The sequence below is a fragment of the Streptomyces sp. 71268 genome (assembly GCF_029392895.1).
Taxonomy (GTDB): domain Bacteria; phylum Actinomycetota; class Actinomycetes; order Streptomycetales; family Streptomycetaceae; genus Streptomyces.
Genome location: NZ_CP114200.1, coordinates 8,052,550 through 8,379,354, shown reverse-complemented (window position 1 = coordinate 8,379,354; position 326,805 = coordinate 8,052,550). Strand labels below are relative to the sequence as shown.

Here is a 326,805-nt window from a genome sequence, read left to right as displayed (position 1 = left end):
GTCTTCCTGAAGCCCAGCGAGGACCCGACCGACATGGTCGCCTCCGCCCTCCCTTCGCACCCCTCGTAGCCGTCCTCCAAGGCCTGCGCTCCCACTCCGAACGCCTCGTCGAACAGCTCGCCAGCCGGGCGTGACCAGCGGGCAGCGCAAGGTACACATTCGGCGCGACGAGGACGGGCGGATCGTCGGGGCCGGCGGTGAGGCGGGCGAAGACCAGGGACAGGACGACGCCGGCGCCGCCGAATCCGCGCTGCTGCACTTCTCCTCTCCCCGGGACGCCGCCACGATCGCCGCGTTCCTGCGCACCAGGGTCTACCGGCCCGAATCGCTGGTGTGGCTGGAGGGCTACCAGGCCCTGCTCCGCTGGCGCAAGGAGAACGGAATCACCGGCCTGTACGCCGTCCCGTACGACACCGAGACCGAGGCCGGCGTCACCAAGGCGTTCCCCTGGGACGCTGGGTCCACCAGCAGCGGCGCACCTACCGCGCCGGCGAACTCGACGACCACCGCAAGGGAACTCCTCGACGATGCCGGAATGGTGTGGGAACCCGGCGAGGAAGCCTGGGAGACCAAACTCGCTGCCCTGCGCTCCTACCGGCGGGCGCACGGCCACCTCGCCCCCAGACGCACGCCGTATGGGGGGCAACGCCGACGGTGAACTGGTGCCGGTCGGGGAGCAGGTGGCCAACCTCCGCCGCCCCCATGGCCCTCGGCAGCAACCCGCCGCCTGTGGGGGCGGCCCCCGTGACCGCGATTGACCCCGACCGGAACCGGCCCCGGCCACCTGGACTGGCAACGCCACCACCGCGTCCTTCACCGACCTCGCCGCCGACGAACCCGACAGCACCCTCCCCGACATCCAGCCCGGAGTGCTCTTCGAAGGCGACGACCTTGGACGATGGCTCCACCGACAGTCCCGCGACTGGTTCCAGCTCTCCGAGGAGCAGCAGCGGAGACTGGCGGCGCTGGGCGTCACACCCGCCGAACAGCCCGCAGCGGCCTCGGCGGCCAAGGGGGCCGGGAAGGCGTCAGCCTTCCAGCGCGGAGTGCAGGCCCTCGCCCAGTACATCGCCCGCGAAGGCAGAACCGTCGTTGGACGGACACACGTCGAAGAACTGCCGGACGGTTCGATGGTCAGGCTGGGTGTGTTTCTGAGGTAACCAGAAGGCCAGGCGCGACCGTCTGGATGCGGAGCAGCGAGCAGCTTTCGCTGAGCTGGGCTACGCCTGGGCCGTAGAGCAGTCCGGGCGCGGCTGACAGCAGGCGTGTGCCGTTGGCTTGTTATGCCCATTACCGGATGAGCTGATAAGGCGTTTGGCTCTTTGTGCGGAGCGCGGAATGGGATGCGGCAGGGGCCGGGCCGGCCGATGTCGGGGCTGTGGACGTACGGTTCCTGGCTGCGGGCGGGGCGACGGAGAGTTCGCCGTGGTCGGCGGCGGCCGCCGAAGTGGCCTTCGAGCGGTGTCCGCCTCTGAGGCCGTTTCCAGTCCGCAAGGGCAAGCGCACGGCGCCGGGATGGTGGTGGTCGGCGACCACCGGGGGCTCGTGCACTACGGGTCTGGGGCGATGCGGCTGCATCTGATGCTCCTCGACCGCGATCCACGCGTCCAAGGCCTGTCCAGCCGGCCGCTGGAACTGCGGTGGCGTGCGCCGGAGGGCATGCGGACGCATGTCCCGCAGGTGATGCTCCGGCTCACCGACGGCCAGGGGGTCTTGGCGGACTGCACCGCCGCAGGGGAGCTTTCTGGGCGGCAGCGGTCCCTCGCGGCGGTGGTCGGTGAGGTGTGTGCGGCGGTGGGCTGGCGGTACTGGGTGCTGGGTCCGGTCGATCCGGTCTACCGGCGCAACGTGACCTGGCTGGCCGGATACCGGCATCCGCGGTACCGCGCAGGACAGCAGCTGGCGGCGGCGTTGCGGGAGTCGTTCGCAAGCCGTACGCCGCTGTGGGAGGGCGTGCGCCGGACCGGGGATCCGATGGTGGTCCTTCCCGCGCTGTTCCATGCTCTGTGGGCGGGGCAGCTGTCCGCGGATCTGGGCGCTCCGATGCATGAGCGGATGCCGGTGTGGGCGCGAGCGGCGTGATGGGGGCACGGGGCCGGGGCCGGCGGGCCGGTGGTCGAGGTGGGGTCCCGGGTGCGGTTCGAGGGGCGAGCCTGGACGGTAGCGGCCCTCGCCGGCGGGCAGGCGCGGCTGATCGCCGAGAACGGCGAGATGGCGGCGCTGCTGCTGTCGCTGTTGTTCGCCGACGAGGGGTTCGAGGTTGTGGCTGCGCCGGCCGTCTGCCGGGTGCCGCCGCTGGGCTTGCTGGAGTCGTTGCCCGAGGCGGTGCGGGAGCGGGCCCTGGCGTGGGAACTGCATGTGCGGGAGGTGGAAACGGGGCACCCGGGCGGATCCTGTGCGGTTGGTCCTCCACGGGCTGAGTACGACCCGGATGTGCGGACGCTGACGCAGCGGGAGGAGGCGAAGGCGGCGGAGCTGTCGGCGGCGGGGGTGCCGACCAGCGCGGTGACGGTGCGGCGGATGCGGGCCCGCTACCGCGACGGCGGGGTGTGGGGACTGGTGGATCAGCGGACCGTGCGGCCCCGGTCGGCGCTGGGGCGTGCGGACGAGCGGGTCGTGGCCGCCCTGCGGGAGGTGCTGGAGGCGGGGCGGGAACGCTCCAGCGGGACGCTGGGGCGGCTTCGTGTGTATACCGAGCGGCTGCTGGCCGAGCGGCACGGCCCCGGGGCGGTGCCGCTGCCGTCGACGGCGACGTTCAACCGGCTGATGCACGCCCTGGCCGACGGGCGCGGGCTGCTGGGCAGTGCGCGCCAGCGCCGCTGGCGCTCGGCGCGGCCGGCTCCCCCGTTCGTGCCGACGACGGTGATGGCGCCCGGTGAGCTCGTGATGATGGACAGCACCCTGCTGGATGTCTTCGTGGTGCTCGACGACGGGGTGGTGGAGCGGCCCGAGCTGACCATCGCGCTGGATGTGGCGACCCGCAGCATCTGCGCGGCCGTGCTGCGGCCGAAGGGGACCCGCAGTGTGGACGCGGCGCAGTTGCTGGCGCAGATGATGGTGCCCGCGCCGATGCGGCCCGCGTGGCCCGAGGTACTGGCGATGCAACGCTCGGTGATCCCCTACGAGCGGCTGCTGAGCGTGGACGCCCGTCTGGAAGGGGCCGCGGCGCGGCCGGTCATCACCCCGCGGACCGTCGTGGTCGACCAGGGCAAGGTGTTCGTCTCGTCCTCGTTCGTCGCCGCCTGCGGGTCGCTGGGCATTTCCCTGCAGCCGGCGCCGCCGGGCAACGGGCCGGCCAAAGGGCATGTGGAGCGCACGTTCTCCTCGATCAACACGCTGTTCGCCCAGCACGTGGCCGGCTATACCGGTTCCCACACCGGCGAGCGCGGCCGGAACGCGCAAGGCGAGGCGGTATGGACGCTCGCCCAGCTGGACGACCTGCTGCAGGAGTGGATCATCTGCGGGTGGCAGGAGCGCGAGCACGACGGCCTGCGGCACCCGATGATGCCCCGCCGCGCTCTGTCGCCGAACGAGATGTGGGCGGCGCTGGTCGCCGTCTGCGGGTACGTGCCGGTGCCGCTGGGGCGCGAGGACTACATCGAGCTGATGCCCGTCAAACGACAGAAGATCAACGACTACGGCATCCGCATCGACTACCGCACCTACGACCACCGGGTCCTCAACCCCTACCGCGGCGAACGCTCGCCGGCGGCGGACGGCCTGTGGGAGATCCACTACAACCCGCACGCTCCCCACGAGGTATGGGTGCGCCTGCCCCAACCCGGCCGACCGCGGGGGTACGGGTGGGAGGCGGTGCCGTGGATCCACCGCACCCTGGTCAGCGCCCCGTTCACCGACTTCACCTGGCAGCACGTCAGGAGCACCGTCGACCAGCGCGGCAGCCGCGTGAGCCACGAACACGACCTGGCCCTCGCCCTGCGCGAGCTCCTGGAACGCGCCGCCGGCGGACACGGCAGCCGCCGGGACAAGGTCGTCGCCGCCCGGGCCCGCGCCCACGCCGCCGCGAACGAGGACGGTGCGGTGTGGGGGATCCTGTACGGCCAGCCACCGCCGGCCGCAGGCGGCAGGTCCGACCAGGACGACGGCTTCGACCACGGTGAGGAGGCCTTCGCCGAAGACGCGGAAGCGGAGACGGAGGAAGCCGACGCCGCCGGTGAGCGCCAGCCTCTTGGCCCGGCCGAGGCTGGGGCTGGGACTGGGACTGGGACTGGGGACAACGACGGCCAGGCACGTCCGGCGCGTGATTCCTGCGTCACGGTCTACGACCCCTTTGAGGAGTCGCTGCGGTGGTGAGCGCCTTCTCCAATGACGCCGCCGGGTTCGCTCCCCTGGCCGCTCCGACCCTCTGGCAGGGCTGGGACGCCTTCGTCCACCGGGCTCCGGCGCCCGCACGCGACGCCGCGGATTCCGCCTGGTCGCAGACGGAGCGGGAGGACTACCACTCCGAACTCGCCGTCATGCGCACCCCGGCCATGGACAGCGTCTTCACCGCCGTGCGGCGGCTGCTGCTGGTCAACCGCCGTCAGCAGGCCGGTGCCCGGCGCGGTCTGATCATCTCCGGTCCGGCCACGACGGGTAAGACCACCACGATGATGGCGCTGGGGCGGTCCTTCCAACTGGCCGACGCCCGCCAGCACCCCGGCCAGGACAGCAGAAGACCGGTGCTGTTCATCAGCGTGCCCCCGGCCGCCACCCCGAAGATGCTCGTCAGCGAGTTCGCCCGGTTCCTCGGCATGCCCGTCACCGACCGCCTCAACCAGACCCAGATCACCGGCGCCGTGTGCGACCTGCTGTGCGAACTGGGCACCCAGCTGGTCCTCATCGACGACGTCCACCTCCTGGACACCCAGCGGCGCGCCGGCGCAGAAACCTCCGACCAGCTCAAGTACCTCGGCGAACGCATCCCAGCCACCTTCGTCTACTCCGCCATCAACATCGAGACCTCCTCGCTGCTCAGCGGAGTACGCGGCGCGCAGATCGCCGGCCGCTTCAAGATCTTCCGCCACCGCCCGCTGGCGTATGCCACCGAGCAGGACCGGGCGGTCTGGGACGACCTCGTGCGGGCCATGGAAGACCTGCTGCGGCTGCGCGCGCACCGGACCGGAACCCTGGTCAAGCAAGCCGCCTACCTCCACGCCCGCACCGCAGGGCGGATCGGCAGCCTCTCCCACCTCGTCCGCGAAGCCGCCCTGATCGCCCTCACCGAGGGCACCGAACGGATCACCAAGCAGCTGCTCGCGGAGGTCGAACTCGACGCAGCCGCCGAAACCCAGGCCCGGCCAGCCCGGCCCGCACGACAAAAGCGGTAGGGCATCCGCGAATGGCGCACCGGCCCAGCACGCCCGCCCCCGTCCGTCTGCCCCGGGGCAGGTCGACGGGACGTGAACGGGCAGCATCCGGCGGGATCGTGCCCATCATGAGTGGCGGCGCGGCAGGACGCATCGCTCCGCTGAGCGGGGAGCTGACGCTGTCGTTCCTGACCAGGATCGCCGCCCGCTACCACCTCGGCATCCGTGACGTGCTGGCCGCCGTCACCGATGTCGGCGGCCTGCGCAACCTCACCGGGATGCTGTACCCGGACAGCGAGATCCACCTCAACGCCCAGGCCCGCGCCCGCGTTTCCGTCCTCTGCCACGTCCCACAGCACGTGCTCGAGCAGGCACTGCCCGCATGGACGAGGGAAGATCCGAGCGGAAAATACGGCACCGGCCCGGCCGGGCGGCTGCTGCGCGGCGAGGAGGCCGTCGCCGCCTGGGGGCCAGCCTGCCCCGTCTGCACCGCCGCCCGCACCGGACGCGACGTGCCCGCCCGCCGGTACCTGGCACCCGAGCAGCGGGTCTGCGCACGCCACCGGTACTGGCTCCTCTACCTGCCCGCGACCAGCGGGCTGCCTGTACCCCTGGGCCGCTGCCCGGAGGTGATCGAGGCCCAGCGGCGACACGTCCGGCTGCTGCACCGCTCCCCCACCGCAGGGCAGGCTTTCGAGGTCGCCCGTGCCGTCACCAACTCCTGGTGGGAACAGTCCTGGCCGGACGAGGAACAGCAGTGGCCGGCCCGCCTTGAGACGACGCGTCCCGCCGACGCCGACCCCGGCTGGTGGAAGGTGGCCGCCCGCGACCTGGTCACCTACCCCGAGGCTGTTGCCCTCGCGCAGCTGCTGGCCTGCCGTCCCCTGCAGCAGCACACCGTTGCCGAATCGGACGGCCATCTCCCCTACCAGCTGGGCGAACTGCCCCAGTTGTTGACTGCCATCGCCGACCGGCTCGGCCGGCCATGGCTCGCCCATCACCTCACCAAAGTCATCCACGGACCACTGTTCACCTGGGCCCACTCCCTGGTACGCACCCGCGCCGCCCCGGCACCCGCGGCGCAGCGAACGCTGTGGAAGGTGCACTCATCGCACCGGCCCCGCCCCCTCAGCGATCTCCTTCCACAGAGAACGGCCGCTGACCAGCAGCCCGCGCCACACGTGATCAAGCGGCTGCGCGGCCACAGCCTCCAAGCCGAGCAAGCGTTCCAAACAGGCCTGGCCCAGGCCCACGCCTACCACCAGCGGCACGGCCACCTGGCCGTGCCGAAGGAAGACATCCCCAACAGCTACCCACTGGGCCAGTGGATCGCCAACCTGCGTACGAGCCACACCAGGATGCCCACACACCAAGCCGCCGCCCTGAACGGCATCTACCCCTGGTGGAACGCGCCTTGGAGCACGCTGTGGCAGCGCACCTGGCACCAGACCCGCGATCACGCCGAAGCCCACGGCCCGCTCGAACCCGCCAGCGGCTTTCCCACCACCAGCTACAGCCTCGGCGAATGGCTGTACCTGCAGTGCACCCGCTACCCCACTCTCCACCCCGAACAGCAACGCCTCCTGGCCGAGATCGGCATCACCGCCGTTGCGGCGGCCGCCGCCCGCCCCAGACGACGCAGCTACGCAGAACGCTTCCAGGCAGGACTGGCGCATGCCCGCGCATTCGCAGACGTCCACGGCAACCTCGCCGTCGTCTCCCACACGGCCGTGCACGACGGCTACCCACTGGGTCAGTGGCTGGCCAACCAGCGCAATCACCGGCGCTCCCACCGCCGGCCCATGCCCGCCGACCGGGCTCGGGCCCTCGAGGACATCGATCCCTGGTGGAACCCGCCTTGGCACCTGACGTGGCAGCGTCACTACTACCACTCCCGCGACGCCGCAGCCGGCCGCCTCCTCCAAGCCGAGAACGGCTTCAATGGCCTCGCTGGCTCTGGTGCCGCCGACTGGTTGTGGCGACAGTGCGCCACATACGACGAACTCCACCCCGAGCAGCGGCAACTCCTCGCCGACATCGGCATCACCACCGACGTAGCCCGCACAGCCCGGGAACACGCACGTACGGCCCCGAAAGCACCGGCTGCCGCCACGGCTCCGGAGACAAAAGACAAGACCAGCCAGGCCAGAAGAGCTGCAGTTCCTGCAGCTCCCACGGGTCCGCGTCGCGCACGGCGTGCCGCCGAACCGAAGCGTCCCCGCGAGCCCCGCAGCCGCCTGGGACACCGCCCCGACCTGAGGCCAGGCTTCGAGACAGCACTGGCTCACGCCCGGGCTTGGCACGCTGAGTACGGCCATCTCGCAGCTCCCCGCGACACCCGGCACGACGGCTACGCCCTGGGCATGTGGCTGTTCAGCCAACGCAACCGCGCGAAACAGCGCGCCCGAGCCGGACTGCCGCCCTCACCCCACCTGGCCGAGCTCGCCGCGATCGACCCCTGGTGGAACCCGCCCTGGGACCTGCACTGGCAGCGCAACTACTACCGCGCCCTCAACCACATCAAAGCTGGCGAACCCTTCGACCCTGCCGCCCGCATCCCTGCACCGAGCACCGTCCTGGGCAGCTGGATCACCCGGGCGTGCCTCCAGTACGACCAGCTCCACCCTGACCAGCAGCACCTGCTCAACACGATCGGCATCACCGCTCATACCGCCAGACAGTGGCCGCCCAGCCCCCGCCCCCGGCCCCACGCCGAAGCCCTCACGCACGCCCGTACCTGGGCCGGCGAACACGGCCACCTCTGCCCGCCGATCAAGACCGTCCACGACGGCTTCCCCCTCGGCGAATGGCTCAATCGCCAGCGCGAACTCGCCAAGAAACGCGGCAGTCCCTCCCCCACCCAGCAGACACTGACCACGATCGACCCCTGGTGGAACCCTCCCTGGCCCATCCTGTGGCAACGCGCCTACCACCACGCCCACACCCACCCCCGCCACCCGACAGCCCGCCACTGGCTCCACAACCAGCAACGCGGCTGGCTACTCCTCCACCCCGACCAGCAACACCTCCTGGTCAGCATCGGCATCGCCCTCCTGATTCGCTAACGCGCATACCCGAGCCGATGCGTGCCCCGAGAATGAGCAGATGGCCGACGCGCGCTTCTTCAACGACGAGCCCTTCCTCGACCACGAGGAAGGGCCTGATCTCCTCGGGCACGGACAGTACGCCGAGCATGTGATCAGCCTGCTGGACCGGGTACGAGCCCAAACTGAAACCGGAGTCCTCGCGCTGATCGGCCCCTGGGGCTCAGGAAAGTCCAGCGTCCTTGGCAAGGTGACACGCCGTCTACGGGATACGGCCGACGATGAGGGCTGGCTGATCGCGGAACTCAATCCATGGCTTTACTCCGATCTGGAGTCGTTGACGCTGGCGCTGTTCAGCGAGATCCGCGAAGCCCTTCCGAATGACGGGCGGTGGTCAGATGCGCGGGAGAAGATCGGCGGATTCGGCAAGGCCATCAGTCCTCTGGGGAAGGTCACTGCTCTCTTCGGCCTGGACTCCGAGGGGCTGATCCAGGAGGTCAGCAACCGCATCAGCGGCGACACGAGCGCATCCGCCGCCAAACACAAAGCCGAGGAAGCCCTGCGGAAAGCGGGCCACCCGGTCCTCGTCGTCATGGACGACCTGGACCGCCTCACCCCCGAGGAACTCCTCGTCGTCTTCAAGCTGGTACGCCTGGTAGGCCATCTGCCCAATGTGTACTACCTGATCAGCTTCGACGAACGGACCCTTCTGGACGTCCTGCAACGCAGTGAGCTGGTCGGCAACAGCGAGCCTCGTGCACGCGACTTCCTGGAAAAGATCATCCAGGTCCGGATGGATCTTCCCGCGTTCCGTGAGCGCGACGCCGACGCCCTGGTCGACCGCTCCCTCTCCACAGTTCTCGCCTCGCACAACCTGACCCTGACGCCCGGCGAGCAGGAAAGGGTCTCCGAGGCCTACTTCCAGTACCTGCAGGCCCGGCTGCGTACCCCGCGGGCCATCAAGCGGTTCTTCGGCCAGGTAGACGCCACCCTCGGCCAACTCACCGGCAACGTCGACATCGTCGACTTCCTGCTCGTCACCTTCCTGCGTACCAGCGAACCCCGCGCCTACCAGTTGCTGTGGCAGCACCGAGCCGAGCTCACGGGCACCAGCGTCGACCTGCCCTCGCGCCGCGACGAGCGGCCCGAACAGCGCATCGACCGCTGGCGCACCACGCTGCGGGACGCGGGCGTCGCCGAACAGCACCTGGACGGCGTAATCGGCCTGATGGGCATGCTGTTCGCCCCGCTTCGGCAGGCTCTCGGCTACGGCGCCAACTTCCAGGCCATCGCGCTACGGCGCGGCATCGGCAGCATTGACTACTTCGACCGGTACATGGTCTTCGGCATCCCCGACGACGACCTTCCCGAGCACACCTTCGACACCGCCCTGCAGCAACTGGCCGACGACACCCCGGGTGCTGAAGCAGACGAACTGCTTCTGCGCCTGCGCGACGACACCCAGCGCATCACCCGCCGCATCGGTTACAAACGCGCCGCTGGCACTCCCCTACCGGCGGCAGCACTCCTCAAAGCCGCAGCCCCGCACTACGGTCACCTCACCGCTGCCCCTCAAGGGGCCCTCGGCCTGTTCACTGCGGACCGCGCCATGGACGTCCTCGCGAAAGACCTCCTGACCGATGTTGCCGATCACGGCCGGCCCGCGATCCTCAAGACCATGGCCGAGACCCCTGACGGAGCCGTCCTGGCTGCTCGCACCCTCCAACGCGTCACCGCCCGCAACGACTCCGACCCCCGGACCACACACAGGCAGCGGTCACCCCCGACTGGATAGGTGAGGCCCGCTCACTGATCAGCCACGAGATCGCACGGCACCTCGCCCCAGCCGCAAGCCGTCCTGTCGACGAACTCACCGAGCCGGAGACCACCCTCATCTGGGCATGGTGCCACACCGCATCCGAAGCCACCCGGGTCTGGATCAACCAGCAGTTCGACGAGACATGGCCCCCGCTCGACCTCCTCGCTCTGCTCCTCCCGCCCGACCGGGCGCCCTTCCCTGTCATCGACGACGCCACCCTGCAAAGCCTCGACGCACTCATCGGCCTCGAAGCGCTGTACAGCCGCCTCGGCCCGCTCCTCGACACACCCGCAGCAGACCCCCACAGCTCCCAGGACGAACACCGAGCGCGCATCCTGCAAGCACTGCGCGAACACCGCGGCAACGCCCCGAGCAGCGGCTGACGATCACCCGCTCCACACCTCCCGACAAGAGGGACTAGCAAGCCGTGACAGACAATCCGCTCGCCCTCACACTCGAGCAATGGCAGCGCCTCGCTGCCGCCCGCCAGGTCTACACCGACACCGTCAGCCCGTACTACGACGAGACCCTGCAAGAAGTGACACGACGTGCATGCACCAGCGGAAGCATCGGCAAAGCGGACATCGGAGCACTGCTGATGTGGAAACGGCTCAGAGCCGACACCCCCTGGGTGGCCGAACTCATGGCGCTCGCAGACACCGACGTACGCCGCGCAACCGCCGCAGCCACGACCACCGCCCAGGACACCACCCTCAGCCGCTGCACGGGAGCACTAGCCGGCCGCGCCGCCCTCGCCCACCTACCAGGCTTCCGCACTGGTGACGCCCTCGCCTCCGCCGTCCTCACCGCGGCCGCACCAGACCGCATGGCCATCTACGACCGGCGAGCCCACAACGGACTGCGCACCCTCGGCATCGCCCTCAGCCACGCACCCGGCCGCTACAGCCGCTACATAGCAACGATCGACCAACTCCTCGCAGCCGCCCCAGCCCCAATCCGCACCTGGACCCCACGCGACATCGACACCGCCCTGTACTGGATGACCGCATAGCAGCACTCAACGAATCTGATCAACACGCCCGGAAGATGCCCACACCTGACCAACGCCCGCTCCACCTGACAAAACAGCAGCTCAACACAGAGAACTGAAACCCCGGTCCCCCATCACCAAGCCGTTAAAGCTCGGCCTCGGAGCCCTATCGGCCCCAACACCGAACTGATCACCCCAGGCCAGCCCACCACCCACTGATCAGAAAAACCGCCCCTGGACATCGCCGCGTTGGCCGCCCTGGGGCTGGAGTGGGCAGCGTGAGCGTCGAGCAGCCCGACGTCGAACCCGTCCCGGGGCCGGCGTCGGGGTCGGCGGCGGGGCGGGGGTGGGAGGCGAGGGACGTCCTGGCGGTAGCGGGACGACACCCGTGGGCCGTGGCCGCTGCGGGCGAGCGGCACTGGCCGGACGGGGAGTTCCTGGACGTCGCCTTGAGCGCGGTGCGCCCTGGGGAACACGAGGGGTACGCCGAGCGCCTGGAGGCGTTCGTGGAGCGCCACCGCGAGCGCCTGGAGGAGTTGCTGCGGGCGTACGGGCCGGGCAGTGCGCCCGCCGCGCGGGGCCGGTACGCGCTGATCGGGCAGCCCGAAACCCTGATCGTCCTGGAGAGGATGAGAGGCCGCGCCGTTCCTGCTGCGCGCCCGGTGGGAAGCGGAGCTGGAAACCGTGTTCCTGGATGACCTTGAGGCCGCATGGGGGCCGCGCATCCACCTCAGCCAGTGAACAGCCAGGAAACGAGCAGTGGGGCCGGACAGGGTGAACCTGTTCGGCCCCACTGGCTTCTCGCCTGCATGCGCCCCTACAGGTCGAACTCGATGTGTTCGAGGTCGGCGAGTTCTACCTCCAGGCCGTGGGCGCGGCGGCCGGCGTCGCGGAAGTAGACGTCTCCGAGGGCTTCGGCGGCGGCCTGGCGGAGTTCGGCTTCGCTGGCGCCGGCCTGGCGGGCGGTGAGGAGGCGGGCGGCGTGCTCGGGGGGCAGGGGGAGGGTGAGGTGGCGCAGTCTGGCGTCGTCGGTGGTGCCGGGTGCGGCGGTGAAGCCGAACCGGGCGCGGACGTCGACCATTAGGCCGCTGCTGGTGGCCGCGCGCTTGATGGCTTGTTGGCGGATCTGGGGTTGCCAGCGTTTGCGGACCTGGTCGGCCAGGGCTTGCGCGAGGGCTGGCCGGGGGCGCTTGATCTGGTCTTTGACGTAGCGCTCGACCGTGCGCTGGGAGATGCCGAGCAACAGCGCTACCTGCGCGGTGCTGCCCTTGTGCTGCTTGACCAGGTAGCGCATTTGGGCGCTGGCGCTCTTGGGGATGGGGCGTGTGAACGCGCCGCGGAGGGCCGCGTCGAGCCCTTCTCCGATGCTGTCGACCACGGGGTGTCCCCTACTCTCCGGTGTCCTTGGCGGTGACTTCGCCGGTCTTGATGTAGCGGGCCAGGTTGGCGACCTTCTTGCCGGTGGGGTCCGCCAGGCGCTCGTAGATCTCCGCGCCCCACCACATGGGCTGGCTGCCTTCGTGCTTGACCATGCCGGGCGAGACCCCCAGCCGGAAGCTGCCGGGGATGGTCTTGCCGGCGTCGTCGTAGGGCAGCACGTCCAAGGGGCTGGGGCCGTCGGCGGCGTAGACCGCGCAGTCGGAGAGGATCGCGACGGGGTAACGGCCGGTGGCGGCGGCGAGCGCGAGCATCTTGCGGTGCATGTTGATGCGGGCCCGGGAGATGACGGTGGCGCGGATGTCCGGACGCCAGGTCGGGCGGGCCAGGGCCGGCCACGGCTGGCCGGGGCGCCACCCGCCACCGCGGGCCTTCTCCCGCAGCTTTCCCACCCCGCCCTTGGTGGTCATCTTGATGGCGTCCAAGACGATGCCCATCTCGGGGTCGCGCTGCTTGTGGCCGCGCATCGCGTCCAGGAACTGCTGGGGCGTCAGCTTCTCGGCGACGCCGAGGTCGCCCATGGTGGTCACGTACGCGTCGCGCAGCCGCTGGTACCAGGGGTCCAGGAACCGGCCGCTGACGGGGCGCAGCCACGCCTCCAGCGGGGCGACGTCGTACCCGAGTTCCGTGGCGTAGGCGACGGTGGGGGTGGCGTACCAGGCGGGGCCGGTGGGGCGCTCGCCGGTGGGCGTGAACGGGCTGGGCAGCAGGTCGCCGTCCAGGTCGTGCCACTGCTTGGCGACCTTGACCCGACAGAGGTTGACGTGGGAGAGGTCGACCAGCCACGAGCCAGGCACCGACGGATCGAAGGTGGGGTTGGTGACGTGCTTGGGTGGCGTCGCGAGCCCTACGACCGCGCCGTTGGCGGCGGCGCCGAACGCCAGGTTCACATCGATGCCGACCAGGTGGTGCTTCATGCACTCGGCGTCGGTGAGGTCGCGCGCCCAGTCGTACGCCTCCTCCACCAGCATCTCCTGGGGGCCGCGTACGTGGAAGCGGGGCAGGTCGGCCAACAGGGGGTGGCCGTCGGGTGCTTCGCACGGCGCCGGGTCCACCGGTTCCGTGCCCAGCGATCCGGGCCGGTGCTCGGAGTGCCGCTTACCGGCCTGGTCCGGTTTGCTGGCCCGGGTCGGGGGGTTCAGGGCGGTCATCAGTTCCAGACCGGTCACGGCGGTGGAGCCGACCGGCGTCATGACCCGCTGCGCGTAGATGCCCAGCACGCGGGCCAACTCGGCCGGAGCCAGCCGCGCGGCCCCGTTCCACGAGCGAGCATCCAGCGCCCCCCAGGAGGGCAGGCACACCTGCACGCACTGCCGCTCGCGCCCTTGGGCCGGGCGGTAGATCCTCGCCCACGGGCCAAGGCCGCGCCTGGTCAACTTCCAGCCCGCTCGGGTGAGCTGCTTGATGGCCTTGTGGTCCTTCGGGAGCCGCCCGGTTAGGCGCTCGTCGTCTGTGAGCGCCACGGGCAGGTCGAAGCGTTCGCACGCAGCCTCGGTGAGCACGAGCAGCGGGTCGCCGTCCTTGCCCGAGGGGTGCAGCTTGCCCGAGCCAAGGTGCGCTTCGGTCAGCGTCCACTCCACCAGCGCGGGCAGCGACTTGACGGGCACGTCTAGGACCAGACCGCCGATGCCGTAGCCGCTCACCTGCTCGGCGTCCGCGTCCAGGACCAGCAACGGGCCGTTGCCGTACGCGCCGGATGGCGCCGGGGCCGGGACTGGGGTGTTCGCCGGAGCGGCCTTCTTCGCGGCCGGGCGCCGCGAGGTCGACGTCGACCTGGTGGCGGGCGCCGGCGACGCGGGCACGGACGGCGGGGACGCGGGCGGCGTCTCGACTTCCGCGACCGGTACCGAACCCGCCGGGGCGGGAAGCGCTTCGCCAGCTCATTCAGGAGCTGGCGGTAGGCGGTGCGGCGCGGCGGGCGCGGCTCACTCGTCCCGCGTTCCCAGTCTGAGACGGTCACGGCGCGCTTGAGGCCCAGCGCGCGGGCCACCTGCTCTTGACTCAGCCCAGCAGCACGACGCAGGCGAGCACGCTCCGCAGGAGGAGGCAGGTCGGAGCCGGTAGCGAGGGCGAGAAGGTCTTCCACGCCCTTGAACATGTCACCACCCATGCCCATATCGTAGCCGAAACGTAAGCCTGTCGAGGCCTCTTCGGGAGTATTTCGATAGTAAAACGTAAGTGCGAGCGATCGGCGGCACAGGCTACGAGGTGGGGATCGTGGCCTGGTGCCCGCCGACAACCTGCGTCAGGCGGGCGATGGGGAGCTTGGCGGTGGCGTGCGTGGGTCCCGCGAGGAGGTCAGGGACAGGAATGCCGTAATGCGCGGCCAAGGCGTCCACGTCCGCGAGCGAGAAGGCGACGCGGCCGGAGAGCTTCTTGCTGACGGCGGCCTGACCCAGGCCCATGCCGGCGGCCAGGTCATGCTGGGTCTCGCCTGCCAGGCGCATCAGGGCGGCGACGGTGGCGCGCAACGTGTCGGATGTGGAAAGGCTCATGTACGCAGCGTACTGCGACTATTCCACATCGACATGAAATATTCGCAATGCGCATAGGGCCTGCTGTCAGCGTACGAGCTAGTGCTGTGACCGCGTAGGTTCGCCGGGTTGGTGGTCGCGACGGTTGGATGTGCGATGACGTCCATTCGACCGCTGGAGGCGCGGTGGCTGAGTCTGTCCGTGCACGCAGACTGACTGACCAGGAAGGGCAGAAGCTGCAGCAGATCGTGCGCCGGGCAGCACGAGTTCGGTGCGCTATCGGCGCGCGATGATGCTGCTGGCCTCGGCGGGCGGGAACCGTGTGCCGGTGATCGCCCAGCTGGTGCAGGCCGACGAGGACACCGTGCGCGATGTGATCCACCGGTTCAACGAGATCGGTCTGGCCTGCCTGGACCCTCAGCGGGCGGGAGGCCGTCCCCGCCTGCTCACCCCTGACGACGAGGACTTCGTCATCCGGACGGCCACCACTCGCCCCATCAGACTCGGGCAGTTCTTCACCCGATGGTCGATCCGGAAACTCGCCGCCTACCTGCGGAAAGTGCACGGAGGTGTCATCCGCATCGGCCGGGAAGCCTTACGGTGCCTGCTCCCCGCCGCGGGATCACCTTCCAGCACACCAAGACCTGGAAGGAGTCGCCCGACCCCGAGCGTGACGCCAAGCTCGACCGGATCGAGCACGTGCTGGAACATTCCCCGGACCGGGTCTTCGCCTTCGCCGAATTCGGGCCCCTGGGCATTCGGCCCACCGCAGGCTCCTGCTGGGCGAAACAGGGCAAGCCCGACCGGCTGCCGGCGACCTACCGCCGCACCCACGGTGTCACCTACTTCCACGGCTGCTACTCCGTCGGCGACGACCGTCTGTGGGGGGCAACCGCGACCGCAAAGGCACCGCCAACACCCTGGCGGCGCTGAAGTCGATCCGCGCCGCCCGACCCGACGGCGCCCCGATCTACATCATCTCGGACAACCTCTCCGCCCACACCGGTACGGACATTCGCCGCTGGGCTAAGAAGAACAAGGTCGAGCTGAGCTTCACCCCGACCTACGCCTCCTGGGCCAACCCGATCGAGGCCCACTTCGGCCCGTTGCGGCAGTTCACCCTGGCCAACTCCCACCATCGCAGCCATCCCGCGCAGACCCGGGCCCTGCATCACCGCTACCTGCGATGGCACAACGCCAACGCCCGCCACCCCGCCGTACTCGCCGCACAACGCCGAGAACGCGCCCGCATCCGCAGCGAGAAAGGCATCCGCTGGGGCAGACGTGCCAGAAGTCCAGCGGCGTGAAGGATCGACAACCGGTATAGCCCAGTCCCACAACACGGACCGCGAGGAGCTCTGCATGGACCACCAGGACGTCGACGCCGCCGTGGCGGAGATGCTGCGGGTGCTCGGCCCCCATACCGCCGAGGACTGGACGGTGCCGGCGGGGCCCCTCGAATGGACCTGCTGGCAAACAGCAGCCCACATCGGCCACGACCTACTGGCCTACGCAGCGCAGCTGGCAGCACAACCTGCCGACGCCTACCTTCCCATCGACCTGTACGTTCGCCCCACTGCCTCGCCGACCGAAGTACTCCAGGCCGTCACCGCCTGCGGCGGACTGCTCAGCAGCGCCCTGGCCACAGCCAACCCAACCCTGAGGGCCTGGCACTGGGGCCCGTGCGACCCCGAAGGGTTCGCGGCGATGGGCGTTGCCGAAACCCTGCTGCACACCTACGACATCACGCAGGGACTGTCCGTGGACTGGCTGCCACCAGCACCGCTGAGCGCAGCAGTACTCAACCGGCTCTTCCCCACCGCCCCGCCCGGAGGCCCCACACAAGTACTCCTCTGGTGCACCGGCCGCGGAGAACTCGACGGCCTCCCTCGCCAAACCTCATGGAGGTGGAAAGCAGCACGACCGGACTGACCGAGCTGACCCCGGCGAACGTTCCCGGTCACAGCACTAGACAGCAAGGACGGCAGCAGGAGCGGGGATAGGGGCGAGCGGCGAGCACGGCCAGGGAAGACCCGGCATCCCGGCTGGAACGGCCCCGACGGCCCCGACGGCCCCGACGGCCCCAGCGGAGGGCGCACGACGCGGCGCGAGCGTACAACCGAACGGCGAGCAGCGGCCGGGGAGAGGCCACTCCCCCGCCACCCTGGCCGGAGCGGAGGCGGCACGCAGCAGCGGGCACGGCCAGGGGGATACAGCGCGGCGGCCGGGGGCAGAGTCACACGAACGGGTGTCCTCGAGTGTCGCACCCACCAGGCGCGCCCCCGGGCCCGGTACAACGGTGCACGGTGGGTTCGCTGTCACTGTGGGGCTGGCTAAGCCCTCCAGAACGAACACTCACAGGCGCCCGGCGCCCGCAGGGCGACCCAGCAGCGGGACGGAGCCGGCTCTGGCTGGACCAAGACCTTCACCACCCCTCGCCTTGCGCGGCCGTCGTCGACCGTCTCACCTTCGGCGGCAACACCATCGAGACTGGCACCGACTCCTACCGCCTCGCCACCGCCCGAGCACGCGCCGAGCACCAGCCGGTCAGCTGAACTGAGACGGACCACCACTCAATGAGCACCGCCGCAGACCCCGAAGACACGAGCGACCCACTGATTCATCCGGGCCTCGAAGTCCGAGGCTGAGACGATGCCCGAGGCCGGGAGGGAACCCGCGTCGTCGAGGCCGGCGATGAAGTCCACATCGGCCCAGCCACCCCGGAACAGCACAACCGACAGCTCGGCCTCTCCCGGGCCAGAGATGACCACGCCGACCGAGTCGGGATCATGCATCCGAGCCCTGTCGGTCTCCAAAGGCTGGGGCCACGACGCCTCGGCATCCCTCCAGTTCACCTCGCCCACTTCGAGGCCGGCCGACCTCCAGCCCACCGTCCGGCCAGCCACAACCGCAGCCACCTCGTCGAGATCAACAACCCTGTCCATCAGGGGATCATCCCTCATGGACGAAACCGGCGGTCCCGGAATCCGGCACCAAGACCGCGAGACAAGGACGCCAGCCGTTCCTACTTCTCACCGACACCTTCAGGGCTGCCGGCCCGCGGTCGTTCTCAGAACCTACCGACAACCCTTCCTGCTTCTGACCTACGCAGCCGATGCGTGCCCAGCTGATGGTCCTGGACCGCGACCCTGACGTGACGGGTCGGCCGGGGCGGCTGCTGTGGCGTAATCGCCGCGGCCAGGTGCGTTCCTGGGCGCCGCAGCTCTTCGCCCGCCGTTCCGACGGCGCCGCGCCGCTCGCCGACTGTCCCGGCCATTCCGGCGGCGAACGCGCGGTGAAGGCTTCTGAGGCGGTGACGCAGGCATGCGCAGACATCGGCTGGATCTACCGGCGCATCCCACCGCTCGACGACGTCCTGGCCGCCAACCTGAAATGGCTGGCCGGGTACTGCCATCCTCGCAACGCCGGCCGCCCGAAGCTGATAGTGGTGGTCGTCGGGGCGTTCACGCGGCCGCGACCACTGATAGAGGGCACCGCAGCGGCCGGCGACCCGATCGAAGTCCTTCCCTGCGTCTTCCACGCCCTGTGGCACGGCCGGTTGACGGCTGATCTGGACACGCCACTGTACGAACGCATCCTCGTCGGCCCGCAGGGCTGGAGCGACCCGGGCACGAAGAGAGGTGCCGGGCGAGCGCGCGGCGGGGTGCCCGGCTGGCCGTGGAGGGTTGGTACTCGGGTCCGGTTCTGTGGCGTGACGTGGCAGGTAGTCGCCCTTTCGAGACAGGAGATCCACCTCGTCAGTCCGAACGGTGGCGGCCAGGCCGTACTCGCCGAGCACCTGTTCACCGACCCCGACTTCACCGTCATCGGAACCGACGTGCCCTAAGCAGCTTCACAGTAGGGCCTGTTCGAGCCCGCCCCCGCCGCGGCACGCGAGAAGGCGTTTGCCTGGCGGCGGCACACGCGGGAAGTCGAGTGCGAGCTTGCCAGCGGGCCCGGGAGCGAAGGAGTGGCCCGGTCGCCGTACGACCCGCAGCGGCACACGCTGGCCGAGCGGGAGCAAGCCAAGGCGGAGGAGCTACCGCGCTCGACCTCGCCCGAGGACCGCACACCACGGTGCAACGCATGCGCCTGGCCTACCGAAAACAAGACCTCTCGGGGCCCCTCGGCCACCACACCGCCCGCTCCTCCAGCCCCACCGGGCGAGCTGACGAACAGACCGTCACCGCCCACCACCAACCCTCACCGCACCAACGAAAGAATCGCATCGGCTCGGGTCTGCACGCACCATGGCCCTCACTCAGGCTCCTCAGTCACGATATGGACCGTAGGGGCGGGTGTTGTGTCGTTATCCCTGAGGGCTGGAGCAGTGGCGGAGGTTCGGGGCCAGGGTCCTCGGTAACCACGACACCGGCCGCCGCGTGGTCGAAACCATCTGGCCAGCGAGTGTGCTCGCTAGCCAGCGCACCGGTCAGACGTGCCTGAAGGAGATCGGCCGTGCTCAAGTCGGCGCCCCGCAGGTCCGCCAGGCGCAGGTCGGCGCGACGGAAGACAGCGCCGCCCGCGTCAGCCTTACGTAGATTCGCCTCGCGCAGGTCGGCCTCGGTGAAGTCCGCGGCACGCAAGTCGGTCTCGACCAGCCGTGCACCCCTCAGGTCAGCCAGAACGCAGCGCGCCCGGCGCAGGATCGCCGTCTTGAGGTCGGCGTGCCGCAGATTGACCGAGACGAGAGAGGCCTGCGTGAGGTTGGCGTGGTACAGGCCCGCCGCCTCCATACAGGAACGGTCAAGGTTGACCTCATGCAGCCACAGCCCATCACAGTCGGCCCGACGCAGATCCGTCACACTGAGGTTAATCCACGACTGCTGTCGAGGTTGCAGCAACAGCACGCCGAGCCCGGTCAGCGCCACCTGGGCATCGGCAGCGCGCACCTCCAGCGGCACGACATCATTGATGGGCGCCTCCCTCGCTGGAGCTTCCGGCGCGGTGGGCGGCCACGGCAGGTGCGTACGCAGGTATGCGGCCTGAATAGAGATAACAGCCTCACGATCGCGAGCGGAGTGCTCCGCGATTCGCCACAGCGCATGGAGCCCACCAATACGTGTCTCCAACTTGTCACTGCCCAACTGATCGACGGCCGTACTGAACCGGTCAGTGACATAACCTTCCTGAGTAGCACGTAAACCAGCCTGACTAACCCGCAATTGCCGCCAAGTAGCATACGCACCGAACAACACAACCACACCACCCACAGCTTGCAGAAGTGTCGTACGAACGTCGTTCACTGCCTTGAGCCGGTCCTGCGCAGCGACGCTAGCCCCGGCCAGGTCGTGATCGACCACCACACCCGGTAGGACGATGAGCACCACGCCCAGGAGAGCCAGCCCCGCAGTTCCGGCGAACAAGGCGGTGACCGTACGATGCCTGGCCAGCCGGTCGCGCCACGGCCCGCGAGCACGCTCCGGCTCCCCCATCTCCATAAGCATGGGACCCTAAGCGCCGCTCACACGATGATCAAGATGTACGGCTTGGAGTGGCGACGCTCCATCGCGCTCGGACGTGGAGCTGTGGCGTGCACCCCACTCGCCTCGTCTTCTGAGTCAGGAATCGTGTTCAGGTAGCTGGCAAGGCGTTCGACGATTTCGTCTGCGGTCCTGGTCCAGACGTAGGGCTTGCGGTCGGTGTTCCATGCGGCGATCCAGGTGCGGATGTCCATCCCCAGTGGCGTAGTTGTCCAGTACCAGGTGCACGTCCAGGCCCGCCGGTAGCTCCTGGCCGAGTTAGATCAAGAACTTCTTGAACTCCGCAGCCGGGTGCCGGCGGTGCGGGGAGCCGATCGCCTTCCCCGTGGCGACCTCCAAGGCAGCGAACAGGGTGGCGGTGCCAGGGCGCACGTAGCCGTCAGTGATCCGCTGCATCGGCAGCAGCGGCTGAGAGCGGCCCAGAGCCTGGATCTGCGACTTTACGTCGACGCAGAACACCAGAGCGCGTTCGGGCTGGGCCACCTCAACCCAAAAGGCGGCACACCACCCGCCCCAGTCAGGGTCGGGTGGTGGTGCCGCTGAGTGCCTCGACTTCTACGTGATGGTCCCCGACGACGGCCACCCCAACCACCAGATGAACAGGCCGCTCAGCAGGACGAGCAGGAAGAGGGCGGCGTTGGTGCGGCGGTAGGCGACCAAGAGGGCCACGAACTCGCGGATCATGGCGCTCGGCCAAAAGTACGCGGCTGTCGGGGCACCGATCACGTGACCCCGTACGCCGGTGCGGCGGGCGGTGATCGCGGCGCGGAAGACGTGGTAGTTGTTCGTGACGATCACGCACCGGTAGTCCGGTTTCGCCCGCTCCATCAGGGCTTTGCTGAACGTCAGGTTCTCGTCCGTGGTCGTTGAGCGGTCCTCGCGTTCGATCAGGTCGGCGGGGAAACCCTGGGTGACCAGGTAGTCGGCCATCGCGTGGGACTCGGGCAGCTTCTCGTCGGGACCTTGCCCTCCCGAGGTCAGCAGGACCGGGCGCCGGCCCTTCCGGGACAGCCTGGCATGTTCCCTACGGGCCCGGTCCAGGCGACTGGCCAGCAACGGGGGCACGGTGGTGCCGCCGATCAGGCCCGAGCCGAGAACCACTACGTAGTCCGCCCGACGCCGAATGCGCAAACGCCCGTACAGACCCCCGTAGACGAGGAAACACAGGAACAGAAAGGCAACATATCCGGCGAGCGCCACCGCCGTCGCCGCCACCACCACAAGCGTGCGCGTGTGCAGCACCAGCGCGGCAATCAGCAGCGCGAGCAGGGCGACCAAGGCGATACCCGCCCCCAGAGACAACAGGTTCGCCAGACCCCGACCCTCCTTGCGAACCATGGTGATCCCGTTAGCGATGAGAAACCACGCCAGCGTGATAACCCCCACCCCCGCCAAGGTCAGCAACGCGACGGCCAGATCACGGCCCAACTGGGCCCGCTCCGAGGCCACGTGCAGCAAGAGCGCGATCGCCGCGAAGACGGCGGACAGGCCCAGCAGAACCGCGTTACTCATTCGACGGCGATCCCTCACCACACCAGCACAGAACAAGAAGAAACAGACGAACGACGGTACAAAGGCCACCATGCGTCGATCCTACGAGGCATAACGCGATCCCCGCCGAGCAGCGGCCGCGTGGGCACTCCCGCACCGGCCACTTCGCCGAGACCGCCGGCGAGACGTGCGACCGGGAGCGGCCTCGGTGACCGACGCCGGGGGCACCCACGCCACGCCCAGCGCGGGACGGGCCACGGCCCTGCCAAGAGTGCGACAAGGAGCTGTACCAGGCGGCAGCCAGCCTCACTCCCCGTAGCGACGGCATCTCGGCGACCAGCTCGTGCGCGCCCTCAGCGCGCCGGATGCCCCCCGGTGACACAGCCCAAACCCAGACAACGCAGGCCGGCCGGCCCCGCACCCAGCCGACCAACGCCCCAGGAGAACAGGCTCCACACCCGGGCTGCCGTTGCCCCACTGCATCCGAACAACGAACACCTGCCAGGAGACGGGCCCCACACCGACAACTCGCCTCACCAATCGAAGTTCCCTGACTCCCACAGCACTCAGTCTAGGAGCGCCACTCCCCCCGGCGTCATCGACCTCTACAACGCTCGCACCCCGCTCCGCCGCGCAGCCCACCCCGCCGAAATCGCCCAAGCCGCCGCCTGGCTCCTCAGCGACCGCGCCTCCTACGTCACCGGAATCACACTCCCCATCGACGGCAGCATGCACATATAAGCCCGGCACACACTCGCCACCCGAAGACAACCAACAAACCAAAGCAGGACCGACCCGACCACGGGCGGCGGGCGTTCCCCGTCACCACAGCAGCCAAGCAGTCCACCCGTGCCTCCCGCCCGCACGGGAGGCACAGGGCCCCATCGGCGTCACGGCTTGAGATCGACGACCCCCTTGCCACCCAGGACGTCCAGCGGCACGGAGACCTGGTCATGCGAGATCAGCCACGCGTCGTCGATCTTCCGGAAGCAGAAGGTGGCCCGAACCCACATCCCACCCGTCGTCGTCCCGTCGGCCAGGGTGCCACCGAGGCGGCCGAAACCGTGTGTGAACGCCACCTCCTCGCCCACCGTGTGCACCAGGTCGCGCACCTCGTAGGTCACCTCCTGGAAGAACGTGAACACCTTCGCCCAGTTCCTGAGTTTCGCGTCGATGCCCACGTGCTGGAGTGGCGGGTCGATGTCGAAGGACACGATGTCCGACGCGTAGAGCCGCCGCAGGCCCTCCAGGTCCTTGGCCTGGATCGCGTCGGTGATCCTGTCGAAGTGGCGGGCGATCGCGGCTTCGTCCGCCTCACGCTGTGTGGGGGTGGCCGCCCGCCCTTCCGCGCTCTGGGCCACGACGTGGTCGAGCAGTGTGTCCAAGGTGTCGACGTGGTGGGCGCCCGGTTCGAGGGTCGCCTGGTCCTTGAAATCGGTCTTCAGGGACAGCGACACCAGCGGCGTCACCGCACTCATCCGAAGAAGCTCGCACAGCGTCCGCAACTGCCGGGCCGCGAGGGTGCCGCCGCCAACGCCGTAGGAGACGAACCCGACGGCCTTGCCGGTCCACTCCGCGTACAGGTAGTCGATCGCGTTCTTGAGCACACCGGGAAGGGAGGCGTTGTACTCGGGGGTGACCATGACGAATCCGTCGAAGCGGGCGATGGTCTCCGCCCAAGCCCGGGTGTGCTCGTGCTGGTACCGCCCAGCCAGCGCGGGCAGCGGCTCGTCGAGATGCGGCAGCGGGTGATCGAGCAGGTCGATCACCTCGAACACGGCATCCTCGCGACGAACCGCCCGCTCCTGAACCCACCGGGCGACCTGAGCGCCCTTACGACCGGGGCGGGTGCTGCCGATGAGTATTGCGATCCTGGTCATCTCTGTCTCGCTCCTGCGGTGTCCCACCCGGGCTCTCCGGGCCGTTGGCGCCTGCCATCGATACGACGACACGGCCCCACCGAACGTCAGGAACACAGCGGGCCTGACAAACAGGCGGGCACTCTCGTCGTACCAGCGAGGGACGATCCACGTTCAGGGAGCCGCGGGAGCATGACCGATCACGTGACGACACACCACGAGAAGCCCGACGCGGGCTTGGACCCGATCATCAGCGAGCGACAGCGACTGACCGGCCTCGCCTACCGGCTGCTCGGTTCCCTGACCGAGGCCGAGGACGCCGTCCAGGAGACCTACGCCCGCTGGTACGCCATGTCCCGCCGGCAACAGGACACCATCGCCTCCCCCGGCGCCTGGCTGACGACGGTCGCCACCCGCGTATGCCTGGACCTCCTCAGATCGGCCCGCGTACGGCGCGAGCGCTACGTGGGCCAATGGCTCCCCGAGCCGCTACCCGAGCAGGCCACCTGGAACAACGGGCACCCAGGCACCACCACGACCAACCCCACGGACCCAGCCGACCACGTCACCCTCGACGAGTCGGTGAGCATGGCGTTCCTCGTCGTCCTCGAATCCATGACCCCGGCCCAGCGCGTCGCGCTCATCCTGCACGACGTTTTCGGCTATCCCTTCGCCGACATCGCCCAGATCACCGGCCGAACCCCGGCCGCCTGCCGCGAACTGGCCTCCACCGCACGGCGCCGCGTCCGCGGCACCCTGCCCTCGCAGGGCCCGGCGGCCCACCAGGCGCGGATCGTCAGGGACTTCAAGCGGGCGTGGGACGCGCGGGACATCAACGCCCTCGTCAGCCTCCTCGCCCCCGGCGCCACCTTCACCGTAGACGGTGGCGGCGTGGTCGCCGCCGCTCGCCACCCCATCCAGGGCAGCGAGGAAATCGCGCGCTACCTCACCGACCTGGCCACCCTGGCACCCGCCAGCCTGACCATCTCGGAGCGCACGGTCAACCACCAGGCCGGTCTGCTCATCGAGCACGCGGGCGTCACCGTGGCGGTGTACGCGTTCAACATCGCGGACGGCCACATCACCCACATCTGGGCGATGCGCAACCCGTACAAACTCCGCCCCTGGACGGCAGGCTAGACGGTTGCGCCGTACCCCTGCGGCAAGGACGACGGTCCCGCACCCACGCGGCTACCGAACCCCCACCGTGGTGTCGGGTGGGATACGGGGCGCGTCACCCCCTGTCCCACCCACCTACGTGCGGCCTGCTTACGTGCCTCGGTGCGGGACTCCGTCGTCGCGGGCCGCGGGCTCGGGATCGGCGTCGAGTGCGTCGAGCACCGCGTCGCCGTTCGCCCTTGCCCACTCCGTCAGCACGTGGATCGGCTCGATCAGCGTCGCACCGAGTGGGGTCAGCTCGTACTCGACGCGGGGCGGCACCTCCGCGTAGGCGTGGCGGCGGATCAGGCCGTGCGACTGGAGCCGTCGCAGAGTCTGGGTGAGTACCTTGCGGGAGATGCCGCCGATCAACTCAGCCAACTCGCCGTGGCGCACCGGGCCCTTGCTGAGGCCGTAGAGCACGACCGCCGTCCACTTGTCGGCGATCAGCTCGACCGTCAGCCGCGCCGGGCAGTCGGCGAGGAAGGCGTCACCGCAGCCGAAACCGCTCATGGGGCCAAAGGTACCTGTTGGTTCCCATCGGATACATAGCCTGGTTTCTCCTCCCCCACATCCAAGCCACACAGGCACAGGCACAGGAGAGTCATGCGCGCCATCACACAGCACACGCTCGGCGGTCCCGAGGTACTCACCATCGTGGACGCGCCCGAGCCGCGACCGATACCGGGGGAGGTCCTCGTCCGCGTCCGGGCGATCGGACTCAACCCACTGGAAGCCCGGCTGCGGGCGGGCGAGTTCCCGTTGATCGGCCCGCCGCCCTTCATCCTGGGCTGGGACATCAGTGGCGTCGTCACGGAGGCACCGCAGACCTGGCGGTTCAGGCCCGGGGACGAGGTGTTCGGTATGCCACTGTTCCCCCGGGCGGCAGGCGCCTACGCCGAGGTCGTGTCAGCGCCGGCGCTACACCTGGCGCGCAAGCCGGCGGCGATCTCGCACGTCGAAGCGGCGGCACTGCCGATCGTCGGGCTGACCGCGTGGCAGGGCCTCGTCGACCTGGGCGGGGTGAGCGAGGGCGATCGTGTCCTCATCCACGGCGGTGGTGGCGGGGTAGGCCATGTCGCGATCCAGATCGCGAAGGCGCTCGGCGCCCACGTGATCGCGACAGCCAGCCAGAGCAAGCGGGGGTTCGTCGAGGGGCTCGGCGCCGACGAGGTGATCGACTACACGGCGGTCGACTTCACGAAGGAGGTCCGCGACGTCGATATCGTGCTCGACACGGTCGGCGGCGACGCCGTCGAACGGTCGCTCGCAGTGCTCCGCCCCGGCGGTCACCTGGTGACGGCGGTCGCCGAGGATGACGCGGAGCTGGTCGCCGCGTACGAGGCGGCCGGCATGCGCTTCAGTGGCATCGCGGTCGACCCCGACCCGGTCGCCCTGCGCGGTCTGGCCGCACTTGTCGAGCAGGGCAGGCTCCGGGTCCATGTGCAGGAGACGTTCCCCTTCGACCGCGTCGCTGACGCGCACCGGGTGCTCGACGGCGGTCACCTACGAGGCAAGCTCGTTCTCACTCTCTGACGGGAGACCGCGTGCGTAGTCGGTAGGCAACCTGATCCGGTGTCGCGAGGCCCGGGTCACGGCAACAGCGGTCGGGGGCCAGCGCCCGCCATCCGGTTCACTCTGGCCGGTCGGTGGCGACCGCGTCCTGACCGAACGAGGCGACGAGTGCCCGCGTGATCAGGTCGGGCAGGCTTGTTTGTCCGTCGTCATCGACCCAGCGTGTCAGCGCCGTGTGCATCACGGCCAAACAGGCGCTGGTTGTCGCGCGCGCCGCGAACGCCGCCTCGGGGTCGGTCGGGTTCCCGAGGGCTTCGATGATCGCCTGCTGCAGGGCGTACTGGCTGTCCAGGTGCCGGGCCCGCAGCGCGGGTGTGGAGACCATGAGCCGGAGACAGTCCAGCAGGAACCGCCTGTTCACCGCCCCTTCTCCCCCGTCGTCGCCGGTCAGCGCCGCGGCCGCCGCCACGAGAGCCCCGCCGACGCGGCGTACCAGGGGCTGCGCGGGGGACGAGGCCGCGACCCGCTCGGCGATGAGCAGGGTGGGTTGGTCCACCAGGACGAGGTCCTCCTTGGTGGGGAAGTGCCGGTAGACGGTCATGGCCGAGACACCGGCGGCGGTAGCGATGTCGGCCACCGGCACGGCGTCGTAGCCGTGGTCGGTGAACAGGCGCACCGCGTGCGTCTGGATCGCGCGTCGGGTCTCGGTTCGCTGTCGTTCCCGGAGGGTCGGTTTCCGCTCACTCATGTGATAGACACTACCCCGATGTTAGTGACTAACAGAATCTGCGGGCGAGAGGTGGACGACATGGGTGGGCTTGCAGGCAAGACAGCCGTGGTGACGGGGGCGTCGCGTGGTATCGGGCAGGCGGTCGCCGTGCGGCTCGCCGCCGAGGGCGCCATGGTCGTCGTGCACTTCGGCACGGATGAGAGCGGGGCCGCGGCGACCGTTCAGGAGATAGAACGCGCTGGCGGGGCCGCCCTCGCCGTCCGGGCCGAACTGGGTCTGGACGGCGACGCCGACACCCTCATCGCGGGGGTACGGGCCGGCCTGGCGGGCCAGCCGCTCGACATCCTCGTCAACAACGCGGCGGCCCCGCCGGCCGGTCCGCTCGGTGTCACCACGCCGGCCGAGTTCGACCGCCTGTTCGCCGTGAACGTGCGGGCGCCGTACTTCATCATCGAGCGCGCGCTCCCGTTTCTACGCGATGGCGGACGGATTATCACCATCTCGTCGGTGGCCACCCGCATGGCCAACCCGACCCAGACGTCCTTCGCCATGACCAAGGCCGCGGTCGAGGCGATGAGCAGGACCCTCGCCAACCAGCTCGGCACACGGGGGATCACCGTGAACGCGGTCGCCCCCGGAGCCACCAGGACGGCGACCAACGGGGCGGCGTTCGACGCGCCGGGCCTCACCGAACAGATAGCCGGCTTGACGGCCCTCAACCGGCTGGGAGGGCCCGACGACGTCGCCGATGTCGTCGCCTTCCTCGCCTCCGACGCCGCCCGCTGGGTCACGGGCCAGGTCATCGACGCGAGCGGCGGACTGTTCCTCGGCCCGCGCGTCTGAGCGTGGAGGTCAACGGCCGTGGGCGGGAGCGCTGTTCACGTACCACGTGGGGGCGGGCACGTTCCTCGTACCAGCCGCCGCGGTCAGCGCGTAGACCGTGCTACGCCGTGGGTTACTCACGGCAGTGAACAACCCACCTGATGTGGGTCGGTCGCGCCCCGCTCGCACGCGCTTCGGGGCACCGCACTCGCGAGGTGACTGCCACGCTGGAACACCGGCCCTGCCGGCAGCGCGCCACGAGTGCGGCGCGCGGGGCCGGAGGGTGGTCGTGTCCGGCCCCGCGTGTCCAGCGGTCAGGTCAGCACTGGCCGTTGGCCCTGCCGTTGGTGACCTTCTTCAGCTTTCCCGGCCAACGCCAGTCCGTCTTCTTGGACTTGTTCTCCGTACCGGCGGGGCTGCGGCCGCGTCCGTGCCTGCGCGGGGGCCGGGGCTCAGAGGCTGGCGAGCAGGTCGTCGAGCGGAGCGGGTACGCGGGCGAGGTCGAGGGCCTCGACGAGGACGCGGCCGTAATGGATCTTGCGGCCCTTCTTCGTGCCGAGGAAGCGTCGGAGCTGCTGCTGTGGCGTGCGACCCCGCTGTGCGGGCTGGCGCAGGAAGGTCTGGAGGGCGCGCTGGTCGCCCTGCGCCTGGACGAGGTCGGTCACCCGTGTCACGCCCAACGCGCGGATGAGTTCGTCCTCCAGGTCGGCCGCGCAGACGAAGAACCCCTGCTCCGTCGCGCCGGCCCGCTCCCAGCCACGGGCGTAGAAGCGGCGCTCCCCCACGTCGCACAGGCCGGTCAGACGTAGGTCGAGGCCGGGGGGCCCGAGGAGGCTGGTGAAGCGTGCGACGCTCATCGCGCCACCCATTGACAGCACGCAGACACCCTCGGCCTCCAGGTTGCGGTCGTGCCTGGCCGCGAGCGCGCTCACGGCCGCGACGTCGCTCGGTCCCTCGACGAGGACGACCGTCCGGACGGACAGGGCCTCGGTCAGGTCGCGCGCGGTGTCGCCGGAGCCACCGGCCGCCCATGCGCTGACTGTCTCCCGGAACGACTCCATGTCTGCCATGTTCCTCAGTGTCTGTTCTTTTCGGCCTGCGCGGTAGGCGATTTTCGCGAGGTGACGTGGGGTGGGGTGTGGGGTGGGTCGGGCGGGCCGGTGCGTTCCCGGGAGTTGGGGGTCGGGGCGGGCGGCGTGGGGTGGTGGACCTGCTTGTCGCCTACGTGCCGGGGGGCGTGGGAAACACCCGAACTGGTGACGCCTGGCGATCGGCCCGGCGGGCGCGACACAGTTGTCTCGTGTCTGGTTGGCCGCTGCCGTACCCCGGTGGTGAGCGGTAACGCGCAGGTGGCAGGGGGTAGCGCTGGACTGGTTGGGCATCGCTTGAGTGTTCAAGTCGGCAGCGTTGCCTGGGGAGTACGGGATACGGGTGGAGGCGCGCGGTGGGGTTTCATGAGTAGCATCCAGGGCCAACATCCCCCAACCAACAGGAGAGCGTGTGTCAGCCCAGAGTCGGAAGAGTGCTCCCCCTGTCCCCCTGGACCCGTCCGCGTCGGTGGAGTCCGTACTGCGCCACATGGACGAGGAGCGCGCGGAGCTGGTCAGTCAGCTTGCCGGTCTTCAGCATCGGCTGGAGCAGTTGGAGACGTCGAAGGCCCTGCTGCTCACCTACATCGGGTCGTCGGACGGCGCCAGCCTGGCGCCCGCGCCCGCGCCCGCCACCCGGCCGGTCGGGGCGACGGAGTCGGCTGTGCCCGACGAGCCGGCGACGGCCGCGACGGTGGCCGTGCCGGGCGCGCGGCGGTCATCGGCGTCTTCGTCCCGACGCGCTGGTGGGCGCGCGGCGCGACAGGGCACGACCGGGCGGGGCAAGGGGCGGAAGAAGTCCGCCGCCGCGAAGGTCGCCGCTCCGGCGCGGGGTCAGCGCGGGCAGACCATCGTCGAGTACCTGGCCGAGCACGGTGAGCCGCGCTCGGCCACCGAGGTGACCAACGCCCTGCAGGAGCGCCACACTGACCAGGAGTGGAGCCGGGCGGGTGTGCGCGAGAGCCTGGAGCACCTGGTCTCCAAGAACCAGGCGCAGCGCACCACGCAGGGGCGGTCGGTCTTCTACTCCGCCGCTCCGGGCGCCACCGCGTCCGATGACGCCGCCGCCAAGGACGCCGAGGCCGCGTCCGAGTCGCAGCCGGAGGCCGCGGCAGCCTCCTGACGCCCGCCTGGCGGGCCGTGGCACAGCCGGTACGTCCGGGGTGTGCCACGGCGTGGGTGGCAGCGAGGTGCGCTGGCGTCCGAGAACCCGTCGGCTTCGGGTGGTGGGCGGCAGCGGAATCGGTTCCGCGCGGACTCGCGGCCGGCGGTAGGGCCCGGGGCCGATGGTCGGCCCCGGGCCCCACCGCCGTGTGGCGTCTGCGCTGGCCCGGCCCACCGGGCACGCGTCCTGGGTGTCGTCGCGCGTGTGCGCCGCCCCGGGGTGGGTCGGGTCGCGGGCCGGCCGCTCAGGGAATACGGGCGACCGCGCCGTAACCGATGCCGGCGCGGGCGGGCAGGGTGTCGCTGTCGGGGCGCCAGTCGGGCATCAGGACCAGGCCGGGGTCGACCATCTCCAGGCCGTCGAAGAACTGGGCGATCTGTTCGCGGCTGCGCAGGGTGAAGGGGATGACGCCCGGTTGGTCGTTGTACTGCTCCTCGGAGGCGACGACCGCGTCCGATGTGGGTGCGGAGTGGCTGATGATGAGGTGGCTGCCGGGCGCGACGTTCTTCACGAACTCGCGGACCAGCGTGTAGACCTCGCCGTGGTCGGGGATCAGGCCCAGGCTGTCGGAGAAGATCAGTGCGACGGGTTGGCTGAAATCGAGGGTCTCGGCCGCCATCCGTAACACGTCGGCCGTATCGCGCATGTCGGCGATGAAGCAGTCGGTGCGCCCCTCCGGGGTGCTGTCGAGGTACGCCTGCTGGTACATGCTGACCATCAGGTCGTTGTCGACGTAGACGACACGGGCGTCGGGACGGTGGCGTTGGGCTATCTGGTGGACGTTCGGTTCGGCGGGCAGGCCGGCTCCCAGGTCGAGGAACTGCCTGACGCCGGCCTCGCGGGCCGCCCACCGTACGGTGCGCCACAGGAACTCGCGTCCGGACAGGGCCAGTTCGCTCACCTCGGGGAGTTGCGCGATGACCGCTTCGGCGGCCTGTCGGTCCGCCGGGTACCAGTACTTGCCCCCCAGCATGTAGTTCCAGAACCGGGCGGGGTGGGGGACGGTGGGGTCCACGCCGGTGGGCGGGTGCGGTCGGCCTGCGGGGGGTGGCGTGGTTGGTCATCGGTAGGGCTCCTTCAGGGGGTCGTTGGGGCGATGAGGTCGGCGAGCGTCGCGCCGCGGCGAAAGCCGGCCGCGGCGGAGGCGGCGTCCAGCCGCTGGCGCCAGGTGGCGACCTGCTCGGGGGCCTCGATGATGGTGGTGGCGCCGGGGAGGTCGAGCAGGATCTGGTCACCGATCTCGTCCACGTCCAGGCGGAGTAGGCGCACCGGGGGCGCGCCGGTCAGCGGGTGCCAGCCGGCGCTCAGCGGTAGCACCTGGAAGGTGACGCGCGGGCGTGCCATCAGCCGTTCCAGGGCTTGGTGTTGGGCGCGCATCACCTCGGGCGAGCCGATGACGGTGTGCAGGGCGGTGACCGAGACCACGGCCCAGAGTCGGGCCTGGCGCTGCCACAGGCGCTGTTGGCGCTCGGCGACGAGTTCCACGGCGAGGTCGAGTTGCTCGGGCGTGTGGCGCGGGTGGCGGGCTCGGTAGAGCGCCGCGGTGTACTCGGGGGTCTGGAGCAGGTCGGGTACGAGGGCGGGGTGCCAGACGCGGACCAGGGACGCGGCGCTCTCCAGCGCGATCCACTCCTGGTAGTCCCTCGGCATCACGGGACGGTAGCGCTGGTGCCACCAGCCGGGCCTGGCCGCCGCGGCGGCCTGGTCCACCAGGCGCTCCCGCTCGGCCGGGGGCAGGCCGTACAGGGTGAGAAGTTGTTCGACCAGCCCGAGGTCGATGGAGGTCCTGGCCTCCTCCAGGCGCCAGACCGTGGTGTGGGCGACGCCGGCGGCCTCGGCGGCCTGCGCCACGCTGCGGCCGACCTCCTCTCGTACTCTGCGCAGCCGTTTGGCCACCACGCGGTGCTCCAGCGTGGGGCTGGATCGTGGCCGCTGCGGCACGTTGTCCTCCCCGTCTCGGTTGCTCACGACCCCTGCGCGCGGGGCGGTGGGCCGTGCCCGATTCTGATAGGCACATATTGCCAAGTGTGCAAACTGCGCGCATGGTTGAGCGTATGAGCTATCGCTTTCCAGAGGAACCCTCGACACGGCGCGGCAGACAGCCGGCCTGTGCGTGTCGCCGCTGGATACCCGCCGAGCCGGAGGGGCCGGCCATCGCCCGCAGACAGGTACGCACGGCCCTGGAGCGGTGGGGGTTGGACGAGCACACCATCGAGCACGCGGCCCTGCTGGTCAGCGAGTTGGTCACGAACGCGGTGGAGCACGGCCGGTATCGGGGTCGGCTGCGCATGGTGTGGTGTCACGTCCGGCTCACCCCGGACGGCTTGCGGCTGGGGGTGTGGGGGCCTGCCGGGGACACCGTTCCGCGGGCCCGCCGGCCGGTTGAGGACAGCGATGTGGACGTGGCGGACCTCGCGGAGTCCGGCCGTGGGTTGTTGATCGTGGACGCGCTCTCCCGGCGGTGGGGCACCCGGCGCGGGCGGGTCAGCCGCGAGGTATGGGCGCTTATCCCCGCGCGGCAGTGGGCGCGCTCGTGACGGGCGACCGCCGGGCCGAGGTGGAGCGCGCGACCCGGGACCTCCACGACGCCCTGGCCCGCCTCGAAGCGCTCGGCCAGGCGCCCTACCCGGTGGGCGGCCTTCCGGGCCGCGCTTCGGGGCCCGTCCTCGCCGGCTGGGGCGAGCGGGGCATCCTGCTGCCCCGCGAGACGCTCATCTGGTCGCCGCCCAGCGGGCGTTCCGACGAGCCGGGGATGTGGATGCGCTGGCCCCACGAGTGGACCGCGCCCCGACACCGGCTGTGAACCGACCCTCGGCGTGCCGTGACGTGCCGTGCCGTGCCGTGACGTGCCGCGTGCCGTAGGCGAGGTGGCGTACCGAAACGGTCCGGGTGGGGGCCGCGGTCGGGTGGGGGTCAGAAGACCGGCAGGGCGAGCAGTGAGCCCCCGTTGAGGACGAACAGTCTGTTGGCGTCTCCGGCCAGGGTGCGGCCCTGTCTGCCGGTGAGCGGGTAGGTCTGGGCCACCCTGGGGCTGGTCCGGGGCAGGCCGCTCACGCCGGTTTCACGGCTCTCCGCCACCCACACGCTGCCCGCCTGGACCACCGGGGGCTGCCAGGGTGGGGCGGCGCCGGTGACGAAGGCGGGCGGGTGCGCCTCCTCGCCGTTCGGCCGGAGGGAGCGCAGCGCCTCGCTGTCCAGCGAGAAGACCACCCCGCTCGCGACGGTGGGTGGCCCGAAGCCGTAGGCGGCGCCCCGTACGGGGTGCAGCGGGTCGTGGCTCCACAGGGCTTCGCCATCGGTGGCGCGGACCGCCGTGAGGGTGTGGCCGCCGAGGAAGACCGTGCCGCCGTCGATGGCCGGGGGCAGCGCCGCCGCGGCCTGACCGGTGCGGACCCATGCCTTGGCGCCGTCGCGGGCACGCATGGCGGCCACGTCGCCGGTGGCCGCGCAGGTCACCAGCAGGCCCGCCCCGAGGGCCGCCGCCGGCCGGCCGCCCGTCAGCGCGAGGGGCGGGCGCCGGGTCCACCGCACCCGCGCGTCGACCGTGGACACGCACCGTACGGCCCCCTCGGAGGTGAGCACGTACACGTGGTCTGCGTCGGCGGCCAGCAGGGTGCTCGCCTGGACATCGGTGGTCCATCTGGCGGCGCCGGTCGAGGCGACGTAGGTGCGCAGCACTCCGTCCCCGTCCGCGGTGGCCACCAGCCGGTCGGCGATCGACAGGTAGCCGGCGTCGGCGCGGACGTCGCCGGCCCGCCACCGGGGCTTGCCGTCCGTGACCCGGTGGGCGGCTATCCCGCCACCGGCGGCGGCGAACACCACCACGTCCCGTACGGGCAGGGGGCGGGGCGAGCCGCTGTCGGCGACGCTCGCGAGTGAGCCCCACAGGGCGCGCGGCGTGCCGTTGTCGGAGCCGAGCGTGGCGGGCCGCACCGTCGCGGCCGGGGGGATGTCGAACGGGTCGGGCGGGCCCTCGTCGGCGTCACCGGTCAGCCACCAGGCGGCGCCGGCCGCGCCGGCCGCGAGCAGGGCGCCGCCGCCGGCCAGGGTGGACAGCAGGCGCCGGCGGGTGGGGCGGGGGGTGGCTCCGGTGGGGGTGGGTGTCGGTGCGTGACCGGGTGGCGGTCCGGCGGCGTTCTCGTCCTGGACCAGGCGTCGGGCCGCGGCCTCCCGATGGCGGATCTCGTCGGCCAACGGCCCTACGAGCCAGAGGCGTTCGCTGCCCGCCGGCGGCGAGGCGGCGTCGGCGACCTGGAGCGGGTGGGGCCGGGCGGCCGGGTCCTTGGCCAGGCACGGTTCGAGCAGTTCGCGCAGCGGGCCCGGTACGCGTTCCAGGCGGGGTTGGCCGTGCACGACCTCGTAGAGCACCGCCGCCACCTCGGCGCCCCGGTAGGCCGGCTGGCCCGCCGCGGCGAAGGCGAGGACCGTGCCGAGCGAGAACAGGTCGGCGGCCGGCCCGACCCGTCGGCCCAGCACCTGTTCGGGCGCGCCGTACCCGGGGGTGACGGGCACCTGGCCGGTCCGGGTGAGCGTGAGGCCGTGCTCGGGGCGGGCGATGCCGAAGTCGATGACGCACGGCCCGCGCGAGGTCAGCACGACGTTGGACGGCTTGAGGTCGCGGTGGACCAGGCCCGAGGTGTGGATGTCGTGCAGGGTGCGGGCCAGGGAGCGCGCGACCTCGCGCAGGAGGGCGTCGCCGAACGGCCCGTACCGGCGCACCGCGTCGTCCAGGGTGGGGCCGGCCAGGAACTCGGAGGCGATCCACGGCCGGCCCGCCTCCAGTTCGGCGCCGAGCACCCGGGCGACGCCCTCGCTGGCGACCGTGCGGGCGGTCCGGGCCTCTCGGACGAAGCGCTGGGCGAGGTTCTCGTCCCGCGTGAGTTCGGGCAGGAGTACCTTGACGGCCGCGGGTCGCCCCTGTGCGTCCCGCCCCAGGTACACCTTGCCCATGCCGCCCTCGCCGAGGACACCCACGACGCGGTAGGGGCCGAGGCGGAGCGGGTCTCCGGGGCCGAGGGGTTTCACGCGGTGCGCTCCTTCGACGGTGGGGGGCGTGGCGTATCGGCGCGGGGCGGGGGCGTGCGGTGACCGGTGGGTTGGTGGCCGGTGGTGGGCGGGCGGGGGCTCAGGCCAGGGGCAGGGCGAAGGTCTCGCGCGGTTCGCGGACGTACAGGCGCTCGCGCGCGTAGTCGGGGGTCAACACGGTCGCGTCGGTCTCGTACGTCCACACGGCGCGCCGGGTGGTGAGGTCCACCGCGCGCAGCCCTTGGTCGTCGAGGCTGTAGAGGTACTTCCGGCCGATCACCGGCGGCACGTCACGGTTCAGGCGCCGTCCCTTGAGATCCTTCTCCAGCCAGTTGAGGCTGCCGGTGAGGGCGTCGACGGCGACGACGCCGCGGTCGCCCTGGGCGCAGTACAGGACGCCGTCGCGGAGGGCGGGGGCCCCGTACACGCGCTCCTCGCCCGCGCTGTCACCGACGTCGCGGCTGCCGTTCTCGCCGAAGAGCCACCCGAGGGTGCCGTCGGCCAGGTCGCGTGCCATCACCGCCTCGTCGCACAGGTAGACATGCCGCTCGTCGCGGACGACGCGGCTGGGCGGCACGCTGCTGTAGTCCTCCGTCTCCGACCACCGCTGCCTGCCGTCGCCCGTGGCGTGCACCGCCACCTCGACGGATTCGGTGTAGGAGTCCTTGCGCCACAGGAACAGGTTCCCGCCGGTGACCGAGCCGCCGACGAAGGGTGGTCCGTACTGGTCGGCCGGCTCGTCCACGGGGCGGCGCCAGTGCTCGCGCCCGGTACGCAGTGCGACGGCGAGCAGGTACCAGCGGTTGCCCGACGTGGTGCGGGCGACCAGGTAGGCGCGGCCACCGGCGACGCACAGGAGTTGGTTGCGGGCCTCGTCGCCGGCGAAGTCGGTCGTGTCCACCCGCAGCTCGCCGAGCCGTCCGCTGGTGGGGTCGATCTCGCCGAGCGCGAGGGAGCGGCCCTCGTCGTGTTCGCGCAGCGCGTGGACCCTGGTGCCGTCGCTGGCCCAGCGCCAGCCGTCGCCCATGTTGGCCTGCCAGGTACCCTCGCCGCTCTCGGCGTTGACGCCGGTCAGCACGATGCCCGCGGGCACCGCGAGCCCCTGCTTGGTCGGCAGGACGTCCCCGTACTCCTCCGGGCAGCGGATGGGGAAGGTCCACAGCCGGGTGGGGGGCTTGGCCGGCGCGGCCGTGGGTCTGGCGGGCTTCCTGACGTCGTTCCGCGTCGTGTCCCGGTTGGCCAGCCAGGCCCACACCCCGCCGCCGGTCAGGCCGGCGCCGGCGAGCGCTCCGCCGCCGGTCAGCGCGATCAGCCGGCGGCGCGTGAGGCCGGGGGCTGCCGTGGCCGCGGCGGGCCCGGCGGGCGCGGGTGCGGCGGGTGGTGGGGGTGGCTGCCGGTCCGGCGGAGTGCGCCACACCTCGGCGCCGCGCCGGGCGATCTCCCGGAGCACGGCGTCCGGCAGCGCGTCCACCCACTGCGGTGGGGCCTGGTCGGTGCCGAGTTCGGTGGCCAGCTCGTCGAGGGTGGGCCTGCTGGCCGGGTCCTTGGCCAGACACCGGGCGAGCACCGGGGCCAGGTCGGGGTCGACGCCGCCGAGGTCGGGTTCGGCGTAGCGGACGCGGAAGAGGAGTTCGGCGGGTCCGCCGGCGCCGAACGGGCCGTGCCCGGTGGCCGCGAAGACGAGGACACCGGCGAGCGCGAAGACGTCGCCGGCCGCTCCGTGTTCGAGGCCGGCGGCCTGCTCCGGCGACATGAACGCGGGTGTGCCGACGGCGTCGCCGGCCTGTGTGGCCTGGTCTGCGCCGATCGCCTGGGCGATGCCGAAATCGATGATCTTCGGCCCGGAGGCGGTGAGCAGGATGTTGGACGGTTTGAGGTCGCGGTGCACCGCCTCCGAGCGGTGCAACCGCGCCAGCCCCTCGGCCAGGGCGGCGCCCACCACGCGCACCGCCGGCGCCGGCAGCGCCCCGCCAGCCTGTACGGCGACGTCCAACGGCGGTCCGATCACGTACTCCGTGGCCAGCCAGGGTCGCGGCGCGGAAGGGTCGGCGTCGTGTACCGCCGCGCCGTACCGCCCGCCGATCACGCGCGCCACGTCCGTCTCCAGCCGGAAGCGGGCGCGCAGTGCCGGTTGGGCGGCCAGGCGGTCGTGCAGCGTCTTGACGGCGACGGTGCGCCCGCCCGCCGTGCGGGCCAGGTAGACCGTGCCCATGCCGCCGCCACCCAGCCGGGCCAGCAGCCGGTAGGGGCCGAGGGTGTACGGGTCGTCGGGTAACAGGGCCGACAGCATGCTTCTACCGCACCTCCGCGGGGTGGGCGGGGAGTTCGGCGGCGAGCACGTGCGCGGACTGTGCGGCCAGGGCCGCGACGACGCGACCCGGCAGCGGAACCGGCTCCGTCGCGGCGGCCAGGGTTCCGTACGCGGCTCCGGGCGCCAACTCGGCCAGAATGTGAGCTGGTTCGGGCCGGCCGTCCGGGACGCGCGACAGGCAGGCCGAGACGAGCGCGCGTAACCCGGCGGGGATCTCGCTCCGTTCGGGTACGGCGTGGCCGGTGGCCGCGTAGGCCAGGACCGCGCCGAGCGCGTACACGTCGCCGCGCGGGTCGACCGGGCCGCCGGCCAGGTGCTCCGGTGCCAGGGACTCCTGATCGACGCCGGGCCGGCCGGCGCGCCGCGTGCCGTCGGGCGCGGCGGCGCGTACCGTCCCGAAGCCGGCCAGCAGCGGGCCGTAGGCGGTGAGCCAGACCGCGGCGGGGCACACGCCGGCGTGGGTGACGCCCAGTACGTGCGCGGAGGCCAGCGTCTCGGCCAGCGCGGCGCCGATGGCACGCACCGCGCCCTCGGGCAGCGGGCCGCCGTGCGCGGTCAGGGCCTCGGTGAGCGGGAGGACGGGTTGGTACGGGGAGGCGTGCCAGGGAAACGCGGCGGTGCCGCCGAGTTCGGCCACCGGCCAGAATCCGGGCTGGCTCAGTTGGTTGGCCCACCGCGCCTCGGCCGCCCAGCGGGCCGGGTCGGCACCCCGCGCGGGCAGGCTGACGAGAACGGTACGCGCGCCGTCGGCGGTGCGCGCCAGGTAGCGGCGTTCCGGCGGCACGCGCGGGGGGCGCGCCGCGTCCAGTCTGGCGAGTGCGACGTACTGCCCCACGCGTGGTGGGTCCGCTGGCTGTAACCCGTGCATGGCCCGCCCCCTCAGCTCGCGTTGGCAGGCGAGCCTACCGGCGCGCGGCCCGGGGCCCCGGGCGGGGGCTGTCGGGGTTGTCCGGGGCCGCCGACCGGCCGCGGTGGGGCGCGCCGGGGGCGGTGTGGGGCGTGGGCGGCCGGTCGGGGCGCGGTGGGGTGGCGCTTCGGCCGGACGCGGTGCGCTGCGTCAGGCTGGATCGGTGGCCGGCCCTCGCATGCCGACGGGGCCGCGCGCCGCGTGTGACGGGGCCTCAGTGGCGGGGCGGCGAGCGAAAGATCGGCTCGGTGGTTCACTCGTCCCGCGGGTCTCACGGGCCACTGCGCCACCGCGCGCGGGTAGTTGGGCCAAGGGCGTGCGTGGGGCTCGTTGACCCCGCAATACGGCCGGTGCGGGCCCCTGGGGGACCTCGACGGCGCGTCGGTGACGGTGGGGTGGCGCCGGGGGTGTGGGGGTGGTGGGCGGAATAAGGGCATGAATTGGTCTAGTCCTACCTTGGTTCAGACCATTGACATGCCCATATCGCCAGGGATATTCCATAATCCCCAACCGCTGCGCACCGGGATTCCTAGCGGCCCCTTCTCACTCAGCTTGGACAAACATGAGACGTAAGCGCTCCCTCCGCGCGGCCCTCGCCGCGACCGTCACCGCTGTGGTCGCAGCGGGGATGACCGTGATCGGCGGCGGCACCGCCGAGGCTGCGACCCCACTGCCGCCCCGCGTCTTCGCTCCCTACTTCGAGGCATGGACCGGGGAGAGCCCGGCCGCCATGGCCAAGGAAGCCGGCGTGAAGTACCTGACGATGGCCTTCATCCAGACCGAGGCCAAGGGCTCCTGCACGCCGTACTGGAACGGCAGCACGAGCACGCCGATCTCCCAAGCGACCTTCGGCGAGGACATCAAGACGATCCAGGCGAGGGGCGGCGACGTCATCCCCTCGTTCGGCGGTTACACGGCCGGCACCACCGGCACCGAGATCGCCGAGAGCTGCACCGACGTCGACAAGATCGCCGCCGCGTACCAGAAGGTGATCACCACCTACGACATCTCGCGGCTCGACATGGACATCGAGGTCAACGCGCTGGACAACACCGCCAGCGTCGACCGGCGCAACAAGGCCATCAAGAAGGTCCAGGACTGGGCCGCGCAGAACGGCCGCACGCTCGAGGTCTCGTACACGCTGCCGACCACCACGCGCGGGCTGGCCGAAAGCGGCCTCGCGCTACTGCGGAACGCGGTGAGCAACGGCACGAAGGTCGACGTCGCGAACATCATGACGTTCGACTACTACGACAACCAACCCCACGACATGGCCAAGGACACCGAGACCGCGGCCCAGGGGTTGCGCGACCAGCTCGCCCGCCTCTACCCGAACAAGACCGACGCGCAGTTGTGGGGCATGATCGGCGTCACCGAGATGCCGGGCGTCGACGACTTCGGCCCGGCCGAGACGTTCACCCTGGCCAACGCCAGGCAGGTCTACAACTGGGCGGTCGGCAAGGGCATCAACACGCTGTCGATGTGGGCGCTCCAGCGGGACAACGGCGGCTGCCCCGGCGGCGGGGCCCGCAACGACTGCTCGGGCATCGAGCAGAACACCTGGGACTTCAGCCGCATCTTCGCGCCGTTCACCAGCGACACCAAGCCCCCGACCAGTGACTTCTCGGTGACGACGACGCCGGCGTCCGGCTCGGTGACCGCGGGCGGCACCGCGACCACCACCGTGCGGACGGCCGTGACGGCCGGTGACGCGCAGAAGATCGACCTGACCGTCAGCGGCGCGCCGAAGGGCGTCGCCGCCTCGCTCAGCCCGCGCTCCGTGACGGCGGGCGGCTCCTCCACCCTCACCTTCACCGCGGCCCCCGAGGTGAAGTCGGGCACGTACACGATCAACGTCAACGGCGCGGGCGCCGACGTGAACCACTCGGCCTCGTACACCCTGACCGTCGTCGGCGACAACGGCAGTGAGTGCTCGGCGAGCCCCTGGTCGGCCGAGACGGTCTACACCGGCGGCCAGCAGGTCTCGCACCAGGGCCACACCTGGAAGGCCAAGTGGTGGACGGTGGGCGAGGAGCCCGGCACCACCGGCGAGTGGGGCGTCTGGCAGGACCTCGGCGCCTGCTGACCGGACACCCCTGACGCACCTCACACCGCCCACGGACGGCCGGCAGGCACTCGCCTGCCGGCCGTCTCCGTACCCACGCGACCGCGGGCGCGTGCGCGGCGCACACCGCCCCACGCGGCCGCCACCCGCACCGCGGCGCCGGCTCCACGCCCCGCGCCGGCCCCGCCGCGACGACGGGGAGAAGTTCGCGTCGACCTACCCTCTTGACCGTGTCCCGACAAGCAGTACGGTCTAGACCAAGTAGGAGGCGTGGGCCGCCACCCCGGCCGGTGATGAGCCGCGCACCCCCACCCGGTCGCCCCTGACCTGCCGCGCCCGTGCCTCCCGCGACCATCGCCCGCCCACGGCGGGCCCCCCACCGAAGGAGCCGACATGCACGGTAAGAAGAAGCTGGCCGTCACCCTCGGCGCGGCCATCGCGCCACTGCTGGCGGTCTGCCTGCCCTCCGGCACGGCCAGCGCCCACGGCTACATCTCCTCTCCCCCCAGCCGGCAGGCCCAGTGCGCGGCCGGCACCGTCGCCTGCGGGCCCATCAAGTACGAGCCGCAGAGCGTGGAAGGCCCCAAGGGGCTGCGGAGCTGCAGCGGTGGCAACGGCCGCTTCTCGGAGCTGGACGACAACAGCAGGGGCTGGAAGGTCACCCCCGTCAGCCGCACCACCAGCTTCAACTGGCGCCTGACCGCCCGCCACGCCACCAGCACCTGGCAGTACTACGTGGGCAGCACCAAGGTGGCCGAGTTCAACGACGGCGGAGCGCAGCCCGGCTCGACGGTGACCCACCAGGTCAACTTCGGCAACATCTCCGGCAAGCAGAAGGTGCTGGCGATATGGAACATCGCCGACACCGCCAACGCCTTCTACGCCTGCGTGGACGTCAACATCAGCTAGCGCCAGCGCGCCTCACCCAGCCCCGACACGGCCTGCCCACGGCCCGACCGTGGCCAGGCCGTGTCGGGGCGGTGGCGGCCAGCCTGGCCACAGCCTGATCGTGGCCGTGGCGGCCAGCCTGGACACGTGGTGAGGCCCAACACCCAAGCGCCCCGCGGCTTGTCCGGCCGCGGGGCGCTTTCAGGTGGCACCAAGCCTGACGCCCCGGCTTCCCGCCGCAGGCGACCAGGCGCGCGGCGCGGTCAGGTCGGCAGGACGCAGCCGAGGGAGACGGTGGCGAACGGGGGGCCGGAGCGGGTGAGGGCGCCGGTCTCCTTGTCGACGGTGAACGTGCCGATCGTCTTGCCGTACTGGTTGCCCGAGAACAGCAGGTTGCCCGCCGGGGAGAGGCTGATGTGACGGGGCCAGGAGCCCCCGCACGGCACGGTGTCGAGCAGCCGCAGGCCGGCGCCGCCGCCGGTGACGGCGAACCGCGCGATGCTCTCGTGGCCACGGTTGGAGAGGTAGACGAAGCGGCCGTCGGCCGAGATCGTCACCTCGGAGGGGTAGTTGCGGGTGCCCGGGTCGGTGCCGTCCGGGAGGGTGGGTTGGCTGTCGCCGTTGGTGAGGACGCCGGTGGTCGGGTCGTAGGAGCAGACGGTGATGGTGCTGTTCAGCTCGTTGGCCACGTACGCGTACGGGGCCGTGGGGTGGAAGACCATGTGGCGGGGGCCGGCGCCGGGCACCGACTTGGCCTCGGACACCGGGCGCAGCGTGCCGTTCGGCTGGAGTTGGTAGGTGTACACCTTGTCCGTGCCGAGGTCGACGGCGAAGACGTGGGCGCCCTTGGGGTCGGTGAGGATCTGGTGCGCGTGCGGCCCCTCCTGGCGCTCGGGGTCGGGGCCGGAGCCGACGTGCTGGACGAGAGAGGTACGAGCGCCCACGCTGCCGTCGCCGCTCAGGGTGTGCACGGCCACGCTGCCGGCGCCGTAGTTGGCGCTGAGCAGGTAGCGCCCGTTGGGGTGGACCGCGAGGTGGGTGACGCCGGCGCCGCCGGTGGACTGTGCCCGACCCAGCGCCCGCAACCGGCCGCCCGCGCCGATGGCGAACGCGCGCACGGCCCCCTCGCGCCCCGCGCTGTCCAGCGCGTAGAGCACCCTGCCGGAAGGGGCCAGGGCGAGGAAGGACGGGTCGGTCACCGCGGTGAACGCGCTCTTCCGGGTCAGCGCGCCGGTCGCGGTGTCGTACGCGCAGGTGATGATCCCGCTGCCGTACGTGCCGAGGAACGCGTACCGCGACTGGGCGGGGCGTCCGCCGGCGGCGGGTGCCGGCAGAGCTCGCGCGGCGGACGCCCCGCCGAGCGCGGCGGCGCCCAACACGCCGGCGCCGAGCGACCCGACGAACGAACGGCGTCCGATGCCGGGGCCGGTGCGGTGGGGGTGCTCCGAGCGGTGTGGGGACATGATGGGCACCTTTCGTACCTGGGGCTGGGATACGTGCCTGGGACTCGGGTGGCGTCACGTGACGCCAGGTGTCATGCCTTGGTCAAGAAGCGTGCTGTCTCTCGCTGCTTAGGTACAGACCAATTAGCGCCAAGGCAACGTCCGCGAGCGCGTGTCGGCGCCGCGTACGTGGCGGCGGGCGCCGGCGGGACGGACACGCGGAAGCCCGCGCGCCGGGCGGCCGGGCTGGCACCCGGCGTCTGACACCCGGCCTCTGGCGCGCGGCGTCGGGCGCCTGACGGGCGACCGGTGCGGCCGGGGCGCGTGCCCGCGCGGCCGCGCGCCAGGGTGTGCGTCGGGGCGTGCGCCGGGGCGGCTCGCCCGTGTGGTGGGTCGGCCGGCGATGGCTCAGGCGTCGGTGGCGTGCCGTCGGTTGTGCGGCCGTCGGCGGCTCAGCCGCCCAGGCCGGCGAGCAGCGCGGCCTCCTCGCGCGGGGTGAAGCCGCGGTTCATCGGCGGGGTGCCGCGCTCGCGGTCCCAGGCGAGCACGTCCGCGACCGTCACCGCGAGCGGCGTCGCGGTCAGCCCCGCCGCCCGGGCGCGCGCCGCGCTGCGCTGCTGGGATGACCACACCGGACGCACCAGCGGGAACATCGGCGGCGCGGACTCCGCCGGCACCCGCACGATCTCCACAGCGGTTCCCGCCACCCGCGCGCAGGTGGCGATCAGGCCGCCGAGCGTGACGGGTTCGGCCGGCCCCACCGCCGTGAACGCCCCCGGCCGGTCGTCCAGGACCAGTCGCACCACCAGGCGCGCGAGGTCCCGGGCGTCCACGACCTGGACCGGCTGCCGCGGATCGGCCGGCAGCGCCACCCGCCCGCCGCGTGCGGCCCGGCGCACCCAGTAGGTGAAGGTGTCCGACGGGTCGTACGGACCGGCCACCCTGCCGGGGCGCACGATGGTCGCCCGCTCGCCGTAACGTGCCCACACGTCGTCCTCGCAGGCCACCTTGAGCCGGCCGTAGGTCTCGCCGTCGATCTCCTCGGTGTCGCGGAACGGCGCGCGGCGCGGCGTGTCCTCGTCCGAGCCGGGGCCTACGCCCGCCTGCTGGTAGACGGCGTGGCTGGAGATGAACAGGTACCGGTGGACCCGCTCCCGCAGGGCGTCCATCGCCTGGCCCACGTGGCGGGGCACGTAGCCGCTGACGTCGACCACGGCATCCCAACGGCCCCGGGCCAGGGCCCGGTAGTCGCCGGTGTCCCGGTCGCCGATGAGCCGGGTGAGTCGCGGGAAGAGGTCGGTTCCGGTTCTCCCCCGGCCGAAGAGCGTCACCTCCACACCGTGGCGCAGGGCCTCCTCGACCACGGCTCGGCCCACGAACGACGTGCCACCCAAGACGAGAACGCGCATGACGGCCGACCCTAACGCCTGCGCCCGCCGATCCCCTGGGCGAACGCGCTCCGGATGACCGGCGTTTGGCTCGATCCCGTCTCGACAACGGCCCGGTGGCACGGGATGACCGGCCGGCCCGTGGGCGGCTGATCGTACGGCCGGGCGCGCGAGGGCGGAGCCACGGAGGGCCGGGCGCGCCGCGCGGCGGGCGGCCTCGGACCGAACTGGCCGAATGTTATGGCTTGTTGGGAGTTCTCTGAAACGAACGCGTGTGCAAGGCTCCGCACCGGCGGCGCACGGTCACGCGCGGGAAGGAGGTCGAACGGCGCTCGCCTGACACCGATTCCTCCCCCACAAAGGAGTGTGTGATGGTCTCCACCAGACGCTGGGGCCGCCTGGCCGGCCTCGCCGTCGCGGCAACCGGTCTCGTGGCCGTCAGCTTCGGCCCCGCCTCTCCGCAGGCGTCCGCGGCCCGCTCGGACGCCGCCCCGGCAGCGGCCACGGCCGCCCGCTCGACCGCCACCACCTCGGCCACCCCCGCCTCGGCCCCCGCGCCCTCCGCGGCCGGCACCGAGCGGGCGAGCGAGCGCTCGCTGCGCTACGGCGACGCCGGCCGGTCCTGGAGCACGGAGATACGCTCGCCCGGCGCGTCCTACGTCAAGGTGCACTTCGCCTCGCTCAAGCTCGCCGGCGACGACCGGGTGACCGTGGCCTCCCCCGACCGGCGCGAGGTGCACACCTACTACGCCGACCGCGACCGTGGCTCGGACTACACCGTGCACGGTGACTCCGGCTTCGCGGCCCTCTCGATCGACGGTGACACCGCCATCGTGACCCTGCACGCGACCGGCGCGCGGAACGCCGAGCCACTGGCGCGCCGCGGCTACGGCGTACGGATCGACAAGCACTTCCGTGGCTTCGACGCCGCCGAGCGGGCCGAGCGCGCGCCGTCCACCCGGAGCGTGTGCGGCACGGACGCGCGGCGGGACGTGGCCTGCTACCAGACCAGCCACCCCACCGAGTACGCCCGTGGCAACGCCGTCGCGCGCCAGTTGCTCAGGGGCACGGGCCACTGCACGGCATGGCGGGTGGGCAACACCAACCGCATGCTCACCAACCAGCACTGCATGGAGAGCGCGGCGGACCTGCGCGCCAGCGAGTTCCAGTTCGACTACCAGTGCGCGACCTGCGGCGGCAACAACCCGCGCCCCGGTACGAAGGTGAGCGGCCAGCAACTGATCAAACTGAGCGCCCTGTCCGAGCTGGACTACGCGCTGTTCAGCGTCAACAGCTTCGAGAGCATCCAGAAGTACGGCACGCTCTACCTCGACCCGCGCACCCCCAAGGCCGGCGAGCGCATCTACATCCCGGGTCACGGCGACACCACGCCCAAGCGGCTGTCCCTCTACGAGGAGACGCAGGGCGGCGCCACCTGCAAGATCGACGTCGTGTCGTCCGGCGTCAACACCGGCTACCGGTGCGACACCTCCGGCGGCAACTCCGGCTCGCCGGTGCTGGCCGCCTCATCGCACAAGGTCATCGCCCTGCACCACCTGGGCGGCTGCCCCAACTGGGGCACCCGGATCTCGCTGGTGTACGACCAGATCAAGGGTGACATCGACAACACCCAACGCACGCCCGCCGCGACCGCGTAACCCCCTCCCCCACCCCATCTCACCGCACACCGCCACCCCCTGTGGCTGACCCCGCCCCGCGCTCGGGCGCCCTCGGAGGTCGGCGGCTGTGCCCGGCGCGGCGGGACCAGCCTCCCGCCGCGCTGGGCGCACTCCCGCGCGATGCCATGCCTCGCCCCGTCGCGTGCGTGCGACGCCACGAGAAAGCGCGGCACTCCAACAGGTGATGGCGGGTTGAGCGGTGGGTGAGGTCCGCAGGTTGTTGCCGAGAATCAGCCGCCCGCTCCCGCTGCCGGCGATCAGCGCCCTACGATACGGATGCGTACACGGGACCACGGGGGGCTTGGTGTCCAGCATGTCGCGGAACAGTTCGAGGTTTGACGCCTCATCAGGAACGCTCGACGGCGGAGGGCTGCGGCTCGTGCGGCGGCTGGCCGGCAGGCTGCCGGGCGGCGTGGAGTTGTACGGGCTGCTGCCCGGGGGCGGCATCGTCTTCGCCGACCGGGACGGCGCCCGGGAGCTGGGGCCGGAGCGGGAGTTCCTCCGCTTCATCGACGACGGCCAGTTCGCGCACTACCTCGTCGGCGACGCCGCCACCTCGCCCGAACGGCCCTCCAACGCGACCGTCAAGCTGGGTGTCGTCGGCCCGCGCAGCGCCTTCACGCCGCACGCGCACGGCGGCGAGCACTTCGTCCTCAGCCTGGGCCACGCCGCCTGCGGCCTCTACGACGCGGACCGCGCACAGGTCACCCAGGTCCCGCTGGTGCCCGGCGTCATGATCCGTATCCCGGAGATGATGCCCCACTCGTTCGCCAACCGGGGAAGCGCGCCGCTGACCATCCTGGCCGCCAACACCGGCTACGGCATCGACCACGAGGACTACGCGATCACCGCGCGGGAGGCGGAGCGGCGCTCGGCCGCGGCCTTGGCCGAGGCCGGCGTCGCCGACGGGCCGCTGAGCACGGTGCCGCGCGCCGGCACCGACTTCGCGGCGCTCGCCGCGGCGCTGCGCGACATCGAGGGCGCGCAGCGGCTGCGGGGCACGGGCACCACCACCGTCCGGGAGCGGCTGGCCACACGCATGCGCCGGATCGCCAGCGCCCTGGAGGCCCCGCGATGATCTGCCCGCACTGTGACGCGTCGCTGCTGCGCAAGGAGCGGCCCGGCAACGTGTGCGGCAAGTGCCGGCGGCGCTACGCGCTCGACCCGAAGACCAACCCCCTGGAGTTGCACGACCTACGGGTGCGTCGGATGGTGGCCAAGCTCACCGACGACGGGCGGTTGCCGTGCACGCCGGGGCACCTGTGGTACGCCCTGTCGCGCAGGTCGCTGCGGTCGCGCGGCATCGGCGGTGCCTACGTCGCCGTGGCGCTGCTCGGCGCGATCCTGCTCACAGCCGGGTTCTTCGCCGGCCCGGCACCGCTCGCCTACTTCGGCTTCGTGCTGGCGCTGTGCGCCCTGGTGCTGTGCGCCGTGGCGGCGGCCGACCGTAACCAGAGTCGGCCGAAGATGCTTCCTGGCGCGTTCCGCAGGGACGTACTGGAGCCTTGGGTGGAGGTGTACGGCGAGTTGCCACCGGGCCTGGTGGAGGACCGGCGCTATCCAACGCCCGGCGGCGTGTCCGGCGCGGGTCAGGCCGCCACCCTGCTGTGTCCCGACCTGTCCGTCGCCACCCTCATCGCCGCAGCGGGGCTGCCGGAGCGTCACGGCCTCCACCTCGCGCGCGACCTGCCCGAGGTGTCCGCGCGGGGCCCGGTCATCGTGTTGCACGACGTCAGCGCGCCGGGCCTGCTGCTGCCCTGGCGCGTGCGCGAGGCGCTGCCGGGGCGCCGGGTCATCGACGCCGGGGTGCCGTTGCGCGCGGTGCGCGGCGTGCCCAACGCGGTGCCCTACCGGGACCACCAGCCCGGTGGGGCCGCGCTGTCCCGTCTCGCCGAGGTGGGCGACTACACCCCCGACGAGCTGGCCTGGCTGCGCAAGGGCTGGACGTTTCCGCTCGTCGCCGTCCCACCCGGCCGACTCCTGGACCTCGTGGGCCGCGTCGCCGAGCGGGTCGGGCGAACCGCCGACGCTGACGCCGAACAGCGCCGCGCCGCCGCCGTCGGCTTCCTGACCTGGCCCGACCAGGGGGCGCCATGACGTGCCCGCACTGTCAGGCGAGGCTGTTGCGCAAGGAGCGGGCGGGCAGCACGTGCTCCCGCTGCCAGCGCGCGTTCGCCCTGGACCCCAAGGTGTACGGGCGGGGCATGAACGACCTGCACGTGCGCCGCCGGGCCCGGCAGGCCACCCAGGACGGGCGGCTCAAGGTGACCCTCACCCAGTTCTGGTACCTGACCCACACCGACAACCGCTACGCGGAGGCACGGCCGCCCAGCGGCAAGCCGCGCCGGTACGTCTGGGTGCTGGTGACGCCGGTGGTCGTCGTGATCATCGCGGGTACCATCGCGCTCCCCGTGCACTCCGGCCTCAAGTGGTGGCTGGCGGCGATCTCGTGCCTGTTCGTCTGCGGCATGGCGTCAAAGGCCCAGGACTCGTACACACCGGCCCGCCCCGCGTGGGCGAGCATCGAGCCCTCGTACGCCTCGTTCCGCGCCATGATGTGCGGCCGGTGGACGCAGGTGTACGGCGCGCTGCCGGCCGGCATCGTGGACGACGAGCTGTACGTCGCCCCGGCGCGGCCGGCGATCGTGCCGCGGGTCGCGTTGCTCTGCTCCGACCGGGCGGTCGTCGCCTTCCTCTCGGTCAACGGCCTGCCGCGGCGGCTGGAGGTGGCGGTGGCGCCCACCGTCGACGAGTTGCCCGCAGGTGTTCCGGTGGTGGTGCTCCACGACGCGAGCGCGCGGGGCGCGTTGCTCGTCCTTGAGGCGCGGGCGGCACTGCCCGGCCGGGTGGTCGTCGACGCCGGTCTCTCGGTGCGCACGGCCCGCGACAGGCGGCTCGTGCGGCGGCTGGGCGAGCCGTCGGGGGTCAGCTCGGAGTATCTGCGCGCGGCTGTCGGGCTGCCGCTGGCGTTGGCCGACTGGCTGGCCGACGGCTGGTGGTACCCGGTCGCCGCGGTGCCCCCCGCGCGGTTGGTGACCGTGGTCGAGCGTGCGGTGGAACAGGCCGTGGAGCAGGGCCGGATCGCGGACGACCCACGGCACCGGCGCGCGGCCACGACCGGCTTCATGACCTGGCCCGCCGCTGACGGCGCCGCTGACCCGAAGGGCGGGACGACCCCATGACCACGCCAGGCGTGCCGGCCGGGCACGAGGAACGGGCCACGGGCGGCGGGCTCGCGACGCGGGTCGTCGACCGGGCGATCACCGTGGCGGCTGCGCGCGCCGCCGCGCCCGGCGGCATTCGCTTCACCGAGCGGCAGCTCTACTACGCGACGTGCCGCGTCCTGTGGCCCGCGCCCACCCTGTTGGGCCGCCTCCCGCACTCCCCCGCGCCCTCGCTGCGGCTGACCCACTTCACGCGGGCGTTGCGGGCCCGTGGGGCTGCGGTGCCGGGCATGCTGAGCGAGGCCGAGGCCCGGTCGGCGGCCGGCCCCGGTGCGGGCCCGGCCCGGGAGCCCGACCTCTACGACTACGGGCTGCCACGGCTGCTGGTGTGCCAGGACCGCTCGCTGGCCCGCATGTTGGTCGCCAACCACGCGCACCTGGAGGCCGGCTGCCCGATCGTGGCCGCCGAGGAGAGCCTGCTGCTGGACACCCGCCTGGTGACCGCCCTGGAGCGGGCGGAGGGTGCCACCGTGTACGTCCTGCACGACGCGAGCCCGGCCGGCGTCGCGCTGCCCGCCCGGTTGCGGGCCGCGCTCGGTCCGGTGCCGGGGGTGCGGGTGTCCTCGCTCGGGCTCGTACCGCGACACGCCGCCGCGCTGCACCTGGCGTCCGGGCGGGCCCGGGGCCCGGTGGAACTGCCCGAACCGCTGCCCAGGGGGCTGCGCCCGTGGGAGGTGGCCTGGCTGGCGCGCGGCCGGTTCGCGCAGCTCGCCGCCGTTCCGCCGGATCGGCTGCTGCGCGCGGTGCTGCGCCGCACGCGCGGGCCGCGCCCGCCGCGCCCGTCGGTCTGGAACGAGCTGCGTGACCTGCGTGCCGCCGGCTTCCTCAGCTGGCCCACGCCGTGAGGCCGCTCGGGACGCCCGGCTTCCCGCGCTGCCCGTACACCGCCCGCCCACCGTCCACCGCACACCCGAGGACCCCAGACCATGATTCGGCCACGTGACATCGGCTACACGGACGAGCTGCTCGCCGACGGCAGCGTCCATCGCTCGTACGAGGACGGCCGCCAGGAGTGGCGGCGCCGGGGGGACGACGGCGTGGTGCACTGGCACGACGACCGGGGCGCGTCGGGCACCGAGCCAGCGCATCGTCAAGCGCGCCTACGCCGACGGGCGGGTGGTCTACGGGCGGGACATCGGCTACGGCCGGACGGTGTGGGACCGGGGCGCGACCGTGCTCGTCAACCGCACCTCGCTCGGCGGCCGAACCGGTGCCGCGCTGGCCGCGCTCGGCGTGGCCGGCCTGGCCGTAACCGCCGCGCAACTCCCCCCAGTCCACCTGACGCCGGCCGAGGAGGAGGCGCTGCGACAGCAACAGGCGGCCCAGGGCTCGGGCGGCGGTGGCGCCGAGGTCGGCCTGGGTGGCGAGGAGGAAGCGGGCTGGGAGGGGGACTGGGAGGCGGACGACGGCGGCTGGAGCGACGACGACTTCGGCTGACCCGCCCCCGGTTCCCACCCCCCGTGCGAACCCTCGGGTGGCACGCGCGACGCGATCGACGTACGCCGCGCCCACCCGTCCACTCAACCCACCCACCGGCTCGCCGTCGGGCGAGCACACAGACGAGGGAGAGGAGCCTGTCATGGCTCGCCTGTGCGCCGTCGTGGCGCCCGACGCCGAAGGGGCCCGCGGCCACCTCGCCGCGATGGGCGCCACCCCGGGCGGGCCGGTCGGCGCCGCCCCGGCGGACGCGTCGGCGCCCGGGTTCGGGTTGGTCGGGTCCGAGCCCGGCCACGCCGACGGCCCCTTCGCCGCCCACGGGCTGACCGGCGTCGGCGAGGTCACCGTGCACAACCGCGCGGAGCTGTGTGCCGCGCTGGCGGCGGCCGGTGACGTGCCGCCGCCCGGCTGTTCCGACGGCGAGTTGCTGTTGCGCTGCTGGGCCAGGCTCGGGGAGGCGGGCGTCGCGCTGGCCGAGGGCATGTTCGCGCTCGCCGTCCAGGACGGCGCCGACCTGCTGCTGATCCGCGACCACGTCGGGGCACGCACCCTGTTCTACGCCCGGGCCGAGGGTTGCTGGGCCGCGTCGACGTCGCTGCGGGCGCTGCGCCGCTGGCCGGCGCTCGGCACCGGGGTGAACCTCGCGGCCGTCCGCTCGTTCCTGACCTTCGCCTATCTGCCCGGTGACGAGACGCTGCTGCGCGGCGTGCGCGAGGTGCTGCCGGGACGCGTGGTGCGGCTGTCGGCGTCGGGGACCGTCACCGAGCGGGTGTACTGGGAGCCGCGCGAGCGGGTGGCCGACCCGGCGCCGGCGGACCCCTCACCGTACGTGTCGGCTCTGCGGGCCGCGTTGGAAGAGGCGACGGCGCGCCGGCTGCCGGCGGGCGAGGTCGTCGGCGTGCTGCTCTCCGGCGGGATCGACAGTTCGCTGGTGACGGCGCTGGCCGCGAAGGCGCACGACCAGCCGGTGCACACGTACTCGATCAGCTTCGGCGACGAACTCCCGCACGAGCTGGGCTATTCGGGGCTGGTCGCCGCGCACTGCCACACCCGGCACCGGGTGCTCACGGTCTCCGGTGACGCGGTGGCCGCACGGCTCGCGGACGCGGCGGCGCTGCTCGACAGCCCGGTGGGCGACCCGTTGACGGTGCCCAACCTGATGCTCGCCGAGGCGGTGGCGGGTGACGGGCTGCGCGTGGTGCTCAACGGGGAGGGTGGCGATCCGGTCTTCGGCGGCCCGAAGAACCTGCCGATGCTCGTCCACGAGATGCACCGCGACCCGCTGGGCGGCGGTGAGGACCGCGCCACCGCGTACCTGCGCTCGTACCGCAAGTGCTGGAGCGACCTGCCGGAGTTGCTGACGGGCGAGGCGCTGCGGGCACTGGCCGAGGCGCCCGCCCCGCAGCGGTTCGTCGAGCCGTACCTGACCGGGCCGGGGCGGATGGAGTACCTGCTCAACCAGTTGCTGCACTGCAACCTGCGGACCAAGGGCGCGCACCACATCCTGACCAAGGTGGAGCGGCTGACCGCCTCCCAGGGGTTGCAAGGGCGGGCGCCGCTGTTCGACCGGCGGGTCGTCGACCACGCCTTCGCCACGCCACCCCGGTTGAAGCTGCGCGGGACCGTGGAGAAGTGGGTGTTGAAGGAGGCCGTGCGGGACCTGCTGCCGGCCACCGTCGTGGACCGCCCCAAGAGCGGCATGCGGGTGCCGGTGCAGCAGTGGCTGGGCGGGGCGCTGCGCGAACTCGGCGGCGACCTGCTGCTCGGCTCGGCCGCGCGGCGGCGGGGCCTGTTCCGGCCGGAGACGGTACGCGCCTGGATGCGCGGCGACGGCACCCTGCTCCCCCGGCAGGGCGGCAAGTTGTGGCTGGTACTCACCCTCGAACTGTGGTTGCACTCCTACGAGTTGTGAGGCGCGGCCGCCCGGGACCGGTGGGCCCTTGGGGCGTGGCACGGCCCGGGGTGCCGGGCCGGGTGGGTTGGACGTATCGACACCTGGAGGACGTGAGTCATGAGCAACCCGACATCCGGCGCGGCGACCCTGTCGCTGGTCGACCCCCGTACCGGGCGCGTGCGGGGCGTGGCGAGCCCGGGGCGCGAGGAGGAGGTGGGGTCGGCGGTGGCCACGGCACGCGCGGCCTGGCCCACCTGGCGCGCGCTGACGCCGATGGAGCGTTCGCGCCGGCTGGAGCGGCTCGCCGCGCTGGTCGAGGAGCACGCCGACGCGTACGTGGCGCGGGAGCGGGCGGGTACGGGCAAGCCGGTGGCCGAGGCGGCCGGCGAGGTGGAGCAGGTCGCCGACCTGCTGCGGTTCTACGCGACGGCGGCCCGCGCCCAACTCACCCCGGCCGCCGGACGCCTGGTGGCCGGGCACGAGAGCTGGGTGCGCTGGGAGCCGCTGGGCGTGGTGGGGGTGATCGTGCCGTGGAACTACCCGCTGATGATGGCGGCCTGGCGGTGCGCGCCCGCGCTGGCCGCGGGGAACGTGGTGGTGGCCAAGCCGGCGGAGACCACGCCCGACGCGCTGGCGCTGCTGGCCGACCACGCCGACCAGGCGCTGGGCCCCGGCGTGCTCCAGACCCTGCCCGGCGATCGGACCACGGGCCGGCTGCTGGTCGAGGCCGCCGTGGACATGGTGGCGTTCACCGGCAGCGAGGCGGCCGGCGCCGACGTGGCGGCCCGGGCCGGGGCCCGCCGGGTCAGCCTCGAACTCGGCGGCAACGCCCCGGCGGTGGTGTTGCCCGACGCGCCCGATGACACCTGGGATGAGCTGGCCCGGGCGGTCACGTACAACGCGGGCCAGAGCTGTGCGGCGCCCGCCCGGGTGATCACGTTGGGTGACAACTACGAGACGGCCGTCGAGCGACTGACGCGGGCCATGGCGCAGCGGGTGGCCGGGCGGGACTTCGGGCCGCTCAACAACGCCGATCAGGCCGCGCGCTACGACGACCTGGTGGCCACCTCACGGGCGGGGCGCAGCGTGGTCGCCGAGGTGGCGCCCGGTGCCGGCGAGGCGGGCGGCTTCTGGCGCGGGGCGCGGGTGCTGGCCGACCTGCCGGGCGACGATCCGGCCGTCGTGCGGGAGGTGTTCGGGCCGCTGCTGACCGTGCAGTGGGCGCCCGACGTGGAGGCGGCCCTGCGCATGGCGTGCGGGGTGCCGCAGGCGTTGGCGGCCAGCGTGTGGACGCGGGACATCGGGCTCGGGCTCGACGTGGCGGGCCGGCTGAACGCGGGCGAGGCGTGGGTGAACTGCCACCTGGTGCAGACGGCCGAGCTGCCGCACGGGGGCAGGGGCGCGTCGGGGCAGGGCACGGACCTGAGCGTGTTGGCGCTGCACGAGTACCAGCGGCCCAAGACGATCACGGCCAGGCTGGCGCTCGGTCAGGCCCACGTCTAGCCGTCGCTGGCGCTTACGGGCGGCGGGTCAGTGGCCCGGGAGGTCGAGCCAGTGGGCGTCGCCCGGGGCGACGGTCACCGTGCGGTCGGCGAGTCGCACGGCGATGGGGGTGGCGTCCGACGCGGGCACGCTGACGCACAGCCTGCCCGAGCGGACGCGCAGGTCCACGCCCCAGTGGTCGTGGAAGCGGACGCAGAAGCCGTACTCGGACAGCTCCGGCAGCGGCACCGGGTCGAGGCGCAGCGCGTCCTGGCGGGCCTCCAGGCCGGTGAGGCCGCGCTGCACCAGGTCCAGGGTGCCGGCCATGGCGCCGAGGTGGATGCCCTCGCCGGTGGTGCCGCCCTGGAGGTCGGCGACGTCTCCGGCGAGGGCCTCCTGGAAGTACCGCCAGGCGTCGCCGCGCCGGGCGCGGGCCAACACCCAGGCGTGGACCAGTCCGCTGAGAGTGGACCCGTGGCTGGTGCGCCGCAGGTAGTAGTCGACGGTGGCCTGCCATCCGGCGTCGTCCAGGTGGTGGCCCAGGCGGCCGAAGAGGTCGGCGAGTTCGGCGGGGGCGAAGAGGTAGCCGAGCATGAGCACGTCGGCCTGCTTGGACGCCTGGTAGTGGTTGACGCTGTCGCCCTCGGACTCCAGGACGCGGTCCAGTCGCCTGATGTCGCCGTACCGGCCGCGGTAGCCGTCCCAGTCGAGTTCGGCCAGCGCTCCGTACCCGTCGAACTGGCTGATCACACCCTGGTGGAAGGGGACGTGGAGGCGGCGGGAGACCTCCTCCCAGCGCTCCAGTTCGGCGGAGTCCAGCGCGGTGTGCTCGAACAGCTCGCGCCGGCGCGGCTCGGGCAGGGAGCGCATCGTGTCGAGGGCGCGGGCCAGCACCCAGGCCGCGGTGACGTTGGTGTACGTGTTGTCGTCCAGGCCGGGTTCGGCGGCCCCCGGGTAGGCATCGTGGTACTCGTCGGGCCCGACCACGCCACGGATGTGGTAGCGCTCGCTCCGTGCGTCGTAGCTGGCCGCGTCGGCCCAGAACCGGGCGATGTGCAGCAGCATCTCGGCGCCCTTGGTGTGCAGGAACTCCGTGTCGCCACTGGCCTGGCAGTACTGCCACACGTTGTACGCGATGGCCGAGCCGACGTGGTACTGGCGGCGCGAGTGGTCGGGCAGCCAGCGGCCCGAGCGGGGGTTGAGGTGGAGCGTCTGGGTCTCCTCGCGGCCGTCGCTGCCGCTCTGCCACGGGTACCTGGCCCCGGCGCGTCCCGCGTCGGCCGCGGCCCGGCAGGCCGCGGGCAGCCGTCGGTGACGGTAGGTCAGCAGCGCCCGGGAGACCTCGGGGAAGTGCAGGTTGAGGTAGGGCAGGACGAACAGCTCGTCCCAGAAGACGTGCCCACGGTAGGCCTCGCCGTGCAACCCGCGGGCGGGCACGCCGACGTCGAGTTCGGCGGTGTGCGGGGAGAGCGTCTGCAGCACGTGGAACAGGTGCAGTCGCAGCACGCGCCCGGCGTCGCCCGGCGCGTGGACGTCGGCGCGCCGCCACAGGTGTTCCCAGGCGGCGCGGTGGGAGTCCAGGAGGCCGGCGTAGCGCGGGGCCCGGTGCGCGCCGTCCACCGCGGCCCGCAGCGGGTCGCTGATGGCCGGGTCACGGGAGGTGTAGAGCGCCACCGTCTTGTCGAGCGTCACGGCCCGCTTCGGGGTGAGGGTGACGGTCAGCGTGCGGGTGACGCGCGGGCCCTCGTGCTCGACGCGGTCCCGGGTGATGCCGTCCGCGCTGACGCGGGTGCGGGCGGCCATCGCGATCCGCAGGTCCGACTCGGTGGTGCGGCAGCGCAACCACACGGTGTCGGGGGTGGCTGCGCCGGTGTGCAGGTGTGTCAGGTGGCGTCCGGCGAGCTGGCGGTAGCGGGCCACGCCGGAGTTGGTGACGCCGCCGTCGAGCCCGCAGGCGATGTCCAGCGCGCCGGCCCAGCCGTGCGCGCGGAAGACGGTACGGATGGCCGCCAGGTGCGGGTCGCCCATGTGCACGAGGCGGTGCTGTTCGACGTCGAGGTGGTCGCCGTGTCCGTCGGCGAAGCGCAGTCGGCGGGTGAGCGTGCCCTGGCGCAGGTCGAGTCGCTGGTGGAAGGCGGTGAGCGCGGGGCTGTCGGGGGTGAGCCAGGGGCCGGGGGGCGCGTCGTCGCGGCGGACGCGGTAGCGCACGGGCAGCCAGTTCGGCAGGTTGACCATGTCCTCGTTCTCGACCTGTCGCCCGGCCACCTGGGAGACGAGTCGGTTGTAGCAGCCCGCCGCGTAGGTGCCGGGGTAGTGGGTGTCGTCGGCCGGCGTCTCGGGGGCGGCGCCCCGGGTGGCGAAGTAGCCGTTGCCCAGGGTGCACAGCGATTCGCGCAGCGACTCCGCCGCGGGTTGGTAGCCCGTGTACTCCCAGGCCCACTCGGTGGCGGGACCTCCGCTGGTCATCGCTCCGCCGTCGGCGGACTCGGGGCGCGGCCCTGGCCGGTGGGTGGTTCGGGCGCGTCGGGCGCGGCGGGGGCGGTGAGCAGTTCGGCCAGGTCGGCGACGACGAGGTCGGCGCCGTACGCGTGCAGGTCGGTGGCGCCGGCGCGGTCCGCCGTCCGGTCCACCCCGACGACCAGGCCGAAGCCCCCGTCTCTGGCCGCCGCGACGCCGGCCAGCGCGTCCTCCACGACGGCGGCGGCGGGCGGGGTCACGCCGAGGCGCCGGGCCGCCTCCTCGAACAGGGCCGGGTCGGGCTTGCCCGGCAGGCGCAACCGCGCCGCCTCGCGCCCGTCCACGAGGTGGTCCAACAGGTCGCGCACGCCGGCCCGGTCCAGGAGTTCGCCGGCGTGCCGTGACGCGGACACGGCGGCGCGGGGCACGCCGTCCCGGCGCAGGGCGCGCAGCAGGCGTACGGTCCCGGGGTAGGCGGCGATGCCGTGGGTGTCGAGATAGGCGGTGAAGGCGCGGTCCTTGTGGGCCGCCACCGCCCACACGGTGGCCGTGCCGGGGCCGTCGTCCTCGCTGCCGGCTGGCAGTCGCAGTCCGCGCGAGGCGAGGAAGGCCGCGGCGCCGTCGTACCGGGAGGTGCCGTCGACGTAGCGCCGGTAGTCCGCGTCCGGGTCGAAGGGGCGGCGCAGCGCGGGGTCGGGCGGGGGGTGCTCGCGCAGGCAGGCGTCGAACGCCTGCCGCCAGGCGGCGGCATGCGCCCGGGCGGAGTCGGTGATCACCCCGTCGGTGTCCAGGACGACGGCCCGTACGCCGGGCGGCAGGTGGACCAGCCGCTCGTGGTAGTCGCGCGGCCGGTGGGAGGCGTCGGGGTGCGGCGTCGGCACGGCGCTCCTCCTCCCCGACGGGCCCCGGCCGGGGTCCGCCGTTCGCTGCCGCCCGCCACATCCCGCCGCGCGGACCGCTCGGACCGCGCGGGCTGGCCTGCCGGGCCGGGGGCCTGGGACGTAGCGTCGGTTGCTCCCCATTGTCGTGCCGGTGGCGGCCCCTCACCACTTCGCGCCGGGCCCCCGTCGCGCGGTGTCACGGGCCGCGCCGGCGCCCGTCCCGTGCGGGGCGGCCGGGCGGGGGCGGGGGCGGGCGGTTGGGTAGGGTCGGTCGGGTGCTGGAGCGACTGGAGATCGAGAGCTTCGTCGTACTCGCCGAGGAGTTGCACTTCGGGCGGACGGCCGAGCGGCTCCACGTGTCGCGGGCCCGGGTGAGCCAGACGATCCAGGGCCTGGAGCGCCGCGTCGGCGCCCCCCTGTTCGAGCGCACCAGTCGCAGCGTGCGCCTGACGCCGCTGGGCCGGCGCCTGCACGCGGAGGTCGAGCCGGGCTACCGGCGCATCCGGGCCGCGCTGGAGCGGGCCAGGGCCGAGGCCAGGGGCGTGGAGGGCGACCTCGCGGTGGGGTATCTGGGCACGGCGGCCGGGGAGTTCGTGATGGACGTGGTCCGGGCGCTGGCCGGTCGGCGCTCCGGGATCGAGGTGCACATCCACGAGACGCAGATCAAGGACATGTTCGGGCCGCTGCGGGCGGGCCAGGTGGACGTGTTGGTCACCCAGTTCCCGGTGGCCGAACCGGACCTGGCGCGCGGCCCGGTCGTGATGCGGGTGCCACGGATGCTCGCCGTCGCGGCCAACCATCCGCTGGCGGCCCGGGAGGCGGTGTCGGTGGAGGACCTGGCGCGGGACCGGGTCTTCGCCTGTACCGGTGAGGTGCCGGCCTACTGGCAGGAACACCTGGCGCCGTCGCTCACCCCCGGCGGTCAGCCGGTGCGGCGCGGCAGGTCGGCCGCCACGCTGCAGGAGACGCTGGCGATGGTGGGAGCGGGCCAGGGCATCTCGCCGGTGGGTGCGGACGTCGCGCGCTCCTACGCGCCTCGGGGCGTGGCCTACGTGCCCTTCCACGACGCGAGCCCGCTGGAGTACGGGCTGGTGTGGCGCGCGGCGGGGGCCACCGCCCGGGTGCGGGCCTTCGTGGCGACGGCCGAGCGGGTGGCCGGCGAGCAGGTCGCGGGCGAACGCGTGACCGGCGAGCAGGTGGTGGGCGACCAAGCGGCGGACGACGCGGCGGGGCGGGCGACGGCGGGCGGGTAGCCGGGCATCGGTAAGCCCGGCTTACCGGTCGTCGCGCGGTCGGGGGCTGTTCCGGGCCCGCCAGGCCACGAGCCTGGAGGGCGTGACACACGATCTCTCCCGCACGCCACCACGTACCACCCCACAACCAGCGCCCGACGCGGCCGCACCAGCCTCACCATCCCACTCCGGCGCCCCGGCGCCCGAGCGCCTACCCACCGCGCCGGCCGCCGAGACCCCACCCGGCGCGGGGCCCACCGACTCGGGGCCCACCGACGCGGCGGGGCCCGGCCGGCCCGCGCGGCGCGCCGCGGGGACGGCCGCGCTGTTCGCCCTCGCGCTGGGGGCGTTCGCGGTCGGCACGACGGAGGTCGTCATCGCCGGGCTGCTGCCCGAGGTGGCCGCCGGCTTCGACGTCTCGCTGTCCACCGCGGGCCTGCTGGTGTCGGGGTACGCGGCGGGCATGGTGGTGGGCGCCCCGCTGCTGACCGTCCTGGGGGCCAGGGTTCCGCGTACCCGCATGCTGCTGTGGCTGGTGGGCCTGTTCATCTTGGGCAGCCTCCTCAGCGCCGTGGCGCCCGGCTTCGCGGTCTTGTTGCTGGGCCGGGTGCTGTCCGCGCTGGCCGGTGGCGCCTACGTCGGCATCGCCTCGGTCGTCGCCGCCGACGTGGTCGCCCCAGAGCGGCGGGCCAGTGCCATCGCCACGGTGTTCATGGGTCTGAGCCTGGCCAACGTGGTCGGCGTGCCGGGGGGCACCGCGCTGGGGCAGGCGCTGGGGTGGCGGGCCACGTTCTGGGCGGTGACGGCGCTGGGCGTGGTGCTGCTCGGGACGCTCGCCCGCTTCGTACCGCGGACCCCAGCACCGGCGGACGCGGACCCGCGGCGAAGGCTCGCGGTCTTCCGACGGGGCCGGGTGTGGCTGGCGCTCGCGGCCACGGCCTTCGGCTGGGCGCCGTTCCTGACCGTCCTCACCTACATCTCGCCGCTGCTCACGGACGTCACCGGGTTCGCCGACCGTACGGTGCCGCTGCTGCTCGCGCTGATCGGCGTGGGCATGGTCGTGGGCACCCCGCTGGCCGGGCGGCTGGCGGACCGCGCGCTGCTGCCGACGCTGTACGGGGCGCTGGCCGGGGTGACGGTCGTCAGCGCCCTGCTGCTCGCCGCCGTGCACAGCAAGCCCGCCGCCGTCGTCGGCTTCCTGCTCTTCGGGATGGTGGGCGCCGCCGTCATCCCCCCGCTCCAGACGCGGGTGCTGGCGAGCGCCGACGGCGCGGGCGACCTGGCCTCCGCCGCCAACATCTCCGCCTTCAACATCGGCAACGCCGGGGGCCCGTTGCTGGCCGGCGCGGCGCTGTCGGCCGGGTGGGGCCTGACCGCCCCGCTGTGGATCGCCGCCGTGCTCGGCGCCGTCGGCCTGGCCTTCGCCACGGGCCGGCGCGCCGGGCGGCGGGCTGCGCGGACGGGCTGAACGAGCGGGCTGAGCCGGCGCACCGAGCCGTGCGGCCGGGTCCGGCCCGGCGGGGTGGGAGCCCCCGCCGGGCCGTACGCCCTCCCCCGATTTCCGGGCCCCGGGCCCTGAGCCTCGGCGTCAGGCGGCACCTGGCACCCGGCCGGCCCGGGCCCGGGTTCACTTCGCGCAGAACTCGGCCTCGACGACCTCGTCGTAGGCGCCGGCCCAGTCACCGTTGACGTTCACCGACAGCGCGTGCTCGCCGTCCGCCGTCACCAGGCTGGTCGACAGGGAGCCCTGGATGGCGCCGTTGTGGCCCCACACATCGCCGCACGAGGTCCGCTGCTTCATGAGCCCGAGGCCGTAGGAGAACTTCGTCCCGGCGACCGGCACCGCGGTCGTCATCTCCCGCAACTCGTCGGGGGCCAGCAGCTTGCCGGACAGCAGTGCCCGGTAGAACCGGTTGAGGTCCCGCGTGGAGGAGATGACCTCGCCCGCGGCGCCGGCCAGGGTGGGATTGAGGCGGGTGACGTCGTACGTCGTGCTCCCCGGTTCCCCGGGAGCGCCGAGGGAGCCGGTGAGCTTGGAGTACGCGTGGGCGCTGGGCTGGGGCATGCCCGCGTCGGTGCCCGGCAGCGAGGTGGCGCGCAGGCCCAACGGGCGCAGGACGCGGCGCTCGACCTCCCGCGCGTACGGGCGCCCGGTGACCTCCTCGATGACCATGGCGGCCAGGACGTAGTTGGTGTCGGAGTAGTGCCAGCCCGCGCCGGGTTCGAAGTAGGGCCGGTGGGTCATGGCGATGCCGACGATGCCGCGCGGGGTCCAGGTGTCGTAGCGGTGACGGAGGAAGTCGGTGCCGAACAACCGGCGTTTCACGTCCGCGTCGTCGGTGTAGCTGTAGACGCCGCTGGTGTGGTTCAGGAGTTGACGCACGGTGATCCGCTCGCCGTCGTGTCCGTTGCCCCGCACGAGGCCGGGCAGCCAGTGGTGCACGGTGTCGTCCAGGCTCAGCCGGTCCTCGGCCACCAACTGGAGCAGCACCGTGGCCGTGAAGGTCTTGGTGATCGAGCCGACCCGGAACCGCTCGTCGGCCTGGCGCGGCAGGCCGTCGCGCAGGTTGGCGGTGCCCGACTGGCCGGTCCAGGTGGCGCGGCCGTCGCTGACCCCGGCGACCACCCCGGGAACCCCGCGCCCCACCACGGCGTCGATGGCCTCCTGGGTGGCCCGGTGCTCGCCCCCGGTCGCGGCGGGCTCGGCCGCCGCCGTGCCGGGCAGCGCGCAGGCCACGCCGAGCACGGCCCCGACGACCGTGGCGACCACCGCCGCCCCACGGCGGTGGGCGCCCGCCCGGGCCCGGGCGGGCCACGGGACCCGCGCGGTGCTGGCCGTTGGGGCGGTGGGCCCGGCGGCCCGCGCGTACCGGTGGGGCCGGGGGGCGTGGCGCTCGCGCATGGGAGGTCTCCTACGGGTTCGGCGGATGATCAACTGGCGGGTCCAGCCTCGCCGAACGGGACGCGCGGCGGGAGCCGCCAGTCCCCCGGCCTCGGGGACCGGGTAGCCCTACCGCGCGGCCGGGGGTTTCCCACCACCGGGCGGCCCTCCCGGCCCGCGACGCCCGCCCACGGTCTCCCCGCGAGCGTCGCGGGCCCGTACCCCATCAACCCGAAGGGCCCCAACCCACCGGCCCGCCCCCGCCACAGCGGGGCGCGGGGCCCGGGTGGGCGCCCCGCGCCGCCCGGGAGTCACCGGCGCGGCACGGGGTTGGCCCGCGCCCGTCAGACGCGGTAGGCGTAGTAGAGGGCGTTCGGGTACGAGGCGATGATGCTCGCCACCGACTTCCGGTAGGTGTTGACCGAGTGGTACGTCAGGTACGGGACGCCGCTCGAACTCCGGTAGGTGGTCATCATCGTGTGGTCCTTGGACCCGTCCCGGTCGAAGTCCATCTGCATGACGTCACCGACGCCCATGTGGTAGACGTTCGCCAGGTTGGTGGCCCGCTTGTGGTGCAGCGTGAACCAGGACCACTCGTTGGCCCCGACCCACGACAGGCTCTGGTAGGAGGAGTCGTACCACCAGTTGCGGTAGTCGTCGTAGGTGCCCGAGTCGTGCTTCCAACCGCCCGCCTTGAGCGCCTGGCTGACGAAGTTGGTGCAGTCGCCGCCGGCGTCGTTGAACTTGCGGTAGGCCGGGTTGTAGTTCTTCCAGTACTTCTCGGCGTACGTGGCCATCGCCTTGTAGTTCAGGCCGGTGGACCCGGGCGGCTTGGCCTGCGGCGTCGAGGGCTTCTTCGTGGCGGCGGGCTTGGCGCTGGGCAGCGCGTCGGCGGTGGCCACGGCCGGCGTGCGCGGCTCGTTGATCGCCACCGGCCCGTCGTCCGTGGAGCGCAGGCCGGTCAGCTCCCACGTGCCGGCCGGGGTACGCGCGAGGGTCATCTCGTGGTGGGCCTCGAAGCCGGTCGTCGCGGGCTCGTCGCCGCGCACCTTCGCGTAGCGCAGCGTGGTGGTCTCGGTGACCTGAACGGTGGCCCGGTCGCCCTGGACGCGGGTCTCGTTCACGGTGGTCTTCGTGTCGCCGGCGCTGTACGCCTCGCCCAGGGCGGCCAGGCGTGCCTTGCGCTTGCCGAGCGAGGAGACGGCGCCGCTCTCCGCGCGGGCCAGCTTCGCCGAGACGCGCACGTCGCGGTCGCCGAGTGCCGCCGCCCGTCGGGCGGGCTTGCCGTCCACGATGGCGGCCGTGCGCTCGGTGAGCACGGCGTCGGCGATGCGGCTGAAGGACTCGATCGTCGCGGCGTTCGCCGTGCGCGGCTGTGCCTTCGTCCCGTCCGCCGCGTTCGCGGCCGTCGCCGGCAGCAGTACGGCCGAGACGGCCACCGTCAGGGCCGCCCCGACAGCGGATCTGAAGGTCGTAGGTATCACGTTGTTTCCCCTTGTCACCCCGGCCCGGTCGGCCCGGGGACGGAATCTTCGCACGAACTCCCGTTTTCTGGAGGGTATGTGGGGAGATTGTGGATCAACCGCCAAATGAACGGTGCGGTCGTGCTAATGGGCCGCTGACGGAGCCCTCGCCCCGCGCGCCGTGACGCGTCGCCCCGGGGGCGCGTCAGTTCCCTCGCGCGCCGCCGGCCCGGCGCCCGTCCTCACCCGGATGGCCGGCGCGGAACGGCAGCGCCGGGGGCGCGCCCTGATCGTCCGACGGTGCGCCGCGAAGGCGAGTAAAAGGGTGGGGAGCCGACAAAGCGCTCACCATGGGGTGAACGGCCCCGACACCACGAGGAGGGATGACATGTCGTCCAAGCGACGCCGCAAGAAGAAGGCACGCCGCAAGAACGGCGCCAACCACGGTAAACGACCGCAGAGCTGACCCGGCCGCCCCGGGCCGCGTCCGGGGCTGCCCTGGCTCGGGTCCGCCGCGCCCCCGTGCGCGGCGGACCCGACACACCGCCCCCGCGCGCCTCGCGGAGCCGTCGACCTGACCGGGCCCGGCGGCCGAGGGCGAGGGGAGGGGTCGCGCGGGGTTCACCGGCGGCGGTCGCAGGACGGGCCCGCCGCTGGTCGTAGGCCCAAGGAGGGATGCCGTACGCCGTCCGCGCCTGCCAGCATTCGGTGCATGAACGCCTCCTGGCCAGCCCATCTCGACGTGGGCGCCGTGCGGTTCGCGCGGCCCACCGCCCGCTACGACGACGTCCTCACCTTCTACCGCGACACCCTCGGGCTGCCCGTACTGGCCCAGTGGCGCGATCACCACGGGTACGACGGCGTCGTCCTCGGGCTCCCGGACACGCCGGTCCATCTGGAGATCACCCAACACGGCTCCCCGCCGCGCATCCCCGAGCCGCACCCGGAGAACCAGCTCGTGCTGTACCTGCGCGGGCCCGAGGCGGTCGCGACGGCCGTGGCCCACCTGGCCACCCACGGCCACCACCCCGTGTCCGCCGCGAACCGCTACTGGCCCGACCGGGGCGCCGTCGCGTTCGAGGACCCCGACGGCTGGGTGGTCATCCTCGCTCCCTGGGTGTTCGGCGCCCAGAGCCCGCCACCGGTGCGGACGGGGCGGGCGTAGCAGACCTCGGCCCCGCACCGCATCCCGCCAACCCGCCAAGTGCCCCGGGGGTTTGCCCCCGGCGCCACCGGCCAGGTGGCCCGATGGTCTGGCACCGGGCACGCTCCTAGCGTCTTTCGGGTCGTCACCACGTGATCGACAACGGTCCACTTCGCCCCGAAGGAGCACGATGCGCATCGCGTCGACAGTCGCCGCCGGACTCGGCCTGACCGGCTTACTCGCGGGGGCCGTACCCGCGTTGGCACACCAGCCGACCCGGTCCGCGCCCACGGTCACCTCCGCCCAGCACGCGCCCGCCGCCACCGGCGCCGCCTACCGGCACCAACGCCTCGACTGGGGGCCCTGCTCGGCCCAGCAGGAGGAGCTGCGCGCGGCCGGAGCCGAGTGCGCACGGGTGCGCGTGCCGCTCGACTACGCCGATCCGGGCGGCCGGACGATCCAGGTGGCCATCTCCCGGATCGGGGCCAAGGACCGGCACGAGCGGCGCGGCATCCTGTTGGCCAACCCCGGCGGACCGGGCGGCACCGGCTTGGCCTACCCGCTGTCCCTGCGACCCACCCTGGGGGAGGAGGCGGACCGCTACGACCTCATCGGCTTCGACCCGCGCTTCCTCGGCGAGAGCACCCCCATCTCCTGCGCGCCGGCCTCGCCGCCCGTCCCGCCCGGCGACACGACCAGCCCGCGCCAGGACTTCGAGGCCACCGTGCGCTCGGCCCGGGACACCGCCCGCCGCTGCGGGGAACACGGCGACAACGCGACGCTGCTGCCGCACGCCTCCACCCGTAACGTCGCCCGCGACATGGACGTCATCCGGGCCGCGCTCGGCGAGCGCAGGCTGTCGTACTTCGGCGTCTCCTACGGCGCCGACCTGGGCGCCGTGTTCACCCAGATGTTCCCGCGCCGCTCCGACCGCGTCGTCATCGACTCCTCGACCGACCCGGCGGCCACCCAGTACGAGCTGTTCCAGCGGGCGGGCGAGCCGCTGGAGGAGGCGCTCGACGAGTGGGCGGGCTGGGCCGCGCGGCGGGACGCCACCTACCGGCTCGGCACCACGGGCGCGGCGGTCCGCGCCAGCGTGCGGCGGCTGCTCGACCACGCCGAGCGGCGCCCCGTACGCGTCGACGGCCAGCGGCTGGACGCCCCGCTCATCCGGTTGCTGCTGCGCCAACTCATCCAGCACCAGGAGCACGACGCGGCGCTGGCCGGCGTCGTACGGGACCTGGTCGCGGCCGACGCCGGCGAGCTGACCGAGCCGGGCCCCGAGCTGGCGGGCCTCCTCGAACTGCTCCGCTCCCCCGACCTCGCCGACAGCATGGTGGGCGGAGCGCTGTTCATGTGCGGCGACGGCGGCTGGCCGGCGGGTGGCTGGCCCACGGAGCCCGCCACCTACTGGCGGAACACGCAACTCAGCCGCGCCACCCAGCCGGTCTTCGGGCCGCTCGTCAACGGCATGATCGCCCCATGCGCGTTCTGGCGTACCGCGCCCGCCGAGCCGGGCACCGCGATCGGCAACGACGTGCCCGTCCTCATGCTCCAGGCCCGGCGCGACAACAACGTGCCCTACGAGGGCGCGTTGGCGTTGCACCGCAGGCTGACCGGCTCGCGTCTGATCACCGCCGAGATCCGTTCGCACGGCGTGTACGGGCGCGGCGGCGAGGGCCTGCGCCCCGTGCCGTGCGCCGACCGGGCCGTCAACGACTACCTGCGGGGCGGCACGCTGCCGGCCACCGACCAGACCTGCCTCCCGGCCGGGAGCGGGCGGTGAGCGCGGCGCGGCCGGCGTTCAGCCGGCGCGCCGGGGTGTCCGCCGCCGCTGCCGCGCTGCTGGTCGGCGCCGCCCCGGTGGCGGCGACCGCCGCGGACGAGCGACGCCGCCGGGGCGGCCGGGGCCGGGCGGAGCGGGCCCGGCACGACGCGGCCCTCCAGCGCGACGTGGCGGCCGTCCGGGCCACGGGCGCCACCGGCGTGCTGGCCGAGGTGCAGACGGCGGGTGGGCGCGCGGCGGCCCGGGCCGGCACCGCCGACCTGGCGACGGGTCGCCCGATGCCGTGGGACGCGTACTACCGGATCGGCAGCGACACCAAGCCGTTCACGGCCACGGTCACCCTGCAACTCGTCGGGGAGGGCAGGTTGGCGCTCACCGACCCGGTCGAGCGCTGGCTGCCGGGTCTGGTGCGGGGCAACGGCAACGACGGGCGTCGCGTCACCCTGGCCAACCTGCTGCGGCACACCAGCGGCCTGGCCGACTACCTGGCGGCCTCGGGCGGCGGCGAGCCCCCGACGCCCGCCGGCTACCGCGCGGAGCGGTTCTCCCACCAGACACCCCGTCAGCAGGTGGCGGCGGCCCTCAGTCAGCCGCCCGGGTGGCTGCCCGACGCCGACGACCCGGCCGGCGAGCGACGCTGGTCCTACTCCAACACCAACTACGTCCTCGCGGGCCTGGTCATCGAGCGGGTGACGGGGCACTCCTGGGCTCAGGAGGTGCACGAGCGCGTCATCGAGCCGCTGGGCCTGCGCCACACCCTGACCCCGGGCACCTCGCCGTACGTGCCCCAGCCAACGGCCACCGCGTACACGGCCTTCCCCGGCGAGCGCGAGCTGACGGACACGACGCTGGCCTTCGGCGGCTACGCCGACGGCTCGCTGATCAGCACACCCCGCGAGCTGGCCACGTTCTGGCGCGCGCTGTTCGGCGGGCGACTGCTGCGACCGGCACAACTGGCCGCGATGCGGAAGACGGTGCCGGCGCCGGACTGGATCGCCGCGCGCGGGGTCCGCTACGGGCTCGGTGTGGCCTGGCGGCCGGCGCGCGGCAGCTCGGACGGGATCTGGTTCCACGGCGGCACGCACCTGGGCACGGTCTCCGAGAGCGGTGTGCGACCCGACGGCTCGCGCGCCGCGACCGCCGCGGTCTACACGCTGCGGATGACGGGCGACGCGGCCGACGCGCAGGCCAGGGCGGCGCTGCGGTTGGTGGACAACGCGCTCGGGGCCGACTGACCCGGCGCCGTGCCCCGCTCCACGCCGCCCCGGACGACCCGCGTCGCCCGGGGCGGTGGGCGATGCTCCACCCCCCGACACTGTTGATAATGGTTTTCATAACGGGTGTAGGCTGTGCGCCATGCATCGCGACACCACCCCCCACCGCGTGGGCCCCTACGAGCTGCGCGCGGCCCGGCCCGAGGACGCGGAAGGCGCCCGACGGGTCATGCTGGACACCTTCTACCGCGAGTTCGGCTACGGCTACGTGCCCGCCTGGCACGCGGACGTCGTCGACATCGAGGGCACCTACCTGGCCGACCCGCGCCACCTGCTCCTGGTGGCCACCCTCGACGGGGCGGTGGTGGGAACCACCGGCGTGCTCTCCCGCGGCCCGGCCCACCCACCCCACCCGCGCTGGCTCGCCGAGCGCTACCCCACCGGCTCCACCGCCCAACTCGTGCGCGTGTACGTGGCCGCGGAGCACCGCAGGCACGGGCTGGCGCGGGCCATGGTCCGCCGGGCGTGCGCCTTCGCCGCCGCGACCGCGGGGTACGACTGCGTCTACCTGCACACCAACGTCAACGTGCCCGGCGCGCAGGGCTTTTGGGACAGCGTCGCCAAAGAAGTCTTCGACGCCAGGACCACCGGCGAGCACGGCCCGGGGTGCGGCACGGTGCACTACGAGATCCCGCTGCACGCGTAGGCGCCCGGCACACCCACCGGGCCCGCCGCTTGCCTTGGAGCGCACTCACACGCATAGCGTGCGGTCCATGACGACAACACCTCAACGCGGCATCGGATCGGGCTTCCACTCCCGCAGCACCACCGACGACGTCCTGCGCGGCATCGACCTCACCGGCACCCTCGCCATCGTCACCGGCGGCTACTCGGGCCTCGGCCGCGAGACGACGCGCGCCCTGACCGGCGCCGGCGCGCGGGTGATCGTGCCCGCCCGGCGGCGCGCCGTCGCCGAGCGGGCCCTCGCCGGCGTCGACGGTGTCGAGGTCGACGAACTGGACCTGGCCGACCTGGCGAGCGTGCGCGCGTTCGCCGAGCGCGTGCTGGCGTCGGGGCGACCCGTGGACGTCCTCGTCAACAACGCCGCGGTCATGGCCTGCCCGGAGACGCGGGTCGGCCCGGGCTGGGAGGCCCAGTTCGCCACCAACCACCTGGGCCACTTCGCGCTCGTGAACCACCTGTGGCCGGCGCTGGCCGCCGGCGGCGGGCGCGTGGTGTCGGTGTCGTCCGCGGGCCACCACCTGTCGGACATCCGCTGGGACGACCCGCACTTCACCCGCGGCTACGACAGGTGGCTGGCGTACGGGCAGGCGAAGACGGCCAACGTCCTGCTGGCCGTGCACCTCGACGCGCGCGGTCGCGACGCGGGCGTACGGGCCTTCGCGCTGCACCCCGGCGCCATCCTCACCCCGCTCCAGCGCCACATGACGCGGCAGGAGATGCTCGACCGGGGCTGGATCGACGAGGCGGGCACCCCGGCCGAGAGCTTCAAGACGCCCGAGCAGGGTGCGGCGACCCAGGTGTGGGCGGCCACCTCCCCGCTCCTGGCGGGCCTGGGCGGCGTCTACTGCGAGGACTGCGACATCGCCGAGGTGTGCGGTGACGACGCGGCGCCGATGAGCGGCGGGGTGCGCGGCTACGCCGTGGACCCGGGGCAGGCGGCGCGGCTGTGGGTGCTGTCGGCCGAGCTGACGGGCGTGGACGCGTTCGCGACCAGCGCCTCCTGACCCGTCATCGGGCTTCCGGAGCCCCGGCGCGCCCGGGCGCGCGCCACGCGGCGGCGCGGCACGCACCCTCCGTGACGGTCGTAGCGATCATGGCGCATCATACAAATATGTCGCCTTTGCGCCGAAATGAAGAGAAGATCGCATCCAGTGGGCTGCCACTGGACGTCTTTGACACGGCGCCGGTCGGGGTGGCGGTCTACCGCGGCGACCGGCTGGTCCTGGCGTACACGAACCAGGCGTACCACGAGATCTTCGGCGAGCGGCCGCTGGGCATGCCGCTGCGCGAGCTCTTCGCCGACCTGCGGGAGCAGGCGGACCTGGATCTGCTGGAGGACGCGTTCCACACCGGCCGGACCGCGCGGGCGTCCGCCATCCCCTTCACCGTGGGCGGCGCGAGCCACGCCGCCCCGGCGGATGCCGCGCGGGCCACCCAGCGGTACCTGTCGTTCAGCGCCTCCCGGATCGAGCTGGCCGACCGCGAGCCCGGCCTGCTGCTGGTCGTGGTGGAGGAGACCGAACAGGTGACGGCGGCGGAGCAGACCCGGGTGCTGGCCGAGGAGCGGCGCCGGGCCCTGCTGCGCTACGAGTCACTGACCACGGCGCTCACCCAGCAGGTGTGGGTGAGCGACAGCCAGGGGCAGGTCATCGAGCACAGCCCGGCCTGGGAGCGCACCACAGGACAGCCCCCGGAGGCCTTCCGGGGCAGCGGCTGGCTGGACAGCGCCCACCCCGACGACCGCGACGAACTGGCCCGCTCGTGGCGCCGCGCCGTCGCCGAGGTGCCGGAGGTGTTCCAGTACGCGTTCCGGCTACGCCAGGCGGACGGCGGCTACCGCCACTGCGAGCTGCACGCGGTGCCGGTGCGCGAGGGCGGGCGGGTGCGGGAGTGGGTGAGCGCCTGCACCGACATCGAGGAGCGCTGGCTCGCCGAGCGGCGCAGCTCGCTCATCCGGCGCGCCTCGCGCGCCGTGACGGAGTCGCCCACCGCCCGTGAGGCGTTCACGGTGCTCGGTTCGGTCCTGGTCCCCGCGCTCGCCGACGAGTGCGGCATCTACCTGCTCAGCGAGTTCTCCGGCCCCGAGCGCGGGCCCGACGCCGGCCCGCTGGCGGTGGAGCGGGGCGCGGCCGTCGCGCGCCCGGGCCTGCCGCCGGGGCCGCCGCTGCGCAGCGAGGAGGTCATCGGCGCGCGGCACGCGATGGCGCGGGTGGTGTGCGAACGGCAGCCGCTGCACGCCACGTTCCCGCCCGGCGCCGTGCCGCCCGACTTCGCCGCGCCGGGCACCGTGGCCTGGTTGAACCGCATCGGCGCGCACAGCGGAGCGCTGCTGCCGGTGCTGGTCGACGGCGAGGTGGTGGCCGTGGTCGCGGCGTACGTCTGCGGCGACCGGGATCCGCTGTCGCCGGCCGACCGCGACCTGATGCGGGAGTTGATCGAGCGGGCGCACGCACCCCTCAGTCGGGCCCTGCAACTCCAGCGCACCCAACAGGTCGCCCGGGCCCTGCAACACAGCCTGCTCACCCCGCCGCCGAAGGTGCCCGACCTGGCCATCACCGCCCGCTACCTGGCCAGCCCCACGGCGGCCGAGGTGGGTGGTGACTGGTACGACTCGTTCGTGCTGCGGGACGGTGCCACCGTGCTCATCATCGGCGACGTGGCGGGCCACGACCTGGACGCCGCCGTCACCATGAGCCGCACCCGCAACATGCTGCGCGCGCTGGCCGTCGACCGGGAGGAGCCGCCGGGCGACATCCTGCGCCGACTGGACGTCAACACCTTGGTCCTGAGCCCCCAGGAGTCCACCACCACCTGCGTCCTGGCACGCGTGGAGGGCCCGACGGGTGGGCCGTGGCAGTTGAACTACTCCGTCGCCGGCCACCCTCCACCTCTGTTGGTCACCCGGGAGGGCGTGGCGCGCTTCCTGGACGACGCGCAGGACGTGCTGCTCGGCGGCCTGTTCCCGGACGAGCCGCGCAAGAGCAGCGTGCACCCCCTGCCCCGCGGCTGCACCCTGTTGCTGTACACCGACGGCCTGGTCGAGCGACCGGACGAGGACCTCGACCAGGGGTTGGAGCGACTGCGCCGGCACGCGGCCACCCTCGCCCACGAGCCCCTCGACGTCTTCTGTGACGTGCTGCTGGCCCACCCCGCGCAGACCGGTCGCGACGACATCGCCATGCTCGCGCTGCGGCTCCCAGACCCGCGCTAGCCAGCGGTGCGCCGCGGCGAGCGCCCTGACCAGCACCGAGGTGCGGCGCCTGATCGGGTGCTTGCTAGGCTCCGCCACGTACTCGACGGTCAACGGCGGCGGCCCCGTGCGCGCCGCCCGCGACGAACGGCCCGCGACGAGCAGGGGGTTGATGAATATGGCTCGGCCAGCAGCCTCATCAGCATGCCCGGATCCGGGTCGCCGCGACAGGTGAGCGACCCGGTCAACACCACTGACCAGGAGCCTCACATGTCTTCCAACCCCGCTCGTTCCTCTCGTGCCGCTCGTCCTTCCGGTTCCTCCGCCGAGCCGCCGGCGACCGGATCGGACCTGCACACCGACCGCCTCGTGCTGCGGCAGTGGCCCGCCGACGACCTCACCGCGGTCGTCGACGGGGCGCGCCGCGCACACTGGGCCGATGACTTCCCCGGCGAGGGGGACCGTGTCATCGCCGGTTACGTCACCACCCACCCCGACAGCCGGGGCCGCTACGGCCAACGCCAGATCATCGAGCGTGAGACCGGCCTGGTGGTTGGCGCCATCGGCTTGTTCTGGCCGCCCACGGAGGGAAGCCTTGAATTCGGGTACGGCGTCGTCGCCTCCCGCCGCAACCGGGGTTACGCCGCCGAGGCGGCCCGGGCCCTGGTGGCGTTCGCCCTCACGGCGCCGGGTGTGCACACGGTGCACGCCACCGTGGAGCTGACCAACCCCGCCTCGGTGCGGGTCCTGGAGAAGGCGGGGCTGCGCCGTCTGCGCCAGGACGCGACGACCGTCAGCTTCGGCGTCACGACCGCTGACGCCACCCTGCGCTGACCACGCGGCCCGGTGCCGGCCCGGCTGGGCGGCCGGCACCGGGCCCCCACCCGCGCGGCCCGGTGGCGCGGGGGGCGGGCGGCTCAGAGCGGTCGGTAGTAGACCGCGACGGGGAGCGCGGTGCACCCCAGTTCCTCGTAGAGGGCCCGGGCGGGCGCGTGGAAGGGGTCACCCCCGGTGCCGATCTCGACCACCTGGGCGCCAAGGGCCCGCATCCGCGCGAAGGCGTGCTCGCACAGGGTGGCGCCGACGCGGCGCCGGCGATGGTGGGCCGCGACGGCCAGGATCGTGACGACGGCCTTCCTGCGGGCCGGGTCGACGTTCCAGGCCACGTATCCCGCGATGTCACCGTCGATCTCCGCGACGGCGACATGGGCGTGACGGTCGGGGGCGTGGAGCCCGGCCACCTGCTCGCGGTAGCCCTCGCGCCAGTCGCCGTACTCGACGGCGGAGACGGCCTCGCCCATCAACGGGCGGAAGACCTCTTCGTGGAACGGGCGGAACGTCTCGATGGTCAGTGCGGTCAGTGGTGCCAGGTCGGGTTGGTTGAACGCGCGAACGAGCATGGGAGTGCGCCTTTCGGGCTGAGATCCGGTTACCGGTCACAACGGCGTCGGCCGGCCCACCCTCGACGTGGAACGGTGGGCGAAGCCGGGATCTCAGCGGCGGGTACGCCAGGCGGCGAAGCACTCCATGCCCACCAGCCTAACGCCCGAGGGGCAGGGTGAACACGGCACAGGCCGCAGTGGGTTGGCCGACCCGGGCCGCCCCGGCCGGTGGTGCGGGCGCGTCCTACTGTGGGCCCGCCGCCCCGCTTCCGACCGGCAAGGAGCATCAGGCCCATGAACGTCAGCGTCGAGGTTCCCCCGCACATCCACGACACGGCCACCCACCTCGGAGCCGGCGTCCCCTACGCCCTGCGGGTCCTGGCCGGTCAGTTGGCCGAGACGCCGGACATGGGTCACCCTTCCAGCCTGCCCGGCATCCTCACCGTGACGGTCGAGGGCGACCTGTTCGAGGACTGCCCGGCCCTGTCCGTCGGCTACCTGCGCGAGCCGGACCGCATCCAGATCCGCTACGTCAACCCGATCCCACCCTCAGCGCCCACCGCACCCGCCCAGGACGCTGACGAACCCGAGGAGCGCGCGCGGCCGACCAGCCCCGCCGACGACGCGCTCGTGGTGCGCCAGATCGCCGACGTCTGGCACCGCGTCACCCACTGGCTCCAGCACAACGCCCCGCGCTCCCTGGCCGCGCTGCGCGCCGGCGCCTCTCCCGCCGCCATAGCCACCCTCGAAGCCGACCTGGAGCTCCAACTCCCCGTCGAGCTGCGCACCCTGTGGGCGCTGACGGCGGGTGACGACGGGGTCGACGGCGCCGGGTGGCTGCCCGGCAACCAGGCCCTGATGCCCCTGGAGGAGGTGGCTGACTTCCACCGGTCCCAGATGGACGCCCAGGCGTGGCAGGACACCCTCAACGCCCAACGCCCCGCCGAGGACCGGTTCGTCGGTTGGCGGTCCGCCTGGGTTCCCGTGGTCTCCCACGGCGCGACGGACCGCACCTCGGGCCTGTACCTGGACACCACCACGGGCTACCTGGGCCGCTGGTCCCGCTACCGCGAGGGCCCCGACGAGGAGCTCGACACCCTGGTCACCTACCTGGAAGACGCCGCCGACATGCTCGAAGCCCCGGCCCTGGCCGTGCGGGACACACCCGGCCTCATCGACGGAGCGCTGGTGTGGGGAAGCCGGCTCGGCCTGCAACAGGAAGACCGATGGCGCCCCCTGACCGGCTGACCGGCTGACCGGCTGACCGGCTGACCGGCTGACCGGCTGACCGCGCGAGGCTTCCCGGTGCGATCGCGCGCCACGCGCCCACCTCCCTCACCCCCACCTCACTCCCGCGCCCGCACGGGCACACGCGGGCGCACGGCGGTACGGAGCGTACGGATGCGCGGTTCGTGCGGACGGCGCGCAGGCGCGAATCGGGCGTGTGGCCCGCGCGTGCGCCGTGCGAACGCTCCCGTACGCCGGCGGCGTCCTCATCGCGCCTCCCGGCGCCCCGTACCGCGCGTCGGGGCGCGCGCCGAAGCGGCTGAGACGGGTCGTTCACGCGCCGCCGGGGGGAGCCCCCCGGCGGTCCGACCGGGGGCCTGGACCGCTCCCCGCCACCCGTAGGTCAGGGGGCCGGGCCGGCGCGCGGCCGGGCGCCGGGGCTCGGCGCGCGGGGTGGGAGATCGTCCTCGCTCAGGGGTTCCGGTTGCGGGTCGGAACCGCTCGGCTCGGGTCGGGTGGCGGCCCGTTCCTCGCGGTCAGACGGGGTATGGCGGCCCCGGGCAGCGTTCCGGTTCGGTGCCGGGGAGTGCGTGCTCGGGCGCCCGAGCGCGCGTCGGCGTGGGGGCCGTGGCGCGCTCGTGATCCGGTGTGCGCATTCGTCCGGGTGTCCGAAGCGCCACCCGCGCAGGAGGACTGTTGTGCGGCAAACGGGTCGTTCTTCGGCTCTCCCCGAGGCGCTGTTGGCCGGCCCCGCGCCACGGGGCACACCGTCTGCCGTGCACGCCACCAGGTGTGCGCCGTGCTCCGTCAAGCGCGTTGGCACGGTTGCCGTTCGGGGCACGGCTTGGGTCAGAATGTGCGCGTGGTGGGGCACATTCCCGAAGAGACGACCAGCTTCGTAGGACGCAAGGTCGAACTGGCCCGGCTGGCGGCGGCGCTCGGCAGCGAGCGGTTGGTGACGCTGACCGGCGCCGGCGGCGTGGGCAAGACGAGACTGGCGCTGCGCGCTGCCGCGCACGCGGCGCCGCACTACCCCGATGGGGTGTGGTGGGCCGACCTGTCGCCGCTGGACGGCGACAGGCTCCTGCTCGCCACGGTCTCCGACGCGGTGGACCTGTTGGACCACACGCCCGGCATACCGGTCGAGGATCTGTGCGAATGGCTGGGCGACAAGCGGCTCCTGCTGGTGCTCGACTCGTGTGAGCACCTGGTCGAGCCGTGCCGGCACCTGGTGGGCGACCTGTTGATGACCGCCCCCGGGCTGACCCTGCTCGTCACCAGCAGGCAGCCGCTGGAGCTGCCGCGCGAACGGGTCATCGCCGTCCCCCCGTTGGCTCCGGACGGCCCGGACGCGTTGGCGTTGTTCACGCAACGGGCCAAGGTCGCGGCGCCCGGGTGCTCCTTCGAGGCGGCCGAGGAGCGGGCGGCGGCCCGCGCCCTGTGCCAACGTCTGGAGGGCATCCCGCTGTCGCTGGAGCTGGCCGCCGCGCAGGTGACCCGGCGTTCGGTCGCCGACCTTCACGACCGGCTTGTCTCCCGGTTGGACGTGCTGGAACACAGCGAGCGCGTGTGGCCGCAGCGGCACCAGACGCTGCGGACCGCCATCGGCTGGAGCCACGGGCTCTGCACGCCGACGGAGCGGCTGCTGTGGGCGCGGCTCTCCGTCTTCCGTGACCGGTTCGACGCGGCGTGGGTGCACGCGGTGTGCTCGGACGGTCAACTGCCGGCCGACGCGGTGCGGGGCGCGCTCGGCGGGCTGCTCGTCAAGTCGGTGCTGAGCCGGGACGGTGACGGCTACCGGATACTGGACACGCTGCGCGAGTACGGCGCCGAGTGGCTGCGGGCGGCCGGCGAGGACACCGTGCTGGCCGACCGGCACGCCGAGCACTTCCTCGGGCTCGCGCGCCAGGCCGAGGCCGGGTGGCTGAGCATCGACCAGGTGAGCTGGTACGGCCGGATCTCGCACGCCCACACCGAGTTGTGCGCCGCCCTGGACCACCTGCTGGTCACCCGTCCGATCCAGGCGCTCGAACTGGCGGGCCTGGTGGGCTACTTCTGGAGCTGCTGCGGCCGTCTGCGTCAGGCGCGCGACTATCTGGAGCGCGCCCTGGCGCTGTGTCAGGCGCCGAGCCAGGAGCGCACCCGGGGGCTGTGGGCGCTGGGCGTGACGCTCACGCTCCAGGGCGAGTACACCGCAGCCCGCGAGATCAGCGACCGGTGCGCGATCGCCGCCCGGGACAGCCGCGACGACGAGGCGCGGCTGGCGGCCGCCTACCTCGCCGGGCTCAGCTCGCTGCTGCGCGGCGAACCGCTCACCGCGCGGGTACTGACCGGCCACGCGCTGGCCAGCATCCCGGGCCAACCCTTCGACTCGGCCTCCCGGCTGCGCTGTCACCTGGCGCACGTCTTCGCGCTCACCGCGGTCGGCAGGTTGCCCGAGGCCAGGTCGGAGGCGCTGCGGTTGCGCGCGGGCTGTGCGGAGATCGGCGAGTACTGGACGCGGGCGTACGTGGAACACCAGCTCGCCCTGATAGCCCTGTTGTCCAACCAGCCCCGGGAGGCGGCGGAGCACGCGCGGGCGATGCTGTCGGGCAAGGAGCAGATGGGCGACAGCTTCGGCATCGCGCTGGGGCTCGACCTGCTGGCGGCCGCGATCGCGGCGCAGGGCGACGGTGAGCAGGCCGCGTTGGTGTACGGGGTGGGCCAGGCGTACTGGCGCACGGTGGGCGATGCCGAGCAGGGAACCCTGGAGGTGCGGGCGGTACGCGAGGAGTTCGAGCGCGCGGCGCGGGCCGCCGCCGGGGACGTGGCGTACGAGGCCGCCTTCGAGCGGGGTGCCAGCGCGGACACGCAGGCCGCATTGGCCCTCACGCTCGCGCCGGAGCGCTGACGCGGAGTTGAGGGGTGGCGCTGGTTCGACGCGGCGCCACCGCGAGGTGCGGCGACACCCCCGCGCGGGACGGCGGGGGCGGGCCGCGCGGGGGTGTCGCCGGTGGTGACGCGTACTCAGAGGGTCAGCAGCGTCTTGATCATGCCGTCTTCCTTGGCCTGGAACGTGCGGTAGGCGTCCGGGGCCTGCTCCAGCGGCAGCCGGTGGGTGGCGAAGTCGTCCACGCCGAGCACGTCGGCCTCGTCGAGGAGCGGCAGGATGTCCGGGACCCAGCGCTTGACGTTGGCCTGGCCCATGCGGAGCTGGATCTGCTTGTCGAAGAGGGTCATCATCGGTACCGGGTCCATGGCCCCGCCGTAGACGCCACTGAGGGAGATCGTGCCGCCGCGGCGTACGACGTCGACGGCCAGGTTGAAGGCCGCCATGCTGTCCATGCCCGCGCGGCCCATGACCCGTTGGCCGATCTTGCTGGGCAGCCTTCCCACGAGTTGCTGGGCGGCCTTGATCGGGGCGGTTCCGTGCGCCTCCATGCCCACGGCCTCGATGACCGCGTCCGTGCCCCGCCCGTCCGTCAGCCGGCGCACCTCGTCCCCCAGGTCCTTGCCGTACGTGGTCAGGTCGAGGGTGTGCACGCCGTGCGCACGGGCCCTGGCCAGGCGTTCGGGGACCAGGTCCACGCCGATCACCTGGCTCGCGCCCCGGTGCAGCGCGATCCGGGTGGCCATGTCGCCGATCGGGCCGAGGCCCAGCACGGTGACGCTGCCGCCCGGGGTGACGTCGGCGTACTCCACCGCCTGCCACGCGGTGGGCAGGACGTCGGAGAGGTAGACGAACCGGTCGTCCGGCGGGCCGTGCGGCACCTTGACGGGCAGCGTGTTCCCGAACGGCACGCGCAGCAACTCGGCCTGGCCGCCCGGCACCTGCCCGTACAGCTTGGTGTAGCCGAACAGCGACGCGCCCATGCCGCGCTCGCGCACCTGGGTGGTCTCGCACTGCGAGTGCAGGCCCTGGCCACACATCCAGCAGGTGCCGCACGAGACGTTGAACGGGATGACCACCCGGTCGCCCGGCGCTACCGCGGTGACCTCGGAGCCCACTTCCTCGACGATGCCCATGGGCTCGTGGCCGAGGATGTCGCCGGGCTCCAGGTAGGGGCCGAGGACCTCGTAGAGGTGGAGGTCGGACCCGCAGATGCCGCTTGAGGTGACGCGGACGATGATGTCGGTCGGCTCGGTGATGCGCGGGTCGGGGACGGTGTCCACCCGCACGTCGCGCTTGCCGTGCCAGGTCAGGGCCCTCATGATCACTCCAAAGCGGTGGGCGTGACGTACTCCGGCGGCACTGCTGCCTAGGCCACGGCGGGTCCCCAGGGTGACCGGCCGGCAAACCTCGGCCCTCGCCGGCGCGGGCTTACGACCTGCCCGGTCGCCCGCCGGGCGACCGGTGACGGTGGGCGGTGGGTGTACGGCGTACAGGCGGCTGGGAGCGTGCGCGAGGAGTCGGGTCGGGATCATGGGGTACCCGGGGCCCATGCGTCCCACAGAGCAGCCTCAAGCAGAGCAGCGGCAGACCGAGCCGGAGGAGACCGGCGCGGCGACCCGGCCGGAACAGGTAGAGCCCAAGCAGGCGGACGAGGCCCAGCTGACGCCGGACCTGCCGCCCAGGGTCGAGGTACCAGAGGCGGATACCGACGCTTCGGGACGGCCGCCGCGGTCCGAGGACGACCGGGTCGGCCAGCGCCCGGAGGACGAGCCCGAGGTGCCCGAGCACCCGGGATGACCCCGGGCGGTCAGCGGCGTACGACCGGACACAGGGGACGCGCCCGGCGCGCCCCGGGAGGAGGAATGAACAGTGCCCAAGCGTGAGCCAACCGAGTCGGCGGCAGAGGAAGTGGCGCGAGAGGCCGAGGACGCGGAGACGGACGTCACGGACGAGCGTGCCGCCCGGCGCGACAGCACGGCCGGGGACACCCTGACACCCAGCCCGCACGCCCAGCGGCAGGCCAGCGACCCGGCAGGACCGGAACACCACTCCGAGGACGACGACGCCGGCGACGCGGCGGACTCCACCGGCTGACAGCCGGCGGACAGCCGACAAACGACTGCCCGAGCAGCACGTTTATCCTCCCGCCGCGCGGGCAACCCGGGGCGTCACGCCCGTGGACCTCGGAAGGAACCGCGCCATGGCCAAGCCCAACCCGCCCGACGAGCGCCCCCTGGACGTGGTGGTCGTCGGGGCCACCGGCAACATCGGCACCGGTCTGATCCGAGCGCTGAGCGATGACCCGCGGATCGGTTCGATCCTGGGCGTGGCGCGCCGGGTCCCCGACTGGTCGCCGCCGAAGACGCGTTGGCTCGGCCACGACGTCGGCGAGGGGCGGCCCGAGGAACTCGCCGAGCACTTTCGGGGCGCCGCCGCGGTGGTGCACCTGGCCTGGCTGTTCCAGCCGACCCACGACCCGGTGACCACCTGGCGGACCAATGTGCTCGGCAGCCTGCGCGTCTTCGAGGCCGCGGCCATCGCGCGCGTTCCCGCGCTGGTCTACTCCTCGTCGGTCGGCGCCTACTCGCCCGGCCCCAAGGACCGGGCCGTGTCCGAGGAGTGGCCCACCCACGGCTGGCCCGAGGCGGCCTACCCACGGGAGAAGGCGTACGTGGAGCGGGCCCTGGACTCCTTCGAGCGGGACCACCCCGACATGCGCGTGGTGCGGATGCGGCCGGGGTTCGTCTTCCAGCGCTCGGCCGCGCCCGAGCAACGCAGGCTCTTCGCGGGCCCCTTCGTACCCGGAAAGCTGGTGCGCCCCGGCATCGTGCCCGTGGTGCCGAACCTGCCCGGGCTGCGCTTCCAGGTGCTGCACACCGATGACGCGGCGGCGGCGTTCGCGCAGGCGGTGCTGCGGCCGGTGCGCGGCGCGTTCAACATCGCGGCGGACCCGGTGGTCGACGCCCGCCTGTTGGGGAAGGTGCTGGGCGCCCGCGTGGTGCGGGTGCCGGCCGCCGTCGCGACGGCGGCCGTGTCCGCGCTGTGGCGGCTGCACCTCGTGCCGGCCACGCCGGGCCTGCTCCGTACGGTGCTGCGACTGCCCGTCATGGACACCGGCCGGGCCGCGGCCGAACTCGACTGGGTTCCCCGGTACAGCTCCACGCAGGCGCTCGGGGAGTTGCTGCGTGGGCTGCGGGACCCCGTCGGAGCCCCGACCCCGCCGCTCGCCGGCCGCGTCGCGGGTGGCAGGTTCGGCGAGTTGGCGACGGGCGTGGGCGAGCGGCCGTAGGGCCGGTCGACGGCTGGGAGCGCGGGACCCTGTCGGTGCGGGCTCGGCGAGGGCCGTAGGGCCAGGCCGGGCGCCGCGCCGGGCCTGCGGGGCGCGCCACCCGGAAAGCGCCCTGGCACCCCCGGCGGACTCATCATCTGAACGATCGCTGTTTGTTCCGCATCCACTCGGGCACCCGGACGTCGTTCCCAATCCCGACGCGCTCGACAGAGCGAGATGGTGGTGACCGACTGTGGCTACGGCTCGCGACATCATGACCCCCGACGCGACGTGCGTGGGCGCTGACGAGAGCGTCCTGGCAGGTGCCCAGAAGCTGACCACGCTGGGCGTGGGGGCGCTGCCCATCTGTGGCACGGACAACAAGCTCAAGGGCGTGCTCACGGACCGCGACATCGTGGTCAAGGTACTCGGTGCGGGCAAGGACCCGCAGAGCACGAAGGCCGGCGAGCTGGCCCAGGGTGAGGCGGTGACCATCGGCGCCGACGACAGCGTCGAAGAGGTGCTCGCCACGATGAAGGCGCACAAGGTGCGCCGGCTGCCGGTCATCGACGGGCACGACCTGGTGGGCATCGTCTCGCTGGCCGACGCGGCGAGGGCACTGCCCGACGCCAAGGCCGGCGAACTGATCGACGCGCTCTCCAGCGACCGCTGAGACCATCGAGGCGAGGGCGGGCGTCCGCGAGTGGTGGGCTCGGGCGCCGGCCCCCGCCGTCCTCGCTCGGGCGCGGGGTGGTACCCCGCGCCCGAGCCCTTCCCCCACTCCCCCGTCCTCCGACACCCACCTTCCGGGCCGCGTGCGGCCGCACATCCGACGCCCCGCCGCCGGGCCCGTTCACTCTCGTGGCCGAGCCCGTCCCCGCCACCAGGCCGGGACGGGCTCTCGCCGTGCGGGGTGGCCCGCTCACCGGCACCATGGTCAGAAGTCGCCGCCCGGGGCCGCCCCGACCCGCGGGCGGCGCGCACGGCGACAAGGAGATCCACGATGCTGATGGCACACCCCTCGGTGCTGCGCGAGCTCATCGACCGGTACGAGGCGCTGCGCGCGCGGTGCGCCGCCGCCCACGACGGGCACGAGCGCCGTCGCATGGAGGACGTGGTCTACACGCTGTGTGTGACGACCGGGACGCGCGAGATAGAGGCGGCACTGAGCGCGGCGCGTCGGCAACTGGCCTGGGCCGCGACCGAGGGGAACGGGCCCGCGCTGTCCGCGTGAGGCACGGGACGCCATGAGCCGCGGCCATCCGCTGGAGACCTACCGGCGCAAGCGCCACTTCGACCGGACCACCGAGCCGCGCGGCGACGCGGGCCCCTCCGGTACCGCCGCCCCGTGCTTCGTCGTCCAGATCCACGACGCGAGCACCCTGCACTTCGACTTCCGCCTGGAGGTGGATGGCGTGCTCAAGTCCTGGTCCGTGCCGAAGGGCCCGTCGACCAACCCGGAGGACAAGCGGCTCGCCATGCCCACGGAGGACCATCCGCTGGAGTACCGCGACTTCGAGGGCGTCATCGCGGAGGGCGAGTACGGGGCGGGCACCGTGATCGTCTGGGACGAGGGCACCTACCGTCCGCTCACCCACGACAGGCGGAACCGGCCCGTGCCCTTCGCCGACGCGTTGGCGCGCGGGCACGTCTCGTTCCACCTCGACGGGGGCAAGCTGTGTGGCGGCTTCGCGCTCACCCGCTTCCGCGGTGGCGACGGCGAGCGGGAGTCCTGGCTGCTGGTCAAGGAGGGCCGGGCGGGCTCCGCCCGGCGGCGTGGCACGCCGGACCCGGCCCGCGCCCGCTCGGCGCGCACCGGGCGCACCCTGCGACAGGTGGCGGAGCGGGAGCGGCCGGCGGGTGGGGGCGCGCGAAGATGAGCGATCTGCTGGCCGGGCTGCCCGCCGCGCAGCGGGAGTTGTTGTCGGTCGCGCCGCCGGGCCGTGAGCTGGCGACGCGGCCGATGCTGGCCCAGCTCAGCGATCTGCGGACGTTCGGCGACGGGTGGCTCTTCGAGCGCAAGCTCGACGGGGTGCGGGCGCTGGCCGTACGCGAGGCGGGCGGCGAGGCGCGGCTGTTCTCGCGCAGCGGGCAGGACCTGGGTGGCACCTATCCCGAACTGATCGAGGCGCTGTCGGCGCAGCCGTGCGCGGACTTCACCGTGGACGGCGAGGTGGTCGCCCTCTGGCGCGGGCGCACCGACTTCGCCCGGCTCCAGCAGCGCATGGGGCTCACCGATCCCCGCCGCGCCCGGGCCACCGGCGTCGCCGTCACGTACTACCTGTTCGACCTGCTGGCGCTGGACGGGTTCCGGACCACGCGGCTGCCGCTGCGGGTCCGCAAGTCGCTGCTGCGCCGGGCCCTGACGTTCGGGGAGCCGCTACGGCTGACCCCGCACCGCAACGAGGGCGGCCAGGACCTGCTCGACCAGGCCTGTGCCTGGGGCTGGGAGGGCCTGATCGCCAAGCGGGCGCAGGGCGGTTACGTACCGCGCAGGTCACCCGACTGGCTGAAGCTGAAGTGCTCGCGCGGGCAGGAGTTCGTCATCGGCGGCTTCACCGAACCGTCGGGCAGCAGGACCGGGTTCGGCGCGCTGTTGCTCGGCTACCACGCGCACGGCCGGCTGCGGTACGCGGGCAAGGTCGGCACGGGGTACACCGAGGCCGTGCTGCGGAGGCTGAGCGCGCGGCTTGGGGAGCTGGCCAGCGGTACGTCGCCGTTCGCCGACGCGGTGCGCGAGCGCCGGGCGCACTGGGTGCGCCCCGAACTGGTGGCCCAGGTCGCCTTCACCGAGTGGACCCGGGACGGGATGCTGCGCCATCCGCGTTTCCTCGGGCTGCGTGAGGACACGGATCCGCGCGAGGTGGTCCGCGAGGAGCCCGGGCGCCGGTAGCGGGTGACCACCGCCCGGCGTGGGCCGGCGCGGTGGCGCTGGGCTGAGGGCGGGGGTCGGGGTTACGCCGGGGCCGCTTTGGCGACGAGGCGTTCGGGGGCGGCAGCGCGGTCGCCGAGGTCATGACGGGCCCGGCGCTGACGCGTTCGACCAGGCCGGCCGCCCAGCCCGAGTTGTCCCGTCGGTCGTACGACGCGGCGTGCGCCGGCGCGCGCTCCCCTGTGGCACCCGTCCGACAACGCCCGTCACCCGCTCGCCGTGCCGACACCGAGCCGTCGGCGCACGTCGGGGAGCGGACCACGCGGCCGACGCTCGCGAGACCCCACCGGCGTGGGTTGTGACATGCCGCGCGCGGCGCGCCCCGCGCGAAGATCGAACAAAGTTGCCAGCCTTCCTTGTTCTTGGGCCATGAGTTCGACACCATCAGCCCGGTCGGTGCCGCCGCGCCCATCGCGACGCACTGTCGGCTCCGCCTGCCCACCTGCCCCCGACACCGAGTGCCCGACTCCGCGGACGTGCCACCGCGGACCACTACCCTCACAGGAGAAACCCCCATGGCGAGATCAACCCTGGCCGCTTCCCTGGCCCTCGCGCTGGTCGCGACGGGCGGCACCGTCCTCACCTGGTCGGCCAGCGCCGCCACGGGCAAGTCCGAGCGGCTGGCGCCACTCCAGGCCGCGGGGGCCGACGCCGTCGACGGCCGCTACGTCGTGGTCCTCAAGAAGCCGGCCCGAAGCGGTGCCACGGCCTCGGCCAGCAGGGCGCTGGCCGGCCCGGTGGCCACCGCGCGGGACGCGGGCGGCACGGTGCGCCGCTCCTACACCGAGACGCTGCACGGCTTCTCCGCCGACCTGTCCGACGCCGCACTCGACGAGGTGCGGCGCGACCCGGCGGTCGCCTACGTACAGCCCGTACGCGTCCACCGGCAGGAGGCGGCCCCGGCCGCGGCGAGCCGCCCCGCGCCCCGGGCCACGCAGCAGCGCGCGCCCTGGCACCTGGACCGCATCGACCAGCGGAAGCTGCCGCTGAACACGAAGTTCTCCCCCACCGGCGACGCGTCCGGCGTGCCGGTGTACGTGTTGGACTCGGGCATACGGGCCAGCCACAAGGAGTTCGAGGGGCGGGCGACGGGCGTCTACTCGGCCATCAAGGACGGCAACGGCACCAGGGACTGCGCCGGCCACGGCACCTTCGTGGCCAGTCACATCGCGGGCAAAACCTACGGGGTGGCGAAGAAGGCCAAGATACGCGCCGTGCGCATCCTCGGCTGCGACAACAGCGCGACCACCGAGGAAATCCTCGACGGCATGAACTGGACGACCAAGAACGCGCCCGCGTCGTCGGTGGTCAACATGAGCATCCAGAGCAGCGACGGAATCGTCGACCGGGCGATGGACGACGCGGCCAAGGCGATGGTCGACAAGGGGCTGCTCGTGGTGTTCATCGCGGGCAACTTCGGCAAGGGCGACTGCCAGAACTCGCCGAAGGACCCGCGCGCCATCACCATGGGCGCCACCAACAAGACCGACGCCCGCAACACCGACGCCAACCCCTCCAGCTACGGCTCCTGCGTGACCGCCTTCGCCCCGGGCGCCGGCGTCTCCGGCGCGGGCGAGGGCAGCGACACCGAGGTGCTCAAGGGGTGGAACGGCACCTCGTTCGCCGCCCCGCTGGCGGCCGGCACCCTCGCCGTCGCGAAGCGCGACAACCCGCATCTGACCATGGCCGAGGCGAAGAAGCTCATCACCTCCACGGCGACGCGGGGCGTGCTCAAAAACATCGGCAAGGGCTCGCCCAACCGGCTGCTGTACGCGGGCCCGACCGGGCGCTGAGCCGTCGGCGCCGGCACGGCACGCGAGGGGCGGGCGGGCCCGGACGCACCGGGCCCGCCCGCCCGTCGGCCGGCTCAGTCCCGGCCCACCGACTCCCGGCTACGGTCCCGCGGTTCGGGGCGCGGGTCGCCCGCGGCGTGATCGCCCTCGCTGAGGCCGATCTTGGCGTGCAGCGCCCGCAGCGGGCCCGGTGCCCACCAGTTGGCGCGGCCGGCCAGGCGCATGAACGCGGGCACCAGGGCGCCACGCACCAGCGTGGCGTCCATCAGGACCGCGATGGCGAGCCCCACGCCGATCGCCTTGAGGTAGACGATGCCGGAGATCACGAACCCGAGGAACACGATCGCGATCAGCAGCGCGGCGGCGGTCACGGTCGAGCCGGTGCGCTCCAGGCCGCGCGCGACGGCCTTCGTGTTGTCGCCGGTGAGCTGGTACTCCTCCTTGATCCGGGAGAGCAGGAAGACCTCGTAGTCCATGGACAGGCCGAAGGCGATGCAGAACAGCAGCACCGGCACCGTCCAGGTGATGGAGTCGGTGACGACGAAGTCGCCGACGATGCCTTCCAAGTGGCCGTCCTGGAAGCCCCAGACCAGCACGCCGAGCGTGGCGCTCAGGCTCAGGCAGTTGAGCACCAGCGCCTTGAGCGGCAGCACGATGCTGCCCGTGAACAGGAACAGCACGACGAACGAGCTGAGCGCGATGACCACGAGCGACAGCGGCAGCCGGTCGTTCATCGAGGTGATCGAGTCGTGCAGCTCCGCCGCCGGACCGCCCACCCGCACGTCGTACGGGGCGTCGACGGCGCGGATGTCCTGAACGAGCTGCCGGCCCTTCTCGGACAGCGACTGGCTCTTGGGCACCACCGACAGGTACGTGCTGTCGGCGACGCCGAACCGGTCGGCGGCCGGGGACGGCGGGGCGACCTGTCGGCCGCCGGCGAAGGTGCCGGCCTCCGTGTCGACCCGGGCCACGTTGGTCAGGCCGGACAGCGTCTTGGCGTAGCCGGTGATGTCGCGCTCGCCCTTGGCGGGCGTGTCGCTGAGCACGACGTTCAGGGCCTGCGTCTCCTGGGCCCGGAAGTCGGCCCGGATGGTCTCGCCGACCTCCCGCGACTGCGTGCTGGCCGGCAGCACCCGCTCGTCGGCCAGGCTCATCCTCAGGTCCAGGAACGGCGCCCCGAGGAAGAGCAGCAGGGCGATGACGGCCGTGGCGATCGGTACCGGGAAGCGCATCACGGTCAGGGCGAGCCGGTGCCAGAAGCCCTCGACCTCCTCGCCGCGCGCCGCCGCCTCCTCCACAGGGAGCTTCCGGCGACCCACCCGGCCCTTCTCGATGCGCGGGCCGAGCGCCTTCAGCAGGGCCGGCAGGAAGGTGACCGAGACGACGGCGGCCAGCAGCGCGGTGGGGATGCCCGCGTAGGCGAACGAGCGCAGGAAGTAGAACGGGAACACCAGGAGAGCGGCCAGGGCCAGGGCGACGGTGACCGCGGAGAAGACGACGGTGCGCCCGGCGGTGCGCAGGGCCGTGGCGATCGCCCCGTCGGGCTCGGCGCCGCCCGCCAGCTCCTCGCGGTAACGCTTGATCAGGATGAGGCTGTAGTCGATGGCCAGCCCGAGCCCGAGTCCGGTGGCGACGTTGGTGGCCAGCACCGACACCTCGGTGAACAGCGTCAGGACACGCAGCGTCAGCAGCACCGAGACGATGGTCAGTCCGCTGACCAGGAGCGGCACCAGGGCGGCGACCACGCTGCGGAAGACGAAGAGCATGACCACGAACAGGATCGGGAAGGTGACCATCTCGATCTTGAGCAGGTCCTTCTCGGTGGTCTCGACGATCTCCTTGTTCGCCAGCGCGCTGCCGCCGATGGTGACGTCGACGCCCTCGATCCGCCCCTCGTAGCGCGACTCCAGCTTGTCGAAGCGGTCCTGGATCTGGTCCTCGTCGCCGTTGATGCGGGCCAGCACCAGGGCGCGGTCCCCGCCCTTGCCGCGCAGTGACTCGGCGTTGCCCAGCGACCAGTAGGAAACGGCGTGCTCGACGTCCTTCTCCCCGTCGAGCCGCGCGGTGATGGCGCGGCCCGCCGCGGCCACCTTCGGATCGTCCACGCCCCGCTCGTCGGTGATCAGGAGCGTGAGATTGGGGGCGCCCGCGTGGAAGCGTTCGTCCATGATCTCGGCGGCCCTGGCCGATTCCGTGGAGCTGTCGATGAAGCCACCCGCCGACAGCTTCGAGATGACCCCACCACCCAGCGCTCCCGCGATGACGAACAGAACTCCGCTGAGATACAGCACCAGTCTGCTGCGACCGGATGTGAAGCGGGCCAGGGAGGCGAACATCTGACGTAACCCTTCATTCGGGGCACGGTCGGCTGGCGTACGTGGAGAGACAGGCTACTCCCCCGGCGCCGAGCGCGGCCGTTTCTCGGTCATGGCAAGAGTCTGCTTACCAACTCTTGTCCGCTGCCTGCTATTTATCGCTCCCCCGTACGGATTTACGTTTTCCGAGAGCTCGGAAGCAACCCTGTTCTGTGGAGGTGCGACACGCATGGCTCGACGCAAGAGGACTGCCGTCGTCGGCGGTGGTATGGCTGGCTGCGCCGCCGCTAAGGAGCTGTTGAAGAACGGGCGGGAGGTCGTCATCTACGAGACCACCGCCGGTCTCGGTGGGCGCGCACGGTCCTGGCACCGTCCGGAGATCGAGCCCGATGTCGGCGTCAACCTGTGGTTCACGAGCTTCTACAAGATCATGTTCGAGCGCATCCGCGAGTACGGCCTCGAGGATCAGCTCACGGAAATGTCGAACAACGTGATCGTGGTGGACAACGGGAAGCCGGCCGAGCTTTTGTCGGACTCGATGAAGAGTCTCTTCACCTTCCCCCACGTGAAACTCGGGGACCGCATCGGATTCCTTACCGCCACCCTCAAGGAAACGCTCAAGCGCAAGGAACTCGACCTTTTCGACCCGGTCAAGCTCGCCAAGTACGACGATGGCACCAATGCCGCGGAGTACGCCCTCAAGAGCATGTCCCAGCGCGGCTTCGACAACCTGCTGCGGCCGGAGATCGAGTCGTTCTGGCTGTGGCGCTGCGAGGACATCTCGGCCGCCCACGTCCGGGCCATGCAGGCACAGATCGCCGGCGCCAAGTTCTACGTGTTCAAGGGCGGCATGGAGATCATCGCCGAGAAGAACGCGGAGGGCGCGGAGATCCGCCTGGAGAACGAGGTCACCGACCTTCAGGTCAACGACGGCGAGGTGCGCATCACTGCCCGGGACGCCGACGGGACGCTCACCGAGGAGGTCTTCGACGACGTCGTGATGGCCACCCCGGCGCCGGTCGCCGCCAAGCTGACGGCCGCCCTGCCGCGCCAGATCGTCGGCGAGGACACCCGGGACTTCCTGGCCACCCAGAAGTACGAGCCCGCGCTGTCGGTGTCGTACCTGGTGGACTTCTCCAGCATGCCGTCCGAGGCGCACATCGTGGCCGCCGGGGCCGAGGACCCGCCGGTCAAGACGATCATCACCTTCCCGCGCCAGGTGCGGGACGCGAACGGGCGCCCGGTCGACAAGCACCTCGCGTTCGTCTACCCGGGCCGGGCCGCCACCCGCAGGCTGCTCAAGCTCTCCACCGAGGAGCAGTTCGCCGAGACCACGCGGCTGGTCACCTCGCTGTGGCCGGACTTCCCCGCCGACGCCGAGCCGTTCGAGATCGCCGAGCGCCCGTGGGCCATGCCGGTGCCCGAGCCCGGCCGCTACCGCAAGTCGGCCCGGGTCATCCGGCTCCAGCACGCCCCGGTGGTCTTCGCCGGCGACTACTTCACCTCGCCGATCTCCGAGGCCGCGATGCTCTCCGGCATTCGGGCAGCCGACAAGCTGCTCACGGTCGGCTGAGGCTCGGCGGGCCGTCCATGAACGCGATCACCGCCGCCGGGGCCCGGCGCGCCCAGGGCGCGTCCGGCCCCGGTTCGCCGGCCCGGGGGTTCGCCTCACGTCTGTCGGCCTTCGCCCGCCTGGCCAAGTTCGAGTTCGTCCTCGACTACTACCTCAGCGTCCTCGTGGTCGTCTCGGCGCTGGTCGCCGGCTCCGGGCTCGCCGGGAACGACGTGCTCACGCTGGGCCTGTTCCTGCTCGGTGAGATCGGCGTGGTCTCGGCCGTCATGGCCTTCGACGACGTCAACGGGTACCAGGACGGCAGCGACGCGGCGAACTACCTCAGCGAGGACGGCACCGAGCTGCGCCCGCTCCAGCGCAAGCCGCTGCTGACCGGCGCCCTGCGCCTACGGCAGGCCCAGTGGTTCGGCTACCTCTCGTTGGCCTGGGGCGCGCTGTTCTGGTCCGCATCGGCCGCCGCCGCCGAACACCAGCCGGCCTGGGCGCTGGTCATCACGGGCCTGGTGCTCCTCTCGAGCTGGCAGTACTCCTGGGGGCTCAAGCTCAGCTACCGCGGCCTGGGCGAACTCCTCATCGCCGGCTGCCCGATGGTCATCGTCATCGCGCCGTACGGGTTCGTCGCCGGTGACCTGCCCGCGCTGCTGCTCGTCGAGGGCGTGCTGTTCGGCCTGTGGCAGATCCTGGTCTCCGCGTACTCCAACACCAAGGACATCGAGGGCGACGCGGCGGTCGGGCGCAGCACCGTGGCCGTGCGCGCCTCCGAGCGGGGCAATCGCCGCTTCATCGGGCTGTTGAGCGCGGCGGACGTGCTGCTGGCCGGGACCGCCGCGGCGGTGGGCTGGGCCCCGTGGTGGTTCGTGCTGGCCATGTTGCCGCTGACCGCCCTGCGGGTGCGGCAGTACGTGTCCTTCGTCCGGAACGGCGACGCGCTGCTGGCGCGCCGGCGCGGCGTCGTGGCGTTCCGTACCGGGGTCGCCTGCCTGATCCTGGTCAACCTCATTCACTGACGGGAGAGTCATGAGTGGCAAGAGCAGGCCCTCGGGCCTGGGTTCGCTGTTCGAGAGCCACGCGGAACGGGGTCGGCGCACCCGTTTCCACCTGAGCCGGCCCTTCGACATCGCCCCCGAGCGGGGGGCGGAGTACACGGTGCAGCAGCTCGCCGACCTGGTGGCGGAGGCGTCGGCGTGGCTGTACGAGGCGGGGGCGCGGCCCGGCGCCCGGGTGGCGATCGCCAAGGACAACCACTGGGACTACCTGCTGTTGGCCGCCGCCGCGGCGCGGGTGGGCGCGCTGCCGGTGTTGGTGGCCGGGTCGTTGCCGCCGGACACGCTCCAGACGGTGCTCAAGCGGGCTGACGCCCGGGTGCTGGTGACCACGGGTGAGATCGTGCGCTCGGCCGCCGCGGCCGGCGTGGACGTGACCGCGTTCGCCCCGCGCGTGGTGACCATCGACGGCCCCGCCGACGGCGCGACGCACGTGGACGAGTTCCGCGGCGCGCGGGTGCCGGGCACGGTGCGGGCCGCCTCGTACGAGCCGATGGTGGCCACCCACACCTCGGGCACCACCGGCGTGCCGAAGCTCGTGGTGCACTCGGCGGACACGATCATGGGGCACCTCAGCCGCACCGAGTCGCTGCCGTGGCCCATCGTCGGCATGAAGCACCGGGACACGGTGGCCACGGCCATCGCCTACAACCACATGCGGATGATCACCTGGAGCGCGGGGACGCTGCGGCTGGAGCCGAAGCACGCGCTGATCCTCACCGACGGCGAACCGGCCACCGCTGAGCGGATGTTCCGCCGCCACCGGCCCAACTACCTGGAGGCGCTGCCCGCCACCTACGTGGGCTGGGAGCCGCTGACGGAGAAGCCGCACCACGTCTTCACGGACGTACGGGTCTACGTCAGCACCTTCGACGCGATGCACCCGCCGACGGTGCGCACGTTCCTGCGGGCCAGCCAGCGGCGCTTCCCGACCTGGTTGCAGGGCTGGGGGCAGTCCGAGACCGGCCCGATGACCTTCCGACTGCTGGCCCGGCGCGACCTGGAGGCCCAGGGCGACCGGCACCCCACCATCCGCGACGTCGGCCGCCCGATCCCCGGCTTCACCGGGATGAAGGTGGTGGACCCGCAGACGCTGCGGCCGGTGCCCGACGGCACGCCCGGCGTGGTGCTCTCGCGCACCCACGGCCGCTGCGTCGGCTACCTCGGCGAGGAGGACCGCTGGCAGCTCAAGGCCGAGGGCAAGTGGTGGAACACCGGCGACTGGGCGGTGCGCGGCAGGACCGGTGCCTTCCGGCTGCTCGACCGCGAGGTGGACGTGATCCCCGGGATGAGCTGCATCGAGCTGGAGGACGTGCTGGCCGACCGGTTGCCGCGGCTGACCGAGGCCGCGGTGATCGGGGTACCGGGCGAGCTGCCGCTGCCGGTGGTGTGCACCCGGGACGGCTCCTGGGACCAGGCGGCCTGGCAGCGGGCCACCGCCGACCTGCCCCGGATGGCCGACCCGCGCCTTTTGGAGTGGGACGAGTTCCCGCGCACCAGCACCGGCAAGGTGCGCCGGATGGAGCTGCGGGAGCGCCTGTTGGGCGAGGCGAGCGCGTACGGCACCGGACGCTGGACGTAGCCGAGCGAGTGGCGTACGGGCAGGGCGCGCGGGGCACGAGGCGCGTCGCGCGGTGTGGACGAGGAAAGGGAAGGGAACGGCATGGCGCAGGACCTGGCCGATGTGGACATCGCCGTCGTGGGTGCGGGGATCTCCGGCCTCACCGCGGCCTACCGGCTGCGGGAGGCGGGCCGCCGGCCGGTCGTCTTCGAGTCGCAGGAGGCGGTCGGCGGGCGGATGAAGGCCCGCCGGGTGGACGGCTGGATCGTCGAGGAGGGCACCGAGACGCTCGCGGCGGCCGGCTACGACGCGACCTGGCGGCTCATCAGGTCGGTCGGGCTCGACCGGAACGGCGGGGTCCGCAAGGTCACCAGCCTGGCCGGCGTGTGGCGGAACGGGCGCGCCCACGCGGGCACCGGCCACTGGTTCGGGGCGCTCAGCGGCTCCGGGCTCTCGCTCGGCGGCCGGATGGCGCTCAGCTCGCTGGTGGGTGAGATCGCGGGCTCGGCCGGCGGCTTCGACACCCTGCACCCGGGGCAGAGCCCGCTGGCCACCCGGACGGTGGCCAGCCTGGCCGCGGGCCGCGACCGCGAGCTGTACGACTACGTGTTGCAGCCGGCGGTGGCCACCGCCTGGGCGTGGGATCCGCACCGCTCGTGCGCGGGCCCGCTGGTGTCCACCATGCTCTCCACGCGCGGCCTGCTGGGCTGGCGCACCTACCGGGACGGCATGGACTCGCTGGCCCGCGCGGTGGCCGAGCGCCTGGACGTGCGTACCGGGCGGGCGGTCACCGAGGTGAAGGACACCGACGCCGGGGTCACCCTCGTCTTCGCCGACGGGCAGACGGTGACGGCGCGCGAGGTCGTGCTCGCGGTGCCGGCGCCGCTGGCGGACAAGCTGCGGCCGGGCGCGCCCGCGGACGAGGCGCCCTTCCTCCAGGCGGCCTCGTACACGCCGATGATGCGCATCACCTGCCTGGTGGACCGCCCGCTGATGCCGCCGCAGCGGCGCGGCACGCCCTCGGTCTACGCCGTGCTGGTGCCGGAGGTGGAGGACGGCTATGTCAGCGGGGTGACGTTCGAGCACGCCAAGGCCGCCAACCGGGCCCCCGCGGGCCGCGGCCTGGTCAGCATCCTCACCGCGCGGCGGGCGACGCGGGAGTTGCTCGACGCGCCGGACGAGGAGGTGTTGGCGGCGCTGGTGCCGCGGGCCGAGCGGTACGCGCCGGGGCTTGGCGCGGCGCTGCGGCAGGCGTTCGTGCACCGCTTCCCGTACGCGTCGCCGGAGGCGTCGCCGCAGGCGCTGCGGTTGCAGAGCGCCTTCGTCGGCCGCGCGGCGCGCGCGGTGGAGTACGCGGGCGACTGGGTCTACCAGCGGCCCTCCAGTGAGGCCGCGGTGCAGTCGGGCGAGTGGGCGGCCGAGCGGCTGCTGTCGCGCACCGCCTAACGATCGGTCAAGGCGGCCCGCGAGGGGCCGCTGGCACCACCGTGGAGCCGAAGGCCCCGGCAGCGCGCCCGCGCGCGCCGGGGCCTTCGGCGTACCCGTGCGCCGCCGCGTCCCCCAACGCGCCCCCGACATGTCTCATGAGCTGGCCAAACGGCGTAACGCACCCCCCGGTTGGGGGCCGGTTTCCGGGGCCTAGTAGGGTGCGCGCAGCACGGCTTTTGATGACCGGCGCTCGTGGTTGGCCTGAGATCCACAGAAACCGCGAGCGAATCGGGCGTGACGCGAAAAGGCGCCTCTACCTGCGCGTTTCACGACCCTTGACCGGGCTTTTGCCGCTGCCTGCAACCGTTGGCCGACCAGCGTGGAAGTTCCCGCGGGCCCCAACGGAAGGAGCCGCATGGTGCAGGCAGGCACTCACGCGCAGCAGGACGGCTTCACCTCGGAACCGGTCGCGACCGGTTCCAGCCGACGACCACTGTCACCGCTGGTGGGCCGAGATGACGAGGTAGCCCGGCTGAGAGCGCAGATCCTGGCCCGGGACACCCAGGTGCTCACCCTCACCGGCCCCGCCGGCGTCGGCAAGACCCGCCTGGCGACGGTGGTCGCCGACGACGTGGTCAGCGCCTTCCGGGACGGTGGGTGCTACCTGGACCTCGAGGACCAGCGCCAGGACCTGGCCGGCGCGGTGCGGGCCGCGCTGTGCGGCGACGGCCCGGCCGCCGACGGAGATCCGCCCCTGACCGATCTCGACTTCCTGCTCGTACTCGACTGCGGTTCACGCCCGACCCGGGACGTGGCCGATCTGGTGGCCGATCTCGCCGGCCGCGCGCCCCGGCTGTGCGTGCTGACCGTGGCGACCCAGGTGCTGGGGGTCTACGGCGAGCGGCGCGTCCAGCTCGCCCCGCTGGCCGTGCCCGGCTCCGCCGGGGCCACGGGCCCGCTCGCGGAGGTGGCCTCGGTGCGACTGTTGGTGCAGCGCACCCGCGCCGTACGGCCCGGCTTCAAGCTGACCGAGGAGAACCGGGACGCGGTCGCCCAGTTGTGCGTGCGGCTGGACGGGCTGCCGTTGGCGCTCGAACTCGCCGCGGCCCGCCTCAAGGTCTCCTCGCCTCGCGCGCTCCTCGAGGAACTCGACCGCTCGTGCGGCGCGCTGCGCGGCACCGCGGCCGACACCATGTCGCGGCACCTGAGCGTCTACGAGGCGGTGGAGCACAGTTGGGCGGTGCTCGACCCGGACCGCCGCGCCGTCCTGCGCCGGCTGGCGGTCTTCGCCTCCTCCTTCGACGGGGCGCAGGCCGCCGAGGTGCTGGGCCTTTCGGTGTACGAGGCCCGGTCGGCCCTGGAGGAGTTCGTCGACCGCAGCCTGCTGTTGCCACGGGAACAGCCCGACGGCAGCATCAGATTCCGCATGCTGCGCACCTCGCGCGCGTACGCCGTGGAGCAGCTCTCCGATGAGGGGGCCCTGGAGTCGATCAGGAACCGGCACGCCGCGCACGTGCTGCGCCGCGCCCGGGCCACGCTGCCACGGCTGAGCGGGCCGGGGCAGGCCGCGACGCTGGCCAGGCTGGCACTCGGGCACCGCGACACGCTGGCGGCCCTGGACCACCTGGTGCGCGTGGGGGACGGCGACGGAGCGGGCGAGTTGGCCGCGACAACGCTGCCGTACTGGCTGATCCGGGGCGAGGTACGGGAGGCCGCGGCCCGGCTGGGCGCCGCGTGCGCCGCCGGGGCGACCACCGGCCACGTGCGGGCCGCGCTGCGGGCGGCGCTCGGCGAGACGCGCCTGCTGGGCGGCCGGTACCTGGAGGCGCGGGAGGATCTGCGGGCGGCGCTGGCGCAGTACCGGGCGGACGGCGACCGGGCCGGCGCGGTCGCCGTCCGGGAGTTGCTGGCGCGCCTCGCCCACGCCCAGGGCGACCTCTGTGGCGCCCAGGCCCTGCTGGCCGACGTGGTGGCGGAGCACCGGGAGCTGTCCGACGCGCACGGCGTGGCCTCGGCGACCGGGCGCCTGGCCGAGGTCCGTCGGGACCTGGGCGACACGTCCGCGGCGGTGCAGTACGGGCAGGACGCGGTGTTGCGCTTCGAGGAGATCGGCGACGCGCGGCGGGCGGCGCTCGGCAAGCTGGTGCTCGCCGGGTTGCTGGCCGAGGGCGAGGTGCCGGCGAGCGCCGAGCGGATGGCACGGCAGGCGCTGCTGGTGCTGCGCGAACTCGGTGACCTTCCGGCCCTCGCCTGTGCGCTGCACGTCTCGGCCGACCTGCTGGTGCGCCGGCACGGCCGGACCACCGGTGCCTGGGAACGGGCGGCCCAACTCCTCGCCGCGGCGGGTGTGTTGGAGGAGGGCGCCGGCGGGTTGCCGGTGCGGTTGCCGGAGTCCGCCCGGCAGGGGTTGCTGTCACAGGCCGGGCAGCGTCTGGGCGAGGCCGCGTTCGACGAGCACAGCCGGTCCGGCGCGCGGCTCGGCGCGCACGAGGCGGTGGCACTCGCGTTGACGCCGCTGGCCCCGCCGCCCTCCGCGCCCCAGGCCCCACCGGCGGCGGACACCCTGACCCGGCGCGAGCAGGAGGTGGCGGCGCTGGTCGCGGAGGGGCTGACCAACCGCGAGGTGGCGCGGCGCCTCGGGACCGCCGAGTGGACGGCCGTGAACATCCTGCGCAAGGTGATGCGCAAGCTCGACTGCACCTCGCGGGTCCAGGTGGCCAACCGGGTGCTCAGCGCCCGCGCCACGGCCGACGGTGACCTCAGCGCGTCGGGCGGGCTGCCGCGCGTGGTCTGACGCGCCCGCCCCGCGCCGACACGGGGCGGGGCGCCGGCCGGCCCCCTCCGCGCCGGCCCGGCGGGCCGCCCCCTGGACGCCGTGGTGAGGCGGTTGCGGGGGCGGGGCGACGGCGCGCGAGCGTCAGTGACGTGGGTGTGTCGGTGACGCGGGTGTGTCGGTGACGTGGAACGGGGCTCGGGAGGTGTGCTGCCGGGCCCCGCTGCCACGCGCGGCGGCTACTTGTCGCGGTAGGCGACGGCGACCGCCATGCCCGCCAGTTCCTCGCGCCACTCCTGGGGCAGCGGCGCGTTCGCCAGGGCCTCACGAGCCTGGTCGACCAGCGTGTCGATGCGCCGCTCCACCTCGGCGCGTACGTCGATGGCCGCGATCTCCGCACGGAGTGCCGTCTCGTCCCGGCCGCCGGCCGAGACCAGGTCCCGCACCCGCTCGCTGCGCCCGACGGCCAGACTCATCAGCAGGGTCATCTTGTTGTTCTCGGCGTCGGCGCCCACCGGCTTGCCCGCCACGTCCGCGTCGCCGAAGGCGTCGATCAGGTCGTCGCGGAGCTGGAACGCCTCGCCGAGCGCGGCGCCGTACGCCTCGAACGTCGCGGCCAGGGTGGTGTTTCCGGTGATGGCGGCGCCGAGTTCGAGCGGGCGGCGGATGCTGTAGCGCCCGGACTTGGCGTTGGCGATGTACTCGGACAGCCGCGTGTCGGCGACCCCCTCGGCGGCCACGGCCACGTCCAGGTGCTGGCCCACGATCATCTCGGTGACCAGCTCTCCCCAGACCCCGCGCGCGGTGGCCGGTAGCTCCTGGGCGAGCCGCATCGCGTACGAGAGCGCGAGGTCGCCGGCGAGCACGGCGACACCCTCGCCGTAGCGGCGCGCCTCGCCGTGCCAGCCGAGGGCGCGGTGCTGCTCGATGGCGCGGACGTGGGCGGTGGGTTCGCCGCGGCGCAACGGCGAGTCGTCGATGACGTCGTCGTGGATCAGGGCGAAGGCGTGCAGCAGCTCGACGGCGGCGGCCGCCTCCACCACCCGGGTGTCGGTTTCCTCGCCGCCGGCGGCCAGGAATCCGGCCGCGCAGAAGGCCGGTCGCAGGCGCTTGCCCCCCGCGCGGACGAGTTGGCCGACGCTCTCGACGGGAGCGATGGCGCGCGCGTCCACGCCGGCCCACTGCGCGCGCTCGGCGGCGAGCAGGGCGTCGAGGCGGGTTTCGGTACGGGCGAGAATCCGGGCCCTGGCCTGGGCGCCGCGGCCGGTAGGGGTGGCCACGGGTGCCATCGGTGACACGGTCATGTTTGGGGTTCCTCTCTGCGATCACCGGTGTGGCCGACCGGCGGCACGCCCCACGCGCACGGGCGGGGCGGCGTGTCCGTCCGGACGCCTCGAACAGCGGGGCGGCGGCTGACGGGGGCGCGCGGGGGCCGTGGCGCCCGGGGGCGCCCGCGCGCGCTGGGACGCGCCAGCCGCGCGCGGTCGACGGGTCAGCGACGAGCATGCCGCGCCGCACGACGGACCGGCGGCGAAAGGGTCGCGCGGCGGGCGACGGAAGCGGGCACGACGGGCGACCACCGCCGTTTTGCCCGCGCCACTGTTCGACTGGTCGACCGGTGAGAATCCCCTGGCCCGGCAAAGCCGAATCTTCTGCGGGTGTCCATATGGGAAAGCGCCCCCCGGCCTGGAAGTCGGAAACACTATCCACCATCAAGGGTGGACAACACACCGGTCAAGACGGCCTGTCCAGACAGCAATTGAGGGGTCGAAAAGACACAGAACTCTGTCCGAGAGTGACATGTGCGGCACTGAATCTGCCATGTCATTGCCTGCGGATTGCTATCCCTGACAACTCGTGTGCCGCCTATTTTCGAAAGTGGGTACTACGAATGGAGAGACATGGGCAGGAGAGTGACGGAAAGCATTCCCGGAAGCCCCGGGACAGCGGCCCCGACCGGAGTCCCGTTCTTCACCCAGGCGGCCTCGTTCGAACGGCTGTGGCCTTCCGTACGCCGACAGATCGAAGACGTGCTCGACTCCGGGGTCTACTCGAACGGACCCAAGACCGCCGAGCTCGAGGCCGCGTTGCGTACCTACACCGGTGCTCGGCACGCCATCGCGGTGAGCAACGGCACCGACGCCCTCGTGTTGTTGCTGCGCGCGGCGGGGATCGGGCCCGGCGACGAGGTGGTGGTGCCGGCGTTCGCGTTCGCCGCGCCGGCCGCGTCGGTGGCGCTGGTGGGCGCCCGCCCGGTCTTCGCCGATGTCGACCCCCTCACCTACGGCATCGACCCCGCCTCGGTCGAGAAGGCGATCACCACGCGGACCAGGGCCGTACTGCCGGCGCACGTGTTCTGTCAGCCGGCCGACCTCGCCGAGGTGACGGACATCGCCGCGCGCCACGGGCTGCTGGTGTTCGAGGACGGCGCGCGGAGCCTGGGGATGCGCTGGGCGGGCGTGCACACGGGGCTGATCGGCGCGGGCGGCGCGGTGTCGCTGTGCCCCACCACGACACTCGGCGCGCTGGGCGACGCGGGCCTGGTGCTCACCCGGGACGACGCGCTCGCCGCGCGCGTGCGCGCGCTGCGCGACCACGGCCGCACGGCCCCGTCGGCGGCGGTGAGCCAGGGCACGGCGAGCCGGCGAGCGGCCGCCGCCGAGGTGGCCAGGCAGGGCGAACTCCTGGGCACCAACGCCAAGATGGACGACGTCCAGGCGGCGGTGCTGCTCGGCAGGCTGGCCGAGATCGAGGCCGACATCGGCCGCCGCGCGGAATTGGCCGCCGCGTACACCCGGCAACTGCGCGGCGCGCCCGGCGTGCGCCGGCTGCCCGAGGTCGTGCGGGGCTCGCGGGCCCACGTCGATCCGGTCTTCTCGGTGTACGCCATCGAGGTGGACGACCGGGACGGGCTGGCGGCCCACCTCGCGCGGGTCGGGATCAGCACCGAGGCGTACCCGCGCCCGCCACACCTGCGGCCCTGCTTCGCGGACCTCGGTCACCGGCGAGGGGACTTCCCGAACGCCGAGGAGGCCGCCGAACACGTGCTCGCGCTGCCCCTCTACCCGGACCTGACCCTGCGTCAGGTGGCGGACGTGTGTGCCGCCGTCCGTTCCTTCGCTCCGGAAGGTGCCCTGTGATGAGTGTGGTGGACTCGGCCCCCGCGGTCGACGTGGCCCCGGTGCCCTACAGCGGCTCGCTCCTCGACGCCGACGCCCGCGAACTCCTGCTGGAGATCGTGCGGGAGGTGGCCACCGATCCCGACCAGCGCTTCGTCCTCGGCCGTCGCACGGCCGAGTTGGAGCGGCGGCTGCGGCTGCGCGTCGGCACCGGTGACGTGATCGCCTGCGCCAGCGGCACCTCGGCACTCGGCCTGGCGCTGCGGGCGGCGCGGGTCGGCCCCGGGGACGAGGTGGTCGTGCCCGCGTTCGGGGCCGAGCCGCTGGCGAGCACCGTCCTGGGGGTGGGCGCCGTGCCGGTCTTCGCCGACGTCGACCCGGTGACGATGGTCATCGACGTGGCCGACGTCGCGCGCCGGCTCACCGCGCGCACCCGGGCGGTCGTGCCGGCGCACACCTTCACCACCATGGCCGACATGCCCGAGGTGACGAGGCTGGCCACGGCGCACGGGCTGACCGTCATCGAGGACGCGGCCGTCGCACAGGACGCGACGCTGGCCGGGCGCGCCGCGGGCACCTGGGGCCGGCTCGGCCTGTACTCGTTCTTTCCGGCCAAGCCCTTCGGGATGCCGGGCGAGGGCGCGGCCGTACTGACCGACGACCCGGGGCTCGCCCGCACCGTGCGCGAGCTGCGCGACCACGGCCGGGAGGGTGAACGCCGCTCCGCGCACCACGGGCTCGGCCCGTACAGCGGCTTCGACGAGATACAGGCCGGATTCCAACTCGCCCGGCTGGCGACCCAGGACGCGCGCATCGCGCGCCGGGCGCGGATCAGCGCGTACTACAGCCAGCGGTTCGCGCCGTTGCGCGAGCACGGTCTCAGCGCGCCGGCTCCGGGCGCCGAGCAGTGCCACTACGTCTACGCCGTGCGGACAAAGGACCGCGACGCGCTGGCCCGCCACCTCGCGGCCCACGGCATCGGCACCCGGGTCTACTACCCGCTGCCCCTCCCCCGCCTCCCCGCCTTCGCCCCGTACGCCCCGCCAGGGGCGCGCTGGCCCGGCGCCGAGCAGGCCAGCGCCGGGCACCTGGCCCTGCCCCTGCACCCCCAGCTCGACCAGGCCCAGGTGAGCCGCGTCGCGGACGCCGTGGCCGCCTTCTTCCGCTGACCACAGCTCGCCCGTACGCACCGCCGTCCACAGGAGGACCGATCCGTGAGCAGCAAGATCGCGATACTGGGCCAGGGCTACGTCGGCCTGCCGCTGGCCGTACGGGCAGCCCGCGCCGGGCACCGGGTCGTCGGCTACGACATCGACGGCGAGCGGGTGAAGCGGCTGCTGGCCGGCGAGTCCTACGTCGAGGACGTGCCCAGTGCCGAGTTGGCCGCGCTGTTGGAGGCCGGCAGCTACCTGCCGACGGCCGACACGGCCGAGCTGGACGGCTTCGACATCGCCGTCATCACCGTCCCGACGCCGCTCAAGGACGGGGTGCCCCACCTGTCGTACGTCGAGGAGGCCGCGCGCCTGCTCGCGAGCCGGCTGCGGCCCGGCGTCACGGTCGTGCTGGAGTCCACCACGTACCCGGGTACCACCGCCGAGCTGGTGGGCCCGATCCTGGAGGAGGACTCGGGACTGGTGGCCGGCGAGGGCTTCTTCCTCGGGTACAGCCCCGAGCGCATCGACCCGGGGAACCCCACCTGGCACCTGGGCAACACGCCGAAGGTGGTCTCGGGCGTCAACGAGGCGTCGCTGGCGGCGGTGCGGGCCTTCTACGACTCGATCACCGAGACGACGGTGCCGGTGCGCACCCCGGAGGTCGCCGAGCTGTCGAAGCTGGTGGAGAACACCTTCCGGCACGTGAACATCGCGCTCGTCAACGAGATCGCCATGTACGCCCACGAGTTGGGCATCGACGTGTGGGAGGCGCTGGACGCGGCGGCGACCAAGCCGTTCGGCTTCATGCGGTTCACGCCGGGGCCCGGAGTGGGCGGACACTGTCTGCCGGTCGATCCGGAGTACCTGTCCTGGCGGGTGCACCGCACGCTCGGCCGCCGCTTCCGCTTCGTGGAGCTGGCCAACCACATCAACAACCACATGCCGGACCACGTGGTGCAGCGGCTGCTGCTCGCCTTCAACGCGCGCCGTCGCTCGCTGAACGGTGCCCGGGTGCTGCTGCTCGGCCTGGCGTACAAGGCCAACACCGGCGACGCCCGCGAGTCGCCGGCGCTCAGGGTCGCGGAGCTGCTGATCGGCCTCGGCGCCGAGGTGCACGCGGCCGATCCGCACGTCGTGGAGTCGGTGACGGTGGACAACAGCGTGCGCCGGGTGGACTTCGGCCCGGCCGAACTGTCCGCGGCGGACGCGGTGGTGCTGCTGACCGACCACGACGCGTTCGACTACGCCGCCATCCCGCGGCACGCGCTCTACGTCCTCGACTGCCGCCGCCGGCTGGAGCCGAGCGCGTCGGTCGACATCCTCTGAGAGGTCCAGAGCGCCCCGCGGCCTCCCGAGCCGCGGCCGGCGCGCTCCGACCGGCCACGGCTCGGTCGGGGCGCGCCGGCGCGCGGGCGGTTCAGGTCAGCAGCGCCCACAGGTGGGCGCAGGCCGTCGCCTCGTCGCCGTGTACGGCGATGACCTCGCTCGTGCCGCGCTCGTACGCGCCGACCCGCCAGCCGCCCTGTTCGTCCCCGCGCAGGAAGAGATGGTCCACGGGGGTGGGCACGGGTTCGTGCACACCCTCGATCCAGTAGTGGTCATCGCTCACCCGCGCCGCGCGCAGGGCCTCGCGCAACGCGCGACGGTCCACGGTCGGCTACCGCTTGGCCGAGGCGAGATAGCCGTTGTCGAGCAGCCACTTGACGTTCAGCCGCTGTCCCTGGCCCGGGTCGAGGAGGGTCGGGTCGAGCTTGATCTGCTGGCCGCCGCCCGGCTGTTCGAACCAGGGCGCGATCTTGCCCTGCCAGACGGTGAACTTCCTGGTGACCTTGTACACGTGGTAGTCGCAGGGGAAGGCGGCGTCGCGCGTGTTGAGGTTCTGCGGTGGCAGGGCGCGCTTGGCGTAGTGGTCGCCCGCGGGCGCGAGGTAGCCGCCGTACTCGGAGCCGAACCGGTCGAGCCGCTGGCCCGGCCGCAGCTCCGCGCGCCGCTTGTCGACCTTGCCGTTGACCTCGGCGAAGCCGTCGTTGGGCGGATACTTCCAGCCACCCTTGTCGGCCGGGCCCTCCCAGTACTTCTTGAGGAAGGCGTCCGGGGAGAGCTTGCCGGTGCGCTGGTACCCGAACACCAGCGGGCCCACCGGGAACTGCCACAGTCGCGGCAGCCGCTCCGGGCCCAGTCGGGTGTCGCCCTGGTAGGCACCGGTGCACGGCTGTCGCCACTGTGTGCCGGCGCTGGCCGACGCGGCCGGGCGGCGCTCCGCGGGTCGCTCCGGCGCCGGCTGCGCCGCGCTCGCGGCGGGCATGGCCACCACGATGACGGCGGTGCTCAGCGCGCTGGCGATGGCGCCCCTTCGGTTCATGCGGGTCTCCTCGTATGGCATGGGTGGATCGTGGCGCTGACTGCCCGTCAGGCTCGGTGCGCATCGTAGGGGATCAGTCGCCGAGGGCGACATGGAGTCGGAGAACGTGCCCGGTGCGTACTCCTATGCGGCGGCTCCCGCCGGGAGCCCGCCCCGCAAGGGACTGCGGACGGCCCGCTGCAAGGGACTGGGGACGGCTCGCTTCCGTTGCTCGTTGACCGCGTGGTTCGCCGCGTGGTTCGCCGCGCGGTTCGCGTCCGCAGCGGCGAACGGCGCCGAAACCGGAGGCGGCGGGCAGCGGGCGAAGTGGAGTCGGGGCCACCGCGCGGGGTGTGCGGCGCGGCGCGGCGGTGGTACACGTGATCGACGCCCGTCGGACCGCCGCGCCCGACGGCACCGACCCGCCTCCCCCGGTTCGACGAAGGAGTCATCTCGATGCACTACAGACGCTCGCGCACGGTGTCGCTGCTGGTGGCCGTCGTGGCCACGATCGGCGCGCTCCTGAGCGCCCCCGCCCACGCCACGCAGACGTCCGGCGACGGTACGCGGCTCGCGGCGGCGCCAAACTTCCGGGCGCCGTTCCCCTGTGGCCAGAAGTGGACCTACAGCCACCACTCCGCCGAGGTGCGGCGCGCGCTCGACTTCGTGCGCGCGGACGGCGGTTCGACGGCGGGCACGCCCGTGCTGGCGTCCGTGTCCGGGACGGCCACCCGCATGTCGCAGCCGAGCGGCGCCGGCAACTACATCGTGATCGACCACGGAGGTGGCTGGAAGACGTACTACTTCCACCTGGCCTCCTACTCCGTGCCCAGCGGCGCCGCCGTGAGCCAGGGCCAGCAGATCGGCGTGACCGGCAGCACCGGGCACTCCTCGGGCGCGCACATCCACTACGAGCAGTTGCTCAACGGCGTGGGCCAGAACATCGTCATCGGCGGAGCGGGCCTGCCCTACCCGTCGCAGTACCACCAGTCGTATCTGACCAGCGACAACGGCTGTGGCGGCAGCGGCGGCAACTTCCGCACCTGGGGGTCGGACATCCGGGTACGCGCCGACGCCTACCTCAACTCGCCCGTGGTGGGCGTCCTGCCCGGGCCGACCAACGTGACGGTCGTCTGCCAGAAGCAGGGCAGCACCGTCACCGCCGAGGGGTACACCAACAACTGGTGGAGCAAGCTCCGCGACCAGGGTGGCTTCATCTCCAACATCTACGTCGACCACCCGGCGGCCCAGTTGCCCGGCGTGCCCATCTGCTAGCCGGGGCGCCTGCCGCGCGCCGTGTTCCAGCTCGCGGCTGCCCCCGTGGTGACGCGCGTCCACCTCGGGCCCGTCGCGGCTCGCGGCCGTGGCGGGCCCGGCGTGCGTCGCCCGGTCAATCCGCCGTGTGCCGGGTCAGGTGGCGCACGCCCTCGGCGTCGGTGTCCGCGTGCGCGCCACCGAGGCGGTGCACGAGGACCCACCGCCCGTCCGGCAGCGCGCCGGCGAACACCGAGGCGTCGCGCGTGGCGCCGTTGTGCCAGGTCACGCCCTTGGTGTGGCGCCAGGTCACCGCCGGGGTCCCCAGCTCACGGTCCACGAGCAGCCCGGTGACCAGACGGGCCGCCGCGCGCGGGGTGGCCCACATGCCGCCGGCGGGCAGGATCGCGCCATCCATGGTCCACGACGCGCGCGGGCGGCCGAAGAGGCCGGTGGCGCGCAGGGCCTGACCCGCCGGCGGGTGCACGGCCATCGCCTCGATGCCGAGCGGGTCCAGCACGTGGTCGCGTACGACCTGCTCGTAGGGTTGGCCCGTCGCGGCGACCAGCGCGGCGCCGAGCACGGCGTAGCCGAAGTTGGAGTACTCCTCCCGGGCCCCGGGTTCGCCCTCGGTCAGCGTGCCAAGCCTGGTCAACAGCCCGCGCAGCGCGGCGTCGTCGAAGGAGGCGTACGGGTCCCGGCCGCCGAGGCCAGGGGGCAACCGGGGCAGGCCGGAGGTGTGGTCGGCCAGGTGTCGCAAGGTGATCCCGGTACCCGGCGGCACCGGCAACCACCGCTCCACCGGGTCCTCCAGGCCGAGCACCCCGGCCACCGCCAGACGCGTCAGGGCGGTGCCGGTGAGGACCTTGGTCAGGGAGCCGATCTCCACGTACCGATCGGGGTCGTGCCCGTTCCGCACGCGCGCCGGACCGTCGTCGCTGAGCACACAGGTGGGTGAGGGGCGCACGGTGTGGGGCTCCTTCCGGGGCGGGCCGCCTGGGGGCCTTGCGAACGCGCGGGCTCTCGCGCCCCGGCCGGCGTCGCGCGCCCGGCCGGGATGGGCGGACACGCCCGACCACCCCGCGCGGGTCTCACAGTACGGGGGCGCGCGTCGCGGGCATCGCCGGGTGTCCCCCTCAGCCCGCACGGGCCCGTTGTGGCCCGCGTGACGCGGGAGCGTGCGCCCCCGCCGCGGGCTCGGGTCCGCGCCGGCCGCGGCACCCTCGCCCGTCGACACCCTGCGCGCCCGCCCGGTCGCTGGGGGCGATGCGTGGCCGGTCAGGGCCTTGACGGGCCCGCACGCCGGGGTGAGCCTACGGAGATGGCGGATTCCCCTACCGCGCACGGCCTCGACGGCGTGGCGCGCACCCTGTTAACGCCCCTGTACGCCCGCGCGCACGCCGCGCGGTTCGTACCCAGGTCCTCCTTCCGCGACCCGCTCGCCGCCGACCTCCTGGCCCGCACCGGGTACGCCGACCCCGAGGTGATCCGCGACCGGCCGAACATGCTGGGCGGGCTGCACCGCGGCATGGTGTTCGACGCGCTGACCGAGGCGTTCGTGGCCGAACACCCCACTGCCACGGTGGTCTCCGCCGGCATCGGCCTGTGCACCCGCAACCACCGGCTGGCCGAGCGCGCCCCGGGCGTGCGCTGGGTCGGCGTGGACACCTCGGAGGTCATCGCGCTGCGGCGGCGGCTGCTTCCGGACGAGGACATCGCCCTGCGCGCCACCTCGATCACCGACCCCGACTGGGCGCGGGGCCTGCCAGGCACCGACGGTCCCGTACTGGTGTTGGCCGAGGGGGTGTTGATGTACCTCGACCCGGACGGCGTGCGGACCTGCCTCGACGCCGCGCACGCCGCGTTCGGCCCCGGCACGGAGTTGGCCGCCGACTACTTCCACCCCAAGCTCGCCCACAGCGACCGCCACCCGATCGTGAAGGCCACCGGTGCCCGCTTCCTCTTCGGCGTCCGCAACGGCGCCGGGCTGGCCCAGCACACCCCCGGCTGGTCGCTGGTGCGCGAGCACGGCGTGATGGAGCGCCTCAACCCGACGCAGCGCGTGGCGGCCTACGCCGTGCGGGCGCTGACCCTGGGCGGCCGTGCCTACGCCGTGGCCCAACTGCGGGCGCACGCCAGGCCGTGACTGGCCGAATCGCCCGATGCCACGCACGCACTTTTTTGTGGGTACTTGATCCACCTCCCCGCAGCAACAAGCATCGCTTCCATGCGAGGCATCGCTCTCACGCACCGATGTCAACGAGCCGTCTGACCGGGAGGGGTGTACCCATGCACGTCGAGGAGGACGCCGGAGCGGGCTGGTGGCGGGTCCACGAGTCCGCGCCGAGCGCGGCCGGCGGCAACTGGCTGGTGTTGCACCGCGACACGTGTCGGGCCGCCTCCGACTGCGCGGACCTGGTCACGACGGAGGCCGCGCTGGCGCTCCTGGCCACGCCCGGCACCCGCCCCTGTCCGGACTGCGCCCCGGAGCGCGTCCTGTGCCGGGGCGCGCTGACCACCGCGAGCCAGGCCGCCCGGCCCTCGTCCGCGGCCCGGCCCGCACCCTGACCCGCCCCGGCCTCGCCTCGCCACCAGCGGGCCGCCATGGTCCCAGGTGGCGTCGGCCGGTGGTCAGTTCCCCAGACCGCGCCCGAACCCAAGGCCCCGGGTCGGCGCCGGCAGACCCAGGCTGGCCGCGCTGTAACCCACCCCGGTGACGGCACCGTCCTCGGTCTCCCGGGACAGTGACCACACGCGGCCGTCGCCACCGTCCTCGCCCGTCGCCGCGGCGTGCAGGTCACAGCGCCCGTCGCCGTCGGTGTCGCGCAACACCACCTTCGCGCCAAAGGCGTCCCCGGCTTCGCTACTGCCCGGCACCCCGGGCGCGTCCTGGTGGACGCCGTACGAGCGGTCGGCGCGCAGACCGGTGGGCGAGCCGTACAGCAGCGTGACGCGGCCGGCACCGGTCCTGGTCCCGGCGGCCTCTCCCGGCGCGCCGACCGCCAGGTCGGCGTGTCCGTCCGCGTCGGCGTCGGCGGCCGAGACCGCGAACCCGAAGTCGTCGCCGCGCTCGCTCTCGCCCGTGCCGGTGCCCGGCACGCCCGGCGTCTCCTGGCTGAGGTCGGCGGGCTCTCGGCTGCCGGCCGGCCCCTTGGGCCCGCCGTAGAGCACACGTACCGTGCCGCCGACGCCGCTCGCGACGGGGTACCGAGGCTCCCAGTCCGGGTCGTCGGGGCCGACGCTGTGGGCGCCGCCCACGGCCAGGTCGGCGTAGCCGTCACGGTCGAAGTCGCCGGCCGCGACCGACTGACCGCCGGTCTCGTGGTGCCAGGCGCGCTCGCGGGCGAGGCCGTCGGGCGTGCCGCGCAGCATGGCGGTGCCGTCGCCCTCCGAGCCGCGCCAGGGCGCCACCACGTCGTCGCGGCCGTCGCCGTCGAGGTCCCCGACGGCGAGCCCCACCACGCTGCTGAAGTGCGTGATCCCGGTGTCCGCCACCCGGGCGAGCGGGGCGGGGGTCCGCCCCGGCGCGAAGGGGCCACGGGCGAGCGAGAGGGTGGCCAACTCCTCGCCGTCGTCGGCGGTGACGATGTCCAGCGCCCCGTCGCCGTCGACGTCGGCGACGGCCAGGCCGTGACCGCCGGTCCGGCCGTAGGTCGCGCCGCCGGGCACGCTGGTGGCTTCACCGAGGCCGTCGGCGGCGCCCCAGAGGATGACGACGCGGCCGGCGTCCTCGGTCGGCCCGTCCTCGCCGGGCACGGAGACCAGAAGGTCGGCGTAGCCGTCGCGGTCGAGGTCGGCGCTGGCGTGGTGGGCGCCGAACTGGTCGAAGGGCTCGGGGGCTCCGGGCACCCCGGTGCCGGCCTGGCTGACCGTCCAGCGCTGCCCGGTCGCGGGCCCGGTGGCCGAACCGGGCACGACGGCGACGTAACCGGCCTGCTGGTGGCCGCCGACGGTGCCGTTGGCCACGCCGACCACCACGTCCGGGAAGCCGTCGCCGTTCAGGTCGTAGGGCGCGGCCTCGCGTCGCGGGGCGGCGTGCGCGGTGGGCAGGGTGAGCGCGGTGGTCGCCGCGATGGCGGTCAGGGCCGCGGCGAGGGCGAGGGGGCGTTGGCGCATGGTGTCCTCCGCTGGGCGCGGGACGGCTGGCGTCTGGTGTTCAGCTCCGGTTCGCCGCTCCGTGGGGTTGGTTTGAGCTGTCGATCACCTCGGGTGACCGCCCACGGGCGCCGGAGGTTGTACGGAGGCGCCGGTTCCACCTGCTCCACTTCACGGCGCGCCCGCGTGGCTCGTCCCGCGTGACCCGCGCGTCGCGGCGCGGCCCCGGGCGCGCCGCCCGCGACCGGCGGGCATGATGGGGGGCATGCGGACCCGACCTGTATTGATCTACGACGGCGACTGCGCGTTCTGCACCAGTTGCGTGACCTTCGCCGAACGCCGCATCCGGCCCCGCTGCGAGGTGACGGCCTGGCAGTTCGCCGACCTGGGGGAACTCGGCACCACGCGGGAGAGGGCCGAGCGCGAGGTGCTGTGGGTCACGCCGGACGGCACCGTGTACGGCGGGGTCAGGGCGGTCGCCAAGCTCCTGCTCAGCGCGGGACGCGGTTGGGCACCGCTGGGCGCGCTGGTGAACCTGCCGCCGCTGCGCTGGATCGGCCACGTCGTCTACCGGGTGGTGGCCAACAACCGCCACCGGATGCCGGGCGGCACGCCCGCCTGCGCCCTGCCGCGCCGGGACACCCCGCGCTGACCGCCGGCGCGCCCGCCGCGCGCCGACCGTCGCTGTCCGCGTACGCCAAGAGGACGCCCGCCACCCCCGAGGCGGGCGTCCTCGTCTGCGCGGGAGCGCGGCGCGCTCCCGGTGTGGTGGCGGTGTTAGGGCTTGCGCGCCACCGCGCCGTACAGCGACACGTCAGCGTCCGTGACGTTCGCGTCCGTCTCGGCGTCGGGCCGCCACCGGTGCGGCACCTCGACGCCGGGCTCGACCAGCTCCAGGCCGGTGAAGAACCGTTCGACCTCCGCGCGCGAGCGGGTCTGGGCGGGGATGCCGCCGCGGTGGTAGATGTCCACGACGCGGGCCCACACGTCGGGCGCGAAGTCCGAGGTGACGTGCGAGAGGACCAGGTAGCTGCCCGGGGCCAGCGCCGCGACCAGGCGCTCCACCAGGTCGTAGGGGTGGAACTCGTCGGGCACGAAGTGCAGCAGCGCGTTGAGCGACAGCGCGACCGGCTGGCTCATGTCCAGGGTCTCGCGCAACTCCTGGGCGGCGAGGATCTTCTCCGGCTCGCGCACGTCCGCGTGGATGTAGGCGGTGCGCCCCTCGCGGGTGCTGCGCAGCAGGGCCTGGGCGTGGGTGAGCACGATCGGGTCGTTGTCCGCGTAGACGACCCGGGCGTCGGGGGCGACGCTCTGGGCGACCTGGTGCAGGTTGGGCTCGGTGGGGATGCCCGTGCCGATGTCGAGGAACTGCCGTACGCCGGCCGCGGCCAGGTAGCGGGTGGCCCGGTGCATGAAGCGGCGGTTGGTGCCCGCGCAGATCTTGATGCCGGGGTTGATCTCCACGACCTTCTCGGCGGCCTGCTGATCCACCTCATAGTGGTCCTTGCCACCGAGGTAGTAGTCGTACATGCGCGCCGGATGCGGCTTGCTCGTGTCGATCCGGCTCGCTGCGCGACCGACTTCGGCCATCTGTTCCTCCGGTTCCTGGTGCTGTCGCCACCGCGGGTGGTCGAGGGCTGGGCCGCGGTGGTAGGGGCTCGCGTGCGGGTGGTACGGGTGGTGCGGGTTCGCCGTCAGGCGAGAAGGAAGTCCGCCTGGCCGCCCTTGGCGCCGTGGAGGAACTGTTCTATCTCGCGCACGGTGTAGATCAGCGCGGGGCCGTCGGGGTCGGTCGACTGGCGCAGGGCCACCCGCCCGTCGGCGAGCTTCATGACTTCGACGCAACTGCCGCCGTTGGGGCCGCTCCACGGCTTGCGCCAGCCCTCGCTGCCGAGGGCGCTGGCGGGCATGCCGTTGTAGACATGGTCGGTGTCTGCCACGGATTTGTTCACGGTCAAAGCTCCTTGCGAAGGTCACCGAGGAGGGCCTCGGTGCGTGGTGCTGGGACGGCCTGGGTGCCCATGCGGTCGAGAGCTTCGAGGTAGGCCGCCACGTCGGCGCGTTCGTCGAGGTACGAGGCGCTGGTCAGGGCCTCGCTGTAGACGACGTCGGGCAGTTCCGGCACCCGGAACCTGAACAGCTGGAAGGGGCCGAACATCCCCGGGTGCGGCCCGGCGCTGAACGGCACGACCTGGAGCGTCACGTTCGGCAGCTCCAACGACTCGATCAGCCGGTCGATCTGGCCACGCATCACCTCGGCGTCCCCCACCGGGCGGCGCAGCACCGTCTCGTCCACGATGGCCCAAAGCCGCGGCGCTTCGGGGTTCGTGAGGAGTTGTTGGCGCTCCATCCGCAGGGCCACCCGGCGCTCGATCTCCTCGTCGTCGGCATGCGGGAAGCCGACGCGCAGCAGGGCTCGCGCGTACTCGGGGGTCTGCAACAGACCCGGGACGAAGTGCGGTTCGTAGGCGCGGATGAGGCTGGCCGCGCCCTCCAGGCTGACGTAGAGGCTGAACCAGTCCGGCAGCACGTCGCGGAAGCGGTGCCACCAGCCGGGCCGGTTGGCCTCCTCGGCCAACCGCAGGAAGGAGCTGACCTCTTCGTCCGGGATGCCGTAGGTACGCAGCAGCTTCTCCACGTACGGCAGCTTCAGCCCGACTTCGGCCTTCTCCATGCGACGCACGGTGGTCTGGTTGACGTGCAGCGCCTTCGCCGCCTGCTCGTACGAGACCTCGGCCTTCTCCCGGAGGTCCCGCAGCCGCATGCCGAGGACTATCTGCCCAACCGTTGGGGCAGATCGCGCCTCACCCACATCCCACCTCCGCACATGGCTTGTTCGCAGCAGTGTGCCACGGTTCGGCTGACATCAACAGACTGCGCTCGCTATTCTGCATTTCGCATAATGCCCCTTGCTGACTGGGGGAGGCAGCGATCATAGGTACGTGGTCACCCCTCTCATCACGGTCGTGGCTCGGCGACCCTACCGAGACCCGCGCGCCCTGTGCTCCTCCCCCACCGCGCCCCCACCCCCGCAGGCACCTGGAAGGCGAACGGCCGTGATCGCTCCTGAAATGACGCCCTTCCCCGTGTCGCCCCGTACCGTGGGCGCACCTCGTCACGAAGTGTTCCGCCTGCCGGCCGAACGCGCGGCGGTCTCCGACGCCCGCCGCCGCGTCCGCAGTTGGCTCACCTACCAGCAGGTATCCGAAGACGCCCGCGACATGGCCCAGTTGGTCATCTCCGAGCTGTTCACCAACGCCGTCGTGCACACCGACAGCAGCTCCATAGCCTGCGTCCTGCAGGCGATACCCGGGCAGTTGCGCATAGAGGTGCGCGACCAGGGCGGGAGCGCCACCCGGCCCACGCCGAGGGACGCCGCGACAGGCGACGAGAGCGGGCGCGGCCTGCTCCTGGTGGAGAGCCTCGCCGACACCTGGGGCGTGGTCCACGGGGAGCGGGGCCAGGGGCGCACGGTGTGGGCGGCGCTACCGGCCCACTCCGCCTGACGCCGCGCCCCGGGCTCCAGGCGTCACCGCGGTGGGCTCACGCGCCGAGCACCCGGTCCAGGTCGTAGCTGAGCGGCTCCTCCAACTGGGCGTAGCCACAGCTCTCGGGCGAGCGGTCGGGGCGCCAGCGCCGGAACCGCGTGGTGTGCCGGAAACGGTCCCCCTCCATGTGGTCGTAGGCCACCTCACAGACCCGCTCGGGGCGCAGCGGCACCCAGGACAGATCCTTGCCGCCGGTCCAGCGGCTCGGCGCGCCGGGCATCCGGTTCTGGGCGTGGGCGCTCTCCTCGCCCCAGTCGGCCCAGGGATGGCCCTCGGCGCTCGCCATGCGCAGCGGCGCCAGTTCCGTCATCAGGGCCTCGCGTTGGCGCATCGGGAAGGACGCGCACACGCCCACGTGTTGGAGTCGGCCGGTGTCGTTGTAGAGGCCGAGCAGCAACGAGCCCACGACGGGGCCGCTCTTGTGCGGGCGCAACCCCGCCACCACGCAGTCCGCGGTGCGCTCGTGCTTGACCTTGACCATGACCCGCTCGCCCGGTCGATAGGGAAGATCAGGCCGTTTCGCGATCACGCCGTCGAGCCCGGCGCCCTCGAACTGGTCGAACCACTCGCGGGCGAGGTCGAGGTCGGTGGTGGCGGGCGCCACGTACACCGGGGGCCTCGCGGCGCGCAACGCGCCCGTGAGCGCCGTGCGGCGCTCGGTCAGTGGGGCGTCGAGCAGGGAGCGGTCGTCGAGCGCCAGCAGGTCGAAGGCGACCAGACTGGCGGGGACCGTCTCGGCGAGCATCCTGACCCGGGACGCGGCCGGGTGGATGCGGCTGAGCAGCGTCTCGAAGTCGAGTCGGTCGCCCTGGACGACGACGATCTCGCCGTCCAGGACGCAGCGCTCGGGCAGGTTGGCCCGCAGCGCGTCGACCAGTTCGGGAAAGTACCGGGTGAGCGGCTTGCCGGTGCGACTGCCGAGTTCGACCTCGTCCCCGTCGCGGAAGACGATGGCCCGGAAGCCGTCCCACTTGGCCTCGTAGCTCAGGCCGGGCGGGAGCTGCGCCGCGGGCTTGGCCAGCATCGGCCGCACGGGCGGCATCACCGGTAGGTCCATGTCTGGATTGTGCGGCCGCCCACCGCCACCCGCCCGCCGAGCGGTCATGCGGCCCGGCCCGCCGCTCCCCCGGTGCCGACAGGCGCGCCGGCGGGGACCGGCCTAGCGTGGCGGCATGGCCAAGGCCCTGGAGCTCACGGTCGGTGAGCGCACGGTGCGGGTGTCGCACCCCGACAAGGTGTACTTCCCTGAGCGGGGGTTCACCAAGGAGGACGTGGTGCGCTACTACCTGGCCGTCGGCGCGGGGGTGCTGCGCGCGCTGCGGGACCGGCCGACGACGTTGGAGCGCTACCCGGACGGGGTAGCCGGGGAGTCGTTCTTCCAGAAGCGGGCGCCGCGCAACCTGCCGGAGTGGATTCCGACCAGCCGCATCACCTTCCCCAGCGGGCGGTACGCCGACGAGATCTGCCCCACGGAGCTGGCGGCCGTGGCCTGGGCGGCCAATCTGGGCACCCTGACCTTCCACCCCTGGCCGGTGCGCCGCGCGAGCACGGACCACCCCGACGAGCTGCGCATCGACCTCGACCCCCAGCCCGGCACGGACTACGAGGACGCGGTGCGGGCGGCCGAGGAGTTGCGTGACGTGCTGGACGGGCTCGGCCTGCGCGGCTGGCCCAAGACCTCCGGCGGCCGGGGACTCCACGTCTACGTACCCCTCGCGCCGGAGTGGACGTTCGTCCAGGTCAGACGGAGCGCCATCGCCATCGCCCGGGAACTGGAGCGGCGGGCGCCGCGACGGGTGACGACCTCGTGGTGGAAGGAGGAGCGGGGCGCGAAGATCTTCGTGGACTACAACCAGACAGCCCGGGACCGGACCATCGCCAGCGCGTACTCGGTACGCCCTCGGCCGCACGCCCCCGTCTCGGCCCCGCTGCGCTGGTCGGAGGTGGCCGACGCCCGGCCGCGCGACTTCGACGTGGCGACCATGCCCGCCCGCTTCGCCGAGGTAGGCGACGTGCATGCGGACCTGGACGAGCACGCCTTCCGGCTGGAGGCGGCCCTGGAGCTGGCGGCCCGCGACGAGCGCGAGCACGGCCTCGGCGACCTGCCGTACCCGCCGGACCACCCCAAGATGGCGGGCGAGCCCAAGCGGGTTCAGCCCAGTCGGGCCAAGCACTGAGCGGGCGACCACCCCCGGGCGGGCACCGCGTCGGAGCTGGCCCCGGATGGGACGGCGGAAGCCGCAGGGACGGGAAGGAGGCGAGGTCCGTGGAGCCGGTGGCGGCACTGGAGCGGATCGCGTTCCTGTTGGAGCGCGCGGGTGCCGAGACGTACCGCGTGCGCGCCTTCCGTACGGCCGCGGCGGCGCTCACCCAACTGGGCGCCGACGAGGTGCGGCGGCGGGCGGACGCGGGGACGCTGCGGGGCGTCAAGGGGCTCGGGCCCAAGACGGCCACGGTCGTCGAGCAGGCGGTGTCCGGCGAGGTGCCCGGCTACCTGCACAAGCTGGAGACCGAGGCCGAGCGGCCGCTGGCCACGGGGGGCGAGCGGTTGCGGGCCGCGCTGCGCGGCGACTGCCACCTGCACTCCGACTGGTCGGACGGCGGCAGCCCGATCGAGGACATGGCCCGCGCGGCGGCCGGGCTGGGGCACGCGTGGGCGGTGCTGACCGACCACTCGCCCCGGCTGACCATCGCCCGCGGCCTGAGCCCCGAGCGGCTGCGCGAGCAGCTCGCGGTGGTGGCCGAGCTGCGGGCGGGCCTGGCGCCGTTCCGGCTGCTGACGGGCATCGAGTGCGACATCCTCGACGACGGCTCGCTCGACCAGGACCGCGAACTCCTTGACCGGTTGGACGTGGTGGTGGCCTCCGTCCACTCCAAGCTGCGCATGGACGCCGCCGCCATGACGCGACGCATGGTGACCGCGGTGCGCGACCCGCTGGTCGACGTGCTCGGGCACTGCACGGGGCGGCTGGTGACGGGGCGGGGCCGGCCGCCGTCCGAGTTCGACGCCGAGGCGGTGTTCGCCGCCTGCGCCGAGGCCGGCACCGCGGTGGAGATCAACTGCCGCCCGGACCGGTTGGACCCGCCGCGCCCGCTGCTGCGCGCGGCGGTCGCGGCCGGGGTGCTGTTCTCGATCGACACCGACGCGCACGCCCCCGGCCAGTTGGACTGGCTGGACTACGGCTGCGCCCGCGCTGCCGAGTGCGACGTACCGGCCGAACGGGTGATCAACACCTGGACCGCGCGCCAGCTCACGGACTGGACCCGTACCCGCAAGCCGCCCGCTCGCACTGCCGCCGGACGATCTCCGACATAGGGTGGATACCTCACCAGAAGGGCCAGCATCATGCGCTCGATGTGGAAAGGGGCCATCGGCTTCGGTCTGGTGTCCATCCAGGTGAAGCTGTATCCGGCCACCGAGGAACGCGGCGTCAAGCTGCACCAGGTGCATGTCGCCGACGGCGGGCGCATCCGCATGAAGCGCGTGTGCGAGCAGTGCGGGAAGCAGATCGACTACGCGGACATCGCCAAGGGGTACGAGGACGTCGACGGCCGCACGGCCGTGCTCACCGATGACGACCTGACCCAGTTGCCGCTGCCGAGCAAGCAGCTCATCGACGTCATCGCGTTCGTCGACGCGGACGAGATCGACCCGCTGCGGCTCTCGCGCGCCTACTACGTGGGCGCCGACTCGGCGGCGGCGGCCAAGCCGTACGTGCTGCTGCGGGAGGCGCTGGCGGACAGCGGCCGGGTGGCGGTCTCCAAGGTGGCGCTGCGCACCCGGGAGTCGCTGGCCCTGCTGCGGGTGCACGAGGACGTGCTGGTGCTGCACACCATGCACTGGCCCGACGAGATCCGCGCCGCCGGCGGGCTCGCGCCGTCGGAGAAGGTGACCGTGCGGCCCCAGGAGCTGAAGATGGCGACCTCCCTGATGGACACGCTCTCCGAGGACTTCGACCTGGACTCGCTGCACGACGACTACCAGGCCGCGCTCGACGAGTTGGTCACCGCCAGGCTCGAAGGCAAGGCCCCGCCGTCGGGCGCGGAGGCCGAGCCGGCGCCGGACAACGTCGTGGACCTGATGTCCGCGCTCCAGGCGTCGATCGACGCACGCGAGGGCGAGGGCGGCCGGGCCCGCGCCAAGGGGGCCGCCAAGTCGGGGGCCAAGAAGAGCACGGCCAAGAAGACCGCCGCCGCCAAGGAGGGCACCGGTTCCGCCGGCCGCCGCACGACCAAGACCGCGGCGAAGAAGAGCGCCTCACCGAAGTCCGGGCGTACGACGAAGACCGCGAAGTCCACCCAGTCGAAGAGCACGGAGCGGCAGCCGGCCCGCCGCAAGCACGCCTGAGCCCGCGACCGCCTCGCCCGCCCGGCCGTGGTTCGCGGCGCGATCGGCCACGCGCTCCCGCGGGCAGCGGTTCGGGCACCGGCGCTCACGCCACCCGGACCACCGGCCGGCGACCGCCCCGGCGGGCGGTCGCCGGGGGGCGGGCGCGGGCTCGTGGGACCGGTTACGGCACCACCACGATCTTGCGGCCCACGCCCGCGCGGAACTGCTCAAGGGCCTGCGGGTACTGCGCCAGCGGCAGCCGGTCGCTGATGAAGACGGCGGGGTCGAGCACGCCGGTGGCGAACAGGTTCGCCGCCCGCTCGTAGCTGTGCAGCACGGCCATCGAGCCGGTGATGGTGATCTCCTGGTTGTAGATGCGGTACGGCTCGATCGTCGCGGTGGTGGCGTAGTCGGCCACGCCGAACTGCAGAAAGGTTCCGGCCTTCGCGACCCGTCCCAGGCCGTCCTGGATGGCCGCCGAGTGGCCGGTGGCATCGATGACGACGTCCCAGCCCCGCGGCTGGTCCAGCTCCTGTGCGGTGGCCGCCGTGCGGGAGCAGCCCAGGGCGCGGGCGGTGGCCAGCCGGTCGGGGTTGAGGTCGAGCACGTCGACGCTGGCGGCGCCGGTGCGCTTGGCCAGTTCGAGCATCATGAGCCCCATGGTGCCGCTGCCGTAGATCAGCACCTCGGCGCCGAGGTGGTTGTTGAGCACGTCGTAGCCGCGCACGGCGCACGAGAGCGGCTCGATGAGCGCGGCGTCCTGGAGGGAGACGTGGTCGGGCAGCTTCACGCAGTTGCCCACCGGGGCCAGGGCGTACTCGGCGGCGCCGCCGGCCACGGAGACGCCGATGGCGTTCCAGTTGTCGCACAGGTTGCCCCGCCCGGCCCGGCAGTAGCGGCACGCCTGGCAGTACAGGGACGGGTCGACCGCCACCCGGTCGCCGATGGCCAGCTCGCTCACCTCGCTGCCGACGCCGACGATCTCGCCGGCGAACTCGTGGCCCGGCACGACGGGCAGGGTCGGCGCGAACTCCCCCTCCAGGATGTGCAGGTCCGTTCCGCACAGGCCGCAGGCGGCGACGTCCACGACCACCTCGCGCGGGCCGGGCGTGGGGTCGGGGACGGTCGTCACGGTGACCTTGCCGACGGCCTCGATGAGCGCGGTTCTCATTTCACTGCTCCTAGCGACAGGCCCTGGACGAGCTTGTCCTGGGCGGCGAACCCGGCGGCGAGCACCGGGAGGGAGATCACGACGGACGCTGCGCAGACCTTGGCCAGGAACAGGCCCTGGCTGGTGATGAAGCTGGTGAGGAAGACCGGCGCGGTCTGCGCCCTGACACCGGTCAGCACACGGGCGAAGAGCATCTCGTTCCAACTGAAGATGAAGCAGATCAGCGAGGTGGCGGCGATGCCGGGGGCGGCGACGGGGGCCACCACGCGAGCCAGGACGGTGCGCAGCGGGGCACCGTCGATCTGCGCCGCCTCGATGATCGCCACCGGGATGTCGGCGAGGAAGGACTGCATCATCCATACCGCGATCGGCAGGTTCATCGACGTGTAGAGGATGACCAGCAGCCAGATGTTGTCGAGCATGTCGACGTTCTTGGCGAACAGGTAGATCGGCAGCAGCCCGGCGACGACCGGCAGCATCTTGGTGGACAGGAAGAAGAACAGCACGTCCGTCCACTTGCGCACGGGGCGCAGGGACAGCGCGTACGCGGCGGGCAACGCCAGCACCAGCACGAGCAGCGTGGAGCAGACGCTGGCGGTCACGGAGTTGATCAGTGACGGCCAGGGGCTGGCACCGCCGTCGGCACCGAAGAAGGTGCGGTAGCCGTCCCAGGTCAGCGAGGCGCCGAGGGAGGGCGGGTTGGTCGCGGCGTCCTGCTCCGAGTGCAGGGAGGTGAGCACCATCCAGGCCACGGGGAGGAAGAAGAGGAGCCCGACCAGCCAGGCGAGCAGGCCGAGAGCGGCGCCGCGGCGCCGTGCCCTGCCCCGTGGGCCGGCCAGCGGGCGCCGGCGGGCGGCTGCTGAGGGGCTCGCGGCGGCCGTGGGCGCGTCAGCGGTGGCGGTCATGAACGGGACGCCTCCTCGGTGAACAGCGACGAGACCACCCGCAGCGCGAAGGTCGCGATGATGATCGAGCCGATGACGACGAGTACGCCGGCCGCGGACGCCTGGCCGTACTCGTGGGCCTGGTAGAAGGTCTGGTAGATGGTGTACGGCAGGTTGGCCGTGTCCAGGCCGCCGGCGGTGATGGTGAAGACCGCGTCGAAGTTCTGCACGATGTGGACCGAGCCGAGCAGCACGCCGAGTTCCAGGTAGCGGCGTAGGTGCGGCAGGGTGAGGTAGCGGAAGATCTGCCAGTTGCCGGCGCCGTCGATGCGCGCGGCCTCGATCATGTCCGTCGGACGGCTCTGCAACCCGGCCAGCAGGATCAGCATCATGAACGGCGTCCACTGCCAGATCAGCGATGCCTCGACGGCCAGCAGCGGCATCTCGGACACCCAGTCCGGCTGGGGCGGGCTGTCGTCCCCGAAGCGGGCGGCCACCCAGGTCAGGGCGCCGTTGAAGAGGCCGTAGTCGGGGTTGTAGAGGACGTGCTTCCACAGCAGCGCGGCGGCGACCGGGACGATGAGGAAGGGGGCGATGAGCAGGGTACGCACCACCCCGCGGCCCCGGAACTCGCGGTCGAGCAGCAGCGCGAGCAACAGCCCGAGGACGACGGTGGCCAGGACGACGCTGGCCGTCAGCACGGCGGTGGTGAGCACCGACTCGCGCAGCGCCTCGTCCTCGGCGGCGCGGCGGTAGTTACTCAGGCCGGTGAAGTGCCGGTCGTCCGGGTCCAGGGAGTTCCAGTCGAAGAGCGAGATCACCAGGGTGGCCACGAACGGCAGTTGGGTGACGGCGATCAGGAAGACCAGGGCGGGCAGCAGGGGGGCGCGCGTCGCCCACGCCTTGAGGCGGTTGGGTGGCTGCGGCGGGCTGACCCTGGGCGCGGGTGTGACGGGGGCGTGCGGCTCGGCGGTTGGCGCGGTCATCAGTCCTGGTACTCCTCGCCGACCCGCTCGGCCATCTTCTGGGAGGCGCGCAGCGCCGCGCGCACCGACTGTCGGCCGGCGATGGCCGCGCTGATCTCCTGGGAGACCCTGGTGCCGAGATCGGTGAACTCGGGGACGCCGACGAACTGGATGCCGGCCGCGGGCCTGGGTTGGACGCCCGGGTCGCGCGGCTTGGTGGCGGCGATGGAGCGGTGCGTGACGTCGGCGAACGCGCTCGCCGCGGCCCGGTATTCGGGTCGGGCGTAGGTCGAGGCGCGTTTGCCGGCCGGTACGTTGGCCCAGCCGCTCTCCCGCCCCACCAGGGCCTCGTATTCCTTGCTGGAGGCCCAGGAGATGAACTTCCAGGCGTCGTCCGACTTCTTCGACGCCTTCTGCATGCCCCAGGCCCAGGTGTAGAGCCAGCCGGAATCCGAGGTCTTGTTCACCGGGGCCTTCACATACCCGATCTTTCCCTTGACGGGGGACTTCGCCTCCTCCAGCGTGCCGGCCGCCGCGGTGGCGTCGTACCACATCGCGCTCTTGCCCTGCGACATGTTGTAGAGGCATTCCGCGTAACCCGACTGCGCGGCGCCCGCCTGCCCATGTTCTCGTACCAGATCGACGTAAAACTGGGTGGCCTCGACGAACTCCGGTGACGTCAGGCGGGCCTTCCAGTCCTTGGTGAACCAGGTGCCGCCGAAGGTGTTGACCACCGTGGTCAGCGGCGCGGTCAACTCCCCCCAACCGGGCAGTCCCCGCAGGCAGATGCCCTTCATTCCGGGGCGCGCGCCGTCGGTCTTCGCGGCGATGTCGGCCACCTGCTGCCAGGTGGGCTCGGCGGGCATGGTCAGGCCGCGCTCGGCGAGGACATCCTTGCGGTACATGAGGAAGGAGGATTCGCCGTAGAACGGCTCGGCGTAGACCTTTCCGTCGTCGGCGGTCAGCGACTGCCGTACGGGAGCTAGAATGTCCTGCTGGTCGAAGGCGGGGTCCTTGGCGAGATAGGGCCCCAGGTCGCGTAACCAGCCGTGTTCGGAGAAGAAGGGGACCTCGAAATTGCTGATGGTGGCGACGTCGTACTGGCCGGCCTGGTTGGAGAAGTCCTGACTGATCTTGTCGCGGACGTCGTTCTCGGGCAGCACGGTGAAATTGACCTTGATGCCGGTGTCCTTGGTGAAGTGCCGCTTGGTCAGCTTCTGTAACTCCACCATCTGTGGGTTGTTGACCATCAGGACGTTGATGGCGTCACCCCCGAAGAGCGAGGAGCCGCCGGCGCCGACGTACCCCTCGCACGCGGTGCACGCCGCGACGAGCGCCCCCGCCGATGCGGCGGCGACCAGCGCGCGGGCGCCGCGTCGGGTGTGGATGGACATGGGTTCTCCCCGTGGATCGGTGTCACTGGTGGCTGGAGGCGCGCCCGGGCCGTGGTCGGGTGGCCGGGGCGCGCGGCGCGCGCCGGCTCCAAGCGCCGCCGCGCGGGCCGCCCCCGGCGAGGTGGCCGAGGCGGCGGGTCGGGGCGCGCGGGCGAGGTGGTGCTGGCACGGCGGTTGGGGGCGCCGGCGGGCGGCGCGAGGCGGGGCGGCGCGGCTGGTGGTGGGCCAGGTTGCTCCGGTGGGGTCGCGTACGAGGTCGGTGGATGCCGATCGGCCCGGCACTGTGCGGTGGGGGCCGGCTCGGGCGGCTATTCGGGGGGCCGTTGACGGGCGCGTCGCGGGCCCCCGCGCGGGCACCGGCGCGCGGCCGGCGGCGTGGGGGCGGGCGTATTCACACGCGGAGCACCTGGGGTCCGAGCAGGGCGTAACGGTGTGCCTCGGCCAGGGGCAGGCCGGTGTCGGTGATGATGACTTCGAACTCCTGGGCCTCGGCGAAGCGACAGAAGCTGACGGCCCCGAACTTGGTGTGCACGCCGGCGAAGATGCGCCGCCTGGCGACCCGCATCACCTGCGCCTTGACCTCGCTGACGGCCGGGTCGGGGGTGGTCAGGCCGTACTGCCGGGAGATGCCGTTGGCGCCGATGAACGCCAGGTCGATCACGAAGCCCTGGAGCATGTGGGTGGCCCAGTGGCCCACGGAGGCCAGCGTGCTGCCCCGAACCCGGCCGCCGAGTAAAAGGACGGTGATCCGGTCGCTGACGGCGAGGCCGCTGGCGGTGGCGAGCGAGGAGGTGATGACGGTCAACGGCCGTTCGCGGGGCAGCGCTTGGGCGATGAGCTGCGGCGTGAAGCCCTCGTCCACGTAGACGGTCTCCGCGTCTCCGACGAGTTCGCCGGCCGCCGCGGCGATCCTGGACTTCTCCGCGACGTGCATGGTGGTGCGGAACGCGAGCGTCGTCTCGTACCCCGCGCTCTCCACGGGATAGGCCCCGCCGTGCGTGCGCCGCAGCAGACCCCGGTTCTCCATCGCGTGCAGATCACGCCGAACGGTCTCCTTCGACACCCCGAGCTTCTCCGCCAGCTCCGTCACGACGACGGAGCCGGTGTGGCGGGCCAGTTCGAGGACCGTGCGCCGGCGTTCCTCTGCGTCCACAGTGACTCCCCATCACGTACCGCACTGCCCGTTCGGGCACTTCCTGATCAGATTTCTACAAGGGGAGTTGTGCTGTGGCCAGGCCAGGCACCAGATCTCTCCTGACCGTCTGTGCCCGCTTCATCTCCGGGCAACCCCCAGGTCAGGGACATTCTACGGAAGGGAAACACAGGTCACCGCTGCCCGCCTGCGGGCAACAACCTGACCGGTTTCCGCCCGGTTGGTTTACGTGGCGCTTCCGCCACCGCCCGCTACGGCGCTTCCACACTCGGCCACGGAATGTGCGCGCGCTCCGCCGCCGGGCACCGGGACGGCGGCCGGAACGGATACGGTGCTGCCATGGCAAACAACGGGGCAGGAGCGGCGAACGAGTCGGGATACGCCCTGCTCATCGCGGCAGGACCGACGGGCAAGCAGCGGGCGATGGACACGGCCGCCGCGCTGCCGTCGCTGGCGGCCGTCGCACCGTCGGTGCTACTGGGCACGACGGGCGGCGCGCAGGTGGTGCAACTCGTCGATCCCGACGAGCCGCACACCGTGCTGACCCACCTGCGCACGGCAGCCGCCCACCCGGGGCCCGTGTTGGTCTACCTCGTAGGCCAGTTGACGCTGGACGCCAAGCAACACCTGCCGCACCTGGCACTGGCGCGCACGACGCCGAAGACGGCGCGGTACACCGCGTTGCCCTGGCACTGGCTGCTCTCGGAGTTGGGCCACCGGCCGGCCGGCACCACCACCGTCTTCGCCGATCTGGCGGCCGACGAGACGGCCTGGCCGAAACTCACCGCCGAGCACCTGACGATCGGTCTCGCGCTGTACGGGTGCGTCGTGCCCCCGCCGCGTCGCCGCCAGCTCAACACCCCGCACTACACCCGGGCCCTGGCCGCGGCCCTCCGCTCGGTGAGCACCCGCCCACCGCTGCCCCAGTTGCACCAGCACGCCGTCGAGCAGTCGGGGCTCGGCCAGGGGCCCGCTCTGCTCGTGGCGTCCACGGGGGGCGCGCCCCACCCCGCCGGCGGAGGTGGCGAGGTACCGCTCGACGTGCTCGGGACCGCCTCCGCCAGTCCGGTCACCCCGGCACCCGAACCGGCATCGACGGGCGCGGCGAGCCCCTGGACGCAGCCGGCTCCGTCGACGCCGGGGGCAAGTCCCCCACTGGCCCCGGGTTTCGAACCGGCGGCAGGGCCCGTGAGCCCACAACCGAACCCGATGCCCGACCAGCCGCACTGGCTCCCCGTCGGCGCGCCCCCCGCGACAGCACCGGGCCCAGACCCGGCGGTCAAGGCGCCGGAGCCCGCCCTGTCCGCGACGCCGAACGCGGCACCAGCCGCACCGATCGCGCCAGCCGCACCGGCCACGACTCCGCACCCGCGCCCGCCTGTCGCGCCGCCGACGGCGTCCGGCGCTCCCCGCGCACCAGAGGCCGACACCTCGGCGGACGACCCGACGGAGGCAGCGGCCCGTCCGGCCGACCAGGCGAAACCGACTGACCAGGACAAGTCGGCCGAGCCCGCCGGCGACGAGCCGCCTCAGGGCGCGGCGGCGCCGCCCCCGACGCGATCCCCGGACGCTCGCTCCAGTGAGTCCCAGCCGCCGGCCCCGGGTGATCACTCCGACGCGTCTTCGCTGCCGTCCCCGGACGCTCACCCCAGTGAGCCGACCGCGCGCCCGGCTGATGAGGCGGCGCCGGTCGCGGACCGCCACTCCGGGCAGGGCGGGGAGGCCGAGCCGGCTTCGACCTCGGCCCGCGCGGCCGTCGGGGATGCTGAGGCGGCCCCGCGACGGCCGTACGACCCCGGCCCACCGCCCGCGTACGCGCCGGGGTACGGGGGTGGCGAGGTGGCGCACGATCCGCACGGCGCGATACTGGAGGCGGCGCACGCGGGGCGACACAGCGAGGCCGCGGCGATGGCCGCGGCCTGGGAACAGGAGGCGTTCCGCTCGGCGGGCCCCGACTCCCCGCAGGCGCTCCACTGGCTTGAGGTACGCGCCGACCTGGCCCGGCTCGCCGGAGACCCGGCCCGCGCCTGCGAGCTGTGGATGGCCGCCGCCACCACGCGCCTGAGGGCGGGTCAGGCGGCGGACCAGTCCGACGTGGAGGGCGCGGTGGACCGGGCACACCACCAGTGGCAGCACGTTGACGACCTACTGCGGGCCAGGTCGTTGGCCACGGAACTGATGGCCCTGCGTACCCGTGTGCCGGGGCGCAGACCCGGCGCGCTGCGGGCCATCCAGGCCAGGTTGGAGAGCCTGCGCGGCGTCCGAGCGGGCTGAGCGGTGCGGTGCGGTCGGCGTCCTCGTACCGCAGGCAGCCGCCGCGCGCCGCGCCTCCGGCCGGCCGCGCGGCGGATGCGTACTGCCGAGCCGGGGGCGTGGCTGTTTCCGGCCCCTTGCGCCGGTCGAAGCGGCCCGGCACGCTCGCTGGCCATGGCATGGGAGCCGGCCTGCGACCCCAGCCGCTTCACCCCTGAGGCCGTTCAAGCGTGAGGCCCTCGTGCGCATCAGCTTCGGCGCACGGAACAGTCGCGTTTTCCGGGGCCAGTGAACGAATGCGCGGTATCGGTGAGGACAGCAGCCAGAACAGCGACAGCACTCCCCCAGCGGCGCCGACGAGCAGTGTCGCCCGCAGGCCCCACCCCGTGGCCAGCAATCCGCCGACGACAGCTCCGATGGGTCGCATGCCGTAATTGACAGTGCTGAAGGCGCCCGCCACGCGACTGCGCATGGCGTCGGGGATCACGCTGGTTTGCAGGGAGTTGAGGTTCACGTCGAAGAGCATCACGCCGACCCCGGAGAGGAATTCCGCGGCGGCCAGCGCGCCCACTCGGGCCCACACCGGTCCGCCCGCGCTGGCCGCGATGGCGATGGGCGCCGGGAAGAGCACGGCCCCGACGAGAATGCTGCGCCCGACGCCGATACGCCGCGAAACCCGTGGGGCGATGACGGCGCCCAGGAGTGCGCCGGTCGATCCGATTCCCAGAGCCAGCCCGATGGCCCCGGCGGACAGTTCCAGATCACGGTTGGCGAACAGCACCACCAGTCCGCTGCCCGCGACGAAGGTGAAGAAGTTGACCGTCGCCGCGCAGCCGAGCCCAGCGCGCAGCACCGGGTGCCGAGCGACGTAGGTCATCCCTTCCCGAGCACGTCGGAGTAGCGAAGGCCCCGTTCCCGCGTCCACGCCACCGGGCGACTCGTCGAGCGGTATGCGCCCTATCAGGAATGCCGATGCCAGATACGACAAGGCATCCACGATCACGGCGACGGGCGCGGTCAACGCCTGGATGAGGCCGCCACCGGCTGCCGGTCCGACCACGTGCGACATCGACCGGCTGGCGCTGAGTTTGCTGTTCGCCTCCACGTAGGACGCACGGGGCACGAGCCGCGCGAAGAACGGTGGGTAGGCGGTGTTGAACAACACCGCCGCGCTGCCGGTCAGCAGTGCGACGACATAGAGCTGGCCAAGGCTCACGGCATCGAGCAGGTACGCCACGGGGAGGCTCAGCAACACCGCGCCGCGCACCAGGTCAGCCAGGACCATCAGGCGGCGCTTACGCACCCGACGGTCGACCCACGCCCCCAGGAGAATCGCCAACAGATTCGGTGTCCAGATGAGCGCGGTCAGCCACGCCACTTGGTTGGCCGAGGCGCTCAACGCTGTGACGGCGATCAGCGGCAGGGCCAGTTCGGATATTCGGTCACCGAACTCCGAAACGGACTGCCCGGCCCAGAACCGGCGGAACCGCCGATCACGCCACAGGGACATCGGGGCATCGATGTTCGCAGTGCTCATGGCGTCTCATCCGCCGACGCCTGGTCCCGCTCGGGCAGGACATAGCGCATCATTCGGACGCCGCGACTGCCGGTCGGCCACTCGGCGGCGTCACGCGTCACGTACGGGGCCAGCACCCGCTCGATGCCGTCCTGAATCGCCGCGAGTTCCTCCGCCGAAACGACCACCCGGGTGTTGGCCAGACCAGCGGCCTGCTGCCAGGTCGGTTCGAGGTGGGGCTCGACCTCGGTCAGCCACCTGCTCGGCAGATCCCCGTAGCGCGCGAACATCTCCCGGGACAGTGCCCGCGCGGCCGAGCCGCCCTCCTCGTCCTTCGGCGTCTCGAACCGGAACCCACGCGCCGCCGCCTGCCATCGCCGCTGCCGACGGTCCGGCCCGGCTTCGGCGTCCCGGACCAACCCGAAGCCCGCCAGGTGCCGTAGGTGCCAGCTGGTCACCGACGGCGTGGCGCCCACGTGGGGCGCGAGTTGGGTGGCCGTGGCCGGGCCGTGCCGCTGGAGGCGGTCAAGGATGGCCAGCCGCACCGGGTGGGCCAGTGCCCGCATCGCCTGCGGGTCGGTGATCTCGATGTCACCCAGTCGATTCTCGGAATCCATAACGTGAGAGCTTCCTCTCAAATATTGTGAGAGTCAACTCTCAGATCTGGAGAAGGGGGCTCGCATGGCAGCGACGGTCCGTACGGACACACGCCGAGCCGCGGCGCGTCACACGATCACCGCCACCCACCCGCGCGTGCCGATGGGTCGGGTTGGTCGGGCGCGAGGCGTACGCCCGGTTCGATGCGCGGACGCGCGGGGCCGGCCCGGAGGGCCGCGTTCGTGCCTCACACCGAGCCCGGGCGCCGGGCCGAGCGCCAGGACCAGGGCCGGGGCCAAGCACGGGCTGCTGCGTTGGGGACGTCGGTTACCGGCGCCTGGTGGGTCCGCGATGCGGCTGGTTGCGGGGCGGCGCCGTGGGCGTCGGGCGTGGGCCGAGCGGCCCGGGGCGCCGGGCGCGGTCCGGGGGCGCCGTCGGCGCGCTACTCCCGGCAGGAGCAGATCGGCGTGGCGGAGCGTGCCGCACAGACGGGGCCGGCGGGGCGGCCGGCGCGAGAGGCTTGGCCGCGCCGAGCCGGCCGCCGCTCTCGGCGGGCGCGGCGGCCGGCTCGTGTGGGGTGTGTTCGGGCTGCCCGTCAGCCGGCCGGTAGGGCCACCGACGCCTCGTCGTCTCCGCGTATGAGGGCCGCGTACCGGCCCTGCTTGAGCATGAGTTCCTCGTGCGTGCCGCGCTCGACGACATCGCCGTCGGCCAGGACGACGATCTGGTCGGCGTCCCGCACGGTGGACAGCCGGTGGGCGATCGTGATCGTGGTGCGGTTGGCCGCGAGGGCGTCGATGGCGCGCTGCACGGCGTACTCGGTGCGGGTGTCGAGCGCGCTGGTGGCCTCGTCGAATATGAGGATGGGCGGGTCGCGCAGGATCGTCCGGGCTATCGCCAGCCGCTGCTTCTCGCCACCGGAGAACCGGTAACCCCGCTCGCCGACGAGCGTGTCGTAGCCGTCGGGCAGGGATGCGATGTGCTCGTGGATCTGCGCCGCCTCGGCCGCGGCGCGCAGCTCCTCGTCGGTGGCGTCGGGCTTGGCGAAGCGCAGGTTGTCCGCCACGGAGGCGTGGAAGAGGTAGGTCTCCTGGGAGACGACTCCGACGGCGTTGGCGAGCGTGTCGAAGCTGAGGTCGCGCACGTCCACGCCGTCGATGAGCACGCGTCCGGCGGTCACGTCGTACAACCGGGGCACGAGGTAGCTCAGGGTGCTCTTCCCCGAGCCCGTGGGGCCGACGACGGCGAGGCTGCCGCCGGCGGGAACCGTCACGTCGACGCCCCGCAGGGTGGGTTCGGCCGAGTCGGGGTCGTAGGAGAAGCTGACGTTCTCGAAGCGAACGTCCCCGCGCACCGTGCCCAGGCGCACCGGCTGGTCCGGCTCGGCGATGCCCACCGGCAGGTCGAGGTACTCGAAGATGCGGTGGAAGAGCGCCAGCGAGGTCTGCATCTGCACCCCGGTGGAGAGCAGGCTCACGGTGGGCCGGAACAGGCCCTGTTGCAGCGACACGAAGGCGACCAGGGTGCCGATGCTCACGCCGGAACCGTCGCCCTGGAGCGCCATGCCGGCCGTCCAGTAGATGATCGCGGGCATGGCCGCCATGACGATGCCGATGGTCGCCATGCGCCAACGGCCGGCCATGCTGGAGCGCACCTCCAGGTCCACCAGCCGCTCGGACTCGCGGGTGAAATCGGCGGTGAGCGAGTCCGAGCGCCCCATGGTGCGGCCGAGCAGGATGCCGCTGACCGACAGCGACTCGGTGACGAGCGCGGCCATCGCGGCCATCTGCTTCTGCCGCTGCGAGGTGATCCGCTTGCGTTCCCTGCCGACCCGACGGCTGATCCAGACGAAGACCGGCAGCAGGCAGAGCGAGACCGCCGTCAGCCGCCAGTCCAGCGCCAGCATGGCCACGATGCTCGCTGTCACGCTGGTCAGGTTCGAGACCAGGGACGTGGCCGTGGACGTCACGGTGGCCTGCATGCCGCCGATGTCGTTGGCGATGCGCGACTGCACCTCGCCGGTGCGGGTGCGCGTGAAGAACGCCAGCGGCATGCGCTGGAGGCGGTCGTAGACGGCGGTGCGCAGATCGTGCATGACCCGCTGGCCGACGGTGGTGGAGATCAGGGTCTGCAGGACGCCGAAGACGCTGTTGACCACTGCCGCGACGATCATGCCGCAGACCAGCAGCGTCAGCAGCCCCGACCGCCCCTGGGGAATGGCGGTGTCGAGCACCTCGCGCAGCATGAACGGCGAGGCCACCGTGACCAGCGAGGACGCGGCCACCAGCAGCCCGACCAGGGCGAGGCGGCCTCGGTAGGGGCGGAAGAGACGCAGAATACGCCGCACTTGGGCTGGTTCATCGCGGTCGGCAGCGGGTGGCTCCCACCGTGGTTCGTGATCGCGCATGGACTCCTTCCGGGGTACGCGGGGGTCTGCGGGCCGGCCGACGGCGGGCCTCGTCGAGCATAGCTCACTGTTACCTATACTCACAATGCACTTGGTCCTGATAAGCTCCTCACATGCCCGCCCCCGACGCCTCCGGTCAGCTTGCCGAGCAGTTGCTGCGCCTCACCCGCAGGCTGCACCGCGCGCAGAAGCGCTATCTGGAGCCCCTCGGCATCACCCCGGCCCAGGCCCGGTTGCTGCGCACCGTGGCGTTGTACGACGCCGAGCCTCCGCGCATGGCCGACCTGGCTGCCCGACTTGAGGTGGTGCCCCGCGCGGTGACGACGCTGGTGGACGCGTTGGAGGCGAACGGCGTGGTGCGCCGCGTCCCGGACCCGTCGAACCGGCGCGTGATACGCATCGAGCTGACGGACACCGGCCGAGCCACGCTCCGCGCGCTGCGCCAGGCCCGTCGCTCCGCGGCCGAGGACATCCTGGAGCCGCTGAGCCAGCGTGAGCGCGAGCTGCTGGGCGGCCTCCTCAACACCCTCGCGGGCAGCCCGCACGGCTGCGTCGGCGATCGCTGACCCGGGATCGACGCGCCGACCGAGGCACCACGTCCACCGCCTGACGTCCAGGCCGCCCGCACGTGCGGCCATGCCGAAACCGCTCGGTCGCACCACCCTCTGCCGTCACCCCGTGGTCTCCCAGCAAAGAAAGCCTCGTTCCGCTTCTTGTGCCACCTGCCTCACGCCCGTCAGGGTCTGACGCGACGTAGCACGCCACGCGCCATCAGCTTTCCAGGAGGCTCGGTGAACGAGGCAACACCGCAAGACCAGAACCCGCCCAGCGGCCCGCAGGGTGGCGAACGCCCTGCCCCCAGCCGTCGCTCCGTGCTGTGGACCGCCGGAGTGGCCGGGCTCGGCATCGGCGCACTCGGGGACCAGCAGGCGGCGGCCGACGCGCGAGCGGCGGGGGCGACGGAGCCCACCGGGGTGGCGGACACCTCGCGTCGGGCCGCGACCATGATCGGGGTGCCGTTCGAGAGGCGCGACACCGTACGGGTGGGCATCGTCGGGCTCGGCCAGCGCGGTGGCAGCATGATCGACCTGTTCCTCGCGCTACCGGGCGTCCGCGTCGTCGCGCTGTGCGACGTGGTGCGCGCGAAGGCCGAGCGGGCCGCCCGCAAGGTCACGGCGGCGGGGCAGCCGGCACCGGCTCTCTACACCAAGGACGACCAGGACTTCGAGCGGCTGTGCCAACGCTCCGACCTCGACTTCGTCTACGTCGCCACGCCCTGGGACAGCCACTTCGCCATGGCCAGGGCCGCCATGCTCCACGGCAAACACGTCGGTGTGGAGTGTCCCGTGGCCATGGAGTTGAGCCAGCTGTGGGAGCTGGTGAACGTCTCCGAGCGCATGCGCCGGCACTGCGTGCAGTTGGAGAACTGCGCGTACGGCAGGAACGAGATGCGGGTGCTGCGCATGGCGCACGCGGGCCTCTTCGGTGAACTGCTGCACGGCGCCGGTGCGTACATCCACGACCTACGGGCGCTGATGTTCTCGCCCACCTACTACGAGGGGCCGTGGCGTCGGCTCTGGCACACCAGGCTCCGCGGCGACCTCTACCCGAACCACGGGTTCGCCCCGGTCGCCAACTACATGGACGTCAACCGGGGCGACCGAGCCGTGCGCATCACGACGTTCGGCTCCCCCTCCCTCGGCCTCGCCGCCTACCGTAAGGAACACATGCCGCTGGGCGACCCGAGTTGGAAGGAGTCGTACGTCAAGAGCGACATGTCGATCAGCCTCGTGCAGACGGCCAGGGGACGCGTCATCCGGCTGGAACACAACGTCTCCAACCCCCACCCCTACAGCCGGCTCAACATCCTCGGCGGCACCAAGGGCGTCTTCGAGGACTATCCACCACGCGTCTATCTCGAACCGGACAGGAACGACCACCAGTGGGGTGACTTCGCGGACTACGCGGACTGGGACCACTGGCTCTGGAAGGAACACGCCAACCCGCCGGGCGGACACGGCGGCATGGACTACATCATGCTGTTCCGTCTGACGCAGTGCATGCGACTCGGCCTCGTCCCCGATTTCGACGTCTACGACGCGGCCACCTGGACCGCACCACTCCCCCTGAGTCACGCGTCCATCAAGGCCAACGGCGCACCCCAGGAGATACCCGACTTCACCCGCGGGCTGTGGAAGAAACCCCGTTCCGGTATCGATTCGCCCAAGCCCGCCGGCAACTGACGTCCGGCGCACGGCCCGCCCCACCCGGCGGGCCGTGCCCGGTCACCTCAGGCGGCCAGTTCCCGCTTGTCCCCCATCACCACGACGGGGTGTCGCGCCGGGTCCAGCGTTTTCAGCAGGTACGCCATCCCCGCCTTGGGCAGGCTCACGCACCCTGACGTGCCGCTCCTGTGGTCGAGGTGTAGCCAGATGCTGCCGCCCTTGCGGGTGCCCTGGGGGCGGGTCGGGTCGAGGGGTGTCGTGCCCTTGATCCGGTTGTAGTCGATGGCTATGACGTAGTCGAAGTCGTGCCAGTGGGTCTTGGGCCAATAGTGCGGGGCGGCGAAGGCGGCGGTGTGGTGGTACGGCAGTTTCGCCCCGGGGTCGGCCAACACTCCGCCCGCGTCGCTGAGCGTGAAGACGCCGACCGGGCTGCGCTTGTCGTTCTCGCGGTGGTTGGTCGTCCAGCCCCGCCTCCCGTTGTGCGCCGACCACGAACGGTCCCGCTGCCAGGCGTCGCCGTCCTTGGTGTACAGCACGACGGTGGCGTCGGCGGAGTTCCGGCCCTCGCCGTACACGGCCACGACCTGGCGCGCCGAGCGGGGTATCCGCGCCGCCCACTTCTCCCCCACGTCCGGGATACGCCGCTTGTCCGCGGCGCGCGACCCGTTGGACCCCGCCGACCTGGTCCCGTCGTCGCCGGCCCCTCCCCCGCCGCCCTCGCAGCCGATCAGTAGCCCGGCGGCCAGCACGACCGCCGCCGACGCCCGCAGCACGCCCGACATTCGCATGCCGTCCATGGTCGCACCCCCACTCGCGGCCTGGTAAGACGCCACAGCAGCCGGCGCCCGGTGGGCCGCCGCGCCTGCGGCTACAGGAAGCCGAGGGCTCCGAGGCCGCCCGCGCCGCCCAGCACCATGAAGGCGGGCATCAGCACCTTGAGCTCCACCCAGCTCCCGGCCCGGAACCGCATGATCCTCGGCGGACCGATCGGGTACCAGCGCTTGCGGCCTATCGGTATGGGCCACAGGATCGGGCAGCCGGAGACCGTCAGGGCGTCGCCGATGTCGTGCACCAGCGCCCCGAGCACGATCGGCAACCCCAGCCACAGGTACTCCTGGCCCTCACCGGTGAACAGCCAGTCCGACCCGTTGCCCGGCTTGTTGAGTATCTCGGCGAGAATCCACGCGCTGGTCGCGCCCAGGAGCCAGACCAACACGTCGCTTGAGACCCGGGCCATCCGCCACAGCAGCCCCTCGACCGCGAGCACCATGTGCACGAAGAGCAGGCCCAGAACGGCCCAACGGCCACCGGTGACGGCGAGCACCGAGGCGCCGACACCGATCAGCACGGCCCAGACCCACGTATGGGTGAGCGTGCGGTGCCCACCCGTGCGCCGCGGGTCGCCCGGCTTCCTGGTGGCCTGGTAGACGGCGTGGGAGAGGCTGTCGATCACCCCGCACAGGGCGCGCGAGAGGGGACCGAAGGCGCGGGATATCGTCGCCGACTTGTGGTCCAGGTCCGGGGCGAGCGCGGCTCCGGCGCAGATCAGCGCGCCGACGACGAGCACCGGCCAGGGCATGGGGTGCCCGGCGGCCCCGGCTGCCGCCCCCACCCCCAGCCAGGCTGCCGCTCCGGACAGCGAATGCGCCGGTCCCATCATCGTCGTTCCCCGCCCCTGCTCGTGCCCGCTCCCCGGCGGGTGGTGTTCTCATCGGCCCGGCACAGCCTATCCGCGAACGATCTTCGTTCCCGCAGTCGGTTCCCGCCCCGGGCCCGAGAGCAGGCAGTATGGGGGCGTGACTCTTATCGATCAGATGCCGAGCGACGCCGACCCCGATGCCCTCTTCGAGACGTTCTCGTCCTGGGTGGAGGAGCGTGGTATCTCGCTCTATCCCGCCCAGGAGGAGGCGCTGATCGAGGTGGTGTCCGGCGCGAACGTCATCCTGTCCACTCCCACCGGCTCGGGTAAGAGTCTGGTGGCGGCTGGGGCGCACTTCTCGGCGCTGGCGCGCGACGAGGTCACCTTCTACACCGCTCCGATCAAGGCGCTGGTGTCGGAGAAGTTCTTCGAGCTGTGCAAGCTGTTCGGCACCGAGAACGTCGGCATGCTGACCGGTGACGCGTCCGTCAACGCCGACGCGCCGATCATCTGCTGCACCGCCGAGGTGCTGGCCTCCATCGCCCTGCGGGACGGCAAGGACGCCGACGTCGGCCAGGTGGTGATGGACGAGTTCCACTTCTACGCCGAACCGGACCGGGGCTGGGCCTGGCAGATCCCGATCCTCGAGCTGCCCCAGGCCCAGTTCATCCTCATGTCGGCCACGCTGGGTGACGTCTCCCGGTTCGAGGAGGACCTGACCCGGCGCACCGGGCGATCGACGGCCGTGGTGCGCTCGGCTACCCGCCCGGTCCCGCTCAGCTACGAGTACCGGACGACGACGCTGACCGAGACGCTGACGGAACTGCTGGAGACGCGCCAGGCACCCGTCTACATCGTCCACTTCACGCAGGCGGCGGCGGTGGAGCGAGCGCAGGCGCTGATGAGCATCAACATGTGCTCGCGCGCCGAGAAGGACGAGATCGCCGCGCTGATCGGAAACTTCCGGTTCACCACCAAGTTCGGCCGCAACCTCTCTCGCTACGTACGTCACGGGATCGGCGTGCACCACGCGGGGATGCTGCCCAAGTACCGGCGGCTGGTGGAACGGCTGGCGCAGGCCGGGTTGCTCAAGGTCATCTGCGGTACGGACACGCTCGGCGTTGGCGTCAACGTGCCCATCAGGACCGTGCTGTTCACGGCGCTCACCAAGTACGACGGGCAGCGGGTGCGCACGCTGCGGGCCCGCGAGTTCCACCAGATCGCCGGCCGGGCCGGGCGGGCCGGCTTCGACACCGCCGGGTTCGTGGTCGCGCAGGCTCCCGAGCACGTGGTGGAGAACGAGAAGGCGCTGGCGAAGGCGGGCGACGACCCGAAGAAGCGCCGCAAGGTGGTGCGCAAGAAGGCGCCCGAGGGGTTCGTCAACTGGGGGCAGAACACCTTCGAGAAGCTCATCGCCTCCGAGCCGGAGCCGCTCACCTCCCGGTTCCGGGTCACCCACACCATGCTGCTGGCGATCATCGCGCGTCCGGGCAACGCGTTCGACGCGATGCGGCGGCTGCTGGAGGACAACCACGAGCCGCGCAAGAACCAGCTGCGGCACATCCGCCGCGCTTTCGCCATCTACCGCTCCCTGCTGGACGGGGGTGTGGTCGAGCAGTTGCCCGAGCCCGACTCCGAGGGCCGCGTCGTGCGGCTCACCGTCGACCTGCAGGCGGACTTCGCGCTCAACCAGCCGCTGTCGACGTTCGCCCTGGCCGCCTTCGAACTGCTGGACCCCGAGTCCCCCTCGTACGCGCTGGACATGGTCTCCGTGGTGGAGTCGACACTCGACGACCCGCGGCAGATCCTGGCGGCGCAGCAGAACAAGGCCCGGGGCGAGGCCGTCTCGCAGATGAAGGCGGACGGCATCGAGTACGAGGAGCGGATGGAACTGCTCCAGGACGTCACCTACCCGCGCCCGCTGGACGAGTTGCTGTCGCACGCCTACGGCCTGTACCGCAAGAGCCACCCGTGGGTGGGCGACCACCCGCTGTCGCCCAAGTCGGTGATCCGCGACATGTACGAGCGGGCGATGACGTTCACCGAGTTCACGTCCTACTACGACCTGGCGCGCACCGAGGGCATCGTGCTGCGCTACCTGGCCAGCGCGTACAAGGCGCTGGACCACACCGTCCCGGACGATCTGAAGTCGGACGACTTCGAGGACCTCATCGCCTGGCTCGGCGAGATGGTGCGGCAGGTCGACTCCAGCCTGCTGGACGAGTGGGAACAGCTCGCCAATCCGGAGGTGGAGTCGGCGGAGGAGGCGCAGGAGCGGGCGGAGCAGGTCAGGCCCGTCACCGCGAACTCCCGCGCCTTCCGGGTGCTGGTGCGCAACGCCCTGTTCCGTCGCGTGGAGCTGGCCGCGTTGGACAAGGCCGAGGAGCTGGGCGAGCTCGACGGGGAGTCGGGCTGGGACGCGGAAGCCTGGGGCCGGGCCCTGGACGCGTACTGGGACGAGTACGAGGAGATCGGCACCGGGCCCGACGCGCGCGGACCGAAGTTGCTGAGCATCGAGGAGCAGCCGGAGCACGGGTTGTGGCGGGTGCGGCAGACCTTCGCCGACCCCGGTGGCGACCACGACTGGGGCATCTCCGCCGAGGTGGACCTGGCGGCGTCCGACGAGGAGGGCCGCGCCGTGATCCGCGTGACCGACGTGGGGGCGCTGTAGCCTCCCAGACGCCGCCCGCGCCGGGTCGTGGCCGGGCGGCGTCTCGCGGCATGCCAGCAAAGGAGCACCACCGATGCCCAACCCCGCCGAGCGGCTGGTCGACCTACTGGACCTGGAGCGGATCGAGACCAACATCTTCCGGGGGCGCAGCCCGGACGAGTCGTTGCAGCGGGTCTTCGGCGGGCAGGTCGCCGGACAGGCCCTGGTGGCGGCGGGGCGGACCACGGACGGCAAGCGCCCGGTGCACTCGCTGCACGCGTACTTCCTGCGGCCCGGCACGCCCGGGGTGCCCATCGTGTACCAGGTGGAGCGCGTACGCGACGGTCGGTCCTTCACGACGCGTCGGGTGGTAGCAGTCCAGGAGGGACGGACGATCTTCAATTTGACGGCCTCCTTCCATCAGCCGGAGCCGGGGTTCGAGCACCAGGTGCCGATGCCGGACGTGCCCGAGCCGGAGTCGCTGCCCAGGCTTGGTGACGCCATCCGCGAGCGCCTGGGTGAGCTGCCCGAGGCGCTACGGCGCATGGAGCAGCGGCAGGCGTTCGACATCCGCTATGTCGAGCCGCTGCGGTGGACCGCCGAGGAGCTTGCCGGTGCGGAGCCGCGCAGCGGGGTGTGGATGCGGGCGATGGGGCCGCTGGGGGACGACCCGCTCGTGCACACGTGTGCCCTTACCTACGCGAGCGACATGACGTTGCTGGACGCGGTGCGCATCCCCGTGGAGCCGCTGTGGGGGCCGCGGGGCTTCGACATGGCGTCGCTGGACCACGCGATGTGGTTCCACCAGCCCTTCCGCGCGGATGAGTGGTTCCTGTACCAGCAGGAGTCGCCCATCGCGACGGGTGGGCGGGGCCTGGCCCGCGGTCAGATCTTTCATCGCGACGGCGCGCTGTTGGTGTCGGTCATGCAGGAGGGACTCTTCCGCCCGCACCGCCGGTCGGCCGCCGAGAACTGAGGTCAACGCCCCGGGGGCGTCGCCGGGTCGCGGCCGGGCCGCGAGGCCCCGGCGTCCGCTCCCGGGCGTCGACGGCCGCGCGCGCTGCCGGCGCCGTCACCCGTCGAGGGTGCTCGGCCTCCCGGGCGCGTCGGGCAGCGGCCGCGCGCGCCAGGAACTCCCACGCCGTCCCCGGTCGCGCCGGGGGCGGGCCCGAGGGTGTCGCACGGCGTGACGGCGCGGCCTGGCAGACGCCGTCCCGGCGGTCCACGCTGGCCCGCGTGCTCGCCGGGGCCGGGCGCGCCGCGGGGAGCCCTCGCCCCTCCGGCCTCAGGTGGAACGCCGCTGCCTCGCCGGTCGCGGGCGGCGCTCCGGGTGAGGTCGGGCGGGCGTCCTCCAACGCCGTGACCAGGCCAATCTGATGCCAGATCACCTCGTCGCGGTCGTCCGCCGTCACCACCTCGTCTACCACCGCGCACACCGCCGGGGCCACCGCGCGCACCGGGCTCAGCGGTGGGTCCAGCTCCCGTAGATACGCCCGCTCGGTGGGGTCGGGCACCGCCTCGGCTAGGGCGTCGGTGCTCAGCACGGCGGCCGAGACGGCGGCCCGGCTCCACGGGTCGGAGCTGTGCGCGAGGAGTTGCCCCACCCGCCGCGCGCGCCAGTTCCGCCCGCGCCAGTCGGCCTCCTTCCGCATCACGGCCCGCAGCCGCTCGGGGGTGCGGGCCGCGCTCAACTCGGGCTCACCCGCCGCGAACTCGACCAGCTCCGCCGCCAGGTAGAGCCAGACGACGGCCCGGTATCGGTTGACGTAGAAACGCACGGGGCTGACACACCCACAGCGCGCCAGCCGGGTGAACCGGCCTGGGCTGATCCCCAGCAGCTCCGCCGCCCCCGCCGTGCCGACCAGCCGCAGTCGCCCGCGCAGCTCCCGCAGCGCACAGGGATCTGCCGCGAGCCGTTCGACTTCCGAGCGGAACACGCGCCGTTGCCACGAGGCGTCCGGCACGGCCGGGGCGCGCTGACCCCGGCTGGCCACGGGTCGCCCCCAGGACGCCAACTCCCCGAGGCCCACCGAGCGCAGCACGCCGAGCTGGACGGCCAACTCAAGCTCGCGCCGCGGCCAACGCAGCTCCCTGGCCGCGCTGCCCAGCGACACGGTCGCCCTCGCCGTCGTGCGCGCCTCCCATGCCCGTACGGTCATGATGCCTCTCCCCCATCGATCGATCACTGACAGTGACGACCATAGCCCTGGAGAGGCCGTGCGCGGTGAGCCTGTGGATAACCTGCGTGTGGTCGGCGACGGAAAGCTCAGGCGCCGCCCGGGGCGCCGCTTTGCTGACGCACCTCGACGCCGAGATGCTCACCCACACGATTGACGAGAAGCGCCATCTCGTAGGCGATCTGGCCCACATCCGCCTCTTCGTGGCTGAGCACGCACAGACAACTGCCGTCGCCGGCCGCCGTCACGAAGAGCACGCCCTCCTCGAACTCGACCATGACCTGGCGCACATGACCTGTCCGAAAATGATGGCCAGAGCCCTTGGCGAGACTGTGCAGGCCCGATGCCACGGCGGCCAGGTGCTCCGCGTCCTCCCGGATGAGCGACGCGCTCGCCCCGGTCACCAGACCGTCGTTGGACAGCACCAAGGCGTGCCGGATGTGCTCGATCCGCGTGGTCAGGTCGTCCAGCAGCCAGTCGAGCCCCTTGGTCAGTGCCATGCCCTCGCCTCCCCGTACGGCATTCCCCGTAACTGCCGTGCCAGCCTTGCTCACCGCCGCCGTCTCGGCAACCCGGCCTTGGCTTTAGACCGCCCTTGTCCTCACCCTGACACACAATGAAGACGCGGTTGAGCAGATGGCAACGGATCAGTGGCACGCCTCCCCCACCGTCAGGCACGCGCGCCGGCCGGACGCTTCGTCATTGGGCAACGGTGAGGTACGTGCGCGGCCCAAAAGGTGACCTGTCGTCAGGACATGGAAAAGGGTTGTCTGGACGCCCGATCGTTCGGTGCAAAGGCGAGCATCCGCCTCGCCACGGCCCCCGGCCCTCGTAGCCCCGACCGGGGGGTGCCGCGCGCATACCCCGCCGGGAATCACGTTGGGTGAGCACTCGTGCGGGGTGTGGACACCACAGCGGGGTGCCGATGCCCGCTAGCGGGCGAGGGTTGCTGCCCGCCCGCGGGCGAGGGTTGGTGCGGCCGCACCCGATGACACAGCCTCCCGCGCCCACCAGGGTGGCGTTACATGAGCGGCCCCGGAGAAGGGTCGGACAGCGTCGCCGCAGCGGCAAAGTCTCACCCTAGAGCTGAGAGTGAGAGATGGTGTCGCTGGCGCCGCCGCTCACGTCGCTTAGGCAGTCGTCGCGGGTCGGGTGAGACCGGGTGGCCGTGCTCGCCGTCGTCGCCCTGCCGTGGCGTACGACCTGAGCGTGGCCGCCACGGGGGACTGCTTCAGTCGCGCTGCGGCGGGCCCGCGGTGGGTGTGGGTTTCGCGTGGTTCAGCGGGCAGCCGGGGGTGAGGGCGGGGCGCGCGGTGCGAGAGCGCGGTGTGCGGGTGCCGGGGCCGGTGGGGAAGGTGCCGAGTTCGGCCACTGCGTAGCCGAGTGGGTAGCCCTTGATCTGGGAGTTCTGCCGGGCGTAGTGGGGTTGACGGCGCGGAGGCAGGAGCCGGACCGCTCTGCCGCGCAGCCGCAGCGCGCCCCGCACGGTCGCGGTGACCAAAGGCCCGGGGTCCGGATAGCGGAAGGCGCGCCGCAGCGGTGCGTCGAGCAGGGCCAGGCTCGCCGCCTTCGCGAGTGGTGCGAACGGTCGCGGATACCAGGAGGCCATCAGTTCGCGGGTGGCGTCGGCCACGCTTCTGCCGCCCTCGTCCCAGCCGAAGTTGGCCGCCTCGTACTGGTCGAGACAGCGCTCGAAATCCCCGTACGTGGCGGGAATTCCGGTGATACCCATGTGGCGGCCGAGGGTGCGGAAGTACTGCGCTGACGCCTGCTTCTCGTGTTCGCAAAGGCGTCGCCATCCGTACGCGTCCAGCCAGCGTTTGGGTACGACGACAAAGGTGCTGAGTACGTAACGCATGTCGTCGTTGGTGATGTCGTACGAGCCGTGCATCTGGTTCATGCGCCGGATGGCTGTGCGCCCCCGGGCGTCGGCGAATCCGTGTTCCAGCACCGCGTCGAGCAGCAGCGCCGTGTCGTCGTAGCGCTTCTGGGTGCGTTCGGTGAATTCCCCGGTCCTGGCCAGCAGGCCACCGACGCTCGGCACCGCGTAGGTGCGGAAGAGAGCCAGTTCGAGCGCCCTGGTGATGTCCCAGGGAAACTCGTGTGTCGCGGTGATGCGGTAGATGCGGAGGAAGTCCCGCTCTGGATCGAGGCGCTGGATTTCTCGTAGCCAGTCGTATCGCCGCATGTCGCCGGCTTCCCTTCGCTGATCCACAGGGGTGTTTTCCGGGCCGCCCGGTCTTCAACTGTAGGGGCGCCGGGTGGAATGCGGCAGAGCCGTACGGCCGGGGAGCGCGGGTGATCGGAATTGATCCGTCGACCGCTCCGAAGGTTCGTTTCGGGGCGGTCGAGTGGCGTGGTTGACCACAGTGCGCCAGACGCCTGGCAAGGGGCGCCGGATCGGCGGTACGTGCGGTGTCCATGCGGCGACCGACGCGGGGTTCCCGGTCGGCGGAACGGCCCTCACGGATGGTGCGGAGGGCTGCCCTCCGCGGTGGGAGCGCTCTCCATCGGCCCGGCGGGTAGGCGGGGCGCCGTGAGGAGCGTACGGGTCGCGTCGAGGGTATCGACTCCGTGGTTACTCGCTGGTTAGGGTGCGCCCGCAGGGCAACGGCGGGGCAGGGAGGCTGCGGTGGTGACGACGGACGAGGCGGGCGACGAGGCGCTGTACGTGCTGACCGCGGTGCTGCTCACACCGGCGCGGTTTCCCGGTGTCCTCGGGGACGACTACCCGCAGGTGTGCCAGGCCCTCGGCCTCGCGCCCCGGCCCGACGGCTACGGTCTGGTGCTCGGCCAGGACGGTGCGGGCGCGCGCTGGACCGTGGTCACCGACGACGTGTCGCTGGTCGCCTGCGCGCTCGCGGCCTGGGACTGCGGCATGGACTACGACCTGACGCCGGGTGAGCGCAGCGTCGTGACCGCGCTGCCCGGCTGGCCGCTCGCGGTCGCGGTGGCGGCGCCGGGCGTACCGGCGCCGCACGATCCCGCTCCCGAGCCGGGCCCCGACGGGCTGGTCCGACCGCCACTCTGCCCACCGGACTGCGCACGCTGGGGGCCGGCCCAACGGCGGTTGGGCGCGGACGAGATCGCGCTGCGGTGGGCGGAGTGGCGGGAGCGGGTCGGCGACGACGTCACGTTCGTCCAGCCCGGCGCGGGCGCTGGCGCGGCCCCCGAGGCGGCCGGGCCTCACGCGGCCCCGGATGAGGTCCCCGACGCCGCGTTCGCCGACCCGTCGTCGCACACCGGGCGCACGGAAAGCGGGGACGCCGCGCCGGGTCACGCCGGCGTGCGGCGGGTGTTGCGCGAGGCTCATGGCTACCTCGACACTCCCCCGCCGCCGGGGCGAGTGCGCTCGGCGTACGCGTCGGGCCAGGCGCGCACCCTGCGCGCGGACGGGCCGGGGTGGAGCCTGGTGGCCAGGACCGACGACATCGCGTTCGTCCTGTTGGACGAGGAACCGGGCGAGGTCCTTCCGGTGGGGCGTGGCCCGGAGTTGCCCCGCCTGCTGGCCGCGTTGGATGCCCTGGCCGCGCGTTCGGCGTAGGCGCCATGTGCGCGGGGCCCGGGGCTGGGGCGCTACACGCGCTCCAGGGGGCGGTGCGGGCCGACCGGGAGTTCCACGCGGATGACGTCGCCCGGGCGGACCGCTCCGCCCTCGCGGACGATGCTCATGACGCCGGCCTTACGGACGACCTGCCCGTCCGCGTCCCGGCCCACGACCTGTTTCAGCAGCCCGTCGGAGAAGCGGTCGATCTGCCGGCACGGGTTGCGCAACCCCGTCACCTCGACGACGGCCGTCGCCCCGAGGCGCAGCAGGGTGCCCGCCGGCAGGCCGAGGAGGTCGACGCCGCCCGTGGTGACGTTCTCGCCGAGATCGCCCGGTCGTACGGTGAAGCCGGCCGCCGCCAGGTCGGGGAACAGCTCCGACTGGAGCAGGTGGACCTGGCGCAGGTTGGGCTGGGTGGGGTCCTGGGCGACGCGGGAGCGGTGCTGGACGGTGAGGCCCAGGTGGGCGTCGCCTGCCACGCCCAGCCCGGCGAGCAGGGTGACCTCCTCCCGTACGGGCTTGCTGAACGCGTGCTGGTCGTCACTGCACACCGCTATGACCGTCGCACCCATGCCGGCACGCTCCTTCCCTCGTGACCGTGGCTCGCCCCGGCATTCTGGCATTCGTTGCCCCTTGAAACCATGCCTCGTCGGCTGGGTCCGGGGGCTGCGGCGCTGGTCAGCGGCCCAGTTGCTTGCGCGAGGCGCGGCGCAGCCGGGTCCGCTGTGAGGAGTCGAGCAGGAGGTAGGCGCCGACCGGGACACCGATCATGACCAGGAACGCCAACCAGTTCGGGAGCAGCCACAGCAGCACCACTCCCGTCACCACTCCGCCAACGGCGACCTTCGCACGGTTCGACATCGTCTCCGCCTCCTCCTGCGCGTGTGCCGCTCTCTCCATCCTGTCAACGGTTGTCGGGCGCGGCTCGTTCCACGGGCTGGCGGAGCGGGGCGCCGACGTCGTGCATGTGGCGTAGGGCCCAGGCGTAGGAGGCGACGAGGCCGGTCTCGGTGTACGGCAGGCCGAGCCGTGCGCAGTGCGCCCTGACCAGGGGCTGGGCGAGCGGCAGGTGGGGGCGGGCCATGCTGGGGAAGAGGTGGTGCTCGATCTGGTAGTTCAGGCCGCCGAGCAGCCAGTCGGTGGCCCGGCCGCCGCGTATGTTGCGCGAGGTGACGACCTGGCGCTTGAGGTGGCCCCAGCGGTCGTGTCGCGGGTCGGGCATGTCCATGCCCTTGTGGCCGGGGGCGAAGGCCATGCCCAGGTAGAGGCCGAAGAGCGCGTGGTGGACGAGGGCGAAGACGGCCGCCTTGCCCGGGGAGAGTACGGCCAGCAGGAACCCGACGTAGCAGAGGTAGTGCGCGGCCAGCAGTGACGCCTCCACGACGCGCTCGCGCGGCTCCTGGCGGCGCAGGTCGCGCAGGCCGGAGACCTTGAGGTTGAGCCCTTCGAGAAGCAGCATCGGGAAGAACAGCCGCGCCTGGTGGCGGGTGAGCCAGCGGGTGAAGCCCTGGCGGAGCGCGGCCTGGTGCCGGGTCCAGACGAGGGCGCCGACCGCGACGTCGGGGTCCTTGTCGATGTGGTTGGGGTTGGCGTGGTGTCGGTTGTGCTTGTCGTTCCACCAGGCCCGGCTCATGCCGAGGAACAGGTTGCCGTGGACGAGGCCGATCACCGCGCTGACGCGGCGGTCGGCGGTGATCTGGGCGTGTCCGGCGTCGTGCCCGACGAAGGCGCTGCGGGCCCAGAAGACGGCCGCGGGCACGGCGAGGGCCACCACCCACCACGAGTCTCCGACCAGCGCGACCGCGGCCACGACGGCCGCCAGCGCCAGCAGGTTGCCGCCTATCCGCGCCACGTACCAGCCGGTGCGCCGCTCCAGCAGACCGGCCGCCCGTACCTCGCGCAGCAGGGGCGCGAAGTCGCTGCCCGCGGTGGGCGGGCGGGCACCGCCGAGCGGGGCGAGGGGAACTGCGGCGGTGGCCTGTGACATGGGGCGTCTCCGGTGCGCTGTGACGATCCCCGTGCGACCGCATGCCGTACGGGGTCTGACCTGGGGAAGCTATGCGCTACGGACCGCACACGACCATGGCGGACGCCCCCGGCCCGTGCGGGGGCCACGCCCCGTGGCCCAAGGGGGTGCTAGCAACACCCCCGGGCCCCGCGTCGGAGCGTTGGATCGGCATCGGCGCACGCCACAGGCGTGCGCCCGGTGGGCCGGGGCGCAGTCGGCGCCGCGTTCGCGGGGCACGGAACGGGAGCCGGGGCGACGTGGGATTCCTCACTGCGCGCGACGGCCCGCGGGCGTGCGGCGTCCGCTATCCTCGGCCGCCATCGGCGTTCACTAGTCAAATTTGAGGAATGCAGCAGCCTGTGACCCCACCTCCCCCAGCCCGCTCCCTGCCGCTCCCGCAACTCGCCCAGCTCGGCCGCTGCTCGGCGGTCTTCCTTCCCGGCGACCCGGCGCGTACCGGCCAGATCGCCTTCTGGCAGCCGGACGACCCCTCCCGCGCCCCCCTGAGCCCCGACGCCGACGCCGGCGCCGACTCCGACGCCAGCGCCGACTCCGACTCTGACTCTGACTCTGACTCTGACCGCGAGTTGACCGTCCTCGTCGCGGAGGGCTCGGACGTGGCGGCCCTGACGGTGCGCGCCACCGTACTGCCCGTACGCGACGCGCTGCCGGCGCTCACCCGGGCCAGGGCCGCGCGCACCGACGGCGCGGCCGCCTTCTGGGGCGCCGCCGCGGTGTTGGCCCTCCAGCTGGCCGCGCGCGGGCGGCTGTTGCCCGGGCTGAGCGCCGCCGACCACGACGCCTGGCGGGTCGGCCCGCTGGACGAGGCGGACCTGCTGCGCGTACGCGAACTGGCCGCGGCCATGCCGCCGGCCGCCCACGCGGCGCCGCTCCCCTCCCCGGACGCCGCTCCCGACATGGACCCGGGCGATCTGCTGCTGGCCGAGCCCGAGCACCTGTTGCGCTCCTTCCTCGACGCGGTCGCCGACGGGCTGCCGCGCTCCCCCGCCGCCGCGCTCGCCGCGGGCAGCCCCGCCTTCGCCGCGCCCGAGCCCGTGCGCCTGCCCGAGCAGCGCGCGTGGGCCGCCGGCATCGCCGCCGGGCACGACGCGGGGGTACGGCTCTCGCTGCGCGTCGAGGTCCTGGGGCTCACGGCGAGCGAGGTCGCGGACGGGCCGGCGACCGGGGCCGCCGGCGACGCCGACTCGGCTGCCGACGACAACGGCGCGCGGGCGCGGTTCCGCGCCGTGCTCCAGTTGCACAGCGCCACCGATCCCACGCTGGTGGCCGACGCCGCCGAGGTGTGGGGCGGCGACGCGCGACTGGCCGCCGAGTTGGGGCCGCGGGCGCGGATGGACGCGCTGCTGACGTTGCGCCGGGCGGCCCGGGCCTGGGCCCCGCTGGCGCCGCTGCTCTCCGCGGCCGTGCCGGACGCGCTCGACCTGGCCGACGAGGAGGTGAGCGAGCTGCTCGGTCCGGCGACGGCCGCGCTGGAGGCCGAAGGCGTGCGCGTGCACTGGCCACGGGAGCTGGCCCGCGAGCTGACCGCGCGCGCCGTGGTCGGCCCGCCCGACGACGCGTACGGGCGGGACGGCTCCGGGCTGCCGACCTTCCTCTCCGCGTCCGCCCTGCTGGACTTCAGTTGGCGGTTCGCGGTCGGCGACATGGAGCTGACCCGCGCCGAACTCGACCGGCTCGCCGAGGCCAACCGGCCGGTGGTGCGGCTGCGCGACCAGTGGGTGCTCATCGACCCGGCCGTGGTCCGCCGCGCCCGCGAACGCAAGGACCGTACGGTCACCCCGGTCGCCGCCCTCGGCGCCGCGCTGACCGGGCGGACCGAGGTCGCCGGCGCCGAGGTGGAGGTCGAGGCGACGGGCTGGCTCGCGGCGCTGCGCGACCGGCTGCTCGGGGCGGGCGCGCACGGGGAGAAGGGTGAGACGGCCGACGGGCTGGCCGAGCCGGTGCCGCAGCCGGCCGCGCTCGCCGCCACGCTCCGCGACTACCAGTTGCGCGGGTTGGCCTGGCTGCACCAGATGACCTCGCTCGGGCTCGGCGGCTGCCTCGCCGACGACATGGGCCTCGGCAAGACCATCACGCTGATCGCCCTGCACCTGCACCGCCAGACGGCGCCCGAGGCGGCCGGGCCCACGCTCGTGGTCTGCCCGACGTCGCTGCTCGGCAACTGGGAGCGGGAGATCAACACCTTCGCGCCCGGCACCCCGGTCCGCCGCTTCCACGGCTCCGCGCGCGACCTGGACGCGGTGCCGGACGGCGCGTTCGTCCTCACCACCTACGGCACCATGCGGCGCGACGCCGCGCGGCTGGCCGAGGTGGGTTGGGGCATGGTGGTCGCCGACGAGGCGCAGCACGTCAAGAACCCGTACGCGGCGACCGCGCGGGAGTTGCGCACCATCGGCGCGAAGGCGCGGGTGGCGCTGTCCGGCACCCCGGTGGAGAACAACCTCTCCGAGCTGTGGGCGATCCTCGACTGGACCACGCCCGGCCTTCTCGGGCCGCTGGCGCGCTTTCGCGCCCGCTACGGGCAGGCCGTGGAGGGCGGGGACCCGGCGGCGGCCGAGCGGCTTGGCAGGCTCATCCGCCCGTTCCTGCTGCGCCGCCGCAAGTCCGACCCCGGGATCGCGCCGGAGCTGCCGCCGAAGACGGAGACCGACCGGGCCGTGGCGCTGACCAGGGAACAGACCGGGCTCTACGAGGCGGTGGTGCGCGAGACCCTGGCCGAGATCGCGGGCGCGGACGCCTTCGCGCGCCGTGGTCTGGTGCTCAAGCTGCTGACCTCGCTCAAGCAGGTGTGCAACCACCCGGCGCAGTTCCTGCGGGAGGACGACCCGGTCATCGAGGGCCGCTCGGGCAAGCTGGAGCTGCTCGACGAGCTGTTGGACACCGTGCTGGCCGAGGGCGCCAGCGTGCTGGTCTTCACGCAGTACGTGGTGATGGCACGGCTCCTTGAGCGGCACCTGGCCGCGCGGGGCGTGCCCACCCAACTCCTGCACGGTGGCACACCGGTGGCCCGTCGCGAGGAGATGGTCCGCCGCTTCCAGGACGGGCGGGTGCCGGTCTTCCTGCTGTCCCTCAAGGCCGCCGGCACCGGTCTCAACCTCACCCGGGCCGAACACGTCGTGCACTACGACCGGTGGTGGAACCCGGCGGTCGAGGCCCAGGCCACCGACCGCGCGTACCGCATCGGCCAGACCCAGCCGGTGCAGGTGCACCGCATCATCGCAGAGGGCACGGTGGAGGACCGGATCGCGGCCATGTTGGAGCGCAAGCGCGAGCTGGCGGACGCGGTGCTCGGGTCCGGCGAGTCGGCGCTGACCGAGTTGTCCGACGCGGAGTTGACGGAGCTGGTGGCGCTCCGCCCGGCGAGCACCAGGGAGGCCAAGTGATGTCCCCCGACGACCTGAGCGCTATCCACGCTGAACACGACGGACACGAGGAGGACGAGCTGTACGACGGGGCTGACGAGGACGCGTACGAGGGGGCGGCGGACGAGCCCTACGGGGACGAGGCCGAGACGAGGCCCGGGCGGCCCGCGGGCGGCGGGGCGGTGGAGCGCATCTTCGCTGCGCTGCCGCCCGCGCACGGGCGGGGCTTCGCCCAGACGTGGTGGGGCCTGGCGTGGCTGAAGGCCCTTGAGGACACGGCGCTGGACAACCAGCAGCTCAAGAAGGGGCGCAAGCAGGCCAGGGAGGGCGCCGTCGGCGCGGTGAGCGTCCGGCCCGGACGCGTCACCGCCGTGGTGCGGGGCAGGGACCGCACGCCGTACCGCTCGGACGTGTTGCTGCGGGAGCTGACCCCGGGCGAGTGGGACCGGTTCCTGGACATGGTCGCCGACCGGGCGGGGCACATCGCCGCGCTCCTCGACCGCGACATGCCGCCGCACCTGGTGGAGGACGCCGCCGCGGCGGGCGTGGAACTCCTCCCCGGCATCGGCGACCTGGAGCCCGAGTGCGGCTGCGAGGCGTGGGACCACTGCCCGCACACGGCCGCGCTGTGCTATCAGCTCGCCCGGTTGCTGGACCAGGACCCGTTCGTGTTGCTGTTGCTGCGGGGGCGGGGCGAGCGGGAGTTGCTCGACGACCTGCAGGCGCGCTCGGCCGTGCGCGCCGCCGCACACGCTCCGCAGCGCGCGAGCGGCGCGCCGGCGCCGCGCACGATCCCGGCGCGTGAGGTGTTCGCGGAGGCGCTGGCCGTCGCTCCGCTGCCCGCGCCGCCGCCACCGGTGGCGGAGCCGGGCCGCCCGCCCCGGTTGCACGGCGAGGAGGCGCCGGCCGATCCGCCGGCGGGCGGGGTGCCCGTCCCCGACGCGGAGGCGCTGGAGTTCCTGGCGGCCGACGCCGCGGTGCGGGCGCGGCACCTGCTGACGCGGGCGTACGCGCCGGGCCACGCCGACGCCCCCGTACCCGCGGAGCTCACGGTGTGGCAGGACGCGGTGCGACTGGCCGCGACCGGGCCGGGTCCGCGCGTCCTGGCCCGGCTCGCGGCGGGCTGCGGCCGGGACGGCGCCGACCTCGACCGGGCCGTACGGGCCTGGGAGTACGGCGGGCGCGACGCGCTGGCCGTGCTCGACGAGCGGTGGACGCCGGACGCCGAGGCGCTGGCGCGCGCCGGCGCACAGCTCGCCCGGGCGTGGGAGGACGAGGCGGGCCGGCCCCGGTTGCGCGCCGACGGCAACCGGTGGACGGCGCACGACGGTCGGGCCCAGCTCCGCTACGGCCGCGACGGACGCTGGTGGCCGTACCGCGAGGAGGGTGGCCGCTGGTACCCGGCCGGGCCCGCGGCCACCGACCCCGCGACGGCGCTGGCCGGCGCGCTCCGCGCCGACTGACCCACCGGCCGGCGGCACACGCGCGGACGCGGCGGCGCACGCGCGCGGCGGCCACGTCCGCCGCCCCACGTCGGGACCGGCCGTCGAGAACGCACCGCCTTGCCGGGGCGGTACGCGCCGACTGGCCCACCGGTCGGCCTCGGCGGCCCCGCGACGGCCTTGGCGATCCTGGGGCCGGCAGCCCGTCGCGGGGCGTGCCGTCGGCCGAAGCCCCCCGTCCCGTTTGCAATGGCGACGGGGGTCTTGCATGGCCTTGTCCTTTCTGATGACACAATGCGGTGGTCGCACCTTCAACCACCTACTGCTCCAGAGAGGCCATGGGAATGGCATTTGCCCTGCTACGCCGTCGTCACCGCGTTACGGGGAGGGAGGCCATGCCCCTGCCACCGGGCTCCGGGTCGCTGGAATGTCTGGTGCTCGACCCGGTGCGGCTCCCGCTCCCCCGGGCCGAAGTTTCCGTTCGCGACGCCGAAGGCCGTGAGGTCGTACGCGGCCAGACCGACCCCAACGGCCGCTTCGCGACGACCGTGCGGCCCGGCGCGTACGGCCTCTCGATCACCTCCGACGGCTACCAGCCCGTGCGTCGCGACTGCCTGGCCGCCGACGGCGTGCGCACCACCGTCGACTCGGTGGCGATGGACCTCGCCCCGCAGCCCTCCCTGCCGACGCCCGGTGCGTGGCGCATCGACCCCGACCACAGCGCGGTGCGCTTCGTCGCGCGGCACATCGGGCTCGCCGCCGTGCACGGCCGGTTCAACCAGTTCCAGGGCACCCTGATGGTCGGGAAGCGGATGGAGGACTCCCACCTGGAGGTCGCCATCGACACCGCGAGCATCGACACCAACGTGCGCCAGCGCGACGACCACCTGCGCTCGGCGGACTTCCTCGACGTCGCCGCCTACCCCACCATGCACTTCGCCAGCGAGCGCTTCGTGCACCGCGGCGGGTCCCGCTGGTCCGTCCAGGGCGCCCTGAACCTGCACGGCGTCAGCCGCAGCGTCGCGCTCGACACCCGCTACCTGGGCCTTGGCACCGGCATCGCCGGGGAGACCCGGGCCGCGTGCAGCGCGACGGCCGAGCTGCACCGTGAGGACTTCACCCTCGACTGGCGCACCATGCTCGCTCGGGGCATCGCGGTGGTCGGGGCGACCATCCGGGTCGAGCTGGACATCCAGGCGGTCCCCGAGGGTTAGCTCACCCGGCGGATCACGGGCCAACGGTCGCCACACGCTGGACCGTTGGCCCGCCGCACGCCCTCTCCCGGCGGATACCATGCACGACCGTCCGCAGCGGACGCCGAGGCACCGCCAGCCTGGAGGAGAGCGCATGACCGTGGCCGCCGTACCCGAGGGACCGCTCGTCATCGGGGTGGACAGTTCGACCCAGTCCACCAAGGTGCTCGCCGTCGACGCCGCGACGGGCACGGTGCTCGCCCGTGGCCGGGCCGCGCACACCCTCAGCCCGGGCCCGGCCAAGGAGAGCGACCCCCGGCAGTGGTGGACGGCGCTGTGCGAGGCGCTCGGGCAGTGCGGCGACTACGCCCGCCAGGCCGCCGCCGTCTCGGTCGGCGCGCAACAGCACGGCCTGGTCACCCTGGACGCCGCCGGCGAGCCCGTCCGCCCGGCACTGCTGTGGAACGACGTGCGCTCGGCCGACCAACGCGACCGGCTGATCAGCGAGTTGGGCGGCCCGCGGGCATGGGCGCAGCGGCTGGGCAGCGTGCCACCGCCGGCCTTCACGGTGACCAAGTGGGCCTGGCTGCGCGAGCGCGAACCCGCGGCGGCCCGCGCGACGGCGGCGGTCCGGCTGCCGCACGACTACCTCACCGAGCGGCTCACCGGCCAGGCCGTCACCGACCGCGGGGACGCGTCAGGCACCGGCTGGTGGGGCACCGAACGCCAGGAGTACGACCAGCGGGTGCTCGACCACGTGGGGCTGACGACGCGGATGCTGCCCCGGGTGTTGCGGCCGGGTGAGGCGGCGGGCACGGTGCGCCAGTTGCCCGGGCTGCCGCTGCCCGCCGGCGCGCTGGTGGCCACCGGCACGGGCGACAACATGGCGGCGGCCCTCGGGCTCGGGCTGCGCGCCGGACAGCCCGTACTCAGCCTCGGCACCTCCGGCACCGTCTACGCCGTCTCCGACCAGCGGCCCACCGACCCCACCGGTACGGTGGCCGGCTTCGCCGACGCGCGCGACGCCTGGTTGCCGCTGGCCTGCACGCTCAACTGCACCCTGGCCGTGGACCGGTTCGCGGCCCTGCTCGGCCGCGACCGCGAGGCGGTGGAGCCCGGCGGCACGGTGACCGTGCTGCCCTTCCTCGACGGGGAGCGCACCCCGCACCTGCCCGCGGCCACCGGCATGCTGCACGGCCTGCGCCACGACACCACCCCGGGCCAGGTGCTCCAGGCGGCGTACGACGGCGCGGTGTACGCGCTGCTCACCGCGCTGGAGACGGTGCTCGGCCCGGACGCCGACCCACGGACGCCGCTACTGCTGATCGGCGGCGGCGCGCGGGGCACCGCGTGGCGCACCACCATCCAGCGGCTGAGCGGTCGCCCGGTGCGCGTGCCGCGCGCCCACGACCTGGTGGCCCTGGGCTCGGCGGCGCAGGCCGCCGGGCTGCTGCTCGGCGAGGACCCGGTGGCCGTGGCCCGGCGCTGGGCGACGGCTGACGGGCCGTCGTACGAGGCCGTGTCGCGCGACGACGCGGCGCTGGAGCGCATCGCGGCGACGCTGGCCGGCGCCGGCACACTGCTCGGCGCCGGCTGACCCGGTCGGCGGCCGCCGCCGGCGGCTCACCAGGTGGTCAGGCAGAAGGGGTGGCCGGCCGGGTCGAGCAGCACCCGCCACCGCTCGCCGCCCGGCTGGTGCGCCGGCTCGCGCGCGCCCAGCTCCACCAGGCGGCTCCGGGCCCGGTCGAGGTCGTCGACCGCGAAGTCGAGGTGGAACTGCTGCGGCGCGGCGGGGTCCGGCCAGCGCGGGGGCCGGTGGTCGGTGACGCGCTGAAAGCCCATGACGAGTCCGTCCGCGCGCGTGAGCCCGGCGAAGTCGGCGTTGGAGGCGGGGTGCGGGGTGAGTCCCGTGGCCCGCTGGTAGAACGCGGCGAGCGCCTGCGGGTCGGGGCAGTCGAGGGTGACGGCCGTGAGCCGCATGGGCGGGGACGTCGTCGGGTGCGGGGGCGTCGTCATGTGCGGGCGCCTGCCCACCGCGCCGTCGGCGCGCACGCCGGCGGTCGGCCTGGGCGCGCCGGCCCGGAGCCGCCCGGCCGCGCGGGGCCCGTACGGCGTCGGTCGGCGGTCACAGGGCGCGGTGCATGATGTGCAGCCCGACGAAGCCCTCGGTCGGGTGCTGGAAGCCCTCTGGCAGCGTGCCGATGACGGTGAAGCCCAGGGACTTCCACAGGGCGACCGCCCGGGTGTTGGTCTCCACGACCGCGTTGAACTGCATGGCGCGAAAGCCCTCGGCGCGGGCCCAGTCCAGGGCGTAGGTGCCAAGGGCCCGGCCGACCCCGCGCCCGGAGACCCGCGGGTCGACCATGAAGCTGGCGCTCGCGATGTGCGCGGCGGGGCCCATGTGGTTCGGGTTCATCTTCGCCGTGCCGAGCACCGTGCCCGCCTCGTCGACGGCCACCACGGTGCGGCTCGGCGGGGCGAGCATCCACATCTCGCGCGCCAGGTCCTCGCTCAGGTCACGCGGATAGGTGTAGGTCTCGCCCGCGGCGACGATCTCCCGCAGGAAGGGCCAGATGGCCGGCCAGTCGTCGGCGGTGGCAATGTTGATCTGCATGGCGGCCAGCATGCGCGAGGCCCCGCCGTGGGGCCAGCGAATTTTCGCCACCCCCTGCGGCGGGGCCCCGGCGTCGCGCACCCGCGCCAGTGGGCCAGCCGGCGCGCCGCGCCCCGCGCTCCTACGATGGGCCGATGAGCGCGGGAACGTCCGGCATAGATGCGGTGCCAGCGAAGTCGTCCTCCGTCCGCGTCCGCTGAGCGGGGCTCAGCGGGCCGCGCGCAGGAACGCCTCCAGGCCGGCCAGGTCGTCGGTGTTGAGGTGGTCGACGCCCGCGGCCAGCAGCTCGCTCCAGACCGCGTCCCGCGCCGGGCCCGCCTGGTCGGGCGTGGCCCAGAAGCGCACCCGCTGGCGTCGCGCGTGGGCGGTGTCCACGATCTGCCGCAGCTTGGCGCGCTCGGCCCTGGGCATCGGGCCCACGCCCGACCAGGTGAAGCTCTGCGTCCAGTTGCTGCTGATCAGCGGGATGAAGGAGGCCGGCACGCCGGTGCCGAGGTCGTCCAGGCGGCCGTCGTAGAAGGCGTGGCGCACGCGCTCGGCCTCCATCGCCGGCCGGGCGGCCCGGTCGCCGGAGATGACCGGGGTGACGGCGCCCTCGAAGACCCGTCCGCCGGCGGTGAAGCTCAGCATCGAGCGGTAGCGGCGCAGCCGCCTGGAGAGCACCCGGTAGGTGGCGTCGCCCTGGTTCTTGATGTCGATGAGCAGTTGCAGCGACTGGCGGTGGCCCGGGTAGACGCGCCCGCCGCCCGCCCGTACGCGGCGCAGCAGCGGGTCCAGGTAGAGCCGCTCCAGGGTGCGCGTGGGGTCGAGCTCCGCCTCCTCGTGCGCGACCAGGAGCTGACCGTCCACCAGCCAGATGTCGGCCTCGACGCTGGTGAAGCCGTGCGCCAGCGCGTCGTGCAGGGGGCGGGGGTGCTCGTAGTCGTTGTGCGCGTGCGCCTGGCGCAGCGGCGGCTTGCCGCCCGGGTGGCCGCCCCGTGCCTCGGCGTACGCGGGCGCGGCGATGCCGCCCGCCAGGGCGGTGGCTCCGAGGGTGACGACGAACGCTCGTCGGGTGCTGTGGGGCATGGCGGCCTCCTGGCTCTCGCCCCGGCGCGGGGCCGGGGGTGCACGACGGACGCCAGTGAGTATCGGTCGCGCCGAGGGCGCCCGACAGTGACGCGCGGAGAGTTCCGCAGGTGGTCGTCAGCCATTTCCCTGCCGTTCTGGGCCTCCGCCGCGCCGTGTGGGGATGCCTTCGGTAGCGATGGTTGGCCGAGGCAGGGAATGGGGCGAGCATGAGGGCACGGGTGAGTGGTGGGCGCGCGGCACTGGGCGTGGTGGTCGCCTGGTTGGCCCTGCTGGGCGGGGGGCTGGTCAGTGCGCCGGTGGCCGGCGCGGCCGATGCCGGGCCGCGCTTCACCCAGCGCGCGACGATCGCGCCCGGCGTGGAGTACCGGGAGTTCTCGGTCACCTCCTCACACGGCACGGCCTACGGGCACCTGCTCTCCATCGACCTGCGGACGCCGGGGCTCTCGCTCGACCTGGTCCATCCGGGTGCGGTGGGGGCGCGGGCGCCGCTGTCGCAACTCGCGGGCCGGCGGGGTGCCGTGGCCGCGGTCAACGGCGACTTCTTCAACATCAACGAGAACCAGCACCCGGGCGTCGAGGCGACCGGCGCGCCGGTGGGACCGGCGATCGCCGCGGGCCACCGGCTCAAGGGGGCCGTGCCACTGGGCCAGCGGTTCGGGCCCAAGCTGCCGCCGGGCACGGGCACCGAGGACGTCATCGCGGTCGGCAAGAACCGCACCGCGCGGCTCGACCGGCTGCGCCTGCGCGGCACGGTGCGCACGCCGCACGGCTCGTTGGCGTTGCGTGGCCTGAACCAGTACGCGCTGGCGGAGAACGGGATCGGGGCGTTCACCACGGCGTGGGGTCAGACCTCCCGGGTGCGGGCGACGTGTGGCACCGACACCGACCGTGGGGCGCCGTGCAGCAGCGACACGTACGAGGTGACGGTACGCAAGGGTCGGGTGAGTCAGGTGGCGACGACGCCGGGGCGGGGGCCGGTGGCCACGGACTCGGTGGTGCTGGTGGGGCGCGAGGCGGGCGCCGCGTCGTTGCGCGGGCTCAAGGTGGGTGACCGGGTGTCGGTGCGGCACGCGCTGACCGCCAGCCGACCGGGCCCGTTGGCCTTCGCGGTGGGCGGCTATCCAATCGCGCGCGGCCAGCGGCCGTTGGCGGGCCTGGACGACGCCACGCCGGCCGTGCGCTCGGCCGCCGGCATCGGCGCGGGCGGGCACCGCGTGTACCTGCTGTCGCTGGACGGCCGACCCGAATACCGCGCGGGGCTGACCATCGCCGAGTTGGCCGAACTGATGCTCGCCCTGGGCGCCGACGACGCGGTGAATCTCGACGGCGGAGGCTCGGCCACGATGGTGACGCGTGAACCGGGAACGCCAGGTCCGGCGGTGCGTAACAACCCGTCAGGGGGTGTTGAGCGAGCCATCCCCAATGGGATTGGAGTATTTACCGCGATTTAACTCATAGATTTATGCCACTCTTTCGAGTGAATGCGACCGCTAAAGTCCGCTGATACCTTCGGGACTGCCGCGGGGGTACCCCCTCCGCATGTCCGTTTCGGGGTTAGGTGACCATTTAATGACAACGTCAGTGGAATCGAGTTCAGCCGGTGCGGTGGGCCAGCAGTCGCAACTGAGCCTGAGCACGGAAGCCGCGCGGAATCTCGCCACGACGACCAAAACGATTCCGCAGATGCAGGGGATCACCTCGCGGTGGTTGCTGCGTGTGCTGCCGTGGGTTCCCGTGTCCAGCGGCGCGTACCGGGTCAACCGCAGGTTGAGCTACACGGTGGGCGACGGCCGGGTCACGTTCTCCAGCACGGGTTCCGAGGTGCGGGTCATCCCGCCGGAGCTGCGGGAGCTGCCGCTCCTGCGCGACCTCGGCGCGGACGCCGCGCTCACCGCGCTGGCCGACCGCTTCACGCAGCGCGACTTCACCCCGGGCGAGGTGCTGGTCGAGGCCGGCCAGAGCGCGGACCAGGTGGTGCTGATCGCGCACGGCAAGCTCAACAAGGTCGGCACCGGCAAGTACGGCGACGAGACCGTGCTCGGCGTGCTGGCCGACGGCGACCACGTGGGCGACGACGGGCTGGTGGGGCCCGAGCGGACCTGGCCCTTCGCGCTCAAGGCGCTGACCAGCGGAACGGTGCTCACCCTGAGTCGGGACTCGTTCCAGAGCCTGGTTGGCGAGGACGCCGAACTCCGCGCCCACGTCGAGCACTTCGTGAGCCAGGGCGAGCGGCCCCGCAACGCGCAGGGCGAGGCCGAGATCGCGGTGGCCGCGGGGCACGCGGGCGAGCCGGTGCTCGGTGGCACGTTCGTGGACTACGAGCTGGCGCCGCGCGAGTACGAACTCAGCGTCGCCCAGACCGTCCTACGCGTCCACACCCGCGTCGCCGACCTCTACAACGAACCCATGAACCAGGTCGAGGAGCAACTGCGCCTCACCGTCGAAGCGCTCCGCGAACGCCAAGAACACGAAATGATCAACAACCGCGACTTCGGCCTCCTGCACAACGCCGACCTCAGCCAGCGCATCCACACCCGCACCGGCCCGCCCACCCCCGACGACCTCGACGAGCTGCTAGCCACGGTGTGGAAGGACCCGGGCGTCATCCTGGCGCACCCGCGGGCCATCGCGGCCATCGGTCGGGAGTTCAACGCGCGGGGCATCTACCCGCAGAGCATCGACTACGGCGGCCACGCCGTGCCGGCCTGGCGCGGCGTGCCCGTGCTGCCGTGCAACAAGATCGGCGTCAGCGAGCGCGGCACCACCTCGATCCTCGTGATGCGTACCGGTCAGGAGAACCAGGGTGTGGTCGGCCTCCAGCCCACCGCGTTGCCCGACGAAATGCAGCCCGGCCTTTCCGTTCGCTTTATGGGAATTAGCGAGCAGGCCATCATGTCCTACCTCGTCAGCGCGTACTACTCCGCCGCCGTTCTCGTGCCGGACGCGCTCGGCATTCTCGAAGACGTGGAAATCGGCCGCTGAGCCGCCTCGCTCCACCATCTCCAGCGGTCACCTCCGGCATCGCGATGCCTTACGAAAGGTTGTTTTAAGAAATGACGACTTCCGCGGAAACGGGTTCGGCGGCAGGCGCCGAGCAGCAGCTCAGCCTGGGCACCGCAGCCGCCCGCAACCTGGCCACCACGACGAAGACCGTCCCGCAGATGCAGGGCATCTCGACGCGGTGGCTGCTGCGGGTGCTGCCCTGGGTGCAGGTCCAGGCGGGCACGTACCGGGTGAACCGGCGACTCACGTACACGGTCGGGGACGGCCGCGTCGAGTTCGTCACCACCGGCGCCGAGGTCCGGGTGATCCCGCCGGAGCTCGGCGAGCTGCCGCTGCTGCGCGGGTTCGCGGACTCCGCCGCCCTTGAGGCGCTCGCGGGCGCCTTCGAGCAGCGGGAGTACGACGCGGGAAGCGTGCTGGTCGAGGCGGGCCAGAGCGCGGACCAGGTGGTGCTGATCGCGCACGGCAAGCTCAACAAGCTCGGCACCGGCAAGTACGGCGACGAGACCGTGCTCGGCGTGCTGGCCGACGGCGACTACTTCGGCGACCGGGTGCCGGTGGACCAGGACGCCGTATGGGAGTACACGGTCAAGGCCGTCACCCGGTGCACGGTGCTCACGCTCTCCCGGCAGGCGTACCAGACCGTCGCCGAGCGGCACGCCGCGCTCACGGAGCACACCGAGGCGTTCGCATCCCGCCCCGAGCTGCCGACCAACCGGCGGGGTGAGGCGAACATCGCGGTGAGCTCCGGCCACTCGGGCGAGCCGGTGCTTGAGGGAACCTTCGTGGACTACGAGCTGGCGCCGCGCGAGTACGAACTCAGCGTCGCCCAGACCGTCCTGCGCGTCCACACCCGCGTCGCCGACCTCTACAACGAACCCATGAACCAGGTCGAGGAGCAACTGCGCCTCACCGTCGAAGCGCTCCGCGAACGCCAAGAACACGAAATGATCAACAACCGCGACTTCGGCCTCCTCCACAACGCCGACCTCAGCCAGCGCATCCACACCCGCACCGGCCCGCCCACCCCCGACGACCTCGACGAGCTGCTCTCGCGTCGGCGGAAGACGCAGTACCTGCTGGCCCACCCGCGGACCATCGCCGCGTTCGGCCGCGAGTGCAACAGTCGCGGGCTGTACCCGACGGGCGTGGACTTCATGGGGTCCTCGGTGCGGGCCTGGCGCGGGGTGCCGCTGCTGCCCTGCAACAAGATCCCGATCAGCGAGACGGGCACCAGCTCGATCCTCGCCATGCGCACCGGCGAGGCGGACCAGGGCGTCGTCGGCCTGCACCAGACGGGCATCCCGGACGAGTACCAGCCGAGCCTGAACGTCCGCTTCATGGGCATCAACGAGCAGGCGGTCTCGTCCTACCTGGTCAGCGCGTACTACTCCGCCGCCGTCCTGGTGCCGGACGCGCTGGGCATCCTGGAGGACGTCGAGATCGGCCTCTGAGCGGCTCGGACCGATCGACAGCGCTGGTAGCGACTGACATCGGCCGACACTGACCGTGTGGCCGCGGGGCCCGGGCGACGGCACCGGACCCCGCGGCCACACGTGTGCCCGCGGGCGCGTCGGGCGCCCCGGCCCTACGTCAGTCCGCGTCGGGGCCGGACAGCTCGGCCCAGCCGACGGTGCGGTCGCACCACCGGGTGAGCAGCGCGCGGTCGTGGCCCACGGCGAGCAGGCCCGCGCCGCTCTCGCGCCGGTACTCCTCCACCACGTGCACCAGCGCGGCGGTGGTGGACGCGTCGAGCATGGCGGTCATCTCGTCGCAGACCAGCCAGCGCGGGCGCAGGGCGAGCGCGCGGGCGAGGCAGGCGCGCTGCAACTGGCCGTCGCTGACCTCGTGCGGGCGGCGGGTCAGGAGGTCGTCGCCGAGGCCGACCCGGTTCGCCAACTCGCCGGTCCGCGCCACCGCTTCGCGGCCTCGGCCCGTGGCCCGCAGCGGTTCCGCGATCAGGTCGGCGAGCCGCAGTCGGGGATCGGCCGAGAGCCGTGGCTGCTGGAAGATCACCCCGTACGCGGTGCGTTGGGCGCGCGGCGCGCGGTGGCGCCAGCCACGGGCCACCTCACCGTCGAGCACCACGCGCCCCGCGTCGGGCCGGTGCAGCAGGGCCGCCACGCGGGCCAGGGTCGACTTGCCGCAGCCGCTGGGGCCGAGCAGCCCCACCGCCTCGCCGTCCGCGACGCGCAGCGAGACCCCGCGAACGACGGGTGAGCGCCGGTCGTAGCCGGCCGTGATGTCGCGCAGCTCAAGCATGGTGGGCCTCATCGGTGCGGGGCTCGGGCGCGCGCGGGGCGGCGGCGGTCGGCTGCTCCGGCCGCGCGGCGGGGAGCTGTGCGCGCGGTGGCGCGTGGTGGCAGGCCACGTCGTCCACGAGCGCGGGGAGCGCGGCGCACCGTTCGGTCGCCTGGTCACAGCGGGGGGCGAAGGCGCAGCCGGCCGGCAGGTCGCCGAGTTCCGGGGGCATGCCGGGGATGGGCGTGAAGGAGCGCTCGGGCAGGGCGTCGAGCAGCCGCCTGGCGTACGGGTGGCGGGGCCCCGGGTCGCCGAAGAAGTCGCGGGCGTCGGCGATCTCCACGATGCGGCCGGCGTACATCACGGCGACGCGGTCGGCGACGCGCTCCGCCGCGACCAGGTCGTGGGTGATCATGAGCAGCGCGCGAGCCCGGTGCTCGGTGCTCGCCGGTTCGGCGGCCTGCGTGGCGGCGGCCTTCTTGGCGATGGGCGGCTTGGCGGCGGGCGGCTTGGCGGCGGGCGTGGGGTCCTGGTGGGTCGGGGCCGCCTGGTGCGCCGGGGCCGGGGAGATGTGGCGGCGCAGTTCGTCCACCGTGCGCTCGACGAGGTCGCGGTCGAGTCCGGTGGTCGGCTCGTCCGCGAGCAGCAGCGCGGCGTCGCCCACCAGGGCCAGGGCCGTCGCCGCGCGCTGGGCGAGGCCGCCGGAGAGCTGGTGCGGGTAGCGGTCGAGGTGGTCGGCGGGGAACGCGGCCCGGTCCGCCGCTTCCCGCGCCGCGCGCCGCAACTGGGGCCGGCGCACCCCGGTCAGCTCCCGTACCGTCTCCTCCAACTGGGCGCGCACGGTGCGCACCGGGGTGAGGTGGGCGGAGGGGCTCTGCGGGACCAGGCCCACCCGGCGCCCACGGATGGCGCGGGAGAGCAGGCGCTCGTCGGCGGTCAGCAGCTCGACGGGGTCCGCGTCGGCCGAGCCGGCCAGGTGGGCCGTGCCGGCGGTCTCCGCGTTGCCCGGCAGCAGCCCGAGCAGCGCGGAGGCGAGCACGGACTTGCCGCAGCCGCTCTCCCCCACCAGGGCCAGGCACTCGCCGGGCCGCAGCGCGAAGGTGGCGTCAGAGACGGCGGCGACGTACCGGCCGCCGCGCATCCGGAAGCGGACCGAGAGACCGTCCATGGCGAGGACCGGGGTCGACCGGTCGGGGCCTGTCACAGCGTCAGCTCCGATCGACGGCGCGGGTTGATGCGTTCCCGCCAGGCGCCGGCGAGGCCCGCGATGGCCAGGGTGGGGATGATGATCAGCAGGCCCGGGAAGAGGGTGGGCCACCAGTCACCGGCCAGCAGTGAGCTGCGGGCGCTCTGCACCATGGCGCCCAGGCTGGCCTTGTGGCTGGGCAGGCCGAGGCCGAGGAAGGAGAGCGCGGACTCGTGCCAGATGGCGTGCGGCACCATCAGCACGGCGGCGAGTCCCGCCTGGGGCAGCACCGCGGGCAGCAGGTGGCGCACGGTCACACGCAGCCGCGACGCCCCGCCGGAGATGGCCGCCTCCACGTAGGGGCGGGCCCGCAGCGAGAGGAGTTCGGCGCGCACGATGCGGGCGGTGGACAGCCAGTGTGTCAGCGCCACCGAGATGACCACCGGCCAGACACCGGGTTGGAACATGGCCACGATGAAGATGCCGAGCAGCAGGTGCGGCACCGAGGAGAAGACGTCCACGAGCCGCATCACGACCCGGTCCACCCAGCCTCCGACGGCGCCGGCGAGCGCGCCGACGGCGGTGCCGATCACGGTGGCGGCCAGCGCCGCGACGACCCCGACCAGGAGCGAGACGCGCAGCCCGTACACGCAGCGCAGCAGCAGGTCGCGGCCGACGTCGTCGGTGCCGAAGGGGTGGTCGAGCGAGGGCGCGCGGAGCTTGTCGGCCAGGTGGACGGCCTGCTCGTCCAGCGGGAAGAACAGCGGCACGAACAGCACGGTCAGGACGACGATCGCGACGAGCCCGGCGCTGACGCGCACCCTCAGCGCGCGGCTGCCACGCCGCGCGCCGGCCTCCGACGTCCGCCAGCGCGGGGTGGGCGGGCCGGCCTCGACCGGGGTGGCGGGGGACATGGTGTCGTGCAGCGGGTCAGCCATCGAATCCCACCCGGGGGTCGGCGAGACCGTAGAGCAGGTCGGAGAGCAGGTTGCCGGCGAGCACCGCCACCGTGGCGAGCACGGTGAGGGCCGCGAGCAGCGGGAAGTCCACGCTGGTGGCGGCCTCGACGGTGGCGGAGGCGATGCCCGGCCAACTGAAGACGGTCTCGATCAGCAGGGCCCCGGTGATCAGCTCGGGGACGCGGGAGCCGACGAGGGTGAGTACCGGCAGCAGTCCCGAGCGCAGCGCGTGGCCGAAGAGGACGGTGCGCTCGCTGAGCCCGCGGGCGCGGGCTCCGCGCACGGGGTCCTCGTCCATCGCGTCGCCGACGCCCTGGCGCACGTAGAGCACGAACCACGGCAGTTGGGAGATGGCGAGCACGGCGGCCGGCAGGATCAGGTGGTGGGTGACCTGGCCCGCGGTGGCGACCTCGCTGGCGGTGTCGGTGAGTCCGCCGGCGGGCAGCGCGTCCAGCTTGAGGGCGAACAGCCACACGGCCAGCAGCCCGAGCCAGAACGGCGGTGCGGCCTCCAGCGTGTAGCAGACGAAGGTGATCGCGCGGTCGAACAGGCCGCCCCGGCGCCGGGCCGCGAGCACGCCGAGCACGGTGCCGCCGAGTACGGCGAGGGTGAAGGCGACCGCGCACAACAGCGTGGACCAGCCGATGCGCTCCGCGATGACCTGGGCGACGGGCTGCCGCAGCGAGCTTGAGTCGCCCAGGTCGCCGGTGACGGCCGAGGTCAGCCAGTCCCACCAGCGGACGGTGAACGGGTCGTCGGCGCCCAGGTTGGCGCGCAACTGGTCGAGGTTCTCCTGCGAGGCGGTGAGACCGGCGGTGCCGGCGTACGCCTTGACCGGGTCGAAGGGTGAGGCCGCCGCGATGGCGAAGACGCCGAAGGTCACGCAGAACAGCACGGGCACCGCGAACAGCGCCCGGCGCCCGACCAGCCGCGCCATCGGCAGCCACGGCAGGCCCGGGCGCCGGGTTTCCGTCACTTCTTGGGCCGCCAGTTCTCGACGTCCCACCACGGGCCGGAGGCCAGGCCGTGGTCGTGCGGCTCGACCTGGGTGGTCAGAGGCGCCCAGCGGTCGGCGAGGACGTAGAGGTGGTCGATGTGGGTGAGGAAGGTGTAGCCGGGGTCGTCGACCAGTTCGCGCTGGATGGTGTCGTACGCGGCCTTCCGCTTGGCCTTGTCGCCGCTGCGCCGGCCCTCGGTGAGCGCCTTGTCGACGTCCGGGTTGTCGTAGAAGGCCATGTTGTTGAAGCCGTCGCCGGCCAGGGCGGAGTTGAGCAGCGTGTACTGGTCGAAGTCGGGGTCGGCCGGGCTGCCGCCGCCCGCGAGAACCGCGTCCCGCTTCATCCGCGGCTCGATGACCTCCCAGGTGCCGGACTGCACCTTGATCTCGATGCCGGCCTTCTTGGCGTCGGAGGCGTAGGCCAGCGCGTGGTCCTGGCGGAGTTTGTCGCCGCTGAGGTACCAGAGCGTGAACGTGGCGCGCTTGCCGTTCTTCGCGCGGACGCCGCCCTTGCCCGCCTTCCAGCCCGCCTCGTCCAGGATGCGCTGGGCCGCCGCCAGGTCGTGCCGGCGCTCGGTGCCCTTGGTGAACCACTCGCTGTCGGTGGGCACCGGCCCGTAGGCCGCCTTGCCCGCGCCGTCCAGGATGCCGTCGACCATGGCCTGGCGGTCCACCGCCACGTCGAGCGCGCGGCGCACGGCGCGGTCGCCGGCCACCGGGTTGTCGCTGGGCAGCGTGACGGTGCGGTAGTCGTAGGTCTTGGCGGTCAGGGTGCGCAGGTCGTCGTCGCTCTTGAAGGTGGCGGCGAGGTTGGGCGGCAGGATGGCGCCGTCGAGGTCACCGGAGCGCAGCCGGGTGGCGCGCACGTCGTCGTCCTTGATGATCGCCATCGTGAACTTCTTGACCTTCGGCACGCCGCCCCAGTAGGTGGGGTTGGCCTTGAAGACGAGCTTCTCGCCCTTGCTCCAGCTACTGAGGAGGTAGGGCCCGGTACCGATGGGCTTGGTGGTGAAGGAGCCGGTGTTCACGTCCTGCTTGCTCGCCACGTGTTCCGGCGCGATGGGCAGCACGGTCCGCTCGGCGAACGGCGCGTACGGGTACTTGAGACGGAAGACGACCGTCTTGTCGTCCTTCTTCTCGACGCTCTTGATCGCGTCGAGTTCGGTCTTGGACGCGTTGTTGGTCTTCTTGTCGAGGATGGTCCGGTAGGTGAAGACCACGTCGTCCGCGGTGAACGGCTCGCCGTCGCTGAAGCGCACGCCGTCACGGAGGGTGTAGGTGTACGTCAGGCCGTCGCCGGAGACCTGCGGCAGCTTGGCCGCGAGAGCCGGCTTGAGCCGCATCTTCGCGTCGTGCGTCAGCAGCCCGTCGAAGATCTTGGAGTTGCCGTCCTTGCCGTAGCCGAGGAGCGGACTGAGCGTGTCGGGCTCGTACGCGATGCCGACGACCGCCGCGTCCTTGGGGCCGCCGCTCTTGCCGTTGTCCGGGGTGGAGCACGCTGCCGCGCCCACTGCCAGGACGCCCGCCGTCGTCGCGGCGGTCAGGGTCCGTATCGTCCGGGCTGTCATGCCCCACCTCTGTTGAAGATCAACCGTTACTGCGAAACGGTCGCAATTAAACAACATGTCGAAGCGAAGGCCCAGAGGGGGTGCACGCCTGGCCACACCACGCCATGGAACGGACGGTTTCGGACGGCTGACCCGCCGGCCCGTGGCCACCCACCGCCCGGGGCGGCGAGCGTGACCACCGGCCGGCGGCCGCCCGTGCGCCGGCCCGTCCCGTTTTGTCCCTCTGTCCTGTCGTGACTCCTGTCCTGCCCGAGGCGGTGTGGCCGGGCCGCTCAGGCGGGTGGGGCCGGCAGGTCGACGAGGTCGGCCAGCGCCTCCTGGTGGCGGCCCGGCGTGCCGAGGGCGATTTCGTCGCTCTTGGCGCGCTTGAGGTACAGGTGCGCGGGGTGTTCCCAGGTCATGCCGATGCCGCCGTGCAGTTGGACGCACTCCTGCGCGGCGTGCACCGCGACGCGTGCGGCGTGGGCCTGGGCGACGGCCACGGCGACCGGCGTGTCCGGGGCACCGGCAGCCAGGGCGTCCGCAGCGGCACGGGCCGCCGCGCGGGTCGAGACGAGGTCGAGCCAGATCCGGGCCATCCGGTGCTTGAGCGCCTGGAAGGAGCCGACCGGGCGGCCGAACTGGTGCCGTTCCCCGGTGTGGCGCACGGTCTCGGCCAGGCACCATTCGGCGAGCCCCAGCTGTTCGGAGGCCAGCAGCCCGGCCCCGGCCCGCAGCGCCCGGTCGATCGCCGCGCCGGCCGCCACGGGCCCGGCGACGCGGCGGGCCGGCGCGCCGTCCAGGCCGACCCGGGCGAGCGGGCGCGTCGGGTCCAGCGCGGTGGTCGGCTCCAGGCGGAGTCCCGGCGAGATGGCGGCGCCGGTGTCCACCGCGTAGAGGCCCGCGCCCGCCGGGCCGCGCGCCGGGACCAGCAGCACGGCGGCGGCGAGCGCGTCAGCGACGCTGGTGACCTCGCCGGTGAGGGTGGCGCGCGCGTCGGCCCGTACGGCGGCGGTGTCGGCCCGTACGGCGGTGGGGTGTGCCGTCCCGGGGGCGGTGGACAGTGGTACGGCGAGCACCCCGATCCGCTCCCCCGTGGCGAGCGCCGCGAGCAGTTCGGTGGCCACTACGGCATCGGCCTCCTCGGCCCGGCCGGCGGGCTGAGTCACTGTCGGCGGCGCGGCATCGGCGGGCGGGCCCGGCACGGCGGCGGACCCGTGGGACGCTGCCCCGTTGCTGACCCCGGCGCAGGCCAGCAGGGCTTCGGTGGCGATGACGGCACTGGTCAGGTACGGCACCGGGGCCACCGCGCGGCCCAACTCCTCCAGGACGACGGCGGCTTCCCGGGCACCGGCGCCCTGCCCGCCGAGCGCGTCGGGGACCAGGAGCCCGGCGAGGCCGAGGTCGGTGGCGAGGACCCGCCAGAGCCCGGCGTCGTACGCCCGGCCCGCGTCGATGTGCGCGAGCACGGCCCCCGTTGGCAGCCGGTCGGCGAGCAGCGCCCGTACGGCGGACCTCAGGTCCTCCTCGTGCTCGCGGTAGAGCAGGTCGGGGGCGTTGCTCGGGGCGGCCGGCCGGAGTGGCGTGGGGGCCGGGTCGGTGTGCGTCATCGGGGCAGGTCCTTCCAGGCGGCGTCCTTGTCGGCGCGCGGCTCGGGCGGCAGGCCGAGCACGCGTTCGGCGACGATGTTGAGCAGGATTTCGGAGGTGCCGCCCTCGATGGAGTTGCCCCTGGCCCGCAGGTAGCGGTAGCCGGCCTCGCGCGCCGTGAAGTCCACGAGGTCGGGCCGGCGCATGGTCCAGTCGTCGTACGCCAGGCCCGCCTCGCCCATCAGCTCCACCTCCAGGCCGCTGATCTCCTGGTTCAGCCGGGCGAAGGCCAGCTTCATGGCCGACCCTTCGGGACCCGGCTGGCCGACGGCGAGTTGCTGGCCCAGCCGCTGACCGGCGTACCGGGCGGCCTCGGCCTCCACCCACAGCCGCAACAGGCGCTGGTGCAGGTCGTGCGTGCGCAGCTCGGGGTGGTCGCGCCAGGCGCGCGCGGCGACGCCGATCATGCCGTGCTCGCGGGGCACGCTGCCGCCACCGATGGCCACCCGCTCGTTCATCAGCGTGGTCTGCGCGACCCGCCAACCCTCCCCCACGGCGCCCAGGCGCCGGTCGTCGGGGATACGCACGCCGGTGAGGAAGACCTCGTTGAACTCGGCCTCGCCGGTGAGTTGGCGCAGCGGGCGCACTTCGACCCCGGGGTCGGTCATGTCGCAGATGAAGTAGGTGATGCCACGGTGCTTGGGGAGATCGGGGTCGGTGCGGGCGATGAGGATGGCCCAGCGCGCGAGATGGGCCTGGGAGGTCCACACCTTCTGCCCGTCGACGATCCACTCCCCCGCCCGCGCGCCGTCCGCGAGGGTGTCCCGGTCGCCGCCCGGGGCCGGGACGTAGACCGCGCGGGTGCCGAGCGCGGCGAGGTCGGAACCGGCGCCGGGTTCGCTGAAGAGTTGGCACCACACCTCCTCGCCCGTCCACAGCGGGCGCAGCAGCCGGCGCTGTTGCTCCTCGGTGCCGTAGTGCAGGATGGTCGGAGCGGCCATGCCGAGGCCGATGCCGATACGGCGCGGGTCGTTGTCGGGGGCGCCCGCGGCGGCGAGTTCGGCGGTGACCAGGCTCTGCAGCGCGCGCGGCGCGCCGAGGCCGCCGAGCCCAACCGGATAGTGCACCCAGGCGAGTCCGGCGTCGAACTGGGCGCGCAGGAAGTCGATCCGCGCGGTGGTGGTCGGGTCGTGCGTGGCGAGCAACTGGCGCACCGCTCGCCGCACTTCGGCCGCGTCCACCGGCTCGGTCGGCGCGGCGTCCGCGGCTTCGGGGCTGGTCTCTGCGCGGCTCATCGGGTCCGCGCCAGACCGAGGGTCGGAACGCCGCGAACCGCTCCGCGCACGGCCTGCCGCGGTGCCGGACCGGCCAGGCGGCGACCCGGGCGCCGGGGCCCGGCAGGCAGATTGGAGCGCGCGGCCCGGAGCGCTGGCAGCGTCGCGCCCGGCTCGGGTAATGCCTGTGGTGCCCTACCGGGGCGCGGCTCGCCGCTCCCGTACACCCGCCGTGCTCGCATTCGCTGGCCTCCCGCGATCGGTCGATGGGCAGGCGGGCACGAGGGACCGCCCGAGCGCAGACTAACCAGTCGGTACGGCTCGGAAACAGCGCTTCGTCGTGACGAACGTGGCGCGCGAACTCCCCACCCACTCCACACCACCCCGGCAGTGCACCACCGCCGGCTTGTTACCCAGCCTCCATCAGCCAACAGGCGCTGACCTGGTACGTGTTCGACGCCCTGCGACGGCCAGCGGACGCGGTCTGCCGTCGCGCGCTGCGGCGTCTCCGACCACGGCGCGAGAAGGGCGCGCGACGTAGCGAAACGGTGGGCCAATGCCCTCTTGTAGCGGGTTCGGTGGCGGCCCTACGCTGTGGCGCGCCGAACACCCGTCCACGGGTGCAGCGAGAGGAACGCGCTATGTCCGTACGTGGTCGCCATCGCCGCCACCAGCCCAACCGGGTCTCCCGTGCGTCGCTCACCGTCACCGCCAGTGGCGCGGGGATGGCCCTGCCGCTCATCGCGGCGGCCGGTGCGAGCGCCGCCTCCCAGGAAGCCTGGGACAAGGTGGCCCGATGCGAGAGCACCAACAACTGGGACATCAACACGGGCAACGGCTACTACGGCGGGCTCCAGTTCTCGCAGAGCACCTGGCAGGAGTACGGCGGCGCCGCCTACGCGCCGCGCGCTGACCTGGCCACGCGGGAGCAGCAGATAGCGGTCGCCGAGAAGGTGTTGGCCGCCCAGGGCCCGCAGGCCTGGCCCAACTGCTCCGGCTCCGTCCTGACGCGAGGCGACGCGCTGCCCCAGGCCAAGTCCGCCCCCGCGACGACGGGGCAGGTCACGACGGCGGCCGGGAAGCAGCGCAAGGTCGAGACGACCCCCACCTCACTGCCCGGCCGCGGCCCCAAGGCCGGCCCGTACGTGGTGGTGAACGGCGACACGCTCTCGGGCATCGCCAACGAGCACGATGTGCGCGGGGGTTGGCGGGGGCTGTACGAGGCCAACCGGCCGACCATCGGCCAGGACCCGGACCTGATTCTGCCGGGTCAGCGGCTGTCCCTGAAAGGCGGCTCGGCGGCGCCGGCCCAACCCAAGCGCCCGCAGGCCAAGACGCCGCCCACGACGCGGCCGAAGCCCGCGCCGAAGGCGCCCGAGCGGCCCTCGGTGAAGCCGCGCCCCAAGGACGACAGTCGCCAGCAGGTGAGCAAGCCAGCGCCCAAGCCGACCCAGAAGCCGGCGCCTAAGCCGCGGCACAAGCCGGAGCGCGTGCCGGAGCAGCGGAAGCGGCCGGCCCCCGCGACCGGCGGCTACACCGCGCCGGTCAGCGGCGTGGGCGTCACCACCGGGTACCGCGTGGCGGGTTCGAGCTGGTCCCGTGGCTACCACACGGGCGTGGACTTCCCGGTGTCGATCGGCACCTCGGTCAGGGCGGTCGGCCCGGGCACCGTCGTCTCCTCCGGCTGGGGTGACGCGTACGGGTACCAGGTCGTGATCCGGCACGCGGACGGCAAGTACAGCCAGTACGCCCACCTCTCACAGATCGCGGTGCGCGAGGGGCAACCCGTCAGCGGCGGACAGCGCATCGGCCGTTCCGGCTCCACCGGCAACAGCACCGGCCCCCACCTCCACTTCGAGATCCGCACCGGGCCCGGCTATGGCTCGGACATCAACCCGGTGGCGTATCTCAGAGCGCACGGGGTGAGCATCTAGAGGCATGAGTCGGATGTTCCGGCGGGCACGGGCGGCCTTCCCGTGCCCGACCGGCTGTCCTTGTGGTCCGGCCGCTCGTTCCGGGGGTCTGAATGTGATGTAACCGTCGGGACGCCTCTCAGGCTTGGCCGCATAGGGGTTGAGTGGCCCGTCCCCGTCGGGGAACAGCAGCGGTCCGTTCACGGCGCGCTCACCGTATAGGCGAGCGGGTCGCACGGCGCCCCGCCATGCCCCAGTCGACTTCACGCCCCTTACGGGACGGCTCTTAGCCGGAAGCTCGGCGCCCGGAACGCCCTACAGGTCTGCCGGGCGCCGAGCCGTCACGAAAGACGCTCCCCCATGGCCGCAGATCGACGTTCACGATCCTTGGTATGCCACCACTCGAAGAGGTGGATACGGATCATGTTGGCAACTGATCTCACCACATGCGGAGCCGGGGCGCCGTTGAAAAGGATGCTGTCGGAGTTGTCCCGGGGAAGACGAACTCTCCACCGCTCGCCGTACGCCAGCAGTTCCAGCACTACATCGAAACTGCGGCCTCGCGAAACAACCTCGATCTCCTGTACGTCAAGTGTCGCGGAGGAGTCGTCCAACTGCCCCATCAAGTGAGGCAAGAGAAGGTTGCGAACTCGTTGCCCGTCGTCAGTTGACATATGAGAGTCCTAGCAAAGTGCCTCTTCCTCTGCCAACCTATTCGGTTTGTAGGCCGTGACGATGCCTTGCGGATCGCTCTTAGGGTTCTTCCCGTCTTCGCCATGGTGGCCTGACTCTTGCCCTTGCAGTTGACGGCTGCCGCAGCGAGGGGTTCTGGCGGTTCCGTGTCAGCCGGTGCGGGCGGCAGCAGCGGCTCTTCCTCGGTCAGCACGCTCCATCCTGGTCCAGGCACGCCGACCACGACTCCTGCCGCAGCGACTCCAGCTTCTTCCCTGCCAAGTGGCCCTGGCCCCCAGGGGCTTCGCGGCAGGGAGTCCGAGACCTTCATCGCTACCCCGGCCCGGGTCCGCACGGCGCGGCGAGCCCGAGCTGGGCGTCGCGTCCGACCGTACCGCTCGCCACCGGGCCCGCGAGTGCCCGCCCGCGCCGACTGTCACCGGTCACTGTCAGTGGTCGCGGTTACGGTTGGCCCGTGATGAGATACGTGGCGCTGTTGCGCGGCATCAACGTGGGTGAGCACCGCGGCGTTCCCATGGCCACCCTGCGGGAGTTGCTCGCTGACCTGGGGTGTGAGGAGGTGCGCACCTATCTGCGGAGCGGCAACGCGGTGTTCGTCCCGCCCACGGGTTGTGCGGGCCCGGACGCGTTGGGCGAGGCGCTGGAGCGGGCCATCGCCGAGCGACTCTCGCTCGATGTGCGCGTGCTCGTCCACGAGGGTGACGAACTGTGCCGCGTCGCCGCGCGGAACCCCTTCCCCGGCCGCGACATCGACCCCGCCCAACTGCTGGTCACCTTCCTCTCCGGACCGGTGGACCGCGCGCGGCTGGCCGACCTCGACCCGGCCGCGTACGCACCGGACCAGTTCCACGTCGGCGAGCGCGAGATCTACGTGCACTGCCCGGGCGGGGTGCGGCGGTCCAGGCTCACCCAGGCGCTGTGGGAGAAGCGGCTGGGCCTGTTCGGCACCGCCCGCAACGCGAACACGGTGCGCGCGCTCGCCGCGATGGTGGCCCTGGACGAGCCGCGATGAGCGGGCCCGCCGCGCGGTCGCTCGCCCACGACGACCCGCTGTTGCGCTACCGGGGCGCGGTCTCCCTTGAGCGCACCCCGCATTGGACCGCGCCCTGGCGGCTGCCGTACGAGGAGGCCGCGCTGCACCTGCCGGAGGGCGGGGTCGGGCGGGCCGCGATGCCGTCGGGGGTGCGCGTCACGCTGCGCACCGACAGCCCCTGGCTGCACTGTCGGTACCAGGCCGACCCGGCGCCACGGCTGGCGGGCCCGCCCGAGCGCGCCCGCCTGGACGTGCTGCGTGACGGGCGGCTCGTGGCGTCGGTGGCGCTGGAGACGCACGGCCGGGACGCGGAGTTCCGCGTGTCGGAACTGGCGGCGGCGCCCGGACCCACGCGGAGCGCGCCGGCCGGGCCGCCGCCGGTCGTGGAGTTGTGGCTGCCGTACTACCACCGGTTCCGGCTGCGCGGCCTCACTCTTGCCGCGGGCGCGACGGTGGCGGCCGACCCGCCCGGCGACCGACCGCGCTGGGTGCACTACGGCAGCTCCATATCGCTGGGCCGCGGCGCGCACTCGCCCAGTCGCACCTGGCCGGCGTTGGTGGCGCGGCGGGCCGGCTGGGACCTGACCTCGTTGGCACTGGGTGCGGGGTGTTACCTCCAGCCGATGACCGCGCGGCTGATGCGAGACCTGCCAGCGGAGTTGCTCACCATCTGCGTCGGCATCAACGTCCACACCCTCGGCACGCACAGCGGCGCGTCGCTGACGGCCGCCCTGATCGGCTTCGTACGCACCGTGCGCGACGGCCATCCGGACACGCCGTTCGGCGTGATGTCCACCATCGTCGCCCCCGACCGTGAGGAGGTGGCCGGACCGTCGGGCCTGACGGTCCGGGAGAGCCGCGAGCGGGTGCGGCAGGCGGTACGGATACTGCGCGAGCACGGTGACAGTCGGCTGCACTACCTGCACGGGCCGCGGGTGTTCGGGCCGAGCTGCGTGCCGCTGCTGCTCGAACCCGAGGGCACGGACCGACTGCATCCGTCGCCGGCCGGTCATCCGGTCCTCGCCGGGCGGTTCCTGACCCTGCTGCGCCGCACGGCCTGCGTGCCGGAGCCGACGCGGGCACACCGCCCCGGGGCCACCCCGGCGGCCCGCGCGGGAGGCTCCCCGTGACGGGGGCAGAACGCGCCCCCTACCCGAGAAAGGCAAGGAAGGTGGAGACATGACCGAGCCGGAACGGATCGCCGGCACCCTGTGGCCCCTCATCGAGCCGCTGCACGCCGTGAGCTACTTCGCGCCCGACGCGCACGCCGGGTTCAACGCCGCCGGCCTGGAGGGGTTCTGGCCGGGCTACTTCGCGGGCCGGGCGGCACCGCTCGGCGCGGTGGGGCCCGAGCCGATCACGGCCGCGTTCTTCACCTTCGCGCCGACCATGGTGGCCAGGGCGCTGCCCGCGGTATGGCAGACGGTTCCGCCACGGCGGGCGCTGGAGTTGCGGCAGGCCGGCGCGGTCACGGCGCTGCGGCGCCTGCTGGCCGGCCAGGAAGCGGCGGCCGAGCGGGCGGCCGATGAGCTTGTCGCGATAGCGGCCCGGCTCGACTGCGCGGGGCGCGTGTTGGCCGCCGCGAACACCGCGCTACCGCTGCCGGACGAGCCGTTGGCCCGGCTCTGGCACGCGGCGACGCTGCTGCGCGAGCACCGGGGCGACGGGCACGTGGCGGCGCTGGTGGCGGCGGGGTTGGACGGCTGCGAGGTGCTCGTCCTGCGCGCGGGGACCGACCTGCCGCGCTCCGAGCTTCAGCCGTACCGGGGATGGACCGACGAGGAGTGGGCCGCGGCGTCCGAGCGACTGGGCGGGCGCGGCCTGCTGACCTCGGCCGGCGCGACGACGGAGCGGGGCCGGCAGGCGCTGCGCGAGATCGAGCAGACCACCAACCGGGCGGCCGCGCGCCCCTGGCGGGACGCGGGCGCCGCCGTCCCCGAGCGGCTGATACCGCTGCTCACGCCCCTGGCCCGAGCGTGTGCGACCGCGCTGCGGTTCCCCAACCCCATCGGCCTGCCCGCCCCTGACCGGACGTAGCCGCACTGGCACCGCCCATCCACCGCCCAGCCCATAACCCAGCCCGCCGGCGGCCGTACGCGCGGACCGCCGACGCGGGTCCCGGGCCGGTGCGCCCACCGGGCCCGCGCCCGGGGCCCGACATGACAGATGTCATTCGGCCTCGTGACAGACCCGCACTGCTACCGGGCCCGGTGCGCCGGAACGCTGGACCACATGGAAACAGTCATCGAAACCGCGGACCTGCGGCGCCGTTATCGGGGCTTCGAGGCCGTGCGCGGCATCGACCTCACCGTCGCGCGTGGTGAGCTCTTCGCCCTCCTGGGCACCAACGGCGCCGGGAAGACCTCCACCCTCGAACTCCTGGAGGGGCAGGCCGCCCCCGCCGCCGGATCCGTGCGCGTGCTCGGCCGTGACCCGTACCGCGAACGCGCCACCGTCCGGCCCCGCATCGGCGTGATGCTGCAGGAGGGCGGGTTCCCGACGGAGTTGACGGTGGTCGAGACCGCGCGGATGTGGGCGGGCTGCACCAGCGGTGCCCGCCCCGTGGACGAGGCTCTGGAGACCGTGCGCCTGGCCGGGCGCGGGAAGGTACGGGTCAAGCAACTCTCCGGCGGCGAGCGCCGCCGCCTGGACCTCGCGCTCGCCCTGCTGGGGCGGCCGGAGGTGCTGTTCCTCGACGAGCCGACGACGGGCCTGGACGTGCAGTCCCGCCGCGACACCTGGGAGCTGATCAGCGAGCTGACGGAACAGGGCACGACGGTGTTGCTCACCACGCACTACCTGGAGGAGGCGGAGCATCTGGCCGACCGGTTGGCGATCATGCACGAGGGGTTGATCGCCACCTCGGGCCGGGTGTCCGACGTGGTCGCCGAGCGGCCCGCGCGGATCAGCTTCGAACTGCCGCCGGACCGCTTCCTGGGCGAGCTGCCGCCGCTCGCGCCACTGGGCGTGACCGGGCACGAGTCGGCCGGCCCGCAGGTGAGGCTGGAGACCGTCGACCTGCAGCGCACGGCGACGGCGCTGCTGTCGTGGGCCCGGGACGAGGGTGTGGAACTGCGCGGTCTCGACGCCCGCTCGGCGACGCTGGAGGAGGCGTTCATGGCGATCGCGCGGGGCCTGGAGAGCGAGGAAGCACGGTGCTGACGTCGGCGACGCACACCGCATCGGCACCCCCGCTCGCGGCCGCGCCCACGCGGGGTTCCACCACGGCCCGCATGGCCGCCCTCGGTCGAGCCGAGCTGACGCTGCTGCTGCGCAGCAGGGCGTCCCTGGTGACCGTGGTGCTCCTGCCCAGCACGGCGGCCTTCGCGATGCGCGGCATGGTCGACAGGTTGGACCTCGACGGTACCGGCCTGTCGGTGGCCACCGTCATGCTGCCCGCCGCGCTGGCGATGGCGCTGCTCTTCGCCGTCTACACGAACCTGGTCGGCGTGTACGTCGTGCGCCGCGAAGGCCTCGTCCTCAAGCGGCTGCGTACCGGAGAGCTGCGCGACGGGGAGATCCTCATCGGCAGCGCGCTGCCGGCGCTCTGGCTGGCACTGGCGCAGTCCGCGCTGTTGGGGGCCGGGATGACCGTGTTCCTGGACGCGCGGGCGCCGGTCGCCTGGCACCTGGTGGTGCTCGGCCTGGTCCTCGGGATGGCGATGCTGGTCGTCGGGGCGGCGCTGACGGCGGCGTTCACCCGGACGGCGGAGAGCGCGCAGGTGACGTACCTGCCGTTCCTGTTGGTGACCATGGGTGGTTCCGGGGTCTTCGCGCCACGCGAGTTGCTGCCGGACGCGGTGGTCGGTGTCGCCGCCTGGCTGCCGTTCTCGCCGGTGATGGACCTGCTGCGGGGTGGCTGGACCGGCGACCTGGGCGGCGCGGAGCAGGTCCGGGCGACGGTCCTCGCCTTGGTGTGGACGGGCCTGGCGGTGTTTGCTGTGCGTCGGTGGTTCCGCTGGGGGCCACGGAGTTGAGGGTGGCGAGCGAGGTGAAGGTGCCGGGGAGCCTGAACGTGGACACGTGGGTGGAGCGGTTCGGGGGCCCGGGCGGCCCCGAACGCTACCGTCGTTACACGCTCTCCAGCATCACCTTCCTCGCCCTCTTCGAGGCTGGTCTGTGGGCGTTCTGGCTCGCGACGTCGGACGCTGACGGGCGCTGGCTGGCCCTGGTGGCGGCGCTGGGTGTGACACACGTCGGCGTCCACGCGCTGCTCGCCCGGGCGGCCCTGCGCCACTACCTCGGCGCGGCCCCGCGCCCGGGCCCGCTGGTCGCGCTGTACACCGCGGTCACCCTCGCCATGGCCGGCCTGGGCTGCGCGCTGCTGGCCGACGGCCGCATCGAGGGCAGCGACCTGGAGTCGTACCTGCTGTGGCTGCTGATGTTCTACGCCGGCCCGCCAGCCCTGGCGCTCGCGCCGCGTACCAGTGTCGTGCTGGTCCCGGCGGTGGCGGTGGTGACGATCGCGGGGGCGGCGGCGGCCGGGCTGGGTGGCCGGCCGCTGGTCCTGGTGACCGGCGCCAGCCTGCTCCTGGTGCCGTTCATGGCGGTGGCGCTCCGCGCCTCCGGCGGGGGCGTGCACCTCATCGAGAGGTTGGTCGCGGCCCGGGAGACGCAGGCCCGCCTCGCCGTGGCCGAGGAGCGGTTGCGCTTCGGCCGTGACCTGCACGACGTGCTCGGCCGCAACCTCGCCGTGGTCGCGCTGAAGAGTGAGCTCGCGGCCCAACTCGCGCGCCGGGGAAGGGAGGAGGCGGTGGAGCAGATGGAGGAGGTGCAGCGTATCGCGCGGGAGTCGCAGCGCGAGATTCGCGCGGTGGTACGCGGCTACCGGACCGCCGACCTGCACACCGAACTGGCCGGCGCCCGCTCCGTGCTCGAAGCGGCCGGGATCGACTGCCGGATCGAGGACGGCCCGGCGGCACGGCTGCCCGCCGACGTGCAGTCGGCGCTGGGCTGGGTGGTTCGCGAGGGGACGACGAACGTGCTCCGGCACGCGTCCGGCGCCTCACGCTGCGAGCTGTCGGTGCGCGCGACGGCGGCGGGCTCGGCGGTGCTGGTGATGGAGAACGACGGGGCGGGTGCCGAGCCCGCTGCCGGCGGCGCCGGCCTGCCCGGGCTACGCGAGCGCTTGGCCGAGTTGGACGGCGTACTGTCCACGGAACGGTGTCCGGGCGGCACCTTCCGCCTGACCGCGCGCATCCCCTGGGAGGCGTCCGCGTGATCAGAATCCTGCTGGCGGACGACGAGCACCTCATCCGCGGCGCCCTCGCCGCGCTCCTGGCGCTGGAGGACGACATCGCCGTCGTGGCGGAGGCCGGCTCGGGTGACGAGGCCCTCGCCATGGCCCGCGCCCACCGCCCCGACGTGGCCGTCCTGGACCTACGGATGCCCGGTCCGGACGGCGTCGCGGTGGCGGCGAAGCTGCGCGAGACGGTGCCGGAGTGCACGGCGATGATCGTCACCAGCCACGCCGGGGCCGGGGCCCTGCGGCAGGCGCTGGCAGCCGGGGTCCGCGGCTTCGTCCCCAAGACGGTCTCGGCGCGGCAGCTGGCGGAGATCATCCGTACGGTGCACGAGGGGGGTCGCTACGTTGACTCCGAGTTGGCGGCTGACGCCATCGCCGCCGGCGCGTCGCCGCTGACCGCCCGCGAGGCGGAACTCCTGTCCCTGGCCGCGGACGGAGCGCCGGTCGCCGAGATCGCGACCCGGGCGGCGCTGTCTCCGGGCACGGTACGCAACTACCTGTCGGCCGCGGCGACCAAGCTCGGCGCGGAGAACCGTCACGTCGCCGCCCGCATCGCCCGCGAGCGCGGCTGGCTGTAACGGGGCGGCGCCGTCGGGGCCCACGACATGGGCCCTGCGCGACGGCGCCATTCGCCCCTTACTCCGACCCACCCGTCAGACGTGCAGGTCAGGCGGGAAGCCGGTCCAGCGCAGTGGTGCGGGAAGGTGTCCCGTGTCGTTGTAGAAGAGCACGGAGGCGGGTCTGTCCGGCGCGTACCGGATGACGGTCAGTGCGGCGTTGGCGTGGTTGAGGCCCATCCAGCGCCACGGGGGCGCGTCGAGGGCGGCTCGGACGAGCCAGCCGATGAGAAAGTTGTGGGTGACGACCAGCTCGTGTCGAGGCTCGTCGCCCTCGACGGGTGTGGCGAGGTGGGCGAGGGCCGCCTCGGCCAGCGCCGGTCCGTGCTCGCGTTCCTCGGCCGGGAACTGGGACAGGCGGGCGAGCATGCCGTCGGCCGACTCCGCCGGCAGTTCCGCGCGCCGCGGCAGGTAGGGGACGTAGTCCCCGGCCAGCTCCGACGCCCGCACGGGCACGCCGTCGAGTTGCTCGCCAACCAGTCGGGCCGTCTGCTCCGCTCGTGCGAGCGGGCCGTGCAGGACCAGCGAGAGAGGGCTGCCTCGCAGTCGTTCACCAAGCAGTACGGCTTGTCGGCGTCCGTTGTCCGTCAGCTCGCTCTCGTCCGGTGTGGCCTCCCCGTGCCGCGCGAGGTAGAGGTAGCGGGCAGCTCTTCCGGTCATGGGCCGAGTTCCTCCGTCAACGGTCACGATCTTGCGAATGCCTGGACGGACGCTGACACGCGCGGCGTGGTTCCGTCGCAGGTGGGGTTGGAGAACCCAGGCCGGCGTCCAGGTCCGTGGCTGACGGGCGACGGTCGGGTGTTCCAGCCGACGCGCGGAGCGCCACACTCCACGCAGTGGCACGCGCCGCCTCGCGCCCAGTGAAGGGATCTCGTCATGTCGATCACCAAGCCCCGCTTTCGGTTCGCCGCCCTGGCCAGCGCAGCCGTCCTCGTGCTGAGCGCGCCCGTCGCGTACGCCACGCGGGACGAGGGCTCCGCGGTGCCGGTGGCCGGTGCCTCGGTGGTGCACCGTGGCACGGCGTACGTGGAGACCCGGCTCTTCTTCGGCACCGCCCGGGCCGACGAAGGAGCGCCCGTCACCGACCGGCAGTTCCGCGCCTTCGTGGACCGTACGATCACGCCACGCTTCCCGTCCGGGCTCACCCTCCAGGAGGGGCGCGGTCAGTGGCGGGACCGGCACGGCACCATCCAGCGCGAGCGCTCCTACGAACTGATCCTGCTCTACCCCAGGTCGCAGGCCGGCGCCCAGGACGGCCCGATCGAGGACATCCGCACCGCGTACGAGCGCGAGTTCGAGCAGGAGTCGGTGGCCCGGGCGGACGAGGCGACCTGGGTGGACTTCTAGCGTCACTCGGCCTGGGGCCCAAGCCCCGTCAGTCCACCCGGTCGAGCACCGTCGTGCGGAACTCCTCCTCGAACGCGGCGTACGCCTCGCGGAGCGCGTCGCCCGGCCAGCGGTCGGGCAGCAGGGGGGCCGGGAGCACCGGGTCGGTGAGCAGGTGGCGCAGGATGGCCGCCGCCACCGCGAACCGGTCGGCCAGTCGGTCGGCATCGGCCAGCGCCGTGAGGAGCCAGCGGGCCTGTCGGGCCCAGGCGTCCAGGTCCCAGAGGCGGGCGGCGAGCGGGGCCGGGTCGCCCTCGGGGGTGCCGGTGAGCCAGGCGCACTGGTCGGTCGCGGCGGGTGGGCGGGGGCGTTCCAGGTTGGCGGGGCGCAGCCAGCTTCCCTCGCGCAGTTCGGCCAGCCGCAGGGTGGCCATTGCCTGTCGCAGCGCGGCACGCTCGGTCGCGGGCCGTCGCTCCCCGGTGACCAGGGCGATCTCCCAGTCGCCGGACCAGGGGCGCAGTCGCGGGGCGCGGCTGTCGTCCTGGCGGGCCTGGCGGGCGAGCAGCCGGGCCGACAGCCGGTAGGTCCCGTCGCGTTGTTGGAGGTCGCCCGCGGCGACCATCCGTGTCAGGGCCACCCTGATGGTGCCCTCAGCGGTGCCGAAGACCTGCCCGGCGCGGACGAGTGCGCGCGCCGGCAGTTCGGCGGGATGGTGGCCCAGCAGCGTGCTGAGCACGATCGACCGCGCGGTCAGCGGGCGCAGGGTGGGCCGGCCCGCGTCGTGCGTCGGCCCGCCGGTGCCGCTGTCGTGACCGCGTTCGGGCGCGCCGCGCTCCGCCTGTCCCATGTCCTCACCCATTCCAACCCGTACCGACCCAAACCATCCCGACTCATCCCGGCTCGACCCGTCCGTGCCGGCCACGCCACCACCGGCCCGTCCCGCGTCACGTGCCCCGAGGCGATGCGACCGGAAACCGCCGCCCCAGCCCCGTGCATTACGGTTTCGCGTCACGCATCATGGAAGTGTAAGGGAATCGGTCGCGCCGCCCGGAGGTCACTGTGAGCCCCACCCATGAAGTCCTCAACCAGCCCCCGCCGCTGACGGATTTCAGCACCGCCGACGAGGTCGCCCTGTTCGACGCGGTGGACCGGGAGGGCGGCGGGTGGGCCGAGCCGGAGTTGCACGCGCTGGGCGCGCGGGCCGGGTCCGCCGAGGTGCAGGAGTGGGCGCGGCAGGCCGAGGCGTACCCGCCGGTGCTGCACACCCATGACCGGTACGGGCACCGGGTGGACGAGGTCGAGTTCCACCCGGCCTGGCACCACCTGATGACCGAGGCGGTCGCCTCCGGCCAGCACGCCGCGGCGTGGACCGACCAGCGGCCGGGCGCCCACCTGGTGCGGGCCGCGAAGTTCTATCTGTGGGCGCAGGCCGAGCCGGGCCACGGGTGCCCGATCTCCATGACGTACGCGGCGATTCCCGCGCTGCGCGCCGAGCCCGAACTGTCCGCCGCGTACGGGCCGCTGCTCGCCTCGACCACGTACGACTTCGGGTTGCGCCCGCCGCTGGGCAAGCGGGGGCTGATCGCGGGCATGTCGATGACCGAGAAGCAGGGTGGCTCCGACGTCCGACAGGGCACCACGACGGCCACGCCGACGGGCGACGGCACGTATGTGATCACGGGGCACAAGTGGTTCACCTCCGCGCCCATGAGCGACGTGTTCCTCACCTTGGCGCAGGCGCCCGAGGGGCTGACGTGCTTCCTGTTGCCACGGGTGTTGCCCGACGGCAGCCGCAACCCGCTACGTCTGCAACGGCTCAAGGACAAGTTGGGCAACCGTTCCAACGCGTCGGCCGAGATCGAGTACGAGCAGGCCGTCGGCTGGCCGGTGGGCGAGCCCGGGCGCGGGGTGCGCACCATCGTGGAGATGGTCAACGTCACCCGGCTCGACTGCGTCATCGCCTCGGCGGCCGGGATGCGGTCGGGGTTGCGGCAGGCCGTGCACCACGCGGCGCACCGGCGGGCGTTCGGCGCCGAGTTGATCGACCAGCCGCTGATGCGGCACGTGCTCGCCGACCTCGCGATCGAGTCGGAGGCCGCCACCGTGCTGGCGATGCGGCTGGCCGCCGCGCTGGACCGGGCGGAGGCCGGCGACGAGCGGGAGGGCGCGCTGCGCCGGGTCGGGCTCGCGGCCGGCAAGTACTGGGTGTGCAAGCGCGGCAGCGGCCACGCGGCGGAGGCGCTGGAGTGCCTGGGCGGCAACGGATACGTCGAGGAGTCCGGCATGCCTCGGCTCTACCGCGAGGCCCCGCTGCTGTCGATCTGGGAGGGCTCGGGCAACGTGGCCGCCCTCGACCTGCTGCGGGCGCTGGCGAAGACGCCGGGCGCCGTGGACGCGTTCCTGGCCGAGGTGGACGCGGCGGCCGGCGCCGACGCGCGGTTGGACGCCGCGGTGGCACGGGTACGCGGGCTGCTCGGCCAACTCGCCGATCCCGTACGGGCCCAGGTACTGGCCCGACGGCTCGCCGAGCAGATGACGCTGGTGCTCCAGGGCGCGCTGCTGGTCCGGTACGGCGACCCGGCGGTGGCGGACGCGTTCTGCGCCTCGCGGCTCGACGGGGACTGGGGGCACGCCTTCGGCACGCTGCCGCTCGGCGCTGACACCCAGGCGATCATCGAGCGCGCGGTCCCGAAGGATGCCCGCTAGGCACCCCGTACGGAAGCACCCGCCCGGCCGGCCCCACCGCCCACGCGACGGCGAGGCCGGGGCCGGGCGGTACCTGGCGGCTCGGCCCGACCACCGGCCGGGGACGCGGGGCCGCGACGCCCAGCCCACGGGCAGCGGCGGCGCGGTCACTCCCCGGTCGCGCCGGGCCGGGCGGCGAGGGACTCCTGGTAGACGTCCGCGTAGGTGCGCGAGTCCTTGATTAGTTCGTCGCAGAACGCGGCGACGTCGGGGCCGATGAGCTCCAGGGCCCGCTTGTCCGCGGCGACGCCCTCTTCGAAGAACTCGACGATCCCGGGGAGCAGGGGGCCGTCGGCCAGGTCGATCGGTCCGACCTTGAAGAAATACTTCTGCATTTCCTTGTAGACGATCTGATAGTCCGGCGGCAGCGCCTTGACCCGAGCCATGTGCGCCCGCCACTGCTTCTTGCCCTCGATGATGTCTCGGATGCTCATGTCAGCCCCCCAGCCGGCTCAGTTTCCGTGCGACGTTCCTGTTCAACTGCTTGCGCCAACGGTCGCGGTAGGTTCGGGCTCCCTCGCCGCCGGCCAGCGCGGCGCAGAAGCCTCGGATGTCGTCGCCGAGCACGTCGTGGAGGTCCTGCCCGTCCGCCGCCGTCTCCTCAAGCAGCGCCAGGGCGGCGTCGAGGATCGGCGTCAGGTTGCGGCCGGTGAAGTCCCCGTAGGGGTGGAGATGACCTTTGATCTGCTCCCACGCCGCCCGGTAGTCGTCCGGCAGGGCCTCGGCCCGAGTTTCGAACGCCTTCCAATCCCTGGTGAGATCGCTCCCGGTGATGGTCTCCCAGAAACTCATCTTCCGCCCTTCCTGAGCCTGTCGATGCGTGATGAGACGTACCGCCATTTCGTCCAGAACTTCGCGAGTTCCTCGCGTCCGGCGTCGTTGAGCGCGTAGAACTTGCGGGGCGGGCCGACCCCGGACGGACGCTTGGTCACCTGGACGAGCTTGTTCCGCTCCAGTCGCAACAGGATCGTGTACACCGTGCCCTCGACGACATCGGCGAAGCCGAGTTCGTTCAGTCGTCGGGTGATGGCGTAGCCGTAGGTCTCCTCGCTACCGATGATCTCGAGCACGCACCCTTCGAGCGTGCCCTTCAGCATCTCCGTCAGGTCGTCCAAGGTGAGCCCTCCTCGGCCCGCCCGGTACTGCGTAGCACCGAGTACCGCTACACAGTAGCACTAGGTAGTGGGCGGGGGTGGCGGTCGGCGAACTCGGGGCACGCGTCGCGCGAGCGAACTCCGGAGCAGCACACGCACCACCGGCCCCCGCCTCAACTCGCGCGGAGCTACGGCCGGTCACCACACCGCCCTGCCACAAGGCGGGCCCACGCCTGAGTGTTGGGCCGTAGGGCACGCCCTCACCTGGCCCTTCACCGGGATGAGTGAGTCGGTCCGGCACAAACCTCTGTCGCGCTGTTTCACCACATCGGGGGAACCTGGTAACAGTCCGGCGTGCCATGTGAGTGACGCGCGCAGCATGGCGAACGTGAATCGCAGACACTGGGCAACTCGGTTGGGCGTCGGCTGCGCGGCCGTCATCCTCGCTTCGTCCGAGGCGGCGGCTGCGCGAGGCGAGGACGTGGTCCAGGACCCCCGTACCGGCGACACCCGGTCGGCACCGACCACGGCGCAAGCCTCCGGCTCAGGACCAGCGGGTTACGCCGCGACGAAGCCGCCCCTCGCGCCCCCGCTCAGCCGCGCCCAGGCGTCCCCCCGGCCCGGCGAGCACCTGGGCGTCGACCTCGCCGTCGGCGACGGCGCCGTATCGGTGCACGCGCGCCATGGCGGCCTGTGCGTCATCGTCTCCGCGGGCGGCATCACGCTCACCATCCGCCACGGCTGCTGCCACTGGCCACCACCACCGTGCCCACCACGCCCCACGCCGACGCCCACCCCCACCCCGACACCGACGCCCACACCGACCCCCACCCCCACGCCTACTCCAACCCCCACACCCACTCCTACCCCCACGCCCACCCCGTCCGAGCCCCGTCCCACGCCGACGGGGCCGAGCCCGACACCGCCCGCGCCGAGCCCGACGCCCCCGCGGCCGAGTGCCACGCCCGGCGTGCCCACGCCGCCGGCCACCGACCACCCGGCCCAGCCCGCGACACCCGAGCCACCCGCGCCAACCGCCCCGGAGACCGGCCAGGCGGCGCAGCCGCCGTCCCGGCCCGCTCCCCCGCCGCCACGGCCCACGCCCAAGACGCCCGCGACGCGCACCCCGGCCCCCCCGCCCACGGCGTCGCCCGCGCCCAGCACCTTCGAAGCGCGCGCCTACCACCGCGCGGCGCGGCACCAGCCGCCGGACGGGCTGTCCACGGTGACCCTCACCCTGCTGCTCACCGCGCCGGCCGTGCTCGCCGCCGCGGCGCTGCGCTCGCGCTCCTCCAGCCGTGGCCGGGGGCGGGGCCGCTGACGGCGGCGGGGTCGCGCCCCGCCCCCACCGGCCGCCACACCACATCAACCGCCCGCGCGGGTCCGCCCTTCGCACTCCCACCACCGCGCATGTCGACGTACGGAGAAACCCCATGTCCGAATGGCTGGTCCTGGCCCTCGCGATGGCCGCCGCCTGTGCGGTCGTGCTCGTCATCGTCATCCTCAACCAGCGTCGTATCGGCGAGGACGACGACCCGTCGGAGACGCCGGACGTCATCGAGTACATGACGATGATGATCGGCGTGGTGTACGCGATCGTCCTCGGCCTCGCGATCGCGGGGGTCTGGGAGGCCAAGGGGGCCGCCGGGGACACGGTGCGCGCGGAGGCAGCGGCGTTGCACGAGGTCAGCGAGCGGGTGCACGTGTACCCGGCGGCGGAGCGGGAGCGGATCAGGGCGAGCGTGACCGCGTACGTGCGCTACGTCGTGGACGAGGAGTTCCCGCACATGGTCGACGAGGGCGAACTCACCGAGCGGGGCGACGCGCTGATGCGCGAGCTGCGACACGCCGTGGTGGAGGCCACGCCGCGCGATGAGCGGATGGCCCAGACGTACCAGCCGCTGGCCGACCAGGTCGCCCTGGCCGACGACGCGCGCGGCGCCCGCGGTCAGAGCGCGGGGGCCACGATCCCGGGTGTGGTGTGGTTCGGTCTGATCGGCGGGGCGCTGGTCGCCGTGGGCATGGTGTTCACGTTGCAGATTCGGCGCTCGGCGCGGGAACTGGTGCTCGCCGGCCTGTTCAGTGCGCTGATCGCGTTCCTGCTGTTCCTGGTCTGGGACTTCGACGCGCCGTTCGGGCGGTCGGCCACGGACGCGGCGGAGCCGTTCACCGACCTCTTCCGCCTCTGACGCCCGCGCTCCCCGCCGCCCGCCGGCGTCCCGGCACACCCTCGCTCCCACGCCAGGGATCGCCGTCCCACCCCGGCGTCCGCCCGGGCCCAGACTGTCCGTCACCCTGAGCCCGGCCCGGGCCACCCGGGTCGGGTGTGCCACCCGTCTGGGCCCCGGCCCCCGTACCGCCGCACTCCGTCGGCGTACGGGGGCCGGGGCCCGTCCGCGTGCCGCGCGAGACCCGGAAGAACCGGGCGCGGGGCCCGCCCCGGGCCTCGGTGGGCGGACGCGGAGAAGCGCGGGCGGGTGGAAGATCGCGGACGTCGCGAGAGGTTTCGCGGCCACGACCGTACGATGAGCTGTGGTGCTCGCATCGCGGGTTGGGAAGTGTCAGACGCCCCCTTGAGCGCGTGCGTCGCGTGGCTTTAGGTGGTGTGGGGGCGATGAGCCCTCACACCGAGCCGGACCCTCGGGTCCGGCGGACGGGAGGCCCTGGCATGCCCGAACAACTACGACCGTCGAGAGCGCAGACGGTCACCGAGGACGAGGTCGAAGCACTCGTCCACGGCATATGTTTCAAGACCGGACCACCCACTCGCCTGGGTGTCGAACTCGAATGGGTGCTGCACGACCTGCACGACCCCGCACAACCGCTGCACCCGACCCGGCTGACGGCCGTGACCGAGGGGCTGCGGACACTGCCGCTGGAGTCCGCCCTCACCTTCGAACCCGGCGGCCAACTCGAACTCAGCTCCCGCCCGGCCGCCTCGCTCACCTCCTGCGTCCAGGAGATGGCGGAGGACCTGAGCGCGGTCAGAGCCTTCCTCGCCCCGATGGGACTCGGCATAGCGGGCCACGGCCACGATCCGTGGCGTCCGCCCCGCCGCCTGCTGGACCTGCCCCGCTATCACGCGATGGAGAGCTATCTCGATCGTTGGGGCCCGGCGGGCCGCACCATGATGTGCCGTTCGGCCTCCGTTCAGGTCTGCCTGGACGCGGGCCACGAGGAACCGGGGCCGCTCGGGTACGGGCGGCGGTGGCGGCTCGCGCACCTGCTCGGCGCTGTGCTGGTGGCCGCGTTCGCCAACTCCCCCCTCGACCAGGGCCGGCCCACCGGCTGGCGCTCCACCCGCCAGGCCGCGTGGGCGGCGATGGACCCGGGACGTACCCAGGCGCCCGCCACGGACGCGGAGCCGCGCGCCGCCTGGACGGACTACGTGCTCCGGGCCCCGGTGATGTGCATCCGGGACACGGACGGCGGCACGGGCCCGTGGGAGGTGCCGGTGGAGGAGTTGCGGCTGCGCGACTGGGTCCGGGACGGCCGGCCGCGGCCGCCGAGCCTGGAGGACGTCAGCTACCACATCTCGACGCTCTTCCCGCCGGTCCGCCCGCGCGGTCACCTGGAGCTGCGCATGATCGACGCGCAGCCCGGCACGGACGGCTGGATGGTGCCGTTGGCCGTCACGGCGGCCCTGTTCGACGATCCGGCCGCGGCCGAGGCCGCCTACCGCGCGGTCAAGCCGCTCGGTGACACGGCCGGTGCGACCCCCGCGCCCCGCAACCCGCTGTGGGAGCGGGCCGCCCAGCGGGGGTTGACCGACCCGGAGCTGCACGCCGCCGCCGTGGCCTGCTTCGCCGCGGCCGAGGAGGCGCTGCCCCGGATCGGCGCGACACCCGAGGTGTGTGCCGCCGTCGCCGAGTTCCACGCCCGCTACGTCGCCCGGGGTCGATGTCCCGCCGACGATCTGCTCGACTCCCTCTCCGGGAAGGAAGGCCGCTCATGACCCGCATCCAACCGGGGTCCGGGACGTTCGCCGCGTCCGCCGAGCCCACGCACGACCCGGAGCTGCTCAGAGCGCGTGCCCTGGGCGCGCTGACCACCGCGCGCGAGCGCACCGCGCTGCTGACCAGTTGCGTGGCGGACGAGGAGCTGACCGCCCAGCACTCGCCGCTGATGTCGCCGCTGGTGTGGGACCTGGCCCACATCGGCAACCAGGAGGAACAGTGGCTGCTGCGCACCGTGGCCGGGCGGGAGGCGTTGCGGCCGGAGATCGACTCGGTCTATGACGCGTTCGAGCACCCACGCTCCGAGCGCCCCACGTTGCCGCTGCTGTCGCCGACCGAGGCGCGCGGCTACGCCGCCGACGTGCGCGGCCGGGTCCTGGACGTGCTGGAGCGGGCGCCGCTGCGCGGCGGGCCGCTGGTCGACGCCGCCTTCGCGTTCGGCATGATCGCCCAGCACGAGCAGCAGCACGACGAGACGATGCTCATCACCCACCAGCTGCGGCGCGGTTCCGCCGCGCTCACGGCCCCCGAACCGCCGCGCGCGCCGGCCGACGCCGCCGCCCTACCCGCCGACGTGCTGGTGCCCGGCGGTGAGTTCACCATGGGCACCTCGACCGAGCCCTGGGCGCTGGACAACGAGCGTCCGGCGCACCGCAGGGAGCTGGCCGCCTTCCGTATCGACACGGTTCCGGTGAGCAACGGGGCCTATCTGCGGTTCATCGAGGACGGCGGTTACGACGAGGCCCGCTGGTGGCATCCGCGGGGCTGGGAGCTGGTGCGCGAGCACGGGCTCAGCGCGCCGCTGTTCTGGCGCCGTGACGGCGCCACCTGGCTGCGTCGCCGGTTCGGCGTCGTCGAGCCGGTGCCGATGGACGAGCCGGTGGTCCACGTGAGTTGGTACGAGGCGGACGCCTACGCCCGCTGGGCGGGGCGGCGGCTGCCCACCGAGGCCGAGTGGGAGATGGCGGCCCGCTTCGACCCGGCCACCGGCCGCTCCCGCCGCTACCCGTGGGGGGACGCGGACCCCACGCCCGAGCACGCCAACCTCGGCCAGCGGCACCTGTCGCCGGCGCCGGTCGGCGGCTATCCGCCGGGCGCGTCCGCGTTGGGCGTACGACAGCTCATCGGGGACGTGTGGGAGTGGACGGCGAGCGACTTCCTGCCCTACCCCGGCTTCGTGGCCTTCCCGTACCGGGAGTACTCGCAGGTGTTCTTCGGGGACGCGCACAAGGTGCTGCGTGGCGGGTCGTTCGCTGTCGACCCGGTGGCCTGCCGGGGCACGTTCCGCAACTGGGACCTGCCCGTGCGGCGGCAGATCTTCGCCGGCTTCCGCACCGCCCGCGACGCGCGACCGGAGCAGCGGTGACGGGGGCCCGGAAGAGTCGGGCGAAGGAGGTGGGGCGCTGATGTGCCGTCATCTGGCCTACCTCGGGGACGAGGTGTCGATCGGGGCGCTCCTCACCCGGCCGGCGCACTCCCTGACGCGGCAGTCGTGGGAGCCGCGCCGGCAGCGGCACGGGACGGTCAACGCGGACGGTTTCGGCGTCGGCTGGTACGCGGCCGGGGACCCGGTGCCCGCCCGCTACCGCAGGTCGGGGCCCATCTGGGCGGATCCGTCGTTCGCGGACCTGGCGCGGGTGGTGCGCACCACGGCGCTGCTGGGCGCCGTGCGGGACGCGACCGAACCGGGGGCGGACGGGGAGGCCGCCGCCGCGCCGTTCGGCGGCGGGCCCTGGTTGTTCAGCCACAACGGATCCGTACGGGGCTGGCCCGGGTCGGTGGCCGGCCTGGTGGGCACGGTGGAGCCGGAGGCGCTGCTCGGCATGGAGGCGCGCAACGACGCGGCGTTCGTGTGGGCGCTTGCGCTGCGCCGGTTGCGCGCGGGCACGCCGCTGGGCCAGTCGCTGGCCGAGACGGTCGTGGCGCTGGACGCGGCGGCACCCGGTTCGCGGCTGAACCTGCTGTTGACCGACGGGGCCACCATCGCCGCCACCACCTGGGGCGATTCGCTGTGGTACCGCACCGAGCCGGCGCCGGCCGGCTCCGGCCCGGCCAGCCGGGCCGGGGCGCGTTTCGGCCAGCGGGCGCCGGACCTTGGTGAGCTGGCGTCGGGCGGTGCGGTGGTCGTGGCGTCGGAGCCGTACGACGACGATCCGCGCTGGGTCGAGGTGCCCGACCGCACGCTGGTGACGGCCACCCGGTCCGGCGTCCGGCTCACCCCGATCGAGCACCGGGCGGCCTCCGAGGGGCACCCGGGGGCGGACGGTGGTGCGCGCGCCGCCGCGTCGGGGGCCGCGCCCGGGCCGGGGCCCGGCGCGCCCCACCGGTCGCCGTCCGCTCCCCCGCCGCCGGCGCGGCCCGCGGCCCGCGGGGCCGACCGGCCGCAGCCGGTCGCGCCCGGCCATGGTCGCGCCGCGCCGCACGCCGCCCCGCCCCAGCACCTGTCGCCGCAGCACAAGGAGTCGTCACCGTGAGCCCGTTCGCCCTCACCCGCACGCTGCCCGACGACGCGACGGCCGCGGCGCTGCGCGCCGACGTCTCCGCCGGGCTGACCGCCGAGTCCAAGTGGCTGCCGCCGAAGTGGTTCTACGACGCGCGCGGCAGCGAGTTGTTCGAGGAGATCACCCAACTGCCGGAGTACTACCCCACCCGCGCCGAGCGGGAGATCCTGGCCGCTCGGGCCCCCGCGATCGCCGCCGCCACCGGCGCCCGCACGCTGGTGGAGCTGGGGTCCGGCTCGTCCGAGAAGACCCGGCTGCTCCTGGACGCGCTGCCCGACCTCGCGGCGTACGTTCCCGTGGACGTCAGCGGCAGCGCCCTGGAGCTGGCCGGGCACGCCCTGCTGGCCGAGCGGCCGGGGCTGACCGTGCACGCCCTGGTCGCCGACTTCCAGCAGGTCCTGGCCCTGCCGAAGACGCCGGGGCCACGGCTGCTGGTCTTCCTCGGGGGCACGATCGGCAATCTGTTGCCCGCCGAGCGGGCCCGGTTCCTCTCGGCCATGCGCGCGCTGCTGGCGCCCGGTGACGCCCTGCTGCTCGGAACCGACCTGGTCAAGGAGGAGGAGACGCTGCTGGCGGCGTACGACGACGCGGCGGGTGTGACCGCCGAGTTCAACAAGAACGTGCTGTCGGTACTCAACCGCGAGCTGGGGGCCGACTTCGACCCCGCCGACTTCGCGCACGTCGCGCACTGGGACCGGGAGCGGGAGTGGATCGAGATGCGGCTGCGGGCCACCTCGGCGCTGACCGTGAAGATCCCCGCGCTCGACCTGGCTGTGTCCTTCGCGGCCGGCGAGGAGTTGCGCACGGAGGTCTCCGCGAAGTTCCGTCGCGCTGGGGTCGCCGCGGAGTTGTCCGCGGCGGGGCTCGACCTGCGGAACTGGTGGACGGACGGCGCCGAGCGGTTCGCGCTGTCGCTCGCCACGCCGGTGGCGCCGTGACCGGCTGACGGTCTCCCGTGAGCGCGCTGGCCGCCGGGCTCCCGCCCGGCGGCCAGTGTCGTGTGTGCCGCGCGTCCGCGCTCGGCTTCTGGTGCGTCAGCGTCCCGTCAGTGCGCGACCCGGGGCAGCACCGGGCGCAGCAGGTTGTCGGGCAGGCCGCGCCGGCGCCACTCGCGCGGGTAGCCGAGCGAGACCTCCTCGAACCGCACGCCGTCCTCGGTGGTCACGCGCGGGATGTGCAGGTGCCCGTAGATGACGGCGGCGGCGTTGAAGCGCCGGTGCCAGTCGGCGGTGAGCTTGGTGCCGCACCACAGGGCGAAGTCCGGGTAGTACAGGACCTCGGTGGGCAGCCGGGTGAGCGGCCAGTGGTTGATGAGCACCGGCGGAGCGGCCGGGTCGATCTCGGCCAACCGACGCTCCGTCTCGGCCACCCGGGCCCGGGACCAGTCCTCCTTGGTCGGGTACGGGTCCGGGTGCAGGAAGTGTTCGTCGGTGCAGACCACGCCGCTCTCGTAGGCGGCGGCCAGCGCCTCTTCCTGGGTGTGCCGGGGGTTGGCCCGGAAGGTGTAGTCGTACAGCGTGAAGACCGGGGCGATGGTCAGCGGGCCCCCGGCGCCCTCCCAGACCAGGAACGGGTCCTCGGGGGTAGCGACGCCCACCGAGCGGCACATCTCGACCAGCGCGTCGTAGCGGGCGACGCCGCGCAGCTCCACCGGATCCTTGGGGTGGGTCCACAGCTCGTGGTTGCCCGGCACCCAGATGACCTTGGCGAACCGCTCGCTGAGCTGCCGCAGGGTGCGCTCGATGTCGCCGAACACCTCGCCGACGTCGCCCGCGACGATGAGCCAGTCCCCGTCCGAGCCGGGGCGCAGCTTCTCGCTGATGGCGCGGTTGTCCTCGTAGCTGACGTGCAGGTCGCTGATGGCGAGGAGGTCGCCTCGGTGCGCGCCGCCGCTCATCGGGGCGACACCGTGGTCGCGGCGGCCCGCACCCTGGGGTGGGGTCGGCCGGTGACCTCGGCCGCGTGCTGTATGTCTACGCCGTCTTCGACGGACGTGCCGCGCATTCGTTTCTCCCGTTCTCGCCACACCGTGCTCTAGCGGGGCCGTTCAGCAGGCCGTTCCCCAAGAGGATCGCATAGTGCGGGAGTTAGCGGCGAGCGATGGCGGTCACGGTCGGCGCGGAGGTGAGCCCTGTTCACCGGGGTCGCCGTCGGGCCCGGACGAGCCGCCGGGGCCGGCGCTGTGTCGGGCCCGGAGTTGGATGAGGGCGCTGCTGAGGGCCACCAGGAGGGAGATCCCGCAGCCGATGGCGATGGCCTGGAGTTCACCGCGGGCCGCCGCGCTGCCCAGGTAGCCCAGGCCGACCGAGTAGAGCGCCCAGATGGACTCGGCGATTCCGGCGCCGATCAGGTAGCGGTACAGCGGGTAGCCGATGGCGCCGGCGCCGAGCGCACCCACCAGCCGGCCGCTTGGCAGGAAGCGCACGGCGATGACGAACGGCACCCCGTGCCGCTGTATCTGGCTGGCCGACCATCCGAGGAGCGCCTTGCGCCGGGGTGTGCGGGCGGCCCAGTGGCTGACCCGGTCCCTGAACCGGCCGCCGAACCAGTGCAGCAGCCCGTCGCCCAGCAGGGCGCTGCCGGCGACGACGCAGAGCACCAGCGCGATGTCGAGGCTGCCGCGCGCGGCGAGCACCCCGCTGGTGACCAGCAGGGCCGAGTTGGGTACCAGCGGCGGCAGGGTGGTGATGACCAGCAGCGCGTAGGCCCAGGCCGCGCCGTGCGTCAGCTCCTGCTCCAGGCCACCGGCCAGGGCCGGCCAGGCGGCCACCGTGGTGGCGTACGGGACGTCGGGGCCGACGAGGCCCACCAGGGGTGTCAGGGAGTGGGCCAGTGGTGCGGTGTCCATGCGGCCACCTCTCGTCGGGTGCCGCGATGGCAGCGGCACGCCCGTAAGGCAACGCTGACAAGGATCGGCGCGCCGAGGCAACTCAAAATCGAGAACGAGAGCGGCACCTGCCGATCTGTCTCACTTGTTCCTGCCCCCGGGCGCCCGGGGGCAGCCCCCGCCGCGCTCGCGCGCCGCCTGTCCACCCTCGCGCGCCCGGGCGCCCCGGCGGGCACGCGCGTGCGAGGCCGTCGGGCGGCGACAGCCGGCCCTGTCGGGTGGTCGGCGCGGTGCGGGGCGCGGTCGCGGGCCTGGTCGGGCCCGTGGCTGAGCCGCACGCGCCGGCCGGCCACCGGGGGCGACGTACCGACCGTTAACCTCACACCCGTGGTGGACAAGACTCCCGGACAATTCGAACGCGGTACGGACGGCCCGAAGGTCATCGTGACCGGCCTCGACGGCTCGCAGTCCTCGTGGCGCGCGGTGGCGTACGCGGCAGGGCTGGCCAGGCGGCAGAACGCGCTGCTCGCCGTCGTGTACGTGCAGCCCGTGCTGCCGGCGAGCGCCGCCTTCGGGGCGCCGGTGGCGGACACCACGGGCGAGGTCGCGGAGGAGCTGATCGCGGAGATGCGGGAGGCCACCGAGCGGCTGCGGGGTGTCTTCGAGGTGCGCTGGGAGTTCCACACGCACGTCGGCGACCCGTACAGCGGCCTGGTCTCCGTGGCGGACCAGCTCAAGGCCGACGCGGTGGTGGTGGGCGCCTCGGAGCAGGCCGGGCACCGGATCGTGGGCTCGGTGGCGATTCGGCTGGTCAAGGCCGGGCGGTGGCCGGTGACCGTCGTTCCCTGACCGGGCCACCGACCCGGCGCCGACGGGTCGCGGGGCGCGCGGGGAGCGGGCCCGGGCGTGCGGTGTCCGGCGCGTGCGGCGCCGGGGTGGTGCCGGACGCGGGTCCCGGCTCGCGCCGGGCGCCCGGGTGGGGCACGGTGGTGGGGACCGAGCAGCACCCCAGTGACCGGGGAGTTTCAGATATGTCCAACCACACCTACCGGGTGACCGAGATCGTCGGCACGTCGCACGAGGGCGTGGACGCCGCGATCCGCAACGGCATCAGCCGCGCCGCGCAGACCGTACGCAACCTTGACTGGTTCGAGGTCAAGGAGGTACGCGGGCAGATCGAGGACGGCAAGGTCGAGCACTACCAGGTCGGCCTCAAGGTGGGCTTCCGCCTGGAGGAGCCGGGCGCGTAGCCGAGCCGCCGCGCGGCGGGACGGCCCCGGGGCGGGCCGGTGGCCGTCCGCCGGCCGTGGCGCGGGGTCAGCCGCGCGGGACCACCGTGGCAAGGACGCTCGGCAGCGGGTACCAGTCGGCGGTGGCGAAGCTCGCGTGTCGGGCGGCCAACTCGCCGACCCGGGTGCGGGCCTGCTCCTCGGTGGGGCGGGTGCCGTCGATGGCCGGCGGCACGCGGTGGGCGTCCGTCATGACCAGCAGGTAGTGGCGCCGGTCGTACCACGCGGTGTCGATGGCATCGCCCGCGTAGCTGGTCGCGTCGCCGTCGAAGAGCACGAACCACGGCCGGATCGCCGGGTCGCGATAGCGCTCGCGCGGGTCGCCAGCCGCCGCACCGTGCACGGCGGGGAAGGCGGCGGCGCGGCCGAGTTCGCCACGGGCGGCCAGGTCCCGCAGGTGGGTGGCGTACTCGCGGTCGGTCCACAGCGTGTCCAGCGGGTTGTTCTCCTCGACGGTGCCGGGGATCAGCTCCACGATGAACTTGCCCGCCAGCGCGCCGCGCGTGGGCCAGCCCCTGGCCCGGACCGCCTCGTCCAGGGTGGCGTGGCCTGCGGCCAGGTCGCCCGGCCGGAACAGGGCGTCGCCCAGGGTCTCGCCCAGTAGCGCGTCGAGCTCGTCGGGGCCCCGGCCGCGCTTGTCGTTGAACCCGTCCTTCAGCTCGATCTTGATGAGCAGCGGACGGTGGCCGGGGTGTGCGTCGTGCCAGGTCCGCATGTCGGCCAGGCACCCCGGCAGGCTCTGGTCCCGCTTGCCGCCGCGCAGTTCGGCCGGGGAGGCCGCGCCCGCGCAGTTGTTGTCGTTGCCAAGCGGGTTGCTGTGCGACACCCGCCACCCGGGCCCGAACGTGTTGGTCCACACGTCGAGTTCGAGCAGCCCGGCCCCGGAGTCGAGGGCGTCCGCGAAGTAGGGGAAGGCGCCCTTCTCGTACGCGTTGTGCACGCCGACCGAGGTCGTCGCCGAGTACGCGGTGTCCGCGCCGGCGCGCTCACCGGCTCCGGCCGGGGCCGCGCCGGCGACCAGGGCCGCCAGTGCCGCGATGGTGACCGTGCTCCGCAGTGCCGTCTTGTTCATGTCCCCGCCCCCGTCGACTCCACCACACGCCTGCCGTCGCCACCGCGCGTCAGCGTACGGGACGGGCCCCGCGGCCACCACGGTGGGGTTCGGCCGAAGACGAGCCGGCAGCGGGGCTCCGTTGCGGGGTGGTCTTGCTGCCGTGAGTTGGCTCAAAAGCCCACATTGGAACGGGGGTTGACGAAGGCCCCTTGGCGACCGGCGTCGTGCACAGCGTGGGCACCCCGATGAGCGTGGTCGCCCCGAGCGGCACCCCGGGAACTGGCCGATGGGGCTCGTCCCCCGCGTTGGGCGGATCTGGTGTGGGCTGGTCCGACGGCGACGGCGACGGCGCGCGGGCCCCGCGTCGTTCGGCCTCACCCTCCGCGCACCGCGGCGGCGTCGTACGCCGGTGCGGTGCGCGACTGGCTGTCGTTCGTCACGCGTCGCGTGGCACCGCCGCTTCGGGTCGGAGGACGGGAGCCGACGAGCGACCCTCGTCCGCGGCCGGTGCCGCAATCGTTCGGATGATGTTGCGCGCCCCGCCGTGACCTTGCGGCCGTTCGAGTGGATACGCAGGTCGACGCATGGTCCGATGAACAGTCAAGGCGAGGAGACGACATGAACTTCAAGCTGTCCGCCGTGGGGGCGACGCTGCTGGTGTCCGCGATGCCGGCCGGGGTCGCGCACGCCGACGAGACGCACACCAACTCGCACAACGCCCCGGTCGTGGCGCTGATCTCCACCGGTCAGATCGACGACCCGATGGAGGACGTGTTGGAGCACGCGGCCATCTTCGGCCAGACCAGCGTGGTCGACTGAGGCGACCTCGGCGGGCCGGGCGGGCTCAGCCGGCGGCGTAGACGTCCTCCACGTACCGCCCTTCGGCGACCAGGGCGCCAAGCCACCGTTCCGCGTCGGCGGCCGAGCCGCCCGCGTGGGCTTTGTGGACATCACGGAAGGCGGCGCGCACCCCCGGCGCCATCGCCCGGCCGTCACCACACACCCGGACCCGGGCCCCGGCAGCGAGCAGCGACCAGACCTCGTTCGCCTCAGCGGCGATGCGGTGCTGGACGTAGCGGCCGTGCAGCTCGGGCCGGGTGCTGAAGGTGGGGCGCAGGGTCACCGCCCCGGCCCGCTCGGCCGCGCGCAACTCCTCGGCGTGCAACAGGTCCGCCTCTGGCGCGTCGCAGCCGAGGTAGAGCAGCGCGGGGGTGCGCTGCCCGGCCGCCACCCGGTCGGCGACGGCGGCGCGGAACGGAGCCAGGCCGGTGCCCGCCGCGACCATGATCACCGGCGTGGGGTCTGTCGGGTCGAGCCGGAAGGCGTCGCGGCAGGGTTGGACGCGCGCCCACACCCGCTCCCCCGGTCGCAGCCGGTGGGCGTAGCCGGAACCGACTCCGCCGGCCTGGCGGGAGACCATCAGGTCGGCGCTGCCCGGGCGCTGGGCCGGCGCGGAGGAGATGGAGTAGTGGCGCGGGCGCAGCGGCGGCAGCAGGTCGAGCAGGACCGGCCACGGCAGCGCGCCGCGCAGCGCGGGGTTGGCCTCGACCAGGTCGATGACGGTGCTCGGGTCGTCGGCGGGCAGGGCCGTGAGCGCCGCGCGCTCGGGCGGGCAGGGGTGGTGCGCGGCGAGGGCGGCACGCTGGTCCGAGGTGGCTCGCGCGCCGAGTTCCAGGTGGTGCGTGAGGAGTTCGCGGACGGTGAGCGGGTGGTCGACGGGCAGGCTGGTGCGGCCGGGGCGGGTGGCGCGGATGTCGAGGAGGGCGTCGGGGCGGACGCCGAGGGCGCGCGCCGCGCGGTCCACGGCCTCCGGCGCGTTGGCGGGCAGCAGCGCGAGGTGGTCGCCGGTGCGGTAGCCCGTGCCGGCGGGCAGGTCGAGCCGGAGGAAGCGCTTGGGCTTGTGGTGGCCGGGGGCGGTCAGGTCGTGGGCCTCGGTGACGGTCATCGCGGTCAGGCCGTGGCGTTCGACCAGCGCGTCCAGCGGGCCGCCGCGTACCTCGGTGACGGTGTAGCCGGGTCGCGCCGCGGACTCGTCCTGGCCGGTGGCCGCAGGGTCCCCGTACCGCTCCAGCAGCGCGCGACGCAGCCCGCTGGTGAACATCCGCACGGTGTCGGCGAGTTCGCCGGAGACGTCGGCCTCCGCGCGGGGCAGCAGGCGGGTGGCGCCGAGCGCGCCCAGACGGTCATCGACGTGGGTGGGCACGTGCTGGTAGGTGTCGGCCCAGTTGCGGTCGCCGACGCCGAGCACGGCGTACGTCACGCCGCGCGCGGCGCCGGCCGGGGCGTCGGTGAGCCAGCGGACGAAGCGTGCCGCGTCGTCGGTGGGCTTGCCGTTGTACGAGGCCGCCACGATGACCACGGGGCGGTCGGTGGGCAGTTCGCCGGCGTACGCGTCGAGCGCGGCCACCTCGGTGGCGCAGCCGATCGCCGTGGCCTCGTCGGCGAGGTGGTGGGCCAGTTCACAACAGGTGCCGTAGTTGCTGCCGTGCAGCAACAGCGCGCCGGTGCCCTGGCGGACGCGGCGCGGCAGGCCGGCGTCGGGCTCGGGGGTGGCCACGGCCGGGGGCCGGGCCGCGAGTGCGGTGGGCGCACCGGGCAGGGACCGGTTCGCGCGCCGGTCGGCGGCGGTGCGCGGGCGGGGGGTGAGGGTCAGGCCGTCCGGCTTCAGGGTCAGTGTTTCCTTGACGCGCAGCCGGTAGTCGGCCTGGTCGACCAGGCGGTAGCGGTGCGCGAGCAGGCCGAGCAGCATGGTCGCCTCGTGCAGCGCGAACTGCCGTCCGATGCACGCGCGCTGCCCGGTGCCGAAGGGCTTGTACGCGTGCGGCGAGCGCTCCTGCTCCGCCTCCGGCGTGAAGCGCGTGGGGTCGAACAGCTCGACGTTGTCGCCCCAGGCCGCCGGGTCGCGGTGCAGCATGGGGATCAGGACGGTGACGCGCTGGTCGGCGGCGAGTGGGTACCGGCCACCGACGACGGTGTCCGCGCGGGGCTGGCGGGTGAAGCCCGGCGCGGTGGGCCACAGCCGGAGCGCCTCGTTCAGCACCTGCCGGGTGAAGCGCAGCCGGCCGATGTCCTCGAAGGCCGGGGCGGGGTCGGGGTCGTCGCCCCACAGCTCGTCCACCTCGCACTGGACCAGGCGCAGCGCGAGCGGGTCCTTGAGCAGGTGGTAGAGGGCGAAGGACAGGGCGCCGGAGGTGGTCTCGTGGCCGGCGATGAGGAAGGTGATGACCTGGTTGCGGATGTTGGCCAGGTCGAGCGGGGTCTGGTCGGCCGGGTGCCGGGCGGTGAGCATGAGGCCGAGCAGGTCGTCGCCGGAGCGCTGGCCGGCCGGCCGTGTGGCCGCGGACGCGGTGCGGGCGGCGATGACCTCGTCCACGACGGAGGCCAGGTAGTCCGTATCCGCGCGGAACGCCTCGTCCTCGGCCCGGTAGTCGCCGCCCTGGGCGCGGCCGACGGAGGTCATGCTCCACTGGAGACAGCGCACCATGGAGTCGATGAAGGGGTGTGGGGTCTCCCGCGCGAACGAGTCGAAGTCGAAGCCGAAGCCCACGAGTCCGATCGTGTCCAGCGTCATCCGGGTCATGTCGTCGGCGACCTCGACCGGGGCGCCCGCGGCGGCGTGCCGGTCCCAGCGTTCGACGACCCGGCGGGCGACGCGGAGCATGGCCGCGTGGTAGGTCCGCATCGAGCCGTGCGCGAAGGCGGGCATGAGGATGTCGTGCGCCTTGGCCCAGTTGGGTTCGTCGTTGTACGCGGTGAACAGGCCGTCTCCCGCGAACTCGCGCACGCTGTGCAGGGTGGGTGAGATGCCCTTGGCGAAGCGCTCCTCGTCGGCGAGGTCGGTGACCAGCTCAAGGGAGGAGACGAACAGCGTGTCGCGGCCGTGCAGCCGGCGGCGGAAGATCGGTCCGTGGTGGCGGGCCAGCTCCATGGCCTGTTGCAGGGGCGAGGGCCCGAGGCCGGTCGCCGAGATGTCCACGAGCGGGATGGTGTCGAGGGAGCGGGGCGCGGCCCGGGGCGGGGTGCTGGGAGTCGCGGCGCGGCCTTCGGCGCTGAGTAGGTGTGTGTCGTTCATGTCTCCAGCGTCACCAGCCCGGTTGGCCGGCTACCGCTTGGTCACTGCATGATTGTGCAGTGGTTTCTCACGGGCCGCACTTGCGGACGAGGCGTGGAGCGGGGCGATGGCCAAGGGCGGCGCGGGTGGTGCCGGTGGTGCGCGGAGCGCGGGTGGTGCGAACGGTGGTGTGGAGCGTCCGGGCGGCTGGGGCAACTACTTCCTGACACTGCTGGATCGGCTGCCGTTGCCGGTCGCGGTGTCCCGGTCCGACGGTGAGGTGCTCATCGCCAACCCGGCCATGGCCAACCAGTGGGGCGAAGCGCCCGGTCGGCTCAACGGGCGCAACCTCCTCGACCTGTTCCAGCCACGGGACGGGGCGCAGTTGGAGCGGCTGGGCGAGGCGCTGCGTCTCGGTTACCGGTCCCGCTACCTGGTGCGGGTGTGTTGGCGGATGGGCGGGGACGGGGCCGAACGGGAGGGCGAGTTGAGCATCGACCCGGTCGGCGACGCCGCGCCCAACCGGCCGGCGCTGTTGGTGCTGTTACGTGTGGGCGACGAGTGCCCCGCGCGGCCTGAGAGGGCCGAGGTGAGCCCGGTGGAGGAGCGGGTGTTGGCGCTGGCGGCCTCCGGCGCGACGACGGCGGCCATGGGCAAGGCCCTGGGCCTGACGGTCGACGGCGTCAACTACCACCTGACGCGACTCTCCCGGCGCTGGCGGGTGCCCAACCGTACGGCGCTGGTGGCGCGGGCGTACGTACTGGGCGTGCTGGCCCCCGGATCCTGGCCGCCCGCCGCGCGCCGCTGAGCCGGCCGGCCGGCGGCGCTCGCCTGGGCCGGTCCCCGGGTGTGGCCCCGGGACGGGGGGTGCGGGTGCCGGCTGCTGCCGCGAGGGGGTGGGCGCGCGGCCATCCGAGGTGCGCACGGTGACGAGCAGGTGGCCGGAAAACGCCGGTTCTTTGTCGGGGGTGGGCCACTGGCGTGGCGGCGGGGGCGTGGCCTCCAGGTGGCCGGTCGGGTTCCGGTTCCGCTTCCCGGGTGGCTGGCGGGCCGACGCCGGGTGGGTGGGGTCGGGTGGCGCGGCGTGGCACGGTCCGGAAGGCGACAGGGGCGTGGTCGTGGCCGGAAGACGGGGCCGTGGCGCGCGGACGGCGCGGGCCTCGGCATCCGACGGAGGCGGGAAATTGCCACGGAGCGGCGTCTATCTTCCTCCCCGGCGCTGGGCCATCATGATCCGCCGTCAACTGTCGGCGGGGAGGACATCATGGCCAGACTCCGACCAGGGCACGGCGTACTGCGACGCAAACCCATAGCGACCATCGAGGAGGCCGAGGGCGCCGCGAGCGAGCAGCTCAGTCGGAGCCTCGGCCTGTGGCACCTGACGGCGATCGGCGTCGGCGGCATCATCGGCGCCGGGATCTTCACCCTGGCGGGCACCGTCGCCAACGGGACGGCCGGGCCCGCCGTGCTGATCTCGTTCCTGATCGCGGGCGTGGCGAGCGCGGCGGCGGCCTTCTCCTACGCGGAGTTCGCCGGGCTCATCCCGAAGGCGGGCTCCGCCTACACCTACGGCTACGCGGTCCTCGGCGAGCTGGTGGGGTGGCTGATCGGCTGGGACCTGCTGCTGGAGTACACGGCCATCGTGGCGGTCGTGGCCATCGGCATCTCGGGCTACTTCTCCTTCCTGGTGGGAGAGATGGGGGCCGACCTGCCGAACTGGATGCTGGGCGCGCCGGGCACCGGCGACGGTCACAAGGTTGACCTGTTCGCGCTGGTCCTGTGCCTGTTCGTGGCGTACCTGCTGAACCTCGGCATCAGGAGCGCGGCCCGGTTCGAGATGGTCGTGGTGGTGCTGAAGGTGCTGGTGGTGCTGCTCGTGATCGTCGTGGGCTTCTTCCACGTCGACACCGGCAACTACTCGCCCTTCTTCCCGTACGGCGTCGGCGGCGCCTTCACCGGGGCGGCCACGGTCTTCTTCGCGGTCTTCGGCTACGACGCGATGAGCACGGCGGCCGAGGAGTCCAAGGACTCGCAGCGCCACATGCCGAAGGCGATCCTGTACTCGCTGGCCATCTCGATGGTGCTGTACGTGCTGGCCTGCCTGGTCCTGACGGGCATGCAGAACTACACGGAGGTGGACGCGGAGAGCGGCTTCTCCACGGCCTTCAAGTCCGTGGGGCTCGGCGGCATCGCGGACGTCATCGCGGTGGGCGCGATCATCGGCATCCTCACCGTGATGTTCACCTTCATGCTGGGTGTGACGCGGGTGTGGTTCTCCATGAGCCGGGACGGCCTGCTGCCGAAGTGGTTCGCCAAGACACATCCGACGCGGCGCGTGCCGACCCGGGTCACCTGGATCGCGGGCGTCGCCTCGGCCGGGATCGCCGGCTTCGTGGAGATCGGCGAGGCGGCCGAGCTGACCAACATCGGCATCCTGCTGGCCTTCGTCGTGGTCTGCGTGGCGGTGATCGTGCTGCGTTACCGGCGCCCCGACCTGCCGCGCTCCTTCCGCTGCCCGGGCATGCCGATCGTGCCGCTGATCGGTGTGGGCGCCTCCATCTGGCTCACGACCTACCTCCAGTGGCACACCTGGGTGCGCTTCGCGGCCTGGTTCGGCATCGGCCTGATCGTCTACTTCGCCTACTCCTACCGGCACTCGGAGCTGGCCAGGCCGGCCGCGGGTGGTCCGGCGGGGCTCACCGGGCCCGCCGCCGGGGCGGGCGGGAAGCACGGGCGGGACTGACGGCCGCTCACCCCGCGACCGCGCGGCGCGAGCAGGGCGCCCGGCCGGGAGCGGAACTCCGGCCGAGCGCCCGCGCGCTGTCGGCTACCCGGGCACCACTCGGCGGGCCCGGGGAGGGGCTCAGCCCAGGCGCCGCCGGCGGACGAGCACCGTCAGGGCCGTGCCCACGGCGATGGCGAACGCCGCGGCGCCCATCACCCAGGGGTTGCCGAGCGCGCCGGTGAGCGCGAGTTGCCCGTCGTCGCTCTCGCCTCCGCCGCTACCGCCGGCCGAGGACGCGCCGCCGGCCCCGGCGGGCGCGGTGGGGTCGGCGGTCCCGACCGGAGCGCCGGTCGGGCCGGTGACCGACGCGCTCGGCTCGACGGTCGGAGCGGTCGGCCCCGTGGTCGGGGTGGTCTCCGTCGGGCTCGGCTCCCCCGGCTCCGTCGGGCCGGTCGGGTCGGTCGGACCGGTCGGCTCCGTCGTCGGCCCGGTCGGGGTGGGCGTCGGGGTGGGGGTGGGCGGGGTGCCGCAGGACGGCAGGTCGCCGGTGAACGGGTAGCCGTGGAACTCCGCGCCGGAGGAGGCGGTGTGGTCCAGCGAACCCGCCGTGTAGAAGCGCCCGTTCATCCCCGGTACGGAGACCTTCGTCGTGCTCCGCGGCGAACCGACCAGGACGGCACCCTGGAACTGGGCGCTGCCCTTGATGGTGATCGACGAGGCGTCGGGGAAGTTCCACAGCAGCCGCTCGCGGAGGCCATCGGGACCGACGTCGTGGCCGACGTAGCTGCTGATGGTCCGGCTGTCGCCGAGCATGTTGACCAGGACGGTGGCGCCCTCGGGGATGCCCTCGAAGGCCATGCCCTGGTCGCCGCCGCTCGGGGAGACGAGGTCGAAGTCGACGTTGAAGACCTGGAGCCGGGAGCTGCCGTCGCCACGGAAGAGGGTCTGGTGACCCTGGTTGACCGCGGTGCCGGTCGCCGGGCGGGCCCCACCGGCCACGTGCGCGTAGCAGCCGCTTGAGGTGGTCAGGGCGCCGCGCAGACCCGCGTAGGGGGCCGCGGCGTCGGGGGCGTGGACGGCGTCGGGCTCGGTCCGGCCGCTCCGCTCGCCGGCGTAGGTCACCTTTCCGGAGATCGAGCCCTCCTCGGCGAGCAGCCGCTGGCCATCGGCGACGGTGAGGTCACCGCCGACCGTCAGGAAGTCGGAGCCGTTGGGCGGTGGAACGCGCGAGCCGACCCCGACCACGCCGACGTTGTAGACGCTGGACCCGGAGGTCTTGTTCATCGAGAAGTCGCCCAGGGTGACGATCTTCCCCTCGGCCTCGGCGGCGGAGCCGCCGACCCGGAAGTCGCCGCCCACGAACACGTTGATGTTCTCGTCGTACCCGGCGACGGGCCCGTTGTTCGGGTTCTGCGCCGAGCCGGGGCAGGCCGGGCCCGCGCAGGGACCGAGGCCGCCCGGCAGCGGTGCGGCCGAGGCCGTGGTGGAGCCGAGGCCCAGCACCGTCAGGGCGGCGCCGGTGAGCACGGTCATTCCCGCGCCCAGTAGTCCTATTCGTTTTCTCTTCATAACGGACATCATGCTATAACGCGCCACATGGCTCATTTTGTAGGGTCACTTCACCTCCCATCTCCCCATACCGACACTCCACGACGGGCGGTCGAACCGGGCGTCGGCGCAGGCGGGAGGGGCACGGGCCGGTCGACACGCGCCGGGTGACGGGTGTTCACGCCGCGCTGGCCGACCGGCCCGGCGCCGGGGGCGCTGGCCAGCGGGCGCTGACGGGCGGCCAGCGCCGTACGGGGCACCGAGGTGCCCGGCGCCGTGTCAGCTCCGCAGCGCCGTCGCCAGGTAGGGGGCCGTCGCGCTGGTCTGGGAGGCGGCGACGGTGGCCGGCGGGCCGGCGGCCACGACGCGCCCGCCACGGTCGCCGCCGCCGGGGCCGAGGTCGATGACCCAGTCGGCACCGGCCGCGACGGCCATGTCGTGCTCCACCACGAAGACGGAGTTGCCGGCGTCCACCAGGCCGTGCAACTGCCGTAGCAGCAACGCGGTGTCGGCCGGGTGCAGGCCGGTGGTGGGCTCGTCGAGCAGGTAGACCGTGTGGCCCCGGTGCGCGCGTTGCAGCTCGGTGGCCAGCTTGATGCGCTGGGCCTCGCCGCCGGACAGCTCCGTCGCGGGCTGGCCGAGCCGCAGGTAGCCGAGGCCGACCTCGCGCAGCGCGCGCAGCCCGCGCAGGGCGGCGGGCACGTCCGCGAGGAAGTCGGCCGCGGCGTCGACCGTCAGCTCCAGCACGTCGGCGATGCTCGCCCCGCGGTAGGTGATCTCCAGGGTCTCGGGGTTGTAGCGGGCCCCGTGGCAGTCCGCGCAGGGGGCGTACGTACCGGGCAGGAAGAGCAGTTCGACGGCGACGAACCCCTCGCCCTGGCAGGTCTCGCAGCGCCCGCCGGCGACGTTGAAGGAGAACCGGCCCGCGCGGTAGCCGCGGGCGCGGGCCTCGTCGGTGGCGGCGTACACCTTGCGCACGGCGTCGAACAGGCCCGTGTAGGTAGCCAGGTTGGAGCGCGGCGTGCGGCCGATGGGGCGCTGGTCCACGCGGACCAGGCGGTCGACGGCCGCGAGCCCCTCGACCGCCACGGGCCGGGCCCAGGCGGCCGCGTCCGTCTCCCGCGCGTCGTCGGCGTCGGCGCCCGGTTCGTCGGCGGCGGGGTCGGCCGTGTCGCCCGCGCCGCCCAGGTGGTCGGTCAGCACCTCCGCGAGCACCTGGGTGACCAGGGTGGACTTGCCGGAGCCCGACACCCCGGTCACGGCGGTGAAGACGCCGAGCGGCAGCTCCACGTCGAGGTCGCGCAGGTTGTGCCGGCGTACTCCGCGCAGGGTCAGCCACCGCGCGGGCTGGCGCGGGGCGCGGGGGGCGGGCGGGGTCGCGGCGGGGAAGACGTAGTCGCGGGTGACGGAATCGGGCACCTCCGCCAGGCCCGCGACCGGGCCGCTGTAGAGCACGCGCCCGCCGTGCTCGCCGGCCCGTGGGCCGACGTCCACCACCCAGTCGGCGCGGCGCACCACGTCCAGGTGGTGTTCGACCACGAACAGCGAGTTCCCGGCCTCCTTCAACCGGTCGAGCACGGTGAGCAGGGCGGCGCTGTCGGCCGGGTGCAGGCCTGCGGACGGCTCGTCCAGTACGTAGACGACGCCGAACAGGCCCGAGCGCAACTGGGTGGCCAGCCGCAGTCGCTGGAGCTCGCCGGCGGAGAGGGTGGGGGTCGGGCGGTCCGTGCTGAGGTAGCCGAGGCCCAGCTCGGTGAGGACCTCGATGCGGGCCACCAGGTCGCGGGCGAGGGTCGCTGCGACCTCGGCGGTGATGCCGTCACCGGCGCCGTCGCCGGTTCCGGAGCCGGCCCCGGACCCGGCGGCCGCACCGGCCTCGGTGGCCGGTCGCAGGATCTGGACCAACCGGTCGAGCGGCAGGCTGGCCAGCTCGCCGATGTCGTGGCCCGCGAAGGTGACGGCCAGTGCCTCGGGCCGCAGCCGGCGCCCGCCGCACGCCGGGCACTCGGCGCTGACCAGGAACTGGCGCACCCGGCGGCGCAGGGTCTCGCTCTTGGAGTCGGCGAAGGTGTGCAGGACGTAGCGCCTGGCGCTCATGTAGGTGCCCTGGTAGGGGCGTTGGACGCGGTCGGCGTCGCGCACCGGGTGCACGGTCACCACCGGCTGCTCGTCGGTGAACAGGATCCACTCGCGGTCCTCGGCCGGCAGCTCGCGCCACGGTCGGTCGACGTCGTGGCCGAGCGCGGCCAGGATGTCGCGGAGGTTCTTGCCCTGCCAGGCCCCCGGCCAGGCGGCGATGGCGCCCTCGCGGATGCTCAGGTCCGGGTCGGGGACCAGGGACTCCTCGGTGACGCGGTGCACCCGGCCGAGGCCGTGGCACTCGGGGCAGGCGCCGGCGGCCGTGTTGGGCGAGAACGCGTCGGAGTCCAGCCGCTCGACGCCCTCCGGATAGCTGCCGGCGCGGGAGAAGAGCATGCGCAGCGAGTTCGACAGGGTGGTGACGGTACCGACGGACGAGCGGGTGGTGGGTGCGGACCGGCGCTGTTCCAGCGCGACGGCCGGCGGCAGCCCACTGATCTCCTCCACCTTGGGCGCGCCGACCTGGTGGATCAGGCGCCGGGCGTACGGGGCGACGGACTCGAAGTAGCGGCGCTGAGCCTCGGCGTAGACGGTCGCGAAGGCCAGCGACGACTTGCCGGAGCCGGACACGCCGGTGAAGACGACCAGCGCGTCGCGCGGAATGTCCACGTCAACGCCGCGGAGGTTGTGCTCGCGGGCGCCGCGCACCCGCACAAACGAGTCAGTCATCCCTCCATGATCAGCCCCGTGCCACCCGCCGCCACGCCGGGTCACCCCACCCGGTGCGCCGAGCGGCGGCGGGCGGGGCAGTGGCCGGAACCGGAGCGGTGGCCGGGGCCGGGCGCGGGGCCGGTGACCGGGGCCGGGGCGGCACCCCGCGACCCCAGCGGGGCCCAGACAGGCGCGGGCGAGCGCGGGCCGGCGCGGTCGCCGAAAACTCCCGCGAACTCCTCCCCCGAGCCGGCTTACCCTGCTCCCATGTCGCCCGCGTCGATACCTCCCGCCTTACCCACCGCTTCCCTCGGCCCCACCCTCCCGGTCGCCGGCCCGGCCGTGACCCCGGTCACGGCACCGGCCGCCGGGCCCGCCTGCCCCCTCGCCCCCGCCGGCACAACCCCCAGATCGTCCACGTCCCCGCCCGTGGCTTCGGGTCCCGTCGCCCGGTCGCGGGGCGGCCGTGCGTCCGATGTCGAGGGCTCCGCGCTGGTGCCGGGCGACCTGCCGGTCGTCACCGAGATGTCCAGGACCGCGTCCGGGCGGACGTGGCTCGCGGAGCTGCCGGCGCTCATCGCGGAGTTCCGGGACCGCTGGTCGCTGCGGCTCGGCCCGCCGATCCACGGCGGAAGCTGCTCGTGGGTGGCGCCGGCCGCGCTGCCCGACGGCGGCTCGGCCGTGCTCAAGCTGACCTGGCCGCACCGCGAGGCGGCCGGCGAGGCTGCGGGGCTGCGCACCTGGGGTGGCAACGGCGCGGTGCACCTGCTGGCCGCCGACGAGCGGCGGCACGCGCTGCTGGTGGAGCGCTGCGTGCCGGGGACCGAGCTGGGCGAGGACGGCCGCCACTCCCCCGACGCCCGGCTCGCCGCCGCGGCGGAGCTGCTGAACGGGCTGTGGTCCGCGCCGCCGCCCGCCGCCGGGCTCGAACGGCTCGCGGAGGTCGCCCGGGAGTGGGCCACGCTGGTGGAGCAGCGCATGGCGCGGCTGCGGCCCGACTACGACCCGGGGCTCGTGGCCATCGGCGTGGACCTGCTGCGGACGTTGCCGCGGTCGGCGACCCGCGAGGTCGTGGTGCACGGCGACTTCAACCCCGGCAACGTGCTGGCCAGCGAGCGTCGGCCCTGGCTGGCCATCGACCCCAAGCCGATGGTCGGCGACCCCGGCTACGACCCGTGGCCGCTGCTCACCCAGTTGGACGAGCCGTTCGAGCACGACGACCCGGCTCCGGTGCTGGCTCACCGGTACGCCCTGGTCGCGGACGCGGTGGGCGAGGACCCGCGGCGCCTGCTGGCCTGGTCGGTGGCGCGGACGGTGGAGAGCGCCCTGTGGTTCGCGGCCATGGGCGAGGTCGCCGACGGCGCGGAGGAGATGGCGCAGGCCGCTGCGCTGGCCGAGCTGGCGGGCCTGTGACGGCAGGGGCCGTGGCGGTACGGGCCCGGGTGGGGCGGCCCTTACGGGCCCGGTTCTCGTGTGGGCGGGCCGCCGGGGGCGTTCGGCCGTGAACGCGCCGGCGCCCTCCGCGTCACGGTGACGGGGAGGGCGCCGGCTTGGTGGGGCCGGCCTCGGGGGCCGGGGGTCAGTGGCCCGCGCGGTGGGCGGGGCCGGGTGTTCACGGGGCCGCCGTGGCCAGCGGTTCGGGAGCGTCAGGGCCCGCCGGAGTGGTCGGCCCGTCGGCGGCCCCGGCCCCGGTGCCAGCCTCGGTGTCGGTGTCCGTGTCGGCGAACTGGGTGCGGTAGAGCTGCTCGTACCGGCCGTGCTGGGCCAGCAGCTCGGCGTGGGTGCCCCGCTCGACGACCCGGCCCTCCTCGATGACGAGGATCAGGTCGGCGGCGCGCACCGTGGACAGCCGGTGGGCGATGACCACGGCGGTCCGGCCCTCCAGCGCCTCGGCCAGGGCCTCCTGCACGGCCGCCTCCGACGTGGAGTCCAGGTGCGCGGTGGCCTCGTCGAGGATGACCACCTGCGGCCTGGCCAACAGCAGCCGGGCGATGGTCAGGCGTTGCCGCTCGCCGCCGGAGAGCCGGTAGCCGCGCTCGCCGACGATGGTGTCGAGCCCGTCGGGCAGCGCCGCGATCAGCCCGTCGAGCCGGGCCCGGCGCAGCACCTCCCACACCTGCTCGTCGGTGGCGTCGGGGCGGGCGAGGAGCAGGTTGGCGCGGATGGACTCGTGGAAGAGGTGGCCGTCCTGGGTGACCATGCCGATGGTCTCGCGGACGGACGCGGCGGTCAGGTCCCGTACGTCCACGCCGTCGACGCGTACCGCGCCGGCGTCCACGTCGTACAGCCGGGGCAGCAGTTGCGCGATGGTGGACTTGCCCGCGCCGGAGGAGCCGACCAGGGCGACCATCTGGCCGGGCTCGGCGCGGAAGGAGACCTGGTGCAGCACCTGCTCGCCGCCTCGGGTGTCGAGCGTGGCGACCTCTTCGAGCGAGGCGAGGGAGACCCTGTCGGCGGCGGGGTAGCCGAAGTCGACGGCGTCGAACTCGACCGAGACCGGGCCCGGAGAGACCGTGCGGGCGTCCGGCTTCTCGGTGATCAGCGGCTCAAGGTCCAGCACCTCGAAGACCCGCTCGAAGCTGACCATGGCGCTCATGATCTCCACCCGGGCGCTGGCCAGCGCGGTCAGCGGGGCGTACAGGCGGGTCAGCAGCAGGGCCAGGGCGACGACGGCGCCGGCGTCCAGGCTGCCGCGCAGCGCGTAGTAGCCGCCGAGCCCGTAGACCAGGGCGAGGGCCAGGGCCGAGACCATGGTCAGGGCGGTCATGAACACCGTCTGGACCATCGCGCTGCGCACTCCGATGTCCCGCACCCGCCTCGCCCGGGCCGCGAACTCCGCCGACTCGTCGTCCGGGCGGCCGAACAGCTTGACCAGGGTGGCGCCGGGCGCCGAGAACCGCTCGGTCATCTGGGTGCTCATGGCCGCGTTGTGGGCGGCCGCCTCGCGCTGGAGCCGGGCCAGTCGGGCGCCCATCCGGCGGGCCGGCAGCACGAAGACCGGCAACAGGACCAGCGCCAGCAGGGTGATCTGCCAGGAGAGGCTGAGCATCACGCCGAGCGTCAGCAGCAGCGTGACGACGTTGCTGACCACGCCCGAGAGCGTGTCGCTGAAGGCCCGTTGGGCGCCGATCACGTCGTTGTTGAGCCGGCTGACGAGCGCGCCGGTGCGGGTGCGGGTGAAGAAGGCGACGGGCAGCCGTTGTACGTGGTCGTAGACGGCCCGGCGCAGGTCGAGGATGAGGCCCTCGCCGATGCGGGCGGAGAACCACCGCTGGGTGAGGCCGAGGCCGGCCTCGGCCACTGCGATGGCGGCGATCAGCACGGCGAGGCCGACGACCTCGCGTACCGCGTCGCCGTCCACGATGGCGTTGACCACCCAGCCGGCGACGACCGGTGTGGCGACCGCGAGCGCGGCGGTGACCACGCTCAGTACCAGGAACTTGATGATCTGTGGGCGGTGCGGCCTGGCGAAGCGCGCGATGCGGCGCAGGGCTGCCCGGGAGAAGGGGCGCTGGTCGTTCTTGGCGTTCATCGCGTGGTGGAGCGATGTCCAGGCGGTGACTTCCATGTCCATGGGGCTCTCCTCGATGGGTGGCGCACCGCCTGACCGGCGGTTCGAGACGAACGTATGACTTCAACAATTGTTTAAGTCAACACCTCGAACCGCCGGACCGATCCCCGTTCCCCCGACCGGCTGCTACGGCGGCGCCGGCTGGTCCGCGACGACGGTGTCGTCGGCCTCGCCGCCAGCGCCGGGCGCGTACGGCTGGCTCGCGGTTACGAGCGAGGCTGTGAAGGGGTGGCGCGGCGCCGTGAGGACCTGGTGGGCCGTGCCCTGCTCGACGATCTCGCCCGCGTCGAGCACGGCCACGCGGTGGGCGAGCGCGGCCGTCTCCAGGTCGTGCGTGATCAGGACCAGCGCCAGGTCCCCTCGGTTGCGCAGCAGCGTGGCGAGCAGGCGCAGGATGCCGTGCCGGGTGACGGCGTCGAGCCCCGAGGTGACCTCGTCGCACAGCAGCACCCGCGGCCGGGCGAGCAGGGCCCGGGCCAGCGCCGCGCGCTGCAACTCCCCGCCGGAGAGTTGTTCCGGCCGGCGCGCGGCCAGCTCCTCGCTCAGACCGGTGGCGGCGAGCGTCGTCGTGGCCTGCTCGCGCGCCGCGCCGGGCGTGGCCCCGCGCAGCCGCACCGCCGTGCGGGCCACCTGGTCGAGCACGGGCCGGTACGCGTCGAAGGCGGCCCGGGCGTCCTGGAACACGTACTGCACGGCGGCCAGTTCGGCCCGGGTACGGTCCCGCAGGCTACGCGGCAGCTCCGCGCCGTCCAGGAGTACCCGGCCCGCGAAGTCCCGGTGCAGCCCGGCCACGCAGCGGGCCAGCGTGGTCTTGCCGCTGCCGGACCGGCCGACCAGGGCCAGGGACTCCCCCGGGGCCACGGCGAGGTCGGCGCCGTGTACGACGGCGACCCCGCCCCGGCGCCCGCCGGCGCGGTGCCGCGCGGTGAGTCCCCGTACGACCAGGCCCTCGGCGCAGGGCGGGGACGCGCGGCGCGGGCCCGCGTCGTCCGTGTCCGCGCGGGCGGTGGGTGGCGCGGCGCGCGGGTGGCCGTGGGCGGGGGTCGGCGGCGGGGCCAGGAGCTGTCGGGTCCACGGGTGTCGCGGGTCGGTCAGGAGTCGGTCGGCTGGGCCCTCCTCGACGACCTGGCCGGCGCGCAACACCAGGATGTCGTCGGCCAGTTCGCGCACCACCTCCAGGTCGTGGCTGAGCAGGACGAGCGCGATGCCGCGCTGGGCCACGGCCGCGAGTTCGGCCACCACCCGGCGCTTGGTCAGCGCGTCCTGCCCCGTGGTGGGCTCGTCGGCGACGATGACGCGCGCGCCGAGCAGGAGCGCCTGGGCCAGTACGACGCGCTGTTGCTGTCCGCCCGAGAGCTGGTGCGGGTAGCGCTCGACGGTCTCCGGGCCGTCGGCGACGTGGGCCGCGGCCAACGCGCTGAGCACCCGCTCGCGGGCGGCGGCCCGCCGCCGCCCGCGCGGCAGCTCGCGCACCTGACGGCGGGCGATGTCGGTGAGCAGCGCGCCCACGCGCCGGGCCGGGTTGAGCACGGCCGCCGGGTGTTGGGGCACGTAGCCGGCGAGCCCGTCGGCGACCCGTATCTCGCCGCTGACGACGGCGCCCGCCGGGTAACTGCCGAGCAGGGCCAGGCCAGTGGTGGTCTTGCCACTGCCGGAGGCGCCGACCAGCGCGGTCACCCGGCCCGGCCGGGCGCGCAGGCTCACGCCGTCCACCAGGGCCCGGCCCGCCACCTCGATCCGCAGGTCCCGCACTTCGGCGACGGCCCGCACGTCGGCGTTCACCGGTGCTTCTCCTCTCCTTGGGTGGGGCGCGCGGAGCGCCGGGTGGCCCCGGGGCGGCCCTCGGCCGGGGCGCCCGCGCGCGGGCGGGCCAGGCGGCGCCGGGCTGGGCGGGGGCGGGCCGGGCGGTCGGCCCGGGGCGCGAGGGCGGCGTCGAAGAGCAGGTTGGTGCCCATCGACAGGCCCACGATCAGCAGCGCGGGTACCACCACCGCCCACGGCTGGAGGAAGAGACCGGTGCGGTTGCGGTCGACCATGACGGCCCAGTCGGCGGCGTCGGGCGCGACGCCCACGCCGAGGAACGCGGCGGTGGCCACCAGGTACAGCACGCCCGTCAGGCGCACGCCCGCGTCGGCGACCAGGGTGCGCCGGGTGGCGCGGCCGACGTAGCCCACCGCGATCCGCCACCAGCTCTCGCCCTGCATCCGCAGCGCCTCCACGGCCGGGCGGGAGGCCGCCTCCGCCGCCGACGCGCGGACCATGCGGGCCGCGTCCGGGATGTTGACCAGCGCCACCAGCAGCACCAGGCCCAGCGTGCCCGGGCTGTAGACGGCGGCGACAAGCAACACGAGGAGCAGCGACGGCACGGCGAGCAGCACGTCCAGCGGGCGCATCAGCGCCTCCTCCAGCCAGCCACGGCGGGTCAGCGCCGCGGTGAGGCCGACCGGCAGGGCGACGACGTAGGACAGGAGCGTCGCCGACAGCGCGACGAGCACCACCGAGTGGCCGCCGAGCAGCACCTGTCGCCACACGTCGCGGCCGACGAAGTCGGTGCCGAGCCAGTGCCCGTCGCCGGCGGTGAAGGACACGCCCCGCTCCCCCGCCTCGCCCGCGAACAGCGGCCCGAACAGGGCGAGCAGCAGCGGCGGGGCGAGGACGAGCAGGCCGAGCGCGAACCTGCCGGGCGCGGGCCGGCGCCGGCGCGGCGCGCCGGGCGTCGGCTCCGGTGGGGTGCTGGCATGTGCGGTGGTGGGGGCGGTCGGGGCACCCGGGGTGCGGGGATCGGTCGGGTTCACGCGGCTACCCCCGTACGCGGGGCGAAGCGGTGCGCGACCAGGTCGGCGGCGAGGTTGAGCACCACCGCGAGCAGGCCGAAGATCACCGCGAGGCCCTGTACCACCGGCACGTCGCGGGCGGCGACCGCGTCGATGAGCACCGTGCCGAGCCCGGGGATGACGAACAGCGCCTCCACGACGATGACGCCGCACAGCAACCAGTCGACGGTGCGGGCCAGTTGCTGGGCCGCGGGCGCCACGGCGTTGGGCAGCGCGTGGGCGTAGCACACGCGGGCCCCGCTCACCCCGTAGCGGCGGGCCTGCGCGGCGTACGGGGCGGCCAGCGCGTCGATCATGCCGGCGCGGACCAGTCGGCTGATGGAGCACACCGGTCGCGACAGCAGTACGAGGACCGGCAGCACCAGCACGGCGGGGTGGGCCAGCAGGTCGGTGCCGTAGCCGACGGCGGTCGGTGGCAGCCAGTCCAGGCGCAGCGCGAAGACGGTGACCAGGAGCACGCCGAAGGCGAACTCCGGCACCGCGTACACGCCGAGCGTCACCGAGCTGATGAGCCGGTCCAGGGCGCCGCCCTCGCGGCGGGCGGCGAGCACGCCGAGCCCGACCGAGATCGGGACCAGCAGCGCCACCGTGAGTGCCGCGAGCACCAGCGTGGGCCCGAAGCCGGCGGAGAGGTAGTCGGCGACGGGTCGGCCGGACGCCAGCGAGGTGCCGAAGTCGCCGCGGAGCAGCCCGCCGGTCCAGTCCGCCAACCGCTCAAGGGCGGGCCGGTCGAGGTCCATCGCCGCGCGGATCCGCTCGATGCGTCGCGGGTCCGGGTCGTCGCCGGCCAGCGCGACAGCGGCGTCGCCCGGCAGCGCCTCGGTGAGCGCGAAGACCAGCAGCACCACGGCCACGGTCTGCACGAGGCCGAGCAGCAGCCGTCGGGCGAGCCAGGAGCGGAGCGATCTCACCGCAGCCACACCTTGTCGAAGCGGGCCCAGTCCAGGGTGTTGGCGGGCGCGCCGGAGCGCACGCCGGCCACCTTCCTGGTGGTGCCGACGATCCAGTCGGCGAAGCCCCACACCAGGAAGCCGCCCTCGGTGTGCAGGCGGCGCTGCATGCGCTCGTAGACGGCGGCGCGGGCCCGCGGGTCCCTGGTGGACTGGGCCTGCTGGTACTGGGCGTCGAAGTCGCGGTGGCGCCAGTGGGTGGCGTTGGTGGAGGAGTCGGTGAGCAGCCGCTGTGAGATGTGCGACTCGATGGGCATGGCGCCCGAGCGGTAGCAGCACAGGGTGCCGGAGTTCAGGACGTCGCTCCAGTAGGTGTCCTTGCTGCCGGACCTGACCTTGACGGTGACGCCGGCCTTGGCCGCCTGGTCGCGGAAGATGCCGGCGGCCTCGGTGAATCCGGCGGCCACCTCGGAGGTGTCCAGGGTGACCCGCAGGTCCTCGGCGCCGGCCTGCTTGAGCAGGTGTCGGGCCCGGTCCAGGTCCTGTGCGCGCTGCGGCAGGTCGGCCGCGTAGTACTGGTAGCCCTTGCCGAACAGGTCGTTGCCGATCTCGCCGGCCCCCGACAGCGCGCCGTCCACCAGTTCCTGGCGGTCGGCGATGAGGAAGAACGCCTGGCGCACCCGCGGGTCGTCGAACGGCGCGCGGTCGGTCTTCATCGCGAACGCCTGCATGGCGCTGTTGCGCAGTCGCACGATGGCGATCTGGCCCCGGTTCTCGTGGGCGCGCGCGGTGGCGGGGTTGAGCTCGTGCGCGTACTCGACCTGCCCGCCGAGCAGCGCGTTGATCCGCGCGGACTCCTCGTTGGCGATGACGAACTCCAGCTCGTCCAGGTAGGGGGCGCCGTCCCAGTAGTCGTCGTAGCGGCGCACGGCGCACGAGCGGCCGGGGGTGAAGGAGACGAAGCGGAAGGGGCCGGAGCCGATCGGCCGGTCGAACCGCTCGGTGTCGCGGGGTATGACGTACGCGCCGAACGCGGCCAGCACGTTGGGGAACTCGGCGGTGGGGCGCTTGAGGCGGAACTCGACGGTGCGCGCGTCCAGGGCGCGGCTCGCCTTCAGGTCGATGGGCTCCAGGGACGCCTTGGCCCGGTAGGTCTTTCGCGGGTCGGCGATGCGGCGGTAGCTGTAGAGCACGTCGTCGGCGGTGACCGGCCTGCCGTCGTGGAAGGTGGCCTCGCGCAGGGTGACCTTCCAGCGGTCGAGCCGGGGGCCCGGCTCCCAGGAGGCGGCTAGGCGGGGCTTGGCCGACATGTCGGCCCCGCAGTCGGCGAGCTTGTCGTAGAGGGCCTTGGCGCGGGCGGCGTCGGCGAACAGGTTGCTCAGGTGCGGGTCGAGCGTCTCGGCCGCGCCGCCACCGGCGAACGCCGCGCGCAGCCGGCCGCCGCGCCGGGGCTTGCCGTCCCCGCCGGCGGCGCCGGCGTCCTCGGCGCCGCCGCCACAGCCGGTCAGGGCGAGGGCGCCGAGGCCGGCCGCGGCGCCGGCGGCGAGGAACCCGCGCCGCCGCAGAGCGGGAAAGGCGCGGTCGGGGTGAGCGGATGCGGTCACGGGAGACTCCTTGTACGGGGAACGGGTGCGGAACGTGGGGGGCGGCTGGCGGTGCGGCGACGGCATGGCCGCGCCGGGGGCGAGCGGGCGGCGGGCGCTAGTCGGCCAGGCGCTCGGCGACCAGGTGCAGCCGGTCGTCGTCGGCCGTGCCGCGCGGCGGCGGCGCGTCCTCGTGCCACGCGGGCTCGGTACGCGGTCCAGGCCCGTCGTGCAGCTCCCGTACGCGGAAGCCGTGCGCGGCCAGCAGGTGGCGCAGCTCCTGCGGGAACAGCAGCCGCCACGCGGAGTGCTGGGTGACGGGCGGCGAACCGTCGTCCGAGGTCCACACCCGGCGCCGGCGCAACAGTTGGGCGGCGCGGTCGAGCCAGAGCGTGGTGAGCGCGGTGTAGCTGACGCCCTGCCAGGTCAGGGTGGAGCGCGTCGGGGCGTCCAGGAGTTCGGTGTTGCCCAGGAAGAACGCCCCGTTGCGCAGCTCGGCCACGAGCAGCCCGCCGGGGGCGAGCGCGTGCCGACAGGAGGCGAGCAGTCCGTCGAGTTCGTCGCCGGTGTGGCAGTACAGCAGGGCGCTGTCCAGGCAGGTGATCGCGTCGAAGGCGCCCGGTCCGAAGTCGAATCCGCGCAGGTCGGCGGTGACGTAGGTGGGCCCGGGGTAGTGCCGCCTGGCGTGCGTCAGCATCGCCTGGGACAGGTCGGCCCCCACGACGCGGCGGCCCGCGGCGTGCAGGTGGGCCGCGTCCCGTCCGGTGCCGCAGCCGAGGTCGAGGACGCGCGGCCCGGCGCCGTACGCCCGTAGGGTCGCCTCCACCCAGCGGGCCGCGAGGGCGTGCGGGTCGGGAAAGCGCGCCTCGTACAGCTCGGGGTTGTCGGTGAGCAGGTTGCCGCTGTCCGGGGCCTGCGCGGGCGGGGCGGGGTCGCTGGTCGCCGGGTCGGGGGTGGTCGTGCGGGGCGCCGGCGACTGTGGCCCGGGCGGGGTGGAGCCGGTGGGCAGGCCGGCGTCTGACGGATGGTCGGCTGTGTGGTGGTCGGTGGGAGGGTGGTCTGCGGGTGGGTGTGTCGTGGTGGCGTCGGTCATCGGGCTGCTCCCGTCGGGTCGTCGCTGGTGCCGGCGGCGCGTCGCCTCGCGGCGGCGGCCGCGGGGTGGGCGCGGGTGGCGGATCGCCGGGCCGGAGTGGGCGCGGCCGGGGCCGTGGTGGCCGGGTCGGCGGCGGGTCGGTGGGCCGGGGTCGGCGCGTCGGCCCGGTCGGCGCGGGGCACGACCTGGTCGGCGGGCCGTTGCGGGTACGGGACGGCGGGTGGGGCGGCGGGGCGTTTCGCGCGGGTGGCGTCGGGTGGCTCGGCGACGGGCGCGCCGCCGGGGGTGGGCAGGGCGCGCAGCCGGTGCAGCCAGGCCACGCCGCTGGCCGACGCGAGGCCGAAGCCGAGACAGCACACCCAGGGCAGCCAGTGCGCCCCGCCCCGTTCGCCGGCGTCCATCGCCCAGCCGACGGCCGTGTTGCCCAGGGCCGCCGCGATGCCGGAGACGACGTAGAAGACGCCGAAGTAGGTGCCGGTCAGGTGGGCGCGGCCGAACCCCGGTATCAGCTCCATCACGAACGGCTGCGCCATCATGGCGCCGAGGTAGAGCAGCAGCGCCCCGGCGAGCACCGGCAGCAGCGCCAGGCCCGCCGCCAGCGCGCCGTCGGGCGCGCCCCGACCGGCCACCAGGAGCGGTGGCACGAACCCCAGGCTCATCACGGCCAGCCCGAGGGCGATCCAGCGGGGCCGGGCGCCCCGCTGCCCGAGCCGCCCGGTGACGCGCATCTGCAGGGCCAGGTTGGCGACCGTGCCGACGAGGAAGACCAGCCCCGCCGCGCCCTCCCAGCCGCTGGCGCGCCGCGCGGCGTCGGGCAGCAGCAGGTAGAGCTGGTTCTCCATGGCGAACATGCCGACCATGGCGAGCGAGAAGGCGAGGAAGGCGCGGTGCGAGACGACCTCGCGCCAGTCGCCGAGCACGCTGGTTCGGGCCGGCGGCACCGGGCGGGCGGGGAGCACCACCGCCTGGGCGGCGGTGAGCAGCGCGAAGATGGCGGCGGCGGTGAGCGCCGAGGCGCGGAAGTCGACCAGTAGCAGGGCGCTGCCGAGCAGCGGCCCGACCAGCGCGCCGGTGGTGGCGAAGACGTTGAACAGCGCGAACGCCTCCGCCTTCCGCTCCCCCGCCTCCTGGGCCAGGTAGGCGCGTACGGCCGGGTTGAACAACGCGCCCGCCAGCCCACTCAGCACGGAGGCGGCCAGCAGCACCGGCAGCCCGTCGCCGAGCGCGAACAGCGCGAACCCCAGCGTGCGCAGCCCACAACCGGCGATGATCACGCCACGGGCGCCGAGCCGGTCGGCGGCCGACCCGCCGATGATGAACAGCCCCTGTTGGCTGAGGTTGCGCACGCCCAGCACGATGCCGACCACCGCGGCGGACATCCCGAGGTCCTCGCTGAGGTGCGTGGCGAGGTAGGGGATGAGCAGGTAGAAGCCGGTGTTCACGCCGAGCTGGTTGACCAGCAGGAGGCGGATGGCCAGCGGGAATCCGCGCATCTCGCGCCAGGTCTTCACGGCAGGCTCTCTTCCTTGGTGGGGGTGGGTTCACGGGGCGCGCGGGCTGTGTGGCTCGTTGGTACGAGGCGGATGGGGCCGGGTCGGGCCGGCCGCCGGCACCCCTGGTCGCCGGGCGCGGCGGGTCCACGCGGCTGTGCGACGGCGGGCCGCGACGCGCCGCTCGTACGCCGTCTCGCACGCCACCGCCGCGCGGCCGAACCCGCTCCGGCCGGGGCGGGTTCGCGTGCCGGTGGCTCCGGGCCGGGCACGGCCGGGCGTCATGCGGCGCGGGTGAACGGGTTCCGTGCCGGCCGGCGGCCGCGCACCGCGCCGCGTACCGCCGGGTCGGCCGCCGCGCCGCGCGCCGCCTCGTCCGGTCCCGTCCGGCCGCCGGCGCGGGTGGGACCACCGGCCGGCGGCCGGCCCGTCACGTGCGGAGTCGGGGTGGCGCCTGGGCCGGGCGGGGCTCGGGCGCGGCCGGGCGCGCGGGGCGTACGCCCAGGCCGGCGTGGGCGCTGGCGCGGACGGTGCCGTCGGTGCCGCCGATGCCCGTCCACGGGTCGTGCGCGAGCAGGAGGTGTCCGTCCAGATCCACCCAGCGGGCCCGGTCGGCCAGGTGTACGGCGGGCGCGATGCCCAGGGAGCTGGCGGTGAGGCAGCCGAGCATGAGCGAGGTGCCGGTGCCGGCGATGAGTTCGCCGATGCGCAGCGCCGCGTGTACGCCACCGCACTTGGCGAGCTTGACGTTGACGCCCTGGACCCGCCCGGCCAGGCGGCGCACGTCCTCGATGCTGACCGCGTCCTCGTCGGCGATGATCGGCAGAGGCGACTCGGCGGCGATGGCCGCGAGGGCGTCCGGGGTGCCGGGGGCGATGGGCTGTTCGACGGCCTCGACGCCGAGTTCGGCGTACCGGGGCAGCAGCGCGCGCGTCTCGTCCACCGTCCAGGCCCCGTTGGGGTCGAGCAGCAGGCGCGGCCCCGGGGCCTCGGCCCGGATGACGCGCACCCGCTCCAGGTCGGCCTCCGGGTCGGCCGCGCCCACCTTGACCTTGATGGTGCGGAACCCGCTGTCGGCCAGGCACCGGGCGCGTACGGCCGCGCTGACGGCGGAGGTGATGCCGATGGTGCGGGCGGTCGCGGCGGCCGGCGGGGTGAGCGTGCCGATCAGGTGGTGGGCCGGGGCCCCGGCGCGCTTGCCCACGAGGTCGAGCAGGGCCGCCTCGACCGCGGCGACCACGGCGGGCGGCGTCCCGTCGGCGGGCAGCTCGCCGGCGCGCAGGGCGCCGAGCGCGGACTCCGGATCGGGGTGGCGGGCGAGGTCGAGCCCGGCGTCGGTCAGCAGGTGCCCGATGGTGTCGGCGTCGAGGCCGAAGTAGACGCTGGCCACCACCTCGCCGTGGCCGCGCAGGCCACGGTGCTCGATGGTCAGCCACACCGCGTCGCGGGCGTCCATCACCGAGCGTGAGATGCGCAGGGGTTCGGCGAGCCGGAGCCGGACGGTGCGCAGGGTGGTCTTCATGGGGTGCCCTCCAGGGGGTCGATGACCGTGGTGCAGCGCGCCCACCCGGCGGCCTCCGCGGCGCGCGGGTGCGGTATCTCCACGGGCCGGGTGGCGGCGCGGTCCGGGTCGATGCCGTGGGCCGTGGTGAAGGCGTCGTCGAAGACGCTGCCGAGGTAGCGGTGCGGGCCGTCGGGGAAGACGGTGGCGACGACGGCCCCCGGGTGCACGCGGGCCGCCCACGCCGCGACCAGCGCGACGGCCCCGGTGCTCCAGCCGCCGCTGACGAAGCTGGACCTGGCGAGCCGGCGGCACGCGTGGACGGACTCGGCCGGGCCCACCCAGTGCACCTCGTCGAAGGCGTGGTAGGCCACGTTGCGCGGGTGGATGCTGCTGCCCAGGCCGCGCATCAGGCGCGCCCTGGCGGGCTGCCCGAAGATGGTGGAGCCGGTGGCGTCCACGCCGATCAGCCGCAGCGCCGGCCAGTGGCGGCGCAGCGGTCCGATGATGCCGGCGCTGTGGCCGCCGGTGCCCACGCTGCACACCAGGATGTCGAGGTGGTCGAGTTGGACGGCGAGTTCGGCGGCGAGCGAGGCGTAGCCGGCGACGTTGTCGGGGTTGTTGTACTGGTCGGGCCAGTACGCGCCGGGCAGCGCGGCGAGCAGTTCGCGCAGCCGGCGGATGCGGGCGGCCTGCCAGCCGCCGTGCGGCGCCGGGTGTTCGACGATCTCCAGACGGGCGCCGTGGGCACGCAGCAACTGGCGCATGGACGGTTCGAGTTCGTCGTCGCACACGAGGACCACGGGGTGGCCGAGCGCCTGCCCGGCAAAGGCCAGGCCGATGCCGAGGGTGCCCGACGTGGACTCCACCACGGGCGCGCCGGGCGCGAGTTCGCCGCGTTCCCGGGCGCCGAGCAACATGGCGACGGCGGCCCGCGCCTTCATGCCGCCGGTGCCGAGTCCTTCGAGCTTGGCCCAGAAGCCGGGGTGTGGATGGGGCAGCGGGGCGGTGACGCGGGCGAGCGGGGTGCGGCCGAGCAGGGCGAGGAGTTCGTGGCTCGCGGTGGGTGCGAGCGCGGTGGTCGTCAACAGGGCCCCCCGTAGCGGTAGATGACGCCGGGGCCGCCGTCGAGCCAGAAGAACGGGTACGGCTCGGCGCACACGGCGCTGACGCCCGCGCCGATCAGCCGGGGCAGGATGGCGCTGCCGGTCTGGGCGAACATCACCAGGGGCTTGTCGTGGCGCGCGGCGTGTTCGCGCAGCTCCTCGAAGGTGCCGTTGCCCAGCGTCATGCCGGAGGCCAGGATGGCGTCGCAGCGCTCCAGTTCGGCCGCCGCGTCCGTGCTGACGGGCTCGCCCCACTCGGTGCTGCCGCCCTTGAGGTCGCAGGGCAGGTAGCCGATGCCGCGCTCCCGCAACGCCTCGAGCAGCGAGTTGACGACGCCGATGACCAGCACCCGCTCGGGGCGGGCCGGCTCCAGGAGGGCGGTGACGGCGCGGGCGCGGGCCCGCGACTTGTGCAGCGAGCTGCCGGCGGGCAGCGGGTAGGGGCGGGCGCCGTCGGCCGTGTGGTGCGGCAGGGCGTGCAGCAGGTACGCGTCGAGCGCGGCCACCCGCACGGCGGGCAGCGGGTGGGTGAGCAGGGTGGCGACGTCGGCGCCGACGCAGTCGTCGAGCGCGGCGGCCGGCAGCGCGCCCGGCTCCACCGCGCAGGAGCCGACGGCCTCGGCCAGGCGCAGGCTGAGCACCTCGTTGCGGTATCCGCCGCCGCGGCCCTCGTGGCGTACGGCCTGGCTGGTGCTGAAGGCGACGGAGACCCGCTGGGTCGCGGGGTCGGGGCCGAACTCGCCGGCCCGTACCCGGCGGAGCAGGTCGGCGTACCCGGTGGCGGCGCCGAGGGCGGTGCTCATCGGGTGGCCACCCGCGGGCGCAGCGCTGCGAGCAGTTCCTCGACCCGGGAGCGGGCGCCGCTGCCCGCGGGGTCGGCGGCCATGACGTGGCCGAGGTACTCGTTGTTGCTGCCGGCCGCCTTGACCGTGGTGCCCGGCTGGGCGAGTTGGGCCTCCAGAACGCCCGGGCGCTCGGCGAGGCCGTCGGCGCCCTCGATGGCGTCCAGGACGCCCGCGGTCTCCGGTACGAGGAAGCCGATGGCGGCGCTGGTCAGGCCGGTGTCGCGGGCGGCGAGGTCGGGCGTGTTGCCCAGGGCGACGTCCACGAAGGCCGCGGCGAGGTCGATGCCGGTGACGTGGCGTACGAGTTCGGTGATGCGGTTGCCGGCGGGCCGGGGGTTGACCTCCACGACCCGGGGGCCGTGCGCGGTGAGCTTGATCTCGGTGTGTGCCACGACGTGGTCGAGGCCGAGCGCGGCCAGCGCGTCCTGGGCGGTGCTCGCGGCGGCGGTGGTGGCCTCGGCGTCGAGGGCGGCGGGGAACATGTGGCCCGTCTCGATGAACGCCGGCGCCCCGCCGATGCTCTTGTCGGTGACGCCCACGACGTGGCTCTTGCCGTCGAACGAGACGGTCTCGACGCTGACTTCGGGCCCTTCGAGGAGTTCTTCGAGGAGCACCTGCGGGGCGCGCCGCTGGCCGCGCGCGTTGACGGGGAAGTCGGCGAGGGCCCGGTAGGCGCGGGAGAGGTCGCCCTCGTCGTCGACGCGCCGTACGAACATGCCGGCGCACAGGTCCACCGGCTTGATGACCAGCGGGTAGCCGATCTCGCGGGCCGCCTCGGCGGCCTGGGCCCAGTCGTCGCAGACGGAAAACCGTGGCCCCGGCACCCCGGCGGCGTGCAGCACGCGCCGCGTGGCGTCCTTGCGGCAGGCGTCCGCCACGGCGCCGGGCGGCGCGCCGGGCAGTCCGAGCCGGGCCGCGACCTCGGCGACGGCCGGCAGGTAGTAGTCGCACGAGGTGATGACCCCGTCGAAACCGAGCGCCGCGTGCAGCCGCTCCACCCGTGGGAGCAGGGCCTGGGTGTCGTTGGTGTCCAGGGTGAGGACGTTGCGCGCGCCGAGCAGCGGGTGGCTGGCGCCCTCGGGGGCGCTGCGCAGGTAGTGGTGCAGGTCACGGGTGAGGAACGTGAACTCGTGCCCGCTCTCCCGCACGGCGCGCGGCAGCAGCCGGCTCATGGACCCCACCCAGCTTTCGATCATCAGAAGGTGACCCACAACTCTCCTTTTCGCCAGGGCACTTGGGGGTCCGGGCACGCGAGGGGGAGCCCCCTGGCGGCCGGGACCGTGTTGACCAAGAGCACACGCTATCGATAATCATTTTCATTGTCACCTAGCTGAACCACTGATCTTCCGATTGCGAGCTCCGCCATGCCATCCACCACCCCGACCTCGACACCCGCGCCGCCGACCGCCGCGACGACCGCCCGAACCACCACGTCACGCCCCCGCCGCGCCGCCACCACGACCGCGCTCGCCGCCGCCATCGCCGCGCTCATACCGCCGATATCGCCCATACCGCCGATATCAGCGCTGGCGTCCCCGTCCGCGCACGCCGCCTCGCACCCCGCCGTCGAGTTCGGCCCGTGCCCCGCCTCGCTGCCGACCCCGCCGCCCGGCGAGCGGGTCGAGTGCGGCACGGTGCGGGTGCCGCTGAACTGGAACCGCCCCACCGGGCCCACGCTCGACATCGCCGTCTCCCGGGTCCGCGCCTCGGGCACCGCCGCCGAGCGGCGCGGCGCGCTGCTGGTCAACCCCGGCGGGCCGGGCGGCTCCGGACTGCCCTATGCGGTGACCAAGCGCGCCAAGCTCCCGGAGCGGGTGCGTCGCGCGTACGACGTCGTCGGCTTCGACCCGCGCGGCGTGGGGCGCAGCGCGCCCGTCGACTGCGGCCCGATGGGCGGCCTGTTCGCGAGCCCGGGCACCGACCCGCTGCCGACCGACGCCGCCGGCGAGCGGCGCCACCTGGCCGCGCTGCGCCAACTGGCCGGGGACTGCGCCGATGGCGCGGGTCCGGCGGCGCTGGGCGCGCTGTCCACCGAGGCGACGGCGCGCGACATGGACGCCATCCGCGCCGCGCTCGGCGAGCCCCGCACGCACTTCCTCGGCGTCTCCTACGGCAGCTACCTGGGCGCGGCGTACGCGACGCTCTTCCCCGACCGCACCGGCCGGATGGTGCTGGACAGCGTTGTCGGGCCGTGGGATTGGCACGACTTCGACGTCCGACAGGCCGCGGCGCTGCTGCGCCAGCGTGAGGTGCTCTTCGGCTGGCTGGCCGGCGACCCGCGACGGTACGGGCTCGGCGAGAGTGCCGGCCAGGTGCGGGCGGCGTACGCGCGGGCGCGTGATCGACTGGCGGCCCGCCCGGTGGACGGGTTCGGCCCGGCCGAGTTCGACCGCGCCGTCTACCGGGCGCTCGGCCGCACCGAGCGCTGGGCACCGCTCGGCGACGGGCTGCGCGACTACCTGCGCACTGGCAACGTTGCCAAGCTGCGGCCCGTGGCACCGTTCGGCGACGCGGCCTCGCGCAACTACGAGGCGGCCAACCGCGTCGTCAAGTGCGCGGACGGCCCGGGCCCGAGCCCGCGCGAGGTGGTCACCGACCTGCGCGGGCTGCGCCGGCTCGACCCGTACCCGCTGGTGACCGGCCTGGAGGCCAGCGCCTGCGCGTACTGGCACCACCGGCCGCACCACCGCACGCCGCTCGGCGGCCCGCGGGCGGCTTCGGCGCTGCTGGTGGCCAGCGAGCACGACCCGGTCACCCCGCTGGCCGGGGCTCGGCGGTTGGCGGCCCGACTGCCGGGCGCGCGGCTGGTCACCCTGCGCGACGACTACTCGCACGGCGTCTTCGCCAGTCGGGGCAATCCGTGCGTGGACCACGCGACGACGACGTACCTGCTCACCGGCGACCTCCCCGCCGCCGACGTCACCTGCCGGGGGGCCGGTTTGCCGGAGCACCAGGCGCGGTAGTCGTCCGCCGCGCCGCGTGTCGCCCGGACCCGGGCCCGGGCGACACGCGGCGCCCACGGGAAGCGGCGGCGCCCGGTCTTCGGGTGGTACGCATGGCGCACTTCCGGGGCGAGCAGGGCGAGGAGCGAGGCATGGAGTGGTTCACGGCGGACGGCTACTGGTGGAGCCGGCTGGCATTCCAGCGGGCCCTGGCCGCCCTCTACCTGACGGCGTTCCTGACCGCCGCCCTCCAGTTCCGGGCGCTGCTCGGCGAGCGCGGGCTCACGCCCATCCCCCGGTTCGTGGCCCGGGTGCCCTTCCGCGCCGCGCCCAGCCTCTTCCACTTCTCGTACTCCGACCGCCGCTTCGCCGCCGTCGCCTGGTTCGGGGTCGCGTTGTCGGCGGCCGTCCTGGTGGGCTGCGCCGACGCGGTGCCGCTGTGGGCCGGTGTGCTGATGTGGGCCGCGCTGTGGGCGCTGTACCTCTCGATCGTCAACGTCGGCCAGACGTGGTACGGGTTCGGCTGGGAGTCGCTGCTCCTTGAGGCCGGCTTCCTGGCCATTTTCCTGGGGAACGCGCGTGTCGGTCCCCCGGTGCTGGTGCTGTGGTTGGTGCGCTGGCTGCTGTTCCGGGTCGAGTTCGGCGCGGGTCTGATCAAGATGCGCGGCGACCGCTGCTGGCGCGAGCTGACCTGTCTGGACTACCACCACGAGACCCAGCCCATGCCGGGCCCGCTGAGCTGGTTCTTCCACCGGCTGCCGAGGCCGCTGCACCGGGTGGAGACGGCGGCCAACCACGTCGCCCAGCTCGTCGTCCCGTTCGCCCTGTTCGCCCCGCAACCCGTCGCCACCTGGGCCGCGTTGGCCATCGTCGCCACCCAGCTCTGGCTGGTGCTCTCGGGCAACTTCGCCTGGCTGAACTGGATCACCGTCGCCCTCGCGCTGACCGCCGTCGACGGCCATCTGATCGGCGACCTCCTGGCCCTGTCGGAGCCGGCCGAGCGCGGCGATCCCCCGCTGTGGTTCACCGTCCTGGTGCTGGCCGCGACCGCGTTGGTGTTGGTGCTCAGCTACTGGCCCGCTCGCAACCTGGTGGCCAGGCGGCAGCGGATGAACGCCTCGTTCAACCCGTTCCACATCGCCGGCGCCTACGGCGCGTTCGGCAGCGTCAACCGCCACCGGCACGAGGTGGTCATCGAGGGCACCGACGACCCGCCCGGCACGGACGAACCCCGTTGGCGCGCCTACGAGTTCAAGGGCAAGCCGGGCGATCCACGACGCATGCCGCGCCCGTGTGCCCCGTACCACCGGCGGCTGGATTGGATGATGTGGTTCGCCGCGCTGTCCCCCGCCTTCGCCCGGCCCTGGTTCGCGCCGTTGCTCGGCAAGCTGCTGGAGGGGGACCGCGCGACGCTGCGGCTGCTGCGCACCAACCCGTTCCCCGACGCGCCGCCCGCCCAGGTGCGCGCCAGGCGCTACGCGTACCGCTTCACCACCTGGCGCGAGCTGCGTGAGACGGGCCAGTGGTGGCACCGCACCCCCGCCGGCGCCTACCTGCCGCCGGTGACGCTGGAGACCCTGTCCGCCACGGCCCGGCGCGCGGGGTTCGCCCCGCCGCCCGAGGGGCCCTGACCGCGCGGCGGACGGGGTCGCGCGGGGGCGGTGGGTGACTCAGGTGGCGTCGAGGGCCGCGCGGGCACGGAGCGCGGCGACGGCTGGTGCCGGGTCGTCGGCGTGGAAGCGGAAGGTGCGGGCCCGCGCCAACCTGCCGAGCGGACGCACGAAGACCACCGGCTCGCGCAGTTCCACGGTGACCGTCACCTGGCTGGCCACGGCGAGTTCGGCCACGCCGTTCGCGTCGACGGCCGCCAGTCTGCTCTCGGGGAAGCGGCGGTCGACGCGGACGGCCGCGATGTGCCCGGCGGGGACGTGGATGTCGAGCAGCACCCCGTAGCGCAGCCGCAGCGAGCCGTCGGCGCCGATGACGTGCGGGCGTACGACGCAGGAGGCGTGCAGGGCGATGACGAAGTACACGCCCCACAGGTCCAGCACCAGGGTGATGGTGTGTAGCAGGGGCCACGGGATGAGGTACGCGAGCGCCACCGTCTCCACGACGCTCACGAACAGGAAGCCGTACATGACGGCCGCCTGCCCCGACGCGTACGGGACCGCCGTGTCACCCGCGCGCACGCCGTGCGGCCCACGGCGCGTCACCCAGCGCAGCGAGCTGGTGAACAGCCGCGCCTCGTGGGCGACGAGCCGGCGCGCGAGCGTCGGCACCCCGTCCGCGACGGCGGCCACTGCGGCGGGGCGCCAGCCCAACCCGGTGCGCCGGTGGCGGCGGTAGTCCACCGCGAGGAGCGTCGCCATGGCCACCACGGCGGCGAGCGTCGCGAGCCCCACACCGGCCCGCACCACGGGCGCGACGCGGGTGCCGGAGGCCAGGCACAGCACCAGCGCCGCTTCCCCGAGCGCCATCGCCGCCGCCGACCACCGCACGATCGCGCGTAACACCGACAGACCGGTCATCGGACCCGCTCCTGGAGCAGCCGGATGGCGCCGCGCACGGCGGCCGCCTGTGCGGGCGCCAGGTCCGCGAAGAGTGCCGTGGCGAAGCCGCCGGCGGTCTCCGGCTCCCACTCGTCCGTGGGGACCAGGTGCTCGATGAGCTGCGGCGGCAGGAAGTCCACGACGGCGCGGGCCGTCGCCTCCACCCGGGGGTCGTCCTCGGGTGCCTGGGCCAACTCGTCGAACCGCGCGTAGACCTCGTACGCCCGCGCGACCGCCTCCGGGTCGGACCCCAGCGCCCCCATCAGGCCGTCCAGCCAACCGTGGTCGGCGCCGTCCGGGGGCGCGGTCTCCAGCAGGGCCAGCAGCTCGCGCTCCTTGGCCGCCATGGCGGGCTCGGGGCCCGGGAGCCGGGCCGAGACGCGGGCCATCTCGTCGAACAGGGTGTTCAGCGCCGGTGAGACCGGCGCCTGGGCGGGCAGCCGGCCGCCCTCCTCGACCTGTCGCAGCAGTTGCGCCAGGCGCGCGCGGCGCTGCCGGATGGCCTCTTCCTGGCGCGCCAGGTCGGCGTCGAGTTCGGCGAGCACCTCGGCCAGTTCCCTGCCGGCGTCGTCGACGATGACGTCGCGCACCTCGTCCAGGCTCAGCCCGAGTTCGACGAGGCGGCGGATGCGCGCGAGTTCGACGGCGTCGCGCAGCGAGTACGACCGGTATCCGTTGGGGTGCCGAGGGGGCTCGGGCAGCAGGCCGATGCGGTGGTAGTGCCGCACGGCGCGGGGGGTGACGCCGGCCACGCCGGCGAGTTCTCCGATGCGCATACCGCCAGTAGAAACGTTGTCGCTGCGACAGGGTCAAGCGCCGGCGGGGGCGGCGGAAGAGTTGGCGCACGGCGGGCGGTGCCCCGCCGGGAGGGGCGGGGCACCGCGACGGGAGCGTGGCCGGTGGTTGGACCGGTGCGTTGGGCGGGTCAGCCGAGGTCGGCGAGGAGCCCGTCCAGGGCCCGCGTCAGGGCCGCCGCGTTGGCCGGGTCGAACCAGGTGGTGCGGACGCGCTCGTTGTTTCCTCCGGGTGTCTCGTGGTCGGTGGCGAGTTGGGACAGCGAACGGGTCTCGTCGCCCAGCGAGCGGCCGACGTCGCGGAACAGGCCGCGCACGTACCGGTCGGCGGCTTCCCGGGCGATGCCGTGGTCGGTGGCCCACGAGGTGAGCGTGGCGAGGTAGGCGTAGTGGGCGGTGAGGGTCCCGGTCAGCGCGGAGCAGACGTTGAACGCGTCCTCGTCCGCGACCGGGAGCGCCCCGCCCAACCGCTCGAAGAGGGAGTCCACCACCGGATGCGCGGGGTAGGTCACGGTAACGGAGCGGCACTCGCGCGCGGCGGGCAGCGGGATGGCGCGGACGATCGGGGCGTCGGTGGCCAGGGTTCGGCGCAGGTCGTCGATGGCGACCCCGGCCATCAGGCTGACCACGGTCTTGTCGTCCTCGATCGTCAGCCCGGCCAGTGCCTCGTGGTGGTCCTGGCGGCGTACGGCGATGATCACCACTTCGGAGCGGTCGACCACCTCCTGGTTGGAGGCGCACACCCGCACGCCCTCGAAACGCCCGGCCAGGTCGGCGGCGGTGCGGGCCCCCCGGGGAGAGAGGTGGACCTCCGGCGACGCGCCGCCCCCGTGGCGCAGGCCCTCGACGACGGCCCGGCCGATCTCGCCCACTCCGATGACGCCGACGCCGCGCACCGCGTGCTCCTCCATGGTGGACACCGTTCCTCCCGTCATTTCGCCAGGGCCGTACGGAGGAACGCGAGGATCTCCGCCTGGGCGGCCTCGGCCTGCGGTTCCACCCCGGGCAGGGTGAGAAAGGCGTGCTTGGCTTCCGGGTACTCGGTCAGCCGCACGGGATTCCCCGCCTGGCTCAGTCGTTCGGCATAGCGGCGGCCGTGGTCGGCGAGCGCGTCCTGGGTGGGCACCACCACGAGCGCCGGGGCGAGCCCGCTCAGGTCGTCCGCGTGCAGCGGTGAGAGGGCGCGGGCGTCGGCTCCCGGCGGGGTGGCGAGTCGCCGCACGTACCGCAGGAGCGGAAGGGCCCGGGACGGCTGGTACGCGTACCGGGTGATCGAGGGGTGGTCGAACATCGCCTCGGTCACGTCGACCGCCGGGTTGACCAGCACCTGCGCCCTGAGCCGAAGGCCGGCCTCCCGCGCCCGGATGGCCGTCAGCGCGCTGATCAGCGCGCCGCAGCTCTCGCCGAAGACGGCCACCCGCGCCGGGTCGACGCCCCACCGCCCGGCGTGGCGCACCACGTGCCAGAGCGCGTCCCAGCCGTCGTCGACGGCGCTGGACAGCGGGCTGTCGGGGGCCAGGAGGCGGTGCTCGACCGAGACGACGAGGGCGGGCAGCCGCGCGGCGAGGTGACTGTTGGTCCAGTCGCACTGTGTCGCCGTGCCCACGAAGCCGCCTCCGTGGACGTGGACCACGAGCGGCAGCTCGGTACGGGTCCCGGCTTCGTCACCGCCCGTCGGGGCCGGTCGGTAGACCCGTACCGGCAGGGTGCGGTCGGGCAGCGCGATCTCCTGCCAGTCGATCGCGGCGCCGGCGTGCGGCTCCCCGATGATCGCGCGTGCCGCGACGGAGGCCCGGAAGCGGTTCTCCGCGGCGCGGTAGACGAGCAGTTCCTCCGGTGTGATGGCCGAGAAGTCCGGCTCCGGCGGCCGTATCGCGTCGGTGGTCTCGTTCATGTGTCCCTCTCCCCTTCCCGGCCAGGTGCCGGGTGCCGTGGTGGCTGGTACGCATGTCGCACTCGATTATGCACGCACTGCGTGCAACAGCAAGTGCATAGAATAGGCTGTGCGCTGACGAGAGGGGCGAGATGACGGGCCGCAGGCGATGGTCGACCGAGGAGATCCTGGACACGGCGGTGGAGCTGTTGCGTACGAGCGACGCCGAGTCGTTCAGCGTGCGCAAGCTCGCCGCCGTGCTCGGGACCGACTCCTCCAGCCTCTACCGGCACTTCCGCAACAAGACCGAACTGCTCCGCGCGGCGGCCGACCGCATCCTGCTGAGCGCGATGGACGGCTACCACCCGGAGGGCGACTGGCGGCAGCGCGTCACCGCGGTGGCCCTGCGCCTGCGTGAGACCTTCGGCGAGCAGCCCCAACTCGCCGTGGTCTGGGGACGGTACGGGTCCGGCGGCACCGGCTCCCGGCGGGTCATGGAGGCACTGCTCCAGGCCCTGCGCGCGTCCGGCCTGCCCGACGAGGAGGTGCCGGTGCGGTACCACCACATCGTGGTCGTCGTCGCCGCGCTCATCGCCTCCGAAGCCGGCATGAGCACCATCGGCGCCAAGGAGTACGAACAGGGCTTGGAGCAGTTCCGCGTCGCGGTGCTCGGCGCCGACCCCGAACGCTTCCCCGCCCTGGCCCACTTCGCCCGCGACATCCGCCCCCTCGGGGCGGACCGCCGCGCCGCGTTCGAGGAGGCCCTCGCCGCCCAACTCGCCCGCGTCGAGGCCCGGCTCCCCTGACGCGCCGGGGCGCCGGCGCGCCGCCGCGCAGTGGGTGGTGGCGGCGGGGCGGTGACAGCGACACCGCCGCCACGGCCCAACTCCCCGCCCGCCACCGCTCCGTTCGGCGACAGGACCGGCGCCGGCCGGCTACTTAAGTCACCGGCCGCGCGACCGATGGCCGATGCCCCACCCACGGCCCCGTTCCTAGCGTGCGGATCATGGATGACACCAGCGCGCTCCGGCCGGCCGACGTGGCCGCGGCAACCCCGCCGGACACCACCGCACCCACCGCGCCGCCCCCGGCGTCCGCCGCGCACGGCACCTCCCGGCGGCCCGCACGCGGCGGCGTACGCGACGCCGAGCGCAGCCTGGCCCCCGACCTCGCGCGCGGCACGATGCTGCTCATGATCGTGTTGTCCAACACGGTCTTCCACCTCTGGGACGCGCGGCACGGCCCGTCCGGCTGGCACCCCGACGAGGGGTCCGTGCTCGACCGGGTCACGCAGTTCCTGCTCATCACGGTGGTGGACCTGCGGGTCAACCCGCTCTTCGCGTTCCTCTTCGGCTACGGGATGACCCAACTCCTGCTGCGCCAGCGCGCGGCCGGCTCCAGCGAGCGCGCCGCGGCCGGGCTGCTGCGCCGCCGGGGCCTGTGGTTGGTGGCGTTCGGCTTCGCGCACGCCGCGCTGCTGCTCGGCGGCGACATCATCGGCTTCTACGGCGTGGTGTGCCTGTTGATCGGCGGGCTGTTCCTGCGCCGGAGCGACCGCACGGTGCTGATCGCGGCGGGGGTAGCCGCCGGGCTGTCGATCGCGCTGATGACGCCCGGGCTTGTGGCCGTGGCCAGCGGCGACCTCGGCGCCCTGGGCAGCACGGGCGGCGACCCGTCGTCCGACGCGTACGCCTCGGGCGAGGAGAGCGTGCTCGCCGCGGCCGGCACGCGGCTGCTCACCTGGTCGTTCATCACCTCGCTCGGCCCGGTGCTGTCCTTCGCCTCGCACGCGGCCGTGCTGCTCGGGTTCTGGGCGGCGCGACGGCGGGTGCTCGAAGAGCCGCACCGGCACCGCGCGCTGCTGGGTTGGACGGCCGCCGTGGGCCTGACGATCAGCCTGGCGGGCTCGCTGCCCTCGGCCCTCGCCCACGTCGGCGCGCTCGACGTGCCGGGCGAGGCGGTGTCCGAGGAGGGCGCGCTGCGCCTGGTCCTCGACGGCACCGGGCTCGCCGGCGGCCTCGGGTACGTGGCGCTGTTCGGCCTGCTGGCCGACCGCCTCGCGCGCCGCCCTCGGCACGGGCGGGTGATGCGCGCGGTGCGCGCCGTCGGCAAGCGGTCCCTGTCCTGCTACCTCGGGCACTCGCTGGTCTTCGCGCCGCTGCTCGCCGCCTGGGGCCTTGGCCTGGGCGCCGGGCTCGGCAGCGCCGGGATGGCGGCCTTCGCCGTCGGCGTGTGGCTGCTGAGCGCGGTGGTGGCGTACGGGCTGGAGCGGGCGGGGCGGCGCGGGCCGGCCGAGGCGGCGTTGCGGCGGCTGACGTACGGGCGGGCCGCCGACGCCTCCCGTCGCTGACGGCGTCCGGTGACCGGGGAGCACCACGGGCGACTGGGCTGCGTGTCCGGGCTCGCGACCCGAGGCGGGCCTGCGGAGGGGCGCCAAGACCGGGCGCGCGGCGGGTCAGGGCAGGTCGCGGGCGCCGAGGCGCAGGTGCTCGATGTGGTAGACCGCCTCGTCCAGGAGCTGGGCGACGTGGTGGTCGTAGAGGCTGTAGACGATGCGTCGGCCCTGCCGGGAGCCGGTGACCAGGCCGAGGGCGCGCAGCAGGCGCAGTTGGTGGGAGACGGCGGACTGCTCCATGCCGACGGCTTCGGCCAGTTCGGTCACCGGGCAGGGCCCCTGCCGCAGCCGGGTGAGGATCATCAGCCGCGACGGCGTCGCCAGGGCCTGGAGCGTGGCGGCGATGGTGGCGGCGGAATCCGCGTCGAGCAGTTCCACCGGGGTGGTCTCACCCCTTGCTCCGTTAGCTCCGTGTCCCATACGGGTCATCGTAGTCGCGACCCTACGCAAACACTTGAAGATCTCTTCATGTGTTCGGCTATGGTGGGGGGACCCCGTCCGTTTCCCGGCCCGCGAAGAGGTACGCCGCCATGGCAGCTCAGCTCGTCGACGAGCACCGCCTCCCCTCCCCCGCCGCCCCGGGTGGCCCGCCACCACCGCGCCCGACCCGCCTGACCGCGCTGCCCGAGGTGCGCTGGGCCGCGCTCGCCGCGCTCGCCTTCGCGCTGGCCTTCCCCCTGGACCTGGCCGGCGCCCCCGCCTGGACGTGGGGCCCGCTCTACGCGGTGTGCTACGCGGCGGGCGGCTGGGAGCCGGGCCACGCGGGCCTGGTGGCGCTGCGCGCCAGGACCCTCGACGTCGACCTGCTGATGGTGGTCGCCGCGCTGGGCGCGGCGAGCATCGGCCAGTTCCTGGACGGCGGGCTGCTGATCGTCATCTTCGCCACCTCCGGCGCCCTGGAGGCGCTGGCCACCCGGCGCACGGCCGATTCGGTGCGCGGCCTGCTCGACCTGGCTCCGGCCACCGCCCTGCGACTGACCGCCGACGGCACCGAACAGCGCGTGGGGGTCGCCGAGTTGCGGGTCGGTGACACGGTGGTGGTGCGCCCGGGCGAACGGCTGCCGGCCGACGGCACGGTGGTCGAGGGCGCCAGCGACGTGGACCAGGCCACCATCACCGGCGAACCGCTACCGGTGGCCAAACGCCCTGGCGACGAGGCGTTCGCGGGCACGCTGAACGGCACGGGCGCGCTGCGCGTACGCGTTGACCGCGACCCCGGGGACTTCGTCATCGCCCGGATCGTGGCCATGGTCGAGGAGGCCAGCGAGACCAAGGCGCCGACCCAGTTGTTCATCGAGAAGGTCGAGCAGCGCTACTCGGTCGGCGTCGTCGTGGCCACCCTGGCGCTGTTCGCCGTCCCGCTGGCGCTCGGCGCGGAGTTCACCGAGACGCTGCTGCGCGCCATGACGTTCATGATCGTGGCCTCGCCGTGCGCGGTGGTCCTGGCCACCATGCCGCCGCTGCTGTCGGCGATCGCCAACGCGGGCCGGCACGGCGTGCTGGTGAAGTCCGCGGTGGTGATGGAGCGGCTGGGCGAGGTGGACCAGGTGGCCCTGGACAAGACCGGCACCCTGACCGAGGGCGCGCCCCGCGTGGCGGCCGTGCGGGTGCTCGGGCGGGAGGCGCCGGGCGGTGGCGCGGCCGACACCTCCGTCGCGGCCGCGCGCGACACGGCCCTGGCGCTGGCCGCGGCCGCCGAGCAGCCGAGCGAACATCCGCTGGCGCGGGCCGTGGTGGACGCGGCGCGCGAGCGCGGCCTGACCCTGGAGCCCGCCCGCGAGTTCGCCTCCGCGCCCGGCAGCGGGGTGCGCGCGGTGGTGGCGGGCCGGGAGGTACGGGTCGGCAGCCCGGCCGCGACGCTGGGCGAGCGCGCCCGCGCCGCGGCGGTGACCGAGGACGCGCCGGCGGTGACCGAGGCCGCGCCGGAGGTGGCCGAGGCGTGGCGGGTGGTGGACGAGGAGGAGGGCGCGGGCCGCACCGCCGTGGTCGTCCTGGTCGCCGGCCGGCCCGTGGCGGTGCTGGCCGTCGAGGACCGTACGCGCGCGGGCGCGGCCGACGCCGTCGCCGCGCTGCGCGAACTCACCGGCGCCGAGCCCGCGTTGCTCACCGGCGACAACGGACGTGCCGCGGCCCGGCTCGGCGCCCAGACCGGGATCGGTGACGTACGGGCCGACCTCCTGCCGCAGGACAAGGTCGCGGCCGTACGGGCCTGGCAGGAGGCCGGGCGCAAGGTGCTCGTCGTCGGGGACGGGGTCAACGACGCCCCGGCGCTCGCCGCGGCGCACAGCGGCATCGCCATGGGCCGGGCCGGCTCCGACCTGGCCCTGGAGACGGCGGACGCCGTGGTCGTACGCGACGAACTGGGCACCGTGCCCGCCGTGGTGGCCCTCTCCCGCCGGGCCCGCCGGGTGGTCCGGCAGAACCTGGTCATCGCGTCGGTGTGCATCGGCACCCTGGTGGCCTGGGACCTGATCGGGCACCTGCCGCTGCCACTCGGCGTCGCCGGCCACGAGGGCTCCACCGTGCTCGTGGGGCTGAACGGCCTCCGACTGCTGCGCGGCGCTGCCTGGAGGCGGGCGGCGGCCTGACGAGGACCCGTCGCGGGTAACGGGAACCGAAGCGGGAGAGGAAGACAGGTGGACGAGCGACACCCAGCGCCTGTTGAGGCACCCGGCCAGTACGCCGCCGATCCGCATGCCGAAGGCGCCACCGGCCACGCCCGCGGCGCTCCGTTCGCCCCCCGGTGGCGGGCGCGCGTCCCGGCACCCGCCGTGTGGCCGTGCCGGCCCGCCGTCGCGCATGCCGCCCCTCAGTGCGGTGGTGAGGATGGCGAGGGTGGTGGACGACGCCCGAAGGACAGCGTGGCTCGCCGCCGGGCACGCCACGGTCGGCGCGCCGGCCCGCGACAAGGCCCGACGCGAATTAACGTACGCGTACGATAAACGCACCCTCAGGCCTCCGCGGCAGCTCTGACGGACGGGCGCGGCGCGGGCGAGGAGAGACGGGGCGAGACGGTGAGGGCGGAGCGCTGACCGGGAACACGACCACCAGACCGAGACGGGGGCGGCCACCGCGGCTCTCGCGCGAACAGATCGTCGAGGCGGCCCACGAGATCATCCTCAGCGATGGCGCCGAGCACCTGACGATGCGGCGGCTGGCCAGCGCGCTGCGCAGCACGCCGATGGCCGTCTACCACCACGTACGGGACAAGGACGAGTTGCTCGTGCTCGTCCTTGAGCACGTCGCGCGCAGCCTGCCCCGGCCCGAGCTGCCCGAGGAGCCACGGGAGCGCCTGCTGGCGGCGTGCACGCTGATGTACCGGGCGTTCATGGACAACCCGTGGGTGGTGCCGATCGTCGCGCGCGGCGAACTGGTGGGGGTGTCGGCCGTCTGGATGACCGAGGAGATCATGGCCGCGCTCGTGGCACTCGGCCTCGACGACCAGCACGCCTACCGGACGCACCAGACCATCTGGTACTTCACGGCCGGCCAGGTCGTCTCCGCCGCGCCCCGGCCGGGCGCGGTGGACGTGGCCACGGGGCAGGCGGGCGAGCCGGCGCCGCACTACATCGACGTGGCCATGGCCAGCCGGGACCCGGCCGACTTCCCCAACCTGGCCCGCCTGGTGGGTCGTTCACACCACTGGGAGGCCGAGTACCGCTACGAGGACGGCCTCAGCCACATCCTGGACGGCGCCCTGCCCCGGTCCGGTCAGGCGGGCGGCGCCACGCCCTGACCGGGCGCGGAGACGGCCGCGCGCCGGCCGGAGCCGCGAGACGCGGTCCGGCCGGCGCGCGGCGGGTGAGCGGGCGGGGTCAGGCCACGCCGAGGACGCCCTTGACGGCCTCGCGCGCCTCCTGCGGCGTGTCGGCGGCCAGGGCGGCGCGGGCCGCCTCCTGGCAGGCCGCCAGCGTGTACTGCGCCAGCGTGGCGCGCACCCGCGGGATGGCGGTGGGGCTCATCGACAGGCTGGTGACGCCCAGGCCGGTCAGGACGCAGGCCAGCAGCGGGTCGGCGGCGGCCTCGCCACACACCCCGCAGCTCTTGCCCCGCGTCTGCGCCGCCTGCGCCGCCGCGTGCACCAGGTCGAGCAGCGCGGGCTGCCAGGGGTCCTGGAGCCGCGCCAGCGAACCGGTCTGCCGGTCGGCCGCGAAGGTGTACTGGGCCAGGTCGTTGGTGCCCAGCGACAGGAAGTCCACCTCGCGCAGCAGCGCGCCAGCGCGCAGCGCGGCGGAGGGGATCTCCACCATCGCGCCCACCTTGGCCGGCAGCCCGGCGGCCTGGCAGGCCGCGGCGAACTGGGCCGCGTCGGCCCGGTCGGCCACCATCGGCGCCATCACCTCAAGCCGCACCGACAGCCCTTCGGCGGCCCGCGTCAGCGCCGTGAGCTGGCCCGCCAGCACCTCGGGGTGGTCGAGCAGGGTACGCAGGCCGCGCACGCCGAGCGCCGGGTTCGGCTCCTCGGCGGGGGTGAGGAAGTCCAGCGGCTTGTCGGCGCCGGCGTCCAGCACCCGCACCACCACGCGCCCCTCGGGGAACGCCTCGAGGACCTGCCGGTACGCCTCCTGCTGCACCTCGACCGACGGGGCCTGCTTGTGGTCGTCCAGGAACAGGAACTCGGTCCGGAACAGACCCACGCCCTCCGCGCCGGCCTGCACGGCCGCGGCCACGTCGCCGACCCCGCCGATGTTGGCCAGCAGCGGCACCGCGTGCCCGTCGCTGGTGGCGCCGGGGCCGCTGACCGAGGCCACCGCGGCGCGGCGCTGCTCGGCCCGCGCCACGAGTTCGGCCCGCAGCTCCTCGCCCGGCTCGATCACGACCTGGCCGTCGGCGCCGTCGAGCGCCACCGTGGTGCCCTCCACAAGTTCGCCGGCCCCGGGCACCGCGACCACGGCGGGCACCCCGAGCGCCCGCGCGAGGATCGCGCTGTGGCTGGTGGGGCCACCCTCCTGGGTGACGAAGCCCAGCACGAGCGCCGGGTCGAGCAGCGCCGTGTCGGCCGGCGCCAGGTCCCGCGCGACCAGCACGTACGGGTGGTCGCTGTCCGGCACGCCCGGCATCGGCACGCCGAGGAGGCGGGCCACCAGGCGGTTGCGTACGTCGTCCAGGTCCGCGACCCGGCCGGCCAGGTAGTCGCCGGCCCCCAGGAGCAGCACCCGGTAGGCGGCGAACGCGTCGTAGACGGCGCGCTCGGCCGTGCTGCCCTCGGCGATCCGGCGCTCCACGTCGGTGGCCAGCTCCGGGTCGCGCGCCATCAGCGCCTGCGCCTCGAGCACGGCCTGGGCCTCACCGCCCGCCAGGTTGCCGCGCGCCACCAGGTCGGCGGCCACCCACTCCACGGCCTGCCGAGCGCGCGCCTGCTCGCGCTCCACCTCGTCGGCGGCGACCGTACGCACCGGCGGTTCCAGCACGGCGGTGCCCATGTGGCGCACCTCGCCCACCGCTACCCCGTCGCTTACGCCGACGCCACGCAGCACCGTCTCCATGACACCCATCTCCCGTTCCACCCGATGAAACCCAACGCATCCGCGCCCGCGCACGTCCCGCGAACACGCCGACGCGGGGCGGTCGCCCCGCCCCGCCGTACGGAGCGGGTGGCCCCCACGGCCACCCGCTCACGACCTACTACTGCCAGCGGAAGAGCACGCCCTCGGGGGCGACCTCCCCCTCCTCCACGACCTCGCTGAGCGCGTCAGCGGTGGCCTCGAGCGCCACCACGGGGCACACCGGGGACTTGCCCGCGCGCTCGACCTCGGCCGGGTTCCAGCGCACCACCGGGTCACCGGTGGCCACCGTGTCGCCCTTGTTCACCAGCAGCTCGAAGCCCTCGCCGGCGAGCTGCACGGTGTCGATGCCCAGGTGCGTGAGGACCCCGTGGCCCTCGTCGTCGACGACGACGAACGCGTGCGGGTGCAGCGACACGATGACGCCGCTGACCGGGGCGACGGCCACGCCCTCCTCGCGGACGGGGTCGATGGCGGTGCCCGGGCCGACCATCGCCCCGGAGAACACCGGATCGGGAACAGCGGCGAGGCCGATGGCACGCCCGGCCAGCGGGGACATCACGAGCGACATGGGAAGCCTTTCAACAGCGAGGGTGGGGTGGTGCGGGCGCGGCGGTGGCCGACGGGCCCGGTCGCAGGCCCCGTCGGCGCACCACCGCGGTGTGGCACGGCTCAGTGGGTCTCGGTGACCTTGGCCAGGGCACGCGGCGCGTCCGGGTCCTGGCCCCGGGCGATGGTCACCTCGTACGCCAGCATCTGCAGCGGCAGGATCTCCAGGATGGGCTGGACCTCCTCGACCACGCCATCGGTGGGCAGCGCGAACCCGGCCGACGCCTTGTCCACCTCCGCCTGCGTACCGATCACGACCAGGTCGGCGCCGCGGCCCCGGAGTCGCTCCAGGACCGGCTGCAGGGCCTCACCGCCACGCCCGTCGGTGACGATGGCGATGACCGGCGACACGTTGTCCACCATGGCCAGCGGGCCGTGCAGCAGGTCGGCGCCGGAGTACGACAGGGCCGGGATGTAGCTGGTCTCCATCAGCTTCAGCGCGGCCTCCTTGGCGGTCGGGTAGCCGTAGCCACGGGAGGTGAGGACCATACGCTCGGCGAAGCGGTAGCGCCCCGCCAGGGTGCGTACCTCCTCCTGCCGGTCCAGGATCTGCCGCGCGAGGTCGGGCAGCACCTTGGCCGCGGCGCCGTCGCCTCCGTCGAGCCCCTCCACGAAGAGGTAGAGGGCCAGCAGTTCGGCGGTGTAGGTCTTCGTCGCGGGGAGCGCCTTCTCCTCGCCCGCCAGCACGTCGATGTGGTACTCGGAGACCTCGGCCAGCGGCGAGTCGGCGTTGTTCGTCACGGCCAGCGTGATCGCGCCCGCCTCGCGCGCGGCGCGGGTGGAGGCCACCAGGTCCGGGGAGCCACCCGACTGGCTGACGGTGATCACCAGCACGTCCCGCAGGTCCGGCTTGGCGCCGTACGCCGTGGTCGTGGACATCGACGTGAGGCCACACGGCAGACCGAGGCGCACCTCGAGGAGGTACTTGGTGTAGAGCGCCGCGTTGTCCGAGGTTCCGCGAGCGGTCAGCAGGACGAACCGGGGCTGGCGGGCCGCGATGGCCTCGGCCACCTCCCGGATGCGAGGGGCGCCCTCCTCCAGGATGCGACGCAGTACCTCGGGCTGCTCGGCCATCTCACCGGCCATGATCTGGCCCGGTCGATCGTGGTGCTGAGCGGCAGTCGTCGCCGACATGTAGGTGCCTCCCGGTGGGCGCTGTGAAGCGCGAACAGTGATCTCCCGCGCGTCTTATTTGTACCCCGTAGCGCTCCAGAGGTCTAGTCCACTCCTGCGCGCGTCGCGGCGTCCGCGCGAAGCCCGGGCGGACGGGTGCGCGAGGGGCGTCGAACGACCCGCCGCTACCCCGTTCGAGTACCCGCCGATGCGGGTGAGGCACCCACCCGGAACGTGACCGGCGAGCGGGCGTGGGCGTTGGTTCGGCGTGACAACGATGCGGCGTGCCACTTCATACCACCGCCGACGACCGCTCCGCCCTCCCACCGAGGCGAAGCCCGCGTGTACAACGGGTGCGGAAACGGTTCACCAGCAGCTCGCGCCAGGACTGGCCACGCCCGTGCGAGCGGCGCGGCCGGCGCCACCACCGGCGCTGATCACCCAGCCGGTACGGGTCGACCCGCCAACCGGCCCACGCGCCAGTGCGCCGCCCGGCTTCCCCGGCGGCCCGCCCCTCGCCTCCCCGGCCGCCCCACCGGGCCCGGCCGCACCCCCGGCCAGCCGGCCCCCGGCCACCGCCCCGCCCCCCGGTGGCCGCGCCAGGCCCCCAGGCGCGGCCCGCCCCGCAGCCGCCGCCCCGCCCCACGCGCCGGGCATGCCGATCTACGCGGAGCTGGCGGAGCGCTGGCTCGGCGCGGGCCGGACCGTGCCGGGCGCGTACGACCAGGAGTGGGCGGACCTCGTCAACCGGCCCGCCTGGCCCCCCACGCGCTGGGCCGGCGCGACGCCGCGAGGCTGAGGCCCGGCCCGGGGCCGCCCGCCTCAGGGCGGCCCGGGAACCCCGCCTGGGCCGCCCTCCGGACGGGTGCGGCTCGGGCGGGCACGGCGCGGGCCGCCCACGTGCGGTGGCCCGCGCCGGCGGTGCGACTCAGCGCGGCGGGAGCTCCGCCTCGATCAGGTCGGCCGCCCGAGCGGTGCCGCCCTCCGCCTTGGCCTGGGCCCGCAGCTCGGCGAGGCGGCGGGCGACCTCGGCGTCACTGGTGAGCTGGAGCAGGGCCGCGCGGAGCGCTTCCGGCGTGGCGTCCTCGGTGTCGATGCGCCGGGCCACGCCCAGTTCGACGAGCCGGTCGGCGTTGGCGAACTGGTCGGCCCCCTGCGGGACGGCGATCATCGGAACGCCGCTGTCGAGCCCCTCCCCACAACCGCCCATCCCGGCGTGCGTCACGAACGCGTCGGCCTGCCGCAACACGGCCACCTGCGGCACCCACGCGTGCACCTCGACATTGGCCGGGATCCGCCCCAGCTCGGCGGGGTCCGTGTACTTCCCGACCTGAAGCACGACGTGCCAGCCGGGCAGGTCGCCGAAGGCCGCCAGGCACCGGCGGTAGAAGTCGGGCTGCCGGGTGTAGGCCGAGCCGAGCGAGATCAGCAGCACCCGCTCGGCGTCGGCCGGGCGCGTCCAGGAGCCCTGGTCGGCCCGGTCACCCAGGCACGGCCCGACGAAGCTCACGATCCGCGGGTCCACGGTGTCGGCGTGCGGCTGCATGGCCCGCGGGATCATGGCCACCGCGCGGGCCGGGCGCCCGCCGAACTCCTCGGCGTCGGTCGTGGTGGCGCCGCACTCCGCCAGCCAGGCGGCGAACCGCGCGAAGTAGGCGTCCGCCCCCGGAAGCGCCCTGAGCTGGGCGCCGACCTCCTCCTCGAAGGTGTCCCAGGCGACGTGGCTGGGGGACAGCTGCACGGTGGGCCGGCCCTGCCGCTCCGCCAGCGCGCGGGCCGCGTAGCCGCCGATGTCGTACAGGTAGAGGTCCGCCGGGTCCGCGTCGTAGACGGCGCGCAGTCGCGGCAGCGTCCGCATGGCGTCGTCGAGGAAGAGGCCCATGGCGGCGACGGGGTCGGCCGGCCAGTCGTTCTCGGCCACCGGCAGCGTCGAGCGGTACGCGACCAGTTCGGCGCCGGTGGGGGCGATCAGGTCGGCGACGGCCGGGTCGTTGGCGTAGGTGACCCGGTGCCCGCGGGCGACGAGTTCCCGGATGATCTCCAGGCTGGGCAGGACGTGGCTGACGGCGGGAATGCCGACCATGGCGATGTGGGCACGCTGGCGTGACATGGGTGTGCTCCTTGGCAGTGCTACGGGAGGTGGGTACGACGAGCCGACGCCCAGGGGGTGGCGCGACGGTTCGACCGGTCGCGCCCCGTACGCCGCTGGGCGTGGCGGGAACGGGCGCTGGGCCCGTCGTCGTGTCAGCCGTAGAGCTGCTGGAAGAAGAACATGCCGGGGACGCTAGCGCGACGGCCAAGCGCGCCACCGCATTGCCGTGGCACCGCCGGGCACCGCCTCGCTACGGCCGTGCGGGCGGCACCGCGCGCCCGGGCGGTGCCGGGTGGTCGGCTGGTGCCAGGCGCTCGGTCGGCCCGGCGAAGGCCAGGAAGACGGTGCGGGTGGCCAGCAACCACCGGCCGCCCACCTGTCGGAAGCTGTCCTCGTAGTGCCCTACCTGCACCGGAGCGCGCGCGGGCACCATGCCGCCGCCGTGACCGTCGACGCGGTACGTCGTGAAGTAGCTGGTCGCGCTCGCCGTCGTCGGGGACACGAGGGTGACCAGGACGTTCGTGCTCACGCGACGCGAGAGCCGGTCGGCGGGGCGGGCGCCGAAGTAGGCCCGCAGCGCGTCCCGGCCCTCGATCCTGCGGTCGCCGTCGGGCCACTCCCAGACCCCGTCGGCCGTGAAGAGGTCGGCCACGGCGGCCGGATCGCCGAGGTCGAGTTCGCGGACGAACGCGGCGATCAGACGCTCGCAGGCACGCTCGGCGAGCAGACGGTGAAGGGGGCTGAGGGAGGCGGGCTCGGCATTCGGCATCCCCGCCTCCTACCCGTGCGGCCGGCGCCCGCACACCTGGCCAGCGCTCCCCCACGTCCCGCCGGCGGTCGCCGTGCGCACCGCGTGCGACGACCGCCGGCAAGCAGACCGTGGAGCGCGTGGCGGGACGCGACGGGACAGGCGGGCGGCCCGGCCGGGCCGCCCGCCTGCCGGGGGCGTGTGATCCGCGCGAACGGTCGCCGTCAGCGCGCCAGGACGCCGTCCGTGGTCAGCCGTGTCAGGACCTGTCGCAGCGCCGGGGCGCAGCGCTCCGTGTCGGCGGGGCGGTCCCGGAACCAGTCCAGTTCAGCGATCTCGCGGTCGGGTTGGAGGGCGCCGGTGGCCGGGCCGGTGTAGCAGGTCATGCGCAGCGGCCGGCCGCCCTGTCCGTGTGCCTCGTCCTCGATGACGAACGCCTCGGTCAGCTCCCGCGCGTCGGCCCGCACGCCCAGTTCCTCGCCGAGTTCACGGGCCAGCGCCCGCGGGCCGCTCTCGCCGGGTTCGAGCTTGCCGCCGGGCAGGTAGAAGCGGTCCTTGCCGTGGGTGCGGACGGCCAGCAGGCGTCCGTCGCGCACGCACAGCCAGGCCACCGACTCCAGGGCGGCGAGTTGCTCGGCCTGTGCGGGCCGTTCAGTCTGTTCGGGCTGCTCAGGCATCGGCGTCACCACCGTCCGCGCCGTCTTCGAGGTTGCCCTCGGTCTCCAGGTACAGCTCCCGCACCGCGGCCAGCGTCTCCTGGTCGGGTTCGGCCCACAGGCCGCGGCTCTCGGCTTCGAGCAGCCGCTCCGCCATGCCGTGCAGGGCCCAGGGGTTGGCCTCTTCGAGGAAGGCGCGGTTCTCCGGGTCGAGCAGGTAGCTCTGGGCGAGCTTGTCGTACATCCAGTCGGCGACCACGCCGGTGGTGGCGTCGTAGCCGAAGAGGTAGTCGACGGTGGCGGCGAGTTCGAAGGCGCCCTTGTAGCCGTGTCGGCGCATCGCCTCGATCCAGCGGGGGTTGACGACGCGGGCGCGGAAGACGCGGGAGGTCTCCTCGTGCAGGGTGCGGGTGCGCACGGTCTCCGGGCGGGTGCTGTCGCCGATGTACGCGGCGGGGGCGGTGCCCTTGAGCGCGCGCACGGTGGCCACCATGCCGCCGTGGTACTGGAAGTAGTCGTCGGAGTCGGCGATGTCGTGTTCGCGGGTGTCGGTGTTCTTCGCCGCGACCGCGATGCGCTTGTACGCGCTCTCCATCTCCTCGCGCGCGGGGCGGCCGTCGAGGCCGCGGCCGTAGGCGTAGCCGCCCCAGACGGTGTAGACCTCGGCGAGGTCGGCGTCGGTGCGCCAGTCGCGGCTGTCGATGAGCTGGAGCAGGCCCGCCCCGTAGGTGCCGGGCCGGGAGCCGAAGATGCGCGTGGTGGCGCGGCGTTCGTCGCCGTGCGCGGCGAGGTCGGCCTGGGCGTGGGCGCGTACGTGGTTGTCGGCGGCGGGCTCGTCAAGGCCGGCCACCAGGCGTACGGCGTCGTCCAGCAGGCCCACCACGTGCGGGAACGCGTCGCGGAAGAAGCCGGAGATGCGCAGCGTCACGTCGATGCGCGGGCGGCCGAGTTGGTCGAGCGGGATGGGTTCCAGGCCCGTGACGCGGCGCGAGGCCTCGTCCCAGGTGGGGCGGACACCGAGTAGCGCCAGGGCCTCGGCGATGTCGTCGCCCGCGGTGCGCATGGCGCTGGTGCCCCACAGCGAGAGGCCGACGGACTGCGGCCAGGTGCCGTCGTTGTCGGTGCGGTAGCGGTCGAGGAGGGAGTCGGCGAGTGCCTGGCCGGTCTCCCAGGCGAGGCGGCTCGGCACCGCCTTGGGGTCGACGGAGTAGAAGTTGCGGCCGGTGGGGAGCACGTTGACCAGGCCGCGCAGCGGCGACCCGGAGGGGCCGGCGGGCACGAAGCCGCCGCCGAGCGCGTGCACGGCGTGGTCGATCTCGTCGGTGGTGCGGGCGAGCCGGGGCACCACCTCGCGGGCGGCGAACTCCAGGATGGCCGCGACGTCCTCGCGCGCGTCGGCCGGCAGCGTCGCGCAGACCGTCTCGGTCGCGGCGATGTCCCAGTCGGCGTCGTCCATGGCCTGCACCAGCGCCCTGGCCCGCTCCTCGGCCTCGTCGGCGCCGATGCGGCTGTTGGCCGACTCGTCGTACCCGAGCGCCTCGCGCAGCCCCGGCAGGGCCGTGGTGCCGCCCCAGATCTGGCGGGCGCGCAGGATGGCCAGGACGAGGTTGACCCGGTCGGCGGCGGCCGGGGCGCTGCCGAGCACGTGCAGCCCGTCGCGGATCTGGACGTCCTTGACCTCGCAGAGCCAGCCGTCGACGTGCAGCAGGAAGTCGTCGAACCCGTCGTCGTCGGGCCGGTCGGCCAGGCCGAGGTCGTGGTCGAGCTTGGCGGCCTGGATCAGGGTCCAGATCTGGGCGCGGATGGCGGGCAGCTTGGCCGGGTCCATCGAGGAGATGGCCGCGTACTCGTCCAGGAGTTGCTCGAGGCGGGCGATGTCGCCGTAGGACTCGGCGCGGGCCATCGGCGGCACCAGGTGGTCCACGAGCGTCGCGTGCACCCGGCGCTTGGCCTGCGTGCCCTCTCCCGGGTCGTTGACGAGGAAGGGGTAGACCAGGGGCAGGTCGCCGAGCGCGGCGTCGGGGGCGCAGGCGGCGGACAGGCCCGCGTTCTTGCCCGGCAGCCACTCCAGGTTGCCGTGCTTGCCCAGGTGGACCATGGCGTCGGCGCCGAAGCCGCCGTCCTCCCGGGGGGCGGCGATCCAGCGGTAGGCAGCCAGGTAGTGGTGCGAGGGCGGCAGGTCGGGGTCGTGGTAGATGGCGATGGGGTTCTCGCCGAAGCCGCGCGGCGGCTGGATGAGGACGAGCAGGTTGCCGCGGCGCAGGGCGGCGAGCACGATCTCGCCCTCCGGGTCGCGGCTGGTGTCCACGAACATCCGGCCGGGCGGCGGGCCCCAGTGCTCCTCCACCGAGTCCCGCAGTTCCTTGGGCAGCTCGGCGTACCAGCGGCGGTAGTCGGCGGCGGGGATACGCACCGGGTTGCGGGCCAACTGCTCCTCGGTGAGCCACTCCTGGTCGTGGCCGCCGGCCTCGATCAGGGCGTAGATCAACTCGTCGCCGTTGCCGGACGCGAGCCCGGGCAGCGCCTCCTCGCCCTCCTCGGGGCCGAGGTCGTAACCCTCGGCGCGCAGCCTGCGCAGCAGGGCGACGGCGCTGGCGGGGGTGTCGAGCCCCACGGCGTTGCCGATCCGCGAGTGCTTGGTCGGGTACGCGGAGAGCACCAGGGCCAGGCGCTTGTCGGCGGCCGGTACGTGACGCAGCCGGGCGTGCCGTACGGCGATGCCGGCGACGCGGGCGGCGCGCTCGGGGTCGGCGGCGTACACCGGCAGCCCGTCCTCGTCCACCTCCTTGAAGGAGAACGGCACGGTGATCAGGCGGCCGTCGAACTCGGGAACCGCGACCTGGGTGGCGGAGTCCAGCGGGGACAGGCCCTCGTCGTTCTCCTCCCAGGCGGCGCGGGTGCCGGTCAGGCACAGGGCCTGCAGGATGGGCACGTCGAGGGCGGCCAGCGCCCCGGCGTCCCAGGACTCGTCGTCGCCGCCGGCCGACGCCTCGGCGGGCTTGGTGCCGCCCGCGGCGAGCACGGTGGTCACCACCGCGTCGGCCGCGCCGAGTGCCTCGATCAGTTCCGGTTCGGGGGCCCGCAGCGAGGCGACGAACAGCGGCAGGGGCCGCCCGCCGGCGTTCTCGATGGCGGTGCACAGCGCGTCCACGAAGGCGGTGTTGCCGCTCATGTGGTGGGCGCGGTAGTAGAGCACGGCGACCACGGGGCCGCTGGCGTCGGCGCGCGCGGTGCGCTCCAGCGGGCCCCAGGTCGGCGCGGCGTGCGGTGGCTCGAAGCCGTGGCCGGTGAGCAGCACGGTGTCGGAGAGGAACCGGGCGAGCTGGTCGAGGTTGGCGGGCCCGCCGTGCGCGAGGTAGGCGTGCGCCTCGGCGGCGATGCCGACGGGGACGGTGGACGCTTCCATCAACTGCGCGTCCGGGGCCTGTTCGCCGGTGAGGACGACGACCGGGCGCTCGCCCGCGAGCAACAGGTCGAGCCCTTCCTGCCAGGCCCGTACGCCGCCGAGCAGGCGGACCACGACGAGGGAGACGCCCTCCAGGAGGGCGGGCAGGTCATCCAGGCTGAGCCGGGCCGGGTTGGCGAGTCGGTAGGGCACCGGGCCCTGCGCCGCACGAGCGCTGAGCAGGTCGGTGTCGGACGTCGACAGCAAAAGGATCATGCGGCAGCAGCCTTCCTCGGGGTCCGCGCCCCGGGCGGGTGGGAGGACGGCAGGAGTTCCTGGCTCGTCCGGCATCGCTGCCGGACTCACAGTGGCGGGACCGCGCCGGTCTCACACCGGCTTCCTCCCCTGGCGCCGTCGCTGGCGTCGGCGGACCGGGGGGCCCGCCGGGGAGCATAGTAACGACCGACCAGGGGCCGCGTCGCTGGCTCCGTTCCCGGTCAGGTGGCTGATAGCGACGCGGGGTCGCGGTGCGCGGACGGGACTGGTATGGGGTTCGCGGAGGGCACGCCGGGGCGGCGGCGCGCGGGCCGTGGGCCCGGGCTCGGGGCGGTGCGGCGCCGGGGGTGGGCGGGGGTGTGCGCCACCGGGTGGGTGCGGGCGGTGGCGCGGGCAGCGGGCAGGCGGTGGCACGGGTGATGGCGTTCGGGCCGGGTGGGCTGACCTGGTGCGGGACGGTGCGGCCGAGGGGATCGTCGGTATGCTCGCCGCCATGCCTCTCACCCCGACAACCGCCCCAACTGGGGAGGAACCGCGCAGCCGCACGGGCGATGACGCCTGTCCCGGCGCGCTGCGGCTGCACCGGGCCGACGACGGCTTCCTGGCGCGCGTACGGCTCCCCGGCGGGTTGCTGACGGCGGACCAGGCGGAGGAACTGGCGCTGGCGGCCGAGGCGTTGGGCGACGGCGCGCTCGACCTGACCTCGCGGGGCAACGTGCAGGTGCGCGGGCTCGGCTCGGGGTGCGGCGGCGAGCTTGCCGAGCGGTTGCGGTCGGCGGGCCTGTTGCCGTCGGACACGCACGAGCGGGTCCGCAACGTGGCCCTGTCGCCCCTGTCGGGGCTCGACGGCGCGGGGCGGGCCGACGTGACGGCCTGGGTGCGGGAGTTGGACGGCCTGTTGTGCGGGACGCCGGCCGTGGCGGGGCTTTCGGGGCGGTTCCTGTTCGCCGTCGACGACGGCCGGGGCGATGTGGCCGCGCTCGGCGCCGATGTGACATTGATCGCAGAGCCGGGCGGATGGGCCCTGCTGCGGGTGGGGACCGACCCCGCGACCGGTCGCACGCCGGGGGCGTCCGCGCCCCAGCGGCCGACCGGCGCGCGCGCCGACACCTCGCCCGCCGCCCCGCCCGGCGAGGGAGCCCCCCGGCCCCGTCGGCGCGTACGAGGGTGCCACCCCCGCTCCGACGCTGCGCGTACGGGCCGACGCGGCGCCGCGCGCCGCCCTGTTGACCGCGCTCGCCTTTGTCGAGGCAGGAAGGGACAGCGGCGCCAAGGCGTGGCGGGTGTGGGAGCTGCCGGCGCGACACGCGCTCACGGAGCCGCGGCTACGCGCCGCGCTGGCGCGCGCGGGCATCGAGGCCGAGGCCGTGCCCGCTGCGGACGCGACCGCCAGCCACGCCGGCGGCGGTACGCCGGAGGCGACCTGGCTCGACGCGGCGCCGGCCCCCGGCCTGGTCCCGGCGCCGGGCGGCGAGCGGGCCGCGCTGAGCGTGGCCACGCCGCTGGGCCGCCTCTCCCTCGCGCAGTGGCGGCTGCTGGTGGCCGCGGCCCGCGCGGGGCGGGGCGAGACGCGTGTGACACCCTGGCGCGGCGTGGTGGTCCCGGGGCTCGCCGTGGCCGATGCCCGGCACTGGTTGGGCGTGCTCGCCGAGGCCGGCCTCGTCACCGACGCCGGGTCCGCCTGGTACGGCGTCGGAGCCTGTACGGGGCGGCCCGGCTGTGCGAAGTCGCTGGCCGACGTGCGCGCGGACGCGGCCGGCGCGCTGGCCGCGACCGCGCCGTCGCCGACCGGGCCGACGCCCGCCGAGCGGCGGCCGGCGCGGACGTTGCCGGTGTACTGGTCGGGCTGCGAGCGCCGCTGCGGCCACCCACGGGGCCGTTGGGTGGACGTGCTGGCGAGCGCCGACGGCTACCGGATCTCGATCGAGGGTACGGAGCGTACGGCGGCCCGCCAGGTGGCGCCCACTCCACGGCTCGACGGGCCGATGTCAGGCGCGGCGGAGACGAAGCCCGCGGACACATCGAACGCACCGTACGGCCCGGACGCGCCAGGTCCGGCGGAGGCGGCGGCTCCCCTGGGGCCGCTGTCGCTCGCGGAGTTGGCGGCAGCGGTGGCGGCGGCGCGGCGGGTGCCGTAACCCGACGCCGCCGCCCCGGTCGCGCCGGGGCCGGGCACAGCCCGAGGGACATCGAAGGCCATCAGGAACATCAAGGGACATCGAGGACACTGTGTTCGACTACGAGAAGGACGGCGCGGCCATCTACCGCGCCTCCTTTGCCACCATCCGCGCCGAGGCCGCGCTGGACGCCCTGCCGCCCGACGTCAGCCAGGTCGCGGTGCGGATGATCCACGCCTGCGGCATGGTCGACCTCGTCAAGGACCTCGCGTACACGCCGAACGTGGTGGCCGCCGCCCGGGCGGCGCTGCGCGCCGGCGCGCCCATCCTGTGTGACGCGAACATGGTCGCCAGCGGCGTCACCCGCAAGCGGCTGCCGGCCGACAACGAGGTGCTGTGCACGCTGGCCGACCCCACGGTCCCGGAGTTGGCACGGCAGTTGGGCACCACGCGCAGCGCCGCCGCCCTGGAGCTGTGGCGCGACCGGCTTGAGGGGGCGGTGGTGGCCGTCGGCAACGCGCCGACGGCGCTGTTCCGCCTGCTGGAGATGATCGAGGAGGGCGCGCCGCGGCCTGCGGCGGTCATCGGCGTGCCGGTCGGCTTCATCGGAGCGGCCGAGTCCAAGGAGGCGCTGGCCGGGCACCCGGCGGCGCTCGACCACCTGGTGGTGCGCGGACGGCGGGGCGGCAGCGCCATGGCCGCCGCCGCGATCAACGCGATAGCGAGCGAGGAAGAGTGAGCGAGCAGCAGGAGCGGGCGGCCGACGCGCCGGAGCACGGCACGGGCAGGCTGTATGGGGTCGGGCTCGGCCCCGGCGACCCGTCCTTGATGACGGTGCGGGCCGTCGAGGTCATCACCGGCGCCGACGTGGTCGCGTACCACAGCGCCCAGCACGGCCGCAGCATCGCGCGCGCCATCGCCGAGCGGCACCTGCGCCCCGACCACATCGAGGAGCGGCTGGTCTACCCGGTCACCACCGAGTCGACCGACCACCCCGGCGGCTATCGGGGCGCCATGGAGGACTTCTACGCCGAGGCCGCGGCCCGGCTGGCGGCGCACCTGGACGCGGGCCGCACGGTGGCGGTGCTCGCCGAGGGCGATCCGCTGTTCTACGGCTCGTACATGCACATGCACAAGCGGCTCGCGGACCGCTACCCGACGGAGGTCATCCCCGGCGTCACCTCGGTGAGCGCCGCGGCGGCCCGGACCGGCAGCCCGCTGGTGGAGGCCGAGGAGGTGCTGACGATCCTGCCGGGCACGCTGCCCGAGGAGGAGTTGGCGGCCCGTCTGGCCGCCACGGACTCCGCGGCCGTACTCAAGCTGGGACGCACCTTCCCCACCGTGCGACGGGCCCTGGAGCGCTCCGGCCGGCTGGCGGAGGCGCGTTACGTGGAGCGGGCCACGATGGGCGCCGAACGCACCGAGGCGCTGGCGGACGTGGACCCGGACTCGGTGCCGTACTTCTCGATGGCCCTGGTCCCGAGCCGGATCGGCGCCCAGCGCCCGGCCCCGGCCGCCGGCGAGGCGCGGCGCGCGGCGGAGCCCGCGATCAGCGACGAGGCCGCGATGAGCGACGAGCCGGTGGCGGGCGGCGAGGTGGTGGTCGTCGGACTCGGTCCCGCCGGGCCGATGTGGCTGACGCCGGAGGCGCGCGGCGCCCTGGCGGCGGCCGACGACCTGGTCGGCTACACCACCTATCTGGACCGGGTGCCGGTGCGGCCGGGGCAGCGGCGGCACGCGTCGGACAACAAGGTGGAGGCGGTGCGCGCGGAGTTCGCGCTCGACCTCGCCCGGCGCGGGCGACGGGTGGCGGTGGTCTCCTCCGGCGACCCCGGCGTGTTCGCGATGGCGACGGCCGTCCTCGAGGCCGCGTCGGTCGCCCCGTACCGCGAGGTCCCGGTGCGCGTGCTGCCGGGGATGACGGCCGCGCACGCGGCTGCCGCCCGGGCGGGCGCGCCGCTCGGGCACGACTACGCGGTGATCTCGCTGTCCGACCGGCTCAAGCCGTGGGAGGTGATCGCGGAGCGGCTGCGCTCGGCGGCGGCGGCCGACCTGGTCCTCGCGCTCTACAATCCCGGCTCGCGCAGTCGTGTCTGGCAGGTGGGCAAGGCCCGCGAGCTGCTGCTCGAACACCGCGCCCCGGACACGCCGGTGGTGCTCGGCCGCGACGTGGGCGGACCGGAGGAGAGCGTGCGCGTCGTACGGCTGGCCGACCTCGACCCCGAGCAGGTGGACATGCGCACCATTCTGCTGATCGGCTCGTCCCAGACGCGGACGGTGCGCCGGGGGGACGGCACCGAGGTGGTCTGGACACCCCGGTACTACCCGCAGGGCTGAGCGGGCCGGGGCGCGCGGCCGGTTCCGCGCGCCCGGCCCGTCGCCGTGGCCGGGCGGCTGGCGAGCGGTCCGGGGCGCGGTCATCCGGCGGTGAGCGCCCCGGACCGCCGCCGCGTTCGGTCGAGTCGGCTCAGCCGAGTCGCTCCCGCAGCCAGCGCGCCGCCTGCGGTACGTCGTTGACCACCGGCACCCCGGCGGGCACGGGCGGGCGGCGCACCACGACCACCGGGAGGCCGGCCTCGCGCGCGGCCGTGAGCTTGGCGGCGGTGGCCTGGCCGCCACTGTCCTTGGTCACCAGGACGTCGATCCGGTGCCGCCGCAGCAGCTCCGCCTCGCCCGCGAGGTCGAAGGGCCCACGGGCGAGCAGGACCTCCATCCGGGGCGGCGCCGGCGGGTCCGGGGCGTCCACCGAGCGGACCAGGAACCAGTGCTCGGCCAGGTGCGCGAAGGCGGCCAGCCCCATCCGCCCGGTGGTGAGGAAGACGCGCTCGCCGAGGCCGGCCAGCGCACCGGCGGCCGCCTCCAGCGAGGCCACCGGGTGCCAGCGGTCGCCGGGGCCCGGGACCCAGCCGGGGCGGCGCAGGGCGAGCAGGGGAACATGGGCGGTGGCCGCCGCCCGGGCGGCGTTGAAACTGATCGTCTCGGCGAAAGGATGAGTGGCGTCGATGAGCGCGTCCACCTGCTGCTCACGCATCCAGCGGACCAGCCCGTCGGGCCCGCCGAACCCGCCGACACGCACCTGCCCGGCGGGCATCCGGGGCGCGGCGACCCGGCCGGCGAGCGAGCTGGTCACGCGCGGCGGGCGCGCTCCGGCGCCGTCGCCCGCGGCGAGCGCCGCCGCGAGGAGGCGGGCCTCGGTGGTGCCGCCGAGGATCAGCACATGGGGTGCCGCGGTCATCGTGGTGCTCCCGGTCAGGCGGTGCGGGGTGGTCGCCCGCTGGACGCTCACGGGCGCGGCCGGCCTTTCGGCCCGCCGGTGCGGCGGTGCCGCCAGCGCGGCGGGTGCCGCGCCGCGCGCGGGCGCGCGCGTGGGCACCCCCGGTACGGTACGCGCTGCCACCTCGCGCCCGATCGCCCGGCCCCCGGACCCGGGCCCGCGGCCGACCGGGGCGCCGGTGGCGCGGACGAGCGGCGCGGCCCGTGGCTGACCAGCGGCGGGAACACGGAGGAGGCGACCGGAACGCGGCCGACCAGCAGCGGCCCGCGCGGGACGGCGGGAGCGCGGCGGTCGCGCCCGGCGGGCCGGCCGGCGTGAGCGACGAGCCGGTGGCCGTGGGCGGCCGGCAGGCCCAGCTCCAGCACACCGGGCTGCGGCCCGGCTGGACCACGGGCGCGTGCGCCACGGCCGCGACGACGGCCGCGTACACCGCCCTGCTCGGTGGCGACTTCCCGGACCCGGTGACCATCACCCTGCCCAAGGGGCAGCGGCCGGCGTTCGCGCTCGCGGCCGAGGAGTCGGGCCCCGGCTGGGCGATGGCCGCCGTCGTCAAGGACGCCGGGGACGACCCTGACGTCACGCACGGCGCGCTGGTACGCGCGCGGGTACGGGCGCTGCCGCCCGGCTCGGGCGTGGTCTTCCGGGCCGGTCCCGGGGTCGGCACCGTCACCCGCGCCGGCCTGCCGCTGCCGGTCGGCGAGCCCGCGATCAACCCGGTGCCCCGGCAGATGATGCGCGAGCACGTCGCGGCGGTGGCGGAGCGGCTCGGCGGGAGCGGCGACGTCGAGATCGAGGTGTCCGTCGACCACGGCGAGGAGATCGCCCGGAGCACCTGGAACCCGCGCCTTGGCATCCTGGGCGGCCTGTCCATCCTGGGCACGACGGGCATCGTGGTGCCGTACTCGTGCTCCGCGTGGATCGACAGCATCCGGCGCGGGGTGGACGTGGCGCGGGCGGCCGGGCGCCGTCACGTGGCCGGCTGCACCGGCTCGACCTCCGAGAAGGTCGCCGTGGCCGAGCACGCGCTGCCGGAGGACGCGCTGCTCGACATGGGCGACTTCGCCGGCGCGGTGCTCAAGTACCTGCGCCGCCACCCGGTGGACCGGCTCACCATCGCCGGCGGCTTCGCCAAGCTGTCCAAGCTGGCGGCGGGCCACCTGGACCTGCACTCCTCGCGCTCCCAGGTGGACAAGGGGTTCCTGGCCGAACTCGCCCGCACCGGTGGGGCCGACGAGGAGTTGGCGGCGGCGGTCGCGACGGCCAACACGGGGCTGGAGACGGTGCAGTTGTGCGCGGCGCGCGGGGTTCCGCTGGGCGACCTGGTGGCCGAGGCCGCGCGCGAACAGGCCCTCGGGGTGCTGCGCGGCGCGCCGGTGGCGGTGGACGTGATCTGCATCGACCGGGCCGGCACGATCGTGGGCCGCGCCCTCCCACGCGGCCCACGCGACGGTTGACGTTCCCCTCAGCGGCTCGTAATAGACCCACCGACGGGCGGCCAGCCGGCCACGCCGTACGCGGGCAGCGGGCAGCAGGCAGCAGGCCAGGGTCCGCCAACTCTTCGCCGGCGGCGGATGGTTGCCGCCGGATGTGGACAGGTCGGCGGGTCGGCGGATCGTACGGTCCCGGACGAAGCGATCCTCTGGAGGCGTACATGGACGGTGGGCACGGTGGCGTGCGGACGGCTCTGATCGTGGGGGCGGGTGTCGCCGGCCTGGCGGCGGCCACCGCCCTCGCGCGGGCGGGTTGGCGGGTGGAGGTCGTCGAGGCCAACCCGGCGCGCGAGACGAGCGGTTGGGGCCTGAGCCTGACCGGGCCGGCGCTGCGCGCGCTGGCCGAGCTGGAACTCGCCGACGCGTGTCTGGCCGAGGGTCACGGCATGAGCGTGATCACGCACGTGAACGTGCGCGGCGAGCCCACGGACCGGATCGAGCTGCCCCGGCTGCTCGGTGCGCGGCGGCCGGCGATGGTCGGCATCGCGCGCCCGGCCCTGCACCGCGTCCTGTACGCGGCGGCCGAGCGGTCCGGCGCGCTGGTGCGGCACGGGCGGACCGTCGTCTCGCTGGAGCAGCGGGCGGCGGCGGTCCGCGTGCGCCTGTCGGACGCGACCGAGCGCGAGGCCACCCTCGTCGTCGGGGCGGACGGCCTCCGTTCCTCGGTACGAGCACTGCTCGGACTCCGGCCCAAGCCCGGCTACCACGGGCAGATGGTGTGGCGAGCGCTGGTTCCGCGCCCCTCGTGGGCGACCGGCATCCACCAGTTCGCCGGGAAGGTCCACACGGCGGGCCTGGTCCCCCTCTCGGCCAGCCGGGCGTACGTCTTCCTGACCGAGAACGGGGTGGCCCACCACGTCCTCCCGGAGGCCGAACTCGTCCCGCGCCTGGCCGAGCTGTTGGAACCCTTCCCCGGCCGGGTGGCGGAGTTGGTCCCGCTGGTGGCCGAGTGCCGCGCGGTGGTGCGCCGTCCGGTGCGGACCCACGTCCTGCGGGGCCCCTGGAGCCACGGCAGCGGCGTGGTCATCGGCGACGCCGCCCACGCGCCCGCGCCACAGATGGCCAGCGGCGCGGCCCTGGCCATGGAGGACGGCCTCGTACTGGCCCAGGAGCTGGACCGGCACGAGTCGGTCGGAGCCGGTCTCGCGGCGTTCACCAGCCGACGCGCCCGACGCTGCCGAACGCTGGTGGAGACCTCGACAGCCATCGCCGACCTGGAGCGTGCCCAGCGCCACGACGAGGCGTATCCGCTGGTCAACGCGTGTCACCGACTGATGGCCGAGCCCGCGTGACCAACTGGCCCGTGCGTACGATGGGCTGTCGCCAGGTCACGCACGAGGGCACCGGGTCCGGCACGGGCACTCCGGGCTCCCGGGCCCCCGGCCTCCGGAGGAAGGAGGGTGAGCGCGTTGCCGACTCCGCTGCGCGGCTTCCTCATCACCCGCTCCCGAAACCCCGTCGACCTGCTGAACGCCGCCACCCGTCTGTTCGGCGGCTCCGTCACCACGTCGCCGCTGGACGGCCTGTGCGCGGGGCGGCACGAACTGCGCGGGGTGGCCGCGCACGACTTCGCCGTCGGCTACTTCGCCTCGCCGCTCACGGTGCGCGTCCGCGCGGCGGAAGGGCTCGGTTCCTACTTCGTCAACCTGGGCGTCTCCGGTGCCATCGCCGCGTCCCGCGACGGCGTGGACGCCACCCTGACCGCCACCACGGCCGGCGTGGTCAACCCCGGGGACACCCAGGAACTGCGCCCCGTACGGGCCACCTCCTCGCGCTTCCTGGGGCTGCGGATCGACGCGGCCCTGGTCGACCAGGCGTACGCGACGCTGACCGGCGCTCGCCCTCGGTCCACCGTCCGCTTCGACTTCGCCCTCGACCTGGCCGAGCCCAAGGGCCGGGCCGTACACCTGCTCGTCCGCTCCCTGGTGGAGCAACTGGACTCGGGCGACCCCTTGTTCCAGCGCCCCGAACTCCAGCGCGGTCAGCTCCGTTGCCTCGTCACCGCGCTGCTGCTGGCCCAGCCGCACTCACACACCGACGCGTTGCGGGGCGGCCCGCGAACCGGTCACCCGCGCGCCCTGCGCGCGGCCCTCGCCTACGTCGAGGCCCACCTATCCGAGCGCATCACCCTCGCCGACATCGCCCACGCCGCCGGATGCGCCCCGCGCACCCTCAGCTCCGCCTTCCGCGACCGCCTTGGCCTGTCCCCCCTGGCCTACGTACGCGACCTGCGACTGGACCGCGTCCGCCAGGACATCCTCGCCACCACCGACAGCGTGGGCACCATCGCCTACCGGTGGGGCATCTCCCACCTGGGCCGCTTCGCCGGCGACTACCGCGCCCGCTTCCACGAACTCCCCTCCACCACCGCGGCCCGCCGGTAGCCCCGCCGCCGCCCGGCCCACGTTTCGCGTCCGGGTCCGGCGGGTGGCGGGTGGCGAAACAACCACCGTCCGACCGGGTCCGCGCCATCATGGAGCCGTGAAGGACATCGTCTGCCGCCCCGCCCGCCTCCACGAGTTCGCCGCCGTCGCCAGGCTGCGTTGGCTGTGGGTGGCCGAACTGCACGGAACGCCGGACGTCACGCTGGAGGCGTTCGTACCCCGTTTCACGGCGTGGGCCCGGCAACACACGGACTCACACCGGTGCGTGGTGTCGGTCCGCGGCGACACCGTCATCGGCATGGCGTGGCTGGCGATCACCCAGCGCGTGCCACACCCGCGCGCGTTGGAGCGGCTGTCGGGCGATGTGCAGTGCGTGTACGTCATACCGGACGAGCGGGCCAATGGCGTGGGCGGCGAGCTGATCGAGGCGGTCCTGTCCTGGGCCGGCGAACTGGGCCTGGAGCGGGTGACCGTCCACTCCAGCGACCGGGCGGTCTCGGCGTACCGCCGGCACGGGTTCGCGGTCTCTCCACGCTTGCTTCAGGTCGAGGTGGCGGTGGCGTGAGCCGCCACCGGCCCGTGCCCGACACGACGCCGCACGCCACACCGCCCGCACCGCCCGCGAAGCCGCCTACGCCGGTCGCTCGCGGTCCACGGAGTACAGGTAGCTGTCGCTGAACTGCCCCGCGCCCAGGGTGCGGCCGACCATGATGACGGCCGTGCGCGTGATGTCCGCCGCGATGGTCTGCTCGGCGATGGTCTCCAACGTGCCGCGCAGCACGAGTTCGTCGGGGCGGCTGGCCATGGCGACGACGGCGGCGGGGCAGTCGGCGCCGTAGTGCGGGAGCAGCTCGGCCACCACCCGCTCCACGTGGCGGGCCGCGAGGTGGACGACGAGCAGGGCGCCGCTGCGGCCGAGGGTGGCGAGGTCCTCGCCCTCCGGCATGGGCGTGGCGCGCTGCGCGACGCGGGTGAGGATGACGGTCTGCCCGACGGTGGGCACGGTCAGTTCGCGGCCGAGGGCCGCCGCCGCCGCCGCGAACGCCGGCACGCCGGGCACCATCTCGTACGGCACGCCGGCCGCGTCCAGCCGGCGCATCTGCTCGGCGACCGCGCTGAACACCGACGGGTCGCCCGAGTGCAGCCGGGCCACGTCGTGCCCGGCGGCGTGGGCGGCGACGAGTTCGGCGGTGATCTGGTCGAGGTCGAGCCGGGCGGTGTCCACCAGGCGGGCGTCCGGCGGGCACTCGGCGAGTAGTTCGCGCGGCACCAGGCTGCCCGCGTACAGGCACACGGCGCAGCGCGCCAGGGTGCGGGCGCCGCGCAGGGTGATCAGGTCGGCGGCGCCGGGGCCGGCACCGATGAAGTACACCGTCATCGTTCTTCTCCTCGGTCCGGTCCGGTCGCGCGGTCGGCGCCCGGGGTGCCGGCGCGGCCGGCGGGGATGGCTGTGCGGCTGGCGGGGATGGCCGTGCGGCCGGCGGCGCGGGGGGCCTCGGCGTTCTTGGTCACGGCCCACTGGGTGACCGGCATGGCCTGGCGCCAGCCGGTGAAGCCGCCGACGGGGACGGCGCGCGCGACCGTGAGGCGTACGAGTTCGCCGCCGTGGCGCCGGTACCAGTCGGCCAGCAGCGCCTCCGACTCCAGCGTCACCGTGTTGGCCACCAGCCGGCCGCCGCCCGGCAGCGCGGCCCAGCAGGTCTCCAGGAGGTCGGGGGTGGTCAGCCCGCCGCCGATGAACACGGCGTCGGGCGTGGGCAGTTCGGTCAGCGCGTCGGGCGCCTTGCCGGTGATCACGCGCAGCGACGGCACGCCGAGGGCCGCCGCGTTGCGCTCGATGCGCGCCGAGCGCACCGGGTCGCGTTCGACGGTCAGGGCCCGGCAGGCGCGGTGCGCGCGCAGCCACTCGATGGCGATGGAGCCCGAGCCGCCGCCGATGTCCCACAGCAGTTCGCCGGGGGCCGGGGCGAGCGCGGCGAGCGTCGCGGCGCGTACCCGGCGCTTGGTGAGCTGGCCGTCGTGTTCGTACGCGTCGTCCGGCAGCCCGGGCACGGTGGCCAGCCGGGGCGCGTCGGGGGTGGCGCGGCACTCGACCGCGATCACGTTGAGGGCGTCGCCCGGGGGGTGCGGCCAGTCGTCGGCCGTGCCGGCGAGCTGGCGCTCGCGCTCGCCGCCGAGTTGTTCGAGTACGCGCAGGGTGCTCGGTCCGAAGCCCCGCTCACTCAGCAGGGCCGCGACCTCGGCCGGGGTGTGGGGGCCGGCGCTCAGGACGAGCAGCCGCCGCCGGTCGAAGAGCCAGCGGTGCAGGGTGGCCAGCGGCCGGCCGACGAGGCTGACCACGTCCGCGTCCTCCTGCGGCCAGCCGAGCCGCGCGCAGGCGTACGCCACGGACGAGGGGTGGGGCAGGACGCGCAGCCGCTCGGCCCCCAACTCCTCGGTCAGGGCCCGGCCGATGCCGTAGCAGAACGGGTCACCGCTGGCGAGGACGGCGACGCGGTGCCCGGCGTGCGCGGCGAGCAGCCCGGCGACCGCGGGGCGCAGCGGGGACGGCCAGGGAACGCGACGGCCGGGGCAGTCGGCGGGGAGCAGGTCGAGTTGGCGAGCCCCGCCGATCAGTATCTGGGCCTCGCGCAGGGCCTCGCGCGCGGTGGCCGTGAGCCCGCCCCACCCGTCGGCGCCGATGCCCACGACCGTCACCGGCCCGGCGTCGTCGGGGCGGGCGTCGGGTGGGTCGGCGTTCACGGAAGGTACCTCGGCGGTCGGGGATGGCAGCAGCCGCACTCTACTGACCTGCTGCGATCGCGCCGCGACCGGGCCGCCGCCGGGTGCCCCGGCCCCCCTGCCGCCCGGTCCCGGGGCCCGCTGGCCGGCCGGGTGTCAGCGTCCGGGCACGCGGGGCAGGACGCAGTCGCCGCACAGGCCGCCGCCCGGCACCCGGTAGTAGAGGCAGCAGGTGCCGCGTCGGAACGCCGGGCGGGGGCCCGGGCTCCAGTGGCCGGTGGAGCGCAGCGGTTCTGCGGCGAACAGGTCGCGGGCCAGGGCCCGCGCGCGGACCGTGGCCGCCTCGCGGTCCTCGGCTCTGACGCCGTCGCCCGGCCGCGCCGGCGCGTGCAGCCAGCCGTGGAGTACGCCGAGCGCGCCGGCCAGCGCCGAGCCGGCGTTTCCCCACAGCAGAGCGCCCGAGAGCCCGGAGGTCGCCGCGGCCACCCGGTGCAGCGGGGCCAGGTGCTGGTCGATGACCGTGGCCCGTACCCGTTCGGCCAGGTCCGCGACAGGTGTGGGGTCCACGGGGTCCGGCGTCGCGTCGGCGTCCGGCAGCCACAGCTCGCGCGGGGCGCTGTGTTCGGGGTGCCACCACAGGCGCCTCGGGTCCAGGTCCGGCACCCGGCCGGTCAGCGCGGCGCAGCCCACCGCCAGCGACCACAGCCGCCCGGCCAGCCCCTGGAAGCCGAGCGAGGCGGCCACCCGGAGTTCGTCGGTGCCCAGCCGGCGCGCGACCGTGGTGTAGCGGTGGCGCAGCGCGGGCGGGGCGACCGCCAGTCGGTCGGCGGCCGGCGGGCCCGCGACGTACACCTCGGCGAGCGGCACGTAGCCCTCGGCCCGCAGACCGGCCGGGCCTGGTGGGTCGGTGCGTACGGCGAAGAACGGCCCGATCCGGGCGACCGTGTGCAGCGGCCGGGGCGGCATCGTCGGCCGGGCGGGCCTTTCGGGCTCGGGCATCGGTGTCGGCCGTCCTCTCCGGGTCTGGCCGGGGCCCTCGGTCGGGGCGCCCGTCGCCTGGGCGCGGACCAGGCTAGCCGCATCGCCCCGTGAGGTCCCGGCCCGGCGATCGCGGCGGGAGCGACGGAGGCGGGGATCGACGGAGGTGGGGGGAGCGTACGGGCGGCGCGGGCCGGTTGAGAGGATCGCACCAGCAGCGCGCCAGGCCCAGCCATCGAGACCACGCGACGCGCCGTCGCGAGCGACCCGACCGGAGCGAACCGATGAACCACTCCCCCGCCGCCGAAGACGTCCTGACCCGCGTGCGCGGCAGGTCCGCCACGCTGACCCTCAACCGTCCCAAGGCCCTCAACTCCCTCAGCCACGCCATGGTGCGCGCCATCGACGCCGCGCTGACCGCGTGGGAGCACGACGACGCGGTGCACACGGTGGTCATCGAGGGTGCCGGTGAGCGCGGCCTGTGCGCGGGCGGCGACATCCGCGCCATCTACGAGGACGCCCGCGCCGGCGGCACCGCCTCCCGCGCGTTCTGGCGCGACGAGTACGTGCTCAACGCCCACATCGCCCGCTACCCCAAGCCGTACGTGGCGCTCATGGACGGCATCGTGATGGGCGGCGGCGTCGGGGTCTCCGCGCACGGCGGGGTGCGCGTGGTGACCGAGCGCTCGACGGTCGCGATGCCGGAGGTCGGCATCGGCTTCGTGCCGGACGTGGGCGGTACGCACCTGTTGGCCTCCGCGCCCGGCGAGTTGGGCACGCACCTGGCGCTGACCACGGACCGGATGGCGGCGGGTGGCGCCATCGCGTGCGGCTTCGCGGACCACTTCGTACCGGCGGAGCGACTGGAGGCGTTCAAGGCCGCGTTGGAGACCAGTACGCCGGCGGAGGCGGTGGACCGCTTCGCCGCGCCGGCGCCGGCCAGCGAGTGGGACGAGCACCGCGAGTGGATCGACGCGTGCTACGCCGCCGACTCCGTCGAGGAGATCCTGACCCGGCTGCGCGAGTGCGGCGTGCCGGCGGCCAAGGAGGCGGCGGAGCGCGTCGCGGGCAAGTCGCCCACCGCGCTGAAAGTGACCCTGAGCGCGCTGCGCCGGGCCCGGCGACTCGGCGCCCTGGAGCCGGTCCTGGACCAGGAGTACCGGGTCTCCTGCGCCGCGCTGACCACACCGGACCTGGTGGAGGGCGTGCGCGCGCAGGTGGTCGACAAGGACCGCCGGCCGCGCTGGAGCCCGGCCCACCTCGCGGAGGTGAGCCCGGCCGACGTGGAGCGGTTCTTCGCGGACCTGGGCCCGGAGGAGTTGGGCCTGGCGGCCCGCCCGTGACCACCGGTTCCGCGCGGTGACGGGCGACGCGGGCGGCCTAGACTCCGGGCCATGACGAACGCGATCACCGACATAGCGCGGGACCTCGCCCCGCTCGGCACCCTGCGGGCCTCGATCAACCTGGGCAACCCGGTCCTGGCCCAGGGCACGCCGGCGGCCCCGGCCGGCGTCACGGTGGACCTCGCGCGCGAGGTCGGCGCGCGGCTGGGCGTCCCGGTCGAGTTCCGCTGCTTCGACGCGGCGCGCAAGTCGTACGAGGCGATGGCGACGGGCGAGGCGGACCTGTGCTTCCTGGCCGTCGAGCCCGCGCGGGAGGCGGACGTCGCCTTCACCGCCCCGTACGTGCTCATCGAGGGCGTGTACGCCGTGCCGCGGGGCGCGCCGTTCGCCACCGCCGCCGACGTGGACCGGGAGGGCGTGCGCATCGGCGTCAAGCGCGGGTCCGCGTACGACCTGTTCCTCTCCCGCACCCTGCGCCACGCCAGCGTGGTGCGTGGCGACGAGGGCGTGACGGCCTTCCGCGCCGGGGGACTTGAGGTCGCGGCCGGCATCCGGGAGCCGCTGACGGAGTACGTCGCGGCGCAGCCGGACCTGCGCCTGCTCGCGGACCCGTTCATGCACATCCGGCAGGCCGTGGGCACCACCAGGGACCGCGAGCCGGCGACGGTCGACTTCCTGCGCGACCTCGTGGAGGAGTTGAAGGCGAGCGGCTTCGTCGCCGACGCGCTGCGCCGCTCGCGGCAGTCCCCCACGCTGGTCGCCCCGGCCGGCTAGGCACGGCCCCGGCCGGCCGGGCGCGCGGGGCGCCCGGCCGGCACGGGTCGTCTCAGGCGCGGGTCGCGTCCCCGTCGAGCGGCGTGCCGCTCTCCTCGCCGGTGGTCGGCGAGGCGAAGGCGGCCAGGACGCGTTCGGCCGCCAGGGAGGCCGTGAGCGTGCCCTCCCGGACCTGGCGTTCGACCTCGGGGCCCACCCGGCGAACCGCGGGGTGCTCGCGGAGCTGGGTCAGGAGCTGGTCCTGGACCATCGACCAGACCCACTCCACCTGCTGGTCGCGCCGCTTGACCTGGAGCGCGCCCGTCGCGTCCAGCACCTTGCGGTGTGCCTCGACGCGCTCCCACAGCTCGTCCAGGCCCGTACCCTCGCGGGCGCTACAGGTCAGCACCGGGGGGTTCCACACCTCGTCCGGGTGCGGCGGCCCGTCGGCGCCGCGCGCCCCCGCGGGCCCGGCGGCGGAGGCCGTGGAGGGGGCCGTCTGCGGGCGCAACAGCCGCAGGGCGCCGGCCAGTTCGCGGGCCGCGGAGCGGGCGTCGCGCTCGTGCGGGCCGTCGGCCTTGTTGACCGCCACCAGGTCGGCCAGCTCCACGACGCCCTTCTTGATGCCCTGGAGCTGGTCGCCGGTGCGGGCCAGGGTGAGCAGCAGGAAGGTGTCCACCATGCCGGCCACCGCCGTCTCGGACTGGCCCACGCCCACGGTCTCCACCAGCACCACGTCGTACCCCGCGGCCTCCATCAGCACGATGGTCTCCCGGGTCGCCCTGGCGACGCCGCCCAGGGTGCCCGAGGTGGGCGAGGGGCGGACGAAGGCGGCCGGGTCCACGGCCAGGCGCTCCATCCGGGTCTTGTCGCCCAGGATGGAGCCGCCCGTGCGGCTGGAGGACGGGTCGACGGCGAGCACCGCCACCCGGTGGCCGCGCTCGGTGAGCAGGGTGCCGAGCGCGTCGATGAAGGTGGACTTGCCCACGCCGGGCACGCCGCTGACGCCCACGCGGCGGGAGCCCCCCGCGTACGGCAGCAGCTCGATCAGCAACCGCTGGGCGAGCGCGCGGTGGTCGGGCCGGGTGGACTCCACGAGGGTGATGGCGCGGGCGATGTGCGCCCGCGAGCCCTCGCGGATGCCGCGTACGTACTCGTCGATGTCGATCTTGGGTGGCATGGGCTCACAGCTCGTGGCCGAGCGCCGCGCCCAGCGACGTGACCAGGTCGTGGGCGGCGTCGGGGATCACCGTGCCGGGTGGGAAGACGGCGGCCGCGCCCATCTCGCGCAGCGTCTCGACGTCCTGCGGCGGGATGACGCCGCCCACCACGATGGTGATGTCCTCCCGCCCCGCCTCGGCCAGTTGCTCGCGCAGCGCCGGCACCAGCGTGAGGTGGCCGGCGGCCAGCGAGGAGACGCCGACGATGTGCACGTCGGCCTCCACCGCCTGCCGGGCGACCTCGGCGGGGGTCTGGAACAGCGGGCCGACGTCCACGTCGAAGCCGAGGTCGGCGAAGGCGGTGGCGATCACCTTCTGGCCCCGGTCGTGCCCGTCCTGGCCCATCTTGGCGACCAGGATGCGCGGGCGTCGGCCCTCGGCCTCCTCGAAGGCGCGGACCAGCGCCCGGGTGCGCTCCACGCCTGATGACGTTCCTGCCTCGTCTCGGTACACACCGGAGATCGTACGGATTTGGCCGGAGTGCCGCCCGTACACCTGCTCCAGGGCGTCGGAGATCTCGCCGACGGTGGCCTTGGCCCGGGCCGCGTTCACGGCCAGGGCCAGCAGGTTGCCCTCCAGGCCGCCGCCGCGCTGGGCGCCGTCCCGGGCGGCGCCGGTCAGCGCCCGCAGCGCGTCCTGGCACGCCTGCTCGTTGCGCTCCTCGCGCAGCCGGCGCAGCTTGTCGATCTGCTGGGCCCGCACGGCGGAGTTGTCGACCTTGAGGACGTCGATCTGCTCGTCGCTGTCCACCCGGTACTTGTTGATGCCGATCACCGGCTGCCGGCCCGAGTCGATGCGGGCCTGGGTGCGGGCGGCGGCCTCCTCGACGCGCAGCTTGGGGATGCCCGCGTCGATGGCCTTCGCCATGCCGCCGGCCGCCTCGACCTCCTCGATGTGCTGCCAGGCGCGGCGCGCGAGGTCGTGGGTGAGGCGCTCCACGTACGCGCTGCCGCCCCACGGGTCGATGGCCCGGGTGGTGCCCGACTCCTGCTGGAGCAGGAGTTGGGTGTTGCGGGCGATGCGGGCGGAGAAGTCGGTGGGCAGCGCCAGCGCCTCGTCCAGCGCGTTGGTGTGCAGCGACTGGGTGTGGCCCTGGGTGGCGGCCATGGCCTCGACGCAGGTGCGGGCGACGTTGTTGAACACGTCCTGCGCGGTCAGCGACCAGCCCGAGGTCTGCGAATGGGTGCGCAGCGAGAGGGACTTGGCGTTCTTCGGGTCGAACTGCCTGACCAGCTTGGCCCACAGCAGACGGGCCGCGCGCAGCTTGGCGATCTCCATGAAGAAGTTCATGCCGATGGCCCAGAAGAACGACAGCCGAGGCGCGAAGGCGTCCACGTCCATGCCCGCGTCCAGCCCGGCCCGCAGGTACTCCACGCCGTCGGCGAGGGTGTACGCCAACTCCAGGTCGGCGGTGGCTCCGGCCTCCTGGATGTGGTAGCCGGAGATGGAGATGGAGTTGTAGCGCGGCATCTTCTGCGAGGTGTACGCGAAGATGTCGGAGATGATCCGCATGGAGGGCTGCGGCGGGTAGATGTAGGTGTTGCGGACCATGAACTCCTTCAGAATGTCGTTCTGAATGGTTCCGGCCAGCTTCTCGGGCGCGACGCCCTGTTCCTCGGCGGCGACGATGTACAGCGCGAGCACGGGCAGCACCGCGCCGTTCATCGTCATCGACACGCTCATCTTGTCCAGCGGGATGCCGTCGAAGAGCTGCCGCATGTCGTAGATCGAGTCGATGGCCACGCCGGCCATGCCGACGTCGCCGGTCACCCGCGGGTGGTCGCTGTCGTAGCCGCGGTGGGTGGGCAGGTCGAAGGCGACCGACAGGCCCTTCTGCCCCGCGGCGAGGTTGCGCCGGTAGAAGGCGTTGGACTCCTCGGCGGTGGAGAAGCCCGCGTACTGGCGCACCGTCCACGGCTGGTTGACGTACATCGTCGGGTACGGGCCGCGCAGGTAGGGCGCGATGCCCGGGTAGGTGTTCAGGAAGTCGACGCCGGCCAGGTCCTCGGCGCCGTAGAGCGGCTTGACGCCGATGCCCTCGGGCGTCTCCCAGACCAGCGCGTCCTCGTCCTTGCCGGTGCTCTCGCGGAGCGCGGCGCGCCAGTCGTCGGCGGTGCGGCCGGGGGTCTCGCCCTCCTCGGCCAGTTCGACGTCCGCGAAGTTCGGGATCTGGCCCGTCGCTGCTGCCTCGCCTTGCATCACGCAATCCCCATGGTGTCCAGGGCCGAGGTCAGCACCTCGACCGCGTCGCAGCCCGCGTAGACGAACTCGTCCACCCCGGCCCGCACGTAGTCTTCCCGCCGCTCGCCGGGGCGGCCCGCCAGGTAGACCCGGGTGGCTCCCGCGGCCTTGAGCCGGGCGGCGGCGTCCTCGGCCTGCTCGGCGTAGAGCTGGTCGGTCGAGCACAGGCAGGCGATCCGCGCGCCGCTGTCGGCGAACGCCTCGGCCGCCGCCTCCGGGTCGGTGCCGTCCTGTTCCCGCACGGCCTCGATGCCACCGGCCTGGAAGAGGTTGGCGGCGAAGGTGGCGCGCGCGGTGTACGCGGCGGCCGGGCCGAGCGTCGCGAGGAAGACCTTCGGCCGCTCCCCCGCCGTCGCCCGGTGGGCGTCGCTGCGGGCCCTGAGCCGCTCGTACGCCTCGTCGCGGCGCACGCGGGGCAGGCCGCCCTCCGGTGTCGCCACGGCGGGGGCCGGCTCGCGCTCGATGGGGCGCTCGTCCAGCAGCGGGAACTCGCTGACGCCGGTGATCGGCTCCTTGCGCCGGGCGAGGTCCTTCGAACGGCGCTGCCAGGTGGCGGCGAGCCGGTCGGGGATCAGCCCTGAGGTGAGCCCGCTGGCCATGCCGCCGGCGGCCTCGATCTCCTGGAAGAAGGCCCAGGCGGCCTCGGCGACCTCGGCGGTCAGCCGCTCCACGTACCAGGAGCCGCCGGCCGGGTCGATGACGCGGGCCAGGTGCGACTCCTCGATGAGGATGGAGGAGGTGTTGCGGGCGACGCGGCGGGCGAAGCCGTCGGGCAGGCCCAGCTCGCTGTCGAAGGGCAGCACGGTCACGGCGTCGGCGCCGCCAACGCCGGCGCCCAGGGTGGCGACGGTGGTGCGCAGCATGTTCACCCACGGGTCGCGCCGGGTCATCATCACCGGCGAGGTCACCGCGTGCTGCCGCTGCGCGGCGCTGCCGTCGGCCGCGCCGCAGACCCGCGCGACCCTGGCCCACAGGCGGCGGGCGGCGCGCAGCTTGGCGATGGTCAGGAACTGGTCGGTGGTGGCCGCGTAGCGGAACTCCAGTTGCGCCAGCGCCGCGTCGACGGACAGACCGGACGCGGTCAGCTCGCGCAGGTAGCCGACGCCGGCGGCGAGCGAGCAGCCGAGTTCCTCGGCGGTCGAGCCGCCGGCCTCGTGGTAGGGCAGCGCGTTCACGCTCAGCGCCCGCACGCCCGGGTAGTCGCGGCTGGCCCGGCGGGCCAGCTCGGTGGCGTCGGCCAGGTGCCCGGCCAGGGCATCGGCGCGGCCGGTGCGGGCCAGGACGCCGTACGGGTCGGCGCCGAGGACGGCGAGCGCGGCGTGCTGGGGCACCTCGCGCTGGTCGTAGAGGGCGAGCAGGGCCGAACCCGCGGCGGCGAAGTCGGGGCCCGCGTCGAGGGCGACGGTCACCAGGTCGAGGTAGACCCCTTCCAGGGCCCGGGGCAGCGCGTCGGTGGGCAGCGCCCCCTCGCCGACCGCCAGCCACAGCGAGGACACCCCGTTCTCCAGGTCGGCGAGGACCGCCTCCCGGGCGCGCTCGGGATCGGGGTGCGCGTGGCGCTGGCGTACGTCCCAGCCGGCGACCGCCGCTCCCTCGGGGCGTCCGCCGCGCACGAAGGGGGGGAAGCCGGGGTAGCCGACGGCGGTCGCGTCGGGGGCGTCGTCAGCGGTGTAGAGGGGGCGGGCGAAGATGCCGTCCTGGAGCGGGGTTCTGAGCGCCTCCTCGGCCGCGACGCCGGTGGCGTCGGACGCGCCGGACTTGCGCAGCACGTGGCCAACTAGCTGTTGCCACTGCTCTCGGGATGCGTCCGGGAACTCGGCTGCCAAGGGGAGCCCGTCGGGCAAGACCGTCATGCGACGGAGACTAGGGGAGGTTTGTGAACGACAGGAGTAGGGCACACTGTGATCTTGCCCTCGTTCGCTCCTGCCAAGCGCGACAGATCGCTAGGGTACGGACAGAATGACCTGCAAGGCGCTTACGCACAACGGGGGTTGGCCATGGGACGGGACACGGACGAGGCCGCTGTGAAGGACTTGACAAGCGGGGCGGCGCCTGTTCCGTCGGCATCCGTCATATCGACCGCGTTGGTCCCCCCGACCGTCTCCTGGGCCGAGGCCGTACGGACCGATGCCGAGCCCGACGTGCTCTTCCCCGAAGAGGCCGCCCTGCTCGAGCGCGCGGTACTCAAGCGGCGCCGCGAGTTCACCACGGTACGTGCCTGCGCGCGGCGCGCGATGGCCGGCCTCGACCTCCCGCCCACCCCGGTCCTGCCGGGCAAGCGCGGCGAGCCCAACTGGCCCGACGGCGTGGTGGGCAGCATGACCCACTGCGACGGGTACCGCGCCGCGGCCCTGGCCCCGCACACGGCGGCCCGCTCGATCGGCATCGACGCGGAACCACACGCCCCGCTGCCCGACGGCGTGCTCGGCATCGTGTCGCTGGACGCCGAGCGGGAGCGCGGCCAGCGGATCGCCGACGGCGCCTGGGGGCCCGGCGGCCCGGTGCACTGGGACCGGCTCCTGTTCAGCGCCAAGGAGAGCGTCTTCAAGGCGTGGTACCCGCTGGCCCGGCGCGAACTGGACTTCTCCGACGCCGAGTTGACCTTCACCCCGCAAGCCGCGGCCTCCGGCGACGCCGAGGGTCCCGCCCATCAGGGCACCTTCCGGGCTCGCCTGCTGCCGTCGGCGGACATCCCCGACGGGTTCCCCTTCACCGGGTTCGACGGCCGCTGGGTGATCCACGACGGCTTCGTCGTCACGGCGATCGTGGTGCCGCCCGCGACGGTGCCGGCCGCCCGCTAACGGCTCCCGGCGGGACAGCTCCAGCCCACACGCCGTTCCGCCGCCGACAGCCCACCCCTCCCCGCCCCGGTCGCGTCACCACCCGTGCCGCGCGACCGGGGTTTTCGCATGCGGTGCGCCGCCCGTGCCGCCCGAGTGGCAGACGCACACCAGGCCCCGCGCCGTACGCCGGGTGGCGCGGCGAGGGCGGTGAGGTGATGCACGGGTGCGCGTGCGGAGGGCGCGCCCGGTGTTCCCGCTCTCGATCCGCTTCAGTGCGCCGCCTTGGGTCGGTGCGTGGGAGCGCGCTCATGAGATAGCGCCTGGGAGCCGCAGGAAGCGGAGACGAGGCAGCAGATGCCAGCGATTCTCGCTCGCACGTTTGCAGATGCTGCCTGAAGACGCATATCGTCCCGCACATGCAGTCCTACAGCATCGGTCAGGCCGCGCGGTTGCTCGGCGTCAGCGCGGACACCGTGCGTCGGTGGGCCGACGCGGGCCGCGTCACGACCCACCGCGACGAGGGCGGGCGGCGGTTGATCGACGGCCGGCACCTCGCGGCCTTCTCCGTGGAGTTGGCGCAGGCCGCCGACGGCGAGGAGGACGTGCCGTACACCTCGGCCCGCAACGCCTTCGCGGGCATCGTCACCGCCGTCAAGCTCGGTGACGTCGCGGCCCAGGTGGAGATCCAGGCCGGGCCGCACCGGCTGGTCTCGCTGCTCACCCGGGAGGCCGTGGAGGAACTCGGCCTTGAGGTGGGTGTGCGCGCCACCGCGCGGGTGAAGTCCACCAACGTGCACATCGACCGCGTCTGACCCGCCGCACCGCCGCGGGCCCGCACCCGCACCCGCGCCCGCCCTCGTCCAGGATCCCCAAGGAGCCCTCCGTGTCCCTCGCCCGCCCGTGCCGCCGGGTCGCCGCCGCGCTGTGCCTCGCCGCCCTGTTGACCGTGGCCGGGTGCGGCTCCGGTGACGACTCCGCCGGCAGCGGTGCGGACGGCAGGACCCAGTTGACGGTGTTGGCCGCGGCCTCGCTCACCGACGTGTTCGCCAAGGCCGGCGCGGCCTACGAGAAGGAGCACCCGGACGTGCGGGTGCGGTTCTCCTTCGCCGGGTCGCAGGACCTGGCCGCGCAGGTGCGGCAGGGCGCGCCGGCCGACGCGCTGGTCACCGCGGACCTGCCGACGATGCGCGGGCTGCGGGGCGAGACCGGTCCGATGACGACCATCGCCAGGAACCGCCTGGTGATCGCGGTGGGCGAGGGCAATCCGCACCGCGTGCGCGGCCTGCGCGACCTCGCCGACACGGACCTGAAGGTGGTCCTGGCCGCGCCCGAGGTGCCGGTGGGCCGCTACAGCGAGGCCGTGCTCGACGGGCAGCACGTGAGCGTCAAGCCCGTGTCACAGGAGCCGAGCGTGCGGGCCGTGCTCAGCAAGGTCACGCTCGGCGAGGCCGACGCGGGCATCGTCTACGTCACCGACGCGGCCACCGCCAAGGACAGCGTCGACACCGTGGCCATCCCCGACGCCCAGAACGCCATCGCCATCTACCCCGCCGCGCCCCTCTCCTCCTCCCGGCACGAGGCGCGGGCCGCCTCGTTCGTACGGTGGCTGACCTCGCCCACGGCGCAGAAGATGCTGCGTGAGGCGGGGTTCCAGCGCCCCTGAGCCTCCTCGGACCGTAAGGAACCGGCACGGATGAAACACAGCGCGCACGGCAGGGGCGGCGACCCTGGACGTCTCCCCCCGGCCGAGGCCGGCCGGGGGCCGGAGCGGACGGGGCCGGTTCGCGGCGGTCGGCGCCTTGGGCGCGGGCGGCGGGCCGCGCGGGCGGGCACGCCGCTGGCGCTCGCCGTGCCGGCCGCGCTGGCGGTCGCGTTCCTGCTGCTCCCGCTGGCCGGCATGGTGGCCCGCACCTCCTGGTCCGAGTTGGGCACGCACCTGGGCAGCGCGCCGGTGCGGGACGCGCTGTGGCTGTCGCTGACCGTCTCGTTCTGGTCGCTGGGCATCTCCGTGGTGCTCGGCGTGCCGCTGGCCTGGGTGCTCGCCCGGGGCGCGGTGCCCGGCAAGACGCTCGTACGCTCGCTGGTCCTGCTGCCGATGGTGCTGCCGCCGACGGTGGGCGGTGTGGCGCTGCTGCTGGGCTTCGGCCGCAAGGGGCTGCTCGGTGGGGTGTTGGAGGACTGGTTCGGCGTCACCCTGCCGTTCTCCACCGCGGGGGCGGTGGTCGCGGCGACGTTCGTGGCGATGCCGTTCCTGGTCATCAGCCTGGAGGGCACGCTCGCCGGGTTGGACCGCCGGTACGAGGAGACGGCCGCCTCGCTCGGCGCCGGTCCGTGGCGGGTCTTCCGTACCGTCACGCTGCCGCTGGTGGCGCCGGGGCTGCTCGCGGGCGCCGCGCTGACCTGGGCCAGGGCGCTGGGCGAGTTCGGGGCCACCATCACCTTCGCCGGCAACCTGCCGGGCGTCACCCAGACGCTGCCGCTCCAGGTCTACCTGCTGTTGCAGGCCGATCCGGCGGCCGCCACCTCGGTGTCCCTGCTGCTGCTCGGCATCGCGATGGCCGTGCTGCTCGCGCTGCGCGGCCGATGGGCCGGCGGCACCCGCGCGCCGGGCGGCGGCACCCGGCGCGCGGCCGCGTACGACGGCGACGGGCTGCCCGCGCCGGGCCAACCGGCCGGGGACCCGGACGAGGCTCCGCTCGACGCTCCACCCTCGGACGGCGGCGCGGGGGCCGGCCCGGACGAGGACGGCCCGGGTGGCGACGCCGTCGGCGGCGGTCGGCGGGGCGGCGCGGGGGCGCCCGGCGCGGGGTGGTGCGGCTGGTCGCTGCGGGCCGAACTCACCGGCTTCAACGAGTTGGTCCTCGACGCGCCACCCGGCACCACCATCGCCGTCGTCGGGCCCAACGGCGCCGGCAAGACCACGCTGTTGCGCGCCCTGCTCGGGCTCACCGATCGGTCGCGGGCCACGCTGCGACTGGGTGACGCGGAGGTGGGCGACCTCCCGTCGCACCGCAGGGGGGTGGCGTGGGTGCCCCAGGACGGCGCGCTCTTTCCGCACCTGACGGCGGTACGCAACACCGCCTACGGGCTGCGGGCGCGCGGGGTCGGCGCGGCCGAGGCGCACCAGGTGGCGCGGGAGTGGCTGGAACGGCTCGGGGTCGGACACCTCGCGCGGCGCCGGCCGGGTCAGCTCTCCGGCGGGCAGGCGCAGCGCGTCGCGCTGGCCCGGGCGCTGGCGGCGCGGCCGCGTCTGCTGCTCCTCGACGAGCCGCTCGCGGCGCTCGACCAGACGACCCGCGCCCGGGTGCGCCGCGCGCTGCGCCGGCACCTGGCCGACTTCGACGGCGTCTGTCTGATCGTCACGCACGACCCGGTGGAGGCGGTCTCGCTCGCCGACCGGGTGCTGGTGCTGGAGCGGGGGCGGGCCGTGCAGTACGCGACGCCGGCCGAGGTGGCCCGCCGCCCGCGGTCACCGTGGGTGGCCCGCATGCTCGGCCACAACGCCTGGCGGTGCGCCATCACCGCGGACGGCGGCCTCGCGCTGCCGGGTTCGGGGCGCCTGGTGGCCGCCGACCCGCTGCCCGCGCCGGGTGGCGGCGTGGACCACCCGGTCACGGGCGGGGAAGCGGCCGGTGGCGCGGCGGGGGCCGGGGCGGCGGAGCAGGTGGGCGCGGAAGCCGTCGGGGAGGCGGGCCCGGCACTGGCGATCTTCGGGCCCGAGGCGGTCTCGCTGCACCGGGAGCGGCCGAGCGGGAGCCCGCGCAACGTGTGGCCGGGCCGGGTGCGGGAGATCACGGCCGTGGGCAGCCGGCTGCGGGTGGCCCTCGGCTCGGAGCGGGTGCCCGACCTGGTCGCCGAGATCACCCCCGCCGCGGCGGTGGAGCTCGGCCTCGCGGAGGGCACCGCCGTATGGGCCAGCGTCAAGGCCACGGAGGTCACCGTGGTGCGACTCTAGGCACCGGGGCGCCTGGGCCGCCGGGCGCGGTCCGCTCGTGGGGCGTGCGCACGGGCCTCGGGGCCGGCGGCTGGCGGCCGGTGGCTGGCGGCCGGTGGCTGGCCAGGGCTTGGCTAGAACGGGTTGACGTTGACGCAGCCGCTGTCCACGCCGTTGAGCGCCTGGCACCGTGGGCAGCGTACGGCGGTGACGGCCTGGTAGCGCAGGCCGTCGTACCACTCGTGCTCGCACCGGCCGCAGGCGACCTGTGCGATGAAGTTGTCGAGCTGGCCCCGGGCCGCCAGGACGAGGCCCCGAAGCCCCGCGACGGCGACGACGGTGCCCGTGCACTCGGCGGCCGACGTGTCCCGCTGCCACGGCCGCAGGGACTCCAGGTACAGGCCCCCGGAGTCCCTGCCCCAGGTGCCGTCCGGGGTCCGTACGACGTAGTGCAACAGCCGCTCCTCGACCGGCGGCAGGTCGAGCAGGTACCGCTTGGCCAGCTCCGCGTCGCCACCGCGGAAGACGATGTGCCGCCCCGTGCCCCGCCGGGAGCCGTCGTCGTCCGGCTCCAGGCCGGCCGCAGCGGCCCGGGCCCGGGCCGCCCGCACCGCGGCCCGCGTCACGTAGCTCAGCCGTGGCCCGTTGCCTGGGCGCCGCCGGCGTGTCAACCAACCCATCTACCCCGCCTCAGCCCGTGGTTGCCCGCACCAAGGCGATGCTAGGCCGGCGCGGCGGGGAGGGGTCCCGGACCCGCGGAGCGTTCAGGCCAGGCCGTGCGACCGTGGCCGAGGGCGCGGGCCGGGGTCCCGGTGGGCGGGGGTCAGCAGGCGTCGCGCCAGGGGTCGAGGTCGAGGCGCTTGCGCATCGAACTGAGGCCCAGATCCTTGGCGGTGCGGCAGAACTTGTCGGTCGGCAGCGTGTACTCGACGTGGAAGACGGCCTTGTCGGCCTTGATGAACGGGGTGAGCTTGGCGCACTCGCCGAACTCGGCGCACTCCTCGTTGACCGCGAACTCGAAGTCGTCCACGAGTTCGGGGATCTGGTCGAGGTCGTTCTTCAGGCCCACGGCGAGGCCGCGCTCGTGGGCGAGCTTGGACAGTCCGCGGTTGTAGGCGAGCTGGTCGGCGGCGGTGAGCGGGAAGCCGGTGCGGTTGCGGTAGCCGTCCATCAGGTCCGGCTCGACGGCGTCGAAGCCCTTCCGGGCGCACATGTCCATCCGCTTGGCCATCAGCGGCAGCAGCGTGTCGCGCTGGCGGATGTCCAACCAGCGCTCGCCCTCCCAGCCGTTGCCCTCGCCGCGCACGGCCTCGGGGAAGGCGTCGGCGTCCGGGCGCCAGTCCTCCCAGGCGCCGGCGTTGATGTAGCAGATCACCTTGCGGCCGTCGGCGTGCAGGCCGGCCACGGTCTTCGCGGAGTTCTCGAAGCCGTCGATGTCGTACACGGGCACGTCGAAGCTGGTGTCCACGCGGCCGTTGAGCTGCCACTGCCAGGTGGTGCCGGGGCGCGGCCGCCACTTCACGGCGGCCCGCTCCCCCGACTCGCGCGGGGCCGTCTCGTGCGGGGCCGACTCGCCGGACCTGGTCGGTGACGGCCTGTCCGCCTGATCGTCGTTCGTGTCGCCGTTCGAGCATCCGACCAGCACCAGCAGCGCCGCGCCGGTCCATGCCGCGAGCGAGGTTCGCGCCGTCACCCGTCGTCTCCCATGCCGTTGTCTCCACCAGACGGGGGATACCGCCACGGGTTGCTCCCCTCCCCCGGCACCGCGCAGTGCAGCGCCGCTCCGCGATCATACGATGTATGGGCCACCTTTTTTCGCTGGCTGTCGGGCACCCCGTACACCAGGTGGCAGAAACGGCGCGGCGCGTGCCCGGACGTCCACGGCGGGACCCGGGCCCGTCGGTAGCTGGCCCAGTCGCCCTCGAAGGTGACCAGGACGTCCGCGACGTCGGCGTATCCGGGGTCGGGGTGGGTGCCCGGGTTGAGGACGGCGGTGGGCGCGCCGAGCAGCCGGGCCGCGCGCACCAGCCGCCGGTAGCGCGGCAACAGCGCGCGGTCGGCCGCGACCTGGTCGTAGAAGACCCCGTCCACGCCGTACCAGCGGCGGTGGCGGTGGACGTCGGCGAGTACGGCCCTCGGCGACCGGCGCCCGTACGCGGTGTCCACGTAGCCGAGCAGGCGTACGCCCGCCGCGCGCAGGTCCCGCGCCACGGCGTGGAAGGCGGGGTCGCGGTGGCGGCCCGGGCCGTCGGCGGCGTTGAGCACCACGGCGTAGAGCTGTCGCGCGCGCCCACGGAGCGCCCGCCAGGCCGCGGGGTCCACCGTGGGGTGGACGTACAACGGCACGAGCAGACGCCCCGGGGGCGGGGACGCGGAGGTCATCGCGGCGCTTCGACGGGCTGGCCGGTGGCGGCGGCCCACAGGTCGGCGAGCGACTGGTCGAAGGTGTAGCGGGGCTCCCAGTCCAGCGCGGCGGTGGTCGTGGTGATGTCGGCCCACGCGCGGGAGGCGGCCGGCGAGCGGCCCGATCCCGCGCCGCTCTCGTCGACGCGCCCGCGGAAGTCGGCCAGCCGCGCGAGCCCGGTGGCGACGGCCCGCACGGGGTGGGCGGTGCCGCTGCCGAGGTTGAGCACGGGCGGCAGTGGCCCGGGGGCGGTGGTGGCGCGGCCGATGGCCCGCGCCACGTCGCGGGCGTCGACGAAGTCGCGGTACGCGGACAGGGCGCCCACCCGGACGGTGCCCTCGCGGTCGGCCTCGCGCAGCAGGGCGGCGAGCCGCCCTGGCAGGCTGCTGGTGGGCGAGCCGGGGCCGATCGGGTTGAACACCCGCAGCACCACCGAGTCCAGTCCGGCGGAGGTGACGGCGAGCGTGCCGGCGAGCTTGGTGGCCCCGTAGACGCCGAACGGGTAGGTGGGGCTGGACTCGGTGAGGGCGAGGTCGCCGCCGGAGGTGCCGTACTCGGCTGCGGAGCCGAGGTGGACGAGGCGGGCGCCGGGGGCGGCGTCGGCGAGCGCCGCGCACAGGGCGGCCGGCCCGCGGGCGTTGGTGCCGGCCAGGGCGAGTGAGCCGCCGCCGACCGCGCCCGCGCAGTTGACCACGGCGTCCACGCGCAGCGCGGCCAGGGTGTCGGTGAGGTGGTCCACGTCGATGGTGGCGAGGTCGATGTGGGCGTCGGCTGCGGGCGAGCGACCGCCGGTGAGCACCCGCGCGCCGGGCAGGGCGCGCAGGTGCCGGACGGTGTGCTCGCCGAGGAAACCGCTGGCTCCCAGGACGAGGATGCGCATCGGGTCGGTCACGCTCCCTTGATGAGGACGCCACGGCGGTGGGTGAACTCGGCGTTGGCGCGGTCGTAGTCGTCGGGCCTGCCGATGTCGAGCCAGTAGCCGTCGAAATCGTAGGCGTGCGGTGGGGTCTGGGCCCCCAGTAGGTCGAGGACGAGTTCGTCGAAGCCGAGCGGCAGGCCCGGCGTGTAGGGGTTGAGGGTGTCGCGAGAGACACCGTAGACGCCCATGGAGACGCGGTAGTCGATGCTGGGCTTCTCGGTGAAACCCACCACCCGCTCCGACTCGGTGGTCAGCACGCCGAAGTCGATGTTGACCTGGCGCGCGTAGGTGGCGATGGTCAGCGGGGCGCCGCTGGTCGCGTGGGTGCGCAGCACGTCGCCGAAGTCGAGGTCGGTGAGGATGTCGCCGTTCATCACCAGGAAGTGTTCGGGAAGTCGGTCGAGCATGGTCAGCAGTGGGCCCATGGTGCCCAGCGGGCTGTCCTCGCTGCTGTAGCCGACGCGCAGGCCCCACTGGGAGCCGTTGCCGACGTAGGCGCGGATGATGTGCCCGAGGTGGCCGATGGCCAGCGTGCAACTGGTGAAGCCGGCGGCGGCGAGTTGGCGCATCACGATCTCCAGGATCGCGTGCCGGTCGCCGATGGGCACCAGCGGCTTGGGCAGGGCGGTGGTGTACGGGCGCAGTCGTACGCCCTTGCCGCCGGCCAGGATGACTGCGTGCATGGAGGGTTCCTCATCTCCTGTGGGGTCCGCGCGGGGGGTGCGGACGGGCGGGCGGCGTCGCCCCGTCGGGGGTGGGGTGCGGACGGGACAACGCGGGGTGGGGACGGCCCCGTCGGGGCCTCGGGGTGGTCAGACGTTGTAGCGGTCGGTCTTGTAGCGGGCCAGGTTGGCCGGGTCGCGGAAGAAGTCGATGGTGTGGCCGAGGCCGTCCTGCAGGGTGTGGGTCGGGGCCCAGCCGGTGGCCGCGCGCAGCCGGGAGGCGTCGCAGACCAGCCGCATGACCTCGGAGTCGGCGGGCCTGATGCGCTGGGCGTCCTCGCGGACCTCCAGGGTGGTGTCCATCAACGTGCCGATGAGGCCGACGAGTTCGCCGACCGAGATCTCGCCGCCGGTGCCCGCGTTGAAGGTGTGGCCGACGACCCGTTCGGCGGGGGCGGTGCCGACCGCGAGGAAGGCGGCGGCGGTGTCCTTGACGTAGCTGAAGTCGCGGGTGGGGCGCAGGTCGCCGAGGGTGATGGCGCGCTGGCCCGCGGCGACCTGGCCGATGACGGTGGGGATCACGGCGCGCATGGACTGGCGGGGCCCGAAGGTGTTGAAGGGGCGCAGGGTGACCACCGGGGTGGCGAAGCTGGCGTGGTAGCTGTCGGCCAGCCGGTCGCCGCCCGCCTTGGAGGCGGCGTAGGGCGACTGGGTGTTGATGGGGTGGTCCTCGGTGATCGGCACGGTCTGGGCGGTGCCGTAGGTCTCGCTGGTCGAGGTGTGCACCAGGCGCGGGATCTCCTGGTGGCGTACGGCCTCCAGGACGTTGAGGGTGCCGGTGACGTTGGTCTCCACGTAACTGTGCGGGGCGCGGTAGGAGTACGGGATGGCGATGAGGGCGGCCAGGTGGTAGACGGCCTCGACGCCGGTGACCAGGCCGGTCACGGAGCCGGGGTCGCGGACGTCGCCGAGCACCACCTCGACCTGGTCGAGCACGTCGGCCGGCAGCGTCTCCAGCCAGCCGAAGGAGGAGAAGGAGTTGTACTGCACCATCGCCCGCACCCGGGCTCCCGCCGCGACCAGCGTCTCCACCAGGTGCGAGCCGATGAACCCCTCGGCGCCGGTGACGGCGACGAGGCCGGCGCCGGCGGCGGATGGCGTCGGCGCCGTGGCGGTGTCACGGGCGGGGGCGGCGGTCGCGGGTTCCCGGTTCGGCTCGGCCGCGGCGGTCGGCGGCCGGCGGTGCGAGGGGGGCGTGGGGGTCGGGGACATGCGGGGGCTCCGATTCTGGTGGGTGTGCGTCGTGCGGGCGTTGGTGGTGCGGTGTGCGGGCGGGTCAGCGGTGTGCGGTGATGCGGCCGAGCAGCGCGGTGGCGGCGCCGAGCAGCACGACGGCGGTGGCGGTACAGGCGGCGAGTTGGACGGAGGTGGGCGTCCAGACGTGCAGGGCGAGCGGCAGCGTCTCCACACCGGCGGCGGCCAGCGTGGCCAGCGCCGGCGTCCACGCGGTGCCGAACGCCTGCAGCAGCAGGCCCAGCCACATCACGGCGCCGAGGGCGACCACGGCGAGCAGCCGCTGCGGGCTCGGGTGCGGCCCGCCCGGCCAGACGGCCGCCGTGGCGTGGACGAGGACGGCGAGGACGGCGAGGTAGCCGGCCAGGCAGCGGGCCAGCACCCGGGCGACGCGCAGCAGCAGGCCGCCGGCCGTGGTGCTCTGGCTGAGCGCGGCGAGCGCGAGGCCCCGGCAGCGGTAGAGCAGCCACTCGGCCAGGCCCATGCTGAGGGTGAGCGCGATGACCGAGGGGCCGGTGAGCGAGGCGCCCGCGCCGTAGCGCAGCACGTCGCCGAGGACGGCGACGGAGGTGAGCACCGCGCAGCCGAGGCCGAACAGGCCGTAGGGCACCGACTCGCGCCAGCGTGGCCCGTGGGCAGACTCCCCCGCTCCCCCGGGGTCGTCGGGCGGCTGCCGCCGCCCCGCGACGGCCCGCCGCAGGGCGTGGGCCGCGTAGGCCAGGGCGATCAGGACGGTGGCGGCGGGCAGCGCGGCGCGCGCGGCGACGGGCAACTCGACGCACAGCATGGCGGCGGCGCCGACGGCGGTGGGCAGCAGGCTGTACAGCAGCTCGCGTTCCTTGCCCAGGACCAGCAGGGCCGTGGCGGCGGCGAGGTAGCAGGACTGGCCGGCGGCGAAGACCGTGGCCCCGACGGGACCCGGCAACGCGAGGGCCGCGGCGAAGGCGAGCAGCGCGCCGACGGCGCCGCCGACGCGCAGGCAGGCGGCGGCCGCGGGGGTGCCGCCGAGCGCGAGCCAGCGGTAGGCGCGGTGGGCGAGTGCCTGGTTCCAGGCCCAGCCGACGAGCGCGGACGCGGCCAGCGGGACGGTGCCGGCGGAGAGGCCGAAGCGCCCGCTCGGCCCGTCCAGGAAGGGCGCGCTGAGCACGTAGCCGAGCCCGGGCAGCGTGAACACCACGCCGCGCAGCAGGAACCGGCCGGGTGCCGCGCGCCAGGGGTCGGGGCGCGCGGGTGGTTCGGGGTAGCCGCGCGGGACGCGTGCGTGGAGTTCGGCGGCGAGTTCGAAGACGTCGCGGCGCCCGAAGCGCTCGGTGATCTGTTCGCCCGTCAGGCCGTCGGCTTCGAGGAAGGCGGCGATCTCGTCGGGGTGGACGGCCGCGGCGCAGACGTCGGCGAGCCGCTCGGCGAGGTCGTCCAGCGGGTCGTCGGCCCAGGAGGGGACCGGCCGCAGTCCGCGTCGGTGCCGGCGCTCGCCCGCGGGCTCGGGCCGCTCGGCGCCGTGGCGCGGCCCGTGCGCGGGTTCGGGGCCGGGGACCAGGCGTAACGGGCCGCTCATCCGACACCTCCGGCGGCGATCGGCTGGGCCCAAGAGGGGCGCGTGGCGCGCGTCGGGCGCGCGGCCTGCAGGGCCCGGTGGTGGCCGGAGAGGTCCTGGTAGATCTCCCGGAAGGTGCTGATGGTCTGGCGCAGCGTGAACTGTTCGATGACGCGCGCCCGGGCGCCCTCGCCCATCCGGGCCCGCAGCGCGGGCTCGTTGAGCAGGCGCAGCGCGGCCTCGGCCATCCGGGCCGGGTCGCGCGGCGGTACGACGATGCCGGCGTCCCCGACGGCCTCGCGTACGCCGCCGACGTCGGTGGAGACGGTGGCCCGGCCGCAGGACATGGCCTCGATCAGGGTGAAGGGGAATCCTTCGCTGACGCTGGAGAGCATGACGACGTTGCCCGCCGCGTAGGCGTCCTTGATGTCCTCGACGCGGCCCTCGAAGGTGACGGCCTCGGCGACGCCGAGTTCGGCGGCGAGTCGTTCGCAGCCTTCGCGGTACTTCTCGGCGCCGCGCGGGGTGCCGCCGAACAGGCGCAGGCGGGCGGCGGGGAGCTTGTCGCGGACGACGGCGAAGGCCCGGATGAGGGTCTCCAGGTCCTTGATCGGGTCGACCCGGCCGGCCCAACTGAGCGTGGGTGTCCCGGGTTCGGGCCCGGCGGGTGGGAAGGCGGCGGGGTCGACGCCGTTGTAGACGGTGCGGATGCGCTCGGGTGGGGTGCCGCCGTGCTCCTCCCAGCGCCGGTTGTACCGGTTGCCCGGGGTGACCAGGGCTGCGGTGCGGTAACTCTCCTTGGCCAGCAGCCGGAAGAAGCCGAGCAGCAGCGCCTTGACGGGCCAGCGGTAGGGCTCGGCGCGGAAGCCGAGGTAGCGCTCGCGCAGGTAGACGCCGTGCTCGGTGAGGAGGAACGGCGTGCCGTGCTGGTGGTGGGCGACGAGGCCGGGCAGCGCGGCGAGCCCGCCGCTGACGGCGTGCGTGACGGAGGTGGTGGCGGCCGGCCTGGCGGCGAGGGGGCGCAGGGCGTGCTCCAGGAGGTCGGTCGCGCTGAGCGCGTCGTGCAGGGTGGGTCGGGCGGCGGCGGTGGCCAGGGTGGGTCTGGTCCACAACCGGGCCAGCACGCGTGCCGCCCGCTCGGTGCGCAGCGCGGCCGACAGGGTGCCGTCCGGTGCGAGGTCGGCCAGTCGGTACAGGGCGGCCGGGAAGCGGTTCTCGTGTGCGGGGTCGAGCAGGGCTGACAGGAAGTCCTCGTACCCGTCCAGGAAGCGGCGCAGTGGTCTGCCACGGGGGGGCGGGGCGGGGGTGGGTGGTGCCCCACAGTGGCCAGTTCTCGATGCTCCGTACGTGGGCGGGCGGCTGCCAGGACAGGGGCTCTCGGCCGGTGCCGGTCACCGCCATGATGTGGAAGTCCACATCGGGCATGCCGTTGATCAACTGGTCGCACCACACGCTGACTCCGCCGTGGCTGTGCGGATAGGTGCCCTCGGTGAGGAGGGTCACCGAGATGCCGTCCGACAGCGGCTCGCCGCTGGTGGGCGCGGTGCGTGGTCCGTGCATGGCCGTTCTTACTCCCGAGGGGACGGTGCGTGGTCTCTCCCGACACGCCTACGGCGCCCACGGGGCGGAGCCGGGTGCCGTGGGCGCGCCGGCGAGCCCGGCGAAGGCGGCGGTACGGACGGGGCGGTGGGGTGGGATCACCTGGTGCGGTGGGGCGGGGTGGGATCGCCTGGTGCGGTGGGGCGGGCGTCGGCCGGGCGGCACCGACCCGTTGGGTGGGCGGGCCGGTGCGCGCCGTGCCGCCGGTGTGGCTGGGCGGCGGGGGCCCGTGGCTCGGGCTCCTCGGGGTGGGGCCGGTGCGCGGTGCGGGCGCCCGGCTCGTCGCAGGCGGGGCGGCCGGTGCCGCTCGTCGCCCGCGACGGGCCGCCGGCGCCGGCCCCGCGCCGGTCGGTGCTAGAACGCCGGTCGGTGCTGGAACCTGATGTCGCCGGGCCCGTACGGCACCGGATCGCGGGTGCCGTCGGGCACCGGGAGTCGCTTGGCCGGGGTCGCGGGCGGGTCGGCGGGGCCGGGCCGTGGCGGGTCGGTCGGCGTGCCGGCGTCGGTCAGCGTCAGCTCGACCTCGGTCGCCTCCTCGTCGGGCGCGGCCCAGCCGGAGCGCAGCCCCGCGTACGGCGAACCGAACGGGATGCTCCCCTCCTCCGTGCGCTGCTCGCTGCCGGCGGGCAGGGTGGCGGTGACGTCGGTGCCGGCGGGGGTGGTGACGGTGACGGTGTCGCCGATCCGGTAGGCGCTGGCCTTCCCGGAGGTGAGCGCGTTCCGCCAGGCGGCGCGCTGGCGCAGCTCCGTTCCGATGTCGCGCATCCGGGAGTTGACCAGCGGCGTGTTGTCGGCGAAGAGCGCGGCGTAGTCACGCAGGATCCGGTCGAGCACCGGGTAGGCGATGCGGTCCTCGGCCAGGTTGGACTGGTGGATGAAGTGCGGTCGCGGGTCGTTGTTGGTGACGTGCGCGAGGCCGATGTTGGCCTCCAGGGGCACGATGTACGAGGCGTAGCCGGTCTCCGGGTCCAGGGCCTTGGGCAGGCAGGTGGTGTTGGGCGCGGTCTCACAGGTCCCGCTGCCGCCGTCGGCCTTGCGCGCGTAGATCCAGTTGTACTCGTCCACCTGCTCGGCGGCGCGGCCCGCGTTGTAGAAGACGTTCATCGGGTAGCGGGGCACGGTCAGCGCCGGGCCGGCCGCGCGCTGCGCGGACTCGCGGGAGGAGTCGCTGCCGATCCAGGCCACGTCGCTGTCGCGCAGCGCGGGGGCCAGTGCGGGGTTGTCGCTCGGCTGCTGCGGGCGGCTGGCGAGACCGGAGTGCTCGCCCGTGACGAGTTCGCTCCGGTCCACGGCCAGGCCCTGCCGGCCGGCCCAGTCGAGGTTGTCCTCGATCTGCTGGAAGATGGTGGAGCCGCTGGTCCACCGGGTGCGGCCGAGGAGGTCGGTGGCGCACTTCCACGGCACGACGCTGGCGTCCTGCACGCAGCCGAGGAAGAGGTGGTTGTAGGTGTGGTTGACCCAGCGGTAGGCGTGCTGGTCGGCGAGGAACTGGTCGGCCAGCGGGTCCTCGCCGTCGTTCGCCTCCCGGTGCGCCTCGCTGCCGCCGGCGTTGTACGCCATGTCCAGGGTGAAGTCGCGCGCGGCCGACCAGGTCCGCGCGTACTCCGCGTCGCCGGCGGTCATCCGGATCGGGTCCGGTTCGGCGCCGTCGCCCGCCGAGCCGCAGTCCACGTCGCCGGGCGTGCAGTTGAGTTCGCTGTCCCACCGGTCGTCCGCGCCGAGGACGTCGTCCACGTGCACGGCGAGGTAGTTCCGGTCGGCGCCGAGGTGGATGCCCTGGGTCAGCCACTCCACGATGCCCCGGGCCAGCAGCCGGTACTGCCGCTGGTGCTGGTTGTAGACGAAGGTGACCACCAGTTCGCGGCGCCCGTCGTGGGCGTACTCGCCGACCAGCGACCCCCTGGCGGTGGTGCCCGCGAGCGGCGCGTCGACGTAGCTGGTGAACTTCCCGTCGCCCGGCGGCTGGGCGAGCGGTACGGCCAGGTAGCCGTAGCTCTCGGTGACACCCGGGTCGTTGTCCTCGAAGGGCACGGCGCCGTCGAGGTAGCCGAACGGGCCGGCCGCCCCGGCGCCGGTGACCCGCGCGGTGCGCCCGTCCAACGGCCCGACGTAGCCGGGGTCCTGCGCGTAGTTGAGCCCGACCTCGGGGCGCGCGTGGGTGTAGGCGTCCACCTGCCGGACGCCGAAGCGCTTCTCGTACGCGGTGATCGCGGCCATCTCCGCGGAGCCGGCGCCGAAGGGGTTGTCGTTGGGCAGCACGACCGCCTGGTACCTGGCGCGGGGTCGGCCGTCCACGGTGTCGCTGAGGAAGGCCGCGTCGATGCGCGGCCGTCCGGTGTCGCCCAGTGCGACGGTGGTGCGCGGGGTTCCCGCGCTGTCGAGTTGGGCCGCGATCGCGGCGGTCGCGGGGCCGCCGTCGTCGACGACCAGGACCCGCAGGTCGATCCTCGGCGCCTCGGCGGCGCCGGCGCCGGCCGTCGGCAGGCCGATGGCGATGAGGGCCGCCGTTGCACACGCAACGGTCAGCCGGGTCACTTGACCCATGGAGACATCCCCCCAGGGATGGTCGGCGCCGGTGGGAGCGCCGACTCGTCAACAGTCGCGCACCACGGCGTGCCGGAGCACGCCACGGCGGCGCGAGGCGATGGACAGCGGAAAGTGGAGGGCACACGACCGGGGCTCCCCTTCCCCGAACGCACGCCGTCTGGAGCACCGCGAGCAACGGTCGTGAACATGTCACGAGCCGACCGGGAGTCACGCCCTGTCGGCCGCCCACCACATAGTGCGGCATGACGATCGCACCGCGTGGGCGTACGGAGAGGTAGCATTCCGGATTTCGTCAGCCCTTGCCGTTCCATGACCGACGCTCTCCGCGCACCGGAACGCGGCGCCGCGCGAGGGCCGTCCGGCGTGGCCAACTGAGCTCCCCGGGATGACCTGCGGCACCGGTGGTCGAGACCAATAGGCACCTCGACACGGGGCGGTCACGGCCCGTGCCCGGATAGCGGACGGTGACGACGGGAAGTCGGCCGAATGGCGCCTGTCGCGAATGCACACTTTGCGGAGTTCGTTGGCACGACGGCCAGCGGCCCTCGCCGTCCCGTGACGCGCGCCACCCCACGACGGCCCGGCCGGGGACGGGCGGCGCACCGTAGCGGACGGATGACGCCCGTTCACCTTCAAAGTGCCCCGGGCGGGGAGATCACGCCACGGAGATCACGTACGGGCCGCGGAGTCGCGGACGGACCCACGATCGGCCTACCTCGGTGGTACGCCCCAGGTCCGCGGGGAACCCGTGGCGCATGGACCAAAGCCAAGCGCCGATCCTGCGTGCCCTCAGCCGTTACCAGTCCGACGGACATCTCTCGTACACGCCACCCGGCCACAAACAGGCGCGGGGCGCCGACCCACGGGTGCGGGCCGTGCTGGGAGACGCCGCCTTCGCCGCGGACGTGTTGGCCATCGGGGGCCTCGACGACCACCAGGAGTCGCGGCAGGTGCTGGTGCAGGCCGAGGAGTTGATGGCCGAGGCGGTGCACGCGCGGCTCACGTTCTTCTCCACCTGCGGCAGCTCGCTGTCCGTCAAGGCGGCCATGCTGTCGGTCGCCGGCCCGCAGCAGAAGCTGCTGATCGGCCGGGACGCGCACAAGTCCGTCGTCGCGGGTCTGATCCTCTCCGGGGTGAGCCCGGTGTGGGTGGAGCCGCAGTGGGACGCGGAACGCCGGCTGGCGCACCCGCCGTCCCCGAAGGCGTTCGAGGCCGCGTTCGCCGCCCACCCCGACGCCCGTGGCGCGCTGGTCACCAGCCCCACCCCGTACGGCGCGTGCGCGGACCTGGCCGCCATCGCCGAGGTGTGCCACCGGCGCGGCCGGCCGCTGATCGTGGACGAGGCGTGGGGCGCTCACCTGCCCTTCCACCCCGACCTGCCGACCTGGGCGATGGACGCCGGCGCTGACGTGTGCGTGACCAGCATCCACAAGATGGGCAGCGGCCTGGAACAGGGTTCGGTCTTCCACCTCGGCGGGGACCTGATCGACCCCGCGGTGCTCGCCTCCCGGGCCGACCTGCTGGGCACCACCAGCCCGTCGGTGCTGATTTACGCGGGCCTGGACGGCTGGCGCCGGCAGATGGTCGAGCACGGCAAGCAGCTCATCGGCGACGCGCTCGACCTGGCCCGGGAGGTGCGGGCCGAGATCGAGACGCTGCCGGGGCTGCACGTGGCCGACCGCGACGACTTCGTCGGGCCCGGGCGCGCCGCGGACCTCGACCCGCTGCCGGTGGTGATCGACCTCGCCGAGACGGGCACCACCGGCTACCGGGCGGCGCGGTGGCTGCGCGAGCACCACCGGATCGACGTGCACCTCGTCGACCACCGGCGGATCAGCACACAGCTCACCCACGCCGACTCGGCCGAGACGACACGGCCGCTGTTGGCGGCGCTGCGCGACCTGGTGGCGCACGCGGACGAGTTGCGGGACGCGCCACGGGTGGCCGTGCCCTCGCCGCCGGAGTTGCGGCTGGAGCAGGTGTGCCTGCCGCGCGACGCGTACTTCGGCACCACCGAGGACGTACCGCCGTCCGCGGCGGCCGGGCGGATCGCGGCGGAGATGCTCACGCCCTACCCGCCGGGCATCCCGGCCGCGCTGCCGGGCGAGCGACTCACCGAGCCGGTGCTGCGCTACCTGCACACCGGCGTGGAGGCGGGCATGCGCGTCCCGGACGCCGCGGACGAGCGGCTGCGCACGGTGCGGGTGCTGGTGCGCGCGGCCCAGGCGGACTGATCGGGTGCGCCCGGGCGCGGCGCGCGTCCGGGCGGCTCACCCGTTCGGCGGGCCGTACCAGACGGTCGTGACGTTGCAGAACTCGCGGATGCCGTGGCCGGCCAGCTCGCGCCCGTAGCCGGAGCGCTTGACGCCGCCGAAGGGGAGCGCCGGGTGGGAGGCGGTCATGCCGTTGAAGAAGACGCCGCCGGCGGCCAGGTCGCGGATGAGCCGCTCCTGCTCGGCCTCGTCGCGCGTCCACGCGTTGGAGCTGAGCCCGAAGGAGGTGTCGTTGGCGAGGGCGATCGCCTCGTCCAGGTCGGCCACCCGGTACAGCGACGCGACCGGCCCGAACGCCTCCTCCCGGTGGATGCGCATGTCGGCGCTGAGGTGGCTGAGCACGGTCGGCTCGTAGAACCAGCCGGCCGGCTGGTCCGGCGGGCGGCGGGCGCCGCACAGGGCGTTCGCCCCGTGCCGCAGCGCGTCGTCGACCAGCTCCTCCAGGTCGGCGCGGCCCGCCTCGCTGGACAGCGGGCCGACGTCGGTGGCCTCGTCCGTCGGGTCACCGACGCGCAGCGCCCGCATGCCCGCCACGAACGCGTCGGCGAACGCGTCGTAGACCTTCTCGTGCACGATGAAGCGCTTGGCGGCGATGCAGGACTGGCCCGCGTTCTGGGTCCGCGCGGTGACGGCCGTGCGCGCCGCGCGCTCCACGTCGGCCGACGGCAGCACCAGGTACGGGTCGCTGCCGCCCAGCTCCAGGACGGTCTTCTTGATCTCGTCGCCGGCGATCGCGGCCACCGACCGCCCGGCGGGCTCACTGCCGGTCAGGGTCGCCGCCACCACCCGTGGATCGCGCAGGATGCCCTCGATGGCACCCGAGCCCACCAGGAGCGTCTGGAAGACACCCGCCGGGAACCCCGCCCTGCGGAACAGCTCCTCCAGGTACAGCGCGGTCTGCGGGACGTTCGACGCGTGCTTGAGCAGGCCCACGTTGCCGGCCATCAGGGCGGGCGCGGCGAACCGCACCACCTGCCAGATCGGGAAGTTCCACGGCATGACGGCCAGCACCGGGCCGATCGGCCGGTAGCGCACGAAGGCGCGGACCGCGCCGGAGTCCGCGACGTCGTCGGGCGCCGGCTGCTCGTCGGCGAGCAGGTGCTCGGCGTGCCGGGCGTACCAGCGCATCGCCTTCACGCACTTGGCGGCCTCGGCCCGGGCGGCGCCCAGCGGCTTGCCCATCTCGGTGGTGACGGTGCGCGCGATCGCCTCCTGGTCCGCCTCCAACAGGTCGGCGGCCCGGTTCAGCAGCTCGGCGCGGTGGGCGAAGCTCGTCGTGCGGTAGTCGGCGAAGGCCGCCTCGGCCCGGTCGAGCCGCTCGCGCACCGCCTCCTGGCTCAGTGCGTCGAAGCTCATCAGGGTCTCGCCGGTCGCCGGGTTCACGGTGGCGATGGGCATGCGGTGCCTCCTTGGTTCGCGGTGCGCGGGGCCACCCGCCGTCTTCCCGCGCCGCGCGAGCACCCGGCAGGGCGCGCGGGCCGTGACCCCGTCGTTCGACCATGCAGGCCCTGCGGGTACCCCGCAAACGCGTCCCTCAGCCCCGCCTCCCCCGTGCCGCCGGAAACCCCCGCGACCAGCCGGCACCCGCCGGGTGGGGTGGCCCTCTCCGGCGCGTGGCCCGTCACCGACCGTAGGTGGCCGGTTCGCCCTCCGTCGCTGGTCACGGGCCCGCCGATCGGGTGCCGGCGCCCGCCGCCGACGCGGACCTGGCTCGCGCGGTCGGCATACCGGAGCCAGGCTGGGTAGTCGGAGACCGTCGACGTCCCCGAAGGAGAAAGGCCCGCTGCATGGCCACACCCCCTTCCCACCCGTTGTCCGACCACGACCTCGCCACGGTGGACCGGTACTGGCGGGCCGCCAACTACCTGGCCGTCGGCCAGATCTACCTGTTGGGCAACCCGCTCCTCACCGAGCCGCTGAGTCCGGAGCACATCAAGCCGCGGCTGCTGGGCCACTGGGGTACGAGCCCGGGGCTCAACCTGGTCTACGCGCACCTGAACCGCGTCATCTCCGCCAGGGACCTGAACGCCATCCACATCACGGGCCCCGGCCACGGCGGGCCGGCCACGGTGGCCTGCTGCTGGCTGGACGGGAGCTACTCGGAGGTCTACCGGGACGTGCCGCGCGACGGGGCGGGGATGGCCCGCCTGTTCCGGCAGTTCTCCTTCCCCGGCGGGGTGCCCAGCCACGTGGCGCCCGAGACACCCGGCTCGATCCACGAGGGTGGCGAGCTGGGTTACTCGCTCAGCCACGCCTACGGCGCCGCGTTCGACAACCCCGACCTGCTGGTCGCGGCCATCGTCGGCGACGGCGAGGCGGAGACCGGCCCGCTGGCCACCGGCTGGCACGGGAACAAGTTCCTCGACCCGGTGCACGACGGCGCGGTCCTGCCCATCCTGCACCTCAACGGCTACAAGATCGCCAACCCGACGGTGCTGGCCAGACTGCCGCGGCGGGAACTCGACGACCTGCTGCGCGGCTACGGGCACGACCCGCTCTACGTCAGCGGCGACGAGCCGCTGGAGGTACACCAGCAGCTCGCCGCCGCGCTGGACACCGCCCTGGACCGCATCGCCGCCCACCAGCAGGAGGCCAGGTCGCGCGGCTCGGCCGGCGCCACCCGGCCCCGCTGGCCGATGATCGTGCTGCGCACGCCCAAGGGTTGGACGGGCCCGAAGGAGGTGGACGGGCAGCCGGTCGAGAACACCTGGCGCTCCCACCAGGTCCCGCTGTCCGGGCTGCGCGAGAACCCCGAGCACCTGGCGCAGCTGGAGGCGTGGCTGCGCTCGTACCGCCCGGAGGAACTCTTCGACGAGCACGGCCGGCCGCGCCCCGAGGTGCTGGGCCACGTGCCGAGCGGTGACCGACGCCTGGGCTCCAACCCGCACGCCAACGGCGGCCGGCTACTGCGCTCGCTGCCGCTGCCCGACATCCACCGCTACGCCGTCGAGGTCATCAAGCCCGGCACCACGCTCCACGAGCCGACCCGGGCCCTCGGCGCGCTGCTGCGGGACGTGCTGCGGGCCACCGACGAGCGGCGGGACTTCCGCGTCTTCGGACCGGACGAGACGGCCTCCAACCGGCTCCAGGACGTGTACGAGGCGAGCGGGAAGGGCTGGCAGGAGGAGATCCTGTCGGTGGACGAGAACCTGGCCCGCGACGGACGGGTCCTTGAGATGCTCTCGGAGCACAACTGTCAGGGTTGGCTCGAGGGGTACCTGCTGACCGGGCGGCACGGCCTGTTCTCGTCGTACGAGGCGTTCATCCACATCGTCACCTCGATGGCCAACCAGCACGCCAAGTGGCTGAAGGTGTCGCGCGAGCTGCCCTGGCGGATGCCGATCGCCTCCCTCAACTACCTGCTGACCTCGCACGTGTGGCGGCAGGACCACAACGGCTTCTCGCACCAGGACCCGGGCTTCATCGACCACATGGTCAACAAGGACCCGCACACCATCCGGGTCTACCTGCCACCGGACACCAACTCGCTGCTGGCGGTGGCCCAGCAGACGCTGGACACGCGGGACCGGATCAACATCGTCGCGGCGGGCAAGCAACCCTCGTTCGACTGGCTGTCCGTCGAGGACGCCGTCCACCACGTCCACCGGGGCGTCAGCGTGTGGGACTGGGCGGGCACCGACACCGGGCGGGAGCCGGACGTCGTACTGGCCGCCGCCGGCGACGTGCCGACCATGGAGGTGATGGCCGCGGCGTCGCTGTTGCGGGCGTTCCTGCCCAAGCTGGCGGTGCGAGTGGTCAACGTCGTGGACCTGATGCGGCTGCTGCCGCCGCGCGACCACCCGAGCGGGCTGCCGGACAGCGCCTACGAGGCCGTGTTCACCACCGACAAGCCGGTGATCTTCGCCTACCACGGCTATCCGTGGCTGATCCACCGCATGACCTACCGCCGCGCCGGCCACGACAACCTGCACGTCCGCGGCTACAAGGAGGAGGGCACCACGACCACCCCGTTCGACATGGTCGTCCGCAACGACATGGACCGCTACCGGTTGGTCATGGACGTCATCGACCGTGTTCCGGGGCTGGCGCTGACGGCCATCGCGGTGCGCCAGCGCATGAACGACAAGCGCGCCGAGCACCACGCGTACATCAGAGAGTACGGAGAGGATCTGCCCGAGGTGAGGAACTGGTCGTGGACGTGAACCAGGGAACATCCGCCCGGAACCCCGGCGACGCCGAGCACGGCCCCGAACCAGAGCGAATACCGGGAGGCAGCGGGCGGCAGGAGAGTCAGGACGAGCGCGCGGACCGGCGGTGGGTCGAACTCCTGCAGGAGGTGCGCGTCGCGCAGACGGGCGTGCAGATCCTGCTGGCGTTCCTGCTCACGGTCGCCTTCACGCCGCGCTTCCCCGACCTGTCGGACACCAACCGCAACATCTACGTGGTCACCGTGCTGCTCGGCGCCGCGACCACCGGCGCGTTGATCGCCCCGGTCTCCATCCACCGCTTCGTCACCGGCTGGGGCGTCAAGCCACAGACCGTGATCTGGGCCTCCCGCTGCACGCTGATCGGCCTGATCCTGCTGCTGTGCACGCTCGGTTCGGCACTTCTGCTCATCCTGCGCGTGGTGGTCACCGACGCCATGGCGGGCTGGTTGGTGGGCGCCGTGCTGGTCTGGTTCACCTGCTGCTGGTTCCTGCCGGCGTACTGGTTGCGCCGCAACGGGCGCGGGCGCGAGCCGGATCGGGCGAAGGAGCGCCGCTAGCTCGACTAGCTCGACGGGCCGTCCGGCGCGGGACTTTCGGCCGCGTCGGGCCGCTGGTCGGCGGGGTGCGCCTCGTCCGGCGGCACCTCCAGCACGCAGAACTCGTTGCCCTCCGGGTCCAGCAGAACCGTCGTCAGCCACCCTTCGTCGTCGAAGGGGCCGCGTACCGCTCGCGCGCCGAGGGCGCGCAGCCGGGCCAGTTCGGGTTCCATCCTGGGCACCCGCAGGTCCAGGTGCATCCGGTTCTTGCCGCGTTTGGGCTCGGGCACCCGCTGCAACAGCAGTTCGGGGCCGACGCCATGGGGATCGCCGAGGGCGACGTAGGGCGCGTTAGCGCGGACCACCCGGTAGCCGAGCGCCTGCGCCCAGAACGGGGCCAGCGCGTCCGGATCGGAGCAGTCGAGCACGAGGGCGAGGATCATCGGGCACCTCCGCGAGGCGTGGGGCGGGCGGGCGAAGAGCGGGGAGGCTCGCCCGTCCCACGATGCCAAAGATCGCGCCGCACCGCTCGCCTCACGTGAGAAGGCGAGCGGGCGGTGCCCGTTCCACCGTGCCGTTGCCCTGACCGCGCGGCGCGTGCGCACCAGCCGCGCCGCGCGGCGTGTGGGGAAGTGGTGCAGGGGCAGCGGACAGCACCAACGGTGGGTCACGTGCTCAGGTGTTCAGGTGCCCGGCGAAGGGCGACGGCTCAGCGACCGCTCCGCTGGTTGACGTTGAGCAGGAAGTCGAACTTCGCCAGCTTGCCGCCGCCACCGTTGGAGATGTTCATCAGCAGCGCCGGGTGGAAGATCGGGTCGCTGTTGTTGCCCGGCTCACCCGGGAAGTAGAGCTGGGTGGTGAGGATGGGCCGGTTCGGGGCCTGCACCTTGACGTGGATGTGCCGGGTGCGGCCCGGGTAGAGGCCCGGGACGATGGTCTCCAGCTTGAAGGCGCCCTGGGCGTCGGTGTACTGGTGACCGCGCAGCCGGAAGCCGCGGTTGTCGTACGCGCCGCGCACGTCCGCCTGCCAGAAGTCGAGCAGCGCGTTGGCTATGGGCCGGCACGCGAGGCCGAACACGTAGCCGGTCAGCGTCAGCTTGGTGCCCGTCACCCCCGCCTCCAGCAGCGAGGTGCGCCGGGGCGAGTTGGGCTTGAAGTACGGGCCTTCCATCTGCGGCGGCGTCGGGCTGTCGTTGTCGTCGCAGTACGGGGTGGGCGCGAGCGGCTGCCCCGAGGGCGTCCGGTCGTCCTTCGCCCAGGAGACGCCGCCGAGCACGATCGGCAGGGGGGCCGCCGCGAGCGCCGCCTTGAGCAGCGTCTTGCGGGTCATGCCTCTGCGCGAGCCCTCGTGCGTGTTCGTGGGGTCTTGGGTGTTCTCGCCTTCCACGGTGTTCCTCCCGCGGTCTTTTTTGGGGGTGAGTCGTGCTGGCCGTACGAGCGGGACTGAACCTATGCGGAGCGCTCAGGGCCGGTCGATGGACTCGGTTCGGCGAACGTGGTGATTCCCTCCGGTCCCCGGAGAAGGCGCCGGTGGCAGCGGGTCGCGGTCCGCCTGACGGCGGAAGTCCCCCGGGCTGAGCCCCGTTTCGCGGCGGAAGAAGCGGCAGAAGTACGCCGGGTCGGCGAAGCCCACCTCGCGGGCGACCTGGCTGACGGTCAGGCCGGTGGCCGCGAGCAGCCGCTTGGCCTCGCGGATCTCCGCCTCCCGGATCAGTTGGCCGGGGGTGCGTCCGGTGGTGCGCTTGACGGCCTCGGTCAGATAGCCCACCGAGACCCCGATCCGCACGGCGTACGCCCCGACGGTCGCGCGCACGGCGGCCCGTCCCCCACCGCTGCCGCCCCCGGTGGAGCGCGAGGAGAGCGCGGCGCCCCCGCTGCGCGTGTGCATCGTCAGTAACTGGGAGAACTGCCGGGCCACGGCGGTCGACCTGCCGACGGCCTCCTCCTCGGGCGGCAGCGCGCCGGGCAGCCGCTGGGCGCGGACGACCAACACGTGCAGATAGGAGCGCAGCACCGTGATGAACCCGTCCTCGCGGTCGCGGAACTCCCGACCCATGTCGGAGATGAGCGACGCGAGCGCCGGCGCCGTGGCGGGGTCGGGGTGCAGCCACGGCCGCTCGGCCAGCCGGCGCAGCGCGGCCCGGTCCTCCGGGTGGGCCAGCAGGAAGTCGTCGGTGAACAGGACGACCCACCCCTGTAGGTCACGCACGCCGGCCCAGTAGTGCACCTGGCCCGGGGCGATCACGCACAGATGGGGTGGTCGCAGCCGCCAGGGGACCTGTTCGATGACGTGGGTGCCCGTCCCGGAGGTGACGTAGAGCAGCTCGTAGAACGTGTGCCGGTGCGGGAAGGTGGCCCGGGACAGCGGGCCGATGGTGTCGAAGGTGCCGATCGCGAACGGCAGGACGTTGGGGGCCGGCACCGAGAGGCGGTGCAGCGGCACAGGGTCGGTGTCGGGCGTCCAGTCCGCCTGCTCGCCTGGCACGTGGTAAATGTCCGCGGACGATGTGGGCATGGCAGGTCATGCTCCGTTCTGCTTCGCGCGTTCGCGCGTCCTCGTGCCGTCGCCCTATGCCCCGCCGCTTAGCCTAGACCGCCAACTGGCCTGGGAAACCCATGATTTCAGCCCGTTGTCGCCTTAGTTCATCCAGCGAACGGCGCGATTCACACGGTGGACGCCACACCGCTCCGCCGGGCGGACAGCCGGCGGAGCGGAGGCGGTGGCAGGCGCGCGGCCGCCGGGCGCGAGGGCCGGCCGGCTCCGGACGCGACGGTGCCGCCCGGGGCGGGAACCCCGGGCGGCACCGTGGTGCGGAGGCCGACCGGCCGGTGCGGCGCCGGTTACGCCGGTCCCGGCTGGGGCGTCGGCTCGGGCCCCGGTGTGGGACCAGGCGCCGGCGTCGGGTCCGGCGGAATGGGTGGCACCGGCCCGGGGCCAGGCCCCGGCTCGGGCCCGGGTCCCGGGCCCGGCCCGGGGCCGGGGGGCGGCGTGGGCGTCGGCGGCACGGGGTCGGGCGTGCCGGGCGGCACGGGCTCCGGGTAGATCGGCGGCACCGTCATCGCCGTGATGTCGTACGCCATGAGGAAACTCCTGTGGTTCGCGTGCACGGACAATCCGCCCGTCATCGACCGGCTGCCCCTTCCCCTCCCATTTACTCCCACGCGCGGAAGGGGCGCGACACGGCACGCGGCTGACGGCGCGGACCGGCGGACCGGCGACCACCCGGTCAGCGCCCACGGCGGCGGGTGCGCGCCCCGCCGCCGGCTACCCCCGCTTCCCCTGGACCGCGCCCCAATTCTCCTCCGGCGCACCGTCCGGCTCGTGCGGCCACACGGTCCGCAGCCCGCTTCCGGGCCGCCAGGTCTGGAGCTGGAGAGTGCCGTTCACGATGCGGGTACGGGCCACCTCGCGCACGTCGACGCGGAAGAGGTGGAACGGCTCCGGTGGCTTGATCTCGGCGATGTACGCCGCGCGCGCCGCGCCCTCGGACACCTCGACGGCCCGCCCGCCGAACCGGGCGTCCCCGTCCGGCAGCTCCGCGCCGGGTCCCGGGTTGGCGTGCACCGCGAGGCGCGGGTCGCGGCGCAGGTCCAGCGCCTTGCGGGAGTGCCACATCATGCCCAGCCACGCCTCGCCGCCGAGGAAGGCCACCTCAAGACCGGTCACCCGGGGCGACCCGTCGGCGCGCAGAGTAGCCAGGACGTGGTGCTTGTACGTCGCGAAGCGCGCCTCGACCCAGTCCGCGAGTTCCGGGGCGGCCTGGCGTACGTCGTTCCAACTCGTCGTCATGGCGCGATGCTCTCGCCGATACCGGACATCCGCTGTCTGGCTTTCCTGGTCTTCTTTGGCTGGCTCAGCGGGGCGGCCGGGTCGTCGCGATGTCGGCGAGCGTGTTCCAGAACATCAGCTCGTAGCTGAGGACGAGGTCGCCGTAGTGGTCCGCCGCCTCGGTCAGCAGCCCGCTGTCGAGGCCGGCCCGCACGGCGGCGAGCGCCCGTTCGCCGTCGCCGGGCACCGGTTGGGCGAAGAAGTCGAAGAAGCCGCGGCCCCGCGCGTCGAAGCCGTAGTGGACGCGCAGCCCGTGGGAGACCGCGGCGCAGTACTTTCCCCAGGCGGTGAAGTTGGCGACCAGGGCGAGCACGACGTTGGCGGGCTCCGCGTTGAGCGCCAGCCACGCCAGGTAGGCGGGGTAGGCCTGGCATCCGGCGCGGGGCCGGTAGTCGCGCACCGTCGCCTGGTCGAGCCCGCAGGCGGCGGCCAGGTCGTGCAGCCGGCTCATGGCGATGTACTCGCCGTCCGCCATCGCGGCGAAGAAGGTGCTGATGGTCGGGGAGCCGACGGAGCGCTGCGCGAGGTGGAGGAAGGCGCGCCGGTCGCTGTCGATGATGCGGTACTGCTCCAGGGCGAGCGTGGCGATGGCGCCCAGCGGTGCCGTGCCCGCCGCCACGAGCGGCACCAGCCGGTTGTCGTCCGGTCGCGGCGTCAGCCGTCGCACCGCCGCGTCGAGCCGCTCCGTCGCGGTCACGGCCATGGCCCCACCTCCCGTGGGTCGTCGTCGCGCTCCGGGTCCCGGTCCCCCAGCCCACGCACCACGCTCTCACGCGCGGCACCGCCCTCGGGCGCGTCCCTGTGGCGGCGGGCGCAAGATGCCCCCGACGAGGGAGGGGCCGCGCCGAGCGGGGGAACGTCCGCGGCGGAAATCGGGCGGGATTGGTCGCATTCGCTCGGCAACCAAGAGGTCATATGAACAGTCATATGAGGCATGAGAGTGAACGAGAGCAACGAGCAGGGCTCACACGTCAGTAGACGTCGCAAGGTGGGCCGCCGGGTGGGGGTGTTGCTGGGCATCGCCGGTCTGACGGTGCCGCTCAGCGTCGCGCTGGGCAGCGGCACCGCGCAGGCCGCGAGCGCCTGTACGGCCAAGGCGGGGCCGTACCAGAAGCAGGCCGAGAAGTTCCTCGGCCGGCCGGTGGACGGCAAGCAGTCGGCCGCCGACTGCCGGGCCATCCGCTCCTTCCAGACGGCGCACGCCATCTCCCCCAACATCGGGTACGCGGGGCCGGTCACGCGAAACATGATGGACCTGGTGGGCAAGCAGCGGGCGGCGGGCAAGAACCCCAACAAGGCGAAGAAGTGCCCCACTAGCAGGGGACGCATCGCCTGCGTGGACCTGAGCCGCCAGTTGAGCTGGATCCAGGACGGCAAGAAGCTGGTGTACGGGCCGGTGCCGGTGCGTACCGGGCGCAACGGCCACGAGACCCGCACCGGGTCCAAGAAGGTCTACTGGCGCAACATCAACCACTGGTCGACGCTGTACCACGTGCGCATGCCCTACAGCCAGTTCTTCGACGGCGGGCAGGCGTTCCACGCGATCAGCGGCAACGTGTGGTCGGCGCCGGGTTCGCACGGTTGCGTCAACATGCGCACGGCCGACGCGAAGAAGTACTGGAGCCTGCTTCGGAACGGCGACGACACGTTCGTCTACGGCCGCAAGCCCGGCACCTGAGCCAGCCGCCGACGGCGATGAACGCCCCTCGCCCCAACGACCCGTGGCCCGCGCCCTCCCGGCGCGGGCCACCAGACGTCGTGGGCCTGATCGGCCGGCGCGCCTACCAGGCGGAGGGCGCGTAGTCCTTGAGGAAGCAGCCGTACAGGTCCTCGCCGAGTTCGCCGCGCACGATCGGGTCGTAGACCCGGGCGGCGCCGTCCACCAGGTCGAGCGGCGCGTGGAAGCCCTCGGCGGCGAGCCGGACCTTGTCGGGGTGGGGCCGCTCGTCGGTGATCCAGCCGGTGTCGACGGCGGTCATCAGGATGCCGTCGGTCTCCAGCATCTCCTGGGCGCTGGTGCGGGTGAGCATGTTGAGGGCGGCCTTGGCCATGTTGGTGTGCGGGTGCCCCGCGCCCTTGTAGCCGCGGCTGAACTGGCCCTCCATGGCGGAGACGTTCACCACGTACTTGCGGCGTGCCGGCGCCGCGGCCATCGCCGGGCGCAACCGGCTGACCAGGACGAACGGCGCGGTGACGTTGCAGAGTTGGACTTCGAGGAGTTCGAGCGGGTCCACCTCGTGAACCCGCTGTATCCAACTGTTGGTCGGGTCCAGGTCGGGCACCAGGCCACCGGCGTCGATGGCGTTGCCGGCCTCGATACGGGCCAGTGAGGCCGAGCCGCTGGTCAGCGCAAGGGCGGTGATGGCGTTCGGGGTCAGCTCGTCGGAGCGGCCGGCCTGCCCGGGCAGTTCGTTGTGGCTGCCGCTGCCGAAGTGGCCGAACACCTCCTTGGCGGGCAGTTCGCCGGCCGGCAGCGGCGCCTGCTCGGCGGCGACCAGCTCGGCGTAGGCGCGCGGGCTGCGGCGCACGGTCTGGGCCGCGTTGTTGATGAGGATGTCCAGCGGACCCTCGGCGCTCACCGAGTCGGCCAGCGCGACCACCTGGGCCGGGTCCCGCAGGTCGATACCGACGATCTTCAGCCGGTGCAGCCACTCGGCGCTGTCGGGCATCGCCTTGAAGCGGCGGATGGCGTCGTTGGGGAAGCGCGTGGTGATGGTGGTGTGCGCGCCGTCCCGCAGCAGCCGCAGGGCGATGTACATGCCGATCTTGGCGCGGCCACCGGTGAGCAGCGCCCGCCGACCGCTCAGGTCGGTACGGGCGTCGCGCCGGGCCCGGTTCTCCTTGGCGCACGGCTGGCACATCTGGTGGTAGAAGGCGTCCACCTCGGTGTACCGGGTCTTGCAGATGTAGCAGGACCGGGGTCGCTGGAGCACGCCCACGATCTCGGTGGTCGCGGTGGCGGCCAGCGGGATGCCCATCGTCTCGTCGTCGATGCGGTCGGCGGCGCCGGTGGCGGTGGCCTCGGTGACGGCCTTGTCGTGGGCGGTCTTGGCGGCGCGCCGCTCCTGGCGGCGGCGCTGCTTCACCGTCCGGTAGATCCCGGCCGTGGCCCGCCGCACGGCTATCGCGTCGGGGTGGTCGAGCGGCAGCCGGTCGAGCTCCGCGAGTACGTCCAGGCAGGCTGCGAGTCGGTCGGGGTCGATCCCCTGCTCCTCGGCCGGGCTTTCCTCAGCCACCGTCATCGCCGCTTACCGTCCCTCGGCCTCGTGCTACCAGCAAACCCCCGAACTGTACGTATGCCGGTGAGACTTCGCCAAACTCGCCTCGAAGGGCAATTACTCCTCGTAATCATCGGTCGAAATGCAGATTCGGCACAAGAAGTTCCCCTTACGACGGTAGATCACCGTTGAATTGGGCATCATCCCTGGTAGCCGCCTCAGCCCATGGCGTGAAATCAGCGGATGGACGACACGACAAAACTCCTTCCGAGGCGCCGAGCGGCAAAAAATAGTAACACAGAGTAATCATCGACCCGCCTTCACTGGCGAGGGAGCGCCCCATGTCCGAGCAGCACGAACTCCCCTACGCGATCAGGCGTTGGACCTTTGACAGGTTCCTGATCATCGAGCTCCACGGCGAGATAGACATCCTCGTCGCCGCCGCGAACACCGACCTCCTCGCAGGTCAGGACCTGGATCGGCAGCCGGATGTGGTGGTCGACCTGACCGGGGTCACCTTCATCGACTGCAGCGGCCTGGGCGTGCTGTGCCAGCTCGCCAACCGCCTGCGGCGCAGGGGTCGGCTGCTGCGGCTGGTGGTGGCCGACTCGTTCACGCTCAGGCTGCTCCGGGCCACCCGGCTGACCGAGGTCTTCCTGATCCACGACAGCCTCTCGGCCGCCGTGTCCCACTCCGACGGTGCGGCGGAGGTCCCGGCCTCCTGACGATCGCACCCACATGTCGCCCGCGACGGCGGGCCGGTCCCGGGCGTTGGCCACGGGACCGTACGGCGGCGACGGTACACAGCGCCCACCCGCCGACACGGCCGACCAGGCCCCGCGGCTGCCGGCCGGGCCCACGCGCCCCGGCCCCGGCCGCCGCCTCCACTCCCCCATCGCGCCCCCGGTCCCCTTCCGTACGGCTCCCCCGTGCGGCGCCGCCCCGTCCACGGCCGCGTCACGCCACCGCGCACCGCGCCGTCAGGCGGGCGAGTCCGCCGAACCGGGCGCGCCGGCCTCCGGCGATCCCGCCGTCGAGGCCCCCGAGGGGGTGCCGAACGGTGGCGCGGGCAGTGTCCGCGGACTCACCAGCACACTCGGCCGCCCGTCCACGCCGATGGCGACCTCCCCGTCGATCGTGATCCGACGCAGGACGCGCGGGTGGTCGTCCGAGTCGTCCACCCCGTAGTGCTGGGTGGCCCGGTTGTCCCAGATGGCCACGTCGCCTTCCTGCCACTGCCAGCGCACGGTGTTCTCCGGGCGCTCGATGTGGTGCTGGAACAGGTCGATGAGCAGGCGCGAGTCCCTGCTGGGCACCCCCTTGACGCGCTGCACGAAGTTGCCGAGCACCAGGGTGCGTTCGCCGGTCTCCGGGTGCACGCGCACCACGGGGTGCTCGGTGGTGAACGAGGTGGCCGTGAAGACCCGGTGGTACTGGTCGAGTCGCTCGTCCCGGGCGTCGGGTTGGACGGCGGCGTAGTCGTACTCGTTGGAGTGCAGGGCCCGCAGGCTGTCGGCGAGGGCGCGCAGCGGCTCGGCGAGTTCGGCGTACGCGGTGGCGGTGTTGGCCCACAGCGTGTTGCCCCCGTAGGGCGGGATGACCTCGGCGCGCAGGATGGAGAAGGCCGGGTAGGCGGGGACGAAGGTGACGTCGCTGTGCCACTGGTTGGCCCGGCCCCCGTGGTCGGAGGCGATGCTCAGCGCGTAACGGCCGTCAGCGGAGGGGACGGTGGGGTGGGCGACGGGCGTGCCGAGCAGCCGGGCGAACGCCTCGTGTCGCGGCCCGTCCAGGTGGTGTTGGCGGCGGAAGAAGACCACCTTGTGCGCGAGGACACGCTCCCGGATGGCCGCCACGGTCGCGGCGTCCAGGTCACCACCGAGCCGCACCCCCTCGATGACGGCGCCGATGCGGCCGTTGAGGCGGGTGGTGCGGAGCGGGCCGTCGTCGCGGTCGGTCGCGGCGGGCGTCACACGGGTCGGCGCGGTGGTCATGGCGATGCCCTTTCGGTGTGTGGGACGGCGGTCCGGCGCGCGGTCGCGGCCAGGTGACGGGGTGGGGCGGTGCGGGCTTGGCCCCGTGGCTGTGTCCGTGGGTGGCTCGGGCGGCGGAGGTGGCCCCCCACCGCGTACGGGTCAGCGCCACCCGACGGCCGCGCGGCGTCGGCACGCGGCCGGGCCGGTCCGTGGCGCGACGTGTGGGCGCCGTGCGGGGTGCGGAGGGGTGGCTGCCATGGGCGGAGCGTCGCAACGGCCCGGGCGGCGCGTCAACACCGCGTCGGTACGGGCCGGCCCCGGCGGCGGCCGGGCGGGCAACCCTCGCGGGGTCGGCGCGGCGCCCCGCCGTCGTCGCGGCTTGCGTTCCCCGCGTACGTCTGTGACCAGGCACTTCACGAGGTGAGGTGGGTCGGAGTCGGTCGAGATGGGCGGGGGCGTCGGGTGGCGGGCAGGGGTGCCCACGGGCCCGGGTGGGTGGGGTGGGGGTGGCATCCGCTGTTCACGCGCGTTCACCGGAGTTCATCCGGCCGCAACGCCTTCGCCGAGGAGGGCCGCCGCTCGCGAGCGGTGAGCCCGCGACGGAGCGGGCTCACCGGTCGCGGCGTGTGGGATCGCTCGGGTCACCGGTCGCGAGGGTTGGCCCGTCAGCGGGGCTGGGGTGGAGCGGCCGGGGTGAGCAGCAGCGGGGTGAGGGCCTCGGTGATCTGCCGTGCCACCGCCCGCTCGTGGTCGCGGAGGTAGAAGTGGTCGCCCGGGTGCAGGTGCAGGCCCTGGAAGTGCGGGGTGTGCTCGGCCCAGCCGGCGAGCCGCGCGGGCGGCACCACGGCGTCGGCGTCGCCGCCGAAGACGGTGAGCGGTACGGGCGGCGGCGTGGCGCCTGGCGCCGGGCGCCACGTGTCCACCACCGAGAAGTCGCCCCGGAAGGTGGGGGCGAACATCGCCCACAGGCCGTCGTCGTCGAGCAGTTCCGGCGGCGTGCCGCCCACCGACCGCAGCCAGTCGCGCAGTTCGGGGTCCGGCAACAGGTGCCGGGCCAGGCCCGCGCCGCCGGCCGGTTCGCCGGCCTCGGTCGCCCGCGACCCCGCGTGGCCAGCGGCCCGGGGCCCGCCCCAGGAGGAGACGCCCAGCCAGCACGGAACCTGCCGACCTTCGGCGGCGAGTTGGCGGGCCAGTTCGTACCCGACGAGCCCACCCATGCTGTGTCCGAAGAAGGCGAAGGGCCGGTCGAGCAGCGGCTCCAGGTCCCGTACGAGGTAGGCCACCAGTTCCTCGCTGCTCGCCAGCGGGCCCACGTCGTGCAGGCTGCCCCGGCCGGGGGCGTTGACCAGGCACACCTCCCAGTCGGCCGGGAAGTGTTCGGCCCAGCCCCGGTAGAGCAGGTGGGAGCCGCCGGCGTGGTGGAAGAGGAACAGCCGCAGGGCGGGGTCCGGCACCGGGCGTGGGCAGGTGACGCTGCCGTGGTGGGTGGGGCGGGGCCGCGTCCGCGCGGTGGCGGGTGGGGGCGCGGCGGGGACGCCGGTCGCGGTATGCGCCGCTGGGGGCATCGTGGGTCTCCTCGTCGGCTCGTGCTCGGGCTTGCCCCACGAGTCTTCCGCGTGCCCGGCCGCGCCCGCGGGCCGGGGTCCGCGGGCGAGTCGATCCGGGCCGCGCATCCCGCGTGGCCGCGCGCGGGACGCGGGTGTCGCGGGCCGGCCGGTGACGGGGGTTACCTGGCCGGCCCGCGACGGTACGGGGGCGCCCGCTGGCGCGGCGCGTCAGGCGGGCACCGTGGCGGCGTCGGGCGCGGGCTCGGCGCCGGTGCCCTCCCGCGCGCTCGCGTGCAGGTCACGGCGGCGGATGAAGGCGAAGGCGACCACGGCGCCGAGCGCGCACACGGCCGCGCACAGCGCCATCACGTCGGTCAGCCCGGAGACGAAGGCGGACCTGGCGGCCTCGGCCACCGGGTCGGCGAGGTCCGCGGGGACGTCGATGACGGCCTGGCCCTGGCCCTCGGCGGCCACCGCGGTGCCCACCTCATGGGCCCGGTCGCCGAGTTGGCCTCCGGCGTCCGAGGCCGCGAACGCGTCGGTGACCCGATGGTGGAAGAGCGCGCCGAAGGCGGCGATGCCGACGGCGACGCCCACCTGTTGGAACGTCTCCCCCATGCCGGAGGCCATGCCGGCCTTCTCGGGCGGCACGACGCCGATGGTGACGGCGGCGCGGGGCGGGTTGAACAGGCCCATGCCGATGCCGGTGACGATCATGCTGGGCAGCAGCGCGGTCCAGGAGCTGTCCGGCTCCACCAGCGTCACCAGGCCCATGCCGGCGGCGATGAAGCCGATGGACAGGCCCACCAGCAGCCCCGGCGGCATGGTCTGGAGCAACCCGCCGGTCAGGGCGGCCACCACGAACAACGTGAGCATCATCGGCATCAGCCGCAGGCCGGTCTCCCAGGGCGAGAAGCCGAGCACGTTCTGGATGTAGGAGATCTGGAGGAAGACGGCGGCGAGGCTGGTCGCGTTGGAGAGGAAGGTGGCCACGCAGATGCCGCCGAAGGTGGGGATGCGCAGCAGGCTCAGGTCGAACATGGCCCGCTCGCCGAGGCGCCGCCCGATGGCCACGAAGGCGACCATGAGCACGAGGGCCCCGGCGAAGGCCGCCAGGATGGGGCCGCTGGTCCACCCGGAGGACTCGCCCCGCAGGAAGCCGAGCACGAGCAGGGTGAGCGACGCCGCGAAGGCGACCATGCCCCACCAGTCGACGCGGTGCGCCTGTGGCTGCCGCGACTCCCGCAGGTGCACCGCGCCCGCGAGCAGGGCGGCCACCCCGATCGGCACGTTGACCAGGAAGATCCAGCGCCAGCTCAGCGCGTCCGTCAGCAGCCCGCCCACCAGCGGCCCGAAGGCCAGCGCGAGCCCGGCGACGGCGCCGAACAGCCCGAAGGCCATGCCACGGTCCTTGCCTCGGAACTCGTGGCCGATGAGGGCTGGGCCGACGGAGAACAGCACGGCGGCGCCCACGCCCTGGACGCCACGGGCCAGGTTGAGCGCGAGCACGTCCTGGGCCAGGCCGGCCACCAGCGAGGACAGGGTGAAGACCACCAGGCCGACGGTGAACACCCGCTTGCGGCCCAGCCGGTCGGCCAGCGAGCCGCCGGTGAGCAGGAACGCGGCCAGGGTCAGGGTGTAGGAGTCGATGACCCACTGGAGGTCGGAGAAGCCGGCGTCCAGGGAGGTGCGCAGTTCGGGCAGGGCGACGTTCACCACGGTGACGTCCAGCATCAGCATGAACATCGCCACGCACACCAGGCCCAGCGTCCACGGCCGGGCGCGCCGCGACGCCGCCTCCTCGGCCGCGTCGGGCGCCGGCTGACCGGGCGGGCCGGCCGGCCCGGCGTCCGTCGGTGGCGCCTGGTCTGGGGTGGGCTTCGGCGACTGACCGGGGGCCCTGGCGTCGTCGGCCGCTTCGGATGACATCACGTACTCCGCATCGTCTGTGCTGGGTTGGGCGGCACCGCCGGGTGCCGTGGTGGACGTGCGCGGGCGGCGTGCGGCCGCCCGGGGGGGGGCCTACGCGGGCGGGCCCGGAGGCGCGGTGGCCGCCGGGGCCTGCCCTCGCCAGGACGCGGTCGCCGCGTCGTACCAGCCCTTGACCGCGCCGCTGACGCCGGTGACCTGGAGCAGCACGCGGCCGTCCGGGGCGAGCGCCGCGTAGCACTCGTCGCCGGTGGCCGCGTCGAACCAGTGGCGCAGCACGAGCCCGTCCGGGTAGGTGGCGGCCAGTTCCCGGTCGTTGGCCGTGGTGAACAGGTCCACGCTGGCCAGCGCCGTCGGCACCAGGACGGGCACGGGGCCCGGCCGGCGGCCGTCGAGCACGCAGGTGCGCAACAGGCAGTCGAGCGCCAGGCTGGGCAGCAGGAAACCGTCGAAGGGCGCGCTGTCGCGCACGGGTGCCAGGCACAGCGTGGCCGACCCGCCGTCGGGCTGGAAGCGCGGCTCGCTCAGCGCGTCGAAGACGCCGCCCAACCGCACGGGGGTGTCCGGCAGCCGGTAGGTGTTGGGGGCCGGCGTGCCGTGCCCGATGGGCGGTGGGCCCCAGGGGCCGACGGGGGCGCTGCGGGCCAGGTGCACGACCATGCGGGTGTGCTCGCGCTCGGGCACCGGGCCCTGGGGCGGGCTGGTGACGCGCACCCGTATCCGCCCGGGCCCTTCGGTGGTCGCCGTCACCCGCAGGGTGCGGGGCCAGCGGTGCCGTGCGGCCCGGATGAACTGGGAGAGCACCACGTCCGTGATCCGCACCGGCACCAGCCCGGGGGCGAGTTCGGCCGCCGCCTCGGCCGCCAGCTCCAGGATGAAGGTGCCCGGCACTGTGGGCCGCCCGTCCACGAGGTGGTCCAGGAGGTAGGGGTGGCGGTCGAGGCTCACCTCGCAGTCCCAGACGGACGGGGCCGGAGGGCTGGCGGATTGGGCTTCCGCCGCCGGGGCGCCGCCGGCGGGGACCGGCCGTGGCGGGTCGGTGAGGAAGGCGCGGGCCGGCGGGCGGGGCGGGGCGGCGCGCGGCGGCTCGGGCGCGGCCTCGGCCAGCGCCCGGCAGGCGGCGCGGAATCCGGGTGCCGAGCGCTCCAGGGTGGCCCAGTCCAGGTCGCCGATCCAGGTGGTGGCCAGGCCGTGGCTGCCGCGCCCGGCCAGCTCCGTACGGTAGAACGCGCGGCCCTGGGCGTCGGTGAGCTGCCCGATCTCGGCCTGTCGGGCCAGGAACGCGCCGCCCGGCGTGTCGGCCGACGCCATCCCCGACTCCACCCACAGGCCGGAGACCAGCGCGACCTCGTCCCACCCGCTGGCGCGGGCCTGGGCCGCGGCGAGCAGCAGGAACTCGTTGGCCGCGCCGTAGTCCGGCTCCCCGCGCAGGCCGGTGAAGGCGGAGACGGAGCTGAGCGAGCACCACAGCGCGGGCCGGTGGTCGCGCAGGGCGGCCCGCAGGTGGGCGTGGCCGCGCACCTTGACGTCGCGCACGGCGCGGAAGTCGGCGAGGCGCTTGCGCTCCAGCGCGGCGCTGCGGGCGAGCCCCGCCCCGTGCAGCAGCACGTCGACCCGGCCCTCGCGGGCCAGCACCTCGCCGATCACGCGGTCCACCGCGTCCGCGTCCAGCACATCGCACTGCCGGTAGTGCACCCGGTCCGGGCCGCACACCTCCGTCAACGCGCGCAGCGTCTCGGCCCGTTCGGCCTGTTGCACGGCGCGTTCGTAGCGCCTGCCCAGGGCGGCCAGGTTCTCGCCGGGGTGGCGGGGCATGAGCCGGCGCACCGCCTCCACCTTGGGCAGCGCGGCGAGTTCCACGTCGCTCGGGTCGGGCTCGGGTCCGGTGCCGATCAGCCATACGGAGCGGGGTGCGCCGGCCGCGACGATCTCGTGCACGAGGTGGGCGGTCAGGCCGCGCGCGCCGCCGGTCGCCACGATCACCGGGTCGGCCGGCAGTCCGAGGTCGGCGGGGCGTGGCCGGTCCGCCGCGCCGGCCCGGTGGTCCTCGCGTACCGGGATGAGCGTCAGCTCGCCGCGCTGGCCCGCGCTCTGGTAGGCGAGCGGCAGGTGGCGGTGGATGGTGGACTCTGCGGCGAGTTGGGTGAGCCCGGTGTCGGCGTCGGCGGCGTCGGTGAACAGCGCGTACACCAGGGCGCCCGGCAACTCCTGTTCCAGGCTGCGCACCAGGCCGCCGAAGAGGCCCGCGCGCGGGCGCGGGACGGGGCCGTCGAGCGCGTCCAGGGCGAGCACCGCGTAGCAGCCGCCGTCGCGCAGCGGCCCGGCGCAGCTCTGCGCGGCCACGAAGGCCAGGTCGTGCAGGTCGAGCAGGCGTCGCGGCACGTCGTCCGCGTCGGCCGCCTCCCGCCCCGGCTCCGCGCGGTACGCCCCGACGACCACCCGGACCTGGGCGGCGCCGGCGCGTCCCCGGGTGGCGAGCGCGGCGGGCAGCTCGGCCGCGTCGTCCAGGTGGAGCACGGTGGGGCCGCCGGGCGGGGCCGCGTACGCCCCCGAAGCCGTCGAGGCCGCCGACGCGGGGACCACGACCAGGCAGTCGGGCGGGCAGTGCGCGGCCACGGCGGCCGGGTCGTCGGTGACGACGAGCGCGCCCGCCGGCAGCGCCGGCAGCGCCGCGCGGATTGGTCGCGGCAGCACGGGCCGCAGCGTCACGGCGTGTCGGGTCAGATGCTCCGCGAGGGACGCCTCGGCGCCGCCCACGGCCTGCTCGGCCCGCGCCACGGGCGCCGGCCGGGCGTCCGGCTCACGTGCCGCGTCCGCCACACGCGCCGTATCCCCCACACGCGCCGCGTCCGGTGGCGCGCTCACCCGGAGCGCGGGCGTGTGGGCGTCCTCCGTGGGCCGCAGCAGAACGCCGTCGCCCGGGGCGTGCAGCGCGCGCAGCAGGGCCACAGCCCCGTCGGCGCCCCGGTAGTCGCGGGCGTCGTCCGCCGCGTGTCGCCGCGCTCCCCGCTCCGTGGCGTCGGGCGCGGCGGGCGGGACGATGGCCAGCGTGCCGAGTACGGGCAGACCCTGGGCGCGGGCGACGCTGAGCCGGGTGAGCAGGTGGCCCACGGCGGCGTCGGCGGCCTGCCGGCCGTCCGGGCCGGGCAGCAGCGGGCTCACGGCGTTGACGCCCATGACGACGGCCAGGTCGAGTTCGCCGTCCCGCAGGTAGCGCACGGCGGTCGCGAGGGCCGAGTGGGTCGAGTCGGCGCCGGCGTCCAGGGTCATGTTCGGGCCGTGCAGGTCCAGCCGTTGCACCACGCGGGCGGCGATGATGTTGGGCATCAGACCGGGATACGAGTCCTCGCTGGTCGGCGGCGTCAGGGCGCGCACGGCGTCGCCGAGCAGCGCGGGCGGAAGGCCGGCGGGGTCGGTGAGCTTGGCGGTGAGGTCGCTCAGGTAGCAGCGCAGGTCGTGGGCGAGCGCCGAGCGGGTGGGCCCGGTGTGCCCGACGAACACGCCGGTACGGTCGCGCAGCGCGGCGTCCGACAGCCAATCACCGGCGAGTGCGTCGGCGCACCGCAGGGCCATCACCTGGCTGCGGTCGAGCGCCGCCAGCGCGGACGGCGCGATACGCGCCTCGACCGGCGAGGGCATCGGGTAGGCGTCGCCGAAGGTGGCGGGCCAGTCGGGGGCGCCGCCGGCCAGCCAGCGCCGGACGCGCACGGCGTCCGGCAGGTCGGGCAGGTGGATGCCGGTGACCACGACCACCACGGGGTCGTACGCCCCGTCGGGCACCGCCGGGGCGCACGCGTCGGGCGATGCCGCGTCAGCCGCCCCGGCACGCGGGCCGGAGGCGAGGGGGGCCGCGTCGGCGGCGGACCGCTCCGTATGGGTGGCGGGCGAGGGTGCCCCCGTACGGTGGTCGCCGCCGCGCGGCCGGTCTGAGAGGAGCAGGTGCCCGTTGGTGCCGCCGAAGCCCATCGCCGAGACGCCCACCAGGCGGCGTCGCTCGGGGCGGGCAGGCCAGGGGCGCTCGCGCGTGGGCACCTCGACGCTCGCGGCGACGTCGGCGGGGAGCGCGGCGAAGCGGGACTGCGCGGGGATGGCCCCGTGCCGCAGGGCGAGCAGCGCGTGGATGGCGGAGACCGCGCCGGCGGCCCAACCCGCGTGTCCGACCAGGGACTTGTTGGACGTCATGGTCCAGGTCTTGCCCGGGCCCGCGCTCTGGCCGAGGGCCGTCATCTCGGTCCGGTCGCCGGTGGGGGTGCCGGTGGCGTGCGCCACGACCCAGTCCACGTCCGCCGGCCCGGCCCCGGCCTGGGCCCAGGCCCGGTCCAGGGCGATCCGCTGACCCGCGGCGTTGGGCGCGTAGATGGCCTTGCCCCGCCCGTCGGACGAGCCGCCGAAACCGGCCACGAAGCCGAGCACCGGATCGCCGTCGGCGCGCGCCCTGGCGTACGTCTTCAGGGTCAGCATGGCGGCCCCGTCGCTGAACAACACGCCACCCGCCCCGGCGTCCAGGGCCCGTACCTCGCCGGTCCTGGACAGACCGTGCAGCTTGGCGAAGAGAACCATGCTCTGGGCGCTCAACGCGAAGGCACCGCCGCACAGGGCCACGTCGCACTCGCCGGCCCGCAGGGCCCGCACGCCGAGGTCGATGGTGTAGAGGGAGGAGGAGCAGGCCGTGTCGACCACGACGATCTCCGCATCGGGCGGCAGGTCCGGGGCGGCGAGCCGGGCGATGCGGTGCGGCAACACCTCGTGCGGCGCCGCCGCGCCGAGCGGGTACAGCGCGTCCAGCCCGGCCGGCACGTCGGCGCCCACCGCACCGAGCAGGCCGCGCACGCCGGTGGTGACCAGGCTCTGTTCCAGGTGGTGACTGCCGTCGGGGGTGAGTCCGACAGCGAACAGGTGCCGGTCGCGGGGACGGATGGTCACGCCGTCGGTGGCCTGGAGCAGCGAGTGGCGCAGCCACCGGGCGGTGAACTCGTCGCTGGCGAACCGCCCCGAGGCGATCTCCTCGCGCAGCCGGGGGTGCGGTACAAAGTCCCGCATGAAGCCGGCGACCCGGGCGTACGTCTTGTCCTCGGCGGCCGGGTCGGCCGACCACAGGGTGTCCAGGTCGAGCCGGTCCCCCGGCTCGCCGAACATCGGCTCGCCAGTCCGTAGCAGGTCCCAGAACGCCTCGGGCGAACTGGCCCCCGGTACGGCGAGCCCCATGCCGACGACGACCACCTCGTCATCGGCCGGCGCGGGGCCGGCCGGCGCGGGGTCGGCCCTCGGCCTGGGTGAGACGGTCGCCGGCGGCGGTGTCGTGGTCGGCGACGGCCCGGGGGCCGGCGCCGCCTCGCCGGTGAGGGTCAGCGCCCGGCCGTCCAGGGCCCCGGCGTCGGGGCCGAGCAGGAAGCCGACGAGCGGGGCGACGGCCCCGGCCGCGCTCGTGGGCGCGTGCACGGTGTTGGTCCGCACCGGCGCGCGCTCACCCGCCACGGGCTCGGCCGACGGCGTGGAGGACCCCGGGGCGGGGTGGCCATCGGTGGCGCGCTCGGCGTCGCGGGCGGGCTGCGGCGGGCCGGCCGGGCCGAAGGCGACGTGCACGATCGCGGCACAGCCGCGCCCGGCCAACGCCGCCAGGGTGGCTGCGGGCAGGGTGGCGGACAGGGCGTGGTGCGCGGCCGAGGTAGAGCCGGTGGTCACGGTGACCAGCGCGTCGATACGGCCCTGCCGGGCGGCGGCGGCCAGCGGATCGCCGGAGTGGTCGGGTACGACGTGGGCGCCGCCGGCGGCGAGTTGGCGGGCGAGTTCCTCGGCCGCGGCCGTGCCGTCGGAGGCGACCAGGACGACCGGGCGGGTGGGATGGGCGGGTTGCGGCGTCATGCGGGGCTCCGTGATCGTCGGCCGGTCAGCGCCCGGTGGCCCGGGCGGCGGCTATCAGCTCGGCCAGTTCGGCGAGCGTGGACTGGGCCAGGAAACGACCACCATCCGCCGACGCGTCCAACCCGAAGTGCGCCGACACCTTCCCCAACATCTCCGCCCGCTTCAACGAATCAATCCCCAGATCCGCCTCAAGATCCGCATCCCCCGTCACCGCCTCCACCGGATAACCCAACGTCCCCGCATACAACTCCCGCAACTCACCCAACACATCACGCCCACCAGCCCCCAACCCCGCGACCTCGCCGGAGGCCGGGGCCGCGTCGCGGGCCAGGGTGGGAACGGGTGCCGGGCCAGGGGTCAGGGTGGGAGCGGCGGCCGAGGCCGGGTCGGCGACAGAGGCGGGAACCACGGCCGCCAGCGACGCGGCACCGGGGTCAGCCGACCGACCCGCGGCGGCGGCGACCAACTCCGCCAGTTCGGCCAGCGTGGACTGGGCCAGGAAACGACCACCATCCGCCGACGCGTCCAACCCGAAGTGCGCCGACACCTTCCCCAACATCTCCGCCCGCTTCAACGAATCAATCCCCAGATCCGCCTCAAGATCCGCATCCCCCGTCACCGCCTCCACCGGATAACCCAACGTCCCCGCATACAACTCCCGCAACTCACCCAACACATCACGCCCACCGGACCCCTGCCCGGCGGCGGCGCCGGTCGCGGGCGTCGGGCCGGCGTCCGTGGCGGGCTCGGCGGCGGTGTCGGTCGTCGACTCCGTGCTGACGTCGGGAACGCTGCGCCGTACCAGGCCGGCGAGGCCGGCTGCGCCGCACTCCACGAAGTGCTGAGCGCCCGTGGCGTGCAGCTCCCGGACGGCGGCCAGGAAGGGCACCGGCGCGGTCAACTGGCGTACGAGCAGGGCCTTGAGGTCGGTCGCGTCGGTGACGTAGCCCCCGGCGACGGGCGAGTAGACCAGCGCGCGCAGCGGGCGCTGGCGCACGTCGGACACGGCCGCGGCGAACGCCTCGGCGGCCACGCCCAGCAGCGGGCCGTGGAAGGGGAAGGGCGCGGGCAGCCGTACGGTGCCCACCTCCAGGGCCGAGGTCACGCGCGCCACGGTGGCCAGGGCCTCCTCCGGGCCCGAGACGACGGTGTGCCGGGGCGCGTTGGTCACGGCGACGGCCAGCCCCGGCGCGGCGACGGCCCGTACGAGGTGTTCGGCGCGGCCGGCCGGCAGGGTGAGGGCGAGCATGCCGCCGGGCTGTGGGCAGTGGGCGAGCAGGGCCAGCGCGCGGTGGCACACCAGGCGGGCGCCGTCGGCGATGTCGAAGGCGCCGGCGTAGGTCAGCGCGGCGATCTCGCCCATGCTGTGCCCGACGAGCACGTCCGGGTTGCGGCGGTGGGCGGCGCGTCGGGCGCTGGCCAACGCGGCGGCGTACAGGGCCAGTTGCAGGGTGAAGGAGTCGTCCTTGGCCAGCGTGGCCGCGTCCGCCGCGTCCGGGTCGGTGAGCAGGCCCGACACTCCCCCGCGACCGAACTCGCCGGCCACCGCGTCGGCGATGTGCATCACCTCCGCGACCTCGGTCGCGGTCTCGCCCGCGAACATTCCGGGTACGTAGCCGCCCTGGCCCGGCAGGAGAAAAACGGTCTCGGCCGCCATCTCGGGTCCCCCTCGTCCTCGTTCGTCTCGTATCGCTGTGTGCGTGGAACAGGGGCGGCGCGCCGGGCGCGCCGCCCACGGTGGTCTCACCAGGTGACGGGCAGTTCCCGCAGCCCGTACAGGACCATGTCGTGCCTGAACGGCAGCTCCGTCAGGGGCACCTGGAGCCGCAGGGTGGGAAAGCGCTCGAAGAGGCCGGCGAAGACGGTGGTCAGCTCGACGCGGGCGAGGGTGAGGCCGATGCACTTGTGGAAGCCGTGCCCGAAGGCGACGTGGGCCTGCGGTGAGTCGCGGTGGATGTCGAAGACGTCGGGCTCGGGAAAGACGCTGGCGTCGCGGTTGGCCGCGTTCAGCATGACCAGCAGGCCCTCGCCGGCCCGGATAGGCTGCCCGCCGACGGTCAGGTCCTCGACGGCGGCGCGGGGCAGTCCGGCGTGGTTGATGGACAGGTAGCGCAGCAACTCCTCGACCGCGCGCGGGTACAGCGCGGGGTCGGCGCGCAGGTCGGCGAGTTGGGCGGGGTGTTCCAGGAGGGTGGCCGTGCCGAGGCCGATCATCTGGGCCATCGTGTCGTAGCCGGACAGCAGGAGCAGCATGACAAGACCCACGAACTCGTCGTGGTTGAGCGTGCCGTTCGCCTCCTGCTCGGCGAGGCGGCCGAGCATGTCGTCGCCGGGCGCGCGCTTCTTCGCGGTCACCAGCCGGTCGAAGTACGCCATGAGTTCGCTGGCCGCGTTCTCGGCCTGCTCCGGGGTGCTGGAGCGGTCGAGGACGGTGTCGGTGAGCGTGATGAAGACGGACTTGTCCTCGTACGGCACGTCGAGGAGTTCGCACATGACGGTCGCCGCCATGGGGAATGCGAGCCCGCCGATCAGGTCGGCGCCGGGGCCCTTGGCCTGGAGGTCGTCGAGCAGCCCGTCGAGCACCCGCCGCATGGCCGGGCGCTTGCGTTCCATCTGGCTGATGAGGAACTCGCGGGTGACCAGGCGGCGCAGCCGGGTGTGGTCCGGCGGGTCCTGGTTGAGGAAGAAGCCGGGCGGCAGCGGCGTGTCGCCGGAGATGTACGAGGGGTAGCCGGGGCTCTTGGGGTCGGAGCTGACGCGCAGGTCGGTCAGGACGGCGCGGGCGTCCTCGTGCCGGGTGACCACCCACACCAGCTCGCCGCGCGGGGTGCGGACCCGGAAGACCGGCTGTTCGGCGCTGAGTTCGCGGTAGGCGGGCGGCGGGTCGAGCGGGTGGGCGCGGGGCATCGGGAAGTCGGGGACGGCGTCGGTGGCCGGTCGCGCGCTCGGCGCGGGGGCGGGGGCGGTGGGGTTGGCTGCTTCCGGGGTGCTGGTGGTCATGGTGGTGCGCTCCAGGGGCTCTGGACCGGGCTGGGTGTCGGGCGCGCCGCGCTCGGGGGCGGGCAGGTAGCCGGTCGAGACGAAGTAGCTGAGGTAGCGGCCCATCAGGTCGCGGTCGACCGGCGGGCAGGTGATGCCGGAGCCGGCCAGCGCGGCGCGCAGGTGCGTGGCGTCGAAGTCGGGCCTGCTGCCGGCGAACCCGACCTCCTCGGCGGGGCCCTCCGGGCCGAACAGGGGCAGGTAGGGGATCAGCTCGTTGTCCTCGCCGCGGGCGGCGGCCTCCGTCAGCTCGCCGTACCAGGCGTCGTAGGGGAGCTTGCGCAACCGGTAGCCGCACTCGGTGATCAGCTCGAAGATCCGGTTCATGCCGAGGGCGCCGGCGCCCGGCAGGTTGAACACGCCGTGTTCGCGTACGCCGCCGAGCGCGATGTGCGCGACGCTGGCGGCGACGAAGTCCACCGGGACCAGGTCGACGGCCATGTCGAAGTCGAGGTAGGCGCCCAGTTGCAGGCAGCCCTTGATGAGGTGGTTGATGAAGGTGTCGGCGGAGCAGACGCCGGTGGCCTGGGCACCGGTGATGGGGCCCGGCCGGTAGACGTGGGTGGGGATACCGCGCTCGCGGGCGGCGGTCATCAGGTTGTCGGCCACCCACTTGGACTGCCGGTAGCCGCCGGCGACGCCATCGGCCACGGTCAGCCGCTCCTCCGGCCAGGTCCGCGCGCCGCGGTGTCCCGGGTAGACGCCGGTGGTGGAGACGAAGTGCACGGGCTTGAGCCGGGTGCGCCCCGCGAGGCGCAGCACCTCCAGGGCGCCCAGGACGTTGACCGGTTTGATCTTCGGGTAGGGCACGAGCCAACTGGAGATGGCCGCGTTGTGCACGATCATCTCCACCCGCTCGGCCAGCTCGCGGTAGGTGGCCGGGGTCAGTCCCAGGTAGGGGCGGCCGGTGTCGCCGGGCACGCCGCGCACGCGCGCGGCGTCGCCCTCGCGCAGCAGCCCGTACTCGGCCAGGTTGGCCCGTACCCGCTCGGTGGCTCCCGCCGGGTCCTCGGCGCGCACCAGGACGTACACGGTCGCGGTGGAGCGGTCGAGGAGTTCGCGCAGCAGGAACGCGCCGGTGTAGCCGGTGCCACCGGTGAGCAGCACGGTCTGGTACGGGGCCGGCGCCGGCGACAGGGCCGACTCGGCGGGCCGCACGTCGTCGGGGAGCGTCGCGTCGGCAGTCATGTCCTGGGCCGCGACGCCGCGCGGGCTCGCCGCCTCGCTGACCGCCACGTCGGCCTGGTCGCCGACCATCCGGGCCAGGTGGGCGACGGTGGGCTCCTCGAAGAGGCGGCGCAGGTCGACGCGGACGCCGTACGCCTCCTTGACCTGGCCGGCCATCCGCAGGACGGTCAGCGAGTCGCCGCCGAGGTCGAAGAACCCGGTCTCGACGCCGACCCGGTCGCTGCCGAGCAGGTCCTGCCAGAGGCCGGCGAGGCGGGCCTCGACCGCGGTGCGCGGGGCGACGTAGTCGCTCGGGGTCTCGGCCTCGGCGCTCGGCGCGGGCAGGCTCGCCCGGTCGACCTTGCCGTTCGGCAGCTTCGGCAGCTCGGGCAGGACGACGAAGTGCGCGGGGACCATCGGCTCGGGCAGGTGAGCGCGGGCGTAGCCGCGCAGGGCGGAGCGCAGGCCGGCGGACCAGGTGGAGGCGAGCGGGTCGTTGGCCAGCGGTCGGTGTGGGCTCATGACGGGTCCTTCGGGTCTGCCAGGTCGGCCGGGTCTGCCGGGGCCGTGGTGGTGGGCCGGTGGTCGGCGGGCGGCTGGTCGACGGGTGGGGCCGGGTCGCCGGCTGGGGCGCCCGCGGGGGCCGGGTCCGTGCGGGCTGGGCTGGTCGTCGCGGGGGCGGCGGGTTGGAACAGCGCGTCGAACCGGTCGAGCCGGCCGTCGTCGGGGACCAGCAGGCGGACCGTGTGGCCGGTTTCGGCGGCCAGCTCCCACACGTCCTCGGGGTGCGCGCCCGCGTCGACGTCGGCCGTGTCCGCCGTCAGCTCCCACAGGGCGCGCTCCACGTCCCAGGCGGTGGTGGCCTCGCCGGTGTCCGCCGCGTCGGCGAGTACGCGTACGGCCGCTGTCGTACGCACCAGGCGCTGGTTGGGGATGCCGGTCACCAGGACGGGGCCGGCGGACCGCGCGAGGTGGCCGCGGAGGGTCTCGGTGGCCGTGGCGCCCGTGGGCGCCGGCGCGTTCGGGTCCGCGTAGGCGACGACGCGCGGGGCGGGCGTCGCCGCCGGATCGTCCGGGCGTGGCGCGTCGTCCGGCCCGGCCGATGCCGCCGGGGGCGCGAACAGCGTCACGTCGTAGCGGAAGAGTGAGAGTTCGTTGTCGGCCCGGCCGCGCTTGAGCTCGACGCGCACCCGCACGTCGCCCGGCGCCTCCGCGGCGAACTGCCGGAAGAACGCCGGGGACAGGCACAGCTCCCGCTCCTCGCGCGCCTGCCGGTCGACGGCGGCCCGGATCTCGGCCACCGTGTGCACGGGGGCGGCGCGGTGCAGCTGTACGGCGGTGTGGAACTCCGGCAGCATCTCGACCGAGCGCACGTCCCCGACGAAGACCGCCCCGCCGGGGCGCAGCGCGCGCAGCGCGTCGGTGAGCACGGTGCGCAGGTAGCCGGTGCCGGGGAAGTACTGCGCCACGGAGTTGAGGACGACGGTGTCCAGGCTGCCGGGGGCGAGGGTGGCCAGGTACTCGGGACCGGCGTGGGCGAGGGTGACGTGTTCGGGCAGCGGGCGGTCCGGGCCCAGGCAGCGGGCGGCGGCGGACAGCGCGGCGGGTGAGATGTCCACGCCGTGGTACGCGTCGGCCCGCTCGGCAAGCGAGCGCAGCACCAGGCCGACGCCCACGCCGATGTCGGCGACCGCGCCGGGCCCCAGCGCCCGTACCCGCTCCACGGTGTGTGCCAGCCACTCGCGCATCTGGGGCTCGGGGATGGGCTCGCCGGTGTAGCTGCTGAGCCAGCCCGCGAAGGGCGAGCCGGTCGCGCTGGCCGCGCCGCCCGCCTCGGCCGGGGCGGTCGGGTCAGCCGGGTCGGTCGCGTGTTGTGCCGTGTACGCGCTCTCCCACACCTCGCTCCAGCCACGGACGTGGGCCTCGCGCGCCGCCTCGTCCGACGGCGTGCTGGCGGGCGCGACGTAGGCGACCAGTTCGGTGCCGCGCGGGCCCTCGACGGTCGTGACGGCGACGGCGGAGAGTTCCGGGTGGCGCGAGAGCACGCTCTCCACCTCGTCCGGCTCCACCCGGTGGCCGAGGATCTTGACCTGCCGGTCGATGCGGCCGAGGAACTCCAGGACGCCGTCGGCGCGGCGGCGCACCCGGTCGCCGGTGCGGTAGTAGCCGTGTCCGTCGTCGGCGGTGACGAAGCGCTCGGCGGTCAGTTCGGGGCGGCCCAGGTAGCCGGCGGCGACGCCGTCGCCACCGATCCACAGCTCGCCGCTGACCCCGATCGGCACCGGCTGGCCGTGCCTGTCGGCCACCCGCACCCGGGTGTTGGCGAGCGGGGTGCCGATGGGAACGGTGGCGCCGGGTTCGCCGTCCGGGTCCAGGGCGTGCGCGGTGGACCAGATGGTGGTCTCGGTCGGCCCGTACATGTTGAACACCGCGACCTTGGGCAGCGCCTCGCGCAGCCGCTCGGCGAGGCCGGGTGGGAACGCCTCGCCGCCGACGAGCAGCGCGCGCAGGTGGCCCAACGCCTCCAGCGCCTCGGGTTCGGCCGCGACGGCGCTCAGCAGCGAGGGGGTGCCCTGGGCCAGCGTCACCCGGTGGCGCGCGCACAGTTCGGCCAGCGAGTGGCCGCTGTCGGCGACCTCCATCTCGTGCGCGTCCCGCAGCTTGTTGACCCAGCCGAGGCTGTCCATGACGGCGGCGGGCTCGACGCCGAAGTCGATCAGGCAGGCGATCTCGTCGACGCCGGCGGCGGAGAGTTCGCGCACCAGGTCGGCGCAGGTCTCGGGGGAGCCGAAGAGTCCGGAGGTGGCGAAGTAGCGGTCGATGGCCAGGTCGACGACGGCCTCCAACTGCTCTCGCGCGCCCATCTCGGGCAGGTCGTGGCCGGTGGTGGCGAACACCGTGCGCCACAGCTCGGTGGAGCTGAGCAGGTAGTCACGGAAGGGCCCCCGGGCCTGCTCGCGCGCCCGCTCCGGGTCGTCGGACAGGAAGGTGTGCACCATGACCGTCACCTGGCCCGGCCCCTGGTGCCCGGCCGCCGCCCTGGCCTCGCGGTAGGCGGCGAGGCGCTCGGCGAGTTCGGCCGGGGTCTGGCCGAGCAGGTGGGTGAGGAGGTTGGCGCCGGTGGCGCCGGCCTTGCGGAAGGTCTCCAGGGTGCCGACGGAGGTGAGCCAGATGGGCGGCTCGTCCTGTACGGGGGCGGGGAAGATCCGCACGTCCACCTCCTCGCCGCTGCCGCCGACACGGCGTACCGGCTCGCCCCGCCACAGGTCGCGGAACTCGGCGAGTTGGTCGGCCATCACGCGCTTGCGGGTCGCGAAGTTCTCCGGGCGCAGCACGAAGTCGTTGGAGTTCCAGCCCGCGGCGAAGGCGAGCCCGACCCGGCCGCCGGAGAGGTTGTCCACCAGGGACCACTCCTCGGCCATGCGCACGGCGTCGTGCAGCGGGGCGACCACGCTGCCGCTGCGCAGGGCGACGCGGTCGGTGATGGTGGCCAGCGCGGCCGACATGACCGAGGGGTTGGGGTAGAGGCCGCCGAAGGCGTTGAAGTGCCGCTCGGGCGTCCACACCGCCTCGAAGCCGTTGCGGTCGGCGAACCGGGCCGCGTCCAGGACGAGTTGGTAGCCGGCCCGGTTGTCGCCGCCGCCGGAGGCGGCGAAGAAGAAGAGGCTGAAGGTCGCGGCCCGCTCGCGGGTCGCGACCTGCGGCACCAGGTTGCTGACGACGCGCTCCCCCGCGAGTACCACCTTGGCGCCGTGCGTGAGCGGCCACAGCAGCTCCGTGACGGAGATGTCGAAGGAGACGCTGGTGACGGCGAGGACCACGTCGTCGGGTCCGCAGCCGACCCGCTGGTCCATGCCGGTGAAGTAGTTGACGGCGTTGCGGTGTCGCACGGCGGTGCCCTTGGGCGCGCCGGTCGATCCGGAGGTGTAGATGACGTAGGCGGTGTCCTCGCCGTCGACCGCGCGCTCCAGCGGCTGGTCGGGCCGGGCGGCGATGGACTCCGCGTCCGCGCGCACGTCCACCAGGCGGGGCGCGGTGAGCCCCTCGGGGGTGCCGGGGCCCTGGATGAGGCAGCTCAGGTCGGCGTCGCTGGCGATGGTGGCGAGCCGGCCGCGCGGGAAGCCGGGGTCCATCGGGACGTAGGCCGCGCCGGTCTTGAGGACCGCGAGCAGGGCCACCACCAGGTCGGGGCCGCGTCGCAGACTCACGCCGACCAGGTCGCCCCGGCCGACGCCGAGCGCGGCCAGGTGGTGGGCGAGCTGGTTGGCGCGGGCGTCGAGCCCGGCGTAGTCCAGCTCCTCGTGGCGGTGGGCGAGGGCCACGGCCCGGGGCCGCTGGGCGGCCCGGCGCTCGATCAGCCCGTGCACGGTGGCGCCTCGGTCGAACTCGGCGACCGGGCCGTGCCAGGCGGCGAGCTGCCGGTGTTCGGCCGCGTCCAGCAGGTCCAGGGTGTGGAGGGGAGCGGTCGGGTGGTGGGCGGCGTGGTCCAGGGCCCGGGCGTAGTAGCCGGCGAGGCGGGCGCAGAACTCCGGTGGCAGCGCGGCCGGGTCGCAGTCCAGCCAGAGTTGCAGGCCGCCGCCGTCCGGGTCGACCAGGAAATTGACGGCGAGCGGGTAGTTGGTCTCGGCGACGCCCACGGTGACCGTCATGGGCAAGCCCTGGCCGCGCCGCCGGTCGCGGTGGAAGTCCATGAAGTTGACGTAGGCGTCGAGCCGTGGCTCGCGGCCCTGGTCGTCGCGCATCCGGGCGTACGGGTAGCGGCGGTGCGCGGCGCTGTCCCGCTCGTGGGCGAAGGCCAACCGGGCCGCGTCCAGGACGGTGGCCTCGGCCAGGTCGGCGCGGAGCGGGAGGGTGTTGAGGAAGACGCCGATGGTGGCGTCGCCGCCTGGCACCTCAAGGCGGGCGTTGGCGACGACGCCGGTGAGCACCTCGTCCCGGCCGCCGACCAGCCGCAGCACGGCCAGGTGGGCGGCGGTGAGCAGCGACTTGAGCGGCAGTCCGGCGCCCTTGGCGTGCGCGCGCAGGCGGTCGGCGGTCTCGGCCGGTACGGGTACGTCGTAGCGCCGGCTGCCGCCGCCCTCGTGTGGGCCGGGCGACGAGCCGGCCACGGCGGCCAGCGGTCCGTCGCCGGCGCCGGCCAGCACCTGGCTCCAGTAGTCCTGGGCGGCGGGGTCGGCGATGGCGGCGCGTTCGGCGGCGACGAAGTCGCGGTAGGTGGCGGCGACGGCGGGCAGGTCGAGCGGGGCGCCGGCCAGGTGGGCGGCGTAGTGCTCAACGATCTCCTCCAGCATCCGCATGTCGCTCCACCCGTCGAGCACGACGTGGTGTTCCACGACGGACAGCTCGAACTGGTCGGGCCCACACGGGTGCGCGGTGAACCTGAGCAGCGGCGGCTCGGCGGGGTCGAAGCGGGTGAACTTCGCCTGTTCCACCCAGCCGTGGATGGCCGCGCGCCGCTCGTCCTCGTTCAGGCCGCCGAGGTCGTCGCCGCGTTCGAGCGGCACCGTCACCTGGTGGTGGACCAGTTGCAGCGGCTCGGAGTAGCGCGTCAGGTCGAAGGAGCAGCGCAGCGAGGGGTGGCGGCGGGCGACGTCGGCCAGGGCCGCGCGCAGCGCGTCGAGGTCGAGCCGGGTGGCCACGCGCACGCTGGTGACCACGCGGTAGACGGCGGAGTCGGTGGCGTAGGCGGCGTGGTAGAGCATGCCGGCCTGCATGGCGCTGAGCGGGTACGCGTCGTCGAGCCCGGCGGGCAACAGCTCCCGGTCGGCCGGAGTGAGGAGCCCGAACGGCTCGGTGCGCGGCGCGGCTTCGGCCACCGGACGCAGCACGCGGGCCAGTTCGCGTACCGAGGGGCCGGCGAACAGCTCGGCGACGGCGAAGGTGTGGCCGCCGCGCTCGGTCTCGGCGCGCACGCGCAGGGCGTGCATGGAGTCGCCGCCCAGGGTGAAGAACGAGTCGTCCACGCCGAAGTCGGCGACGCCGAGCACGGTGGCCCAGGCCGCGTGCAGCAACCGCTCGGCGGCGGTCTTCGGCGGCGTCGCCGGTCCCCGGTCGGGCTGGGCGCCGGGGGCCGGCAGGGCGGAGCGGTCCAGCTTGCCGTTGGGTAGCAGCGGTAGCGCGTCGATGACCAGCAGGTGGGCGGGGACGAGTTGGCTGGGCAGCCGCTCGCGCAGCCAGGCCAGGAGCGCGTCGCTGTCCGGTGCCGGCACCCGCCCGTCGGGCCTCGGCACCACGTGGGCGACCAGCTGGGGCTGTCCGTCGGGGCGGCGCGGGGCGCTGACCACGGCCTGTGCGAGCGCCGGGTGGCCGAGCAGGACGCTCTCGACCTCGCCGGGCTCCACCCGGAAGCCGTTGACCTTGATCTGGTGGTCCAGGCGTCCGCCGTACAGCAGGGCGCCGTCCGCGCGGCGCACCACGCGGTCGCCGGTGCGGTAGAGGGTGCCGGGCCCGTACGGGTTGGGGCGGAAGGCGGCGGCGGTCAGCTCGGGGCGGCGCAGGTAGCCGGCGGCGACCTGCACGCCGCCGATGTGCAACTCCCCCGGCAGCCCGTCGGGTACCGGCTGACCGGCCGCGTCGAGCACGTACAGGCTGGTGTTGGCGACCGCGTGGCCGATCGGCACCGGTCCGGCGGCGTCGGCGGGCCGGCAGCGCCAGTGGGTGACGTCGATGGACGCCTCGGTGGGCCCGTACAGGTTGTGCAGCTCGATCGCCGGGTCCGCCGCGCCGGGCGCGTAGCGGGCGAAGAAGCGGCCGACGGTCTCCGGGCGCAGCGCCTCGCCGCTACACACCACCCGGCGCAGGCTGGGCAGCTCGGCGGCGGCGGGTTCGGCGAGGAACAGGTCGAGCATGGAGGGCACGAAGTGGACGGTGGTGACGCCGTGAGCGCGGATGGTCTCGGCCAGGGCACGCGGGTCGCGGTGCGCGCCGGGGGCGGCCAGCCGCAGGGTGGCGCCGGCGAGCAGTGGCCAGAAGAACTCCCAGACGGACACGTCGAAGGTGGTCGGGGTCTTCTGCAACACCTGTTCATTTGCCGTGAGTTGGTAGGTCTCCTGCATCCACAGGACGCGGTTGACCACGCCTCGGTGCGGCACGACGACGCCCTTGGGGCGGCCGGTGGAGCCCGAGGTGTAGATGACGTACGCGGTGTCGTCCGGGCCGGCCCCGGCGGCGGGTGGCTCGGCCGGGGGCAGGGTGGGCAGCAGGGTGTCGGTCGCGATGAGGCGGGCGCCGGTGTCGGCCAATCGGGCGGCCAGGTCGGAGCGGGTGAGGACGGCGGTGGGCGCGGCGTCCTCGATCTGGAAGGCGAGTCGGGCGGCGGGCAGCTCCGGGTCGAGCGGCAGGTAGCCGGCGCCGGCCAGCAGGACGCCCAGCAGCTCGGCGACCAGGCGGGGCGAGCGCTCGTCGTGGACGCCGACGAGGTGGCCCGGGCCGACGCCGAGGGAGCGCAGGTGGGTGGCGACGCGGGCGGCCTGGTCGACGAGTTCGCGGAAGCTGAGCGCGGTGTCCGCGTAGCGCACGGCCACCGCGTCGGGGGTGCGGGCCGCCTGGTCCAGGACGAGTTCGTGCAGGCAGCGGTCGAGGTCGTAGTCCCGGGCGTGCGCGCGGTCCTCGGCCGCGAGGCGGGATCGCCCGACCGGGTCGAGCAGGTCGACGCGGCCGATGGGATGGTCGGTGGGCGCGGTGGTGAAGGCGGCGAGGAAGGTGCCAAGGGCCGCCCGGTGCGCGTCCAGGGTGCTGGCCTCGTGCGTGTGCGGGGCGGCGTCGACGCGTACCCGTACGTCGGAGCCGTCGGTGCCGCCGAAGAACTCGATGGCCACGTCGCGCACGGGGCCCGACGAGATCTGGTGGACGGCGCCGTCCCGGGTCCCGAAGCGGATCGCCCCGTCGAAGGGGATGACGTTGACGACCACGCCGAAGGGGTCGGCCGTGCCCTGGTGGGTACGGAGTTCGCGGCGCAGCTCCTCGCCCCGGTAGCGCTGGTGGCCGAGGAGTTCGCTGACCCGGCCCGCGACCTGCTCGACCAGCTCGCCACAGGTGGTCTCGGGCGTCACGGCGAGCCGCAGCGGCAGCACGTTGGCGAACATGCCGGGGGTGGTGAGGGTGGCGCGGCTGGTACGGGCGCGCACCGGCAGGCCGATGACCAGGTCCGACTGCCCGCTCACCCGGTGCAGGTAGCCGGCGGTCGCCGCGATGACCACCGCTGACCAGTGCGTCTGGTGGTGGGCCGCGCTCTGGCGTACGTGCTCGACGCGGGCGGGTGGGCCGTGCCGTGGGGCGGGGGTGACGGGTGGGGTGCTCGCGTCGCCGAGCCGGGGCGGCTCGGGCTGCTCGGCCATGGTGGCGAGCCAGTGGGCGCGGTCGGCGGCGTGTTGGTCCGACGCGCGGTAGGCACGCTCGTCGGCGAGCAGGTCGGCCAGCGGGGCCCAGGTGGTGGGCCGGGCGGCCACGCCGGTGACCCGCGCCGTGTACAGCGCGCCCAGCCGCCGCCAGTACAGCACCTGGCCGTAGCCGTCGAGGACGATGTGGTGGTAGCGCAGGAAGAACAGCGACCGTTCGGCGGACAGCCGCAGCAGGGTGTGTTGGACCAGGGGCCCGTCCGCGAGGTCGGTGGGGCGGGCGAGGTCGGCGCGCATCCACGCGTCGGCAGCCCGCTCGGGGTCGCGCTCGCCGTCGAGCCGTACGACGCGCAGCGGGTCGGCGGACTCGGTCAGGTGCTGGTGGGGTTCGCCGTCCTCGGTGGCGAACCGCAGCCGCGTCGCCTCTGTCTCGGCGGCGGCCACGCGCACGGCGTCGGCGAGTTCTTTCTCGTCGACCTCTCCGTTTATCTCCACGTAGCCGCCACAATTGTGGAGCGCGCCCGTCTCGTCAATGTGGTGCGCGATCCATATTTCTCTCTGGGCGGCCGACAAGGGCAGACGATATCCCGCGACGGTGTTCACGAGTGACTCCTCAGATGTGTTCCAGGCAGGCCCGAAGCCTCATCCGCCATCGCCGAATCGACGCGCCGGGAAACCCTTGTGCAAAGACCCTCGCGGGTCGGGTCTCCCCTGTCGCCGAACGCGCCGCCCCGCGCTGCGCGAGCATGGCGACCACACCGCGCGCCAAGGCTGGCTGTTCCGTGAAACGCCTGGTCAGTTCGGTACGACGGCGGGGCCTTAGGCAGCCCGATGTCGGTGGAAGAGGTTCGGAATGAGGTCCGAGTAGCTGCCCCCCGTTAGGCAACAAGAACCCGTCAGCTACGTTTCGGTGCCGCTCATCTCCTTCGCGCCCGTCGTATCGGTGAAGTCACACTCGTAAGTGGTTCGCCCCGGCTCCGGTTCGCATGGCCGGGGTCGGTCGAGAATGGGTTCCGCGTACTGTTCGCAGCGCCCGTACGTAGCGGATCGCGCGGCTTCGGAATTCCCACTAACCCGTGCAGCATCTCATCACATCGCTCGACCGAGTCAAGCCTTTCGGGATTCGAAATTCCCGTTTCTCGGTGGGCCCCCGGATCGCCATCGGCGCCTCACCCCTTGCCCAGGTGCGCCAGCGGCAGTCCGTCGCCGGCCAGTACGGTCTTGCCGAGCGGCCCGGCCAGCTCCGTCAGGCGCCGCGTACCGACCGCGCCCAGGTGGCGGTAGGGGGCGAGGTCGAGTCGATCGGTCTCGGCCTCGATGGAGCGGCGCAACTCCATCCCCCGCTCCGTCAGTTCGCCGTCGTCCCGCAACAGGCCGCGCTCCCGCAGCCGCTCCTGCGCGGCGGCCCAGTCGGCGGCGGACCAGCCACGGTGGGTCTGGAGGTACCGAGGCTTCCAGCCGGTGCCGGTGGCCGAGTGGGTCACCAGCGCCTCCAGGCCGTCGAGGCCGGCGGCCGAGAGCGCCATCAGGTGCCCGTCACCCCGGTGTTCGCGCAGCAGGGTCCCGGCGTGCCACAGCGCCAGGTGCGGCACGTCGGGGACGGGCAGGTCGGCGTTGGCCGAATACAGCGGTCGCGCGGGGCGCCCGCACCCCTCGGCGGCCCGCAGCGCGAGCTCGGCCGCCTCGGCTATCTCGCGGGAGGCCAGCGCCTCGGGCCCGAGCAGCCGCCGCAGGCAGGCGTCCACGATCCGCAGTCGGGCGGCGAGCACCCGCTCCGGCGCGGCCACCCGCCAGGCGCGCGGCAGGTTCCGGGCCACCAGGGCAGGCTGGAAGTTGTAGAACATCGCCACCACGGCACCCGGGCCCACCGGCCCGAGCGGCGCCGCCCGCCCGGCGAGATAGGCCATGGGCCCGCGCTCCAGGCCGAGTGCCGCGTACGCGTCATCGTGCTCGGGCGCGAAGTAGTAGGCGGCGTGGACGGGATGCAGCGCGTGGTAGCAGCGTCGCGCCTCACGCGGAGTGGGCGTCGTCATGGCCGGCACGCTAGGGCCGATTTCGCGCCACCGCAGGGCGCCGTCAGGGAACGTGTCTCATCCCTGCCAAACCGGTGCGTCACATCCCGTCGCAAGGCGGACAGTTCACGCCGCCGGTGCCGGACATGGCACCAGGCTGCCTCGCCGGTCCCGACACAACCTGTCTGGGGCGGAGGGTTGGAGCGGCGGGGCGAGGCGGCGGGTTGGATCGGAGATTGGGGCGGCGGGGTGAGCGATCCCGGGGTGGTCACACCCGTTCGACCCGCCTGGGTGTGCCGAGCACACCGGGTGGCACACGCCGGTGCTGTGTGGGCGTTCGCCACCTCGGGCACCGCTGCCGGTGGGTGTGCTCAGCACAGGGAGGACGCCCCTTCCCGTGCGACGGTTTCCTTGTAGGCTGTGAACCGGCGTCGGCGAGAGGCGCCAATGGTTGTGGTAGCGATTGACTGAGTTGTGGGGTATTCGCGGTGGCAACGGGAAAGATTCTGCGGTTTGACGAGGTCCGCGGCTATGGGTTCATCACGCCGGATGACGGCGATGAGGACGTGTTCATGCACGCGAACGACCTGCGTAGCGACAAGTCCCTGTTTCGCCCGGGGCTTCGGGTCGCTTTCGACATCGAAGACGGTCAGCGCGGTCTTAAGGCCTCCGATGTGCGGCTGATCGAGCGTTCCGCTCCGGCCGGCACGGTGTCCGGGGACGTGGTCCGCCCGCGCGTGCGTACCGAGGCCGAGGACGGCACCTGTGACGTGCTGACCTCCGCCGAGTTCCAACTCGAGCTGACCGAGGCGCTGTTGCACGCCGTTCCCTCGCTCACCGGAACGCAGTTGGTGTTGGCGCGCAAGCGCATCATCGAACTGGCCCAGGAGCACAACTGGGTGGAGTACTAGAAACACCGGGAGCCGCGAAGGCCCGTTGACGGGCCGGTCACCTCGTCGTTGTGCGCCGCCTGTTCCCTCGCGGTGTGGGGCGGCACTCCCGTTCGACGCGGTTGAGTCCTCTCGTGCTCGACATGTCGCGTGAGCGCTCGACTTTCCGCGTAAGCCGCCGGACTGGTGTCCGGCGGCTTACGTGTGTTCGCGGCCTGGAGGTTGGAGCGGGCCGGCTATTTCAGCGAACCCGCGGTCAGGCCGGCTTGGACCTGGCGTTGGAAGATGATGTAGACCGCGAGGACGGGGATCATGGCGATGAGCAGGCCGGAGAAGAGGACGGCCCAGTTGCCTTTGTATCCCTGGGAGACGGCGAGTTCGACCAGTCCCTGGGGCAGGAGCTTGTCCTTTTCCTCGCCCTGGTTGAGTACGTAGGGGAGCATGTACTGGTTCCACTGGCCCAGGAAGTTGAAGATGCCGATGCTGATCAGTCCTGGTTTGGCCATCGGCAGCATGACCTGGAAGAACGTGCGCGTGTGTGAGGCCCCGTCGATCATCGCCGCCTCCGCCACCGAGGTGGGCAGGGTTTTGAAGAACGAGGTCAGGAAGAAGACCGTGAAGGGCAGCGAGTACGCGATGTAGACCAGGATCAGGCCGTGCTTGGTGTTGAGCATCTCCATGTTCTGCAACACGAAGTACAGCGGCACCAACGCCAGCACGATCGGGAAGCTCATGCCGCCGACGAACAGGTAGTAGATGAACCGGTTCCCACGGAACTCGAACCGCGCCAGGACGTAGGCGGCCATGGCGCCCAGCAGCATGGTGCCGAAGAGGGAGCCGGCGACGACGACGGCCGAGTTCAGGAAGTACCGGCCCATGTTGGCGGTGTTCCACGCCTCCGACCAGTTCTCGAAACGCAGCGACGAGGGCAGCGACCAGGGCGAGGTGAAGATCTCCCGGTCGGTCTTGAGCGAACTCATCGCCGCCCACAACAGCGGCAGCGTGACCAACAGTCCCCACACGGCCAGAATCCCGTGCGAGAACACGTTGAGCACCCCACCCGCACGGTCCCCACGCCGCCGCCCGGCACCCGACACCGTCGGCGGCACCGCTTTCACGGGGGTCTGCTCGCTGGGCAGTTCCAGCGCCGTGGGCATGTCGACCAGGTCCTTGGATGACAGTTCTCCGCTCACGGCGCGTTCCTCTCCACGACAGGGCGTACGCGTACGGCACGGGCACTGGGTGCTGTCATCTCAGAACTCCAGCCTTTCTCGGCGGCCGAGTCGCATGACGACCGTCGCGAAGATCATCGTGACGATCAGCAACGCCACACCCAACGCGGTCGCGTAACCGGCCTGCCCGTCCCGAATGCCCTTCGTGTACACGAACCACGTCAGGACCTCGGTCGAGTAGTCAGGGCCACCAGGACCGACCGTCATGATCTGCACCACCGCGAACGCGTCCAGCGCCAGGATCCCCATGTACACCCAACCGGTCTGCACGGTGTCCCACAACAGCGGCAACGTGATCCGGAAGAACGTCGTGAACCGATTCGCGCCATCCAACAACGCCGCCTCGTAGAAACCACGAGGAATCGTGCTCATCGCCGCCGAGAACAACACCACATAGAACCCGACGTTGCTCCACACCATCACCGCCATCACACACCACAACGCCAGACTCGGATCACCCAACCAGTTGGGCTGCACCGAATCCAACCCGATCCCCGACAGGAACGAGTTCAACGCCCCACTGTTCGGGTTGTACGCGAACTGGAAGACCAACGCCACGATCGCGATCGACAACACCTGCGGGAAGAAGTACACCACCTTGTACAGCGACGACCCCCGCACACCCGAGACCACCGCCCCCTTACGCCGCCCACCCACATTCAACATGAAAGCGAAGAACAGCCCCATGCCAAGCGTCACCAGCGGCAACACGAGCAACAACACCAGATTGTTCCGCAACGCATGCCAGAACACATCGTCATCCAGCAACTTACGGTAATTATCGAACCCCACCATCTGGAGATCCGAGCTCAGACCACTCCAATTCGTGAACGAATAGTAGATAGCCTGGAGGAACGGCGAGATCACAAAAACCGCGTAAATCGCCAACGGCAGGGACAAAAACCCCACGATGAAGCCGTACTTACCGTGCCGCACTGCTACCGACCCCACTCCTCGCCCACGAAGGACGCGACTGCCAGCGCATCCTCACTTGTGCCGGTACTTCTTCACAGCGGAATCCTTCGCCGTCTCATCCGCGAACTTCTGACACTTGGCCATGCACTCCTTCGGCGACATACGCCCGGCCATCATCTCGCCCAACGCCGCCACCCCGATCTTCTCCTTCTGCAACGTCACATACCAATCCTGCAACCGCGGATTGACGACGTTATCCCCCGCCTTCTTCCACAACTCCTGCGCCGACGCCAACCCCGGGGGAAGCCGCAAACCCTCCGTACCACCATTGAGCGAGGACAAAGAGGAGACCTGCTGAATGAAGTTCCGCGTGGACTTCGCGCCCAACATGATGCGCAGCAACTCCATACCACCACGCGGGTTCTTGGCGTTCTTCGGCACGATGAACGGCTCACCGCCGGAAGCCCAGATCGTCCCGTACGGCAGCTTGTCACCCGAATCCAACGACGACGGCGCACCCACACCCATGTCGAAGTTCTTCGGCGTGGTCTTCTTCGTCTCGTTCTCCACCCACGAACCGTTCGGGATGAACAACGCCTTCCCCTCGTTCCACGCCACCTGCGACTGAATATGGTCCAGCCCCGGCGTGCCCTTGAGGATGTACCCCTTGGCCTGCAACTCGTGATACGCCTCGAACGCGGCCCGCACCGCCTCGTGCTTCCACGCGTTCGGCTCCAGGTTGTCGATCGCGTCCAGCGTCTCGCGGCCACCGATCTTCGCGATGAACGGATACAGACTGAACGGCAGGTAGTACGGATGCTTCCCCGGGTACGTCCACCCCGCGATCCCCTGCTTCTTCGCGTCCGCGCACAGCTTCAGCATCTCGTCCCAGGTCTGCGGATACTCCCAGCCGTGCTTGGCCAGCAACGACTTCGAGTACCACACCCCGTAGATGGTGTAGGCGTAGTACAGGACCCAGACCTCGTCCCCCTCGAACTGCCCCATCTCCAACACGCCAGGGCGTAGCGTGTCCCGCACCTTCTTGTTCGGATCATCAAGCGACGGCGCGTCCAACAACTCCCGCAAATCGGTGAGCTGGTCCTTCGACACCAGCGTGCCGAAATCCATCTGCTCCGCGCCCGAGTTGTCGATCAGATCCGGCGGCGTACCACCGTTGAACCGCGGCGCCAGCTTCGCCTGGATCTTCTGCGTCGCCGAATGCTTGATCTTCCCGTCCGTCTTCGGATACGCCTTCACGTACTCCGCCTGCGCGGCCTTGGCGTATTCGTCGCCGAAGCCGCCGTCGAAGATGACGACGTCAAGGCCCGCGCTCTCGTTGACCCCCAGCGGGTTCCTCGCCGACTTCCTGCCCTCGGCGACCTGCTGCGTGCCCCCGCCGCCGCCCGTCGCGCAGGCGCTGAGCGCGGTGAGTGCGGGCACGGTGAGGAGGCCGGCAGCGGTGGCGCGCTTGATGAGGGAGCGCCGTCCCACGTCGATGGTTGTCATGCTCACACGCTCGCCTTCGTCGGGGGGTGTCGCGGCGACCCGGTCGGGGCTCAAGGATTCGCGCCGCGTCCCGGGCGGGTCCATGGACGCTCACGCGCGGCCCTTGGACAAACGCGCGGCCGCCCGCCGCGCGCCGGGCGGTGCCGGCGCGGCGGGGGAACCCGTTCGTCCGTACCGCCATCCACATGGTCCGATAATCACCCGCGCACCCCCCGATGGCCGGCAGCGAGCGGCGACGCCCCGAAGAACTCGCCGGTTCGGCCGCACGGTCGACGCCGCGCGGCCCCGCCACCCCGCTGCCAGACGACGACCGCGGGCGCCCGGGCCGGTGGCAGCGCGGGGGTTCCCGCGTGTCGCGCGCGGCTACTCCTTGACGGCGCCGCTGAGCATGCCCGCGATGAAGCGGCGCTGCAGCGCCACGTACACGATGACCACGGGCAACGCGATCAGCACCGCCGCCGCGGCCAGCAGCGCCGTCTCCGAGCTGTGCTGCCCCTGGAAGAAGGCGAGCCCGAGCGGGACCGTGCGGTGTGCCTCGTCGCTGACCATGACCAGTGCCATCAGGAACTCGTTCCAGGTCCACATGAAGACGATGACGACCAGGGTGGAGATGGCCGGGCGGGCCATGGGCACCAGGACCCGCCACAGGGTGGTCCAGCTGTTCGCGCCGTCGATCCGCGCCGCCTCGATCACGGACCGGGCGCTGCCGCGGAAGTAGGTACGCATCCAGAACACGCCGAACGCCAGCGACTGGGCGGCCTGCGGCAGGATCAGGCCCCAGTAGGTGTCGGTGAGTTCGAGGTGGCGCAGGTCGAAGTAGAGCGGGACGACCAGGGCCTCCTGCGGCAGTGCGAGGCCGAGCACGAACAGGTAGAACAGCGGCGTGGAGCCGGGGAAGCGCATCACCCCGAAGGCGTAGCCGGCCAGCACCGACAGCAGCGTGGCGACGGCGACCACGGACAGCGTGACCAGGGCCGAGTTCCGCAGGTAGGTGCCGAAGTGGCCGCTGGTCCAGGCGTCGGCGAAGTTCCCCCAGTGCAGCCCGTCGTCCGGCAGCGTGAAGCCGGTGCTCAGCGAGGACTGCGGGCCGAGCGCGGTGGCGAGGATGCCGAGCACAGGGGTCAGTGAGACGACGGTGAACAGGGCGAGAATGGCGTAGGTGAGGGTCCGCTCGGTGCGCGAGATCATGTGCGCCGCCCTTCCACGAGCCGGGAGATGCCGACGGTCAGCACGAAGATCAGCAGCGTCAGCGTCACCCCGATGGCGGCGGCGGAGCCCACCTGGTTGGTCTCAAAGGCCCGGTGGTAGACCTCGTACGCCGGCACGGACGTGGCGTTGCCCGGTCCCCCGCTGGTGGTGATGTAGATCAGGTCGAAGTTGCGCAGTCCGGCCACGATGGTCAGGGTGAGCGCGACGGCGATCTGCGGGCGCAGGCCCGGCAGGGTGACGGCGAGGAACTCGCGTATCGGGCCGGCGCCGTCGAGGCGCGCCGCCTCGTACAGCTCGCGCGGGATGCGCTGCGCCCCGGCCAGGAAGAGCACCATGCACAGGCCCGTGCCGACCCAGGTCCCGACGATGCCGACAGCCGGCAGCGCCCAGTCGTAGTCGCCCAGCCAGGGGCGGGCCAGGGTGCCGAGGCCGACGGCCTCCAGCGTGTCGTTGAGCAGTCCGTCGGGGGCGAGGATCGAGCGCCAGGCGACGCCGACGACGACGAGCGCGAGCACCTGGGGCAGGAAGAGCACGGTGCGGAAGAAGGTCATGCCGCGCACCCGGGCCCGCGAGAGCAGCGCGGCCAGCAGCAGCCCGATGGCGACCGGCAGCGCCGAGTAGAAGACGAGCAGGATCAGCGCGTGGGCGAAGGGGGCGCGCAGGTCGGGGTCGGTGAGCAGGTCGTGGTAGTTGTCGCCGCCGGCCCAGGTGGCGGCGGTCAGCCCGTCCCAGTGCAGCAGGGACAGCCACACCGACTGGCCGAAGGGGAAGACCAGCAGGGCCCCGTAGAGCGCGAGCGCGGGCAGGACGTACAGGTAGCCGACGGCGCGCGGCTCGCCCGGGGCGCGTCGCGCGTAGCGGCCGGTGAGCCGGGCCGGTCCGCGCGGGGCGCGCTTCATCGGCCGTCCCGCCGCGGGCCCGGTCCGGCCGCGGCGTCCCGGTCGCCCTCGCGTTGTTCGGCCATGAACGCGGCGTAGTCGCGCTGCGCGGTGGCGGCGAAGCGTTCGGGTGACTGGGCGCCGGCGATGACGCCCTGGAGCCCCTCGGAGAGGGTGTCGTAGAAGGTGGGTGTGGCGTAGTCGAGGTAGGGCACCAGGCCGTCCGCCTCGTTCAGGCGGCGCCAGGTGTCCAGCATCTGCCCGTCCACGCTGGTGCGCGGCACCCGCGCTGCGGCCTCGCCCGGCACGGCGGGCAGCACGCCGTGCCGGGTCATCACGTCGGCGGCGTGTTCGCTGGTGAGGAAGTCCAGGTAGGCGGCGGCGACCTCGGGGTGCTTGCTGCGCGAGGTGATGGACCAGGCCAGGCCCTGGCCGCCGGTGGACAGTGGTGGGCCGCCCGGGGTGGCCGGGGGCGGCGGCATGAGGCCGAGGTTGTCGCCCATGGCCTTCTTGAGGTCGGCGAGTTGCCAGGTGCCGGTGATCAGGTACGCGCCGTCGCCGGAGGCGAACTTCTTGGCGGCGTCGTCGTAGCCGAGGCCGTTGGCGCCCTTGGGGAGGTAGCCGCGCCGGTGCCAGTCGGCGAGGGTGGCCGCCGCCTCTGTGGTCTGCCGGTTGTCGAAGCGGCCGGCGCGCCCGAAGACCAGGTCGCGCACGGGGGCGGCGCCCGACTGGCTCTGCAGGACGCCGAAGGTGTGGATGGCCGGGTACTTGTCGAGGTTGCCGAACTGGATGGGCAGGCGGCCGTCCGAGCGGAGGCGGGCGAGTTGGCCCGTGAACTCGTCCCAGGTCCTCGGCGGTCTCAGGCCGCTCTTGGCGAGCAGGTCCTTGTTGTAGTAGAGGCCGACGAACTCGCCCGTCTGGGAGATGCCGTACAGCCGGCCGGTGCCGAAGCGGCGGCCGTCGGCGGAGACCCGGTTGTGGTTGAGCAGCGTGGTCGGGTAGCGGGTGTTCCAGTCGTAGATGCCCGCGTAGTTGTCGAGCGGGGCGAGCAACCCGGCGCGGACGAAGGCGACCATGTCCGGGTAACCCTGGTTGGCCTGGACGACGTCGGGTGGGTTGTTGCCGGACACGGCCAGCTTGAGGGTGGCCTTCAGGTCGGTGAAGCCGCGTGCCACCCGCTTGACGCGTACGTTGGGGTAGGCGCGCTGGAACTCCTTGTTGAGCTGCTCCACCTCGGCGTTGGTGCCGCCGCGGATCTCCTGGTCCCACACGGTCAAAGTGACCTTGCCGGCCTTGGCCGGGTCGGGGATGGCGGTGGCGCCGCCCGCCGTGCCGCCGCCGGCGGCGGAGCCGTCCGTGCCGGGTACGCAGCCCGCGGCGAGCAGCGCCAGGGTGGCGAGCGCCACGACGGGGGCCGTGCCACGGGGGCGCTGCGCCCTCGCCGCTCGGTTGGGCATCGGGGTCTCCTTCGTCGGGGCCGGCGCGCGGGGGGCGGGGGCCGCTGGGCGGGAGTGTGCCCGCCGCGCGCTCACGCGCCGCGGAAGCCGATGGTGGGCAGGGCCCGTAGCCGGGGCCAGTCGCGCATGCCGGTGGGGAGCAGCTTGTCGAGGAAGCGGTAGCGGCGCACGGCCTCCGCGTCCAGGGCGCCAGGGCCGGCGGACGGTTGGCTGGCCCACGCCCACCAGGCGGCGACCTCCGGCCAGCCGGGGGCGGAGAGCGAGCCGCCGAAGTGCTGGACGGACAGACCGGCGGTGAGGTTGGCGAAGGCCAGCCGGTCGGCGAGCGGCCAGCCGGCAAGGGTGCCGGTCATGAAGCCGGCGACGAACACGTCGCCCGCGCCCGTCGGGTCGAGCGCCTCCACGGGGAGCGCGGGCACGTCCGCGTACTCGCCGGTGAGCGAGTCCACGGCCACCGCGCCGCCCGGGCCCTTGGTGACCACCGCGATGGGCACCAGGTCCGCGAGGGCGCGTACGGCGCGCTCGGGGCTGTCGGTGCGGGTGTAGCGCTGGGCCTCGGTCGCGTTGGGCAGGAAGGCGTGGCAGTAGGGCAGGTCGGGCAGGGCCGCTGGGTCCCAGCGCCCGCTCTCGTCCCAGCCGACGTCGGCGAAGACCTTGCTGCCTCGGGCGTGCGCCGCGCGCACCCACTCCTCGTGGCGGCCGGGTTCGAAGGCCGCGACGCAGGCGCGCGAGCGCGGCAGCGGGCGGTCGGCGGCGGCCGGCGCCGGGTGCTCGTGCGTGACCATGGTGCGCTCACCCTCGTACGCCATGGAGACGGTGACCGGCGAATGCCAGCCGGGCACCCGGCGCGAGGCGGCGAGGTCCACGCCCTCCCCGTCGGCGAGGGCGTCCCAGCAGTAGTCGCCGTAGATGTCGGTGCCGAAGGCGGCGGCCAGCGTGGTGCGCAGGCCGAGCCGGGCGAGCGCGGTGGCCATGTTGGCGATGCCGCCGGGGCTCTGGCCCATGCCGCGCGCCCACGACTCGGTGCCGCGCACCGGGGCGTGGTCGAGTCCGGTGAAGACGATGTCCAGGAAGACGGTGCCGGTCAGGTACACGTCGTAGGCGGGGTCACCGGCCTCGCGCACCGCCGCCAGCGGGTCGACGGGGACGGCGCGGCAGTGCGCG

Annotated in this window: 250 protein-coding genes, 10 pseudogenes and 1 riboswitch; of the genes and pseudogenes, 125 read left to right on the top strand and 135 right to left on the bottom strand. The window is 73.6% G+C overall.

The annotated features are described in order from the left end of the window. The 6 genes and pseudogenes from OYE22_RS33365 to OYE22_RS33340 form a co-directional block, all read left to right on the top strand. A pseudogene (locus tag OYE22_RS33365) lies at positions 1–1,257 on the top strand (helicase associated domain-containing protein); the annotation flags it as partial. A gap of 204 nt (positions 1,258–1,461) precedes the next feature. Then, on the top strand, positions 1,462–2,082 hold the full coding sequence (locus OYE22_RS33360; protein WP_277323924.1) for a TnsA-like heteromeric transposase endonuclease subunit: 621 nt from the start codon (positions 1,462–1,464) through the stop codon (positions 2,080–2,082). A gap of 51 nt (positions 2,083–2,133) precedes the next feature. Continuing rightward, a complete protein-coding gene (locus OYE22_RS33355; RefSeq protein ID WP_277318419.1) occupies positions 2,134–4,314 on the top strand; it encodes a Mu transposase C-terminal domain-containing protein in 2,181 nt (726 codons plus the stop codon). Beyond that, a complete protein-coding gene (locus OYE22_RS33350; protein ID WP_277318420.1) occupies positions 4,311–5,330 on the top strand; it encodes an ATP-binding protein in 1,020 nt (339 codons plus the stop codon). Before OYE22_RS33355 ends, OYE22_RS33350 begins: the two co-directional genes overlap by 4 nt. 107 nt (positions 5,331–5,437) lie before the next feature. Next, complete coding sequence (locus OYE22_RS33345) at positions 5,438–8,374, top strand: helicase associated domain-containing protein (RefSeq protein WP_277318421.1); 2,937 nt, start codon at positions 5,438–5,440, stop codon at positions 8,372–8,374. A 40-nt stretch (positions 8,375–8,414) separates the two neighbouring features. Further along, positions 8,415–10,148, top strand: coding sequence for a P-loop NTPase fold protein (locus OYE22_RS33340; protein WP_277323923.1), 1,734 nt, complete (start codon positions 8,415–8,417; stop codon positions 10,146–10,148). An 11-nt stretch (positions 10,149–10,159) separates the two neighbouring features. Here the strand turns inward: OYE22_RS33340 and OYE22_RS33335 are convergent, their stop codons facing one another. Further along, positions 10,160–10,495: a hypothetical protein gene (locus OYE22_RS33335; RefSeq protein ID WP_277323922.1), complete on the bottom strand. Its 336-nt coding sequence runs from the start codon at positions 10,493–10,495 to the stop codon at positions 10,160–10,162. 104 nt (positions 10,496–10,599) lie between these two features. Between OYE22_RS33335 and OYE22_RS33330 the strand changes: the two genes are divergently transcribed. Together OYE22_RS33330 and OYE22_RS33325 are read left to right on the top strand one after the other, a co-directional pair. Then, positions 10,600–11,184, top strand: a complete 585-nt coding sequence (locus tag OYE22_RS33330) for a hypothetical protein (RefSeq protein WP_277318423.1) — start codon at positions 10,600–10,602, stop codon at positions 11,182–11,184. Between the two features lie 257 nt (positions 11,185–11,441). Further along, positions 11,442–11,861 (top strand): hypothetical protein, encoded by a 420-nt coding sequence (locus OYE22_RS33325; RefSeq protein WP_277318424.1) that lies wholly within the window; start codon positions 11,442–11,444, stop codon positions 11,859–11,861. A 119-nt stretch (positions 11,862–11,980) separates the two neighbouring features. Here the strand turns inward: OYE22_RS33325 and OYE22_RS33320 are convergent, their stop codons facing one another. From OYE22_RS33320 to OYE22_RS33310, 3 genes and pseudogenes are all read right to left on the bottom strand, one after another. Beyond that, positions 11,981–12,541, bottom strand: a complete 561-nt coding sequence (locus OYE22_RS33320) for an XRE family transcriptional regulator (RefSeq protein ID WP_277323921.1) — start codon at positions 12,539–12,541, stop codon at positions 11,981–11,983. 10 nt (positions 12,542–12,551) lie between these two features. Then, positions 12,552–14,710, bottom strand: a pseudogene (locus OYE22_RS33315) (helix-turn-helix transcriptional regulator). A 91-nt stretch (positions 14,711–14,801) separates the two neighbouring features. Continuing rightward, entirely contained in the window at positions 14,802–15,095 is a 294-nt protein-coding gene (locus OYE22_RS33310) for a helix-turn-helix transcriptional regulator (protein ID WP_277318426.1), read from the bottom strand. Between the two features lie 164 nt (positions 15,096–15,259). Between OYE22_RS33310 and OYE22_RS33305 the strand changes: the two are divergent. The 3 genes and pseudogenes from OYE22_RS33305 to OYE22_RS33295 form a co-directional block, all read left to right on the top strand. After that, positions 15,260–16,381 (top strand): annotated as a pseudogene (locus OYE22_RS33305) (IS630 family transposase). 55 nt (positions 16,382–16,436) lie between these two features. Next, positions 16,437–17,006 carry a maleylpyruvate isomerase N-terminal domain-containing protein gene (locus OYE22_RS33300; RefSeq protein WP_277318427.1) on the top strand — a complete coding sequence of 190 codons (570 nt, stop codon included), beginning with the start codon at positions 16,437–16,439 and terminating at the stop codon, positions 17,004–17,006. Positions 17,007–17,483: 477 nt separating this feature from the next. After that, a pseudogene (locus OYE22_RS33295) lies at positions 17,484–17,629 on the top strand (AAA family ATPase); the annotation flags it as partial. An 18-nt stretch (positions 17,630–17,647) separates the two neighbouring features. Here the strand turns inward: OYE22_RS33295 and OYE22_RS33290 are convergent. Further along, a complete protein-coding gene (locus OYE22_RS33290) occupies positions 17,648–18,019 on the bottom strand; it encodes a hypothetical protein (RefSeq protein WP_277318428.1) in 372 nt (123 codons plus the stop codon). Between the two features lie 170 nt (positions 18,020–18,189). Here OYE22_RS33290 and OYE22_RS33285 point away from each other — a divergent pair, with 170 nt between their 5' ends. Further along, entirely contained in the window at positions 18,190–18,921 is a 732-nt protein-coding gene (locus OYE22_RS33285) for a TnsA-like heteromeric transposase endonuclease subunit (RefSeq protein WP_277318429.1), read from the top strand. A 427-nt stretch (positions 18,922–19,348) separates the two neighbouring features. Here OYE22_RS33285 and OYE22_RS33280 read toward each other — a convergent pair whose 3' ends face one another. From OYE22_RS33280 to OYE22_RS33265, 4 genes and pseudogenes are all read right to left on the bottom strand, one after another. Next, entirely contained in the window at positions 19,349–20,515 is a 1,167-nt protein-coding gene (locus OYE22_RS33280) for a pentapeptide repeat-containing protein (protein WP_277323920.1), read from the bottom strand. A 23-nt stretch (positions 20,516–20,538) separates the two neighbouring features. After that, positions 20,539–20,751 carry a hypothetical protein gene (locus OYE22_RS33275; RefSeq protein WP_277323919.1) on the bottom strand — a complete coding sequence of 71 codons (213 nt, stop codon included), beginning with the start codon at positions 20,749–20,751 and terminating at the stop codon, positions 20,539–20,541. A 124-nt stretch (positions 20,752–20,875) separates the two neighbouring features. Then, positions 20,876–21,031 (bottom strand): annotated as a pseudogene (locus tag OYE22_RS33270) (IS630 family transposase); the annotation flags it as partial. An 81-nt stretch (positions 21,032–21,112) separates the two neighbouring features. Next, positions 21,113–22,141, bottom strand: coding sequence for a YdcF family protein (locus tag OYE22_RS33265; protein WP_277323918.1), 1,029 nt, complete (start codon positions 22,139–22,141; stop codon positions 21,113–21,115). 495 nt (positions 22,142–22,636) lie between these two features. On the opposite strand from OYE22_RS33265, the pseudogene OYE22_RS33260 reads away from it, so the two are divergent. After that, a pseudogene (locus OYE22_RS33260) lies at positions 22,637–22,789 on the top strand (SDR family oxidoreductase); the annotation flags it as partial. A 149-nt stretch (positions 22,790–22,938) separates the two neighbouring features. On the opposite strand, the gene OYE22_RS33255 reads toward OYE22_RS33260, so the two are convergent. Continuing rightward, entirely contained in the window at positions 22,939–23,928 is a 990-nt protein-coding gene (locus OYE22_RS33255; protein WP_277323917.1) for an NAD(P)H-dependent oxidoreductase, read from the bottom strand. 171 nt (positions 23,929–24,099) lie between these two features. Between OYE22_RS33255 and sigJ the strand changes: the two genes are divergently transcribed. Next, positions 24,100–25,047, top strand: a complete 948-nt coding sequence (gene sigJ, locus OYE22_RS33250; protein WP_277323916.1) for an RNA polymerase sigma factor SigJ — start codon at positions 24,100–24,102, stop codon at positions 25,045–25,047. A gap of 129 nt (positions 25,048–25,176) precedes the next feature. On the opposite strand, the gene OYE22_RS33245 is transcribed toward sigJ, so the two are convergent. After that, a complete protein-coding gene (locus tag OYE22_RS33245; protein ID WP_277323915.1) occupies positions 25,177–25,578 on the bottom strand; it encodes a helix-turn-helix domain-containing protein in 402 nt (133 codons plus the stop codon). A gap of 93 nt (positions 25,579–25,671) precedes the next feature. Here OYE22_RS33245 and OYE22_RS33240 point away from each other — a divergent pair, with 93 nt between their 5' ends. After that, the gene (locus OYE22_RS33240; protein WP_277323914.1) at positions 25,672–26,601 is read left to right on the top strand and encodes an NADP-dependent oxidoreductase; all 930 of its coding nucleotides are present in this window, start codon (positions 25,672–25,674) and stop codon (positions 26,599–26,601) included. Between the two features lie 97 nt (positions 26,602–26,698). Here the strand turns inward: OYE22_RS33240 and OYE22_RS33235 are convergent, their stop codons facing one another. Further along, positions 26,699–27,328 (bottom strand): TetR/AcrR family transcriptional regulator, encoded by a 630-nt coding sequence (locus OYE22_RS33235; protein WP_277323913.1) that lies wholly within the window; start codon positions 27,326–27,328, stop codon positions 26,699–26,701. A 60-nt stretch (positions 27,329–27,388) separates the two neighbouring features. Between OYE22_RS33235 and OYE22_RS33230 the strand changes: the two genes are divergently transcribed. Then, positions 27,389–28,153, top strand: a complete 765-nt coding sequence (locus OYE22_RS33230) for an SDR family oxidoreductase (protein ID WP_277323912.1) — start codon at positions 27,389–27,391, stop codon at positions 28,151–28,153. A 431-nt stretch (positions 28,154–28,584) separates the two neighbouring features. On the opposite strand, the gene OYE22_RS33225 is transcribed toward OYE22_RS33230, so the two are convergent. Further along, positions 28,585–29,202: an ATP-dependent endonuclease gene (locus tag OYE22_RS33225; protein WP_277323911.1), complete on the bottom strand. Its 618-nt coding sequence runs from the start codon at positions 29,200–29,202 to the stop codon at positions 28,585–28,587. A gap of 430 nt (positions 29,203–29,632) precedes the next feature. On the opposite strand from OYE22_RS33225, the gene OYE22_RS33220 reads away from it, so the two are divergent. Next, positions 29,633–30,343 (top strand): BlaI/MecI/CopY family transcriptional regulator, encoded by a 711-nt coding sequence (locus OYE22_RS33220; RefSeq protein WP_277323910.1) that lies wholly within the window; start codon positions 29,633–29,635, stop codon positions 30,341–30,343. 286 nt (positions 30,344–30,629) lie between these two features. Here the strand turns inward: OYE22_RS33220 and OYE22_RS33215 are convergent, their stop codons facing one another. Both OYE22_RS33215 and OYE22_RS33210 read right to left on the bottom strand, forming a co-directional pair. Continuing rightward, positions 30,630–31,400, bottom strand: a complete 771-nt coding sequence (locus OYE22_RS33215; RefSeq protein WP_277323909.1) for an SAM-dependent methyltransferase — start codon at positions 31,398–31,400, stop codon at positions 30,630–30,632. Between the two features lie 62 nt (positions 31,401–31,462). Continuing rightward, a complete protein-coding gene (locus tag OYE22_RS33210) occupies positions 31,463–32,353 on the bottom strand; it encodes a helix-turn-helix transcriptional regulator (protein ID WP_277323908.1) in 891 nt (296 codons plus the stop codon). 86 nt (positions 32,354–32,439) lie between these two features. Here OYE22_RS33210 and OYE22_RS33205 point away from each other — a divergent pair, with 86 nt between their 5' ends. Together OYE22_RS33205 and OYE22_RS33200 are read left to right on the top strand one after the other, a co-directional pair. After that, on the top strand, positions 32,440–32,922 hold the full coding sequence (locus OYE22_RS33205; RefSeq protein WP_277323907.1) for an ATP-binding protein: 483 nt from the start codon (positions 32,440–32,442) through the stop codon (positions 32,920–32,922). Next, the gene (locus OYE22_RS33200) at positions 32,919–33,188 is read left to right on the top strand and encodes a hypothetical protein (protein WP_277323906.1); all 270 of its coding nucleotides are present in this window, start codon (positions 32,919–32,921) and stop codon (positions 33,186–33,188) included. The genes OYE22_RS33205 and OYE22_RS33200 overlap by 4 nt, the downstream gene beginning before the upstream one ends. A gap of 110 nt (positions 33,189–33,298) precedes the next feature. Here OYE22_RS33200 and OYE22_RS33195 read toward each other — a convergent pair whose 3' ends face one another. From OYE22_RS33195 to OYE22_RS33185, 3 genes are all read right to left on the bottom strand, one after another. Further along, complete coding sequence (locus OYE22_RS33195) at positions 33,299–35,410, bottom strand: serine/threonine-protein kinase (protein ID WP_277323905.1); 2,112 nt, start codon at positions 35,408–35,410, stop codon at positions 33,299–33,301. A 100-nt stretch (positions 35,411–35,510) separates the two neighbouring features. Then, positions 35,511–37,700 (bottom strand): serine/threonine-protein kinase, encoded by a 2,190-nt coding sequence (locus tag OYE22_RS33190; protein ID WP_277323904.1) that lies wholly within the window; start codon positions 37,698–37,700, stop codon positions 35,511–35,513. 4 nt (positions 37,701–37,704) lie between these two features. Continuing rightward, the gene (locus OYE22_RS33185; protein ID WP_277323903.1) at positions 37,705–38,556 is read right to left on the bottom strand and encodes a serine/threonine protein kinase; all 852 of its coding nucleotides are present in this window, start codon (positions 38,554–38,556) and stop codon (positions 37,705–37,707) included. A gap of 634 nt (positions 38,557–39,190) precedes the next feature. On the opposite strand from OYE22_RS33185, the gene OYE22_RS33180 reads away from it, so the two are divergent. Together OYE22_RS33180 and OYE22_RS33175 are read left to right on the top strand one after the other, a co-directional pair. Further along, on the top strand, positions 39,191–40,714 hold the full coding sequence (locus tag OYE22_RS33180) for a glycosyl hydrolase family 18 protein (protein ID WP_277323902.1): 1,524 nt from the start codon (positions 39,191–39,193) through the stop codon (positions 40,712–40,714). 372 nt (positions 40,715–41,086) lie between these two features. Further along, positions 41,087–41,602 (top strand): lytic polysaccharide monooxygenase auxiliary activity family 9 protein, encoded by a 516-nt coding sequence (locus OYE22_RS33175; protein ID WP_277323901.1) that lies wholly within the window; start codon positions 41,087–41,089, stop codon positions 41,600–41,602. Positions 41,603–41,844: 242 nt separating this feature from the next. On the opposite strand, the gene OYE22_RS33170 is transcribed toward OYE22_RS33175, so the two are convergent. Both OYE22_RS33170 and OYE22_RS33165 read right to left on the bottom strand, forming a co-directional pair. Then, complete coding sequence (locus OYE22_RS33170) at positions 41,845–43,044, bottom strand: lactonase family protein (protein ID WP_277323900.1); 1,200 nt, start codon at positions 43,042–43,044, stop codon at positions 41,845–41,847. A 431-nt stretch (positions 43,045–43,475) separates the two neighbouring features. Beyond that, entirely contained in the window at positions 43,476–44,432 is a 957-nt protein-coding gene (locus tag OYE22_RS33165) for an NAD-dependent epimerase/dehydratase family protein (RefSeq protein WP_277323899.1), read from the bottom strand. Between the two features lie 350 nt (positions 44,433–44,782). On the opposite strand from OYE22_RS33165, the gene OYE22_RS33160 reads away from it, so the two are divergent. From OYE22_RS33160 to OYE22_RS33125, 8 genes are all read left to right on the top strand, one after another. Then, entirely contained in the window at positions 44,783–46,069 is a 1,287-nt protein-coding gene (locus OYE22_RS33160) for a serine protease (RefSeq protein ID WP_277323898.1), read from the top strand. Between the two features lie 334 nt (positions 46,070–46,403). Continuing rightward, complete coding sequence (locus OYE22_RS33155; protein ID WP_277323897.1) at positions 46,404–47,168, top strand: cupin domain-containing protein; 765 nt, start codon at positions 46,404–46,406, stop codon at positions 47,166–47,168. Continuing rightward, on the top strand, positions 47,165–48,187 hold the full coding sequence (locus tag OYE22_RS33150) for a hypothetical protein (protein WP_277323896.1): 1,023 nt from the start codon (positions 47,165–47,167) through the stop codon (positions 48,185–48,187). The genes OYE22_RS33155 and OYE22_RS33150 overlap by 4 nt, the downstream gene beginning before the upstream one ends. Further along, the gene (locus tag OYE22_RS33145) at positions 48,184–49,272 is read left to right on the top strand and encodes a hypothetical protein (RefSeq protein ID WP_277323895.1); all 1,089 of its coding nucleotides are present in this window, start codon (positions 48,184–48,186) and stop codon (positions 49,270–49,272) included. The genes OYE22_RS33150 and OYE22_RS33145 overlap by 4 nt, the downstream gene beginning before the upstream one ends. Then, positions 49,269–50,159: a hypothetical protein gene (locus OYE22_RS33140; protein WP_277323894.1), complete on the top strand. Its 891-nt coding sequence runs from the start codon at positions 49,269–49,271 to the stop codon at positions 50,157–50,159. Before OYE22_RS33145 ends, OYE22_RS33140 begins: the two co-directional genes overlap by 4 nt. Positions 50,160–50,253: 94 nt before the next feature. After that, positions 50,254–50,751: a hypothetical protein gene (locus OYE22_RS33135; RefSeq protein WP_277323893.1), complete on the top strand. Its 498-nt coding sequence runs from the start codon at positions 50,254–50,256 to the stop codon at positions 50,749–50,751. A 142-nt stretch (positions 50,752–50,893) separates the two neighbouring features. Continuing rightward, a complete protein-coding gene (locus tag OYE22_RS33130) occupies positions 50,894–52,663 on the top strand; it encodes an asparagine synthase-related protein (RefSeq protein WP_277323892.1) in 1,770 nt (589 codons plus the stop codon). A 99-nt stretch (positions 52,664–52,762) separates the two neighbouring features. Beyond that, positions 52,763–54,148 (top strand): aldehyde dehydrogenase family protein, encoded by a 1,386-nt coding sequence (locus tag OYE22_RS33125; protein WP_277323891.1) that lies wholly within the window; start codon positions 52,763–52,765, stop codon positions 54,146–54,148. A gap of 27 nt (positions 54,149–54,175) precedes the next feature. On the opposite strand, the gene OYE22_RS33120 is transcribed toward OYE22_RS33125, so the two are convergent. Together OYE22_RS33120 and OYE22_RS33115 are read right to left on the bottom strand one after the other, a co-directional pair. Then, positions 54,176–56,593 (bottom strand): glycosyl hydrolase family 65 protein, encoded by a 2,418-nt coding sequence (locus OYE22_RS33120; RefSeq protein WP_277323890.1) that lies wholly within the window; start codon positions 56,591–56,593, stop codon positions 54,176–54,178. Further along, a complete protein-coding gene (locus tag OYE22_RS33115) occupies positions 56,590–57,411 on the bottom strand; it encodes an HAD-IA family hydrolase (protein ID WP_277324436.1) in 822 nt (273 codons plus the stop codon). Before OYE22_RS33115 ends, OYE22_RS33120 begins: the two co-directional genes overlap by 4 nt. 329 nt (positions 57,412–57,740) lie before the next feature. On the opposite strand from OYE22_RS33115, the gene OYE22_RS33110 reads away from it, so the two are divergent. Together OYE22_RS33110 and OYE22_RS33105 are read left to right on the top strand one after the other, a co-directional pair. Then, positions 57,741–58,718 (top strand): LysR family transcriptional regulator, encoded by a 978-nt coding sequence (locus OYE22_RS33110; RefSeq protein WP_277323889.1) that lies wholly within the window; start codon positions 57,741–57,743, stop codon positions 58,716–58,718. Between the two features lie 82 nt (positions 58,719–58,800). Continuing rightward, positions 58,801–60,165: an MFS transporter gene (locus tag OYE22_RS33105; RefSeq protein WP_277323888.1), complete on the top strand. Its 1,365-nt coding sequence runs from the start codon at positions 58,801–58,803 to the stop codon at positions 60,163–60,165. A 159-nt stretch (positions 60,166–60,324) separates the two neighbouring features. Here the strand turns inward: OYE22_RS33105 and OYE22_RS33100 are convergent, their stop codons facing one another. Both OYE22_RS33100 and OYE22_RS33095 read right to left on the bottom strand, forming a co-directional pair. After that, positions 60,325–61,599, bottom strand: a complete 1,275-nt coding sequence (locus OYE22_RS33100) for a serine hydrolase domain-containing protein (RefSeq protein WP_277323887.1) — start codon at positions 61,597–61,599, stop codon at positions 60,325–60,327. 323 nt (positions 61,600–61,922) lie between these two features. After that, positions 61,923–63,062, bottom strand: a complete 1,140-nt coding sequence (locus tag OYE22_RS33095; protein WP_277323886.1) for an amidase domain-containing protein — start codon at positions 63,060–63,062, stop codon at positions 61,923–61,925. A 691-nt stretch (positions 63,063–63,753) separates the two neighbouring features. Between OYE22_RS33095 and OYE22_RS33090 the strand changes: the two genes are divergently transcribed. The 7 genes from OYE22_RS33090 to OYE22_RS33060 all read left to right on the top strand — a co-directional run bounded on the left by OYE22_RS33090 (position 63,754) and on the right by OYE22_RS33060 (position 71,953). Continuing rightward, a complete protein-coding gene (locus OYE22_RS33090) occupies positions 63,754–64,206 on the top strand; it encodes a VOC family protein (RefSeq protein ID WP_277323885.1) in 453 nt (150 codons plus the stop codon). 169 nt (positions 64,207–64,375) lie between these two features. Further along, a complete protein-coding gene (locus OYE22_RS33085) occupies positions 64,376–65,971 on the top strand; it encodes an alpha/beta hydrolase (RefSeq protein WP_277323884.1) in 1,596 nt (531 codons plus the stop codon). Further along, positions 65,968–67,206: a serine hydrolase domain-containing protein gene (locus OYE22_RS33080; protein ID WP_277323883.1), complete on the top strand. Its 1,239-nt coding sequence runs from the start codon at positions 65,968–65,970 to the stop codon at positions 67,204–67,206. Before OYE22_RS33085 ends, OYE22_RS33080 begins: the two co-directional genes overlap by 4 nt. A gap of 121 nt (positions 67,207–67,327) precedes the next feature. Then, positions 67,328–67,891, top strand: coding sequence for a GNAT family N-acetyltransferase (locus OYE22_RS33075; RefSeq protein ID WP_277323882.1), 564 nt, complete (start codon positions 67,328–67,330; stop codon positions 67,889–67,891). Between the two features lie 67 nt (positions 67,892–67,958). Beyond that, positions 67,959–68,933, top strand: a complete 975-nt coding sequence (locus OYE22_RS33070; protein ID WP_277323881.1) for an SDR family NAD(P)-dependent oxidoreductase — start codon at positions 67,959–67,961, stop codon at positions 68,931–68,933. A 107-nt stretch (positions 68,934–69,040) separates the two neighbouring features. Beyond that, positions 69,041–71,140, top strand: coding sequence for a SpoIIE family protein phosphatase (locus tag OYE22_RS33065; protein ID WP_277323880.1), 2,100 nt, complete (start codon positions 69,041–69,043; stop codon positions 71,138–71,140). Between the two features lie 249 nt (positions 71,141–71,389). Beyond that, the gene (locus tag OYE22_RS33060) at positions 71,390–71,953 is read left to right on the top strand and encodes a GNAT family N-acetyltransferase (RefSeq protein ID WP_277323879.1); all 564 of its coding nucleotides are present in this window, start codon (positions 71,390–71,392) and stop codon (positions 71,951–71,953) included. A gap of 83 nt (positions 71,954–72,036) precedes the next feature. Here the strand turns inward: OYE22_RS33060 and OYE22_RS33055 are convergent, their stop codons facing one another. Then, positions 72,037–72,519 (bottom strand): GNAT family N-acetyltransferase, encoded by a 483-nt coding sequence (locus tag OYE22_RS33055; protein ID WP_277323878.1) that lies wholly within the window; start codon positions 72,517–72,519, stop codon positions 72,037–72,039. 276 nt (positions 72,520–72,795) lie between these two features. On the opposite strand from OYE22_RS33055, the gene OYE22_RS33050 reads away from it, so the two are divergent. Further along, on the top strand, positions 72,796–73,749 hold the full coding sequence (locus OYE22_RS33050; protein WP_277323877.1) for an SMI1/KNR4 family protein: 954 nt from the start codon (positions 72,796–72,798) through the stop codon (positions 73,747–73,749). An 841-nt stretch (positions 73,750–74,590) separates the two neighbouring features. After that, positions 74,591–76,618 (top strand): NB-ARC domain-containing protein, encoded by a 2,028-nt coding sequence (locus OYE22_RS33045; protein ID WP_277323876.1) that lies wholly within the window; start codon positions 74,591–74,593, stop codon positions 76,616–76,618. 116 nt (positions 76,619–76,734) lie between these two features. Here the strand turns inward: OYE22_RS33045 and OYE22_RS33040 are convergent, their stop codons facing one another. Then, entirely contained in the window at positions 76,735–77,919 is a 1,185-nt protein-coding gene (locus OYE22_RS33040; protein WP_277323875.1) for a zinc-dependent alcohol dehydrogenase, read from the bottom strand. 229 nt (positions 77,920–78,148) lie between these two features. Here OYE22_RS33040 and OYE22_RS33035 point away from each other — a divergent pair, with 229 nt between their 5' ends. The 8 genes from OYE22_RS33035 (at position 78,149) to OYE22_RS33000 (ending at position 84,593) form a co-directional block, all read left to right on the top strand. Then, the gene (locus tag OYE22_RS33035) at positions 78,149–78,397 is read left to right on the top strand and encodes a hypothetical protein (RefSeq protein ID WP_277323874.1); all 249 of its coding nucleotides are present in this window, start codon (positions 78,149–78,151) and stop codon (positions 78,395–78,397) included. A 72-nt stretch (positions 78,398–78,469) separates the two neighbouring features. After that, positions 78,470–78,694 carry a hypothetical protein gene (locus OYE22_RS33030; protein WP_277323873.1) on the top strand — a complete coding sequence of 75 codons (225 nt, stop codon included), beginning with the start codon at positions 78,470–78,472 and terminating at the stop codon, positions 78,692–78,694. Positions 78,695–78,800: 106 nt separating this feature from the next. Then, a complete protein-coding gene (locus OYE22_RS33025; protein ID WP_277323872.1) occupies positions 78,801–79,889 on the top strand; it encodes an NAD-dependent epimerase/dehydratase family protein in 1,089 nt (362 codons plus the stop codon). Positions 79,890–80,121: 232 nt separating this feature from the next. Continuing rightward, on the top strand, positions 80,122–80,541 hold the full coding sequence (locus OYE22_RS33020; protein WP_277323871.1) for a CBS domain-containing protein: 420 nt from the start codon (positions 80,122–80,124) through the stop codon (positions 80,539–80,541). Positions 80,542–80,871: 330 nt separating this feature from the next. Then, positions 80,872–81,102, top strand: coding sequence for a DUF5133 domain-containing protein (locus tag OYE22_RS33015; protein ID WP_277323870.1), 231 nt, complete (start codon positions 80,872–80,874; stop codon positions 81,100–81,102). 13 nt (positions 81,103–81,115) lie between these two features. Then, on the top strand, positions 81,116–81,748 hold the full coding sequence (locus OYE22_RS33010; RefSeq protein ID WP_277323869.1) for a DNA polymerase ligase N-terminal domain-containing protein: 633 nt from the start codon (positions 81,116–81,118) through the stop codon (positions 81,746–81,748). Next, positions 81,745–82,761, top strand: coding sequence for a non-homologous end-joining DNA ligase (ligD, locus tag OYE22_RS33005; RefSeq protein WP_277323868.1), 1,017 nt, complete (start codon positions 81,745–81,747; stop codon positions 82,759–82,761). Before OYE22_RS33010 ends, ligD (OYE22_RS33005) begins: the two co-directional genes overlap by 4 nt. 554 nt (positions 82,762–83,315) lie before the next feature. Continuing rightward, positions 83,316–84,593 carry a S8 family peptidase gene (locus OYE22_RS33000; protein WP_277323867.1) on the top strand — a complete coding sequence of 426 codons (1,278 nt, stop codon included), beginning with the start codon at positions 83,316–83,318 and terminating at the stop codon, positions 84,591–84,593. A 74-nt stretch (positions 84,594–84,667) separates the two neighbouring features. Here the strand turns inward: OYE22_RS33000 and OYE22_RS32995 are convergent, their stop codons facing one another. After that, positions 84,668–86,929 carry an MMPL family transporter gene (locus OYE22_RS32995; protein ID WP_277323866.1) on the bottom strand — a complete coding sequence of 754 codons (2,262 nt, stop codon included), beginning with the start codon at positions 86,927–86,929 and terminating at the stop codon, positions 84,668–84,670. Positions 86,930–87,137: 208 nt separating this feature from the next. Between OYE22_RS32995 and OYE22_RS32990 the strand changes: the two genes are divergently transcribed. From OYE22_RS32990 to OYE22_RS32970, 5 genes are all read left to right on the top strand, one after another. Continuing rightward, on the top strand, positions 87,138–88,481 hold the full coding sequence (locus tag OYE22_RS32990) for an FAD-dependent oxidoreductase (RefSeq protein WP_277323865.1): 1,344 nt from the start codon (positions 87,138–87,140) through the stop codon (positions 88,479–88,481). A 17-nt stretch (positions 88,482–88,498) separates the two neighbouring features. Next, positions 88,499–89,488 (top strand): UbiA family prenyltransferase, encoded by a 990-nt coding sequence (locus OYE22_RS32985; RefSeq protein ID WP_277323864.1) that lies wholly within the window; start codon positions 88,499–88,501, stop codon positions 89,486–89,488. A gap of 10 nt (positions 89,489–89,498) precedes the next feature. Continuing rightward, positions 89,499–91,106 carry an AMP-binding protein gene (locus OYE22_RS32980; RefSeq protein WP_277323863.1) on the top strand — a complete coding sequence of 536 codons (1,608 nt, stop codon included), beginning with the start codon at positions 89,499–89,501 and terminating at the stop codon, positions 91,104–91,106. Positions 91,107–91,187: 81 nt separating this feature from the next. After that, positions 91,188–92,531, top strand: coding sequence for an FAD-dependent oxidoreductase (locus tag OYE22_RS32975; RefSeq protein WP_277323862.1), 1,344 nt, complete (start codon positions 91,188–91,190; stop codon positions 92,529–92,531). Between the two features lie 397 nt (positions 92,532–92,928). Continuing rightward, complete coding sequence (locus tag OYE22_RS32970) at positions 92,929–95,307, top strand: LuxR C-terminal-related transcriptional regulator (protein WP_277323861.1); 2,379 nt, start codon at positions 92,929–92,931, stop codon at positions 95,305–95,307. A gap of 218 nt (positions 95,308–95,525) precedes the next feature. On the opposite strand, the gene OYE22_RS32965 is transcribed toward OYE22_RS32970, so the two are convergent. Continuing rightward, a complete protein-coding gene (locus OYE22_RS32965) occupies positions 95,526–96,590 on the bottom strand; it encodes a polyprenyl synthetase family protein (RefSeq protein ID WP_277323860.1) in 1,065 nt (354 codons plus the stop codon). A 597-nt stretch (positions 96,591–97,187) separates the two neighbouring features. Here OYE22_RS32965 and OYE22_RS32960 point away from each other — a divergent pair. Genes OYE22_RS32960 through OYE22_RS32950 form a run of 3 tightly spaced genes read left to right on the top strand, consistent with a single transcriptional unit; the run spans position 97,188 to position 100,885 of the window. After that, on the top strand, positions 97,188–98,426 hold the full coding sequence (locus tag OYE22_RS32960) for a DegT/DnrJ/EryC1/StrS family aminotransferase (RefSeq protein ID WP_277323859.1): 1,239 nt from the start codon (positions 97,188–97,190) through the stop codon (positions 98,424–98,426). Then, positions 98,426–99,574, top strand: coding sequence for a DegT/DnrJ/EryC1/StrS family aminotransferase (locus tag OYE22_RS32955; RefSeq protein WP_277323858.1), 1,149 nt, complete (start codon positions 98,426–98,428; stop codon positions 99,572–99,574). Before OYE22_RS32960 ends, OYE22_RS32955 begins: the two co-directional genes overlap by 1 nt. A gap of 45 nt (positions 99,575–99,619) precedes the next feature. Beyond that, positions 99,620–100,885, top strand: a complete 1,266-nt coding sequence (locus OYE22_RS32950; RefSeq protein ID WP_277323857.1) for a nucleotide sugar dehydrogenase — start codon at positions 99,620–99,622, stop codon at positions 100,883–100,885. Between the two features lie 91 nt (positions 100,886–100,976). On the opposite strand, the gene OYE22_RS32945 is transcribed toward OYE22_RS32950, so the two are convergent. Both OYE22_RS32945 and OYE22_RS32940 read right to left on the bottom strand, forming a co-directional pair. Then, positions 100,977–101,210: a hypothetical protein gene (locus tag OYE22_RS32945; protein WP_277323856.1), complete on the bottom strand. Its 234-nt coding sequence runs from the start codon at positions 101,208–101,210 to the stop codon at positions 100,977–100,979. A 6-nt stretch (positions 101,211–101,216) separates the two neighbouring features. Then, positions 101,217–101,921, bottom strand: coding sequence for a TNT domain-containing protein (locus OYE22_RS32940; RefSeq protein ID WP_277323855.1), 705 nt, complete (start codon positions 101,919–101,921; stop codon positions 101,217–101,219). 435 nt (positions 101,922–102,356) lie between these two features. Here OYE22_RS32940 and OYE22_RS32935 point away from each other — a divergent pair, with 435 nt between their 5' ends. Next, entirely contained in the window at positions 102,357–103,175 is an 819-nt protein-coding gene (locus OYE22_RS32935; protein WP_277323854.1) for a M23 family metallopeptidase, read from the top strand. A 115-nt stretch (positions 103,176–103,290) separates the two neighbouring features. Here the strand turns inward: OYE22_RS32935 and OYE22_RS32930 are convergent, their stop codons facing one another. Continuing rightward, positions 103,291–104,121 (bottom strand): serine hydrolase domain-containing protein, encoded by an 831-nt coding sequence (locus OYE22_RS32930; RefSeq protein ID WP_277323853.1) that lies wholly within the window; start codon positions 104,119–104,121, stop codon positions 103,291–103,293. 354 nt (positions 104,122–104,475) lie between these two features. Between OYE22_RS32930 and OYE22_RS32925 the strand changes: the two genes are divergently transcribed. Then, positions 104,476–105,300, top strand: a complete 825-nt coding sequence (locus OYE22_RS32925; protein WP_277323852.1) for a class I SAM-dependent methyltransferase — start codon at positions 104,476–104,478, stop codon at positions 105,298–105,300. A gap of 143 nt (positions 105,301–105,443) precedes the next feature. Next, positions 105,444–105,722 carry a DUF6233 domain-containing protein gene (locus OYE22_RS32920; RefSeq protein ID WP_277323851.1) on the top strand — a complete coding sequence of 93 codons (279 nt, stop codon included), beginning with the start codon at positions 105,444–105,446 and terminating at the stop codon, positions 105,720–105,722. Between the two features lie 63 nt (positions 105,723–105,785). Here the strand turns inward: OYE22_RS32920 and OYE22_RS32915 are convergent, their stop codons facing one another. After that, the gene (locus OYE22_RS32915; protein ID WP_277323850.1) at positions 105,786–107,270 is read right to left on the bottom strand and encodes an FG-GAP and VCBS repeat-containing protein; all 1,485 of its coding nucleotides are present in this window, start codon (positions 107,268–107,270) and stop codon (positions 105,786–105,788) included. Positions 107,271–107,514: 244 nt separating this feature from the next. Between OYE22_RS32915 and OYE22_RS32910 the strand changes: the two genes are divergently transcribed. Then, entirely contained in the window at positions 107,515–107,901 is a 387-nt protein-coding gene (locus OYE22_RS32910) for a DUF393 domain-containing protein (RefSeq protein ID WP_277323849.1), read from the top strand. Between the two features lie 125 nt (positions 107,902–108,026). Here the strand turns inward: OYE22_RS32910 and OYE22_RS32905 are convergent, their stop codons facing one another. The 3 genes from OYE22_RS32905 to OYE22_RS32895 form a co-directional block, all read right to left on the bottom strand. Then, positions 108,027–108,839 (bottom strand): SAM-dependent methyltransferase, encoded by an 813-nt coding sequence (locus tag OYE22_RS32905; RefSeq protein ID WP_277323848.1) that lies wholly within the window; start codon positions 108,837–108,839, stop codon positions 108,027–108,029. 104 nt (positions 108,840–108,943) lie between these two features. Continuing rightward, positions 108,944–109,159 carry a DUF397 domain-containing protein gene (locus OYE22_RS32900; RefSeq protein WP_176165787.1) on the bottom strand — a complete coding sequence of 72 codons (216 nt, stop codon included), beginning with the start codon at positions 109,157–109,159 and terminating at the stop codon, positions 108,944–108,946. A 44-nt stretch (positions 109,160–109,203) separates the two neighbouring features. Further along, the gene (locus OYE22_RS32895) at positions 109,204–110,061 is read right to left on the bottom strand and encodes a helix-turn-helix transcriptional regulator (RefSeq protein WP_277323847.1); all 858 of its coding nucleotides are present in this window, start codon (positions 110,059–110,061) and stop codon (positions 109,204–109,206) included. Between the two features lie 244 nt (positions 110,062–110,305). Here OYE22_RS32895 and OYE22_RS32890 point away from each other — a divergent pair, with 244 nt between their 5' ends. Beyond that, positions 110,306–110,755 carry an ATP-binding protein gene (locus OYE22_RS32890; RefSeq protein ID WP_277323846.1) on the top strand — a complete coding sequence of 150 codons (450 nt, stop codon included), beginning with the start codon at positions 110,306–110,308 and terminating at the stop codon, positions 110,753–110,755. A gap of 37 nt (positions 110,756–110,792) precedes the next feature. On the opposite strand, the gene OYE22_RS32885 is transcribed toward OYE22_RS32890, so the two are convergent. Next, the gene (locus tag OYE22_RS32885; RefSeq protein WP_277323845.1) at positions 110,793–111,854 is read right to left on the bottom strand and encodes an ATP-dependent DNA ligase; all 1,062 of its coding nucleotides are present in this window, start codon (positions 111,852–111,854) and stop codon (positions 110,793–110,795) included. Positions 111,855–111,969: 115 nt separating this feature from the next. On the opposite strand from OYE22_RS32885, the gene ligD (OYE22_RS32880) reads away from it, so the two are divergent. From ligD (OYE22_RS32880) to OYE22_RS32870, 3 genes are all read left to right on the top strand, one after another. Then, positions 111,970–112,974 carry a non-homologous end-joining DNA ligase gene (gene ligD, locus OYE22_RS32880; RefSeq protein ID WP_277323844.1) on the top strand — a complete coding sequence of 335 codons (1,005 nt, stop codon included), beginning with the start codon at positions 111,970–111,972 and terminating at the stop codon, positions 112,972–112,974. Between the two features lie 89 nt (positions 112,975–113,063). Next, positions 113,064–114,113, top strand: coding sequence for a PHP domain-containing protein (locus OYE22_RS32875; protein ID WP_277323843.1), 1,050 nt, complete (start codon positions 113,064–113,066; stop codon positions 114,111–114,113). A 39-nt stretch (positions 114,114–114,152) separates the two neighbouring features. Next, positions 114,153–115,145 (top strand): Ku protein, encoded by a 993-nt coding sequence (locus OYE22_RS32870; RefSeq protein WP_348652263.1) that lies wholly within the window; start codon positions 114,153–114,155, stop codon positions 115,143–115,145. Between the two features lie 163 nt (positions 115,146–115,308). Here OYE22_RS32870 and OYE22_RS32865 read toward each other — a convergent pair whose 3' ends face one another. From OYE22_RS32865 to OYE22_RS32845, 5 genes are all read right to left on the bottom strand, one after another. Beyond that, complete coding sequence (locus OYE22_RS32865; protein ID WP_277323841.1) at positions 115,309–116,298, bottom strand: zinc-dependent alcohol dehydrogenase family protein; 990 nt, start codon at positions 116,296–116,298, stop codon at positions 115,309–115,311. Continuing rightward, positions 116,295–117,203: a carbohydrate ABC transporter permease gene (locus tag OYE22_RS32860; protein WP_277323840.1), complete on the bottom strand. Its 909-nt coding sequence runs from the start codon at positions 117,201–117,203 to the stop codon at positions 116,295–116,297. Before OYE22_RS32860 ends, OYE22_RS32865 begins: the two co-directional genes overlap by 4 nt. Then, entirely contained in the window at positions 117,200–118,168 is a 969-nt protein-coding gene (locus OYE22_RS32855) for a sugar ABC transporter permease (RefSeq protein ID WP_277323839.1), read from the bottom strand. Before OYE22_RS32855 ends, OYE22_RS32860 begins: the two co-directional genes overlap by 4 nt. After that, positions 118,168–119,541, bottom strand: coding sequence for a sugar ABC transporter substrate-binding protein (locus OYE22_RS32850; protein WP_277323838.1), 1,374 nt, complete (start codon positions 119,539–119,541; stop codon positions 118,168–118,170). The genes OYE22_RS32855 and OYE22_RS32850 overlap by 1 nt, the downstream gene beginning before the upstream one ends. Positions 119,542–119,932: 391 nt before the next feature. Next, entirely contained in the window at positions 119,933–120,694 is a 762-nt protein-coding gene (locus OYE22_RS32845) for a DeoR/GlpR family DNA-binding transcription regulator (protein WP_176160066.1), read from the bottom strand. A gap of 339 nt (positions 120,695–121,033) precedes the next feature. Between OYE22_RS32845 and OYE22_RS33520 the strand changes: the two genes are divergently transcribed. After that, positions 121,034–122,968: a hypothetical protein gene (locus OYE22_RS33520; RefSeq protein WP_348652262.1), complete on the top strand. Its 1,935-nt coding sequence runs from the start codon at positions 121,034–121,036 to the stop codon at positions 122,966–122,968. A gap of 187 nt (positions 122,969–123,155) precedes the next feature. On the opposite strand, the gene OYE22_RS32835 is transcribed toward OYE22_RS33520, so the two are convergent. The 3 genes from OYE22_RS32835 to OYE22_RS32825 all read right to left on the bottom strand — a co-directional run bounded on the left by OYE22_RS32835 (position 123,156) and on the right by OYE22_RS32825 (position 127,467). Further along, positions 123,156–124,484: an MFS transporter gene (locus tag OYE22_RS32835; protein WP_277323837.1), complete on the bottom strand. Its 1,329-nt coding sequence runs from the start codon at positions 124,482–124,484 to the stop codon at positions 123,156–123,158. Further along, positions 124,481–125,080: a helix-turn-helix domain-containing protein gene (locus OYE22_RS32830; RefSeq protein WP_277323836.1), complete on the bottom strand. Its 600-nt coding sequence runs from the start codon at positions 125,078–125,080 to the stop codon at positions 124,481–124,483. The genes OYE22_RS32835 and OYE22_RS32830 overlap by 4 nt, the downstream gene beginning before the upstream one ends. A gap of 575 nt (positions 125,081–125,655) precedes the next feature. Continuing rightward, positions 125,656–127,467 carry an ABC transporter ATP-binding protein gene (locus tag OYE22_RS32825; protein WP_277323835.1) on the bottom strand — a complete coding sequence of 604 codons (1,812 nt, stop codon included), beginning with the start codon at positions 127,465–127,467 and terminating at the stop codon, positions 125,656–125,658. A 113-nt stretch (positions 127,468–127,580) separates the two neighbouring features. On the opposite strand from OYE22_RS32825, the gene OYE22_RS32820 reads away from it, so the two are divergent. Both OYE22_RS32820 and OYE22_RS32815 read left to right on the top strand, forming a co-directional pair. Beyond that, entirely contained in the window at positions 127,581–128,033 is a 453-nt protein-coding gene (locus OYE22_RS32820) for a MarR family transcriptional regulator (RefSeq protein WP_277323834.1), read from the top strand. Positions 128,034–128,339: 306 nt separating this feature from the next. Continuing rightward, positions 128,340–129,710, top strand: coding sequence for a Gfo/Idh/MocA family oxidoreductase (locus OYE22_RS32815; protein WP_277324435.1), 1,371 nt, complete (start codon positions 128,340–128,342; stop codon positions 129,708–129,710). 47 nt (positions 129,711–129,757) lie between these two features. On the opposite strand, the gene OYE22_RS32810 is transcribed toward OYE22_RS32815, so the two are convergent. Together OYE22_RS32810 and OYE22_RS32805 are read right to left on the bottom strand one after the other, a co-directional pair. Then, entirely contained in the window at positions 129,758–130,480 is a 723-nt protein-coding gene (locus OYE22_RS32810; protein ID WP_277324434.1) for a L,D-transpeptidase family protein, read from the bottom strand. Positions 130,481–130,560: 80 nt separating this feature from the next. Next, entirely contained in the window at positions 130,561–131,352 is a 792-nt protein-coding gene (locus OYE22_RS32805) for a metal-dependent hydrolase (RefSeq protein WP_277323833.1), read from the bottom strand. Between the two features lie 136 nt (positions 131,353–131,488). On the opposite strand from OYE22_RS32805, the gene OYE22_RS32800 reads away from it, so the two are divergent. After that, on the top strand, positions 131,489–134,002 hold the full coding sequence (locus tag OYE22_RS32800; protein WP_277323832.1) for a DEAD/DEAH box helicase: 2,514 nt from the start codon (positions 131,489–131,491) through the stop codon (positions 134,000–134,002). A gap of 73 nt (positions 134,003–134,075) precedes the next feature. Continuing rightward, positions 134,076–134,957: an acyl-CoA thioesterase II gene (locus tag OYE22_RS32795; protein WP_277323831.1), complete on the top strand. Its 882-nt coding sequence runs from the start codon at positions 134,076–134,078 to the stop codon at positions 134,955–134,957. Here the strand turns inward: OYE22_RS32795 and OYE22_RS32790 are convergent. The 3 genes from OYE22_RS32790 to OYE22_RS32780 all read right to left on the bottom strand — a co-directional run bounded on the left by OYE22_RS32790 (position 134,905) and on the right by OYE22_RS32780 (position 138,346). After that, positions 134,905–136,140 (bottom strand): DUF6397 family protein, encoded by a 1,236-nt coding sequence (locus tag OYE22_RS32790; RefSeq protein ID WP_277323830.1) that lies wholly within the window; start codon positions 136,138–136,140, stop codon positions 134,905–134,907. The genes OYE22_RS32795 and OYE22_RS32790 overlap by 53 nt on opposite strands. Positions 136,141–136,247: 107 nt before the next feature. Continuing rightward, entirely contained in the window at positions 136,248–136,658 is a 411-nt protein-coding gene (locus tag OYE22_RS32785) for a roadblock/LC7 domain-containing protein (protein WP_176160077.1), read from the bottom strand. A 731-nt stretch (positions 136,659–137,389) separates the two neighbouring features. Then, positions 137,390–138,346: an oxygenase MpaB family protein gene (locus OYE22_RS32780; RefSeq protein ID WP_277323829.1), complete on the bottom strand. Its 957-nt coding sequence runs from the start codon at positions 138,344–138,346 to the stop codon at positions 137,390–137,392. A gap of 444 nt (positions 138,347–138,790) precedes the next feature. Between OYE22_RS32780 and OYE22_RS32775 the strand changes: the two genes are divergently transcribed. Next, positions 138,791–139,702: a hypothetical protein gene (locus OYE22_RS32775; protein ID WP_277323828.1), complete on the top strand. Its 912-nt coding sequence runs from the start codon at positions 138,791–138,793 to the stop codon at positions 139,700–139,702. Between the two features lie 32 nt (positions 139,703–139,734). Here the strand turns inward: OYE22_RS32775 and OYE22_RS32770 are convergent, their stop codons facing one another. The 3 genes from OYE22_RS32770 to OYE22_RS32760 all read right to left on the bottom strand — a co-directional run bounded on the left by OYE22_RS32770 (position 139,735) and on the right by OYE22_RS32760 (position 141,692). After that, positions 139,735–140,277 (bottom strand): MOSC domain-containing protein, encoded by a 543-nt coding sequence (locus OYE22_RS32770; protein WP_277323827.1) that lies wholly within the window; start codon positions 140,275–140,277, stop codon positions 139,735–139,737. Between the two features lie 106 nt (positions 140,278–140,383). After that, complete coding sequence (locus OYE22_RS32765) at positions 140,384–140,566, bottom strand: hypothetical protein (RefSeq protein ID WP_187064778.1); 183 nt, start codon at positions 140,564–140,566, stop codon at positions 140,384–140,386. Positions 140,567–140,609: 43 nt separating this feature from the next. Beyond that, positions 140,610–141,692: an acyl-CoA desaturase gene (locus OYE22_RS32760; RefSeq protein ID WP_277323826.1), complete on the bottom strand. Its 1,083-nt coding sequence runs from the start codon at positions 141,690–141,692 to the stop codon at positions 140,610–140,612. Positions 141,693–142,060: 368 nt separating this feature from the next. Here OYE22_RS32760 and OYE22_RS32755 point away from each other — a divergent pair, with 368 nt between their 5' ends. The 4 genes from OYE22_RS32755 to xylB all read left to right on the top strand — a co-directional run bounded on the left by OYE22_RS32755 (position 142,061) and on the right by xylB (position 149,328). Then, positions 142,061–145,117, top strand: a complete 3,057-nt coding sequence (locus OYE22_RS32755; protein WP_277323825.1) for a DEAD/DEAH box helicase — start codon at positions 142,061–142,063, stop codon at positions 145,115–145,117. After that, positions 145,117–146,559: an SWF or SNF family helicase gene (locus OYE22_RS32750; RefSeq protein WP_277323824.1), complete on the top strand. Its 1,443-nt coding sequence runs from the start codon at positions 145,117–145,119 to the stop codon at positions 146,557–146,559. The genes OYE22_RS32755 and OYE22_RS32750 overlap by 1 nt, the downstream gene beginning before the upstream one ends. A 374-nt stretch (positions 146,560–146,933) precedes the next feature. Beyond that, positions 146,934–147,752, top strand: coding sequence for a YceI family protein (locus OYE22_RS32745; protein WP_277323823.1), 819 nt, complete (start codon positions 146,934–146,936; stop codon positions 147,750–147,752). A gap of 133 nt (positions 147,753–147,885) precedes the next feature. Continuing rightward, complete coding sequence (gene xylB, locus OYE22_RS32740; protein ID WP_277323822.1) at positions 147,886–149,328, top strand: xylulokinase; 1,443 nt, start codon at positions 147,886–147,888, stop codon at positions 149,326–149,328. 26 nt (positions 149,329–149,354) lie between these two features. Here xylB and OYE22_RS32735 read toward each other — a convergent pair whose 3' ends face one another. The 3 genes from OYE22_RS32735 to OYE22_RS32725 all read right to left on the bottom strand — a co-directional run bounded on the left by OYE22_RS32735 (position 149,355) and on the right by OYE22_RS32725 (position 151,413). Next, complete coding sequence (locus tag OYE22_RS32735; protein WP_277323821.1) at positions 149,355–149,747, bottom strand: VOC family protein; 393 nt, start codon at positions 149,745–149,747, stop codon at positions 149,355–149,357. A gap of 109 nt (positions 149,748–149,856) precedes the next feature. Then, positions 149,857–150,345, bottom strand: coding sequence for a GNAT family N-acetyltransferase (locus OYE22_RS32730; RefSeq protein WP_277323820.1), 489 nt, complete (start codon positions 150,343–150,345; stop codon positions 149,857–149,859). A 207-nt stretch (positions 150,346–150,552) separates the two neighbouring features. Then, a complete protein-coding gene (locus tag OYE22_RS32725; protein WP_277323819.1) occupies positions 150,553–151,413 on the bottom strand; it encodes a phosphatidylinositol-specific phospholipase C/glycerophosphodiester phosphodiesterase family protein in 861 nt (286 codons plus the stop codon). A 209-nt stretch (positions 151,414–151,622) separates the two neighbouring features. On the opposite strand from OYE22_RS32725, the gene OYE22_RS32720 reads away from it, so the two are divergent. From OYE22_RS32720 to OYE22_RS32710, 3 genes are all read left to right on the top strand, one after another. Continuing rightward, positions 151,623–152,867, top strand: a complete 1,245-nt coding sequence (locus OYE22_RS32720) for a phosphodiester glycosidase family protein (protein ID WP_277323818.1) — start codon at positions 151,623–151,625, stop codon at positions 152,865–152,867. Positions 152,868–152,985: 118 nt separating this feature from the next. After that, a complete protein-coding gene (locus OYE22_RS32715; protein WP_277323817.1) occupies positions 152,986–154,398 on the top strand; it encodes a family 2B encapsulin nanocompartment shell protein in 1,413 nt (470 codons plus the stop codon). Positions 154,399–154,469: 71 nt separating this feature from the next. Further along, complete coding sequence (locus tag OYE22_RS32710; RefSeq protein WP_277323816.1) at positions 154,470–155,873, top strand: family 2B encapsulin nanocompartment shell protein; 1,404 nt, start codon at positions 154,470–154,472, stop codon at positions 155,871–155,873. A 139-nt stretch (positions 155,874–156,012) separates the two neighbouring features. Here the strand turns inward: OYE22_RS32710 and OYE22_RS32705 are convergent, their stop codons facing one another. From OYE22_RS32705 to OYE22_RS32675, 7 genes are all read right to left on the bottom strand, one after another. Then, positions 156,013–156,681, bottom strand: coding sequence for an ATP-binding cassette domain-containing protein (locus OYE22_RS32705; protein ID WP_277323815.1), 669 nt, complete (start codon positions 156,679–156,681; stop codon positions 156,013–156,015). Next, a complete protein-coding gene (locus tag OYE22_RS32700; RefSeq protein WP_277323814.1) occupies positions 156,674–157,828 on the bottom strand; it encodes an ABC transporter ATP-binding protein in 1,155 nt (384 codons plus the stop codon). The genes OYE22_RS32705 and OYE22_RS32700 overlap by 8 nt, the downstream gene beginning before the upstream one ends. A 32-nt stretch (positions 157,829–157,860) precedes the next feature. Beyond that, complete coding sequence (locus OYE22_RS32695) at positions 157,861–158,760, bottom strand: ABC transporter permease (RefSeq protein ID WP_277324433.1); 900 nt, start codon at positions 158,758–158,760, stop codon at positions 157,861–157,863. Between the two features lie 16 nt (positions 158,761–158,776). Beyond that, on the bottom strand, positions 158,777–159,742 hold the full coding sequence (locus OYE22_RS32690; RefSeq protein WP_277324432.1) for an ABC transporter permease: 966 nt from the start codon (positions 159,740–159,742) through the stop codon (positions 158,777–158,779). A gap of 35 nt (positions 159,743–159,777) precedes the next feature. Continuing rightward, on the bottom strand, positions 159,778–161,370 hold the full coding sequence (locus tag OYE22_RS32685) for an ABC transporter substrate-binding protein (protein ID WP_277323813.1): 1,593 nt from the start codon (positions 161,368–161,370) through the stop codon (positions 159,778–159,780). 272 nt (positions 161,371–161,642) lie between these two features. Then, entirely contained in the window at positions 161,643–162,959 is a 1,317-nt protein-coding gene (locus OYE22_RS32680; protein ID WP_277323812.1) for an acyl-CoA dehydrogenase family protein, read from the bottom strand. Next, positions 162,956–164,233: an acyl-CoA dehydrogenase family protein gene (locus tag OYE22_RS32675; RefSeq protein ID WP_277323811.1), complete on the bottom strand. Its 1,278-nt coding sequence runs from the start codon at positions 164,231–164,233 to the stop codon at positions 162,956–162,958. Before OYE22_RS32675 ends, OYE22_RS32680 begins: the two co-directional genes overlap by 4 nt. Positions 164,234–164,853: 620 nt before the next feature. Here OYE22_RS32675 and OYE22_RS32670 point away from each other — a divergent pair. After that, complete coding sequence (locus OYE22_RS32670) at positions 164,854–166,146, top strand: transglycosylase family protein (protein ID WP_277323810.1); 1,293 nt, start codon at positions 164,854–164,856, stop codon at positions 166,144–166,146. Positions 166,147–166,466: 320 nt separating this feature from the next. On the opposite strand, the gene OYE22_RS32665 is transcribed toward OYE22_RS32670, so the two are convergent. Continuing rightward, the gene (locus OYE22_RS32665; protein ID WP_277323809.1) at positions 166,467–166,799 is read right to left on the bottom strand and encodes a hypothetical protein; all 333 of its coding nucleotides are present in this window, start codon (positions 166,797–166,799) and stop codon (positions 166,467–166,469) included. A gap of 476 nt (positions 166,800–167,275) precedes the next feature. Between OYE22_RS32665 and OYE22_RS32660 the strand changes: the two genes are divergently transcribed. The 7 genes from OYE22_RS32660 (at position 167,276) to OYE22_RS32630 (ending at position 173,674) form a co-directional block, all read left to right on the top strand. After that, on the top strand, positions 167,276–167,830 hold the full coding sequence (locus tag OYE22_RS32660) for a DUF1697 domain-containing protein (protein ID WP_277324430.1): 555 nt from the start codon (positions 167,276–167,278) through the stop codon (positions 167,828–167,830). Next, on the top strand, positions 167,827–168,981 hold the full coding sequence (locus OYE22_RS32655; protein ID WP_277323808.1) for a GDSL-type esterase/lipase family protein: 1,155 nt from the start codon (positions 167,827–167,829) through the stop codon (positions 168,979–168,981). The genes OYE22_RS32660 and OYE22_RS32655 overlap by 4 nt, the downstream gene beginning before the upstream one ends. A gap of 49 nt (positions 168,982–169,030) precedes the next feature. Then, positions 169,031–169,888, top strand: a complete 858-nt coding sequence (locus tag OYE22_RS32650) for a hypothetical protein (protein ID WP_277323807.1) — start codon at positions 169,031–169,033, stop codon at positions 169,886–169,888. 195 nt (positions 169,889–170,083) lie between these two features. After that, entirely contained in the window at positions 170,084–171,013 is a 930-nt protein-coding gene (locus OYE22_RS32645) for an ABC transporter ATP-binding protein (RefSeq protein WP_277323806.1), read from the top strand. A gap of 71 nt (positions 171,014–171,084) precedes the next feature. After that, positions 171,085–171,828: an ABC transporter permease gene (locus tag OYE22_RS32640; RefSeq protein ID WP_277323805.1), complete on the top strand. Its 744-nt coding sequence runs from the start codon at positions 171,085–171,087 to the stop codon at positions 171,826–171,828. Between the two features lie 2 nt (positions 171,829–171,830). Beyond that, positions 171,831–173,072 (top strand): histidine kinase, encoded by a 1,242-nt coding sequence (locus OYE22_RS32635; RefSeq protein ID WP_277323804.1) that lies wholly within the window; start codon positions 171,831–171,833, stop codon positions 173,070–173,072. Continuing rightward, positions 173,069–173,674, top strand: coding sequence for a response regulator transcription factor (locus OYE22_RS32630; protein ID WP_277323803.1), 606 nt, complete (start codon positions 173,069–173,071; stop codon positions 173,672–173,674). The genes OYE22_RS32635 and OYE22_RS32630 overlap by 4 nt, the downstream gene beginning before the upstream one ends. Before the next feature lie 75 nt (positions 173,675–173,749). Here the strand turns inward: OYE22_RS32630 and OYE22_RS32625 are convergent, their stop codons facing one another. After that, positions 173,750–174,373: a histidine phosphatase family protein gene (locus OYE22_RS32625; protein WP_277323802.1), complete on the bottom strand. Its 624-nt coding sequence runs from the start codon at positions 174,371–174,373 to the stop codon at positions 173,750–173,752. A 216-nt stretch (positions 174,374–174,589) separates the two neighbouring features. On the opposite strand from OYE22_RS32625, the gene OYE22_RS32620 reads away from it, so the two are divergent. Further along, complete coding sequence (locus tag OYE22_RS32620) at positions 174,590–175,060, top strand: DUF3574 domain-containing protein (RefSeq protein ID WP_277323801.1); 471 nt, start codon at positions 174,590–174,592, stop codon at positions 175,058–175,060. A 28-nt stretch (positions 175,061–175,088) separates the two neighbouring features. Here OYE22_RS32620 and OYE22_RS32615 read toward each other — a convergent pair whose 3' ends face one another. Next, a complete protein-coding gene (locus tag OYE22_RS32615) occupies positions 175,089–175,886 on the bottom strand; it encodes a PaaX family transcriptional regulator C-terminal domain-containing protein (protein WP_277323800.1) in 798 nt (265 codons plus the stop codon). Between the two features lie 212 nt (positions 175,887–176,098). Here OYE22_RS32615 and OYE22_RS32610 point away from each other — a divergent pair, with 212 nt between their 5' ends. Further along, a complete protein-coding gene (locus tag OYE22_RS32610) occupies positions 176,099–177,745 on the top strand; it encodes an acyl-CoA dehydrogenase family protein (RefSeq protein ID WP_277323799.1) in 1,647 nt (548 codons plus the stop codon). A 146-nt stretch (positions 177,746–177,891) separates the two neighbouring features. Here the strand turns inward: OYE22_RS32610 and OYE22_RS32605 are convergent, their stop codons facing one another. Genes OYE22_RS32605 through OYE22_RS32595 form a run of 3 tightly spaced genes read right to left on the bottom strand, consistent with a single transcriptional unit; the run spans position 177,892 to position 178,899 of the window. Beyond that, on the bottom strand, positions 177,892–178,218 hold the full coding sequence (locus tag OYE22_RS32605; protein WP_277323798.1) for a DUF1048 domain-containing protein: 327 nt from the start codon (positions 178,216–178,218) through the stop codon (positions 177,892–177,894). A 1-nt stretch (position 178,219) separates the two neighbouring features. Beyond that, positions 178,220–178,576, bottom strand: a complete 357-nt coding sequence (locus OYE22_RS32600; RefSeq protein ID WP_277323797.1) for a DUF1048 domain-containing protein — start codon at positions 178,574–178,576, stop codon at positions 178,220–178,222. Further along, positions 178,573–178,899, bottom strand: coding sequence for a PadR family transcriptional regulator (locus tag OYE22_RS32595; RefSeq protein WP_277323796.1), 327 nt, complete (start codon positions 178,897–178,899; stop codon positions 178,573–178,575). The genes OYE22_RS32600 and OYE22_RS32595 overlap by 4 nt, the downstream gene beginning before the upstream one ends. A 949-nt stretch (positions 178,900–179,848) precedes the next feature. Here OYE22_RS32595 and OYE22_RS32590 point away from each other — a divergent pair. The 6 genes and pseudogenes from OYE22_RS32590 to egtD all read left to right on the top strand — a co-directional run bounded on the left by OYE22_RS32590 (position 179,849) and on the right by egtD (position 186,273). After that, entirely contained in the window at positions 179,849–180,199 is a 351-nt protein-coding gene (locus OYE22_RS32590) for a hypothetical protein (RefSeq protein ID WP_277323795.1), read from the top strand. A gap of 112 nt (positions 180,200–180,311) precedes the next feature. After that, the gene (locus OYE22_RS32585) at positions 180,312–181,067 is read left to right on the top strand and encodes a DUF4239 domain-containing protein (protein WP_277323794.1); all 756 of its coding nucleotides are present in this window, start codon (positions 180,312–180,314) and stop codon (positions 181,065–181,067) included. Between the two features lie 479 nt (positions 181,068–181,546). Further along, positions 181,547–182,833 carry an ergothioneine biosynthesis glutamate--cysteine ligase EgtA gene (egtA, locus tag OYE22_RS32580; RefSeq protein WP_277323793.1) on the top strand — a complete coding sequence of 429 codons (1,287 nt, stop codon included), beginning with the start codon at positions 181,547–181,549 and terminating at the stop codon, positions 182,831–182,833. Continuing rightward, complete coding sequence (gene egtB / locus OYE22_RS32575) at positions 182,830–184,200, top strand: ergothioneine biosynthesis protein EgtB (protein WP_277323792.1); 1,371 nt, start codon at positions 182,830–182,832, stop codon at positions 184,198–184,200. The genes egtA and egtB overlap by 4 nt, the downstream gene beginning before the upstream one ends. Before the next feature lie 40 nt (positions 184,201–184,240). Next, positions 184,241–185,062, top strand: a pseudogene (gene egtC / locus OYE22_RS32570) (ergothioneine biosynthesis protein EgtC); the annotation flags it as partial. A gap of 242 nt (positions 185,063–185,304) precedes the next feature. Beyond that, positions 185,305–186,273 (top strand): L-histidine N(alpha)-methyltransferase, encoded by a 969-nt coding sequence (egtD, locus tag OYE22_RS32565; RefSeq protein WP_277323791.1) that lies wholly within the window; start codon positions 185,305–185,307, stop codon positions 186,271–186,273. Between the two features lie 107 nt (positions 186,274–186,380). Here egtD and OYE22_RS32560 read toward each other — a convergent pair whose 3' ends face one another. Together OYE22_RS32560 and OYE22_RS32555 are read right to left on the bottom strand one after the other, a co-directional pair. Beyond that, positions 186,381–187,232 carry a metallophosphoesterase gene (locus OYE22_RS32560; RefSeq protein ID WP_277323790.1) on the bottom strand — a complete coding sequence of 284 codons (852 nt, stop codon included), beginning with the start codon at positions 187,230–187,232 and terminating at the stop codon, positions 186,381–186,383. A 210-nt stretch (positions 187,233–187,442) separates the two neighbouring features. Further along, positions 187,443–188,183 carry a VTT domain-containing protein gene (locus OYE22_RS32555; protein WP_277323789.1) on the bottom strand — a complete coding sequence of 247 codons (741 nt, stop codon included), beginning with the start codon at positions 188,181–188,183 and terminating at the stop codon, positions 187,443–187,445. A gap of 366 nt (positions 188,184–188,549) precedes the next feature. Here OYE22_RS32555 and OYE22_RS32550 point away from each other — a divergent pair, with 366 nt between their 5' ends. Together OYE22_RS32550 and OYE22_RS32545 are read left to right on the top strand one after the other, a co-directional pair. Beyond that, complete coding sequence (locus OYE22_RS32550; RefSeq protein ID WP_277323788.1) at positions 188,550–189,011, top strand: universal stress protein; 462 nt, start codon at positions 188,550–188,552, stop codon at positions 189,009–189,011. A gap of 182 nt (positions 189,012–189,193) precedes the next feature. Beyond that, positions 189,194–189,412 carry a dodecin gene (locus OYE22_RS32545; RefSeq protein WP_277323787.1) on the top strand — a complete coding sequence of 73 codons (219 nt, stop codon included), beginning with the start codon at positions 189,194–189,196 and terminating at the stop codon, positions 189,410–189,412. A 67-nt stretch (positions 189,413–189,479) separates the two neighbouring features. Here the strand turns inward: OYE22_RS32545 and OYE22_RS32540 are convergent, their stop codons facing one another. Beyond that, a complete protein-coding gene (locus tag OYE22_RS32540) occupies positions 189,480–190,523 on the bottom strand; it encodes a phosphatidylinositol-specific phospholipase C domain-containing protein (RefSeq protein ID WP_277323786.1) in 1,044 nt (347 codons plus the stop codon). Positions 190,524–191,123: 600 nt separating this feature from the next. On the opposite strand from OYE22_RS32540, the gene OYE22_RS32535 reads away from it, so the two are divergent. Beyond that, on the top strand, positions 191,124–191,324 hold the full coding sequence (locus OYE22_RS32535) for a hypothetical protein (protein WP_277323785.1): 201 nt from the start codon (positions 191,124–191,126) through the stop codon (positions 191,322–191,324). Positions 191,325–191,349: 25 nt separating this feature from the next. Here the strand turns inward: OYE22_RS32535 and OYE22_RS32530 are convergent, their stop codons facing one another. Further along, on the bottom strand, positions 191,350–194,577 hold the full coding sequence (locus tag OYE22_RS32530; protein ID WP_277323784.1) for a cytochrome P450: 3,228 nt from the start codon (positions 194,575–194,577) through the stop codon (positions 191,350–191,352). A 106-nt stretch (positions 194,578–194,683) separates the two neighbouring features. On the opposite strand from OYE22_RS32530, the gene OYE22_RS32525 reads away from it, so the two are divergent. Then, the gene (locus OYE22_RS32525; RefSeq protein ID WP_277323783.1) at positions 194,684–195,364 is read left to right on the top strand and encodes a PAS domain-containing protein; all 681 of its coding nucleotides are present in this window, start codon (positions 194,684–194,686) and stop codon (positions 195,362–195,364) included. 456 nt (positions 195,365–195,820) lie between these two features. Next, a complete protein-coding gene (locus OYE22_RS32520) occupies positions 195,821–197,299 on the top strand; it encodes an amino acid permease (protein WP_277323782.1) in 1,479 nt (492 codons plus the stop codon). A gap of 120 nt (positions 197,300–197,419) precedes the next feature. Here OYE22_RS32520 and OYE22_RS32515 read toward each other — a convergent pair whose 3' ends face one another. Both OYE22_RS32515 and OYE22_RS32510 read right to left on the bottom strand, forming a co-directional pair. After that, on the bottom strand, positions 197,420–198,850 hold the full coding sequence (locus OYE22_RS32515; protein ID WP_277323781.1) for a choice-of-anchor A family protein: 1,431 nt from the start codon (positions 198,848–198,850) through the stop codon (positions 197,420–197,422). A 258-nt stretch (positions 198,851–199,108) separates the two neighbouring features. Next, a complete protein-coding gene (locus OYE22_RS32510; RefSeq protein ID WP_277323780.1) occupies positions 199,109–201,637 on the bottom strand; it encodes an excinuclease ABC subunit UvrA in 2,529 nt (842 codons plus the stop codon). 411 nt (positions 201,638–202,048) lie between these two features. Here OYE22_RS32510 and OYE22_RS32505 point away from each other — a divergent pair, with 411 nt between their 5' ends. Then, positions 202,049–203,032, top strand: a complete 984-nt coding sequence (locus OYE22_RS32505) for an aminoglycoside phosphotransferase family protein (protein ID WP_277323779.1) — start codon at positions 202,049–202,051, stop codon at positions 203,030–203,032. A 199-nt stretch (positions 203,033–203,231) separates the two neighbouring features. On the opposite strand, the gene OYE22_RS32500 is transcribed toward OYE22_RS32505, so the two are convergent. From OYE22_RS32500 to OYE22_RS32450, 11 genes and pseudogenes are all read right to left on the bottom strand, one after another. After that, positions 203,232–205,193 carry an ABC transporter ATP-binding protein gene (locus tag OYE22_RS32500; protein ID WP_277323778.1) on the bottom strand — a complete coding sequence of 654 codons (1,962 nt, stop codon included), beginning with the start codon at positions 205,191–205,193 and terminating at the stop codon, positions 203,232–203,234. A gap of 123 nt (positions 205,194–205,316) precedes the next feature. Beyond that, positions 205,317–206,972, bottom strand: coding sequence for an ATP-binding cassette domain-containing protein (locus OYE22_RS32495; RefSeq protein ID WP_277323777.1), 1,656 nt, complete (start codon positions 206,970–206,972; stop codon positions 205,317–205,319). Continuing rightward, on the bottom strand, positions 206,969–207,853 hold the full coding sequence (locus OYE22_RS32490) for an ABC transporter permease subunit (protein ID WP_277324429.1): 885 nt from the start codon (positions 207,851–207,853) through the stop codon (positions 206,969–206,971). Before OYE22_RS32490 ends, OYE22_RS32495 begins: the two co-directional genes overlap by 4 nt. A gap of 128 nt (positions 207,854–207,981) precedes the next feature. Then, entirely contained in the window at positions 207,982–208,935 is a 954-nt protein-coding gene (locus OYE22_RS32485) for an ABC transporter permease (protein WP_277323776.1), read from the bottom strand. After that, positions 208,932–210,518 carry an ABC transporter substrate-binding protein gene (locus tag OYE22_RS32480; RefSeq protein ID WP_277323775.1) on the bottom strand — a complete coding sequence of 529 codons (1,587 nt, stop codon included), beginning with the start codon at positions 210,516–210,518 and terminating at the stop codon, positions 208,932–208,934. Before OYE22_RS32480 ends, OYE22_RS32485 begins: the two co-directional genes overlap by 4 nt. Positions 210,519–210,615: 97 nt before the next feature. Next, positions 210,616–211,590 (bottom strand): methyltransferase domain-containing protein, encoded by a 975-nt coding sequence (locus tag OYE22_RS32475; RefSeq protein WP_277323774.1) that lies wholly within the window; start codon positions 211,588–211,590, stop codon positions 210,616–210,618. A 284-nt stretch (positions 211,591–211,874) separates the two neighbouring features. Further along, positions 211,875–213,101: pseudogene (locus tag OYE22_RS32470) on the bottom strand (MFS transporter); the annotation flags it as partial. A 409-nt stretch (positions 213,102–213,510) separates the two neighbouring features. Next, positions 213,511–214,602, bottom strand: a complete 1,092-nt coding sequence (locus OYE22_RS32465; protein ID WP_277323773.1) for an enolase C-terminal domain-like protein — start codon at positions 214,600–214,602, stop codon at positions 213,511–213,513. Further along, the gene (locus tag OYE22_RS32460) at positions 214,599–215,669 is read right to left on the bottom strand and encodes a PLP-dependent cysteine synthase family protein (protein ID WP_277323772.1); all 1,071 of its coding nucleotides are present in this window, start codon (positions 215,667–215,669) and stop codon (positions 214,599–214,601) included. Before OYE22_RS32460 ends, OYE22_RS32465 begins: the two co-directional genes overlap by 4 nt. Next, entirely contained in the window at positions 215,666–216,490 is an 825-nt protein-coding gene (locus tag OYE22_RS32455; protein WP_277323771.1) for a DUF364 domain-containing protein, read from the bottom strand. Before OYE22_RS32455 ends, OYE22_RS32460 begins: the two co-directional genes overlap by 4 nt. Continuing rightward, positions 216,487–217,743: an ATP-grasp domain-containing protein gene (locus tag OYE22_RS32450; protein WP_277323770.1), complete on the bottom strand. Its 1,257-nt coding sequence runs from the start codon at positions 217,741–217,743 to the stop codon at positions 216,487–216,489. Before OYE22_RS32450 ends, OYE22_RS32455 begins: the two co-directional genes overlap by 4 nt. A gap of 153 nt (positions 217,744–217,896) precedes the next feature. Here OYE22_RS32450 and OYE22_RS32445 point away from each other — a divergent pair, with 153 nt between their 5' ends. Further along, positions 217,897–219,495, top strand: coding sequence for an alpha/beta hydrolase (locus OYE22_RS32445; RefSeq protein ID WP_277323769.1), 1,599 nt, complete (start codon positions 217,897–217,899; stop codon positions 219,493–219,495). Positions 219,496–219,626: 131 nt separating this feature from the next. Then, positions 219,627–221,105 (top strand): lipase maturation factor family protein, encoded by a 1,479-nt coding sequence (locus tag OYE22_RS32440; RefSeq protein WP_277324428.1) that lies wholly within the window; start codon positions 219,627–219,629, stop codon positions 221,103–221,105. A 39-nt stretch (positions 221,106–221,144) separates the two neighbouring features. Here OYE22_RS32440 and OYE22_RS32435 read toward each other — a convergent pair whose 3' ends face one another. The 4 genes from OYE22_RS32435 to OYE22_RS32420 all read right to left on the bottom strand — a co-directional run bounded on the left by OYE22_RS32435 (position 221,145) and on the right by OYE22_RS32420 (position 224,711). Next, positions 221,145–222,002, bottom strand: coding sequence for a hypothetical protein (locus OYE22_RS32435; protein ID WP_277323768.1), 858 nt, complete (start codon positions 222,000–222,002; stop codon positions 221,145–221,147). Further along, positions 221,999–222,799: a MerR family transcriptional regulator gene (locus tag OYE22_RS32430; protein ID WP_277323767.1), complete on the bottom strand. Its 801-nt coding sequence runs from the start codon at positions 222,797–222,799 to the stop codon at positions 221,999–222,001. Before OYE22_RS32430 ends, OYE22_RS32435 begins: the two co-directional genes overlap by 4 nt. Positions 222,800–222,948: 149 nt before the next feature. Beyond that, positions 222,949–223,728, bottom strand: a complete 780-nt coding sequence (locus OYE22_RS32425; protein WP_277324427.1) for an NAD(P)-binding domain-containing protein — start codon at positions 223,726–223,728, stop codon at positions 222,949–222,951. A 20-nt stretch (positions 223,729–223,748) separates the two neighbouring features. After that, positions 223,749–224,711 (bottom strand): alpha/beta hydrolase, encoded by a 963-nt coding sequence (locus OYE22_RS32420; RefSeq protein ID WP_277323766.1) that lies wholly within the window; start codon positions 224,709–224,711, stop codon positions 223,749–223,751. Between the two features lie 131 nt (positions 224,712–224,842). Between OYE22_RS32420 and OYE22_RS32415 the strand changes: the two genes are divergently transcribed. Together OYE22_RS32415 and OYE22_RS32410 are read left to right on the top strand one after the other, a co-directional pair. After that, positions 224,843–225,496 (top strand): TetR/AcrR family transcriptional regulator, encoded by a 654-nt coding sequence (locus OYE22_RS32415; protein WP_277323765.1) that lies wholly within the window; start codon positions 224,843–224,845, stop codon positions 225,494–225,496. A 200-nt stretch (positions 225,497–225,696) separates the two neighbouring features. Continuing rightward, entirely contained in the window at positions 225,697–227,040 is a 1,344-nt protein-coding gene (locus OYE22_RS32410; protein WP_277323764.1) for a DUF418 domain-containing protein, read from the top strand. 105 nt (positions 227,041–227,145) lie between these two features. On the opposite strand, the gene OYE22_RS32405 is transcribed toward OYE22_RS32410, so the two are convergent. Further along, on the bottom strand, positions 227,146–227,505 hold the full coding sequence (locus OYE22_RS32405) for a metalloregulator ArsR/SmtB family transcription factor (protein WP_176160141.1): 360 nt from the start codon (positions 227,503–227,505) through the stop codon (positions 227,146–227,148). Between the two features lie 110 nt (positions 227,506–227,615). Here OYE22_RS32405 and OYE22_RS32400 point away from each other — a divergent pair, with 110 nt between their 5' ends. Beyond that, complete coding sequence (locus OYE22_RS32400) at positions 227,616–229,673, top strand: heavy metal translocating P-type ATPase (RefSeq protein ID WP_277323763.1); 2,058 nt, start codon at positions 227,616–227,618, stop codon at positions 229,671–229,673. A 350-nt stretch (positions 229,674–230,023) separates the two neighbouring features. Further along, positions 230,024–230,821: a TetR/AcrR family transcriptional regulator gene (locus OYE22_RS32395; protein WP_348652286.1), complete on the top strand. Its 798-nt coding sequence runs from the start codon at positions 230,024–230,026 to the stop codon at positions 230,819–230,821. Positions 230,822–230,900: 79 nt separating this feature from the next. On the opposite strand, the gene ptsP is transcribed toward OYE22_RS32395, so the two are convergent. From ptsP to OYE22_RS32380, 3 genes are all read right to left on the bottom strand, one after another. After that, complete coding sequence (ptsP, locus tag OYE22_RS32390; RefSeq protein ID WP_277324425.1) at positions 230,901–232,571, bottom strand: phosphoenolpyruvate--protein phosphotransferase; 1,671 nt, start codon at positions 232,569–232,571, stop codon at positions 230,901–230,903. Positions 232,572–232,710: 139 nt separating this feature from the next. Then, positions 232,711–233,160, bottom strand: coding sequence for a PTS glucose transporter subunit IIA (locus tag OYE22_RS32385; RefSeq protein ID WP_277323762.1), 450 nt, complete (start codon positions 233,158–233,160; stop codon positions 232,711–232,713). 101 nt (positions 233,161–233,261) lie between these two features. Continuing rightward, a complete protein-coding gene (locus OYE22_RS32380; protein WP_187061249.1) occupies positions 233,262–234,332 on the bottom strand; it encodes an SIS domain-containing protein in 1,071 nt (356 codons plus the stop codon). Between the two features lie 634 nt (positions 234,333–234,966). Here OYE22_RS32380 and OYE22_RS32375 point away from each other — a divergent pair. Continuing rightward, on the top strand, positions 234,967–235,110 hold the full coding sequence (locus tag OYE22_RS32375; RefSeq protein WP_277323761.1) for a hypothetical protein: 144 nt from the start codon (positions 234,967–234,969) through the stop codon (positions 235,108–235,110). Positions 235,111–235,239: 129 nt separating this feature from the next. On the opposite strand, the gene OYE22_RS32370 is transcribed toward OYE22_RS32375, so the two are convergent. The 4 genes from OYE22_RS32370 to cobN form a co-directional block, all read right to left on the bottom strand. Beyond that, positions 235,240–236,421, bottom strand: coding sequence for a macrolide family glycosyltransferase (locus OYE22_RS32370; RefSeq protein ID WP_277323760.1), 1,182 nt, complete (start codon positions 236,419–236,421; stop codon positions 235,240–235,242). A gap of 232 nt (positions 236,422–236,653) precedes the next feature. Further along, a complete protein-coding gene (locus OYE22_RS32365; RefSeq protein WP_277323759.1) occupies positions 236,654–237,172 on the bottom strand; it encodes a nuclear transport factor 2 family protein in 519 nt (172 codons plus the stop codon). Between the two features lie 203 nt (positions 237,173–237,375). Next, a complete protein-coding gene (locus OYE22_RS32360) occupies positions 237,376–237,828 on the bottom strand; it encodes an NUDIX domain-containing protein (RefSeq protein ID WP_277323758.1) in 453 nt (150 codons plus the stop codon). Further along, positions 237,821–241,468 (bottom strand): cobaltochelatase subunit CobN, encoded by a 3,648-nt coding sequence (cobN, locus tag OYE22_RS32355; RefSeq protein ID WP_277323757.1) that lies wholly within the window; start codon positions 241,466–241,468, stop codon positions 237,821–237,823. The genes OYE22_RS32360 and cobN overlap by 8 nt, the downstream gene beginning before the upstream one ends. Positions 241,469–241,521: 53 nt before the next feature. After that, positions 241,522–241,595: riboswitch (cobalamin riboswitch) on the bottom strand. Between the two features lie 366 nt (positions 241,596–241,961). Here cobN and OYE22_RS32350 point away from each other — a divergent pair. From OYE22_RS32350 to OYE22_RS32340, 3 genes and pseudogenes are all read left to right on the top strand, one after another. Next, positions 241,962–243,606 (top strand): annotated as a pseudogene (locus OYE22_RS32350) (nitrite reductase). 91 nt (positions 243,607–243,697) lie between these two features. Next, positions 243,698–244,324, top strand: coding sequence for a precorrin-8X methylmutase (locus OYE22_RS32345; RefSeq protein ID WP_277323756.1), 627 nt, complete (start codon positions 243,698–243,700; stop codon positions 244,322–244,324). Continuing rightward, the gene (locus OYE22_RS32340) at positions 244,321–245,922 is read left to right on the top strand and encodes a precorrin-2 C(20)-methyltransferase (protein WP_277323755.1); all 1,602 of its coding nucleotides are present in this window, start codon (positions 244,321–244,323) and stop codon (positions 245,920–245,922) included. Before OYE22_RS32345 ends, OYE22_RS32340 begins: the two co-directional genes overlap by 4 nt. 130 nt (positions 245,923–246,052) lie before the next feature. Here the strand turns inward: OYE22_RS32340 and OYE22_RS32335 are convergent, their stop codons facing one another. Next, positions 246,053–246,820, bottom strand: coding sequence for a cobalt-precorrin-6A reductase (locus OYE22_RS32335; protein ID WP_277324424.1), 768 nt, complete (start codon positions 246,818–246,820; stop codon positions 246,053–246,055). Between the two features lie 353 nt (positions 246,821–247,173). On the opposite strand from OYE22_RS32335, the gene OYE22_RS32330 reads away from it, so the two are divergent. The 4 genes from OYE22_RS32330 (at position 247,174) to OYE22_RS32315 (ending at position 251,298) form a co-directional block, all read left to right on the top strand. Then, on the top strand, positions 247,174–248,313 hold the full coding sequence (locus tag OYE22_RS32330) for a cobalt-precorrin-5B (C(1))-methyltransferase (protein ID WP_277324423.1): 1,140 nt from the start codon (positions 247,174–247,176) through the stop codon (positions 248,311–248,313). Positions 248,314–248,510: 197 nt separating this feature from the next. Then, positions 248,511–249,641, top strand: a complete 1,131-nt coding sequence (locus OYE22_RS32325; protein ID WP_277323754.1) for an FAD-dependent oxidoreductase — start codon at positions 248,511–248,513, stop codon at positions 249,639–249,641. 108 nt (positions 249,642–249,749) lie between these two features. Beyond that, positions 249,750–250,733, top strand: coding sequence for an AraC family transcriptional regulator (locus tag OYE22_RS32320; RefSeq protein WP_277323753.1), 984 nt, complete (start codon positions 249,750–249,752; stop codon positions 250,731–250,733). Between the two features lie 97 nt (positions 250,734–250,830). Next, positions 250,831–251,298, top strand: coding sequence for a GNAT family N-acetyltransferase (locus OYE22_RS32315; RefSeq protein WP_277323752.1), 468 nt, complete (start codon positions 250,831–250,833; stop codon positions 251,296–251,298). Positions 251,299–251,364: 66 nt separating this feature from the next. Here the strand turns inward: OYE22_RS32315 and cobM are convergent, their stop codons facing one another. The 3 genes from cobM to OYE22_RS32300 form a co-directional block, all read right to left on the bottom strand. Then, positions 251,365–252,111 (bottom strand): precorrin-4 C(11)-methyltransferase, encoded by a 747-nt coding sequence (cobM, locus tag OYE22_RS32310; protein ID WP_277323751.1) that lies wholly within the window; start codon positions 252,109–252,111, stop codon positions 251,365–251,367. Beyond that, positions 252,108–253,475, bottom strand: coding sequence for a precorrin-6y C5,15-methyltransferase (decarboxylating) subunit CbiE (gene cbiE, locus OYE22_RS32305; protein ID WP_277323750.1), 1,368 nt, complete (start codon positions 253,473–253,475; stop codon positions 252,108–252,110). The genes cobM and cbiE overlap by 4 nt, the downstream gene beginning before the upstream one ends. 135 nt (positions 253,476–253,610) lie before the next feature. Beyond that, on the bottom strand, positions 253,611–254,453 hold the full coding sequence (locus OYE22_RS32300) for a (2Fe-2S)-binding protein (protein ID WP_277323749.1): 843 nt from the start codon (positions 254,451–254,453) through the stop codon (positions 253,611–253,613). Positions 254,454–254,716: 263 nt separating this feature from the next. On the opposite strand from OYE22_RS32300, the gene OYE22_RS32295 reads away from it, so the two are divergent. Further along, positions 254,717–255,775, top strand: coding sequence for an enoyl-CoA hydratase/isomerase family protein (locus OYE22_RS32295; protein WP_277323748.1), 1,059 nt, complete (start codon positions 254,717–254,719; stop codon positions 255,773–255,775). A gap of 51 nt (positions 255,776–255,826) precedes the next feature. Then, positions 255,827–256,549: a transporter substrate-binding domain-containing protein gene (locus OYE22_RS32290; protein WP_277323747.1), complete on the top strand. Its 723-nt coding sequence runs from the start codon at positions 255,827–255,829 to the stop codon at positions 256,547–256,549. 52 nt (positions 256,550–256,601) lie between these two features. On the opposite strand, the gene meaB is transcribed toward OYE22_RS32290, so the two are convergent. From meaB to mutA, 3 genes are read right to left on the bottom strand one after another with little or no spacing between them, the layout of a single operon-like run. Then, a complete protein-coding gene (meaB, locus tag OYE22_RS32285) occupies positions 256,602–257,708 on the bottom strand; it encodes a methylmalonyl Co-A mutase-associated GTPase MeaB (RefSeq protein ID WP_277323746.1) in 1,107 nt (368 codons plus the stop codon). Positions 257,709–257,712: 4 nt separating this feature from the next. Further along, on the bottom strand, positions 257,713–259,947 hold the full coding sequence (gene scpA, locus OYE22_RS32280) for a methylmalonyl-CoA mutase (protein WP_277323745.1): 2,235 nt from the start codon (positions 259,945–259,947) through the stop codon (positions 257,713–257,715). Next, entirely contained in the window at positions 259,947–261,842 is a 1,896-nt protein-coding gene (gene mutA / locus OYE22_RS32275) for a methylmalonyl-CoA mutase small subunit (RefSeq protein WP_277323744.1), read from the bottom strand. Before mutA ends, scpA begins: the two co-directional genes overlap by 1 nt. Before the next feature lie 231 nt (positions 261,843–262,073). Between mutA and OYE22_RS32270 the strand changes: the two genes are divergently transcribed. The 4 genes from OYE22_RS32270 (at position 262,074) to OYE22_RS32255 (ending at position 266,727) form a co-directional block, all read left to right on the top strand. Beyond that, positions 262,074–262,790, top strand: a complete 717-nt coding sequence (locus tag OYE22_RS32270) for a 4'-phosphopantetheinyl transferase superfamily protein (protein WP_277323743.1) — start codon at positions 262,074–262,076, stop codon at positions 262,788–262,790. 398 nt (positions 262,791–263,188) lie between these two features. Then, the gene (locus OYE22_RS32265) at positions 263,189–263,584 is read left to right on the top strand and encodes a helix-turn-helix transcriptional regulator (protein WP_277323742.1); all 396 of its coding nucleotides are present in this window, start codon (positions 263,189–263,191) and stop codon (positions 263,582–263,584) included. Between the two features lie 71 nt (positions 263,585–263,655). After that, positions 263,656–264,435 (top strand): molybdate ABC transporter substrate-binding protein, encoded by a 780-nt coding sequence (gene modA / locus OYE22_RS32260; protein WP_277323741.1) that lies wholly within the window; start codon positions 263,656–263,658, stop codon positions 264,433–264,435. Positions 264,436–264,465: 30 nt separating this feature from the next. Continuing rightward, a complete protein-coding gene (locus OYE22_RS32255) occupies positions 264,466–266,727 on the top strand; it encodes an ABC transporter permease (RefSeq protein ID WP_277323740.1) in 2,262 nt (753 codons plus the stop codon). 113 nt (positions 266,728–266,840) lie between these two features. Here OYE22_RS32255 and OYE22_RS32250 read toward each other — a convergent pair whose 3' ends face one another. The 9 genes and pseudogenes from OYE22_RS32250 to OYE22_RS32210 form a co-directional block, all read right to left on the bottom strand. Continuing rightward, positions 266,841–267,386: a hypothetical protein gene (locus OYE22_RS32250; protein ID WP_277323739.1), complete on the bottom strand. Its 546-nt coding sequence runs from the start codon at positions 267,384–267,386 to the stop codon at positions 266,841–266,843. Between the two features lie 143 nt (positions 267,387–267,529). Then, positions 267,530–268,228: an endo alpha-1,4 polygalactosaminidase gene (locus tag OYE22_RS32245; protein WP_277324422.1), complete on the bottom strand. Its 699-nt coding sequence runs from the start codon at positions 268,226–268,228 to the stop codon at positions 267,530–267,532. 167 nt (positions 268,229–268,395) lie between these two features. Next, complete coding sequence (locus OYE22_RS32240) at positions 268,396–269,088, bottom strand: spherulation-specific family 4 protein (RefSeq protein WP_277323738.1); 693 nt, start codon at positions 269,086–269,088, stop codon at positions 268,396–268,398. Beyond that, on the bottom strand, positions 269,085–269,990 hold the full coding sequence (locus OYE22_RS32235; protein WP_277324421.1) for an NAD(P)-dependent oxidoreductase: 906 nt from the start codon (positions 269,988–269,990) through the stop codon (positions 269,085–269,087). The genes OYE22_RS32240 and OYE22_RS32235 overlap by 4 nt, the downstream gene beginning before the upstream one ends. A gap of 8 nt (positions 269,991–269,998) precedes the next feature. Continuing rightward, positions 269,999–270,712 carry a nucleotidyltransferase family protein gene (locus OYE22_RS32230; protein WP_277323737.1) on the bottom strand — a complete coding sequence of 238 codons (714 nt, stop codon included), beginning with the start codon at positions 270,710–270,712 and terminating at the stop codon, positions 269,999–270,001. 129 nt (positions 270,713–270,841) lie between these two features. Then, positions 270,842–271,963: an SDR family NAD(P)-dependent oxidoreductase gene (locus tag OYE22_RS32225; RefSeq protein WP_277323736.1), complete on the bottom strand. Its 1,122-nt coding sequence runs from the start codon at positions 271,961–271,963 to the stop codon at positions 270,842–270,844. Between the two features lie 64 nt (positions 271,964–272,027). Beyond that, positions 272,028–273,539 carry a hypothetical protein gene (locus OYE22_RS32220; protein WP_277323735.1) on the bottom strand — a complete coding sequence of 504 codons (1,512 nt, stop codon included), beginning with the start codon at positions 273,537–273,539 and terminating at the stop codon, positions 272,028–272,030. Next, a pseudogene (gene pelF, locus OYE22_RS32215) lies at positions 273,536–275,078 on the bottom strand (GT4 family glycosyltransferase PelF). Before pelF ends, OYE22_RS32220 begins: the two are co-directional and overlap by 4 nt. A gap of 393 nt (positions 275,079–275,471) precedes the next feature. Continuing rightward, positions 275,472–277,661, bottom strand: coding sequence for a hypothetical protein (locus OYE22_RS32210; protein ID WP_277323734.1), 2,190 nt, complete (start codon positions 277,659–277,661; stop codon positions 275,472–275,474). Between the two features lie 758 nt (positions 277,662–278,419). On the opposite strand from OYE22_RS32210, the gene OYE22_RS32205 reads away from it, so the two are divergent. Further along, positions 278,420–279,898 carry an ornithine decarboxylase gene (locus tag OYE22_RS32205; protein WP_277323733.1) on the top strand — a complete coding sequence of 493 codons (1,479 nt, stop codon included), beginning with the start codon at positions 278,420–278,422 and terminating at the stop codon, positions 279,896–279,898. 36 nt (positions 279,899–279,934) lie between these two features. Here the strand turns inward: OYE22_RS32205 and OYE22_RS32200 are convergent, their stop codons facing one another. After that, positions 279,935–281,335 carry an NADP-dependent succinic semialdehyde dehydrogenase gene (locus OYE22_RS32200; protein WP_277323732.1) on the bottom strand — a complete coding sequence of 467 codons (1,401 nt, stop codon included), beginning with the start codon at positions 281,333–281,335 and terminating at the stop codon, positions 279,935–279,937. A gap of 389 nt (positions 281,336–281,724) precedes the next feature. Here OYE22_RS32200 and OYE22_RS32195 point away from each other — a divergent pair, with 389 nt between their 5' ends. Both OYE22_RS32195 and OYE22_RS32190 read left to right on the top strand, forming a co-directional pair. Next, positions 281,725–284,100, top strand: coding sequence for a phosphoketolase family protein (locus OYE22_RS32195; RefSeq protein ID WP_277323731.1), 2,376 nt, complete (start codon positions 281,725–281,727; stop codon positions 284,098–284,100). Positions 284,101–284,159: 59 nt separating this feature from the next. Continuing rightward, entirely contained in the window at positions 284,160–284,663 is a 504-nt protein-coding gene (locus OYE22_RS32190) for a DUF6328 family protein (protein ID WP_277324420.1), read from the top strand. A 5-nt stretch (positions 284,664–284,668) separates the two neighbouring features. Here the strand turns inward: OYE22_RS32190 and OYE22_RS32185 are convergent, their stop codons facing one another. From OYE22_RS32185 to OYE22_RS32165, 5 genes are all read right to left on the bottom strand, one after another. Further along, positions 284,669–285,085: a VOC family protein gene (locus tag OYE22_RS32185; protein WP_277323730.1), complete on the bottom strand. Its 417-nt coding sequence runs from the start codon at positions 285,083–285,085 to the stop codon at positions 284,669–284,671. Positions 285,086–285,351: 266 nt separating this feature from the next. Next, positions 285,352–285,972 (bottom strand): dioxygenase, encoded by a 621-nt coding sequence (locus OYE22_RS32180; RefSeq protein ID WP_277323728.1) that lies wholly within the window; start codon positions 285,970–285,972, stop codon positions 285,352–285,354. Between the two features lie 132 nt (positions 285,973–286,104). Next, positions 286,105–287,079: a helix-turn-helix domain-containing protein gene (locus OYE22_RS32175; protein ID WP_277324419.1), complete on the bottom strand. Its 975-nt coding sequence runs from the start codon at positions 287,077–287,079 to the stop codon at positions 286,105–286,107. Between the two features lie 828 nt (positions 287,080–287,907). After that, positions 287,908–288,432 (bottom strand): pyridoxamine 5'-phosphate oxidase family protein, encoded by a 525-nt coding sequence (locus tag OYE22_RS32170; RefSeq protein ID WP_277323727.1) that lies wholly within the window; start codon positions 288,430–288,432, stop codon positions 287,908–287,910. A gap of 64 nt (positions 288,433–288,496) precedes the next feature. Beyond that, positions 288,497–289,174, bottom strand: coding sequence for a transcriptional regulator (locus tag OYE22_RS32165; RefSeq protein ID WP_277323726.1), 678 nt, complete (start codon positions 289,172–289,174; stop codon positions 288,497–288,499). Between the two features lie 231 nt (positions 289,175–289,405). On the opposite strand from OYE22_RS32165, the gene OYE22_RS32160 reads away from it, so the two are divergent. Then, a complete protein-coding gene (locus OYE22_RS32160) occupies positions 289,406–290,149 on the top strand; it encodes a L,D-transpeptidase (RefSeq protein WP_277323725.1) in 744 nt (247 codons plus the stop codon). Between the two features lie 103 nt (positions 290,150–290,252). Here the strand turns inward: OYE22_RS32160 and OYE22_RS32155 are convergent, their stop codons facing one another. Further along, complete coding sequence (locus tag OYE22_RS32155) at positions 290,253–291,713, bottom strand: SDR family NAD(P)-dependent oxidoreductase (protein WP_277323724.1); 1,461 nt, start codon at positions 291,711–291,713, stop codon at positions 290,253–290,255. A 317-nt stretch (positions 291,714–292,030) separates the two neighbouring features. Between OYE22_RS32155 and OYE22_RS32150 the strand changes: the two genes are divergently transcribed. Next, entirely contained in the window at positions 292,031–292,414 is a 384-nt protein-coding gene (locus OYE22_RS32150) for an STAS domain-containing protein (RefSeq protein WP_277323723.1), read from the top strand. Positions 292,415–292,669: 255 nt separating this feature from the next. Here OYE22_RS32150 and OYE22_RS32145 read toward each other — a convergent pair whose 3' ends face one another. From OYE22_RS32145 to OYE22_RS32110, 8 genes are all read right to left on the bottom strand, one after another. After that, a complete protein-coding gene (locus tag OYE22_RS32145) occupies positions 292,670–293,680 on the bottom strand; it encodes a TauD/TfdA family dioxygenase (protein ID WP_277323721.1) in 1,011 nt (336 codons plus the stop codon). Positions 293,681–294,327: 647 nt separating this feature from the next. Further along, complete coding sequence (locus OYE22_RS32140; RefSeq protein WP_277323720.1) at positions 294,328–295,227, bottom strand: thioesterase domain-containing protein; 900 nt, start codon at positions 295,225–295,227, stop codon at positions 294,328–294,330. 210 nt (positions 295,228–295,437) lie between these two features. Further along, on the bottom strand, positions 295,438–297,138 hold the full coding sequence (locus tag OYE22_RS32135; protein WP_277323719.1) for an MFS transporter: 1,701 nt from the start codon (positions 297,136–297,138) through the stop codon (positions 295,438–295,440). A 93-nt stretch (positions 297,139–297,231) separates the two neighbouring features. Next, the gene (locus OYE22_RS32130) at positions 297,232–303,000 is read right to left on the bottom strand and encodes an SDR family NAD(P)-dependent oxidoreductase (RefSeq protein ID WP_277323718.1); all 5,769 of its coding nucleotides are present in this window, start codon (positions 302,998–303,000) and stop codon (positions 297,232–297,234) included. Positions 303,001–303,025: 25 nt separating this feature from the next. Further along, positions 303,026–304,657, bottom strand: coding sequence for a phosphopantetheine-binding protein (locus OYE22_RS32125; protein ID WP_277323717.1), 1,632 nt, complete (start codon positions 304,655–304,657; stop codon positions 303,026–303,028). A gap of 86 nt (positions 304,658–304,743) precedes the next feature. Beyond that, the gene (locus OYE22_RS32120; protein WP_277323716.1) at positions 304,744–307,728 is read right to left on the bottom strand and encodes a thioester reductase domain-containing protein; all 2,985 of its coding nucleotides are present in this window, start codon (positions 307,726–307,728) and stop codon (positions 304,744–304,746) included. Continuing rightward, positions 307,725–316,145, bottom strand: a complete 8,421-nt coding sequence (locus tag OYE22_RS32115; RefSeq protein WP_277323715.1) for a non-ribosomal peptide synthetase — start codon at positions 316,143–316,145, stop codon at positions 307,725–307,727. The genes OYE22_RS32120 and OYE22_RS32115 overlap by 4 nt, the downstream gene beginning before the upstream one ends. A 566-nt stretch (positions 316,146–316,711) precedes the next feature. Next, positions 316,712–317,575 (bottom strand): hypothetical protein, encoded by an 864-nt coding sequence (locus OYE22_RS32110; RefSeq protein WP_277323714.1) that lies wholly within the window; start codon positions 317,573–317,575, stop codon positions 316,712–316,714. A 467-nt stretch (positions 317,576–318,042) separates the two neighbouring features. On the opposite strand from OYE22_RS32110, the gene OYE22_RS32105 reads away from it, so the two are divergent. Further along, positions 318,043–318,465, top strand: a complete 423-nt coding sequence (locus tag OYE22_RS32105) for a cold shock domain-containing protein (RefSeq protein WP_277323713.1) — start codon at positions 318,043–318,045, stop codon at positions 318,463–318,465. Between the two features lie 215 nt (positions 318,466–318,680). On the opposite strand, the gene OYE22_RS32100 is transcribed toward OYE22_RS32105, so the two are convergent. The 7 genes from OYE22_RS32100 to OYE22_RS32070 form a co-directional block, all read right to left on the bottom strand. Then, positions 318,681–319,637, bottom strand: coding sequence for a carbohydrate ABC transporter permease (locus OYE22_RS32100; RefSeq protein ID WP_277323712.1), 957 nt, complete (start codon positions 319,635–319,637; stop codon positions 318,681–318,683). A 60-nt stretch (positions 319,638–319,697) separates the two neighbouring features. Further along, on the bottom strand, positions 319,698–320,612 hold the full coding sequence (locus tag OYE22_RS32095) for a sugar ABC transporter permease (RefSeq protein ID WP_277323711.1): 915 nt from the start codon (positions 320,610–320,612) through the stop codon (positions 319,698–319,700). Between the two features lie 51 nt (positions 320,613–320,663). Further along, positions 320,664–322,097, bottom strand: coding sequence for an N-acetylglucosamine/diacetylchitobiose ABC transporter substrate-binding protein (gene ngcE / locus OYE22_RS32090; RefSeq protein WP_277323710.1), 1,434 nt, complete (start codon positions 322,095–322,097; stop codon positions 320,664–320,666). A 363-nt stretch (positions 322,098–322,460) separates the two neighbouring features. Then, a complete protein-coding gene (locus tag OYE22_RS32085) occupies positions 322,461–323,285 on the bottom strand; it encodes a carbohydrate ABC transporter permease (RefSeq protein WP_277323709.1) in 825 nt (274 codons plus the stop codon). Continuing rightward, positions 323,282–324,205, bottom strand: a complete 924-nt coding sequence (locus OYE22_RS32080; RefSeq protein WP_277323707.1) for a sugar ABC transporter permease — start codon at positions 324,203–324,205, stop codon at positions 323,282–323,284. Before OYE22_RS32080 ends, OYE22_RS32085 begins: the two co-directional genes overlap by 4 nt. After that, positions 324,202–325,641 (bottom strand): extracellular solute-binding protein, encoded by a 1,440-nt coding sequence (locus tag OYE22_RS32075; protein WP_277323706.1) that lies wholly within the window; start codon positions 325,639–325,641, stop codon positions 324,202–324,204. Before OYE22_RS32075 ends, OYE22_RS32080 begins: the two co-directional genes overlap by 4 nt. Before the next feature lie 71 nt (positions 325,642–325,712). Then, positions 325,713–326,774 (bottom strand): PfkB family carbohydrate kinase, encoded by a 1,062-nt coding sequence (locus tag OYE22_RS32070; RefSeq protein ID WP_277324418.1) that lies wholly within the window; start codon positions 326,772–326,774, stop codon positions 325,713–325,715. Positions 326,775–326,805: the final 31 nt, after the last annotated feature.

What these genes read in the sequence shown, in the direction of transcription:
- OYE22_RS33345 (WP_277318421.1), top strand. Translation starts at nt 5,438, where the DNA reads ATGAGTGGCGGCGCGGCAGGACGCATCGCTCCGCTGAGCGGGGAGCTG.
- OYE22_RS33340 (WP_277323923.1), top strand. Translation starts at nt 8,415, where the DNA reads ATGGCCGACGCGCGCTTCTTCAACGACGAGCCCTTCCTCGACCACGAG.
- OYE22_RS33310 (WP_277318426.1), bottom strand. Translation starts at nt 15,095, where the DNA reads ATGAGCCTTTCCACATCCGACACGTTGCGCGCCACCGTCGCCGCCCTG.
- OYE22_RS33300 (WP_277318427.1), top strand. Translation starts at nt 16,437, where the DNA reads ATGGACCACCAGGACGTCGACGCCGCCGTGGCGGAGATGCTGCGGGTG.
- OYE22_RS33290 (WP_277318428.1), bottom strand. Translation starts at nt 18,019, where the DNA reads ATGGACAGGGTTGTTGATCTCGACGAGGTGGCTGCGGTTGTGGCTGGC.
- OYE22_RS33285 (WP_277318429.1), top strand. Translation starts at nt 18,190, where the DNA reads ATGCGTGCCCAGCTGATGGTCCTGGACCGCGACCCTGACGTGACGGGT.
- OYE22_RS33280 (WP_277323920.1), bottom strand. Translation starts at nt 20,515, where the DNA reads ATGGAGATGGGGGAGCCGGAGCGTGCTCGCGGGCCGTGGCGCGACCGG.
- OYE22_RS33275 (WP_277323919.1), bottom strand. Translation starts at nt 20,751, where the DNA reads ATGGACATCCGCACCTGGATCGCCGCATGGAACACCGACCGCAAGCCC.
- OYE22_RS33265 (WP_277323918.1), bottom strand. Translation starts at nt 22,141, where the DNA reads ATGGTGGCCTTTGTACCGTCGTTCGTCTGTTTCTTCTTGTTCTGTGCT.
- OYE22_RS33255 (WP_277323917.1), bottom strand. Translation starts at nt 23,928, where the DNA reads ATGACCAGGATCGCAATACTCATCGGCAGCACCCGCCCCGGTCGTAAG.
- sigJ (WP_277323916.1), top strand. Translation starts at nt 24,100, where the DNA reads ATGACCGATCACGTGACGACACACCACGAGAAGCCCGACGCGGGCTTG.
- OYE22_RS33245 (WP_277323915.1), bottom strand. Translation starts at nt 25,578, where the DNA reads ATGAGCGGTTTCGGCTGCGGTGACGCCTTCCTCGCCGACTGCCCGGCG.
- OYE22_RS33240 (WP_277323914.1), top strand. Translation starts at nt 25,672, where the DNA reads ATGCGCGCCATCACACAGCACACGCTCGGCGGTCCCGAGGTACTCACC.
- OYE22_RS33235 (WP_277323913.1), bottom strand. Translation starts at nt 27,328, where the DNA reads ATGAGTGAGCGGAAACCGACCCTCCGGGAACGACAGCGAACCGAGACC.
- OYE22_RS33230 (WP_277323912.1), top strand. Translation starts at nt 27,389, where the DNA reads ATGGGTGGGCTTGCAGGCAAGACAGCCGTGGTGACGGGGGCGTCGCGT.
- OYE22_RS33225 (WP_277323911.1), bottom strand. Translation starts at nt 29,202, where the DNA reads ATGGCAGACATGGAGTCGTTCCGGGAGACAGTCAGCGCATGGGCGGCC.
- OYE22_RS33205 (WP_277323907.1), top strand. Translation starts at nt 32,440, where the DNA reads ATGAGCTATCGCTTTCCAGAGGAACCCTCGACACGGCGCGGCAGACAG.
- OYE22_RS33190 (WP_277323904.1), bottom strand. Translation starts at nt 37,700, where the DNA reads ATGCTGTCGGCCCTGTTACCCGACGACCCGTACACCCTCGGCCCCTAC.
- OYE22_RS33180 (WP_277323902.1), top strand. Translation starts at nt 39,191, where the DNA reads ATGAGACGTAAGCGCTCCCTCCGCGCGGCCCTCGCCGCGACCGTCACC.
- OYE22_RS33175 (WP_277323901.1), top strand. Translation starts at nt 41,087, where the DNA reads ATGCACGGTAAGAAGAAGCTGGCCGTCACCCTCGGCGCGGCCATCGCG.
- OYE22_RS33170 (WP_277323900.1), bottom strand. Translation starts at nt 43,044, where the DNA reads ATGTCCCCACACCGCTCGGAGCACCCCCACCGCACCGGCCCCGGCATC.
- OYE22_RS33165 (WP_277323899.1), bottom strand. Translation starts at nt 44,432, where the DNA reads ATGCGCGTTCTCGTCTTGGGTGGCACGTCGTTCGTGGGCCGAGCCGTG.
- OYE22_RS33160 (WP_277323898.1), top strand. Translation starts at nt 44,783, where the DNA reads ATGGTCTCCACCAGACGCTGGGGCCGCCTGGCCGGCCTCGCCGTCGCG.
- OYE22_RS33155 (WP_277323897.1), top strand. Translation starts at nt 46,404, where the DNA reads ATGTCGCGGAACAGTTCGAGGTTTGACGCCTCATCAGGAACGCTCGAC.
- OYE22_RS33150 (WP_277323896.1), top strand. Translation starts at nt 47,165, where the DNA reads ATGATCTGCCCGCACTGTGACGCGTCGCTGCTGCGCAAGGAGCGGCCC.
- OYE22_RS33145 (WP_277323895.1), top strand. Translation starts at nt 48,184, where the DNA reads ATGACGTGCCCGCACTGTCAGGCGAGGCTGTTGCGCAAGGAGCGGGCG.
- OYE22_RS33140 (WP_277323894.1), top strand. Translation starts at nt 49,269, where the DNA reads ATGACCACGCCAGGCGTGCCGGCCGGGCACGAGGAACGGGCCACGGGC.
- OYE22_RS33130 (WP_277323892.1), top strand. Translation starts at nt 50,894, where the DNA reads ATGGCTCGCCTGTGCGCCGTCGTGGCGCCCGACGCCGAAGGGGCCCGC.
- OYE22_RS33125 (WP_277323891.1), top strand. Translation starts at nt 52,763, where the DNA reads ATGAGCAACCCGACATCCGGCGCGGCGACCCTGTCGCTGGTCGACCCC.
- OYE22_RS33120 (WP_277323890.1), bottom strand. Translation starts at nt 56,593, where the DNA reads ATGACCAGCGGAGGTCCCGCCACCGAGTGGGCCTGGGAGTACACGGGC.
- OYE22_RS33100 (WP_277323887.1), bottom strand. Translation starts at nt 61,599, where the DNA reads ATGCGCGAGCGCCACGCCCCCCGGCCCCACCGGTACGCGCGGGCCGCC.
- OYE22_RS33090 (WP_277323885.1), top strand. Translation starts at nt 63,754, where the DNA reads ATGAACGCCTCCTGGCCAGCCCATCTCGACGTGGGCGCCGTGCGGTTC.
- OYE22_RS33085 (WP_277323884.1), top strand. Translation starts at nt 64,376, where the DNA reads ATGCGCATCGCGTCGACAGTCGCCGCCGGACTCGGCCTGACCGGCTTA.
- OYE22_RS33075 (WP_277323882.1), top strand. Translation starts at nt 67,328, where the DNA reads ATGCATCGCGACACCACCCCCCACCGCGTGGGCCCCTACGAGCTGCGC.
- OYE22_RS33070 (WP_277323881.1), top strand. Translation starts at nt 67,959, where the DNA reads ATGACGACAACACCTCAACGCGGCATCGGATCGGGCTTCCACTCCCGC.
- OYE22_RS33065 (WP_277323880.1), top strand. Translation starts at nt 69,041, where the DNA reads ATGTCGCCTTTGCGCCGAAATGAAGAGAAGATCGCATCCAGTGGGCTG.
- OYE22_RS33060 (WP_277323879.1), top strand. Translation starts at nt 71,390, where the DNA reads ATGTCTTCCAACCCCGCTCGTTCCTCTCGTGCCGCTCGTCCTTCCGGT.
- OYE22_RS33055 (WP_277323878.1), bottom strand. Translation starts at nt 72,519, where the DNA reads ATGCTCGTTCGCGCGTTCAACCAACCCGACCTGGCACCACTGACCGCA.
- OYE22_RS33050 (WP_277323877.1), top strand. Translation starts at nt 72,796, where the DNA reads ATGAACGTCAGCGTCGAGGTTCCCCCGCACATCCACGACACGGCCACC.
- OYE22_RS33040 (WP_277323875.1), bottom strand. Translation starts at nt 77,919, where the DNA reads ATGAGGGCCCTGACCTGGCACGGCAAGCGCGACGTGCGGGTGGACACC.
- OYE22_RS33035 (WP_277323874.1), top strand. Translation starts at nt 78,149, where the DNA reads ATGCGTCCCACAGAGCAGCCTCAAGCAGAGCAGCGGCAGACCGAGCCG.
- OYE22_RS33025 (WP_277323872.1), top strand. Translation starts at nt 78,801, where the DNA reads ATGGCCAAGCCCAACCCGCCCGACGAGCGCCCCCTGGACGTGGTGGTC.
- OYE22_RS33015 (WP_277323870.1), top strand. Translation starts at nt 80,872, where the DNA reads ATGCTGATGGCACACCCCTCGGTGCTGCGCGAGCTCATCGACCGGTAC.
- OYE22_RS33010 (WP_277323869.1), top strand. Translation starts at nt 81,116, where the DNA reads ATGAGCCGCGGCCATCCGCTGGAGACCTACCGGCGCAAGCGCCACTTC.
- ligD (WP_277323868.1), top strand. Translation starts at nt 81,745, where the DNA reads ATGAGCGATCTGCTGGCCGGGCTGCCCGCCGCGCAGCGGGAGTTGTTG.
- OYE22_RS33000 (WP_277323867.1), top strand. Translation starts at nt 83,316, where the DNA reads ATGGCGAGATCAACCCTGGCCGCTTCCCTGGCCCTCGCGCTGGTCGCG.
- OYE22_RS32995 (WP_277323866.1), bottom strand. Translation starts at nt 86,929, where the DNA reads ATGTTCGCCTCCCTGGCCCGCTTCACATCCGGTCGCAGCAGACTGGTG.
- OYE22_RS32990 (WP_277323865.1), top strand. Translation starts at nt 87,138, where the DNA reads ATGGCTCGACGCAAGAGGACTGCCGTCGTCGGCGGTGGTATGGCTGGC.
- OYE22_RS32985 (WP_277323864.1), top strand. Translation starts at nt 88,499, where the DNA reads ATGAACGCGATCACCGCCGCCGGGGCCCGGCGCGCCCAGGGCGCGTCC.
- OYE22_RS32980 (WP_277323863.1), top strand. Translation starts at nt 89,499, where the DNA reads ATGAGTGGCAAGAGCAGGCCCTCGGGCCTGGGTTCGCTGTTCGAGAGC.
- OYE22_RS32975 (WP_277323862.1), top strand. Translation starts at nt 91,188, where the DNA reads ATGGCGCAGGACCTGGCCGATGTGGACATCGCCGTCGTGGGTGCGGGG.
- OYE22_RS32970 (WP_277323861.1), top strand. Translation starts at nt 92,929, where the DNA reads ATGGTGCAGGCAGGCACTCACGCGCAGCAGGACGGCTTCACCTCGGAA.
- OYE22_RS32965 (WP_277323860.1), bottom strand. Translation starts at nt 96,590, where the DNA reads ATGACCGTGTCACCGATGGCACCCGTGGCCACCCCTACCGGCCGCGGC.
- OYE22_RS32960 (WP_277323859.1), top strand. Translation starts at nt 97,188, where the DNA reads ATGGGCAGGAGAGTGACGGAAAGCATTCCCGGAAGCCCCGGGACAGCG.
- OYE22_RS32955 (WP_277323858.1), top strand. Translation starts at nt 98,426, where the DNA reads ATGAGTGTGGTGGACTCGGCCCCCGCGGTCGACGTGGCCCCGGTGCCC.
- OYE22_RS32940 (WP_277323855.1), bottom strand. Translation starts at nt 101,921, where the DNA reads ATGAACCGAAGGGGCGCCATCGCCAGCGCGCTGAGCACCGCCGTCATC.
- OYE22_RS32935 (WP_277323854.1), top strand. Translation starts at nt 102,357, where the DNA reads ATGCACTACAGACGCTCGCGCACGGTGTCGCTGCTGGTGGCCGTCGTG.
- OYE22_RS32925 (WP_277323852.1), top strand. Translation starts at nt 104,476, where the DNA reads ATGGCGGATTCCCCTACCGCGCACGGCCTCGACGGCGTGGCGCGCACC.
- OYE22_RS32920 (WP_277323851.1), top strand. Translation starts at nt 105,444, where the DNA reads ATGCACGTCGAGGAGGACGCCGGAGCGGGCTGGTGGCGGGTCCACGAG.
- OYE22_RS32915 (WP_277323850.1), bottom strand. Translation starts at nt 107,270, where the DNA reads ATGCGCCAACGCCCCCTCGCCCTCGCCGCGGCCCTGACCGCCATCGCG.
- OYE22_RS32910 (WP_277323849.1), top strand. Translation starts at nt 107,515, where the DNA reads ATGCGGACCCGACCTGTATTGATCTACGACGGCGACTGCGCGTTCTGC.
- OYE22_RS32905 (WP_277323848.1), bottom strand. Translation starts at nt 108,839, where the DNA reads ATGGCCGAAGTCGGTCGCGCAGCGAGCCGGATCGACACGAGCAAGCCG.
- OYE22_RS32900 (WP_176165787.1), bottom strand. Translation starts at nt 109,159, where the DNA reads ATGCCCGCCAGCGCCCTCGGCAGCGAGGGCTGGCGCAAGCCGTGGAGC.
- OYE22_RS32885 (WP_277323845.1), bottom strand. Translation starts at nt 111,854, where the DNA reads ATGGACCTACCGGTGATGCCGCCCGTGCGGCCGATGCTGGCCAAGCCC.
- ligD (WP_277323844.1), top strand. Translation starts at nt 111,970, where the DNA reads ATGGCCAAGGCCCTGGAGCTCACGGTCGGTGAGCGCACGGTGCGGGTG.
- OYE22_RS32870 (WP_348652263.1), top strand. Translation starts at nt 114,153, where the DNA reads ATGTGGAAAGGGGCCATCGGCTTCGGTCTGGTGTCCATCCAGGTGAAG.
- OYE22_RS32865 (WP_277323841.1), bottom strand. Translation starts at nt 116,298, where the DNA reads ATGAGAACCGCGCTCATCGAGGCCGTCGGCAAGGTCACCGTGACGACC.
- OYE22_RS32860 (WP_277323840.1), bottom strand. Translation starts at nt 117,203, where the DNA reads ATGACCGCCACCGCTGACGCGCCCACGGCCGCCGCGAGCCCCTCAGCA.
- OYE22_RS32855 (WP_277323839.1), bottom strand. Translation starts at nt 118,168, where the DNA reads ATGACCGCGCCAACCGCCGAGCCGCACGCCCCCGTCACACCCGCGCCC.
- OYE22_RS32850 (WP_277323838.1), bottom strand. Translation starts at nt 119,541, where the DNA reads ATGTCCATCCACACCCGACGCGGCGCCCGCGCGCTGGTCGCCGCCGCA.
- OYE22_RS33520 (WP_348652262.1), top strand. Translation starts at nt 121,034, where the DNA reads ATGGCAAACAACGGGGCAGGAGCGGCGAACGAGTCGGGATACGCCCTG.
- OYE22_RS32835 (WP_277323837.1), bottom strand. Translation starts at nt 124,484, where the DNA reads ATGAGCACTGCGAACATCGATGCCCCGATGTCCCTGTGGCGTGATCGG.
- OYE22_RS32830 (WP_277323836.1), bottom strand. Translation starts at nt 125,080, where the DNA reads ATGGATTCCGAGAATCGACTGGGTGACATCGAGATCACCGACCCGCAG.
- OYE22_RS32825 (WP_277323835.1), bottom strand. Translation starts at nt 127,467, where the DNA reads ATGCGCGATCACGAACCACGGTGGGAGCCACCCGCTGCCGACCGCGAT.
- OYE22_RS32820 (WP_277323834.1), top strand. Translation starts at nt 127,581, where the DNA reads ATGCCCGCCCCCGACGCCTCCGGTCAGCTTGCCGAGCAGTTGCTGCGC.
- OYE22_RS32810 (WP_277324434.1), bottom strand. Translation starts at nt 130,480, where the DNA reads ATGCGAATGTCGGGCGTGCTGCGGGCGTCGGCGGCGGTCGTGCTGGCC.
- OYE22_RS32805 (WP_277323833.1), bottom strand. Translation starts at nt 131,352, where the DNA reads ATGATGGGACCGGCGCATTCGCTGTCCGGAGCGGCAGCCTGGCTGGGG.
- OYE22_RS32795 (WP_277323831.1), top strand. Translation starts at nt 134,076, where the DNA reads ATGCCCAACCCCGCCGAGCGGCTGGTCGACCTACTGGACCTGGAGCGG.
- OYE22_RS32790 (WP_277323830.1), bottom strand. Translation starts at nt 136,140, where the DNA reads ATGACCGTACGGGCATGGGAGGCGCGCACGACGGCGAGGGCGACCGTG.
- OYE22_RS32785 (WP_176160077.1), bottom strand. Translation starts at nt 136,658, where the DNA reads ATGGCACTGACCAAGGGGCTCGACTGGCTGCTGGACGACCTGACCACG.
- OYE22_RS32780 (WP_277323829.1), bottom strand. Translation starts at nt 138,346, where the DNA reads ATGCGGCGATACGACTGGCTACGAGAAATCCAGCGCCTCGATCCAGAG.
- OYE22_RS32770 (WP_277323827.1), bottom strand. Translation starts at nt 140,277, where the DNA reads ATGGGTGCGACGGTCATAGCGGTGTGCAGTGACGACCAGCACGCGTTC.
- OYE22_RS32765 (WP_187064778.1), bottom strand. Translation starts at nt 140,566, where the DNA reads ATGTCGAACCGTGCGAAGGTCGCCGTTGGCGGAGTGGTGACGGGAGTG.
- OYE22_RS32760 (WP_277323826.1), bottom strand. Translation starts at nt 141,692, where the DNA reads ATGTCACAGGCCACCGCCGCAGTTCCCCTCGCCCCGCTCGGCGGTGCC.
- OYE22_RS32755 (WP_277323825.1), top strand. Translation starts at nt 142,061, where the DNA reads ATGCAGCAGCCTGTGACCCCACCTCCCCCAGCCCGCTCCCTGCCGCTC.
- OYE22_RS32750 (WP_277323824.1), top strand. Translation starts at nt 145,117, where the DNA reads ATGTCCCCCGACGACCTGAGCGCTATCCACGCTGAACACGACGGACAC.
- OYE22_RS32745 (WP_277323823.1), top strand. Translation starts at nt 146,934, where the DNA reads ATGCCCCTGCCACCGGGCTCCGGGTCGCTGGAATGTCTGGTGCTCGAC.
- xylB (WP_277323822.1), top strand. Translation starts at nt 147,886, where the DNA reads ATGACCGTGGCCGCCGTACCCGAGGGACCGCTCGTCATCGGGGTGGAC.
- OYE22_RS32735 (WP_277323821.1), bottom strand. Translation starts at nt 149,747, where the DNA reads ATGACGACGCCCCCGCACCCGACGACGTCCCCGCCCATGCGGCTCACG.
- OYE22_RS32730 (WP_277323820.1), bottom strand. Translation starts at nt 150,345, where the DNA reads ATGCAGATCAACATTGCCACCGCCGACGACTGGCCGGCCATCTGGCCC.
- OYE22_RS32725 (WP_277323819.1), bottom strand. Translation starts at nt 151,413, where the DNA reads ATGCCCCACAGCACCCGACGAGCGTTCGTCGTCACCCTCGGAGCCACC.
- OYE22_RS32720 (WP_277323818.1), top strand. Translation starts at nt 151,623, where the DNA reads ATGAGGGCACGGGTGAGTGGTGGGCGCGCGGCACTGGGCGTGGTGGTC.
- OYE22_RS32715 (WP_277323817.1), top strand. Translation starts at nt 152,986, where the DNA reads ATGACAACGTCAGTGGAATCGAGTTCAGCCGGTGCGGTGGGCCAGCAG.
- OYE22_RS32710 (WP_277323816.1), top strand. Translation starts at nt 154,470, where the DNA reads ATGACGACTTCCGCGGAAACGGGTTCGGCGGCAGGCGCCGAGCAGCAG.
- OYE22_RS32705 (WP_277323815.1), bottom strand. Translation starts at nt 156,681, where the DNA reads ATGCTTGAGCTGCGCGACATCACGGCCGGCTACGACCGGCGCTCACCC.
- OYE22_RS32700 (WP_277323814.1), bottom strand. Translation starts at nt 157,828, where the DNA reads ATGGACGGTCTCTCGGTCCGCTTCCGGATGCGCGGCGGCCGGTACGTC.
- OYE22_RS32695 (WP_277324433.1), bottom strand. Translation starts at nt 158,760, where the DNA reads ATGTCCCCCGCCACCCCGGTCGAGGCCGGCCCGCCCACCCCGCGCTGG.
- OYE22_RS32690 (WP_277324432.1), bottom strand. Translation starts at nt 159,742, where the DNA reads ATGGCGCGGCTGGTCGGGCGCCGGGCGCTGTTCGCGGTGCCCGTGCTG.
- OYE22_RS32685 (WP_277323813.1), bottom strand. Translation starts at nt 161,370, where the DNA reads ATGACAGCCCGGACGATACGGACCCTGACCGCCGCGACGACGGCGGGC.
- OYE22_RS32680 (WP_277323812.1), bottom strand. Translation starts at nt 162,959, where the DNA reads ATGACGCACACCGACCCGGCCCCCACGCCACTCCGGCCGGCCGCCCCG.
- OYE22_RS32675 (WP_277323811.1), bottom strand. Translation starts at nt 164,233, where the DNA reads ATGAGCCGCGCAGAGACCAGCCCCGAAGCCGCGGACGCCGCGCCGACC.
- OYE22_RS32670 (WP_277323810.1), top strand. Translation starts at nt 164,854, where the DNA reads ATGTCCGTACGTGGTCGCCATCGCCGCCACCAGCCCAACCGGGTCTCC.
- OYE22_RS32665 (WP_277323809.1), bottom strand. Translation starts at nt 166,799, where the DNA reads ATGTCAACTGACGACGGGCAACGAGTTCGCAACCTTCTCTTGCCTCAC.
- OYE22_RS32660 (WP_277324430.1), top strand. Translation starts at nt 167,276, where the DNA reads ATGAGATACGTGGCGCTGTTGCGCGGCATCAACGTGGGTGAGCACCGC.
- OYE22_RS32655 (WP_277323808.1), top strand. Translation starts at nt 167,827, where the DNA reads ATGAGCGGGCCCGCCGCGCGGTCGCTCGCCCACGACGACCCGCTGTTG.
- OYE22_RS32650 (WP_277323807.1), top strand. Translation starts at nt 169,031, where the DNA reads ATGACCGAGCCGGAACGGATCGCCGGCACCCTGTGGCCCCTCATCGAG.
- OYE22_RS32645 (WP_277323806.1), top strand. Translation starts at nt 170,084, where the DNA reads ATGGAAACAGTCATCGAAACCGCGGACCTGCGGCGCCGTTATCGGGGC.
- OYE22_RS32640 (WP_277323805.1), top strand. Translation starts at nt 171,085, where the DNA reads ATGGCCGCCCTCGGTCGAGCCGAGCTGACGCTGCTGCTGCGCAGCAGG.
- OYE22_RS32625 (WP_277323802.1), bottom strand. Translation starts at nt 174,373, where the DNA reads ATGACCGGAAGAGCTGCCCGCTACCTCTACCTCGCGCGGCACGGGGAG.
- OYE22_RS32620 (WP_277323801.1), top strand. Translation starts at nt 174,590, where the DNA reads ATGTCGATCACCAAGCCCCGCTTTCGGTTCGCCGCCCTGGCCAGCGCA.
- OYE22_RS32615 (WP_277323800.1), bottom strand. Translation starts at nt 175,886, where the DNA reads ATGGGACAGGCGGAGCGCGGCGCGCCCGAACGCGGTCACGACAGCGGC.
- OYE22_RS32605 (WP_277323798.1), bottom strand. Translation starts at nt 178,218, where the DNA reads ATGAGCATCCGAGACATCATCGAGGGCAAGAAGCAGTGGCGGGCGCAC.
- OYE22_RS32600 (WP_277323797.1), bottom strand. Translation starts at nt 178,576, where the DNA reads ATGAGTTTCTGGGAGACCATCACCGGGAGCGATCTCACCAGGGATTGG.
- OYE22_RS32585 (WP_277323794.1), top strand. Translation starts at nt 180,312, where the DNA reads ATGTCCGAATGGCTGGTCCTGGCCCTCGCGATGGCCGCCGCCTGTGCG.
- egtA (WP_277323793.1), top strand. Translation starts at nt 181,547, where the DNA reads ATGCCCGAACAACTACGACCGTCGAGAGCGCAGACGGTCACCGAGGAC.
- egtB (WP_277323792.1), top strand. Translation starts at nt 182,830, where the DNA reads ATGACCCGCATCCAACCGGGGTCCGGGACGTTCGCCGCGTCCGCCGAG.
- OYE22_RS32560 (WP_277323790.1), bottom strand. Translation starts at nt 187,232, where the DNA reads ATGAGCGGCGGCGCGCACCGAGGCGACCTCCTCGCCATCAGCGACCTG.
- OYE22_RS32555 (WP_277323789.1), bottom strand. Translation starts at nt 188,183, where the DNA reads ATGGACACCGCACCACTGGCCCACTCCCTGACACCCCTGGTGGGCCTC.
- OYE22_RS32545 (WP_277323787.1), top strand. Translation starts at nt 189,194, where the DNA reads ATGTCCAACCACACCTACCGGGTGACCGAGATCGTCGGCACGTCGCAC.
- OYE22_RS32540 (WP_277323786.1), bottom strand. Translation starts at nt 190,523, where the DNA reads ATGAACAAGACGGCACTGCGGAGCACGGTCACCATCGCGGCACTGGCG.
- OYE22_RS32535 (WP_277323785.1), top strand. Translation starts at nt 191,124, where the DNA reads ATGAACTTCAAGCTGTCCGCCGTGGGGGCGACGCTGCTGGTGTCCGCG.
- OYE22_RS32530 (WP_277323784.1), bottom strand. Translation starts at nt 194,577, where the DNA reads ATGAACGACACACACCTACTCAGCGCCGAAGGCCGCGCCGCGACTCCC.
- OYE22_RS32525 (WP_277323783.1), top strand. Translation starts at nt 194,684, where the DNA reads ATGGCCAAGGGCGGCGCGGGTGGTGCCGGTGGTGCGCGGAGCGCGGGT.
- OYE22_RS32520 (WP_277323782.1), top strand. Translation starts at nt 195,821, where the DNA reads ATGGCCAGACTCCGACCAGGGCACGGCGTACTGCGACGCAAACCCATA.
- OYE22_RS32515 (WP_277323781.1), bottom strand. Translation starts at nt 198,850, where the DNA reads ATGAAGAGAAAACGAATAGGACTACTGGGCGCGGGAATGACCGTGCTC.
- OYE22_RS32510 (WP_277323780.1), bottom strand. Translation starts at nt 201,637, where the DNA reads ATGACTGACTCGTTTGTGCGGGTGCGCGGCGCCCGCGAGCACAACCTC.
- OYE22_RS32500 (WP_277323778.1), bottom strand. Translation starts at nt 205,193, where the DNA reads ATGGACATGGAAGTCACCGCCTGGACATCGCTCCACCACGCGATGAAC.
- OYE22_RS32475 (WP_277323774.1), bottom strand. Translation starts at nt 211,590, where the DNA reads ATGACCGACGCCACCACGACACACCCACCCGCAGACCACCCTCCCACC.
- OYE22_RS32465 (WP_277323773.1), bottom strand. Translation starts at nt 214,602, where the DNA reads ATGAAGACCACCCTGCGCACCGTCCGGCTCCGGCTCGCCGAACCCCTG.
- OYE22_RS32455 (WP_277323771.1), bottom strand. Translation starts at nt 216,490, where the DNA reads ATGAGCACCGCCCTCGGCGCCGCCACCGGGTACGCCGACCTGCTCCGC.
- OYE22_RS32445 (WP_277323769.1), top strand. Translation starts at nt 217,897, where the DNA reads ATGCCATCCACCACCCCGACCTCGACACCCGCGCCGCCGACCGCCGCG.
- OYE22_RS32440 (WP_277324428.1), top strand. Translation starts at nt 219,627, where the DNA reads ATGGAGTGGTTCACGGCGGACGGCTACTGGTGGAGCCGGCTGGCATTC.
- OYE22_RS32435 (WP_277323768.1), bottom strand. Translation starts at nt 222,002, where the DNA reads ATGACCGGTCTGTCGGTGTTACGCGCGATCGTGCGGTGGTCGGCGGCG.
- OYE22_RS32430 (WP_277323767.1), bottom strand. Translation starts at nt 222,799, where the DNA reads ATGCGCATCGGAGAACTCGCCGGCGTGGCCGGCGTCACCCCCCGCGCC.
- OYE22_RS32425 (WP_277324427.1), bottom strand. Translation starts at nt 223,728, where the DNA reads ATGGAGGAGCACGCGGTGCGCGGCGTCGGCGTCATCGGAGTGGGCGAG.
- OYE22_RS32420 (WP_277323766.1), bottom strand. Translation starts at nt 224,711, where the DNA reads ATGAACGAGACCACCGACGCGATACGGCCGCCGGAGCCGGACTTCTCG.
- OYE22_RS32415 (WP_277323765.1), top strand. Translation starts at nt 224,843, where the DNA reads ATGACGGGCCGCAGGCGATGGTCGACCGAGGAGATCCTGGACACGGCG.
- OYE22_RS32410 (WP_277323764.1), top strand. Translation starts at nt 225,697, where the DNA reads ATGGATGACACCAGCGCGCTCCGGCCGGCCGACGTGGCCGCGGCAACC.
- OYE22_RS32405 (WP_176160141.1), bottom strand. Translation starts at nt 227,505, where the DNA reads ATGGGACACGGAGCTAACGGAGCAAGGGGTGAGACCACCCCGGTGGAA.
- OYE22_RS32400 (WP_277323763.1), top strand. Translation starts at nt 227,616, where the DNA reads ATGGCAGCTCAGCTCGTCGACGAGCACCGCCTCCCCTCCCCCGCCGCC.
- ptsP (WP_277324425.1), bottom strand. Translation starts at nt 232,571, where the DNA reads ATGGAGACGGTGCTGCGTGGCGTCGGCGTAAGCGACGGGGTAGCGGTG.
- OYE22_RS32385 (WP_277323762.1), bottom strand. Translation starts at nt 233,160, where the DNA reads ATGTCGCTCGTGATGTCCCCGCTGGCCGGGCGTGCCATCGGCCTCGCC.
- OYE22_RS32380 (WP_187061249.1), bottom strand. Translation starts at nt 234,332, where the DNA reads ATGTCGGCGACGACTGCCGCTCAGCACCACGATCGACCGGGCCAGATC.
- OYE22_RS32375 (WP_277323761.1), top strand. Translation starts at nt 234,967, where the DNA reads ATGCCGATCTACGCGGAGCTGGCGGAGCGCTGGCTCGGCGCGGGCCGG.
- OYE22_RS32370 (WP_277323760.1), bottom strand. Translation starts at nt 236,421, where the DNA reads ATGTCACGCCAGCGTGCCCACATCGCCATGGTCGGCATTCCCGCCGTC.
- OYE22_RS32365 (WP_277323759.1), bottom strand. Translation starts at nt 237,172, where the DNA reads ATGCCGAATGCCGAGCCCGCCTCCCTCAGCCCCCTTCACCGTCTGCTC.
- OYE22_RS32360 (WP_277323758.1), bottom strand. Translation starts at nt 237,828, where the DNA reads ATGCCTGAGCAGCCCGAACAGACTGAACGGCCCGCACAGGCCGAGCAA.
- cobN (WP_277323757.1), bottom strand. Translation starts at nt 241,468, where the DNA reads ATGATCCTTTTGCTGTCGACGTCCGACACCGACCTGCTCAGCGCTCGT.
- OYE22_RS32335 (WP_277324424.1), bottom strand. Translation starts at nt 246,820, where the DNA reads ATGACCGCGGCACCCCATGTGCTGATCCTCGGCGGCACCACCGAGGCC.
- OYE22_RS32325 (WP_277323754.1), top strand. Translation starts at nt 248,511, where the DNA reads ATGGACGGTGGGCACGGTGGCGTGCGGACGGCTCTGATCGTGGGGGCG.
- cobM (WP_277323751.1), bottom strand. Translation starts at nt 252,111, where the DNA reads ATGACGGTGTACTTCATCGGTGCCGGCCCCGGCGCCGCCGACCTGATC.
- OYE22_RS32300 (WP_277323749.1), bottom strand. Translation starts at nt 254,453, where the DNA reads ATGCCCGAGCCCGAAAGGCCCGCCCGGCCGACGATGCCGCCCCGGCCG.
- OYE22_RS32295 (WP_277323748.1), top strand. Translation starts at nt 254,717, where the DNA reads ATGAACCACTCCCCCGCCGCCGAAGACGTCCTGACCCGCGTGCGCGGC.
- OYE22_RS32290 (WP_277323747.1), top strand. Translation starts at nt 255,827, where the DNA reads ATGACGAACGCGATCACCGACATAGCGCGGGACCTCGCCCCGCTCGGC.
- meaB (WP_277323746.1), bottom strand. Translation starts at nt 257,708, where the DNA reads ATGCCACCCAAGATCGACATCGACGAGTACGTACGCGGCATCCGCGAG.
- scpA (WP_277323745.1), bottom strand. Translation starts at nt 259,947, where the DNA reads ATGCAAGGCGAGGCAGCAGCGACGGGCCAGATCCCGAACTTCGCGGAC.
- mutA (WP_277323744.1), bottom strand. Translation starts at nt 261,842, where the DNA reads ATGACGGTCTTGCCCGACGGGCTCCCCTTGGCAGCCGAGTTCCCGGAC.
- OYE22_RS32265 (WP_277323742.1), top strand. Translation starts at nt 263,189, where the DNA reads ATGCAGTCCTACAGCATCGGTCAGGCCGCGCGGTTGCTCGGCGTCAGC.
- OYE22_RS32255 (WP_277323740.1), top strand. Translation starts at nt 264,466, where the DNA reads ATGAAACACAGCGCGCACGGCAGGGGCGGCGACCCTGGACGTCTCCCC.
- OYE22_RS32250 (WP_277323739.1), bottom strand. Translation starts at nt 267,386, where the DNA reads ATGGGTTGGTTGACACGCCGGCGGCGCCCAGGCAACGGGCCACGGCTG.
- OYE22_RS32240 (WP_277323738.1), bottom strand. Translation starts at nt 269,088, where the DNA reads ATGACCTCCGCGTCCCCGCCCCCGGGGCGTCTGCTCGTGCCGTTGTAC.
- OYE22_RS32235 (WP_277324421.1), bottom strand. Translation starts at nt 269,990, where the DNA reads ATGCGCATCCTCGTCCTGGGAGCCAGCGGTTTCCTCGGCGAGCACACC.
- OYE22_RS32230 (WP_277323737.1), bottom strand. Translation starts at nt 270,712, where the DNA reads ATGCACGCAGTCATCCTGGCCGGCGGCAAGGGCGTACGACTGCGCCCG.
- OYE22_RS32225 (WP_277323736.1), bottom strand. Translation starts at nt 271,963, where the DNA reads ATGTCCCCGACCCCCACGCCCCCCTCGCACCGCCGGCCGCCGACCGCC.
- OYE22_RS32220 (WP_277323735.1), bottom strand. Translation starts at nt 273,539, where the DNA reads ATGAGCGGCCCGTTACGCCTGGTCCCCGGCCCCGAACCCGCGCACGGG.
- OYE22_RS32210 (WP_277323734.1), bottom strand. Translation starts at nt 277,661, where the DNA reads ATGGGTCAAGTGACCCGGCTGACCGTTGCGTGTGCAACGGCGGCCCTC.
- OYE22_RS32205 (WP_277323733.1), top strand. Translation starts at nt 278,420, where the DNA reads ATGGACCAAAGCCAAGCGCCGATCCTGCGTGCCCTCAGCCGTTACCAG.
- OYE22_RS32200 (WP_277323732.1), bottom strand. Translation starts at nt 281,335, where the DNA reads ATGCCCATCGCCACCGTGAACCCGGCGACCGGCGAGACCCTGATGAGC.
- OYE22_RS32195 (WP_277323731.1), top strand. Translation starts at nt 281,725, where the DNA reads ATGGCCACACCCCCTTCCCACCCGTTGTCCGACCACGACCTCGCCACG.
- OYE22_RS32185 (WP_277323730.1), bottom strand. Translation starts at nt 285,085, where the DNA reads ATGATCCTCGCCCTCGTGCTCGACTGCTCCGATCCGGACGCGCTGGCC.
- OYE22_RS32180 (WP_277323728.1), bottom strand. Translation starts at nt 285,972, where the DNA reads ATGACCCGCAAGACGCTGCTCAAGGCGGCGCTCGCGGCGGCCCCCCTG.
- OYE22_RS32170 (WP_277323727.1), bottom strand. Translation starts at nt 288,432, where the DNA reads ATGACGACGAGTTGGAACGACGTACGCCAGGCCGCCCCGGAACTCGCG.
- OYE22_RS32165 (WP_277323726.1), bottom strand. Translation starts at nt 289,174, where the DNA reads ATGGCCGTGACCGCGACGGAGCGGCTCGACGCGGCGGTGCGACGGCTG.
- OYE22_RS32160 (WP_277323725.1), top strand. Translation starts at nt 289,406, where the DNA reads ATGAGAGTGAACGAGAGCAACGAGCAGGGCTCACACGTCAGTAGACGT.
- OYE22_RS32155 (WP_277323724.1), bottom strand. Translation starts at nt 291,713, where the DNA reads ATGACGGTGGCTGAGGAAAGCCCGGCCGAGGAGCAGGGGATCGACCCC.
- OYE22_RS32150 (WP_277323723.1), top strand. Translation starts at nt 292,031, where the DNA reads ATGTCCGAGCAGCACGAACTCCCCTACGCGATCAGGCGTTGGACCTTT.
- OYE22_RS32145 (WP_277323721.1), bottom strand. Translation starts at nt 293,680, where the DNA reads ATGACCACCGCGCCGACCCGTGTGACGCCCGCCGCGACCGACCGCGAC.
- OYE22_RS32140 (WP_277323720.1), bottom strand. Translation starts at nt 295,227, where the DNA reads ATGCCCCCAGCGGCGCATACCGCGACCGGCGTCCCCGCCGCGCCCCCA.
- OYE22_RS32135 (WP_277323719.1), bottom strand. Translation starts at nt 297,138, where the DNA reads ATGTCATCCGAAGCGGCCGACGACGCCAGGGCCCCCGGTCAGTCGCCG.
- OYE22_RS32130 (WP_277323718.1), bottom strand. Translation starts at nt 303,000, where the DNA reads ATGACGCCGCAACCCGCCCATCCCACCCGCCCGGTCGTCCTGGTCGCC.
- OYE22_RS32125 (WP_277323717.1), bottom strand. Translation starts at nt 304,657, where the DNA reads ATGGCGGCCGAGACCGTTTTTCTCCTGCCGGGCCAGGGCGGCTACGTA.
- OYE22_RS32120 (WP_277323716.1), bottom strand. Translation starts at nt 307,728, where the DNA reads ATGAGCCCACACCGACCGCTGGCCAACGACCCGCTCGCCTCCACCTGG.
- OYE22_RS32110 (WP_277323714.1), bottom strand. Translation starts at nt 317,575, where the DNA reads ATGACGACGCCCACTCCGCGTGAGGCGCGACGCTGCTACCACGCGCTG.
- ngcE (WP_277323710.1), bottom strand. Translation starts at nt 322,097, where the DNA reads ATGACAACCATCGACGTGGGACGGCGCTCCCTCATCAAGCGCGCCACC.
- OYE22_RS32085 (WP_277323709.1), bottom strand. Translation starts at nt 323,285, where the DNA reads ATGATCTCGCGCACCGAGCGGACCCTCACCTACGCCATTCTCGCCCTG.
- OYE22_RS32080 (WP_277323707.1), bottom strand. Translation starts at nt 324,205, where the DNA reads ATGAAGCGCGCCCCGCGCGGACCGGCCCGGCTCACCGGCCGCTACGCG.
- OYE22_RS32075 (WP_277323706.1), bottom strand. Translation starts at nt 325,641, where the DNA reads ATGCCCAACCGAGCGGCGAGGGCGCAGCGCCCCCGTGGCACGGCCCCC.